The organism is Sorangium sp. So ce131, assembly GCF_051519095.1.
In the GTDB taxonomy this organism is placed as follows: Bacteria; Myxococcota_A; Polyangia; order Polyangiales; family Polyangiaceae; genus Sorangium.
The window spans coordinates 4,592,229-5,053,601 of the sequence record NZ_CP150455.1; the positions used below are offsets into that span (position 1 = coordinate 4,592,229).

Annotated in this window: 262 protein-coding genes, 1 tRNA gene and 2 pseudogenes (2 of these 265 running past the window's edge); 144 read left to right on the top strand and 121 right to left on the bottom strand. The window is 71.9% G+C overall.

Annotated features, from left to right (window positions below):
- The 4 genes from WMF43_RS16855 to WMF43_RS16870 form a co-directional block, all read right to left on the bottom strand.
- Nucleotides 1–1,789: the 5' portion of an efflux RND transporter permease subunit gene (locus tag WMF43_RS16855; RefSeq protein ID WP_437681401.1), read on the bottom strand. The gene continues 1,394 nt to the left of window position 1, outside the view; only the first 1,789 of its 3,183 coding nucleotides appear in the window; its start codon is at nt 1,787–1,789; its stop codon lies beyond the left edge, outside the window.
- An 8-nt stretch (nt 1,790–1,797) separates the two neighbouring features.
- Nucleotides 1,798–2,985, bottom strand: a complete 1,188-nt coding sequence (locus WMF43_RS16860; RefSeq protein ID WP_437681402.1) for an efflux RND transporter periplasmic adaptor subunit — start codon at nt 2,983–2,985, stop codon at nt 1,798–1,800.
- Nucleotides 2,982–3,626: a hypothetical protein gene (locus WMF43_RS16865; protein ID WP_437681403.1), complete on the bottom strand. Its 645-nt coding sequence runs from the start codon at nt 3,624–3,626 to the stop codon at nt 2,982–2,984. Before WMF43_RS16865 ends, WMF43_RS16860 begins: the two co-directional genes overlap by 4 nt.
- Before the next feature lie 220 nt (nt 3,627–3,846).
- The gene (locus WMF43_RS16870) at nt 3,847–4,782 is read right to left on the bottom strand and encodes a hypothetical protein (RefSeq protein WP_437681404.1); all 936 of its coding nucleotides are present in this window, start codon (nt 4,780–4,782) and stop codon (nt 3,847–3,849) included.
- A gap of 259 nt (nt 4,783–5,041) precedes the next feature.
- Between WMF43_RS16870 and WMF43_RS16875 the strand changes: the two genes are divergently transcribed.
- The 5 genes from WMF43_RS16875 to WMF43_RS16895 all read left to right on the top strand — a co-directional run bounded on the left by WMF43_RS16875 (nt 5,042) and on the right by WMF43_RS16895 (nt 12,984).
- On the top strand, nt 5,042–6,538 hold the full coding sequence (locus tag WMF43_RS16875) for a sensor histidine kinase (protein ID WP_437681405.1): 1,497 nt from the start codon (nt 5,042–5,044) through the stop codon (nt 6,536–6,538).
- Nucleotides 6,535–7,950 (top strand): sigma-54-dependent transcriptional regulator, encoded by a 1,416-nt coding sequence (locus WMF43_RS16880; protein ID WP_437681406.1) that lies wholly within the window; start codon nt 6,535–6,537, stop codon nt 7,948–7,950. The genes WMF43_RS16875 and WMF43_RS16880 overlap by 4 nt, the downstream gene beginning before the upstream one ends.
- Nucleotides 7,951–8,153: 203 nt before the next feature.
- Complete coding sequence (locus WMF43_RS16885; RefSeq protein ID WP_437681407.1) at nt 8,154–10,823, top strand: heavy metal translocating P-type ATPase; 2,670 nt, start codon at nt 8,154–8,156, stop codon at nt 10,821–10,823.
- Between the two features lie 164 nt (nt 10,824–10,987).
- Nucleotides 10,988–11,749 (top strand): alpha/beta fold hydrolase, encoded by a 762-nt coding sequence (locus WMF43_RS16890; RefSeq protein WP_437681408.1) that lies wholly within the window; start codon nt 10,988–10,990, stop codon nt 11,747–11,749.
- A gap of 464 nt (nt 11,750–12,213) precedes the next feature.
- Nucleotides 12,214–12,984 carry a DUF1326 domain-containing protein gene (locus tag WMF43_RS16895; RefSeq protein WP_437681409.1) on the top strand — a complete coding sequence of 257 codons (771 nt, stop codon included), beginning with the start codon at nt 12,214–12,216 and terminating at the stop codon, nt 12,982–12,984.
- 154 nt (nt 12,985–13,138) lie between these two features.
- Here the strand turns inward: WMF43_RS16895 and WMF43_RS16900 are convergent, their stop codons facing one another.
- Nucleotides 13,139–14,008 (bottom strand): sterol desaturase family protein, encoded by an 870-nt coding sequence (locus tag WMF43_RS16900; RefSeq protein WP_437681410.1) that lies wholly within the window; start codon nt 14,006–14,008, stop codon nt 13,139–13,141.
- A 63-nt stretch (nt 14,009–14,071) separates the two neighbouring features.
- Here WMF43_RS16900 and WMF43_RS16905 point away from each other — a divergent pair, with 63 nt between their 5' ends.
- Nucleotides 14,072–14,713: a TetR/AcrR family transcriptional regulator gene (locus WMF43_RS16905; RefSeq protein WP_437681411.1), complete on the top strand. Its 642-nt coding sequence runs from the start codon at nt 14,072–14,074 to the stop codon at nt 14,711–14,713.
- 395 nt (nt 14,714–15,108) lie between these two features.
- Here WMF43_RS16905 and WMF43_RS16910 read toward each other — a convergent pair whose 3' ends face one another.
- Nucleotides 15,109–15,264, bottom strand: a complete 156-nt coding sequence (locus tag WMF43_RS16910) for a hypothetical protein (protein ID WP_436626287.1) — start codon at nt 15,262–15,264, stop codon at nt 15,109–15,111.
- 615 nt (nt 15,265–15,879) lie between these two features.
- Nucleotides 15,880–16,899, bottom strand: coding sequence for an AraC family transcriptional regulator (locus WMF43_RS16915; protein ID WP_437681412.1), 1,020 nt, complete (start codon nt 16,897–16,899; stop codon nt 15,880–15,882).
- Nucleotides 16,900–17,041: 142 nt separating this feature from the next.
- Between WMF43_RS16915 and WMF43_RS16920 the strand changes: the two genes are divergently transcribed.
- Nucleotides 17,042–17,449, top strand: a complete 408-nt coding sequence (locus WMF43_RS16920) for a nuclear transport factor 2 family protein (RefSeq protein WP_437681413.1) — start codon at nt 17,042–17,044, stop codon at nt 17,447–17,449.
- A gap of 221 nt (nt 17,450–17,670) precedes the next feature.
- Here the strand turns inward: WMF43_RS16920 and WMF43_RS16925 are convergent, their stop codons facing one another.
- The 3 genes from WMF43_RS16925 to WMF43_RS16935 form a co-directional block, all read right to left on the bottom strand.
- Complete coding sequence (locus WMF43_RS16925; RefSeq protein WP_437681414.1) at nt 17,671–17,952, bottom strand: hypothetical protein; 282 nt, start codon at nt 17,950–17,952, stop codon at nt 17,671–17,673.
- 178 nt (nt 17,953–18,130) lie between these two features.
- Nucleotides 18,131–18,406 (bottom strand): multicopper oxidase domain-containing protein, encoded by a 276-nt coding sequence (locus WMF43_RS16930; protein WP_437681415.1) that lies wholly within the window; start codon nt 18,404–18,406, stop codon nt 18,131–18,133.
- Nucleotides 18,310–19,272, bottom strand: a complete 963-nt coding sequence (locus WMF43_RS16935) for a multicopper oxidase family protein (protein ID WP_437681416.1) — start codon at nt 19,270–19,272, stop codon at nt 18,310–18,312. Before WMF43_RS16935 ends, WMF43_RS16930 begins: the two co-directional genes overlap by 97 nt.
- 422 nt (nt 19,273–19,694) lie before the next feature.
- On the opposite strand from WMF43_RS16935, the gene WMF43_RS16940 reads away from it, so the two are divergent.
- The 4 genes from WMF43_RS16940 to WMF43_RS16955 all read left to right on the top strand — a co-directional run bounded on the left by WMF43_RS16940 (nt 19,695) and on the right by WMF43_RS16955 (nt 23,446).
- Nucleotides 19,695–20,159: a hypothetical protein gene (locus tag WMF43_RS16940; protein WP_437681417.1), complete on the top strand. Its 465-nt coding sequence runs from the start codon at nt 19,695–19,697 to the stop codon at nt 20,157–20,159.
- Nucleotides 20,156–21,559 (top strand): multicopper oxidase family protein, encoded by a 1,404-nt coding sequence (locus tag WMF43_RS16945; protein ID WP_437681418.1) that lies wholly within the window; start codon nt 20,156–20,158, stop codon nt 21,557–21,559. Before WMF43_RS16940 ends, WMF43_RS16945 begins: the two co-directional genes overlap by 4 nt.
- A 432-nt stretch (nt 21,560–21,991) precedes the next feature.
- Nucleotides 21,992–22,324, top strand: a complete 333-nt coding sequence (locus WMF43_RS16950; RefSeq protein ID WP_437681419.1) for a substrate binding domain-containing protein — start codon at nt 21,992–21,994, stop codon at nt 22,322–22,324.
- A gap of 570 nt (nt 22,325–22,894) precedes the next feature.
- The gene (locus tag WMF43_RS16955; RefSeq protein ID WP_437681420.1) at nt 22,895–23,446 is read left to right on the top strand and encodes a DUF305 domain-containing protein; all 552 of its coding nucleotides are present in this window, start codon (nt 22,895–22,897) and stop codon (nt 23,444–23,446) included.
- A gap of 50 nt (nt 23,447–23,496) precedes the next feature.
- Here WMF43_RS16955 and WMF43_RS16960 read toward each other — a convergent pair whose 3' ends face one another.
- From WMF43_RS16960 to WMF43_RS16985, 6 genes are all read right to left on the bottom strand, one after another.
- A complete protein-coding gene (locus tag WMF43_RS16960) occupies nt 23,497–23,892 on the bottom strand; it encodes a four-helix bundle copper-binding protein (RefSeq protein ID WP_437681421.1) in 396 nt (131 codons plus the stop codon).
- Between the two features lie 414 nt (nt 23,893–24,306).
- Nucleotides 24,307–24,678: a cupredoxin domain-containing protein gene (locus tag WMF43_RS16965; protein ID WP_437681422.1), complete on the bottom strand. Its 372-nt coding sequence runs from the start codon at nt 24,676–24,678 to the stop codon at nt 24,307–24,309.
- A gap of 69 nt (nt 24,679–24,747) precedes the next feature.
- Nucleotides 24,748–27,282: a heavy metal translocating P-type ATPase gene (locus WMF43_RS16970; protein ID WP_437681423.1), complete on the bottom strand. Its 2,535-nt coding sequence runs from the start codon at nt 27,280–27,282 to the stop codon at nt 24,748–24,750.
- A gap of 213 nt (nt 27,283–27,495) precedes the next feature.
- Nucleotides 27,496–28,470, bottom strand: a complete 975-nt coding sequence (locus WMF43_RS16975; protein ID WP_437681424.1) for a hypothetical protein — start codon at nt 28,468–28,470, stop codon at nt 27,496–27,498.
- A 13-nt stretch (nt 28,471–28,483) separates the two neighbouring features.
- Nucleotides 28,484–28,963: a RidA family protein gene (locus WMF43_RS16980; protein WP_437681425.1), complete on the bottom strand. Its 480-nt coding sequence runs from the start codon at nt 28,961–28,963 to the stop codon at nt 28,484–28,486.
- A 377-nt stretch (nt 28,964–29,340) separates the two neighbouring features.
- Nucleotides 29,341–30,105, bottom strand: a complete 765-nt coding sequence (locus WMF43_RS16985; RefSeq protein ID WP_437681426.1) for an alpha/beta hydrolase — start codon at nt 30,103–30,105, stop codon at nt 29,341–29,343.
- Between the two features lie 153 nt (nt 30,106–30,258).
- Here WMF43_RS16985 and WMF43_RS16990 point away from each other — a divergent pair, with 153 nt between their 5' ends.
- From WMF43_RS16990 to WMF43_RS17015, 6 genes are all read left to right on the top strand, one after another.
- Entirely contained in the window at nt 30,259–31,089 is an 831-nt protein-coding gene (locus tag WMF43_RS16990; RefSeq protein WP_437681427.1) for an NADPH-dependent oxidoreductase, read from the top strand.
- Between the two features lie 270 nt (nt 31,090–31,359).
- On the top strand, nt 31,360–33,021 hold the full coding sequence (locus WMF43_RS16995; protein ID WP_437681428.1) for an FAD-binding protein: 1,662 nt from the start codon (nt 31,360–31,362) through the stop codon (nt 33,019–33,021).
- Nucleotides 33,018–33,353, top strand: coding sequence for a 4Fe-4S binding protein (locus WMF43_RS17000; protein WP_437681429.1), 336 nt, complete (start codon nt 33,018–33,020; stop codon nt 33,351–33,353). The genes WMF43_RS16995 and WMF43_RS17000 overlap by 4 nt, the downstream gene beginning before the upstream one ends.
- 311 nt (nt 33,354–33,664) lie before the next feature.
- Nucleotides 33,665–34,294 (top strand): RNA polymerase sigma factor, encoded by a 630-nt coding sequence (locus WMF43_RS17005; protein ID WP_437681430.1) that lies wholly within the window; start codon nt 33,665–33,667, stop codon nt 34,292–34,294.
- Nucleotides 34,284–35,594, top strand: coding sequence for a FecR domain-containing protein (locus tag WMF43_RS17010; RefSeq protein ID WP_437681431.1), 1,311 nt, complete (start codon nt 34,284–34,286; stop codon nt 35,592–35,594). Before WMF43_RS17005 ends, WMF43_RS17010 begins: the two co-directional genes overlap by 11 nt.
- Nucleotides 35,591–36,682 (top strand): hypothetical protein, encoded by a 1,092-nt coding sequence (locus WMF43_RS17015; protein ID WP_437681432.1) that lies wholly within the window; start codon nt 35,591–35,593, stop codon nt 36,680–36,682. The genes WMF43_RS17010 and WMF43_RS17015 overlap by 4 nt, the downstream gene beginning before the upstream one ends.
- 33 nt (nt 36,683–36,715) lie before the next feature.
- On the opposite strand, the gene WMF43_RS17020 is transcribed toward WMF43_RS17015, so the two are convergent.
- On the bottom strand, nt 36,716–38,035 hold the full coding sequence (locus WMF43_RS17020; RefSeq protein ID WP_437681433.1) for an RICIN domain-containing protein: 1,320 nt from the start codon (nt 38,033–38,035) through the stop codon (nt 36,716–36,718).
- A 342-nt stretch (nt 38,036–38,377) separates the two neighbouring features.
- On the opposite strand from WMF43_RS17020, the gene WMF43_RS17025 reads away from it, so the two are divergent.
- From WMF43_RS17025 to WMF43_RS17035, 3 genes are all read left to right on the top strand, one after another.
- Entirely contained in the window at nt 38,378–40,426 is a 2,049-nt protein-coding gene (locus tag WMF43_RS17025) for a rhamnogalacturonan lyase (protein ID WP_437681434.1), read from the top strand.
- A 571-nt stretch (nt 40,427–40,997) separates the two neighbouring features.
- Nucleotides 40,998–42,446 (top strand): hypothetical protein, encoded by a 1,449-nt coding sequence (locus WMF43_RS17030; RefSeq protein WP_437681435.1) that lies wholly within the window; start codon nt 40,998–41,000, stop codon nt 42,444–42,446.
- Between the two features lie 9 nt (nt 42,447–42,455).
- Nucleotides 42,456–42,962, top strand: a complete 507-nt coding sequence (locus WMF43_RS17035) for a hypothetical protein (RefSeq protein ID WP_437681436.1) — start codon at nt 42,456–42,458, stop codon at nt 42,960–42,962.
- Between the two features lie 39 nt (nt 42,963–43,001).
- Here WMF43_RS17035 and WMF43_RS17040 read toward each other — a convergent pair whose 3' ends face one another.
- Nucleotides 43,002–43,523 carry a hypothetical protein gene (locus tag WMF43_RS17040; RefSeq protein WP_437681437.1) on the bottom strand — a complete coding sequence of 174 codons (522 nt, stop codon included), beginning with the start codon at nt 43,521–43,523 and terminating at the stop codon, nt 43,002–43,004.
- Nucleotides 43,524–43,546: 23 nt separating this feature from the next.
- On the opposite strand from WMF43_RS17040, the pseudogene WMF43_RS17045 reads away from it, so the two are divergent.
- The 3 genes and pseudogenes from WMF43_RS17045 to WMF43_RS17055 form a co-directional block, all read left to right on the top strand.
- Nucleotides 43,547–43,816 (top strand): annotated as a pseudogene (locus WMF43_RS17045) (rhamnogalacturonan lyase); the annotation flags it as partial.
- A 581-nt stretch (nt 43,817–44,397) separates the two neighbouring features.
- Nucleotides 44,398–45,858, top strand: coding sequence for a hypothetical protein (locus WMF43_RS17050; RefSeq protein WP_437681438.1), 1,461 nt, complete (start codon nt 44,398–44,400; stop codon nt 45,856–45,858).
- A 9-nt stretch (nt 45,859–45,867) separates the two neighbouring features.
- Nucleotides 45,868–46,374, top strand: a complete 507-nt coding sequence (locus WMF43_RS17055; protein WP_437681439.1) for a hypothetical protein — start codon at nt 45,868–45,870, stop codon at nt 46,372–46,374.
- Between the two features lie 39 nt (nt 46,375–46,413).
- Here WMF43_RS17055 and WMF43_RS17060 read toward each other — a convergent pair whose 3' ends face one another.
- A complete protein-coding gene (locus WMF43_RS17060; protein ID WP_437681440.1) occupies nt 46,414–47,589 on the bottom strand; it encodes a hypothetical protein in 1,176 nt (391 codons plus the stop codon).
- Between the two features lie 682 nt (nt 47,590–48,271).
- Between WMF43_RS17060 and WMF43_RS17065 the strand changes: the two genes are divergently transcribed.
- Nucleotides 48,272–49,087 carry a class I SAM-dependent methyltransferase gene (locus WMF43_RS17065; RefSeq protein WP_437681441.1) on the top strand — a complete coding sequence of 272 codons (816 nt, stop codon included), beginning with the start codon at nt 48,272–48,274 and terminating at the stop codon, nt 49,085–49,087.
- Between the two features lie 85 nt (nt 49,088–49,172).
- Entirely contained in the window at nt 49,173–50,138 is a 966-nt protein-coding gene (locus WMF43_RS17070; RefSeq protein WP_437681442.1) for a TauD/TfdA dioxygenase family protein, read from the top strand.
- A gap of 113 nt (nt 50,139–50,251) precedes the next feature.
- Here WMF43_RS17070 and WMF43_RS17075 read toward each other — a convergent pair whose 3' ends face one another.
- Both WMF43_RS17075 and WMF43_RS17080 read right to left on the bottom strand, forming a co-directional pair.
- Nucleotides 50,252–50,998 carry an SDR family NAD(P)-dependent oxidoreductase gene (locus WMF43_RS17075; protein WP_437681443.1) on the bottom strand — a complete coding sequence of 249 codons (747 nt, stop codon included), beginning with the start codon at nt 50,996–50,998 and terminating at the stop codon, nt 50,252–50,254.
- Between the two features lie 55 nt (nt 50,999–51,053).
- Nucleotides 51,054–52,052, bottom strand: a complete 999-nt coding sequence (locus tag WMF43_RS17080) for an acetoin utilization protein AcuC (protein ID WP_437681444.1) — start codon at nt 52,050–52,052, stop codon at nt 51,054–51,056.
- A 90-nt stretch (nt 52,053–52,142) separates the two neighbouring features.
- On the opposite strand from WMF43_RS17080, the gene WMF43_RS17085 reads away from it, so the two are divergent.
- The gene (locus WMF43_RS17085; RefSeq protein WP_437681445.1) at nt 52,143–52,718 is read left to right on the top strand and encodes a c-type cytochrome; all 576 of its coding nucleotides are present in this window, start codon (nt 52,143–52,145) and stop codon (nt 52,716–52,718) included.
- Between the two features lie 74 nt (nt 52,719–52,792).
- Here WMF43_RS17085 and WMF43_RS17090 read toward each other — a convergent pair whose 3' ends face one another.
- Genes WMF43_RS17090 through WMF43_RS17100 form a run of 3 tightly spaced genes read right to left on the bottom strand, consistent with a single transcriptional unit; the run spans nt 52,793 to nt 57,317 of the window.
- Nucleotides 52,793–54,247 (bottom strand): hypothetical protein, encoded by a 1,455-nt coding sequence (locus tag WMF43_RS17090; RefSeq protein ID WP_437681446.1) that lies wholly within the window; start codon nt 54,245–54,247, stop codon nt 52,793–52,795.
- A 41-nt stretch (nt 54,248–54,288) separates the two neighbouring features.
- Nucleotides 54,289–55,635: a DUF1552 domain-containing protein gene (locus WMF43_RS17095; RefSeq protein ID WP_437681447.1), complete on the bottom strand. Its 1,347-nt coding sequence runs from the start codon at nt 55,633–55,635 to the stop codon at nt 54,289–54,291.
- An 11-nt stretch (nt 55,636–55,646) separates the two neighbouring features.
- Nucleotides 55,647–57,317, bottom strand: a complete 1,671-nt coding sequence (locus WMF43_RS17100) for a DUF1592 domain-containing protein (protein ID WP_437681448.1) — start codon at nt 57,315–57,317, stop codon at nt 55,647–55,649.
- Nucleotides 57,318–57,760: 443 nt separating this feature from the next.
- Here WMF43_RS17100 and WMF43_RS17105 point away from each other — a divergent pair, with 443 nt between their 5' ends.
- Nucleotides 57,761–57,937, top strand: coding sequence for a hypothetical protein (locus tag WMF43_RS17105; RefSeq protein ID WP_437681449.1), 177 nt, complete (start codon nt 57,761–57,763; stop codon nt 57,935–57,937).
- Between the two features lie 40 nt (nt 57,938–57,977).
- On the opposite strand, the gene WMF43_RS17110 is transcribed toward WMF43_RS17105, so the two are convergent.
- The 5 genes from WMF43_RS17110 to WMF43_RS17130 form a co-directional block, all read right to left on the bottom strand.
- Nucleotides 57,978–58,310, bottom strand: a complete 333-nt coding sequence (locus WMF43_RS17110) for a hypothetical protein (RefSeq protein ID WP_437681450.1) — start codon at nt 58,308–58,310, stop codon at nt 57,978–57,980.
- A gap of 100 nt (nt 58,311–58,410) precedes the next feature.
- Entirely contained in the window at nt 58,411–60,696 is a 2,286-nt protein-coding gene (locus WMF43_RS17115) for a hypothetical protein (RefSeq protein ID WP_437681451.1), read from the bottom strand.
- The gene (locus WMF43_RS17120; RefSeq protein WP_437681452.1) at nt 60,693–62,498 is read right to left on the bottom strand and encodes a TolB family protein; all 1,806 of its coding nucleotides are present in this window, start codon (nt 62,496–62,498) and stop codon (nt 60,693–60,695) included. The genes WMF43_RS17115 and WMF43_RS17120 overlap by 4 nt, the downstream gene beginning before the upstream one ends.
- A gap of 73 nt (nt 62,499–62,571) precedes the next feature.
- Nucleotides 62,572–63,369 (bottom strand): formylglycine-generating enzyme family protein, encoded by a 798-nt coding sequence (locus WMF43_RS17125; RefSeq protein ID WP_437681453.1) that lies wholly within the window; start codon nt 63,367–63,369, stop codon nt 62,572–62,574.
- Complete coding sequence (locus WMF43_RS17130) at nt 63,339–64,874, bottom strand: eCIS core domain-containing protein (RefSeq protein ID WP_437681454.1); 1,536 nt, start codon at nt 64,872–64,874, stop codon at nt 63,339–63,341. Before WMF43_RS17130 ends, WMF43_RS17125 begins: the two co-directional genes overlap by 31 nt.
- Nucleotides 64,875–65,163: 289 nt before the next feature.
- Between WMF43_RS17130 and WMF43_RS17135 the strand changes: the two genes are divergently transcribed.
- Nucleotides 65,164–65,346 (top strand): hypothetical protein, encoded by a 183-nt coding sequence (locus tag WMF43_RS17135; protein WP_437681455.1) that lies wholly within the window; start codon nt 65,164–65,166, stop codon nt 65,344–65,346.
- Nucleotides 65,347–65,636: 290 nt separating this feature from the next.
- The gene (locus tag WMF43_RS17140; RefSeq protein WP_437681456.1) at nt 65,637–66,821 is read left to right on the top strand and encodes a ferritin-like domain-containing protein; all 1,185 of its coding nucleotides are present in this window, start codon (nt 65,637–65,639) and stop codon (nt 66,819–66,821) included.
- A gap of 66 nt (nt 66,822–66,887) precedes the next feature.
- On the opposite strand, the gene WMF43_RS17145 is transcribed toward WMF43_RS17140, so the two are convergent.
- Together WMF43_RS17145 and WMF43_RS17150 are read right to left on the bottom strand one after the other, a co-directional pair.
- Nucleotides 66,888–68,183 carry a hypothetical protein gene (locus tag WMF43_RS17145; protein ID WP_437681457.1) on the bottom strand — a complete coding sequence of 432 codons (1,296 nt, stop codon included), beginning with the start codon at nt 68,181–68,183 and terminating at the stop codon, nt 66,888–66,890.
- Between the two features lie 62 nt (nt 68,184–68,245).
- Complete coding sequence (locus WMF43_RS17150; RefSeq protein WP_437681458.1) at nt 68,246–68,848, bottom strand: hypothetical protein; 603 nt, start codon at nt 68,846–68,848, stop codon at nt 68,246–68,248.
- Nucleotides 68,849–68,987: 139 nt separating this feature from the next.
- Between WMF43_RS17150 and WMF43_RS17155 the strand changes: the two genes are divergently transcribed.
- On the top strand, nt 68,988–69,404 hold the full coding sequence (locus WMF43_RS17155; protein ID WP_437684024.1) for a VOC family protein: 417 nt from the start codon (nt 68,988–68,990) through the stop codon (nt 69,402–69,404).
- A gap of 97 nt (nt 69,405–69,501) precedes the next feature.
- On the opposite strand, the gene WMF43_RS17160 is transcribed toward WMF43_RS17155, so the two are convergent.
- The gene (locus WMF43_RS17160) at nt 69,502–70,893 is read right to left on the bottom strand and encodes a sigma 54-interacting transcriptional regulator (protein WP_437681459.1); all 1,392 of its coding nucleotides are present in this window, start codon (nt 70,891–70,893) and stop codon (nt 69,502–69,504) included.
- A 74-nt stretch (nt 70,894–70,967) separates the two neighbouring features.
- Here WMF43_RS17160 and WMF43_RS17165 point away from each other — a divergent pair, with 74 nt between their 5' ends.
- From WMF43_RS17165 to WMF43_RS17185, 5 genes are all read left to right on the top strand, one after another.
- On the top strand, nt 70,968–71,948 hold the full coding sequence (locus tag WMF43_RS17165) for an SUMF1/EgtB/PvdO family nonheme iron enzyme (RefSeq protein ID WP_437681460.1): 981 nt from the start codon (nt 70,968–70,970) through the stop codon (nt 71,946–71,948).
- A gap of 3 nt (nt 71,949–71,951) precedes the next feature.
- Complete coding sequence (locus WMF43_RS17170; RefSeq protein ID WP_437681461.1) at nt 71,952–73,664, top strand: protein kinase domain-containing protein; 1,713 nt, start codon at nt 71,952–71,954, stop codon at nt 73,662–73,664.
- Nucleotides 73,655–74,545, top strand: a complete 891-nt coding sequence (locus WMF43_RS17175) for a hypothetical protein (RefSeq protein WP_437681462.1) — start codon at nt 73,655–73,657, stop codon at nt 74,543–74,545. Before WMF43_RS17170 ends, WMF43_RS17175 begins: the two co-directional genes overlap by 10 nt.
- A 237-nt stretch (nt 74,546–74,782) precedes the next feature.
- Nucleotides 74,783–75,967 (top strand): PAS domain-containing protein, encoded by a 1,185-nt coding sequence (locus WMF43_RS17180; protein WP_437681463.1) that lies wholly within the window; start codon nt 74,783–74,785, stop codon nt 75,965–75,967.
- Nucleotides 75,968–76,249: 282 nt separating this feature from the next.
- Nucleotides 76,250–77,200, top strand: coding sequence for a phosphotransferase (locus WMF43_RS17185; RefSeq protein WP_437681464.1), 951 nt, complete (start codon nt 76,250–76,252; stop codon nt 77,198–77,200).
- A 3-nt stretch (nt 77,201–77,203) separates the two neighbouring features.
- On the opposite strand, the gene WMF43_RS17190 is transcribed toward WMF43_RS17185, so the two are convergent.
- Nucleotides 77,204–77,746: a DinB family protein gene (locus tag WMF43_RS17190; protein WP_437681465.1), complete on the bottom strand. Its 543-nt coding sequence runs from the start codon at nt 77,744–77,746 to the stop codon at nt 77,204–77,206.
- A gap of 398 nt (nt 77,747–78,144) precedes the next feature.
- Nucleotides 78,145–78,981 carry a nucleotidyltransferase family protein gene (locus tag WMF43_RS17195; protein WP_437681466.1) on the bottom strand — a complete coding sequence of 279 codons (837 nt, stop codon included), beginning with the start codon at nt 78,979–78,981 and terminating at the stop codon, nt 78,145–78,147.
- A gap of 389 nt (nt 78,982–79,370) precedes the next feature.
- On the opposite strand from WMF43_RS17195, the gene WMF43_RS17200 reads away from it, so the two are divergent.
- Both WMF43_RS17200 and WMF43_RS17205 read left to right on the top strand, forming a co-directional pair.
- Nucleotides 79,371–80,288 (top strand): hypothetical protein, encoded by a 918-nt coding sequence (locus tag WMF43_RS17200; protein ID WP_437681467.1) that lies wholly within the window; start codon nt 79,371–79,373, stop codon nt 80,286–80,288.
- Between the two features lie 168 nt (nt 80,289–80,456).
- Nucleotides 80,457–81,749 (top strand): hypothetical protein, encoded by a 1,293-nt coding sequence (locus tag WMF43_RS17205; protein ID WP_437681468.1) that lies wholly within the window; start codon nt 80,457–80,459, stop codon nt 81,747–81,749.
- Nucleotides 81,750–81,773: 24 nt separating this feature from the next.
- On the opposite strand, the gene WMF43_RS17210 is transcribed toward WMF43_RS17205, so the two are convergent.
- Together WMF43_RS17210 and WMF43_RS17215 are read right to left on the bottom strand one after the other, a co-directional pair.
- A complete protein-coding gene (locus WMF43_RS17210) occupies nt 81,774–84,938 on the bottom strand; it encodes an efflux RND transporter permease subunit (RefSeq protein WP_437681469.1) in 3,165 nt (1,054 codons plus the stop codon).
- A gap of 7 nt (nt 84,939–84,945) precedes the next feature.
- Nucleotides 84,946–86,034 carry an efflux RND transporter periplasmic adaptor subunit gene (locus WMF43_RS17215; protein ID WP_437681470.1) on the bottom strand — a complete coding sequence of 363 codons (1,089 nt, stop codon included), beginning with the start codon at nt 86,032–86,034 and terminating at the stop codon, nt 84,946–84,948.
- Nucleotides 86,035–86,202: 168 nt separating this feature from the next.
- Here WMF43_RS17215 and WMF43_RS17220 point away from each other — a divergent pair, with 168 nt between their 5' ends.
- A complete protein-coding gene (locus WMF43_RS17220; RefSeq protein ID WP_437681471.1) occupies nt 86,203–86,895 on the top strand; it encodes a TetR/AcrR family transcriptional regulator in 693 nt (230 codons plus the stop codon).
- Between the two features lie 3 nt (nt 86,896–86,898).
- On the opposite strand, the gene WMF43_RS17225 is transcribed toward WMF43_RS17220, so the two are convergent.
- The 4 genes from WMF43_RS17225 to WMF43_RS17240 form a co-directional block, all read right to left on the bottom strand.
- Entirely contained in the window at nt 86,899–88,101 is a 1,203-nt protein-coding gene (locus tag WMF43_RS17225; RefSeq protein WP_437681472.1) for a methylated-DNA--[protein]-cysteine S-methyltransferase, read from the bottom strand.
- A 99-nt stretch (nt 88,102–88,200) separates the two neighbouring features.
- Nucleotides 88,201–89,043: a helix-turn-helix transcriptional regulator gene (locus tag WMF43_RS17230; protein ID WP_437681473.1), complete on the bottom strand. Its 843-nt coding sequence runs from the start codon at nt 89,041–89,043 to the stop codon at nt 88,201–88,203.
- Between the two features lie 253 nt (nt 89,044–89,296).
- Nucleotides 89,297–90,442, bottom strand: coding sequence for a hypothetical protein (locus WMF43_RS17235; protein WP_437681474.1), 1,146 nt, complete (start codon nt 90,440–90,442; stop codon nt 89,297–89,299).
- Nucleotides 90,443–90,549: 107 nt separating this feature from the next.
- Nucleotides 90,550–91,155 (bottom strand): polysaccharide biosynthesis/export family protein, encoded by a 606-nt coding sequence (locus WMF43_RS17240; RefSeq protein ID WP_437681475.1) that lies wholly within the window; start codon nt 91,153–91,155, stop codon nt 90,550–90,552.
- A gap of 248 nt (nt 91,156–91,403) precedes the next feature.
- Here WMF43_RS17240 and WMF43_RS17245 point away from each other — a divergent pair, with 248 nt between their 5' ends.
- Together WMF43_RS17245 and WMF43_RS17250 are read left to right on the top strand one after the other, a co-directional pair.
- Nucleotides 91,404–92,876 (top strand): O-antigen ligase family protein, encoded by a 1,473-nt coding sequence (locus tag WMF43_RS17245; RefSeq protein ID WP_437681476.1) that lies wholly within the window; start codon nt 91,404–91,406, stop codon nt 92,874–92,876.
- Between the two features lie 465 nt (nt 92,877–93,341).
- Nucleotides 93,342–94,574, top strand: a complete 1,233-nt coding sequence (locus WMF43_RS17250; protein WP_437681477.1) for a cytochrome P450 — start codon at nt 93,342–93,344, stop codon at nt 94,572–94,574.
- Nucleotides 94,575–94,615: 41 nt separating this feature from the next.
- On the opposite strand, the gene WMF43_RS17255 is transcribed toward WMF43_RS17250, so the two are convergent.
- The 4 genes from WMF43_RS17255 to WMF43_RS17270 all read right to left on the bottom strand — a co-directional run bounded on the left by WMF43_RS17255 (nt 94,616) and on the right by WMF43_RS17270 (nt 98,095).
- Nucleotides 94,616–95,614, bottom strand: a complete 999-nt coding sequence (locus WMF43_RS17255) for a hypothetical protein (protein ID WP_437681478.1) — start codon at nt 95,612–95,614, stop codon at nt 94,616–94,618.
- A gap of 75 nt (nt 95,615–95,689) precedes the next feature.
- Complete coding sequence (locus WMF43_RS17260; RefSeq protein ID WP_437681479.1) at nt 95,690–96,589, bottom strand: ATP-grasp domain-containing protein; 900 nt, start codon at nt 96,587–96,589, stop codon at nt 95,690–95,692.
- Nucleotides 96,590–96,803: 214 nt separating this feature from the next.
- Nucleotides 96,804–97,592 carry a hypothetical protein gene (locus WMF43_RS17265; RefSeq protein WP_437681480.1) on the bottom strand — a complete coding sequence of 263 codons (789 nt, stop codon included), beginning with the start codon at nt 97,590–97,592 and terminating at the stop codon, nt 96,804–96,806.
- A complete protein-coding gene (locus tag WMF43_RS17270) occupies nt 97,589–98,095 on the bottom strand; it encodes a hypothetical protein (protein ID WP_437681481.1) in 507 nt (168 codons plus the stop codon). The genes WMF43_RS17265 and WMF43_RS17270 overlap by 4 nt, the downstream gene beginning before the upstream one ends.
- An 819-nt stretch (nt 98,096–98,914) precedes the next feature.
- On the opposite strand from WMF43_RS17270, the gene WMF43_RS17275 reads away from it, so the two are divergent.
- From WMF43_RS17275 to WMF43_RS17285, 3 genes are all read left to right on the top strand, one after another.
- A complete protein-coding gene (locus tag WMF43_RS17275) occupies nt 98,915–99,826 on the top strand; it encodes a hypothetical protein (RefSeq protein WP_437681482.1) in 912 nt (303 codons plus the stop codon).
- A 265-nt stretch (nt 99,827–100,091) separates the two neighbouring features.
- Nucleotides 100,092–102,815: an AAA family ATPase gene (locus tag WMF43_RS17280; protein ID WP_437681483.1), complete on the top strand. Its 2,724-nt coding sequence runs from the start codon at nt 100,092–100,094 to the stop codon at nt 102,813–102,815.
- 388 nt (nt 102,816–103,203) lie between these two features.
- Complete coding sequence (locus WMF43_RS17285; RefSeq protein ID WP_437681484.1) at nt 103,204–104,736, top strand: dockerin; 1,533 nt, start codon at nt 103,204–103,206, stop codon at nt 104,734–104,736.
- A 205-nt stretch (nt 104,737–104,941) separates the two neighbouring features.
- Here the strand turns inward: WMF43_RS17285 and WMF43_RS17290 are convergent, their stop codons facing one another.
- Nucleotides 104,942–105,592 carry a TetR/AcrR family transcriptional regulator gene (locus WMF43_RS17290; protein ID WP_437681485.1) on the bottom strand — a complete coding sequence of 217 codons (651 nt, stop codon included), beginning with the start codon at nt 105,590–105,592 and terminating at the stop codon, nt 104,942–104,944.
- A gap of 108 nt (nt 105,593–105,700) precedes the next feature.
- On the opposite strand from WMF43_RS17290, the gene WMF43_RS17295 reads away from it, so the two are divergent.
- Together WMF43_RS17295 and WMF43_RS17300 are read left to right on the top strand one after the other, a co-directional pair.
- Complete coding sequence (locus WMF43_RS17295; RefSeq protein ID WP_437681486.1) at nt 105,701–106,720, top strand: hypothetical protein; 1,020 nt, start codon at nt 105,701–105,703, stop codon at nt 106,718–106,720.
- A gap of 950 nt (nt 106,721–107,670) precedes the next feature.
- On the top strand, nt 107,671–108,213 hold the full coding sequence (locus WMF43_RS17300) for an RICIN domain-containing protein (RefSeq protein WP_437681487.1): 543 nt from the start codon (nt 107,671–107,673) through the stop codon (nt 108,211–108,213).
- Nucleotides 108,214–108,509: 296 nt separating this feature from the next.
- On the opposite strand, the gene WMF43_RS17305 is transcribed toward WMF43_RS17300, so the two are convergent.
- Nucleotides 108,510–111,383 carry a DUF4215 domain-containing protein gene (locus WMF43_RS17305; protein ID WP_437681488.1) on the bottom strand — a complete coding sequence of 958 codons (2,874 nt, stop codon included), beginning with the start codon at nt 111,381–111,383 and terminating at the stop codon, nt 108,510–108,512.
- A gap of 357 nt (nt 111,384–111,740) precedes the next feature.
- On the opposite strand from WMF43_RS17305, the gene WMF43_RS17310 reads away from it, so the two are divergent.
- The 6 genes from WMF43_RS17310 to WMF43_RS17335 all read left to right on the top strand — a co-directional run bounded on the left by WMF43_RS17310 (nt 111,741) and on the right by WMF43_RS17335 (nt 119,389).
- Nucleotides 111,741–112,769 (top strand): alpha/beta hydrolase family esterase, encoded by a 1,029-nt coding sequence (locus WMF43_RS17310; protein WP_437681489.1) that lies wholly within the window; start codon nt 111,741–111,743, stop codon nt 112,767–112,769.
- An 86-nt stretch (nt 112,770–112,855) separates the two neighbouring features.
- On the top strand, nt 112,856–114,055 hold the full coding sequence (locus WMF43_RS17315; RefSeq protein WP_437681490.1) for an MFS transporter: 1,200 nt from the start codon (nt 112,856–112,858) through the stop codon (nt 114,053–114,055).
- Nucleotides 114,056–114,114: 59 nt separating this feature from the next.
- Entirely contained in the window at nt 114,115–115,341 is a 1,227-nt protein-coding gene (locus tag WMF43_RS17320) for a flavin-dependent oxidoreductase (protein WP_437681491.1), read from the top strand.
- A complete protein-coding gene (locus WMF43_RS17325) occupies nt 115,338–115,784 on the top strand; it encodes a DUF3237 family protein (protein WP_437681492.1) in 447 nt (148 codons plus the stop codon). The genes WMF43_RS17320 and WMF43_RS17325 overlap by 4 nt, the downstream gene beginning before the upstream one ends.
- 589 nt (nt 115,785–116,373) lie before the next feature.
- Nucleotides 116,374–117,357 carry a hypothetical protein gene (locus tag WMF43_RS17330; protein WP_437681493.1) on the top strand — a complete coding sequence of 328 codons (984 nt, stop codon included), beginning with the start codon at nt 116,374–116,376 and terminating at the stop codon, nt 117,355–117,357.
- Between the two features lie 187 nt (nt 117,358–117,544).
- Nucleotides 117,545–119,389 carry an FG-GAP repeat protein gene (locus tag WMF43_RS17335; protein ID WP_437681494.1) on the top strand — a complete coding sequence of 615 codons (1,845 nt, stop codon included), beginning with the start codon at nt 117,545–117,547 and terminating at the stop codon, nt 119,387–119,389.
- 64 nt (nt 119,390–119,453) lie between these two features.
- Here WMF43_RS17335 and WMF43_RS17340 read toward each other — a convergent pair whose 3' ends face one another.
- Nucleotides 119,454–120,818: an MATE family efflux transporter gene (locus WMF43_RS17340; protein ID WP_437681495.1), complete on the bottom strand. Its 1,365-nt coding sequence runs from the start codon at nt 120,816–120,818 to the stop codon at nt 119,454–119,456.
- A gap of 6 nt (nt 120,819–120,824) precedes the next feature.
- Nucleotides 120,825–121,802: a phosphotransferase family protein gene (locus WMF43_RS17345; protein WP_437681496.1), complete on the bottom strand. Its 978-nt coding sequence runs from the start codon at nt 121,800–121,802 to the stop codon at nt 120,825–120,827.
- Nucleotides 121,803–121,842: 40 nt separating this feature from the next.
- On the opposite strand from WMF43_RS17345, the gene WMF43_RS17350 reads away from it, so the two are divergent.
- Nucleotides 121,843–122,178 carry a superoxide dismutase gene (locus tag WMF43_RS17350; RefSeq protein WP_437681497.1) on the top strand — a complete coding sequence of 112 codons (336 nt, stop codon included), beginning with the start codon at nt 121,843–121,845 and terminating at the stop codon, nt 122,176–122,178.
- A 41-nt stretch (nt 122,179–122,219) separates the two neighbouring features.
- On the opposite strand, the gene WMF43_RS17355 is transcribed toward WMF43_RS17350, so the two are convergent.
- Entirely contained in the window at nt 122,220–123,479 is a 1,260-nt protein-coding gene (locus WMF43_RS17355; RefSeq protein WP_437681498.1) for a patatin-like phospholipase family protein, read from the bottom strand.
- Complete coding sequence (locus WMF43_RS17360; protein WP_437681499.1) at nt 123,476–124,738, bottom strand: patatin-like phospholipase family protein; 1,263 nt, start codon at nt 124,736–124,738, stop codon at nt 123,476–123,478. The genes WMF43_RS17355 and WMF43_RS17360 overlap by 4 nt, the downstream gene beginning before the upstream one ends.
- Before the next feature lie 768 nt (nt 124,739–125,506).
- On the opposite strand from WMF43_RS17360, the gene WMF43_RS17365 reads away from it, so the two are divergent.
- From WMF43_RS17365 to WMF43_RS17375, 3 genes are all read left to right on the top strand, one after another.
- On the top strand, nt 125,507–126,085 hold the full coding sequence (locus WMF43_RS17365; protein WP_437681500.1) for a superoxide dismutase: 579 nt from the start codon (nt 125,507–125,509) through the stop codon (nt 126,083–126,085).
- Nucleotides 126,086–126,142: 57 nt separating this feature from the next.
- Nucleotides 126,143–126,274, top strand: a complete 132-nt coding sequence (locus WMF43_RS17370) for a hypothetical protein (RefSeq protein ID WP_437681501.1) — start codon at nt 126,143–126,145, stop codon at nt 126,272–126,274.
- A 163-nt stretch (nt 126,275–126,437) separates the two neighbouring features.
- A complete protein-coding gene (locus WMF43_RS17375) occupies nt 126,438–127,223 on the top strand; it encodes a DoxX family protein (protein WP_437681502.1) in 786 nt (261 codons plus the stop codon).
- A 170-nt stretch (nt 127,224–127,393) separates the two neighbouring features.
- Here WMF43_RS17375 and WMF43_RS17380 read toward each other — a convergent pair whose 3' ends face one another.
- Together WMF43_RS17380 and WMF43_RS17385 are read right to left on the bottom strand one after the other, a co-directional pair.
- Complete coding sequence (locus tag WMF43_RS17380; protein WP_437681503.1) at nt 127,394–129,196, bottom strand: carbohydrate binding domain-containing protein; 1,803 nt, start codon at nt 129,194–129,196, stop codon at nt 127,394–127,396.
- Between the two features lie 217 nt (nt 129,197–129,413).
- Entirely contained in the window at nt 129,414–130,037 is a 624-nt protein-coding gene (locus tag WMF43_RS17385; RefSeq protein ID WP_437681504.1) for a hypothetical protein, read from the bottom strand.
- A 108-nt stretch (nt 130,038–130,145) separates the two neighbouring features.
- On the opposite strand from WMF43_RS17385, the gene WMF43_RS17390 reads away from it, so the two are divergent.
- Together WMF43_RS17390 and WMF43_RS17395 are read left to right on the top strand one after the other, a co-directional pair.
- Complete coding sequence (locus tag WMF43_RS17390) at nt 130,146–131,123, top strand: DUF4423 domain-containing protein (protein ID WP_437681505.1); 978 nt, start codon at nt 130,146–130,148, stop codon at nt 131,121–131,123.
- A gap of 320 nt (nt 131,124–131,443) precedes the next feature.
- Nucleotides 131,444–132,100 (top strand): HPF/RaiA family ribosome-associated protein, encoded by a 657-nt coding sequence (locus WMF43_RS17395; protein ID WP_437681506.1) that lies wholly within the window; start codon nt 131,444–131,446, stop codon nt 132,098–132,100.
- On the opposite strand, the gene WMF43_RS17400 is transcribed toward WMF43_RS17395, so the two are convergent.
- The 3 genes from WMF43_RS17400 to WMF43_RS17410 form a co-directional block, all read right to left on the bottom strand.
- The gene (locus tag WMF43_RS17400) at nt 132,073–133,005 is read right to left on the bottom strand and encodes a hypothetical protein (RefSeq protein ID WP_437681507.1); all 933 of its coding nucleotides are present in this window, start codon (nt 133,003–133,005) and stop codon (nt 132,073–132,075) included. The genes WMF43_RS17395 and WMF43_RS17400 overlap by 28 nt on opposite strands.
- Nucleotides 133,006–133,297: 292 nt before the next feature.
- The gene (locus tag WMF43_RS17405) at nt 133,298–134,557 is read right to left on the bottom strand and encodes a cytochrome P450 (protein ID WP_437681508.1); all 1,260 of its coding nucleotides are present in this window, start codon (nt 134,555–134,557) and stop codon (nt 133,298–133,300) included.
- A 69-nt stretch (nt 134,558–134,626) separates the two neighbouring features.
- Nucleotides 134,627–134,893: a hypothetical protein gene (locus WMF43_RS17410; protein WP_437681509.1), complete on the bottom strand. Its 267-nt coding sequence runs from the start codon at nt 134,891–134,893 to the stop codon at nt 134,627–134,629.
- Between the two features lie 596 nt (nt 134,894–135,489).
- Here WMF43_RS17410 and WMF43_RS17415 point away from each other — a divergent pair.
- Nucleotides 135,490–136,122 carry a glutathione S-transferase family protein gene (locus WMF43_RS17415; RefSeq protein ID WP_437681510.1) on the top strand — a complete coding sequence of 211 codons (633 nt, stop codon included), beginning with the start codon at nt 135,490–135,492 and terminating at the stop codon, nt 136,120–136,122.
- A gap of 403 nt (nt 136,123–136,525) precedes the next feature.
- On the opposite strand, the gene WMF43_RS17420 is transcribed toward WMF43_RS17415, so the two are convergent.
- On the bottom strand, nt 136,526–137,242 hold the full coding sequence (locus WMF43_RS17420) for a glycoside hydrolase family 11 protein (RefSeq protein ID WP_437681511.1): 717 nt from the start codon (nt 137,240–137,242) through the stop codon (nt 136,526–136,528).
- A 762-nt stretch (nt 137,243–138,004) separates the two neighbouring features.
- On the opposite strand from WMF43_RS17420, the gene WMF43_RS17425 reads away from it, so the two are divergent.
- On the top strand, nt 138,005–138,634 hold the full coding sequence (locus WMF43_RS17425) for a YdeI/OmpD-associated family protein (RefSeq protein WP_437684025.1): 630 nt from the start codon (nt 138,005–138,007) through the stop codon (nt 138,632–138,634).
- Between the two features lie 21 nt (nt 138,635–138,655).
- Here the strand turns inward: WMF43_RS17425 and WMF43_RS17430 are convergent, their stop codons facing one another.
- Nucleotides 138,656–138,796 (bottom strand): hypothetical protein, encoded by a 141-nt coding sequence (locus WMF43_RS17430; RefSeq protein ID WP_437681512.1) that lies wholly within the window; start codon nt 138,794–138,796, stop codon nt 138,656–138,658.
- 361 nt (nt 138,797–139,157) lie between these two features.
- Nucleotides 139,158–140,876, bottom strand: coding sequence for an FG-GAP repeat protein (locus WMF43_RS17435; RefSeq protein ID WP_437681513.1), 1,719 nt, complete (start codon nt 140,874–140,876; stop codon nt 139,158–139,160).
- A gap of 224 nt (nt 140,877–141,100) precedes the next feature.
- Here WMF43_RS17435 and WMF43_RS17440 point away from each other — a divergent pair, with 224 nt between their 5' ends.
- Both WMF43_RS17440 and WMF43_RS17445 read left to right on the top strand, forming a co-directional pair.
- A complete protein-coding gene (locus WMF43_RS17440) occupies nt 141,101–142,024 on the top strand; it encodes a hypothetical protein (protein ID WP_437681514.1) in 924 nt (307 codons plus the stop codon).
- 358 nt (nt 142,025–142,382) lie between these two features.
- The gene (locus tag WMF43_RS17445; RefSeq protein WP_437681515.1) at nt 142,383–144,056 is read left to right on the top strand and encodes a right-handed parallel beta-helix repeat-containing protein; all 1,674 of its coding nucleotides are present in this window, start codon (nt 142,383–142,385) and stop codon (nt 144,054–144,056) included.
- Between the two features lie 76 nt (nt 144,057–144,132).
- Here the strand turns inward: WMF43_RS17445 and WMF43_RS17450 are convergent, their stop codons facing one another.
- Entirely contained in the window at nt 144,133–145,518 is a 1,386-nt protein-coding gene (locus tag WMF43_RS17450) for an aldehyde dehydrogenase family protein (protein ID WP_437681516.1), read from the bottom strand.
- Between the two features lie 58 nt (nt 145,519–145,576).
- Here WMF43_RS17450 and WMF43_RS17455 point away from each other — a divergent pair, with 58 nt between their 5' ends.
- A complete protein-coding gene (locus WMF43_RS17455; RefSeq protein WP_437681517.1) occupies nt 145,577–146,368 on the top strand; it encodes a Stp1/IreP family PP2C-type Ser/Thr phosphatase in 792 nt (263 codons plus the stop codon).
- Between the two features lie 155 nt (nt 146,369–146,523).
- Nucleotides 146,524–146,784 (top strand): hypothetical protein, encoded by a 261-nt coding sequence (locus WMF43_RS17460; RefSeq protein WP_437681518.1) that lies wholly within the window; start codon nt 146,524–146,526, stop codon nt 146,782–146,784.
- Nucleotides 146,785–146,941: 157 nt separating this feature from the next.
- Here WMF43_RS17460 and WMF43_RS17465 read toward each other — a convergent pair whose 3' ends face one another.
- A complete protein-coding gene (locus WMF43_RS17465) occupies nt 146,942–148,018 on the bottom strand; it encodes a glycosyltransferase family protein (protein ID WP_437681519.1) in 1,077 nt (358 codons plus the stop codon).
- Between the two features lie 51 nt (nt 148,019–148,069).
- Between WMF43_RS17465 and WMF43_RS17470 the strand changes: the two genes are divergently transcribed.
- Entirely contained in the window at nt 148,070–149,050 is a 981-nt protein-coding gene (locus WMF43_RS17470) for a hypothetical protein (protein WP_437681520.1), read from the top strand.
- A gap of 109 nt (nt 149,051–149,159) precedes the next feature.
- On the opposite strand, the gene WMF43_RS17475 is transcribed toward WMF43_RS17470, so the two are convergent.
- Genes WMF43_RS17475 through WMF43_RS17485 form a run of 3 tightly spaced genes read right to left on the bottom strand, consistent with a single transcriptional unit; the run spans nt 149,160 to nt 154,003 of the window.
- Entirely contained in the window at nt 149,160–151,319 is a 2,160-nt protein-coding gene (locus WMF43_RS17475) for a hypothetical protein (RefSeq protein WP_437681521.1), read from the bottom strand.
- Nucleotides 151,319–152,308 (bottom strand): hypothetical protein, encoded by a 990-nt coding sequence (locus WMF43_RS17480; protein WP_437681522.1) that lies wholly within the window; start codon nt 152,306–152,308, stop codon nt 151,319–151,321. The genes WMF43_RS17475 and WMF43_RS17480 overlap by 1 nt, the downstream gene beginning before the upstream one ends.
- A gap of 60 nt (nt 152,309–152,368) precedes the next feature.
- Nucleotides 152,369–154,003 (bottom strand): protein kinase domain-containing protein, encoded by a 1,635-nt coding sequence (locus WMF43_RS17485; protein ID WP_437681523.1) that lies wholly within the window; start codon nt 154,001–154,003, stop codon nt 152,369–152,371.
- A gap of 233 nt (nt 154,004–154,236) precedes the next feature.
- On the opposite strand from WMF43_RS17485, the gene WMF43_RS17490 reads away from it, so the two are divergent.
- The 5 genes from WMF43_RS17490 (at nt 154,237) to WMF43_RS17510 (ending at nt 159,896) form a co-directional block, all read left to right on the top strand.
- A complete protein-coding gene (locus tag WMF43_RS17490; protein ID WP_437681524.1) occupies nt 154,237–155,721 on the top strand; it encodes a YkgJ family cysteine cluster protein in 1,485 nt (494 codons plus the stop codon).
- A gap of 158 nt (nt 155,722–155,879) precedes the next feature.
- A complete protein-coding gene (locus tag WMF43_RS17495; protein ID WP_437681525.1) occupies nt 155,880–156,470 on the top strand; it encodes a hypothetical protein in 591 nt (196 codons plus the stop codon).
- Nucleotides 156,467–157,738, top strand: coding sequence for a DUF1566 domain-containing protein (locus WMF43_RS17500; RefSeq protein ID WP_437681526.1), 1,272 nt, complete (start codon nt 156,467–156,469; stop codon nt 157,736–157,738). The genes WMF43_RS17495 and WMF43_RS17500 overlap by 4 nt, the downstream gene beginning before the upstream one ends.
- Before the next feature lie 74 nt (nt 157,739–157,812).
- Nucleotides 157,813–158,844, top strand: coding sequence for a DUF2169 family type VI secretion system accessory protein (locus WMF43_RS17505; protein WP_437681527.1), 1,032 nt, complete (start codon nt 157,813–157,815; stop codon nt 158,842–158,844).
- The gene (locus WMF43_RS17510) at nt 158,841–159,896 is read left to right on the top strand and encodes a beta-ketoacyl synthase N-terminal-like domain-containing protein (RefSeq protein WP_437681528.1); all 1,056 of its coding nucleotides are present in this window, start codon (nt 158,841–158,843) and stop codon (nt 159,894–159,896) included. The genes WMF43_RS17505 and WMF43_RS17510 overlap by 4 nt, the downstream gene beginning before the upstream one ends.
- 102 nt (nt 159,897–159,998) lie before the next feature.
- On the opposite strand, the gene WMF43_RS17515 is transcribed toward WMF43_RS17510, so the two are convergent.
- Nucleotides 159,999–160,436, bottom strand: coding sequence for a type II toxin-antitoxin system VapC family toxin (locus WMF43_RS17515; protein WP_437681529.1), 438 nt, complete (start codon nt 160,434–160,436; stop codon nt 159,999–160,001).
- The gene (locus tag WMF43_RS17520) at nt 160,433–160,738 is read right to left on the bottom strand and encodes a type II toxin-antitoxin system Phd/YefM family antitoxin (protein WP_437681530.1); all 306 of its coding nucleotides are present in this window, start codon (nt 160,736–160,738) and stop codon (nt 160,433–160,435) included. The genes WMF43_RS17515 and WMF43_RS17520 overlap by 4 nt, the downstream gene beginning before the upstream one ends.
- Nucleotides 160,739–160,870: 132 nt before the next feature.
- Between WMF43_RS17520 and WMF43_RS17525 the strand changes: the two genes are divergently transcribed.
- From WMF43_RS17525 to WMF43_RS17540, 4 genes are read left to right on the top strand one after another with little or no spacing between them, the layout of a single operon-like run.
- A complete protein-coding gene (locus WMF43_RS17525) occupies nt 160,871–163,099 on the top strand; it encodes a type VI secretion system Vgr family protein (RefSeq protein WP_437681531.1) in 2,229 nt (742 codons plus the stop codon).
- A 26-nt stretch (nt 163,100–163,125) separates the two neighbouring features.
- Nucleotides 163,126–165,396 (top strand): type VI secretion system Vgr family protein, encoded by a 2,271-nt coding sequence (locus tag WMF43_RS17530; protein ID WP_437681532.1) that lies wholly within the window; start codon nt 163,126–163,128, stop codon nt 165,394–165,396.
- A 16-nt stretch (nt 165,397–165,412) separates the two neighbouring features.
- On the top strand, nt 165,413–168,214 hold the full coding sequence (locus WMF43_RS17535; RefSeq protein WP_437681533.1) for a type VI secretion system Vgr family protein: 2,802 nt from the start codon (nt 165,413–165,415) through the stop codon (nt 168,212–168,214).
- Nucleotides 168,214–168,795 (top strand): hypothetical protein, encoded by a 582-nt coding sequence (locus tag WMF43_RS17540; RefSeq protein ID WP_437681535.1) that lies wholly within the window; start codon nt 168,214–168,216, stop codon nt 168,793–168,795. Before WMF43_RS17535 ends, WMF43_RS17540 begins: the two co-directional genes overlap by 1 nt.
- A gap of 52 nt (nt 168,796–168,847) precedes the next feature.
- Here WMF43_RS17540 and WMF43_RS17545 read toward each other — a convergent pair whose 3' ends face one another.
- Both WMF43_RS17545 and WMF43_RS17550 read right to left on the bottom strand, forming a co-directional pair.
- Nucleotides 168,848–170,170 carry a hypothetical protein gene (locus tag WMF43_RS17545; RefSeq protein ID WP_437681537.1) on the bottom strand — a complete coding sequence of 441 codons (1,323 nt, stop codon included), beginning with the start codon at nt 170,168–170,170 and terminating at the stop codon, nt 168,848–168,850.
- Nucleotides 170,171–170,218: 48 nt separating this feature from the next.
- On the bottom strand, nt 170,219–170,653 hold the full coding sequence (locus WMF43_RS17550) for a hypothetical protein (protein ID WP_437681539.1): 435 nt from the start codon (nt 170,651–170,653) through the stop codon (nt 170,219–170,221).
- Nucleotides 170,654–170,717: 64 nt separating this feature from the next.
- Between WMF43_RS17550 and WMF43_RS17555 the strand changes: the two genes are divergently transcribed.
- Together WMF43_RS17555 and WMF43_RS17560 are read left to right on the top strand one after the other, a co-directional pair.
- Nucleotides 170,718–172,829, top strand: a complete 2,112-nt coding sequence (locus WMF43_RS17555; protein ID WP_437681540.1) for a hypothetical protein — start codon at nt 170,718–170,720, stop codon at nt 172,827–172,829.
- A gap of 193 nt (nt 172,830–173,022) precedes the next feature.
- Nucleotides 173,023–174,108 (top strand): PEGA domain-containing protein, encoded by a 1,086-nt coding sequence (locus WMF43_RS17560; RefSeq protein ID WP_437681542.1) that lies wholly within the window; start codon nt 173,023–173,025, stop codon nt 174,106–174,108.
- A gap of 30 nt (nt 174,109–174,138) precedes the next feature.
- Here the strand turns inward: WMF43_RS17560 and WMF43_RS17565 are convergent, their stop codons facing one another.
- The 5 genes from WMF43_RS17565 to WMF43_RS17585 form a co-directional block, all read right to left on the bottom strand.
- Nucleotides 174,139–175,341 carry a hypothetical protein gene (locus WMF43_RS17565; protein WP_437681544.1) on the bottom strand — a complete coding sequence of 401 codons (1,203 nt, stop codon included), beginning with the start codon at nt 175,339–175,341 and terminating at the stop codon, nt 174,139–174,141.
- 317 nt (nt 175,342–175,658) lie between these two features.
- Nucleotides 175,659–176,420, bottom strand: a complete 762-nt coding sequence (locus WMF43_RS17570; RefSeq protein WP_437681546.1) for an OmpH family outer membrane protein — start codon at nt 176,418–176,420, stop codon at nt 175,659–175,661.
- A 33-nt stretch (nt 176,421–176,453) separates the two neighbouring features.
- The gene (locus tag WMF43_RS17575; RefSeq protein WP_437681548.1) at nt 176,454–180,530 is read right to left on the bottom strand and encodes a serine/threonine-protein kinase; all 4,077 of its coding nucleotides are present in this window, start codon (nt 180,528–180,530) and stop codon (nt 176,454–176,456) included.
- A 257-nt stretch (nt 180,531–180,787) separates the two neighbouring features.
- Complete coding sequence (locus WMF43_RS17580) at nt 180,788–181,837, bottom strand: hypothetical protein (protein WP_437681550.1); 1,050 nt, start codon at nt 181,835–181,837, stop codon at nt 180,788–180,790.
- A 471-nt stretch (nt 181,838–182,308) separates the two neighbouring features.
- Complete coding sequence (locus WMF43_RS17585; RefSeq protein ID WP_437681552.1) at nt 182,309–183,595, bottom strand: PP2C family protein-serine/threonine phosphatase; 1,287 nt, start codon at nt 183,593–183,595, stop codon at nt 182,309–182,311.
- Between the two features lie 606 nt (nt 183,596–184,201).
- Between WMF43_RS17585 and WMF43_RS17590 the strand changes: the two genes are divergently transcribed.
- The 3 genes from WMF43_RS17590 to mutS all read left to right on the top strand — a co-directional run bounded on the left by WMF43_RS17590 (nt 184,202) and on the right by mutS (nt 191,799).
- Nucleotides 184,202–185,863, top strand: a complete 1,662-nt coding sequence (locus tag WMF43_RS17590) for a hypothetical protein (RefSeq protein ID WP_437684027.1) — start codon at nt 184,202–184,204, stop codon at nt 185,861–185,863.
- The gene (locus tag WMF43_RS17595) at nt 185,860–188,955 is read left to right on the top strand and encodes a hypothetical protein (protein WP_437681553.1); all 3,096 of its coding nucleotides are present in this window, start codon (nt 185,860–185,862) and stop codon (nt 188,953–188,955) included. Before WMF43_RS17590 ends, WMF43_RS17595 begins: the two co-directional genes overlap by 4 nt.
- Nucleotides 188,956–189,075: 120 nt before the next feature.
- On the top strand, nt 189,076–191,799 hold the full coding sequence (gene mutS / locus WMF43_RS17600; protein WP_437681554.1) for a DNA mismatch repair protein MutS: 2,724 nt from the start codon (nt 189,076–189,078) through the stop codon (nt 191,797–191,799).
- A 53-nt stretch (nt 191,800–191,852) separates the two neighbouring features.
- Here mutS and WMF43_RS17605 read toward each other — a convergent pair whose 3' ends face one another.
- Together WMF43_RS17605 and WMF43_RS17610 are read right to left on the bottom strand one after the other, a co-directional pair.
- A complete protein-coding gene (locus tag WMF43_RS17605; protein WP_437681556.1) occupies nt 191,853–193,838 on the bottom strand; it encodes an IgGFc-binding protein in 1,986 nt (661 codons plus the stop codon).
- Between the two features lie 65 nt (nt 193,839–193,903).
- Nucleotides 193,904–196,009 carry an IPT/TIG domain-containing protein gene (locus WMF43_RS17610; protein WP_437681558.1) on the bottom strand — a complete coding sequence of 702 codons (2,106 nt, stop codon included), beginning with the start codon at nt 196,007–196,009 and terminating at the stop codon, nt 193,904–193,906.
- A gap of 417 nt (nt 196,010–196,426) precedes the next feature.
- On the opposite strand from WMF43_RS17610, the gene rpsB reads away from it, so the two are divergent.
- The 6 genes from rpsB (at nt 196,427) to WMF43_RS17640 (ending at nt 204,359) form a co-directional block, all read left to right on the top strand.
- Nucleotides 196,427–197,269, top strand: coding sequence for a 30S ribosomal protein S2 (gene rpsB, locus WMF43_RS17615; RefSeq protein WP_437684028.1), 843 nt, complete (start codon nt 196,427–196,429; stop codon nt 197,267–197,269).
- Nucleotides 197,270–197,488: 219 nt separating this feature from the next.
- Nucleotides 197,489–198,439, top strand: a complete 951-nt coding sequence (gene tsf, locus WMF43_RS17620) for a translation elongation factor Ts (RefSeq protein WP_437681560.1) — start codon at nt 197,489–197,491, stop codon at nt 198,437–198,439.
- A 9-nt stretch (nt 198,440–198,448) separates the two neighbouring features.
- Entirely contained in the window at nt 198,449–199,411 is a 963-nt protein-coding gene (locus WMF43_RS17625; protein WP_437681562.1) for a polysaccharide deacetylase family protein, read from the top strand.
- 64 nt (nt 199,412–199,475) lie between these two features.
- Nucleotides 199,476–200,831, top strand: coding sequence for a hypothetical protein (locus tag WMF43_RS17630; protein ID WP_437681564.1), 1,356 nt, complete (start codon nt 199,476–199,478; stop codon nt 200,829–200,831).
- Entirely contained in the window at nt 200,828–202,900 is a 2,073-nt protein-coding gene (locus WMF43_RS17635) for a hypothetical protein (protein WP_437681566.1), read from the top strand. Before WMF43_RS17630 ends, WMF43_RS17635 begins: the two co-directional genes overlap by 4 nt.
- 499 nt (nt 202,901–203,399) lie before the next feature.
- Nucleotides 203,400–204,359, top strand: coding sequence for a hypothetical protein (locus WMF43_RS17640; RefSeq protein WP_437681567.1), 960 nt, complete (start codon nt 203,400–203,402; stop codon nt 204,357–204,359).
- Between the two features lie 276 nt (nt 204,360–204,635).
- Here the strand turns inward: WMF43_RS17640 and crcB are convergent, their stop codons facing one another.
- On the bottom strand, nt 204,636–205,019 hold the full coding sequence (gene crcB, locus WMF43_RS17645) for a fluoride efflux transporter CrcB (protein ID WP_437684030.1): 384 nt from the start codon (nt 205,017–205,019) through the stop codon (nt 204,636–204,638).
- 89 nt (nt 205,020–205,108) lie between these two features.
- Here crcB and WMF43_RS17650 point away from each other — a divergent pair, with 89 nt between their 5' ends.
- The gene (locus WMF43_RS17650; RefSeq protein ID WP_437681569.1) at nt 205,109–206,683 is read left to right on the top strand and encodes an AAA family ATPase; all 1,575 of its coding nucleotides are present in this window, start codon (nt 205,109–205,111) and stop codon (nt 206,681–206,683) included.
- 3 nt (nt 206,684–206,686) lie between these two features.
- Here WMF43_RS17650 and WMF43_RS17655 read toward each other — a convergent pair whose 3' ends face one another.
- Nucleotides 206,687–207,691 (bottom strand): ABC transporter ATP-binding protein, encoded by a 1,005-nt coding sequence (locus WMF43_RS17655; RefSeq protein ID WP_437681571.1) that lies wholly within the window; start codon nt 207,689–207,691, stop codon nt 206,687–206,689.
- Between the two features lie 123 nt (nt 207,692–207,814).
- On the opposite strand from WMF43_RS17655, the gene WMF43_RS17660 reads away from it, so the two are divergent.
- From WMF43_RS17660 to WMF43_RS17675, 4 genes are read left to right on the top strand one after another with little or no spacing between them, the layout of a single operon-like run.
- The gene (locus tag WMF43_RS17660; protein WP_437681573.1) at nt 207,815–208,102 is read left to right on the top strand and encodes a hypothetical protein; all 288 of its coding nucleotides are present in this window, start codon (nt 207,815–207,817) and stop codon (nt 208,100–208,102) included.
- Between the two features lie 19 nt (nt 208,103–208,121).
- Nucleotides 208,122–208,955 carry a CheR family methyltransferase gene (locus WMF43_RS17665; protein ID WP_437681575.1) on the top strand — a complete coding sequence of 278 codons (834 nt, stop codon included), beginning with the start codon at nt 208,122–208,124 and terminating at the stop codon, nt 208,953–208,955.
- Nucleotides 208,956–208,973: 18 nt separating this feature from the next.
- Nucleotides 208,974–211,826 carry a [protein-PII] uridylyltransferase gene (gene glnD / locus WMF43_RS17670; RefSeq protein WP_437681577.1) on the top strand — a complete coding sequence of 951 codons (2,853 nt, stop codon included), beginning with the start codon at nt 208,974–208,976 and terminating at the stop codon, nt 211,824–211,826.
- Nucleotides 211,823–212,887 (top strand): tetratricopeptide repeat protein, encoded by a 1,065-nt coding sequence (locus tag WMF43_RS17675; protein WP_437681579.1) that lies wholly within the window; start codon nt 211,823–211,825, stop codon nt 212,885–212,887. The genes glnD and WMF43_RS17675 overlap by 4 nt, the downstream gene beginning before the upstream one ends.
- Before the next feature lie 103 nt (nt 212,888–212,990).
- On the opposite strand, the gene WMF43_RS17680 is transcribed toward WMF43_RS17675, so the two are convergent.
- A complete protein-coding gene (locus WMF43_RS17680; protein WP_437681581.1) occupies nt 212,991–213,902 on the bottom strand; it encodes a ParB/RepB/Spo0J family partition protein in 912 nt (303 codons plus the stop codon).
- On the bottom strand, nt 213,899–214,828 hold the full coding sequence (locus WMF43_RS17685) for a ParA family protein (RefSeq protein ID WP_437681583.1): 930 nt from the start codon (nt 214,826–214,828) through the stop codon (nt 213,899–213,901). The genes WMF43_RS17680 and WMF43_RS17685 overlap by 4 nt, the downstream gene beginning before the upstream one ends.
- A 571-nt stretch (nt 214,829–215,399) precedes the next feature.
- Between WMF43_RS17685 and WMF43_RS17690 the strand changes: the two genes are divergently transcribed.
- The 10 genes from WMF43_RS17690 to WMF43_RS17735 all read left to right on the top strand — a co-directional run bounded on the left by WMF43_RS17690 (nt 215,400) and on the right by WMF43_RS17735 (nt 228,714).
- Complete coding sequence (locus WMF43_RS17690; protein ID WP_437681585.1) at nt 215,400–215,564, top strand: transcriptional regulator; 165 nt, start codon at nt 215,400–215,402, stop codon at nt 215,562–215,564.
- A gap of 237 nt (nt 215,565–215,801) precedes the next feature.
- A complete protein-coding gene (tig, locus tag WMF43_RS17695; protein WP_437681587.1) occupies nt 215,802–217,070 on the top strand; it encodes a trigger factor in 1,269 nt (422 codons plus the stop codon).
- 326 nt (nt 217,071–217,396) lie between these two features.
- Entirely contained in the window at nt 217,397–218,041 is a 645-nt protein-coding gene (locus tag WMF43_RS17700; RefSeq protein WP_012235778.1) for an ATP-dependent Clp protease proteolytic subunit, read from the top strand.
- Between the two features lie 452 nt (nt 218,042–218,493).
- Nucleotides 218,494–219,750, top strand: coding sequence for an ATP-dependent Clp protease ATP-binding subunit ClpX (gene clpX, locus WMF43_RS17705; protein WP_437628033.1), 1,257 nt, complete (start codon nt 218,494–218,496; stop codon nt 219,748–219,750).
- Between the two features lie 216 nt (nt 219,751–219,966).
- A complete protein-coding gene (gene lon, locus WMF43_RS17710) occupies nt 219,967–222,468 on the top strand; it encodes an endopeptidase La (protein WP_437681589.1) in 2,502 nt (833 codons plus the stop codon).
- Between the two features lie 70 nt (nt 222,469–222,538).
- Nucleotides 222,539–224,107 carry a bifunctional phosphoribosylaminoimidazolecarboxamide formyltransferase/IMP cyclohydrolase gene (purH, locus tag WMF43_RS17715; protein WP_437681590.1) on the top strand — a complete coding sequence of 523 codons (1,569 nt, stop codon included), beginning with the start codon at nt 222,539–222,541 and terminating at the stop codon, nt 224,105–224,107.
- 323 nt (nt 224,108–224,430) lie between these two features.
- Nucleotides 224,431–225,894 (top strand): AAA family ATPase, encoded by a 1,464-nt coding sequence (locus WMF43_RS17720; protein ID WP_437681591.1) that lies wholly within the window; start codon nt 224,431–224,433, stop codon nt 225,892–225,894.
- 182 nt (nt 225,895–226,076) lie between these two features.
- Complete coding sequence (locus tag WMF43_RS17725; RefSeq protein ID WP_437681593.1) at nt 226,077–226,421, top strand: hypothetical protein; 345 nt, start codon at nt 226,077–226,079, stop codon at nt 226,419–226,421.
- A 224-nt stretch (nt 226,422–226,645) separates the two neighbouring features.
- The gene (locus tag WMF43_RS17730; protein ID WP_437681595.1) at nt 226,646–227,350 is read left to right on the top strand and encodes a Bax inhibitor-1/YccA family protein; all 705 of its coding nucleotides are present in this window, start codon (nt 226,646–226,648) and stop codon (nt 227,348–227,350) included.
- A gap of 383 nt (nt 227,351–227,733) precedes the next feature.
- A complete protein-coding gene (locus tag WMF43_RS17735) occupies nt 227,734–228,714 on the top strand; it encodes a glycoside hydrolase family 5 protein (protein ID WP_437681597.1) in 981 nt (326 codons plus the stop codon).
- Nucleotides 228,715–228,791: 77 nt separating this feature from the next.
- On the opposite strand, the gene WMF43_RS17740 is transcribed toward WMF43_RS17735, so the two are convergent.
- Nucleotides 228,792–229,298, bottom strand: coding sequence for a DUF4112 domain-containing protein (locus WMF43_RS17740; RefSeq protein ID WP_437681599.1), 507 nt, complete (start codon nt 229,296–229,298; stop codon nt 228,792–228,794).
- 155 nt (nt 229,299–229,453) lie between these two features.
- On the opposite strand from WMF43_RS17740, the gene WMF43_RS17745 reads away from it, so the two are divergent.
- A complete protein-coding gene (locus WMF43_RS17745; RefSeq protein ID WP_437681601.1) occupies nt 229,454–229,993 on the top strand; it encodes a DUF4126 family protein in 540 nt (179 codons plus the stop codon).
- 157 nt (nt 229,994–230,150) lie between these two features.
- Nucleotides 230,151–231,749 carry a hypothetical protein gene (locus WMF43_RS17750; protein ID WP_437681603.1) on the top strand — a complete coding sequence of 533 codons (1,599 nt, stop codon included), beginning with the start codon at nt 230,151–230,153 and terminating at the stop codon, nt 231,747–231,749.
- A gap of 57 nt (nt 231,750–231,806) precedes the next feature.
- On the opposite strand, the gene WMF43_RS17755 is transcribed toward WMF43_RS17750, so the two are convergent.
- From WMF43_RS17755 to WMF43_RS17800, 10 genes are all read right to left on the bottom strand, one after another.
- Nucleotides 231,807–232,532 (bottom strand): ABC transporter ATP-binding protein, encoded by a 726-nt coding sequence (locus WMF43_RS17755; RefSeq protein ID WP_437681605.1) that lies wholly within the window; start codon nt 232,530–232,532, stop codon nt 231,807–231,809.
- An 8-nt stretch (nt 232,533–232,540) separates the two neighbouring features.
- Entirely contained in the window at nt 232,541–233,422 is an 882-nt protein-coding gene (locus WMF43_RS17760) for an ABC transporter permease (RefSeq protein ID WP_437681607.1), read from the bottom strand.
- Complete coding sequence (gene modA / locus WMF43_RS17765) at nt 233,419–234,294, bottom strand: molybdate ABC transporter substrate-binding protein (protein ID WP_437681609.1); 876 nt, start codon at nt 234,292–234,294, stop codon at nt 233,419–233,421. The genes WMF43_RS17760 and modA overlap by 4 nt, the downstream gene beginning before the upstream one ends.
- 51 nt (nt 234,295–234,345) lie before the next feature.
- Nucleotides 234,346–235,455 (bottom strand): substrate-binding domain-containing protein, encoded by a 1,110-nt coding sequence (locus tag WMF43_RS17770; RefSeq protein WP_437681611.1) that lies wholly within the window; start codon nt 235,453–235,455, stop codon nt 234,346–234,348.
- A 131-nt stretch (nt 235,456–235,586) separates the two neighbouring features.
- The gene (locus WMF43_RS17775; protein ID WP_437681613.1) at nt 235,587–237,515 is read right to left on the bottom strand and encodes a hypothetical protein; all 1,929 of its coding nucleotides are present in this window, start codon (nt 237,513–237,515) and stop codon (nt 235,587–235,589) included.
- A 59-nt stretch (nt 237,516–237,574) separates the two neighbouring features.
- Complete coding sequence (locus WMF43_RS17780) at nt 237,575–239,524, bottom strand: molybdopterin-dependent oxidoreductase (protein WP_437681615.1); 1,950 nt, start codon at nt 239,522–239,524, stop codon at nt 237,575–237,577.
- 7 nt (nt 239,525–239,531) lie between these two features.
- Nucleotides 239,532–240,581, bottom strand: a complete 1,050-nt coding sequence (locus WMF43_RS17785; RefSeq protein ID WP_437681616.1) for a hypothetical protein — start codon at nt 240,579–240,581, stop codon at nt 239,532–239,534.
- A 245-nt stretch (nt 240,582–240,826) separates the two neighbouring features.
- The gene (locus WMF43_RS17790) at nt 240,827–241,879 is read right to left on the bottom strand and encodes an RluA family pseudouridine synthase (protein ID WP_437681618.1); all 1,053 of its coding nucleotides are present in this window, start codon (nt 241,877–241,879) and stop codon (nt 240,827–240,829) included.
- Nucleotides 241,880–242,034: 155 nt separating this feature from the next.
- Nucleotides 242,035–243,222: a vWA domain-containing protein gene (locus WMF43_RS17795; protein ID WP_437681619.1), complete on the bottom strand. Its 1,188-nt coding sequence runs from the start codon at nt 243,220–243,222 to the stop codon at nt 242,035–242,037.
- Nucleotides 243,223–243,339: 117 nt separating this feature from the next.
- On the bottom strand, nt 243,340–244,839 hold the full coding sequence (locus WMF43_RS17800) for a sigma 54-interacting transcriptional regulator (RefSeq protein WP_437681621.1): 1,500 nt from the start codon (nt 244,837–244,839) through the stop codon (nt 243,340–243,342).
- Between the two features lie 590 nt (nt 244,840–245,429).
- Between WMF43_RS17800 and glgA the strand changes: the two genes are divergently transcribed.
- The 8 genes from glgA (at nt 245,430) to WMF43_RS17840 (ending at nt 254,782) form a co-directional block, all read left to right on the top strand.
- A complete protein-coding gene (gene glgA / locus WMF43_RS17805) occupies nt 245,430–246,887 on the top strand; it encodes a glycogen synthase GlgA (protein ID WP_437681622.1) in 1,458 nt (485 codons plus the stop codon).
- 87 nt (nt 246,888–246,974) lie between these two features.
- Nucleotides 246,975–247,898 carry a hypothetical protein gene (locus WMF43_RS17810; protein ID WP_437681623.1) on the top strand — a complete coding sequence of 308 codons (924 nt, stop codon included), beginning with the start codon at nt 246,975–246,977 and terminating at the stop codon, nt 247,896–247,898.
- Nucleotides 247,891–248,373, top strand: coding sequence for a FixH family protein (locus WMF43_RS17815; protein WP_437681625.1), 483 nt, complete (start codon nt 247,891–247,893; stop codon nt 248,371–248,373). The genes WMF43_RS17810 and WMF43_RS17815 overlap by 8 nt, the downstream gene beginning before the upstream one ends.
- Before the next feature lie 10 nt (nt 248,374–248,383).
- Nucleotides 248,384–249,865, top strand: a complete 1,482-nt coding sequence (locus WMF43_RS17820) for a WD40/YVTN/BNR-like repeat-containing protein (RefSeq protein ID WP_437681627.1) — start codon at nt 248,384–248,386, stop codon at nt 249,863–249,865.
- 205 nt (nt 249,866–250,070) lie between these two features.
- Nucleotides 250,071–251,996, top strand: coding sequence for a GAF domain-containing protein (locus tag WMF43_RS17825; RefSeq protein ID WP_437681629.1), 1,926 nt, complete (start codon nt 250,071–250,073; stop codon nt 251,994–251,996).
- Nucleotides 251,997–252,003: 7 nt separating this feature from the next.
- Nucleotides 252,004–253,452: a GTPase HflX gene (gene hflX, locus WMF43_RS17830; protein WP_437681630.1), complete on the top strand. Its 1,449-nt coding sequence runs from the start codon at nt 252,004–252,006 to the stop codon at nt 253,450–253,452.
- A gap of 301 nt (nt 253,453–253,753) precedes the next feature.
- Nucleotides 253,754–254,185: a DUF309 domain-containing protein gene (locus WMF43_RS17835; protein ID WP_437681632.1), complete on the top strand. Its 432-nt coding sequence runs from the start codon at nt 253,754–253,756 to the stop codon at nt 254,183–254,185.
- 210 nt (nt 254,186–254,395) lie between these two features.
- The gene (locus WMF43_RS17840) at nt 254,396–254,782 is read left to right on the top strand and encodes a response regulator transcription factor (protein ID WP_437681634.1); all 387 of its coding nucleotides are present in this window, start codon (nt 254,396–254,398) and stop codon (nt 254,780–254,782) included.
- A 186-nt stretch (nt 254,783–254,968) separates the two neighbouring features.
- Here the strand turns inward: WMF43_RS17840 and WMF43_RS17845 are convergent, their stop codons facing one another.
- Complete coding sequence (locus WMF43_RS17845; RefSeq protein ID WP_437681636.1) at nt 254,969–255,733, bottom strand: hypothetical protein; 765 nt, start codon at nt 255,731–255,733, stop codon at nt 254,969–254,971.
- A gap of 169 nt (nt 255,734–255,902) precedes the next feature.
- Between WMF43_RS17845 and WMF43_RS17850 the strand changes: the two genes are divergently transcribed.
- Nucleotides 255,903–256,223, top strand: a complete 321-nt coding sequence (locus tag WMF43_RS17850; protein ID WP_437681638.1) for a hypothetical protein — start codon at nt 255,903–255,905, stop codon at nt 256,221–256,223.
- A gap of 193 nt (nt 256,224–256,416) precedes the next feature.
- Nucleotides 256,417–256,860: an acyltransferase gene (locus tag WMF43_RS17855; RefSeq protein WP_437681639.1), complete on the top strand. Its 444-nt coding sequence runs from the start codon at nt 256,417–256,419 to the stop codon at nt 256,858–256,860.
- Nucleotides 256,861–257,165: 305 nt separating this feature from the next.
- Here the strand turns inward: WMF43_RS17855 and WMF43_RS17860 are convergent, their stop codons facing one another.
- Together WMF43_RS17860 and WMF43_RS17865 are read right to left on the bottom strand one after the other, a co-directional pair.
- Nucleotides 257,166–258,653 carry a L,D-transpeptidase gene (locus WMF43_RS17860; RefSeq protein WP_437681640.1) on the bottom strand — a complete coding sequence of 496 codons (1,488 nt, stop codon included), beginning with the start codon at nt 258,651–258,653 and terminating at the stop codon, nt 257,166–257,168.
- Between the two features lie 619 nt (nt 258,654–259,272).
- Complete coding sequence (locus WMF43_RS17865) at nt 259,273–260,040, bottom strand: S1 RNA-binding domain-containing protein (protein WP_437681642.1); 768 nt, start codon at nt 260,038–260,040, stop codon at nt 259,273–259,275.
- 382 nt (nt 260,041–260,422) lie between these two features.
- On the opposite strand from WMF43_RS17865, the gene WMF43_RS17870 reads away from it, so the two are divergent.
- Nucleotides 260,423–260,495 (top strand) — tRNA-Lys (locus tag WMF43_RS17870).
- Nucleotides 260,496–260,664: 169 nt separating this feature from the next.
- Here WMF43_RS17870 and WMF43_RS17875 read toward each other — a convergent pair.
- Nucleotides 260,665–261,459: pseudogene (locus WMF43_RS17875) on the bottom strand (tyrosine-type recombinase/integrase); the annotation flags it as partial.
- A 1,272-nt stretch (nt 261,460–262,731) separates the two neighbouring features.
- Between WMF43_RS17875 and WMF43_RS17880 the strand changes: the two are divergent.
- On the top strand, nt 262,732–264,090 hold the full coding sequence (locus WMF43_RS17880; protein WP_437681644.1) for a hypothetical protein: 1,359 nt from the start codon (nt 262,732–262,734) through the stop codon (nt 264,088–264,090).
- Nucleotides 264,091–264,206: 116 nt separating this feature from the next.
- On the opposite strand, the gene WMF43_RS17885 is transcribed toward WMF43_RS17880, so the two are convergent.
- Both WMF43_RS17885 and WMF43_RS17890 read right to left on the bottom strand, forming a co-directional pair.
- Entirely contained in the window at nt 264,207–264,635 is a 429-nt protein-coding gene (locus tag WMF43_RS17885; protein ID WP_437681646.1) for a hypothetical protein, read from the bottom strand.
- A gap of 174 nt (nt 264,636–264,809) precedes the next feature.
- Complete coding sequence (locus WMF43_RS17890; protein WP_437681648.1) at nt 264,810–265,883, bottom strand: RNA polymerase sigma factor; 1,074 nt, start codon at nt 265,881–265,883, stop codon at nt 264,810–264,812.
- Nucleotides 265,884–266,395: 512 nt separating this feature from the next.
- On the opposite strand from WMF43_RS17890, the gene WMF43_RS17895 reads away from it, so the two are divergent.
- The 3 genes from WMF43_RS17895 to WMF43_RS17905 are packed head-to-tail and all read left to right on the top strand — an operon-like array spanning nt 266,396 to nt 270,472.
- Entirely contained in the window at nt 266,396–267,229 is an 834-nt protein-coding gene (locus tag WMF43_RS17895; RefSeq protein ID WP_437681649.1) for a hypothetical protein, read from the top strand.
- Between the two features lie 59 nt (nt 267,230–267,288).
- Complete coding sequence (locus WMF43_RS17900) at nt 267,289–268,884, top strand: hypothetical protein (RefSeq protein ID WP_437681651.1); 1,596 nt, start codon at nt 267,289–267,291, stop codon at nt 268,882–268,884.
- Between the two features lie 37 nt (nt 268,885–268,921).
- Nucleotides 268,922–270,472 carry a hypothetical protein gene (locus tag WMF43_RS17905; protein WP_437681653.1) on the top strand — a complete coding sequence of 517 codons (1,551 nt, stop codon included), beginning with the start codon at nt 268,922–268,924 and terminating at the stop codon, nt 270,470–270,472.
- Nucleotides 270,473–270,706: 234 nt separating this feature from the next.
- On the opposite strand, the gene WMF43_RS17910 is transcribed toward WMF43_RS17905, so the two are convergent.
- From WMF43_RS17910 to WMF43_RS17920, 3 genes are all read right to left on the bottom strand, one after another.
- Nucleotides 270,707–272,119, bottom strand: coding sequence for a PGRS family protein (locus WMF43_RS17910; RefSeq protein WP_437681654.1), 1,413 nt, complete (start codon nt 272,117–272,119; stop codon nt 270,707–270,709).
- Nucleotides 272,120–272,345: 226 nt separating this feature from the next.
- Nucleotides 272,346–273,371: a tetratricopeptide repeat protein gene (locus tag WMF43_RS17915; RefSeq protein ID WP_437681656.1), complete on the bottom strand. Its 1,026-nt coding sequence runs from the start codon at nt 273,369–273,371 to the stop codon at nt 272,346–272,348.
- A 766-nt stretch (nt 273,372–274,137) separates the two neighbouring features.
- The gene (locus WMF43_RS17920; RefSeq protein ID WP_437681657.1) at nt 274,138–276,228 is read right to left on the bottom strand and encodes a protein kinase domain-containing protein; all 2,091 of its coding nucleotides are present in this window, start codon (nt 276,226–276,228) and stop codon (nt 274,138–274,140) included.
- Between the two features lie 89 nt (nt 276,229–276,317).
- On the opposite strand from WMF43_RS17920, the gene WMF43_RS17925 reads away from it, so the two are divergent.
- Nucleotides 276,318–277,832 carry a hypothetical protein gene (locus WMF43_RS17925; protein WP_437681659.1) on the top strand — a complete coding sequence of 505 codons (1,515 nt, stop codon included), beginning with the start codon at nt 276,318–276,320 and terminating at the stop codon, nt 277,830–277,832.
- Nucleotides 277,833–278,058: 226 nt separating this feature from the next.
- Here WMF43_RS17925 and WMF43_RS17930 read toward each other — a convergent pair whose 3' ends face one another.
- On the bottom strand, nt 278,059–278,415 hold the full coding sequence (locus WMF43_RS17930; RefSeq protein ID WP_437681661.1) for a hypothetical protein: 357 nt from the start codon (nt 278,413–278,415) through the stop codon (nt 278,059–278,061).
- 967 nt (nt 278,416–279,382) lie between these two features.
- Here WMF43_RS17930 and WMF43_RS17935 point away from each other — a divergent pair.
- From WMF43_RS17935 to WMF43_RS17950, 4 genes are all read left to right on the top strand, one after another.
- Nucleotides 279,383–279,625, top strand: coding sequence for a hypothetical protein (locus tag WMF43_RS17935; RefSeq protein ID WP_437681663.1), 243 nt, complete (start codon nt 279,383–279,385; stop codon nt 279,623–279,625).
- Between the two features lie 68 nt (nt 279,626–279,693).
- The gene (locus tag WMF43_RS17940) at nt 279,694–283,758 is read left to right on the top strand and encodes an RHS repeat-associated core domain-containing protein (protein WP_437681665.1); all 4,065 of its coding nucleotides are present in this window, start codon (nt 279,694–279,696) and stop codon (nt 283,756–283,758) included.
- 8 nt (nt 283,759–283,766) lie between these two features.
- Nucleotides 283,767–286,202: a hypothetical protein gene (locus WMF43_RS17945; protein WP_437681667.1), complete on the top strand. Its 2,436-nt coding sequence runs from the start codon at nt 283,767–283,769 to the stop codon at nt 286,200–286,202.
- Nucleotides 286,203–286,581: 379 nt separating this feature from the next.
- Nucleotides 286,582–289,353, top strand: coding sequence for an AAA family ATPase (locus WMF43_RS17950; protein WP_437681669.1), 2,772 nt, complete (start codon nt 286,582–286,584; stop codon nt 289,351–289,353).
- Nucleotides 289,354–289,625: 272 nt separating this feature from the next.
- Here WMF43_RS17950 and WMF43_RS17955 read toward each other — a convergent pair whose 3' ends face one another.
- The 6 genes from WMF43_RS17955 to WMF43_RS17980 all read right to left on the bottom strand — a co-directional run bounded on the left by WMF43_RS17955 (nt 289,626) and on the right by WMF43_RS17980 (nt 307,140).
- Nucleotides 289,626–295,181 (bottom strand): hypothetical protein, encoded by a 5,556-nt coding sequence (locus WMF43_RS17955; protein WP_437681670.1) that lies wholly within the window; start codon nt 295,179–295,181, stop codon nt 289,626–289,628.
- Nucleotides 295,181–296,806, bottom strand: a complete 1,626-nt coding sequence (gene mads7, locus WMF43_RS17960) for a methylation-associated defense system protein MAD7 (RefSeq protein ID WP_437681672.1) — start codon at nt 296,804–296,806, stop codon at nt 295,181–295,183. Before mads7 ends, WMF43_RS17955 begins: the two co-directional genes overlap by 1 nt.
- On the bottom strand, nt 296,803–301,110 hold the full coding sequence (gene mads6 / locus WMF43_RS17965; protein WP_437681674.1) for a methylation-associated defense system protein kinase MAD6: 4,308 nt from the start codon (nt 301,108–301,110) through the stop codon (nt 296,803–296,805). Before mads6 ends, mads7 begins: the two co-directional genes overlap by 4 nt.
- Entirely contained in the window at nt 301,098–302,483 is a 1,386-nt protein-coding gene (locus WMF43_RS17970) for a hypothetical protein (protein WP_437681676.1), read from the bottom strand. Before WMF43_RS17970 ends, mads6 begins: the two co-directional genes overlap by 13 nt.
- Nucleotides 302,483–304,582 carry a restriction endonuclease subunit M gene (locus WMF43_RS17975; protein WP_437681678.1) on the bottom strand — a complete coding sequence of 700 codons (2,100 nt, stop codon included), beginning with the start codon at nt 304,580–304,582 and terminating at the stop codon, nt 302,483–302,485. Before WMF43_RS17975 ends, WMF43_RS17970 begins: the two co-directional genes overlap by 1 nt.
- 185 nt (nt 304,583–304,767) lie before the next feature.
- Nucleotides 304,768–307,140, bottom strand: a complete 2,373-nt coding sequence (locus WMF43_RS17980; RefSeq protein ID WP_437681679.1) for a hypothetical protein — start codon at nt 307,138–307,140, stop codon at nt 304,768–304,770.
- Nucleotides 307,141–307,458: 318 nt separating this feature from the next.
- Between WMF43_RS17980 and WMF43_RS17985 the strand changes: the two genes are divergently transcribed.
- A complete protein-coding gene (locus WMF43_RS17985; RefSeq protein ID WP_437681681.1) occupies nt 307,459–307,770 on the top strand; it encodes a hypothetical protein in 312 nt (103 codons plus the stop codon).
- A gap of 212 nt (nt 307,771–307,982) precedes the next feature.
- On the opposite strand, the gene WMF43_RS17990 is transcribed toward WMF43_RS17985, so the two are convergent.
- The 5 genes from WMF43_RS17990 to istA form a co-directional block, all read right to left on the bottom strand.
- On the bottom strand, nt 307,983–308,267 hold the full coding sequence (locus tag WMF43_RS17990; protein ID WP_437684031.1) for a hypothetical protein: 285 nt from the start codon (nt 308,265–308,267) through the stop codon (nt 307,983–307,985).
- A 208-nt stretch (nt 308,268–308,475) separates the two neighbouring features.
- Entirely contained in the window at nt 308,476–308,703 is a 228-nt protein-coding gene (locus tag WMF43_RS17995; RefSeq protein ID WP_437681683.1) for a hypothetical protein, read from the bottom strand.
- A gap of 103 nt (nt 308,704–308,806) precedes the next feature.
- Nucleotides 308,807–309,166: a carboxypeptidase-like regulatory domain-containing protein gene (locus WMF43_RS18000; protein ID WP_437681685.1), complete on the bottom strand. Its 360-nt coding sequence runs from the start codon at nt 309,164–309,166 to the stop codon at nt 308,807–308,809.
- A gap of 900 nt (nt 309,167–310,066) precedes the next feature.
- On the bottom strand, nt 310,067–310,855 hold the full coding sequence (istB, locus tag WMF43_RS18005) for an IS21-like element helper ATPase IstB (protein ID WP_437671251.1): 789 nt from the start codon (nt 310,853–310,855) through the stop codon (nt 310,067–310,069).
- Nucleotides 310,852–312,339 (bottom strand): IS21 family transposase, encoded by a 1,488-nt coding sequence (gene istA / locus WMF43_RS18010; RefSeq protein WP_437668776.1) that lies wholly within the window; start codon nt 312,337–312,339, stop codon nt 310,852–310,854. Before istA ends, istB begins: the two co-directional genes overlap by 4 nt.
- Nucleotides 312,340–312,575: 236 nt before the next feature.
- Between istA and WMF43_RS18015 the strand changes: the two genes are divergently transcribed.
- The 7 genes from WMF43_RS18015 (at nt 312,576) to WMF43_RS18045 (ending at nt 373,468) form a co-directional block, all read left to right on the top strand.
- Nucleotides 312,576–313,544, top strand: coding sequence for a hypothetical protein (locus tag WMF43_RS18015; protein ID WP_437681687.1), 969 nt, complete (start codon nt 312,576–312,578; stop codon nt 313,542–313,544).
- A 316-nt stretch (nt 313,545–313,860) separates the two neighbouring features.
- Nucleotides 313,861–315,312, top strand: coding sequence for a hypothetical protein (locus WMF43_RS18020; RefSeq protein ID WP_437681688.1), 1,452 nt, complete (start codon nt 313,861–313,863; stop codon nt 315,310–315,312).
- Between the two features lie 10 nt (nt 315,313–315,322).
- On the top strand, nt 315,323–319,972 hold the full coding sequence (locus tag WMF43_RS18025; RefSeq protein ID WP_437681690.1) for a sigma 54-interacting transcriptional regulator: 4,650 nt from the start codon (nt 315,323–315,325) through the stop codon (nt 319,970–319,972).
- A gap of 460 nt (nt 319,973–320,432) precedes the next feature.
- On the top strand, nt 320,433–321,308 hold the full coding sequence (locus WMF43_RS18030) for a hypothetical protein (protein ID WP_437681691.1): 876 nt from the start codon (nt 320,433–320,435) through the stop codon (nt 321,306–321,308).
- A gap of 771 nt (nt 321,309–322,079) precedes the next feature.
- The gene (locus WMF43_RS18035) at nt 322,080–358,583 is read left to right on the top strand and encodes a type I polyketide synthase (RefSeq protein ID WP_437681693.1); all 36,504 of its coding nucleotides are present in this window, start codon (nt 322,080–322,082) and stop codon (nt 358,581–358,583) included.
- Nucleotides 358,576–372,696 carry an SDR family NAD(P)-dependent oxidoreductase gene (locus WMF43_RS18040; RefSeq protein ID WP_437681694.1) on the top strand — a complete coding sequence of 4,707 codons (14,121 nt, stop codon included), beginning with the start codon at nt 358,576–358,578 and terminating at the stop codon, nt 372,694–372,696. Before WMF43_RS18035 ends, WMF43_RS18040 begins: the two co-directional genes overlap by 8 nt.
- Before the next feature lie 112 nt (nt 372,697–372,808).
- Nucleotides 372,809–373,468: a class I SAM-dependent methyltransferase gene (locus WMF43_RS18045; protein ID WP_437681695.1), complete on the top strand. Its 660-nt coding sequence runs from the start codon at nt 372,809–372,811 to the stop codon at nt 373,466–373,468.
- An 84-nt stretch (nt 373,469–373,552) separates the two neighbouring features.
- Here the strand turns inward: WMF43_RS18045 and WMF43_RS18050 are convergent, their stop codons facing one another.
- Nucleotides 373,553–374,143, bottom strand: a complete 591-nt coding sequence (locus WMF43_RS18050; RefSeq protein ID WP_437681697.1) for an arsinothricin resistance N-acetyltransferase ArsN1 family B — start codon at nt 374,141–374,143, stop codon at nt 373,553–373,555.
- Nucleotides 374,144–374,231: 88 nt separating this feature from the next.
- Here WMF43_RS18050 and WMF43_RS18055 point away from each other — a divergent pair, with 88 nt between their 5' ends.
- The 3 genes from WMF43_RS18055 to WMF43_RS18065 all read left to right on the top strand — a co-directional run bounded on the left by WMF43_RS18055 (nt 374,232) and on the right by WMF43_RS18065 (nt 377,711).
- A complete protein-coding gene (locus tag WMF43_RS18055; RefSeq protein WP_437681699.1) occupies nt 374,232–375,140 on the top strand; it encodes a LysR family transcriptional regulator in 909 nt (302 codons plus the stop codon).
- Between the two features lie 209 nt (nt 375,141–375,349).
- Entirely contained in the window at nt 375,350–375,760 is a 411-nt protein-coding gene (locus WMF43_RS18060) for a nuclear transport factor 2 family protein (protein ID WP_437681701.1), read from the top strand.
- A 187-nt stretch (nt 375,761–375,947) separates the two neighbouring features.
- Entirely contained in the window at nt 375,948–377,711 is a 1,764-nt protein-coding gene (locus WMF43_RS18065) for an AIPR family protein (RefSeq protein WP_437681703.1), read from the top strand.
- A 77-nt stretch (nt 377,712–377,788) separates the two neighbouring features.
- Here the strand turns inward: WMF43_RS18065 and drmC are convergent, their stop codons facing one another.
- From drmC to drmD, 7 genes are all read right to left on the bottom strand, one after another.
- Nucleotides 377,789–378,562: a DISARM system phospholipase D-like protein DrmC gene (gene drmC, locus WMF43_RS18070; RefSeq protein WP_437681705.1), complete on the bottom strand. Its 774-nt coding sequence runs from the start codon at nt 378,560–378,562 to the stop codon at nt 377,789–377,791.
- Complete coding sequence (drmB, locus tag WMF43_RS18075) at nt 378,559–380,439, bottom strand: DrmB family protein (protein ID WP_437681706.1); 1,881 nt, start codon at nt 380,437–380,439, stop codon at nt 378,559–378,561. The genes drmC and drmB overlap by 4 nt, the downstream gene beginning before the upstream one ends.
- On the bottom strand, nt 380,439–383,813 hold the full coding sequence (gene drmA, locus WMF43_RS18080; RefSeq protein ID WP_437681708.1) for a DISARM system helicase DrmA: 3,375 nt from the start codon (nt 383,811–383,813) through the stop codon (nt 380,439–380,441). Before drmA ends, drmB begins: the two co-directional genes overlap by 1 nt.
- Nucleotides 383,814–383,862: 49 nt before the next feature.
- Complete coding sequence (locus WMF43_RS18085; RefSeq protein ID WP_437681709.1) at nt 383,863–384,537, bottom strand: hypothetical protein; 675 nt, start codon at nt 384,535–384,537, stop codon at nt 383,863–383,865.
- The gene (locus tag WMF43_RS18090; protein WP_437681711.1) at nt 384,534–385,829 is read right to left on the bottom strand and encodes an AAA family ATPase; all 1,296 of its coding nucleotides are present in this window, start codon (nt 385,827–385,829) and stop codon (nt 384,534–384,536) included. The genes WMF43_RS18085 and WMF43_RS18090 overlap by 4 nt, the downstream gene beginning before the upstream one ends.
- A gap of 92 nt (nt 385,830–385,921) precedes the next feature.
- Nucleotides 385,922–390,121: a DNA methyltransferase gene (locus WMF43_RS18095; RefSeq protein WP_437681712.1), complete on the bottom strand. Its 4,200-nt coding sequence runs from the start codon at nt 390,119–390,121 to the stop codon at nt 385,922–385,924.
- On the bottom strand, nt 390,118–393,813 hold the full coding sequence (gene drmD / locus WMF43_RS18100; protein WP_437681714.1) for a DISARM system SNF2-like helicase DrmD: 3,696 nt from the start codon (nt 393,811–393,813) through the stop codon (nt 390,118–390,120). Before drmD ends, WMF43_RS18095 begins: the two co-directional genes overlap by 4 nt.
- Before the next feature lie 428 nt (nt 393,814–394,241).
- On the opposite strand from drmD, the gene WMF43_RS18105 reads away from it, so the two are divergent.
- Both WMF43_RS18105 and WMF43_RS18110 read left to right on the top strand, forming a co-directional pair.
- Nucleotides 394,242–396,545: an McrB family protein gene (locus tag WMF43_RS18105; protein ID WP_437681716.1), complete on the top strand. Its 2,304-nt coding sequence runs from the start codon at nt 394,242–394,244 to the stop codon at nt 396,543–396,545.
- Complete coding sequence (locus WMF43_RS18110; protein WP_437681718.1) at nt 396,542–398,128, top strand: DUF2357 domain-containing protein; 1,587 nt, start codon at nt 396,542–396,544, stop codon at nt 398,126–398,128. The genes WMF43_RS18105 and WMF43_RS18110 overlap by 4 nt, the downstream gene beginning before the upstream one ends.
- A gap of 92 nt (nt 398,129–398,220) precedes the next feature.
- Here WMF43_RS18110 and WMF43_RS18115 read toward each other — a convergent pair whose 3' ends face one another.
- Nucleotides 398,221–398,838: a glutathione binding-like protein gene (locus WMF43_RS18115; RefSeq protein ID WP_437681720.1), complete on the bottom strand. Its 618-nt coding sequence runs from the start codon at nt 398,836–398,838 to the stop codon at nt 398,221–398,223.
- Nucleotides 398,839–398,882: 44 nt separating this feature from the next.
- Between WMF43_RS18115 and WMF43_RS18120 the strand changes: the two genes are divergently transcribed.
- A complete protein-coding gene (locus tag WMF43_RS18120; RefSeq protein ID WP_437681722.1) occupies nt 398,883–399,848 on the top strand; it encodes a LysR substrate-binding domain-containing protein in 966 nt (321 codons plus the stop codon).
- Nucleotides 399,849–399,948: 100 nt separating this feature from the next.
- On the top strand, nt 399,949–401,046 hold the full coding sequence (locus WMF43_RS18125) for a hypothetical protein (RefSeq protein ID WP_437681724.1): 1,098 nt from the start codon (nt 399,949–399,951) through the stop codon (nt 401,044–401,046).
- A 46-nt stretch (nt 401,047–401,092) separates the two neighbouring features.
- Here WMF43_RS18125 and WMF43_RS18130 read toward each other — a convergent pair whose 3' ends face one another.
- Nucleotides 401,093–404,236 (bottom strand): AAA family ATPase, encoded by a 3,144-nt coding sequence (locus WMF43_RS18130; RefSeq protein ID WP_437681726.1) that lies wholly within the window; start codon nt 404,234–404,236, stop codon nt 401,093–401,095.
- Nucleotides 404,233–405,675 (bottom strand): TIR domain-containing protein, encoded by a 1,443-nt coding sequence (locus WMF43_RS18135; protein WP_437681727.1) that lies wholly within the window; start codon nt 405,673–405,675, stop codon nt 404,233–404,235. The genes WMF43_RS18130 and WMF43_RS18135 overlap by 4 nt, the downstream gene beginning before the upstream one ends.
- Nucleotides 405,676–406,082: 407 nt before the next feature.
- On the opposite strand from WMF43_RS18135, the gene WMF43_RS18140 reads away from it, so the two are divergent.
- The 8 genes from WMF43_RS18140 to WMF43_RS18175 all read left to right on the top strand — a co-directional run.
- Entirely contained in the window at nt 406,083–406,304 is a 222-nt protein-coding gene (locus WMF43_RS18140) for an MbtH family protein (RefSeq protein WP_437681729.1), read from the top strand.
- Nucleotides 406,305–407,382: 1,078 nt separating this feature from the next.
- Nucleotides 407,383–408,621, top strand: a complete 1,239-nt coding sequence (ectB, locus tag WMF43_RS18145) for a diaminobutyrate--2-oxoglutarate transaminase (protein ID WP_437681731.1) — start codon at nt 407,383–407,385, stop codon at nt 408,619–408,621.
- 79 nt (nt 408,622–408,700) lie between these two features.
- Nucleotides 408,701–426,907 carry an amino acid adenylation domain-containing protein gene (locus tag WMF43_RS18150; protein WP_437681732.1) on the top strand — a complete coding sequence of 6,069 codons (18,207 nt, stop codon included), beginning with the start codon at nt 408,701–408,703 and terminating at the stop codon, nt 426,905–426,907.
- A 52-nt stretch (nt 426,908–426,959) separates the two neighbouring features.
- On the top strand, nt 426,960–432,554 hold the full coding sequence (locus tag WMF43_RS18155; protein ID WP_437681734.1) for an amino acid adenylation domain-containing protein: 5,595 nt from the start codon (nt 426,960–426,962) through the stop codon (nt 432,552–432,554).
- Nucleotides 432,555–432,623: 69 nt separating this feature from the next.
- On the top strand, nt 432,624–433,685 hold the full coding sequence (locus WMF43_RS18160) for a TauD/TfdA family dioxygenase (protein ID WP_437681736.1): 1,062 nt from the start codon (nt 432,624–432,626) through the stop codon (nt 433,683–433,685).
- Nucleotides 433,686–433,775: 90 nt separating this feature from the next.
- Nucleotides 433,776–452,033 carry a non-ribosomal peptide synthase/polyketide synthase gene (locus WMF43_RS18165; RefSeq protein WP_437681738.1) on the top strand — a complete coding sequence of 6,086 codons (18,258 nt, stop codon included), beginning with the start codon at nt 433,776–433,778 and terminating at the stop codon, nt 452,031–452,033.
- A 94-nt stretch (nt 452,034–452,127) separates the two neighbouring features.
- A complete protein-coding gene (locus WMF43_RS18170; RefSeq protein ID WP_437681740.1) occupies nt 452,128–453,168 on the top strand; it encodes a TauD/TfdA family dioxygenase in 1,041 nt (346 codons plus the stop codon).
- A gap of 123 nt (nt 453,169–453,291) precedes the next feature.
- A protein-coding gene (locus WMF43_RS18175) for an amino acid adenylation domain-containing protein (RefSeq protein WP_437681742.1) crosses the window boundary here: on the top strand, nt 453,292–461,373 show its 5' portion. The gene runs 3,378 nt beyond the window's last position; 8,082 of the gene's 11,460 nt are visible here — the first part of the coding sequence; the start codon lies at nt 453,292–453,294; its stop codon lies beyond the right edge, outside the window.

The following is a 461,373-nucleotide window of genomic DNA, read 5'->3' on the forward strand; positions in this document are numbered from 1 at the left end:
CCGTCGAGACGACCTCGGGGACCTCGTGGATCAGCTGCTCGGCGAGGGTGCCCAGCCGGCTCGATTCCGCGAGCGAGGTGCCCGGCCTGGCGATCGCGTTGATCGTGAGCGTCCCCTCGTTGAACGGCGGCAGGAACTCGCCCCCGAGGAACGGCACCGCCGCCGCGGCGGCGAGGACCAGCGCGCCCGCGGCCGCCATGACGGCCCCGGGGTGCCGCAGCGACACCCCGAGCACGCGCCGGTCCGCGGCCTTGAGCTTGCGCACCAGCCAGCCGTCCTCGTGGCTCATCCGCTTCATGGACGGCAGGAGATACGAGCAGAGCGCGGGTGTGACCGTCAGGGATACAACCAGCGACGCGAGGATCGACACGATGTAGGCGATCCCGAGCGGCGCGAAGAGCCGCCCCTCGATGCCGCTCATGGCGAACAGGGGGACGAAGACGAGGACCACGAGGATCGTCGCGAAGACGATCGAGCCGCGGACCTCGCTCGACGCGTCGCGGATGACGTCGATCGCCGGCCGCGGGGAGGCGAGGGCCCTGTTCTCGCGCAGGCGCCGGAACACGTTCTCCACGTCGACGATGGCGTCGTCGACGAGCTCGCCGATCGCCACCGCGAGCCCGCCCAGCGTCATCGTGTTGACCGACAGGTCGAAGGCCCGGAACACGAGCGCGCTCACGATGAACGAGAGCGGGATGGCGGTCAGCGTGATCGCGGTCGTGCGGAAGTTGAGCAGGAACAGGAAGAGGACGATCGTGACCAGGATCGCGCCGTCGCGCAGCGCCTCGACCACGTTGTGGACCGCGCTCTGGATGAAGGTCGCCTGCCGGAAGAGGTGCGGGTTGATGGTGACGCCCGCGGGCATCGACTTCTGCAGCTCGGCCACGGCCTTGTCGATGCTGCCGGTGAGCGCCACCGTGTCGGCGCCCGGCTGCTTCTGCACCGAGAGGATCACGGCGGGCCTGCCGTCGATCGACCCGTCGCCGCGCTTGATGCGCGCGGCCTCTTGCACCGTGGCGACCTGCGCCAGGGTCACCGGCGTCCCGTTCCGCATGGCGATGACGGTCGCGGCGATGTCCGCTTCGGTCCGGGCGCGGCCGAGCGTGCGGACGAGGAACTCCAGTCCCCGCCGGTCGACGTACCCCCCGGTGGCGTTCGCGTTCGCGCCCGCGAGGGCGCGCGAGATCTCGTCGAGCGACACCGCCGCGAGCTTGGCCGGATCGACCGTGACCTGGATCTGCCGGACCTCGCCGCCGATCGGGATCACCTGCGCGACCCCCGGGATGGTGAGCAGCCGCGGCCGGATCACCCAGTCGGCCTGGGTCCGGAGGGTCATGGGCGAGACCCCTTCGCCCTGCACCCCGATCAGCAGGATCTCCCCCATGATCGAGGCGACGGGCCCCATCTGCGCCGTGATGCCTTCCGGGAGCTGCTCCTTCACCGTGGAGAGGCGCTCGGCGACGAGCTGTCGGTCGCGGTAGATGTCCGTGGACCAGTCGAACTCGACGTAAACGACGCTGAGGCCGACGCCCGAGGTGGAGCGCACGCGCTCGACGCCGGGCGCGCCGTTCATCACCCGCTCGAGGGGCACCGTGACCAGCGTCTCCACCTCCTCGGGCGCCAGCCCGGGCGCCTCGGTCATGAGGGTGACCGTCGGCCGGTTCAGGTCAGGGAACACGTCGATCGGGAGCTTCAGGAGCGAGTACGTCCCGTAGACGAGCACCAGCGCCGCCGCGGCGATGACGAAGAGCCGGTTTCTGAGGGAGAAGCGGATCAGGCAGTCGAACATGGTCTCTGCTAGCCCCCGGCGGCGAGGAGGACGGCCATGGCGCCATCGACGACCACGCGCTCTCCCGCCGTCACGCCCGCCGTGATCCCCACCGCGCCGGCGGATTTCGGCCCGATCGCGACCGCGCGCAGCTCGAATGTCTCGGGGCCGGTCTTCACGACGACCGTGGGCGCGCCGCTGCGATCGAGCAGCGCCGACGCCGGGACCACGACGCTCTCGACGGGCGCGCTCCCGGCCATGCTGACGTTGGCCAGCGCGCCGACCCGCGCGCGCCGGTCCTCGTTGTCGAACTCGAAGAGCGCCTGAACGGTGCGGGTCGCCGGGTCGACGAGCGACGCGACGGCGAGGCGCCTCGCCTCGAAGCGCACCGCTGGATCCGTGACGAGCGTCACCTCGGCGCGATCGCCTGCGAGCCGCGCCGCGTCCGCCTCCGGCACGCGCACGTCAACCCAGAGCGTCGCGAGATCGACGATGCGCCAGAGCTCGGTCCCCTCCGGAACCTGGGCGCCCGGGCTCACCCGGCCGGAGACCACCGTCCCGTCGATCGTCGCGCTGAGCTTCTGTGCACCCGACCCACCCGCGAGCACCCCGACGTCCGCCCGGGCGCGGGCGACGTCTGCCCGGGCGATCTCCGCTTCGGCCTCGGCGGCTTGGATGTCCTTCTCGGCGACGATGCCCTTGAGCTCGCGGCGTCGCGCGAGCTCGCGCTCGGCCAGGCCGAGCCGCGCCTCGGCGGCGGCGACCCGGGACGCGGCGTCGCTGCGGGACAACCCGAGCTGCGCGCTCTCCGCGCCGCCCAGGCTCGGCCGGAGTGTCCCGAGGAGCTGGCCCTTCTTCACCTCGTCGCCGAGCCGGAGGAACCCGCCTTCGGGCGGGAAGAGGCGGCCGGACGTCGGAGCCACGACGGCCAGCTCGCCCGCGGGGCGCGCGACCACGGTGCCGAACTGCCCGAGGCTCGTGGCCAGCGCGCCGCGCTTCGCGCGCTCGGTGCGCAGCCCGAGCAGGAACTGGGTCTCGATCGGCACCCGGGCCACGTTCGGGTCCGCCGCGGCGCTGGCTGCGGGCTTCGCGGGCGCGCTGTGGTCCTCGCCACCGTGCGCGTCGGCGCGCTCCTCGATGCCAGTCATCGCGATGGCTGACGCGATGGCGAGCGCGGCGGTGATGGCGCTGACTATGGGCGGACGGGCGCGGCTCACGAGGCCACCTGCGGGAGCGCGGAACGATCCTCGGGGCGAAGGGTCGGTGCAGGCGGCTTCCGCCGCGAGCGCCGCCCGAGCGCATATCCGATCCCGCCGCTGAGCACGACGAGCGCTCCCGCGGCCGCAACCAGACCGCCGAGGGGCACCTCCCGGCCCGGCGTCATCCCGGCCTGCGCTGCGCCGGGTTGGATGGCGCCGAAGCGCAGGTCCCCGACGAGCACGAGATCGAAGTCGTCCCCGGCCTCGACCGACACGACCCCGTTGGCCGTCGCTCCTTCCGGGGCCGCCGGGAGCGCGACCTCATAGACACCGGCGGCCGCCGTTTTCCCCGCGTCCGCGGCGAACGTCAGCCCCCCGTTCAGCTCGAGCCGGACATGCGCGCCCTCCACCGGCGCGCTGGAGTCGGCCCGGGCGACGTAGACGCGCACGGGAAGCGGTCCCTCCGCCTTTTTGGCCGGGTACTTGATGACGACCGAGAACACCGCCGTTTCCCCGGACACGACGTGCTCTGTCCCGGTGCTCGCGGCGCTCGGCGCGGCAGGCGCCGCATGATCCTCGCCGCCGTGCGCGGAGGCGCGCGGGACCGACGCAACGATCGCGAGCGCCACGGCACAGGCGAGGTGCTTCTTGTGCATCATGGTTCTTCTCCAAGCGCGCGGGACAGCTCCGCGCGGGCTTTCAGGTAGGCGGCGCGCCCTGGCCTCCGCGGCCGCGGGGGACCGCGCGGCGGCGCGCGCCTTCACCTGGGCCCACGTCAGCGTCTCGCCGTGGGCCCACGACGCGGGCACGAGCGTCAGCGCGGCAGCCACGGCCGCGGTCATCGCGCGCCGGCCTCGGTGCGGGCGCCCGGTCGCCATCTCAGTGCCCCTCGTGTCCCGTGTGGCCCTCGTGTCCCTTGTGGCCGTCGTGGCCCGCCCCCGCCCCCGCAGGGCCCTCGAGGTGAAACGCGAACCGTAGCGAGGTCGCCGTTCCCCCGGCCGGCGTGATGCTGAGCACCCCGTCCACGTGATCCTGCTTGACCGGGTCGATCTTGCCCCGGAGCACGTCGGCTTTCTCGTCGTAGGCGAGCTCTACCTCCTTCGCCCCCGCGACGACGGGACGGAGGCTCGCCTTGACCCCCTTCGCGGAGCGAGGCTTCTCGGCCGCGTCCAGCATCCACACCGTGATGTCGCCGCTCTTCTCGAGCTTCACCTCGACGTGGCCGCCCGGGACCGACTGGACGACGCCGCCATGGGGCGAGCCGTGGGCGTGGTCGCCGGCCGGGTGGTCGGCCGGCGCGTCGACGAGGGACGCCGTTCCCCCGGGCGGCACCGTGAGCGTCATCTTCATCGGCGCGCCGCGGACCTTCAGGTCCCACGTGTAATCCGCCTTGTCCGGCGCCGGGCCCTTGGCCGAGAGCGAGCCCTTCGCCTCGTTTGGCGCGAGCGTCAGGGTCTGCTTCTCGCCTTTGCCCTTGGGCTCGATCGTGATGGTGCCGGTGACATCCTTCGGCGGGATCGGCGTCCTCAGCGCGTCGCTGGCGTAGAGGTCGATGGCGCCGTCGGCTCCGACGACGACCTCGACGTGGTTGTCGCCCTCCATGGTGACCAGGCCGCCGTGACGGGGGTTGTGATCCGCGTGAGGGCGCGCGCCCGCCGTGCTCGCGGCATGGTCGTGGGGCATCGGCGTGGGGGACGGCACCGCGGCGGGAGTCTGTGTCGCGGCGGCCTTTCCGTGGTCGTGGCCAGGTGTCTCTTTCGTGGAGCAGGCCACAAGCGGGATCGAGACGAGCAGCGAGAGAAGGATTTGGCGCATCGTGTTTTCCTGGAACCGAGCTTCTTGCCCTGGAGAGCAGGACCCTGGGCAATGAGCGCGCCAAGCCGCCGCACGCCGGAAGCCCGGGCTTCTGCGCGGCGTCAGGTCCTCGCGGTGACCGAGGCGGTCACGATCTTGTGACCGCGTCGGTCACAGACCGTCCCTCCACCGGGTCGGGAACCACGCCGGTCGGGCCTGATCGGCGGCTCCGCACCCCATTTGCGGCCTCGGTACGCGCCTTGCGAGAATGCCCCCGTCCATGGCTCCGCCTCCCGCTTCGCAGCGCCTCTACCGGCTCCGCCGCCGGCTGCTCCTGGTCATCAGCCTCCTCGTCGCCTTGGTCGTCGTGAGCGGCATTGCCACCGTGCTCACCGGCCTCGCGTCCCGTCGCGCGATCCTGGAGGCCCACGACCTCGAGGTGGCCTCGCGCCGGGCGGCGCTGCTCAGCGTCACCGCGCGCGAGCAGTACATCCACGAGGCGCACACGATCATCCTGCGCGACCGCTCGCACGTCGAGCACCACGACGCCTGGGTGAACGAGCTCGGCGCGAAGCTCGCCGAACTACGGCCCGGCCTCGACGCCGAGGCGGCCACGAAGCTCGACGACATCGGGAAGGCGAGCCGCGAGCTCAGCCAGCTCTTCTCCACGGCCATCCTCCCCGCCATCGATCGGCAGGACTGGCACGAGGTCCACCACGCGCACGACCGCGCCAACGCGCTCGTCGACCGGATGACGGAGCATGCGGACAGCCTGGCGCGTCACTTCGACGAGCGCGCCTTGGCCGCGGAGCGCCGGGCTGAGCAGTTCATCCGGTTCGCCTTGATCCTCGCGACGGCCGTCTGCGCGCTCGCCGCGGCGCTCGCCTTGATCGCTGGGCGCAAGCTCTGGCGCTCCTTCTCCACCCCGCTCGCCTCGCTCGAGCGCGTCGCCGGGCGCGTCACCGCGGGAGATCGCAGCGCCCGTGTCGAGCCGGTCGCAGCCGTGGAGCTCGCGGCGGTGGCCGACGCATTCAACCGCATGCTGGACGCACTGTCGCGCACCGAGGCCGACCTGGTCGCCTCGGAGCGGCTGGCGGCGATCGGCCGCGTCGCCGCGGGCGTGGCGCACGAGATCAACAACCCCATCGCCGTGATCCGCGGCTACGTGAAGACGATGGTGAAGGAGGCAGAGACGCCCTCCCTCCGCGAGGAGCTCTCGATCCTCGACGAGGAGGCCGCGGCCTGCCAGCGGATCGCCGAGGAGCTGCTCATGTACGCGCGCTCGCCGGTCCTCTCCCCGCGCGCTGTGCAGGCCGAGGAGCTCCTCAGGGACGCGGCATCGCACTGCGACGGCGGGCCGGGGCGGCGCGACCAGCCCCTGCTCGTGGACGCCGAGCCGGCCTTCATCAACGTGGATCCGCTCCGCATCCGGCAGGTCATCGTCAACCTCGTGACCAACGCGCGCGAGGCGACCGCTGGAACCTCGGGAGGTGATGAGATCCTCGTGCGCGGAAGGCGACAGGACGATGGCTACCGGGTCGAGGTCCTGGACCGGGGAGCCGGCATTCCCGAGGAGGCACGCGAGCGCCTCTTCGAGCCGTTCTTCACGACCCGACGCGACGGAACCGGCCTCGGCCTCGCCGTCTGCTATGGTCTGGTGACCGCGCACGGCGGGACCATCCGGGCGGAGCCCAGGCCGGGGGGCGGGTCCCGGTTCGTGATCGACTTGCCGGGCGTCCTCATCGACGAAGCCATGGAGGGCCAGGAGCGCGCATGAAGCCGACAGTGCTCGTCGTCGACGACAAGGCGAACATGCTGACGCTGCTCTCCAAGGTGCTCGGCAAGAGCGCGAGGGTCCTGACGGCCCGGGGCGTGCGGACGGCGCTCCAGGTCCTTGAGACCGAGCCGGTCACAACCGTCGTCTGCGACCTGCGCATGAACGACGGGGACGGGCTCGAGGTCCTCCGCGCGGTGCGCGCGCGCTGGCCCGGAGTGCCTTTCATCCTGATGACCGCGTACGCGTCCGTCCCGACCGCGGTCCAGGCCATGCGCGAGGGCGCCTACGATTACGTGACGAAGCCGTTCGACCCGGACGAGCTGCGCGTGCTGGTCGAGCGGGCCATGGCGCAGGCCACGGTGCTGATGGGCGGGCAGGACGCGCCGGAAGCGCGGGGCTTCGCGGGCATGACGGGGCGCTCGCCCGCGATGCGGGCGCTCTACCAGCTCATCGAGCGCGTGGCGCCGACGGACGCGACCGTGCTCATCCTGGGCGAGACGGGCACCGGCAAGGAGCTCGTGGCGCGCGCCATCCATGAGCACTCGTCCCGCGCGTCACACCGCCCCATTGCCGTCAACTGCGCGGCCATCCCGCGCTCGCTCATCGAGAGCGAGCTGTTCGGCCACGCGCGCGGCTCGTTCACGGGCGCGGCCACGGACCGCGCGGGCCTCTTCGAGGAGGCGCACGGCAGCACGCTGTTCCTCGACGAGATCGGCGAGCTCCGGCCGACGGTCCAGGCGAAGCTCACGCGCGTGCTCGAGGAGCGGGCGGTGCGGCGTATCGGCGAGTCGCGCGAGCGCAAGGTCGACGTGCGGCTCATCAGCGCGACGCACCGCGATCTCCGGGCCATGGTGAAGACCGGCGACTTCCGCGAGGACCTGTGGTTCCGGCTCAACGTCTGCGTCGTCGAGCTTCCCCCGCTCCGCGAGCGCGCCGAGGACATCCCGCTCCTGGCGCAGCGGTTCCTGGCGGAGCGAGGGCCGCAGTCGCGCTCGTCCGCGACCGGGTTCTCGGCGGCGGCGATGAGCGCGCTCCAGATGTACCGGTGGCCTGGCAACGTGCGCGAGCTCAAGAGCGCCGTGGAGCGGGCGCTGGTCATCGAGACGACGAGCGAGATCCGCCTCGAGTCGCTGCCGCCCGAGGTGCAGGGGGCGAGCCCGCTCCGGCTCACGAGCTCGAGCGACGTGGACCTCGCGCAGCTCTCGTACCGCGAGGCGGTCGACGCGTCGCGTGAGGAGATGAACCGACGCTACCTGGAGGCCGTGATGCGCCGCTTTCGCGGCGACGTGCTGAAGGCCGCCGCCCACGCGGGCGTCGAGCGGGAGAGCTTCTACCGGCTGCTCCGCCGCTGCGGCCTGTCCGCCGACGACTTCCGCGAGGAGCGGCGGAGCACGGACGGATCGAAGAACTGAGCGGGCAATCACCTTGAAGCATTGGTGAGCTGGCGCCTCGGATGCTGGAAACCATTGACCAGCTCGCCAGCCGTCGCCGAAGTCATGCGGCACCGCCTCCTGCGGGGAGCGCCGCGCGGCCGCTCGAAGCTACAAGCGGCGCCCGCGTGGTGCTTGGGGTGTAAGAAGGCGCAGCCACGCTCGTCGGCGGAGAGGGAGACGACATGAGCCACGAGCATCACCACGAGCACGGCCACCCTCATCAGCACGGCGAGCACGGCCACCCGGCTCCCACGGCCCCGGAGCGGACGAAGGATCCGGTTTGCGGGATGACCGTCTCGCCCGAGACGGCCGCGGGACGGCACGAGCATGGCGGCCGGACGTACTTCTTCTGTAGCGAGCGCTGCCTCGCCAAGTTCCGGGCGGAGCCCGAGAAGTACGCGCCCGTCCAGACGAGGACCGAGGGAGAGCCCGCGCTGGACCCCGTCTGCGGGATGCAGGTCGACCCGAAGACTGCCGGCGAGAGCTACGAGCACCGCGGTCACCGGTACTTCTTCTGCTGCGACGGCTGCCTGGAGATGTTCAAGGCCGACCCGGACAGGTACCTGGCCAAGCCGGCCGCGTCCGCCAAGCCGGCCCACCACGCGGCGCCATCGAAACCTGCTGGCAGCCAGGGAATCACCACGTGCCCGATGCACCCCGAGGTCCGGCGGTCCGGACCGGGAACGTGCCCCTCCTGCGGGATGGCGCTGGAGCCCCTCGAGCCGACCCAGGCGGCGACGCGCGTCGAGTACGTCTGCCCGATGCACCCCGAGGTGGTCCGCACGGAGCCGGGCTCCTGCCCGATCTGCGGGATGGCCCTCGAGCCGCGCACGGTGACGGTCGACGACGCGCCAAACCCGGAGCTTGTGGACATGTCCCGGCGCTTCTGGGTGAGCGTCCCGTTGAGCCTCGTTGTCCTCGTGCTGGGGATGTCGGAGATGATCCCGGGCCAGCCGGTGCAGCGTCTCCTCGGCCACTGGCTCGTCTGGATCGAGTTCGCCCTGACCACGCCCGTGGTGCTCTGGTGCGGCACTCCGTTCTTCGAGCGCGGCTGGGCCTCGATCAAGAGCCGGCACCTCAACATGTTCACCCTCATCGCCATCGGCACGGGGGCCGCCTATGCGTACAGCGTCGTGGCCACGCTGGCGCCGGGGGTCTTCCCCCACGCGCTGCGCCACGGCGGCGCCGTCCCGGTCTACTTCGAGGCGGCGAGCGTCATCATTTCGCTCGTGCTGCTCGGGCAGGTCCTCGAGCTCCGTGCCCGTAGCCGGACGAGCAGCGCGCTCAAGGCGCTCCTTGGCCTCGCGCCGAAGACCGCCAGGCGTCTCGGCGCGGACGGTCGCGAAGAGGACGTCTCTCTCGAGCTCGTCCAGCCAGGTGACCGGCTCCGCGTGCGACCGGGGGAGAAGGTGCCGGTCGACGGCGAGGTCCTGGAGGGAAATAGCGCGGTCGACGAGTCGATGGTCACGGGCGAGCCCATCCCGGTCGAGAAGGCGCCCGGTGCCCGCGTGGTCGGCGGCACCGTCAACGGCACAGGCGGCTTCGTGATGCGGGCCGATCGCATCGGACGCGACACCCTGCTCGCCCGGATCGTCCAGATGGTGGGAGAGGCCCAGCGCAGCCGCGCCCCCATCCAGCGCCTCGCGGACGCCGTCGCGGAGTACTTCGTGCCCGCCGTGATCGCGATCGCGGTGCTGACCTTCGTGGTCTGGCTGCTCGTCGGGCCGGAGCCGAGGTTCTCGCATGCGCTCGTCAACGCGGTGGCGGTGCTCATCATCGCCTGCCCGTGCGCGCTCGGCCTCGCCACGCCGATCTCGATCATGGTCGGCACGGGGCGCGGCGCGACGGCCGGCATCCTGATCAAGAACGCGGAGGCGCTCGAGACATTCGAGAAGGTCGACACCCTCGTCGTCGACAAGACCGGCACCCTCACCGAGGGCAAGCCGAAGCTCGCCTCCGTGGCGACGCTGGGCGACCTCCCGCCGAACGAGGTCCTCAGGCTCGCGGCTAGCCTGGAGCGCGGGAGCGAGCACCCGCTCGCGAGCGCCATCGTAGCTGGGGCCCTCGAGCAGGGCCTCGAGCTCCTGCCGGCGGAAGGATTCCGGTCGATCACGGGCAAGGGCGTGGTGGGTACGGTGGCCGGGCGCTCGGTCGCGCTCGGCAACCTCAAGCTCTTCGAGGAGCTCGGTGTATCGCCGGATGATCTCCCGCGCCGCGCCGAGGAGCGCCGGCAAGAAGGCCAGACGGCGATGCTCGTGGCCGTGGACGGCAAGGCCGCGGGCATCGTCGGCGTCGCCGATCCGGTGCGTGACTCGACCGCCGAGGCCGTTCGTCTCCTCCGCCAAGAGGGCATCCACCTGATCATGCTCACCGGCGACAGCCGTACGACGGCGGAGGCGGTCGCCAGGAAGCTGGGCATCGAGCACGTCGAGGCCGAGGTGCTGCCTGACCAGAAGGCCGCCGTCGTGAAGCGCCTCCAGGCCGAGGGCCGCGTCGTGGCGATGACGGGGGACGGCATCAACGACGCGCCCGCGCTCGCGCAGGCGCACGTCGGCGTCGCCCTGGGCACCGGGACCGACGTCGCCATCGAGAGCGCCGGGATCACGCTCGTGCGCGGCGACCTCCGCGGCCTCCTGCGCGCCCGGAGGCTCAGCCGGGCGACGATGCGCAACATCCGACAGAACCTGTTCTTTGCGTTCGTCTACAACGCGCTCGGCGTGCCGGTCGCGGCGGGCGTTCTCTATCCGGTCCTCGGGGTGCTGCTCAGCCCGATGCTCGCCAGCGCAGCGATGAGCCTGAGCTCGGTGTCTGTGATCGGCAACGCCCTTCGGCTGCGTCGGATCGAGCTCTGATCGGGGCGCCGACGTCAGCGTTCCGCGTGCTGCGGTGGCCAGCACGGCCCGTTGACCGACCCGAACCGCATGGTGCGAGGGAATGAGTCCCCGGTGGCGCGCTCGGCTACGTCGACACGGCGGTCGCCCGGTTCCACTACGCCCGGACCGGGATCGGTCCGCCGGTGCTGCTCCTCCCGGGCGGCGGCGGGTGGCGGCTCAACTTCCACGCGATGATCCCCGTCCTCGCCGTGCGCCACACGGTCTACGCGCTCGACCCGCCGGGACAGGGGTTCACGGAGGTCCGCGACGCGTCGTTCCCGTACGACGCCGATGCCGTCGCCGGGTCGATCGGCGCCTTCCTCGACGCCGTCGGGCTGGCACGAACGGCGATCGTCGGTCATTCGTGGGGAGGCGGCTTCGCGCTGCGGTTTGCGGAACGCCATCCCGATCGGGTCAGCCGGCTCGCCCTGATCGCTCCCGGTGGCCTCGACGTCAAGGACGCGTGGGAGTTCCGTCTCCTGCGCTACCCGCTTCTCGGCGAGCTCGTCGTGCGCCTGATGTTCAAGCGCTCGGTGCGCCACATGCTGCGGAAGTCCTTTGTTCACCGGGAGCGGATCCCCGAGGCGCTGGTGGAGGAGGCGGCGCACGCGGCGCGGTCGCCGCATCTCCGCGCGGCCATGCTGCGTATCGAGCGGTCGGTGACGTGGGCCGAGACCGAGCGCGATCTGCCCCTCGTTCGGGCACCGGTCCTGCTCCTGTGGGGCAGCCAAGACCGCTACTTCCCGGTCCACCTCATCGACCGGTTCACCGCACAGCTGCCCGCCGTCGAAGCGCACGTCGTGCCGGGCTGCGGCCACTCCTTGCACGACGACTGCCGCCAGGCGACGTACTCGCTGCTGTCCCCGTTCCTCGAACGTGAATGCGACGCGGTGAGTGACTGCTAGCACCGCGTCGCCTGAGGACGAGCATGTCTCGGGCGACCGTCCACGTCAGCCCTGCCTTCTCCGACCGCGTCACGTAGCAGCTCACCGCGCTCTCGCCAGCTCAGGCCGACGCCGCGGTCTCCGCTCGGCTGCGCTTGCACCCGAACTTGCGTCTGACGCCCCGTCACGTCCCCTCGGGACGAGCCGTGACGTGCGCTCGGAATCCGCCGTCACGTCGGACCGGAATATGCAGCCAGTTCAGCAGACAGGACCGCCTCAGCGACCTGTAATGCCCGCCGACCGGCAACGTCTCCACGTACGAGATGCCCGCTGCGAGCCGCCCCAAGAGATGCGGCGGCTGCACGGCGGGATCGTACGCCTGCAATAAAGAACCACGATGTTCGCTGTCCCAGGGGATGCTCGCCCTGAGCTCGCAACCTCCATGGGCATACCTACACAACCGGATTGACGAAGGAGTGATGATCATGTGCAGCGGTGCATGCAATTGCAATCATGGAACGGAGATGAACATCCAGAGCGGCGGCGGACGAGTTCAGGCACTCATCGACGCGGTCGAGGGGCAAGCTGGGGCGCAACCCGACGCCCCGCCGGTCAAGGCGGAGTCGCCTGCGGACTGGCACCTCAGAGGCGAGTGGTTTGACATCTGCAGCTGCTCGTTGCCCTGCCCGTGCACGTTCGCGCAGACCCCCACGCACGGGGATTGCCTCTTCACGCTCGTCTGGCAGATCCACGAGGGGCACTACGCAGGCGTCGACCTCTCGGGGCTCGGGGTCGTCAGCATCGGCGAGTTCGCGGGGAACATGTGGGTCGGCGACCCGAACGCCATGATGAAGCTGATGTTCTACATCGACGCCAAGGCCGACTCCGACCAGCGGCGTGCGCTGGAACGCATCTTCATCGGCAAGGAAGGCGGCTGGCCCGGGAAGTTCGGCTCCCTGATCAGCGAGGTGCGCAGCATCGAGTACGCACCCATCCGGTTCGAAGCCCCCGCCGACCTGGCGCACTGGAGGGCCGAGATCCCGGGGCGGGTCAAGGTGGGGGCGCGCGCGCTCACCGGACCGACCGCGGACCCGAACCGCCGGGTGCAGTTGATCAACGCCCCCGGCGCCGAGGTCGGCCCCGGCCAGGTGGCCACCTGGGGCGTGGTCGAGGACGACCTCGCCACCGGCTTCGACTTCTCCCACACCTACAAGGGGGGTTCCAGCAAGCACTTCCCCTTCGACTGGCGTCCGTAGTGACGCCTGTGAACGTCGCGCAGAGCGGCGCTCCATTGGATGCGGCGCCGTCGTCGTGGGTGGCCTGCCACGCGGGGAGGCGGCTGCCGCATGACGCCGAGGGAACAGAGCGCGCCCCCCTGGCTCGCTCGGGGGGCTCGCTGGCGCGAGCAGGTCAGCGTCGGAACGGCAGGGCCAGCACCTGCCAGAACTGCTGCGACGGCGGGTAGCCCGCGGAGCGGTCGACGCCCAGGCGGCGCGGGGCCGCGTCCGGCCGGTACAGGAACGTCCCGAAGGCCAGATCCCACAGCGGAAGTACGGTCCCGAAGTTCCGGGCCTCGTCGACGTCGGCGCTGTGATGATAGCGGTGCAGCTCGGTGCCGATGAACACGTAATTCAGGAATCCGGCGCGGATGTCGACGTTGAAGTGCGATATCATCGTCTGGAGATCGATGAGCAACACCGCCGCGAAGACGGCCTCCGGAGACAGCCCCAAGATCAGCAGGGTCGACTGGATCAGCACCGCCGAGATGAGCGCGTTGAGGGGGTGAAACACGCCGTGCATCACCACGTACACGCGATCCGGAAGGTGATGGGCCAGGTGGACCTTCCACAAGAAGCGCCCCAGGGCTCCGTTGCCTTCGTGGCTGAGGCGATGGAACCAGTACTGCAACAGCTCGAAGACCACGAGGAAGATCCCCACGCTGGGGAGCACGGAGACACTGGCGAGCGGGCCCTCATGCCGCTCGCTGAGCCACAGGGCCAGGGTGCCGAAGCCAATCCGCACCACCGCGATGGTGACGCCCGAGGCCAGCAGGTACCTGAGGTCGCGCCAGAAGCTCTGGCGGGTCATGCCCCAGTCCGGCGACAGCGGCAGCAGGCGCTCGACAGTGATGAGCAAGACGATCAGGCCGAAGAGGTAGCCCCACAGGGCGCGCCTCAGATCCCAGCCCTGCGTCACGGCGGCGTAGATGATGTACAAGGTCACCGCCAGCAGCAGCGGGTACAGCAGGCGGCTCGTCATCCAGATCAGCGTTCCTCGCATGCGATGGATGCTAAGATCGGGCGCCTCTTCCACCTAGCGACACGGACCGCGGATTGAGCGTTAATGAACAAGAGCGCGAAAAAGTCCGGAAACGAGGACAGGGACAGGGGCGGCGACAGGACGCGGGCCGCCGGCAAGCTCGCGGATCGGCGCGTGCAGAAGACCCGGAAGCTGCTCTCGGACGCCCTGGTCTCGCTGATCCTGGAGAAGGGCTATGACGAGGTGTCCATCCAGGACATCATCGATCGAGCCAACGTCGGGCGGTCCACGTTCTACTCGCACTACGAGAACAAGGAGCAGCTGCTGCTGTTCGGACACGAGCACCTGCGGGCGCTGTCCCTGCGGGATGCGGGACGTGCGCTCGACTTCCTGCCGTTTTACCGCCACCTCGCCGAGATGCACGAGCTGGTGCGCAAGCTCCTGTCCGCGGAGAAGAGCGAGCGGGTGCTGACGCGCTCCCTGGAGGACATCCTTCAGGGCAGCATCTGCCGCCTGTACGCTCCGCGGCTGGCGCTGGAGGAGGGGGCCCTGTTCATGCTCCGCTCCGAGGCGGCGGCGGCGGCGCTGGTGCGGCTGATGACCAGCTGGGTCCACAAGGGAATGCCGTGCTCACCGGAGCGGATGGCGGAGGAGAGCACGGCGCTGCTGCAGCGGGTCCTCGCGCACGAGCGGGCCGCGGCAAGCGGACGGACGCGGGAGGAGTGAGGCGCAACCGCCGCGCCGAGGAGCACGTCCAGGCGCCACGGGAGGGGCGTGGATCGCGTAGGGGTATCCGTTCGGTAGAGCCCATCCTGACGCCGAGGAGGCCGGGGACATAGGCTTGCCGTGCGATGCGAGAGCGACGGCAGAGCGCCGGCAGCAGCGGCGAGACCGGAGCGCGTAGGTAAAAGAAGCCGGAGCGCAGCGCGAAGAAGTGTAGCGCAGCAAACCGAAAGGGTGGGACCGCGAGCGTCGTGATGGCTCGGTCCTGGGCCGAAAGAGCGGAGCGTGGTCCGGGCGGCGCCGAGCGCGCTACGGGGCGCATCGGCGTGCCGTGGGCACACGTGTCCGTCCGGGCGTTGGTCTGGCCCGGGAGGCGCGTCGCGAGACGTTATGCGGCGTCACCGGGCGCCTTGCGGCGCAGAACGGTGCTCTTCCAGTACGGCGGCCGCCGCGTCGGCGCTGGGGGAGCGTGCTGGGACGTCGGTCGGCTCGCCGAGCGCGGAGAGGAAGCGGGCGATGTTCCTTGGCTCGGTCACCATGGCGACGAGCTTCATCCGCCCCTTGCAAGTTGGGCACTCGAGGACGTCGATCGCAAATGTGCGGCGCAAGAGCTCGGCGCGGTTTGTCGACCGCCCGATAGCCGCCACGCTTGCGCTTCGAAGCGGCGTCTTCGTCCGCCTTCGTAGGCTCTTGTGGCTTCGCAGGGCGCGGTCCGATGCGCTTGCGCGCCAACGTGGGCGACTTGCCGAGGCGAGCACGCCCGCGTACTTGACGGTGTGAAAGCGCGGCGGCGGGACGCTGGCCGCGAGCCGCCACCGGCAGCCCGAGCAGCTGACCGATCGCCTCGTGCACGACCCGGGCTGCCTCCTCATCGCCGAGGGCGACGGCACGGCTTAGGGGCCCAACCCGGGCCCAACGACGGCCAAGCCCCGGGGTTGGGGAGCTCGCCGTGACCGAGCCGTCACGTCGGGCTGCGGTGGTCGCCTCGCTCGCCAGCATCCTGAGCCGCGCCGTCGCCCTCGGGGATGAGGTAGCGGCCCGGGTCGTTCACGAGGCGATCGGTCGGCTGCTCGATTTTGATCCAGCAGCGGAGGGGCGAGCGATCGACCCCGCGAGCCCGACGGGTTCGGCTACGCAGGATCGATGCTGATCTGGCCTCGTTCCGTGCGTCAGGCGCGCATCGACGCGGCCGCCCGATAGGCGCGCGGCGCCATCCCCACCTCGCGACGAAAGGCGGTGCTGAACGCGCTCTCGGACTTGTACCCGAGGTCGAACGCGATCTGGCCGATGGAGCGCGCCGGATCACGGACCAACGCGTCCCGCGCCAGGCTCATGCGCCACGCGATCGCGTAGTCGTACGCCGGTCTCCCCACCAGCGCCTTGAAGCGCGCCGCGAACGCGGTGCGCGACATCCCGGCCGCGCGCGCGAGCTCGCCCACGACGATCGATGACGCCGGGTCGCGGTGAATACACCGCAGCGCGACGCCGATGTGCGGATCGGCGAGGGCGGCGATCCACCCCACTCGCTTGCGCAGCTTCGTGCGGTCCAGCGACCGCAAGATGCTCACCAGGATGAGCTGCGCGATCCGGTCGAGCACGAACCCACGCGCCGCTTGATTCTCGCCGACCTCGCGCACGAGCAGCCGTGCGAGCTCGTGCGCCGCCCCCGCCGCGGTCGCCGGGATGCGCAGCAGCGGCGGCAGCACGCTCGTCACCCAATGGGCGTGCTGGGGATCGAAGTTGAAGTAGCCGCCGATGATTTGCACCTCGGCCACACCCCGCTTCGGACCGATGCGTAGCGTCTCTCCCGGCGCCCGCCGGAAGAGGGCCTCGGCCGGGCGCACCGGCGCGTCGAGATCGCTGGCCACCAGGTAGGACGGAGCATTGCACAGCACATAGACGTCGCCGGCCTCGAGCACCTGCGGCCGCTTGCGCTCGAAGCTCACGAACACGCGACCGCGCGCGATCGTCCCGAACTTCACGTGCGGGCAGGCGTCGAAACGAAGCGCCCACGGTCCGCGGGCATCGATGCGAGCCGAGAGGACGGTCTCGGTACGCAGCAGCGCCAGCACGCCTTCGATGGGGTCGCCCGGGTGCTTCATGTACGATCCGTAAAGTATTGTGGCGTCTTCGTTATGGCAAGTCCAGCCACGGAGCCGCATGATGACGTCATTGGGAGGCAACGCCATGACGACCCTCGAACAGGCCCAAGCGTCCATCGCCGCGCTCGAACAAGACCGTCCGAATGCGATCGCCCCACTGCTCGATCCTCACTTGTAAGAACAACGGCTGCGCCTGTTTCGGCGTCGGTTACTCAAAAGGGGAAAGAACATGACGATACCAACGAATAAGCATCTTGTCGAAGAGTTTTTTGCAAAAGTCAACAAGAATGATCTGGCCGGCGCATTCGCGATGATCCATGACGACGTTGCCTGGTGGAGCGCCGGGGGCGAACGTCTTCCATTTTCCGGCGTCAAGAATAAGTCCGAATTTATTGAGGCGATGAATGCCGTCAGCGCGATTTTTCCAAAAGGACTGAAACTCGTTCCCACCGGCTTGGTCGCGGAGGACGACCGCGTCGCTGTGGAATTGGCTGGTCACGCGGTGACGGCGGATGGCCGCAACTACGAGAACCTTTATCATTCCGTGATCACGTTCAAAGACGGGAAGATTGTCGCCGTAAAGGAGTATCACGACACATTGTACGCAAAAATCGTTCTCGTCGACGGCCAACGGTGACGGCTAAGCAGGGAACCGGAACGCGCTGCGGTCCGCGCTGAAAAAGCGGGGCGGAAACCTCCAGCGAGCGAAGGGACGCTGGCCATGAGCCGCATCGTCCGCTCGCGCGCCATGGCGGGTGGTAGCCGGCGGCAGAGCTGAGGCGTTGTCAAGATTGCTGCTGTTTCCAGCAACCGCTCGTCATCGGCCGGTTTTTCTGGCGGGATCCCTGACGCGTGGAACTAGCTGGGGGCCCCGAGCTGACCCCGATCCATCCATGCACGCGCCAGGTTGGCCGCGACGACACCTGCCACGAGCCCGCCGATCAGCCCGGCCGCCTCCCCGAACAACAGCGCACTGCATCGAAGCGCGGCGACCGAGCCTACGCCGAGCACCATCCCGATGGCTGTCGTGGCGCGGTGCTCGCCTGGCACGCGCGGTATGAGCAAGGCCAGCGACAGACCGAGCATCGCGCCCACGGCGACGCAGGCCCCCGGCATCGTGCAGCATGTCCCCGAGCTCATGTCCGCATCCAGACGGCAGCACGGCCGCAAGACGGAGAGCGGAAGAGCCAGCGTCGCGAGCCCGGCCAGGAGCCCACGCCGCGCGCCGCGCAGGAGCCACGTCCCGCGCCACTCGATGAAGAGCGGATCGAACGCGCTCCGCTCCCCCTGCGCCAGGCGCCCCGCGCTGACGACGCGTTCACATCGACCTCACGTCGAGCAGCGACATCATGCCGGCCTCGGCGTGCTCCAGGATGTGGCAATGGAGCATCCAGCGCCCCTCGTCGAGAGGGACCACGCCGACGTCGACGGTCTCACGCGCGTGGACCAGCACGGTATCGCGGAAGAACGGCTCGTCGGCGCGTCGGCCGTCGCGGCTCAGGACCTTGAAGAACATCCCGTGAAGGTGGATCGGGTGGAGCCGGCCGGAGTCGTTGACGAACCGGAGCTTGCTCCAGTCCCGGCGCGGCAGCACCGACAGCTCGTGCCCATGACCGTCCGAGGCCGACGCCTCCGTGTCGTGAGCATGGCGAGCCGCTGCGCCGTTGAGCGTCCACTCTTGAGGAGCCGGAGGCGAATCCGCTCGCCGGGCCGGACGGCGAGGCGCTCGTCGATGTTCCGGTTGACGGTAATGACGTTGCCCCAGCGACCGTCGTGCATGAGGTCGTGCGGGGTATTGAACTGCGGATCGATCGCGCCCTCTCGGATGCGCCAGTCGTCGAGCACCCAGACGACGTCGCGCGAGTAGGCCGGAGGCGCCGGGTCCTCGACCACCAAGGCGCCGTACAGGCCGCGCTCGACCTGCTCGCTGCTCCTCAGATGCGGGTGGAACCAGAACGTCCCGGCATCCTTGGGCACGAACTCGTAGACGAAGGTCCCTCCCGGCGGCACGGCCGGCTGCGTGACGCCAGGCACGCCGTCCATCCCGTTGGGGAGGCGCACGCCGTGCCAGTGCACGGTGGTCGGCCGCGCGAGCCGGTTCGTGAACGTCACGCGGACCCGCTCGCCGCGCTTGACGCGGATCGTGGGCCCGGGGACCTGGCCGTTGTAGGCCCAGACGTCCAGGGGCTGCCCGTCGAGCAACGGCAGGGTCACCGGGGCTGCCTCAAGCGCGACGTCGCGGACGACTCCGGTCGGTTCCGCCGCCTCCGGGTAAGACCCCTCGAACTCGCGCACCTGCGCGCTCAGGGGCTTGCCGCCGGCGGGCACGGTGCCGACAGACGCGGCACCGCGCTCTGGTGCGCGCCAGGGAGGACGGGGCTGGAGAAGCAACGCCGCCGCGATCCCGGCGGCGAGCGTGGCGCCGATGATCAGCGGGTACCGCCGCGAGGTAGTTGCCATCGTCTCGTGTCCTTCCGCTCACGTTCCAAGGTGCTCGTGGAAACCGACCCCGGGGGCGTTCCAGCGGTCGGTCGCGTAGCACATGAAGGGTTCTTCTTTCAGTCCTGCGCGGAAGACGCGCGAGCCTCCGCCGCATTACAGGGGAGCGCGGGGCTCAGCTCGCCTGCCTCGGGCGCGATCACCGCGATCCCCGCGACAGGCTCGGTGGCCAGCCCGGCCGTGCGCCGTGCCGGTGAGCGGACGGATCGAAGAACGGAGCGGGCATCGCCGCCGGGGCCGCGGGCGACAGAAAAAAATGTGTCCGCGTGTCACGCATGGCCCGCTGGTGCCTAGAACAAGCGGCGGCGTCGTGCTGCACCTCGCCGCTGTGACCAAACGGGTTACATTCAGGGGACACCAGAGACCAACAAGGAGACTCAGCCATGGCTTACGCTCGACTCATCGGCCTCGCCGCCGTCAGTCTCGCCCTTGCCGCCTGTGGAGGTTCGGAGACGGGAAGCTCTCCCGCCGAGGGCACGGGAGGGGGCGGCGGTGCGGGAGCCGCGAGCGGCACGGGGGGGCACGGCGGCACTGGAGAGGGCGGCGGGCCTGCGGCGACGGCGCCCGACGCGCCGGTCCTGTCGTTCGTGATGCCGATGCTGGGCGTGGTTCACGTCGAGTGGGTGCCCCAGCCGGAGTGCGATCAGATCGAGGCCGAGCGCAAGGACCCGACGCACGACTACGCCGTCGCCTTCACCGTCGCAGGGTCGAAGAAGGCGTACATGGACTCCGAGGCGACGGAGGACATGGAGTACACGTACCGTCTGCGCTGTAAGGTGGGCGAAGTCTACTCCGGGTACTCGAACGAGATGTCCGCCAACCCCGCCGAGGAGGAGGGCGCGCCATGACGCGGCTTGCGCGTGTTTTCTCGCGCGTCGTCTCGCTGTCGTTGCTCGCGGCCGGGTGCGCCGCCGAGCAGGCGGAGGAGCCGCCCGTGCCCGACGCCTGGGGCGAGCCCACCGCCGTGCCCGACAGGAACCCCGACCCCAGGGTCGTCGAGGTCGATCTCGAGACCAAGGAGGCAGAGAAGACCTACCTGGAGGGCACGACCACCGCGGTCTGGTCCTACAACGGTACAGTCCCCGGGCCTGTCATCGAGGCGAACGTGGGCGACACGCTGATCGTCCACCTCAAGAACAGCCTGCCGGAAGCGACGACGATCCACTGGCATGGCGTCCGGGTGCCCAATGAAATGGACGGCGTGATGGCCGTGCAGGAGCCGATCGCGCCCGGCGAGACGTTCACGTACCAGTTCACGCTGCGGGACGCGGGGTTTTACTGGTTCCACCCGCACGTGATGGAGCCGGAGCAGATCCAGAAGGGCCTCTTCGGCGTCATCCGGGTGCGCGGGCCGAACGAGCCGGAGGCCGACGTCGAGAAGATCGCCGTGCTCGGGGACGTGTTCCTGAACAAGGACGGGACCTTCAACGAAGAGCTCGACGACGACACGATCATGATGGGCCGCGAGGGCAACGTCGTGCTCGTCAACGGCGAGGTGATGCCAGCGCTCGACGTGCAGCCGGGCGGGCTCACGCGCCTCCGGATCGTCAACGTGGCGAACGGGCGCTTCTTCAACCTGGCGCTCCCGGGCCACACGTTCGGCGTCATCGGCACCGACGGCGGGCTGATCCCGAAGCCATACGACACCGAGAAGCTCCTGGTCTCTCCCGGCGAGCGCTACGACGTGCTGCTGATCGCCGAAGGCGAGCCGGGAACGGAGCTCACCCTGATGAACGAGCCCTACGAGCGCGGGCACCACACCGGACTGGCCGAGCCGATGCCGCTCGCCAGGGTGCGAATCGGCGAGGGGCCCCGGCTGTCCGGGCGCACGCTCCCCGAGACGGGCCCCGCCATCGAGCGGCTACCGGGCGGGCCGGCGGAGGCGACGATCACCTTCGACGAGGGGTATGTCGACGGCAAGCTGACGTTCACGGTCGACGGCAAGGCGTTTCCGGACGTGCCGCCGCTCGACGTCGAGAACGGATCGGTCCACGTCTACGACCTGAAGAACGACGCGGAGATGGACCACCCGTTCCACCTGCACGGCTTCTTCTTCCAGGTCCTGGCCAGGGACGACGTGCCGGTGGCCGACGAGGAGCTCGTCAACAAGGACACGGTGATCCTGCCGCAGCGGTCCACGGTGCGCATCGTGACGCGCTTCGATGAGCCGGGCATGTGGATGTATCACTGCCACATCCTCGAGCACACCGAGCGCGGCATGATGGGCGAGATCCACGTCGGGCACTGAGGAGCCGCTCACCTTCGCCGGGGAGGCCTCGGTCGCCTCGGTCAATCACTCATCAGAGCGCTGCGCCTGCGCACATCACAACGGGGTGGCCGGAGTGACCTGCCGGGTCACAACGCCCTCGTCACCGCCTTCCCGCCACCTCCCCATGGACATCACGCACGAGGGACATCACGCACGAGCAAGGTCGCAGCGCGAACGCTCATCGGAGCTCCTGTCCCCTCGGGACGGCAGTGTCCGACCGGATGACGAAGCTCGAGCGCGCTGTCCGGAGGCCGAGCAGACGTCGCGCGAGCGCCGTGGCGGCAACCCATGCCGGGACGACCTGGAGGATGCCCGTAATCTCGAAGACTGCATGGATGGATCTCCGCGCCGTTGAGGCCCTGAGGTCGCGCGGGCGCCTCACCGCACCGGGTCGACAGAGACGGCCAGGTCGTGGCGCGGAGGCTCGGCGTCACGCGGATGCTCGTGTGCGCCTCGCCGGAGTACCTGCGCCGGAGCGGGTCGCCGGAGACGCCGGAAGACCTCCAGCGGCACCGCTGCCTCGGGTTCGTCCGCGAGAGCCGCGTCGTGCCGTGGCGCTTCCGCGCAGAGAGCGGGACGCTCCGGTTCGAGCCCACCGGCTTCCTCAGCGTCAACGACGGCGACGCGCTCAAGGCGATGGCCGTGGCCGGCGCCGGGCTCGCCTGGGTCTTCGACTTCATGATCGCGCCCGAGCTCGCGTCGGGGGCGCTGGTCACCGTGCTGGCTGGTCACCGTGCTGGATGAGTTCGCCGTGGACGAGCGTCCAATCCACGCGCTCTACCAGAGCCCGCGGCACATCATCCCCAGGGTACGGGTCTTCCTGGACTTCGCCTCCACGCTGTTCGGGCCACCGCGTTCATGAGAGGCCGGGCACAGCCCGAGGCGAGCAGCCCAGCTGCGCGGGCGTCAAAGCCCTGGCGAGCGGCGCCATCCGGGGTGAATGCATGTGACCCGGGCGGCCACAACGTTGCCTTGCCGAGCATCTGCGCCACACCTGAGGCCACGTTGACTCAGTGACGACGCGCTCCGCGATCGACAGATCGCTCGCCGAGACCTTGCTCCCATGGCAGAGCGAGCGGCACCGTTTTCGCATCAGAGGTGGGGGAGGTGGGGGAGGTGGGGGCCCCAACCACGGAGGATCCCATGACTCAGAGTTCCTACGAACGACCTACCCGGTCCGATGTGACGGGCGCCGCTGCCCGTGAGCGCCGCGCCGCTTCTCCCTTGCGCACGGCCGCGCCTGAGCGGCGCAGGCAGAGCGCGTTCCCTGGCCGTCTCCTCGCCGTCCTCCTGATCGCGGGAGGCTCTGTCCTCGTGAACGCGTGCAGCAAGTCCTCGTCGGACGGTCACGGCGAGCACCAGGCAGCGGGCGGCGGCGAGACGGCCGCGGCGCCGTTCGACCGGCAGTTCATCGACATGATGGCGCCTCACCACGAGGGCGCCGTGATGATGGCCGAGACCGCTCAGGAGCGGGCCGAGCACCCGGAGCTGAAGGCGATGGCGGACGACATCATCTCGGCCCAGAACCAGGAAATCAGCCAGCTGAAGGGCTGGCGCGAGCAGTGGTACGGGAGCGCAGAGACGCCGTCCATGGACGAGATGCCCATGCTCGAGGGCGTGGAGCACGACGCGATGATGGACATGGCGAGGCAGAACGAGGAGCTGAAGACGGCGGAGCCGTTCGACAGGGCCTTCATCGACGCCATGATCCCGCACCACGAGATGGCGATCGACGCTGCCGAGGTAGCCTTGCAGAAGGCCGAGCATGCCGAGATCAAGACGCTCGCCTCCGGCATCATCGAAGCGCAGCAGCGGGAGATCGAGCAGATGAAGGCGTGGCGAGCAGAGTGGTACCCGGAAGAGTAGCAGCCCGCCTGCCTCCCGACGTTCCGGCCCCCGGCGGCGCGACGGCTGGTTCAGGGCACGCTGTGGTGTCCCGGGCCGGCCGCCCCGCCCGGCCGCATCTGTGCGACCTGCTGGCATGCGGCGGCGCAGTGGCGGCACGCGTCGGCGCAGGCCTTCATCTGCGCGTCGCCCGTGAACCGGTCACAGCTCTGGGCGCAGAGCTCGCAGATGCTCGCGCACGCGGCCGTGACCTGGTTGTGTTGCGGCGAGCCGCGCAGCAGCATCGTCCCGGTCGTCTCGCAGATCTCGGCGCAATCCTGCAGGAGCTGCATGTGGGAAGGCTCGACGTGCAACCCTCCCATCTGGAGGCAGTGCTGGATCGACCGGACGCAGACTGACTGGCAGTTCTGGGCCTCGGTGGCGGTGTCCTGGAAAGCCTTGCTCAGGGTGGTCCCCTTGTGCGACATGTGTCCCTCCCTTATTTGATGATGCTTCTTGGTGTCTCGTGATCATGTCATGCGTGCTCGCTTGACATGAGGCCTACCGGCAGGGCGATAGACTTGCCGAACTGGCCATGCTCGTCATGTCGGAGCGCTCCGCATCCGCGGCTCGGAAGAAGACTGAACGAGCGCCCGATGTCGCGGATGCGTTCGTGTCATCCTGCTCGCTCATGCGGTTAGGCTGCTCACAGGACGATGTTTCGAACGGGCTTGGATCGATCTGTGTCAAGGCGGGGTGATCGATTGAATGTGACCCGCACGGTCACTATCACCGCATGTGAGTGGCCAGCTGTCGCTGTCCGCAGCCGGTGCGCCGGTGCGAGCACACGGCTGGCGCCCGCTGGGGGGCGCTCGCCGTCCACGGACCGCTTCCGTCCCTGCTCACTTCTTTGACGCGACGGCGATGGTGCCCTTGATCATCCCCATGCCGCACTCAAATTTGAGATCGCCTGCCCTCAGCTCGGGCAGATCGATGGTGACCGATTGCCCGGTCGGCAGCTCCTTGCGGATGCCGAGGCTCGGGAACACGACCTCCTTCGTGCAGTCGCCGCTGTCGTGACGGACGAGCTTGAGCTGGATCCGCTCCCCCTCGACCGCGGCGATCTTGTCGGGCACGAAGGCGCCGTGGACCATGATCTCGACCACGCGAGGGGCCTTCTGTGGCTCCGCGCTCGCGGGCTGCGAGCAGCCGAGGGCGGAGGCGACCGAGGTGATGCCGAGCGCGATCGAGAGAATTGCGTGCGTGATCTTCACGAGAATCTCCTTTCAGGTTTCGGGTGGAAGACGCGCGGGCCTCCGGCGCATTACGGTCGCGCGCGGATTTCAGCTCGCGTGGCGGAACCGGCGGAGCCGGAGAGAGCTGAGGAGCACCGAGACGCTCGACAGGCTCATGGCCGCGCTCGCGAGGACCGGCGACAGGAGCCAGCCGGTCAGCGGGTACAGCGCGCCGGCGGCGATCGGGATGCCGACCACGTTGTAGATGAACGCCCAGAAGAGATTCTGGCGGATGGTCCGCAGCGTCGCGCGCGCGAGCCCGAGCGCGGTGGGCAGGGCGGCGATGCCGCCGCGGAGCAGCGCCACGTCGGCCGCGGCGACCGCGATGTCGGTGCCGCTCGCGACGGCGATGCCGACATGGGCACCGGCGAGGGCGGGCGCGTCGTTGATGCCGTCGCCGACCATGGCGACGATGCGCCCTCGCTCCCGCTCCTCGCGCACGATGCGCGCCTTGTCCTCGGGGCGCACCTCGGCGAAGACCTCGTCGATCCCGAGCTGCGCCGCCACCGCGCGCGCGGTCGCCTCGCGGTCACCCGTCACCATCGCGACGCGCACGCCGAGCTGGTGCAGCGCGGCGACGGCCTCCTTGGCTTCGGGGGTCGGCAGGTCGGCGACCGCCACGAGGCCGGCGAGGCGGCCGTCGACGGCGACGAATGACGGGGTGTTTCCGTACCGGGCGAGCCCCTGGGCGAGCTCCTCGAGCGGCGCGGCGTCGATCCCGAGCTCGGCGAGGTACCGGGCCGTGCCGATGCGCACTTCCCGCCCGTCGATGCGGGCGACCACGCCGCGTCCGGCGTCGGCGCGGAAGTCCTCGGGCGCGGAGAGCGCGAGGTTGCGGGCGCGCGCGCCCTCGACCAGCGCCTTCGCGACGGGATGCTCGCTGCCGAGCTCCGCCGACCCGACGAGGCGCAGGAGCTCGACTTCCGAGACCTCCGCCAGCGCCTTCACGGCCGCGAGCTGCGGCCGCCCCGCCGTGAGCGTGCCCGTCTTGTCGACGAGGACGGTATCGACGCGGCTGGCGGCCTCGAGCGCCGTGCCGCCCTTCACGAGCACGCCGAGCTCGGCGCCGCGGCCGGTGCCCACGGCCACGGCGGCGGGCGTCGCCAGGCCCAGGGCGCAGGGGCAGGCGATCACGAGGACGGCGACGAACCGCTCGACCGCGGCAGCAAACCCTGTCGCGGTCGGATCCAGCGCGACCCAGGCGAGGAATGCAATGGTGGCGATGCCGAGGACCACCGGGACGAAGATGCCGCTCACGGTGTCAGCGAGTCGCGCGATCGGCGCCTTCGAGCCCTGCGCCTGCTCGACGGCCTCGACGATGTGGGCGAGCGCGGTCTCGGCGCCGGTCTTCGTGATCCGCACCGTGAGCTGCCCGCTCTGGTTGAGCGTGCCGCCGAAGACAGCCGCTCCTGCGCTCTTGTCAACGGGGAGGCTCTCGCCCGTGAGCATCGATTCATCGAGCGCCGAGGTACCCGAGACGACCTCGCCGTCGCTCGGCATCCGCTCTCCCGGACGGACGCGGACGAGGTCGCCGGGCGAGAGCGCTGCGGCCGGGATCTCCTCTTCCAGCTCGCCGCGCAGGCGTCGGGCCGTCTTGGGCTGGAGCGCGACGAGCCCGCGCACGGCGTCGGTGAGCCGCTTGCGGGCGCGCGTCTCGAGGAGCTTGCCGAGCAGGACGAAGCTGAGGATGGCGCCGACCGCCTCGAAGTAGACGTGCGGCCGCACGCCGTGCTCGGCGTGGGGGAAGAGCTGCGGCGCGACGACGGCGATCGCGGAGTAGACCCACGCGGCGCCCGTCCCGACGCCGACGAGGGTGTTCATGTCGGCCGCCCGGTGCCGGAGCGCGGCCCAGGCGAGCCGGAAGAACCTGCGGCCGGGGCCGACGACGACCGCGGTCGCGAGGGCGAGCTGGACGAACCGGCCGATCGTGCCGTCCGCGCCCGGGATGCGGCCGTGCGACATCCCGAGGATGAGCAGCGGGACGGACAGGGCGAGCGAGATCACGAAGTCCCGCCAGAGGACACGCCGCTCGCCGTCGAGGCTCTCCTCGGCGGCGGCCGCCCGTTCGGCAGGCGCGACGGTGGTGCTGCCCGGCGCGGCGCTGCTCTCCGGGACGCTGTACCCCGCGCGCTCGATGGCGGCGACGAGGCCCTTGGTGGACGCGGCGGCCGGATCGAAGGTGACTGTGGCCGTCCGGGTCACAAGGTTGACCTTCGCGTCGCTGACGCCGGCGGTCGCGAGCAAGGTCCGCTCGATGCGCCGGACGCAGGCGGCGCAGGTCATCCCCTCCACGGTGAGGTTCACGGTCGTGGCGCTGGCGCTCGTCGGGACGTGGTAGCCGGCCTCTTCCACGGCGGAGACGAGCTCGCTGCGGTCCGCTCGCGATGCGTCGGCGAGGACGCTGGCCCGGCCGGTGGCGAAGTTGACGGACGCGTCGCGGACGCCGGAGACGCCGCGGAGCGCCTTCTCGACGCGCCGGACGCAGCTCGCGCAGGTCATGCCCTCGATGGGCAGGTCGATGCGGCACACGGCCCCCTCGTCGGTGTCCTGGGGGGCGGGGATGGAGACGGATGCGGTCGACATGATCACCTCTCTGTCGACCAGCGCAGACGCAGGGACGCCCCGCAGCTTACAGCGAGAGCGCGGGAGCGCATCGCGGGCACGGCAGCAAGAGGTCGACAGCGCCCTTCGCTCGCTGGGCACGACGTGCCCCACCGATGTGTCAGGCGTGCTGGCAGTGACGGCGTCGCGCCGCGTCCGATCGCGGCAAGCGCAGCGCCGGCGGCGGGCTCCTGACTACCGCTCCACCGGCGGCGCCGGCGGCTCCGGCTCCTTCTGGAACATCCGGGCGAGGATGCGCTCGGCCGCGTCGGCCAGGAGGTCGCGCTCCATCCGGACCTCGTCGCTGAAGAACCGCGTCGCCACCCTGGCGTCGAGCGCGTGGGTGGCGAGCAGCGCGAACGCCTCGGCCTCGTCGAACGTCGCCTCGGCGATCAGCACGCGCTTCCCCGGTCCGACGCCCTCCTGATCGAAGCGGCCCTGCCAGGTCTCTCCCAGGGTGACCGAGAAGTACTGCGCCGCGACGTTCCCGGGGCGCGCCATGTGCGAGGCCGCGACCACCGCGCGGAGCCGCTCGCGCTCCTCGGGGCTCATCTGCCGCTTCCAGGCCTCGACCGTGGCGTGCATCGTCTCGATCTGGTCGCGCGCCGCGTCCTCGACGTTGGCGAGGAGGTCCTCGGTCTGGGCGCGGGCGAAGGCGGCCAGCGCCTCGGGCGCGACGCCGCCCGCCGCGGTCGCCTCGTCGAGGAGCGCGACCGACGCGTCGAGGAGCCGGCGCTGCCGCGCGAGCTGCTCCGGCGTGAAGCCGCGGCCTTCCAGGCCGGCCGCGGCCGCGGCGATGTGCTGCCGGAGCTCGGCCAGCCGGCTCCGCGCGCCGCCCTCGAGCGCGCCGCGCCGGCCCGAGAGGATCGCGTGGAGGGCGAGGGGGACGTGCGCGATCGCCTTGAGCTCGTGGTAGCGCCGGGGGCGCGCGGGCCCCTCGAACCGCTGGCCCCCGCGCCGCAGGATGAGGCTGTCGTCGATCTGGGCGATGATCGGCTCGATGCTCGCGAGGACGGCCTCCCGGCGCGCGGCGTAGGCGTCGAGGAAGGCCTGGTTGAGGATGCCGAGCGGGTCGTCGGGGGCCAGCGCGGCGCTCCCCGGGTCGCCCTGCGTCGGGTCCGGGGGCGTCGGCGAGGCCTCCTGGGGCTGCGGTGCGGCGTTCTGGGTCACGGCGCGCTCTCGTCTATCGCCCCGCGGTCCGCGGCGCAGCCGCCGGGCCGGCCTGGGCGGCGCCCGCGGGCGCCTCCGCCGCGCCGGCGCCGCGCGCCCCCGCCTCGACCGGCGGCGCCACGGCCTCGGCCTCGATCTCGATCAGCATCGCCGGATCGACGAGCCGCGCGACCTCCACCATGGTCGTCGCCGGCGGGTGGCCGCGGAAGAACGCCTCGTGTGCCCGGCCGAACTCCTCCCAGCGGTCGATCGCGGTGACGAACATCCGGGTGCGCACGATGGCGCGGCGGTCCGCGCCGAGCTTGTGGAGCGCCGCCTCGATGATCTCCAGGCACCGCGCCGCCTGGGCCTCGCCGTCGCCCGGCGCGTGGACGCCGCCCTCCGGCGTGACCGGCACCGTCCCCGAGACATAGATGTGGCTGCCCGCCCGGACCGCGCGGCAGTAGCCGGCCTTCGTCTCCCAGGGGGCCCCGGAGAATGCGCGCTCGAACATGCGCGCACCCTACCAGAAGGCCGGCCGTCATGAAGCCGTCGGGCGGTCAGAGGCTGACGATCCGCGCCGGCGCCGCGCCAAGCGAGCGGCGCCCGACGGCGGGTACCAGGCGCCCGCATTTCCTGCCAGACCTCCTGACGTGCACGACCAGCTCGCCTATTAGGGCGCGATTCCCACGAAGGGGAACGTGGTGGAAGACCGGAATCGGATCACCTCGGGGCCGGTCTCCGGCGGCTTCGATCCACGCCTTATCGAGGGCTGGAAATCGGCGCGAGTCTCTTCATGGCCGACAGGACCCTCGATGAAGCCCGCGCCGCGCTGGCCACGGCCCGCGCCCGCGTCGTCGCGATCGCCGCGAAGGTCCCGGACCGCTCGACTCAAAGGCGTGGCCGCGCGTTCGTGTCGAGCCAGTCGAGCGCGTCGTCCATCAGGCGCTCGGCCTCGGGCATCCCCCCGTGGTGCGCGCCGGGCATCTCCCGGTAGATCGCCGGGATCTTCGCCGCGAGCAGGCCTGTCGCCCCGTCCTTCATGCGGTACTTCGCGTCGAACTCCCCGCTGATCAGCACCGCGCCCCGGATGTTCCGGAGGCGCGCGACCGAGGGCGTCGTGGGCGCCCCGAGCAGCACGAGCCGCGAGTACCGCTCCGGCCAGCGCTCCGCGAGCCGCTCCCCGACATAGGCGCCCTGCGAGTAGCCGATGATCGTGAGGTCCTCCACCTCGCCGTCACATACCGCGAGCGCCTTCCGGATGCGTTCGTCCGTCTTCTCGGGGTTCGGCGAGTACTTGGTGAACACGCCGTCCGCCCCGCAGGGGATGTCGCCCTGGAGCCCGAGCACGCCGCCGTGCTCGCGCGCCGCCCCCTGGAACGCCTGCACGTAGCCGAGCCCGTGCGCGCACATGCCGTGGAGGGCGATGATCCGCGGGCAGGCGCCGCCCCGTCCGGTGACGACGAACGCCGGCCGGTCGCCGGGCACCGCCATCTCGGTCGCCACGAGCGGCGGATCCACCGGCCCCGGCGCGGGGACCGCCGCCGCCTCGGCCTCCGCCGGTCGCTCCCGCGCGAGCGCACGTTCTTCCCTGCCGCACCCCGTCGCCAGAACGGCGAGGCCGACCCCGGCTAGAGCTACAACGGAATTTTCCATGAATCTGGCGTTGAGCCAGGATCGACCCACCGCAAGCGGTCAGGCGCACACCGCGGAATTTTCCGCAAAACGGGCGAGCAGAGCCGTTTCTCGTCGTGGAATGGAACTTGTCTCCGTTATGGCGGATAGGGCGGAGATGGCGGAGGAGCACCGATGAGTGAACGCGGCGTGGCGCATTTCGGCGAGCGGTACGGCGGCGAGGGGGCGGCGCCCCGCTTCGCGCAGTGGAACGAGGTGATCGCGTCGTTGCTCGGCCACCGATCGGTGCGCCGTTACATCCAGAAGCCGCTCCCCGAGGGCACGCTCGAGCTGCTCGTGGCGGCCGCGCAGTCGGCGCCGAGCTCCTCGAACCTCCAGCTCTGGAGCGTGCTCTCCGTGCAGGACCCCGATCGGCGGCGGCGCCTCGCGGAGCTCGCCGGCGGCCAGGCGCACGTGCGCGACGCCGGGTTGTTCCTGGTCTGGCTCGCCGATCTGCGGCGGCTCGGCGACCTCGCGAAGCACCGGGGCGCCGCGCACGAGGGGCTCGACTATCTCGAGATGTTCGTCATGGCCGTGGTCGACGCCGCGCTCGCCGCCCAGAACGCGCTCGTCGCGGCGGAGTCGCTCGGGCTCGGCACCGTCTACATCGGCGCGCTGCGGAACCACCCGGAGGCGGTCGCCGCGGAGCTCGGCCTGCCCGCGCAGGTGTTCGCCGCCTTCGGCCTGTGCGTCGGCTGGCCCGACCCGGCGGCGCCGGCGAGCATCAAGCCGCGGCTCCCGCAGTCGGTCGTCCTGCACCACGAGCAGTACGGCGCCTTCGAGCGATCGGTCGGCGCGCTCGACGCCTACGACCGGCTCATGGACGGCTTCTACACGAAGGAGCGCATGGGCGTCCAAGGCAGCTGGAGCCACCACTCGGCGGCGCGCGTCGCGTCGGCCCAGTCGCTGCGCGGACGCGACCGCCTGCGCGCCGCGCTCTCCGCAATGGGCTTCGCCCTGAAGTAGCGCGGGGCGCCGGTGCGCGCCGCGCAGCGCTGCGCGTGGAGCAGCACCGGATCAGCAAGCGTGGTGCCTCACCAGCAAGCACGGCAATCCCACGCCGGATGCGCGCCGGACGTGCGCTCGACGCCCGCCGAACGCGCGGAGAACGCGCGGAGAACGCGCGGAGAACGCGCGGAGAACGCGCGGAGAACGCGCGGGGCGCCTGGACCATTGCGCGATGGCATGTGTGGTGCACTCCGGGACAGAAGGCCTGAGCAAGGGAGTCGGTCGAACATGAGCGATGCAGTGGAGCCTGGAGGAGAGGTCGGACGGGTCCTCGACGCGAGCGACACGTTGACCCTGGAGGCCGATGTGCTGGTCCTCGGCGGCGGGCCCGCGGGGACCTGGGCGGCGCTCGCCGCGGCGGCGAAGGGCGCGCGCGTCGTGCTCGCGGACAAGGGGTATTGCGGGAGCAGCGGGGCCACCGCGCCGTCCGGGGTCGGCGTGTGGTACGTGCCGCCGGTCCCCGAGCTGCGCGAGGCGGCCAAGTCGAGCCGGGAGGGGCTCGGCGGCCACCTCTCGGACCACGGCTGGATGGACCGCGTGCTCGACAAGACGTGGGCCAGCGTCAACGAGCTGGGGACCTGGGGGTACCCGTTCCCGGTGGACGACGCCGGGCAGCCCGTCCGGCGCAGCCTGCAAGGGCCCGAGTACATGCGCCTCATGCGCAAGCGGGTGAAGCTCGCCGGGGTCCGCATCCTCGACCACAGCCCGGCGCTCGAGCTCCTCGTCGACGCGGACGGCGCGGTCGCCGGCGCCTCCGGCGTCTGCCGGCAGCTCGGGCAACGGTGGGTGGTGAAGGCCGGCGCCGTCGTCATCGCCACGGGCGGCTGCGCCTTCCTGAGCAAGGCCCTCGGATGCAACGTGCTCACCGGCGACGGCGGCCTGATGGCCGCCGAGGTGGGCGCCGACCTGTCCGGCATGGAGTTCTCGAACGCCTACGCGATCGCCCCCGCCTTCGCGTCGGTGACCAAGACCCTCTTCTACAGCTGGGCGACGTTCTATTACGAGGACGGGCGCGTCATCGAGGGCGCCGGCTCGCACCGCGGCCGGTCCATCATCGCCGAGACGCTGCTCACCCAGCCGGTCTTCGCCCAGCTCGACAAGGCCGACGAGGCGCTCCAGGCGTGGATGCGCACGGCCCAGCCGAACTTCTTCCTGCCCTTCGATCGCGCCGGCATCGACCCGTTCCGGCAGCGGTTCCCCGTGACGCTGCGGCTCGAGGGCACGGTGCGCGGCACCGGCGGGATCCGCATCACGGGCCCGACCTGCGCCACCTCGGCGCCCGGGCTCTACGCCGCCGGAGACGCCGCGACGCGGGAGCTCATCTGCGGCGGGTTCACGGGCGGCGGCAGCCACAACGCGGCGTGGGCGATCTCGTCGGGGCAGTGGGCCGGCGAGGGCGCCGCCCTGTTCGCGCGCAACGTCGGCGCCCGCGGCGGCCAGCGCCAGGTCTCGGGCGCGGGCCGCGCGGCGCTGCCGGCGGCCGGCGGGGCGAGGCAGCTCGACACCGAGGGCGTGATCCGCGCGGTGCAGGGCGAGGTGTTCCCGTACGACAAGAACCTCTTCCGCACCGAGCGCGGGCTCGCGACGTCGCTCGATCGGCTGGACTCGCTGTGGCGCGACGTGCGCCAGGCCGGCCCGGCGGCGGCGGACGCGCGCGAGGCCGTGCGCGCGCGGGAGAGCGCGGCGATGGTCGCCACCGCCCGCTGGATGTTCAACGCCGCGCGCGCCCGCACCGAGACGCGCGGGATGCACAAGCACACGGACCACCCGTCGCTCGATGCGGCGCAGCAGCGGCGGCTGATCACCGGCGGGCTCGACCGCGTGTGGGTGCGCGCCGAGGGGCCCGCGCCGGCGCCGGCGCTCGCGGCGGCGGAGGCGAGCGCGCCATGATCGAGCTCGTCAGCGAGGCGCGGTGCATCGGGTGCGATCTCTGCGTCGAGGTGTGCCCCACCGACGTGTTCGATCGCGTCCCGGGAGGCGCGCCCGTCATCGCCCGGCAGCGCGACTGCCAGACCTGCTTCATGTGCGAGGCCTACTGCCCGGTGGACGCGCTCTACGTGGCGCCCCAGGCGGAGCAGCCGGTCCCGGTGGACGAGGCGCAGCTCTCCGCGTCGGGGCTGCTCGGGAGCTACCGGTCCGCGGTCGGGTGGGGGACCCGGCGCAAGCCCGGCGCCGCCGCCGACCAGACCTTCCGCGTGCTCCAGGTCGCGCGCGGCGGCTGACGCGAAATTTCCACCCCAGCCCCACTCGCTCTCTGGATGAGCCGGTCCGGGGGCGATCCGCTACTGCACTTCCGTGCGCTCCCTCAGCCGGGTCGAGGAGCCGGCGGCGCTCCGTGAGGCCTCCGCCGGCGTGGGACGGTGTCGTCTCGACTGGCATCTATGCAAGAGCTCTCGGAAATCCCCGGGGAGGCTCGCCGCGATGCCCGCCGGCAGCGCGCGATCCGCTCCTTGCACCGGAGACATGGGCTCTGTACTGTGGGCCATCCGCGCGAACGGTGTGCGGGACCATGAGCCCCCGGAGCGATGCCGTAGTGCGCCGAGCCAGCGTTGCCATCGCCCCTGCGGAGGCAGAGCGGGGCGGTCCCGACGACAGCGCGGTGGTGCGGGCGCTCGTCGCGGGGGAGCCGTGGGCGGCGGCGGCGGTGTGGAACCGGCACGCGCCGAAGGTGTTCCGGATCGTGGCGCGGGTGCTCGGGCCGGGCGCCGACGCCGAGGACCTCACCCAGGAGGTGTTCGCGAGCGTCTTCTCCAAGGTGTCCGGGCTGAGGGATCCGGACGCGCTCGGGAGCTTCATCGTGTCGGTCACCTTGCGGATGCTCAAGTGGGAGCTCCGGCGGCGGCGCGTGCGCCGGATCCTCCTGCTCTCGGAGGGCGCGGAGCTCCCCGACCATCCGGTCGATCCGGTGGACAGCGAGGCGCGCGAGGCGCTCGGGCGCCTCTACGCGATCCTCGACACGCTGAGCGCGGACGACCGGACCGCGTTCGTGCTCCGGCACATGGAAGGAATGAACCTGCCGGAGATCGCGGAGGCGGTCGGCGTCTCGCTGGCCACCGTCAAGCGACGGCTCAGCCGGGCCACGGAGCACGTGTCGTCGCGGGTGGAGCACGACACGTCCCTCGCCGCCTACTGGACGAAAGGGAAGGCGCGAGATGAGCTTTGACGAGGAGAAAGAGCCGGCGCTGAGCCCGAAGGCCGCGCAGCTCGTCGAGCTCGCCCGCGGGTCGCTCGGCACGATGTCGCACCAGCAGCGCACGCGAGGGCTGCTCCGTGTCACGGAGAGGGCCGCGACGCGCCGGGCGCTCTGGCCATCGCCCCTCCGGGCGGGGGCGCTCTCGCTCGCCGTGGCCGCCGCGGGCGTGCTCGCCTTCAAGGGGTGGCAGCGACGGGCCAGCGCCGACCTGCTGTCCTACGAGGTCGAGGGGGGCACCGCGCTGCAGGACGGCTCTCTCGAGGCGGGCACGTCGAGCCGCCCGACGGTCCGGTTCTCCGACGGCACCGAGGTCGAGCTGGCCGAGGGGGCGCGCGCGCACATCGCGTCGGTGACCCGGCAGGGCGCGCGGGTCGCGCTCGACAAGGGCGAGGTCCACGCGCGCGTGGTCCACCGGTCGGAGACAGAGTGGCTGTTCGACGCCGGGCCGTTCGTGGTGACCGTGACCGGGACGGCCTTCGCGCTCGCCTGGGCGCCGGAGGACGAGCGCCTCGATCTGCGGCTCGAGAACGGCGCCGTCGCCGTCAGCGGGCCGCTGTCCGGCGCGCCGATCGCGATGCGCGCGGGGCAATGGCTGACGATCCGGCTGCGCACGGGGGAGGTGTTGCTCCGCGCGCTCGATCCGCAGAAGGGCGCGAGCGCGCCGCCCGGCGCCGCCCCGCCGCCCTCCGAGGGCGCCGGCGTCGAGGGCGCCGGCGTCGAGGGCGCCGGCGTCGAGGGCGCGCCCGGCGCCGAGCCGGGCACGGCGGACGCGGCCCCGCGCACGGCGGCACCCGCGGCCGAGCCGAAGCGCGACTGGGCCGGCAAGCTCGCGGCCGGCAAGCTCAATGACATCGTCGGCGAGGCGCAGCGCCGCGGGATCGACGCCGCCCTCGCGGAGAGCAGCAGCGAGGAGCTCTCGGCCCTCGCGGACGCGGCGCGCTACACGCGGCGGACCGACCTCGCGCGGCGGGCGCTGCTCGCCCAGCGGCGGCGTTTCCCCGCGACGCAGCGGGGCAAGGAGGCGGCGTTCCTGCTCGGCCGCCTCGCCGAGACCCAGGAGGGAGGCGCCGCGGCGCTCGCCTGGTTCGAGACCTACCTGAAGGAGGCTCCGCAGGGCGCTTATGCCTCCGAGGCGCTCGGGCGCAAGATGGTGATCGTGCGGCGGCTCCACGGCGACGCGCAGGCCGAGATCGTCGCGCGGGAGTACCTGCGCCGGTTCCCCGGCGGCACCTACGCGCAGGCGGCGCGGGCGCTCGCTCGGGCGCCGTGAGGTCCGCGCGGGCGCAGGCGCTGGCGGGGGCCTTCGCGCTCCTCCTCCTGTTCGTGTTCTTGGCGAGCCCCGCGGCGTCGGCCGAGCTTCCGCGCGTGGTCCTCGTGCGGCCCAGCGCCGCCGACCCGTCGATCTCGGAGGCGCTCATCCGCATCCGCGGGGAGCTCGTCGCCGATGGATTCGACGTGGAGCTCCTCGACTCCCAGTCGGCCTCCGCCCCCCTGCCGGCGATGGACGACGCCGGGCAGCTGGCCGGCTCCGCGGCCCTGATCGGGCTGTTCCTGGCGCCGGACGGTCAGTCCGCCGAGCTCTGGGTGGCCGACCCGCTGACGCACAAGACGCTCGTGCGGCGGATCGACACGCGCGGCGAGGCGCAGGCGCACATCGCCGAGGTGCTCGCGGTGCGCGCCGTCGAGCTGCTCCGCGCGAGCCTGCTCGAGCTCCTGATGTCCTCGCGGCGCTCCGCCGCGCCCGCCGCCGCGCCGCTGCCGCCGCCGCCGCCGCCGCGCGAGGTGAGCCTGCAGGTACCTCCACGGGCAGAGCGGCCGCCCGACCCGCCGCGCCGCTCGATGTGGGGCGTCGAGCTGGGGGGCGGCCTCCTCGCGAGCCCGGGCGGAATCGGCCCGGCGTTGCTGTGGGTCGCGCGCCTGCGCGTCGCGCCGCTCGGCCCGCGCGGTCCGCTCGAAGCGCGTCTGTCGCTCGCCGGGCTCGGGACGGCGCCGCGCGTCGCCGGGCCGCAGGGCAGCGCGGCCGTGCAGCAACGGTTCGGGCTCGTCGAGCTCGCGGCGCACCCCTGGCCCGAGCTGCGCTTGCGCCCGAGGTTCTCGGCGGGCCTCGGGGCGCTCCACGTCGGCGTCGACGGCGAGGCATCGTGGCCGTACCGGGGGGGCCACAGCGCGACCTGGGCGTTCGCCGCCGACGCCGGCGCCGGCGTCGAGCTCGGGATCGTGAGGCGGCTCGACGTCGTCGTCGAGGCGCACGCGCTCGTCGCGCACCCGTATCCGGTGGTCCGCTTCGTCGAGACCGAGGCGGCGCGCGGCGCGCGCCCGGCGCTGCTCGGCAGCCTCACCCTCGTGGGGTGGCTGTGATCACTCGAAGGACGAGCGGCGTCGCGCCGGGCGTCATGGCTCCGGGCCGCTGGTGGCGCCCGTGCCGCTGTCGGTGCCGGTTCCGACCGGGTTCAGCCTGAACTGCTGGCTGGCGCCGCCGTTGGGAGCCCTCTGGACGAGGGCGGTGCCGTCGGCGGGCGGGGAGCCGTAAGCGTCGATGACCTTGCCGCTGAGGCGCGACGTGATGCGGACGGCGCCGCCGCCGACCTCGGTGACCGACCATTGCTGGTTGGGGTTGCCGTGGCAGGTGTACTGGACGATGACGGCGCCGTCGGCGGTCGACCCGCTGCGGACGTCGAGGCATTTGTCGCTGCTGACGTTGCGGATCCGGTAATACCCGCCGTCCACCGCCTCGAAGCGGAACTGCTGGTTGGTGCCGCCGTTGCAATTCCAGAGCTGCAGGACGATATCGTCGGCCGTGGACACGCTGGCGTCGACGTCCACGCAGCGCCCGCTCTGGACGCCGACCAGGGTGTAGGGGGTGTCCGTCGAGATGTCCGCCTCGACCTCCGCCGGGACGGCGTGCTGGGAGAGCTCGGCGATCTCCGCCGGGGCGAGCGCTCGGCCGTAGATCGCGATGTCGTCGACGTCCCCGACGAGGAGCCGACCCTCCTGCGGCCATCGACCGACGTAGAGGCTGGTCGGGCCGGGCGAGATCGTCTTCTCGATGGGCATGGTCCTGTGGAGGCGCCCGTCGATGTAGAGGCTCATGGCGAGCGCCTCGCCGTCGACGACCCCGGCGGCGTGTACCCAGCGCTGGAGCTCCAGGCAGGAACACAGGGCGCTGTGGTAGTCGCTGATTTCGGGCCCCTTCCAGAACCCGAAGTGGATACCCAGCGCCTCGTGGCCGTAGTCGATGTTGAGCTCCCATCCGCCGGTGTTCTCCGTGCTGATCACGGTCCTCAGGGTGTCGTCGGCAGGGGGCTCGTCGGTCAGCACACGAACCCACGCCGAGACGGTCCAGCTCGAGGTGGCGTTCGGGAATTCGCCCACCGTCATGAACTCGCCCTCATCGAAGTGCAGCGCCCGCCCGAAGCGGCCGTCCTCCACCCACGTGCCGCCGGTGAGCACGCCGTCGCGCCCGTTGCCGGACCGATCGGTCACGACCGTCCCTTCGCCCTCGTCGAACGTCCAGTAGGCGACGAGGCCCTGGGCCAACGTCGTCGGCGTCAGGTCGACGGCGTCGAGCGGCGCCTTCTCGCAGGACGCGATTCCGAGCGACGCGACCGCGGCCACCCAGCGGCGCGCCGCGCGGCCGCCAGGCGCCGCCGCGGCGCTCGGCGTCGCGGCGGGGCGCCGGCGCGGGGGCTGCGTGGTCGAGCGCGTCCTCATTAGATCTTCACGCATAGCAGGTGAACGGAGAGAGCGTAAGGTTCGCCAGTCGGGCTCGATCCAGGGAGTCCAGCCTACCTCACGTTCGGGACCTGCCGCCGCGCGTCGAGGTGATCCGCCGCCTCGCGGACGCCGGGAGCAGCCCTCCTCGTTCCTCAGCGGCGCGACGGCGCGTTCTCGTTTGGTGCGAAACTTCCGCTCTGTCGAGAAAGCGCGCGACATGCAGACGCGAGGTGATTGATTTGGAGATGATGTCGCCACGTGGTCGGGACAGACGCTCTCGATCGCGACGACCGCCGGGGGCACCCGGAGCCGGACGACGAGGGTTGCGCGAGGTGTTGCATGAAACGATCGGCCTTCTTGATCTGCTTTTCTCTCGCCGCCGGGCTGCTGGCGTGCGGGTCGAGTGAACCGGGCTCCAGCGGAGCCGACAACACGGGCGGCTCGGGCGGGGACGGCGCCGGAACGAGCGGCGCGGGCGCGGGCACGCCCGCCGGCGGCGGCGGCGCGGGTACGCCGTCCGGCAGCGGCAGCGGCAGCGGCGGCGGCGGCGGCGGCGTCGGCGCGGGCGCGCCGTCCGGCAGCGGCGGCGCGGGCGCCGGCGGCGACGCGGGCGGGCCGACGGGGTTCGCCCAGATGGAGGATCTCGACCGCGGCGTCGTGGCCGTCCCCACGGACGGCGGCATCTACGTGGGCTGGCGCCTGTTCGGCTACGATCCCGACGACATCGCCTTCAACGTCTACCGCGACGGCGCCAAGGTCAACGACGCTCCCATCGCGGACTCCACGAACGTCGTGGACCAGGACGGCAGTCCGGGCGCGGTCTACACGGTGCGCGCCGTCGTCGGCGGCGTCGAGCGAGCCGCGTCGGAGGGCGTGTCCGTGTGGCGGGACGGGGCCCTGTCGATCCCGACGGAGGCGCCGCCGGCGGGCGACGGCTACACGTACTCGAGCGGCGACGGCAGCGTCGGAGATCTGGACGGCGACGGGCGGTACGAGCTCGTCGTCAAGTGGGACCCGTCGAACCTCAAGGACAACTCGCAGGCTGGCCGCACCGGCAAGACCTATCTCGACGCCTACTCGCTGGGCGGCGAGCGGCTCTGGCGCATCGACCTCGGCGTGAACATCCGGGCCGGGGCGCACTACTCGCCGTTCCTCGTCTACGACCTCGACGGCGACGGGAAGGCGGAGGTGGCCGTGAAGACGGCGCCGGGGACGCGCGACGGCACGGGCGAGCACCTCCGCAAGGGGCCCGCGGCGAACGACGACGACAGCAAGGACTACCGCAACAACGACGGTTATGTCTTGACCGGCCCGGAGTACCTCACCGTGTTCTCCGGGGAGACCGGCGCCGAGCTCGCCACGACCGAGTTCCAGGTGGGGCGCACCGACCCGTGCAGCTGGGGCAACAACGAGTGTTACGGCAACCGCGTCGACCGCTTCGTCGGCACCATCGCGTTCCTCGACGACACCGGCCGCCCGAGCGTGGTGTTCGGCCGCGGCTACTACGCGCGCACGACGCTCTCGGCCTGGAACTACCGCGACGGCGCGCTCACGAACCTCTGGACGTTCGACTCGAGCTCGAGCCGCGAGAACGGGCGCTTCGCCGGCAAGGGCGTCCACTCGATCAGCGTCGCGAACGTGGACGACGACCCGCAGCAGGAGATCATCAACGGCGGCGCCACGTTCGACAACGACGGCACCGGCCTCTGCGCGGTGGACTACTACGCTCACGGCGACGCGCTGCACGTCACCGATCACATCCCGTCGCGCCCCGGCCTCGAGGTGTTCCAGCCGTACGAGGGCGGCGACTCGCCCGCCTACGCGATGCGCGACGCGCGCACGTGCGAGGTCCTCTGGCGGGGCCCGGGCAACGGCGGCGAGGAGGGCCCCGGCCGGGGCGTGGCGGCCGACGTCGATCCGCGGAGCCCGGGCAGCGAGGCGTGGGTCAATAACAGCCAGCTCTTGAGCGGCGCGGACGGCGACGCCATCGGGAATCGCCCCGCGTCGTCCAACTTCCTCGTCTGGTGGGACGCGGATCTGAGCCGGGAGCTGCTCGACGGCAACAGCATCCGCCAGGCCGACGGACAGGGCGGCAACTTCACGGCCGAGGGCTGCACCGCGAACAACGGCACAAAGAGCAACCCGACCCTCAGCGCCGACATCCTGGGCGACTGGCGCGAAGAGGTGATCTTCCGCTGCGGCAACTCCCTTCGCATCTTCACCACGAGCCGGGTCGCCACGAACCGGATCCCCACGCTGATGCACGATCCGCAGTACCGCGTGGCCATCTCGTGGCAGAACGGCGCGTACAACCAGCCGCCGCACCCGAGCTTCCACATCGGGGAGGGGATGGCGCCCGCCCCGAAGCCGGACATCCACGTCCGCTGAGCGCGGCCGAGGACCGCCGCACGTGCGGCGCACGTGCGGCGTGCGGGCACCCGCACGTGCGCCGCACGAATACGGCGGCGGCCGACACCTGCCAACAGCCGCACGCCTCGCTTTATTGCACGCCATGACAGCGAGATTCCCCGTGCATCCGGCGCGTTGCGCGCGCCGGAGCAGCGTCGGGGCGACGTCGCCCGGGACAGACGCGGTGGCCCTGTACTTGCTTAGACGTAGCTGAGTAGGGGCTTAGGGGCGTACCGGCGACGGCGCGCCCGCCCATGCCCATCCCGCCCCTCCTCATGAGGAGCGCGCCGGAAACCCCACACGCCGGCCGCGCCTGGAACCCAGGCCGAAGGGCGAGCGTGTACCCGAGTCAGAGCAAGAGGTGTTTATGAATCTGATGCGTATATCTTCCTTCCTCACGCGTACCGCTCTCCTGGCGGCGCTTGGCACCGCGTCCGCGGCGTGCATAGAGGGTCCCGAAAATGGTAGTGTCCTCTTCGGTCTCACCCAAGGGTTCACCATAGTCTTCAGGGGAAGGCACACGAATCCAAACGAGGAGATTCGCGTCCAGGTGCTGAGCAATCCTGACACTTCCGATCCCAACAACGAAATCTGGGTGACGATCGGCACCACCCACTCCGCTTCGACCCCCACGAACGAGGGGTTTGGTGACTCGTACGCGTGGTCAGTCAACGGGACCCCCGCGCCGACCGCCGCGCAGCTCGGCCGGTGGCCCCTGGGCGGCCTCCTGCGCTTCCGCGCGCTCGACGAAGCGAACAACACCATGTTGACCTTCGATCATGACAGGGAGCAGTGCTACCAGACGGTAGGTCAGCGCCAGCTGGCGACCTCTGAGCCAGAGGACTGGATCGCCATAGGGGAAGAGTGCCGGAGCGATTTCCCCCAGGCCATCGTGGTCAGCGGCAGTAAGGCGCCGGCGGACCTCGCCACGACGCCGAAATACCTCTCGTTCCAGGAGGGCGCGAACGGGCTCGGCTCCGTGACCGAGACGCAGCAATACTACGCCGCGATCGGCGCGCCGGCCTCCCTCGGTGCCTTCAAGTCACAGTTCGGGTTCGGCGCCGCGGGCTCGGACGAGGTGTCGACCGCCTACTTCAACAAGGGCGATCTCGACGTGGGCCGGGAGATGCACTGCAAATCGTTCCCGTCAGGCGCGAGCACCGGCGTCGCCTGCTACGTGAGCAACTACGGCGACGGCGTGGTCAATTTCGGAGGAAACATCATCACCGCCCTCTCGCGCACGGTGACCGGGGCGCAGTCGGGCGTCCACACCGGCGCGTTCGCCACCGTCGCCATGTGGTACACCCCGCCGATCACGGCCAACAACAGCGTCCGGTTCGTCGTGTATGGTCCGAATGACCTGCGCGTCGATGAGGCGCAGCTCGACACCAAGGGCTTCAACAAGGGCATCCCCCAGAACTGCCTCGTTTGCCACGGCGGTGGCAGCTACGATGCGGTGAACAACCGGGTGGTCGGGGCGAGCACGAGCGAGAACGGCGCGCGGTTCTTGCCGTTCGACCTCGACGCCTTCGGGTTCTCGACCGTGTCCGGCTTCTCGCGCGCCTCTCAGGAGGACAAATTCCGCAAGCTGAACAAGCTCGTGCTCCAGGCCGCGCCCGCCACGACGACCCAGCAGCTCATTCAGGGCTGGTACGCCGCCGGCAGCGTGAACACGGCGGGCACGGTCCAGGACAACTCGTTCATCCCGTTCGAGTGGAACCAGTTCGACGCGGACGCCAAGGTCTACTCGAACGTCGTCGCGCCGTACTGCCGTGGCTGCCACGCCGCCCAGAGCAACAGCACGCTCACCTTCGCCGACCCCGATGACTTCCAGGCGCTGGGAGCCCTGATCGACTTGCGCGTCTGCACGGTGGGCTCCAATCCGGCGAAGAACCACGTGATGCCCAACGCCGAGGTCACGCTGGAGCGGTTCTGGACGAACTCCGCGCGGGCCTACCTCTCCGGGTATCTCGGCAGCCGCGGCACCTGCAAGCCCTAGGAGATGACCATGAAGCGGAAGTGGATGATCACGGGCGTGGGCGTGGGCGCTGCGGCGGCCTTGATCCTGGCCCTCGCAGGGCGGGGGGTGTTCCCGCTGCCGTCGAAGCACCGCACGGTGTCGTTCGCTCCGCCGGCGACGGGCGGCAGCGCCGCCGCCAGGCGGAGCAGGGACGCGGCGCACCGGCGTCGCCCGGACGGCGAGGCCGGTGCGACGGCGCTCGCGGCGGCGTCCTCCGCGCCGTCCACGGAGCCCGTCACGGAGCGGGGCGTCGCGCTGGCGCAGCGCATGCGCGACGACATCTGCCAGTGCGAGACCCGGGAGTGCTGGCACCGCACCAGCGCGACCTTCAAGGGCACCATCGGCCTCGCGGTGCCGACGAACGAAGAGGAGACCAAGCTCATCGACGCGGCCATGGGCGAGCTGGCCGCCTGCATCAAGCGCATCGGCGTGGCGGAGGCCCAGGCCGCCGCCGCGCGCGAAGCCGCCGCGGGCGACGCGCCGGAAGGCGGGTAGAGGGCCTCCCCCCGCGCAGCCGCTCGGCGCTCTCTCGCCTCAGGGCGCAGGCGCCGGGTACCCGGCGTCCTGCGTCATCCCCTGGATCCACCGCACGACCGCCTGCACCCCCGCGTCGTCGGCCACCTTGGTCGCGATGCGCGGCATCTGCCCTTCGAAGCCGCGGAGCTGCTGCCGCGCGACGAGCAGGCTGCGCGCCGGATCCCCCGGGCGGATGTCATACCAGTTGGCCGGGTCCGGATTCGTGAGCCCCTCGTACTTCGCGTTCTCCGCAGGGCGTTTGTTGAGCCCCGTCCGGGCCGCGTCCGTCATCATCACGCTGCCCAGCTCGTTCGCCTCGAGCCGCAGGTACAGCCCCGTGTCGCGGGCCGGCGCGTCGGGCAGCTCGTTGTGACAGCTCACGCCGCAGTTCGCGTGCAGGTAACCGAGCGCCTGGCGCTCCACGTCGTTGCCCGGGATCGTCAGGGCGAGCTGGCTCCCGTCCTCGACCAGGCCGTCCTCGACGAGGCCGAGCTCGACCAGCTTCTCGCGCGTGATCCCCTCGGCGCCTGGGCCGAGCATCAGCGCGTCCCAGCCCAGGACGAAGTCGGCGCGGCACGAAGAGCAACCCGACCCTCAGCGCCGACATCCTGGGCGACTGGCGCGAAGAGGTGATCTTCCGCTGCGGCAACTCCCTTCGCATCTTCACGACGAGCCGGGTCGCCGCGAACCGGATCCCCACGCTGATGCACGATCCGCAGTACCGCGTGGCCATCTCGTGGCAGAACGGCGCGTACAACCAGCCGCCGCACCCGAGCTTCCACATCGGGGAGGGGATGGCGCCCGCCCCGAAGCCGGACATCCACGTCCGCTGAGCGCGGCCGAGGAGCGGCGCACGTGCGGCGCACGTGCGCCGCACGTGCGGCGTGCGGGCGCCCGCACGTGCGCCGCACGAATACGGCGGCGGCCGACACCTGCCAACAGCCGCACGCCTCGCTTTATTGCACGCCATGACAGCGAGATTTCCCGTGCATCCGGCGCGTTGCGCGCGCCGGAGCAGCGTCGAGGCGACGTCGCCCGGGACAGACGCGGTGGCCCTGTACTTGCTTAGACGTAGCTGAGTAGGGGCTTAGGGGCGTACCGGCGACGGCGCGCCCGCCCATGACCATCCCGCCACTCCTCATGAGGAGCGCGACGGAACCCCCCGCGCCGGCCGCGCCTGGAACCCAGGCCGAAGGGCGAGCGTGTACCCGAGTCAGAGCAAGAGGTGTCTATGGATCTGATGCGCATATCTTCGTTCCTCACGCGTTCCGCGCTCCTGGCGGCGCTTGGTACCGCGTCCGCGGCGTGCATGGAGGGTCCCGAAAATGGTAGCGTCTTCTTCGGCTTCACCCAAGGGTTCACCATAACCTTCTCAGGAAAGCACACGGATCCAAACGAGGAGATTCGCGTCCAGGTGCTGAGCAATCCTGACGCTCCCAATCCCACCAACGATCCCAACAACGACATCTGGGTGACGATCGGCACCACCCACTCCGCTTCGACCCCCACGAACCAGGGGTTGGGTGACTGGTACGAGTGGTCAGTCAACGGGACCCCCGTGCCGACCTCCTCGCAGCTCGGCCGGTGGCCCGAGGGCGGCCTCCTGCGCTTCCGCGCGCTCGATGAAGAGGGCCACACCATGTTGACCTTCGATAAGGACAGGGAGCAGTGCTACCAGACGGTAGGCATGCGCCAGCTGACGACCGATGAGCCGGAGGACTGGATCGCCATAGGGGAAGAGTGCCGGAGCGATTTCCCCCAGGCCATCGTGGTCAGCGGCAGCAAGGAGCCGGCGGACCTCGCCCAGACGCCGAAATACCTCTCGTTCATGGAGGACGAGAGCGGGCTCGGCTCCGCGACCGAGACGCAGCAATACTACGGCGCGATCGGCGCGCCGGCCTCCCTCACCGCCTTCAAGTCACAGTTCGGGTTCGGCGCCGCGGGCTCGGACGAGGTGTCGGCCGCCTACTTCAACAAGGGCGATCTCTGGGTCGGCCGGGAGATGCACTGCAAATCGTTCCCGTCAGGCGCGAACACCGGCGTCGCGTGCTACGTGAGCAACTACGGCGACGGCGTGGTCAATTTCGGAGGAAATGTGCTCACCTCTCTCCAGCGCACGGTGACCGGGGCGCAGTCGGGCGTCCACACCGGCGCGTTCGCCACGGTCGCCATGTGGTACACCCCGCCGATCACGGCCCACAACAGCGTCCGGTTCGTCGTGTATGGTGCGGATGACCTTCCCCTCCCTCAGGCGCAGCTCGACACCAAGGGCTTCAACAAGGGCATCCCCCAGAACTGCATCGTTTGCCACGGCGGCGGCCGCTACGATGCGGCGAACAACCGCGTGGTCGGGGCGAGCGCGACCGAGAACGGCGCGCGGTTCTTGCCGTTCGACCTCGACGCCTTCGCGTTCTCGAACGTGTCCGGCTTCTCGCGCGCCTCTCAGGAGGAGAAGTTCCGCAAGCTGAACAAGCTCGTCCTCCAGGCCGCGCCCGCCACGACGACCCAGCAGCTCATCCAGGGCTGGTACGCCGCCGGCAGCGTGAACACGGCGGGCACGGTCCAGGACAACTCGTTCATCCCGTTCGAGTGGAACCAGTTCGACGCGGACGAGAAGGTCTACACGACGGTCGTCGCGCCGTACTGCCGCGCCTGCCACGCCTCCCAGAGCAACAGCGGGCTCACCTTCGCCCACGCCGATGACTTCGCGGCGCTGGGACCGCTGATCGATTTCCGCGTCTGCACGGTGGGCTCCAATCCGGCGGCGAACCACGTGATGCCCAACGCCGAGGTCACGCTGGAGCAGTTCTGGAAGAGCTCCGCGCGGGCCTACCTCTCCGGGTACCTCGGCAGCCGCGGCACCTGCAAGCCCTAGGAGATGACCATGAAGCGGAAGTGGATGATCACGGGCGTGGGCGTGGGCGCTGCGGCGGCCTTGGTCCTGGCCCTCGCAGGGCGGGGTGGTTTCTCGCTGCCGTCGAAGCACCGTACGGTGTCGTTCGCTCCGCCGGCGACGGGCGGCAGCGCCGCCGCCAGGCGGAGCAGGGACGCGGCGCACCGGCGTCGCCCGGACGGCGAGGCCGGAGCGACGGCGCTCGCGGCGACGTCCTCCGCGCCGTCCACGGCGCCCGTCACGGAGCGGGGCGTCGCGCTGGCGCAGCGCATGCGCGACGACATCTGCCGGTGCGAGACCCGGGAGTGCTGGCACCGCGCCAGCGCGACCTTCAAGGGCACCATCGGCCTCGCGGTGCCGACGAACGAAGAGGAGACCGAGGTCATCGAGGCGGCCATGCGCGAGATGGGCGCGTGCATCAAGCGTATCGGCGCGGCGGAGGCCCAGGCCGCCGCCGCGCGCGAAGCCGCCGCGGGAGAAGCGCCCGAGGGCGGGTAGAGGGCCTCCCCCCGCGCAGCCGCTCGGCGCTCTCTCGCCTCAGGGCGCAGGCGCCGGGTACCCGGCGTCCTGCGTCATCCCCTGGATCCACCGCACGACCGCCTGCACCCCCGCGTCGTCGGCCACCTTGGTCGCGATGCGCGGCATCTGCCCTTCGAAGCCGCGGAGCTGCTGCCGCGCGACGAGCAGGCTGCGCGCCGGATCCCCCGGCCGGATGTCGTACCAGTTGGCCGGGTCCGGGTTCGTGAGCCCCTCGTACTTCGCGTTCTCCGCAGGGCGCTTGTTGAGCCCCGTCCGGGCCGCGTCCGTCATCATCACGCTGCCCAGCTCGTTCGCCTCGAGCCGCAGGTACAGCCCCGTGTCGCGGGCCGGCGCGTCGGGCAGCTCGTTGTGACAGCTCACGCCGCAGTTCGCGTGCAGGTAGCCGAGCGCCTGGCGCTCCACGTCGTTGCCCGGGATCGTCAGGGCGAGCTGGCTCCCGTCCTCGACCAGGCCGAGCTCGACCAGCTTCTCGCGCGTGATCCCCTCGGCGCCTGAGCCGAGCATCAGCGCGTCCCAGCCCAGGACGAAGTCGGCGCGCCCGGAGTGGCACTCCTTGCACTGATCGCGGTTCGGCACCGTGTGGCCGGTGGCGTAGAGGTCGGGCACGCCGAAGTCGTTCTGCATCTGGATGGCCTGCCGCTCGTCCTCGGACCAGACGTAGCTCGTGTAGACCCAGCCGTCGGGCGTCTTGCGCAGCAGGCGCGTCTCCGCGAGGCGCAGCGCGCCGTCAGCGCCCTTCACGCGGAACTCCTTCCAGAACTGCGTCCCGTCGGGGTAGACGAAGGCGTCCGGGTCCTTCGCGTTCACCCGCTGCCCCTCCGGGATCTGGACGAAGCGCCGCTTCTCGGCGCCGTCGCTCCAGAGCTCGTGGGCAGGCTTGTACTCGAGCACGCCGCACGCGAGCTCGCGCCGGTCGAAGTCGCCGTAAAGGCCCGTGCAGCGCAGGTCCTTCGGGAGCACGCCGTCGAGCGGCGCCGCGCAGTCCACGCCCTCGGGCGGCGCGAACTCCACGCAGGCCGCGCCGTCGGGCTGCGCGTCGGGTCCGGCGTCGACCTCGGGCGCGCCCGTCCCCCCTTGCGGCTCGGGCGTGTCTTCTCCGCCCCCCGGATTACACCCCGCCGCGATCAGCAGCGCGCCAATGACAGAACCGTTCTTTACGACACGAAGAAGCATGCGCGCATGGTGCCACAGAAAAGGAGCAGAGTGGAGCGTAGATGCGCTGTTGCCGCAGAAAAGGAGACCAGAGGGCGCGACCCACGAGTCCTTCATGGAGCATCGCCCCGCCCGGCCGCTCAGCGAGGAGAGCCATCCGTAGCGCGGCGTTCACGGCGGGATTTTGGCCTCGAAAGGTCGATTTTTTGGCAGCTCGATCGGAAAATTGCATTTGAGTTGTAGGGAAACCGCTGTTGCTGGGGCGCGCAACGAGTCACGCGCAGGTGTGATCAGAACCCCGGCACCAGGGAATATAGAGCTCCATCAAGGTTCCTTGGATGAGGGACGTCACGCTCCGAACACTCGGAGCCGTGACCTCGGCTTCTCCGTTCCTGTCACGCTCGCCGCTATCCAGTCGGCTCACCACGCGACGCTCCACACATCGAGTTACGAACCGCAGATTCGAGCGGGCGTCGCCCCCGAGAGGGCGATCGGCCGGGCCGCCGCCGCGGCGCGGCGCCTTGCTCGACGCGCAACACGCGCTGCTGCCGGCGTGCTGATGGCGCAGCAGCGGCGGGCAGCGCGCCGCGGAAAAACGCGGCGATGGGCCGGGCACGGGCCGTGCAATCCAGCGCCGGCCGACGAGCGGAGCGGGGCGTCGCCCGCGGAGCCCGCTCGCGAACCCCTCACCCGGAGCCATCGCATGAGTGGACTCAGTCTCGCCTTCGACACGCCCCAGCTCGCCCAGCAGTACGAGGTGCGCAGCGCCGAGCGGCAGTTCGTGAACGGCCAGCGGCTCGTCGCCGCGCTCGGCGTCCGCGCCGGCGAGCGCGTGCTCGACATCGGCAGCGGCACCGGGCTGCTCGCGGAGCACGTGGCGGGCATCGTCGGGCCGACGGGCAAGGTGCTCGGGATCGACCCGCTGCCGCTGCGCGTCGAGATCGCCCAGCGCAAGGGGAAGGAGAACCTCTCGTTCCAGGTCGGCAACGCCTACGCGCTCGACGGGCTCCCCTCGGGCAGCTTCGACGTCGTGTACCTCAACGCCGTGTTCCACTGGCTCCCCGAGAAGACGGAGCCGCTCAAGCAGATCCACCGCCTGCTCAAGGCGGGCGGCCGGCTCGGGATCACCACGGGCGCGAAGGACCAACCGAACCTGCTGCAGCGGATCAAGCGAGAGGTGCTGTCACGGGCGCCCTACGCGGCTTATCCGGAGTCGCTCGCCGGCACGCCCCACTGGGTCACGGCCGAGGAGCTCTCCGCGCTGCTCGGCGGCGCCGGCTTCACGGTGCAAAAGATCGAGATCCAGGAGAACGTCCACCACCAGCCCGACGGCAACGCCGCCATCGCGTTCTCGCAGGCGAGCTCGTTCGGCAACTTCCTCGGGCACCTGCCCGAGTCGCTGCGGACCCAGGCCACCGAGGACATCAAGCGCGAGCTCGAGGCCTTCCGGACGCCCGAGGGCATCCGGCTCGAGGGCAAGCGGCTGCTCGCCGTCGCGCACAAGCCCGCGTCCCACTGAGCGGCGCCCTCCGGCCCGCCGACATCCACCCTGCGACGCCACCCATGATTCCCATCGGCTGATCCAGCCACGAGGAGAGTTCCGCATGAGCGCCCAAGTGAACACCACCAGCACCAACAATGTCCCCGAGATCGTCCCGCTCGCCGGCCGGATCGGCGCCGAGATCCGCGGCGTGCGCCTCTCGGCCGATCTCGACGCGGCGACCGTGAGCGAGATCCGCAGCGCCTGGCTGCGGCACAAGGTGATCTTCTTCCGGGGGCAGCACCACCTCGACGACAAGAGCCAGGAGAGGCTCACGGAGATCTTCGAGGGCAAGCCCGTCGCGCACCCGACGGTACCCGTCGTGCAGGGCACGAGCTTCATCCACGAGCTCGACTCGCGCCACAGCGGCCGCGCCGACTCGTGGCACACGGACGTGACGTTCGTCGACGCGTACCCGAAGGCGTCGATCCTCCGCGCGCTCGTGATCCCGCCCTACGGCGGCGACACGGTCTGGGCCAACACCGTCGCGGCCTACGAGGATCTCTCGCCCGTGCTGCGCGACCTGGCCGACAAGCTGTGGGCCCTGCACAGCAACGAGTACGACTACCAGGCGCGCAAGCCCAAGGCCACGGCGGAAGACGTGCGCCGCTTCCAGGAGGTGTTCACGTCGACCGTCTACGAGACCGAGCACCCCGTCGTGCGTGTCCACCCGGAGACGGGCGAGCGCTCGCTCCTGCTCGGGCACTTCGTGAAGAAGATCCTCGGCGTCTCGTCGCACGACTCCGCGCACCTCTTCCAGGTGCTGCAGGATCACGTCACGCGCCTCGAGAACACCGTGCGGTGGCGCTGGTCCGTGGGCGACGTGGCCATCTGGGACAACCGCGCCACCCAGCACTACGCCATCAACGACTACGGCGACCACCACCGCGTGGTGCGCCGGGTGACCGTCGACGGGGACGTGCCCGTCAGCATCGACGGCCGGCGCAGCGCCACCCGCTCCAGGACGCCGCGCGCGTCCGCGGCGCGGAACGAGAACGCCGCAGCCGCCCCGGCCGTGGCCACGGCGTAACGTCGCCGCAGCGGGGGTCGGCAGGGCGGCGACAGCGCCGGCGCTCACCCCCGCCACGAGGAGCGGCGGCGACGTTAACGCCGCCGCTCACCCCTTACCGCGACGAGCGGCGGCTACAGCGCGCCGCCGCTGACCTCGATCACCTGTCCCGTGAGCCAGCGCGAGTCGTTCGACGCGAGGAACGCCACCGTGTCGGCGATCTCCTCCGGCTGCCCCAGCCTGCCCAGCGCGCTCGCCTTGAGGCGCGCCTGGACCGGCGGCGAGTCCACGATGGGCGCGATCATCTCCGTGTTGACGAGGCCGGGCGCCACCGCGTTGACCGTGATCCCGCGGCGGCCGAGCTCGGCGGCGTGGCAGCGGGTGAGCGCCTCGATCGCCGCCTTCGACGCGCTGTAGACCGAGCCGGTCGGGCGCGGGCTCCGCGCGACGATCGACGAGAGGTTGATGATCCGCCCGCCCTCGTCGCCCATGCGGCGCGCCGCCTCCTGGGTCGCGAGGATCACGCTGCGCACGTTGATGTTGAAGATCATCTCGAAGTGCGCCTCGTCGATGTCGCCCAGGGTGCGCGTCGAGTAGACGCCGGCGTTGTTGACGAGGATGTCGAGCCGCCCGTGCTCGGCCGCGGCGCGCTCGAACAGGGCGGTGATCTGCGCCGGATCGGCGACGTCGGCGCGCACCGCCGCGGCGCGCCCGCCGGCCGACCGGATCTCCGCGACGACGCCCTGGGCCGGCTCCTCGCGGTTCACGTAGCTGAGCACCACGGCGGCCCCGTCGCTCGCGAGCCGCTTCGCGATCGCCGCGCCGATCCCGCGTGATCCGCCCGTCACGATCGCCACCTTCCCGCTCAGCTTGCCGCTCATCGTCGCTCCTCGGCCTCCGTGGGCGCGGGAGCATGTCAGAAGGAAAAGAGCCTGTCTATGCGGCGCCGCGCGGCGCCGGCGCGAGCAGCGACGCGACGACGGCGCACCACCCGGCCGCGAGGTTCCGCGCGTCGTAGCCGCCGCCGCCGAGCACGAGGAGCCGGCCGCCGGCGTGGCGGTCCGCGAGCGCAGAGAGGCGCGCGGCGGCGTGGCGCAGCGACGCGGGGCTGAGCGCGAGGTGCGCGAGCGGGTCGCCGGCGAGGCAGTCGGCGCCGCCCTCGAACACCACGAAGGCCGGCTGGAAGCCGTCCACGAACGCCTCGACCTCCGCCCAGGCCTCCAGGAAATCGGCGTCGGTGGCGCCGGCGCGCAGCGGCAGGTTCAGCTTCGTGCCGCGCGCCGCCCCCTCGCCGGCCGCGCTGCGCTCGCCGGAGACGGGCCCCGCGCCGGGGGATGCAGGGGAGTTCGGCCAGAGCGTGCGCCCGTCCTCGTGGATGTCCGCCACGACCACGCGCGGATCGCCGGCGAACGCGGCATAGACGCCGTCGCCGTGGTGAGCGTCGATGTCCACATAGGCGATCGGCCCCGCGAGCCCCTGCTGCGACAGGAAGCTCAGGGCGACGGCGCAATCGTTGTAAAGGCAGTAGCTGCGCGCCTCTCCGGCGTGCGCGTGGTGGAATCCGGCGATGGGCACGAAGGCGCGCCGCAGCTCGCCGGCGAGCAGCCGCCGGCACGCGTCCATGACCGCGCCGACCACGTGGGTCGCGGCGACCTCCACCGTCTCCCGCGCCAGGGTGGGCCCGTGGTCCAGCGCGCCCTCGTTGCGCGCGCAGAGCCGGCGCACCCGCTCGACGTGCGCCGGCGTATGAAACCGGAAGAGATCGGCGTCGCTCGCGGGCGGGGCCTCGATGAGGGCCGCCTCGCGGTCTAGCCCCTGCCGCCGGAGCTCGGCGAGGAAGGCCTCGAGGCGCTCGTGCGGGCGGAACCAGGGCTTCTCTTCGTAACCGTACGCACCGAGCTCCCGGCCGATATAGATCCCGACGCGTGACGCCACAGTGACGAGCATTTCAGCGGGCCACGCCGGCGTCAACGGCGCTCCGGGTGCGCCTTGACGCGCGCCCTGGCGTGCGCTTCATCTGCGACCATGGATCCAGAAAAGCCCGGCGCCGGAGGGGGAGAGAAAGAGCAGAACGCGGCCCAGGTCGTCGTGGTGATGCTGATTGTGGCGTTCGGCGCGCTCGCGCTGCCGTGGATGGTCCTGCGCAAGCTGGAGTCCCGGGCGCCGGCGACCGCGTCGAATGTCCCCGGCGTCACCGCGGAGGAGCTCGCGCAGGGCGGGAAGATCTACTACCGCTCGTGCTCCGGCTGTCATGGGTCGAGGGGGGAGGGGAAGCCCGGCCGGTATCCACCGCTCGTCGGCGCCTCATGGCTGCTCGACGACAAGGAGACTCCGATCCGGGTCACGCTGCTCGGCGTCGCCGGCCCCATCGAGGTGAGCGGCGCGCTGTACAACGATGTGATGCCCAACATGGGCGTCACGCTGTCGGACGAGGACATCGCGCTGGTGCTCACCTACACCCGGTCGAGCTGGGGGAACAGCGCGCCGGCGATCGCGACCGAGGAGGTCGCGAAGGTGCGCGCCTCCCTCGGCGACCGGCTGGAGCCGTGGGCCGGCGGCGCGGCGCTCGCGGAGGCCAGGACGGCGAGCAAGGCGCCGTAGGCGTCGCTGGCTGCGATGCCCGCCGACGGCTTAGGCGGCCGCCGGCGACGCCGATCGCCGCACCGGCGGGCTCGTCAGAGCGCGCTGCCCGTGAGCCGCAGCTCGGAGAGGCCGAAGCGCTTGGCGTAGCTCAGGAAGCGCACGCGCACGTAGCGCGCCTTGAAGCCCGTGTTCGTCGCGGTGGACCAGGTGTTCCACCCGCTCGGCTTGCTGTTCGCGGCCACGGTCCAGCTGCTCGGGCTCTCGGCCGCGTAGCTGATCTCCAGCTCCGCGCCGCTGCCCAGGGTGCCCGTGAAGTACTCGAGCTTCGTCACGTTGTACGCCTTCTTCAGATCGATGTACGCCGACACCGGGTATTCGTTCGAAAAGAGCCACTTGTTGTTCAGCCAGATCGCGCCGTCCTCGTGCCCGATCGCGCCGTCGAGCAGGCGCGACGCCGCCTCGGACTTGCCCTCGTCGACGGCCGTGAAGCAGCTGTTCTTCAGGACGCCGCCGCTGCCCACGCAGGGGTCTTCGCCGCCCGGATCGGGGTCCTCGCCGTCGCCGCCGGGATCGGCGCTGCCGTCGAAGGTGGACCGCACCCAGTCCCACCAGGTCACGGCGTGGGGGTTGCCGGTCTCCGTGCTGTAACCGAACTTCCAGCCGATGTGCCCGAGGCCCGCGCCGCAATACGACGGGCTGCTCGGGTCGTCCCACGCGACGCGGGTGAACCAGTCGTAGGTCGCGTCGCGGGCGACCGGCGCCCGGCTGCAATAGAAGTATTGCTGGACGTTCGACAGCGAGCCGCCCCGGTCGAGCAGGAAGCGCACGTTGCCGTCCTGCGAGCCGATGCCCGCGAGCGGGTCCCCCGAGCTGATGCCCCAGAAGCTGGGGAGGGCGACCAGGGCCGCCGTGTCCGCGGGCGCCACGCAATTGCGCGTGTCGCTGCCCTGGCAGGCCTCGAACCCCGCGACGCCGGCGAAGATCGAGTAGGACGCGATCTCGTGGGGCCGCTTCGAGGCGTACGCGATGACCGGGCCGGAGCCGCCCGAGAGGCCCGTCACGTGGACGGCGCCGGACCGCACCTTGTAGCTGCCTCCGAGCGCGCCGAGCAGCGCGTCCTGCTGCGCGGTGTAGTCGGCGACGAACCCGTCCCTCCAGCCGAGGTAACGCGCGGGCGCCGCGATGATGAGGCCCGCGGGCCGGTAACCGTCCTTGATCTTGCGCGTGATGTCGCAGCAGTCCGAGAACTGGTTCTGCACGCCGCCGTTCTGGCCGTTGCCGTGGTGGAACACGATGACCGGGCAGTCGCCCCCGCCCTCGCCGATCCGGCACCCCGCCGCCGCGTAGACGAGCGCCTCGTGCTTGCCGAGGCTCGATTCGTACGAGAACCGGTCCATGCCCGAGCCCTGGTAGTTCCTCTCGGCCACGACGGCCGCGCTCTCCGCGCTCTCGATGTCCGAGAGCTCGCCGTCGGCCGCCACGCAGGCCGCGAGGGCGAGCGGGCTCGCCGAGACCAGGAGAACAGGAGCGATACGTCGAAGATTCATGATGTCCCTCGTTAATTGAAAGTGTATTTACTAAGAGTGCTTCACACGAGGCCCGGCAAGGCCCCGTCGCAAAACGCCGGATCGCCGAAGGTGTCGAGGGAGAGCCCCATCGCCTGGCAGAGCGAGGTGAGCAGATCGTTGTGGGCCCGGTCCTCGAACTTCAGGTAACGACCCGTCCGGAAGTGGCCGCCCGCGCTCCCCGCCAGCAGGAACGGCATGTTCTGGTGGGTGTGGTAGAACCCGTCCGACAGCTCGTTGCACCAGAGGATCACGGTGTTGTCGAGCACCGTGCTGCCGTCGCGCTCGGGCATTTCTTTGAGGCGGCCGAGGAAATACGCGAGCTGCGACGTGTACCAGCGGTTGATGTCGATCACCTTCTGGGTGACGGCCGGATCGGGCGAGCCGTCCTCCCGGAGGACCTGATGGGACAGCTCGTGGTGCCACTCGGGGGCTCCGACCGAGGTGTGCCGCGCGTTCGACGCGGGAGAGGTCCACTGGAGCGAGCCCACGTGGGTGATGCCGCAGCCGAGCGCGGTCGCGAGGATATCCATCTGGGCGCGCCCGACGTCGGGCAGCTTCTCGTACGAGTCCCAGCCCTCCTCCCAGTCGCCCGGGCTGCCGTGGAGCAGCGCGGGGGGCGCGCACGTAATGCGGGCCTCGAGGCGCGCGTCGAGATCCGCGAGCGCGGCCTCGTGGGCGTCGAGCCGCGCTCGGTCGGCGCCGCCGAGCCGCGGCGCGAGGCGCTGGGCCTCGGCGCGGGCGAAGCGGAGCACCTCGCGGCGGCGGCTCTTCCGGCGCAGGGCGTCCGGATCCACGCTCGCGAGCCCCGCGAACGCCCGGTCGAACGCGGCGCTCGGGTTGTTCTCGGGCGGGACCGGCCGCCCCGGGCCGGCGTACAGGAGGTGGTCGTTCGAGCTCGGGGCCTTGGCGCGCACGCCGAGCTCGAGCGAGGGCAGGTAATCGTCCTGCCCGACGGCGGCGGCGATCACCTGATCGACGCTCGGCCCCGACGCCATCTCGTTGCCCTCGTAGAGCTCGGGGAGCCGGCCGGTGAGCAGCTTCGCGCAGCCGTGGCCGCCGCTCGGGCCCTCCTCGGAGACGCGGATGCTCAGCCCGCGCTCCTTGCGGAAGTCCCCGTCCTCCGGGCCCGAGGCGCCGAAGAGGAGGAGGTGGTCGCGGAACGGCTCCAGCGGCTCGAGGATCGGGCCCAGCTTGAAGTCGCGCTCGCCGCCGGTCGGGCGGAACGCCGACTCGATGGTGCCGTTCGGCGTGAACCACACGACGAAGCGCTTGCGCGGGCCGGTTTGATCCCCGCGCGCGACGCGCCCCGACACGAGCGATCCCAGCGCGCCCGCGAGCAGCCCGCCGAGCAACCCACGCCGACTCATCCTGCGTCCGATCACGGCTCACCTCCCTCGTCGCCCGAGGATCCGGCCACGCGCCGCGTCCGGAAGGCCTCGCTCTTCACGATCCTCACGAGCAGCGACCGGATGTCGCCGCCCTCCGCCTCGAACGCCTCGCCGAGCGACTCGAGCGCGCACGCGTCGCCGCCCGCGCCGCCCCGCCGCACGGCGTACCGGAACCAGTGCTCGACGAAACACGCGCGCGCGTCGACCGAGGAGACGAGCCGCGCGGCGAGCTCGACGCCGCCGTCGACCTCCCCGTCCGCGCCCTCGGTCGCGACGATGGCGCCGGTCGCGTCGATGGGCGCGCCGTTCTCCTCGGCGCGGTAGCGCCCGAGCGCGTCGTACGTCTCCAGGGCGAAGCCGAGGGGATCGATGAGCCCGTGGCAGCCCTGGCAGGCCGGCTGCGAGGTGTGCGCCGCGAAGCGCTCGCGCGTCGTCTTGGCCGGCTCCGCGGCGGGCGTGGGCACGTTGAACTCGACGCTCGGGGGCGGCGGCAGGAGCTCCTGGCAGAGGATCTTCTCGCGCAGGAACACGCCGCGCCGGATCGGATCCGACTGGTCGAACTTGGCGAGCTTCGCGAGCAGCGCCGGCTGGGTGAGCAGCCCGAGGCGCGTCTCCGGGTCGAGCTCGACGGGGGAGAGCTCGTCGCCGAGCTCGCCCTCGACGCCGTAGAGGTCCGCGAGGCGCGCGTTCACGAAGGCGCGGCGGGACGTGAACAGGTCGTCGTAGGTCCCGCCCGACCAGACCGCGTCGTCGAGGAAGGCCTCGAGCGAGGCCTCGAGGTCCTGGGCCAGCGCGGCGTCGAGCTCCGGGTAGGCCTCCGGGTCGCGGTTGATGGCGCCGATGTCGTCCACGCCGAGGAGCTCGCGGAAGAACGCCGCGGTGGTCTCGCGGGCGCGCGGGTCGTCGAGCATGCGGCGCGCCTCGGCCTCGACGTCCTCCGGCGTGCGCAGCCGGCCCTCGGCGGCGGCCTGGAAGAGGGCGTCGTCCGGCATCGTGCCCCAGAGGAAGTACGAGAGGCGGCTCGCGAGCTCGTGATCGCGGAGGGTGATGACGTCGCCGGGCGCCGCGCCCTCGTCGTCGGGCCAGTGGTAGAGGAACTGCGGCGAGACGAGCGCCGCCTCGATGACGAGGCCGACGCCCTCGAGGAAGGGCCGCGCGCCGCCCTCGCGCGCGGCGCGGTAGACGCCGAGCAGCGCGGCCTCCTCGGCGGCCGCGATCGGCCGGCGGAAGGCGCGCGCGCCGAACGTCTGCACGAAGGCGCGGGCGCAGGCGTCGTCCTCGGTCGCGCAGGGGACGACGCGCTCCGGGTGCTCGAGGGCGCGCGCGGCGAGCGCCTCGGCGGCGCCGTGGAGCTTCTCGACGAGCAGCGGAGAGACGGTGAGCCCGAGGGAGAAGCCCTCGACGGCGTCGTCCGCGGGGAAGCCGCTGGAGGGGCGCGCCTCGTCGGGGTCCAGCGCGAGCAGGTCGACGACGGTGCGGTCGTACTGGTCGCGCGTCAGGTGGGCGAGCGGGAGCGGCGAGGTTTCGCAGGCGGCGCCGGTCGCGGCGCCGGGCTCATCCTCGCCGGCGCCGAGGATGCCGGTGCATCCGCCGAGCAGCGCCGGAGAGGCGAGCGTGAGCCCGGCAAGTCCAAGCGAGAGAAGGAGGGAAGAAGTGCGCATCGTGGGTCCTCAAGGGGCGCCGGATGGCGTCTCGTGAGGACGTTCAGCACGGGCTGTGCCGCCGCTGGATGCGCGAGAAGGACGGGATTCCGGGGGTGAGGGTGACATGGGAGGTCGCGCGCGCCCGCGGGGGCGCGACGTCCGGTGTCACAGGGCGGGGTGGGCGCGACCTCGCGCGTCGCAGGTCGCGGGGCCGCGGCGTGGAAGCGTCGCGGGGAGGCGGCTCCGCGTCGCGACCGCCGGAGCGAGGCGACGGGGCCGGTCGAGCGGGGGAGGCAGCGATGTGCAGTTTTCCAGCGTGGGCGCAGGGTTAGCGCAGGGACTGGTCGCAGCGTTTACGCCGCCGCTGCTGGTGCTCCGGAGGCTCGCATGGCGCGGTGTCGACAAGGTCTCTCGTCGTTCGTGCAAGTCACCGCGGTGGCCCTGAGCCTCGGGCTCTCGGCGTGCGACGGAATCCGCTCGTCGTACGTGCCGACGGCCGGAAGCCCGCGCCCCATGCGCCCGAAGCCGCGCTCGGATCGCCGAGCCTGGAGCCGCTGCTGGCCGAGGCGGAGCGGGACGAACGACAGCACCTGCGCGGTTACGCCGAGCGGGTCCGGCGCGGCGAGGTCGATCCCTGAGGCGGAGCAAGCGCGATCCTTCGCGAAAGCCGCCCTCGGGTCAGCCTTGCTGACGCAACCATGCGCGGATCGCCGGCCGGATGACGTTATCGAAGTGCGCTTCCTTGGCAGCTCGACACCGCTCTCCCTCGGCCTTCATCTCGGCGCGCCGAACCGGGTCGGGCTCGGATTCGTACCTATAGATTCCCCCGCAGATCCAGACCCGCGGGCCTTCAGCCTCGCTGATCGCGCGCAAATGGTCCACGAGCTCGGTTCGCCACTCGTCAGGCGTTGCCGCCACGACCTCGGCGACATTGGCGGGCGTGAGCAAATCGATGAGGCGAGAGACCACTTCGCCCCTCGCCAGCAAGCCGTCGTCCCAGCTCGCGATCACCTCTCGCACCTCTGCGTCAACGGGCATGGGCGAACGGTAGCTCGTCCGGGCCGGCCTGTTCCACGAAGCCGAGCCGCAACAGGCCGGCCAGGCCGCCGATTCACTCCCGCACAGGCTCTTCCAGATCTGCCCCGAAGTGCGCGCGGTACGCCCGCCGCGCGGCCTCGCGCAGCTCGTCGTCGCCGCGGCGCGCCTGCTCCTCGAACGCGAGCGTGTACGCCTCCGGGTCGACATCGCGCGCCCCGGACCGCAGCCTCTTGCCGGCGAGTGTCTCCAGGACGAGCACGGCGACCCGGCGCTCGGCGCCGCCCCGCGCGGCGATCCCGAAGGGGAAGAGGTGCACGAGCGTGAGCTGCGGCGGCGCGTCCCTGGCCGTCATCTCGGCGAGGTAGGCGGAGAGCTCGCGGTTCGCGCGGTCCTGCGCCTCGTCGGCGAAGCCGGCGAGCAGCTCGGCCACGGCGGACGAGAGGGGCAGGGCAGGGCCGTCCACCTGGTGCTGGAGCTCGTGCCGCTCGGTGCCGGAGAGCACGGCCTGCTCCAGCCCGGCGCCGAGCCGCCCGCGCAGCGCGGCGAGCGCGGCGTCGCACCGCGCGAGGGCGCCCGCGTGCGCGCCGTCCGGGCTCGCCGCGCCGTGCAGGCACGTGGCGCCCTCCTGGCCGGCGCGCTCGGCGTACGCGCGGACCTCCGAGCCGAGGACGAGCGCGAAGGGGTCCTGGTCGCGCGAGAAGCCGAGGTGGACGCGGCGGTCGCCCGTCATCGGCTCGACGAGCAGCGTCGCGAAGCGGTCGTCGCCGACCCGGAAGCCGTGCACCTCCTTCACGCGGTAAGGCGTCGTGTAGAACCGGCGCACCGGGCCCTCGGACGAGACGCCGAGGTAGACGGACGCGTCGAGATAGTACGGCAGCTCGGCCCGCCGCGCGGCGTCGTTCACCTCGGCGACGAGCCGGCCGAACACGCGGCCGGAGAGCTCGAGGTCGTCCACCTGGGCGGCGAGCGCCGCGAGCGCCGCCGCGAAGTCGCCGCCGTTCGGCTGCGCCCTGGCGGCCGCGAGCATCTCGCGGCCGTGCGCCTTCGTCATCACCTGGGCCTGCGCCCCCGTGCCCTGCGCGCCGCGCGCGTGAGCGTCGCGCGCGAGGCGCGCCCGCTCCCAGCTCGGCAGGAGCTCGCCGAAGACCTTGTCCCATGCGTCCGTGGGCGCGCCGAGCTTCCAGTCGACGCCCTTCGGCGCGGGGCGGCCGAGCACGAACATCGCGCCGAGCAGCGCCGCGACCGTCGCCGCGGCGGCGCCGGCCGCCACGATCGGCCGCGCGCCCCCCGCGCTGCCGGCGCCGCCCGCGCCAGCGGCAGCATCAGCCCCACCGTAAGATTCCAGCTCGGCTTCAGGCACCGTGACGCCGAGCGCGAGCACCTCGATCGCGGAGGCGAGCACCGCCACGACCGCGGCGAGCAGGAGCGCGAAGAAGGCGACCATGGCCGCCTCCACGCCCCAGCCGCCCGAGAGGAACACGCGGTAGACGAAGAGCAGCATGAGGCCGGGCATGGCCCACACCGCGGCGATCGCGAGGCCCGGGTGCTCGCGCCTCGGCGCGCGGCGCGCGTAGGCGAGGCCGAGCAGCGCGATCGCGAGCGGCCCGAGCACGAAGAGCAGGACCATGGCGTACCCGAGCTGGAAGCGCGCGTCGGGCAGCGTCGCGACGAGCACGACCGCGCGCGCGATCGTCTGCGCGGGGATCTCGCCGCGCGACGGCCACAGGTAGAACACGAGCGCCGCGGCGGCCGACGCGACGAGCAGCGCGCTGCCGGCCCGGCGCGCCCGCGCGTGGAAGCGCAGCACCACGCCCGCCGCCGTGAACGCGAAGACCGCGAGGAACGGCGCCGGCCGCGTGGTCATGCTGTCCGGCAGCGGCAGCATGTCCCACGCGGCGCTCTGGCGGCCGATCCACAGCGCGGCGTTCACGGTCACGAACGCGGCGAGCACGGCGATGGCGCGCGACGTCGGCCGCTCGATCAGCAGGCCGGCGCGGTCCTTCGTGCGCAGGGCGAGGAAGATCAGCCACAAGCCGGCCATCGCGGGCGCGAGCGCGGCGATCTTCGCCGCGGGCGGGAGCTCGGGCAGCACGCTCCACACGAAGATGCCGTGCCCGAAGGCGACCTCGTACGGAACGAGCGCCGACAGCGCGAGCGCGAGGCCGCCGAGCAGGCAGCGCGCGCGCAGGCGCTCGGCCGACATGCGGTAGAACATCGCGGTCGCGGCGCCCTCCTCGCCGGGAGGCGCGCCGGCGCCCTGCGGCGGAGGCGCGCCGGCGCCCTGCGGCGGAGGCGCGCCGGCGCCCTGCTGGAGAGGGACAACGTCGCCGGCTTGCAGCGGGGCGCCGGGCGCGCTCACGGCTCGACCGCCGCGCTCGCGATCCGCGAGACCCACCGCTTCCGCGGGAACACCGGATCGCGGTACCGCACCTCGAAGAGCACGCGCTTCCCGTCGGCCGAGAAGTGCGGCACGCCCTCCTCGGCGGTGCCCTGCGTGAGCTTCTTCACCTCGCCCGTCGCGAGCGTCAGCACCGCGATGTCCGTGCTCCCAGGGCCCTGCGCCACGAACGCGACGCGCGCGGCGTCGGGCGAGAACGTGGGCCACTCCGCGCGGCCTTCGACAGCGTAAACCTTCCGGGTCCACGTCGCCGTGTCGATGACCGCGATCCCGGGCTCGCCGCCGTCGACCACACACACGAGCTTCGCCCCGTCCCTGGACGCGGCCGGATACCGCAGGTCCTCCTCCGGCTTCGCCTTGAACGGGCGCTCGATCGACAGGGGCTGCTTGCTCACGTCGACCAGCGCGAGGTGCCGCGCCTCGTCCGCCTCCGCCTCGGGCACGTAGACGAACGCGAGCCGCTCCTCGTCGAGCCAGGTGAACCCGCCGAGCGACTGGTTCTCGGTGTGCAGGCCGAACACCTCCTTGCCGCCGTCGGTCTCGAGCACCATCAGATCGGCCGGCGCGCCGGGCGCGGGGCGATCGTACGCCGCCACGAACTTGCCGCCCGGGGCGAGCCTCGGGTCCACGAAGCGGTGCTCGGGATCGATGCGCACGCGCTTCTCCTGCCCGGATCGGTCGACGGTCGTGATCGTCTTGGCCCATCCGAAGAGGTCCTCGACCAGCGCGACCCGGTCGCCGTCGCGCTGCGACGAGGGGTACGAGTAGACGTGGTAGCCCCTCCACATCGGCTTCGGGGCGCCGGGATCCGTGGTCGGAGCCGCCTTCTGGTCGAGCGGCCGCCACGCGACGGTCTCCAGCGCCTCGCTGCGGACGAGCTGCTTCGAATGGACCGAGAAGAACACCGACACGTCGGCCGTCTTCACGAAATAGCCGCCCTCCGAGGCGCCCACGAGCAGGTCCTCCGCCGCGGGGTGCGACAGGAACGTCACGCGCCCCTGCTCGTCTGCCTCGACCTCCCGCGCGCGGGATGTGTACGTGTCGCTGGCCCTGCCGAGCTCCGCGGCGCGGCTCTTCAGGAACGTCCGCGCGGGCTGCAGCCGCTCCAGCAGCTTGATGTCCGATCCCTCCGTGATCTCGCGGACCGAGGGGTGGTCCATGAGCTGCGCGATCACGGCGTCGAGCGCCTGCGACGCCATGGAGTCCGCGAGCAGCGCGAGGGCCCGGTCCTTCTTCGTCGCGCCCGAGTAGCCGCGGAGCCGCCCCTCGGTGGACGTGCCCTTCTCGAGGAACGTGAGCGTCACCGGGGCGTCGACCCGGAGCTCGAAGTACCCCTCCTTGACCGGGTGCTCCACGACCTCCGGCGCGAGGCGCGCCTCGATGATGAAGCCGGCGCCCAGCGCCTTCGCCGCCAGCTTCGGATCCTGGGCGCTCTCCAGCGCCTTCATCACCTTCGGGTCGCCGCCCTTCACCGGATCGAACCCGAGCTCGGCGAGCTCCGCGCTGAGCTCGTCGGCGAGCCGCGCCGCCGGCTGCGACCCCTCCCACCAGTACCCGTCGAGGTCGATCGCGACGAGGATGCGCAGCGGATCGGTCGCGGTGAGCGAGCGGAAGACGAAGAAGCCCGCCGCCGCGAGCGCGAGGCCGATCACCGCGAAGACGGGCCAGAGCCGGCGCTTCGGCACGATGGCCTCGAGCGACTCCGGCGGTTCCGGCTCGGGGGCGGGGGGTTGCGCGTCGGTCGGGTTTCGAGGCTCCTCCATGAAACGCGACGTGCCCTATCCGCGCGAGCGCGTAAAGGCGCCCGCAGGATTGAGGTCCGCAGGACATCGTCCTTTATCGCGGCGGCGTCGAGCGGGCGCAACGAAACCCGAGCGCGGGCTCGGCCGCGTTCGGGAGCGCGGTGTTGCGGCTCGCCGCGTGCAGCATCTGGTTCACCGGGCTGAGCGGATCGAGGAAGCTGCCGCCCCGCTGCACGCGGAGATCGCCGGCCGCCGGCCCGATCGGATCGAGCGCCACCGCGGCCGCGTGGTGCCGGTAGGCGTCGCGGTCGTACCAGTCGGCCACCCACTCGGATACGTTGCCGCTCATATCGAGCGCTCCGTACGGGCTTGCGCCGCGGGGGCTCGCGCCGACACGTCGCGGCGCGCCGCCGCATTCGTTGTAGTTCGCCCGCTCGCACGTGGGCTCCTCGTGGCCCCACGGATAGGGCCGTCCGTCGTCGCCGCGCGCCGCTCGCTCCCACTCCGCCTCGGTCGGCAGCCGGGCCTCGCGCCAGGCGCAATACGCCGCGGCGTCCTGCCACGTCACGCAGCCGACCGGCAGATCGTCGAGAGGTCCGAGCGGGCAGCGGGGCGCCGCGCAGCGGCCGGCTGCGACACAGGCGACGTACGCGGCGCGCGAGACCTCCACGCGATCGATGAAGAACGTCGACAGCCGCACGGCGTGCAGGGGCGCGTCGCCCTCGGTGTCATCACACCGCCCGTCGATGGATACATCGCAGCCCATGCGGAACTCGCCGCCGGGGACACGCACCATGCCCGGCTGCGCGATCGAGCAGCCGGCGAGCGTCAGCGCCGCGAGCCCCGCGAGCCACCGTCGCGTCAGATCGTCGTCTGCGTCATGCCGTCGCATGTGACCGGATCCCACCAGATGCTCTCGCCGTTGAACTTCCCGCCGTAGACCGTCGGCAACCCATAGATCGTCCCCGCGGGATGACCGAGGGTCTTCTGGATCATTTGATAGAGCTTGCCCAGGTCGAAGCAGCGCGGATCGCAGCGGTTGCGGGCCGCCTGCTGCACGAAATAATGCGTCGTGATGAACGGGAACTTCCCCGCCTCGAGGGCTGCGAGCAGGTAGAGCCGCTCCACTTCCGCATACTGCTGCGCTGTGTAGGGGGTCGGCAGCTTCTTGGCCTTGCGGCCTCCGAGGCAGTCGCTGCCCGCGTCCTCGACGATCTCGACGTGCGCCGACGAGCTGATCAGGGAGCTGCGCCGGTCGAAGAGCGGCTTGAGCTGCTGGCAGGCGCTGTTGAACAGGTTGCGCCGGTCGCTCACGTCCTTCACCGCCTTCGCGTCCTTCGGGTCCGCCGCGTCCGCGATCACCGACGCGATCCCGGACGCGGCCGCCCTGGCGCACAGGTTGTCGACCGACCAGTACCCGCCGGCGAAGATCTTCCCGGTCCCGGTGAGTTGCTTCACCGTGTTGTCCCGGTACTGCTTCAGCTCCTTGGCGAAGAGCTTCTCCTCTGATTTCGGCAGCAGGTCGGGCCGCTTCGCCAGCGCCTCGTCGAGCGCTGCGTCCCGCGCCGTCGCGTCGGCGGCCTGCCACGCCTGACGCAGGAGCGGCTCGCGCGCGGCCTGCTTCATCACGTCGTCGCCCTGCTCGTCCTCGGTCACCGTCGGGCGGCGCCGCTCGAAGAAGGTGGTGCTGGACACGACCGATGGATTGCTCGCCGGCACCGTCGCCAGGTAGCCCTGGCCGAGCGCCGTGTGCCCGTGGCGGACGAGATCGCCCTTCCGCTTCGCTCCCGGCTCCGGTGAGGCCGTATCGTGGAGCACGAACCGCCGATCGCCTGTCGCCGGTGCTGCTGCGGCGGAACCGCCGGCTGCCGGGCCAGTGCGTGCGACGATAGCCTTCCTGTCCGCCTCCGAGAGCGGGCGCTGGGCCATATTGCCTCCCGGCGGCTGATCCGTGTCCTTGCTCCGCGCCTCCCTGCGGGCTTCCTCCCGGCGAAGCGCGGCCTCGTTCAACGCGTCTTCCGCCATCTGGCGCTCGTCCCCAGAGAGGCCCTCCGGGATAGGGGGCCGCCGCGCGAGCCAGGGGGACGCGCCCGTCTGCTGGATCGTATGGGCCAGCTCGTGCGCCAAGAGGTGACGGCCGCGAGGGGTCTGCGGCTCATAACGGCCCTCGGCGAACACCACGTGTTGCCCGACGGTGTAGGCCAGGGCGTTCACGTCCCGCGCAGACTGCGCCGCGCGCGAGCCGCTGTGCACCCGCACGCGGCTGAAGTCCCAGCCAAAACGCGGCTCCATGAATTGACGAGCGGCCCGATCGAGCGGCTCCCCCGGCGACTGCAGGGTCTCCTGCACGCTGGGGGGAGCGAACGAGCCGACAGGTGAGGAGCCTGCCGATTTCATCTGGAGCTTGTCTTCGTCCTCCTCGGCGCATCCGGAGCATTTCCGCAGGAGCGCTTCGCCACGGACCGTCGCCGCTGGCCCGCTCGTCGCGCGTCGGGGGGCGGGCATGCGCATCACCTTGTCGGCCGCGTCGTCCGCCTCGCGTTCGCACGGGTCGCCTGGAGAGCTGATGGTGGCCTTGCGCTGAAGCGGCGCCGTGACGGAGATCCGGGAGAAATCGAGCGCAGGACGCGGCCCGATGACCGGAGCCCCAGCGGTCTCCACGCCCGCCGCCGGAGCAGCGCGCCCGATGCGCGACCACGCAGCGCTGCTGGGAGCGGGCGAGCCCGGCGCGACGCCGCGCCGCCTCTCCTCGAGCCCCCCTGGCACAGCGACCGATCCGGCGCTGCTCGACGTTGCCCCAGGCCAGAGCGGCTTCGCCGGCGCCTCGTTCACCTGGTGCTGCGACGTGGGCCCCGGAACAGGAGAGTAAGGCGGACGCGGCTTCCGGTCGAACGTGAACATGGCGGATCCCTCCCCGTCGTGGTCAATTCGAGGCTATCAGCGCTCGACAGGCATGTCTACATGTCTACGGAGAGGAACCCGTCATTGCGAGCCCCGAGGGGATCATCGGTGGTCCACGGCGATGCCGGATCGGGGCGGCATGACTGCTCGATCATGCCGCGCGAAGGCGGGAGCGCGCGTTCGGCCTGAGCGCGGGAGCGGCATGCGTCGTGCACGGGCCTGCGCGTCCAGGCCAACTCCTCAACAACGAGGTCCCCGATGAACACCGCACAAGGCTTCCGCCGCACGCTCGCCCATCGCCTCTTCACCCTGCTCGCGCTGCCCGCCGCGGGCGCCGCCGCCGGCTGCGTCACCGCCATGAGCAGCTGCCCCGACGACCCGAAGACGACCTCCGAGGTCGCCTGTTTCGCGTGGCCGCAGGACGGCGTGGGCGGCCCCGGAGGCGCCGGCGGCGGGGGTGAGCCAGGAGGCGCCGGCGGCGCGGGCGAGCCCGTCGTATGCCCCTCACGGTCGGAAGGGGAGCAGATCCTCAACAGCACACACTTCGCGAATCACCAGGTCAAGAGCGACGGGACGTTCCAGGACAGCCAGTGTTGCTATCAGGCCGACGTCACCCCGATGTGCGAGGGGCGCCCGTACCTCGTCGACGCGGTGGCGCGGACGGCGCCCTCCGTCCGCGCCCGCGGCGATGCGGGGTGGGGCGCGGCGGAGGCCATGACGCCGCAGATCGAGTTGCTGACCGCCGATCTGCGCGAGGCCCTCTCGGCGGCGTGGACGCGCGACGCGCTCTTCGAGCACGCGTCCGTGGCCTCGTTCGGCCGCTTCGCCCTCGAGCTGCTCGCGGCGGGCGCGCCGGCGGACCTCGTGGAGGAGGCCCACCGCGCGGCGCTCGACGAGGCCCGCCACGCGCGCCTCTGCTTTGCCCTGGCGAGCGCCTACGCGGGCGAGACGGTCGCGCCCGGCGCATTCCCTTTCGAGGGGCGCGTGGAGGTCGAGGCGGACCTCGCGTCGATCGCGGCGCGCGCCGCGAAGGAGGGCTGCATCGGCGAGACCATCGCGGCCGTCATCGCGGCCGAGGAGCTCGGCGCCGCGGAGGACCCGGCGGTGCGGGGCGCGCTCGCGGTCATCGCCGCGGACGAGGCGCGGCACGCGGAGCTCGCGTGGCGCACGGTGGCGTGGGCGATCCGCGCGGGAGGCGAGCGCGTGCGCGCGGCGGTGGAGGAGGCGTTCGCGGGGCTCGGGCGCGCGACGGCGGGGGAGAACGTCGATGAGGCGGAAAGCGACGGCGCGGAGAGCGCCCGGCTCGCGGCGCACGGGAGGCTCGGGGCTGCGGCGCGCGGCGAGGCGGCCGCGCGGGCGATCGAGGAGGTCGTGCGGCCCGCGGCGAGGCTGCTGCTGGCAGGGCGCCGGGACGGAGCGGCCCGGAGCGCGACGGCGGTTTGACCGGAGGCGCCCCTCCGGCTTGCGCGCCCACCGCCGCCCCGCGTTGCGTCGCGACGTGACCGACCGCTAGCACCAAACGCCCCCGTATCCCTTCGCGCTGCCAGAACCCACTTCCGCAGCCTGTGGCAGCACAGGCCGTGCGTCTGACGGCGTCCGGCCTGTGGCGGCGAACCCCATCACGACGCGGCGCCCGCCGAGCCACGGCAAGGCAATCTCGGCCGCGTTGAAGCGTTGGACCAGCGGGCGCAGCCAGGCTCGACGCGCTGGGGAGGCCAGCACGACCAGCAGGTGCGAGGGCGTGAGGATCAAGTCGGCGTCGCGCATCAGCACCCAGCGCCGCAGCGTGCGCGGGTGGGCGAAGCGGAAGCGAGGGGGCAGGGCGTCGCCCAGGGCCAGCAGAGCGTCCCAGGCGAGCGCGGCGACCCAGGCGCAGAGCGCGAGCGGTCCTTGACGAAACCCCGGGCGGTCGGGCCGGCCGCGCTTGGGGTAACCGCTTGCCGAGGTGTCGATCCACAGGTCGCGAACGCCGATTCGGTGGCCCTGCTCGTGGTGCTGGCGCGTGCGGTACTCGTGCAGCAACTCCAGGGGCGGCGTCGTATCGTCGTGCAAGACGAAGAGCGCGTGCCAGCGGTCCTTGCCCTTCATCGCGCGCTCGCGCACGACGACGGTACGGAGGGGCCGAGCGATGCCGCGGATCGTGGTGGTCGTCTCGGTCAGCTCGATCTGCTTGGGCTTGGCGCCCTTGTACCGGCCGGGCTCCTCGTAGGGCGTGAACCGCGCTCGTGGCAACCGCTTCCAGGCGTTGACATAGCCTGGCCGACGAGGCGCGCGGATCAAGAACACGGTTTTGCTGAAGCGATCGAGGCGCCGGAGGCCTTCGTTGGTGGCGGAGGCGCCCGCGTCGATGATCAAGCGAAGCTGACGAACCCGGACGCGCCGACGTACAGCGCGCAGGAAGTCGACGGTCCGGTCGATGAGCTTGCCGTTGCCGCGGGTGACGACGAGACCGAGAAAGCGGCGCGCCTTGGGCCAGTGCAGGAAGAAGAGCTTCTCGGCCCGCATCTTCTTGTTGCGGAGGGTGTGGAAGCCCTTCGGGATCTTGAACTTGCGCGTGAAGCGGGCGACGACGTGCTCGTCGAGGCTCAGCGTCACCTTCCGGTGGCGCAGCGCGCCCCACGACTCGGTGGCGTGCGTGAGTTTCTTGACCGCTGCCGTCGTCACCGCGCGCACCAGCCCGCCGAGGCGAGACCGAGACATGACCTTCTTGCCGCCCGACAGGATCGCGAAGCCCGCATCGTCGAGGGTCTCGAAGTGAAAGATGCGCTCGATGCCCAGGGCCGCGCGGAAGAAGAGCGACAGCACAAGGCGCCGCGCCTTGTCCGCACTTCCCAGCGCCCTGGCCAGCGTGCGCTCCGCGACGCGGCTCAGGGCGAGCGCGGCCGGCAGCAGGAGGAAGGCGCACCCGAAGTGGGTGCGCCCGATGAGGTGGGGCGCGCGACATGCGCCTCCGCGCGATCGTGATCCGGACGAAAGACGTACAGGCCATAGGCGTCGAGAAACCGGCGGAGCGTCTGCTGCTCAATATCGATCCCGAACTCGCGCGCGATGAACGCGACCACCTCGGGCTGAGTGCATCGCGGATGGTCGACCAGGTACTTGGCTATCGGGCCGGCATGCTCCGGGCGCAGCCGCGGTTGCCGATGTCGGCCGAGCTCCGCCCAGATCGACTCGAGCATCTGGTGCGTCGTGAGCGTGCGCACGGTGCGCATGGCCCGGTCGGTGCGGCCCACCGCCGCGCCCACTTGCGCCGCCGTCAGGCCCATGTCCGCATGCAGGAGAAAAAAGGCTGCAACGCGCAGCAGGATCGGCTGGGCCGCAATGACGGCCACGAACCGCACCGCCGCCTCCAGCAGGACTTGCTGCGCTCGTGTCGCCCCCTCCAGCACGTCCGCATGCTCGCGCTGCCAACGTCCCCACGCCTGCTGCGGCGCCTCGCTCGCCTGTGTCGTCGCCGTGTCCGTCGCCATGATGCCCTCCCCACGACGAGCATCCCACAGGGACGACACCGTGCAGCAGCCAGGCTCAGACGGCGATCATGCGTTGAGGTGGAAGTCGTCGGTGAACGCTCCGAAGGGCTCGGGGGCGTTTGGTGCTAGAGTCGGCCGCATGTCCGATCTGCTCGTCAACATCGACGTGCCGGAGCTCGAGCCTGCAATCGCGTTTTACACCCGCGCGTTCGGCCTGCGTACCGCGCGGCGTTTCGGCGATTCCGGCATCGAGCTCCTCGGCGCTTCGGTCCCGATTTACCTCCTGGTGAAGCCGGCCGGCAGCGCGCCCGCTGCCGGTGCGTCGCCGCGCGACTACCGACGCCACTGGACCCCGGTCCACCTCGACTTCGTCGTCGACGATCTCGAGGCCGCCGCGCGCCGCGCGCAGGAGGCGGGCGCGGTTCCCGAGTCCGAGATCGAGGTCGCCGACTGGGGGCGCATGATCCGCCTGGCCGATCCCTTCGGCCACGGCGTCTGCCTGATTCAATTCAGCGCCCGCGGCTACGACGCGATCACCACGACCGGCGGAGCGTGAGCCAGGCACCTTCGAGCACTCCCATGCTCGCCCGAGGGGCCGCCTCGGTCCGCCTCGCCCGATGACCTGCACACGAGCTCCACGGCTTACCCGGAGCTCAGCGCGAGCGCGCCTTGATCCGCTGGAAATGCCGCCGCGCGATCCCGCTCGCCGCCGCCGCCCGCGACACCACCCCGTCGTGAGCCGCGAGCACCTGCTCGACATAACGCCGCTCGAACTCCTCGACGACGCGCGACCGCGCCGCCGCGAGCGGCAGCCGCGCGCGCAGCGTCTCGGCCATGAAGTCGCCCCCTGCGCTCCCTCCACCCTCGCGCCTCGCGTCCGCGCCCGCGCCGCCGCCGGCCGCGCTCGCCGGCGCCGCCTCCTCGTGCGCCTCCTCCGGCGGCAGCGCCGCGTCGCCGAGCGCCACCGCGCGCAGCACCGCGTTCCTGAGCTCGCGCAGGTTGCCGGGCCACGCGTCGTCGCTCCACCGCGCGACCAGCGCCGGGGGCGGCGCCCCCTCGGCCCCGGCGAGCGTCCAGAAATGCTGCGCGAGCAGCGCGACGTCGCCTGCCCGCGCGCGGAGCGGCGGCAGCTCGATCCGCGCCACGGCGAGCCGGTGGAACAGGTCGTCCCGGAACCTGCCGGCCTGCACCTCGTGATCCAGGTCCCGCCGCGTCGCGCTGAGGATGCGCGCGTCCACGCGGATCCACCTGTCCCCGCCGACCCGGCGGATCTCGCCCCGCTCGATCGCCCGCAGGAGCTTCGGCTGGAGCGCGAGGTCGAGGTCGCCGATCTCGTCGATGAACAACGTGCCGCCATCGGCCTGCTCGAAGACGCCGCGGCGCGCCGCCGTCGCGCCCGTGAACGCGCCGCGCTCGTGGCCGAAGAGCTCCGACTCGACGAGGCTCGGGGGGACGGCGGTGCAGTCGAACACCACGAACGGCCGCGCCGCGAGCGGGCCTTGCTCGTGGAGCGCCTCGGCGAGGACCTCCTTGCCGGTGCCCGTCTCGCCCTCGATGAGCACCGGGACGCGCGCGGCGGCGAGCTTCTGGCAGAGCGGGTACAGGCGCCGCATCGCGCGGCTCGCGCCGAGCATGCGCCCGAACGACGAGCCGGGCGGCACCGGCGGGTTCCGGCCGCCGGCGTGCCGCTCCACCCGGAGCCGCGTCGCCCCGACGCGCAGCGTCTCGCCCCCCGCGAGCCACGCGTCCCGGATCGCGACGTGGTCGACGAACGTCCCGTTGGTCGACCCGAGATCGGTGACCCTGAGCCGCGCCCCGGCGATCTCGAGGGCGCAGTGCCGCCGCGACACCTCGGGATCGTCGAGCTTCACGTCGCACGCCGACGATTTGCCGACGAGCACGCGCGAGGGGCTCGATCCGTCGAGCTCCAGGCGCTGTCCTGCGGCGGGGCCGTCCGCGATCGTGATCACGAACGTCCCGTCCGGCATATCGGCGACGAGCCCCCGGACCGACGTCGCGCCGGTGAGGTCGAGGTGATTCGACATGTGCGCGAAACCTATCACGCGCGGCGGCGATCCCGCCGGACCTCGGCCGTGCGCCCGTGATACCATGGAAATACATGCGGCTCGCGCTCTCCCTCGGCGCCCTGGCCGGCGCCGGGCTCTGCCAGGGTTGCCTCTTCCCGTCCCTCGACGCGCTCACCGAGTGCGAACACGGCAGCGGCGGTGTGATGGACGTCTCCTCGTCGTCCATCGGCCCGGGGGCGACGAGCGGCGGGGGTGGGGACGGGGGCGGGGACGGCGGCGCAGGCGCAGGCGGCGGCGCGCCGTCCCCCTGCGCCGATCCTCTGGGCCGCGGCGCCGACGGCGTCCTCGTCACGTCGCCCGCCGGGGCCTATCCGCCGTTCTGCATCGATGCGGTCGAGGTGAGCTTCCGCCGGTACACGGATTTCCTGGCCGTTTTCCCGCTCCTGTCCGACGAGGAGCTCGGGCGTTACCTCGGCCCCGAGTGCGCGCATATCCCGCTCTCGATGGATGAGCGCGGCCTCTTGCGGTATTACGCGATGCGCGAGGCCTACACGGACGCGGCGTTCATGCACCACGCGCTGCCGGCCGTCGGCATGACCTGGTGTCAGGCGCGGATGCACTGCCGCTGGGCGGGGAAGGAGCTCTGCGGCCACCTCGACGGCGCGAGCGCCGAGGACGCCGACTGGCGCTCTTCCCGCTGGGTGGCGGCGTGCTCGGACAACGGCCAGTTCCGCTACTCGTACCGGAGCGACACCCCGGACGCGGCCAGGTGCAAGGTCGAGGGGTGCTCCGGGGACGAGGGCGGCTACAAGGCGCTCGACCCGGCGGCCGCGGAGGGGCGCTGCGAGGGCGGCGTCCCCGGCCTCTTCAACATGAGCGGCAACTCCTACGAATGGGTCGACCGCTGCGAGGCCAACGACACGCCCGAGATCGACGACGACCCGTGTTATCCGCGCGGAGGCGCCTGCAATCTGGGGACGGAGTACACCTACTGCACCTACCCGGGCGAGCCGCAGCCCCGGGAGGAAGGGAGCGAGTTCGTGGGCTTCCGGTGCTGCTGGGACGCGCCCTGACGCATGCAGGTCATCGGCCGTTATGCCCTGTTCGACGAGCTCGCCCGCGGCGGGATGGCCGCGGTGCACCTCGGCCGCCTGCTCGGCCCCGGCGGCTTCACCCGCACGGTCGCGGTCAAGCGCCTGCACCCGCACCTCGCGAAGGATCCCGAGTTCGTCGCCATGCTGCTCGACGAGGCGCGCCTCGCCGGGCGCATCCAGCACCCGAACGTGGTCGCGATGCTCGACGTCGTCGGCACCGAGGCCGAGCTCTTCCTGGTCATGGAGTACGTGCACGGCGAGACGCTCGTGCGGCTGCTCAAGGCCTCGACCGGGGCCGCGGCGCCCGTCGCGCCCCCGCTCGCCGCGGCGGTGCTCGTCAACGTGCTCGAGGGGCTCCACGCTGCGCACGAGGTCCGCGGCGACCGCGGCGAGCCGCTCGGGCTCGTGCACCGCGACGTGACGCCCCACAACATCATGGTCCGCCGCGACGGCACCGCGCTCGTCGTCGACTTCGGCGTCGCCAAGGCCGCCGGGCGCTTCCACAACACGGAAGAGGGCAAGATCAAAGGCAAATTGCCCTACATGGCGCCCGAGCAGCTCCGCGGCGGCGACGTCACGCGGAGGACCGACGTCTACGCCGCGGGCGCGGTGCTCTGGGAGACGCTGGTCGGCGAGCGGCTCTTCGACGGCGCGAACGAGGCCGAGGTCCTCGAGCAGCTCCTCTTCTCGACCGTCGAGCCGCCGGGCCGGCGGGTCCAGGGCGTCCCGGCGGCGCTCGACGGCGTGGTCATGAGGGCGCTGGAGCGGGATCCCCAGAAGCGGTTCGCCACGGCCGCCGAGATGGCGCGCGCCGTCGAGGCGGCCGTGGCGCCCGCGCTCGCATCGCACGTGGCCGCGTGGCTCGACGGACTCGTGGGCGACGCGCTCGCCCGGCAGGAAGCGCGGCTCGCGCAGCTCGACCTGACCGTGCTCGACGCGGCGGTGCGCCCGGGCGATCTCCCGCCGTCGTTCAAGTCGCTCCTGTCCGGCGCGGCGCGGCGCGACGCCGCGGCCCGCGTCTCCGCGAACCCGCCGGGGCCGTCGTCGGCCCCGCCGCGCGCGTCCACTGCGTCCACCCCTCCGGTCGTACCCGCGACGCAGCGCTCGCCGGAGCCCTCGTCTGCCGCCTCGGCCGTCGCGCCGCCGGCCGGCGCGGCGGATCCTGACCGGGCGCCGGTCTCCCGGTCGTCGCGCCCGCACGACGCCACGCCCGCGCCGGTCGGCCCGCCGAGCCAGGCCGCTGCACCGCCGGGGTTGCGCCGCGCCTGGCCCTGGTTCGCCGCGGCGACGTTCGCCGGCGCCGCCGTGGCTGCCTGGCTCGGGCTCCGCTCCGGCGCGTCGCCCGCGCCGGAAGGCGCCGCGGGCTCGCGGCAGGCCGACACGGAAGCCTTGCGCCTGGCGGAGGATCCTGCCGGCAAAGGCGCGGCCGCCGCTTCCGTCACCCCGGCGCCGCCGAGCGCCGCCCCGGCGCCGCCGCGCGCCGCTTCGTCCGGGGTTGCGACGGCCGCCTCAGCGACGGCCACCTCGGCCACCTCGTCGCAATCCACCTCGCCGCGGCCCGGCTCGGGCGCGGCCTCCAGCCGCGCCGCGGCCCCCAGCCGCGCCGCGGCGGTGAAGCCTCCGGCGGTCGACTGCGCCGTGCCGTACACCGTCGACGCGCAGGGGCGGAGGATCTACAAGCGAGCGTGTCTTTGAAGCGCGGGCTCGGCCTCGGTCTCGGCGTCCTGCTCGGCGTCGCGCTCTCCGGCGGAGCCGCCCGCGCGATCGACAAGGCCGAGTGCGCGGCCGCGGCGGAGGAGGCCCAGGCGCTCCGCGACGCGGGCAAGCTCGGGCTCGCGCGAGAGAAGCTCCTCACCTGCGCGCAGGAGGGGTGCCCCGCCGTCGTGCGCGACGATTGCGCGAGGTGGCTCGCCGACGTCGACGCGCGCCGGCCTTCGCTCGTCCTCGGCGCCAGGGACGCCCGCGGCGGCGATCTCACCGACGTCCGCGTCTCCGCCGACGGCCGCCTGCTCGCCGAGCGCCTCGACGGCGCGGCGGTCGGCGTCGATCCCGGCCGCGTCACGCTCCGCTTCGAGTCCGCCGGTCTGCCGCCCGTGGAGCGGACGATCGTGGTGCTCGAGGGCCAGAAAGCGCGCCTCGTCGAGGTCGTCTTCGGCGAGCGCCCCAGGGCCGCTCCGGCGGCCCCCGGTGCCCCCGCCGTCCCCGGCTCCCGCGCCGGCGCTGCCGCCGGCGAGCGCGGCGTCTCCGTCGCGCCGTGGATCTCGCTCGGGGTGGGCGTCGCCGGCCTCGCTGCCTTCGGTGTGCTCCAGGGCGTCGCGCGCTCCGAGTACGCCGCCCTCGAGGACGGCTGCGGCAGGACGCGCTCGTGCACCGAGGACCAGGTCTCGCCCACGCGCGCGAAGTTCACCGCATCCGGCGTGATGCTCGGGGTCGGGGGATCCGCCCTGGCGCTCGCGGCGGTGCTCTGGATCGTGGACACGTCCGCGGCGCCGCCCGCCGCCTCGGCTCCCCGCGTCACCGCGGCGGTCGGCCTCGACGGCGGCCTCGTGCGGCTCGCGGTGCCGTTCGGCCTCTGAGCGCGAGCAGGGCCGCTTTCCTCGCCAATCTCCTCCTCGCATCACGCCGGTCATCAGAACACACATCACCCCTCGCGGCCGCGCGAGGGCCTTCTGAGCGGCTCTGGAGCACAAGCGAGCGGACTCACCCTCTCCTAGACCCGCACTTGGGTAGATCCCTCGGCCGCAAGCTCTGGTATGGTGCCTCTACCAACGATGGACACGGGCGCCCACCGAGGTGCGCCACGAGAGGGTGTCATGCGTGTCGTCTCACAGGAAACGTTCCTGCGCTCGATCCAGGAGCCCGCTGCCGTGCTGGACCACAACGGCCTCCTCGTCGCCGTGAATGCGCCGTGGTCCCAGCTGAGCACGGAGAAGGCGCTCGCCGGGAGTCGATTCGGCATCCCCTGCGACTTCCTGAAGCGGTGCCAGGAGGAGAGCGACGCTGTCCAGTCCGCCGAGCAGCTCGCCCGAGGGGTGCGCGACGTCCTGGCCGGACGCGCCCAGGCCTTCACGCTGAAGTACACCTGCGACGATGCGGACCAGGCGCGTCATTTCGAGATCGTCGCGAGCGCGCTCCCGGACGGCGAGGGGGTCGGAGCGCTGCTGCTGCATCACGACGTCACCGATCGGGAGCGGCTCGCGGCGGCGCACCGCGGCGCCGAAGAGCAGCTGAGCTACGTGCTCGAGATGTTGCCCGAGGGCTACTGGGACTGGAACCTCGTGACGAACGAGGTCTACTACAGCGATCGATGGTGCCAGTCCCTCGGCTACGCGCCGAGCGAGATCGAGCCGCACGTGAACGCGTGGGTGAGCCTGCTCCACCCGGACGATCTGCCGCGCGTCATGGACGCCACCTACGGATACATCGAGGGCAGGTACCCGAGCTACCAGTGCGAGACCCGGCTCAGGATGAAGAGCGGAAAGTACCGGTGGAACATCGATCGCGCCCGGATCGTCGCCCGGGACGCGAGCGGAAAGCCGCTGCGCATGGTCGGGATGGAGGTCGACATCACGGAGCGCAGGGAGGCCGAGATGGTGATCGAGGAGCAGTCCAAGCGGCTCAGGGAGATGTCGACGCCGCTGATCCCGATCACCGACGACGTCGTGGTCATGCCGCTCGTCGGGATCGTCGACGCGCAGCGCGCCGACCAGGTGCTCTCCACGCTGCTGGAGGGCCTCAGCCGGGCCCAGGCGCGCGTGGCCATCCTCGATGTCACCGGGGTGAGCCTCATCGACTCGCACGTCGCGTCGGTCCTCGTGAACGCGGCGAAGGCCGTCCAGCTCCTCGGCGCCCGGGTGGTCCTCACCGGCCTGCGCCCCGAGGTGGCGAAGACCCTGGTCAAGCTGGATGTCCCGTGGGGCAGCATCGTGATGCGCGGCACCCTTCAGTCCGGCATCGCGTACGCGACCAGCGCCGAGCGCGCCCGCCCTGCGCCCTGATCCCAGGTCTGCAAGCCGTCATCTCACAATCGAAAGGCTTCAGGGGCAGCCGTAGGGGTAACCCCAAGAAACAGGCTGAGGTGCTGCCTGGCCCGCATCCTGCTAAACATGCAGGGCAGAGCGCCCGTGACGGCTTCCCCCCCCCCGCCGTCGAATGGGCGCTCTTTTTTCTTTGTGCTCGGGCGCTGCCACGCGCCGATGACCGCACCCGGGAGAGCTCCGCTCGTCGCGCACGTCCTGGGGCCGTGGCGGGGTCCGCGCCGCCCGGCGTAGCATCGCCGCATGGGCGAGATCCTCCCGGCGGCGAGCACCCCTCAGGAAGTCAACGCCATCCAGCGCGACGACGCCCGCCTGCTGCCTGGCGTCCGCGCGATCTGCGCGCGGCACGGGCTCCTCGGGCGCGACATCGCGCGCTTCGCCACGGGATCGCTGCCTGTGTACGCCGTGGGGGACACGCTCGTGCTCAAGCTCTACCCGCCGCACGCGCAGGGCCCCTTCGAGACCGAGTCCGACGTGCTCGCGCTGCTCGCCGGCCGCCTCCCGATCCCGACGCCTCGGCTCGAGGCGACCGGCGCGCTCGACGGCTGGGGCTACGTGCTCATGGAGCGCCTCGGCGGGCGGAGCCTCGCGGAGGCGTGGCCGGAGGTCCCGCCCGCGGCGCGGGAGCGCCTCGCGGAGGTGGTAGGCGAGTGCCTCGCCGCGCTCCACGCGATCGACCCGGGGGAGGTGAGGGCAGGCCGGCCCGACTGGGCCGAGTTCGTGCGCGGTCAGCGGGAGCGCTGCGTGGAGCAGCAGCGCGCGCGCGGCCTGGGCGCGGCGTGGCTCGAGCAGATCCCGGAGTTCCTCGGATCCGTGGCGCTCGAGCCGCCGGCGCGCGGGGCGCTGCTGCACACCGAGGTGATGCGCGAGCACCTCCTCGTCGGGCCGGGCGCGGGCGGCGGCCTCGCGCTCTCGGGCCTGTTCGACTTCGAGCCCGCCATGGTCGGCGCGCCCGAGTACGAGTTCGCCTCGGTCGGCGTCTTCGTGTCGTGCGGCGACGCGCCGCTCCTGCGCCGGCTGCTCTGCGCGTACGGCTACCGCGAGGGCGAGCTCGATCGCAGCTTGCAGCGGCGATTCATGGCCTATGCCCTGCTCCACCGGTACAGCAACCTGAGGTGGTATCTCGAGCGCGTGCCCCCGCGCGCGGGCGAGGACACGCTCGACGACCTCGCCGCGCGCTTCTGGGCCGTGTGAGCCTCAGAGCGGACGGGGCTCTTCCCGGAGCAGCACGAGCAGATCCGTCACGCCGGGATCGATGCCCAGCTGCGTGAGCAGGGTCGTCACCTGCCCGCGGTGGTGCGTCTGGTGGTTGAAGAAATGGGTCACGGCGAACCAGAGCGGATAGGTGTGGCGCGCGCCGCTCCGCAGGTAGCTCAGGTCGCGGGAGAGCGCGCCCTCCTCGAGCTGATTCACCCAGGCGAGGATGTCCGCGTCCGTCTTCTCGCGCTCGCGGGACAGCTCGGTGAAGTCTGCGTAGAGCTCCTGTCCGAGCGAGGTGATCTCGACGACGTTGCCGCTCGCGTCGCGGGAGGAGAAGCGGTCCGCGTCGCCGGTGAAGCGCCCCATCCACGTGCGATCGGCCAAGAGGATGTGGTTCAGCGTGCCGTGGATCGATTTGAAGAAGGCTCCTCGATCGCGCCGGCGCTCGGCGTCGTCGAGCTCGCCGACGAGGCGATAGAGCTTGTTGTTCATCCAGACGTTGTAGCGAGCCAGTGCGCGGTATTGCTCGATCCAGTTCATGGGCTGCTCCTCGCGAGTTCGGGCGCCCAGCCTATCCCAGGCGTTGTCTGCGCAGCATGCCGGCGGCGGCGGGACGCGGCGCGCGCGTCCGCGCGTGCCCGCGGCAGAGGCGCCCCGACGTTTCCTAGGCGGGAGCACGAAGACAAAAAAAGAGCGCCCATTCGACGGCGGGGGGGGAAGCCGTCACGGGCGCTCTGGCCTGCGTATCTAGCAGGAGGCGGGCCAGGTGCTGCCCTTACCTGTTCCTTGGGGTTTGCCTGTAAGGAGCGCCCCGGTGTCTTTCAGTTCTGAGATCACCGCTTGCAGACCTGACAGCTCGTCGGCGTGTGCAACGGCAGGGGGACGAGCGCAGCCGCTTGCCGGACCGAGGCCGCGGGCTGCCCTGCCGGCGAGGGCGCTCACCGCGGCTCGCTGGATCCGAGGACGTAGCGGAGCACCGTGCCGTCGCGGAGGTAATCCGCGAGCGCGCCGCGGAGTGGGAGGTCGTCCGCGCGGCTCATGAGCAGGCGCGCGGTGCCCTCGGCCAGCCTCATCGCCGCGGCGAAGACGGCGGCGGGCGGGCGCGCCGCGGCGCTCCAGCCGGCGCAGAGCACGACGTCTTCCCGGTAGCCGGGCGGCGCCACGGCGAACGAGAGCGCCGCGGCGCGGTGCTCGTCTTCCCCGCCCACGGCGGCGACCTCGTTCAGCGGCACGAGCACCGCCATCGCGTGCTCCGCGAGGTGCTGGGCCGCCGCGAGGAGCTCCATGTCCCTGCCCGCGGCGCGGGCGTTCTTGCACTTGGCGAGGTACTCCAGCAGGCTCTCCAGGTCGTAATGCACCCCCGCCGCCGTCGTGAGGTGGTCCGGGCGGTGGGCCTCCACCACGCGGCGCAGGACGCCCAGGAGATCCTGAGGATCGTCGATCGCGCGTGCGCTCGCGCAGAAACCCGCCATCCACGGCCAGCCGGACGGCGACTCCGCCCGGGCCACGAGCTCGCGGAGCGACCGGCTCCCGATCGAGACGTGGAGCAACGGCCCGTCGACCCCGCCGAGGAACCGGACGCGGTCCCGCTCGACGGGCTCGCCCGCGGTGATGACCCGAAGATCGAGGTCGCTCGAGGGGCCGGCGTCGCCCCGAGCATAACTCCCGAACACGGCGAACGCGCGCGCGCCCGGCTCGAGCGCGCGCAGCTCGGCGACGAGAGGCGCGATGTCCGGGAGGGGAGAGGGCACAGGCATGCTCGCCGCGGTCGACATGAGCGCCCCTCCTACCGGCGCGGCGCCCCCGGAGCAAGCGGCCTTGACGCGTTGCGATAGCGCTCGATACCCTCTTCCGTATGCTTGGCTCCGAGCGCCACGCGGGGTCGAGCACCCCGCCGGCAAAGCCCCTTCGTCTCACGGCTGCCTTCCTGTCGCTGCTCGCCCTCGCGGCCTGCTGCGATACGCCCCGGTCGACACCTCCTCCCGCCCAGGGCGCGTCGGGCAGTGACTCTCAGCCTGACGCGGGAGAGCCAAGCGCGGAGCCCGACGCTGGGGCGCCTGACGCGGGAGGGCCAGGCCCGGAGCCCGACGCCGGGGCGCCTGACGCGGGAGGGCCAGGCCCGGAGCCCGACGCCGGGGCGCCTGACGCGGAGCCGCCGCCGCTCGTGGAGCTGCAGGCCTGCCACGGCGAGAAGAAGCCGCTCGTGATCTCGAGCCAGATGCCGTATGCGCTCGCGCGCGTCGGCGACGCCGAGGGCTACTTCGTCCTCGATTTCGCCACGACCGACAGCACCATCGACCCGCAGGGCTTCGCCGGCGGCCTGGTGCCCGAGCCCGTCGCCGGCAGCGCCGATCAGTTCGCCGATTTCGACTTCTACGGCTCCTGGGGCACGGTCCGCCTCGACGTCCAGGACCATTCGGGCATCCACGGGACGGTGCGCCAGGCCGGCATCCTCGGCACGGACTTCCTGTCGCTCAACCCCTTCACGCTCGATTACGACGCTGGCGCCGTCTACCGCGCCAGCGCGGCGTCGTTCTGCTCGGACGAGACGCTGCGCGCGGAGGGCCTGAGGCCGCTCTGGACCGCGGGGTATTACGCGTCCGACCTCTCCAGGGTACAGCCGGGCTTCCCGAACGTGCCCACGGTGCCCGCGCGGATCGGGGCGGCGCAGGCCGTGGCGCAGCTCGACACGGGGTTCGACGACGCCCTCTACCGGCACTCGGTGAACATCAACCGCGCCTTCTTCGACGCGCTCGCGGCGGCCGGCGTGGCGCTCGAGCCGGTGCCGGAGGCGGGGATGACGCTGAGCACCTGCGTGCCCGGAGAGCAGCAGGACGTCTTCGCCTACCGGATCGTCGGCGGCGCGCCGTTCGAGCTCGTCGGCGTCGACGGCTCGGCCGTCGTCTCGGCGGCGGACGTGATGCTCTTCCTCAAGGACACGCCGCCCGGAGCGAGGCAGTGCGGCGGGATCGGGACGTGGGGGATCCCCGCGGCGCAGGTGGCGGCGTCGTTCCACGTGGACGCGAGGCGGATCGTGTTCGACCCCGCCACGTCCCGCGTCTGGATGGGGACGGTGAGGTAGCCCCGGCGTCCGCCGCCGGACATGTCAGCGCGCGACACCGCGCCTCGGCAGAGCTGTTTTCCGTCTCGGATCCGCGTCGTTGCGGCGCTCCCGCCCTGCTAGATTCGCGCTTCACGCTTCGATTCGAGAAGCATGCTTTGAAGTGCCCACCTTGCTTTGGAGGTGTCCATGCCACCGTCCCATCGAACGCTCCCGCCCGCGCTCGCGGCCCTCGGCGTCGCCGCGCTCCTCTCGCTCCCCGGGGAGGCGCGCGCCGCCGACGAGACCATCCCGTCCGGCGGCATCTCCGTGTCGCTCTCGTTCGGCCAGAAGCTCGCCTTCGGGCTGGGCCTGGACTTCCGCGTGACGAGCATCGTCGACAAGCACCCGCGCTACGGATTCGGCCCCTTCTTGCAGGCGACGTGGCTCAACTTCTCCGCGTTCCGCTTCGCGGCCGGCGCCCACGGCGGCGGCGAGCTGATCGACGACTTCCGCGAGTACAGCGCCCTCGGCGAGTTCGGCTGGACCTACCGCTCCCGCTACAGCGACGAGCTCCCGGGGCAGCACGGGATTCATGTCGGCGTCCTCAACAGCGTGGGCCACGCGGTGGCCTTCGACCTCGCGCTGCGCGCGGCCATCCCGCTGTCGGCCGAGCCGTTCATCCCCGAGGGGACCGTCAGCCTCGGTCTGCGCGCCCCCCCGCCCCTGTTCATGGGCCAAGAGGCGGTCTCCGGTCGACCGCTGCGCACGGCCCACGGCGTCGTGCTCCCGCCGGCGATCGCGCTGGGCCGCCGCCGCGCCCCGCGCCCTGCGCGGCTCGATCGCGCGACGCGGGGCGCGCTCGCGGGCGCGTGGCTGGACGCCGCGCGGGCCGAGTGCGGCTCGATCCCGGCGTTCCTCGCGCTCGCGCGCGATCTCGCGGCGGTGGGCGCGCCCGCGTCGCTCGTGCGGCGGGCCCTCGCCGCGGCGGACGACGAGGTCCGCCACGCGGCGCGGTGCAGCGAGATCGCGAGCGCGCTCGCGGGGTGGCGCGTCGCGCCGGTGCTGCTCCCGCCGCCCCCGGCGCGCGACGTGGATCGACGGGCGGCGCTCGTGCGCATGGCGCTCGAGGCGTGGCACGACGGCTGTCTCGGCGAGGGCGCGGCGGCGGCCCGGGCGCGGCGCTCGCTCCCGGGGGCGTCCGACGCGGCGGTGAAGGCGACGCTCGGAGAGGTCGCGCGCGACGAAGGGCGGCACGCGGAGCTCGGGTGGCGCGTGCTCGCCTACTGCCTGGCCGAAGGGGGGCGCGAGGTGCGGGAGGCCGTCGGCGACGCGATCACGGCGGAGGCGCCGGCGCCCCCCGAGCCGCTCGAGGAGATCGACGGCGATCCGAAGGAGACGCAGGCCTTCGGGGGACCGGCGCGCGCCGAGGCCGACGCGGCGTGGGACGAGACCTGGACGGCCGCGCGGCGCGACGGCGAGCGGCTGCTCGCCGCGGCGTGAGCGTCCGGCGCGCGCCGCGGGCGCTCACTCCCCGCCGGCCGGGCTCGCCGCCGGCGCGTCGAGCAACGCGTCGAGCTCCGCCTCGCCCCGGTCCTCCGCGCCCTTGCTCCGGCGGCGGCGGAGCCACTCGGCCGCGTCGTCGAAGAGCGAGTAGGCGACCGGCACCGCGAGCAGCGTGAGCGCGAGCGAGAGCGACTGCCCGCCGAGCACGATCGCGCCCGTCGTCCGGTTCTGGCCCGAGCCGACCCCGTGCGAGAGCACGAGCGGGATCATCCCCGCGACGAAGGCGATCGTCGTCATGAGGATCGGGCGGAGCCGGTCCTTGTTCGCCTGGAGGATCGCCTGGAGCCGCGGCATGCCCTCCGCGCGCAGGTGGTTCGTGTGGTCGATCTGGAGGATCGCGTTCTTCTTCACCACGCCGAAGAGGACGAGCAGCCCGAGCCCCGAGAAGAGGTTCAGCGACTGGCCGAAGAGCTTGAGCGACAGCAGCGCGAAGGGGACCGTGAGCGGCAGCGAGAGCAGGATCGTGATCGGGTGGAGCCACGACTCGAACTGCGCCGCGAGGATCAGGTACATGAACACGAAGGCGAGGCCGATCACGACGGCGAAGCTCGTCGCCGTGCTCGCCGTGTTCTTCGAGCGCCCCACCGGCTGCGCGGAGTAGCCCTCCGGCATCCGCTGCTCGGCGATGATCCGGTCGAGCGCCGCCTGCACCTCGCTGTCGCCGACGCCGGGGGCGGCGTTCGCGCCGATCGTGATCTGCCGGCGCCGGCCGAGGCGGCCGATCGACGAGGGCCCGCTGTCGGGCTCCATCGAGACCACGCTGTGGAGCGGGACGGCGCCGTGCTTCGACGACGGCACGGTCAGCGACGCGAGGCTCTCGGCGTCCGCGCGGTGCCGCGCGTCGGCGCGCACGCGGACGTCGTACTGCTCGCCCCCCTCCGAGTACGTCGAGACCTTGAGCCCGCCGACGAGCAGCTGGAGCGCGCCGGCCACGTCCGCCACCTGGACGCCGAGGTCCGCGGCGCGGTCGCGGTCGATGGTCGCCCGGAGCTCGGGCTTGCCGACGACGAGGCTGTTGTCGACGTCCACGGCCCCGGGCACCTTCCGCAGCGCCTCGGTGATGCGCGCGGCGTACTCGCCGAGCCGGTCGAGGTCCGGCCCCTGGAGCGCGACCTGGACGCTCGCCGTCGACTGGCCCCCGGACGAGATCGCCTGCACCTCGCCGGCCGTGATGCGCAGCTCGGGCGGCTGCTTCGCGAGGATCTCCGCGCGCACCTTCTGCATGATCTCGAGCTGCCCGAGCGCGCGCTCCTCCGGGTCGATGAGCATCACGTAGATCTTGGCGAGGTTCGGGGACTGCTGCTCCCCCTCGCCGACGGTCATCAGCGTGCTCGTCACGCCCGGGATCCGGCGCACGTCGTCCGCGATCCGCTCGGCGATCAGGCGGGTCGAGGTGAGGCTCGTCCCCTCCGGCGCGCGCAGGTTGATCTCGAACTGCGCCTGGTCGTCCTCCGGGAGGAAGCCGCTCGGCAGCGACTTGGCGATGGGGCCGCACGCGCCGAGGGCGGCCGCCGAGGCGACGACGATGACCCAGCGGCGCCTCATCACCCACGCGAGCGCGGCCATGTAGGCCCGCTCGATCGGCCGGTAGAAGACGTCGACCGCGCGCGCGAGGGCCGAGGGCCGCGCGTCCGCGCCGCGGGGCTTGTGCCCCGAGAGCCAGCGCGCCGCGAGCGAGGGCGTGAGGGAGAAGCTCACGATCAGCGAGACGCCGATGGCGAACGCCATCGTGAGGCCGAAGCTCTTGAGGAAGCGCCCGACCATGCCGGGCATGAACGCGACCGGGATGAACACGGCCATGAGCGAGAGCGTGGTCGCGAGCACCGCGAGGCCGATCTCCTTCGTCGCCAGGACGGCGGCGGGGAACGGCTTCATGCCCTTGTCGTCGATGTAGCGGACGATGTTCTCGAGCACGACGATGGCGTCGTCGATCACGATGCCGACCGCGAGCGCGAGCGCGAGCAGCGTGAGGAAGTTGAGCGTGAAGCCGGCGATCCACATCACCGCGAACGTCCCGACGACCGAGATCGGGATCGCGAGCGCCGCGATCAGGGTGCTGCGGGCGTTGCCGAGGAAGAGCAGCACCACCGCCGCGGCGAGCAGGGCGCCGAGGACGAGGTGCTCCTTCACGGCGGCGATGCCGGTGCGGATGACCCGCGAGCCGTCGCGCACGACCTCGACCTTCGTCCCCTCGGGCAGGGCGCGCTGCACCTCGGCGAGGCGCGCCCTCACGGCGTCGACCACGGCGACGGTGTTCTGGCCCGACTGCTTGACCACCGAGAGGAGGACGGTGCGCCGCCTGTCGAGCTGGGCCCACGTCTTCTCGTCCGCGCGGCCGTCCTCGACGCGGGCGACGTCCGAGAGGCGCACGGCGTGCCCGTCCTGCTCGCGCAGGACGACGCGGCCGAGCGCCTCGGGCGACTCGACGCGCCCCATCACGCGGAGCGTGAGGTCCTCCGGGCCGGTCTCGACGCTGCCGCCCGGCGTCATCAGGTTCTGCGCCGCGATCGCGCGCTGCACCTCGGCCGCGGTGATCCCCTGCGCGCGCAGCGCGATCGGGTCGAGCCAGACGTTGATCTGCCGGTTCTGCGCGCCGATCACGTTGACCTGGCCGACCCCGGAGATGCCCTCGAGCTGCCGGCGCACCTGTTTGTCGGCGATCTCGCTGAGCTCGCGGATCGGCCGGTCCGACTCCACCGAGACGAGCAGGACCGGGGCCGCGCCGAGGTCGACCCGGCTGACGATCGGCGGATCGATGCCCTTCGGCAGCGTGGGCAGGACGGCGTTGATCTTGTCGCGCACCTCCTGGGCCGCGACGTCGGCGTCCTTCTCCAGCTCGAAGCCGACGACGACCTGGCTCACGCCCTGGGTCGAGGTCGAGCGCAGCTCCTCGATGCCGCTGATGGTGTTCACGGCGCCCTCGATCCGGTCGGAGATCTCGGCCTCGACCTCCTCGGGCGCCGCGCCGTCGAGGCGCGTCGTGACGACGACGAAGGGCACGTCGATGTCGGGGAACTGGTCGAGGCCGAGCCGGGTGTACCCGGCGGCGCCGAGGACCACGACGATCAGCATGAGGACCGACGCGAAGACCGGCCTCTTGACGCAAACGCGGGCGAGCCACTGCATGACGACCTCACTCCACGGCTTGGCCGTTCCGGAGCGCCTCGGACGGGGTGATCACGACCTTGTCGCCCGCGCGGACGCCGCGGGCGACGGCGACGGCGTCGCCCTTCTCCGCGCCCGTCTGCACGACGCGCTCCTCGAGCCGGCGATCGACGACGACGAAGAGGTGCGCGCGCCCCTCCTTCGGGAGGATGGCGGATCTCGGCACCACCGGGCCCTTCGCCTCCCCGGTCGCGAGCGCGATCGACGCGAACATGCCCGGCCGCAGCGCGCCGTCGGGGTTCTGGACCTCGGCCTCGGCGACGAGATCGCGCGTGGCCTCGCGGACGGCGGCGCCGATCCAGCGCACCTCGCCCGCGAACGAGCGGCCGGGGTACGCCGGCACGGTGAAGGTCAACGCGCCGCCCGGCCTCACGGCCGCGAGGCTCGCCTCGGGCACGGTGAACTCGAGGCGCAGGGCGCCCGCCGAGACGAGCGAGACGACCCTGGAGTCGTGGCGGACGTACTCGCCGACGTCGACGAAGCGCTCGGTCACCACGCCGTCGAACGGCGCGCGGATCTGGCCGTCGCCGACGCCCTGCGCGGCGGCGCGCGCGCGGGCCGAGGCGGCCGCGACCGACAGCGGGGCGCTCCGGCACTGGTCGGCGATCCGGTCATGCTCGGCCTGCGAGATCGCGCCGCTGTCGCGCAGCGCCGTGTAGCGCGCGCACTCGCGCCGCGCCGTCTCCTCCTGGGCGCGGGCGAGGGCCGCGTTCGCCTGCGCCTCCGCGGCCGTGAGCGCGGCGGCGCGGACGTCGAGGCGCGCGAGCAGGTCGCCCCGCTTCACCTCCGCGCCGCGCTCGACGAACGTCTCGAGCACGCGGCCGGCCGCGTTGGCGGCGAGGTCGGTCTGCCGGGCCCCGCGCAGCGTGCCGGTGAGCGCGAGCGCGCGCGGCATGGGCTGCTCGTGCACCTCCCGGGTCTCGACGCGGACCGGCTGGGGAGCCGCCTCGGAGGCGTTCGAAGCGCTGGCCTTGGACGAGCAGCCCGCCGGGGCGGCGGCGAGCGCGGCGAGGAGAAGGAGGCCGGCGGCGCGGCCGGACGTCGTGGTGTGGCTCAAGGGGACCTCGGGGCGGCGATCGCAACCGCTAGTTGCGATAGCTGTAACACCGCCGGCGCGGATCGCAACGGTTGGTTGCGGTGTACCGCAACAAAAGATTGCGATGTCTCACCGTGTCGCGAAAATGCGCTGGCGCGCGCCGGGCGGCCGAAGTTGAATGGACGGCCGATGAAGGCGGCGACGGCGAAGCGGACGGCGAGGCGCGGGGCCTCGAAGAAGCGCGCGCTCGTGCGCGGCGAGCCCGTCGTGCGCGGCGTCCTGGCCGCCACGCTGGAGGAGCTCGCCAGCGCGGGCTACCGCGCGCTCCGGATCGAGGACGTGGCGACGCGCGCGGGGGTCAACAAGACGACGGTCTACCGGCGCTGGCCGACGAAGGAAGATCTCGTGCGGGCCGCGCTCCTGTCGATCACGGACGAGAAGATCGTCCCCCCGAACACGGGCTCGCTCCGCGAGGATCTGATCGCGCTCGGGCGCGCGATCGTCGAGATCCAGCGGTCGCCCGAGGGGCAGAGCCTCTTCCACGTGTTCCTCTCGGAGGGGCCCGACTCGGAGCTCATGGCCATCGCCCGCTCGCTGCGCGAGACGCAGGAGCACGGGTTGCGGGCCATCATCGAGAGCGCCGTCGCGCGCGGCGAGCTCGCGCCGAGCGCCGATCCGATGCTCCCGTGCGAGCTGCTCGCGGCGTACCTGAAGAACAGGCTGTTCGCGCACCGCGCGGGCGTCGACGACGCCCAGCTCGCCCGCGTCGTCGACGTGATCCTCTTCGGGGCGCTGCAGCCGGAAGGTCGGGCGGAGGCCGGCGGCCGAGGCGCGGCGGAGGGCGCGCACGCGGCGGAGGGCGCGCACGCGGCGGCGCGCTGACGGCTACTTCTTCGCGAGCTCCACCGCCCGCCACAGGTACCAGCTCGCCACGGTGCGGTAGGGCCTCCACCGGGCGCCGCGCTTCTCGAGGTCCTTGCGCGACGGCAGCTCGCGCTTCTTGAAGGCGACCGCGAAGCCCTTGCGGATCCCGTAGTCGTCCACGGGGAGCACGTCCGGGCGGCCGAGCCGGAACATGAGGAGCATCTCCACGGTCCACCGGCCGATGCCGCGCACCCGGGTGAGCTGCTCGATGATCGCCTCGTCGTCCATGCGCTGGACCTCGTCGAGGGTGGGGATCTCGCCGGCCTCGGCCCGCTGGGCGAGGTCGCGCAGGGCGAGGAGCTTCGCGCGCGAGAGGCCGGCTTCGCGGAGCCGCTCGTCCGGGGCGCCCAGGATCTGCCGGGGCGTGGGGCCGCCTCCCGCGCGGGCAGGGAAGAGCGCGCAGAGGCGCGCGAAGATCGTCGCCGCCGCCTTGCCGGTGAGCTGCTGGTAGACGATCGACTCGGTGAGCGCGGCGAAGAGGCTCCGCGTCCGGTCGAGCCGCATGGCGAAGGGGCCGACCGCATCGATGACGCGCGCGAGCGCCGCGTCGGACGCGCGCACGTGCTCGACGGCGGCGCCCGCGTCGAAGCCGAACGCGAGGTCGTCGTCGCCGGTCCCGTCGCCGCGGCGCCGCGCGGGCGCGCGGCTCGCCTCGGCGCCCTCGATCGCGAGGAGCCGGAGCTTCGTCGAGACGCCGCCGTTCGCGGAGAAGCCGCCGGCCTTGCCGCCCGCCGCGAGCACGCGGTGGCACGGCACGACGATCGCGAACGGGTTGCGCCCGAGCGCCTGCCCCACGGCGCGCGCCGCGCCGGGGCTCCCGAGCCGCGCCGCGACGTCGCCGTACGAGAGCGTCGCGCCCGGCGGGATGGTGCGCGCGACCTCGTAGACGCGGCGGTGGAACGGCGGCACGTCGTCCATGTCGAGCGCGACGCCGGAGAGATCGGTCGCCTCGCCGCGCAGGAGGGCGACGATGCCGCCCACCGCGGCCTGCACCTCGGGCGGCGGCGGCGCCTCGCGCGCGCCCGGGAACCGCTTCAGCACACGCGCCCGCGTGTCGAGCTCGCGCGCCTCCGGGAGCTGCACGAAGACGACGCCGCGCCCGCCCCACGCGATGCCGCACCGGCCGATCGCCGTGTCGAAGAGCGTGAATCCGTGGGTCGTCATGACGGGTCGCGAGCGATGGAGCTTAGGGCTTCGTGGATCATGGTCTCTCCGCTGCTGCGCGCGGGACTCGGCCCCTTGCGCGCTCGTGCCGCCGTCACCCTACCGGGCGCGAGCGAGCCGTTCTTGGAAGATCTTGCGATCCCCGCGCGCCGCCCGGCGGAAGCTCCGGGGCGAGACGCCGGCGGCGCGGTGGAACGTGCGCACGAAGTTCGAGAGGTCGCCGAAGCCGACGTCGAGCGCGACGTCGGTGATCGACCGGGCGCCGTCGGCGAGGAGGCGCGCCGCGCGGCGCAGCCGGGCGCGGACGAGGTACTGGTGCGGGGTTGCGCCGACGACCTTCGCGAAGAGCCGCAGGAAGTGGAACGGGCTGAGCCCGGCCTCCCTGGCCGCGCCCTCCAGGTCGACCGGCTCGTGCGCGTGGGCATCCAGCCAGAGCGCCGCCTCCACGGCGCGGCGGCGATCGCGCGGCCGCGCGTCCAGCGGCCCTCGCCTCCGCCCGGAGGCGACCTCGACGAAGCGGGCGGCGAACAGCATGCCTGCCTCGTCGAGGCCGACGTCGGTCCTGCCCTCGGCGGCCGCCTGCGCGAGCTCGCCGAGCACCATGAGCTCGGGCAGCGGCGGCAAGCAGCCGGTCCGCCAGACCTCGGGCCGGTCGCCGATCGCGTCGACCAGCGCCGGCTCGAGGTGGAAGGACAGGCACTCGTCGCCGGCGACGTGGTCGTGGGTGCACATGAACTCGTCGCCGGGGTGGCCGACGAGCGTCGACCCGGCGACGAGCTCGAACGATTCGCCCCGCACGCGGCAGCCGAAGCTGCCCTGTCGCACGTAGGAGACCGAAAATCCGCGGTGCACCTCGACGAACGGCCGGTCGGCAGGTCCGGCGTCGCACCGGTAGTCGAGCACCGAGATGGACCCGCACTGCGACAACGTCGTGGTCAACATCTCCCGCCGACTCTACCCGCGGCGCTGCGGCCGAGCAACCGGAAGGGCAGGCGCGTCGCTGCCGGAGCGGCGCGCCGCCCTTGGCGCGAGATGAGGAGAAAGAACGAGAATCGATGTGCGAGCAGAGCCCATCCATCCGACATCCGAACAGAGGTGATCCATTTGAACGGTGGTAAAAATTGGGCCTACGGCGTAATGCATTTCATGCTCCGGGAGGAGCGCTGGAGCGCGTCGCTCGTGGGCGCGGAGGAGGTTACTCCGGGCACGGCGCCACCCGGTCGGCGCCGCCGAAGAACTCGCTGGCCAGCAGCGACCACGCCCGCGCGTTCTCCGGCGGGCCGCACTTGAACGCCTTCCCCGGCCGGTCGCCGCGGAGGGCGGCTCGCTGCTCGCGGTAGTAACGGATCGCGAGCTCGGCGGCATACTCGCCGACGCCGTTGCCGGGCTGGAACGCGTAGTAGGTGCCTCCCTTCACGGTCGTCTCGTTCGGCGCGTAGGGCGCGAGGCAGGGGATCTTCGTCCCGCAGCGCGCGACGATATCGTCGTAGATCGGCGAGAGCGCCGCCTCGGACCAGGCGCCGTGGTCGCTGTCGTTCAAGTGGAAGATCTCGTGGAAGAGCGTCTCCCGCACCACGTCCGCGGAGCGGTGGAGCGAGCCGGCCAAGTTGTAGGCGACCGTCCAGCCCGAGGCGTACGCGGACGGCGTGCGCGCCTTGACGGAGCGGAAGTACCGCAGCGAGAGGGCGCGGTGGCGGAAGCGCACGGGCGCTGCGGCCGCGGCGGCGACGTCCGTGAAGAAGGCGTCGAAGTCGGCCAGGGCCGCGGCCGTCCACTCGAGGTGGCGGCGCTCCGCGCGCACCGGCAGCGCCGGGACGAGGTGGAGCATGCCGCGGTAGCCGCCGTCCATCGTGTGCTCCCGCTCCAGCCCCGCGACGCTGCCGCTCCGGTCGAAGAGCGCCGTCGCGCTCGCCGCGGCGAGCGGATCGTCCTGGAAGCGCAGCGCGAGCAGGCAGCGGACGCGCTCGTGCCCCGGCGAGGGCGCGCCGGCAGAGCCCGCTGCCCCGGCCGCGCCGCGCCGGCAGGCGTCGATGCCGGCCCGGTGCGCGGAGGCGTCTTCGGGGAACAGGATCGACTCGGCCTCGTCGGCCGAGATCGCCGGGGGTGGCGCGGGCGCCGGCTGGGCCGCAGCGGGGGAGGGGAGTTCGCCCCCTCCACGCCGCTCGCCGGCGGGCCCCGCGTCGCCCGTGCGAACGGCTGCGTCCGCCGCTGGAGGCGCCGGCGCGCTCGTCGGTGCGGCGGATTGGCCGACTGGCGCGGCGTTGCCCGTGCCCACCGGCGCGCACGCCGCCGCGACGAGAGGTAGCGCGGCGCGGCCCAGCAGCATGGAAGCAAGGCGCATCGCCTCAGGATGCCAGAGCGCAACGCGCCGGTCACCGGACGCGACGCACTGGTCCTCGGAGCGCTGCGTCCAGCTCTTCACCGGCCCCGAGAGGGCGGCTGAGGCCTCTACGGCACCACCACGGTATCGTTCGTCTGCAGCGGAAGGTCCCCGCGGAGATTGCCTTTCTCGACGACCTCGTCGAACGCGAAGGGGATCCTGCGCTCGCCGCGCACGTCGCGGCGCACGATCACCACCTCGTCGGGATCGGCGAAGCGCGTGAACCCGCCCGCCAGGGCGAGCGCCTGGAGCACGGTGATCTGCGCCCGCGGCGTGAACTCGCCGGGACGGGAGACCTCGCCCATCACGTAGATCCGGTAGCTGTGGAGCTCCGCCACCTCCACGCTGACCAGCGGCTTCTCGTGGTAGTACCTGGCCGCCTGGTTCTCGATCTCCTCGGCGATGGTCATGGCGGTGCGCCCGGCGGCCATCACGTCGCCGACGAGCGGGACCGTGATGAACCCGTCGGGCCGCACCGTGACGCGGTGGCTGAGCGCCTCGTTCTTCCAGGCCCGCACCTCCAGCACGTCGCCGGGGCCGACCACGTAGGCGCTGGTCGCGCGGCGCTCCGCCTCGAAGTCCACTTGGAGCGCGCGCCCGGCGCAACCCGAGGGCGCGGCGAGGGACGTTACGGCGGAGCAGAGCAGGGCAATCCAGGCACGGCGCGAGCGCATCGGTGTCCAGCCTCCTTGTCGTGGCCGCGGACCAGCAAACGCCGATCCCGCGGCCGCGCGCCGCGCCTGCTCACCGCGCGGTCCGCGCTTCCGCCGTGCCCGTCGGGGCCTCGGTGCTAGATCGGTCGCGCTGAAGGGGGGAATCCGCGCCGGCCGCGCCGCGCCTGCGCAGGGCCTCCCCGCGACCGCCGCGTCCGGCGGCGCGGGCGGCCCGCGCGCGCGCCACGCTGCGGCCGCCGCGCCACATCATGGCAGCGTGGGTCGTGTGCGCGCTCTGCGCGCTCGTCATCCTCAAGCCGCAGGAGTTCATCCCGGAGCTCGCGGGGATTCCGCTCGTGCACGCCGCGTTCGGGCTCACCCTCCTCGCCGCCGCCCTCGACGTCGTGTGGCGGCGGCTCCGGCCGACGCTCGCCCCGCAGGTGGTCTATGCGCTCGCGTTCCTCGCCTGGGCGGCCCTCACCACCGCGATCAAGCGCCCGAACGCGCTCGAGGAGCGCGGGCTGCAGATCGCGACCGTCGCGGGCCTCTTCGTCGCCATCTCCGTCGCCGCCGCCTCCGCGCGCGGCCTGCGCGCGCTCGCGCTCACGCTCGTCGCCTGCGCCGCGCTCACGACGGGGGTCGCCCTCGTGCAGGCGTTCCAGCCGTACGGGTGTATGCTCGCCGCGCCCGAGGACTGGGACGGAAAGGGCGAGCTGACGCCGGACGGGCGGCCCTGCGAGACCGATCTCGACTGCCGCAAGGACCCGCCGGTCCCCGACGGCAACTACCGGTGCGAGCGTCCCGGGCCGCTCGGCACGTCGACCATCGATGGCCGCGTGCGATACCGCGGCTCGCTCGCCGATCCGAACGAGCTCTCGCTCACGGCAGGCATGGCGATCCCCCTCGCGATCGCGCTCGCCGAGCGCCGCCCGCGCGCGCGCGCCCGACCGGCGCCGGGGCGCGCGCGCGGTGCCCCGGCGCTGCCCCACCGGCTGCCCTACCTGCTGACCGACCGGCTGCTCGCGCGCGTGGCGGCGGCGCTGCGCGCCCTGCCGGTCGCGGCGGTGATCGCCGCGATCGGCGCGATGGTCGTGATGGCGCGCTCGCGCTCGGGCCTCATCGTGTACCTGGCCGTGCTCGGCCTCACCTTCATCCGCCGCAGCGGGGCCCTCGGCGTCGTCGCCGCCTGCCTCGTCGGGCCGCCGATGCTCCTCCTCGGCGGCCGCAGCGGCGAGGAGGCCAGCGAGAGCTCGGAGGAGCGCATGGAGCTGCTCCGCGAGGCGTTCGCGATGATCCGCCGCACGAAGGGGCTCGGCGTGGGCGCGGGGCAGTTCGGCGACGAGTCGTCGCTCGGCTTGACGGCCCACAACGCCTACCTGCTCGCGGCGGCGGAGACGGGGGTCCTCGGGATGTGCCTGTTCGCGCTCATCCTGTACGCGTCGCTCAAGGTGCCGCTCGCGATCTGGCTGGGCGGCCCCCGGGTGAGCCCCGCCGTCGCGCGGCTCGCGCCCGCGATCTTCGTGAGCCTGTGCGGCGCGCTGATCGGCATCTTCTTCCTCTCGTGGGCCTACAAGGACATCCTCTACATGGCGCTCGGCGCCTCGGCCGCCCTGTACGGCGCCGCGCGGGCCGAGGACCGCCGCGTGTCGGTGCGCGTGTCCGCCCGGGAGGTCGCGCTCGTGTGCGCCGGCATGTTCGCCGTGCTCGCGCTGCTCAACGTCCTGCTCCGGCTCGTCGGGTGAGCGGGGCGCCGGCCGAGGCGTGGACTCAACGAGGTCCACCCGGCGCCGTGTACCTGCCACTCCCGGCGCGTCGAAGAGCATTCCCTCACCATTGAAGATCAGGCGGCGCAATCGTGTGGTGGAACACTTCGAGAACGAGCCGTGTCTCCGAATGGCGCCGCGATCCTCGCCGTAATGGCCGTGGTGCTCGCGCGCGGCCACGCACAGGACGAGCGCATGTGCGTCCCGTGGCGCTGTTGTAAGCCATTGTTCATGCGACGTTGCATTGCGGCGCGGGCGGCTCGCGCGCCGAGCGCTGAATCGACGTCGGCCGCGGCGCGGATCGATCCTGGCCGACTGAATCTTGTTCGGGCTTCCTGTGCGCCGGGACCGGCGTATGGTGACCGGACGGGGGGTGAAGCGAAGCAATCGCTCGCCGCCCGCGTAGACCTACCGCAGTCCACCTCGAACGCAGAGGAGCCCTCCATGTCCACACGCCGCTTCGACCTCTTCGCCCCGGAAGCCCGAGCGAACCCTCACCCGATCTATGCCGAGATGCGTCGAAACAGCCCTGTGTGTCAGATCGACCCCGGCGGCCTCTGGGCCGTCGCTCGGTACGACGACGTGCTCTTCGTCCTCAAGCACCCGGAGAAGTTCTCTTCCCAGGGCTTCCGCGTGACGATGCTCGCGCCCTGGATCGAGAGCAATCCCCTCATGGACTCGCTCCTTGTCCTGGATCCCCCGGAGCACAACCGGCTCCGGGCGCTCGTGAGCCGCGCGTTCACGCCCGGGATGGTCGCCGGCTTCGAGCCCCGGGTCCGGGCGATCGCCGAGGAGCTCGCGGGGGACCTCGAGCGGCTCGGTGATGCCGACTTCATCGCCAACTTCGCTGTGCCGCTGCCGTCCCGGGTCATCTGCGAGCTGCTCGGGCTCGATCCGAAGCTGCACGCCGAGTTCAAGCGCTGGGCCGACCACCTCGCGATGATCTCGCCCGTGACCCCGAGCGAGCACATCCCCGCTGTCCGGGCGACGGTCCAATCGATGATCGGGTTCATGAAGGAGGTCATTGCCCGCCGGCGAGTCGCCCCGGCGGACGATCTCGTCACCCGCCTGATCCGCGCCGAGATCGACGGGCACGCCCTGAGCGAGGCGGAGATCGTGGGCTTCATGTCGATCATCCTGATGGCCGGCTTCGAGACGACGATGAACCTGTTCGCGAAGACGTTGCTCGGGTTGACCGGCCGGCCGGCGGACGTCGCCCGCCTGCGCGCCGAGCCGGCGCTGCTCCCGGGGTTCACGGACGAGGCGCTCCGCTTCGAGTCGCCGGCGGAGGTGGTGCTCCGGCAGGCGACCGCCGATGTCGCGCTCTCGGGGGTGACGATCCCGAAGGGCGCGTTCGTCGCGGCGATCATCGCGTCTGCGCAGCGGGACGAGCGGAAGTTCCCCGAGCCGGATCGGTTCGATATGGACCGCAAGCCCGACGTGTTCATCGCGTTCGGGCATGGGGCCCATTACTGCCTCGGCGCCTCGCTGGCGCGGCTCGAGATGAAGGTAGGGATGGAGGTGCTGCTCCGGCGCTTCGAGCGCTTCGAGCGGCTCCCCGGGGAGCTCGCCTGGAACTGCACGTTGCCGGTGCGGTGCCCGCGCGCGCTGCCCCTGCGGTTCGTGCCCGCGGCGTCCTCGGTCCGGTCCGTGCGTTACGCGGAGGCCGCCGTGTAGCCTCGGGTTTCGATCGCGCGAGGGCCGGCGCGTCCGTCGAGCTACGGGCGCGACGGCCCACGCGGCGCCTGCGGGGCCGGCGCCGCCTCGCGGGCGAGCGCCGCCTGGAAGCGCTCGGGATCCTCGTCGATCTGGATCATCTCGCCGGTCCGCGAGGCTTCCTTGCTCAGCGCGACGACGAGCTGCAGGAGCTTCGAGCCCACGAGGATCCGGACGCGGGAGATCGTCGTCCGGCTCGCGGCGAAGAACGCCGTCCACGCGTCGCTGACGCTCGGCGCCGCCACGGTCACCGCGCGGACGTCGACGAAGAGCGCGACCGGACCGAAGCGCGCGATCTCCTTGCGGATCTCGTCGAGCGGGATCTCGCCGAACTCGCCGCCGTCGTGCCCTGTGATGGTCACCAGCACCGCGCCCGGGCGCAGCCGCTGGAACGTGTACGTGCAGCGCGCGTTCGAGAGCCGCACGGTGCCGTCCGCCTGCACCTCGCGCCGGATCGTGGCGGGGCCCGCGCCGGCGACAGCTGACGGCGCGGCCGAGGGGCCGGCGACGGGCGCGGGGCCGGCTGCCGCGGCGGGCTCTGCGGCGCGGGCGACCCCCGGCTGCGACGGCGCTCGCGTCGGCGTGGGCGCCTCGCGCGCGACCGCCTCGTCGAACTGCCGCGCGTCCGACTCGATCTGGATCAGCTCGCCCGTACGCGAGAAGAGCTTGGCAACGTCGACGACGAGCTGGACGAAGGGCGAGCCGACGAGGATCCGGACGCGCCGGAGCCGCGCCCGGTTGGCGCTGAAGAAGCGCGTCCACGCGTCGCTCACGCTCTCCGCGGCGAAGGTGGCGTCGCGCGCGTCGACGTAGAGATCGATCGGCGGATACCGCGCGATCTCCGCCTGGAGCTCGTCGAGCGGTGCGTCGCCGAGGCTGCCGGTGTCGCGCCCTGCGATGGTCACGAGCACGGCGCCGGGGCGGAGCCGGCGGAAGACGAACGAGCAGCCGTCCTTCGCGAGGCGGATCGAGCCGTCCTCGAGGAGCTCTCGGTGAATCATCGCTGTCCCGGTCCTCTCCGGAGCCGCCGCGCGCCGGCTCTCATCTCTTGCTTGTCGCACGGCGGGCGCGCGGGTTCAACGCGCCGATCCCCCGGCCTGGGCGAGGACGGCCTCGCAGAACCTGCGCGCCGCGAGGGGCCCGCCGTGCTCCAGGAACAGGTACGGCTCGATCAGCTCCACCTCCATGATCTGCAGCGCCCCTTCGCGGACGAAGCCATCCACCCTCGCATAGGCAGCCTTCCCGGGCAGCGCCTCGAGGACCGCGGCGGCCTGCGCGAGGAGCGCCGGCGGCGGATCCTTCGCTGTCGCCGTCGCGCCGAACATCGGCTGAGACCGGAAGTCGCCGCGGCTCGGCACCTTCAGGAGCGCGTGGCTGAACTCGCCGCCGAAGAACAGGAGCGACCACTCGCCGTCGCGCGGGATCTCGGGGAAGAACGGCTGTACGAGCAGCCCTGAGTCCCGCAGGATCGTCTCCGCCTGCTCGGCCACGCCCTCGGCGTCCAGCGAGCGCGCGCGCAGCGTCCGGTAGGCGCCTGCGGAGATCGCGGGCTTGAGCACGAGCTCCCCCCACCCGAGCGACGAGAGCTCGGCGCGGAGATCGGCCGGGGCGCCGCGCTCGACGTACACGAGCGGCGCGACGCTCACGCCGGCGCGACGCAGGTCGAGGAGATACCGCTTGTCGCTGTTCCAGCGGATGAGCTCCAGCGGGTTCACCAGGCGGACCCCGAGGTCGCGCAGCCGGTCGAGCCACCCGAAGAACTCGGCCGATCGCTCGACGTAGTCCCAGCAGTTCTTCGGGACCACCGCGTCGAAGCGGGCCCAGTCCACCTCGGGATCCCGCCACCTCACCGCCGTCATCTCCGCGCCGAGCTGCGCGAGCTCGCGCCCCAGCACCTGGCGCTCGTCCACCACCTCCAGGTTCGCGTCGATGAGCGCCTGGTATCCGTCCATCAACGCATACGCGATCTTCATCATGCCGTCGCCCCTCGCGGCCCGCCGCGGCCCCTCGCGGTCACGATGTCCGGCGCGTCGCTCGGTCGTCAAGGGGGGCTGGGTGGTCTCATCGCTAGGCTCCGGCACGGTGGCCGTCAGCGGAGACCAGATGCGTCGTGCCCGGATCGTCGGGAGGTGCTGCCCCGGCGGCGGCGAGGCGACATGGTGTGGGCAGGAGCCGCAGCGCGGGAACCGGTCAAGCGCGACCCTCAGGCGCTCGCACATGGTACCCTCCCGGCGGCAGCTCGAGCGGGAGCTTGGCCAGCAGCGCGGCGAGTCGCGCCGGGTGACCGAGGATTTTCGTCTTCACTTCGGGGCCAACGGCGAGCAGCGCTGCGACGGCCGAGTGCAGGGAAGCGTTCGTCCGAAGGAGCTCCGTGGCCTGCTCTGGCGCATGGGCGAGGAGACGAGCTTGGAGCAGCGGCTGCGACGTGGACCGACTCAGCTCTGGCACCCGCGCTGAGACCGCAGGCAGCCGTAAGATCTCGGTATCGAGGCACAAAGCGAGGATGACCTCGTCCATCTCGAGCTCGCCCCGGAGGGCGAGGTACCGTAGCCGGTCCTCGATGGCCCGTCGGTGAATGGCATCCTTCGGCCGATCGGTGCGCTTCGACGCGTACAATCCCGGAAGTTCCAGGCACTCGGTCCCGAGGCCGAGGAACTCGACCGAGCTGCTGTTCCTGACACCGGACTCGAAGTCGGGAATCGCAATAAGCTTGAGGTGGACGTCGAGCTCCACGCCATCTTCCGGCCGGATGTACTGCTGGAAGTCGCGCCCGCACAGCGTTTCGATGTCCGTCTCTATGCCGGTGATCGCGCGGACCGCCTCGCGAAGCCGCTCGGCGTTCTCCGGTGTCGGGCGGAACAGGATGTCGAGATCGTGCGAGAACTCCACGGCTTGCCGCAGCACGCCCGCCTGACCGCCCACGACCACGAACTCGACGCCGAGGCGGTACAGGATCTCGAGCTGCTCGCGGATCGTCACCGGCCGCGGCCCTCCCACTCCGCGCGCTTCGCAGCGCGGAGGAAGCGATGGACCTCCTCCGACCGGCGGAGCCACTCGTCGAGCGGTGGGTAGGTATTCGGCGCGTGCGACGCGCTCGGTCCGGCCGGCGACAGGTCGACGCCGAGCAGCGACGATAGCTCGGCCTCCTCGTCGATCTCTGCGAGGAGCGAGAGGATCGTGGGATCCAGGATCTCCCGGGCCGTGGTCATGGATCCAGGGTAGCGCGACGTGCACGCCGCGACCATCGGTGCCACGTCGCGCGCTCGTCCGTCCGCCGCCCCCTCACGCTTCGCGGATGACCGCCCGCTCGACTTCTTCGTCAGGATGTACGGGCGAAGCCGCCGGTCCAGCTCGACGAGGACGACGTCGGTGAGCGTCTCCTCCGAGATCCCGAGCCCGCGCGCGTAGCTGAAGGCGACCAGCTCATGTACGGCAGACGCTCGGTCGCGAAATGCAGCGCAAAGTTCCGTCGTGGTCAGCATCCGACCATGCATTTATACGAGGAAACCACACTTCCTAGCGTCTTGGCCAGCGAGGCGGTCCTGACGGCGAGGAGCATCAAGGTCCCCCCGGGCTACCCATCGGGACGCGCTTCCGTTCGGCGCGGCGGACGAGGGCGCGCATGGTCGGCCATCGACGAGCGTCCAGGACGAGGAGCGAGATTCGGATCCTGGCCGGCAGCCGACTGCTTCCGGCGCGTCGTCTGCGGTTCTGGGCAAGCAGCTGGCTGCCTCCGACGCCTCGTCAGCGGTCCCGGACAAGCAGCCAGCTGCCCCGGGCGGCTCGTCGGCGCTTCCGGGCAAGCAGCCAGCTGCCCCGGGCGGCTCGTCGGCGGTCCTGGGCAAGCAGCCAGCTGCCTCCGACGGCTCGTCGGCGGTCCCGGGCAAGCAGCCAGCTGCCTTCGGCGCATCGCCGGCGGTCCTGGTCGAGCAGCCAGCTGCCTCCGACGCCTCGCCGGCGGTCCTGGTCAAGCAGCTGGCTTCCTCCGGCGCATCGCCGCCGGTCCCGGGAAGGCAGTCGGCTGCCTCCGGACGACCGCCACAACAGCGCGGAGGCTCCGGGCCATGGCGTCGAGATCGTGCCCGGTGAGACGCGGAACTCCGGGCGAGCAGCGGCCAATGGCGGCGCACCGCTCCGAAAGCCAGTTTATGCGCGTTGACGGATCGATCGACATGATTACGCCTGGCCGGAACACCCGGCGCACGCCGGGCGCCTTGATCGCTTCGATCGCGGGGGGCAAGGAGCATGAGCCTCATGTTCTCGCCGCTTCCGCGACGGAGACCAGCGAGAGGTGTTCCCTCATGGCCAAGACTTCTGCTCCGCTCAAGAAAAAGCCAGCTCCCAGGAAGCCCGCGGCGCCACCCCAGGCGGCAGCGGCCTTCGACAAGATCGTGCCCGAGATCGACTCGTTGAGCAGGGACGCGCTCGTTCCGATCAACATCGATATCCCCCGGGCGGTCTCCCAGGTGCTCGGGGTGCTGCCTGGCCTGCTCGCACTGCGCCCGACGATCGCCGAGCGCCTGCCCACGCATGACGTCGGGTTGATCGACCGGCTGGAGACTTACGCGCTCGCCGCCTGGTATGCACATCTGCTGTGGCTGTCCAGCGGCGGCGCGGAGAACGCGCTCAAGCCGCTCCTTGGCGAGGCCGTGCCGCTCCGCGAGAACCTCCTGAGCGACGCCGAGGCCCTGGCCCGCCGCGGGCTCGTCGACGCCGAGGCTGTCGCGGAGATCCGCGCGGGGAACGGTCACATCGACACGGCCAACGACCTCGTCGCGCTCTCGGCGTTGTTCAGCGCCGGCTGGTCGGAGATTGCCGGCAAGACCGCGGCGACCGAGCAAGAGGTGCACCGCGCGGGCGAGCTCGGGCCGCAGATCCTCGCCGCCCTGGGTGTGCGGGAGCACGGCGCTGCCCCCGCGCCGACCGACGCCACGGACAGGAGGGCGCGCGCGTTCAGCCTGTTCATGCACGCCTACGATCAGACCCGCCGCGCCGTCGCCTACCTCCGCTGGGACGAGGACGACGCCGAGGCGATCGCGCCGTCTCTCTACAAGGGACGCGGCGGTCGCGGGTCGTCGTCCAGCGACGCGACCGCCGCGCCGCCGCCCGCCCCGCCGGCGCAGCCCAGCGTCGCGCCGGACGCCGCGCCGAGCGTCGCAGCGGCGCCAGCGCCGGCCGGCGCTGCGCCGATCAGCGCGCCGCCGGTCGGCTGAGCCGCCACCACCAACCCAGGCGCCGGCTCCCCGCGCGCGTCCGCAAAGGAAGCCGCGCTCACCGCACGCGGAGCGTCCGCGGCGCCCGTCGCCTCTCGTCCCCCCGGCGCCGTCTCGTTCACGCCCTCTCCGCGCCCTCCGCAGGGTGCGTCCCCGGGTGACGCGCCCGCGAGCACGCGCCTTGCCGTGCAGGGACGGAGCGCCGCCGCGCGCGCCCGGTGCGCCGCGCGGCGCCGGACGCGCTGCCCACGGGGCGAGGAACACCATGCCCAGCCTGAGCACGGAGAGCACACCCCGGGAGCGCCTCTCGCGCGCGATCAGCGTCCTCGGACGCGTCCGGATGTACTGGCGCGGGATGGCCGCGATGATCGCGGTCGGGCTCTCGATCTCGCTCGCCCTCGCGCTCGCCACGAAGCGGGTGTGGCGGAGCGAGGCCACGATCCTCTACCGCGAGACGATCCAGACCGGCCGCGACCCCCAGAGCAGCGCCGCGCGCGCCGCGCGGCTCGGGCCGAAGCTCAAGGACACGCTCACGGCGCGCGGGACGCTCGCCGGCGTCGTCGAGCAGTTCGGCCTCTACCCGGAGAAGACCGCCCGCTCGATGGTCGAGGCCGTCGAGGAGATGAAGAGCCACGTCGGCTTCCGCGCGCAGAGCAGCGACACGTACGTCATCTCCTTCACCCACGACGACCCGCACGTGGCGCAGCAGGTCGCCGCCCGGCTCACGCAGATCCTCATCGAGGGCTACCGCCGCGACAGCCTCGGCGCCGCGACGATGACCCGCGACTTCCTGCGGCGAGAGCTCGCCGAGGCGAGCGCCAACGTCGAGGAGGCGAGCCGCGCATTGGCGACGTTCCTCGCGAGGAACCCGCAGTTCCAGTGGGGGCTCAACGACTCGCCGTACGCGCCCACGCCCCAGCCGCTCGGCCCGCCCGGCGCTCCTGCGCCCGCGGCGCGGGCCTCGCCGTCGAGGCCGGCTCGCCCCGTCGACCCGGAGCTCGCGTCGCTCGAGCGGCAGCTCGCCCGGGTCGAGGCGCTGCTCGGGACGGCGCCGTCGCCCGAGACGGCGCCGGGGCAGCCGCTGCCGCCGAGCGTCGTCGAGGCGCAGCGGGCCCGCGACGCGGCGGCGGCCGCGGCCGCCGCGGCCGAGGCGGCGCTCGCGGAGAAGCTCGCGGTCTTGACGCCGATCCACCCGGATGCCGTCGCCGCGAAGCGCCGCGCCGAGGCGGCCAGGAGCCAGCTCGCCGCCGCCGAGAGCGCGCTCCGGCTCGTGCGCGCGGGCGTCACCGAGGTGCCGGGCGGCGACGCGCGCGCGCTCACGCCGGCGCGGCGGGCGTCGCTGGAGGCCGAGCGGAGCGCGCTGCTCGGGCGGATCGCGGGCCTGCGCGCGCGCGCCGGGCGCGCGGCGGCGGGGCGGGCAGCGTCGCGCGCGGCCGGCGGCGAGGCGCCGCGCGCTGGCGGCGACGGCGAGGCGCCGCGCGCGGCCGGCGCCGACGAGGCGTCGCGCGCTGCGGGCGACGGCGAGGCGTCGCGCGCGGGCGGCAGCGGCGAGGTGCCCGAGCAGCGCGTGGTCGAGCTCGAGACCGAGTGGCACCGGCTCCGCCTCGATCTCGATCGGGCGCGCGAATACCTGAAGACCGTGCAGGCGAACGAGCGGGCCGCGAACCTGTCGGCGGACGCCGCCGAGAACAAGAGCGAGACCGAGCTCGACGTCCTGGATCCGGCCTACCTGCCGAGCCGCCCCGACCGCGGGCGCGGGCGCGTGTTCTTCGCGGGCGCGGCGGTGACGTTCTTCCTCGCGTTCGGCATCGCCGGGGCCCGGGTGCTGCTCGACGACACGCTCTACGACGGCGGCGACATCCAGGCGCTCGGCGGCCCGCTCCTCCTGGCCGCGATGCCGGCGCTCCCGGCGCGGCCGCCCCTCCGCGAGCGCGCGATCGTCCCGGCCTACGGCGTCGGCACGGCCGAGCCGCCGGCGGAGCGGTCCGCGGCGGCATCGGAGCGGCCCGGAGCGGTAGCGGACCGGCCCGCCGGGGCGTGGGATCCGCCCGCGGAGGCGCCGGAGCACCCCGCGGCCAGCAGCGCGCTCGCCTGCGTGGGCGGCCGTTCGCTCGTCCATGTCGGCGGCCTCGCCCTCGGCGAGCCCGAGGTGGAGATCCTCGGCGCCGACGTCGACCTCGAGGGCGCCGGCGTCTTCGAGCTGCTCCGGGACGCGCCCGCGCAGGCGCTCGCGGCGCTCCGGGTGCTCCGGCACCGCCTCGATCAGCGGCGGGGGCGCGAGCCGCTCGCGGTCGCCGTGGTGAGCCCCGGCCGGGGCGAGGGCAAGACGGCGCTCGCGATCCGCCTCGCGATGACGCTCGCCGAGGCCGAGCGCGCGCGGGTCCTGCTCGTCGACGGCCACCTCGCGCACCCCCGCGTCGCGGCGACCCTCGGCCTCCGGCTGCCCCCGCGCGCGAGCTTCTCCGAGCAGCTCCGGCGGCGCATGACGGGCGAGGCCCGCCCGCTCGGCGTCGTCGCCGCCGGGCCGTCGCTGGCCGTGCTCGCGGAGCCGTCGCTCGAGGCGAGCTACCCGGCCGCGCTCCACTCGCTCCACTTCGAGGCCGCGCTGCGCGCGCTCCGCCGCTGCTACGACTACGTGGTGATCGACGGCCCGCCGGTCCTCGGCTCGGGCGACGCCAACGTCATCGAGGACGCCGCCGACGGCATCCTCCTCGTCGCGCGCGCCTCGCAGACCCGGGCGTCCTCGCTCTCGCGCGCCGCCGAGCAGCTCGGCGAGCGCCGGATCCTCGGCGTGGTCCTGAACGATGTTGCGCCGGGATCGGCCGCGAGGAGGCGCCGCGCGCCCGCGCCGCGCGAGGCCGGGAGACCCGAGCAGGAGGGGCACGCGGCGTCACGGCGAGCCCGGAGCGCGGGCGCGGGCTCCGCCCCGGCAGAGCCCCTGTTCCGGCCGACCGGCGCCGCGCGCCGCTGGGCGGGAGATGGCCGGTGATCATGACGCCTGCGCGCCGACCGGAAAATCACTGAACCGGTAAACTTCCGACGCGGTCGAGTAACCGGCATGCCGCGGTGAACCGCCACCATACCCGCAAAAAAACAGGTATTTTACACGGAGAACCGGTTCATGCGGCGCGCGTCCACGCGGCGCCGGCGCGGCCCGTTGCTTTATGCTCGACGCGGTCGCCTGCGTGCTGTATCCCGCGGCTGTGGCTGCCGTGGTGCACGCGCCGCGCGCGGGCCTGTCACGGCTGCTCCCAGCGCTGCCACGGTTCGCGTTCGCCACGTTCCTTCACCACGTCATCGGGCGGATGAACGCTGAGGAGCGCGATCCGCTACCACGGAGAGATCGAATGACCAACACGCGAGATCGCGGGAGTGCCATGAGCGCAGCGGAACCGTCGTCGGCGACGTCCGTGCGGAGACGGCTGTTCTCGATCGTCGGGTTGTCCGGCGTGCTCCTCCTCCCGCTGGGCGTGGGGTGCGACGGGTCGAGCGAGTCGTCCAGCAGCGGCACGGGCGGCGGCGGAGCCACGGGGTCCGGCGGCCAGAGCGCGACGAGCGGCGACGGGGGGGCCGGGGGCCAGACGGGCACGGGCACGGGCGGCGACGGCGCGACCGGCCCCGGGGGCGCCGGCGGCGGGGGCGGGGGCGCGGGCGGCGGCACCCCTGTCCCGGCGTGGGACTGGACGGGCATCGTCGGCACGGGGCAGAGCCTCGCGGTCGGTGACCAGGGCAGGCCGGTCCGCGGGACGGAGCAGCGCTTCGACAACCTCAAGCTGTCGCTCGGGAACACGCGCGTGCCGCCCTTCGATCCCGCGAGCGCCGCGCTGTCGCTGGTGCCGCTCGTGGAGCCCATTCGCCCGTTCGCGACCACGTACCCGAGCGCTTACCCGAACAACATCCAGGGCGAGACGCCGCACACGGCGATGGCCGACCAGATCTCCACGCTCGCGCGGGCGGCGGGCGGCGACCACGTCTCCGTGCACACCGAGGTCGGCGAGAGCGGGCAGGGGATAGAGGCCCTCAGGAAGGGCGCCACGGAGGTCGTCGAGGGCGCCACGTCGATAGGCCGCGCCTACGCGGCGACGCTGTTCGAGGTGGAGGCGATCGCGCGCCTCGCCCGCGAGGCGGACAAGGCCTACGGCGTCGGCGCCATCGTGGTGACGCACGGCGAGCACGACGCCGGCAGGCCGACCTACGAGGACGACCTGTTCAAGCTGTGGTCCGACTACAACCAGGACCTCAAGGCCCTCACCGGGCAGACTCGGTCCATCCCCATGCTGGTGTCCCAGCAGCACTCGGTGCCTTCCGAGGCGGGATCGAGGTCGGCGTCGACGTACGCGCAGTGGCACGCGGGCGTCGCGCACCCGGGCGACATCGTATGCTCCGGCCCGAAGTACCAGTACCCCTACGCGGCCGACCACGTGCACCTGAACGCGAACGGCTACGAGCTGCTCGGCGAGAAGTACGGCCAGATCTTCTTCGAGAAGGTGGTCCTCGGGCGCGATTGGCAGCCGCTCCAGCCGACGGACGTCGAGCGCAGCGGCAGGGTCATCACCGTGCGCTTCCACGTCCCGGTGGGGCCGCTCGTGTGGGACGACGCGCTGCCGTCGCCCCATCAGACCGCCTACACCGAGTGGAAGCAGGGCCGCGGCTTCGAGGTCTGGAGCGGCAACAGCCGGATCACCATCAGCGGGGTCGAGATCGACGGCGATGCCGTCCGGATCACGGTCGCCGCGGATCTCCCCGCGTCCGGCGTGATGGTGGGTTACGCGGCGACGTCCGACGGGTCGAGCATGAACGGCGGCACCACGCGCTGGGGCCACCTGCGCGACTCGGATCCATTCGTCGGGTCCAGGTCGGGCGTCGCCCAGCCGAACTACGGCGTGGCGTTCGAGATGGCCGTCCCCTGAGCCCGCCTCTCGGCGGGCAACCAGCTTCGCGCGTCGGGAATGCCCGGCGCATCCTCCGGGATCTCGGGAGGGCGTGACGACGCGCGGATGGTTTCGGCGATCTGTCACGCCCAACGCGTTGCTTCTCTCGCAACTGTTGAATTCCCTTATGAGCTGGCTGGACCGCGTCGATGGCGCAGATCGGGCGAGGCGTGGAGCGCGCCGCTCAGCCGCTGTTCGAGAGCCACCGCACGACCAGCGACTCGAGCGCCCTCGCGGCGGCGCGCTCGTCGGTGCGGCCGCGTAACATGTCGGCGGCGAGCGCCTCGGCAGCGCCGATGATCGCGACGCAGCGGAGGTGCATGTCGCGCTTCGAGAGGTGGACGAGCGGCGCGAGCGCGTCCTCATAGAGCGTCACGTACCTGTCGAGGAGCTCCTGCTCCACGGCGTCCATCTGCTCGTCGCCCTTCAGCGCCGCGAGGATCGCGTGCCACTGAGGCCCGATCGTCGCGCAGCAATGCATGTACGCGGCGCTGGCGACGCGCGCGACGTCCTCGAGGCGCTGGCGCGTCCGCTTCAGCGCCTCGAGCAGCGCCGCGACCTGGCGGTCGTCGATCTGCCGCGCGAGGGCGATGAGGAGCCCGGACCGCGTCTCGAAGTGCTCGTACGCGATCGGCTTGCTGACGCCCGCGCGCTCGGCGAGGTGGCCGAGCGTCAGCGCGTCGGTGCCCTCCTCGCGCACGATCTGCTCGGCCGTCTCGAGCAGCTGCTCGCGGCGCTCCGCCTTCGACAGGCGCTTGCGGGCGGCGTCGCTCCTCGGCCGGGCGGCGTCGCTCCTCGGCCGGGCCGCGGGGGGTGTGGTGCTCGATTTCGCCATTCGCCTTGACGCTACCACGAGCGGGCACATACTACCAAAGGTAAGTTACCAACGGTAGGTTAACGCCAGGCACGCTCCGTGCGCGCTCGGCGGGAGGAGTCCATCCAGATGGCTACACGAACGATGTCACCCGTCCTCTTGCTCGGCGGCTCCGGTCAGGTCGGCGCGCGCGCAGCGAAGGCGCTCCGGCGCCTGCACCCGGACCTCCCGATCGCGATCGCCGGACGCGACGCGCGCAGGGCGTCCGAGGTCGCCGCGGAGGTCGGCGGCCCGACGACGGCGACGGCCGCCGACGTCGGCCGCGACGACCTCGGCCTCGCGCGAGGCGCGTCGTTCAGCGCCGTCGTCGCGCTCGTGAAGGATGAGGCGTCGAACGCGGTGAAGCGCGCGCAGGCGGACGGCGTGCCCCACATCGCCTTCTCGGACGCCGTCGCGGAGATCGGCCCCTTGGTCGCCCATTACGTCGCGCGACCGACGCGCGCTCCCATCCTCATGCTGGGCCACGCCTTCGGCGGCGCGGCGACGCTGGCGGCGCTGCACCTCGCGCAGGAGCTCCAGCGCGTCGACGCGATCGCGATCGGCTGCGTCGTCGACGCGGACGATCGCGGCGGCCCCGCATTGCAGGCCGCTTTCGAGCACGAGGCGAAGACCGGGCAGGCTCCGCTCGTGCTCCAGGGCGGGAAATGGACCTGGCTCCTCGGCGACGCGGCGACGCGGCGCTTCGTGGACGCCGAGGGCGTGGAGCGCGTCGGCCGGGCCATGCCGCTCCCCGACGTGGTGAGCCTCGCGGCGGCGACCGACGCGCGAGAGATCCGCGTGGACATCGCGACGCGCGACGCCGCGAGGGGCGGCGCGGGTCACGTGACGGAGCTCGTCGTCGAGGTGTCGGGGCGGCGACACGACGGCGCGGGCGCGCGGCTGCGCTACGACATCGTCGATAAGGACGGCCTCGCGCGCCTCAGCGCGTACGGCGCCGCGATCGCGACGGAGCGCTTGCTGGGGCTCGCGGGCGGTGCCCCCGTCGGCCCGGGGCTCTACAACCCGGAGAGCGTGCTCGACCCGGCGCGCGTCGTCGCGCGGGTCGAGGAGCTCGGCGCGCGCGTCCGCCGCACAGACCAGCGCCTCTGACGCGCGGCGGGCGGGGCAACGCGCGATCCATGGAGCATCGCCGATAGACCACCACTCGCCTCGCTGGAGGGGTGGTTCGCACACGCACGTGCGCGCGCGCTCCGCGCACGATCGGCTTGCCGGGGCGATAGCCCTTCGGCAGCACCAGGAGCGTCTTCTCGATCTCCGACGGCTCCCAGCACCGCAGCACGAGCGGGCGCGCAGCGGTCCGCGCCGCCGGCCGCGAGCGCGTGCCAGCGTGCCAGCGTGCCAGCGTGCCAGCGTGCCAGCGTGCCAGCTTGATCAGGCGCGCTGCTTTGCGGCACCCTCGCCTCCCTGCGGCCCACGGGGTCGGAAGGAGCGTTCGCCGCGCAGCGAGCCGCGCGGCATCGGCCCGTAAGGCGCCGCCAGCAGTGCGCTGGACGGGGCCGAGCGAGGCCTGAGTCGCTCTCCCGGCGATGGTACCCCAATTGCCTTTTATCCGGGGCGCCTGGTCTGGAGCGTCGAAGACGACGGATATTCCGAGCCTGCCGCGCTCACGAGAAATACACGATGCGCGTGTGATCGGACGCGAAGCGGGGGCTAGGACAAGCAAACGACTTCCGAAAAGTCAAGCGCTCGCTGCGGCTCGCCTCATGCAGCCATGCTGTAGATGACAGAAAATTCTTTTACGCGATCCACCACTTCCGGAAAAGGTGACGCCATATCAACCATTTATTCGCGCATTGAGGCGGCGCCTTCACTCCACACCCGCAGCATGCGGGGACCCTCTTCGTTGACGCACCTGGTCGACGCGACCATGACCGCACGCCGTCGGGTTTCACCGCTGGACGACGAATTTGCTGGAAGTTCACAAGCGACGGCGAAGCGCTAAAGCTCGTTTGTACCCTATTGCAAGACTATTTCCTTTGTGTTCTTTTATCGGCGCGCGCGGCTACTTCGCGCGACTTGAACGTGGGAGATGATGCAACATGAAGAACCTCGTCATTGGTTTCATGAGTTTGGTAGGAACGCTCGCGGTCGCTGGGACAGCGAATGCCGACTATACGATCCGCAGTCTACTTACGGGAAAGTGTCTCGGTGTGTCGGGCGGGAGCGGGGTCGCGGGGACGTCAGTGGTCACCTTCACCTGCGACGGTACCCTGAACCAGAGATGGGCCACAGGGGCCTTTTGGCCCTCTCCCAACAACATGTTTACGCACATTCTCAACCGTGTGAATGGCGCTACCAGCACCAACAGGAGCTTGGGGTTGAGCAACAGCATTTCGGCAGTCAATGCGTCCTGCAACAACAACACCACCGACACCGACGACAAGGGCTGGTGGGTGGACTATGCTGGAGACTTCGCGGTTCCCGGCTTGGCGGGCCTACAGCATTGCTACAGTTTCAAGAGCAAGATCAACACGTCGACGGTCCTCACCACCAGCACTGGCCAGAACAACGTCCAGCCCACGCGTAGCGCGTTGTCCGGTTCGCTCACCAATGGCCAGATCTGGTGCATCGTCGACATCTAGCACTCCGAGCATGTTGAAAATCGTCCAATTCCAGTAGCTTGCGCAGCCTCCTGGACACGCGATTGTCTTGGCGCGCAGGTCGATCTTGAAATCGCGCTTGCTGAACGAATCGGCGCTTCACGCCCCCGGCGGCGCCTGCTCCCCGAGTTCGGCGAACAGCAGCATCCGCTGCTCGGTCGAACCCTATGACTATTGCGGTCGTACGGCTCGCGCAGCACGCTCGCGAGCCTCGCGCACAGCGCGGTGTTCTTGTCGCGCAGCTGGACCAGGAGTCACAGCGGCTACGAGCGCGTGATCTACTCGAGCCTCTTGATCCGGCCGGTCGGGTCCGATTCGGTCTCGAAGAAGTAGATGGCGTGGTCGAACCGGTCGTAGGTCATCGAGAGGTCGGCGTTTCCACCCAGGGTGCTGATGACGCCGACGTGCTCCGCGCGGCCCGCGGGGTTCAGGACGACGTGAATGTCGCCTTGACCATCCCGGGCATAGAGGACGCGGGGGTCGGTGACGCTGTCGAGGACCACGGACAGGTGCGCGCCGGCGGTGAACGAGAACCTGGCAATCTGGGTGGGAGGCGCCGAGATGTCCGTCCGATCGAAGCGGTACAGCCCTTCCTGCCCCTCGCGGACGCCGGGGCCCCGCGGTCCGCCGCCCGCGATGTACAGATACTGGCTGTCTGCGGCGATGCCTGACGCCTGCACGAGGTGGTCCACCGGGACGGCCCCGATCAGCTGCGCCTGAGCCGGCGCCGAGAGGGAATAGGCGTAGATGCTGACGGGGGTCGCCTCGGTGCCCCCCGTGACGGCAAGGAGGCTCGTCCCATCGGACGTCATCGAGCGCGCCGAAGAGGCGGGAGGATACGCCGGAGAGGTATCCCACGCTGCCGGGCCCCACGTGGATCCATCGAAGATCCGGTACAATCGGTTCCCTGAGGTGGCGCTGTCCAGGCTGAACAGCGACCCGTCGTGAAGAAGGAGATCCGGGCCCACATGCTGGCCGCTCAGCCCGTCCGCCGTTCCGTGCACGATCGCCGTCGCATGGCCGGTCTTGGGGAGCTCGAAGACCTTCGTGGCGGCCCCGATGTAGATCGTGGTGGGGCTGGCTGCCATGCCGGCTTCCGCTGTTTGACCCGACGAAGGCGGCCACGTGATGTCGAGGTCTGTGAGGGTGCCGGTCAGCCCGCCGTAGGTATGATCCATGAACTCCAGGCAGGTGATCGCGCTCTGCACGGACACGGCGACATGGAACGTCTCGCCGGCCTCCGAGAACGTCGATACCGGGATTGTCCTGGTGTCCGTCGCGCAACGGAGCTCCTGTCCCATGTCGTCGACGAGGGCGATCGCCCCTGCGGCGTTCGCCGACACGGCCAGGACCTGGTCGGTGGCGACGTGGCTATACCAGTGAACTGCCCCGTCCTTCGGGAAGCATGAGGGCGTACCAAGGCGCGTGGTCGAGGTGGGCGCCGCCGGACAGCCCGGGAACGGCTCGGCTGTCTCCCTGCTCTCGCCGCGGCCCGGCGTGATCGCGGCGCAGCTCGTGCTGCAGGTCGTGCTGCCGGCCGGACTGCCGGCCGGGCTGCCGGCCGGGCCGGCGTCACACTCCTCGCTTCCTTCGACCAGCCCGTCGCCGCAGAGGCTCGGATCGATCAGGAGCGTGTAGGCGGGGATCTCCGCGTTGTTGAGGCGCCTCTCGACCGCGACGTAATAGGTCCCCGGCGAGAGCCCTCTGGCGCCCGGGTGAGTGGCCGGCTCTATCTTCGAGCACCAGCTGATGAAATCATCGTCGTCGAAGGCGAGCTCGGTCGCTCCGTTGGAGGCATAGAGGTAGATCGCCGTGTCGATCGTATGATCGCAGTAGCCGTTCCCTTGGGGGTCGTACGTCGCGATGACCACATCGCCGGCGACCGGCATCGTGAACGAGTAATAGTCCCTGTCCCCGGTCGGAGAGATGCTGCCGCAAGCGAACGCGTTCGCCAGGAGCGAACTGCTCGTGGCGGCGTTATCGTTCGGCTCGACCTCCGGGAGGCAGCACAGGCTCCTGACCCCGGAGCACTCGAACCCCGCCTCGATCGTGCAGCCCCGGGTGCAGCCGTCGCCGTCGGCGGCGTTGCCGTCGTCGCACGCCTCGCCGGAGGTCACGATGCCGTTGCCACAAGCCGTCCGGGTGCAGTTGGCGTCGCAGCCGTCGCCGTCGATGGCGTTGCCGTCGTCGCACGGCTCGCCCGACGTCACAACGCCGTTGCCGCAGGCCGTGGGGGTGCAGTTGGCGTCGCAGCCGTCGCCGTCGAGGAGGTTGCCGTCATCACACCTCTCGCCGGTCGTCTCGATGCCGTTGCCGCAGGCCGTCGGTGTGCAGTTGGCGTCGCAGCCGTCGCCGCCGACGGCGTTTCCGTCGTCGCACGTCTCGCCGAAGGTCACGATGCCGTTGCCGCAGGCCGTCGGTGTGCAGTTGGCGTCGCAGCCGTCGCCGTCATCGCTGTTGCCGTCGTCGCAGCCCTCGCCGCCGGTGACGACGCCGTTGCCGCAGGCGGTCGGTGTGCAATTGGCGTCGCAGCCGTCGCCGTCGATGTCGTTCCCGTCGTCGCAGCCCTCGTCGCCGGTGACGACGCCGTTGCCGCAGGCGGTCGGCGTGCAGTTGGCGTCGCAGCCGTCGCCGCTATCGCTGTTGCCGTCGTCGCAGCCCTCGTCGCCGGTGACGACGCCGTTGCCGCAGGCGGTCGGCGTGCAGCTGGCGTCGCAGCCGTCGCCGTCGATGTCGTTCCCGTCGTCGCACCCCTCGTCCGCTGCGGTGGCGCCGTCGCCGCAGGTGCTCGTACAGGCGCTGGGCGCCCCTCGACAGTGATAACCTGCCTCGACGTGACATGTCCTATCGCAGCCGTCTCCTGGCTCGGTATTGCCGTCGTCGCAGGCTTCCTCGCGCAGGACCAGGCCATCGCCGCAGCCGGGTGTACATGCGCTGGGGGCGCCGTCACATCGGTAGCCTGGCTCGACGAGGCAGGTCGCACCACAACCGTCGCCGGCCTCCGTATCGCCGTCATCACAGCGCTCGCTCGCTGCGACCCTGCCATCGCCGCAACGATCTCCTCCGCCGTGATCCGGGGCCTCGTCGCCGCAGCCGATGAGCAGGACGGAGCTCGTCAGTACCATCGTGATCCATCGCTTCCGAAATGCCATGATGCCTCCTGCAATGCTGTCGATCCCGTTGTAATATGCCGCCACACTTGCAGGGGGGCGGATCGCATCGGCGCGTCAATTTCTTCTCCAGCGGGCAATGCGATTCGTTCTGGACATTCAATTGTCCCCTCACGCCACAGTCCGTATGGGCCGCGACAGGTGATAATTGCAGTGCCAAGCGAATTCGGCTCTCGCGCGAATCGTCCAGCCCGGCGCCGCGGGCGTGGCGCCTCGCATCGAGGCATAGGCGAGTATGCCTATGCCTCGAACCGGAGGACTTGGGTACGAAGGCGTTGCGGTCACCTGCATCGGGTGATGCGAGGAAGGACGGCGATCTTCGAAGAGAGGCGAGGACGAATGGAAACGCTTCGTAATTTCGGCAAGATCACGCCAGGGATCGTCGCGCTCGCGGCGCTCACGGCGCTGGCCTGCTCCAGCGAGGGGGATGCGACGGACGAGGCATCGTCCGGCAGCGGCAGCGCCGGAGGGCTCGCTGGGTCCGGCTCCAGCGGCTCCGGTGCCACGGGGGCCTCGTCGGCGACGGGGGCCCCGTCGGGGGGAGGCGGCGGCACCGGCAGCAGCGGCGGGGGCCCGGCCTCGGGAGGAGGGGGCACGGGCGCCGCCGGAACCGGCTCGGTCGGTAGTGGAGGGGAGACACAAAGCGCGGGCTGCGGCAGCGCGACCGCGCCGACGAGCGGCCGTTTCAGCATCGATGTCGGGGGCACGACGCGCGAGTACATCCTCGCCGTGCCGGACGACTACGATTCGAGCCACGCCTACCGGCTGATCTTCGCCTGGCATCCCCGCGGCGGCTCGGCCGAGCAGGTCGCGACCGGGTTCGGCGGCGGTTATTACGGCCTCCAGAGCCGCGCCCGCGGCTCGGCGATCTTCGTCTCTCCCGAGGGCATCGACCAGGGCTGGGCGAACGAGGGTGGCCGCGACATTGCGTTCCTCCGCGCCATGATCGAGCGCTTCAACGCCGAGCTCTGCATCGACCAGGGCAGGATCTTTTCGACCGGGTTCAGCTACGGCGGCATGATGTCCTACGCGATCGGCTGCGCGATGGGCGACGTCTTCCGCGCCATCGCCCCCATGTCCGGCGCGCTCTACAGCGGCTGTGAGGACGGCGACAGCCCCGTGGCCATGTGGGGCGCCCACGGCAACGCGGACGACGTGGTTCCGGTCGAGAACGGCCGGTCCGCGCGCGATGTCTTCCTCGAACGAAACCACTGCGATCAGCAGACCACACCGGTCCAGCCGGACCCCTGCGTCAGCTACGAAGGCTGCGATGCGGGCTATCCCGTCGTCTGGTGTGAGTTCAGCGGGGGCCACACCCCGGTGAGCAATTCCGGTGAATCGATCTGGAGCTTCTTCTCGCAGTTCTGAGCCGGGTTTCCCTTGAACCAGCGTCGTTCAGGCTGCGGCCGGCCGCAACAATCCCGGGCAATGGGACGGAAACGGGAGGTTTCCCCATGGGTGTAGCGCCCCCTCGCGCGCCTCGCGGCGCCGTCACGCTGTCGTTGTGTTCGCTGATCGCCCTGCTGGAAGGGTTCGACATCCAGGCCATCGGCGTGGCCGCCCCCCTGCTGATCCCCGACCTCGGGCTGACGCCCGGGCAGGCGGGCGTCGTGTTCGGGGCCGGCATGGCGGGGCTGGTGTGCGGCGCGCTGACCGGCGGCTGGATGGCCGACCGCATGGGCCGCAAGCCGCTGCTGATGATGGCGGTCGGCGTCTTCGGCCTGTTCACGCTGGCCACCGTGGTGGCGGGCGGACCGCTGTCGCTGGGCCTCTACCGGTTCCTGGCCGGGACCGGCCTGGGGGCGGCGATGCCCACCCTGGTGGCCGTCGCCCTGGAGATCGCCCCGCCCGACCGGCGGACCCGCACCACCACCCTGATGTTCAGCGGCATGCCGGCCGGCGGCGCGCTGGCCGCGCTGTTCGCGGCCGGTTTCATGGCGCGGTTCGGATGGCACAGCATCTTCCTTGTCGGCGGCGTGCTGCCGCTCTTGCTGCTGCCGGCCATGGCGTGGCTGATGCCCGACAGCCGCGCGGCGGCGGTCGGCGGCGCAGAGCGGCCGGGCGGCGTGCAGGCGCTGTTCGGCCATGGCCGGCTGATGATCACGCTGCTGGCCTGGTTCACCTTCGGCTTGACGCTGCTGGTGCTGTATCTGCTGCTGAACTGGCTGCCGTCGCTGGTGGCGGCCAAGGGCCTGGGTGGGGTGGGGGGCGCCGGCGCCGCCTTCGCCTTCAACGTCGGCAGCGTCGTCGGCTGCTGGGTCATCGGTATGGCGGTGGATCGGCTGGGGCCGCGCCTTCCCATCATCGCGGCCTATCCCGCCCTGGCCCTGTCGCTGTTCGGGCTTTCGGGGGCGGACAGCCTGCCGCCGGTGCTGACGCTGGCCGCCCTGGCCGGCTTCTTCCTGCTGGGCGCGCAATACTCGCTCTACGGCGTCATCCCGCTCTATTACCCGGCGCGGGCGCGCGGGCTGGCCACCGGCGCCTCCATCGCCGCCGGCCGGCTGGGCTCCATCGGCGGGCCGCTGGTGGCGGGCCACCTGCTGGGCCAGGGCTGGGGCCCCGCCGGCGTGGCCATGGCCATGGTGCCGGTGGTGCTGTCGGCCGGGGTGGCGGCGGCGGTGATGACCATCCGCGGCCACCGTGCCGGTGATTGAGGCATGGCGGCCGATTCAACAAGAGGCGGCGTCAAGCCGCAGGTCTGCGGGAGATTATCATGCACGTGATCGTCGTGGGCGCCGGGATCGGCGGCCTGGCCACGGCTCTGGCGCTGCACGCCTCGGGCCATGAGGTGACGGTGTTCGAGGCCGCGCCCACCATCCTGCCGCTCGGGGTCGGCATCAACCTCCTGCCCCACGCCGCCGAGGTGCTGCACGAGCTGGGCCTGGTCGAGGCCCTGCTGGCCCAGGGGGTGGCGACCCGGGAGCTTGTCTATTTCAACCGCTTCGGCCAGCGCATCTGGGGCGAGCCGCGCGGCCGCTTCGCGGGTCACGCCGCGCCGCAGATCTCCCTGCACCGCGGCGCCCTGCAGGGCGTGCTGTTCGACGCCGCCGTCGAGCGGCTGGGCTCAGGCCGGCTGATCTGCGACCGGCGCCTCTCGGACCACGAGGAGGGCGAAGGCCACATCGTGGCGCGCTTCCTGAGCCGTGAGGGCGTGACGTGGGAGGTTCCCGCGGATCTCCTGATCTGCGCCGACGGCATCCACTCGGCGGCGCGCGCCGGCCTCTATCCGGACGAGGGGCCGCCGGTCTACGGGGGCCGTATCCTGTGGCGGGCGACCTCGATGGCGGCGCCCTTCCTCACCGGGGCTAGCATGATCATGGCCGGGCATCAGGATCAGAAGTTCGTCGCCTATCCCATCTCCCCGCCGGGGCCGGATGGGCGCCAGAAGATCAACTGGATCGCCGAGCTCGCCATCGCCGAGAGCCTGCGACGGGAGGACTGGAACCGGCGGGGCGATCCTGCCGACTTCCTGCCCAGGTTCGAGGACTGGCGCTTCGACTGGCTGGATGTGCCCGGCCTGATCCGGGGCGCCGAGGCGATCTACGAGTTCCCGCTGGTCGACCGCGATCCCCTGCCGCGCTGGAGCCACGGGCGCATGACGCTGCTGGGCGACGCCGCTCATCCCATGTATCCGATCGGCTCCAACGGGGCGAGCCAGGCCATCCTGGACGCCCGCGCGCTGGTCCGCGCGCTCGCGGCCCACGCCGATCCGGTGGAAGCGCTGGCCGCCTACGAGGCCGAGCGCCTGCCCGCCACCGCCGCCATCGTCGCGGCCAATCGCGGCAACGGTCCGGAGCAGTGCATGCAGATCGCCCAGGAGCGCGCGCCCGACGGCTTCGACCATATCGAGGACGTCTTCGCCCCCGGCGAGCTCGAGGCCATCGCCGCCCGCTACAAGGTGCTGACCGGCCTGAAGCGCGCCTCGGAGCCGCTCGCGTGAGCCCGCCCCTCTTCCCCTTGATGACGCTCGAGGTGGCCGTGGACCCGCCGGTCACCGTCAATCCGAGCTCGCCGGGTCGTCGTTTCATCCCCATCGTCGGCGGCACGGTGGCCGGCGGCCTCGAGGGCCGGGTGCTGCCGGGCGGCGACTGGCAGACGATCTGGGCCGACGGCCGGATGGACATCTCCGCCCATTACATCCTCGACATCGCCGGCCACGGGACGGTGGAGATCCTCTCCGAAGGCGTCCGCGCCGGGCCGCCGGAGGTGCTGGCGGCGCTCGGGCGCGGCGAGGCCGTGGACCCCGGGCTCTACTATTTCCGCACCGCCATCCGCATGCGCACCTCCGCGCCGGGGCTCCTGCGGCTGAACGCCATGCTGGCCGTGGCCGTGGGCGAGCGGCTGGCCGACCGGGTGCGGCTCACGGTTTACGAAATCGGCTAGTTCCGTGCCTCGCACGGTCTGGCCAGGAATCCCGAGAGATCTTAACGCAAAGGCGCAAACCAGAAATTTCTCTGTATTTTTGCGCCTTTGCGCCTTTGCGCCTTTGCGTTGAAATCTCTCTTCTCTCGCCGTGATCCCTGCCAAGGCTTCTGACAGCCGAACCAGGGGGCGCGATCGTGGCTGAGACCTTCGAGACCTCGGATGGCCTGAAAGAATGGGACGCGGAGATCGAGAACGCATGAGCACACAGACGAGAGCGTCGAGACGCCGGGGCGATGCTGGCGCAGGGATTTTGGCCGTCGCCCTCAGCATCATCTCCTTCAATCGCCCGGCACGGGCACAAGCGCAGCCCGAAGCGCCGCCGGCGCCCGCGGGCGAAGACCCGCCGATCGCGGCTCCCGCGGTAGCGCCCGCGAGCCCTCCTGCAGACGCGGGCGCGCCGCGAGCGCCCTCTGCGGAAGCTCACGCCGGCGCGCCGGCGCTGCATGGCGCTGCCGGGCCCGGGCCAGCTTCGCCGGCGCCACCGACGCAGGACGAGCCATGGAAGAATCCGCTCAGCGTCGCGGCCTGGGCCCGCGTCGGAGGTCGCTTGCAGAACCCCAGCGCGCGCGAGAGGATGGACCGACTGCTCGGGGACGGAGAGCTGGATCTGATGTTCTCGGGCGAGATCAACCGGTTCATCGGGGTGCAGGGCGCGATCGTCGCTCAGTTCGGGCCGACCCCGACTGGAGGCAACATAGCGGGCAGCGCGACCCTCCGCGACGCCATCGCCAAGTTCAAGTTGCATGATCTGCTGAACGTCTGGATCGGCCGGATGATCGTGCCGTCGGATCGCTCCGCCTTCTCCGGGCCTTGGTCGATGGGGCCGTGGAACTATCCCGGGTTCTTCGAACCCTATGCGCCGCCGATCGGACCAAGACAGGGACCTTTCGGGCGCAACGACGGGGTGACCGCCTGGGGCAAGGCAGGGGGCGGCCTGTTCAAGTATTACGTGGGCGCTTTCAACCTGCACGACTCTTCGGTAAGCCCGCTCTACACGGCGAGGCTCAACGTGAGCTTGCTCGACCCCGAGCCGGCCTATTACCAGAAATCCACGTACCTCGGAGAGAAGAGCATCCTCGCGCTCGGCGTGGCCGGTGAAGTGCAGAGGGAAGGCTCCGTCGAGTCGTTGCCGCCCCCTGCGCCGGACACGCCGCCAGGCATCCCGCGCAAGGACACCTATGGCGAGGTCAACGCCGACCTCCTGTTCGAAAAGAACCTCGGCGCGGCGGGCACGGTCACGCTCGAAGGCGCGGTTTATAAGTGCTTCGGCGACTTCGAGAGGTTTGATTACTCCTATTTCGTGCTCGCGAGCTACCTCACGCCGAGCAACATCGGCGTCGGGAAGTTGCAGCCCCTGGTCCGACTGCAACAGGCGAAGCCGAAGGACGCGGACCCTTATCTGCTCATCGATGCCCAGATGGGCTACATCATCGAAGGGCACGCTGCGCGTGCGGCGCTCGGCTATCAACGAAGCGAGCTGTCGGGGGCGAAGGGGAATGCCCTCTTTCTCGGCGTCCAGCTTCAGAAGTGATCCCCGGAGCGATGGGAGCTCCCCGTCGCTCGCCGAGCCCCTGCCCCAGATAGAAAAGTTCATTTCAGCGCGATCCACGCGCTGGAAACCGGCGAGCCTCTTGCGTGACGGCTCTTTAGGCCGGTAGAGTCCGCACACTGGATTGATGTGTGACTCCATGAACGGGGGATGAAGGGAAGAGTGGTAGATGGGAATACGAACACGGTTGTGGGCCCAGCGCCTCGTTCTGTTCTGCGTCGGGAGCATGGCCATGGCATGCAGCGACGCGGAGCGAACGGACGGACGAGATCCGGAGGACGCGCAGACGGCTCATTCGGCTTTGCTTGCAGCGCAGAGGTCGCAGCTCCTCGCCAGCGACCGGGAGAGCGACGACCTGTTCGGCTTCTCGAGCGACATCGATGGTGACACCGCGGTCATCGGCGCGCTCGGGAAAGGCGGCCACACGGGGGCTGCCTACGTCTTCGTGCGCAGCGGCAGCACGTGGACCGAGCAGGCCAAGCTCTCCGCGAGCGACGGCGCCCCGTGGGACTACTTTGGCCGCTCGGTCTCCATCTCTGGAGATACGGTGCTGATCGGCGCCGAGAGCAACGCGGAAAGCGGCATAGATGCAGGGGCGGCGTATGTATTCGTTCGCAGCGGCACGACGTGGAGCCAGCAGGCGAAGCTCATCGGGAGCGACGTGGGCGTGAGCGACTTCTTCGGGGGGGCCGCGGCGCTCGACGGAGATACGGCGCTCATCGGCGCGAGCGGAGACGACGATGCGTTCACCGACGCAGGCGCGGTGTACGTCTTCAAGCGCAGCGGCACGACGTGGACCGAGCAGGAGAAGCTGGTCGCCGATGACCCGACCGCGCCGAGTTACTTCGGCTCGTCGATCGCCCTGTCCGGGAACAGAGCGCTCATCGGGGCGCCATTCACCAGCACCGGAAAAGTTTACTCGTTCGTGCGCACCGGGAGCGCCTGGACACAAGAGGACGTGCTCGCGGCGGACGATGGGCAGTCGGACGATTATTTCGGAATGTCCCTCGCCCTCGCGGGGGACAGGGCGCTCATCGGGGCCCCCAACGACGACGATATCGCCTTCAACTCCGGCGCTGCGTACGTGTTCGCGCGCAACGGCTCGACATGGACGCAGGAGGCCAAGCTCACCTCCGAGCGCACGAGCTCATTGAGCGACTTCGGAGCGAAGGTCGCGCTCACGGGATCGGGGAATAGAGCCTTCGTGGGAGCGTCTTCAGACAACGATCTCGGCCCCGACGCCGGAGCGGTGCACAGCTTCTTGCGCACCGGCGCCTCGTGGGCAGAAGAAGAGCTCAAGCTCTTCGCCGCGGATGGAGGTCCGGTCGACCTCTTCGGATCCTCCGTCACCGTGTCGGGCAGCACGTTGTTTGTCGGGGCCTACTTCTACGATGTCCTCGGCTACAACGAAGGCACGACGTATGCCTATACGTTCAGCGACGGCGGCTTCCGATCCATCGAGACGACGGTCAACAGCGCGACGGTCGCGCTCCCCGAGGGGTGCCTTCCGGGCGACCTGCTCCTCGCCGCGCTCGAGGTCGTCGCCGATCCGCCGGACGTGACGCCCCCGTCGGGCTTCACGCTCGTGCACGACCAGCCGTCGTCCACGAGCGACGGACCCTTCCACGCCGTGGTGTATACGAAGGTCGTGGGATCGAGCGAGCCTGCCGAGTACACGTTCGATGTTCCGGCGGACGTCTGGGTCGACATTCACCTCGCCTGCTATTCGGGGGTGAGCAGCGCGGTCGCGTCGGCCGGCGCGAGCGCCGTCGGGCCTTCCATCAGCGCGCCCAGCGTGACGCCCTCGAGCCCCGGCGGGCTCCTCGTCACCTTCTTCAGCGGCTACAGCTATGGGACATGGTCCACGCCGGACGGGCTGATCCAGCGATCGGACGTCGACAGCAACAGCATCCAAGACCAGGTCATCACGACCGCCAGCGCCACCGGCGCGCGCACCGCGACGAGCTCGGGAGACCCGAATGGCCTGGCAGCCGTCTCGGTGATCTTGCAGTAAATCGCAATTCTGCACGGGCCGGTGATGGGCTTTGCGCGCCCCTTCGTGGCGCCTGAGGGCAGGCTCAGCCGGCGCCCGGCGCTCCCGCCATCCCGTGACCCGACTCCGCGCGGGCATTCTTCAGCAGGATGACGGAGACGATGCAAAGGATCAGCTCCGAGATCGCCCCGGAGGCCCAGATACCGGTCAGGGAGAACAGGCGGGAGGCCAGCAGCAGCACCGGCAGCTTGACGAGGAGGATGCCCCCGAGGGTGAGCAACAGCGCCTCCTTGGCCCGGCCGACCGACTGGAACGAGGCCGCCGTGACCATGGCCACGCCGGTCAGGGGACAGGAGAGCGCCAGCAGCCGCAAGGCGGTCTGCCCTTCAGCGATGATCGCGCGCTCGTTGGAGAGCAGGGCGATCAGCGTCGCCGGCGTCAACAGGCAGATGCCGCAGACGAGCGATCCATAGACGACCGCGGCGCCAAGGGACAGCCGGATGACCTCGCGCACCCGCTCGAGCTTCTTCTGGCCGAAGTTGTACCCCACCAGCGGCTGCATTCCGTGGACAATGCCCGTCTGCGGCGTGTTCAGCCCGGAGTGGATCCGGCTCACGATCGCGAACACGCTCAAGGCGCTGTCGCCGCCGATCAGCCTGAGCAGGTTGTTGGTGATGACGGCGATCAGGCTGATGCTGAAATTCGTGATGAGCGATGGGGACCCGATCATCAGCACCTCGGTGACGATGGGCCAGTCTGGCTTGAAGTAAGACGCCTTGATGTGGTAGGAGCGGCTCTTCCGGAAGAAGAAGAAATGGACGCTCATGCCGGCCGAGGTGGCCTGGCCACAGACCGTCGCCAGGGCGGCCCCCGAGACGCCCATCTGCAGGATGATGACGAACAGCCAGCACAGGACGATGTTGACGCAGACAGGGATGATCCAGATGGCGGTCGAGTACCTGGCGCTGCCATCCGCCCTGATGATGGCCGAGTATCCGGTGCTGGCGATGGCGCCGAGGAAGATGATCCGCCCGAACTCGATGGCATAGGGGGCGATGGTGTCGGTGGCTCCGAGCAGGTAGACGATCGGCTCGATGAAGACCGAGCCCAGGACCGTGATGGCGATCGCGGCCGTCCAGAAGATCAGGAAGGTGTTCGCCACCGTCCTGGAAGCCTTCTCCACGTTCTGCTCGCCGAGCGCCCTGGAGACCACCGAGGCGCCGCCGGCCCCGACGGTCGTGGCGACGGCGCCGAGGGCGATCTGGACCGGCGAGATGATCGAAGCCCCGGCTGCGGCCGCCGAGCCGATGCCCACCGAAAGGAAGTAGATGTCCGTGAGGCTGTAGATGGCATAGACCATCAGCGAGAGCGTGGTCTGGGAAGACATCTCCAGCAGCAGCCTCCCGACCCGCTCGGTCCCCAGACTTTCGACCTTGGAGCTTCCGCCCATGAGCGTTCAGCTCGCCTTCAGCCAGCCCATGTGCTCGTCAATCCACTGCCTGGAGAGGTTGTAGATGACGTCGGTGTCGTAGTTGCGGTAATAACATTCCGTGTTCATGACCAGGGCGAGGTGCAGCGAGTACAGGCGGCATCTCCGCTCTTCTTCGAAGGTGAAGGAGGTCTTGCCGTAGCCGCGCATGCTGCTGGTGATGCCTTCGGAGGAGAGCGCCCGGAACTGGGCCTCCATCAAGGGATCGGCCCAGAGCGCCCTCTCGAAGTCGATGATGCCGGTGACCCTGCCTTCCTTGACGAAGACGTTGGGGTTCCAGACGTCCCAGTGGACCAGGCAGGGCGTGGTGACCTCCTCCAGCGCGGCGGCGTGCCTGAGGACGGCGGCGCGGATCTCGTCGTAGCCGTGGTCATGCACCGCGCCTTTCCGGATGCCGTCTTCCAGCACCGACTCCATGATCTTGATGAACGCCTCTCTCCAGGTGCTCGCGCGCAGGTCCGGGTTCCCGTCATAACCAAAATAGGCGCCGGTGAAGCCGTTGATCTCCCGGATGATCTCACCGATGTGATGGTCGATGGACGCCTGCGTCTCGGGGGGGAGGCTCGCCCTCACGTGCTCGAGGTTGTCCCCGGCGATCTTCTCCATGAAGAAATAATCCGAGTCGCACAGGTCGTGGGCGTCGTCGAAATGGTAGATCTCGGGCACCGGGATGGCCGGGTTGCGCCGGACCAGGCGCATGGCGGCGACCTCGGTGGCCATGATGTTCTTCTCGTAGAGCATGACCTCCGCATCCCTCGGCGGCGCGATCTTGAGGATGACCTCCCGGCCATCGACGAGCCGGATGTTGTAGGCCGCATTGAACCAGCCGTCTTTCAGCTCAAGCACGGCATCTCCGCTGTCCGCGAGCGCCACGCCCCCGAAGGCCCTGGCGGCCATGGCCGCGATCTGCGGGCGTGTCTTCGTGTTCTTGGTCTTGCTTTCCACGGTCCTCCTTTGCCGAACGGCCGCTCGTGTGATGAGCCAAATGCGCTCATTGTGCCGGATCCTGGGATGCTGTCAAGTCGCGGCCGGGAGTGTACGGGGCTCGGAGCAGGAGGGGACCAGGGACGAGCTCGTGGCAGCGGACGCGGCGCTCGCGGGCAAGAGCCGCGAGGATCTCGTCCGCACGACGTCCGGCGCGGTCTTCAACCAGGCAGCTCAGGTGTGGAACCACACGTTCTACTGGCACAGCATGAAGCCGCAGGGCGGCGGTGAGCCTCCCGCCGCGCTCCGTGCGGCGATCGAGGAGGCCTTCGGGAGCGTGTCGTCGTTCAAGGAGAAGCTCAGCGCCGCGGCCGTCGGTCAGTTCGGGTCGGGCTGAGCTTGGCTGGTGAAGAACAGCTCCGAAGTCATCACGGTGAGCTACCGTGAGTTCGCCCCGCCCATCGGCCGCGGACGGACCACCGCCGCCCCCGGCGTGCCGCGCGCCCCGCGTTCAGCCCTGGCCGCGGCGGCGTGGACCGCGCGCCCCCGCTCCAGAAACTCGGTGTCGAGGGCGCGCTTCGTGACGGTGTAACCTGCGTTGAAGAGGAGCTCCCTCTCGACGGGCGACAGCGCGAGTGGGTTCGTCCTGAGCTTGAAGACCGGCACCGCTTCCGCGTTGACCTCGATCACCCGCGCCCACTTCAGCCGGTCCACCAGCTTGGACGAGTCGCCGACGTCGCGCGCCTCTTGCACCGTGGATCCGAGGGCCCAGAGCGCGCGGCAGGCGCGCAGAGGACGGCCGATCGCGTGATAGCGGGCGCGGAGGACGCGAATGCCGAGCGTCAGCGTATCCTCCGGTGCCGGAGCGCCGGTGTCGAACAGGTGCACGGGGAAGTTGCTCAGGAGCCCGCCGTCCACGATGTAGCTTGTCACCCCGTTGCGCCCGGTGAGCTGCACCGGCCTGAACACGAAGGGGAAGCTCATGCTCATCCGCATGGCGAGCGCCACCTCCAGCTCGTCCGGCTCGACCCCGTAGAGCTCGGTGTTGATGTCGTCCGGGAGGACGAGCATGCGGCCCCTCGTGATGTCGGAGGCGACGAGGTGAACCCGGTACCTGCGCGCCGGGTCTCGCTCGTTCTCGCAGCCGGGCATGACGAGGTCGCCGAAGGTCCTGATGCGCTTCTGGTCGAGCTTCTCCCGGAACAGGGCGAGCAGGGCGTCTCCCTTGAGCATCCCGAGCTCCCGGATGGCTCCACAGGCCATCGAGAGGGGTTTGCCCACGAGCGGGATGAAACCCAGCCCGCCGGGATCAGCGAGCCTGGCGAACTCGGGGCCACCGACGATGCCGGCGATCTCCGAGGGGGTATACCCCGCTCCCAGGAGGGCGGCGACGAGCGCGCCCGCCGAGGTCCCCGCCAGATACGAGATGTACGTGCCCTTGTACTTGTGGGTGAGCGCCTCCGCGAGCGCGGCGACCGCCCCGACCAGGGCGACCCCTCGGAGTCCGCCGCCCTCGAGGACCAGGTTCAGCCTCGTCGGGGGATACCGCTCCTCGGCGGTGTCGGACGGCTCGGCGAGCTCGCAGGGCGCGTCACGAGACAGGAGATCCCGCTCGCTCCGCGGGGCCTCCGGCGCACACGCGGTGGCTGTCGGCGCTTCCTGCTCCATGGTTCCCTCTCCGGGCAGCGCGGTGATCATGGCTGCCTCAGCCCCGCCACGCTCCGCCGCGCTCTCTCCGCGGCGGTCTGGACCGGCGTGGCCCGCTCCAGGATGTTCCCGTCGATGGCGCGCTTCATGGTGAGGTAGCCGGCGTCGTACAGGACCTCCCTCTGCAGCGGTGACAGGCGCGCGCTGATGGAGACGGTGCCCGTGTTGATCTGGATCGTCCTCGCCCACTTCAGCTTGTCCACCCGCTTCGCGGTCTCGCTCACGTCGCGCGCGGTGAACGCGGTGAGGAACATGGCCTTCAAGAAGTGGTAGGGGTAGGGGAACTTGACCTCGTTGTACCGCTCGGATTTCACCCGTATTCCGAGGGTCAACGTGTCCTCCGTCTCCGGCGCGCCGACGTCGAACAGGTGGATCGGGAAGCCGCTCGTCAGCGCGCCGTCCACGATGGTGCACTCGACCCCGTTCGCGCCCGTTCGCCGGACCGGGGGAGCCCAGAACGGCATGCTCGAGCTCATCAGCACGGCCTCGGCGACGTCGAGGTCGTCCGGCTCCACCCCGTACAGATCGGTGTTGACGTCATCGGGCAGGACGAGCATGCGCCCGCGCGTGATGTCGGAGGCGATGACGTGGACCCTGTACCTGCGCGCCGGGTCCTTCTCCCCCTCACATCCGGGCATGACCAGATCACCGAAGGTCCTGATCCCTCTGGCGCGCAGCGCGTCCCGGAGGAGATGGAGGAAATAATCGCTCCGGAACCACCCGCGCCCGGTGAGGACTCCCCAGGCCATGAGGGCATGCGTGCCCACGACCGGAACGCGGCCGAGCCAGGACGGCCTGGTGAGCCTCGCGATGTCGACGTTGAGCAGGTCGGCAATCTCGGTATGCGTGTAACCGGCGCCCAGGAGCGCGGCGATGATCGCGCCGGCGGACGTCCCTGCAAGATAGGAGATGTACGTGTCCTTGTACTCCTTCTTCTCGACGAGCGCCTCCGACAGCGCGGCGAGCGCGCCCACCTCCGCGACGCCCAGGGCGCCCGCCGCCTCGAAGACGAGGTTCAGCTTCTTCGGGATCCGCATCTCTTCACGGGTCGGGCACGGCGGCGGCGCGCACGCCTCGGAGGTCGAGAGGAGCGCCCGTTCGCTCCTGCGCTCCGCCGGCGCGCTCTCGCTCGCGCGAGCCTCCGGGGCAGGCTCCTCGGCGCCGGGCGCCTGCGCCGGAGCGACCCCTTGCCCGGCAGACCGGTCCTCGGCGCGGCCGCGACTGGCGTGTTGTCCCCGACGCTCGTTCATCTCCATGCCTCCGTGGTGCCCTGGATCATGGGCAGAGCCGGCGCGCCGCCCGGGCCGCGCGATGACGCGGCGGTGCGCCTCGGGGGGCACGGACGTCACGCGCCCGCGCTGCGCGGCCGCGCTCGCCCCACCCGATCCCCGCCGCCGACGGTCCGCCTCGTGATCTCTCGTGCTCGTCGTCGCCGCGGCGGCCTGGACGAAGCGCCGTGTCCGCGCTCGTCTGCCCAGGGAGCACGCTCTCGCTGCGTGACGAGAGCGCGGAGGTCCATGGCCGCTCGTTGCCGCAGTATGGATGTCGGACAGGCGCAGCGTCAAGCCGAGGTGGGCACACGACCCGAGAGGTGAATGGGTCCGTCGCCGAACGCACGTTTGGCCATGAGCAAACGCGCGCTCCCGTAACCGCGAGGTGTGTTCCGCACGCAGCGCCCTGCATGACGACGCCGTGGGCATCCAGGCGTCGACGTCCGCGCGTGAGCTCGATGCGCCCCCGGCGTCACGAGGTGAGGGGCAGAAATCGGCGGATCCGGGTGCTCAGCTCACCGTCCCTCCAAACCGATGGAAATCTGCCAATCCATTGGCAAGGCGCCACGCGTCCCCACCGGGGTTGCTACGTTGCCGCCGGACCCGGCGACGTGGAGCGGCTGTTTGGCCGCGAAGCGCGGACGTTCGACCCGTGGCTGGAGCGCCACCCGGAGGTCTTCGCCGAGCTACTCACAACGGGCTGCGACGAGCGCGTAGCCGTCGACACGCAACACGAGGAACAGAACCATGGCCTTCAACCTTCCCGAGCTCCCGTACTCCAGAGACGCGCTGGTCCCCCACATCTCGGCCGAGACGCTCGATTTCCACCACGGCAAGCACCACAACGCCTACGTCACGAAGCTGAACGAGCTCGTGGCAGCGGACGCGGCGCTCGCGGGCAAGAGCCTCGAGGATCTCGTCCGCACGACCTCCGGCGCGGTCTTCAACCAGGCAGCTCAGGTGTGGAACCACACGTTCTACTGGCACAGCATGAAGCCGCAGGGCGGCGGTGAGCCTCCCGCCGCGCTCCGTGCGGCGATCGAGGAGGCGTTCGGGAGCGTGTCGTCGTTCAAGGAGAAGTTCAGCGCCGCGGCCGTCGGTCAGTTCGGGTCGGGCTGGGCTTGGCTGGTGAAGAACAGCTCCGGCAAGCTGGAAATCGCGCAGACGGGCAACGCCGGGAGCCCGCTCACGGAGGGCAAGACGCCGCTGCTCACGTGCGATGTGTGGGAGCACGCGTATTACATCGACTACCGCAATGCGCGGGCGAAGTACGTCGAGGCATGGTGGAACCTGGTGAACTGGGACCACGCCGCCTCGAAGCTGTGACCCACGCGCTCCCGCGAAGGCGGCGTCGAGGCCGCGGGCCAGAAGGTCCGCGCGCTCGTGCGCGACCCGGCCAGGCTGGGCGAGCGCGGCAGCCTGGTCCGGACCACCCTGACGGTCGAGCAGCTCCTCGGGCGCAAGGCGCGGACGTTCGATGAGTGGCTGGAGCGCCACGGGAGAGCGTTCCAGTAGAGCGCAGCGGCGGCGGCGCAGCGAGGTCATCGACCTGCGTCCGACCGCGTGACGCCGGCAATTCGATCGCTCCTGGAACAAGGGCTCTCGCGGTCGGCGGCAGAGCGCTTGCGTGCGGCCGGCCTCGACGCCATCTCGCTTCATTTGGTATCATCGGGGCCGTATGACGACCCGCTCCCAGAAAATCCTCGGCTGGACGCCCACCGTCCTGCTGGCCCTGTTCATGTTCTTCGCCTCCGGTTTGGCGAAATTCTTCATCAAGGATGGCACCCCCAACGCCGACTTCGTGAAAGCGCTCGGCGTCTGGGACCATCGCTACCTGATCGGCGCGCTCGAGATCCTCGCCGCCGTTCTCCTCCTTGTTCCCCGCACCGCCACGCTCGGCTTCGTGATGATGGTCGGCGTGCTCGGCGGCGCGACGGCCACCGGCCTCACGCACGACGTCGAAGGCAACTGGCCGTGGTTCCCGTTCGTCCTCATCCTCGTGATGATGATCGGCGCGTACTTCCGCACGCCGGAGCTCCTCGCCCGCGCGCGGAATCCGGAGTCCGTCCCGAACCCGGGCAAGGCCGGAAAGATCGTCGCGTGGATTTTGACCGGCCTCCTGTCCCTCGCCACCTTGGCGAGCGGCATCCTCCAGCTCATGCCTCCCGCGAATGAGGAAGGCGCGGCGTTCCTCGAACGGCTGGGCATCACGCACATCACCGTGCCGCTCGGCATCACGAAGATCTGCCTCGCGATCCTCTTCCTCATCCCGCGCTATTCCGCGATCGCCCTCGTGCTCATGATCGGCTACTTCTCCGGCGCTTTGGCCACGAACATGACCCGCGGCTTCACGCTTCCGGAATACCTGCCGCTGATCATCGTGCTCGTTTTGCTTGCGATCACCGGCTGGATCCGCAACCCCGAGCTCCGGCAGCGCCTGCTCGGACGCCCCGTGTCCGCCTGAGGACAGCAGCGCGATCCCGATCGGCCGCCCGGTGCGCTGAGCGCGCCCGGCGGCGCGCCAGCGGACGCCGCCCGTACGTCACCACCGAGCGACGCGCGGGCGCGGCCTGCTCAGGACCCGAAGAGGGACCAGCTTTCGCTAGCCCCCCTCCTGCGATTTGCGCGGCGTGTTTACGGCGCCAGACGGACGAGCTTCACGCTGTCCACGGTGACGGCCGCGGTCCCTGCGTTGCCGAAGTTGAAGTCGAGGAACGCCGCGGAGTCCTGCGGGACGTTCGGGAGCTCGAACGAGTAGCTGACCCATGCGGGGCCCGCCGCCGGGGTCACGCGACCGTAGCTCGCCCAGTTGTTGTCGCTGCTCCCGTTGCGTCCCAGGTTCACCACGAACGTGCGCACGTCGTCCGCCTTGGCGCGGAACGTCAGCAGGTAGCGCCCCGCCTGCGCCAAGTTGACCGTGGTGCGAGCCTGGATGTGCCACATGTCGGAGCCGGCCTGCTGCACGTTGACGCGCATCTGGCGGCCGCTGAAGTCCGCCCACGCCGAGGCGCCGTTCCAGTTGAGGAGCTGCCAGCCGCTGCTGCTCTGGCTTCCCGCGAGCGAGGTGTTGGTCACATTGTCGAAAGAGCAGTTCGTCACGAGGTTGAGAGGATCTCGGCAAGCGTCGATCAGGCTGACCTTCTCGTGGACCACGCCGCCGAGCAGGCTCGAAAAGGCGCGCCAGCCGAGCGCCAGGTCATCACCCACGAGGCCGATGGGATCGATGCCGCCGTACCCAGCGTTGGGGCTGTTGACGCTCTTGTAGAAGTCGCGAATCAAACCGGTCTCGTAGGCCCACTGCCCCGACGCGGCGCGCTTGTAGATCGAGAGGCCCTCGTCTCCACCGCCGACCGTGCTGGCCAGCGTGTCGCCGTGGAGCGCCAGGTGCACGTGCGGGTAGGCGGTCACCAGAGTTTGACGCGCAGAGATCGTCCCGTCGGACGCCACCTGGTAGAACGAGAGGTGCTGCTGCGGCATGACGTTATTGACGAGGTAGGTCACGCCGGAGGTGACAGCCAGGTTCCCGGAAGCCAGGGCGAGGCTCCGCCCGAAGGCGCCGGTCGAGAAGAAGCCGCTCGTGAGCGCCACGGAGCTCCAGGTGCTGGTGCTGGCGTTCCTGCGGAAGATGCGGACCGAGCCGAGCTCGGCCCCGGCCTCGCCGCCGTCGGACCACGGCGATCCTACCGCGACCAGATCGCCGTCGATCGCGACCGCAGCGCCGGTGAAGCGCTCGTCCGGCTCGTCGAGCGAGAGCTCGAGGACCCACGTGTCGTTCGAGGCGTTGTAGCGGTAGATCTCGAGCACGCTGTGCCGCTTGTAGCCGATCACGAGGTAGTTGTCGGACAGGGCGAGCGCGATGTCCTTGAAGCTGTTGTTCGCGGGGTACGTGAGCGGGATGCGGGTGAGCGCGCTGCTGATGTTCTGTCCGTTCTCGCGCACCGCGCCGTTGCAGTTCCGCTGACCGCTGACCAGGGGGCACTGCGCCCATGAGCCGCTGATCTTCCGGGCGATGAACACGGAGTTCGATTGCGGAGAGGTGGCAGGATTCGGGCCTCGCGTCGCGAATGCGAGGACATTGTTCGAGATGGCGAGCTGGCTGCCGGCCTGGAGGCTGAACTGGGCGACGCCCGGGAACTGGTAAACGCGCTCGGGCGTGGCGCTCGTCCCGTTCATCAAGTAGACGGCGCCCTGCATCGTGCTGGGGAACGTGGGCTCTGCCTCCCCGCTGATCTTCACGTGCTCTTGAAGCGCGCCCACCAGCGTGTAGGCCCCTGCCCGCGCCAGGGTCGTCCCGGCTTCGGGGTACGCGGTGTTGCCGTGCGGCGTGGGTTTACCCACGACCACGCCTGCCGACGCCTGAGCGGCGACCAGACCGACGCAACCAGCGAGCACCCCAGCGAGACCTCTGAACTTCATCTTCTTGGAAACCGACATCATGAACCAACCTTCTTCTTTGAAACGAGGAAAGCGCCGGCTCCGGGGTCGCGCGCACGGGGAACGTGCATCGCGACTCCAAGCTGCGTCGATCCTCTCCGTCACTACATCCGTAAATCGGTGCGTCGCACCGACGGGGGGAAAATACGATTGCGCCGCCCCTGCACACCGCAGGCCGCTTCGGTGGATGAAAGATGGACGCGCGCGCCGCGGATTGGGCTCAAAAGACGCCGACTTCGCCGAGCAGCGTCCCGTTCTCGAGCAGGTACACATGGCCCCGGGGGGTCGACTCGCCCGCCTCCCAGCGCGATTCGACGGAGAGGTCGAAGGCGCCGCTGCACCCGGTGCAGCTGTCCCCCGACCCACCGCCGGCGTACACGTCCGGGAACGGGTTCTCGTCGAAGAAGAACGACAAGCGAAGCTGCGCGGCCCCGTCGTCGCCCCGATAGAGCGCCCCGCGCTGCTCGTGGCGGAGGACGCCGTCGGTGCTCGATAGATGCCCGATCACGAGGATCCGCAGGTGCTCGTCGGTACACTCGCCGCTGCGGCCGATGTACGCCACGACCGGTGAGCTCTCGACGTCGGCGACGAGGGACCAGCTCACGGCGCTCATCGCTCCGTTGGCCCACGTCACGTCGAAGCTCCCGGCCCCGCCCGTCGCGTCGAGGGCCTCCTGGCCGCTCACACCGAGGGGCGTCGGGTCGGTGAGGTCATGCTCCACGACCCGACCAGCCGTCTCCGGGGGGGAGTTACAGGGGTCGGAGGCGACCTCCCCCGTCTGTCCCCCAGCGGCGCACCCCATGTGCAGCCCCGCCAGGAGCCAGCAAGCAAGTCGTCCGTCCATCGAAGTCTCCTTACGCCCCCACTTGCCGCAGCGCACGAGCCAGCGCAAGCGTCGCATAGCGCAGCTACGCATTATCTATCGTTCCGATGTGCTACCATCGATGCACATATGCGATACAAGAGGCCGCAATACGATGAAATCGCAAGGGATTTCTGCCGGGCGCTCCGCGGCCGGCGCTCGCAGCGGCAGCTGAGCGTCCGGCTCGGGTACGGCACGAACGTCGCGTTCAGCTGGGAGTCCGGGCGGCGCTTCCCCACGCTCCCCACCCTGCTGCGCGTCGCGGCGTACAACGGCGTCGACGTCCATCGCGAGCTCTCGGGCTTCGTGCGCCAGGAGTCGGCCTTCGGCGCCGACGTCGCCGTCTCCGACCCGGCCCTCACCGCCACCTTCTTTCAGATCATCAAGGGAGGGCTGAGCAACGCGGAGATCGGCTCCCGTATCGGGCGCAGCGCGTCCCAGGTGTCGCGCTTCATCGCGGGCGCATCCCAGCCCCGGCTCCCCGATGTGCTGGCCCTCGTCGACGCGACCACCGAGCGGCTCGTCGACTTCCTCGCCCTCTTCGTGCATCCGGGACAGTTGCCCTCGGTGGCGCGCGACTTCCGTGTGCTCGAGGAGCGCCGCCGGATAGCGACGGAGTTACCCTGGTCTCACGCCGTCCTGCGCGTCCTCGAGCTCGCGAGCTACGCGGCCCTGCCTCGCCATGACGACGCCTGGGTCGCCGCTCGCCTCGGGCTCCCGGACGACGAGGTGCGTGTGTGCCGCGAGGCCCTGTCGCGGGCGGGCCTGATCCGGTGGCGCGAAGGGCGGTACGCCACCACGGCCGAGACGGTCGACATGACCCGCGGCGCCGCCGAACCGCGACAACGCTTGAAAACGCACTGGCTCGACGTCGCCGCGCGCCGGCAGCGTCGCGGCGATCCAGGGCTGTATTCCTACAACCTCGTCAGCGTCGCGCGCCGTGACCTCGAGCGGCTGCGGGCCTTGCACGTGCGGTATTTCCACGAGCTTCGTCAGATCGTGTCGGATTCGCGCGAGCCCGATTGCGTCGCGCTGGTGGCGATGCAGCTCTTCGAGCTCGGCGCGTGAGGCACGAGCCGGGGCGGGCAGGGCGTCGCCACGGGGCGACTCGTGTTCCAGGAGGGCGGCTGCACCGACATCTTCTGCCAGCCGGACGACGGCCGGCGGTCGAGGCCATCCAGATCCGTTCTCCAGAATGCATGGATGGCATGAACCGTGCAGCGTTCTATGGCATCCGACATGGGCCATTGCGCATGCTCTTCCTGCGGATCGCGTCCTACGAATCGAGGGCGAGGATGTGTCCCAGAAAGCCCAGGGTCGGATCGCCGCGACCGCGGCAAACTGCCCCACGAAGCCGTGCTTCGCGCGGGGCCACGGAGAAAGGGAACATGAGGATGAGCAAGATGCACAAGCCGTCGCGACGCGCGGCGTTCGCCGGTGAGATCGCCCGCCCGGCCACACGCTCGAGCGGCCGGACGCCGACCGACCGCACGCCGGTGGCCGTGCGGACCACGGGCCTCGACATCGACCAGGAGGTGCGCGATTACGCGCGCCAGCGCCTCGGGATCAGGCTGGGCAAGTTCGCCGCCCAGATCCAGCGCGTCAGCGTGCGCCTCGAGGACGTGAACGGCCCGCGCGGCGGCGTGGATACGGTGTGTCGCATCAAGGTGGTGCTGCGCGGGCTCCCCACCGTCGTCGGTCAGGACGTCGCGGAGGGGATCCGCGAGGCGATCGACCGCGCGAGCCACATCGCCGAGCGCTCGGTGCGGCGCGCGATCGGCCGCTCGCGGCCTGCTGCTGCTGCGCTGCGCTACCGGCGGCGGAGCACCTCGCCCGAGGCCCGCGGGCTCCACGCTGCCCGTCAATCGACCGAGGTTGCCGGCTTCCCGCTCTCCGACGCGACCAGCAAGGGCGGTCGCGACGGCGATGGGGAGGATATCCATCGAGGAGATCGCGCGTTCGCCTCGCAGCAACACGGCGGAGGCCCCGCGGTCAACGTTCCCGGAGGTCGAGGTGGCTACTCGGCCGCGCGTTCGGGGCGGTAATACGTCAGCCCACGCTGACTCAGGATGACGAGCTCGTCGCCCACGAAGCACGGCTGCCCGAGGTCTTCCTGGGAGAGCTGCGCGCCGTCGGCGCTCGTCACGGCGCCGAGCAGGGCGCCGTCGCTCGCCGAGTAGACGACCATCTGCTCGAACAGCCCGGCGACCCAGAGCTCTCCGGCGCGGTGGGCGACGCCCTGGTTGCGCATGTCGGGGCGCGCGGCGGGGAAGTGCTGCTCGATGCCGCCGTTCTGCGTCGACAGGCGGTAGACGTCCCCGATGGTGCTCGACAGCCACAGGTGCTCACCGTCGAAGGTCAGCCCCGTGGGGCCCAACTCGGTGGGCGCGGCGCGCCTGCGGAGGATCCGGCCGGTATCTGGATCGACCTGCACGAGCTCGTTGGTGTTGCCGGCGATCGAGATCCAGATCGTACCGTCCACCCAGGCGATGCCGTGGGCGCTCGTGCCGCGCGAGCCGATCAGCGTCGGCAACACGTGGGAGCGGAGCGGCATGCTGGCCGCGTCGTCGAGCTCGTAGAGCACATGCTGGCCCTCGTGGCTCGAGAGGAGCCAGAGCCTCCGCCCGTCGTAGGTGACGCCCGCCGAGTTGCCCATCGCGGGAGCGACGTTCCTGCGGGGCAGGATGCGGTACATCGCGCGGACGTTGCCGCTGCGGCCCGGCCACCCCGCGTCCGCCGTGATCACGTCCGCGCGGGGCCGTTGCTCGGCGGCGTCTCGCGCACCCCCGTCCAGCGCCTCGCCCGCGACGCGGCTGTCCGGCGGGAATCGGGGCTGCGCCACCTGGACAGGCGTCGCGCCGCCGCATCCCCCGGAGGACGCCCTGCCGATGAAGAAAACCAGCACCAGGGCGCCCAGCCAGAGGAGCCGCGCCCGATGTTCCAAGGTCACCAGCGCGCTCAGCAGGAGGCGCCATACCGGTCGTCGACGGTGGTTCATCAGTTCATGGACTCCAGCAACCGGGGATGGAGTCTATGGAATGACGGCGATGGGGCCAAGGTCAAACGTGCCGCGCAACAGCGGGAAGCAGCGCGGTTTTCCTGCTGAGCGTTCTCACCTTCAACCCCGGCTGGGATCAGAACGCCCAGAAGCTCGCCTCGTTCACCGATATTCGCGACCTGCAGCGCCAGCTGAAGGCACAAGGGGTACAATTGCCACGTCGCCGGTGCGGCGCGGGGGAGGGCTACGCGTCCCACGCGATGGAGAGCGAGTCGAACGCGCGCATGAGCATAAACGGGCTCCGGCGCGCGGGGTCCTTCCCGCGCCGCAGGCCGGGCAGCCGATCGAGGAGCTCTTCGAGCGCGATCTTCGCCTCCGTGCGCGCCAGCAGCGAGCCGACGCAGAAGTGGATGCCCTTGCCGAAGGCGAGGTGCTTGCCCGCGTCCCTGCGGTGGATGTCGAAGCGCTCGCCGTCGGCGAACTCCGCCTCGTCCCGGTTCCCCGACGCATACAGCAGGTACACCCGTGCGCCTTTCGGGATACGGACCCCGGCCACCTCGGCGTCCGCCGTCACCGCCCGGAAGAAGCCGCGGACCGGGGACTCGCACCGCAGCATCTCGTCGATCGCGCCCGGGATCAGCGACGGGTCCCCGCGCAGCGCCTCTGCCACCTCCGGGTGCGCGAGCAAGAGGTCGATCCCGCTCGCGAGCAGGGCCGTCGTCGTCTCGTGCCCGGCGGCCAGCAGATCCATCGCGTTGCAGACCGCCTCCTGCATGCTCAGCGCCGCGCTCCCGCCGATCTCCTCCGGGACGAGGAGCGAGAGCAGATCCTCCCGCGGCTCGGCGCGGCGCGCCTCGATCTGGGCCTGGAAATAGCGCTGCATCGCCACGTATCCGCGGGCGCTCGCCACCTGCGCCTCTGGCGGCGCGCTCCCCGCCATCAGCGCCTGCTTGTCCTCGTGCCAGGCCCTGAGCTGCTTCATCTCGGAGCGCGGCACCCCGAGCAGATCGCAGATGACGTAGCCCGGCAGCGGCAGGGCGAACTGCGAGACCAGCTCGGCGTGCCCATCGCGGATGAAGGCGTCGATCAGCTCCCGCGTGAGCTCGCGGATGTGCCCCTCCAGCGCCGCCACGCGCAGCGGGGTGAAGGCCTTGCCGAAGACGGCGCGCACGCGCGTGTGATCGGGCGGGTCGCTCTGCACGAGCGAGGTGAACTCCTCGTACCCCTCGCGGAGGACCGCGCGGACCTCGGGGATCGGCTCGGCCCTGACGTAGAGCGAGTTGAAGGACGAGAACCGGTCCGTGTCCCGCAGGACGGCCACGAGGTCGGCGTACCTGGTGACGATCCACACGTCGAGCCGGGGGCTATAGAAGACCGGCTCCTCGCGCCGCGCGCGCGCATAGATCGGGTAAGGGTCCTCGATCTGCTCGGGGAGGAAGGGGTTGAAGAGATCGCCGAGGGAGCCCCTCGGCGGCGGCGGGATCTGCTCCGGAGCTGCCTTCACGATGTCGCCTCCTGGACGGCCCTGGGGAGGAGCGGGCCGAGCCCGGAGGATACCTCATCGGTGACGCCATCAATCAGAGAGAGGGCACTGCTCGTAGCAGCGCCAGGCCTCCGTGCTGCGGTCCGTGCCGCCGGCGAAAGACGCCTTGATCTCGTCGCAGGGCGCGTCGAGCACGCACGACGCGCGACACTCCTCGTGTTCGGAGCAGCCGGCGAGGTCGTCATCGAGCTCGAGGTCGTCGACCCCGCAGGCCTCGGCGTGCTCGACGGCATCCGCGCATGTCCCCGTCTTGCAGCCGGCCGCGAGGAGCGCGGTCGCAATGAAAATCGACGCCATGAGATAACTCTTGCGCATAATCCAGCTCTGCAGCTCGCAACGTGTGGATGGAGGGGAGCCGGCCGGCCCATGCAGCGCGGCGCCCCGGAAGCGGCCCGCCGTTGCCGCCGGCCCCTTCACCCGATGGAGAACGTGGGGGAGCCGGTTTGGGCACGGGCCGATGTCGATTCTTTTTGGGATTCCAGTCTTGCTGGAATACGGCAAAGGTCGAACCGGGGGATCGGCCCGCTCGGATGGGAAGTGATCGCGTCTCGCAACTTTCGGCGCGGGGGTGCGATCCGTCGTCACGCCATCCAGGGGGCCGCCCTCACTCCACAGCCTGCGGCGCAGGCCCGCGTGCTCGGCCCGCTGGACGAGCTTTGGAGGCGCCGACGCGGCGCCTGCGCGCTCTCGTTCGTGTGGCCGCGGCTCGCGCCGGTGATCATCGCCGGGTAGCGGTCGAGGTCGCCACGCGCCGAGGCGGGAGCCATGAACGCGGCGGCCAGAGAAATTCAAATCTGCCGCACCTGACGCCGTGCCCAACGGGGCCGGCCTCTGGTAGCCTCCGCCGCGCCGCCGACCGACCGGCGGAAACGAACGGAGAAAGAGACACCACCATGGCCATCGTTCTTTACCACCACCCGTTTTCGCGCGCCGCCAACACTGTGTGGATGCTCGAGGAAGTCGGCGTCGAGTACGAGCTCAAGTTCGTCGATATCATGGCCGGTGACCAGAAGAAGGAGGACTTCACGAAGCTCAATCCGATGGGCAAGCTGCCCTTGCTCGTCGACGGCGACACCGTCGTCACTGAATCCGCGGCGATCGGCCTCTATCTCGCGGATCGTTATGCCCCGGGCCGCCTCGCGCCGAAGCTCGACGACGCGGCGCGAGGCACTTACTTCCGCTGGTCGCTCTTCGCCCCCTCGGTCATCGAGCCCGGCTCGATGGCCAAGGCCGGCAACTGGGAGTTCCGCGCCGGCTCCGCCGGTTGGGGCAACTACGACGACATGCTCGCGACGATGGAATCGGCCATCTCTGGCCGTGACTTCGTCCTCGGCAAGGAGTTCTCGATGGCCGACGTCATCTTCGGCGGCACCATCGCGTACATGCTCGACTTCAAGATGCTCGAGCCGCGCCCGAGCTTCACCGGATATGCCGCGCGGGTCAGAGCCCGCCCGGCGTACGCGAAGAGCGAGGCGCGCAACAAAGCCGTGATGGACGAGCGCGGCCTCAAGATGCCTGGGGCTTAGAGCGCCCTGAGGGATTGACGCGGAGCGCCTCGGCGAGCGCCGTAGGAGCGCCGCGTCTTCTTCCTGCGCTGTGCGCTACGGCGCTCTCGGCGGCGGCCGCCGTGACCTCGCGCAGCCGCCCCGGCAACGGCATCTGCCTCGTCGTCCAGCGCGACCCGATCGCACATGTGCGGCGCAAGAGCTCGGCGCGGTTTGTCGACCGCCCGATAGCCGCCCCGCTTGCGTTTCGGAGCGGCGTCATCGTCCGCCTTCGTAGGCTCTTCTGGCTTCGCAGGGCGCGGTCCGATGCGCTTGCGCCGCACGCGCATCGGCGCGCGGCGCGCTCTTCGTAGAACCGCTCCACGCTCTCGACGAAGATGCGGGTCAGCACGCCGAACAACGCCCCGTCCTGGGCGAGCCGGCGTCAATTCTGCCACACCGTCAAGTTGGAGCTGCCGCTGCTCGAGGGGTTGAACACCTCTGTTGCCATCACCTGGTACCTGTGAGTGCCGAGGTTCCACCCCTTTGACGCCCAAGCATTTACGTGATTGGAAAACGTGATGGTGCTGTTGGTCCCGGTGGGCCTCTTCGACCTTCGGACACTCCAGTACTGATAGAACGTCGCAGTGCCTTGGATGGAGGGCGCGTTGACTCGCTGCATCCTGTACAGGTCGTAGGTGCCATCGTCCGTGGTGACTGAGCCCGCCGGCGTTCCACCCGGCGGTCTCCAGCTGCCCCAGCTGTCAACGACGTAGTATTCCACGAGCGGGCTTGTCGTCCACCCGTAGAGAGTCAGGTATGCATTGCTGCTGCCCGTCGACCAGACGCCGGCATTGTAGCCAATTTTCCTGCTCGACGACCCAGTGTTCCAGCCCTTGCCGCCAACGAAATTGTAGTTGCCGCTCCCCCAGTTGACGGCGTAATTGCCTCCGCCGTTCAGATTCATGCTGACCGACCCGCCATCTTTCCAGAACGTGTACCACTGGCCGTCCGTTCCGGTTTGATTCGAATTTATCGTGAGGGCGCTTTGATCGGTGTCCAGATCGGACTCGGTCATGTCCACTTCTGCGCCATTCATAACGCAGTTGGTCAGTAGGAGCCCAAGGGCGGAGCACATGCCGAGCCGGGTTATGTTGTTCATGGTGATCGCCTTTCTTGGCTTATCTATGGTTCGTGACTGGCAGTTGCGTCAAGTCGATTGTGCATCGCAACCGGGCCTGGCCATCAAGAAGGTGCGATATTATCAGATGCGGAGTGACGATGGTGGCTTGACGCCGACAGGGGGGCGGAGGCCTCGACGGGCGCGATCGCCCGGCGCGCCAGGCGCGCGAATCTCGTCGAAGATCGCCTGCGACCAGCGGGCCGCGCCGGCCGCGCTCGGCAGGCGAGCGCGCTCGAAGAGCTGGAGCGAGATGGACCAGGCGCCGCGCGCCGGCAGGGCTGCACAAGGCCCCTCCCGGCGTGAAGCGACTCGATCTGCTCGAGGCTGAGCGGCCACGCGAGAAATGCACAGCGGGCCTGTCGAGGAGGCCTGTGCGCGGCGCCCGCGAACGCGCCGTCGCATGTGTCCGCGACGACCGAACAATGGGAGCCGGTGAAGAGATCGATCCCGATCCCGATGACGGAGGTCCCGGTGCTCATGACGGCCCACTCTGGGTAAAGCGTAAGGATGAGGTCTCATTGTGAACGTTCACGTGGCGGATGTCAACGCCGATCCGCCGCCCGTGGCGATCCGTCGGCTCGACCACCCCCGAGCTCCGTGGCGCGGGCGCTCGTCACCGGGCGTCGGCGGACGCTCGGCGTGATCGGGGCGGCGGGTCGGGCGAGTCGGCGTTCGACGACCTCCGCGCTGGCGTCTCTGGTGGCTCCGCGTATAGGGTGGGCGCGTTGCGAGGCCGACCAGATGGCGCCCATCGTTCCCGACAAGAGCAGGATCAAGAGCTTCCCTGACGAGGCCGCGTTCGAAGCGTGGCTGGCCGCAAACCACGCGCAGGAGACGGAGCTGTGGCTGAGGATCTACAAGAAGGACTCCGGCGTGCCGACGGTGACCCACGCGCAGGCGCTCGACGTGGCGCTTTGCTGGGGATGGATCGACGGGATTCGAAAATCTCTGGATGAATCCTCGTTCTTGCAGCGGTTCTCGCCGCGCAAGGCGAGGAGCGTCTGGAGCCAGATCAACCGCGATCACATCGCCCGCTTGACGGCCGCGGGGCGCATGACGCCGCACGGGCAGCGGCACGTGGACGCGGCCAAGGCCGATGGCCGCTGGGATGCGGCGTATGCGCCGATGCGCAGCGCGACTGAAGCGACCATCCCCGACGACCTCCGCGCCGCGATCGAGGCGAACCCACGAGCACGTGAGACGTTCCAGACGCTGGGGCGTCAGAACCTGTTCGCGCTGGCGTTCCGCACGAGCAACATGAAGACGCCGGCTGGTCGCGCGAAGAAGATCGCTGCTCTGGTGGCGATGCTGGCGCGCGGCGAGACCATCGTGCCGGAGCGGCGTGGACCGTCAAAGGCGACCCGGCGGTAGGCCCGCGGCGTGGACGGGACCTCAGAACCGGGCGCCGAGCGCGGCGGCGGCGCCGCCGGGCAAGGGGACGACGTGCACCGCGGCGGCGGCGGGCGCGGCGGGTGCGGCGGGCGCTGGGCCGGGCAGGAGCAGCGCGGCCGCGACGCCGCCGAGAGCCGCCACGCCGAGCGCGTAGGCGAATCAAGCCGGATCGCAGCGCGAGGAAGTGTAGCGCGGCAGAGCGAAAGGGTGGGACCGCGAGCGTCGTGATGGCTCGGTCCTGAATCGAAAGAGCGTGGTCCGGGCGGCGCCGCGCGCGCTAAGGGGCGCATCGGCGTGCCGTGGGCACACGTGTCCGTCCGGGCGTTGGAAAAGATATACGAACATCGAGGATTACCGCACGAGTCTCGAAGACTGGGAATCTCCTTGGTTGACGCTTGTCCGCGCGGGATCCAGAAGGGCGCCTGCAGATCCTCGAACAGCCTCGACACCAGGCGCGCGTGGGCAGCCGTGATGACCACGATGTCCTCCTCCGTCGGGTAGCTCAGGAGGGTCGCCGCCCTTTCCAGCCCCTGGGGCGCCGCGCGGATACGGCTGTGAGCGCGAAGAGGACGACCGCGATCGCCGGAGCGTGCCGCGCCGGCTGACCCGGGCTGCCCATCTGACATCCCTCGCCGCTGTCGACCTCGCCACTGCTGCCGCCAGAGCCCGCCACGCTGTCGCCGCCGCCGGAGCCCGCTGCGCTGTCGCCGCCGCTTCCGGTAGCGCTGCCGCCTGCGCCGCTGCCGCCTGCGCCCGCGGCGTCAGCGCCGCCGCTGCCGGATGCGCTGCCGCCGCTGCCGGTGGCGCCGCCGCCGGCGCCCGCCGCGCCGCCGCCCACGCCCGCCGCGCCGCCGCCCACGCCCGCCGCGCCGCCGCCCGCGCCCGCCGCGCCGCCGCTGCCGGTGGCGCCGCCGCCCGCGCCCGCCGCGCCGCTGCCGGCAGGGGCGCACTCGCCCGACAGGCACGAACCGCTCAGGCAGTCCTCATCTGCGGCGCAGCTCCCGCCATCAAGGGACGGCAGCGCATAGACATACGCCGCGCCGGCGCGGCTGGGGGCCTCGCCCAGGTAGGGGGCCCCGACGATCGCGCTCCCTCCAGCATAACCGGTGCTCCAGCCGAAGAAATCGAACGGGTGACCGTCCGACGGGACCAGCGTGCGCGCCTCCATCCACGTCGCTCCTCCGCCGTAGAACACCGAGGCGACGCCCTTCTGCTCGTTCACGCCGACGAACCCCGCCAGCACCACATTCCGCAGGAGCTGCACCCCGGTCGCCGCGGACCCCGTCAGCGCGGGAATGAGCTTCGCTTGCTGCGTCCACTCGCCGTCGTGGCGCGCATAGATGTACACGGCGCTCTTGGCCCCGACCGCAGCCGTGTCGCCCTCGACGGCGACCGACGTGCCGAAGGCCAGGTTCACGCCGCTGTCGGGCGGCACGAGCTTCGCCTGCTGCGTCCACGCGCCGCCCTCGCGCACGAACACGTACGCAGATCCAGCGCTGTAGCGCCCATCGGGGTCGTCCTGGGGGGCGCCCAGGATCGCGGTGTCGCCCGAGAGCGCGACCGACCAGCCGAGCCCGCGAGGGCTGTCGTGCGGCACCAGCTCCACCCGCGTCGACCACACGCCATCCATCCTCGTGAACGCGAAGGCCCGACCCACGGCTAGATCGCTGTCCTCACACACATTGCTGGCCACGACCGTGTCGCCGTCCACGTCCACGGCCATCGTCGACAGGCCGCCGACGATGACCTCCGGGATGGTCAGCCGGGCCTGCTCGGACCAGGCCTCGTCTGCCCGGCCGAACACATAGATGCGCTCCTCGATCGAGCTCGCCTCGTAGTCGGCGCCGGCCATGACCACGGCGGTGTCTCCGTCGATCGCCACCTGACGGCCGAACCGCATGCCGTTCTCGCCGTCGCCCGGCTCGAGGGTCGTCGAGAACGTCGCGACCCCTCCGGCCACGGTGTAGACGTGAGCCGCACCTTGGGTCAGGCCATCCTCGTCCGGCACCCCGATCAGCACCGTGCTCCCGCTCCCGGCGACGGCAAAGCCGAAGAGGCGGCTCGCCGCGGGCGCCGCCTCGGCGAGCCGCTGGTCCTCCAGGAAGGTGAGGGCCGCGCGCGTGGTCGCGGTCGGGCTCTCCTCAGGCCTCGCCGTGGCGCAGCTCGCAGCCGAGACCACAGGCGATAGGAGCGCTAGCCAGATGAGTCGACGGTCGTTCATGGGGCACCTCGACCTGGAGAGTAGCCGAGGCGTCCGTCTCTCGAGAATCGCGTCGCGCGCGATCGCGACCTGCTGTCCGACCGATCGCGCTCGGGCGCGCCGCGTCGCGGGACGAGCATCCCCGCCGGAGGCCTGCCTTGTTGATGTAGGCGAGCGGTCGCGGTAATCCTGCGCGCCAGCGTGCGTGGAGATCGATGAACCGGCGGCTCCCAGAGATTGCGGCGGTGTGGGCATCCGTGCTCGCGCTCGGCGCGGCGGGGTGTGATGACCAGCACGTCGTCATCGGCGTGATCGCGCCCGGGCAGGGAGGGGGAGGCGGGAGCGCAGGCGGCGCAGGCGGCGCAGGCGGCGCAGGCGGGGCGGCGGGCGCGCCGGAGCGGCCGGCGTTCGAGGCGCCGACGGCGGTGACGGAGATCAACAGCGACGCCAGGGAAGAGGACCCGACGCTCACGGGCGATCTGCTCGAGATCTATTTCATGTCCGATCGCGACGGGGGCCGCGATATCTGGACGTCGCGGCGGGAGGCGCTGGGCTCGCCCTGGGACCCGCCGCACGCCGTGGAGAACATCAACCAGGCCGAGATCACCGAGGACACGCCCAGCATCTCCGAGGATGGGCTCAGGCTCTGGTTCTTCAGCGCGCGCGAGCCGGCGGGCATCTGGCGCGCCGAGCGCGCCAGCCGGGACGAGCCGTGGGGCGCGCCGGTGCACGTGGACACGCTGGTCATCCCCGAGACCGAGGTGATGTCCCCCCACGTCGCCCCGTCAGAGCTCCACGTCGCGGTCGGCCTGCGCGGGCCCTCGACCGCCGGCTGGGACCTCGCGATCGCGACGCGCGAACGCCCGGACGACGACTGGGGCGCGCTCGCGCCGCTCTCCGAGCTGAACGGCCCGGACGACGAGCACGCCCCGTTCCTCTTCGACGACCTGCGGCAGATCCTGTTCCGCTCGGGAGGAGACCTGCTCTGGGCACGACGACCCACGGCCGACGCGGCGTTCGAGCAGGCAGCGCCGCTCGCGGAGCCGGTGAACCTCCCCGACGCGCGCGACACCGATCCGCACCTCTCACCCGACGGCTCCGTCCTGTTCTTCGCGTCGACGCGGAGCGGCGTGGCCGACATCTACGAAGCCCGCCGCGTCGCGCCTTGATCCGAGCCCCGCGCCTCGCGCACGGCGGATACCGCCATGGGTGCGCGCCCGGCGCGCGCAGGCGGCGCTCGCCGAGCCGCCCGCACAGGCGAGCCCCCCAGGAGCCCACGATCGGGCGGGAGCCGTGGCGCCCTGTTTTGATGTAAAATTACCACCTGAGGCGAAATCTTCGACCCCTCGATGCCGAAGTCGAGCGACCCGTGATTGATTGGGAGCGCTCCGGTACACGGGGAGAGCGGGACGACGCGCGACAATCGCGTGATGTGCGCCTCGCCTTGGGAGGACCCTCGGCGCAAAAACCGGCAACGATGTCCGACGCTCCTTGTCGACGACTTCAACTTCTCGCGAGGCTACACCGATGAGCATGAATCGAAAGCAGTCTCTGGCGGCGACCTCGACGACCGCGGGCCTCTTCGTGCTGATGGCGACCGGACACGCGCGCGCGGCGGAGCACTACGTGGCGCCGGACGGCAGCGATTCCAATCGCGGGACCATGGACCAGCCGTTCGCCTCCCTCTCCAAGGCGAACAGCGCCGCCGCCGCCGGCGACACCATCTGGGTGCGCGGCGGCACCTACTACATCACGACCCAGCTCGTCCTTTCAAGGAGCGGCACCTCGGATGCGAGCCGCACCAAGGTGTGGGCCTACCCAGGTGAGAAGCCGGTGCTCGACGCGTCGAGGTATGTCACCAGCAACCGCGCCGTCGACGTGCCGGTGGTCCTGGTGACCGGAAGCTGGATGCACCTTCGCGGGCTCGAGATCGGCAACGCCAAGGCGGGCGGGAGCGGCGACCACTCGTACTCGCTGCTCCGCACCAGGGACTCCAGCAACAACCTCTTCGAGCTGCTCGACCTCCATCATGCCTTCGGGCCCGGCCTGTTCATCGATGAAGGCGACGGCGGCAACCTGGTCCTCAACTGCGATTCGCACGACAACTACGACCAGGACGGCAGCCAGGGCGACGGACAGAATGGAGACGGCTTCGGGGTCCATTACCAGACGACGGGTCCCAGCACGATCATCCGGGGATGCCGCGCGTGGAACAACTCGGACGATGGCTACGACTACATCTCGCAGGAGGTGCCGGTCATCACCGAGGGCAGCTTCGCCATGTCGAACGGCCGGGGCAGCGACGGCAACGGCAACGGGTTCAAGGTCGGCAGCAGCAAGACGGGCATCCGGCACATCGTGCGGAACAACGTGGCCTGGAACAACAAGGCCGCGGGCTTCTACGCGAACCATTCGTCGGGCGGCAACACCTGGCTCAACAACTCCGCGTACAAGAATGGAACCCAGTACAACATGCTGGCGAGCCCGCCCGACGACAGCAGCCAGACGATCATTTTGACCGGAGCGCTCGCGCACCTGATGCGGAACAACATCGGCTTCCCGGACAAGAACCGGAACATGGAGGGCGTCGACGCCGCGTTCAACACGTGGGACCTGGACATCACGGAGGCGAGCTCGGCCTTCGAGAGCACGTCCGACGCCGGTTGCGCCGGACCCCGCGAGGCCGACGGCAGCATCCCCTCCGCGTGTGTGTTCATGAAGCTCAAGGCCGAAAGCGCTTTGATCGACGAAGGCACGGACGTGGGGCTGCCGTTCGTCGGATCGGCGCCGGACCTCGGCGCTTACGAGTTCGGCGCCGGGCCGGCCGCAGGGACGGGTGGCGGCGCTGGCGGCGGCTCGGGCACCACTTCCGGCGGGATGGGCGGCACGGCAGCCCATGGAAGCGGCGGCGACGGGCCCGGTGGCACGGTCGACACCAGCGCCCCGGGAACCGGCGGCGCCACGGGCGGCACCGACGGCGAACCAGGAGGCGGCGCCGGAGCCGCAGGGACCTCGGAAGAACGCAGCTCCGCGGCGGGTTGCGCCTGCGCCGTCGCTTCCGACGGCGCCGCCGCCGGTGCCGGCGGATTCGCGTTTCTCGCGCTTGCCTCCGCGTTCGCCGCGCGCTCCCGCGATCGGAGGGCGGCGGGCACACGTGTGCGCCCCTGGGCCCTGCGGCGCCGCGAGCTTGGCTCGCGTTAGGTCATCGCTCGATGGTCAGGTTCCGGTCAGGTTCCGGAGCCTCGCTCCCCGCGCTGCGCCCGGCCCGGCGGGCCGCTCAGCCGAGCTTGAAGTTGATCGACTTCGGCCGGGTCAGGTGGAGGAATCCGAGCGTCGAGAGCGTCGCGCCCTTGCCGCTGTTCTTCGCGGCCGTCCACGGGAGCGCCGGATCCAGGGTGTCGCACTGGTTCATGTACACGGTGCCCACGTCGAGCTCGCGCGCGAGCCGCGCGGCGCGCTCGCGGTCGCGCGTCCAGATCGACGCGGTGAGCCCGAGATCGCTGTCGTTCATGAGCGCGAGCGCCTCCTCGTCCGACCCGACGGGGACGATCGGCAGCACCGGCCCGAACGACTCGATGCGCATCACGTCGAGATCCGGCGCCACGTCGACGAGCAGCGTCGGCTGGAAGAAGCGCCCGCGGCCGTCCACCTGCGTCGCGCGGCCGCCGAGGAGCGCGCGCGCCCCCCGCGAGATCGCCTGCTTGACCTGCGCCTCCAGGAACGCCGGCGCGTGAGGCTGCGCCATCGGGCCCAGGTTCGTGCGCTCGTCGGTCGGATCGCCCAGCACATAACGCTTCATGAGCTCGATCGCGGCGTCCACGAACTTCGGGTAGAGATCGCGGTGGACGTAAGCGCGCTCGACCGCACAGCAGCTCTGCCCGGCGTTGTAACAGGCCCCGTCCACGATCCCGTCCACCGCCTTCTCGAGGTCCGCGTCGGCCGCGACATACGCGCCGTCCTTGCCGCCGAGCTCGAGGCCGGCGTCGACGGCGACCTTCTTCGCCGTGGCCGCGTAGATCCTCCGTCCGCCTTCGACGGAACCGGTGAAGGCCACGAAGTTGACGCGCGGGTCCGAGGCGATGCGCTCGGAGGTCGCGTGGTCGCAGTGGAAGGCCTGGACGAGGCCGGGCGGCGCGCCGGCCTCGGCGAACGCCGCGGCGAAGTGCTCGCCGCAGAGCGGCGAGCGGGGCGAGTGCTTGAGGAGCACGACATTGCCCGAGAGCACGGCGGGAATGACCACGTTCACCGCCGTCAGGAGCGGATAGTTCCAGGCGGGGAGATTGAAGACCACCCCGAGCGGGGCGCGCACGATCCGCCGCTCGATCCCCGGGAGCTGCGGGAGGACCACGTCGGCGAGCGAGGCCTCCGCGATCGAGATCATGTGCCGGGCCCGCTTCGCCATGCCCGCGACTTCGTTGCGGGATTGGCGCAGGGGCTTGCCCATCATCCGGGTGATGTCGGCGGCGATCGCCTCCGCGTTCGCCTCCATGCGCTCGATCGCGCGCTGGCAGAGGGCGGCGCGCTCGGCGAGCGGGGTGTGCGCGGCGCTCCGCGCGGCAGAGGTCGCGGCGTCGAGGAGCCGCTCGACCGCGGCGGCGTCGGCGAGGGGCCGCCGGGCGGCTTCGTCGAGGGTATAGGGGTTGTCGATCACCAGGTCGGACATGGCGGTGGAGATTAACCCAGTTCCCTGGAGGGCCAAGCGTCGTCTAGACTCGGGGCGAATGCGCGCCATCGCGGCAGGTTTGTCGGACGTCGGCCGGGAGCGGATCCACAACGAGGACCGGTACATCCTCCTCCCCGAGTTCAACGTCTACGTGGTCGCGGATGGGATGGGCGGGCACGAGGCCGGCGAGGTCGCGAGCCGCATCGCCGCGAGCGCCATCGCGGGCTACTTCCGCGAGGCGAACGGCAAGCGCCGCCGCGCCTCGACGGGCGATCGGCTGCGCGCCGCCGTGACGTACGCGAACGCGCGCATCTTCGCGCACGCCGACGACTCGCGCCACTACCGCGGGATGGGCACGACGGTGGTCGCCGCCGCGTTCTCGCCGCGGGAGCGCAAGCTCTACGTCGCGCACGCCGGCGACAGCCGCTGCTACCTCCTGCGCAAGGGCGGGATCGCGCAGCTCACCCGGGACCACTCGCTCGTCGCGGAGGCGCTGCTCGAGCGGCCGGATCTCACCGAGAGCGACCTCGCGTACCTGCCCCGCAACGTGATCACGCGCGCGCTCGGGATCGGCCCCAGCGTCGACGTCGACCTGCGCGCCGAGCGCGTCGAGGCCGGCGACGTGTTCCTCCTGTGCTCCGACGGCCTGCACGGGCTCGTCGACGACCGCGAGATCGCGCGCATCATCGAGGACAACGCCGTGCTCGCCGACGCGTGCGGCAAGCTCATCGACTGCGCCAACGAGAACGGTGGCCGCGACAACATCACCGCCGTGCTCATCCGGATCGAGGAGACGGCCTCCGCGTCGTGGAGCCAGCGCCAGGGCGCGAAGAGCCGCACCGCGCGGTAGGATCGGGGGACGATCGGAGGGGCCGGGGAGCACGCCGCGCCGCCGCGCGGGTCGACGGCGCACGTGGGTTGCGCGCGCGTCGATCGCGCGGCGATCGGCGGCGCGCCGGCGCCTCCATCGGGCGCAGTTGGGTCGGAGAAAATCGAGGTCACGGCATGCGAAGTAAGTGGATCGCGATGGGGCTCGTGGCGGGCGCGCTGCTCGCGGGCGGCTGCGGCGGCGAGGCCGCGCTCGGGGAGGCGTGCGAGGAGGAGGGGGCGGACGGCGAGTGTGAGGACGGGGCCGTGTGCGGCAAGCCCGACGACAGCGCGGCGCTCCAGTGCCTGAAGACGTGCGTCGAGCAGACGGACTGCCTCGCGACCGAGGAGTGCAACGGCATCGCCGGGTCGAACCTCAAGGGCTGCCGGCCGAAGTGAGTGGAGGCGGCGCTGCGGCGCGGCGGCGGCGTGTGCGCCGCGCGCCGCGGCGCGGTCCGTCAGAGCACGCGCGGCGCGGTCCGTCAGAGCACGCGCGGCGCCGCCTGTCAGAGCACGCCGCGGCGCCGCCTGTCAGAGCACGCCGCGGCGCCGCCTGTCAGAGCACGCCGGCGTGCGCGCGGTCGAGCAGGCCGTCCATCGTCTCGAAGAGCGCGCGGTTGCCGTCCTGCGCGTAGCTCGCGAGCTTCTCCTCGCAGGCGGGGATGGCCTTCACGAAGTCCGCGACGACCGCCGGGTCGTCGAGCGAGTCGGCGGCGCGCCCGAACCCCTCGCGCTCGAGGTAGCGGGCGTTGAGCACCTGCTCGAACTGGCGGCCGAGGGGGACGGCGAGCATCGGTTTGTGCAGGTAGACCGCCTCGCCCATGAGCGTGAACCCGCCGCCGGCGATGACGCCGCGGCAGGAGGCGAGGTCGTCGATGAAGCCCTGCTCGCTGAAGGGCCGGTAGCGCAGGTTGCCCTCGACCTGCTCCTCCGCGATGTTCCGGCGCATCCCGTAGATGCGGCACTCGAGCCCGGTCCTGGCGAGCGTCGCCGAGAGCGCGTCGTTGCCCTCGGCGGTCTGGTAGACGAGCAGGTGCTCGCCGGGCCGCCGGTCCGCGGCGATGATCTCGGGGCGCAGGATGGGCGGCACCAGCGTCGTGTTCTCCTTGCGGACCGGGGGGCGGAAGAACGAGGCGATCACGTAGTGGTCGCAGAACGGCAGCTTGCTCTTCACGAACGCGCGCGTGAGCTGGAAGCCGGTCTCGTGGCCGGCGAGGATCTCCGCGTCGTGGGTGCACCGGTTGATGATCTGCATGTTGTCGACCGAGAGGATCGGCACCCGGTGGACCTTGGCGTAGAGGTACGTCCACGACTCGAAGTCGCTGATGGTGAGCTCGGGGCGAAAGTCCTTGATGAGCTCGAAGTACGCGGCGATGTTCTTCGGCGTGCCCACCGCGCCCGAGAGCACGTTCGACCAGAGCGTCTTGCCGCGCCGGACGCGGTTCTCCTCGTAGATCATGTGGAGGCCGTGGATGCGGTTCACGCCCTCGAAGCGCTTCGAGAGGAAGTCCGTCGCCCGGCCCGACGCCATGATCTCGAGCTCGTGGCCCTGCGCGAGCAGGTGCTCGATCACGACGCGCGAGCGCATGGCGTGCCCCATCCCCTCACCGACGACGCCATAGAGGATCTTCATGAGGCGCGAGCATAGCGGGGCCGCTCCGGGCTTCGGAAGGAAACGGCGGGCGTGACGGCGCGCCGGCGGATCTGGAGCGAGCTCTTGCCGCTTCAGGTGGTCGGGGCGCCGGGGACCCTGGCGCTCCTGCGGCGGTACGGGCTGGAGCTCGCGATCGCGGTGCGGCCGGAGACGGCGGCGGGGCTGCCGGAGCTCGCGGCGGCGTGCGCGGGGGAGGGGGTGGAGGTCGCGGTGTGGCCGATGATCGCGGACGAGGACGGGCGGTGGGCGAGCGCGGAGAACGCGGCGGCCTTCGGCGCGTTCGTGGCGCGGCTGCTCGACGCGCTGGACGGCCGCGGCCTCTCCGCGGCGGAGGTCGTGTTCGACCTGGAGCCGCCGATCGCCCGGGTGCGCCGGGCGCTCGCGGGGCCGCTCGGCGCGCTGCGCTTGCTCAAGGGGGGCGATGCGCCGGGGAGCCCGCGGTGGGACGACGTGGAGCGCACCTTCGCCGGGATGGCCGCCGCGCTCGACGCGCGCGGGATCGCGACCTCGGCGGCGATCGTGCCGCTCGTGCTGCTCGACGGGCCGGGGCGCGGCTGGGAGCGGATCCTCGGGACGCCCGTGTCGGCGCCGGCGTGGGGGCGCGTCAACGCGATGCTGTACACGTCGTTGCTGGCGGGGTACTCGCGCGGCTGGCTCGGCCGGGAGGACGCGGTCGCGCTGCTCGCCGAGGGGTGCCGCGCCGCCGCGCTGCGCTTCGGTCCGAGGGCGGGCGTCTCGCTCGGGGCGGTCGGGAAGGGCGCGCTCGGCGACGAGCCGGTGTACCGGTCGGCCGCCGAGCTGCGCGAGGACGTGGCGGTGGCGACGGCGGCGGGGATCGAGGACCTCGCGCTGTTCGACCTGGGCGGCGTGCTCGCGCGGCCGCTGGCCGAGGCGTGGCTGGAGGCGTTCACGGCGCCGCCCGCCGCGCCGCGGACGCCCCGGCCGACGCTGCGCGCGCGCGGCGCGATCGCGGCGGGCGCGCTGCTGGGGCGGGCGGCGGGGTGGGTGTGACGCCGGCGCGCGGTGAGGGCGGAGCTCAGCGCCCACGCCAGCGCCAGGCCGCGAGCTGCACGAGCACGTCGCAGCAGGACCTCGATGAGGCGCGCTGCACCGATGTCGGTCACCAGTCGTCAGAGAAGAGCTTGACCGTCGGCAGGCCGTCGCCCATCTGGCTAGCGGAACGGCCCACGCTGTTGGCGTGCCCCAGGCCGAGCTGGCCAATGTTGTTGCTTCCCCAGCATTTGGCGCTGCTGTCGCTCAGGATCGCGCATGTGTGAGACTGGCCTGCGGCGACGGCGACCGCGGTCTTTCCGGTGCCGAGATTCACGGCCGCGAGGTTGTCACCCATCTCGTTCGATGCCCTGCCCACATAACTGGTGGTGCTCCCCAGGCCGAGCTGGCCATAGGCGTTATGGCCCCAGCATTTGACGCTGCTGTCGTTAAGGAACGCGCACGTGTGAGACTGGCCTGCGGCGATGGCGACCGCGGCCTTATCCGAGCCGAGGTTCACGGCCGCCAGGTTGTCCCCCATCTCGTTCGAGGCCCTGCCCACATAGCTGGTGGTGCTTCCCAGGCCGAGCTGACCATAGATGTTGCTTCCCCAGCACTTGACGCTTCCGTCGTCGAGGAGCGCGCACGTGTGAGACTGGCCTGCGGCGATGGCGACCGCGGCCTTATCCGTGCCGAGGTTCACGGCCGCGAGGTTGTCCCCCATCTCGTTCGAGGCCCTGCCCACATAGCTGGTGGTGCTTCCCAGGCCGAGCTGACCATAGTTGTTGCTTCCCCAGCACTTGACGCTTCTGTCGTCGAGGATCGCGCACGTGTGAGACTCGCCTGCGGCGATGGCGACCGCGGCCTTGTCCGTGCCGAAGTTCACGGCCGCGAGGTTGTCACCCATCTCGCTCGATGCCCTGCCCACATAGCTGGTGGTGCTTCCCAGGCCGAGCTGGCCATAGGCGTTATATCCCCAGCATTTGACGCTTCCGTCGTTAAGGAACGCGCACGTGTGAGACTGGCCTGCGGCGATGGTGACCGCGGCCTTGTCCGTGCCGAGCTTCACGGCCGCGAGGTTGTCCCCCATCTCGCTCGAGGCCCTGCCCACAGGGCTGGTGGTGCTTCCCAGGCCGAGCTGACCATAGCTGTTGCTTCCCCAGCACTTGACGCTTCTGTCGTCGAGGATCGCGCACGTGTGAGATTGACCGGCGGCGACGGCCATCACGGTCTTCCCTGCGCCTAGGTTCACCAGCGGCAGGTCAGAGTCCATCTCTGCTGGCTCATCGCCGCGATCCTCGAGATCCCCGAGCCCAAGCTGGGCGTTCCCGTTCTCCCCCCAGCACTTCAGCTTCCCGATCCCGATGACCGCACACGTATGTTCGTTGCCCGCGGCCACGTGCGTCACCCGCTGCGACACGCACTCCGCGCACGCGTCCGCGCTGCTCGTGTTCCCGTCGTCGCACTCCTCGGCGTTCGACAGGTACCCGTCGCCGCACTCGCAGTCCGCCCCCTCCTCGTTGACCTCGCCGTCGCAGTCCTCGTCCGTCTCCGCGGGGTCGCAGGTCTCCCTCTCGGGCGTCTGCTCGCCGAGACAGGCGCCCCAGGCCTGCCCGTCGGTGGTGCAGCTCCTCGTGCCGCCCGAGCACTCGCCGACGCCCTCGGTGCCCTCGGCGCCCGTGTAACATCGCTCGATGACGCCGGGCTGGCACACGCACGTCGCGCCTTCCTCGTTCACCTTCCCGTCGCAGTCCTCATCGAGCGGCGATTCGCACGTCTCGTCCTGGGGGAGCACCTCTCCCTCACAGCCGCCGACCGGATTGCCCTCCCTGTCGCAGCGCTGCACCCCGTCCACGCAGATGCCCTTGCCCCGCGTCGTCCGCGGGCCCGAGTAACACGGCAGCTCGGTCTCGGGCGTGTGCCTCGGCAACGTGCCCGCGCACGTGTCGAGCGTGCAGACGTTGTCGTCGTCGGGCGCGTCGCTCTCCAGCGGGACGAGCTTCGTCTTCCCGGCGCCGTCGCAGACGAGCTGGGCGCAGTCGCCGTCGGTCTGCTCCTGCAAGGGTGTCCCCTCGATCGCGTCGTCGAAGACGCAGGTCCCGCCCTCGCACGCCACCGCAGCGCGGCACTCCGGCACCGCCACGGCGCAGTCATCGATGGTGACGCAGGCCACCACCTCTTCTTCCCGCGGGATCCCCTCGCGGATCCCCGCGATCTGGTTGCAGCCCACCGCCACGACGAGCGCCGCGGCCGCCGCGCCCGAGCCCATCCGCTTCCTCTTCATCCCCATCACCAGACCCCTCGCAGCGCGACGCCGCCGGGCAGGAGCGCGACGCTCGCCGCGCGGGGCGCCCCGATCGTCCCCGGCCGCTCGCTCTTCGGGCCGGCCGCGGGCGCCGTCACGAACAGCACCACGCCGCCAGCCGCCAGCAGGCCGCCCACGATGAACGCCGCCGTCGAGGCGTTCCCGAGCGCCACGGCGTCGCGCCGCAACGAGAGCCCCGTGGGGTCGCAGCGATCCTGCGCGTCGCAGTGGTTCGCCTCGTTGCTGTCGCCGTTCTTCGCCATCGCGAGGCCCCCGAGCACCGCGCCGGCCGCGAGGCCGGCGGCGCCGAGCCCCATCCCGACGAACGCCGCCGGGCGCTGCCAGGGCCGCTCGGGCCCGGCGCTCGTCGCGGGCGCCGCGGCGGGGGCGGCCGCCTCGGGCTCGAGCGGCGGCACCGCGACCGCGACCTGGGCACCGTCGGCCACGACCTCGACCTGCTTCTTCCACGTCCTGCGGCCCGGCGCGGCCGCCACGATCTCGTGCCCGCCGGCGTCGACCGGCAGCGGCGCACCCCACTGCGCCTCTCCGACCGGCACGCCGTCGCGCGTGATCGCGAGCCCCGGCGTCGACGCCGCGCCTTCGGGCACCTCGATCGTCAAGGTGGCGAGCTTCGGCCTCAGCGCCGCCGCCCGGGCCGCGGCCCGCTCGGCGCGCTCGATCTGACCCACCTGCGGCGCCATGGTCTCGACGAGCGCGTACTGCGACCAGGCGCTCGCGAGCTTGCCGAGCGCCTCGTAACACTCGCCGAGCGTCAGTTTCGCGCCGAGCCCCTCGGGCACGAGCCGGGTCACCTCCTCGAGCTTGCGGCAGGCGCTCGCGTATTTCTTCTCGTCCATCTCGGCCGACGCCTGCTCGTAGAGCGCCTGCGCGGCCAGCGCCTTCTGGGGATCCACCGCCTGCGCCCGCGCCGCCGCCGGCGAGAGCAGGGCGAGCGAGAGAACGAGGGCGCGCACCGGGGTCGCGCGACGCGCGAGAGAATTTCTTATGCTGTTCATGTCCTCTGGACGTCGACGCTAGAAGACGCCTTCTCTCCGCGGCGCGGTGTTGATCGGCGCCGTGGCAGGAGCGCTGACCGTCGGCGGCCTCGCCGTCACGGGGGGCGCAACGTTTTGCGGGACCGTCACGGTGCTCTGCGGTCTGCTCCCGCGCGGCGCCGGAGCCGCCGGGGATGGCCTCGCCGACGTGAGCGCTGGCGGCGGCGCCGCCGCAGCGCTCGTAGCCGGCGGCGAGGGCGCGGCGGCGCTGGCGGTCGGCGGCGAGGGCGCGGCGGCGCTGACGGTCGGCGGCGCGGCCGCGGTCGCGGCGGGCTCTGCGGAGGCGGTCGCGGCGGGCGGCGTCGCCGCCGGCGTGTCCGGCAGGGTCGCCGCGGCGAGTGATCCCGCGGGCATCTCAGCCCGAGGCGCCTCCGGGAGCGCCGCCGCGTCGGCGACCTCCGGCGGCGCCGCAGGCCTCTGCGCGAGCCATACGGCGCCTGCCGCGAGCGCCGCGACACCGAGCGCGGCGGCGGCGGCGGCGGCCTTCCTGCCCCGGGACGCGCCGGGAGCGTTGCCCGTGTTCGACCACGTCGAGGCGCCCGTGCCCGTCATGGGGAATGGCGCGCTCACCGAAGGCACGACCGCTGGAACCGAGGCGCGCTCCGGCGCGTGGAGCACGGGCGGGCCACCTCCCGGCTGCGATCCATAACCTGGCTGCGAGGCGCGCGCGGGCACCACCGCGCCAGGGAGCGACGTCATGCCGGGGTAAGTCGCGCGATCGGGCCGGGACGCGCGCGCGGCGCTCGCGGCGGCGCCGTGTGTTCCGAGCAGCGCCCGGAGAGGAGCGGCGAGCTCCTCGACGTGCTGAAAGCGGTGCTCCGGCCGCTTCTGCAGGCAGCGCGCGACGATGTGGTCGAGCTCGAGCGGCAGGCCCGGTCGCAGCTGGCTCGGCAACAGCGGCTCCTCCTGGAGCACGCGGCCGACGACCTCCGTCAGCGTCTCGGCCGGGAACGGCACCTTCCCGGTCAAGAGCTCGTAGAGCACGACGCCCATCGACCAGATGTCGCTGCGGGGGTCGACATCCTTTCTGCGCATCATCTGCTCGGGCGACATGTACAGGGGGGAGCCGAGCATGCTCCCCGTCCTCGTGAGATCTACGTTGTCCGGCGCCATCTGCTTCGAGATCCCGAAATCGAGCACCTTGACGCAGGGCGCTCCGTTCGGCCGCCGGATGAGGAACAGGTTGGCTGGCTTGATGTCCCGGTGAACGATGCCGAGCGAATGGGCCTCGGCGATCGCGTCCGCGGCTTGGAGGAGGTACAGCACCGCGTCTTCCCAGGGCAGGGGACCGGCGCTCCGGACGACCTCCTTCAGGTCGGCGCCGTCGAGGTACTCCAGCGCCATGTACGGCGATCCCGTGTCGAGGCGGCCCACGTCATAGACCTTGGCGACGTGCTCTCCCTTGAGGCGCGCCGCCGCGCGCGCCTCGCGCAGGAACCGCCCCACGGCTTCCGCCTCGCCGAGCGCCTGCGGAAGGAGGAATTTGATGGCGAAGAGCTCCCCCAGCTCGAGGTGGCGCACCGCCGCGACCACGCCCATGCCCCCGTGCCCGAGCACGCGCTCCACGCGGTACCTGCCAAGCAGGACATCCCCTGGACGAACCGGCGCTTCCATGGTGCCCGACGAGCTCCTCCCGCGCGGTGCTCGCGCAGCGCGTGGATCATGACGATAAAACGCCGCCGATAGTATAGAGAGCGCCTCTGCGTGTCCAGCGCGCGCCGGGCAGCATTGTGCTCGGTGCCCGGCGACTACGCCGCACGACAGCCGTCCTGCTCGTCGCGGCACGTCGATTCCGCTGCTGTGGTTTCGGGTGGCGCGCGGCGCCGGCGGTCCGCTAGCGTGGCCGGGTGAGCCCGAATGGACCGCCGGCGCGCCCTCAGCTGGCCGAGCACGTGCTCGCGCGGCGCCACCTTGTCGGCGAGGAGGAGATCATCGTCCTCCACGACGTCCGCTCCGGACAGCTGCTCCAGCTCGGAGGGCGCGAGTGGGGCCTGCTCGCCGCGGCGGACGGAACACGCGATGTCGAGGGCATCGTGCTCGCCGCCGCCCGCGAGGGGGCGCACGCGCGTGTGCGCGCGGCGGAGGACTTCTTCGCGGCGCTCCACGCCGCGGGGTTGCTCGCGGCCGGAGACGCCGGAGACGACGCGGCCGCGCCGGCGATCTGCGCGGCCGAGGCGGCTGGCGCGGCCGGCGCGGCGGAGGCGGGGCGCGCCGGCGAGGAGGACGAGCGCGCGCGCCGCGCGCGGCCCATCGAGGTGCTGCCCGACTTCAGCCTGCACTGCGACGGCCGCGGGAGCTGCTGCCGGCTCTACGCCTCGGTGATCTTCGATCCCGAGGAGGCGGCGCGCGCGCGGGCGCTCAGGCCCGACGTGCTGAGCGGCGGTGTCCGGCACGAGCGGGCCTTCACGCCCGAGCGCGGCGCGTGGCCGTGCGCGGCGTCGGCGGTGGCGCTGCGCGACGGCCGGTGCGCCTACCTCGAGGGCGAGGGCCGATGCTCGCTCCACGCGATCGGCGGGCCCGACGCCAAGCCGCTCGGGTGCCGCACCTTCCCGACCAGCTTCCTCGACGACGGCGCGTCGGTGCGCGTCTCGGTCGCCGTGGAGTGCGCCTGCGTGCTGGCCAGCGTGGGCCGGCCCGCCGGGGCGCCGCTCCTGGATCCGCGGCTGCGGGTGCGGGGTGATCTGGACGAGCGCGTGCATGTCGCCGAGCTCCTTGGGCGCGTGGAGATCGCGCCCGGTGCGACCGTCGACCGCGCCGAGCTCGTCGCGTGGTCGCGGCGCCTCGCCGCGGCGGCGCCGCCGGCCGACATCGCCGAGGGCCTGTGGTCGCTCGCCGCCGCCGTCGAGGCCGAGGGGCTCGCCGGGGGAACCCTCGCGCGCTACGAGCGCCCCGCGCCGCTGGATCCGGCGGCGCTCGCGCCGTGGCTCGCGGCGCTGCATGCGCGCGCGGCGCGGAGGGCGCGCGAGGACGCCGCCTGGAGGAGCGAGCGGGATCTCGCGCTGAGCGCCGCGCAGTGGATTGCGATGGCGACCGCCGCGCTCGGCGATGTCGAGCTGCTCGGCGCGCTGCTCTCGGCGCCCGCGCAGCGGCCCGAGCGCGAGCGATTCTATCTCCGCGCGGCGCTGCATGGGCACCGGCTGGTCGGCGCGGTGCCGCTCTCGCTCGCCCTGCGCGACCGCGCGGTGCGGCTCGTCGTGGCGCGGGCGCTGCCGGCGATCTTCGCGGCGGTCGGCGCGAGTGATCCGGCCTGCGCCGAGCCGATCGCGCTTGTTGAGGCGATGCTGCGCGCCTACGGCCTCGATGCCTACGCCGGCGAGGTGGAGGCGCGGTGATCCCGCGGCGCGGGGACTGCGCAATCTTCGGGCCACGCGAGCGGGTAGCAATCGTCTCAGTCGGGAGAGCTCGTACCGTAACCGCTCGCGGCTCGGAGAGGCTGTCCCCGTCTCCCGTCTTTCGTCTTTCGTCTTTCGTCTTTCTTCTGTCGTCTCGCGTGATCGTCTTCGTGATCGTGATCGTGATCGTGATCGATCGAATCGTCTCACGACGTGCATTGGTGGAGCTGGGAGCCGTGGAGCGAGAGACGGCACAATCGTGCACGATCACGATCACGATCACGGGAGACGAAGACGGCGGCCGAAAGACGGAAGACGACAGACGGAAGACGACAGACGACAGACGAAAGGCCTATGATGCCCGCCGGCCGTGCTCGATGACTGATAGGATTCCTCCTCTTGTCAGGTTGCTCGAGCATCTCGGAATCAATCATCCCCACATCGAAACGATAAGTTTTTCTCGTCTGGTTGAAAAATTGGCAGCCCACGAGAACGCGCGATCTTCGCCACGCGTGCGCCGCGTAGAATCGGACAGCGACGCGGTCCTGCGACAAGCGATCCTCTCCTACGACGTCGCACAGCGTAGATGCGCTCAAACGACACCGCTGGATGTTTTTTGCTTTGTACGCGATGAAATGAATCATCGTTCGGTGAACGCGTTGACGATCGCCGCGCGGCGTGTGATAGCTTGGTGTAACTTCAACATCCTTTCTTTCATCGTTGCTTTGAACAAACGGAGGTCCCTGTGAATCGAGGCAAGCCCTGGATCCCTCATGCGATCCTCGCGAGGGCCGCCGCCGCGGCGCGCGCCGAGCGGGGAATGGCTCTCGGCCTGCTCGCGCTCGCCGCTTGTTCCGCCGGGGACATCGGGCCGAGCGTGGACGCCGGCGACCTCGGCGACGCGCTCGCGGACGGCGGCGCGTCGGGGCCGGGCGGCGCCGGCGCGACCTCCGGCACGGGCGCCGGGGCAGGCGGCGTCGGCGCGACCTCCGGATCGGGCGCCGGCGCCGGCGGCTCGGGCAGCACCACCAGCGCCGGCGGCGACGGCGGATCGTCGGGCGAGGAGGGCGGCGGAGGCGCCGGAGCGCCGGACACCTGCGGCCGGGCCGCCGCCTGCGGGACGCACAAATGGGCGTGCTGGCCGATGCCCAATCCGGCGGGCAGCGGCCTGCCCAACCCCGCGAGCTACACCGACGCTGGCGACGGTGTGGTGCGCGACAACGTGACGTGCCTCGAATGGCAGAAGAGCCCTCCTTCCGAGTCGTTCACCTGGGAGCAGGCGATCCGCTACTGCGACGACCTCACGCTCGGCGGGTCCTCGGACTGGCGCCTCCCCACGCGCATCGAGATGACGTCGATCGTGGATTTCACCAGCAGCCCGGCCATCGATCGGTCCGCGTTCCCGGGGGCGCGGGGCGGCTTCCACAAGACATCGTCCGACTGGATCCTCACGATCCGGCAGGCCGGCGCCGGCGCCGGCCGCGATTACGCCTGGGCCTTCAACCTGAGCGACGGCATCGTCAGCAACGCTTACTCCAAGGCGACGGCGGCGAGCTTGCGCTGCGTGCGAGGCAACGGCGAGGGGGAGGCGCCGAGCAGCCCGGCCGTGGCGCCGCCCGACCAGGTTGCCGTCGTGTCGCCCGGAGAGGTGAAGGACAACTACACTGGGCTGATCTGGCAGCAGGGCTATTCACCGACCACGATGAGCTGGGACGACGCGGCGGGCTACTGCGCGGCGCTCGATCTCAACGGCCATACCTGGCGCCTGCCGAGCATCCGGGAGCTCGCGACCCTGGTCGACGAGGCGCAGGTGGCCCCGTCGATCAACCGCGCGATGTTCCCCGACACGCAGTACGGCGCCCGCAGCAACGACTGGTACTGGGCCTCCCACGCGGCCCTGAGGAACGCCCCGGCGGCGTGGGCGCTCAACTTCGACGACGGCTTCACCGGGTTCAACGCCGGCGCCAGCGGCAAATGGAACCACTTCACCGCAGCCTGGGTGAGGTGCGTGCGCTAGCGACGCGCGCTGCGCCGGGGGCGCGCGCGGCGCGGAGAGACAACCGCGCCGATCTTGTCGATAATGCCGCCGCGATGGACCAGCCCCCGCTCGACAACAGGACGGACTTCGTCGTGCATCCCCAGCTGCTGCTCGACCGAGACGGCGAGAAGCTGGTCACCATCGTCAAGGCGAGCTTCGAGCTCCAGGACGACGGCGCGCTCGAGCTCGCGCCGCCCGAGCGCACGCGCGGGATCCGCCTCGCCGATCTGCCGTGGGAGAAAGACAGACCCGAGAGCATCGCCTACCCGGCGGACGTCTGCCTGTTCAAGCCGGGCACCGACGTGCTCTTCGTGGCCAAGGCCTACGCGCCGAACCGCAAGGCGGTGCCGTCCTTCGACGTGCGCGTCGAGGTCGGCCCGCTCAAGAAGTCGCTCGTGGTGTTCGGCCGGCGGCTCTGGGTCGAGAAGGGCGACGGCCTCACCGCGCCGGGGCCGATCGAGGAGATCGACATGCGCTACGATCACGCGTGGGGAGGCACCGACGACGAGGACCCGGCGGCGCTCGTCGAGGAGCCGCGCAACCCCATCGGGATGGGCGTCGCGCGCAACCCGGCGTCGCTCACCCACCGGCCGGCGCCGAACATCGAGGATCCCGCGCACCCGCTGCGGACGGCGAAGATCCCGCCGCCGCCGGCCGGGATCGGGCCGATCGGGCGGCACTGGGAGCCGCGCCGCAGGTACGCCGGGACGTACGATCAGACCTGGAAGGAGCTCCGCGCGCCGCTCCTGCCCGAGGACTTCGACGATCGCCACAACCTCTGCGCCTCGCCCGGCCTCACCGCGGATCCGCCGCTCGCGGGCGGCGAGCCGGTCCGGACGCTGAACCTCACGCCGGAGGGGGCGCTCAGCTTCGAGCTGCCGAGGGTGAAGCTCGCGATCGAGTTCCACGTGAAGGGCCGCGAGCCGGCGGCGTTCGCGCCGCACCTCGACACGGTCCTCGTCGACCTCTACGCCGCCGGCCCGGAGAAGCCCGTGGCCGTCGAGATGGTCTGGCGCGCGCACGTGAAGGCGCCCCGGCGGATGAAGGACGCGCGCGTGATCGTGCGCGAGGAGGCGCAGGCGTGAGGCCCCTCGCCGCCGTCGTTGCCGCGGGGGCGATCACGCCCGTCGGCCTCTCCTCCATCGACACGGCCTTCTCGCACCGCGCCGCGGCCGCGGCGATGCGCGAGTCGCCGCTCGTGGACGCCGAGGGCGAGCCGATCACGATGTGCTTCCTCCCCACGCTCGACCCGCTCGTCACCGGCGCCGAGCGCGCCGGGCTGCTCGCGGCCCGCGCGCTCGACGAGGCGCTCGATCAGCTCGGCCCCGCCGCGCCCTCGATGCGGGTGCAGCTCGCGCTCTGCCTGGACGAGCAGCTCGGCCAGCGGGCGCCGGGGGGCGAGGCCTCGGCGCAGCGGCTCGCCGCCGACCTCGGCGCGCGGGTCCGGGCGCGCGCGCCGGAGGTCGCGGTGAAGGTCTCGACGCGCGGCGCCGCCGGGCCGGGGTTCCTGCTGCCGTCGCTGTGCGAGTCGCTCGCGCACGGCACCATCGACGCGGCGCTGCTCGGCGGCGTGCACACCGACTACGATCCGGCGCGCGTCGCGGCGCTCGACGCCGCCGGCCGGATCTTCCGGCCGGACAACCTCGACGCCTTCATCCCCGGCGAGTGCGCCGCCTTCGTGGTCCTGATGCGCCAGGACGTCGCGCGCCGCTGCCAGCTCGCCGAGCGCGCGCAGCTCGTCGGCCTCGCCACCGCGCACGAGCGGGCCCGCCCGGACAACGACGAGCCCGCGTTCCAGGCCGCGGGCCTCACCGCCGCGCTCCGCACTGCGCTCGCCCCGCTCGAAGGCCGGGGGCTTCGCGCCGGCTGGGTGCTGACGGATCTCACGTTCGAGACCTTCCGCCACTTCGAGCTCCAGGCCGCCGCCGCGCGCACGCAGCGCCTCTTCTGCGAGCCGCAGCAGGTGGAGAGCCCCGCCCAGCGCATGGGCCACCTCGGCGCCGCGGCCATGCCGCTGCACCTCGCCATCGCGTCGGAGGCGTTCCTGCGCGGCTTCGCGCCGCACCCGGTCGCGGTCTCCCTCGCCGGCAGCGACGGCGGCGAGCGCGCGGCGGTGGCGGTCATGGCGCCGGGCTGAGCCAGCCTGCGCCCGGCGCGCGACCCGGGACAACTCGAATCGGACGACGACGGATGTCCGTGGAGAGGCGCCCTCGTTCTCAGAGCGCGCCGGGCGCCGAGATCACGACGCCCTTCTCTTCCTGCTCGCCCAGCTCTCGATCGTGAGGCCCTGAAACCGCTGGAAGTCGCGCACGTTCGCCGTCACCAGGATCAGATCGTTGATCGCGGCGATGGCGGCGATTTGCCCGTCGACGAACGGCGCCGGCGTACCCTCTCCGTCGAGTCGAGCGCGCTCGTCCGCGTGCCACGCCGCCGCGACGGCGTCGTAGGGCAGGATCGGGAAAGCGGGGTAAACCACCTCCCTCAAGTATGCCTCCAGCGCCGAGCGCCGCTTGCCCGAGGGGAGCAACCGGCAGCCGTACCGGAGCTCATGCCACCCCGGAGCGGCGATCGCGCTCTCGTGCGCGTGGGCCTCGATCTTCGCGACCACCGCCTCATCGGGCGCCTTTTTCATCGGCTCCGCGATCGCCGACGTGTCGAGCAGGAAACGGAGCGTCACAGCTTGACCCTGCGGCCCGGCGAGCGATCGCGAACGGACGCGGCGAAATCGCGATCGAGGCCGACTTCGTCGAGGGGGAAACGCCTCAGAAAGGCGCGGTAGACGTCGCCGAAGCGGGGCCGGTCCGAGCGCAGCCGCTCGAACTCCTCCCTGGACAGGACGACGGCCACGGGGCGACCACGGCGGGTGATCTCCACGGCTTCACCGGCCTCCGCTTGCTCGATGATGGAGGGGAGCTGGGCCCGGGCCTCGGCGACGGAGTAACGATGCGCCATGCTCGATGTGTACATCTTGCTGTACATCCGTGCAACCGCGCGCGGCGGGTAGAAGCCTCGCGCGAAATTCGGTCGCCACGCGTTTTTTCCCGCGTCCACGCCGCGCCGCGGCCGTGCGCCGGGGCTTGGCGCCGCTCGCCGATCGCCTACCATGCCGCCATGCCCGCTACCTTCGCCACCTTCTCCCTCGTGGGCGACAAGCTCCCCGCGGACCTCTCCGTGGCCGAGTTCGAGGCCGTCGAGGGCATCTCCCTCCCGTACGTGGTGGAGGTGCGGTTCGCGACGAGCGATCCGGCCTTCCGGGTCGAGGAGTGCCTGCGCACGCGCCTCTGCCTGCGCGTCACCGACACGTCCGGCGAGGAGCGCCTCTTCGACGGCCTCGTCGACCGGGCGGGCTTCGCGGGGCTCGCGGGCGAGAGCCGCCACTTCGAGGTCCGGCTGCGCCCCGCGCTCGCCGCGCTCGAGCACCGCGAGGGGTGCCGCATCTTCCAGGAGAAGACCATCGTCGAGGCGGCGCAGACCGTCTTCGAGGAGGCGGGCTTCGGCGATAAGGTCGAGTGGCGGATCGCGAAGGACTACGAGCCGCGCGAGTTCATCGTCCAGTACCGCGAGTCGCACCTCAACTTCGTCTCACGCCTGCTCGAGGACAACGGCCTCTTCTATTACTTCCGGCACGACGAAGGCGGCCACACGATGATCATCACCGACGACCCCTCCGCCTTCGCGGTCGAGTCGGGGACGCCGGTCATCTTCCGCATGGCGCAGGGGGGCGTCCCCGGGAGCCACCCGCTCTCGAAATTCTCGCGCACGCGGGCGCTGCGCACGAACAGCGTCCACCTGCGGGACTACGATTTCGAGAAGCCCGAGGTGAAGCCCGAGTCCTCGCTGCCGCGCGACGAGGCCTGGGCGATGCCTTATTTCGAGTACCCCGGCGGCTTCACCAAGGGGAGCGCGGGCGCGCGCCGCGCCGAGGCGCGCCTGCGCGCGCTCGCGGCCGACGCCGACGTGTGCGAAGGCCAGAGCCGCGCCGCGCGGCTCCACGTGGGCGAGCCGTTCGCCGTCGAGGGCGCCTCGGAGCCGTGCCTGAACGGCCTGTTCGTGGTCACCCGGCTGGTCTCGCGCGGCAAGCAGACGCTCACCGGAGGAGAGCAGAACAACATCGACCTCGCGAACCGCTTCAGCGGCATCCCGAAGGGCGCGCCCTTCGCGGCCGAGCGCCGGGCGCAGAGGCCGCGCATCCGCGGGATCCAGACCGCGGTCGTCACCGGGTCGAGCACCCAGGAGCAGGCGATCCACGTCGATAAACACGGCCGGATCAAGGTCCGCTTCTTCTGGGACCGTCAGGGCCAACAGGACCACACCTCGAGCTGCTGGCTGCGCGTCTCCCAGGTCGCGATGGGCGGCTCGATGATCCTGCCCCGCGTCGGCTGGGAGGTCTCCGTCGCCTTCCTCGACGGCGATCCGGACCGGCCGGTCGCCCTCGGGCGCACCTACAACGCCGAGAAGACCCCGCCGCAGCCGCTGCCCGGCGCCAAGGCGTCCGGCACGCTGAAGAGCATGTCGTCGCCCGGCGCCGGCGGCCACAACGAGATCGGCATGTCCGACAGCTCGGGGAGCCAGGGCTTCGGCATCCACGCCCAGAAGGACCTCAACGTCACGGTCAAGCACGACAAGGTCGAGGAGGTCGCGGTCAACGAGGAGCAGCACATCAGCGTGAACGGCTCCCGATCCGTGAAGGTCAACGAGTCGATCTCCGTGGCCGGCAACCAGTCGCTCGACGTCGGCGCCGTGCTCTCGCACAAGATCTCCGGCAATCAGACGATATCGATCGGCGGGAACGACACGACCAACGCGATCAGCAACCATGTCGAGAAGATCACCGGGAACCGGTCCTACACGGTGAGCGGGAATCAAATCACGATCTCGAACGGCGTCGAGCAGTCGATCACCGGGGACATGAGCCGCAAGGTCGGCGCGCTGGAGCTCGCCGGGAGCCTCGGCTCGATCAACGACAACGTGCTCGGCGGGATGGCCGAGACGGTCGGCGCCGTGAAGGCGCAGGTCATCAACGGCAGCCACGGCGAGCAGATCACCGCGAACAAGGACCAGACGTCCGTCGCGGCCGAGCTCCACCTCACGAAGGGCTCCCTCTCCCACGTGGCGAGCGGCGTCACCAACATGGTGGGCGGCCTCCATTACCAGAAGCTGAACGGCGATCTCGTCGTCCAGGCGCCGATGATCACGCTCCTCGGCGCGGTCGGCTCCTTCAAGGGCGGCGGCAGCGAGCTCAAGCTCGGCGGCGGGCCCGTCGTGATCAAGGGGGCCAAGATCGCGGTCAAGGGCGCGATGGTGGTCAAGATGGGCGCCTCGATGAAGCTCGGATCGTGAAGCCCTCGGGCGAAGGCAGGTGAACCATGGCCGATCATCACATCATGGCGCTCTCCTCCGTCAGCGTGGAGGACAAGACGTTCCAGGTGCTGCGCTTCGAGCTCGTCGAGCAGCTCTCCGAGCTCACCCACCTCGAGTGCGAGGTCATCGACGACGCGGCGGCGCTGCCCAGGCCGAAGGAGATCCTCGGCAAGCGCGCGGTGTTCACGCTGTCGCGCAGCGATGACACGCAGACGCGCACGTTCGCGGGGACGGTCGTGCTCGCCGAGCTCCTGCCCGACAGCGACGACGTGCCCGCCCTGCGGATCCTCGTCGCGCCGGCGTTATGGAACCTGGAGCAGCGCGCCGATTGCAGGATTTTCCAGGAGATGAGCGCGGTCGATATCGTGAAGCAGGTCCTCGAGGGCGCGGGCGTGACCGCGCGCCGGCAGGATTGGCGCGTGACCGAGCCGCACCCGCCGCGGGTCTATACGGTCCAGTACCGCGAGACGGACCTCGATTTCGTCCACCGCCTCCTCGCCGAGGAGGGGATCTACTTCGCCATCCACACGAAGGACGACGAGGACGTGGCCGTCTTCAGCGACTCGCCGACCGGCCTCGAGGACATCGAGGGCGCGACGACGCTCCCGTTCTACCAGGACTTCGGCGTCGAGGGGTTCGCGGACCGCATCGTCCGCCTCTCCCGCGCGGTCTCGGTGAAGAGCGACAAGACGTTCGTCCGCGACTACGACCCGGAGAAGCCCTCGCTCGAGCTGGAGGCGTCGGCGGAGGGGGCCGATCCCGGGCCGCACGCGCTCGAGGTCTACGAGTACCCCGCGCGCGCGGCCGACGTGAGCGCGGCGGAGCGGCTCGCCAAGGTCCTGCTCGACGCCGCGCAGGCCGAGCGCGACGTCGTGCGCGGCGAGACGGGCTCGCTCGCGCTGCTCCCGGGCCGGCGCTTCTCGGTGGAGGGCCACCCCTACGACCCGCTCAACCAGGAGTACCTCGTGATCCGCGCGCGCATCGCCGGCAGCCGGCCGCGGTCGTTCGAGATCGCGGGGGGCAACGTGGACGACGGCGCGCGCGACCTCCGCACCTCCTGCACGTTCTGGGGCGTGCCCACCGGGAGCACGCGCTACCGGCCGCCCCGGCGCGCGCGCGAGCGGATCATCCCCGGAACGCAGACGGCGATGACCACCGGCCCCTCGGGGCAGGAGATCCACACGGACGCCGCCGGCCAGGTGAAGGTCTCGTTCCACTGGGATCGCTCCGGCAAGAAGGACGACACGTCGAGCCGCTGGATCCGCACGAGCCAGGTGCCGACCGGCGGCTCGATGCTGCTGCCGCGCGTCGGCTGGGAGGTCACGGTGCGCCACCTGGAGGGGGACGCGGACCGGCCGTTCGTGATGGGCCGCGTGTACAACGCGCTCACGCCGCCCCCCTACGCGCTCCCGAAGGAGGCCGCGAAGAGCTCCCTCCAGACCGCGACGACGCCGGGCGGCGGCAGCTCGAACGAGCTCCGCATGTCGGACACGAAGGGCGGCGAGGAGATGTTCATCAACGCCTCGAAGGACATGAGCACCGAGGTGAAGAACAACGCGACCGAGTCGATCGGCAACGACCACAAGAAGAAGATCGGCGCCGACCAGTCGACGAACGTCACGAACAGCATGACGACCAGCGTCGGCTCGAACCAGACGATCTCCGTGTCCGGCAACCAGTCGATGAAGGTGGAGACCTTCCACGTGGACGACATCGGCGGCGATCACGCGCTCTCCATCGGCGGGAATCGCGACATGAAGGTCGGCGGCGACCACAAGCGCGACGTCGCGGGGAGCAGCAAGCTCGACGTGTCCGGCAACCAGATCGACCTCGTCGTCGGCTCGGTGACCGATCAGACCCTGGCCGCCTACAACCACAACGTCGGCGCGGCGCTGATCGAGCTCGCGCTCGGCCACCGCTCGGTGACGGTCCAGGGCGACCGGAGCGAGACGGCCGCGGGCGCGAAGGTGATCGCGGTCAAGGCCGGCCGCGGCGTCCAGGTCGGCGGATCGATGAACGTGAAGGTCGGCGGCGCGATCGTCAACGTCGCGAACGGCGATCGCGTGGAGAGCTCGCTCGGGGCCTACACCGAGCTCGCCGGGGGCGCGCAGCTCGTGAAGGCGAACAACGTCGTCTTCCAGGCCGACGGCGCGCTCACGCTGGTGATGGGCGCGTCGATCCTGTCGCTGACGCCCGCGAGCGTCGCGATCCTCGGCGTGAGCGCGAAGCTCGACGGCGACGTCTCCGACGCCGCCGCGCTGGTGATCGACAACTGAGGAGCAGGAGGCGAACGTGGCACGCGAGACCGTAGCTCAGTTCACGATCGCGGACGTCCCCGCCGCCCGGGTGCTCCGCTTCGAGTGCGCCCACGAGGCCGGCAGGCCCCTCGCGCTCGACGTCGAGGTGATCCTCTACGCCTACGAGGAGCCCGACGCGATGATCGGCAAGGGCGCGAGGCTCTCGTTCGGCGCGCCCGGCGAGGCGCCGCGCATCGTCGCGGGCATCGTGGAGTCCGTGACCGTGATCGGCTCCACCGAGATGGGCCTGCAGGCGCCGGGCGCGCGTTACGCCCTGCGCGTCGTCTCCTGCCTCGCGCTGCTCGCGCGCAGCGTCGACTCGCGCATCTTCCAGGACATGACCGCGCAGGAGATCGTCACCCAGGTCCTCGCGGATCACGGCGTCGATCGGATCGCGTGGCGGCTCAGCGGCGGCTGCCCGAAGCGCGAGTACTGCGTGCAGTACCAGGAGAGCGCGCTCGCCTTCCTCTCGCGGCTCCTGGAGCACGAGGGCATCTACAGCTTCGTCGAGGTGGACGACGAGGGGGAGCTCCTCGTCTTCGACGACGACAGCACGGTCGCCGCGCCGATCCCTGGCGACCCCGCGCTGCCGCTGCGGCGGCGCACCGGGCTGAGCGCGGCCGACGAGCGCGACGCGATCTACGCGATCCGCGAGCAGGAGCGGGTGCGGTCCGGCAAGTTCGTCCTCCGCGACTACGATTTCAAGCGGCCGCAGCTCGACCTCACGGCGACGGCGGAGGCCGGCGAGCGCGCGGAGCTCGAGCGCTACGACTACCCGGGCGGCTACGTCGAGCCGAGCGAGGGCGAGCGGCTCGCGCAGATCCGGCTGGAGGAGGAGCAGGTCGAGCGGCGCACGGTCGCGATCGACGCGGTCTGCCCGCGCCTCGCGGTCGGCCACAAGATGGCGATCACGGACGCCGGCGAGCTCGACGGCGAGTACTTCCTCTTCGCGGTGACGCACACGTTCGTTCACAACGGCGAGGACGACGAGGGCCAGGGCTCGGCGCCGCGCTCGCGGACGCGGGCGCGCCTCGTGCCCGCCTCGGTGAAGTACCGGCCGCGGCGGGTCACGCCGATCCCGGTCATCGAGGGGCCGCAGACCGCGCGGGTGGTGGCGCCGGCGGGCGCGCAGCCCGAGGCGATCCACACCGACGAGCATGGCCGGTGCAAGGTCAAGTTCCACTGGGACCGGAGCGACGTGAACGACGACAAGGCGTCGTGCTGGATCCGGGTCGCGCAGCTCCAGACCTCGGGCTCGATGATGCTCCCGCGCGTCGGCTGGGAGGTGATCGTCGAGTTCCTCGAGGGGAACCCCGATCGCCCGCTCGTCACCGGCCGCCTCTACAACGGCGTCTTCATGCCGCCCTACGCGCTGCCGGAGGGCAAGACCCGCACGGCGATCCGGACCGCGAGCACGCCGGGCGGCGGCGGCGCGAACGAGATCCGCTTCGAGGACAAGGCGGGCGCCGAGGAGATCATGGTGCACGCCCAGTACGACATGAAGACGGCGGCGGCGAACAACGCGAAGAAGACCATCGGCAACAACGAGACCTCGGTGGTCGGCAACAACGCCTCGCTCGAGGTCGGCGGCAACCAGACGACGAAGATCACGAAGGGGTCGTCGAACACGGTGGGCGCGGACCAGTCGATCAAGGTCGGCGGCAACCGCAACGTCGAGGTGAACGCGGTCTCCGCGCTGACGGCGAAGGGCAACGCGACGACCACGGTCGGCGGCAACCAGTTTGAAATGGACGGCAACCCGCTCGAGGCGATGCTCGCGCTGGCCGCGCAGACGGCGGTGCAGTTCGCGAGCGTGATGGCCAACAACGCGATCTCGGCGATCCAGGGGCAGGTCGACGGCGCGATCAACCAGGTGATGGGGCCGATCAACGCGCTGAACCAGCAGGTGCAGGGCGTCTCGGGCGCGATGCGCGCGGTCGCCGCCGGCAACATGAGCGGCATGCCCGCGATGATCGCGGGCGCGTCCGGGATCCCCGGCGCGAGCCAGCTCGCGGCGTCGATGGGCGGTGGCGGCGGCGGTAGCGCGTCCCGCGCGGGGCTGCCGGGGCGCGGCGGCGGCGCTGGCGACGGCGGCGGCGCGCCGGGCGGGTCCGGTCCCCCCAACATGCTCGCGTCGATCGCCGCGAACGTGGCGCACAGCAGCCTGGCCGGCCGCGTCTTCGTCGAGCCGCAGGCGCTCGCCGGCGCGCTCGGCCTGGACTCGGGCGGCGGCGGGGGCGAGTCGATGGCGAACGCCTCCGGGCCCGAGGGCAACGTGGACGGCGTCGACGCGACCGATCGCGAGAAGGGCCCCGGGCACTCGACCGCGAAGGTCGCCGGCACGCACGCCGAGACCGTCGGCGCGATGAAGGTCGTCGGCGCGGTCCAGGACATCGACAACAACGTGACCGGCAAGAAGACCCTCGACGTGGGCGCCGCGACCGTGCAGGTCGCGTTCGGCAGCTACGCCGAGAGCGTCACCGGGTCGAAGACCGAGAAGGCGACGGGCCTCATCGTGCTAAGCAACGCGGGCGAGAGCGAGACGATCACCGGCTCGCGCACCGCGATGGTGGGCGGCGCGGTCGTCGACAAGCTCAAGGGCTCGCACGTGGTGCAGGCCGTGGGGCCCGCGACCTTCATCGGCGCGTTCCACAAGGTGGAGGCGAAGGGCGCGATCGTGTTCAAGTGCGGCGCCAGCGAGGTGGTGATCGACGGCGGCGGCGTCACCATCACCTCGCCGATGGTCGCGTTCCTGGCGCCGAAGATCCAGCTGCCGAAGAAGGTCTCGGAGGTGTGATGGCGACCCCTTTCGACGGCAGCTCGCGGGAGGCCGGCGCCCCGCTCGCGCTCGAGGAGCCCGAGGTCGAGGCCCCGGCGGCGGGGGCGTCCGAGCCGCCGCGCGTGACGCTCGACGACGTGCTCGCCGAGCCGGCCGCGCCGGGGGCGGCGCCGCTCCCGGCGCGGCCGGCGCAGCCGCTCGGCGTCGCGGTGCGGACCGCGCGCGTCGCCTCGATCGCCGGGCGGCGGGCGACGATCCTCGTCCGGGGCGCGGCGGGGCCGGTCGCGGCCGAGATCGCGCCCGAGGTCGACCCCGGGGTGATCGCCGACGCCCACGCCCGCGGCGACGCCGTGCTCGTCGAGCTCTGCGAGGGCGAGCCGCCGCTCGTCGTCGCGGCGCTCACGACGCAGCGGCCGAAGGCGCTCCACCTCAAGGCGGCGACGATCACCCTGGAGGGCGAGCAGGAGCTGCTCCTCCGCTCCGGCCGCGGCGCGGTGCGCATCCGCGAGGACGGCGACATCGAGGTGGTCGGGAGCCGCATCAGCGCCGCGTCGCGGGGGTTGTTCCGGATCGTGGGGAGGCTCCTGCGGCTGAACTGACGCGCGTCGCGGGGCGCCGGGCGCGGGGCAGGGGAGGCGGGGGCGCGTGGGCTCAGCGCTGCGCGTGCTCGTCGAGCAGCGCCTTCCACCGCGCCCTGAGCGCCGGGTCGCGCTGGAAGCGCTCGCGCCACACGAGGTGGAGCGTGGTCCAGCTCATCGGATTGAGCCCGTACTGCTGCTGGATCATGTGGACTTGATCCGGGTCCTCGCGCGCCCTGGCGCAGATGTACACGTACTGCGCGAGCGTGATCCGCTGCACGCTGTCCATGACCTCGGCCTCCGCGTCAACGTGCGCTGGCGCGGCGGGCTGGGAGTCCGACGTATCGGCCGGCGGCCCGCCGGCAGCGCCGGACGGCTGGAAAGGCAGGGCCCAGCTACCGGTCGGCTGCTGGGGTGGCAGCGCCATGGTCTTGCCCCTGGCGCGCGGCGACACTTCGGGCGGACGGGCGGGGCGCGCGAAGGGCAGGGCCGGGTCGGCGGCCGATGGCGGCGTCGGCCGCGCAAAGGGCAGGGCCGGGTCGGCGGGCGGCGGTGGGGCCGAGCGCGCGAAGGGCAGGGCCGGGTCGGCGGGCGGCGAAGGTGTCGGCCGCGCAAAGGGCAGGGCCGGGTTGGGGGGCGGCGGCGGGGCCGAGCGTGCAAAGGGCAGGGCCGGGTCGGCGGGCGGCGAAGGCGTGGGCCTCGCAAAAGGCAGGGCGGAATCGGCAGACGAAGGCGTGGGCCTCGCAAAAGGCAGGGCGGAATCGGCAGACGAAGGCGTGGGCCTCGCAAAGGGCAGGACCGAGTCCGCGGCCGGTGGAGGCGTCGGCTGCGTGAACGGCAGCACCTTGCGCGCCGCCAAGGGGCTGACCGCGCACGAGGCCGTGATGTCCTGGTCCTGGCTCGCCGCCTCCGGCGTCGCGGCGCGCTCGACCGCAGGCGTCCTCGCCGCGTCCTGCCCCGAGGACAGCCCCCTCGCCCACGGCGATCCCGCCGCCGCCTCGCCGCGCGCCTCTGCCGCCGCCTCGCCGCGCGGCTCTGCAGCAGGCGGCGGCGTCGCCCTGCCCCGGCCCGCCTCCTGGAGCGGCGAGACGTGCGCCGCGGGCGCCACCGGCATCGCCCCCTCCAGCTTCCTGCGCAGCGCCTGCACCTTCGCCTGCGCCCGGCGCTTCTGCTCGGCGACGAGCTCCAGGTAGCGCTGGCTCGATCGCAGCTGCCCCCGCGCCGCCTGCGCCGCGAGCCGCGACATCCAGCGCTCCTGCGCCGCCTCCCACGCCTCGGACGAGAGCCCCGCCCCGGCGAGCACCTCGTCCCGAGGCATGCCCGCGTCGAGGGCGCCCGCGATGGCCGCGAGCTCCTCGAGCGTGATCGACCGGCTGGTCCCCTCGCGCTCCACCATGCTTCCCCGAGCATACACCGGCGACCCTGGCGGCCTCGCGCCGCCTCGTCACCTCATCGCCCGCTGGAACCTCGAGAGCAGCTCCTCGTCCTCGAGCATCGCCGCGGTCCAGCGCTGCTGCGCGCTCAGGTAGTCCTCCAGGGTCATGTCCAGCCTGCTCAGCACCGTGGCCATGTCGGTGCCCCGCCGCATCGCGCGCGCCGCCTCGAGGAAGCGCTCGAACGACAGCTCGCTCCGCGCGCGCGCGCGCTGGGCCCTGGCGAACGCCTCCGCGAAGGCGACCACGAGCGGCGGCACCCCCGCCTCCTCGTCGTCCCCTTCGTCCGCCTCCGAGAGGCGCGCCTGCCACGCGTCGTCGAGCGCCTCCCAGCCGTCCTCGTCGAGCCCGTGCGCGGCGAGCAGCGCCGCGCGGTCGGCGCTCGGGTCCGCGAGCTGAGCGGCCAGCGTCGCGAACGCCTCCACGTCGCGGGCAGGGTCCTTCATCGCCCGGCCAGGCTACCTCAGCGCGCGGCTTGGGGCCCCCTCGGCGCAGGTGTATCCATGGCGCGTGTCCTTCTCGTACCTGCCCTTCGTCGCGCCCGGCGCCGCAGAGGGATACCCCTCCGCCACCGCCGGCACCCACCTGCCCGCGCAAGAGCAGCTGGAGAGCGGCCACGCCGCGCTCCGCCGCGCGGCGCTCTCGCTCGAGCACGACGTCGAGCCCACGATCGACCTGACCGGACCCGCGCGCGCCATCGAGCGAGCCTTCGTCGCGCTCTACGACGCCTTCGATGGCCGCGCCGACCGCCTCGCCTCGGCGCGCGCCGCCATGGCGGAAATTGACAGCGCCGCTGCCCCGATCGGCGAGGCCGCGGCGCTCGACGCGGGCTTCGCGCCCGTGGCCGCGCTGCTCCAGCACGCGCGCGGCTGCCTCGAGCGCGCCGAGGCGCGGCTCGCCGCCGCGCCGGCGGCGGCGCAGGGCGGCGCGCAGCCGCGGCCGACGCTGCTCGCGAGCCTCGACCGGCCGCGGCTGCACGCCGTCCCGCGGCGCTCGCTCTCGCCCGCGCTCAAGGTCCCGGAGCCGCCCCCGGCCGAGCTCTGCGCGAAGCCGCCGCCGCCGATCGCGCCCCCGACGACGTTCGAGGAGCTCAAGGCCGCGGTCGCGGCGCTGAAGAAGCAGGCGCCCGCGCCCGGCGCGCTCCCCGGCGAGGGCGATCCGAGGCCGCTCCCGGCGCGCGGCGGCGGGGCGGGCCCCGCGCGCGAGCCGCCGCCGGGCTTCGCGAAGCAGATCGGCGCCGCGATCGACGACCTCGCCTTCCTCCGCGGCCGCGCCCGCGAGTGCCTCGAGGACGTGGCGCTCTCGGGCATGCAGCGGGCGCCGCTGCTCGGCGACCCGTTCCGCGGCGCGCTGGTCCTCGAGCGGCGCATGCTCGCGGCCATCGACGTGATCGCGGCGATCGGCGAGCCGGCGATCGAGCACGTCCCGCGGCTCGTGGCGGACGCGCCCGTGAAGGACCCGAGCCTCGCCTTCGCGAGCGCGATGGTGCTCGGCTGCGTCGCGGGCCGCGACGCGCTCGCCGCGGCCGAGCTCGCGCTGCTCCGGAGCGATCGCGACCGCGCGTTCATCGAGCAGGTCGGCGCGGCGTGGAAGCTCGCCCCGCACGACCTCCTGCCGCTCGCGCTCCGCGGCCTGCTCCGCGATCCGGCGCCGCTGATCCGCGCCATGGCGATCGACGTCCTCGCCTACCGCGGCCTCGCGACCGAGGACGAGCTCGTCGCGGCGGCCCTGGACGAGGCCCCGGTCGCGGCGCGCGCGCTCCACCACCTCGGCTGGGCCCCGAGCGCGCGCCTCCCCGAGCTGATCCAGCGGGCGCTCGCGTCGCCCGACGCCGAGCTCCGCGAGGCCGCCTGGACGGCCATGGCGCTCTCGGACCACCCGCACGCCTCGCTCGCGCTGCGCGCCGCGCTCGACGACCCCGAGGGCGGCGACGCGGCGGCGCTGCTCCTCGGCGTCGCCGGCGACGAGGGCGACGCGCGCCACCTCGCCGCGCGCGCCCTCGAGGCGCCGCGCCGCGGCCTGATCTTCGCGGTGGGCTTCGCCGGCGCGGCCTCGTCCGTGCCGCTGCTCATCGACCTGCTCGAGCGCGGCGGCGACGAGGCGGCGCAGCGCGCGGCGGCCTACGCGCTCGAGCGGATCACCGGCGCGGGGCTGTGGGAGGAGGTCGCCGTGAAGGACGAGGAGATCTTCGTCGCCGACCCGCCCGAGCCCGACGTGGGCGAGCCGCGCGAGCTCAAGCTCGCGCAGCTCGTCAGCGACGCGCGCGACCTGCCCGCGGAGCCGGCGCCGGAGGTGGTGGAGCAGCCCACGGTGGACGCCGCGCGCTGGCGGGCCTTCTGGCGGGAGCGCTGCCAGGGCTGGGATCTCGGCGGCCGCTACCGCCGCGGGCTCCCCTACACGCCCGAGGTCGTGCTCGACGAGCTCGACGCGGGGCCGGTCACCCCGGCCGAGCGCCGGCACCTCCAGCGCGAGCTCATCGTCCGCACCGGGCACGTCGTCCGCTTCGATCCGCACGACCTCGTGGTGGTGCAGGAGGAGGCGATCCGGGCGTGGCGGCCGATCGCGGCGCGCGCCTCGGGCGCGCCCGGCCGCTGGACGCGGCCCCGCCGCCGCGCGGCGTGACGGGCGGCCCTGCCGCCGCGCGTGCCGCCGCGCGGGGTGACGGGCGGCCCTGCCCGCCGCGCCCTGCCCGCCGCGCGGGGTGACGGGTGGCCCCGCACGGCCCCGCCGCGCCCCGCCCACCTGACGCCTTGCGCCGCCGCGGTCGATGAAGCATGGCCAAGGCCTGGGCGGCGCGCCCACAGGAGAAAAATCCATGCACGTCGGCGGACTTCGGAGGAGCAGCAAGCACGTCGCCGGGGCCGCCGCGCTGCTCGCGGCGCTGGCCGCGGCGCCTCGATCGAGCGCCCAGACGAGGGAGGAGCTCGACCAGGCGCGGGCGCTCTTCCAGGAGGCGGTCGCGCTCAGCGCCGCGAACAACTGCGCCGCGGCGCTCGCCAAGTTCCAGGCGGTCGCGCGGGTGCGGCGCACGCCGCAGGTGCTGTTCAACATCGCCGAGTGCGAGGAGCGGCTCGGGAAGCTCGTCTCGGCGCTCGGCAACTACCGCCTCGCCGCGGCCGCGGCCGAGGGCGACCCGAAGGCGAAGGACGTCACCGCGAACGTCGGCGCGCGCATCGAGTCCCTCGAGCAGCGCACCCCGAAGCTCGCGATCCGCCGCGGCGAGGGGGCGCTCACGGCGACGATCCTGCTCGACGGCTTCGAGCTCGGCGCCCAGGAGATGAGCGCCGACATCCCGGTCGACCCCGGGACGCACGTGATCACCGCGCGGGTCGGCGATCGCGAGGCCGCGCGGGAGACCGTCACGGTCGCGGAGCGGGACACGAAGACCGTGGAGGTCGCGATCGACGAGCCGCCGCCCGCGGGCACGCCGCCGCCCGCGGACGCGCCGCCGCCCGCCGCGCCCGTGGAGGCCCCCGCGCCGGCCGCGCGGCCGTCGAAGGTGCCGGGGTTCGTGGTGCTCGGGGCCGGGATCGCGAGCGGCGCCGTGGGCGGCGTCTTCCTCGTCCTCCGCGGCGGCACGCTGCGCGAGCTCGACACGCTCTGCGGCGGCGACACGCGCTGCCCTCCCTCCGCCAAGCCCACCGCCGATCGGGGCCGGCTCTACACGGGCGTCGCCGAGGCCGCGATCGGGCTCGGCGTCGTCGGCGTGGCGACGGGCATCGTCCTGCTCGCGACGAGCGGCGGCGGCCCCTCGGACGCGCCGAAAGCGGCCGCGCGGGACGCCCGCGGCGAGGGCGCCGCGCCCCGGCGGAGCGCCGGCGGGTCCGGGCCCCGCGCCGACCTCCTGTTGCAGGCGCCCGGCGCCGACGTCGCGGGCCTCAGCGTCACCGGCAGGTTCTGAGGCCGAGCTCCCCCGGCGCGGGCCGGCCCGTCACCCGCGGCAGCAGAACGTCCTCGGGTGGATGCCCCGCACCTCGCCGCTCGCCGTGCCGCCCCGCGGCGCGCACGTGGCGCCGGTGGGCATGCCGGGCGCCGTCGCCCTGCGGCCGACGATCGAGGGGTTGTTCGCGAGGTCCGTGCAGCTGCCCGCGGCCAGCTCGAGCAGCCGCGTCATGCAGGTGTCCACCTGCCGGTCGGAGTAGAGGGCGACGGTCGTCGGGCAGGTCCCGCCCGAGGGCGCTCCGCACGTGCAGTCGTCGCTGCAGCTGCGGTTGTCCTCGACGTCGGTGAAGAAGACGTGCTTGTCCGTGTAGGCGCCGGGCGGGCACATGTTGTCGCCGTCCTTCGCGATGCAGAGGCCGCTCTCGAACGGCGCGACGGGCCTGGGCGCGCAGACCTGGCCGCCGTTGCAGCCCTGGCCGAGCGGCTCGGCCGCGGCGCACGCCCGGCCGAGCCCGGTCCAGCGGGGGGGCGACTTCTCGACCTGCACGGGGTTCGCGGCGCACTCGCCGCCGGACGCGGCGAGCGGGTCCACGCGGACCGAGACCGCGCAAGGATCGCCGGTGGTCTCCGAGCACATCGTGTCGCTGCGCGACCCGCAGGTCTGCCTGCCGCCAAAGACGCCGTCGGGACCCTTGCACTGACCGGCTGCCCAGCCGGGCGTCTCGAGCGGGAAGGAGCAGTAAAATTCCTCGCCGCAGGGCGCATCGCTGACGTGGATCACGATGTCCTCCAGCGGCGCGCAGGTCTGTCCCTCCGCCGGGCCGCACGAGCAGGTGCAGCTCGCCGGCGGCGCGACGGGGTTGCGGTTCCCGACGAACGGCTCCCCCGCGGCGAAGTCGGCGGGGCAACCCGGGTCCTTGGAGGGCTCCCCGTCGAAGAGCGCGAAGAAGCCGCTCCAGCCCTCCGGCACGGCCGTCGTGCACACGAAATCGCCGCACGCCGGATCGGCGCAGTCGACGAGGTCATCGCCGTTGTCGTCGACCCCGTTCGAGCAGTCCTCAGGGCCGGCCCCGGCGGAGCTGCTGCTGCTGCTGCTGGCGGCCGTCCCGCCGCCGGCGCCCGCTGGCGCCTCCGGCTCATCGAACGTGTAGTCGGGGTACAGGCACGCCGCGGGCGCAGCGAGGATGCCTGCGGCGCCGAGCCCGATCCAGACCGCGAGGCGCGCTCCCCGGCCGACAACAAAAGAGCTCAACGAACCACCTCCGTACCAGCCTGCCCGGCGCGCGGATCTCTCGAGGCGAACCCGAAGAGCAACTCGCGCGCTGTACTCTACGTCTCCCCAGTGTGGGATGGCAATGCAGGGGGCCTCCACCGAGCCGGGGGTTCGCCGACCGCGGCGAGGCGGACACGGCAGCGCGCAATGCCGCCGTCCGCGCGGCGTCGCTGCGTGCGAGCCCCCGCGGCCGCGCGGGCCGGGGAGCAGGAGATGCCGAGTTAATCGCGCTGAGGGGAGGGGACCGTGCGCCCGGGCCGCCTCGACGGTTCCCGGGCGGGGTGACGGGGAGTCGACTACTTCTTGGCCGGGGGCGCCGCCGGGGCGGCCGGCCTCGCCGGCGCCGCGGGCGCGCCCTTCGCGGGCGGCGCGCCCTTCGGGGGCGGCGCGCCCTTCGGGGCCGCGTCGCCGGCCTGCCCGCCGTTGTACATCTGGATCGCGCGGTCGGTGAGCTCGAGATCGGCGCGGTAATACGGCGCGGCCGCCTTGTCGAGGATGAGGTCGTACCCCTCCTGCGCGGCGAGGCGGCGGAGCAGGCCGAGCACCTTCTGGAGGATCGGCGTCGTCAGCTCGCTCTCCTTGCGCTGCATCTCGCGCTGGTAATCGACCATCGTCGACTGCAGCTCGGCGGCCTGGCGCTGCCAGGTCTCGTACCGGCGCTGGAGCGCGTCCTTCGGCGTCTTGCCCGCCTGCGCCTCCTTGTCGAGCTTGTCGCGCTCCTCGGCGAGCGCGCGCTGCTTCGTGTCGAGCTCCACCTGGCGGCTGTCGAACAGCTTCTTGAGCGTCGCCTGGACGCGGAGCCCTTCCTCGGTCTCCAGCATCGCCCGCCGCACGTCGACGATCGCGATCTTCGACTGCGCCGCCGCGGGCGCGGACGACAGCAGCGCCGCCGTGCCCAGGGCCCCCGCCGCGAGCAGCGGGAGGAGGCGGGCCGCGATCCGCCGGCGCGCCGTCGGCCGGGTCGAACGACGGACCTCGAGGCCTGCATCGGCGGAGCGCGCGGGATCGGGGGACGTGGAGCGGATCGCGGAGGACCGCTCAAGCAGGTGGTTTCGCATCGGGCATGGCCTTAGCTACCTGGCCACCCAACGTCAAGAACGTGGCGCGCCCTTCTCGTGCGCCGGAGCCGCCGCGTCTTCCGCGTGCGCGTCCCTGCCCTGCGCGGGTCCGGCGCCGCGCGGCGCCGCCGGGCCGCCGCGGTGCGGCTCCGCCCGCTCTCCGCGCCCCGCCGCCTCGGGTCGAACGCCCTTGCCGCGCGGCGGCGGCGGCGGCGCGTCCCGCCTGCCGGGCCCCGGCGGGGCGGGCTCAGGCGGCCTCACGTCCGCGGGCGCGGGGAGCGACCGGCCGAGCCGATCGCGGGCGAGCGCGATGAGCCGCCCGATGTCGTCGCTCCCGCGCAGGTACGCCTCGCGGTGCCGGGGATCGCGGATCGTCCGCAGGCGCTCGGACAGGGCCGTGAACGCGGCGTCGAGCGCCGCGTCCGCCTCCGCCTCCTCCCCGACCGCGAGCAGGGCCTCCACGAGCGTGAGGCGGATGGCGTCCTCCCACTCCTCGACGGGCCCGCGTTCTAGGTGGTGGCAGGCCTCGCGCGCCGCCGCGAGCGCGGCCCGGTGCTCCCGGCGCGCCAGCTGCACGCGCGCGAGCGCGAAGCTCGCCATCGCCTGCAGCGCGACGGCGTGGCGCGCGGTCTCCTCGCCGAGCCAGCGCGCGATGGCGTGGGCGGTGCCGAAATCGCCGGGCGCGCCGCGCCACACGAGGAAGATCGCCTCGTAGAGCCGGGCGGCGATCCGGAGCCGCGCGGCCTGGCAGTCGTCGGCGATCCGGCCCGCCTGGCGCTCGTGCGCGATGCCCTCCTCGAGGTTGCCGAGCCGCGCGTACGACATGCCGAGGTTGTGCAGCGCGACGCCCTCGAGCGGCCGGAGCTTGCGGCTGCGCGCGCCCTGGAGCGCGCGCTCGAGCGCCGCCTGCGCCTCGTCGAACAGGCCGAGGTGGTTCAGCACCGAGCCGGTGGTCGCGCGCGCCTTCGCCGCGACGACCGCGGCGCCGGCCGCCTCGGCCCCCTCGACGAGCGACGCGCCGAGCGCCGCGGCGGCGGACAGATCGCCGACGTGGACCAGCGCGGCCAGCTGGGCCTCGAGCGTGAGCAGGACGGCGTCGGTCGACCCGCTCGCGCGCGCGACCTGGACCGCGGCCTCCGCGGCGCGGAGCGCCTCGGCGGGCCGGCTCAGATCGGCCAGCGCGCGCACGCGCGACGCGAGCAGCGCCGCGCGGATCGCCGGCGACAGCGCGGCCGCGAACTGCGGCGAGAGCGCGGACGCGGCGCGCGCGTCCCCCTCGGCGCTCCGGCCCGCCGCGGTCAGACACGCCACCGCGAGGACCTGCGCCTCGCCCCACAGATCCGAGCCTGGCAGCGCGAGCCGCGCGGCCTCCTCCGCCGCGTCCAGCCCCTCCGAGACGCGCCCCGTCAGCTCGCAGATCTGCCCCTTGTGGACGAGGAGCGTCGCGCGCGTCGTCCCCTCCGCGCCGCAGGCGAGCCCGCGGGTCGAGAGCTCCAGCGCCGCGTCGAGCTCCGCGCCGCTCGCCAGCGCCCTTCGCGTCGCGCGCGCGTAGAGCAGCGCCGCCCGCGCCCGGTCGCCGCCGATCTCGACGTGGCGCGCGATGAGCCCCGGGTCGACGTCGCCCGCGGACTCCAGCCAGGCGCCCGCGGCGAGGTGGAGCGCGGCGCGGTCCTCCTCGAGGATCGACGCGTACGCCGCGTCGCGCACGAGCGCCTGGCGGAACGTCCACTGCGCCTGCCCCGCGATGCTCGACGCGCCGTGCCGCGCGATGATCTCGCCCGCCTCGAGCTCGGCGAGCTCCGCGCCCACGGCGCGCTCGAGCAGCGCCTCGACGCCGGCGGTCCAGAAGATCTGCCCGAAGACGGACGCGGCGCGCAGCGCCTCGCGGACCCCGCTCGACATCCGGTCCACGCGGAGCTGCACGAGCGCCTGCACGCTGACCGGCACGTCGTCGCGCCCCTCGGCGGCGTGCCGGATGAGCTCCTCCAGGAAGAGCGCGTAGCCGCCGGCGCGCTGCACGATGGCGCCGCGCGCGGCCGGGTCGGCCTGCGGGAGGGCGGTCGCCACGAGGCGGTCGGCGGCCTCGCGGGAGAGCGGCGGCAGCGCGACGCGCGTCACGCTCCTCTGCTCCCACAGCGCCGGGAACCGGCTCGCGAGCTCGGGGCGCGCGAAGCCGAAGACGCCGAAGCGCAGATCCGCGCAGCCGAGCAGCCAGTCGACGAGCTCGACCGTCGCGCTGTCGATCCAGTGCATGTCCTCGATGACGAGGATCTGCGGCGTGCTCTCCGACTTCGAGCGGAAGAACGCCTCGATCGCCATCCGCGTGCGCGCCTGCATGAGCTGCTCGCTCTCGCGGGCGGCGCGCAGCGGCTCGTTGCCCTCGTCCGGGAACGGCACGCCGGCGAGCTCCCCGATGAAGCCGGCGAGGAAGCGCAGCGGGCGGGCCAGCCGCATCGCCACGTGGGCGTTCACCTTCTGCACCTGGTCGTCGAGGCGCTCGCCGTCGTGGATGCTCATGAGGGCGCGCAGGGCGCGGCCGAGCCCCGAGAGGCCGGCGCCGCGGCTCATCGGATCGCCGCGGCAGAGCAGGATGACGGGCGCGTGCGGCGCCATGTCGAGCCGCTGGATCAGCTCGGCGCGGACGCGGCTCTTGCCGATGCCGGCGGGCCCGGTCACGAGCGCGGCGCGCGGGACGCCGTCCTCGGCGATGTCGCTGAAGATCCCCTGGAGCCGCGCGATCTCGTGCTCCCGGCCGACGGTCGGCGTCGGGCGGCCGAGGACCTTCCTCGCGTCGAAGCCGGTCGCGTCCTCGTGGAGGAGGACGCCGCCGCGCGCGTCCTCCTCGACCACGAACCGCCCCTCGAGCGCCGCGGTCGCGTAGGCGTCGATCCGGACCGCGCCGGGCACGGCGGACTCCAGCTGCTGCGCCGCGCGCTCGAGCGCCTCGCCGGCGAGGTTCGCGCGGCCGCGGACGGCGTGCCCGACCGCGACCGACACGCGCGCCCCCGGCGTCGACCGGGCGACGGCGAGCGCCGCCCGCGCCGCGCGCATCGCCTCGTCCCCGCGCGAGCGCTCGACCCCGAGCACCGCGACCATCTTCCCGCTGAGCAGCGGCTCGAGCCGCGCGTCGTCGCCGAGCAGGTCGCGGAGCGCCGCGTCCACCTCGGGGCGGAGCGGCGCGCCGGTCAGCTCGAACAGCACGCAGGCGACCACGCGCCGCTCGCTCGTCGCGAGGCGCACCTGCGGCCGCTCGTCGGCCGGGGCGGGGCTGCTCGTCGGGGTCGGCTTGACGTCCGGCGCGGCGCGCCGGGCCGCCGCGCCGGGCCGCTCGGGCTCGGGCGGATCGTTGCTGAGCTCCCCGACCCGGGCGAGCGCCCGCGCCAGCTCGCCACCGTTCTCGTACCGCTTCTCGCGGTCGCGGGCGATGGCGCGCGTGATCACCTCGTCGAGCGCCTCCGGCACGTCGAAGCGGAACTGCTGCGCGCGCGGCGGATCCTCGAGCACGAGGCGGCCGAGCAGGGCGATCGCGTGCTCGGTCTCGAACACGTTCCGGCCGGTGACGAGGCGGAACAGGACGGAGCCCAGCGAGTAGACGTCGGCCCGCGCGTCCACCGGCTCGCCGCGCGCCTGCTCGGGGGCCATGAAGTGCGGCGTGCCGATGATCGTCCCGCGCTCCGTGGGGCAGTCGTCCGGGATCGCGAGCTTCACGACGCCGAAGTCGATGAGCTTGATCGCGGTGCCCTTGCCGCGGACGAGGAAGATGTTGGACAGCTTGAGGTCGCGGTGGACGACGCCGCGGGCGTGGATCGCGGCCATCGCGGCCGCGCTGCGCCGGACGACCTCCACCGAGTCGCGCAGGCCGAGCGGCGCGCGCCGCTGGCGCTGCCCGAGATCCTCGCCGTCGAGCCACTCCATCGCGAAGAAGAGGCGCCCGTCGAGCCAGGTGCCGTGGGCGATGTACTGGACGATGTTGGGGTGCCGCAGATCGGCGAGGATCGCGATCTCGCGCGCGAAGCGGGCGCGCTCCTGGGGCGTCGCGGCGGCGCGCAGGATCTTGATCGCGACCGGGGCGCCGGTGGTCTGATCGGTGCCCTTGAAAATGTCGCCCATGCCGCCGCTTCGGCTGCGGGCTTCTATCATGAAGCGATCGGTCGGATCGGTGAACTCCGGGAGCACCGTCAGGCAAGGCTACGCGAATTTCGCGGCCTCATGCCAGAGAGAAGGCGTTCCGTGCCATGCCGGGCGCCCCGCCGGGCGGCCTGGGCAGAAGCTGCCGCCGCGCGCCGCGCCGCGCCGGGAGGCGCGCGCCGCGCAGCCCCGGCGCGAGAAAATTCCAGCCACGATCCACGCTCGCCGCGCGGCCGCGCTCAGAACGTCGTGAGCAACCCGGCGCCGACGGTCGCGGTGACGCGAGATGTCCTCAAGGTTTCGCGGCCCGTGTTGTCGTGCAGGTGGGCGACCGCCGCGAGGCCGTCGGCCTGGGCATAGAGCGAGAACACGCGGAGGAGCGCGAGCTCGAACCCGCCGCGCAGCCCGGTCGCCACGACCGCCAGCTCGAGGGGCGCGGCGCTGCTGGGGGTCCCGGCGAGCTGCCGGACGCCGAACTCCACGACGCCGCAGCCGAACACGAGGCGCCTCGAGTGCATGCACGCGGCGAGCGCGCTGGCGAACCACCCGCTCATGTACTCATCGTCGTCTTTGTCGGTGCTCCCGGCGCCCTGCGGTGACCCTTTGCTGGTCGCCGATCCCTTCGACCCCTCAGAGACGAACGCGGTCCGGCTCTCCAGCGAGACGGAGAAGCCGCTCTGCCATCGGACCTTCACGATCCACTGCGGACCGCCGAACAGCCCGCTGACGTCGTCGAGCCATCCGGCCGCGCCCAGGCCGACCTGCGCTGGCGCCCAGGTCGTTGCGGGCGGGCTCGCGCGCTTCGGGCGCGCCGCCCTCGCGGGCGGCGGGGCAGGAGGTGGCGACGCAGGAGGACGAGACGGCGGCGGCGGCGCGGGGGGCGCGACCCGGGGGCGTGACGGCGCCGCGTCGCGGGGCGGGAGGGCGTCCCACGCGAACGGGGTGAGCGTGAAGGCGATCGAGGCCGCGAGGTGGTCGGTGAGCCGGTTGCAGCCAGCGCTGTTGTTCGGCGCCGTGAACTCCCGCCGCACGGCGATGCCGCCGCCCTCGTCGTAGTACGTGAGCTCCGCGACGAGGTCGCCCTCGCGCGGAGCGATGTGGACGGCGACCTCCTCGCGCGCGTCCCGCTGGAAAGGATCGTAGTCGAGGCGCTGGAGGATCCGCTCCCGCAGCGCCGCGTCTCCAGGGCAGCGCGCCGCGTCCGACGCCTCGCTGTAACGCATGCGCAGCGCGCGGTGATCCGGCTCCGCCGCGCGCGCGCGGGCGCTGAGCAGGAGAGAGGCGAGCACGAGAGTGAATGAAAGGGTTCGTCGCATCCCGAGTCGATGGCTCCACAGGTCGTTTGGGGAGGCTATCGAGAGCGCTCAACGCAGAGCGCGTCAAGAGGTCATGACGCCTCCTTGGAGGCACAATTTCGGGTCACATGAGCGCTTTGAGCGTGAGAACTTTATTTCGTGAATCGTAATGGCGCGTGCGGCGACGGATTCTGACGGCGCGCTCGAATTACCGAACGAACGCGGCCTATCGCTCTTAATCACCAGAAAACCACGAGCAAACCACGGGCAGGCGCGCGCGAGCCGCCGCGCGCGGCCGCCGGACGGCGCTGCGTCGCGGCTGTTCGGGCGAGCATGGCTGTCTCGGTGGTAATCGAGGCGCGCTGTCCGTAATCCAGCACGCGTCGAACACGCGCGGCGCCGGGGCCGCGCGGGCGCCGCGGCCGCGCGGCGCGGCGAAGGTGGTTGCTAGGGAGGGGAGGGCGCTCAGCAGCCGGCGCGCGAGGCAAGCCGGGCGAGGTCCTTGGGATCGCTGACGCGGACGAGGATGACGGTGATGTTGTCGCGCCCGCCGCTCGCGTTCGCCTTCTCGATCAGCGCCTGGGACGCCTTCTCGGGGTCGGGCTGCGCGAGCAGGATGTCGCGGATGGCCTCGTGCGTCGCCATCTTCGACAGGCCGTCGGAGCAGAGGAGGTAGACGTCCCCGGGATGGGGGCGCGCGATGATCAGATCGACCTTGACGGCGGGGGAGATCCCGATCGCACGGCTGAGGTGGTTCGCCATCGGCCCGGTGATGCCCGCGGCGCCCATTGTGTGATCGGTGGTGAGCTGGGTGAGCTCGTTGTCGCGGAGGCGGTAACAGCGGCTGTCGCCCACGTGCCCGATGTAGAGGCGCTGCTTGTTGGGCGAGAACCGGGCGCTGACGAGGGTCGTCCCCATGCCGGAGAGGCTCCGCTCGGCGTGGGCCCGCTCGTAGATCGCCTGGTTCGCCCGCTGGATCGCGACCGCGAGCTCGCTGCCGCGACGGGGGACGTCGGGGTAGGGGCTCTCGGCGTCGCTGTCCACGAACGTCTGGTCCTTGAACGCCCTCGCGATCGTGTCGACGGCGAGGCGGCTCGCGACGTCGCCGCCCGCGTGGCCGCCCATGCCGTCGGCCACGGCGAACAGGTAGTGCTCGTCGAGGCAGAGGTAGCAGTCCTCGTTCTTCTTGCGCTTCTGGCCGGGGTCTGTCTGCCCGACGGCGCTGATGAGCAGGAGCGGCGAGGAGCTGGTCGGCTCGTCGACGGCGGCCTCGTCGTCGTAGATGATGGGCACGGCGGAGGGCTCCTCGCGCTCGTGGCCGTCGCCGTCGTCCTCGTCGTCGTCGCCGCCGTACGACGGGGCGCTCGGGCGCTTGATCGCCCCCTGCAGCACCTCCGGCGGCGCCAGCGTGATCAGCGTGAGGTCGTCGTCGTCGTCGAAGGCGTCGTCGTCGTCGTCGCGGCGCGACGGCGCGTTCGGCCGCTTCCACTCGGCGCCCGAGACCCGCTCCGCGCGCCCGTGCCCCGCCGCGGGCTTCGCCTGCGCGCCCTCGCCCGCGGGCGCCTGCGCGGCGTCGTGCGGGCCGGCTGAGCCCAGCTTGCTCGATGAACCGTCGAGATCTGCCTCCCCCTCATCGAGGGCATGCGCTCCGGGGCTGCCCAGCGACGGCGAGGACGCCGTGCGCGGCCGGGCCCGGTCGCCGTTGTTTGAACGAAAATACCAATAGATCAGCCCGAGGAGGGCGATTCCCATGACAAGGGCGGCTGCGAGATCGGCCATGTCCCGGCGACCAACGTAGCAAAGGCGCGCCGCGTCTCCGAGATCAACGTGCAAGGAACGGCCGACGGTGATCCCTCCCCGGCTCGACCTCGGTCGGCGGAAGTGACGCAGCAAGGGCGCGCCCTGGGCACCTGGCGGAGTGGGAGAGCACCTCCACCTTCCTGCAGCAGAGCCCGCGGCCGCTCCTCACGCCGGCCCGCGGCCGCTCCTCACGCCGGTCCCCGGCGGGCCGGGGGCCGGCCCGGCGCAGGCCCTCCGCCTGGGCCGCCGCGGGGCACCTCCTCGGCCGAGGCCGGCGCGGCGCGGATCCTCCGCCCGGAGAAGCCGCGCGCCCGCCTTGTTGTGTGCGCTCGCTGGCCTCCGCCGCGCGGCCGTGCTGCGCCGCGGCACCGGCCGCCGGGCCCGGCGGCCGTCGCTTCGCCTGCGCTGGCGTGTTCAGCCGCGCGTCCGCCGCAAACGAACGCGTGGAGCGGGTTGCCACTGCTCGGAGCGCTGACTAGTCTCCGCGCCCGCATGAAGCCAGCCCGCCCACTTCTCCGGACATCTCGCGTTCTTGGTGCGGGCCTCGCGGCCTTGATCGTGGGCGGGCTCGGGGGCGCCGGCTGCTTCGTCGACAGCGAGGGCCTCTCCCCGCCGACCAAGGGGTTCTACTACCCGACCGGCCTTTCGGTGTCCCCCGGCGGCCGGGTCCTCTACGTCGCGAACTCGGACTTCGATCTCCAGTACAACGGCGGCACGATCCAGGCGCTGGACCTCCAGCGGCTGCGCAAGCGCGCGCTGGATCTCCAGCGCGCGCTCAACCCGGCGCAGGCGAGCGAGGGCGGCGCGGAGGGAGGGGCGGCCGCCGACGTGAGCGCCGCGTGCGGGAGCCTGGGGCCGAACGACGCGCCGGTGCTCTACCCCGGGCCTTGCGCGCCGCTCGACGTCGCGTCCCTCGACGGGGACGAGGAGATCGTCCGCAGGTCGGCGATCATCGGCGCGTTCGCCTCCGACGTCCTCCTGACCCACGGCCCGGCCGGCCAGCGGGGCGCGCGGATGTTCGTGCCGGTGCGCGGCGACCCGTCGGTCACCTACTTCGAGGTCGCCGACGACCGGGCCGGTCCCGGGTCGCCCGAGGCGCCGCCGTGCTCGGTCAAGACCGAGCAGGGGACGATCGTCGACTGCTTCTACCTGAACTGCGGTCCGACCGACCGCTGCAGCCGCGAGAACCGCCTCGGCGAGGACCCGGTCGAGGGCGTCGGCAGGCTGCCGCTCGAGCCGCTCGGCATCGCCGCGAGCCCGGACGGGACGACCGTCGTCGTCTCCCACCAGACCGAGGACAAGGTCAGCCTGATCTCGAACCCGTGGGGTTCCGACGCGCCCCCGCAGCTGTCCGCGATCCTCTCGGACCTCCCCCCCCGGCCGACCGAGATCGCGGCCGTGCCGCCGCCCCGCCTCGTCACCGAGCTGGCGGCGGAGGACAAGGCGATCGACTACCAGCCCGGCTTCCTGCTCACGTTCATCGAGGCGGCGCGCGTCGACCTGATCCGGGCCTCCGCCGGCGGGACCGGGATCGACGACGCGCCCCCGGCGCTGTTCCGGTCGTCGGCGACCCCGATCTCCGCCGTCGCGAGCGGCGAGGACGCCCGCGGGATCGCGGTCGACGCGAGCGAGCGGCAGGCCTGCGAGGCGGCGTGCCCCGCCACGAACCACGCGTGCCTCGCCGGGTGCGCGGAGATCCCGCTGCTCGCGTTCGTGGCGCACCGTCACCCGAGCTCGCTGCTCATCGGCGACGTGAGGACGACGCTGGTCGAGAAGGACGGAACGTGGGTCTCGGGCTACGAGACGCTCGCGATCCGCGACGCCGCCCCGCTCGCGGCCTTCCCGTCCCGCGTCGCCGTGGGCGACGTGATCGACGAGGACGGCGCGCGCCGCCGCCGGGCGTTCGCGGTCGCGTTCGACACGGGGTTCGCCTTCTCCTACGACCCGGAGGCCCGCCGCGTCGACGCGGTCATCCGCACGGGGCGCGGCCCGCAGGCGATCGCCTTCGACACCGGCGTCGCGTGCACCTCGGAGCAGGACGACTGCGACTGCGCGGCGGATCCGCAGAACCCCGGCTGCAGATCGTATTCCATGATGTACATCGCGCATTTCACCGACTCGTACCTCGGCGTCGTCGACCTCGACATGCGCAACGCGAACACGTTCGGATCGATGATCCTCACGGTGGGCCGGCCGGTGCCGCCCCGGGAGTCCCAATGAAGCTGCGCGCCGCGCTCCTCTCCCTCGGTGCCGCCCAGGCGCTCGCCGGGTGCTCGGAGGATCCCACGCCCGTCGACGTCGAATCCCTGGCGCAGTCCGGCCGGAGCGCCTTCGTCTGCCTCGCGCTCGACCGGCCGGATCCGGCGAGGCCGCCCGTGATGCGGCCGCTGCCGATCACGGACTGCTCCTACCGCGCCGCGGAGTCGCCCGCCGACTTCGAGATCGACCCCGAAGGCGGCAGGGCCGAGCTGCCGCACCTCTACGCCCTCGTGACGCAGACCTCGCGCGGCGAGGTCGCGGTCATCGACCTGACCGCCCGGGAGTCGTCGGTCCTCGACCGCGATCAGAGCACGCCCGGCGCGACCTTCCTCCCGGTCGGCGCGCAGCCGGTCGACATCGTCGCGACGCCGGGGGGCACCGCGACGTTCGTCGCCGTCGCCGACCACGGCCGCGAGGGCATCTTCGCGCTCCCGTCGTCCACGGTGCTGCGGCGCGACGGCTGCCCGGTCCCGTCGCTCAGCTCCTGGCCGGCCTGCTCGCTCCCCTCGGCGCCGGGCGAGGTGCTGCTCGTCGCCGACCCGCCCGAGGACGGCAAGCTGCGCAGCTCGTGCGACGGCGAGTACACGGTCGAGCCGGAGCGCCCCGGCGACCCCGCGGCCGCCGCGGGCGACGCCTGCGCCACCACGAACGCGAGCCTCGGCGCCGAGGGGGGAGGGCGGCAGAAGCTCGTCGTGACGCTGCCCGAGCTCGGCAAGCTCGCGGTGATCGACGCGCAGAAGCTCCTCGAGGACGACGCGTACACGAGCGGCGGGTTCGCGGCGTGCGACGTGGAGCAGTGGCTGACCCTCGACGTCTCGCTGCCGCCGGTCGCGCCGCCCGCGTACGCCCCCCACGGGGCCGAGTGCGCCGAGCCGAAGGCCGCCGGCGGCGCGGCGCGGCAGATCGGCGACGCGCGGCCCTCCGGGCTCGCGCTGAGCGGCGATCGCCTGTTCGTCGGCGACCTCGACGCGCCGGTGATCCACGTCGTCGACCTCCCGACGCCCTGCGCGCCGCGCGAGCTGCCCCCGCTGCTGCCCTCGTCGACGCTCCAGCCCGACCGCGTCGTCACGACGGGCCGGCTCGCGGTGAGCCAGGCGTCGCCGCCGGATTTCCGCCGCTTCCTCTACGCGGTCGACGCCGGCGACGGCAGCGTGATGGTCTTCGACGTCAGCGACGGCGCCGCGAGCCGCGCGCCGGTCGTCCGCGAGCACCCGGAGTGGAACCCGTTCCAGCCGCCCGACCGGATCCGCCTCCCGGCGCCGGTCCGCGATCTCGCGATCGTGCAGCGCGAGGCCCCCGCGAGCCTGCCCGCGACGGGCGTGGCGCCGGAGGGGATCCGGTGTGATCCCGACCCGGACCTCGTGCCGTGCGACGACAACGTCGCCTCGTGCGACATCGAGGCGAGCTACCGCACGGCGCCCGATCGCCGATCCGGCGCCGGCCCGCTGAAGCTCCGGGGCTCGTTCGCCTACCTGCTCCTCACGAGCGGCGAGGTCGTGATCGCCGACGTGGACGACCTCGACAAGGCCTGCCGCGGGCCGGAGGTCGCGAGCCCGCTCGCCGGCTGCGACGTCGCCCTGGCGCCCGGCGGCACCCCGGACGACCTCGACGGCGACGGGATCCCGAACTTCAAGCCGGCGCTCGACGAGCAGATGCAGCCGGTGCTGGACGCCGGCGGCAACCCGGTGCTCGAGCGGGATGACGACTGCCCCTACTACCCGAACCCGCGCAAGGGCGCCCGCGTCGACGCGGACGGGGACGGGATCGAGGACACCTGCGAGCTCAGGACCTCCGGCGAGGCCTCCTGCAACGTCGTCGTCCCGCACGCGCTCCGCTCGAGCGACTACATCGTCCCGAGCGACGCCTCCGGCCAGCGCGAGCCGGGCGTGCAGGCCCTCCCGCTCCTCTACGACCGAAGCGGCAGCATCGTGCAGCTCTCCGACGAGAGCCCGAAGATGCGCGCGACGCTCCCGTCCGACGGGACCGCCGCGCTGGAGCTCTCCCTCGCGGTCGGGGCGCGTCGCGAGGGCATCCTGCTCTCCGACACGAACGACAGCGACTTCGACGAGCGGGGGCTCGTGACGAGGCAGTCCGGGCAGCCGCAGCACGCGCTCGCGATGAACCTCGAGGACCCGCGCGTGCACCTCGCCGACGAGGCGTGGACCGTGACCTACGAGGGCATGATCCCCGAGATCGGCGACACCTTCCTCGTCTTCGGCGAGGAGGTCGTCGACGGCGACCCGGGCGGGGCGGTCCCCGTCCTGCGCGGCGCCGACGCCCGCTTCTGCCGCCGCGGCGTGCAGAGCCGGGAGAGCGTGAGGGACCAGCTGGTCGCCGCCGGCGCGGGGGGGGCCGCGGCCAGGGCCGCGGAGCTCGCCGACTTCGTGCAGATCACGACCGAGCTCCCGGACGAGGACGCGGCGCAGTGGACCAAGAGCGAGGCGAAGGGCTGCTCGTTCGAGGTCTGCAGCGAGCGGTACGGCGGCGACGTCGCGCGCCCCGGGCTCCGCATCGTCGAGGCGTTCGAGGACCACCTCGCGCTCGATCCGGACGACCCCGAGGTCAAGCTCGCGGCGTGCTGCTTCCCCGGCCAGGTGCAGGTCAGCATCCGCGCCGCGCAGCAGTGGATCGTGCAGGACGGCGACGGCGGGTTCCTGCACCACGTCATCGCAGATCCGACCACGGGCCAGTGCCGCAACTCGTGCGACCCGCGCCTCGCGCGGCGCAACGGGCGCGTCGTGCACACGCGCGAGGACGGGGCGGTCGCGGACGGCGCGCCGGGCGCCTTCATCAACCCGATGTTCCGCTTCGCGATCACCGGCGGGCCGCAAGCGCTCGCCAGCATGCAGGACATGCAGTTCCGCTTCGCCACCCAGGGGGCGTTCTCGCCCGTCGTCCTGCAGCTCGCCGAGGTCGCCGACACCTTCGAGCTGCAGCCGCAGTCGATCCGCTACATCCCGGCGACGGGCGAGCTCGCGGTCGCGGACGGCTCGCTCCAGGGCCTGTTCCTGCTGAGCTCCACCAGCGTCGCCGTGGCCCGCCAGCTCCGCTGAGCGGGCCGCCGGGGCCGGCTCAGCATTCCGGAGAGCGCCCCGGAATTTCCACGAATACGGCGGCGAATACCCGTAAGTCCCGCGTAGACCTCATCCGGCGTCGAGATTAAGACGCCGCCGATGCATCCGTCCGAGCAGCCTGCGGCCAGGAAGAAGCTCACGCCGGTGATGCGGCAGTACGAGGACGCGAAGGCGCTCCACCCTGACGCGATCCTCTTCTTCCGGATGGGCGACTTCTACGAGATGTTCAACGACGACGCCGTCCTCGTGGCGCGCGCGTTGAACCTGACGCTCACGAGCCGCAACAAGGGAGAGCCCGACGAGGTCCCGATGGCCGGCGTCCCGCACCACGCGGCGCACGGCTACATCGCGCGGCTCCTCGCGCTCGGCCACAAGGTGGCGATCTGCGAGCAGTGCGGCGACCCGTCGAAGATCAAGGGCCTCGTGCCCCGCCAGGTGGTGCGCGTCGTCACGCCGGGGCTCGTGACCGACGCCGAGCAGCTCGACGCGCGCGCCAACCACTACCTCGCGGCCGTCGACGGCGGCGGCGCGCCCCGCGGCGACGCCGGCGCGGCGGGCGGGCCGTACGGCCTCGCGCTCCTGGATCTCTCCACCGGCGAGCTCTCCGCCGCCTCCATCCCCGACGCCGCGACGCTGCTCGCCGAGCTCTCCCGCGCCGACCCGCGCGAGGCGCTGATCGCCCGCGACCTGCCCGACGTGCGCGCCGCGGCGGCCTCGCTCGCCTGCCGCGCGGCGCTGCGCGACGACGAGGATCTCGACAGCGCGGCGGTCGCGTCGATCCTCGACGACGCCGCGCTCGAGCCGATCTCGGCGGCGGCCGCGGCCGAGCACCCGCTGCCCGCGGTGCGCGCCGCGGCGCGGGCGCTGCGCTTCGCGCGCCGCTGCAGCCCCGGCGCGCGCATCCCGGTGCGCCGCGTCGCCCCGCACGACACCTCGGGCACGCTGCGCATCGACGAGACGGCCCAGGCGCACCTCGAGCTCGCGCGCGCGGCCGACGGCGGCCGGCGCGGCACGCTGCTCGACGTCATCGACTGCACGGTCACGCCGGGCGGCGCCCGGCTGCTCCGCCGCCGCCTGCTCGCGCCGCTCGCGGACGTCGCGGCCGTCCGCCGGCGCCTCGACGAGGTCGAGCTCTTCGTCGCGCACCCGCGCGCCCGGGGCGAGCTGCGCCAGGCGCTCGGCGGCGTCGGCGACCTCGAGCGCCTCAGCGTCCGCGCGCTGCTCGGCGAGGCCACCCCGCGCGACCTCGGCGGCCTCCGCGACGGCCTCGCGGCGGCCCCGGCCGCGGTCGCCGCGGTCCGGTCGATCCCCGACCTTGTCGCCGCCGACGGCCGCCGCGGCGCCGCGGCGCCGCCCGGCTCGGAGCCGCTGCTCGCCGACGCGGCGGCGACCGACGTCGTCGCCGACGTCTGCGCCGAGCTCACCGCCGCCCTGGTCGAGCGGCCCCCGCCGAACGTGCGCGAGGGCGGCATCTTCCGGGAGGGCTACGACAAGGAGCTCGACGAGGCGCGGGCCGTCGAGAAGAACGGCACGGAGCTCATCCTCGCGCTCGAGGCGAAGCTGCGCGCGAAGACGGGCGCGCCGTCGCTCCGGGTCAAGTACACGCGCGTGTTCGGCTGGTACATCGAGGTGACGCGCGCGCACGTCGGCAAGGTCCCGGACACCTTCCGCCGCAAGCAGACGGTGGCGACGGGCGAGCGGTACACGAACGACGAGCTCGACGACCTCGCCGACAAGATCGAGCACGCCGGCGCGCGCGCGCTCGAGCGGGAGACGGCGCTCTTCGAGCGGCTGCGCGCCCAGGTGGCGAAGGCCGAGGGCCGCCTCCGCGCGCTCGCCCGCAGGCTCGCCGCGTGGGACGTCGCCGCCGCCCTCGCCGACGTCGCGCACCGCAACGACTACGTGCGGCCGCACGTCACGGCGGGCGAGGCGATCGCGATCCGCGACGGCCGCCACCCGGTGGTCGAGCGTTACGCGGCCGCGGGCCACTTCGTGCCGAACGACACCCGCCTCGACCTCTCGGGCGAGCGGCTCTGGCTGATCACGGGTCCCAACATGGCGGGCAAGTCGACCCTGATGCGCCAGGTCGCGCTGATCGTGGTCCTCGCGCAGATGGGCAGCTACGTCCCGGCGCGCGAGGCGGAGATCGGCCTCGTCGACCGCATCCTCTCGCGGGTGGGCGCGAGCGACAACGTCGCGCGCGGCGAGAGCACGTTCATGGTGGAGATGCGCGAGACGGCGGAGATCCTGCGCGGCGCCACGCGGCGCTCGCTCGTGATCCTCGACGAGATCGGCCGGGGCACGAGCACCTACGACGGCCTCGCGATCGCCTGGGCCGTGGCCGAGCACCTCTTCGAGGCGGTCGGCTGCCGCGCCCTGTTCGCGACGCACTACCACGAGCTCACGGAGCTCTCGTCCCGCGCCCCGGGCATCGCGAACTACTCGGTCGCCGCGCGCGAGCACGGCGACGACGTGATCTTCCTCCACAAGCTCGAGGCGGGCCCGGCGAGCCGCAGCTACGGCGTGGCGGTCGCGCGGCTCGCGGGCGTCCCCGAGAGCGTGCTCGCCCGGGCGCGCGCGATCCTCGCGACGCTGGAGTCGGGCGCCGCGCTGCCGGGCGGCAAACACGCGTCCCTCCGCGGCCGCAACCGCGCCGGCGCCGCGCAGCTCGACCTGTTCGCCCCGGCGCAGCCGGCGGTGCCGCCGGAGCAGGCGGCCGTCATCGAGACGCTCCGCGCCGTGGACGTCGACCGGCTCGCGCCGCTCGACGCGCTGCGGCTCGTGGCGAAGCTCAAGGGGCTGCTCGCCGGCGGCGGCAAGTAGCCGCCGGCTTCGACTGCCGGCGGCAAGCAGCCGCGGCCTCGACCGCCGGCCGCTCAGTCGGGCGCGGCGATCTCGCGGAGCTCGGAGCCGCCCGCGTACGCGTAGCTCACGAACGAGTCGAACCCCGTGACGAGCAGCCCCACCGGCGCCGAGGCCGCGATCCGGTGCACGCCGTCGCGCTGCCGCCCTGGCCGCACGTTGTCGGGCGCCGGCCTGTCCGGATCGATCGTCGCGAAGCTCAGCTGGCACCGGTAGACGACGAGCGCCGGCGCGTCGCCCCCGCGCTGCTCGTCGGTGAGCCCGTCGGCCGGCGCGATCTCGCACTCCTCCGGGCTGAGCGCCACGTCGTCGAGCCGCACGACGGCCGACGGCGGCGCGATCACGGAGATGAAGTCGAAGGCGTACTTGTCCGGCGTCAGGAACACGTAGTCCGGCCGGAACTGCTCGATGGGCGGGAGGATGATGAGGCTCGGATCGCCGCCCGGGAGCCCTTGCCGGACGCCGGTCGCGTTCTGGCTCGCCATCACCTGCGACACCACGACCGGCTCCGAGCTGTCGATCAGGAAGTCGCCCCACACCATCACCTCGTGGAACTGGCCCATCGACGACAGCGTGATCCGGTCGTTCGGCGGCGGCAGCGTCGTCCTGATCTGGGCGCCCCGGATGGTGGCCGCCATGATCCGCACGAACTCCGGCTCGGGCACGACCTCGATCTGCGCGCCCGCCTCCTTCACCGTCTGCGACCGGTTCGGCGTGTGCGGCACGGCGAACCGCTTGCCCGTCGCGCGGATCGGGTCGAGCTGGTCCTCCAGGTGGTCGGCGCAGCAGCGCCGGTCCGCGAGCCTGGGGAAGTGGGGCGCGTCCGACGCCTCGCCGCCCGTGAAGACCGCGATCGGCTGATCCGCGCGGACGATCGATCCGGTGAAGTCCGCGTTGAAGCCGCCGGTCTCCAGGTTGAGCACGTCGAACGCGCCGAGCTTGACCTCGACCTCCCCGCCCGCGGCCGTCTCCGGCACGGGCCCGCCGCCGACGATCCGCGCCGTCGTCGCCACCCGCACCGTCGTCTCCTCGCGCGTGCCCACGATCGTGAGGAACGCCCGCAGGTCCGTCGGGTTCGCCGGATCGAAGTTCGTGTCCGGATCGTCGGTGCTCGCGATCGTCTGCGGCCACCCGGCCACCACGTACGCCGTCGCCATCGCGCCCGGGCTGTACGTCAGCGCCTCCCGCGGCTTCAGGAGCGACGCGTCGTTCGAGAACACGTTGACGTTCTCCAGCGGGTTGAACTGGTACGCGACCACGGGAAACTTCGAGGTGATCTTGTACGCGTGCCGCGTGAGCGCCGTGTGCGTGCCCGTGTTGTACTCGCCGTCCGGGCTGCCATCGACCTCGCGGGGCCCGAGCTTGAACACCTGCAGGTTGAGCGGCGCGACGAGGGCGCTCGCGATCTCCACGGGCGCAGGCGGATCGCCGGGCGCGCCGTCGTCCTGGAAGATGTGGACCTCGTTCGGCACGTCGGGCTGCGGGTTCGAGACCACCACGGCGAACTGCTGCGCCGCCGCGTTGCTGGTCGCGTCGATCCGCGCGTTGTCCAGATCGACGGCCCAGTACTCGCATCCCACGTTGCTCCGCTCGACCTCGGCGACCCTGCAGAGCCGGAGGCAGCTGCCGCCCCGGCACGCCGCGCCGTCGCTCGTGTCGCACGTGTCGATCACGTCGCCGAGGCTGCCGTCCGGCGCGCAGGCCACCACGTCCTGCCCCTGGCAGGACGGCACGCCGGGCGCGCACTCCGTGCAGCCGAGCTCCACCGATGCGCAGACGAGCCCCCGGGCCGCGCAGTCGTCGATCGTCACCCAGGCGAGCCCCGCCTCGGTCTCCTCGCACCGCGAGAGCTCCGCCCCGCAGCGGAGCTCTCCGACCGCGCAGAGCGGCGGCGGCGGCGGCTCCTCGGGCGCGTCGCCCCACCGCGTGCCGCGGTCGAAGCAGCTCGGCGCGAGCCCGAGCCCCGCGGCGGCGCCGGCGAGGGCGACGGCGGCGGCCACCGGCCTCGGGGTCCTGTCGGCGCGCCGCCGTCGGCGCGCGCGCGGTGTGCGAAGCGGATCGCTCATCACAGGTGTGCGCTGAAGCTGTCGAGGGAGTAGGCCGTCATGCCCTGCGGCTTGAGCTGCCGGTAGACGAGCTTCCCGTACTCGAAGCCGTCGATCCGCGCCCCGTACACGCCGATCGCGATCGGCCCCGGCGGGAGCGCGCCGTTGTCGACGCCGAGCTGCCGGATGTCCGGCAGCTCGATCGCGTGGGATCCCGCCGGCACGGCCACGGTCCACCGGATGAGGCCGTTGCCGCTCGCGATGTCGTACACGCTGAGGTCGACGGGCGCGCCCGCGGTGAACCTCGTCGCGAGGTGGGCGCCGTCCCAGGCGCTGTTCAGCGCCGGCGTCTCCAGGGTCGGCACGCCGACGAAGTCGCCGATGCGCACCGCCTCGCTCGTCGTCGTCGAAAGGACGCGCCCGACGACGGACAGCGGCGCGAGGCCGGCCTGCCCGGTGACGGCGCGCGCCGACGAGTGGTAACGCGAGCCGAACAGGTCGTCGTCGAGCGGCGGGACGCCCACGAACGAGAGCCGGCCGTCGAAGGGGATGAGCGGGCTCTGCGCGCCGATGGGCAGGGTGATGTACCCGTCGTTGCCCACCATGATCGACACGTTCGCCTGGATCCGGTCCGGCCCCTTCGCCCCGCGCGCGGGCGCGGCGACGTCCATCGACAGCGCGTGGTCGAGCGGCTTGTCGATCTGCACGAACACGTCGCCCGTCACCTGGTTCGGGAGCACCGGGATCCCGCGGACGATGCCCATCGCGTACGCGGTGAACCTGGGCGGATCCATCGATCGATCCTCGATGCCGGCCAGCGCGTAGACCGAGCGGTTGCCGGGCGCGAGGTACATGCTGAACGCGTGCCCGAGCTGCCCGGGCGTCTCGGGGAGGATCGCCTGCCCCTGCGACGGCAGCCTGAAGGTCGCGAGCGGATCGGTTCCGAGGGTGAACACGTACGCGACCCGGCGCTCGGTCGCGCGCCGCGGGTTCGGGACGTTGCCCCACGCGACGGTCCCGGTGTCCGTCGACGCGGGCCAGACGATCTCGCCGTCGAGCAATCCGGCGCTGCCCACCTTGCCGCCGACCGGCGGCGGCGGATCGCCCGAGGCGCCGCAGGCGGGCGTGAGCACCGGATCGAGGTACACGGTGACGGTGTCGACGGGCACGTCGACGAACGAGATCGGGCTGTGGCACGTCGCCGCGACGGTGACGGTCCGCGGCGCGTCGAGCGAGGCGTCCTCGAACACGGCGACGCCGGACGCGTCCGCCTCGCCGGTGAGCGCCGCGGGCAGGCTGCTGCCCACGACGACGCGCGCCCCCGGGATCGGGTCCCCGGTGAAGTTGTTGTAGACGAGCACCTCCAGCCGGCCGGCGAGGGGGTCGCCGCTGAGCCCGCCCTTGTAGCCGTTCGCGCTGTCCTCGTAGGTGTAGCCGTCGAGCACGAGGATCGTCTCGTCGCCGGTGGTCACCGAGATGGTCTTCGCGCCCGGCGTGCCCTGGGGCACGGTGCACCGGAGCCGCGTCGGCTCCTCGACGGCGAGCGCGGTGCACGGCTTCTGATCGATCCTGGCGACGGTGGTCGTGTCCCAGCGCGTCCCTTGCCCGATGAGCTCGATGCTCGTCCCGCCGGAGATCGGCCCGCTCGACGGGGACGCGTAGAGCGCGTCGTAGACGTAGCCGCCCGGCAGCGATCGCCGGGTCGACGTGTCGTCCCCGTTCTGGGTGGTGAGCTCCACCGGCCCGGCCTTGCCCGGCGGCGCCGTCACCTGGACCCGGCCGGGATCGACCGGCACGATCGCGGACGGATCGACCTCGACGTCGCCGAACCACACGCGGACCTTGGAGCTGAACCCGTTCCCGTGGAGCAGCACGCGCTGTCCGCCGTTGAACGGCCCGTGCGTCGGCGCGGCGCCGAGCAGGGCGTGTGGATCCGCGTCCGGCAGCGCGCCGCTGCTCGACGAGGTCGTCTGTGGGTCCGGATCGAAGTCGAAGCCGCCCCCGTCGCCGTCGGTCTGCCGGCGGATCCCCTCCGGCGCCGTGGCGATGCAGGCGGACGCGAGCGCGACGCCCGCGCAGACCGAGGCGAACCGTGCAGAAAGGAAGCCCTGTAAAGCGGTGCGCACGAGACGAGTGTACGCCATCGCAAGTACCCGGCCACGGCGCGGCAGCGGGACCGCGCCGGCAGCGTGGTGGACGGCGGCGCGCGCGGAATCATGGCAGGATCGGGCGTCGACGGAGGCGCTCGGCGTGGCCGTACCCCCGCTTGACAAGCGAGGCACGTCGGGGTAGCAAACCGCCCCCTTCTTGCGGTCTCGTAATGAGGGGGACAGCGGAGGCTGAGTACCCGCCTCGCGCTGCCGACCGAGAGCAAATCCACACGCTCCCCTGGCACCACGGCAATCCGCGGCCCGGTGCCCCATCGACACGGACGCTGCTGTCCGCGCGTGGGGTTGGTTGCGGGAGGGGGAGCGGCGGACCAACCGAAAGGACCTGCCGTGACCGACACGACCGTTTCCGCACCCGTCCCCGCGGCCGACACCATGCAGGCCGTCACCCCCGCTGCCGGGGAGTTCCCGCTCCCGCTGCGCTCGCTGCTCGACGCGGGCGTGCACTTCGGCCACCAGACGAAGCGCTGGAACCCGAAGATGCGCCCGTTCATCTACGGCGCGCGCAACGGCATCCACATCATCGACCTCGACCAGACGACGCGGCTCTTCAAGCGCGCGTACGACTTCCTGACCGACGCGGTGGGCCGCGGCGGTCACGTGCTGTTCGTCGGCACGAAGCGCCAGGCGCAGGACATCGTGCAGGAGGAGGCCCGCCGGGCGGGCATGTACTTCGTCACGAACCGCTGGCTCGGCGGCACGCTGACGAACTTCCGCACGATCAAGCAGGGCCTCGATCGCCTGCGCACCCTCGAGCGCATGCGCGAGGACGGCACGTACGAGCAGCTCCTGAAGAAGGAGGTCGTCCGCCTCGAGAAGGAGCGCGAGCGCCTCGAGAAGTACCTGGGCGGCCTCAAGGGCATGGGCGGCCTCCCGGCGGCGATCTTCGTGATCGACCCGCACCAGGAGTCGATCGCGATCAGCGAGGCGCGCAAGCTGAACGTCCCGGTCGTGGCGATCACCGACACGAACTGCGACCCGGATCTCGTCGACTTCGTGATCCCTGGCAACGACGACGCCATCCGCTCGATCCGACTGATCACGGCCCGCGTCGCGGACGCGTGCGTCGAGGGCGCGCAGCGCCGCAAGGATCACAGCGAGGGCGCGCACGGCTCGCAGCCCCCGGCCGGCGGCGGTCGTGGCCAGCGCGACGAGATCAACGTGTACCAGGGCGGCCGCGGCGGCCGCGGCGGCCCGCGCCAGCAGCAGGCGTCCTAGCGGCCGCTGGCCGCGCCGGAGCGCGGCCCGGCGTTCGGGGCGGGGGCGGGGAGGCGATGACGTCGCCTCCTTGCTCGTTCCTGCCCTGATTGCCCCGGTTGCCCCGGTTGCCCCGGTTGCCCCGATTGCAGCTTCGGGGCCCCTCGTGCATCACCAGTCGGAAGTGGAAAGGGGGCCGCTCTGCGCGGCCTCTCCAATCTAGGTCGAAGGAGAATTGTCATGGCCGGCATCAATGCGCAGGCGATCAAGGAGCTTCGTGAGCGGACCCAGGCGGGGATGAGCGACTGCAAGAGCGCCCTCACGGAGGCCGAGGGCGACATGGAGAAGGCGGTCGAGATCATCCTGAAGAAGGGTCTCGCGAAGAGCGCCAAGCGGGCCGGCGCGTCCGCCACCGAGGGCGAGGTGCGCGCCTCGGTCGCGGCCGATCGGCGGAGCGCGACGATGGTCGAGGTCAACATCCAGACGGACTTCGCTGCCCGGAACGACGTGTTCCGGCAGTTCGTCGGCGACGTGCTCGCCGCGGCCGAGCAGGCGCCTGAGGGCGCGGACGTCGCGCAGCTCTCGATCGGCGGCAAGCCGGTCGCCGACGTCGCGACGGAGCTGACGGCGCGCATCGGCGAGAAGATCGCGGTGCGCCGCTGGGATCGGGTGTCGATCCCCGCGGGCAAGCACGGCGTCGCGCACGCCTACGTGCACCTGGGCGGCAAGATCGCCGTGCTCGTGGCGGTCGAGACGTCGAGCCAGGCGGTGGCCGAGCACCCCGAGGTGCAGAAGTTCGTCGAGGACACGGCGATGCAGGCCGCCGCGATGAGCCCGCTGGTCCTCCGCCGCGACGAGGTCACGGAGGAGCTGAAGGCGAAGCAGAAGGAGATCTTCGAGGCGCAGCTGCGCGAGGATCCGAAGCCGAAGCCCGAGTCCGCGTGGCCGAAGATCATCGAGGGCAAGTTCAACAAGTGGTTCTCGGAGGTCGCGCTGATCGAGCAGGAGTCGGTCGAGGCGGCGTCGCGCGGCCTCTCGGGCCAGACGATCGACAAGCTGCGTGAGGCGGCGGCGAAGGCGGCCGGCGGCGAGGTGACGCTCACCCGCTTCGTCCGGTACGAGCGCGGCGAGGGCATCGCGAAGAAAGAGGACGACTTCGCCGCCGAGGTGGCGAAGATGGCCGCGAGCTGACGCGGTCCGATGCGGGGCCGCCTGGCCGCCGTCTCGGTCGATCTCGACGAGATCCCGAACTACTTCGCGATCCACGGGCTCGCCGTCCCGGAGCGCTCCGGGGCGGCGGCCGCGCTGCACGCCGTCTATGACGTCGCGCTGCCGCGCATCGCCGCCTTCGCTGCTTCCCACGGCATCCCTGTCACGCTGTTCGCGATCGGCCAGGACCTCGCGCGCCCGGAGAGCGCGGCGGCCCTGCGCGCGCTGAGCGACGCGGGCCACGCGGTCGAGAACCACTCGTACTGGCATCGTTACGACCTCTCGCGGCTCCCGCGCGCCGCGATCGCCGAGGACGTGTTGCTCGGCGCCGAGGCGATCGTGGAGGCGGTGGGCCGGCGTCCCACGGGCTTTCGCGCGCCGGGCTACACCGTGAGCGACGCGCTCTTCGACGCGCTCGAGGCGGTCGGCGTCGCGTTCGACTCCTCGGTGTTCCCGAGCCCCCCGTACTACGCCGCGAAGGCGCTCGCGATGGGGGTGCAGCGGGTGAAGGGCAGGGGATCGGCGGCGATCCTGGACACGCCGCGCGTGCTCGCGGCCCCGCGCCGGCCTTACCGGCCGGGGCGCCCGTGGTACCTGCGCGGCGGGCGGCGTTTCGTCGAGCTGCCGATCCAGGTGACGCCCGGGCCGCGGCTGCCGGTGATCGGCACGAGCGTGGCGCTCGCGGGCGCGGCGGGCGCGCGGCTCCTGGCGCGCGCTTGCGCGGGGGAGGGGTTCGTCAACCTGGAGCTGCACGGGATGGACTTCCTCGACCGGAGCGACGGGCTGGAGGCGCTCGCGCCGGTTCAGCCGGAGCTCCGGGTGGCGCTGGGCAGGCGGATGGAGGCGCTGGGGGCGTTCGTGGAGGAGATCGCGCGGGGAGGGCGCGGAGGAGGCGGCGGAGCGCGGTTCGTGCGGCTGGACGAGGCGAGCCGGGAGCGCGGGCTCGTGGCGTGACCGGGGGGGCCGCGCGGGAGCGAATTTCCTGACGGGTTCAGGACCGTCGGCTACCTTCCCGGCGATGGAGTTCGAGCGCCTCCAGGAGCTCTACAACCGCTGCAATCCCGACGAACCGCTCTCGCCGGGAGACGCCCGCAACGTGGACATCGACCAGCGCGGCGTCCGCGGGGCTCACTGGACCAACAAGCTCGCGCGCCAGATCGAGCTCTCCAGGACGCCGGTCTGCCAGCTCTTCACCGGCCTGCGCGGGACGGGAAAGAGCACGGAGATCCAGCGCCTGGCCGAGCGCCTCTCCGATCCGAAGCGGCGCAACCTCCTCACGGTCCTGATCGACGCCGACGACGTCCTCGACCTCACGGTCGAGATCGACATCTCGGACGTGCTCGCGCTGATTCTGCAGCATACCGAGCGTGCCGTCCTGGCCGCCGAGGGAGGCGACGCGGCAGACGCCCTGACGGATGGGCCTCTCGGGCGGCTCTGGGCGTGGCTCTCGCGGACAGACGTCGAGATCGGGAAGTTCACGGCGGGTGTGGACGTGGGGTCCAAGGCGGGTGTCGCGGGCGCGAAGGCGGGCCTCGATCTCAACCTCAAGACCAACCCGACCGTGCGCCAGCGCGTCCGCGAGATCGTGGCCAAGCACCTGTCCACGTTCGTCCGCTTCGTGCACGACGAGCTCCGGGAGCTCGAGTGGCGCGCGCGCAAGCTCGGGCGCGCCGGCGTCGTCATCCTCTTCGATTCGCTGGAGAAGTTGCGGGGCACGAGCCTCACGTGGAAGCCGGTGCTCGAGAGCGCCGAGCGCATCTTCTCGAGCGGCGCGCCGTACCTCCAGCTCCCGGTGCACGTGCTCTACACGATCCCGCCGGCGCTCGCGCGCCGCATGGTCGAGCCTGTGTCGTTCCTGCCGATGATCAAGGTCCGGGACGTCGAGGGCAGGCTTCACCCCGAGGGCGTCGAGGTCATCGCGGAGCTCGTGAGGAAGCGCATCGACGAGGCCGCGCTCGAGGAGATCTTTGGCAAGGCCGCGCTCCGGGACCGGATCCGCGCCATCGCGCTCTGGTCGGGGGGCTATCCGCGCGAGATCGTGCGGCTCCTTCAGACGTTGCTCGAGCTCGAGGCGTTCCCCGTCGACGGGAAGACGCTCGAGCGGGAGCTCTACCGCGCGGGGAACGCCTACCGGAGCATCGTGTACGACAGCGGCGCGATCCCGTGGCTCGCGACGGTGAACCGCACGAAGCGGCTCATCACGAGCAATGATCAGGAGCGGGAGGCCGCCGACCACCTGCTCCAGAACAACGTCATCCTGCGTTACCTCAACGACGACGAGTGGGTTGATCTCCATCCGTCGGTGGCTGGGATGCAAGAGCTCGCCGGTCCCGCGCCCGACGCGAAGGACGCCGCGGTGGAGAGCGGCGCATGACCGGCGCCGCGGGGGGAGAGCGCTCGCGGCTGGTCCGGGCGCTCGCGCTCTCGCGGCGGTTCCACCTCTACCTCGCGCGCTGCGCGAGCCCCCGCGCGGCGGACGAGCTGGTCGCGGCGCTCTCGGCCGAGCTCCCGCGGCTCGGGCGCGCCGGCGTTCGTGTGGTGCGGCTGGAGCCGTACGGCGCGCGGCTGGAGGACACGCCGCTCACGGACGGCGAGCTCGCGGACCGCCTCCTGCTTCCGCTGCTCGACCCGCCGGAAGAGCTCCGGGGCGCGATCCACCTCGTCGACGCGTCGCGCGCGGCGTACGTGGACTCGGAGGCGTGGGCTCGCTTGTTTTCGCTCTGGAACGAGAAGCGCAACGTCCTGGGCTCATCCCGCGGCGAGGTCGTGGTGATGCTGCCGGCCGCGCTCGCGCCCGTGTTCGCGGCCGCAGCGCCGGACGTGTGGTCGATCCGGAGCGGGGAGTATGTGATTGACGAGGACGCGAGCGTGCGCGGAGCCGGCCTGGAGGCCCACGCGCAGGGATCCATCTCGTTTGTGGGCGCAGCTCGCGTGGCCCTCCCCTCCGGCATGGCGACGGCAACGGGGCGCATCGACGACGCTCTGTTGCTCCTGCGTGCCGTCTCGCCGCTCGCGCTCTTTGGCGGCGATTTCGTGGTCCGACCCTGGATCGAGGACCTCCTCTCCGCGCGCGCTGCGCGCGAGATCAGCGAGCCGACGTCCGATGACCAGCAGGGGCTTCAGCGGGGCGCGCCGCGCATCGCGGCGCAGCGCAAGCTGCGCCTCGCCGAGTGGGCGCTCACCGAGAGGCGATTCGACGAGGTCGAGGCGCTCTGCACCGACGTCATAGAGCGCGGCGACGGCGAGGATGTGGAGCTCACGGCCCAGGCGCTCTCAGGCCTAGCGATCGCGCTCGCCGCGCGAGATCGCGCGACCGAAGCCGCGGTCCATGGGCATCGGGCGCTTTCGCTCATCGGTTTCTCGCTCAACGAGTCCGAAGGGGCTCGGGACTTCTCGCTCCTCGGCGTCTCGCTGCACGACGACCACGCGGTCGACGCGCGCTCATCGCAGGCGGCAGTAGCTCGCGTCCTGCGGGCCAACGCGCTCGTACAGTGGTGCCTTGGCCACCTCGAGCAGACGGATCGGCTCGACTGCGCGCTCTGGCTTCTGCTCGGGCGCTCCCCCGGATGGCATCAGTCACACGTCCTTCGAATCGCCGAGCGCGGCCAGGTGGCCAGGGCGAGGAAGGAGAGCTCGAAGCTGCTCCGTCCCAGACTGCTTCCTCCGTTGACGGAAGAGAACCCGGTCGCGGTGAGCTCCCTGGAGCATGAGGTGCGAGAGCGCCGCGGTGGGGAGCCCCTCGCGCGGCTCCTGGCCATGGATCTCGACCTCCTCGCCGGCGATCTCGACAATGCGCTTCGCCATCTCGAACAAGCGGGCGCCGAGGAGCGCGGCGCTTGGCCGCAGGCGCATGCGCGCCTCGCTCAGCGCTGCGATGCTGCCCTGGCGATCATCGAGATCGCTCGTGGAAACACGGAACGGGCTTCGAAGCTCCTGGCGCGTCCGCAGGGTGCACAGACGCTCTCCTCCCAGGAGATCGAGCCGGAGGGGGCCTTACGGGCAGACGCCTTCCATGCGTATGCCTCCGGCGTCCTCGCGATGGTCACGGGGGCTCCTGAAGGCGCCTCGACATGGTTCGAGCGAGCGCTCGTTTTCATCGCCGAGTGGGAACGCTCTGGTCTGGATTTCCGGTCACGCATGCGCGCGCGGGTGGCCGTCGAGCTGCTCTCGATCGTGCTCCAGCCGGAAGGGGATGGCGCCGTCGCGCCGGCGCGCGCTCTCGCCGGCAAGGCCGGCGCGCTCCTTGGCGACACCGCGGAGGACCACGTGAGCCGTGTGCTCGCCGTGGCCGCGCACCGCGAGCTCTCGCGGCGCCTCGCGAGCGCCGGCGCCGGTGATGCCCGAGCCGCCGCGCAGCGCGCCGCGGCGCTCGCCCAGCCCCTGGGTGGCCTCGACGTGCCCGCATGGGACGAGCTGCTCCGGATCGCTGAGCGCTCGCTCTGAGTTTTCCTGCGGGCGGTGTGGGCGTGGCGCGCTGTTGCCGGCTGGAGGACAGGGGAGGTCTTGACGCAACGCGTCGTGTGCGCGTTCCCGAGCGTCGTGCGCGCGTTCCCGAGCGTCGTGCGCGCGTTCCCGAGCGCCGTGCGCGCGTTCCCGAGATCTCTGGCGTGCGGGGCCGAGAGGTTTCCCGCGCGCCCCGCCCGTGTCGTGCGCGCGTTCGATCCACCTGTGCGCGCGTCGCGCAGCGCCGTGCGCGTGCCTCGGCCCGGTGGTGCGCCGGCTTGACCAGCATTGCGCGCCGCCGCCCGCCGGCCTCGCGCGCGCCATTGGCCGCCGTGGCGCTGTCCGCTCCGTGCCGTGCGCGCCGCACCGCTCCGTGCTCACCCCCGCCGCCGGTCTCGCGCCGCCTTCCCGGTGCGAAGTGCCCTTTGGTCGGGCTCGTCGCGCCATGATCCTGCCCAGTGGATGTGCTCATTGACGCTTTCCCATAGCTTCTCCTCTCATGGCCACTTCCAAGACCAAGAAGCCCGCGCCGGCCGGCTCGCCGGCCGAGGCACCGATCGTTTCATCCACCACCATCACCCTCGACCTGCTCGCGAGGGAGCTCGGCCCCGCCGACGGCACGTTCGCCGCGCGGACGTTCGCGGGCATCCCCGAGGAGGACCTCGTCGCGGAGGGGACGCGCATCGATTCGCAGAGCCTCATCGATGACGTCCCGCACTTCGTCGCCTCTGCGCGGCGCATTCTGGGCTCGCTGTCGGAGAGCCAGCGCAGCAAGGTGCGCATGCCCGCGGCGCTGTTGCCGCTGCTCGTCGCCGAGGCGGGCAGGCTGCAGGCGATGAAACGGTCGCACGATGCGGAGGCGACCGAGGTCGCCGGGGCGAGGGCTGCAGTCGAGGCGCAGGGGCGGAGCGCGATGCGCGACGGCATCGCCGAGCGCGATCTCTGCTACGACGGCCTGCGCAACGCGCTCGGCGCGCGCCGCATGGCGAGGGTCGACGCCATCGTGGGGCGAGCGGATTCGCCCGAGAACCTCGCCAAGGGCCTCGAGGCGCTCGCGGCCTTCATCGAGGAGACCAGGAGGGCCGATCCGTTGCAGGACGGGAAGCTCCTCGAGGATTACGGCGTCGGCGCGGAGTGCGCGGCCACGCTCCGGGCGACGGCGCAGAGGGTGCGCGGGACCGCCAGCGTGCAGATCGCCACCGGGCGGCGGGTGACCCAGCGCGCGCTCGATCTTCAGGACGGGAGGGTCGCGATCGTGATCGAGAAGATCCTCCGCGCATTCAGGTCGGCGCGGCGGGTGGATGGAACCATCCTCGTGCCCGAGCTCAACAAGGCTGCGTGGATGTTCGAGGTTCGCTCCGGCAACTCCAAGAAGGCTTCCTCCACCGGGAGCGAGGCGCCCGCCGGGAATCCGGCAGCGCCGGAGGAGACGTCGCCTCTCCTTGGGGGTGACGGATGAGGTAGCAGGGGAGCTCGCCTCCCAAGCCCCGCCTTTCGTCTTTCGTCCCTCGTCTCTCCTCTCCCGTCTTCGTGCTCGTCTTCGTGCTCGTGATCGTGCTCGCTCCATCCCGTCCCACGTGGATCGAGACGACCTGCGTGACGGTACGAGCGTGCACGAAGACGAGCACGAAAGACGAAGACGAAAGACGAAGGACGTGAGACGAAAGACGAAAGATGTTCATGGGCGGCTCATGCCGTCACGGGAACCCGCTACGGCTCCCGGGAGCTCACCACCTCAGATCGCGAGCAGCCGTTTCGCAGCGATCATCCCCATCACACCCGCGATCAAACACCCCGCCACGGTAATCACGACGTTCGCCACCCCCGCCATCCACGCCTCATTCTGAACCAGCTTGATCGTCTCATAATTGAAGCTCGAGTACGTGGTGAACCCCCCCATCACCCCCGTGCTCAACCCGAGCCGCAGCGTCGGCGACAGCAGCTCGCTCATCGCCGCGACCTGCATGATCACCCCGAGCAAGAACGACCCGACGACGTTGACGGCGAGCGTCCCGTACGGGAACCCCACGCCGAAGCGCTGCTGACACCACGTCGACACCCCATAACGCGCGAGCGTCCCCACCGCTCCACCGAGACCGATCCAGAACCACCTCTCCATCCGCTTCCCCTTCGCCCAGCCTTCCGCCGCCACCGCGCTCGTCGTCCGCACCTTGCTTCCGCCTCGTCGCTGGCCCAAGGCTCGCCTGGGTGAAGCGCCGCTTCAACACGGCCGGCCCCTGCCGCCCCGATCTGCACTACATGGTCCCGGCCGAGAGCCGGCTGCCGGAGGCCCCGGGCCTCGTCGCGCAGATGGGCTACTTCGTCGTCCACGCCCCCCGGCAGACCGGCAAGACCACCGCCCTGCGCGCGGTCGCCGAGCGGCTCACCACCTCCGGCCGCCACGCCGCCGTCCTCTTCTCCTGCGAGGAAGGCGCCGCCGCCGGCGACGACTACGGCTCCGCCCAGCGCGCCGTCCTGCGCGAGCTCGCGCGCGCGGCCCAGATCGCGCTCCCGCCCGAGCTCCAGCCGCCCCCGTTCTCGCTCGACGGCGACGAGGGCCTCCTCTCCGCCGCCCTCACCGGCTGGGCGCGCGCCTGCCCGCGGCCGCTCGCCCTCTTCTTCGACGAGATCGACGCCCTCCGCGGCCAGAGCCTGCTCAGCGTCCTCCGCCAGCTCCGCGCCGGCTTCCCGAGCCGCCCTGAGCACTTCCCCGCCTCGGTCATCCTCTGCGGCCTGCGCGACGTGCGCGACTACAAGGCCGCGAGCGGCGGGGATCCGGAGCGCCTCGGCACCGCCAGCTCGTTCAACATCAAGCTCGCTTCCCTGCGCCTCGGCGATTTCTCCGAGGAAGAGCTCCGCGCCCTCTACGCCCAGCACACCGCCGACACGGGCCAGGTCTTCGAGGAGGCGGCGCTCGCCCGCGCCTTCGAGCTCACAGGGGGCCAGCCCTGGCTCGTGAACGCCCTCGGCCGCGAGATCGTCGAGGAGATGGTCGTCCCGCCCGGCGAGCCCATCAGCCTCGCGCACGTCGAGCAGGCCAAGGAGCGCCTCCTCCTCGCCCGGGCGACCCACCTCGACTCGCTCGTCAGCAAGCTCGTCGAGCCCCGCGTGCGGCGCGTGCTCGAGCCCATGCTCGCGGGGACGTACCGCGGCGGCGGCGACACCTACGACGACGACGCCTCCTACGTCCGCGATCTCGGGCTCGTCGCCCAGGACAAGCCGCTGCGCATCGCCAACCCCATCTACCGCGAGGTGATCGCCCGCGTCCTCTCCTCGTCGGCCGAGGAGAGGCTCGACGCCCCGCGCGCGCGTTTCCTCCTGCCCGACGGGCGCCTCGCCTTCCGGCGCCTGCTCCGCGCGTTCGCCGCCTTCTGGCACGAGCACGGCGAGGTGCTCGCCTCCGGCATGCCCTATCCGGAGGTCGCGCCGCAGCTCGTCCTCATGGCCTTCCTCCAGCGCGCGGTCAACGGCGGCGGCTTCATCGATCGCGAGTACGGCGTCGGCCGCGGGCGCATCGACCTGCTCGTGCGTTTTCCCTACCAGAGGCCCGACGGCTCCCGGGCCGTCCAGCGGCGCGCGCTGGAGCTCAAGGTGTGGCGCGAGGGCCAGAAGGATCCGCTCCGCGAAGGCCTCGCCCAGATCGACGGCTACCTCGCGCGCCTGCGGCAACGGCGCGGGACGCTCGTGATCTTCGACGCCCGCGGGCGGCTCGGCCGGAGCGCGCCCCGGTTCTCCGAGGCGACCACGCCGCGAGGGCGCCGCGTCGCCGTGCTCCGCCTCTGACGCCTACTCCGCCGCCTTCCTGAACTCGATCACCCGCCCGCCGTCCCCCTCGCCGGGCGCCGGGAGCGCCGGCCGGTTCACCCGGGAGACCTTCTCCGGCGCCACCCCCGCCGCCGCGATGAACGCCCGCGCCTGCTCGTTGTCGCCGTAGGCCAGATCGTCCGGCGTCCCCGACGCGATGACGCGCCCCTGGATCACGAGGAACGCCTGGTGCGCGATGCGGAACGTGCTCGCCATGTCGTGCGAGATCACCACGCTCGTCACGTTGTAGCGCGCCCGCGTCTCCTCGATCAGGTCGTCGACCATCCGGCTCGTCAGCGGATCGAGCCCGCTGGTCGGCTCGTCGTAGATCAGGATCTCGGGCTCGAGCATCAGCGCGCGCGCGAGCCCCACGCGCTTGCGCTGGCCGCCGGACAGCTCCGACGGCATCCGGTCCTCCTTGTTCTCGAGGCCCAGCGAGTTCAGCATGCCCACGACCTTCTCGCGGATGTCCTTCTTCGACATGTGCTTCCGGTGCTCCCGCAGCGGGAACGCCACGTTGTCGAAGATCGTCAGCGAGTCGAGCAGCGCCGCGTACTGGAACACCATGCCGAACCGCTGGCGCATGCGGTTCATCTCGTAGTCGTTCAGCACACCCATGTCCTCGCCGTCGACCCAGATGTGCCCGGTGGTCGGCCGCTCGAGGCCGATGAGCAGCCGGAGCAGCGTCGTCTTTCCCGCGCCCGATCCGCCGATGATCACCGCCGTCTCGCTCCGCCGGAGGTGCATCGTGATGCCGTGGAGCACCTTCGTCGGACCGAACGATTTCTTGAGGTCGTCGACGAAGATGTGATCCTCGGGTAGCCAGCCCGGCGGCCGCGCGCCGTCCTGCATCGCGCCGGGGGCGCCGCCGTTCTGCTTCGCGCCCGGGGCGCCGCCGTTCTGCTTCGCCCCGGGGGCGCCGCCGGGCTGCTTTGCGCCGGGGGCGGCGCCGTCCTGGGGGGGGTGGCTGGGCGGCCTCCTCGACATCGGGGCGGTAAGGTACCACGGAGCTGGACCCCGAGCGCGTCGATCCCCGCCCTTCGGCCGCCCATCGCCGGATCCGCTCACCGCGCGCTTGACGCGGCCGGGCGCGGGACGGAAACGTTGCTCATGACAGACGACATCGTTCAGGCAGCGCTCGACGCGGCCGAGGCCAAGATCGACAAGGAAGGCTGGGCCGAGCTCCCCGAAGGGCGACTCCTGACGCTCTACGCCGCGCACGACGGCGTGTCGCTCCAGGTGACCAAGATCGAGGCGATCCTCCGCGTGGACGGGCTCCTCAAGGCCCGCAGCAACAAGGGCGAGACGTTCCTGCTCGCGCGCAAGGACGTCTTCGCCGTCGCCCTCGACGGCGGCGCCAAGGGAGCCCAGGCCAGGAAGGCCGGCTTCCTGGGCTGATCGCGGCGCCGCCCCCCCCATGGCCCGACCGCCGAGAACAGGAGAAGGCCCCGCGGCGCGCTCCGAGAGCCGGGCCGTCGACCTGGCGCTCGCCGAGCTGGAGCGCCGCTACGGCCTCGGCCGCAGCCTCGCCGCGCCCGGATGGGTGCGCGAGCGGGTCCTCGCCATCCTGAACGGCGTGGCCGCCCGCCTCGGCGTGTCCCCGCTCGCCGCCGCCGAGCAGCTGCCCGAGGACAAGAAGGCCCTCGAGGAGATCGTCGGGGCGCTCCGCGTGGGGGAGACCCGGTTCTACCGCGATCCCATCATCTGGGAGGCCATCACCGCCACGGTGCTGCCCAAACTGCCGCCCGACCTGCCCATCGCCGGCCTCTCCGCCGGCTGCAGCACCGGCGAGGAGGCCTACACCCTCGGCATGATCCTCGCCAGCGCGGGCCGCCGCTTCAGCGTGCTCGGCGTCGACCGCTCCACCGCCGCCGTCGACGCGGCGCGCGAGGCCGTCTACTCGGCCGAGGCCGCCGAGCAGCTCCCCCCGGCGCTCGTTCAGCGGTACTGTGAGCTCAAGGGCGGCGCGCTGCACGTCTGCCAGAAGCTCCGCGACGTCGTGTCCTTCGAGGTCTGCGACCTCGTCCACGCGGTGCCGAGCGGAGGCTTCCAGATCATCTTCTTCAAGAACGTTCTCCTGTATCTTGCCGAGCCTGCCGGCGACGCGGTGGCCCGCCGCCTCGCGGCCGAGCTCGGCCCAGGCGGGCTCCTCTTCTCGGCAGCGAGCGAGGCGCCGCGCCTCTGCGGCGCCGGTCTCACCCCCGTCCGGGTCAACGCGCAGGTCACCGCCTTCCGCGCCCCGAGCACCTGAGCAAGCTACACACACCGCATGAGCTTCGACCTCTCCCCCGTCTCCAGGCCCAGCGGGCTCCCCGAGCTCCGCGCCGCCTACGCGCGCGAGCGCGCGGCGCTCGATCGCACCGTGCCGAGCGGCCCCTCTCCGGCGGCGGACCCGGCCGCGCTCGGGGTCGCCCTCGGGCGGCGCCACGCGCGCCTGCTCGACGACCTCCTCGCCCGCCTCTTCCAGCTCCTGCGCGAGTCCGGCAACCCGAGCCGCGCCGCCTGGGACGCGGTCGCGATCGCCGGCGTGGGCGGCTACGGTCGGGGGGCCGTCGCGCTGCGGAGCGACCTCGACGTGCGCATCCTCGCCCGCGACGCGCAGCGCGCCGGCGCCATCGCGGACGCGCTGCTCTACCCGCTCTGGGACATGGGCGTCACCGTGGGGCACCAGGTCGTCACCATCGACGACCTCGTCGAGAGCGCGCGCGAGGACCTGCCCACCGCGACGAGCCTGCTCGACTGGCGGCACGTCGTCGGCGACGCGTCGCTGTCGGAGGCGCTCTGGCAGCGCGCCGCCAACGGGCTGTTCGCGCACTCGGAGCTGCCCCGCTTCATCGAGCGGCTCGGCAAGGAGATCGCGCAGCGGCACGAGCGCTTCGGCGGCTCGGTCTACCTGCTCGAGCCGGACGTGAAGAACGGCGCCGGCGGGCTGCGCGACCTCGACGTCGCCCGCTGGGCGGCGAAGGCGCGCTACGGCGTCGGCGAGTTCGAGGCGCTCGTCCGCTTCGGCGCGCTCGTCGCCCGCGAGGCGGAGGAGATCCGGGGCGCCGCGGAGATGCTCTGGCGCATCCGGAACCTCCTCCACGCGCAGTCCGGGCGGCGGACCGACCGGCTCACGTTCGACCAGCAGGAGATCTGCGCGGGCGCGCTCGGCTACAGCAAGGCCGCGGGGCCCGGCGGCGCGGGCGCGCCGCCCTCGTCCGAGCCCGCCGTGTCGCCCGAGGCGGTCGAGCGCATGATGAGCGACTACTACCGGAGCGCCCGGACCATCTCGCGCGCCCTCGACATGATCATCTCGCGCGCCACGCCGACGCTCACGCGGCGGCGCCGCCGCGACGAGGACCTCGGCGCCGGCGTCCGGCTCTTCGACGGCTGCATCACGATGAGCGATCCGGACCTGCTCCGGACCGATCCGGCGATCGCCCTCCGGCTCGTCTCCGAGGCCGTCGACCGCGGCGTGCCGCTCTTGCCCTACGCGCGCGGGGCGATCGTCCGCGCGGCCGGGGATCCGGCGTTCTGCGCGGCGCTGCGCGAGAGCGCCGAGGCCGCCGAGCGCTTCCGCACCCTCGTCGCCACCTGCAAGGAGACCGCGCTCCAGAGCGGCTCGGTCGTGCGCGAGCTGCACGACCTCGGCCTCCTGCTCGCCATGATCCCCGAGTTTCTGCCCGTCGTCGGGCGCGTGCACCACGACGTCTACCACGTGTACACCGTCGACGTGCACTCGGTCGCCGCGGTGGATCGGCTCGCGGCGCTCGTGCGCGGCGAGCTCGCGGGGGAGTTCGGGCTCGCGTGCCGGCTCGCCGCCGAGGCGACGCGGCCGACGATGCTGTTCTTCGCCACGCTCCTGCACGACGTGGGCAAGGCGATCGGCGGCACCGATCACAGCCGGCGCGGCGCGGAGATGGCGAGGGCGATCCTGGAGCGGCTCGGCTTCCCGCCGGAGGACGTCGACGAGGCGTGCCACCTCATCCTGAAGCACCTCGTGATGTACCTCATCGCCACGCGGCGCGACCTCGACGACCCCGCGACGATCGCGGAGTTCTGCCAGGAGGTGCACGGCCGCGAGGGGCTGCGCGATCTGTTCCTGCTCACGGTCGCGGATCTGTCGACCACGAGCCCGACGTCGATGACGTCGTGGAAGGCGCGGATGCTCGACGAGCTCTACCTCGCCGCGGACGGGGCGCTGCGGGGCGCGCGGGGCGAGGCCGGCCCGATCGGCGCCGACGACCAGCGCATGGCCCGCGCGATCAGCGGCACGGTGGGCGCCCTCGAGGATCTGCCGGCGGCGGGCGAGGCGGAGCGGCACGCGCGGCGGGATTTCCTGGCCCGCTACCTCGCGTCGATGCCCGAGCGCTACCTCCTCTCGAACAGCCCGGCGGCGATCGCCGCGCACTCCGAGCTCGCGCGGCAGCAGCAGTCCTCCCAGAACGGCGCCTCGGTCGCGCTCGTGCCGTCGCGGCACCCGGAGGCCGCGGAGGTCTGCGTGGTCGCGCCGGATCGCCCCGGCCTGCTCGCGGCGATCACCGCGGCGCTCGCCGCGTCGCGCCTCGAGGTCCACGCCGCGCAGATCCACTCGCGCGCGTGCGAGGACCTCGGCCTCGAGGAGGGCGGGATGCTCCGCGCGAGGGCGGGCTCGTCCCCGCCGGCGGGCGTGCGCCTGCAGGCCGTCGACCTGTTCTGGGTGCGCGATCGCGGCGACGGGGTAGGGGGGGTCGCCCGCGCGATCCCGAAGCTCATGGTCGACATCCAGTCGGTGCTCTCGGGCCAGATCTCCGGCGCCGAGCTCGCGAAGAAGCGCCGGGGCGGCGCGCTGCGCGAGCGCCCGACGCCGAAGGTGCGGACGCAGATCTCCATCGACGATCGCGCCTCGCACCACACGGTGATCGAGGTCCTCACGCGCGACCGGCCCGGGCTCCTGTTCGCGATCTCGGACGCGCTCTACCAGCTCGGCCTGTCGATCTCGGTCGCCAAGATCAACACGGAGGGGACGCGCGTGGTCGACGTGTTCTATGTGAGCGAGGCGGACGGGACGAAGATCGCGCCCGGCAAGCGGACGCAAGAGGTCGAGGAGCGGCTCCACGCCGTGCTCCAGGGGATGGACGACGAAGGGAGTGTCGGATGAACGAGAGGTGGACAGCGCGCGCGGCGCGGGGGACGGCCGGCGCGCGGGCGGTCGTGACGTTCGTGTCGGTCGCGGCGCTCGCGGCGCTCGCGCCGTGCGTGGCGGGGTGCGGGGGAGCGCAGGAGCCGCCGCGCGAGCCGCTGTTCGCCGATCCGCCGGACGGCAGCGACGAGGCGGCCTCGCGGGGCGCGTCGTCCACCGAGCTGGACCGGGGGATCGCCTACATCAAGAACGAGAAGTACGAGGAGGCGAAGCAGCACCTCGCGCGGGCGGTCGCGCACGAGCCGCGCAACGCCGAGGCGTCGTACTACCACGGGCTCGCGTGCGAGAAGACGAACGACCGCGCGGGCGCGGAGGCGTCGTACAAGAAGGCGCTCGAGAACGATCCGAAGCTCGAGGCCGCCTCGCTGAACCTGGCGGCGCTCTACCTCGACGAGCCGCCGCGCCCCGACGAGGCGATCGCGGTGCTCACGAAGGCGCTCGAGCACGCCCCCGGCCGGGCGCCGCTCCACCAGAACCTCGGCTACGCGTACGGCCTGAAGCGCGACGTCGCGAGCGCGAGCAAGCATTACGAGGCGGCGATCAAGGCCGAGGACACGGCCGCGACCCGCTTCGCCTACGGCGCGATGCTGTTCGAGGCGAAGGAGCACGACCGGGCGGCGGCGGAGCTCAAGAAGGCGCTCGCCCAGACCGGCGACGACGTGGCGACGATCGCGACGATCGGGCGGATGCTCGGGCCGGCGGGGGCCTACGCGGACTGCGTCGCGGCGTTCGATCGCGCGATCAAGCTGAAGCCGGACGCCGAGCTCTACGTGCGCCGCGGGACGTGCCGGCACGAGCTGAAGGACGAGCAGGGGGCGCGCGCGGACTACGAGGCGGCGATCAAGGTCGACCCGCGCTTCGCCGCCGCGCACTACTACCTCGGCCTGTCGTTCCTGGCCGAGCGCAGGCCGCAGAGCGCGCTCCGGGCGCTGACCGAGGCGGAGAAGCTCGGGGGCGACACCGAGATCGGCAAGCGCGCGCGCGCGAAGGTGAAGGAGCTGAGCGCGAAGTTCAGGTGATCCGGCGATCGGGCCGGCGCGTGGCGGCCTGAGCCGCCGTCGCCGCCGGCCCTCGCGCGGCGCTCGCGCCCGCAGGTCGGGCCGGCGCCTCACGCGCGCCGGCTCACGCGCCGATCAACTCGAGGAGGCGGTCCAGCTCGTCGAGCGAGCCGTAGGTGATGCCGAGCTCGCCGCGGCCGCCGTCGTCGCGCACCTCGACGCGCGTCCCGAGCCGCCGCATGAGGCGCGCCTCCAGGTCCTTGATCGCCGGCGACTTCCCGCCGCGCTTCTTCTCGCCGGGGTCCTCGCCGCCGTCCGCGGCGGCGGCCCGGCCCTCCTTCACCTTGGCCGCCTTGATCAGCGCCTCGACCTTGCGGACAGGGAGCTTGCCGTGGACCGTCCGATCGGCGACCTCGGCCATCACCTTGTCGTTCGGCGCGCCGAGCAGCGCCCGCGCGTGGCCCTCGCTGAGCTCGCGCGAGATCACCATGCTCCGGATCCGCTGCGGCAGCCGGAGCAGCCGGAGCGAGTTGACGATGGTCGTGCGGTCCTTGCCCACCCGCTCCGCGAGCGTCTGGTGCGTGTAGCTGTGCTCGCGCAGCAGCCGGTCGAACGCCTCGGCGATCTCGATCGGGTTGAGGTCGGCGCGCTGGACGTTCTCGACCAGCGCGAGCTCGAACGCCTCCTTCGGCGAGACGTCCTTGACGACGACCAGCACCTCGCGGAGCCCCGCGCGCTGCGCCGCGCGCCACCGCCGCTCGCCGGCGATGAGCTCGAAGCCGTCGCTCCCGGCCTGCGTCCGGCGCACGATGAGCGGCTCGATGAGCCCGTGCTCGCGGATGCTCCCGGTGAGCTCCTCCAGCTCCGTCTCGTCGAAGTGCTGCCGCGGCTGCCCCTTCTGCGGGACGATCTTCTCGATCGCGCAGACGAACACGCTGCGCCCCTCGGTGCTCGGCTGCGCCGACGGCGGCGCCGGGAGCAGGGCGTCGAGCCCCCGTCCGAGCGCGCGCCGGGCGCCTTTCTGATCGGCGTTCATGATCTCGGTCGTGCGTCCCTCGCGCGCGCTCCGCCGGTGGTCGGCGGGGAATCGGCCTGTCGCTCCGCCTCGGCGGCGTCCGCGCGCTGCCGGCTGGCCGCGTCCGCCGCGGCGGGCGCGCCCTCCATGATCTCGCGCGCGAGGCTCAGGTAGCCCTGCGCCCCCTTCGACTGGGCGTCGTAGAGCAGCGCCGGCTTGCCGTGGGAGGGCGCCTCGCTGAGCTTCACGTTGCGCGGGATGATCGCGTCGAAGACGCGGAAGTGCGCCTTCACCTCGTCGGCCACCTGGTGGGTGAGCGAGTTGCGCCCGTCGAACATCGTGAGCACGACGCCCTCGACCGAGAGCCCCGGGTTGAACCCGTTGCGCACCCGGTCGATGGTGGCCATGAGGTGCGTGAGCCCCTCGAGCGCGTAGTACTCGCACTGGAGCGGCACGAGCACCCGGTGCGCCGCGGTGAGCGCGTTCAGCGTGAGCAGGCCGAGCGACGGCGGGCAGTCGAGGACGACGAAGTCGTAGCGCGCGAGCTCAGGGGCGATCGCGCCGCGCAGCCGCACCGCGCGGTCGCTCGCGTCCACGAGCTCGAGCTCCGCCGCCACGAGGTCCTGCGTCGCGGGCACCACGTCGAGCAGCGGGACCTCGGTCGCGACGATCGCGTCCTTCAGCGCCGCCTGCCCGATGAGGACGTCGTAGAGGGACACCTCCACGCTCCGGCGCCGCACGCCGACGCCGCTCGACGCGTTCGCCTGCGGATCGCAGTCGATGAGCAGGGTGCGGCGCTCCGCCGCGGCGAAGCTCGCGGCCAGGTTGACCGAGGTCGTGGTCTTGCCGACGCCACCCTTCTGGTTGGCGATGGCGAAGACCACAGGCGGAGGCTTGGAGGCGGAGCCGGGTTTGCCGGCCGCGCCCCCGTCGTTGGGCGAGGGCATCGTGCTGTGTCGCGTCCGACCCGGCTGCTTACACGACCCCCAACGGCACGTCGAGAGAAGCAGGAGCCTCGGCTCTGTTCCCCCGCTGCTCCCCCGCTCTGTTTCCCCCGCGTTGTTCCCCCCGCTTCCGCCCGCTTCCCCCCTCTCCGGCGTTCGCTCGCCAGATTGTTGGCCTGAACGGCGGGGGCGTCTACAGTGACCCACATGTCGCTTGATGTGGTCAAGGGTGATCGCGCGGCGGGGCATCCGGCCCGCGGGCGCGCTTCGAGGCGAGGCCGCTGCCTCGGGCTCGGGGGCGCGCTGCTGGCTCCGGTCGACCCGGGTCCGGTCGATCGCGTCCTTGCCCGCGCGTTCTGGTGCGACGGACGCGAGCGCGCGCCGCTCGCCCCCGCGCAGGTCCTCGTGCTTACGCCTTCGCTTCAACCCAGGTCGGCGCCTGGCCCGCGCCGCCGTCCCCCCGCGGTACGCGGCGGGCATCGGCGCTGGCAGCCCCTTGATCCACGGACGTGACGCCCAGCTTCGCCGAGCGGACCGACGCCACGACGTCGCCTCGGCAACCGTAGGAGGACAGATGCCGCTTCCCAAGTCGTATCAGAGCTTTGCGGAGTTCGAGCGGGAGATTCTCCGCCCGAGCCGTGTGGGGTTCTCGCTCGAGGACATCGTCGAGGAGGGAGGCTCCTTCGACGCTGAGCTCGACTTCGAGAAGGACCCGTTTGACGTCTCGGACGACGACTGAGCACGAGCGGGCGGCGAGCGCGGCGGACCCGCGCCCCGCGCCCTGACCCGAGCGTCCCGTCTGCATCGCAGCGCCGCGCGGCGCTGCACCTCAGCTTGCACGATCCCTCCCGGGATCCCGAGCCCCGGCGGCCGCCTCTCCGCCGGGGCTCCTTTTTTTTCAGGGAGCGTCCTGCCGGTCGTCTTGACCCCCCCGGCGACGCGTGGCACGAGTGCCGCCCTTTCAAAAAAGACCGCCATGCAAGTCAACGTCGAAAAGCTTTCTCCCGTGCTGATGGAGTTTCAGGTGGAGGTCCCCGCGGACCGGGTCCGGAGCGAGGTCGACAAGGCCTATACGGCGCTCCAGCGGACGGCCCGGGTCAAGGGTTTCCGGCCTGGGAAGGCGCCCCGCCAGGTGCTCGCGCACCTCTACGGCGGCCGCATCCACGCCGACGTCGCCCAGCGGCTCGTCGACTCCACGCTGAACCAGGCGCTCGCCGACAAGCAGGTGCAGCCGCTGTCCCAGCCGGCGATCGCCCCCACCGAGCTCCGTCCCGACGACACCTTCTCCTACAAGGCCCGCTTCGAGGTCCGGCCCGAGATCGCCGAGGTCAAGTGGGAGGGCTTCGAGGTGAAGCGCCCCTCGACGACGCCGACGGAGGAGATGATCGACGCCGAGATCACCGCGCTGCGGCGCGAGCACTCGACCCTGCAGGCGCCCGATCCGGAGCGCCCCGCGGCGAAGGGGGATGTGGCGACGATCAGCTTCACGCTGGCGGTCGGCGGCGCCCTGCACGACACGAAAGAGCAGGAGATCGAGACCGAGCTCGGCAGCGGCCAGGTCTTCAAGGAGATCGAGGACGCGCTCCTCGGGCTGACGCCCGGCCAGTCGAAGGACGTGGCGGTCACGTTCTCCGAGCAGCACTCGAACGCTGACCTCCGGGGCAAGGAGGCGACGTTCCACATCACCCTGAAGGACCTCCGCGAGCGCATCTTCCCGGAGGTCGACGACGAGTTCGCGAAGGACTGCGGCGAGGAGAGCCTCCCCGCGCTGCGCGAGTCGGTCCGCAAGAAGCTCGAGAAGGAGCTGACGCAGCGGGCGAGCGACAACGTGGCCGAGCAGCTCGTCGTCGAGCTCTGCAAGGCGAACCCGATCCCGGTCCCGCCGTCGCTCGTGGACCAGCAGGCGCAGCTCGCCGAGCGCGAGCTGCTCGCGACGGCCCGGCGCAAGGGGCAGCGCGTCGATCCGACGCCGGAGTTCCGCGCGCGCGTGCGGCTCGACGCCGAGATGAAGGTGCGCGCGGGCCTGGTCATGGCCGAGATCGCCAAGGCGAAGGAGGTCAAGATCACCGAGGCCGACCTCGAGAAGGGCTACGAGGAGCTCGCCGAGCAGACGGGCAAGAACGTCGCGAAGGTCAAGGCGGAGTACCGCGAGCCCCAGAAGCGCGAGTTGTTCGCCGGGATGATCCTCGAGGACAAGATCCTCGACATCATCGAGGCGGCGGCGAAGATCACCGACGCCGGCTGACGGCGCCGGCCGCGCCTCGAGCCGCCGCGGCGCGGGCCGCGCGCTGCGGTCGAGGCGCCGAGGCGCCGGCGCCGCGCGCGAGGTCAAGGCGCGCCGCGTACCGCGCGCGTGGTCGAGGCGCGCCGCGTACCGCGCGCCCTGACGCCCTCTCCACGCGGCGCGTCGCCTCCGATGTGTGCTGCGCCGGCGCGGCGCGTGTTCCGTGCGCCGCGCGTCGACCCGCCGACATTTCCGGTAGCCTCGGGCGCGTTCGGTCTTGCGATCGGACGCAGTCTGGCCCAGGAGTAGAGCCCCTGCCGCGCGGCAGCAACCCCCCGGAGCACCGGATGACCCGACGAGTCGAAACCCGCACCCAAGCCATCGAGTTTCTCGAACGCGAGAAGGCCTACATCCTCCCGACGGTCACGGAGGTGACCCACCGCGGCGAGCGCGAGTGGAACATCTTCAGCCGCCTCCTCAAGGACCGCATCGTCTTCATCGGCACGGAGATCGACGACTTCGTCGCGAACGCCGTGATCGCGCAGTTCCTGTTCCTCGAGAGCGAGGATCCCGAGAAGGAGATCCAGGTCTACATCAACAGCCCGGGCGGCGTGGTGACGTCGGGGCTCGCGATGTACGACACGATGCAGTACGTGCGCTGCCCGGTCTCGACGATGTGCATCGGCCAGGCGGCGTCGATGGGCGCGGTGCTGCTCGGCGCGGGCCGCAAGGGCCGGCGCTTCGCGCTCCCGCACGCCCGCATGATGATCCACCAGCCGCTCGGCGGCGCGCGCGGCCAGGCGACGGACATCGAGATCCAGGCGCGCGAGATCAAGAAGATCAAGGAGACGCTGATCGACATCCTCGTCGACGCGACCGGCAAGAACCGGGACGAGCTGGCGAAGGACATCGAGCGCGACTTCTACCTGAGCGCGACGCAGGCCAAGGAGTACGGCCTGATCGACGAGGTCTTCCCGAAGCGGAACAAGTAGGTGCCCGCGCCCCGTCGGCTCGCGGGCGCGCTCGAGCGGAGCGGAGCGCGAGAGGTCGCCGCGGCGCGCGGTCGCGCGGCGCGCGCCGCGTCTGCCTTGCCGCGCTTCCCGCGCGCGGGTCATGCCGCGGCGCGCCGCGCGGCGGGGCGCGGCGGCGCTGCGCTGACCTCGCTCGGCGCGCGGCGCTCCCCGTGGCGCGCGGCCTCGTCAGGGCGCGCGCCGCGGCCGCCATCGGGCGATTCCCCGACTTTGGCGGCAGGCTGGAGACCACCCCCGTTAGCTTGCGACGGTACGGGCACCGGACTAGAATCCGGGCGCGGCGTTTGGCTGCGCATCGCTGAAATTCTCGGGAACGGTGGAAGCCGTTCCCGTCCCAAGCTGGAGGGGTCGCGCCGGCGGCCCCCCACCTCTCGTTGAAGCGGCAGCGTCGGCAGACCGCACTGAGGGTCGAAGTGGAGAGAAGGCGGGACGATCACTCGAATGGAAATTTGAGCTGCTCTTTCTGCGGCAAATCGCAGAAAGAGGTCAAGAAGCTCATCGCGGGCCCCACGGTGTACATCTGTGATGAGTGCATCGGGCTCTGCAATGACATCATCGCGGAGGAGGTCGAGAAGGACGAGCCGTACGCGGGGTCGACCCCGGTGCCCAAGCCCGCCGACATCAAAGCGACGCTCGACGAGTACGTCGTCGGCCAGAACCGCGCCAAGAAGATCCTCGCTGTCGCGGTGCACAACCACTACAAGCGCATCGACAGCCGGGTCTCCTCGGACGACGTGGAGCTGTCCAAGTCGAACATCCTCCTGCTCGGCCCGACGGGCTCCGGCAAGACGCTGCTCGCCCAGACGCTCGCGAAGATCATCAACGTCCCCTTCGCGATCGCGGACGCGACGACGCTGACCGAGGCCGGCTACGTCGGCGAGGACGTCGAGAACATCATCGTCCAGCTCCTGCAGAACGCGGATCACGACGTCGAGCGCGCCCAGCGGGGCATCGTCTACATCGACGAGATCGACAAGATCAGCCGCAAGAGCGACAACCCGAGCATCACGCGCGACGTCTCCGGCGAGGGCGTGCAGCAGGCGCTGCTCAAGATCATCGAGGGGACGATCGCGAACGTGCCGCCGAAGGGCGGCCGGAAGCACCCGCAGCAGGATTTCCTGCAGGTCGACACGACGAACATCCTGTTCATCTGCGGCGGCGCGTTCGTCGGGCTGGATCAGATCATCCAGCGGCGCATCGGCCAGAACACCCTCGGGTTCGGGGCCGACATCAAGGCGAAGAAGGACTTCAAGCTGGGCGACCTGCTCAGCGTGGTCCAGCCGGAGGACCTCCTCAAGTTCGGGCTCATCCCGGAGTTCATCGGGCGCCTGCCGGTCGTGGCGACGCTCCACGAGCTCAACGAGGAGGCGCTCATCGACATCCTCACGAAGCCGAAGAACAGCCTGGTGAAGCAGTACCAGAAGCTCTTCGAGATGGACGGGGTGAAGCTCAAGTTCACGCGGGGAGCGCTCGTGGCCGTGGCCCGCCTGGCCCTGGAGCGGAACAGCGGCGCCCGCGGCCTCCGCGCGATCCTCGAGTCGGCGATGCTCGACATCATGTACGACGTCCCGTCCCGCACCGGGATCAAGGAGGTCGTCGTGAGCGAGGACGTGATCGTGAAGCACGAGCCTCCGCTCATCGTGTACACGAAGGAGGCGGAGCTCGCGTAGCGCTTTGCCCTGGGGGCGCGGGCAGGCGCGTCCGCGCCGGAGGCCCGCGCGGCGCGGCTCTCCGGCCCCTCCAGCATCACCCTCGACCGCGCCCGGCGCCGCTCCCCCCGTGGGGGTGCGGGCCGGGACGGCGGACCTAGAGCAGTAAACCAGGACACTCGTGACAACGCAGGCGGGGGGCAGCCCCGCCTCCCGACACTCCCGGAAAGACGGCGGATGTTCTTCAAGAACGACAGTGATCGCGGCAAGAACGCACCCGAGCGGGGCATCGTCCCGCTGCTCCCGCTACGCGACATCATCGTCTTTCCACACATGGTCTCGCAGCTGTTCGTCGGCCGCGAGCGCAGCATCGCCGCGCTCGACGAGGCGATGAACCGCGGCAAGGAGATCTTCCTCGCCGCGCAGCGGAACGCGAAGACGAACGACCCGACGCCGGACGACATCTTCGGCGTCGGCTCGGTCGGCGCGATCATGCAGCTGCTCCGGCTGCCGGACGGCACGGTCAAGGTCCTCATCGAGGGCAAGCGCCGGGCGCGGATCCGCCGTTACGTCCAGAGCGACGCGTACTTCCTCATCGAGTACGACGAGATCGCCGAGAGCTCGGTCTCGAGCGTCGAGGTCGAGGCGCTGATGCGCTCGGTCCAGTCGACGTTCGAGATGTACGTCAAGCTCAACAAGAAGATCCAGCCCGAGGTCCTGATGGCCGTGCAGGCCATCGACGAGGCCTCGCGGCTCGCCGACACCATCATCGCCAACCTGCCGACCATCAAGCTGACGGACCGGCAGGCGCTGCTCGAGATGGAGGAGCCGCAGAAGCGGCTCGAGCGTCTCATCGAGCTGATGCAGGCCGAGATCGAGATTCTCCAGGTGGAGAAGAAGATCCGGAGTCGCGTCAAGAAGCAGATGGAGAAGACGCAGAAGGAATACTACCTCAACGAGCAGATGCAGGCCATCCAGAAGGAGCTGGGCGGCGGCGAGCGCGACGAGTTCAAGAACGAGATCCAGGAGATCGAGGAGGCCCTCAAGACCAAGCGGATGAGCAAGGAGGCCGCCGCGAAGGTCAAGAAGGAGCTCAAGAAGCTGAAGATGATGCACCCCACGAGCGCCGAGGCGACCGTGGTGCGCAACTACATCGACTGGATCCTCGAGCTGCCCTGGTACGACAAGAGCGAGGAGCGTTATGACCTCGTCGAGGCCGAGAAGATCCTCGACGAGGATCATTACGGGCTGAAGAAGATCAAGGAGCGGATCCTCGAGTACCTCGCGGTCCAGGCGCTCACGAAGAAGCTCAAGGGCCCGGTGCTCTGCTTCGTGGGGCCGCCGGGCGTCGGCAAGACGAGCCTGGCGAAGTCGATCGCGCGCGCGACGGGGCGCAAGTTCGTGCGGCTCTCGCTCGGCGGCGTGCGCGACGAGGCGGAGATCCGCGGCCACCGGCGGACGTACATCGGCGCGCTGCCCGGGAAGCTGATCCAGTCGCTCAAGAAGGTCGGCACCAACAACCCCGTGTTCCTGCTCGACGAGGTCGACAAGATGTCGACGGACTTCCGCGGGGATCCGGCGGCGGCGCTGCTCGAGGTGCTCGATCCGGAGCAGAACCACACGTTCAACGATCACTACCTGGATCTCGACTACGACCTCTCCGACGTGATGTTCATCACGACGGCGAACACGCTCTCTGGCATCCCCGTGCCGCTCCAGGACCGCATGGAGGTCATCCAGCTCTCGGGCTACACGGAGTTCGAGAAGCTGAACATCGCGGTGAAGTACCTCGTCCCCCGGCAGCGGAAGGAGTGCGGCCTCGAGGACGTGACGCTCGACTTCACGGAGGGGGCGCTCCGGACGATCATCCACCACTACACGAAGGAGAGCGGCGTGCGCTCGCTGGAGCGCGAGATCGCGAGCGTGTGCCGCAAGGTGGCGCGGAAGGTCGTGTCCGACGGCAAGGAGAAGCCCGTCGAGATCGTCGCGAAGAGCGTCCCGAAGTACCTCGGGGTGCCGAAGTACCGGCTCGGCAAGCGCGAGGAGCGCGACGAGGTCGGGCTCGTGAACGGCCTCGCCGTGACCAACGTCGGCGGCGACCTCCTGCCGGCCGAGGCGACGGTGGTCCCCGGCAAGGGCAAGCTCGTGATCACGGGGCTGCTCGAGAAGGGGATGGAGGAGAGCGGGCACGCGGCGATGAGCTACGTGCGCTCGCGCCTCGACCGGCTCGGGCTCGACGGGGACGTCTACCAGAAGGTCGACGTCCACATCCATTTCCCCGATTTCGTCCGCAAGGACGGGCCGAGCGCCGGCGTCACCATGGTGACGGCGCTCGTGAGCGCGCTGATGAAGGTGCCGGCGCGGCGCGATCTCGCGATGACGGGCGAGATCACGCTGCGGGGTCGTGTGCTCCCGATCGGCGGGCTCAAGGAGAAGCTGCTCGCCGCCCACCGCGGCGGCATCGCGACCGTGATCCTGCCGAAGGAGAACCGGAAGGACCTCCGGGACGTGCCGCGGCGGGTGCTCAAGTCGCTGCGGCTCGTGCTGGTGGAGCACGTGGACGACGTGCTCCGGGAGGCGCTCGTGCTGCCCGAGCCCGAGGCGATCTTCGGGCCGCCGAAGGGGGTGCTCGAGTACCGCGACGGCGAGCTCGTGACCGAGGACGCCCCCGTCAAGCCCGCGCCGGCCGCGACGGGCGAGCCGACGCCGGCCGCGCCGGCCGCGCCGCCTGGAGCGTGACCGCCGGCGCGCCCGGCGCGGACGGATAGAGGCTGGCGGCGGGCGCCGAGACGCATTAGCTGGCGTCGCGATGATTCGACGCGCACTGATTTCGGTATCGGACAAGACGGGGCTCTTGCCGCTGGCCAGGCGGCTCGCGGCGAGGGGCGTGGAGATCCTCTCGACCGGGGGGACGCAGCGGGCGCTCCTCGACGCGGGGGTGACCGTGATCGGCGTGGAGGCCTATACCGGGTCTCCCGAGGTGATGGACGGCCGGGTGAAGACGCTGCACCCGCGGGTGCACGGCGGCATCCTGATGCGCGGCGCGATCGACGAGGAGGATCTCGCGCGCCTCGGCGGCCAGCCGATCGATCTCGTGGTCTGCAACCTCTACCCCTTCGAGGCGACGGTCCGGAAGCCGGGGGTCACGCACGACGAGATCATCGAGAACATCGATATCGGCGGCCCGTCGATGGTGCGGAGCGCGGCCAAGAACCACGCGCGCGTGGCGGTCCTGGTCGATCCGGCCGACTACGACGCCGTGCTCGCCGAGATCGAGGCGTCGGGTGGGCTGTCGAGCGCCACGCGGCGGCGGCTCGCCACGAAGGCGTTCGCCCACACGGCAGCCTACGACGGGATGGTGGCCGGCTACCTGTCGTCGCTCCCGGAGGACGGCGAGCCGAGCGCGGCGGAGCGCGAGGCCTATCCGCGCTTCTTGACGATCGCGCTCGAGCGGGCCTATCCGCTCCGGTACGGCGAGAACCCGCACCAGTCGGGCGCCTTTTACCGCGAGCGGGGCGCGGCCCAGGGCTCGCTCGCGCTGGCCGAGTCGCTGGGCGCGGGCGGCAAGGAGCTCTCGTTCAACAACCTCGTCGACGTGGACGCGGCGTTCGACGCCGTGCGGGAGTTCGCCCAGCCCGCCGCGGTGGTCGTGAAACACACGAACCCCTGCGGCGTGGCGACGGGCGACGACCTTGCGAGCGCCTACCGGACGGCGCGCGAGGCGGACGCGCTGAGCGCCTTCGGCGGGATCGTCGCGCTGAACCGCGAGGTGGACCGGGCGGCCGCCGAGGTGCTGATCGAGACCTTCCTGGAGTGCGTGGTCGCTCCCGCGTACACCCCCGAGGCGCTCGAGGTGCTCCGGACCAAGAAGAACCTCCGGCTCCTCGCGACCGGCGCGCTCCTGCCGGCGGACCACCGGGAGATCACGTGGAAGCGCGTGGGCGGCGGGCTCGTCGTCCAGGACCGCGACGCGACCGCGGCCGGCGAGGTGCGCGGCGGCAAGGTCGTGACGAAGCGGGCGCCCAGCGAGCAGGAGATCGAGGCGCTCGAGCTCGGCTGGCGCGTGTGCAAACACGTGAAATCCAACGCGATCGTGCTCGCCGTGCCGGGGCGCACGGTCGGGGTCGGGGCCGGCCAGATGTCGCGGGTCGAGAGCGTGCGTATCGCGTGCAGCAAGGCGGGCGAGCGTGCTCGCGGGAGCGTGCTCGCGTCGGACGCCTACTTCCCGTTCCCGGACGGCCTGGAACTCGCCGCCTCCCACGGGATCACGGCGGTGGCGCAGCCGGGAGGCAGCGTGCGGGACGCGGAGGTGATCGCCGCGGCCGACGCGGCGGGCGTCGCGATGGTGTTCACCGGGGTCCGGCACTTCCGTCACTGAGGTGGTCCGGCGTCGTCCCGGGAGCGATCGAGCTGGACGATAGAGACGGGAAAGCAGCAAAAAAACTAGTAATTTCGATGGTTTGCTGCCCTCCAGTCGCCATGTAGCTCACTCCGGGCGAAAGCGACCATCACCTCCCGGAGGAGGACGCGCTCGTCTCGCGCCGGCCCTCGTCACGGCGGTCCTCCCCCGCGGCGGCCCTTCCTGCGCGGAAGGAAGGCCGTGCCGCGCTCGCAGAAAAGTTGACCCGGCGGCGTTGACTGTGATGATGGTCAGCGCTGCGCCCGGGGGAAATCGCTGTGCGTGGCGCGAAGGAGCGAGCTGTGAGCGGAATCAGCGAAACGTGCAGCGTTTGCGGGAGCGGATTCGAGGTCCAGTTCCGGTATCAGATGGAGGAGAAAGACGGCGGGTTCTCCTTCTTCTGCTCGCAGAAGTGCCTCGAAAAGAGCCAGCTCGGCGGCGAGGGCGGCGCCGCGCTCGCGACGTGCGACGCGTGCGCGAAGCGCTTCACCCCTGATCTCGTGTCGCAGGTGCTCTACGTGGCGGGGCGGCGGCGCTACGCGTGCTCGATGGGGTGCCGGACGCAGCTCGTCCGCGAGGCGAACGGGGTGCGGCTCGGGGAGATCGCGGCCGCGGCCGCGATGCCGGCCGAGGGGCCGCCGGAGGACGCCAGCGAGGCGCCGCAGGCAGCGGGGAGCCCCGCCCGCGGCGCCGCGGAGGCCCGCGCCGCCGGGGCGGAGGGCGAGCCGGCGGCGGCCGCGGCGCCGGCTGCGCGGGGCGCGGCGGCGGTGCCCCCCGCGGCGGCCGCGCCGACGGAGCCCGCGGCGGGGCCGGCAGAGGCCCGCGCCCAGGGGGCGGTCGCGGTGTCCGTGTCGCCGACCGTCGGCGGGGCGAAGCGGCAGGCGCAGCCGCCCCAGCGACCGGCCGGGGTGCCGCGGTATCTGGCTGTGTTCAACCACAAGGGCGGGACGGGCAAGACGACCACCGCGGTGAGCGTGGCGGCAGGGCTCGCGGCCCGCGGAAAGCGGGTGCTGCTCGTCGACACCGACGCACAGGGGAACGTCTCGGTCTCGCTCGGCGCGGGCGCGGAGCGGTCGCTCTACCACGTGCTCGTGATGGGCCTCCGGGTCGCCGATGCGACCAGGACGGTACGCCCGAACCTGGATCTCCTGCCGTCCAACGAGACGCTGGCCGCGGCCGAGCTCTATCTCGCCGGGCGGCAGAACCGGGACCGCGTGCTCTCGGAGCGGCTCTCCGCCGCGGCGGCCGCGTACGACTTCGTGGTGCTCGACTGCTCGCCGAGCCTGTCGCTGATGAACCAGAACGCCCTGGTGTTCGCCGACAGCGTGCTCGTCCCGGTCGCGTGCGACTACCTGTCGCTCGTCGGCGTCCGGCAGGTGATCAAGACGGTGAAGAACGTGAACGCGCTGCTGCACCACCCGGTGCAGATCTGGGGCGTGCTGCCGACCTTCTTCGACGGTCGCGCGAAGATCGCGCGCGAGGCGGTGGGCACGATGAAGCAGCACTTCGGGGAGCGCTGCCTCGCGCCGATCCGCCAGGCGATCAAGGTGAAGGAGGCGCCCGCGCAGGGACAGACGATCTTCGAGTATGCGCCGGGGACGCCGGCGGCGGACGACTATCTCGCGGTGGTCGATCGGATCATCGAGAGCCGCGAGCGCGGCGTGACCGGCTCGGAGGCGGGGGTGCTGCGCGACCCGGCCTCGTGGAGCATCGGCCGGGCGAACCCGGCGACGGAGCGGCCCGGCGCCGCGGCGGCGGGCGCATGAGCGGACCCGCGAAGGCGGCGTCCCGCGCGGTGCGAGTGCGACCCGCGGACGCGGAGTCCCGCGCGGCGCGACCCGCGGACGCGGCGCCCTGAGGGGTGATGGAACCCGCAAACGCGGAGTCCTTGAGGGTGGAGGGACCCGCAAAGGCGGAGTCTTGACCAGGCATGGATCGGGAGGAAGTTATGAAAAGCGAAGGCGAGCTCGGGGGCGCCGCGCGGGCGCTGCTCGATCGCGACGAGGTGGAAGGGGTTCTGTCGGGGGCGTTCTACGCGCCGGCGGAAGCGCCTCGTTCGTGCGCGAGGAGCCGCGCGGCCGGCGCCGCGTCCGAGCCAGGCGCCGCGCCGCCGCCCGAGAGACCGCAGCACTACAAGGTGATCTGCATCTCGATGTACACCGAGGACCTCGAGCGGCTGGACGAGATGGTCAGCGCGCTCAAGGCGCGTGGGATGACGAAGGCGAACCGCAGCGCGCTGATCCGCCACGCGCTCTCCCAGGTGGACCTCGACAAGATCCCGAAGGGGATCTAACTCAGCCTTTGTAGCCTCTGCAGCGGGCGTAGCGCGGACCATCGCGGTCACGGACGGCGCCGGCGGCGGAGGCTCGACCCGGCTCTTCCCGACCCGACGAGCGCCGGGCGGGCGCGCGCCCGCTCCGGCTTCCTCGCGCGTCACGACGCCGCGAGCCCGCGCCGCCAGGCGCGGGCGGGCATGCGGCGTGCTAGAGTCGAGGCCACCATCCAACGAGAGGGACCATGGACCAGAACTACGTAGGATACGGGACCCGTTCTTCGGTGCTCCGTGCCGGCGTCGACCCGCGCGAGCGCTTCCTCGTGCGAACGTACAACCACCTGTTCGGCGCGATCGTCCTCTTTGCCGCGATCGAGGTCGCGCTGTTCAAGACGGGCGCCGCCCTGACCATCGCCAGGGCGCTGGCGGGCACGAGCTGGCTGCTCGTGCTCGGCGGGTTCATGCTCGTGAGCTGGCTCGCCACACACGCGGCGCACGCCTCCACGTCGAAGCCAGCGCAGTACGCCGCGCTGGGCGCCTACGTGCTCGCGCAGGCCATCCTCTTCGTCCCGCTCCTCTTCCTCGCGAATGCGGTCGCGCCCGGCGCGATCCAGAGCGCCGGGCTCGTCACGATGGCCGGCTTCGCCGGGCTCACCGCGATCGCCTACTTCTCCCGCAAGGACTTCTCGTTCCTGGGCGCCCTCCTGCGCTGGGGCGGCATCTGCGCGCTCGTGCTCGTCGCGGCCGCGCTCCTGTTCGGCTTCCAGCTCGGCACCTTCTTCAGCGTCGCCATGGTCGCCTTCGCCGGCGCCGCCATCCTCTACGACACGTCGAACGTCCTGCACCACTACCCCGAGGACCGGTACGTCGGCGCCGCGCTCCAGCTCTTCGCGTCGGTCGCCATGCTCTTCTGGTACGTCCTCCGCCTCTTCACCTCCTCCCGCGACTGAGCTGAGCGACGGGCGCCCGCTTCGGATACGGGCCCACCTCGGCGTTTTCGGTGCTCAGCGCACAGGAGTGCGCTTCCGCGCCGAAAACGCCGATCTGGGCCCGTCTCCTGTGCGGGCGCCCGCCGCTCTGACGGCCGTTCAGACGGGCGTTCGGTGAGCGGGAGGGCGGGGAGGGTTGCGCGGCGGCTCACAGCGGGGTCTGATGGGGGCCTGGAGGAGCTGTGAGGAAAGCGGTCGCTTGGGGGTTGGTGGGGGTCGGGGCGGTTCTGGGGGCGTGTAGGGGGGAGGACGCGGAGAAGACGCGTGAGGCGGGCACCGCCGGGGCCGCGGCGGTGACCCTGAATGCCCCGGTAGGGGCAGAACTCCTCGGGCAGCCGCTCTCGATGCGAGGGGTCAGCCTGGCGGGGGCCGAGTTCGCGGTGGATCCGTTCGGGAAGGGGAACCTGCCAGGGACGGCAGGGGTCCACTACCACTACCCGGATCCGGCGTTCTCCAAAGGATACTCGTCGGCGGACTACTTCCTCGCGAAGGGGATGAACACATTCCGCGTGCCGTTCCGCTGGGAACGCTTGCAACCGGTGCGCAACCAGCCGCTCAACGCGGCAGAGCTCAACCGGCTCAAGACCACCGTCGACAACCTGGTCGCCAAGGGCGCCTACGTGGTGCTCGATGTGCACAATTATGCCCGGTATGGAACGGGCGTGCTCGGCGCGGAGGTCCCGGTCGCGGACTTCGCCGAGTTCTGGGGGCGGCTCGCGGTCGAGTTCAAAGGGAACACGAAGGTCGTGTTCGCCCTCATGAACGAGCCGCACGACATGCCGACCGAGGTGTGGATCGAGGCGGCCAACGCGGCGATCGTGTCCATCCGCAACACGGGGGCGACGAACCTCATCATCGTCCCTGGAAACGGGTGGTCGGGGGCCCACAGCTTCAACGCGACCTTTTACGGGACGTCGAACGCGGAGGCGCTCCTCAAGATCGTCGACCCGAAGCAGTACGTCGCGTTCGAGGTCCACCAGCACCTCGACGGCGACTCGTCGGGGAAAGCCGCGACCTGCGTCAGCGAGACGGTCGGGGTGGAGCGGCTGCAGGTGTTCACGGAGTGGCTCCGGAAGCACAAGAAAAAGGGTTTCCTCGGAGAGTTCAGCGGCGGCTCGGGCGCGGTGTGCCTTAAGGCCATCACCAACGTCGTGGTCTACCTCGAGCAGAACAAGGACGTTTACGTGGGCTGGACCTACTGGGCCGCAGGGCCCGCCTGGGGGAGCTACTTCACCTCGCTGGAGCCGAAAGACGGCGTGGATACCCCGCAGATGATCTCGCTGCAGGCCCACCTGTCGGCGTCGGTGAAAGCGTCGGTGAAGTAACGCGCCGTCCGGCGAGCCAGGGCACGGACGCGGCGCACACCGCCGGGGCGCACGCGCGCCGGGGCGCGCTGCGGACGTCAGGCGCCGAAAAGGCCGTCCAGCGCCCGTATCAGCGAGAAGAGCAGCAGGCCGGTGAGGACGAGGACGCTCGCCAGCACGAAGAACAGACCCGCATAGAAGCGGAGATCGGAGGGCTGCGCGCCGCCCTGGCTGCGGGCCGCGAGGTGCGCGTGCAGCAGGCCGAGGTTGCGCGCGTTCGCCTTGTACGCCGCGTCGAACAGGTCGCCCACGAGGGGCACCGTGCCGATCAGCGTCTCGATGCCCACGTTGAGCACCATGCGCAGCAACGTCGAGGCGGGGAGACGGTAACGCGTCGCCGCGAGCACGATGTAGAGCGATAACCCGAGGCCCACGAGATCGCCGACGCCAGGGATCAGGCCGATGACCGCGTCGTAACCGACCCGGTACCCGACCCCGGGAATGCGGATGGAGTTGTCCAGAAAGTGCCCGAGCCAGGTCAGACGCTTCAGCCGTTCGTCTTCGGGCGGAGCGGTCTGCAGCGTCGTGAGGGGCGTGGCAGGCATGAGGGATGGACCGCTTGGCAAGCCGCGTTCCGATCTCTGGTAATGCACTTCGCGGGCCCCTTCAACCGCGATGCCCGGAGAGACACACGGAGAGCGGCCGCCCGACGGCCCCTGCGCTCGGGCGGCCAGGCATATGCGTTGCTTTGGCGGACGTCATGGACAACGTAGGGTTCTCGGGGAGCGCCGGGCGATCTCGCCCCGCGGAGATCGTCCTTCTGGGACAGGCGGCAGGGCTCGGGCTGGTGACGGGGATGCGCTCGATGCTGGGCGTGAAGATCCTCGCGGCCACCGCGCGGCGCGGCGCGTTCGACGGGGAGACGGGGAACTTCTGGCACCTGCTCCGGTCGCCCGTCACCCAGCGCGTGCTGAGCGTCCTCGCGGGCGGAGAGTTCCTCATGGACAAGCTGCCGAACGCGCCGAGCCGCCTGTCGAAAGGCCCGCTCGCGGGGCGGCTCGCGATCGGGGCGCTGCTCGGCGCCGCGGTCAGCGCCCGCAGCCCCCACAGGAACACCCGCGTCGCCGGCGCCGTGATCGGCGCGGCCGCGGCCGCCCTGGGCGCGTTCGTCGGGAACCGCGCCCGCACGCGGGCAGACCGCGGCGCCCGCAGGGGCGAGACGCGGGTGCCGTCCCCGGTCTTCGGCCTGATCGAGGACGCCATCGCGTTCGCCGTGGGCATCGCGGCGGCGCGACGGTAGCGGTCGAGGACGCGGAGGGGCGGGACAGAAGGCGGAAACGCGGGTGCACGCGCCGGAACAGCACGGGAGCCGCCGGCGCGCGCACGTCGCATCCTGCCACAGCGGGGCGACGCTGCCGTTGCGGCGCCGGCGCGGCGATCCATGCTGGCGCCCTGCCATGCCGACCAGGCCGCGCTCCCCCGCCCGACACCCCGGGCCGCGCCGCGCGCCGCTCGGCGCCGCGGCCGCGGCCGCCGTCGCGCTCGTCGGAGCGCTCGGCGCAGCCCCGGCGCGCGCGCAGGGGCTGTATCAGTCGGCGCTGCTCGGCGGGCGCTCGGCGCTCATGGGAGGCACCGGGGTGGTGCTGGGCGTCGACGGCGCCGCGCCGTTCCTGAACCCGGCCACGATCGTCCGCATCGAGGACCGGAACATCGCGTTCTCGTCGAGGTTCTTCCGCTACGCGCACCGCACGCTGCACGCGTGGCACCAGCCAGGTCCGGTCGACATCGCGCGGTACGGCGATCTGCAGCTCGACGGCGCGACGGTGAACGACCACGGGCTGCGCACCTTCCCGGACTCGACCTGTTACTTCTTCGACCTGAGGCGCGGCGCGCGCGAGGGCGCCTCGGAGCGGACGCCGGTGGGCCGCCAGGCGCTCGCCGCCTGCCTCGGCAAGACGGAAGAGAACGAGTTCGGGTTCGACGCGCTCGCGTTCTCCGGGGAGTCCGCCGGGCGCCGCGTGAACCAGGCGCAGACGCTCCGCTACGAGTGGGGCCGCTTCAGCGCCGGCCCCTCGTGGAGCTACAGCGCGACGGATCGCCTCGCGGTGGGCGCGTCGCTCTCGGTCGTGCGCACCCGGTTCACGAGCTCGCTGGCCGTCTCCAGCATCGTGGACGACACGGCGACGCGCTCGGCGACCAGCGCCACGTTCCAGTCCGCGCTCTCGGGCGACTCGTGGGACGTGCTGGCGCACCTCGGGGTGACCTACCGGCTGACCGAGGTGTTCTCGGCCGGGCTCAGCCTGCGGACGCCCAGCCTCCACGTCTTCGACTCGCTCGACGCGAGCTACCACGACACGCTCGCGGGCGAGACGGCATCGGTCCGCCAGTGGGCCGCAGAGGGGGAGTTCGTGGCCCCGTCGCCGATGCGCCTGGCCGCGGGCGCGAGCGCGGAGTGGAGCCGGGTGCGGCTGGAGCTCGACGGCTTCCTCTACCTGGGCCAGCGAGAGCTCGCGCGGGTCGTCGTCGACCGGGAGGAGGTCGCGATCCAGGGGGGAGCGACGGCGCAGCGGACGAAGAGCCGGCTCCGCATCGCCGAGGAGGCCGCGCCGATCGTCAACGTGGCGCTCGGCGCCGAGGTGTTCCTCACGCGCGACCTCAGCCTGATCGGCGGCGTCGTCTCCGATTTCAACCCGCTCTCGCGGCTGCGAGGCCCCATGTCGGCCGAGTCGAGGCTCTTCCTGGAGCGGATGAGCGGCATGCACGCGGGGCTCGGGATGGTCTCCTATACGCGGTACGGCGATCTCGTGTTCGGGGCGCGCTTCGACTACGCCGCGGGGCAGATGGCCGCGGTGAACGCGTTCTCGTCGCCCCTGCAGCTCGATCCGGTCGACGCCCGTGAGTTCGGCGCGACCCTGGTGCTCGCCGGGCGGATCAGCCTGCGCTCGGTGGAGACCACCGCGCGTGAGCTCGGGGAGGCCGTCGAGGGATCGGCGCCCTCTCCGGCCGAGCGGCGCACGCCGAGGGAGCCGATGAAGGCGCCCGCTCAGGAGGACTGAGCCGCGGCGCTGCCGGCGGGCGCGCCGGCGGACGAGGGCCGCGGCGCGTGCGCGTCATCAGACGCCGGCGGAGGCGACGAACTCGGCGACGAACGGCGAGGCCGGGCGCTCCCGGAGCTCCGCGAGGCTGCCCACCTGGACGATGCGGCCCGCCTCGAGCACGGCGACGCGCCCCCCCATCGCGGCGGCGTCCGCGAGGTCGTGCGTGACGACCAGCGCCGGCAAACCGAGCTCTCTCAGGTACCCGGCGACGAACGAGCGCACGTGCCGCCGGGCCCCGATGTCGAGCGCCGCGAGCGGCTCGTCGAGGAGCAGCGCCTCGGGCCTCGCCGCGAGCGCCCTGGCCAGCGCGACCCGCTGCCGCTCGCCGCCGGACAGGCCCGCCGGGCTGCGCCGGGCGAGCTCCGCGACGCCGAGGCCCCGGAGCGCCGCGAGCGCCGCGCCGCGCCGCGCGTTCGCGGGCTGCTTCGGGTCGCGGCAGGCAAGGGCGAACTCGACGTTCTCGAGCGCCGACATGTGCGGGAAGAGGCCGTAGTTCTGGGGCAGGTACCCGAGGCCGCGCTCCTCCGGCGGCAGGTTGGTCCCGCGCTCCGCGTCGAAGAGCGCGCGCCCGTTCAGCAGGATCCGGCCGCGGCGCGGGGAAAGGACGCCGAGGACCAGGTGCAGGAGGCTCGTCTTGCCAGCCCCGTTCGGCCCGACGAGGACGAACGGGCCGTCCTGGATCGCGATCTGCGCCTCGATCGAGAGCCTCCCGAGCCGCGCCTCGACGGTGATCTCGAGCATCACGCCCTTCACGCGCCTTCGCGCCGCTCGTCGCGCCCATCACCCCAGCGCTCCGGCCGCTCGTCGTCGCGCTCCCCGCGCCGCGACAGGCGGGCGGTCCCGCCGCGGACGAGGAGCAGGAAGGTGAACGCCGCGAGCACGAGCACGAGCGACAGGGACTGCGCCACGCGGAGATCCGACTCCAGCGCCGTGTAGATCGCGAGCGGCAGCGTCTGCGTCTTGCCGGTGAGGTTGCCGGCGAACATGAGCGTCGCGCCGAACTCGCCGAGCGAGCGCGCCCAGCTCATGGCGGCGCCGCTCACGAGGCCGGGCGCGGCGAGCGGCAAGGCGACGCGGAGGAACACGCGGGCGGGGGAGGCGCCCAGGCTGCGCGCCACGGTGATGTAGTCCTCGCCGACGCGGCGGAAGGCGCTCGTCGCCGCCTGCACGAAGAACGGCGCCGACACGAAGGTCTCTGCCATGATCACCGCCGCGGTGGTGAACGCGAGGGACCAGCCCTCGGGATAGATCCACCGGCCGAGCAGCCCGCGGCGCCCGAAGGCGAGCAGCATCGCGACCCCCGCCACCGCCGGCGGGATGACGATGGGGAGCTGGAGGAGCGCCTCGACGGTCCGCGGGATCCGGCCGGCGCGGCGGGCGAGCAGCCACGCGAGGGGTGTCCCGAGCCCGACCACGAGGGCGAGGGTCACGCTCGTGGTGAAGAAGCTCAGCTTGAGGGCGGAAAGCGCGAGCGGGTGCCGCAGCCCGGAGACGAGATCGGACCAGCCCGTCGCCGTGAGCAGCCCGAGCAGCGGCAGCATCAGGAACGCGAACAGCACGCTCGCGGCGCCCGCCATGAACGTGCGCCAGAGCCTGCCGCCGAGCGAGGCGCTCCGGGACGCCGCGCTCACTCGGGGGCCCCGGGGCGCCCGGCCCCGGCGCCCGAGAAGCCGGATCGCGCGAGGATCTCCTGCCCGGCGGGAGACGTCACGAGATCCACCCACGCGCTCGCGAGCTCCGGGTGGGGCGCGGAGGCGACGACGGCGATCGGGTACTCGGCGAGGACGTTCACCTCCGCCGGGATGGGGACGATGTCCACGCGGTCCTGGGCGGTCGCCGCGTCGGTGCGGTAGACGATGCCCGCGTCGGCTTCGCCCAGGCTGACCTTGGTCAGCACCTGCCTGACGTTCAGCTCCCTCGAGACCACGCGCGCCTCGACCTTCGCGCGGAAGTCGGCCCCGAGCTGCCGGGAGGCCTTGTCCAGGATCTGGAGCGAGTACCCCCCGATGGGGACCTCGGGCGCGCCGAGGACGATCCGGGCGGCGCCGGGGAGGTCGGCGAGCGTCCGGATCGCGGGCGAGCTGCCCTTGGCGACGATGACGACCGGCTCGTTGCGGGCGAAGACCACCGGGGCCTCGACCTTGCCCGCGGCGCGCAGGGCCTCGATGTGCCGGCGGTCCGCGGAGGCGAAGATGTCGGCGGCCGCGCCGTGCTCGAGCTGCGTCCGCAGCTCCTGGCTGCCCGCGAAGTTGAAGGAGATCTCCGCGGCGGGCCGGCCCTTCTTGAGCTCTTCCGCGAGGCGCTCGAAGCTCTCGCGGAGCGACGCCGCCGCGAACACGACGAGCTGCTGGTCCTTGCCCGCGCCCGGGGCGTCGTGCGCGCCGGAGCCCTTGCACGCTGCGAGCAGGGACAAGGCGAGCCCGACGAGGCACGCGGCGAGCGCCGCGCGGCGGCGGGCGAGGCGCTCTCCACCGTCGGGGCGGGTTCGGTCATGGGCGGGCATGGGCATCTTCCTTCCCTTCTCGACGGGGGCTGCGTTCGGAGGTGGAGCGCGTCATGGGGCGGCGTTCAGCGTGGCCACGCGCTGGCCGCTGGCGCGGACGTCGTAGCCGAGGGCAGAGAGCTCGCGCCGGAACGCCGAGGACGTCATCGCGTCGAAGAGCCGCGCGAGCCTCGGATCGTCGAGCCCGTCGCTCGGCAAGGCGAGGTCGAAGCGCTCCTCGGCGAGCGGCACGAATTCGATGTGGAAGGCCATCGCCGCGTCGCGCGTCGCGAACCCGACGTCCGCGGCGCCCATGGCGATGGCCTGCGCGACCTCGAGCGGTCCGCTCGCCTGGACCGCCGCGGCGGCCGCGACGCTGGCCGGAAGCCCCGCGCGGCGCAGCTCGCTGTCGAGCAGGCGCCGCGCGCCGGACCCCGGCTCGCGCGCGACGAGCCGGAGCCCGGGGCGGCCGAGGTCCGCGACGCCGAGGATGTGGTGGGGGTTGCCGGGGGCCACGAGGAGCCCCGCTTCCCAGTGGGCGAGCGCGACGAGCGCGACGCTGCGCGCGCCCACATGGCGGCGGACGTCCGGCAGGTTCTCCTCGCCGGTGCGGTCGTCGACGAGGTGGACGCCCGCGACGTGCGTCCGGTCGCGCGAGAGCGCCTCGAGCGCCTGCGTGCTCGATCGCGCGAGCCACAGGAAGCGCCCCGGGCCGCGGCGGCGGTTGAGGCGGTCGGCGAGCAGGCCGAGCGCCGGAGCGCAGCCCATGACGACCACGTTCTCGCGCGCGTCGCTCGCCGGACGCAGCAGCTCGACGCTCGCGCGGCCGCGGCGCGCGCGCGAGGCCAGGGCGTCCGCGGACAGATCGACGCCGCGCCGGTCGAGGGGGTAAGAGACCCAGCGCCCAGCGAGGTAGGCGAGCGCGACGCGCCCGGACGACGCGCTGGACTCCGGCTCGACCGCGACGCGCTCCGCCGCGCCTGCTCCCTCGAAGAGATCCTCCACGCGGCAGTCGAGCGCGCGGGCGAGCCGCAGCGCGACCAGCACGGAAGGCGTCGCGCGCCCCGCCTCGATCGCGCCCACGCTCTGGCGGGTGAGGCTCGCCGCGGCAGCGAGGTCGACCTGGGAGAGCCCGCGCTGCTCGCGCAGCGCCCGGACCCGGTTGGCTGCGGCGGCTGTCATGACGCCTACGCTTTACATCATGGAAGGCATACTTGTCATGCGCAGCGCCACGCCGCCCTCGGAGCCGCTCGTCAAGCGCCGGGGCGAGACGGCAGCGCGCGCTTCCGCCCCGCCTCGACCCGCCGCCGCGTTCACGTCGATCCTGCCGCCCGAGCGCGTGTTCCGGGCGCGTCGGCGAGCGCCTCCAGCTCGGCGAGCGCCTCCAGCTCGGCGAGCGCCTCCGGCTCGGCGAGCGCCTCCACCTCTCGCTGCTCCCCTGCGCGCTCGAACGCCGCGAGCGCCGCCGGCGCGACCGCGGCGAGCCACCGCCGGCTCGCGGCGTCGACGCGCAGCTCCTCGCGGAGCCGATCCACCTCGCCCGCGCCGGCGGTCCCCGGGCTCGCCGCTGCGCGGCATACGTCCGCGAGCAGCTCGTCGCGCGCGGTGAGCGGCACGTCGGCGTCCCGCTCGGTGAGGCGCGCCGCTCCGGCGACGTCGCCCTCCCGCGCCCGCAGCGCCAGCGCGACCCGGAGCCTGGCCTTCTCGAGGAACGGATACGACGGGTACCGCTCGGCGAGCAGCGCCATCTCGGCGCGCGCGTCGGCGGTCCGGTCCATCGCCGCGAACAGGAACGCCCGCTCGGCCAGGAGGCTCGGCAGCAGGATGTCCGCCGCCATGGCCCGCGCCGCCTCGGTGCTCAGCCGCGCGAGCCCCGACTCGCACGCGGCCAGCGCCGCCGGAAGATCCCCCTGCCGCTCCGACAGCTCGGCGAGCGAGAGGTGCGCCTGCGCCGCGGTGATGGGCGCCGTGCTCCGGGCGAGCGCCGTGAGCTCGTCGCGCCCGCGCAGATCCTCACCCCGCGCGAGGGCGACGTGGGCGGCCACGAGGCGGCGCGAGAGCTTCCCCCCGCGCACCACGTTCACGACCAGGATGCCCACGAACAGCACGACCGACAGCACCGGGACGAGCCACAACGCGTCGAGCGGGCTCGAGCGACCGGAGACCGGCTCCGTCCGGAGGGGCTCGACGCCGGGCGCCGCGGGCGTGGTGCCCAGGAACTGCCAGAGCGCCAGGAACATCACGATGAGGACCGCCCAGAGGGCCACGAGGCGGCCTGCCGCCTTCGTCACCGGCCGGCGATCGTGGCCGGCGCGCCCCTCCGCCGCGGCGCGCGCGGGCGCGTCCGCGCGCTCGACCTCCGCGCGCGCCAGCTCCTCCAGCCCGGCCGCGGCGCGCGCGGGCGCGCGCACGAACGGCGCCGCGCCGGGCGAGAGGCGCGCCGCCCAGTCCGGGAGGGAGAGCTCTCCGGCGGGCTCGGCGTCGCGCTTCGCGCCCGTGCGGTAGACCGAGCTCGCCTTCGCCTTGAGCATCCGCTGGTACCCGCGGACGAGGGCGCGCTCGCGCGGGCTCGTGTGCTCGACCAGGAGCCGCCGCTCGCGGAGCAGGTGCGCCCGCAGCGCCTCCCGGTCGCCCGCGCGCTCCAGGAGGATCGCCGCCGCGAGCGCCGCGCGCGCGAGCACCTCGGGCAACGCATAAGCGCTCTTCTGGACGAGCGCGACGTCCGCCGCGGCGCCGTCGCGATCCCCGGTCGAGGCGCGGAGCAGGGCCCTCAGCGCGTGCGCCGCCGCGATCGTGCCCTGCTCCACGTGCCAGGCGAGCAGCTCGGCGCGGCGGGCGGCGGCGGCGTCGGCGCGGCGGAGCGCGCCCTCGAGGTCGCCGCGGTGCATGGCCAGGAGCGCGCGCTGGAGGTCGATGATGCGCCGGACGTAGCTCGACCGGCACGTCTCCTCGGCGTAGTCGAGCAGCGCGGAGGCGTCCTCGCGCTGGCCGGACGCGGCCAGGTTGTACGCCTTGTTGACGACCTGCGCGGAGACGCCCATCGAGCGGGCGCGGAGCCCGATCGCGAGCACCAGCGCGCCGAGCGCCCCGAAGAGCGCCCCGAAGCCGAGGGTGCTCGCCGAGAGCGCGCCCGCCGCCGCGCCGACCAGCACCAGCGCGCTGCCGAGCGCGATCTGGCGGTTCGCGATGCGGCGCGCGGCGTGAGGGGTGATCCCGAACCGGGGCGGAAGCTCTCTCGGCATGGACCGAGGGTAGGGGACCGCCGGCAGCGAGGGCCAGGGGCTTCGCGCCGCGCGCGGCGCTACGGCGCGGCGCGCGGCGGGTCGAGCGGCGCGAGGCGCACGCGCTCCTCGTAGAGCGCGCCGCCTTCGCCGATGTCCGTGGTGCGGGCGCGGATCAGCGCGTTGGCGCAGCGGCCGTCCCGGAGGTGGCCGCCCTTCGGGACGAGCGCGACGTCGCGGCGCTGCGCGGGATCGTGGCGGAGCCGCACCACCATCGCGCCGACGCGCGACTCGAGCCGGCACACGCCGCCGTCGGGCAGGCCGCCGGCGGCGTCGGGGTGGACCGTGACGACGGCCGGGCCCTCCGGGGGGCGCGCCCACTGCGACGACTGCGACTTGTCGGTGGAGAGCGCCATGAGCAGCAGCGGGAACTCGCCCGCCTCGGGATCCCCGCGCTCCTCCGGCGCCTCGGTGATGAGGTTGACGCGACCGCTCGGGGTCGGGAACTTGCGGTCCGCGAAGAGCACCTCGGCGGCCAGCGGGTTGCGCACCGGCCCGCGCTCGAGGTCCTCGAGCGTGACGCCGAAGGGCGCGAGCCGGGGCTCGGCGATCCGTCGCTTCCACGCGCGGGCGCTGCCGTCGAGCGCGCCCGCGAGGCCGACGCGCCGCGCGAGCTCCTGCATGATCTCGAGATCGCTCTTCACGCCGTCCGGGGGCGGGACGACGGGCCGGGCGACGCCGAGGTAATGGTGGCCGTAGGCCCCGAGGAGGTCGTCCGCCTCCAGGAGCGTCGTCGTGGGCAGGACGAGGTGCGCGAGCCGCGCCGTGTCCGTGAGGAAGGCGTCGACGACGACGACGAGCTCGCGCGTCCTCAGCGCCTCGGCGACGGTCTCGGACTCGGGCAACATCGCGACCGGGTTGCCCGCGGTGACCCAGACGGCGCGGATCGGGGGATCGCTCATCCGGAGCACCTCCGGTCCGAACAGCGGCTCGCAGACGGTGCGGGGCGCGGGGCGCTGCCCCTCGAACGGCGAGAGGTCGAAGGCGCCGCGCCGCTTGAAATAGAACGAGACCCCACCGCCGGGGACGCCGAGGTTGCCGCTGACCGCGGAGAGCGCGTCGAGGGCGCGCACGATCGCGCCGCCCGAGGTGCGCCGGCCCATGCCCCAGCCGACGAGGATCGCCGCGGGGCGGTCGGCGAGGCGGCGCGCGAGATCCGCGGCGGCGCTCGCGGGCACGTCGGCGTCCTCGCACCACGCCGCGACGGAGCGGCGCGCGGCGAGCGCGCGGAAGGCGCCCAGGTGATCGCAGTAGCCCGCCGCCGACGGATCGATCCACCCCTCGTCGAAGAGGACGCGGGCGACGGCCATGGCGAGCGCGAAATCGCCGCCGGGGCGGGGCTGGTAGAACGCCCCGCACAGGGAGGCGGTCCGGTGGTGCACGGGGTCGATGAGCACGAGCTCGGCGCCGCGCGCCTTGGCCTCGCGCAGCACCGGCAGGGTGTGCGGGCTCGACGTGAAGACGTTCTTGCCCCAGAGGAGGATGTGCCGGGCGTTCCGCAGGTCGGCGAGGTCGTGGCTGTCCTCCTCGCCGAAGTCGGTGAGCTGCGCGGCGTCGCCCGCGCCGGAGCAGATGTCGCCGCGCTTGACCGTGACCGGCCCGAACCGCGCGAAGAAGGCGTCGGTGATCCCCGCGAGCATCCCGAGCGAGCCGCCGCTCCGGTAATGGAAGATCGCGGCCGGGCCCGACTCGCCGCGGATCTTGAGCAGCTGCGCGGCCGCGGCGTCGAGCGCCTCGTCCCACGAGACGGGCGCGAGCTCGCCGCCCTTGCGGAGCAGCGGCGTCGTCAGGCGCGCGGGCGAGTACTGCGTCTCGAGGAAGCGCGAGGTGCGGTAGCAGAGGAAGCCGCGCGTGATCGGGTGGCTCGGGTCGCCGGCGAGGCGCACGACGCGGCCGTCCTCCACGGTGGCCACGATGCCGCACGCGTCGGGACAGTCGCGGTTGCAGACCGTCTTGCGGAGCTCCTGCACGGCGCGCCTAGTCCGCGGCGAGCCGCTCGGGCGCGTACTCCCTGGAGTCGTCGCCCGAGATCTCCTGCGCGATGGCGCGGAGCTGCTCGTAGCGCTCGCGCAGGAGCGACCAGAGCCGGTCGCGGATGTCCCTGGAGTCGAGCCGCTCCGCGGGGCGGGTGTTGCTGAGCAGCCACTTCGCCGTGGTGTTCACGCGGAGGACCTCCTCCCGGGTGATGGAGATGCGGGTGTGCACGTGGCTCCACCGGTCCAGGATGAGGCCCGTGATCGCGGCCGCGGCGTTCGCGGGATCGCCGGCGACGAGCGCGCGCCGGACGATGCCGAAGGTCTCGGGGACGATGCCGCGCGGGAAGCACACCTCGGCCGCCGCGAGCGTCGGGCGGAGCGCCTCGTAGAGCAGGTCGAGCCGCTCGGCGACCTCGGGCGGCGGCGCGTCGTCGGGCTTCATGCGCGTCACCGCGTAGTCGAGCGCCATGGCGAGCTCCGGCAGGCTGCGGATCGCGTCGAAGCGGGACTTCGGCAGCCGGCGCCGGTGGCGCGCCGGATCGCGCGTGACCGACTGCACGGCGCGCCGGACGATCGCGAGCACGCCGCTCGCGTCGCCGCGGAAGGCCTGCACGTTCGCCGCGGGGACCTCGCTCGCCGGCATCGCGTACCGCTCGTACCGCTCGCGATCCAGGCTCTCGTCGCCCCGGCCGCGCGGATCGAGGTCGGCGCCGGCGGCGGACAGGGGCGCGACGCCGGTGGTGGATAGAGGCGCGACGCCGGTGGTGGATAGAGGCGCGACGCCGGCGGTGGACGGCGGCGCGACGCCGGCGGTGGACGGCGGCTCGGCGCCGGCGGTGGACGGCGGCTCCGCCGCTTCCAGCTGCTGGGCCGGGTCGGTCTGCTGGGGCTCGCCCGCGCCGGGGCGCTCTCCTGGAGAGAGCGCCGCCTCGGCGCGCGCTTGCTCCTCGGGCCCGGACGCCGCGCCCTGCGCGGTGCTGTCGGCCTCGAGCGGGTTGGACCGAAGCGCTGGATCCCGCAGCGCCTCGAGGTCGTCTCGCGCACGCGTCATCCCGGTCATCGTACGTAAGTCAGCGCGATGGCACAAGATCCGCCGCCGCTCGCGGCCGGTGAATCGGCGCCCCGCGCGGGCGCCATGACGCGCTGCCCATGACGCGCGCCGGTCCCTCGGGCTTCGCGCGGAGCCCGGAGCCCCATGTCCGCTCCGCGCCGGGCCGCTCCGCGTGCGGCCCGGCGCGGCCCGGCGCGGCCCGGACCCGGCCGCGCCCGCCTCACCCCTCCAGCACACCCCGCCGCTCATGCCTCCAGCGCATCCCAGAAGGCGCGGAGATCGTCGGAGAGCGGCGCCTCGATGCACACGCGCGCGCCGGTGGCCGGGTGCGTCAGCTCCAGCAGCGCCGCGTGCAGGGCGTGGCGGTCGAGCTCGAGCGCGCGCCGATCCTCGTCGGTGAGCTCGCCGTCGGCGCCGCGCGCGAACATGCCCTCGTCCGGGCCGTAGAGCTTGTCGCCGACGAGCGGCAGGCCGCTCGCCGCGAGGTGGACTCGGATCTGGTGCTGCCGGCCCGTCTCCAGGGTGCAGCGGATCATCGCGTAACGGCGGCCGGTGAGGGGATCGGCCCGCCGGCCCAGCACCTCGAACGCGGTGGCCGCGGTGAGCCCGCGGCCCGGCGGCGCGACCCGCATCTTGACCTTGTAGCGGCTCTCGGTGTCGAGCTCGAGCGGCAGCTCGACCCGGAACGTATCGCGCTCGGGCGCGCCCCACGCGATCGCGATGTAGCGCTTGAGGACGCCGGTGCGCTCCTCGAACTGCGCCTTGACGGTGCGGTCGGCCTCGGGCGTGCGGCAGAGGAGGAGCACGCCGCTCGTCTCCCGGTCGAGCCGGTGGGCGAGGAACAGCCGCTCGCCCGGCCGCGCGGCCTCCATCATCTTGATGACGGTGCTCTTGTGGTACCGGGCCGTGGGGTGCACCGGCAGGCTCGGCGGCTTGTTGACGGCGAGCAGCGCGTCGTCCTCGTGGAGGACCGGGATCGCGGTGTCGGGCGCCTGCTCGTCCCACGGCGCGCGCCAGAGGAGGATGCACTGCTCCGGCCGGACGCGGTCGCTGCCGCGCAGGCGCCGCGCCTCGGGCGAGTAGGCGCCGCGGGCGACGATCTCGGCGGCGCGCGTGCGGCTCGTGCGCTTGAGCTGGCTCTGGACGAACCGGTCGAGCCGCATGCCCGCGGACTCGGGCGGCACGCGCAGCACGGTGACGACCGACCCTTCCGGCACCTCCGGCGGGCGCACCACCTGCGTGCCGCGGCCGAAGGGGCCGGTCGTGCCGGCGAGCTCCCGCGCGCTGATCCTGGTCATGGGTCGAGGTCGCCGGAGCCTTTAGCAAAAGCGCCGGCCGGGGGCGCGGAAAACGCGGACGCCCGTTGGCGCAGCGGAGCGACGCGGCCGCCGGCGGGGCGCTGCGCCGGGGCGCGGCGGCGCGCCCGCTGCGCCGGGGCGCGGCGGCGCGCCGCTCACAGCGGGTCGATGATCTCGCAGGGGAAGTCGAACGAGATGCCCTGCGTCGCGCTCTTGAGCTGCGCGCAGGCGTCGCCGGCGAGGACGAGCTGGGTGGAGCTCTCCATGTACCAGCCGTTCTGCTCGTCGTAGGGCACGGGCGTGCCGTCGATGAGCACCTGGCCCTCGGACGCATGCTCGAGATCGACCTCGATCTCGCCCTGCAGGTCGAACGTGCAGCTCTGCGCGCCGGAGATGGCGGCGTTGAGCTCGGCCTCCAGGGCGGCCGCGTTGGTGGCGTCCGGGGTGTAGAACGTCGCGGTGCCTCCCGTGGCGGCGTACGTGCCCGCGCCCCGGTAGCAGCTGTTCTGGGTGCCGTCGCGCGGCTCGCGCACGGGCTGGCCGGCGCCGGCGTTCGCCACGTCCTGCAGGTGCTCCGCGAACGATCCCTCGCCCAGGCCGAAGACCCACGTCCCGATGCCCTGCGCGTAGGCGGACTGCACCGCGGCTACCACGTCGTCGCGCGCGCACACGGCGGGCCCGTCGTCACATCGGTCGGGCTCGCCGTCGGTGACGAACAGGATGTACTTGGGGCCGGGCTCCGGGAACTCGAGCAGCGCGGGGATCACCTCGTTCATGAACGTCGAGCCGGTGGGCGTCTCCAGCTTGCCGGGGGGCTTGACGGAGGCTGCCTCGTACGCGGCGGCGATCGCCTCGTAGTTGCCCAGCGCGAAGCCGTCGGTCCCCGCGAGCAGCGGGCACTGGTCGGGCGCGACGCCCGTGAACGTGAGGAAGCCGAAGTTCACCTTGTCCTGCAGGCTCTGCACGACGTTGAGCACCGCGGTCTGCAGCGGCTGCCAGAAGCCGCTGTCGTACATGCTGCCCGAGCGATCGACGACGATCATCACGGTCGGCGTCTGCGGCGTGAACGGGATCTCGTGCTGCTGACAGCTGCCGCCGGCGCCCCCGGTCCCGGGGTCGATGAAGCCGTCATCGCCGCCGGTGTTCGCGCTGGAGGTGCCCGGCGCGCCGCCCGCGCCGCCCGCACCGCCCGCGCCGCCGCCGGAGACGCTGGAGCCGCCCGCGGCGCCGGCGCCCTGGGAAGCGCCGTTGCCGTCATCCTTGCTGCCGCAGCTCAAGGCGACGCCGGCGGCGAGGAGGGCGAAGGACAAAGCCAGCCTGGAAAAGCTAAGTGTGCTGCTCACGAGGTAAAGATACACCGGCTGGGGCGGTATGTCTCCGCCGCGCGCGGCCCTGGCGGCGCCTGCGGCGTGGGTGGAAAGTTGCGGGGGCATCGCCGCCGTCGCCGTCCCTCCGGGCGATCACCGGGCGCGCGAGAACCCGCGGGGCGGGCACGCGCTCGGGTCGCGCAGCCCTGCGACGTCGATCGCGTGTTTCTTGAGCAGGCGGTACAGCGCGTAACGGCTCGTCAGCCCGAGCGCGCGCGAGGCGCGCGCCAGATTGCCCTCTTCCTGGACGATACACGCGCGGATCTCCTCGGCGGTCGGCTCGGACGATCGCGCGCGCAGGTCGCGCGGCGCGCCGTCGGGCTGCGGGCGGGGCGGGCCGCTCGACGCGCGGGGGCGGTCGGGGCCGCCCGGGAGCGTGAGCACGCTCCCCGTGCTGTCGGCCATGGCCTGCCAGAGCAGGCTGTCGAGCTCTCGCACGTGCGTCGCGTAGCGGCGGTGCAAGAGGTGCTCGATGAGCTCGCCCGAGACGTAATGGTCGCCGTTCTCGTGGCGGGTGAAGCGGCGCAGGAGATCAGGGCTCCTCTCCGCCGCGCGCCGGAGGAGATACCGCACGAACAAGGGGATGTCCTCGACGCGCTCCTCGATGCCGGCCACCGCGAGGCGCAGCGTCATGCGCGCGAGCAGGTCGTGCTTGAGCGCCTCCGGCGCGCGGTTCGTCGCGGCGAGGAGCCTGAAATCGGCGCGCCTCGGGTAGGCGTCGCCGAGGCGCTGGTACTCGCCGTTCGCGTCGAGCACGCGCAGGAGGTTCGCGTGGATGCTCGACGGCAGCTCGCCGATCTCGTCGAGGAACAAGGTGCCGCCGTCGGCCGCGCCGACGAGGCCTGGCCGCCCGGGGATGCCCGGGTTGGGGTAGTTCTTGATGTTCCCGAAGAGCTCGGCGTCGACGAGCCCCGGCGGGAACGTGGCGGCGTTGCGCGCGATGAACGGCCGCGCGGCGCGGCTGGAGAGGGCGTGCGCCGCGAGCGCGACCCGCTCCTTGCCGGCGCCGCTCGGGCCGAGGATCAGCGTGTGGAGGTCCGATTTCGCCGCGAACGCCACCTGCTCGCGCAGCCGCCAGGCGGCGGGGCTCTCGCCGACGAGGCCGAAGGCGTCCGCGTCGCCGAACGTCCCGAAGAACGCCTCGGGGAAGTGCCGCAGCGGGGGGAGCGAGGGCGCGCGCGCCGTGCACCAGAGCAGGAGATCGCCCTTGAGGAGCAGCGTGTCGCCCGGCGTGAGCACGCACCGGGACACCGGCGTCCCCCGGAACAGCGCCGGCGTGGGGCCGAGGCGCTCGACGTGCAGCCCGTCGCTCCGGGGGCGGATGCTGAGCTCCTCGCTCGAGAGGCCTGCACCCCGGAGCGGCAGCGTGGGCTCCAGATTCCCCGGGCGCTGCCGGAAGAACCGGACGCGCGCCTCGTGATCGCGCGCCGACGCCGGCGTCTGCCCGAGCACCTGCGGGCAGTCGAGGTGCCCGAAGTGCGCGACCTCGCCGACGCGCCACGGCTCCGCCGCGGACCAGGCGATCACCAGCGCCAGCGCCGCGTCTCCGTCGGTCGGCAAAGAAGATAACGCGGCGTCAGCGGACTCGGACATAGACCATTTCCCCGTACGAACCGATCCCGCGGAGCTGAAGCTCGATTAGAGACGGTCGGATGTAAGACAACGGACGCAGCTTAAAAGCAACACGCGTGCCAGCGATCTCATCCTTGGGGTTGCGTCGCGTGCAGCGGTCTCTCGTGGTTTCCCGAGGGCCGCGAGGCGCGAAGACCACGGCATGGCGAGCGAGGGGGCCGGATCGCCGGTCTCGAGCCGTCGGGTGATGGACACGACGGCCGGTCGTGATGGGCGCGACGGCCGGTGACGTCGGGGCGTCGGTGGCACGAGGCGGCGCGCGCGTGCTGGCACCTGGCACGATGGCACCGCGGGATGGCACACGGGTGTCCCTGCTCGGCCGGTGTCATCCCAGCGCCGCGCCGGGATACGTCGATGCAGATCGCGGCGAGGCGCCGCGCGCGCCGAAGAGGACGCCTCTCGGGCCGAAGCCGAAGAGGGCGCCTGGGGCCGAAGAGGACGCCTCTCGGACAGAGAGGTGCCCGGGCGCGCGGCGGGCAGGCAGAGGGGCCCTGCGCGCGTGCGGAAGGCGCCCCGTGCTCCGGCCGGTTCGTGCTACACACGGCGCCCGCATGGACATCCTCTTCGCTGCATCCGAGATCGCGCCCATCATCAAGGTCGGCGGGCTCGCGGACGTCGTGTCGTCGCTCTCGAAGGCGCTCCGGCTGCTCGGCCACAAGGTGACGATCGCCCTGCCGCGCTACCGCGCGCTCGATTCGAGCGGGCTGATGATGGCACGCCGGCTCACCCCGATGCCGCTCGAGGTCGATCCGAGCGTCTCGCCGGACGGGCCGATCCAGGTGACGCTCTTCGACGGGCGGCTGAGCACGGGCGTGGAGCTCGTCGTGCTCGACGTGCCCGGCTTCCACGACCGGCCGGGGATCTACGGCGAGGAGGGGCGCGACTACGAGGACAACGCGCGCCGGTTCTCGCTGTTCTCCCGCGCCGTCGTGGAGCTCGTGCGCCAGCGGGCCCGGTCGGGCTCGCCGTTCGACCTCGTGCACGTCCACGACTGGCCGACCGCCATGGTGGCGTACCTGCTCCGGCACCACCAGCCGTCGATCCCCGGCAAGACGGTGCTGACCCTCCACAACGTGGCGCACCAGGGCCTGTTCCCGCGCGAGGCGCTCGCGCCGCTCGGCCTGTCGGACGAGCACTTCCGGCCGGAGCGGCTCGAGTTCTACGGCCAGCTGAACTTCCTGAAGGGCGGCATCCTCGCCGCGGACGCGCTCACCACCGTCTCGACCACCTACGCGAACGAGATCCTCACGGCGAAGCAAGGCGAGCGGCTCGACGGCGTCCTCCGGACCCGGGCGGCCCAGCTCACCGGCATCGTGAACGGCATCGACTACGCCGTGTGGAACCCGATGACCGACCCGGCCATCATCGCGCGCTACGACGCCGAGGACGTGAGCAACAAGGGCCGCTGCAAGAGCGCGCTGCTCCAGGAGATCGGGCTCGAGATCCGGCCGGATCGGCCGCTGCTCGTGTCCGTGGGCCGGGTGGTCGCGCAGAAGGGCAGCGATCTGCTCGCGAGCGCGATGCCGAAGATCCTGAAGGGCGACGTGAGCGTCGTCGTGGCGGGCGAGGGCGACCCCGCGCTCATGGAGAAGCTCGCCGCCGCCGCGGCGAAGGCGCCGGAGCGGGCGAAGGTCCTCGGCGGCGTGAGCGAGGCCGTCGTGCACCGGCTCATGGCCGCGGCCGACCTCGTAGTGGTGCCGTCGCGCTTCGAGCCGTGCGGCCTCGTGCAGCTCTACGCGCAGCGGTACGGCGCCGCGCCGGTGGCGTGCCGGACCGGCGGCCTCGTGGACACGATCGTCGACCTCGACGCCTCCCTGGAGACGGGCACGGGCTTCCTGTTCGACAAGCCGACGGCGACCTCGCTGCTCGGCGGCGTGCAGCGCGCGGTCGCCGCCCTGACGTCGCCCCGCTGGCCCGCGGTCCAGCGCCGCATCATGCGGCTCGATCTGGGCTGGGATCGGCCGGCGCGCCGCTACGTCCAGGTCTACCGGCAGACGCTCGCCGGCTGAGCGGCCGCCCGATCCGGATCGGGCCGCGCCCCCGCGCGACAACGTGTCGCATGCCGCCGGGCGGCGGCGTCGCCTATAGCAGCGCCCGTGCTTCCCAGGACCCTCGCCGGCGCCGCGCTCGCGCTGTCGCTCGCTCTGTCCTCGAAGGCCGCGCGCGCGTCGGCCTGCTGCGGGACCGGCCACGGGGTGGGCCACTGGCTCGCCCCCTCGGAGCGCGCCGCCGCGAGCTTCGCCGTGCGCGCCTCGGAGCAGATCGGGTCGTGGACGTGGGCGCGCGATTTCGCGCCCAGGGCCGCGAGCAGCTACCACCGCGAGCTCCGGACCGACGTCGGGTGGATGGTGCGGGTGCACGAGCACGTGCAGCTCGGCATCGCCGTCCCGCTGATGGTCGCGTGGAAGGGCGCCCGGGACGGCGCGTCCTCGGGCGGGGGCGCGGGCGACATCACCGCGGCAGGGCGGATCGATCTGCTCGAGAGCGGCGTGTCCCCCTGGATCCCGGCCGCCGCGCTCACGCTCGCGGTCGCGCTGCCGACCGGGCGGCCGCAGGGCGCCTCGAGCGACCGGCTCGGCGCCGACGTCACCGGCCTCGGCGCGGCGGAGCTGCGGCCGGGCGTCGTCCTCGAGAAGTCGTGGGGCTCGCTCCAGGCGCTGCTCTCGGTCTCGGCCGGGTTCCGCACGCGCTTCCACCTCCCGACCGGCGAGTCGCTCCAGCTCGCGCCGCGCGTGCAGGTCCTCGCCGCCGCGGGGCCGGCGTGGCCCTCCGGGGTCTCGCTCGCCGTGGGCGGCCTCTACGAGATCGAGCCGTGGCCGACCCGGGACGGACGCGCCACGCCGGGCGCCACGCGCGAGCGGACAGCGCTGCTCGCGGTGCTGGCCTGCGACATCACCGCGCGCTGGACCGCGATCGGCAACCTCCAGGCGGACGTGCCGATCTCCGGGATCGGCCGCGAGGAGATCGCCTTCGCCGCGCTGTCGGCGGGCGTTCGTTACGTGTGGGGAAGGCATGATTGAACGTCGGAATTCATCGTCGGAGCAGGCGACAAGGCGGTCGGCGTCGCGACGCCGGCGTCGAGACCGCCGCCGCGGGGCGTGGGCTCGCCTCGCGGCGCCCGCGGCGCTGGCGCTCGCGGCGCTCGAGGGCTGCGCCGCGCCCGAGGCGGACGGGGCGCCCGTGAGCCGGCTGGGGAAGGTCAACTTCGTGGCGGAGCCGCTCGCCCCGCCCGCGCAGGGGGCGAACACCTTCGAGGTGCAGCTCTCCTGGCGCGACTCGGGGGAGCCTGTCGAGGGCGTTGCGCTCCGCGCGTCGGCGATGATGCCGTCGATGGGCCATCAGCCCACCGACGAGCCCAGGGTCGAGGAGACGGGACCCGGGCTCTACGAGGTGAGCGACGTGGTCTTCTCGATGCCAGGCCTCTGGGAGGTGCGTTACCGCGCCGTGAGCGCGTCGCTCCTCGACGAGGCGGCGTTCCAGTACCGGGTGGAGTAGTCTCGCCCTCGTGCAATCTCCTGCTGGTGAGACATCCGGCGCGCGCCGCGGGCGGCGCGCGCGGCGGCCCGGCCCGGCGGGGATCGCCGCCGCCGCGCTGCTCTCGATCGCGGCGCTCGCGGCGCCCGCCTCGGCGAACGGCCGCTTCCCGGCCGCCGGCCTGATCGCCGCCCACCCGAGCGATCCGTCGCGCCTCCTGGTGCGCGCCACCTACGGGCTGCTCGCGACGCAGGACGGCGGCGAGACCTGGCGCTGGATCTGCGAGCCGCTCGTCGGCTTCGGCGGCTACGAGGACCCGATGCTGGCCTTCCTCGCCGACGGGACGATCATCGCGGGGATCTACGACGGGCTCAGCGCCTCGAAGAACGGCGGCTGCGACTGGGCCTTCGCCCCGGGCGACCTCCTCGGCCGCTACGTGGTGGACCTCTCGGCCGAGCGCGCAGACCCCTCCCGCGCGGTGCTCGTCTTCAACACGGGCCTCGGCGCCGGGCGGTTCTTGACGCAGCTCTGGGAGACGAACGACAACGCCGGCACGTGGACGCGGGCGGGCGCCGACCTGCCCGACGACTTCCTCGCGCTCACCGTGGACGTGGCCCCCTCGGAGCCCTCCCGCGTCTACCTGAGCGGCCGTCTCGGCGGGCCCGACTACACCGGCGTGCTCTTCCGGACGCTCGACCGCGGTGAGACGTGGGAACAGCTCGCGATCCCGGGGAGCGACGACAGGCACCTGCCCTTCCTGAGCGCGATCGATCCCGCCGATCCCGATCGCGTCTACGTGCGGATCGACGGCGATCCGAGCGACGTGCTCGTCGTCTCGGACGACGGCGGGCAGACCTTCACCACGGCCTTCGAGGGGCAGGGCAACCTGCTCGGCTTCGCGCTCTCGCCGGACGGGGCGACCGTGCTCGTGGGCGGCGACATGGACGGGATCTGGCGCGCGCCGGCCAGCACGCTCGAGTTCGAGAAGGTCTCGGACGTGGGCGCGCGGTGCCTGACCTGGACGCCCGAGGGGCTCTTCGCCTGCGGGGACGAGTTCACCGACGGCTTCACCGTCGGCGCGTCGCGCGACGAGGGCGCGACCTTCTCCGCCCTCCTGCACCTCGACGGGCTCTGCGGTCCGCTCGAGTGCGCGCCCGACAGCGGCATGGCCGAGACCTGCACCGATCTCTGGGGCGCGACGCAGCTCTCCGTCGGCTCGCGGCAATGCGGCGGCGACGCGGGCGCGGGCGGGGGCGGCAGCGGCGAGGGCGGCGGCAGCGGCGAGGGCGGCGGCGCGCCGCCCGCGGAGGAGCCGGGCGGGTGCGGGTGCAAGCTCGGCGCGGCGGGCGCGGAGGCCGCCGCGCCGCTCGGCGGGGGCGCGGCCTGGCTCGCCCTCTCCGCCGCGGGCGCGATCTCGGCCGCGCGGCGGCGGCGTCGCGCGGCCGCGCGCCAGCCGGCGCGGGCCGGCGCGGGGCGCGCCCCGGAGGGCCGCTCGCCCGGGGATGATCGATAAGTGCTTCATAAGGACTTATGGAAGACTCCTTACGAAGACGCGGGCGGCCAGCCCCTTGCGGCGAGGCGGTCGACCAGCGAGCGCGCGGGGCCGGGGAGCTCGGGCAGACGGGCGCACGGGAGGGACGCGCCCCAGGTTCGTTTCTGGATCTCCCCCATCGCAGGCTGACGTAGACTGGGCTGCATCGGCTCCGGCCAGCGCGTGAATGTCCCAGAGAGACCTTCCCAAATCGCCGCTCGCCGCCTTTCTCCGTGCGCACAGCGCGGGGATCCTGGACGCGTGGGAGCGCGCGGAGCGGCGCCGCGCGCCGGGTGAGCGGCCCCCCGGCTTCGTCGCGCTGCGCGAGGAGCTGCCCTCGGTCTTCGAGCGCATCGCCGAGCGCCTCGACGCGGCCGTCTCCGCGGCGGTTGTGCCGCAGAGCGACGAGGAGCGCGACTCGTGGACCGGCGTCGAGTCGGTCTCGGCCGAGTTCCCGGAGCCGCTGCTCGGCTTCCGCGTGCTCGACCGGCTGCGCGACGGGTTCGACCTCGAGGACGTGACGGCGCAGTACGCGGTGCTCCGCCGCTGCGTGCTCCGGTTCCTGGAGCGGACCGGGACGCAGCCGTCGTGGCTCGAGATGACGGTGCTCCACGAGGCGCTCGACCAGGTGATCATCGACCCGGCCGCGCGCAGCGCCGCGGCGCGCGAGCGCGCGCTCGGCGCGCTCGATCGCGTGTCGGCCGAGGGCGTCGGCAGCGCGCAGATCGACCGGCTCCTCCGGCGGCTGCTCGAGGTGCTGCTCGAGTCGGCGCGGTCGGCCGACTGGGCGGTGATGCTCCTGCTCGAGGGCGAGTCGCTGCGGATCCGCGCGGGGATCGGGATCGACGAGGCGCTGTGGAGCCTGCGCGCCTACCGGCTGGCGGAGGGCTTCATCGGGCGCGTCGTCCGCGAGCGGCGCCCGGTGGCGCTGCGCTCGGCGGCGCCGGACCCGCTGGCGACCGACGCGGGCGGCGGCGCGGCGGGGTCCGAGTCGGGCGCGCAGAGCGAGCGCCCGAGCGACGCGCTGCACGCCCTCTACGGGGTGCCGCTGCTCGCGGAGGGGCGCCTGCTCGGCGTCGCCGTGATGAGCTCGCGCCGCGTGGCGGAGTTCTCGGAGGGCGACCGGCTGCTCTTCCGGAAGGCGGCGGAGCGCGCGGCCGCGCTCGCGACCCAGGCGCAGCTGCGCGAGCAGCTCGCGGCGGAGCGCAGCCGGCTCGAGGCGACGATCCAGCGGCTGCCGGTCGGCGTGGCGATCGCGGAGGGGGCGTCGGGCGCCCTCGTCCTCGGCAACCGGCGGTTCTCGGAGATCGTCCGCGGGCCCGACGAGACCCCGAGCAACGCGCCCCTCCGGACGCTGCTCAGCGAGACGGACGACGATCAGCGCGCGCGCTGGCTGCTCTTCCGGGCGCTGCACGGCGGCGAGACCGTCTCCGGCGAGGAGCTCGAGTTCGTCCGCGGCGACGGGGAGCGCCGCCGCGGCAGCTTCACCGCGACGCCCGTGCGCGACGCCGACGGGCGGATCACCGCGGCCGTCATGGTCGTCGACGACGTGACCGAGCGCCGGAAGGCGGAGCGCGCGCGCGAGCTCCTCGTCGAGGCGAGCGCGCTGCTCGCGTCGTCGCCCGACCACGAGGGGACGATCGAGCACGTGGTGCGGCTCGGCGGCGAGCGCTTCGCGGACCTCTGCGCGCTCGACCTGCTCGACGACGGCGGCGGGGCCCCGCGGCTCGTCGCCGCGGCGCGCGTCTCCGAGGCGCGGGCGATCCTGCCGAGGCTCTCCCGGCTCCCGCCGCTCCTGCTCGCCGACGGCGGCGCGTCGGCCGAGGTGATGGCCCGCGGGGAGGCCACGCTGGTCCCGCTGGTCACGGATCCGTGGCTCCAGCGGATCGCCCGCGGGCCGGAGCACCTCGCGGCGCTGCGCGAGCTCGGCGCCCGCTCGGCGATCCTCGTGCCGCTCGCCGCGCGCGGCAGGAAGCTGGGGCTGCTCAGCGTCTGGACCATCGAGCGCGAGCTCCACCACGACGACGCGGCCGTGGCCGCGGAGCTCGGGCGCCTCGCGTCGCTGGTGCTCGAGAACGCGCGGCTCCACCGCGAGGCGGCGCGGCCCCGGTAGTTCAGTTATGACAACGCAAGAACAGGAACGTCCTCTCGCTGTGCTCGTCGGGGTGCAGCTCCCCGGCGTCGACGATGTCGAGCACGCCGCCGATCTGGCCGAGCTGGGTCGCCTCGTGCAGACGCTCGGCTTCGACGTGATCGCGACCGTGTCGCAGCGGCGCAGCGCGCTGGCGGCGGCGGCGGTGCTCGGCGAGGGCAAGCTCAAGGAGCTCGCGGAGCTCACGGGCGGCAGCGGCGTCGTGCCCTCGAGCGCGCCGGAGCGGAAGAACAAGGCGCGCGCGCGCCGGCAGGCAGAGGCCGGCGAGGGCGCGGAGGACGGGGGCGATCCCGGCGAGGAGGGCGATCTCGACGAGGGCGACCTCGGCGAGGGCGACGAAGGCGCCGCGGCGCCGGGCCGGGGGGACGGCGAGCGGGGGGCGGTGCGGCGGGCGACGATCGTGGCGGTGGACCACGACATCTCGCCGAGCCAGGCGCGCAACCTGGAGCGGGCGACCGGCGCGCAGGTGCTCGACCGGGCGGGCGTGATCATCGAGATCTTCCACCGGCACGCGCGGAGCCGGCAGGCGAAGCTCGAGGTGGAGATCGCGCGGCTCAACTACGTCGCGCCGCGGCTCCGCGAGACGGGCGGCGGCGGCGACCGGCAGCGCGGCGGCATCGGCGGCAAGGGCGCCGGCGAGAGCGCGCTCGAGCTCGATCGCCGCAAGATCCGCGACCGCATCGCGGAGCTGAAGCAGGAGCTCGCGGGGGTGCAGCGCGAGCAGTCGACGCGGCGCGCGCTGCGGCAAGGGCAGCGCCGCGTCGCGCTGGTCGGCTACACGAACGCCGGGAAGTCGTCGCTGATGCGGGCGCTGACGGGCAGCGAGGTGCTCGTCGCGGACAAGCTGTTCGCGACGCTGGACACGACGGTGCGCGCGCTCCACCCCGAGGTGCGGCCGCGGATCCTGATCTCGGACACGGTCGGGTTCATCAAGAAGCTGCCGCACGACCTCGTGGCGAGCTTCCGCTCGACGCTGGACGAGGCGCTCGAGGCGTCGCTCCTGCTCTACGTGGCCGACGCGTCGGATCCGACGTTCCGCGATCAGCTCGGGGTGACGCGCAGCGTGCTCTCCGAGATCGGCGCGAGCGAGGTGCCGAGCCGCCTCCTGCTCAACAAGGTGGACCGGCTCTCGGAGGAGGAGCGGGACGCGCTGCGCCTCGAGTTCCCGGAGGCGACGCTGCTCTCGGCGAAGATCCCGGCGGACGTGGCGGCGCTGCGCGAGGCGCTCATCGCGTTCTTCGAGGAGTCGATGGTCGAGGCCGAGCTGCGCCTGCCGTACGCGAAGCAGAGCCTGATCGGGGAGATCTACGAGAACGCGCGCGTGCTCTCGGAGGAGTACGACGACGCGGGCGGCCGCCTCGTGGTGCGGGCGCACCCCGCGGCGCTCGATCGGCTGCGCAGCCTGCTCTCGCGCTGACGGGGCGGCGCGCCGGCCCAGCGTGGAGGGCGGCGCGCCGGCTCAGCATGGAGGGCGGCGCGCCGGCTCAGCGTGGAGGGCGGCGGCGACGCCTGCGGCGGCGCAGGAACACGCCGATCGCGAAGGCGACGAGGTGGAGCCCCACGATCACGCCCACGAGGATCCACCGCTGCACGTGCCGAGCCTACCACCGCGGCTGGGGATCGCGGGCGGGTACCGGAGCGCGCGGACGGATGCACGCGGGCCGCGCGTGGTACCGTCTGCATCGCCGCCCGCCTCGCCGCTCGCCCCGCCCCACGCCATGACCTCTCGCGACGCCGAGCTCCATGTGATCGTCCAGCGGGGGATCGAGGCCTACCGCGCCGGGCTGTTCTTCGAGGCCCACGAGCTGTGGGAGGTCCGGTGGCGCGACGAGCAGGACCCGGTGAGGAAGACGTTCCTGCAGGGGCTCATCCTCGTCGCGGCGGCCCTGCACAAGCTCACGAAGATGCAGAGTCCGTCCGGTGCGGTGCGCCTGCTCAACAAGGCGCACGCCCGGCTCGCGGGCGTGCCGGAAGGGACGGGCGGCGTGGCGATCGGGACCCTGCGCGGCGACATCGAGCGCGCGGCGAGCGCCATCGCACAGCGCGCGAGCGAGGGGGACACGGCGCTCGACGCCGCGCTTCTGCCCCGGATGGATGCCGCGGGCGCGATCGCTCCGTCCTCGCCCGCCGCGGCGCGTCCGCGCACGTGATCCGCTGGCCGGAACGGGCTCTGCAGTTAGATTGCGCATCTCCCGTGCGACGCAGGAAGCGCGCGCGACATCGTTTGCCTGGGTGGCGGGCGCTCGTTCAGGGGGGTGCCCACATGGGGGGATATCGTGGCAGACGGGTGCTGTGGAACCGGGATGGAGAGGACGGCGAACGTCGCGCCTCGATCCGAGGTGCCGTCGGAAAGGAGCCGCGTGGTACGGCGCAAGCAGATCTTGATCGTCGACGATGATCAAGAGATCCGGGAGATGCTCGAGATCACGCTGATGGAGGAGGGCTACGACGTCCTCTCAGCGGGCGACGGCGAGGCCGCGCTCGCCCTGCTCGACCGTCACAAGCCGAACCTCATCCTGCTCGACATGCGCATGCCGGTGATGGACGGCTGGGGGTTCGCGCGCGCCTACGCGTCGTGCCCCGGTCCGCGCGCGCCGATCCTCGTCATGACGGCGGCGGTGGACGCCGGCACATGGGCCCGCGAGGTCGGCGCGTGCGCGTCGGTGGCGAAGCCGTTCGACCTGAACCGCCTGCTCGACTCGATCGCCGCGCACGCCGGCTCCGCGCCGGGGGCGGGCACGGCCTGAGCGGCGGCGAGCGGACGTGCGCGCTGGGGCGTGGAGCGGTTTGCTGAGGAACGTACGCGGCCGCTGGAGCGGCGCGTGAGGAGCGGACGCGCGCGCTGGAGCGGCGCGTGAGGAGCGGACGCGCGCGCTGGAGCGGCTCAGGCCGGTAGATGCCGGCCTGAGCCGCCCTGCGGTTGCAGTAGCAGGTCAGCCGCCCGTCGCGCGGCGCATGGCACACATGAGGTCGCCGCCGCACGGGTCGGCGGGAGCGCGGCGCCCGGCGTCGCCCTGCGCCGGGGCTCCGGAGCGCGGAGTCTGCGGAGCGGCCGCGCCGGGAGCGCGCGAGCGGCCCGCCGGGGCGCGCGGCGGGGCGGCCGCGCCGGGCTCCTCCGCCGGGACGGCGCGCTCGGTGGGCAGCTCGACCTGCGCGAGCTCCGCGGGCGCGGCGGCGGGCGACTCGACACGCGGGAGCCGCACCTCGATCGAGCTCACCGCCGCCCCGATGCCCGTCGCCGCGGGCGGACCGAGGTCGGCGCGCGGCGACGAGAAGCCCACCGTGAGGGCCGCGACCGCCGCCGCGGCGGCTGCGAGCAAGGCGGCGCCGGAGTGGGCACGCCACCCGCGCCGCGTCGCGTGGGCGGCGGGCGCGGCCGATGCGGCGGCGCTCGCGGGCGACGCAGAAGACGCCAGCGCGTCGGGCGCGGGCGGCTCGCCGAACGGGAAGATCGGCAAGACGTCGAGGACAGGGCTGCGGCCGCTCTGCTCGGCGGTCCTCAGCGCGGCGAGGTCGATCAGCCCCGACGACACGTCGCGATCGTCGTCCGCGGAGCGCGGCGCGGGCGAGGTCGTGGCGGCGGCGTCCTCCCGGGCCCTCACCGCGTCCAGCGAGAACGCGACCGAGGTGTCTTCTGTGGGGCTGGCGGCTGCGGTTTGGTGATCGTTCCTCCAGTCGTTGTGATGCGTGCTCTTCATGTTGCTTCTGTTTCTGCCGTACCGGCCGAGCGCTGGAGTCGCGGCCCCTCCGCCAGCCGGTCGGCGAGTCCTTTCGTGAGTTGGACATGCGCACGCGCGCTCGCTTTGGCCACAGGTGCGCGATCGATCGCGCGCGCTCCATGGGGGACGGTCTCGAGGTGTTCTCTCCGTGCGTGCCGTTCTGTCGCGCCTTCATGCGCCGCGTCCGAGAGCGCGCGCACGTCCTGAGCGCGTCATCGGCGAGCGCGTCATCGGCGAGCGCGTCACCGACGAGCGCGTCACCGACGAGCGCGTCACCGGCGAGCGCGCCGCCGGCGAGCGCGCCGCCGGCGAGAGCGCCGCCGGTGAGAGCGTCACCGGCGAGAGCGCCGCCGGCGAGAGCGCCGCCGGCGCATCGTCCGGAAGCGCGCGCCGTCTAAGAGAGCGCGTCGTCGAGCGACGGCGCACATGGCGACGGATGCTCCCGCAGGGAACATCGGGGCGCACCTGAAGCGCGACCGCCGTAGGCGGTCGCGATCTTGCGAGCGAGCCTCGGACGCCCATACTCTCGTCGCTCGGATCGCCGAGGGCGTGCAGTCGTCGGAGTATCGGACCGCGGGCGCTCGGGGAAGTTGGTTGCGATCGGGGCGTTCCTCGTCGAACAGAAGTTCCCACGCAGACGCGAATCGGATACTTGAGGTGAGATGAAACCTACACGGCTCTTCACGGTTCTGGGGGCGATGCTGTTCCCCCTTGCGGTGGTTCTGGCCAGCAACGGGTGCAAGGACGAGGAGGAGCTGCCGCCGCCTGTGCCCTCCGCGCCGGCCGTTCCGACGCCGGCGCCGACGCCGACCCCCACGACGGCGATCGTGCCCGAGGAGGACGCCGGGGTGGACGCGGCCGACGCGGACGTCGCGGACGCGGACGCCGGAAAGAAGGCGACGGGCACCCCCGACCCGGGCGGGATCCGCAAGTGCTGCGCGGCGCTGCGCCAGAACGCGAAGTCGGCGCCGCCCGAGCAACAGGGCGCCTACCTCGCCGCGGCCTCCGCGTGTGACGGCCTCGCGAACTCGCCGCAAGGCCGGCAGGCGCTCTCGACGCTGCGCGGCCTGCTGCTCGGCGCGCAGATGCCGGCCTCCTGCCAGTAAACGCAGGAGCGGCAGCGGCAGAGCGCGGGCGGCGCGACCGCTCGCCGGAGAGATCCGGCAGAGCGGGCTGAGCCGCCCGCGGCGGTGCGGAGCGACGCCGAGGAGGTCGGCGCCGCCGCGGTGAGCGCGCGTGGTCTCGCTGCGCGTGGGCGGGTGGGCCAGGTGCACACTGCGCGGCAGATCTCTCGGCGGATCTCGCCGTCGGGGCGCGGGCCGGCCTCGCCGTGTGGGACGGCCGTCGCCGGGGAGCGCGCCGTCGGGTCAGCCGTGCACGTGGACGAGTCGCCGGGGAGCGCGCCGTCGGGTCAGCCGTGCACGTACACGAGCGTGCCGCCGCCCTCGATGTTGAGCGCGCCGTGCCACTCGGGCGGGACGGCAGGCTCGGTCCACTCGAAGAGCCAGGCCGCGTCGGCAGGCGCGAGGTTGATGCAGCCGTGGCTGCGCGCTTTGCCGAACTCGTCGTGCCAGTAGGCGCCGTGCAGGGCGTAGCCCTCGTGGAAGTACTGCGTGTAGGGCACGTCGCGCAGGTCGAACGCCTCGGACGCCTCGTCGTCGCCGTCCATCGTGGTCGAGACGTGCTTCGCATGGATGCGGAAGGACCCGCGGACGGTCGCGTCGGTCTCCTCGGGATCACTCATGCCGCTGCGACCGCTGGAGATCAGCGCCGCGAACACGGGGCGCGTGCCCTCGTACGCGACGAGCACCTGGCGGCGGATCGAGATGTCGATCCACTTCTTGCCCTGGCGCGCGAAGCCCTGCGGGTCCTTGCGCAGCTCGGCGATCACGAGGTGGCCCTCGGCGAGCCATGAGCCGTCGGTGGTCTCGAGCAGGCCCTTCGAGCCACCCCGCGTGCGGCCCGTGAGCACCCATCCCGAGCGGAACGGCGCGAGCCCGGCGTCGACGAGGCCGCCACCGGACGCCGAGGGGCGCTGTTTGCTCGCACCGTGGGCGCGGACGAAGGCCGGGGCGCCTTTCAGGGCCGGGTCGATCTTCGGGTCGGTGCCCGGCGGAGCAGGAGGGAGAGGAGAGTCCGCAGAGGGCACGACGGTCTCGGAGAGCTCGTCGGCGGGCTCGGAGGGGCGGTCGGTCGGGGGGGCGGACGCCATGGGGGACGCGGGCGCGGGTGCGGCGTCCGAGGCGCTCGCCGGGCCCTCGAGGTCGACGTCCCTCTCGAGGTCCTTGATGACGATGCCGCGCAGCGCGCTGAGGCGCGCCGGGCGCGTGCGGTCGAGCGGGATGAGATCGAGCTCGGTCGTGAGGCCGAACCGGCGGCCCGTCCACTCGAAGGTGGTGATGAGGCCGAACGCGGAGCTCTCCTTGGCGCGGCCGGTGTGCACCGAGTAGTGCAGCTTCTCCTCGGCGCCGTACGGCTTGGGGAGATCCCGGCCGGCGAGCAGGAACTCCGGCACCGGATCGAGCGGCAACGACGAGGGGGCTACGGCGGCGCGGGCGAGGTGGACGTTGAGCGTGGAGCCCTCGACGCGCGCCTGGTCCTCGCGGGTCGGGAGCCGGAAGTAGAGGTGCGGCGGCGGCGAGCCCGACATGACGTAGTGGTACGGCGCAGGCGCGCCGCGGCGCGGGCCGCGCACCGCGGCGGCGACCACCTGATGCTCGAGCGCGAGCGACGCGCCCTTGCCCACGCAGACGTAACCGCGCGGCGCGATCCGGTACCAGCCGCCAGCGCAGCCGTCCGTGCCGGCGGGGAGCTCGGCCCGATCGACGACCGCACCGGCGCGGAGATAGCCGAGCTTGGTCGAGCGCTCGTCGGGAGCGACGTAGATCCAGGTGCGCATCGCGATGCTGGCGATCTTGGCGCCCTGGCCTGGAAGGGTGGCCTCCTTGGGGGCGGAGCGGGCGGCGGCGAGGAGGGAGGAGGAGGCCGAAGCGGAAGCGGGGAGCAGGTCGGAGGAGGACGCTGCGGGGCCCGGGAGAGCGGCAGGCGCGGAGGAGGCGGGGGGAGCAGGGGAACCGGTCGAACCGGGGTGGTCGTCGGTGGCCCTGCCGGGAGGATCCTGCGCCGGGGAGCAGGCGGCGGCGAGGAGGGCGAGGGAGGCGAGCGCGCGGCCGGTGAGGGCGGCGAGAGGGGGGGCGGACGGGGAGGCGCCGGGGAGGCCCGTGGGGCGAAGAGACGCCGCGCGGGAGAGGGACGCCGCGGGATGAGAGCGCCGCGATGCGAGCAGCGATGCGGAGGCACGAGCGAGGGAAGGCATCGAAGCAGGGGCAGAGCGGAGAGAGCAGGGCGCGAGGCGCCAGGGAGCGACGAGCAGGCGCTGGAAGCTGAGGTCCGTGCGGCTGACGTGCCGAGCGCAGCGCTGCGCGCGCGAGGTGTACGCTCAACCGCGGGGAAGATGCAATCTCCTGCCGGCCGGAGGAGCGGCGCCGGGCGGCGCCCGGGAGCGATCGCTGGCGGGGCTAGCGCTTGACCTTCTTTGCGAGCAGGTCGCCCAGCGTCCCGAAATTGCGAGGGGCGGGCTTCCCCGCCTTGTCGTTGCCGCCGGCGCCGGCGCCGGAGCGCTCGGCCTTCGCGTAGGACTCGAACTGGCCGCGCTCCTCGTCGACGCGGAGCGCGGCGATCGACAGGCGGATCTTGCCGGTCTCGTCGACGTTGAGGATCTTCGCCTCGACCTCCTGCCCCACGGTGAAGTGCTTCTTCAGGTCGGCCGCGCGAGGCGTCGCCGTCTCGGCGGTCGGGACCAGCCCGCGACCCGAACGGCCCGAGGTGCCGGCGATCTGGACGAAGATGCCGTAACGCTCGATGCCCGTCACCTTGCCCTTGACCCGCGCCCCCTCCACGAGGAGCGGCGCGCCGCCCGAGGCCGACGACGAGACCGAGAGCGACGTCGCGCCGTCGCCGTCGTCGCTCGCGCGCACCACGACCGGCGTGAGACGAACCTGGCCCGTGCCCGCGTCCACGCCCGAGACCACCGCCGAGACGCGCGAGCCGACCGACACCCGGAGCTTGCCCTCACCGTCGCTCAGCGCGACGCGCTCGAACATGCCCTCCTGCTTGCCGCCGAGATCCGCGAAGACCGCCTCGCGCGCGATGGCGACCACCGTCACCTCGACCGTCTCCCCCGTGTGGTACTGCCGGCGGCGCTTGCCAGCTCCCTCGGACTGCTCGAACAACGACGCGAAGGAATCTTTGGGGGTGGCGGACGACGAAGGGCGTGACGGGGACATGGCGGGACCTCATAGCGCGAGGCGAGGGCGTGAGGAAGCCGCGGCGAGGGGGAGGCGGGAGGAAAGGCCGCGGGGCGAGGCGGAGGGGGCCGGAGGGGCGAGGGGGGTGACGTGGGGGAGGGCGAGGGGAGCCGTGACCGGGACGGGCGGGGGAGGCGGCGGGGCGATGGGCCAGAGCGAGCGGGGTGAGCGGTGGCGAGAGGGGAGAGCGCCGTGCAGGACGGTGGGGGGAGGCCGGATCGAAGCGAGAGTTGGATGGGGGCGGGAGGACGGGGGCGAGGGGGAAGCGGCGATCGGAGCAGGAGGGGGCGCGGAGAGAGAGGGGAGAAGGATAAGGTGGAACCTGCCGGGGCCTTCTGCTAGCTTCGCCGGCCGCTGAATCGGGTCGATAGCTCAGTCGGTAGAGCTGCGGACTTTTAATCCGTAGGTCCAGGGTTCGAGTCCCTGTCGACCCACTGAATGATTCCGCGAGGTTAGACGCGAAACCTCAGGCGGGATCGAGGGGGAGGTGGGCAGCAGCGGTGCCCACCCGGGCGTCTGGCGGACGGCGCCCTTGATGGCCGTCTCGCTCAGGTGCGCGTAGCGGTGCGTCGAGGCGATCGACGTGTGGCCGAGGTGCTCGCGGACCTCCTCGAGCGTCCAGCGGCGGCCCCACCAGCCGGCGACGAGCGAGCTGGCGCAGCTGTGGCGGAGGTCGTGCCAGCGGACCGGGCGGGTGATGCCGGCGGCGGCAAGGTGGCGGTCGAAGAGGTCGACCTTCTTCTGCTTCCGGCGGCCGGTCGGGAGGGTGACCATCTCGCTGCGGATGAGCGGGGTCTTGCCCTTGGAGACGCGGCCGCCGCGGGCGCCCGGGAAGACGAGGCCCTCAGGGTTGTGCGGGGCGTAGGTGGGGAGGAGCGCGAGCCAGCGGCGGCAGATGTCGACGGCGTCGGCGGAGAGGTAGACGCGGCGGATCTTGCCGTTCTTGGGGGGCTGGTTCTTCGAGCCGAAGCGGACGACGACGTGCGGGGCGTCGGCGTCGAGGCGGAGATCGGCGAGCTCGAGGTTGAACTGCTCGCCCTGGCGGAGGCCGGTGAGGAGGGCGAAGAGGATGATCAAGCGGTCGGCCTCGGGGATGGCGTCGCTGGTGCGGAGGCGGTGCTGCTCTTCCGGCTCCAGGTAGGTCCAGGGCTCGACGGTGGCGTCGCGGGCGCGGCGCTTGGTGGCCTTCTGGACGCGCTTCTTGAGCGCGGCCACGGGATTCGTGGTGATGTGCTGCGGCATGGCGTCGTCGAGCATCTGCCGGAGCAGCCCAATGACCTGCTTTACCGTGGCGGGGGAGAGCGGTTTGGGAGCGCGGTAGGGTGTCGCGGTCAGCTTCTTCTGGAGGGCGCATATCCAGGCGTCGACGTCGCCCGCCGTGATCATGACAAGTGCCATGCTGGCCAGCGGGGAGTTCTCGATATGTGTCCGCCAGCGGCCACGGTCGGTCGAGATGCTGCGCAGGCCGTCGAGCCGCTCTCGGCGGTCGAGCCATTGCTCGCCCCAGGCTCGGAGGGTGATGCCGGCGACGTCGCTGGCGCGCGAGTAGACGGCGGCGCGCAGCTCCTAGGCCTCCTCCCCGGTCGCGCAGGAGCCTATCCGGCGGCGCTCGCCGTTGATCGTGACGCGGACCAGATGCCGGCCTTTGCGTTGCTCGCCCATGCGGCCCTCAGGGTAGCACACCGAGCTTCTTCAGCGCGGCCGTGGCCCGGGCCTGCGTCAGCGGAGACGCTGCGGGCAGAGCCGCGGCGCGAGAGGGCCGGCGGACCGGGCGAGGGAGCTCCGGCCCGGGATCGTTCGCAGCGGCTTCGATCATGTGCGCGAATGCGCGGAGGAGACGCGCGAGCTCGCGGGGCGTGAGGAGACGATCCTCATGCCCGACCAGGTCCTTTCTTGCTGCATCGCCTTTCATCGTCATTCCCTTGGGTTCGTGCGCGCGTGGCCAGCGGAAGCTAGGATGGGTTGCCCCTTCGCCGCCGGCAGCTCGTGCGACGGGGCTTGGCATGGCCCGCTGTGGCATCGGTTCGAGGCGAGCCTGATGCAGGGCCCGCCGAGGTGCACAAAAAGGTATCTCTGGCGGGAGGTGTCTCGGAGCGAGACGTCCTTGTCCACGAGCGCGAAAAATCGAATTAGAACGCGAACTTGCGCGCGTGCAGATCAGCCGCCGGGGGCGGTCTTGAGGGGCTCAATTTTGTATCTCGGAGCGCGCGAACGTGCGGGCAGTCGGCCGCTCGTCGTCAGGCTCGAAGCGGCTGCGGGAGCGGCGTCGAGGTGACCGGTCTGCGCGTCGTCTCCGGTTGCAGCGCCGTGGTCCTGCTGTCCCCGCCCCTTGCACCCCTTGCACGCTCGCTGCCCAGCGACGCGAACGTTTGTTCGCCAGTTTACGTCCGAGATCCGTCGCCATGGTGGTCGGGCGGTGTGGAAAAACATGCGGCTGTCCGTAATGTTGTTGCTGTTGGATGTCTTTCCGGTTGGGTTCTCGATCTTCTCAGCCGATTTTCGATTTCGCGAGTGGCCGTCTTCCACTCGATCTAGAGTGTCTTGGGCACCGCCGGCGATGCTGAATCGGAACGGACATTGCGGTAGGGTGTGCACGCCATGGCAAATCCGAGTCCGCGAGCCTCGAAGGATCCCGAGTTCCGCTCGGTCGCTTCAAAGGCACGCCGTGTCATGCGGGATCTGAGGTACCGCAAGGTCGCCGACCTCGGTCTCGACTGCGATATCTGGACGGTGCGCACGGCGGTGCGAACCACCGCTCTCCGGAACCGACGCGCGACGCGCCAACGCCCGACCCCCGAGCCTCTTGTGCCCGGCGACGACGTTCCGCTGTCGAACGAGGAGGTAGAGGTGGCCTTCCGCGGTCGATCCGTGACGAGCTTGCCATGGATTCGACAGGCGGCGGCCGTGCTCGACGCACGGCGGGCGCCGATGACCGCCGAGGAGATCGAGTCCTTCCTCGCCGGGCTCACCACGTACCGAGAGAAGCTCGGCCCGCGCAACGGGCCAGGCATGAGCGACCTCTTCCTCACGGGTGAGGACGGGCGACTCTCGCTGAACCCTGGCGCGCCGGGGCTGGTCGCGATGCGGCGGGCGGTCCGCGGGCTGCCGCAGGCGGTGCTCGTCGAGCGGGAGCAGCCCACAGCGTCGGGGACGCGCTGCGTGGTCCGTCGCGTGGAACCGCAACCCGACGCGAAGGCGCGACGAAACGCCGAGCTCGAGGAGATCGCGCGCATGGCCCGCCGCGCCGTCCTTCGCGTGGTGCCTTCCGCAGAGGATCCTCAGGCCGTGGCGGTGCTCGACGTCGGCCAGCGATCGATCCAGACCTTCCAGACCTTCATCGGTCGCGACGTCGCCGAGCTCGCCGGTCGGCTCGAGCGCTTCAACGTGATCGCGGGCCTCCACATCCACGACACGCTTCACGCGTTGGGGTTCAACGCCGACCACCGCTGGGTGGTGGAACTGGAGCCGCCGCAGAAGTCGAGGTGGTTGAACTGTGCAGGGCGCGCCCTGCAGATCACGCCGGAGCTTCTCATCGCCGGGACCACCCGCATCCGCCGTCCGCTGGGCGAGCCCGAGGCGGTGGCGCGCTACCTTCTGGGAGGAGACCACCGGCGGCTTGCGCGTCAGATCGAGAGCGATGTCAAGGCGCTTCACGCCCTTTACCAGTATGGTGTCCTGCATGGCGCCGTTCGCCTTCGTTGGGGCTCTGTCGACGAGATGCTGGCCACCGACTGGGCCCTGCCCGGCGACGTGAACCTCCGCCAACAGCTGAAGAGCGCCCACGAGAAGGACGCGGTCGTCGATCTGGTGGTGGGGAGGGCGCCGGGTTGGGTCGATCCGTGGTGGCAAGCGAGGCGCGTCCGCATCCTCGACGCCAGATTCCCTGAGGTCGTCGTGATCAAGGTCGAGCGGGGAGCGAAGGTCCTGGTCGCAACGCACGAGATCCAGGCGATTCGCCTTGCTGCTGAGGACGTCGAGCCGTGGGCATGGCACAGGATCCGAGCTCGAAACAATCGGAACAAGCTGTAGGAGAGCGGGCTTCCCGGCGTGAGGGACGCCGCGGCTGGGCTCGGTTGTGCCGACGGGTTCGACGCGGGCGACGACGGGGCTTCGACGAGCAGCTGATGGCGCAGCATTGGCGCACATCAACCATTTACACCGGCTCTCGTGGCGAGTCTGTACACCTGCGCGGTCCAGACCAGAACCGCGTGGGCAGCGCGGGCGGCGGGGTCCTTGGCGCCCATCACGTCCAGGATTGTAACTATTCGCTGTTGTCCTTCTTCATCGACCTCAGCCCAACGGGTCAACGCTTCCTCGAGCGGTGAGATGCGACAGATCGGCACACGGGCTTCAGTGGCTTCGGGCTCGTTCCGATTTCCAGGGGTCGCCTCGTCGAGGACCAATCGAGCCAACGTCAGCAGCGCTGTCGCCACCTTGCCTGCTGGAGCGCTGTAGTAAGCGTTGAAGCCCTCTTCGATGAGAGCCTGTACGTGGCTCTTGCTCAGTGGAACAATGCGCCACTCCATTCGCTCGGTCAACTGCTTGAGACTTGAGCGGTGATTCTCGGATTCCATGTATACTCCGCTGGGTCGCCGGCTGCGCTTCCGCTCGTAGGCCGGCTTCCGTGGACGGGGGTCGGCGTCGGGCTGCTCCGGGGCTTCCTACACCTGGCAGCGTCGTGCTCAATTCTGCTATCGACGACAGCATCGGAGCTACCGCCTTTTAACCGCCAGTGAACAGCCGACGCTTCAGCGAATCTGCTTCAGTAGCGCTTCGCGCTCCGCAGCGAACGGCCCGCGCGGAAACTCCCGCGCGTGGGCCTCGAGCAGCCGGCGCGCCTCGAGGTAACCGAGGGCGGTATGGGCCTCGATTGCCCTCCGGGCCTGGTTGACCAGGCTCCTCTCCCGCTGGCTGACGGCGGGGCGCACGGCGCCCCCCGGCGAGGCGGGACGAGGAGCCGTCGTCACCGCGGGAGCGGCCGTGCTGCTTACGACGACCCCAACGCCCGCGTTGCGATCTCCGGCCGGCCACGAGACCGCGTGCGCGGCGATGGCGGCGCCGTCTGCTAGAGCGGGCGCCCTGACGTCCTCTGCGGTGGGCGCCGTCTCAAGCGCCCGGACCGCCGCCGGTCGCAGCCACGATGCCAGGCCGGCCACGGGCGCCACGCCGGAGACGAGAGCGCCCGCCAGAACGACGAACGCACCCTGCACGAGGAGCCTCACCCCGAAACGGCGCAGGGTGGCCACCCACCACGCGCGATCGGGGAACCCGAAGGCGAGCGGTGTCGCAACGCAGGCGTCCTCTTCCCAGCCGCGAGAATGCTGCTGCGCCTGCCACCGACGCGTCTGCGCGTCCAGCTCCTCGCGCGCCCGCCGGTACTGCGTCTTCACCGTCTGGATGTTGAGCCCGAGCTCGGCCGCGATCTCGACCAGCGGAGTCTCCTCCAGCTCGTGCCTGATGAGGATGTCCCGGTACTTGGGGTCGACCTGAGCGATCAGGTGCCGCGTGAGCTCTGCCCGCTGCCGCAGGCGGAGCAGGTCTTCCGGCGTGGGGCCCCCTCCGTGGGGCTCGCGCTCGTCGAAGGACGTCAGGACCTCGCCGCGGCGGCCCGAGTCGCGCACATGATTGCGCGCCTGGTTGAGCGCAATCGTGACGCGGTACGGCGCCGAATCCCCGCCCGGCTCGATCCGCTGCTCCGCTTCCAAGCCCCGCAGCAGTGCCTCTTGCGCGACGTCCTCCGCGTCTCGCGCCGGCACACCGCGAAGGATCACCAGGCGCCGGAAGAGGTCGAAGCTGATGGACGTGAGCGCGCGCTTGGCCACGGCGGGTAGCACACCTGAGCCGCCCCGAAGGGTTCAGAAAAGTGAAGGCGCGGCCAACTTTGGTCGGATAATGTGTGCCAATGTGGCAGAGTTGTGTGCCCCTTCTCCAGTTCCGTCGCGGTGGAACGGACTAACGCATTCCGGGATGGATCGGTTCTTTGTCGCCATGGATCCATTTGACGGAAACCACTGAGGGTTGACGCCGCGAGGATGGCGTCAGTACCGTCGCGCACATGCGGTGCGCCCTACGTTCACTGGCGATCTGTTTGATGCTGGGTGCCGCCACCGGTTTTGTGAGCCCGGCCAGCGCTCAGAGCATTGCTGGGACGCCGCGACGAAGCGATGGTTCGACAGTGAAAGGCCTTGTACGCGCTGGGCAGAGGGCTCGTGCAGCGGGAAAATGGACCGAGGCATATGATGCCTACAAGGCGGCCCTGGATGCAGCAGAGCCATCTTCGACCACGGCGCGAGAGCGCGCGGAGATCGCCGGGGAGCTCGGGTTCTGTGCGCTGATGTTGCGCAGGTACCGCGATGCGGCCGAGCATCTCGCCTGGAGCCTTGAGCAACGCGAGGCGCTCCCTGTAGCCCTCCAGCTTCGCTTCGAGGACGGATTGCGGAAGGCAACGGCGCAAGTCGCGACGTTGTTGCTCGCGACCGATCCGCCGGACGCCGAGGTGCTCGTCGACGGCAAGTCCGTAGGCAGGACCGCGCGGACCCACAAGCTGTTCTTCGAGGCCGGGCAACACATGGTGCGGGCTCGCGCGGCGGGACGTGAGGAATCGCTCCAGATGTTCACCGCCATGCCGGGACAGGAGCACGAGATGCTGATGCAGTTGCCGCGCTCCTCAGGTAGCACCAAGGACGCGGCGGCGGCAGCACCGAAGGGAGCACACAAGGCGCTGAGCTCTACGCTCGCTGTTCGGTCGCAGGCCCCCAGCCCGTGGGCCTCGTGGCCGGGGACGCTGCGTATCGCGGGAATCGCTGTCACGACGGCTACCGTGTCGGTGGGCAGCCTCCTCATGGTCCGGGCCAGCAGGCTTGACGGCGATCTGAGCGAGCTGCGGGACGGGCTCAACCGCGACCCGACCACAAGCTCGTCCATGTGCTGGCAAGCGCCGCAGCGCTCCGCGTGTGCTGAGCTTCTCCGCCTGCGCGACGAGCGCAACCTCTCCGGAGTCGCAGGCACGGCCCTGGTCATCGCAGGGGGCGTCATCGGGGCGGCGACCGCCGCGTCGTTCTTCACGGACTTCTCCTTCCTGGGACACACGCCCGCTCAGGAGCGGATCCACGTCTCGCCCGTGGCGACCGGGCACGGGATGGGCGTGAACATCGGGGGGCTGTGGTGAGGACACCGGGAGCCGTGGAGACGCGTTCGCAAGAAGGCCGAAGCAGGAGGACGTCGGTCTTGGCTCTCACGCTCTGCGCGTGGAGCGCCAGCACACTACCGGCGTGCACGTACGCCGATGTTTGCTGGGAGGTGTATGCGTGCGCCCCGGATCCGGAGCCGCCGCCCGGACCGTGCGAAGGACAGCCCCAGAGCGCGCCGGCGCTCGACAAGTGCGGGGTATTTGTCAGCGAGAACGGTAATGACAGGAACCCCGGCACGAAGGGCGCGCCGGTGAGGACCTTGCAACACGCCGTCGGGCTCGCCGCGAGCGGGCGAAGCAACGGTGAGACGCCTACCCGGCGCGTGTACGCTTGCGGCGGGACGTTCGAGGAGGCGATCACGTTGCCCTCGGGTGTCGACCTCTGGGGCGCCCGTCTCTGCGACGGCGGCGGTTGGTCGTACGGGGGGTCGTTTGCTGGGCCCGATGAGTTGACCACCATCGCGCCGCCGGTAGGAATCCCGCTGCGCGTCCTCGGGGCAGAGGAGGACGCCACGGACGCCACGTCCATGATCTTCGGCGTGCGTGTCGTGGCGGCCCCTGCCTCCGCGAGGGATGGCAAGTCGTCGATCGCGGTGAGCTTGAGCTCAGGCGCCAGGGCCGTCGTGCGATCGAGCGAGGTGCAGGCCGCCGACGGCAAGGACGGCGAAGCGGGAGAGGACGCGCCCGCGGACCGTGCCCAGGACGGCGCGCTGGGCAACGACGGCGCGGACGCCTGCACGGCGGACGTCGTGATGGGGGCCCGACCGGCCGTGACCGTTTGTGGAGATGGCACCGAGTCGACGGGCGGATACGGGGGTGATGGCGGGATCGATGCGGGCGGCGATGGCACCACAGGACAGCCAGCACCCGCGGAGAATCCGGAAGGCCACGGCCTTGGGGGGGCCGGCGCCGCGAGTGAGAGATGCAAGCCGGGTGAGGATGGAGCCAAGGGCGACGACGGCGCCCGTGCTGCCGGCGCCGCTGGCGTGGGTTACCTCGATGTCGACGGCTGGATCGGCGTTCGTGGCGGGGACGGAAAGAAGGGTGGCATCGGCCAAGGCGGGGGCGGCGGCGGCGGCAGCAAATCGCGCGGTCCCATGACGGCTTGTCGCGCAGGTCTGCCGCAGGGCGGCGCGGCCGGCGGCTCCGGGGGCGGCGGCGGCTGCGGTGGCCTCGGAGGCAAGGGGGGCGGCTACGGCGGTGCGAGCATCGGGATCGTTGCGTTGCAGGGGAGCGTCCTGACCATCGAGGACAGCGAGGTCGTCGCGGGCGATGGTGGCCGCGGTGGCGTCGGCGGAACGGGCCAACTGGGCGGCGTTGGTTCGTACGGTGGCACCTTCGGAAAGCCACCTGCCGGCAACAGTCACATGTGGCCCGCGTGCAGCGGCGGTATTGGCGGCGACGGTGGTCGCGGCGGCGATGCCGGTGGCGGCCTCGGCGGCCACTCGCTCGGGATTGCGTCGGTAGCCGCCACTGTGACACTTGCCTCGGATGCGATCGTCACCCACGGCAGTGGCGGTGAGGGGGGGCTCGCCGGCAACGCAGCCTCGGGGGACGAGAGGAGCCAGGGAGCTTCAGGACGTGCCGATTTTTGGTATCGGTTCGATGCCCCCGACCCGGAACCGCCGCAATGAACCGCCAGGTGCTGGCGCCTCGCCACTGGAGATGCCGATGAGATGGACGACCGTTGCAGCCCTCTCCCTCATGTTGTCACCGTGGGCGACCGGCTGCGGGACTGCCCCCGGTCCAAGCGATGCGGGCGGACCGCCCTGCGATGGCGCCTTGTGCCAAGGCGATGAGCCGCCGGAATCGGTCTGCCTGGAGCATATCGCCTCCGGCATTCTCGACGATGGTTGCGGCGTGTTCGTCGCCAGGCTCTACGGGGGCGGCGATGACAAGAACCCCGGAACGAAGGCGAAGCCCCTGCTCTCCGTTCAGCACGCCGTCAACCTGGCGCGCACCCGACGAGGGCGCGTCTTCATTTGCAATGGTAGCTTCAGCGAGAGCGTGCGATTGCCGTCTGGCGTCGATCTCCTGGGAGGATTCAACTGCGTGCACTGGGTGCGCGACGAGAGAAAAAAGGTGTCAACGCTGTACAGCGGAGGCACAAACTACGCCGGTCCGCTGGTATTCGTCGAGCCGGCGAGCCCGAGCGATACGGGCGCCGCGGACGGCGTATCGACGCTCGCCGACATGTTCCTGGACGGGAATGGGCCGATCTCGATGATCATCGAGCCGAACACGGCCGTGGAGATCATCCGGAGCGAGATTCAGGCCGACTACGGACCGCCTGGCGCTGATGGCGAGGAGTGGCCCTGGCCGAACCGAGCAGCGACCGGCCCCGACGGGCTCTACGGCGGGGACGCGTGTACCGCCGCCACGGTCGCCGGGGGGCCGGCGGTGGTGAACCCCTGTGAGGGCGGCGCGCCGAGCACCGGCGGCGAGGGCGGCGATGGGCTGCCCGACGGCGCCGAGGATGGCGACGCCGGCGCCCCGGCCCCGACGCTGAACCCCACGAACTCAGGGCGCGGCGGTCATGCAGACCGGGAAGACGTCGGTTGCCACAGCGGGTCTCCCGGGAGTTCTGGAGCCTTGGGCACGGTGGGGGCGGGCGGTGAGGGGATCGGGCGCATCAGCGAGACCGGGTGGGAGGGCGACACGGCAGGCGAGGGCGGCAGGGGCATGCCCGGTCAAGGTGGCGGCGGAGGCGGCGGCCGTCGCGGCGGGCTCGCCGTGTGCGGCGTGGCCTCGAAGGGCGGCGCCGGCGGCGGCTCCGGAGGCGCCGGCGGCTGCGGCGGCCGAGGCGGTCAAGGGGGCGCGAACGGGCACCCGAGCATCGGGATCGTCGCGCTCAACGCGGCGAAGCTCACCGTGCGCGACAGCGTGATCACGGCGCGCGGCGGGGGACCGGGTGGCGACGGGGGCCCGCCGGAGCGCGGTGGACCAGGCGGTCGAGGAGCGCCGGGGGGCGCCGTCGGGGACGGCACCTGGTCGTGTGGCGGGGGGACGGGCGGCTACGGGGGCGAGGGCGGTTTCGGTGGCCCAGGGCGTGGCGGCGACACGATAGGCATCGCCTACCTCGATGAGAACCAGCTCACCCTGGAGGGGGTCACCTTCGAGATCGGACCGCCGGGCAAGGGCGGCATGAGCTGGGACTGGAATGGCGACACGATCGCGGGGCCGGACGGGACCGCCGCCGAGACGCTGCGTTTCCCTGAGTAGGATCAGCGCACGGGCCGCACGCGCCCGCCACGCCGCCGTCCTGGCACCGCAGCCACGCCGCCGGTGCCGACCACGGCCACGACCGTTGCCGCCAGCGCCACACCTGCAACGGCGCCGGTCAACAGACCTGACCACGCGCTGCTATGTCCGATCGAATCGCCGAGTCGAGCCGCCTCGAGCGCCGTCACCGCGCGCCTCGCCGTCAGGCTCCGGTCAGCGTTCGGCCACTCGCGCTCAGCGCCGCTTGTTCTGCTCGAACGCCATTGCGTCGGCCTGGACCCCTGGCGAGCCGCTGTGCTCCGCGTCCGCACCGACGCCACCCGCGCCGGCCTTGCCTACCGCGAACGTCACGCCCTCGGTCGGCGGCGCCGCGCCCACGTGCGCGATGCCGACCGCGTGCCCGCCCAGCCCGCCGCCTCCGGTGCCGCCACGCCCGCCGGTGCCGCCCGGGCCTCCGGCGCAGCCTGGCCGTAGCCTCGTGGCGCCTTCCGGTAAGCCGCCGCTAGGTCCGCCCGCGCCTGCCGCGCCGCCGTCCTGGCCAGGACCGCCAGCGCCGCCGTCTCCGGCGCGGCCGGTGGCGATCGTCACGTCCTGGAACAGGAGCGTCGCGTCGAGGCTCACCAGCGCGATGCTCGACCCGCCCGCGCCGCCGCCCCTTCCGCCGGCGCCTCCGCAGCCGCCAGCGCCGCCGGAGCCGCCACTGGCGCCTCCCGCCGAGCCAGCCGTGCACTGGCTCGCGGCGACGCCTCCCTTGGCGCCGCCGCCACCGCCGCCGCCCTGTGCAGTGGTCCCGGGCGCGCCTTCGCTGCCCGCGACCCCCGTGTAACCGCTCGGTGCGATCTCACCAACACCACGCGCGCCGGCGCCGGGTTCTCCCTCGATGCCGCTGTCGCCCGCGGTGCCAGGCGTGCACGCTGCAGCGACCTCGCCTGCGCCGCCGTTCATCCCGCTGCCCGGATTACCGGGGCTCCCCGCGCCGCCGCTGCTCTGCAGCCCAACGCCGCCGACACCGCCGAGCGAATCGTCGCTCGGATCCTCCGGCGCGCCGCACGCATTCACCGGTGCATTGGCCGGAGCGACGATCTCGGCCGAGCACGCCGCATTCCCCGCGCTCCCGTCGCCTCCTCGCTGCGCCGGCTCCGCGTGCGCCGCGCCGTCTTCGCCCGGCGCCGCGTCGCCTGCCTCGAGCGCGCAGCGCACCAGCTCCACCGCCACCGCCTCCGCCACGGCGGCGATCGACGACAGCCCGCGCTTCTCCGGATCGCTCGCGTCGATGCTCCGCGCCAGGATCGCCACGTCCTCGACCCGCGCCACTCCCTCGCCGCCCCGCAGCGCCAGCGGGATCACGCCCTCGATCGCCGTCAGCGTCGTCCTCGCGCTGTCGCTCGCTCCCGCGTAGGCCCAGCCGCCCGCGCAGTCGAGCCCGCCGTAGAGCGTCACCCCCGCCGGCATCTCCACCGCCGCCTCGACCTCGAACGTCTCGGCGCACGCATACACCCGCCCCGTCCTGTTCTCCCGCGCCCGAGCGATCGCCGCCCCCAGCGTGCCCAGCGGCGCCGCCTTCGTCCCCTCCGCGCCGTCGTCGCCGGCCGCCGCCACGAACACACCGCACGCGTCGTCGACCGGCGCTCCGCTCTCGCTCGGCACGCACCTCGACGGCGCGCCGCCGCCCTCGGTCGCGCCCGACGCCTCCGGCGGACAGGTTTGCGACCGCTCGCACGGCGAACTGCATCCCCCCGCCAGGCTGCCCCCTACCGCCGCCATCCCGAGCGCCGCGCTCGCTACCGCGACCTTCCAGCCCCTCGCTCTCGGCCTGCCTCGCATCGGCTCCCTCATCGCGCCCAGCGCTTCACCCTGCCGCCGTTCCCACACGTCAGAAGCGCCCCGCCACGCCGACCCCACCGCTTCCTGGCGCAAGCCACGGCGCCGCCATCACCTGCGCGTTGCCCTGGCTGTCTCCCGCGGACCTCGACCACAGCACGTACCCCGCCGTTGCTGCGATCGCCGCACCCCCCACCACGTACCCGATCACCGCCGTGCTCGTGAACGCATCGAGCTGGTCCACCGCGTCGCCGAGCCTCGCGCACGCCGCGCTCTGGCTCTGGTAGCAAGCCGACCGATTGCCGTCTCCGACGCGCAGCGGCCCGTCGATCTCCATTGCCTTCGCGTTTGCCGCCAGCGTGAACCCCACGCCCACGCCGAGGCCCACCACCCCGAGCGCTCCGCCGATCACCATCGGCACCAGCGGCAGCCGCGCCCCGCCCGCTGGCCGCTCCGGCGACGCGCTCGCTGGCGGTTGCGGCGCTGCGCTGTGGGGTGGCTCCGCGCGCGGCGGCGTCGTTGACGCGCCCAGATTCCCCTCCTCAAGCACCACCTCGACGGACGCCGCGCCGCCCTTGTCAACGCGCACCTGGCGCGCCCCGAAGCGGCTGCCTCGCCGCGCCGATACCGTGTGCATCCCGGGCTCCACGAACACCGGAGCCGGCAGCGGCGCGACCCCCACCACCTCGCCGTCGACCAGGATCTCGGCGCCGTTCTCGAGAGTCGCGATGGACAGCGCGCCCACCTGCGCGCGCGCCGCCGCGTACAGCGCCTCGGCCGACCGGATCTCGGCCGCTGGCGGCGGCGGTTGCTCCTTGGGCGCCTCGCGCAGGTAGTGGGCGAGGTGCTCGGCCGCGTCGCGGAAGCGCCCTAGCTTCATCTCGGCCTCGGCGAGGTTGCCCGCGATTTGCAGGCGCTTCTGCAGCGCCCATGCCGCGAGGTACGCCACGCGCGCCCGTTCGTAGTCGCCGCGCGCGTAGTGCGCGTTGCCCTCCTTGTGCAGCTCGCGCACCTTCTCCGTCATCACGTCGCCCGGCGCGCTACCGGGCGCCGCCAGCGCGACCGTCGGCGCAGCCATAACGAGCGAACTCGCGACCGCGATCCGTGCGATGGACTTTCGAAACATCGTTCAGTACCTCGGCGGCCCCGCGAAGGGCTCTGGCATCGATGTCGCCGGCGCCGCCGCGGTCGTCCGTGGCGGCGGCATCCTCTGCCCTGAATCGCCGGGTGCCGCAACGGCGTTCGCGCCGCGCGCCGGCGCGCGGCGCGCGAGCGCGGGCGCAGCGCCACTCGGCGCGGGTGCAGCACCACTCGGCGCGGGCGCAGCAGACGGCACTCGCGCCGCGGTCGCGAGGCTCGTGGCGCTACTCTCGACCGGGGCGTTGGGAGCTTCCGCTACTGGTGATGGAGCCGGCGCGCTCGACGACAGAAGAGGTGCCCCGGGCCCCGGCGCGCTCGACGACAGAAGCGGCGCCACGGGCGCCGGCGTGGCGCTGGGCGCGACGGGGCCGGACGGAACGTCACGCGGAACGAACAGCCAGTAGATGAGCAGCGCGGGCGCGCTCACCGCCGCGGCGGCGCCGGCGATCGTACCGAGGAGCCGCCATCGACTCGGGCGGCTGGGCTCCTTCCGGTGCGCCTCCGAGCGCGCCACGGGGCGCACAAGCGCGGCTTGCTCGGCGGGGCCGAGCGGAGCCGCGACGATGGGCGGTGCCTCTTTCACCCGCGAAAGCGCCCGCCGCATGTTCTCGTCCGAGGCGGCCCGATCCGCGACGCGGCGGAACGTCTCCTCGGTCGGCAGGTACTTCTTCAGATCCTCGTCGCTCATTCCGGTCGGACCTTCTCTAGAACGGGCGGCGCGGCGTCGGCGCACGTCGCGGCGCCGACGCCGCAGGGTGCGGGATGCGCGGTGCCGGCTTGAAATACGGCTTCTCCTTCACGAGCTTCTCCTCTTCTTCCGCCCACGCGTCGCTCGCCTGCGGCGCCCTCGCCGCGGTTGATGCCTTCGTCGGCCTCGCCTTCGATGCGGCGCTGCGCGGCACCATCCCCGCCCGTGCCGTGGAGGGCGGCGCCGCCGCCGGACGGGCGCCGCGCAGCAGCGCCGCCGGTGCAGCCAGCGCCGGCACGGTGGGGCGAGACGCCGTGTCGAGCGCCACCTGCTGCGCGGCGGCGGGCTCCGCCGCCGCCGGGGGCTGTGGTGCGGGGTGGGGCGCTCCGTCGACCGGCGTAGAGGCGCCCAGGAACGACGGCGCGCCCGCCGGCACAGGCGAGCCCACCGGCGACGGCGGTGCATGCTCGGTGGCCGACGGGGCGAGCGCGGCGCTGTCGCGTGGCGGTTCGACCGACGATGTCTGTCGAGGGACGATCCACAAGGCGGCGAGCGCGCAGGACAACGCGCTCGCGCCCATCACGAGACCGACGCGGCGCTTGCGCCGCATTTCGGCTGTCGCCTGGCTCGGCGCATCACCTGCGCCGCACTCCCGCGGCGACGAACGCGTGGCGCTCGGCGCTGCCTCGCGCTCGAGTCGCGCGGGCAGGGCGGCCGGCGTCGCCTCATCCGCAGGCACCACGCCCTTCAACGGCGTGCCCACGGCCTCTCTCGACGCCGCTTCGCGCGCGCCCGTCCAGGTGGCGGCTGCCATCTCGCTCGGCACCGCCGCGCCGCTCTCCGGTGGCAGCGGCGCCGTCACTGGCGGCACCGGCTCCGCCGCGAGCGGCGCCTCGGGCCAGGCACCGGGCGGCTTGCTGGGCGCCGCCGCCGGCGGTGTCGGCGGTGTCGGCGGCGCGGACGGCATCCGCTCGGTCGTCAGCCAGCGCGGGCTCCGCGCCGCCGCGGCATCCGGCGCCGCTCCGGTCGTCGCCGCGCCCGCGCCTGCCGTGAGCAGCTCCCGCTCCGCGGAGGGCTGGTCCGGCGGCAGGAACGGGAGCACCGCCCCCGGCGGCCGGTACCCCGCGTCGAGCGGCGCCGTCGCGAGGTGGACGGCCTCCGCCGCCGGGAGCAGGCGCAGCGACGGGATCGAGGCGCGCACCTTCGGATCGAGTACGGGGTAGCCCTCGGCCTGCGGGGGTTGCGCAGAGCAGCCGTCGAACTCCCGTGTGAGCGCGTCGAACGCCTCGTTCGCACTGGGCCGCTCGTCCGGCGACTTCGCCAGCATGCGCGCCACGAGATCGCTCAAGCTCCTCGGGGCACCCTCCCGGATCGCCTGGGCGAGCGGCGCGGGCACGGCGTGCACCTGGTTCGCCCAGACCTCTTGCCGCGGCGGCAGCTCGCCGGTCCTCTCGGCGAACGCGTGCTTGCCGGCGAGCATCTCGTACAGGATCAACCCCGCGGCGTAGATGTCCGCGGGTCGCCCGACCGGCCGCCGGAGCGCCTGCTCTGGCGCCATGTAGTGCACCGTCCCGAGATCCGAGAACACGTCGCTCGACGCGAGCCCCCCGACGCGCCGCGCGAGGCCGAAATCGACGACCTTGACCAGGCCGCTCTGCATGACGAGCACGTTCTCCGGCTTGAGGTCGCGGTGCACGATGCCCCCCTCGTGCGCGACCCGGATCGCGTCCAGCACCTGGATCGCGATCGAGAGCGCGACGCGCGTGTCGAAGCGGCGCATCGCGTGGAGCATCTGTCGCAGCGAGACGCCGTCGACGTGCTCCATCGCGATGTACATGACGCCGTCGCCGGTGACCCCCGCGTCGTAGAGCCGGACGATGTTCGGATGGTTGAGGTCGGCGAGCACGCGCGCCTCCTTGCGGTGCCCGCGCAGGAAGTCGGCGTCGCTCGTCCGCTCGGGCCGGACGACCTTGAGCGCGACGGTCCGGTCGAGGTACTCGTCCACGGCCTCGTAGACGCGCCCCATCCCGCCCTCAGCGATGAGCTTCACCAGGCGGTACTTGTGGCAGCGGCCGTTCTCGCCGAGCCGATCGTCACGGCGCTCCATCCCCGGTTCCCCACGTGCCTTGCAGCGCACGAGGCCCGTCCAGGTCAGCACATCGCCCGGCGGGCCAGAGGCCCGCGCCATGCCCCCCGATGACCCTGCGCGTCAAGAGGAGAAAGCCGTCGGGACGCGGCTCTTCCTGCCGGGTACCGGCAACGCCTGCCGCACCGCGGCCGGGTGCCGCAGAACTTCTCGCTTTCCCCTGCCGCCTGCAAGCAGCGCTTGCCTCTTCCCCCTGCCGGCACCCCGACGCCGTCGTCTGCAAGGCAACCTTGCTGTTAGATCGAGCGGCCATGCCCCCTGGTTCCGGTGATCGCGGCCCTCCTCCTCCGGTCGCACAGGTCGCGCAGACGGAGGAGATCGAGTCGGTGAGCTCCGAGCTGCTCTCTCAGGCTCCGGCACTGCCGTGGACGACGGCGGACCACGGGCCGGACAGCGCTTCGCGCGCGAGCCGCTCGACGCCAGCGCCGTCGTTCCGTAGGCCTGCCGCCCCTCACATCTCCACGGCCCCGATCACAGCCACGGCGCCGCTGCTTCTGCCGATCGTGCCCTCGACGACGACCGCTGCGGTCTGCTTGACCGAGCCGCTGCCTCCGTCTCCGCCGCCATCAACGACGCGCGATGCCATCGCTCCGGCCGTGGAGGCGAGCCCGTGGGCCAAACGCGGCACGGTGCCGGCACTCCCTGTCGGGCAGATCGCCGGGCCAGTCGAGCGCACGGGCCGCGACGCGACACCGGGCCAGTCCCTCGGCGCGGGACTCACCGTGCCGGGGCCGCGGTCGCCGTCCCCAGCGCAGGCGTCCTCGCCCGCGCGTCGCGTCGAGATCGTCGAGCTTCTCTGGTTCGATGCGAACGCGCTCCCACGCATCCGCGCCTCGTGGAGCGACCTGATCCTCGAGCTCGACGTCGAGGCGCTCGAGCCGCGGCACGACGCGCCACCGAACGACGCGGGCTCCCATAAGGATCACCACCACCTCTCCGGCGTGCTCACCGATGGCTCACGGATCGAGCCGAGCGGCGTGCCGCAGGCCATCCTCGCGGCCATCAGCGAAAAGGGCCGCTTCACGCCGCCGCTCGTGCTCGTGGAAGGCGAGCTCCGGTTCGTCTTCGACGAGATCGAGGCGCTCAAGGCGACTCTCGCCGCGGTCTCCCCGCTTGCAGGCATGGACAGGAGCCTCAAGGAGGCCGTGGACCTGGCCTGTGAGCTCTTGAGGTCGCCCTACCCCGAGGGAGCGACCGGCGCCGCCGCCACCTTGATCCAGCAAATCAAGGAGCGACTTCCGCCTGCGGACCGTTCGCCGGCCGCGGCGCGCATCGAGTCTCAGGCGGAGCGGCTCCTGCTCGAGCAGCGGCGATATCAGACCCGCACGCTGCTGGGCGACACATGGATCCGCGCGCTGCTCGGGGCGGGCGCACAGGACGCGCTGCCGGTGTACCTACCGAAGCGCCTCGCGCCGTGGCTGCCGATGCTGCCCAGGCTGCGCGTGCGCCTCGTCGCGGAGGCGCACCTCCAACAGGACCACGCCGAAAGCAGCCGGTATGCCCTCAAGGCGCTTGCGCTCGGCAGGGTCGCCGCCCTGGACGAGATCCAGGGCGGCGGGCCGTGAGCTGACCCGCGCCTCACCACGGAGCCCTGGATCGCAGCTGCTCCGTGGGCGGTCTCCAGGAAAGGCGAGAACGTCAGCCCGCAGGCGATCCAGCAACCCTGATGCTTGCAAAGACGCGGTCGAACACCGGGTGAGCCGTGCGGCCTCATTCTTCGGTATCATGGCCGTGAAGCTCATCGCTCCGGGCCGGCGCCCCGCCATGGACAAGAGCCGCTGCTCGATCGGCCTACTCCTCCACGAGGTCGTCGTCGGCGCGTTCACCTTCGGCTTCGCTGTCGGGGTCGCACTTGGTGAGGACGTGGTACGCGAACAAGGATGCGAACTCGCGGAGCCTGCTGGCCTGCTGTTCGGCGGCGTCGTCTCCGTGGGCCTGCGCGGTGGGGCTGCTCTGCTGGTCATCGTCCCGGGGCTTCTGCTTCTCGCTGGGCCGCACGCGGGGGTACGCGGGTCGTCCCCTCCGGCGCTTGTTCGGCTCGGAGGCATGCGGCTCCTCAGGTGTCGGCATCCGGCGCGGCGCACGCTCGCCCGCGAGCATCTTCCGGGCCCGCTCCTCCTGCTCCACGAACGTGGCGGCGTACGCCACGAAGCGCAGCGCATCGAACGGACGCCGGCCTTGTCGAGCGCTTCGCCCAGAAGGGGCGGCAGCCGGGCGATCCTTGCGTACTGGCTCCGACGCGCGTGCGACACCTGCGCGCGCACGTCACGCGGCGCGCCGTGGAAGGCAACGCACCAAGCGTACGTGATGCATTCCGGCAACAGCAGCCGCAAGCGATGGTTCTCGTCGTAGTCGCAGACCGCTGTGAAGCGGGGCGGCGCGGGCCTCCTGCGGCGCTGGAAGCCCTTCCCGTTGCCGGCGGGCGTGTGCTGCGCGATGCGCTCGGCTTCGGCATGCACGCGCTCGCGCTCACGCGCTAGCTCCGCCTCTCTGCGCTCGAGCGCCTGCTCCCGTCGTACGAGCTCCGCGCGCGCCTGCTCGAGCTGGTAGCGCTCGCGGGCGATCTGCATCTCCTGCGCGTAGCGGGTGGTGCGGTCCTCGGTGAACAGCTCAACGACGGCCGGCGCAGCAGCGGCGAGCGCCGGCGCGGCAGCGCCAAGGACCTCGAGCAGCGGCGGGGGCTGAGGTGGCTTCAGGGGAGGGGCGTCCATCCGTGCCAGCGTACCGATGGATGCGGTCGGATCGAGTCCACAGCCTATTTACGACGGCGTAAACCGACCGCAGTTCGATCGTAGTCGTTGTCAGATGCCGAATGATTTCCGGTACTTGGCCGTCCAGTCAAGCGGGGCTCGGTGCGGGGTCGCGCGCCAAGAGCAGGCATCGCGCCGAATGGCAGAGATGGCGTTTTTGGGGGGTGGCTCGTTTCTTGTCTGCGGGTTGTGCCGTACGAACAGGCTTCCTGGCCGCGCTGCCGTCAGTGCGCCGCCTCTGCTGCTTGCCCACGGCGCCACGTGTTCCGACGATCGAGTGGCTCAGATCCATCCGCGCGCGGGTGTGATCCTGCTCGACGCGGCGCCTGTCAGGTTTCGGAGCGGGCCCCTCCTTTGGTTTTCAGGTGCGCACCGGCATCGCGAGATGGCGCGCATTCATCCCCGCGCGGCATCAGAAGCGATGCTGTCAAACCATCGTGCAAGCGCGCGTCGAAACGCCGGGGCGCCCACCAAGCCCGCCGAACGCAGCCGACCGGATCGAAGGCTTTCTTGGGCGTCCTTCCATGATGGCGAGGGTGATGGGCGAAACCAGAATTATTCCGGTGGTTTACTGGTGGGTGGAGGCCGAGCCGTTTAACCAGGGTTGAGCCGAAGCGTGCGTGGCGATTTGGCCTTGACGTCCTCTCATTGTTTGTTTCTCCTTCCCCTTCAAGACATGGCGCGCACGGCTCCCGTCCCGAATATTCCCGCGATTCCCGGCATGAACCCAGGCGTATTCGTCATGGGTGGAGGCGGGGGCAGCGCCGGCGGTGGAGGCAATGGCGGCAAGGGAAATGGCAAGGATCAAGGCGCCGACGGATCCAACGGAGGCAACGGTGCCAACGGAGGGGGCAAGTCGGCGTGCGGGGGCACGGGCGGCGACGGCTCCGGCTGTCCGAACCACCACGGCTCGAAGAAGAGCGGGAAGGTCTCGAAGGGCGACCCCGTCGATGTGGCTACAGGCCGCGTGTTCACCGATCCGGTCGTCGACCTCGAGCTACTCGGTCCGCTCGGCTTGCAGTTCGTGCGCCGCTATAGCACAAGCGCCCAGGAACGCGACGTCGGCCTCGGCTTCGGCTGGACGCATTCGTTCGCGTGGGCCGTCGAGGTGCGGCGCCGGACGACCGTGCTGTGGACCGACACGGGTGCAGAGCTCTCGTTCGACGCCATGGCCGAGGGGGACGCAGGGCTCGGCGCCGACGGCTGGGTCCTGACGCGCGACGCCAACGGCTTCGTGCTCGATGACGGCGCGGGCACATTCTACCTGTTCTCCGAGCGCGCCGACTCGACTTATCGGCTCTCCGCGGTGCGCGACGCCCATGGCAACACGACGTGGGTTGGCTACCGTGAGGGGCGGATCGAATCCCTTATCGATGCCGCTGGCCGTGTAGTGCGCGTGCGGCGCACGACGGACGGCCGGATCGCCGCGCTCGAGATCAAGAACGCGCCCGAGCAAGGCAGGTGGGTGACGCTGCGGAGCTACGAGTACAACGAGATAGGCGATCTCGTCGCAGTGGCGGACGCGGAGGGTTGCACCACCCGCTATACCTACGAACATCACCGGTTGACGTCGCGCACGGACCCCGAAGGCCTCACCTTCCAATTCCGGTACGACGCGCAGGGCCGCTGCATTGAAACCTGGGGCGTTCACGCCGATGCAGGTCGCCTCGGCCTCGCCGAGGGCGTGCCCGACACGCTCGCGGATGGCACGAAGGCCCGAGGGATCTACCATTGCAAGCTCGTCTACGGTGATGACGGCTACTCGGAGGTCGTGGACTCGGGCACCGTGCACCGGTATGTCGCTAACGAGTTCGGGAAGCTCGACAAGGCCGTATCTGGCGGGGCTGTCTACAGCCGCACGTATGACGAGAACGGCAATCTCATCTCGTTCACCGACCCCCTGGGCGCGACCACGACCTGGGTTCGTGACGGCCGCGGCCGCACGCTTCGCGTGTCGGATCCGCTGGGCCGGTGCACCTTCATCGAGCGCGAGCCGGACGGGCATATTCGCCGCGTCATCGACCCGGCTGGCGGCGTGACGGAAGTCATGCGCACTGCGAACGTGCTGTACTGGACTGACCCGATTGGCGCGACATTCGAAGTCCGCATCGACGCGCGCGGGCTCATCATCGAGACGGTAGCGCCGAACGGCGCGCGTACGCGCTTCGAACACGACGCGCACGGCAACGTCGTCCGGAAGATCAACGCCATCGGCGCCGTCACCGAATACACCTACGACTATTGGGGACGCTGCCTGTCTGTGCGCGACGCACTCGGTCACGTCGAGTCGTACGCCTACAACAACCGTAGCGAACGCGTCGCCGTGCGCCACGCCGACGGTGGCGTGACCCGCTACACCCACAATCGCACTGGGGACGTCGTGCGCGTCGACCATCCGGACGGCACGGCGACGCGCTTCGAGATCGGAGGGCTGCACAAGGTGTGCGCGATTCACCGCCCGAACGGCGAGGTGAACCGCCTCGGCTACGACCGCGAGGGGCGCCTCGTACGGGCCGAGAACGCGCGGGGAGACGTTTACCTCATGCGCTACGACGCCGCGGGTCGCATGGTGTACGAGCGGACGTTCACCGGGCTGGAGAAACACTATCAGTACGACATGGCCGGTCAGCTCCTCATCGAGCGGACCAGCGCGCGTGAGACAACGGATTTCGTCTATGATGCGGCCGGCCAGCTCGTGCAGCGCATCCTGCCGGACGGTACCACGGAATCGTTCGAATATGATCCGTGCGGCAACCTCATTGCCGCCCTCACGCCCACTGGGGAGCTCACGTACAAGCGCAACGCCGTGGGGTGGGTGCTGGAGGAGCGGCAGCTCGCCTCGGGAGAGGGGTTCGTCGTACGGCGAACCTACGATCTCATGGGAAACGTCACGCAACGAACGACGTCGCTCGGCCACACAGTTCTCTTCGAGCGAGACGCCTGCGGCCGGGCGACGCAGGTCGTGCTGGACGGGCGTGTCCCGGTTGGGGTCGCGCACGATGCGCTCGGGCGCGAGATCGCCCGCGTGTTGCCCGACGGCGGGCGTATCCAGGTCGTCTATGACGCGTTGGGCCGCATGGTCCAGCGCTGGGTCGGCAACCCCGCGGTCGCAGCCAGCGCCGGCGCCGGTCGGCCCGGCTGGGTCGGCGCTCGTCCGCCGGGTACGACGGTATACCAGGCGTATCGCTACGGACCGTGCTCAGAGCTCGTGGAGGCGCAGGACGATGTGTTCGGCAGGAACCTCTTCGACCACGACCCCGCCGGACAAATCGTCGGCGTGCGCGGCGACCGCGGCCAGAAGGAGCGCTATGCCTACGACGCCGCGGGCAACCTCCATGAACCGACCGGTGAGCAGCGCTCCTACGGGTCTGGAAACTTCCTGATGGAGAAGGGCGACACCACCTATGTATGGGACGAGTCAGGCCGCCTCGTCGCCGCGCGAGACGCCCAGGGCCGTTCGATCCGATATCGCTGGAATGGCCTCGGGCTGCTCGCGGCTGTCGAGAAGCCCGACGGAACTCTCGTTGAGCTCAGCTACGATCCGTTCGCGCGGCGCATCGGCAAGCGCACGATCGAGCGTGCGCCAGACGGGCAGCAGCGCGAGGTGTCGAGCGTACGCTTCGTGTGGGACGGCGGCGTGCTCGTTCACGAGATCAAGCGCTTGGCGCAGGGATCCGGCGATCCCGTCGTGGAGGAGCGCACCTATTGCTTCGAGGAGGTCCGGTACGCCCCGTGGGCTCACCGCGATGCGCGCGTCGCGGGCGGCCAGCGCGAGGAGAGCCCGTGGTTTCATTACCTCAACGATGACGTGGGTGCCCCCGAGCGTCTGGTCGGTCCAGCGGGCGAGGTGGTGTGCGAGCTCGATCGATCCGCGTTCAGCGCGAAGGTGAAGGAGGGCGGGCGGACCACGACGCCGCTCCGCTTCCCGGGCCAGTACGAGGACGAGGAGACGGGGCTCGTCTACAACCGCTACCGCTACTTCGATCCGGCGCTCGGCCGGTACCTGAGCGCGGACCCGGCCGGCCTGGACGGCGGCTTCAACGGCTTCGACTACGCCGGCAACGCGCCGACGCGCTTCGTCGATCCGAGCGGCCTGATGCCGTTCTCGACCGTCCGGAACGCGGCAGGGAACAACCCCGAGGGAAAGGATTTCACCGATCCCAGGAACCGCCGCGGCGTGCCGGCCGATATCGAGGGCAAGAGCCAGGGAGAACGCTCCCAGTCGGAGGAGGGCCAGCGCGAGAAGTACTACAAGGACCCCGCGATCACCGAGGCCGTCAAGAACGCGCAGAGGGCGCGCGATCCGCATAAGACCCCGACGGGGGACACAACGTGCGCGGAGGTGGATGCGCTGCACAAGATGGCGAACCAGATCCGCACCGAAGGGGACGCGAAGCGCAAGCAGCAGGGGAAACCCAAGATGACGGACCAGGAGGTCCGCTCGGAGCTGCAGAAGCGCTTCAAGAACGGCGCGACCATCGAGACCACAAACAAGGCGGGCGAGGGCATGGCGCCCTGCCCCATGTGCGCGCAGATCTTCCGCGAGCTCGGGCTCCACCCGGCGAACATCGGAGAGGACGCGAAGGGCGGCGTCGTCGGTCCGAACGACAAGCAGGAGACCAAGGTGAACAAGATGGGCCGGTGGGACGGGACCTGGACACAGAGCAGCGAGCCCAAGCAATCTCGACAGAAGAACGTCACCACGGTGCCCTCCTCGACGCCACCATTCGCTGGCACATGACGCCCGCAATGAAGATGCCCCCGCCCCGGATCCCCGCCCCCGCGCCCGTCGAACGCGCCTTCCGCTGCGCCTTGGACGAGGCGTCGCTGGCAACGCTCGACCCCGCGGAGCAAGCCGCAGTGGCCGCGCTCGGCCGGTGGATCGAGGAGCCGGAGCTGCCCTATGCGATCCTGCACGGGCCGCGCGCGAGCCGGCGTGCGATCGTGGCCGCCTACTTGGTCCGTGCGTTGCACGAGAGCCCGGCCTGGGACGCACAGATGGTGCCGATCGGGCCTGATCTCAGGCTCGAGCGCGACCTAGTCGCGCTGCTGGTCTCTCGGCTGCTCGCCGATTACGGTGGCGGGTCCCCTCGGCTGCTGCGCGCGCACATCGCGGAGGAGCGCCTGCGCCCTGGGTGCGCGGAGGGCGAACCATCGCTGCTGCTCGCGATCACCGACGTGGAAGAAGCGGAGCCGCTCGTCTCTTGGCCGGCGCTGTTCTCGGCCGTGGGTCCCCGCATCAAGGTGCTCGCCACCGTCGAGGGCGACGACGCCGCGGCCCGCGCGTGGATCCCGCGCCTCGGCTTCGATCCGGCGCGCACGCAGCTCCATGCGCTGCCGTCGCGGCCCTGGCCCGCGCCGGGCGATCCGGCGGCGCTCCTCGCCGCCGCGGGCGCCGCGCCGACAAGGCTGCTCGGCCTGCTCGCGTGCGCATACGCGCGGCTCCGAGAGGACGAGATCACGACGTCGCTTGGAACCTCGATCGAAGAGGCCCTCATAGGAATCGAGCCGCTCGTCACGGCCATCGATGGCACCTATACGCTCCGCTGGAACGCGGCCCGCCGCGAGGTGGAGGAGCGCCTCGACCGCGGCACGCGGGAAGCGTCGATCCGCCGGCTCCTTTCGCTCGCGCCGAACGGCTATCCCTGCGCCTACACGCGGGCGCACCTCGAGCAGGCCGCCGCGCCGCTCCAGGCATTCGCCGCGCTGGTCACCGAGGAGCACCTCGCCCGCTGGATGGCTCGGCCCGAGGGCTATCTCGGCTTCGTCGCCGACCTCGAGCGCGTGCGCCGTCGCGCCGTCGAGGCGCTCGCGTCAGGCCGCGAGGCCACGTCGCTCGCGGTGCGCGCGGCCCTGGTCGAGGCAAGCATGAACTGGTGCGCCCGCCGCGAGGATCACGATGCGCCTGTGGGCGTCGAGCCCATGACTCGGGAGACGCCGCTCGCGGATCAGCGGCAGCAGGCGAAGGCGCTCACCGCGCTTGGTGCTGCGATGGCGGCCGGGCTGGCGCGCGCCGAGGTGCTCGCGTGCGCCGCGGACGCCGCCCGGCTCATTCCGGACGCAGCGTTCCGCGGAGATGCGCTCCTGGACCTCGCCGAAGTCGTCGAGGGCGAGGCGGGGTACACGTTCGCGCGTGAAGCGCTTGCCGCGTTCCGGACCATGGAGAATGCGGAGGATCGAGCGCATCACATGCTCGTCGCGACGAGGGGGTTGCCTCCGGATGAAGGGGTCGCGGTCGCGTGCGAGGCGCTCGCCAGCCTCCGCGACGGCGGCGGAGATCCTGGCGATTTCGCGCTCTTCTCCAGATATTTCCCGCGCGCGGTCGCCGAGGCGCTCTGGCCCGAAGCCGACGCGCTATCTGGGCCCGTGCGGGCGCGAGCGCTCGCCGCGCTCGCGGAGGTCCTCGGCGACCCCGACCGCGTGGCCACCGCGTTCGCCGCGGTGGAGCAGCACGCCGACCCATACGACCCGCTCGCGCACCGGGCGCTCGCGTGGCTCGTACCGCTCCTCGCCGCCCCGGAAGCCCGCCGCGCCGCGGCGCTCGCGCCCCAGTTCGGCGAACGCGCCGCCGAGCTCTTGGAGGGCCTGATCCCGCGCCTCCGAGCGCTGGGCGATCCCGCCGAGGACCTACTCGAGGCGCTGCCCGAAGCGTCGCGCGTGCGGGCGTTGGCCCGGAGCCTTCCTTTCGCCGCGGAGCCGGCGCGGCTGCGGGCCCGGATCGACGCGGCCATATGGCAGGCCGAGCCACTCGATCGCTACGGGTTGTTGTTCGACGTGGGCCCGTGGCTCGGCGCTGCGGGCGAGAGCGACGCGTTGCTCGGCTGGATCGCGCCGCTCGGCGACGCCCACCACCTGGTCGCCCTCGGCTTCCTGGCGCTCCACGATCCCGCGCACGCGGCCGAGCTAACGCGCCGGGCCCTTCCCCTGGCTCTGCGCCTCGGCGCCGACGAGCCGGACCGCCTGCTCGCCCTTGTTCCGCTGGCCCGCCACCTCCCGGTCGAGGGGGCCGCCGCGGCATTCGGCCTCTTGCTCGACGCGCTCGCCGGAGACTTCCGCTCTGCCGCGCTCGCGGGCGACGGCGTGAGCCTCGTGAAGCTCGTGCCGCTCATCGCTGCGCTCGCCGGCGACGACGGCCTGGCCGGCGCGGCGCGCGAAGTGGTGCGGGTCGCGGCGTGGTTCCCGTGAGCGCCGCCTGAGACCATGCCTTGCAAGGCGTCGTGATCCGTCGCCGCGGCGTCCCAGAATTCCGAGGAAAGCTCCGGATGGCCCCGGTTTACCTCCGGTCCTGCGTCCTTGGTGCCTCACTGCATCAGAGAGAGCGCCCACGCCGCGGCAGCCTGTTCGGCCTCGCGTCGCTAGCGTGTTCAGGCACGTCGCGGCGAGCTGGTCGCGCAGATCGCCCAGCCCACCAGAGCGTACCGCGCGTCGCTGTCCGCCCGCGGCACTGAACCCCGGTGGCGATGGAAGCGCTCGGAGGCCTCGCGTGGAACGGTAATGTCTGGCACAAGGGACACTCCACGTCGTTCAGGACCGCTCCCTCGAGCACGCCGCCCTTCGCAGAGCCATGACCCCTCCTTCGCGAGCACCGGATGCGCCGGCCGCTGGCCCGGCGGCGGCGGAGCGCGGCGTCCTCGACTTCTGGCGCGAGGTCGAGCGCTGCCGCAGCGCTCCCCTCGGCGGGAAGGCCCGCGCTGGGGCCGTGGCGGGCCTCGAAGCGTGGTTAGAGCACGGCGGGGCGCACGTGGCGCTGCTCGGGCCGAGCGGGCGCGGCAAGTCGATGCTGCTGGGCGCGTGGGCGCTGGAGCTGGCCCGCGCGGGCCGGCACGAGATAGCGTTCGTCCCCGTGAGCCGCCGGTTCGGTACGGCGCTGGAGTCCACGGCGCTGAACCTCCTTTATGCGCGCGTGGCTCTGTTCCTCAGGTCGCGGTGGCGCACCGGCAAACGGCCGCACGGGGTCGAGGAGATGCGGCGCGTCCTCGCGAGCATGCTCGAGGAGGGCCGCCCGCCCGGAGGCAGGCCGCTCGTCGTCATTCTCGACAGGTTCGACGAGGGCGTCTCCTGGACCCTCGATGCAGCGCAGCGATTCCTGCGAGACCTCGGCCCCGGTGTGCGCGCCGTGCTGTCGGCGCGCTCGATCGAGGCGCTCGGAGGGCTCCGGGAGGGGACGGAGGTGGTCGCGCTGCCGCCGATCGCGGTCGACGAGGTCGCGGAGGCGATCGGGCGGAGGCTCGGCCATCTGCCGGCCAGCGTGAAGGACGAGGTCGCACGGGTGAGCGGCGGGGAGCCGCTCCTCGTGGAGGCGCTCGTCGAGGCCTTTGCGCAGGATCCCGCGGCTGTGGCGCCGGCGCTCGCGAGCGTTTCCGCCGGAGCTCCGGGGGTCCTGGATCTCTGCGCCGGCGGCACGATCCGCCCTGCGCTGCCATGGCTTGCAGGCGCTCTCGCGCCGATCGAGGAGGAGGAGCTCTTCGCGATCTCGACGGTGAACGGCGGAGCCTGGAACGAGCTGAGCGGACCGCTCGTCGCCGCCGGAGAGCCGGGCCTCGCGCTCCGTCACCCGGCCTGGGCGGAGGCCATCGAAGGGCGGCTCGCGCCGCATGAGCGTGCGGCGGTCGATCGCCGGTTCGCCGACCACGGGAAGCGCGCGTTCGCCTCGGGCACGGTCTCTGACTACGTATGCCGGAACTGGCGCGCTCACCTGGAGCGGGTCGGCGCGAGCCTCGCAGAGCGGATCGAGCTGGCCTCGAGGGCGTGGCTCGACGTGTGGAGGACACGCCCGGATGGCTCGTCCGGGTTCATCGCCGACGTGGACGCGACGGCGGCGTGCGCGGCGAGCCTTCTGGTCGATGCCGCGGCTGGAGGCGATGTCCTGACGGCGCTGGCCGCGCGGGTCCGCTGCCTGCTCGTGACGAGCTCGGTGCGGAGGATCCTTGGCTTCGAGGAGACGCGGCGCGCGCTGGCCGCGCTGGCGGCGCAGGACGACGAGGAGGAAGAGGAAGGGGTCGAGGGAGGCGAGGGCTCCGCCGGACCCCACATCGAGATGCCGCGCGTGGGCGAGGACATCCTGGATGCTGGACGGCCGATCGCCGACGCCGCCGAGCGCGCCGGTGCCCTGATCCGGCTGGCGCACGAGCTGCCCGACGCCGAGCGCGCCGTCGTGCTCGGCTGGGCGCTCGAGGCCGCCCGTGAGGAGCACGCCGGCGGGGGCGCGCTCGCCGCCGTGGCGTGGGCGCTCGACGGGCAGGCGCGCGTGACGGCCGCGCGCGAGGCAGCGGCGCGGCTCGCTCGCGAGCGGACCAGGGAGAGCCGGCTCGCGCGCGTGTCCCTGGCGGCGCTGCTGCCCGAGGACGAGGCGCGCGACCTCGGTCGCGAGGCGTTCGCCGAGGTCCCGGCCGACGCCAGGAGCAACGAGCTGCCGCGGCTCTCGGAGGCCGCCGCGCGATGGTCTCCCGCGGCGGTGCGCGGGCTCTGGGCATGGTCCCAGGCGCTGCCCCCCTCGGAGCGGCACATGGTCCTCGCTCGCCTCGCTTCGGGGCTGCCCGCGGAGGAGCGGGAAGCGGGCGCGTCGGAGGCGCTGGGGCTCGCGCTGTCGCTGCGCGCGGGCGACGCGCTTCCGCCGGACGCGTGCTGGAGCATCTGCGCGCTCGCGCCGCACGCACCTGCCGGCGCCGCGTCCGCGCTGGTCCAGGCGTGCGCGGCTGCGGCCAGCTTCCGGCGCCCGGTGGTGACGGCCGTCGCCGCGCGCCTCTGCGATCTGAGGCGCGTGGAGGATGCGCTCGCGCTGGTGGAAACGCTGCCCCAGCCGTCGGACCGGATCGAGGTGCGATCCGCCCTGCTCGCGCACCTGCCCGCCGCGGTCCGCGAGGCCGCCTGGGCCCAGCTGTCGGGCGATCTGCGGGCGAGCGACGGCGCGCGCCTGCTCTTCGAGCGGAACGCCGCTGCGTGGACCCGGGCTCTCGGGGCCGATGCGGCCCTCGACCTGTCACGCGAGATCGGCGCCCCGTGGTCAGACCTGGTCGCGATCGCCGTGGCCTCGCCGGACGACGCGCCGGCGATTGCGCGCGATCTGGTCGAGCGCGCTCTGGAGCAGCCGAGCGACGAGGACGAGGCGCTCTTCGCGCTGGTCCCGCTGGCCGCCTGGATGAGCGAGCCGCACGCGCGTCGCCTTTGCGAGCGCCTCCTGCGCTACCTCGATTGGAAGGGGCGGCCCGATCTCCTCGACGACTGGACGAAGGACGACCTCGGGCACCTGGCGCCGTTGTTCGCCCGCATCGCTGGACCGCGGGGGGTCGCCGAGGTGGCCCGGGAGATCGTCGACGTCGCGCGGTGGCTCCCCTGAGGGCCCGCGGAGAGATCTCGCGCGCCGAGCCCTTCCCCTGGCCCTGAGCTTCGGTACTGCCGGACCGCACCGCCTCCTCGATCTGGTCGCGCTGCCCGCCACTTCCCGGCCGAGGCGGCCGTCGCAGCGCTCGGCTTCCTGCTCGATGCGCTCGCCGCAGACACCCGCACTGAGGCGCTCGCGGGCGACGGCGCACAAGGGACGGGCTGTGCTCGTTGGCGCATGAGCATAGCGCGGACGAGCAAGGCGTCACGTTGGTAGCTCGATCCTGTTTACCGCACCGTCGCCCCCGCTACTGCGGTCTTTGTCCCGCCGCCGTGCTGGGTGACCCTCGGACGTATGGTGATTTTCTGAGGCCGCTGCGAGAAACGTTTCTCCGTGCTCCGTTGAGCCCAAATGAGCGCCTCGCCCGGTGCGAGTGCGGAAAGGTGGCCCTCCTCGATGCCTTCAAGGGAGGTGATCGCGGTCTTGAGGTGTTTCAACCATTGCGGCGATGTCATTCTATGCAGCATCAGGATTGTAGACAGTTCGATGACCACACGTGGGACACTTAGTGGATCCTGGCTTGCGATGACGATGCTCGTGGCATGGTGGCGCATTTCACGGATAGTCTCGACGACCTGCGCAACAAGCTCGGATTCGCTAATATACTTGTGGGCTTCATCGAAGACGAGCAACTTGTTGAAGTCTCTGCCGTCGAGCTTCTGTGCGGCGAAGATGCGCATCATCACCACAAAGAGCTCCAAAGCCTCGTCTTTCTCGATCCATTCGTCGCGCAGATCGATGATAACCGTGCGGCCAGGGCGGAGCAGGCCACCGAGAGAGCGCGTATCGTCGATGTATGGCTCGGCGAGCTTAAGACGATCCTCCGCCAGCCGCAGCGCGGCCTTCGACAAATCGGCGTCTCGCAGCTCCTCCCGCAACTTCTCCAGCGTCAGAACCTCACGATGGCGCCGCAGAATGGCGTTGAGCTGCCGCAGGTAGAGCGCATCGTTGCCGTAGGCGCCAAGGAGAAGCTTCCATCCGTCGTTCTTCAACTCGGACGAGCTGAACTTTATTGGCTCAACGGTGATCCCTGGGTACTCCTTCCGTCGCTGCTCGACCTTTGCCTCCGGAGCGAGAAGTAGCACATCGTCAAGACCGGCAGGCCGTGCGCCGTACTCGCGCAACAGGCGATCGACTTCGGCCTGCTTCTGGTTGGGAGAAACGGCGGATGCAAACTCGGGTTCGTACGCGTCACTCTTGTGATAGTGAAATATAACTGTCGCAAGTGGTGACGGCAGGCTATTCACCCCCGGCAGGCTCGCGGCAGCCATCTCGGCGATTACTCCCAGTGTGTACGATTTGCCAAATCCCTGAACCCCGAAAAGGCTGATGGTATTGCAGCCCGTCAGATCGAGCCCGACTCGCTGCGCACTGGACTTGCCAATGAGGCCATACTGCGGCGTCATCGTCGTTGCACCGAGGAGCACTTCAACGCTCGGAGCACCCGTAGCTTCCGGCGACGCCGATTGAGCAGTCGCCGCCTCCGCCGGCGAGACTGCTGTAACGGTCGCGGGTACGGCAGCAGGCGGATTCACAGGCGTCGAAGGCGCCTCCGACGGCCCTGGCGCATGCTCCGTCAGAGATGCGGCGCTGGCTGGCGGCCGATGGTTTCCCCCATCAAGAGTTGGCGCGACGATCTCCCGTACCGGAAGTGGCCGAGCGTTCGCCGGGGCTCGTCCAGAGTACGGGATGGCGGTCGCACTCGCCGCGCGTGCGGTGCGCGTGCTGAGCGCGGACCGGAACGATTCGAGCTCTGCGTCCATCTGCGGCTCCGACTCCGTTGCTGAGGCGGGCGGCGGCAACGGTGGCTGGCTCGCTCGCGTGCGCCCGCGTCGCTCGCTGCTCCTCTGCGACCTCTGCGCGAACTGCTCCACGGCATGATCGAGGAGCTGCTTCGCCTTGTCGCCGCCGAGGCGAACGACCCGGAAGCCCGGTTCGTCTTCATCATCGTGCACTCCCTGGCCGCGATGCTCGAAGATTACGCCCATCGTCCGCAGGTCGAGCTCATAGCCGTCATCCAGGTGATCGAGAAACGCGAGCGCGGCGTTCGCCTGCTTCTCGGAGAGTAACGCATATCGTTGTGCGCGACGAGCGTAGAAAGAAAGCGCACCGGACAGTTCCTTGGACCGAAGGAGCGCGTCGGCGCGCGGCTCCGGATAGAGGTCGAGCGCGAACCTGTCCCGTAACCGTAGCGCGGTATTCTGTGTTTGCCGCCGCATCTCCGCATAGAGTTGGGCCCGTGCTGGCCCTGACAGCTCCTCACGCAGCTTGACCTCCACGACGTCGAGTCGAATGGTCCGTGATTCCGTGAAGCCGACGAGCAGGAGATCAGCACGTTTTTGCGAGGCGCCTACGTCGCCACTCCGGGCGTCGTCGGCGAACCATCCGCGATGTGCATCGAGAGGCACCACGAGGCGCTCCTCAAGCAATTTCGTGCGTTCAAGCAGCCAGCGGGCCAGCAGGAGCCCGACGACCTCCGCGGCATGGGCGTGTCCAGCTTCCAGCCGAAGCGCGAGGTGCCCGGAGAGCGACCGAAGCGCCTCGAGGACGACCACCTCATCGCCTTGGCGTAACCCGAGCCCGTACTGCGCGAGGATAGGTTGAACCAGGCTTTCCAGCTCCAGCGTGCTCCGTGTGGTGAGCAGGACCCGCTGCCGATCCTCCTGCAGGTACTCGGGGGCGAAGTCGAGCAGATAACCCGCCTCGCGCGCTGATGACGGGCTGTCGAAGTAATCGAGACCCAGGCTACGATCAACGGTGAGCACCCAATCGCTGATCTCATGCACCTGCTTGAGGAGCGCCTGATCCATCGAGGTGAGCTGGAGGGCCACGACCGGCGCCTCGTTCTCGGTCGCCGTCTTACCTAGTGCGAAGGACGCCTGCACGCGCTGCGCCGCGGAAACGGCGGCGCGCATGCGTTCTTCGTCCCGCGTCGGCTCTCGGCGCGTGAGCGGCCTGAGCCCCTTGACCCAGCCGAAATGGGGGCCGATGGGCTCCGCCTGGGTCTCCGGTTCCTGAACGAGACCCGCGACGAACGATCCCCGGCGCAACATCTCAATCCGACCGACGCGTCCGAGCACCGCGAACTGCTCGAGTAGCAGGGAGACGTGCGCCGTGTAGCGCTCGGATCGACTCAGGAACTCCGCGACGCTGTTTCGTGCGAAGACCAGCTTCGGCAATAGGTGATTGCTCGATGCGAGCGTGAACTCGTCGTCCTCGCGCACCTGGCGCTCCGGATCCAATAGGCTCTCCAGGCCGTCTGCCGCCGCGTCGCCGTGCGCGGAACTCCCGAACAGATGGATCGCATACCGAAGTGAGGGCGCATCCGACCCCAGCAACCGGATGCGCTTCAACTCCACGCCATGCAGAACGTCGGCGATAAGCCGGCCATCACCCGGGTTGAAGACGTTGAGACAGAGCTGCTCGACGTATGGATGCTGCTCGATGTAATCGAAAAGACGGCCTGCGATCTCGGAGGGATCGACCGTGGTGACGGTGACCGTGCGATCCCGGATCCCCATCGCGCGGACGACGCGATCGCGCGCCGCCATGGCGTCGATGGGCACGCCTTCCTCGACGCGGTCTGGCAGATAGAGCGGCCAGAACGGGGTAAGCGGCGCATGCTCGACAAACGCGCGCCCACGCTTGTTGAAGAGGACCATCGGGAGGTTCATCGGATACAGATCCCGGCGGAGCTGATCGAGGAACGCCCTCCATGCGGGTGCGCGTCGCGAGCCATTCTCCCAGGCACCCACCGCTTCCTGGCAAGCCCGGATGTGGTTGAGATGCCATAGCAGTCGTAGTGGATGGACCGGCGCCACGAGCTGTGCCCTCCCAGCGTCGCCTGGGCTAGGACGCCAGCGGAGGTCGACTACGTCGAGCTGGGCGAGGGTAGCGCGCATCGCAGCAGCGATTGTCGAATCGAGGTCGGGGCGAGCGGCCGCTTCGACCAGCGCGATGTAGCTCTCGGCATACCGATCGATGAGCTCGCCGTTCGGCGCGAGATCCACCGTTTCGACCAATCCGCTCCGCTCCGAGCGGTTGTCTTCGAGTTTCGCACTTGCATCGAAGTGGTGTTCACGGATCGCCTGGAACACCTGGCGGCGGACCTCGAGGAAGGCGATCGCCTCAGGGCTTGTCCCCAGGCCGCCGATCTCGTGACGCGTAATCTCGACATCCTCAAGCTTCCGGAGATCGACGAACGAAATCTCGTGCCTAGCGAGGTGGTCTGGATGTTCGAGCAGCGCGAGTTCGAGCCGACGTAGCACCGCCGGAACCACAACCGTGTAACCCGCGAAGACGCTGCCGCTCAGCTCGAACCGGACATCCCCCCTCGGCGGCGCGCCGACCGCGACATCCCATGCGCCACGGATGGCCGCACGATCCGGCACCGCCTCGCGCTGCTTGGCGCCCAAGGACTTTGCCGCCACGAGGGTCCACGCCTCCAGCAGCGAGGTTACGAAGACGGCGCGCACGTCCGGCTCCTCGATGTCCACTGTGTCGCGGACCACGAGGAACTGCTCCGACTCGTTCTCCGCCCTGTTCGAGTCCTTCTCGTCAACGGGCCGTTGCCGGGTGAGCTGCGCGCCCTCTGCGTCGTACGCGTCGACTTTGAGGTAATACGTGCCTTCCTCGAGTCCCTGGAGGTCTTTGGCCTTGATGCTGCGGCGGATCGTCGCGAGCCGACCCTGGGCCGGTTTGGGGTAGCTGTTGCTCTCCCAGGCGACAGAGACTTGCCCCTCAGCGACCGAGAGTATCTGCACGCGCCAGGTCTTCCAGGCAGGGACCTGGCTTGGGCTCGGGATCGAGCGAAATGCGACCTTCAAAACGTCCTTGCTCTTGTCCCCGACGTTCAGCACCGGCACCTGGGCCGCGCCGATGACGTTATCTTCTGTCTGTCGCGGGAGGCCGAGCGGCTCCAACAGGACGCGCAGATCCTCAGCCTCACCGTCGTCGGTGAACTCCCACTGATCGAGCGCGAGGTGCCGATGCGCGGGGTCGCAGGCGATCTCCCGCGCCCATGCGCGGACGTCGTCCGAGTGGCGAGCACGCAGAAAGGCAAACAAGAGGTTCTGGATCGTGTTTGGCTTGACGGGGAGCCTACGGAGGCGTGTCTGGAGCGGCTGCGTGACGTCGCCGAGGTGCGCGCATGCCTTCACATTGCGGGTAAGCCAGTAGTGGGTGTTGCCCCGCTCGAAGAGCTGAAAGTCTGGGAGCAGCCCGAAAACATGCAGCGCGCCACCGGCCGCCGTCGGTGTGCCGCCGTTCTTGCGGACGGTGAGCAGGTACTCGACCTCCTCGTCGGCGTTGGCGATGTGCCGCTCGGCTCGTAAATACAAGAGCTCATCGCGCACGATTTTGCGCAGCGGCTCTGGCAGCTCTTCGAAGAGCGCTGCGAGGAGGTCGTCTGCGACCGTGGCGAGCGAGAGCTCCGTGAACGTGGCAACGTCGAGCGAGTCCTCGGCTGCCGTGCGCTTGCTCGGCGGCAGGAAGACCAAGAGCGGCCTATCGAGCACGTTGCGGAGCTCGATCAGCTTCGTAGCAGAGGCCTTCCAGGGCGCGTCCACGACGCCGCCACACAGGACGCGTGCCACCCAGCGTGCATCTCCTTGTAACGTCACGCACACCGACTCCATTACCGGTTCCGGCAGCGTGGTGACGCGCAGGCGATGGCCTGGGCCGGCCTCTTCGAGCGCGCTGAGGAGCCGCGGGCGCACGCGCTCCGCGAGGAACGCGTAAAGGTCGTCCTGCACGAACGGCTGGAGCGTTGAGAGGGAGCTCATCACGCCACCCCCTGCCGTGAGAGCGTGTACCTCGGTCGCACGGTTTGTGCGTTGTAGGCATCGCTGAGGTCGTCATAGAACCCGATCTCACGCAGCCGATCCTTGAGCGCACGGACATTATCCCGGAAGGCGCGGTGTTCATCCAGCGTCACCGGTCGGCGCCCGGTCGGCGTCGTCGCGGGCGCGATCACGAACCCGTAGCGATGCTCTACCCAGCGGAGGAAGTCTTCGACCAGCATGGGCTCCGTGTAGAATCGTTTCTCGCCCCCGGTCTGCTCGTGATGCAGTACGGCGAGCTGCACGAGCACCTCAAGCAGCCGTCCGCCGAGGTGCCAGCGCCGCGGATGATTGCTCGACCGGCCCTGCACGATCGCCCCGAAGGGGCCGTTCTTCTGGAAGAGCTTGTCGATCATCTGCACGAGGTAACTTAAGTGATGCTTCTGCCGGACGTGGGAGATCAGCTCGACGAGTGTGTCGAATGCCGGCATGCCTGCGTCGAGGATGGCTTTCACCTCCGGCGTGAGCTCTTCGTCGTCGGCCTGGTACCGCAAGAGCTCCTTGAGCGTCGACTTGAAGTCCGACTCGAAGTCTTTCGGCGGATGCTTGAGCAGCGACGGGACCTCGAACGGGTCGTCAGCGAGCTTCTCGTCCTTGGCGTAGCTCAAGAGTTGGTTCATAGCGAAGATGGCCTTCACGAGGTCGACCAGGCGGTTATACTCCGCGGCAGCGTCCTTCTGGGCGATCTGGGCCATGCGCGAACGGAAATCGCTCCCCATGTCAACGGTGAAGCTCATCCCGTAGGGGCATTCGACGAACGGGGCGTCGGACGTGCCCCAGACGGGACACTCTCGGCAAGCCGGGTGGGCTTCGCGCTGGCTGATCCAGCCTGAGAGCTGACGGCCGACGCGCAGCGTGTAGAGTCCGAGGTGCAGGCCGAGGAGGGTTTTCAGGTAGTCGATCATCACCGGCCGCGGCACGACGTCCTGGTACGCGAGGAGGCGCTGCAGGTCGTTGCACAGCACGCGGCCTTGTCCGCGGCAGGTCGGCCGGTGAGGCGCAGCCTTGTCCTGCTGCGACGGGTGGAGCGGCGGGATCCCCTCGACCAGCTTTAGCACCGTCAACGTCTCGAGGTCGAGCGGCGTGACCCCATCGTATCCGCCGACGGCGTGATGTCCCCGGCCCAAATAGTGCTTCAGATCGACGAGCGCCTGTGACTCGTCGTGCTCAAGCATCGCGTACAGCGCGTCGGCGTGGTTATAATCGCGGCAGTGTTTGGCGACACGGATCTTGGCGGCTTCGAGGTGGAGAGGTCGGAGCGACGCGATGGCTTCGGTCGGACGCCCTCGATTAACAAGATCGAAGATGTCCGACTTGAGCCACTGGTCTGCGACCCAGGCCGCCTCGCCGTCGAAACCTTCCACGCCCTGAAGCTCGGCGACGTTCTTGCGGTGGGTCTCAACCTTCTCGAACTCGGCCTTGGGCCGACCTCGGGTCACGGGGCGCGTGCCATCGCACTTGAGCAGCAGGAAGAGGTTGATTAGAACGCGGTCGAGATCGACGTTCTTCGGGTCCGGGTAGAAGACCTTGGGATTGCGGAACTCTTGATCAACCTTTCGCAACTTCACGGCGTCGTCCCTTCCTGCGCCTCGTCCGGGCGCGCGTGTCGCGCGAGGCGGAGGCGGATGCCGTCGCTCCGGCCCTCGGCGCTGATTTCGTAGAAGTCGCGATCGTCGGCCGTGATGAGCACGCGATCGAAGGTGGTGGTGAGCAGCTCGTTCCGGAAGATGAGCAGGTTCACGAAGAGCCCGGCGAGCTCGTTCGCGGTCGGCCGGTAGCCGCTCCCGATGAGCTCGAGCATCTCGAGCAGGTCGAGCGAGATGCGCAGCCGCGCCGCGCCCTTGCCGCCTTCCGAGACGAGCTCGATGGCGTCGGGAGCGTACTCGAGGTACTCGGCGAGCGTCGGGGCGCGGGCAACCTCGACCCGGAACGACTCCTTGGGGAACAGCCGGTAGCTGCGGACCGGGGCGTCTTTGACGTGCGTGATCTTGAGCGCGAGATACCGTTGGCAGAGTGCCTCACTCTGGACGCCTTCCGCGCGCGAAATGGCGTGGACCACCTTATCGCGCAGCTCGCCGCATGCAACCTGGAACTCTCCGTCGCTCGCCGGGGCGGTGATGCGCTCCAGGAGGCCGGTGGCGCGGTACGGCACCATCGCGCGCCAGCCGTCGTCACGGCGCTCGAAGTACGCCCAGCGGCGCCATCTCGCGATGAGCCGCCGTCGAGCGACGAGCAGATCCCCGAACGAGATGTCGTCGGCAGGGCCGGGCGTGCTCTTCGTGAGCGCCACCACGGCGTTCCATGCCTCGGTGGATCTCTGCTCGAAAGTCATCCACGGCACGGCCGCCTTGGGGTCGTGGGCCAGGCGGCGGTCCAGCGCCGGCTTGTTCGGCAGGCCAATGTCGGCCTCTCGTAGGCGCCGCACCAGCCGGTCCACGGCGCGCTCTTCCCCGGTGGTGCTGCGAGCGTGGGCCGCGCCCACCAGCCGCGCAAGACCCGCGCCTACGACGCCGCGGCCTATCTCGGCGTCGCGGTCCGCAAACGCGTCCGGGTAGTGCAGACGGGTGAGGTCGTCGAGCGCCCGGTGGTCCGTCCGCTTCAGCAAGCGATCGATGTCGTCGCAGCTCTGATCCCGCAGAAGCAGGTAGGACAAAGCCGATCGCAGATCGCGCATGGTGACGTGGGCCTGGCGGCGCAGGTGGACGACCTCGAACAGCTGCCGCACGCGCTCGCGCGTCGCGGTGCCGGAGGCCTCGTCGCGGAGCGTGTCCGCGTTGTGCCGGATCGGGCAGCGATCGCGGTGTACGCAGCCGTCGCAAGGGGCCCAGATCTCGGGCCGCAGCATCGCGAGGAGCTGCCGCTCGACCAGAGAACTGGTGCCACCGGCGGTGACGGCGCGAAGGTTGAGGTTCACGAGGAGCGCGCGGCTCTCGGTCAGCTCTCCGTGGAGGGCCCGCATCACGAAGCGGCGCAGGCCGCCGAAGCGGGTCTCGTGGACACGGTTCGTCAGGAAGTCGAGCAGGCGCCCCTCGTTGATGGCGATGAGCCGCGCGCTCGCGCTATCGAGGCCGGCCATGGCGTCGCCAGCGAACGGCTCGAAGAACCGCTCCAGGACTGCATCGTTGTCGCGCTGGTCCTCATCCTGCGAGCCGTCGTAGTTCGTCTCGTACTCGACCCCCTCATAGGTCCATCGGCTGCCGTTCCGTGTCGGGAGGGACTCGACGATCGCGCCGTTCTGCGCGAAGAGCGCCTCCACCTGCTGGAGGAATGCTGTCTTGCCGTCGCCCGCGTTGCCGGTCACGAGCAAGAGCCGGAATCGCCCAGCAACGATGGCCGGCGCGAGCTTGTCGTCGAGGCGCGTGTTCACGTAGGTGAGGCGCGCGATGTCGTCGAGTCCGCGGGTGCCGGCGTTGCTGCGTCGCGCCTGGCTGTAGAGCGTGAGCAGACGCGCGACGTAAGGGTTGTAGTTCGGCCGTTGGGCCTCTTCGGGTGTCACGTCGCTCAATCCCGGATACTGCCCCGACGGCACTGAGGCGGGCGGCGCGGGCGCCACGTGGGAGGCGATGGCCTGGAGCGCCGCCTTCATCTCCCGCGCGGTCTGGAAGCGGTCGCCGCCGGAGGGCTGAACGGCCTTGAGCAAGAACGCCGCGAGCTCGTCGGACAGACGGAGCTCGGTGGTGATGTCGCGAGGATCGTAAGGATCGCCATTGCCCGGTTGATCCTTCGGGTACGGATGGCGGTGCGTGACGAGCTCGTAGAGCACCACGCCGAGCGAAAAGAGGTCAGCGTCCGGCTTCCATTTCGGGATCCCGCGATCCGGCGCCCAGTAACGCGGCGTGCCGGCCTGCCCGGTGGCCTCGGACGCCTGCGCCGCGATGTTGAAGTCGATGAGCTTGGGACGGTGGGACGGCATCTCCAGCATGATGTTCGCCGGCTTAATGTCGCGGTGGAAGATGCCCGTCTCGGCGCGCTCCTGCGCGGCGTAGTAGGCGTCCACTTCGTCCTCGGTAAGGCTGCGCTCGCGCATCACGGCGCGGATCCGTTCGAGCTCCACCGGATCGGGGTGCATGGCCGCGAGGGCGTCGAGGAGCTCTAGACCGATTGCCTGGACATCGGTCCAGGGAAGGCGCTTGCGACCGTCGCAGTAGGCGGCGAGCGTCTCGCCGTCCACGAACTCGCTGATTAAGAAAGGTGTGTTGTCCGAGAGGCGCCCGAGCCACTCGGTCTTGGCGATGTTGGGATGCGAGGGCAAAAGGCGCGCGATGCGGTTGAACTCGTTTCGGAGGAGATCGATGTCCTCGTCCTTAAGGAGGATCTTCATCGCGTAGGTCTTCTGATGGTCGAGGTTGTAGACCTTGAAGACCTTCGAGAAGCCGCCGATGCCGAGCACGTCGTCGATGCGCCAGACTCCGTCGAGCAGGCTCTCGATCTCGAACGAGGGGCGCGGCGGCGTTGCGGGTGCGGGGTCCTTCGCGGGGGTGCCTGTGGTCGTGCCGAGGGTCTCGCGCAATGCGGCGAGTGTCTCGGCGGCCGATGGCCGGGCATGGAAATCGTCGACGCGGAGCAGGCCGGTCAGGAGCGCGTCAAGCCTGGGCTGGAGCTCCGGGCGCCGCGTGCTCGGGAGGGCGGGCGGTACGCCCCGCGCGGCTCTGGCCGCCTTGGCGTCGGCGAAGGGGACCTCGTCGAGGAGGAGCTCGTAGAGCAGCACGCCGAACGAATACATGTCCGACGTGTGGTCGAAGTCGTAATCGGTGATGTCGGCGAGCTCCGGCGGCACGTAGGCCGGGTTGCGGGCGCGTTCCTCCGTGTGGGCGAGCACCGTATGCTTGCTCTCGACGTAGGCGCGATCGAAGTCGGTGAGTCGGGGTCGGCGGTCGAATCCGACGAGGATGGTCTCCGGGCAGACGTTACGGTGGACGACGCCGTGGGCGTGGACCGTCTCCAGGGCGGCGGCGATGCCCTCGGCGATGCTGAGGCGCTCGCGCAGGGTCAGGCGGTCGCGCTCCTGGTTCTTGAGGTAGCCGTGGAGCGTGCCGAAGTCGCTCCACTCGGTGACCTCGAAGAACTCGCTGTCCTCGTCGAGAAACTCGAACTGGAGGACGCGGAGGAGATTCGGATGAGGGCCGATCTTCGCGACCGCCTCCGTGGGCCGAAGGATGACGGCGCGTTGCTTCTCCAGGGCGTCATTCGGGAGGTTCTGGTCGAGGCGGAAGGTGCGGATGCGGTACGTGGTCGGGTCGTCAGCGAGCAGGGCATGGCGCGCGAGGTACTCGCCGGAGCGCTCGTTGGCGAAGATGGTCTCGGTGATCTCGTAGCTGCCGAGCCGGCGGCGCCTCTGTCGCTGGCGGGCACCCCATTTGCCCTGGAGGAGCTGCTCGATCGGGGCGTGATACTTGCCAATGTCCTTGGAATTGGGGATCTTGCTCGGGTCTTGGAGGTAAGCGATCGCGCCGGTGAGCGAGCGGACGGAGCTGCCCCAGTTTCCGCCGAGGTGGTTCTGCGTCCCGTCGGGGATAACGACGAGAGGCGGGATGCGCACATCGTTGCCGAGGGCTCCGAGCTCGGTCTTGAGGACCTTGCACTTGGTGTTCGTGAGCCAAATAGCAGGCTTCTTGGGCTTCTGGTTGAGGAGCCACTCGGTATCGTCACCCGTGAGGCGGCCGTACCACTCCTTGGCTTCGACGACGTAGAGCGCGTGGGGCGCGAGGACCAGGAAATCGAACTCCAGGGCGTCGTGGTTGCGGGGCTTGAGCTGGAAGTTCGGGGCGACGCCGTAGCTGTCGGGGAGCTGGGCGAGCAGGGTCTGGAGGACAACGCGCTCGAAGGAGCCGACGAGGCCACCGCTCGTGGGGGTCGAGATCAGGCGAGCCATGTAGGGAGCACCTCCTCTTCGATGATGCGGATGGCTTCGGATTCGGCGTTCGCAGCATCCACTCTTGCGTTAGAGGCTGCATCGAGATGTCTCTGAACTTTACGGGATTTTTGGTCGTCAACGCTCGGGTAAGGAAGAGAGAGAACGAGATCCTCCCGAAGGCTGAGCAGCTTGGTCCCGACCCCAGTGCTTCGGAGTAATCGCCGACCGACGAGCGTTGAGAGAAATGCGTAACAGATTGCCGCTTGCGCCCGCTCGACCGGCTGAATGCGTAGTAGGTGCTCGGTGATCCCGCTTTTGGCGAGATCCGGTGTGGCGAGTGCTACCTGTCCGAATAATTCGCCTTCGCCTAGTGTTCCCTGCCCTCCGACGAGTAAGCTCAAAGGTGGAACGCAGAACAAGCTTTTGTCGATGTTTGGATGGAGGATCCGGCGGGGTACGGGACGAATTGAGAACACGTCTCGCTGATTGAGGAAGTCGATTCCATTGGGCGGATCGCAGGAGATCCTCTGAAAGCGACCACCTCGGAACACCTTCTTTGCTGGGACGACGTCACGAAGCCTGCCCGGCCAGCGTTGCATCAACAGGTTCAATGCGCCGCCTGTAGACGCGTAATTCCAGGCGTTCATGGTAAACAAGGGACCCGACCATAGGACGTGGCGTGCCTGCCGCTTCGCGCACATCGCGTGCGCCTCGCGCATCTCCGGTAGGTCTTCCAGCACGCGCCGCGCCGCCTGAAGCTCACGGACATAAGTCTCGCGCTGCTCGACGCAGCGACGGATCAAATTGGCAGTCCGATGCTTGACCTCGTTGTCGACGATCGGCACGGGCAGTTCGCGGAGCAGATCCTTACGAAGGCCGAGGATCTTCGTGCCGAAGCTGGTAGAGCGAACTGCTCTGATACCAGGCTTCGAGCAGAGGAATGCGTAAGTATATAAGCTATCGTCGGAGCCAGGATCGGCGAAGGTAAGTACCATCGCGTGTGGTCCTACGTATCGATCGACTAGTCGGTCGTCTGCGATGATGGAGCGTCCGTAGAGCTCGCTTTCTCCGAGCGTTCCTGCACCCGAGACGAGCACCTGCCAGCGCTTGACGCGATGGCGCTCTGGTCGCGCCATGGAGTCCAGTCGTATGATTCTCCCCGACGGTTCCGCGGCGAACATGTCGCCTTGCGTGATCAGCTCGACTCCGTGGTCACGATCACAGTCGATTCGAACGAAGACGGCGCCGTACGCCGACCCCATTTCAGACAAGAAATCACCTAGCTTAGCCGTTCTCCGCTTCCTGCGCCGGAGGGCTTCTACTTCCGGCGTATAGTTGAGGGCGCGAAGGGCAGCGGTAGTGGGCTTTTCTACGATGAATGTACTCGCCATTAAGGGTCTCCTAGCGCTCCCGCAGAGGCGAGCCGCCTGTACTCATCGGCTACCCAAGGCAGGTCGTCGGCCAAACGTTTCACCTGCGTCCGACGCCTGCGCTCCTCGATCTTGCCGTCGCGCTCCGAACGCTCCACTACGTCTTCGACGTCGATGAGCTCGGTCCCATCCGGCTTCCGGACATACGTCGTCTCCCCCCGCCGCCCATGCCCGCACTTCTCCGCGATAGCCATGAACACCGGTCGTTGCTTCAGCCCCTCCTTACCTACCTGTTGGTGCTCGCCTGCGTGCCGCCGTCTCAGCAGCACGCAGCTTGCCTGCACCGACACCTGCGGCAGGAACGCCTCCGCGGGTAGATCCACGCTTGCAAGGAGCTCCGTCCGCTGGAGCATCCACCAGCGCACGAACTCCATCTGCTCCCCCGGGTTACCCAAAATCCCGTTGGGTAGCACGATGGCCATCACACCCGTGCCCGGCTTGAGGAAGTTGTAGCAGCACTCGATGAACAAGATCTCGGGCGACACCTTTTTCTGGGCCTCTCCCTTGATCCACTTACTGTCCGAGCGCCTCCACATGTGCCCAAGCTCGAAGGCGCTCAAAATGTCCTTGTCCTCGACCGGGATCTTGGCGCCGAAGGGCGGGTTCGTGAACACGTAGTCGAATCCGCCGTGACCCCCCGTCGCTTTTGCGAACTTCTCCATCTCCTCATTCATGAACTTGGGGATGCCGAACTCCAGGCTGTTGAAGCTGAAGATGTTACCGTGGCCGTCATTGTTCATGACCATGTTCATGCGCGCGGCCTTGCGGAGCTCGGGGTCGACGTCGATACCGTAGAGGCACTTCTTCGCGTAGTCGCGGATCTTGGGATCCACGCGCTTCAGCTCCCTGGGCACCGGCTGATCGGGGTAGGGGCAGCCGGTCTGCGCCAGGAACGAGCGCCGCGCGTGCGCCAGGGCCACGACGAGAAACCCGCCGCTCCCGCACGCCGGATCGAGCACCTTCTTGCCCGGCTGCGGGTCAACCATGTCAACCATCATCCGGATCACATTCCGCGGGGTGAAGAACTGTCCGCGCTCGCGCTTGAGCGTGGTCGAGGTGATCGCCTCGTAAGCCATCCCTTTCGCATCGGTGTCGGTGCTGAGCAGGCTGTACCGCGACAGCTCGCCGGCGATGAAGGCCAGGGCGCGGTCGTTCAGCTCGATCTTCTCGTTGCCGTCGAAGACGTCACCGTACTCGTCCTTCACTCGGTCGAAGAGCTTTTTGATGCGATGGCTGATCCTCTTCTGCCCCGGCTCGGCGTTGCGCTCGGTGGCGCCGACGAAGAACTCGCGCGAGGTCGAGCGCTCGTCGAGGATCTTGGCGAAGATCAGGTAAAGCAGCTGCCAGAACGCGCGGTCGCCGCGCATGTTCTGGTTGCCGTACAAGTAGTCGTGGCAGCGTTTGAAGGTGCGCAGCAGCGAGTCGCCGGCCGCGATGCGTAGCGGTCGGCGCTCGGCGCTCTCCAGGTCGGCGAGGGTCTCGTCCGGCGCCGGGATGTCGGTCAGCTCGGTGTACTCCGGCTGCCCGCTGCGCTTGTGAAACGTGCGCATCCGGAACGCGAGGTCAGAGCCGTTGGTCCAGACGCCGTAGACCTCCGGCCGGTCCTGGCTCATGCTGCCGAGCACCTCCTCCAGCAGGCCGATGGCCTTGTCGTCCGGCTTCGTCCCGGGCTTGGCCACGATCACCACCCGCGTGATGTTCTTGACATCGGTGGCGTTCTCGGCATCCCGGTGCCGCGCGCCCGGCTCGAAGACGACGAGCGAAACCGTGCGGTTCCGTGTCCGGATCTTCCCGTCCTCCGACGACTCGCACGCGATCCGTACGTCGCGTTCCATGTCCTCCAGAGCGATGCCGTACTCTCGGTGGAGCTGCTCGATGAACGACTGGAGCACCTCTTCCTGCGGCGTCGCCAGCCGATGCTCCCCGGTCAGCGCGCAGACGAGCGTGCCTTCGAGGACCACCTCCTCGTCGTCGCCACCGCCCTCCGCCGGCTCGGCGCCATCGTTGAAGAGCTCTTGTTGCTGCGTTTCCTGCTCAGTCCGCTTCTTGCCTCGTGCCATCGGTCGCCTGCCGTGGGGGCCGCCATTGGGCTGCCCGCGTTGGCTTCGGGTTGTACCGGACACCGGAGTAGGGGTTCAAGAACTAGGAGCCCGGCCCGCATCCCGCGGGCAGGAGGACCGTGGGCGCACTGCGCGTCGAGCCGGGTTCCGAAGATCGAGGCGGGCAGGTCGTCAGGTGTGTGTGCTCAAGAACTGGACGCCGCCACGGGGACGGCCACCGGCGCGGGCGGCACACGGTTCTCCAGCAGGAGCGATAGGGCCAGCCTGAGGTCCTGCTCGCTCGCATCGTTCGTCGTATCCCGGCGGAGCAACTCCTCGTTCAGCGCGATCAACTCCGCGATCGGCTCGGTCACGCCTGGCTTCTCGTGGAGGCGATGGAGCAGCTTGCGCACCGAGGTCAGTGGGTGCAGAGCGGCGAGTCCGTGCAGTGCGCCGAGCACCTCGTTCGTAGCGTTGCGCTCGAGGGCTCGCTCGGCCAACTTCACCAGCGCGCGCGCCATGGAGTCGTGCAAGGCGACGATCATGCGCTGGCGTTCGCGTCCGTCGGGGTCTGCCGCCGCGTCCCGCGCGGGTAGGACGTCCCGTACAAGCTTGAGGAGCTCCTGCCAGGCCTCGGCGTCCATCATCGCGAGGAGCACATCGCGGCCGTGGTGGGCCCAGCGCGTACGGGTTCGGAGCGTCGACGTGAGCCACTGGAGCGCGGCGTGCCCAGGCCTGCGAGCTTCGAGGTGGTACAGGATCACGCCGATCAGCGAGCTCAGCGGCTCTTCGTGCGCCGCGAGCCATCGCAGCAGCGCCGCGAGCTCCTCATCGTACGGCGCCCGCGAGCGGACGCGCTCGCGCACGGCGGGCAGGAGCGCGTTCGGCAGTTCGGCGGGGACGTCCGCGTGTGCCCAGGGCTCCTTCTCGGAACGCGCGCGGGAAAGCGCGCTCGCGGCGACCGTCGCCTCGTCGAGGAGCCAGGTCATGGCGGGGCGACGCAGCAAGCACACCATCTGCCACGTCGGCAGATTCCTTGCCTCCGCAATGAGCCACTGTCGCACGTCGGGCTCCACGAGGTCGGGCAACAGCTCTGCGCGCGCGCGGACCGCATAGAACCGTTGCGGCTCCGGGAGAGCGTGTTTGATGTACTCGTCGGGTCGGTCCAGGGGCGCGCGGAGCCACGCCCGTAGCCGTTCCCTGGCCAAGGGTCCGGCGATGCGTGTATAGAGCACGACGCCCTCTACGTCGTCCGCATGCGTGATAATCTGTTCAACAGGCGGCAGCTCGCACTCGGGCAGCGGATCCGCCGCACCGGCGAGGCGCATCAGCTCGTCGCGCGACGCGAAGACCTCGGGCTGCTGGAACGCCCAGCGGAGCAGCCGGTTAGCGCGCGCGGTGGTCAGCGGGAACGACGCGATGCGACGGAATAGAGCAATCGATGTCATCGGTCCAACATAGGCGCTCTCGGCCATCAGCCCCCGGTAACCGAGCAAGAGCTCCTCGAAGTGGTCATCCACGATCTCTGGAAGAGGAGCCTTCAGCAGCAGGGAGATAGCTTGACGCGTAGGATCGTAGAAATCAAACTCTTCGATCTTCGGGCCAATCGGCGTCGGCTCCTCGCGGTGTAGCCAAACGCGTCTGAACGGCGCGAGCGCGCCCGGCATATTCAGGTAACGGAGGAAGCGGTCCCACCCGTCTGGCTCACGTCTCTCCAGGGCGCCACGTAACGAGGCTATGAGCCATGGAAGGACTTGGCCTGCGTCCTGCGCTCGGAACGCGACCGCTTCGCGCAGCTCTGGCGGTGTAGCGCGCCAGAGTAAAAAAGGCTCAACCCCGCGCGTCGTGGCGGCGACGACCTGCGCGATGAACCATTCACGGGTCACCTCTCCCTCGGCACCTGGCCATTCGAGCGCGACGTTGCGAAACTGCCTGTCTGCCTCGGTGGCCTCCAATTCGTGTTCGAAATAGAGTGTCTCCGGAAGGACCTCGCTCGGGTGAACGGTTTCGAGAAGCCCTGCGGTGCGCGTCACCTCGATCAGTCGGGCGCGTTCGAAAGTAGTGCAGGATCGTAACGCTGCAGCAAGAGCAGGTGTGAATCCAGTTTCATCGTGGCGCTTGTCGAACAGGGCGACTGAGAGCGGGAGCGCATCTGCCTTCAATATGGCCGCATAGGGAGAGCATACGTTCTGCAATTGCCGGGCGAGCTCCCACCAGGAAGGCTCGGCGAGGCGCGGTGGTCTCAGACGATCTACAAGCTTGTCCAGTATGCAGGCCGGGTAGCGATCTGCGTCCCACGCCAGCGGGTTTCCGAGGACAAAGTGGACCGGCTCCTCGCCGGACTCTGGGATCGGGAAGCTCGCGATGATGCGCTCGGCCAGCTGCTCCGGGTTGGGCGGGTTGTATGCCAGCCAGGAGGCGTACTCCTCCCAAGTCAGCGCATCGATATGCTCCGCGAGATACTTGTGGTCCTCGGGCGTGATGGGCCCGTGGCCCCTGAAGATGTGATAACGGGCAACCCTGCGAGCATCACCTCCGCAGGTTTGATGGAGAATGGAAAGCTGTTGTCGGCGGTCCATGGACGCCTCCCGGCTCTCTCGGCTGCACGAGTTCCGTGCCGCCCGCCAGCGCGTTGCGCTCGCACACGGACGCACAGGACGCTCGAGCGCGTCGAGTGTGGTGGATCAGAACTGGCTGCTGACCCCGACCGAAGCTCGAGATCGCCGGTGAGCACCCCACACGAGAGAGACCGGCGCTACTAGAAGCCCGCGTGGTCCAGCCATGATGCATGAAAGGACCTCCGTCGTCAAGCTGGTGCTGAGAAGCGGGAGATCGGGTCGCAGCAGGGCCCGCGACGAGGCCGAGCGCCGCCCAGTTTCGATGTGAAGCCATCCGCCATGCTCAGAGCCTGGATCCATCGCAAACTGGGGCGACCGCGGATGGACGAGGGCGCGGAAGCGGCAGGCTCGGCCTCGGGTGAGCTCACGGCGCGCGAAGACCCGCTCACCTCGGCTGTGTTCGAGCGGTTCGCATACCTCGAACCCGGCGCGACGTGGACGCTGCTGACGACGGCAGCTTCCGGAGGCGGCGCCTGGCGAGCGACCCCAATGGTGGCTTTGGCCAAGGCTCGCTGGACGCCAAAGGTGTCGGGTATACGTATCGTTGTCGTTTTGTTAAAATCGCAGATCTGGTCGATGAGGCTGCCGTGAGGGCGAAGGTGCTCGGGCCAATCGAGAACTGGCTCGCGCAGACGGGGGGCTGATGCAAACCAGTCAAGTGCGCGTGACCTGGTGGCGGCAGGTGCGTCCGGTCACGCAAACGTTAAGCAGTCCATGAGAGCCGCTTGAGCCACTGCGAGACGTCCGCGCCTCTGCGCGCCCTTGAATGCCCAGCGCGAGGCGTCGGGTGTAGACGGTGCGGTCTATGCGGTCCTATTCCGCGTGTTTCGCGCGTTGGGCCGTGAGGTGACCACCTGCGCCTGTGTGCTCGGAGCGAGCTCCAGCGAGGGCAGGCCGAGCAGCCGCCCGATCGCTTCGTGCGCAACACGCACCGCCTCGACATCACCCGCCGCTGCCGCGGCGCTGAGTCCCTCTCCGAGCTGCGCGACCAGCACCGCCCGCACCGACAGGGGAGGGGAGGGCGCCGCCGGTCCCGCCTGCGCCGCGCCGCTCCCCGCCGCCACCTGCTCCGCCAGCCGCACCAGCATGTCCACCCCCAGCGCCTCGCCCGCCGCCACCGCCCTCAGCGCCGCGACCGCCAGCTCCCGCCCCCCGCCTGAGCCCGCATCATCCCCACCTCCGGCCTGCCCACCTTCCTGCCCACTTTGCCACCTAACAGCGCGAATTCCTTCAGCACCCCCAGGCTCTTTTAATCCGTAGGTCCAGGGTTCGAGTCCCTGTCGACCCACTACGTAACTACGCGGAACTGCTGACCTTTCCGACCAGCACCCCCACCATCTCCAGGTTTCCTCCACGGACCGCCCCGGCAGGCGGCCCGTCGAGCAGCGCGATCGCGCTCCGCTTCGCGCTCGGCGACAGGTGCATGTAGCCCATGGTCGTCGAGACGTTGCGGTGCCCGAGTTCGGGCGCGCGGAGTTCGGGCGCGCGGAACTCGTGCGGTGGGCGGAGGCGCTCAGACGGCACTGGGGCTACGACGCGCGCACGCTTCCCGTCGGCCCTGTCGATCCGGCGGTGGGCGCGCCGACGCATATGGCCGTGCTGACACGGCGATCGCCGTCCTGAAGCGTCAGGGGCGTAGCCGCTGGAGGCAGAGCTGCTGCGGCACCTCCGGGTTCTTCACGGTCGCGTGAAGCGGCGCGTAGCCTGGCTTTTCCACGACGAGCTCGGATGCTTCCTCGCCCGGTGGCGCGTTGAGCACCACATGAAAGCTCCCCGATGGATCGCTCGTCGCACGGCCCTTCTCTTGCAATCTCGCTAGCTCGAGGTGCAGGTCGGCCCCATCGACGGGCGCCTGATCTGAGCAATCCACGACCCTCCCCGACACCACGTAGAACGCGTGGCAGCCGACCCCGAACGCGGCCAGGCCTCGCAGCGCGATCGCGATCGCGATCGCGATCGCCCGCGGGGGAGCCCGGTCCTCTCGCACGGCCCGTCCTTCCTCATCTCGCTCCGCGCTTCTCATGGCGGTGATCCCTCGACGGCGTAGGCCCGAATCTCGGACAGCGCGAACGGGTGAACCCCCCGGGAGAAATACTGACCGAAGCTGCGGAGCTGCGCCCTCGGATAAGCGCCTGCCCCCTTGGGATGGGCCACCCCGTGGGGGGGAGGGGCGTGTGCCTTCGTGGCGCCATGGCGCGCCACATTGCAGTGAGCATCGGTATTTTCTCGACCGAACGCCCTGCGCGCGGCGCCTTCGGTTCACTCGCGCCCCGTGGGCGCGACTTCGTTGAGGCAGCTCAAGCGCGTGCGTCGCGGCTCCTCCGACGTGCAGGCCATCCGGCGCTGCATGGTCCGCGGCCACTGGCGCCGCGCGGGGCGGAGCTGGGAGGACGCGAGACCGCGGTGGATCAAGCCGTGATCGACGTCAACTACTCTTGCCGGTCAGCGACAACTATTTTTGCCGGCCGCAGCCAGGTCCTTCCTCTCGTCGCCGTCCCACTTCGCCCCCCTCGCTCTCGTTCGTGTAGTTGTCGTCACCTCCGCCGTAGTTGTCGTCGCGTTCCCCGCCCTGCTCCCGCCGCTTCCTCGCGCACTTCCTCCTCGTGTAGTTGTCGTTCCGTCGGCCTCACATTCCCTCGCGCCCACGCCATCGAGGCCTCGGCCGCGCGCCCGCAGTGGCGACGCGGTGCCCCGACGCGCCCCCGCGCCCCCACCGCCGTCCCAGCGCGCCACGGCCATTCCGTTCATCCGCCCTCCTTTGCCACTCGCATCGCTCGTCCTCCCGCGCCCACGCCATCGAAACCTCGGCCGTGCGCCCCCCGTGGCGGCACGGTGCCCGACGCGCCCCGCGCCCCCACCCCGTCGCAGCGCATCGCCGCGGTCTCTCTCATCCCTCGTCCTCGCTGTTCCTCTTGCCTGCGTTGCGCTTCTTCGCCTCCTCTGCCCGCACGCTCTTTCGCTCGATCTCGATGATCGTCGCGTGGTGCACGATCCTGTCGACCGCCGCCGCGGTCGCCATCGGCGTCTTGAAGATCCGGTCCCACTCGCTGAAGACCAGGTTGCTCGTGATGATCAAGCTTCGGCGCTCGTACCTCTCGGCCATCAGCGTGAAGAGCACCTCCGCCTCCTCCGCCGTCTGCTGCACGTACCCCAGGTCGTCGAGCAAGATCGCGTCGAAGACGTCCAGCGCCCGCAGCGCGCGCGGCAAGCTCAAGTCGCGCCGGGCTGCCAGAAGGTGCTGCACCAGCTGGTAGGTCGGCGTAAACAGCACGCTCCTGCCCGTATCGATGAGCGCGTGGCCGAGCGCGCAGGCCAGATGGCTCTTGCCCACGCCGGGCATCCCGAAGAGCAGCACGTTGCCGGCGTGGTCCACGAAGTCGCCTCGCGACAGCTCCTGCACCCGCAGCAGCGCCGACTGCGGCACGCGCGTCTTGTCGAGCGTGTCGAAGGTCTTGCCCGGCGGCAGCTTCGAGGCGCGTCGCAGCCTGTCGGTGCGCCGCTCCTTGCGCCCTGCGGCCTCGAGCTCCAGCACCTCGGCGACCACCCCGAGCGCCTCACCGTGGCCGCCGGCCACAAGCCGCCGCACCAGCTCGCCGGCCGCCGTCGGCAGCTTCCACTCCGACAGCAGCGCCGTGATCCGAGCCCCCATCTCGGGCGTGTACGTCAGGGCGCTCATGACGCGCCTCCGGCCGCGAGCAGCGCGTCGTACTGACCGAGGTCGGGCGCGCCGATGCGCAGCGCGGGCACCGCCGGTGTCTCCGGCTGCGCCAGCGCCTTGACCGCAGCGTAGTCAAACGCTTCGCCCCGCTCAAGCAGCGCCGAGAGCGCCTGTTCCACCGCCCGCTCCCCCGTGCTCGCAGCCAGGTGCAGCACGCGCACATACTCCACGTCGGCGCGGTCGCCACGCCGCTCGCGAAGCGCGTCGTAGGCCCGCCGGAACACGAGCGACGGGAACAGGTCCTCGCGGTAGCGATACGCCGCGAAGGCGCCGGGCTTGCGCACCAGCGACCAGATCACGTGCCGGTAGTCGATGCGATGGCCGTACTCGCCGCGCAGCCGCGGCATCGTCTCGACCAGCTTGCCGGCGTACCGGACCTCGACGACATCGGCGAACAGCCGCGCCTCGACCTCGTGCCCGATGAGCCGCGAGGGCACCGAGTAGATCCGACCCGCGACCGGGATGGTGCTCCACTTGCGCACTGCGACGACTACCCGCGTGTACTCGGGCACGCGGCTGGAGGGCAGTGGCCTGAGCGCCGCACGCTCCTCGGCCAGCCGCGCCTCACGGCCTCGGTGAAACTTCTCCTCGACGACGCGCCCGACAAATGCCATGTACGCCTCGACGGTCAGGAAGTCGCGGCTGCCACGTAACAAGAGCGCCTGCTCCAGCGCGCTCTTGAGCAGGTGGTGCGCCTTCTCCACGACTCCATTCTCATGCGACTCGCCGGGCTGGATGCGCGAGGCCTGAAGGCCGTAGTGCTCGACCACCTCGGCGAACCGCCGTGTCAACGTGCGACCACCCGTCTTCACCAGCTCGTGCGTCGCCGCCGAGAGGTTGTCCAGACGAACCCTCTCGGGCACTCCGCCGAGCGCCCACAGCCCGCCCTGCAGGCCCTTCACGAGCGCCTCGAACGTCTCGCCGAACGCGAGCTCGACGAAGCGCCAGCCGCTGTAGGCGAGCACGAGCTGGAAGAACAGGTGCACGAACAGCTCGCCGGCGATGGTGACGCCGAGCTCGGTGGCGTGGGTGAAGTCCATCGATGCCATGCGCCCCGGCGTGTGCTCCTGCGGGAAGTAGACTTCCTTCTCCGGCCCGTGCTGCGCACGCCACTCCCGTACGCGCCGCTGGAGCGTGCGTAGCTGCCCTGGCTCGAACACGCCCGGCTTTCTGCGCGCAAGCTCCTCGAAAATCGTCTTCGCCTCCAGCTCCCCCTCCTTGTCCGCGACCAACAGCGGCTCGATCTCCGTCGCCCACACCTCGACGAACGGGTCCGGTCGCGTGCGCCATGTCCGCGGTTGCTTCGTCTCCGAGGGCAGCGGCCCGCGCTGCCACGTCCGCGCCGTCCTCTCGCTCATCCCGGCCGCCGCAGCGGCCGCCTCCAACGTCTTGCCTTCCATCCGCTTCTTTCTCAGCACGCGGACCTGCCTGTCGCTGACCATCCGGGCTCCTCGAGCCCCGGCACCCGGCCGGAGCCCTCAGCTCCGCACCGTCGCACAGGCCGTCCGCACGGCCGCCACACCGGCAAATCTAGTTGTCGCCAGGCGGCAGAAGTAATTGTCGCTGATCAAGCCGTACTGGCGCGGGCCGAGCGCGGCTGCGATCGTCGAGCGGGAGTACCGGCTGATCTGCGTACGGGACGCGGACGCATGAACGAGCGGGAGAACGAGCCGAGGCGATGATGCAAAAAAAAGACGAAGCCCGAGCCAGGCGCCTGCCGCGGCCAGCGGAGCGTCCGCTCGACGACGGCGTGCGCTACGGCCCGGAGTCCTGGCGCGAGATCGACGGCGTCACCTTCTGCCACTGGGACCGGTGGCTCCTGAGGCTCGCGCTGGCGGAGCCGCGCGGCCTCGATGCGATCCAGCATGAGTTCCGTGCGCGCGCGGCGAGTCGGCGCGCCAGCGGCGAGGCCGCCGAAGCGATGCTCGCGCAGCTGGTCGACCTTCGCGCGCGGCTCGCGCGCCTCGCGCGGACCCCGGAAGAGGTCCTCGATGCAGAAGAGCGAGCGAGCGGGTGGCTGCTGAAGAAGGCCTGGAAGCGGGTCTGGCATGACGGCCCGAACCGTCGCACGGGCACGATGCGCAACACGCCGCGCCGGCGGCTCGAGGCGCACGCGCTCCGCGGAAACTGGCCGCGCTTCCCGGCATCGCCTGCGCGCTTCGAGCCCGAGCTCCGCCGCATCGTCGGTGACCACGCGTACTACGATCACCGCGCCACGGATCTGGTCGCGCGCCTCCTCGAGGACCAAGTCGACCTCCTCGGAGCGATGGCAGCCTCGGATCTGGAGCGCCTGGCGCTACATCGGGCGGCGATGACCGTGATCATCGAGATGATGGATCGGGTCGACGACTCGCTCGCCGACATGAGCGAGGTGTTCGCGGCAAGCGAGCGCGTGTACCTCGCGCTCGCCCGTGACCATGCCGGGCTCGATGGGATCCTGCGCGACCTGCTCGAACTCGCCGTGTGGGAGGACTACGGGTTGCTCCGCGGGGTCGGCGACTTTCTGGGGAGACTCGAGGAAGACCACGCGAACCTCGCCGTCCGCGAGCTCTCCGGGATCATCGCGGAGCTGCGGCGAGAGCGCCTCGATGACCAGCTCGCCCGTGCGCTCACGCTCCGCAACGCGGTGCTGGCACCCTGGGGATAGGATAGAAGCGCCGCGCTCCGGCCTCGTCCACAGGAACGGTGTAACCCTACCACCACAAACACCCGAATCAGGCCATCTCGATGGCGACGCGGCGCCGCTCATGCGACGTCCGCGGCGAATCGAGCTGCCGGCGACAACCCGTCGACGCGCGCCCGTTCCAGGCCTCTCGCCGGGTTACCAGCTGCCGGTCGCACAGCCGGCCCAGTTACCACCTCCGGTGGTAACCGCCTCGGTGCGGTGCTCACAAACTATTGGAAATCAATGACTTGGCGCGACGGCCCGAGAGTTGCTCCAGGGCCGGGCAGGAGGTCTTCCCATGGTAACCGCATCGACATCCCGCCGCCTCACGCCCACGTTTCCCTTCCTCCTCGCCATCCTGATCCCCGCGTGCTTCGGAACGTCCGACAGCGGCGGCGGATCGAGCGACGGCGCGTCGCCCGGTCCAGCACCTCACCGTGGCAACCTCACCGGCGAGCAGCCCGCGCGCGACGTGCCTTCGGCGCCCGATCTCGCGTACCCTGGCCAGGGCTTCATCGTCCACGAATGGGGCACCGACACCGTGGTCGTCGGATCCGACGGCTCGCTTCAACCGGGGCTGCACCACGAAGAGGAGGACCTCCCCGCCTTCGTCTATGACCGGCTCGAGGCCGGCTCGCTCGATGGCTCGACGTCGACGAGCGTCAACGTGAAGATGGAGACGCCGGTAACTTACTTCTACGCCGAGGAGCCGCTCACCGCGTACGTCCAGATGGCGTTCCCCAAAGGGGTCTTCACGCAGTGGTACCCCGCCGTCCGCAGCTTTTACCCGCCCATCTTCGCGCCCAACACCGTTGCTGGCGTGACGACGTACGCGGACCCGGCGTTCGACCCCGAATTCCCCTTCGGCTCGCCGGTGTGCGCGGAGAGGTACGGCGCGATCGCGAACGGCTCCCTCGAGTGGGGTACGATCGAAATCCTCGGGCGCGACGGCGACATCCCCCTGCCCGAGGCGCCGCTCGATCGGTTCACGTGGGCCCACGCGCGTCAGGTCGGCGCCAACCCGCTCCGCGTCGCAGGCGTGCCCGGCGCGACGGAGGCGCCCCAGCACGAGCGCTTCCTGTTCTATCGAGGGCTCGGCAACTTCGACCTGCCCGTCCGCGTGACGGCCGGCGCCGGCGGGGCGATCTCCGCCGAGAACACCCTCGGCGAGGCGATCGGCACCGTCTTCGTCCTCAACGTCGGCGCCTCGGCGGGGGCGTTCGTCGCGCGCCCCGAGGGCATCGCCAGCGGCGGCACGCTCGTCGAGCGCGCCCCGTCACTCGACGGAGCGCCACCCCTCGACGAGTTCGTCGAGGCGCTCGGCGCGAGCGTGATCGACGCCCTCGACGCGACCGGCCTGTACCACGACGAGGCCGTCGCCATGGTGAACACCTGGAAGCGCCAGTGGTTCCGGACGCCCGGCGTCCGGGTGCTCTACCTCGCCCCGGAGGCGTGGACCGACGCCTCGATCCCGCTCACCATCGATCCCGCGCCCGAGGACGTCGTGCGCGTCATGATGCTCCGCGTCGAGGTGCTCTCGCCCGAGATCGAGGCAGCGGACGTCGACGCGGCGCGGCGGCTCGCAGACCCGTCCACCGCCGGCGAGGCCTCGCGTCACTTCGACGACCTCGGGCGCTTCGCCGAGCCGCGCCTCCGCCGCGCGCTCGCGCTCCTCGGCCAGCCCGCCTACGGCGAGCCCCACCTCGCCCGCATCGCAGCCGGAGCGACGCCGCGCGCCGCGCGCGAGTAGCCTCTCCGCCATGCACGCCCCGCAGCGCGAGCCCTTCGTGGCCCATGCTCGGTACGAGCCGGGCGAGATCCTCGGGCAGGGAGCGCAGGGCGTCGTGGGGCGCGTGATCGACCGCGAGGCGCGGGGGCGCGAGCTCGTCGCGAAGGTGTTCCGTCAGGGCGCCTTCCGCGAAGACGCCCTGCTCGGCGAGTTCGCGCTGCTCGCGCGCCTGCGCGTCCCCGGCGTGGTGCGGGCGCACGACCTCGGACGGGACGAGCGGACGGGAGCCCCCTTCCTCGTCGAGGAGTACGTGGCCGGCGACGACGCCGCGGCGTGGGTGCAAGGGGCCCCGGCCGAAGGGCGCCCGGCGCGGCTCGCGCGTGTGCTCGGCGGCGTCGCGAGGACCCTCGCCGCCCTGCACGACGCGGGGTTCGTGCACAGCGATCTCAAGCCGGCGCACGTCCGGATGCGACCGCTCGGAGGGGGCAGCGCCGAGGCCGTGCTCCTCGACCTGGGGGCCGCAGTGGCGCGGGCGCGCGCGCCGGGCGGCGCCGTCGCGTTCACCTCCGCGTTCGCCGCCCCCGAGCTGCTCGCCGGGGGCGCGCCCTCGCCCGCGTCCGACCTCTACAGCCTGGGGGCGCTCGTGTGGTGCTCGGCCGCAGGCCGCCCGCCCGGGCCCTTCCGCGCGCGGCGCCCGCTGCGCGACGCGGCCCCGTGGGTCCAGCCGAGCGTGGCCGAGGTGATCGAGGCGCTCCTCGCCCTGCACCCGCAAGACCGCCCCCCCGAGGCCCGCGAGGTGCTCCGGCAGCTCGGCGTCGCGACCGCGGAGGCGGGCATCGCCGTCGGGGCGCCGCCCGCACCCATCGGGCGGGAGCGCGAGCTCGAGGCGCTGCAACAAGCGCCGTCAGGCCGCGTGCGCTACATCACCGGACCGAGCGGCGCCGGCAAGAGCCACCTCGGCCGCGAGCTCGTGACGCGGGCGCTGCTCGGCGGGCGCAGCGCTCGGTACGTGGCGTTCCCGCGCGAGGCCGACCCGCTCCTGCCGCGGCTCATCGCGTTCTTCCGGGGCGCCGAGCGGGCGCCGCCGTTCGTGACGCCGCCCGGCGACGGGCCTCCGCTCCTGCTCTTGCTCGACGACCTGGACCAGGCCCCGGCCGAGCTCCGCGCCGCGCTCGACGCGTACCGGTGCCGGCCGGCGGCGCCCGGCGGCGCGGCGATCGAGGTGGTCGCGACCGCCCGGAGCGCGCCCGAGGGCGCGGAGTGCGTGGCGCTCGAGCCGCTCAGCGACAGGAGCTTCGGCGCGTTGTGCAGCGCGCTCGGCGTGGACGACGAGGCGAGCCTGCGCGAGGCCGCCGCGGCGTCGGAGAAGAACCCGGGGTGGCTCTTCGCGTCGCTCGGCCGCGTGCCGCTCACGAAAGACACGGCGATCGAGCGCGTGCGCGGGCTGTCGGCCGACGCCTGCGCGATGCTCGCCGCCATCGCGATCGCGGGCGGCGCTCTGCCGGAGGCGCTCTGCCGTCCCGGGTTCGGGCGCGGCGGCCGGGCGGCGGGGCGCAGCGGCGGGCTGCCGGCCGCCTCCGGCGAGCGGGCCCTCGGCGAGCTGCTCGCGGGCTCGCTGATCGCGAGGCGGGAGGAGGCGGCCGGCGCGCTCTACACGCTCTCCGCTCCGGCCCTGGCGAGGGAGCTCGCCGCGGCGCTCGCCACGCCCGAGGTCGCCGAGGAGGTCGCCGCGGCGTTGCTCGCGGATCCCGGCGCGCCTGCGTCGGCGCTCCTCTCGGCGGCGGCGGCGCCGTGCGCGCCGGCCCGCCGCGCAGAGCTCCGCGAGCGGGCCGCGGCGCAGGCGCGCGACGCCGGGCTGCGGTCGGAGGAGATCGAGGCGCTGCTCGCGCTCGGCGAGGACGCGCACCGGAGGACCCCGGGGCTGCTCTGCAGGCTCGAGCGGCTGACGCGCGATGCGGGCGTGGGCGCGGCGCACCCGCAGGTCGTGGCGTGGCTCGACGAGGCGGCGCAGCGGGACGAGCGGGTGCTCGTGCTCGCGCTGCGGCGGCGCGCGGAGAAGCGCGCGCGGGACGGCGACGCGGCGGCGGCGAAGGAGCAGGCGCTCGCGGCGCTCGCGGCGGCGCGGAGGCTCGGCGGCGGGGCGGCCGAGGCGTTCGCGCTGTCCACGCTGGGGCTCGTGGCGCTGATGCGCGCCGACTGGGGAGAGGCGGAGGCGTGGCTCGCGGAGGCGCAGGCGAAGCTGCCCTCGGCGGGCGAGAGCGCCGACGACGTGGAAGAGGTGGCGCGGCTCCACCACAACGCGGGGGTCGTCGCCCTCTACCGCGGCCAGGTGGAGGACGCGGTGCGGACGTTCGAGGCATCCCTCGCGGTCAAGCGGAGCCTCGGGGACCGGGCCGGGATGCGGTCGTGCCTGATGAACCTGGGGATCGCGCTCGGGAAGGCGTCGCGCTACGAGGAGGCCTTCCGCGCGCTCGACGAGGCGATGCGGCTCGCGCGGTCGCTGGGTCAGGTGGCGGGGCGCGGCTGGTGCCTGTCGGCGCGCGCGGACATCGAGGTGCGCCGCGGCGACGCGCGCGCGGCGGAGCGCTGCATCGAGGAGGCGTGGGCGCTCGCGGCGTCGCTCCCCGCGGCGATCCAGGCCGATCTGGTGATCGCGCGGGCGAACGTGGCGTTGCTCGACGGCGACGGTCAGCGAGCGCTCGCGGCGCTCGCGGCGCTTTCGCCGGGCGTGCGGGCGAGCGACCCGCTGGTGGACGCGCGGGCCCGGGTCGCGGAGGCGCAGGCGTACCTCACGAAGCTGCCGGCGGAGCCCCGGCGGGCGGCGCGGGGGGCGATCCGGGCCGCGCGGCGGGCCCGCGCGGCGATGCTCGCGGAGGTGGAAGCGCAGGCGCTCGACGTGCTGCGCTCGGCGCGGCAGGGCGCACGGCGGGCGCCTGCCGCGGCGCAGGGCGCACGGGCCGCTGCAGGTGGCGCGTATGCTGGTCGGGGCATGAAGGAGGCGGCGAGCGGGGAGGACGACGCGCTCTGGGCGTGGCTCGCGTCGGTGGCGGCCGCGGGCGACGGCGCGACGGCGGCCGCGGACAGCGCGGCGGAGGCGGCCGTCGGGCTCGCGCGCGCCCTCGTGCGGCAGTCGGGGGCGGAGCGCGCGCTGCTCGCCGTGGTCGACGAGCAGCTGCGGGTGGTCGCGGCCTGGGGCGCCGACCTCGACGGGCTGGAGATCGCCGAGGCGGCCCGGCGCATCGCGCCGGACCTGGCGCAGCTCGCGCTGAGCCAGGCCGCGCCCGTCCACTACCAGCGCGACGTGGAGACGCCGGGCGGCCGCGGCTCGCGGCTCCTGCTGCGCGTCGGCGCGGACCTGGCCTCCCTGGGCGCGCGCGCCCCCGGGGCGAGCCCGGTCGCGCCGGGTCCGGCGCTCTCCGGCCCTCCGCGCGCGCTCGTCGTCGTCGAGCACCGGTTCCGCGCGGCGTGCTTCGACGCCGTCACGGAGGTGCAGGCCGGTCGCTGGGCGTCGCTCGCGGGGCTCTTCCTGCGGCTCTTCGCCCGCCCCGGAGCGCCGGACGAGCCCCGCCGCCAAGGCCCGGCGCCCGCCTGCCTTGCCTCGCCCGCCGAGCCCGCGCCCGACCCCCGGCGCGCCGAGACGACCGTCGTGCCCGCGGCCCCGCTGCGGAGGAGCTTCCCCGACATCCTCGGCCAGAGCCCCGCGCTGCGCCGGGCGCTCGCGCGCCTCGACGCGGCCATCGACAGCGACCTGCCGGTGCTCCTCACGGGCGAGACCGGCACGGGCAAGGAGCTCTTCGCCCGGGCGCTCCACGAGCTCGGCCCGCGCCGCTCGCGCGAGCTCGTCGCCGTCAACTGCGGCGCCGTGCCCGACACGCTCTTCGAGGCGGAGCTCTTCGGCCACGCGCGGGCCTCGTTCACGGGGGCCGAGCGCGCGCGCCCCGGCCTGCTCGCCCAGGCCGAGGGCGGCACGCTCTTCCTCGACGAGCTGGGGGAGCTGCCGCTCGCGCGGCAGGCGGTGCTGCTGCGGGCGCTGGAGTCACGGCGTTATCGCCCGGTGGGCAGCGACGACGAGCGGCCGTTCGACGCGCGGATCGTCGCGGCCACGAACCGGGATCTGGCGCAGGCGGTCGCCGAGCGGGCGTTCCGGCAGGACCTGCTCTTCCGGGTGAACGCGATCGAGATTCACGTGCCGCCGCTCCGCGACCGGGAGGGCGACGTGCCGCTGCTGCTCCGCGGGTACCTGGAGCGGACGGACGCCCCCGTCGAGATCGCGCCGCGCGCGCTGGCGGCGCTCGAGGCGTACCCGTGGCCCGGCAACGTGCGGGAGCTCGCGCACCTGGTCCAGCGCCTGGCCGCGCTCGGCGTGCGCCGCGTCGAGCTCGAGCACCTCCCGCGGGCGATGCGAGCAAACACGCGCCGGACGCCCGCCGCGGCGGAGCGCCCCGGGGCCCCGGCCGGTCCCGTCCCGCCGCCGGCCGCGGGGCGGGGCGGCTCGGGCGAGGCGCGCCGCGCGGCGGCCGAGGACGACGAGCGCGAGCCGATCCGGCGCGCGCTCGCGGAGACGGGCGGGAACATCAGCCGCGCGGCCGAGCGCCTCGGCCTGACGCGCCACGGTCTGAAGAAGCGCATGGCGCGCCTCGGCATGCGCGCGCCCTCCGGGTCGCAGAGGAAAGCGGAGTGAATCCCCTCGTGAAGGCTCTGCCGACAGAGAAGCAGGCAAAGGCAGCATCGGAGGACTCTTTATGAAAGGCAGCGGTTCCGGAGCACTGAACAGGTCGAGGCCCAAGGAGGATCACCAGAGAGGCCGCGAGGCGGGGAGAAACGTCGCTTCAATCTTCCCGCGTCCGCGCCTCCAAGGTCCGAGCTCTCACCGTGGATCGGTCGCGCGGTTTTCGCTCGCGCTGCTCGTCGCGGGCTGCTCGCCGGCGGGCGTCGGCGAATCGCCGTCTCACCGGCCGGACAACGGAGGTGGCGCCCCCACCGCGCCGCCCTCGCTCGCTGCGTGCGACGCCTCCGCGGCCGATGGCGTCGCGGTCTCCGCGTCGGACGCCGACGCAGGCGCCCCGCAGGCGCCCGGAGCTCCCCCCTACGCGATCGACGGCTGCTGGCTCGCCTACGTCGCGGCGCCCGAGGCTTCCGAGGTGAGCGGCGATCTGAAGCTGCGTGATCTCGGCACGGGCGAAGAGCTCCTCCTCGCGCCCGCCGCCGAGGAACCCCGCCGCCCTGCGCTCGCCGGCGACGTCGTGGCCTGGGAGGCGACCGAGAACGGAACACGCGTGGTGCGCGCGCGCTGGGGCGGCGAGACCAGGACGATCCCCGGCCCGTTCGATCACGCGGGCGAGCCGCGCGTGGAGGGCGACGCCGTGGTGCTGACGGGCTGGCTGACCACGGACGAGGCGGGCGACACGGACATCTTCCTGTACGAGCCCGGCCAGGCGGAGGCGGTCCGCGTCGCGTCCGGCCCGGGGCAGCAGCGTTTCCCGGACATCACGGCGACACACGTCGCCTTCGCTGATTTCTCCGAGGATCTCGACGGTCGCTTCGACCAGGACGCGCGCGATCTCGCGGACATCGTGGTCTATGATCGGCGCACGGGGCGCGCCGCCCCGCGCCCGCGGGAGGGCAAACAGGCGTTCCCGATGCTCGGCGCCGGAGAGAAGGTGGCCTATCTCGAATGGGCGCCGATTCACCCGGAGCCCAAGTTCGACCAGTTCGAGCTGCTGATCGGGGACATCGCCGCTCCCGGGAGCGGCGACGCCGTGGCGGCGCGCATCGAGATGGGGGGCGCGCCGTACGTGCTGCCCGCGGTCCGCGGCGAGCTCGTCGAGTGGGTGGAGCGACCCGCGGAGGGCGAGGTGTCCTTGCGGCGGAGGCCGGTCGATCTCTCGGCGGCCGCGGACGAGGTGCCCGGCCTCTCGGGGCTCGAGCTGTTCGGGCCGTCGGCCTCGGCGACGATCACGGTGCTCGCGGCGCGCTCGCCGGGCGGCGAGCTGGAGCTCCGCGGCATCGCGCGGTGATCCACGGGGCCACCTGCCCCGCAGGCCTGGCTGTGGCGTGAAGGCGGCCCCTTCGATGTGCGGATAAGTTGTTGGTATAGCGTTGCCTGGGACCGACCTTGGCGCCTGGGTCCAGCAGTCGAGGCGTCGGCATGCGCAGGGCGATGTGAGCGTTGCGCGCACGCCGATGACTTTCTGGTGGCATTCCAGTCGGACTCAGACGCCTGCCACAAAAGCGCTTCGACGTCCATGCCCGAGGTAAGAGCCCAGCGCGTTAGCAACGCTCGCTGGGATCCGCGCGGAGGGCGACCCGAGTCGACCAGTATGGCCGCAAAGGGCCATTCCTGCCGCGACTGCGAAAGCGCTTATTTGTTTGCTCGAGCAAACACTTCCTTGTTATCGCCGGTAATTGCAGAATTCTGTGCGTAGCGCTACGCATGACGCGACACGAGTCATATGCGGGCATACTGGCGTCCAGAGGAATTCTTCGCTGTGGGTGCAGCTTTTTTGAGTGTGACCGTTGGTCGCGCGACAAGAGCTGTCATCCACGTCATGACAACGACGAAGGAGCTCACGAGCTGCCTCATGTCGAGCGTTCGCCATCTCCACGCTCGCACAGGAACACCCGAACATCGAGCCCCTCGCTCGATATCTCTCGGGTGAATCCACCGGCAAAAGCTCGCGACGAGGGATGACCCTCCTCCGCCGAAGCTTCCTCACGCGCCGATCGCCGACGTCGGTTCGGATGGCTCATCCCCGAACACGCCCACTCCCGTGCCAGGAGCCAAGACCTTGAGTCACACCGCCTCTCTTCTCTTGCAGGATCTCTGGCACCGCGCCGCCGCTCGCGCCCCCGATTCATGGGCCGTCGTGCACCACGGAGACCGCCGCACCTACGCCCGGCTCTCCGGCGAGGCGCGCCGGCTCGCCGCGCACCTGCGCGCGCGCGGCGTCGGGCCGGAGTCGTGCGTCGGCCTCGCCCTGCCGCGCGGGTGCGATCAGATGGCCGCGCTGCTCGCGATCCTCGAGGCGGGCGGGGCCTACGTGCCCCTCGATGTCACGCTCCCGGCAGCCCGAATCGCCGCGATGGCGGCGGACGCCGGCCTCGCCTGCGTGCTCGCGCCGGACGACGTCGACCTGCCCCTGCCGCCCGGGATCCAGCGGCTCGACCCGGCTCGGCTGCCGACCGAGACGCCGCCCTTCGAGCCGCCGAAGCTGCACCCCGACAACCTCGCGTACGTCCTGTTCACCTCCGGGTCCACGGGCCGCCCCAAGGGCGTGGCCATGCCGCATCGAGGGCTCGTCCGGCTGATCGAGTGGCAGCGCAGGACGTCACAGCAGCCGGCGATGCGGACCCTGCAGTTCGCCCCGCTCGGGTTCGACGTCTCGTTCCAGGAGTGCTTCGCGACGTGGGCGGGCGGGGGGACCCTGGTGCTCCTCGACGAGGAGGAGCGGCGCGATCCCGAGCGGCTGCTCGACGTGATCGCCCGCCAGCGCGTCGAGCGCCTGTTCATGCCGTACGTCGCGCTCGTCGGGCTCGTCGAGGTCGCCGAGCGCGACGGACGGGCCCTGCCGGACCTCGCCGAGATCCACACCGCCGGCGAGCAGCTCGTCGTCACCGACACGCTGCGCCGGTTCTTCGCGCGCAACGGGGTCCGGCTGACCAATCAATACGGGCCGACCGAGGCGCACGTCGTCACGTGTCACCCGCTTCCGCCGGATCCTGCGACGTGGCCCGCGCTGCCGTCGATCGGCGGGCCGATCGACGGCGTGGAGCTCCGGGTGCTCGACGAGGAGCTCCGCGCGGTCCCCGCCGAGACGGCGGGCGAGCTGTTCCTCGCGGGAGATTGCCTCGCGCGAGGCTACATCGGTCGGCCGGACCTGACCGCCGAGCGCTTCCTGCCAGACCCCGGCGGGCTGCCCGGCGCACGCATGTACCGCACCGGCGACGGCGCGCGCCTTCTGCCGAACGGGGAGGTGACCTTCCTCGGGCGCCTCGACGCGCAGGTCAAGGTGCGCGGCCACCGGGTCGAGCTGGGCGAGGTCGAGGCGATCCTCGCCCAGCACCCGGCGGTCGAGGTCTGCGCGGCGACCGTGCGCGCGGGCCACCGCGGATACACCCGGCTCCTCGCCTTCGTCGTGCTCCGGCCGGGGGTCGCGCCCCGAGAGGCCCTCGTCGCGATCCGCGCCCATGCCCGGAGCGCGCTGCCCGCGGCCATGGTGCCGCACGCCATCGAGGCGCTCGACGACCTGCCGCGCACGCCGAGCGGCAAGATCGCGCGCGCCGCCCTGCCCGACGTCTCCGGCCGCCGTCCGGCGCTGGCGGTGCCCTACGCGGCGCCGCGCACGGCGACCGAGCGGCTCGTCGCCGAGATCTGGCGCGAGATCCTCCAGCTCGACAAGGTCGGCATCGACGACCCGCTCTTCGAGCTCGGCGCGAGCTCGCTGCTCGTGGCCGATGCGGCGCGCCAGCTCAGCGAGGCCTGCGGGCGGCCGGTCCCGATCGTGACGCTGTTCGAGCACGGCACTGTGCGCTCGCTGGCCGCCCGCCTCGGGGACGCCGGCGACGAGCCCGGCGCCGCGCCAGAAGGAGAGGGCACGTCTCCCCACGCCGCGATCGCGGTCATCGGCATGGCGGGGCGGTTCCCGGGGGCCGAGGACGTCGACGCCTTCTGGCGCAACGTCGTCGGCGGGGTGGTCTCGCCGGGGCCGCTCGCCGGCGCCGACTGCTTCGACGCGGCGTTCTTCGGCCTCTCCCCGCGGGCGGCGGCGTCGCTCGACCCGCAGCACCGCCTCTTCCTCGAGTGCGTGTGGGCGGCGGCCGAGGACGCAGGCTACGCGCCGCGGGCGCTCGGGCAACGCGTGGGGGTGTTCGGCGGGGCGGGGTGGAACACCTGGTTCACCCAGCAAGTGTGGCCGACGCTCGGGCTCGACGGGCAGACGACGATGCTCGAGACGGCCGCCCAGCTCGAGGCGATGCTGGGGCAGACGCCGGACTTCCTGACCACCCGCGCGTCGCACGTGCTCGACGCGCGCGGGCCCTCGATCGCGGTGCAGACCGCCTGCTCGACGGCGCTCGTCGCGGTGCATCTCGCCTGCCAGGCGCTGCGCGCGGGCGAGTGCGACGTCGCCGTCGCCGGGGCGGTCTCGGCGCTGTTCCCGCAGGACGCCGGCCACGTCGTCGAGGAGGGGGCGATCTTCTCCGGCCGCGGGGCGTGCCGGGCGTTCGACGCGGGCGCCGACGGCACCGTGTTCGCGAACGGCGTCGGCGCGGTCGTGCTCAAGCCGCTCGAGCGGGCGCTCGCCGACGGCGACGCGATCTACGCGGTCGTGCGCGGCAGCGCGGTCACCCACGACGGCGCCGACCGGGTCGGCTACACCGCGCCGGGCGTCGCGGGGCAGGCGGCGGTCGTCGGGGCGGCGCTCGCGGACGCCGGGGTCGAGGCCAGCACGATCGGCTACGTGGAGGCCCACGGCACCGGGACGCGGCTCGGGGATCCGATCGAGGTCACCGCGCTGACGCGAGCGTTCCGGCGACACACGGACGAGCGGGGGTTCTGCGCGCTCGGAGCGGTCAAGAACAACATCGGCCACCTCGGGATGGCGGCCGGCATCGCCGGGTTCATCAAGGCAGCCCTGTGCGTGCACCACGGCACGTTGCCCGCGACGGCGGGGTTCACGGCGCCGAGCCCGCTCATCGACCTCGCGAGCTCGCCGTTCCGGATCGAGACCGAGACCCGGCCCTGGCCGACGAGCGCCTCCCCGCGACGGGCGGGCGTCAGCGCGTTCGGCATGGGCGGCACCAACGCGCATGTCGTGCTCGAGGAGCCGCCGCCGGTCGCCGCGACGCCGGCCAGCGCCACGACGCCGGCCAGCGCCACGACGCCGGCCAGCGACGCGACGCCGGCCAGCGCCGCGACGCCGGCGCCAGTCGGCGACGAGGCGCACCTGCTGACGCTCTCCGCCCGCACGCCGGCCCAGGCGCGAGAGCTCGGGCTCCGGATCGCCGGGTGGATGGCCGAGCACCCCGGCGCCTCGCCGGGCGACGTCTGCGCCACCACCCGCGCCGGCCGGCGAGGGTACACGCACCGGCTGCACGCCGTGGGGGCGACGCTCGACGAGCTGCGCGACGGGCTGCTCCGGGCGGCAGGGGCGCCGATCGCGGCGACGCCCGAGACGCCGCCCAAGGTCGCCTTCCTGTTCACAGGCCAGGGCAGCCAGACGATCGATATGGGGCGGCGGCTCTACGCGCTCCTGCCGGAGTTTCGCGCCGCGCTCGACGAGATCGACGAGCACGTCGCGCCGCTGCTCGGAGGGCCGCTGCTGCCGCTGATGTACCCCGCCGACGCCGACCGCGCCGAGGCCGCGGCGCTGCTCGGGCAGACCCGCTACGCGCAGCCCGCGATCTTCGCCGTCGGGCTCGCGCTGTTCCGGCTATGGCGCGCGTGGGGCGTCGAGCCGGCCTTCGTGATGGGCCACAGCCTCGGCGAGTACGTGGCCGCCTGCGCCGCCGAGGCGCTGACGCTGCCGGACGCGGCGCGCCTCGTCGTGGGGCGCGCCGAGCGGATGCAGGCGCTGCCGGCCGGAGGGGCGATGGCGTCGCTGGGCTGCGGGCTCGAGGCGATCCCGCTGCGAGGGAGCGTGTCGATCGCCGCGCTGAACGCGCCCGACCGCACGGTGATCGCGGGGCCTCGGGCGGAGGTCGACGCGATCGCCGCCGAGGTGGGGGCGCGCGGGATCGAGGTGCGCCGGCTCGACGTCTCGCACGCCTTCCATTCGTCGCTGCTCGACCCGATGCTCGCCGACTTCGAGGCGTTCGCCGACGGCGTCGCCTGGCACCCCCCTCGGATCCCGCTCGTCGGCAACCTGCGCGGCGCGGTGGACGACGCGCCGCGCGCCGGCCGGGACTGGCGCAGGCACGCGCGCGAGCCGGTGCGCTTCGCCGACGGGATCCGCACGCTGCTCACCCTGGGCGCCCGGGTCTTCGTAGAGCTGGGGGCGCGGCCGCTCCTCTCGGCGCTCGGCCCGCGGTGCGCCGAAGCCGAGGAGGCCTCGTGGCTGCCGAGCCTGCGCGCCGACATGCACGACGAGCGGGCGCTGCGGAGCGCGCTGGGCGAGCTCGATCGGCTCGGGGTGCCGATCGACTGGCAGGCCGTCGACGCTGGGCGCCGCTTTCGACGGGTGCACCTGCCGAGTTATCCGTTCGCCCGGACCCGCCACTGGATCGGCCCGGAGCAGGGCGCGGGGCGCGGCGGGCTGCAAGCGATCTCCTGGCGGCCGGTCGCCGGCGGCGAGCCGGCAGTTGCCGTCGCCGGCGGCGAGCCGGCGGTTGCCGGATGGGTGAGCATCGGCGGCGCCGACGGCGTCGCCGGAGGGCCCGCCTACGCCACGCTCGACGCGCTGCGGGGCGCGCTGGACGCGGGCGGGACGCCTCCGCGTGGGGTGGCGGTTCTCCGGCTCGAGGCCGGCGACGACGCCCGCGCGGAGACGCTCGCCGCGCTCGGCTTCCTCCGCGCGTGGCTCGCCGAGCCGCGGCTCTCCGAGACGACCCTGGCGTGGGTCACCCGCGGCGCGGTCGAGGTGGGGAACGACGAGCGCGAGCCGGCGCCCGATCTCGGGGCGGCGGCCGCCTGGGGAGCGCTGCGCAGCGCGCGGCGGGAGCACCCGGACCGGACGTTCCGGCTCATCGACGTCGATCGCCCTGCGTCGCTCCCGGCGGCGCTGGCCTTGGCGGAGGCCGAGCTCGCGATCCGCGGCGGCGTGGCGTACGCGCCGGCGCTGGCGAAGATCCGCCCCACGCCCTCGGCGCGGCGGCTGTCGCCGGAAGGCACGGTCGTGGTGACCGGCGCGACGGGGGCGCTCGGCCGCCGCATCGCCCGGCGGCTCGTCGAGCGCCACGGGGTCCGGCACCTGCTGCTGCTCTCCCGCCGCGGCCCGGACGCTCCTTCGGCCGACGCGGCGCTCGCCGAGCTGCGCGCCGCCGGCGCGGAGGTCGCGCTCCTTGCCTGCGACGTCGCCGATCGGAACGCGCTCGCGGAGGCCCTCTCGACCGTCCCGGCCGCGCACCCGCTGACCGCGGTGATCCACGCGGCGGGCGTGATCGACGACGCGCTCGTCACGGATCTGAACCCGGATCAGATCGCGGCGGTCATGGGGCCCAAGCTCGACGGGGCGCTGCACCTGGACGCGCTGACGCGGGGCGCTGACCTTTCGGCGTTCGTGCTCTTCTCGTCGGTCGCCGGCGTGCTCGGCAACGGCGGGCAGGCGCATTACGCGGCCGCCAACGCGGCCCTCGACGCGCTGGCCCGCCGCCGTCGTCGGGCGGGGCTCGCGGGCACGAGCATCGCCTGGGGCCTCTGGGAGACCGGCATGGCCGAGTCGCTCGGGGACGCCGACCGCGCCCGGCTGCAGCGCATGGGGCTGCGGCCGATGGCGCTCGAGCGGGGGCTCTCGGCGTTCGACGAGGCGCTCTCGGCCAGCGACGCGGCGCTGGTGGCCGCCGACATCGACCCGCCGGCGGCCGAGCCCGGGACCCCGGGGCCGCTCGCGTCCTCCGAGCGCGCGCCGGGGCCGCCCGCGCCGCTGCGCGACCGGCTCGCCGCGATGCCGCCCGCGGAGCGCCGCGCGACGCTGCGGGCGATCGTCCGCGAGGCGGCGGGCCTGGTGCTCGGCCTCGCCGACCCGGGCGCGCTCTCCGACGACCGCCCGCTGTCGACGCTCGGCCTCGACTCGCTCGTCGCCCTGGAGCTGCGCGGGCGGATCGCCCGGGCGATCGGGGAGAAGCTGCCGGCCACGCTGGTGTTCGATCATCCGACCGTCGACGCGCTGACGGCGCACCTGCTCGAGCGCCTCGCGCCGGCGCCGTCGATCCGCGCGCCCCTCGCCGCGAAGGTCGACGCGGACGAGCCGATCGCGATCGTCGGCATGGGCTGCCGCTTCCCCGGCGGCGCCGATTCGCCGGAGGCGCTCTGGCAGCTGCTTGCCGAGGGCGTCGACGCGACGGGCGAGTTCCCGATCGACCGCGGCTGGCCCGCCGACATCTTCGATCCCGATCCGAACGCCCGGGGCAAGGCGACGACCCGCCGCGGCGGGTTCGTGTACGACGCCCCGCGCTTCGACGCGCCGTTCTTCGGCATCGCCCCGCGCGAGGCGCTCGCGCTCGATCCGCAGCACCGCCTGCTGCTCGAGACGAGCTGGGAGGCGCTCGAGCACGCCGGGATCGACCCGAGCTCGCTCGCGGGCAGCCCGACCGGGGTGTTCGTCGGCGTCATCTACGCCGACTACGGCCTGCGCATCGCCGCGCCGCCGGAGGGGGTCGAGGGGTACCTCGAGCTCGGCAGCTCGCCGAGCGTCGCCTCGGGGCGCATCGCCTACCTGCTCGGCCTCGAAGGGCCGGCGCTCACGATCGACACCGCGTGCAGCTCGTCGCTCGTCGCGCTGCACCAGGCGATCGCCTCGCTGCGCCGCGGGGAGTGCACGCTGGCGCTCGTCGGCGGCTCGACCGTCTACGCGAGCCCGGGGCCGTTCGTCGAGTTCAGCCGCCAGGGAGGGCTCGCGCCCGACGGGCGGTGCAAGGCGTTCAGCGCGGCGGCCGACGGCGTCGCGTGGGCCGAGGGCGCGGGCGTGGTCGTGCTCGAGCGGCTGTCCGACGCCCAGCGCCACGGGCACCGGATCCTCTCGGTGGTGCGCGGCTCCGCGGTCAACCAGGACGGCCGCAGCCAGGGCCTCACCGCGCCCAACGGGCCCGCCCAGCAGCGGCTCATCCGGGCCACGCTCGCCGAGGCGGGGCTCTGCGCCGACGACATCGACGCGATCGAGGGGCACGGCACGGGCACCCAGCTGGGCGATCCGATCGAGGCGGAGGCGCTGATCGCGACCTACGGGCAGCGGGCCAGCGAGCGGCCCGTGTGGCTCGGCAGCGTCAAGTCGAACCTGGGGCACACGCAGGCCGCCGCGGGCGTGGCGGGGCTCATCAAGATGGTCCTCGCGCTGCGCCACGAGCAGCTGCCGGCGACGCTGCACGCCGAGGCGCCCTCGCCGCACGTCGACTGGGACCGAGGCGCGGTGCGGCTCTTGACGGCGCCCGTGGCCTGGCCGCGCGGGGATCGGCCGCGGCGGGCGGCGATCTCGTCCTTCGGCGTCTCGGGCACCAACGCCCACGTGATCATCGAGGAGGCGCCCTCGCCGCCGGAGCCCGCGCTCCTCGACGAGCGCGCCGCCGCGCCCGCGGCGCCCCTGCCGTTCCTCCTCTCGGGGCACGACGACGCCGCGCTCCGCGCGCAGGCCGGGCGGCTCGCGCGCTTCTGGGCGGCGCACCCCGAGGCGAGGCCGGTCGACGTCGCGGCCGCGCTCGCGACCGGGCGGGCGAGGCTGCCGGCGCGGCTCGCGCTCCTGGGGAGCGACGCCGCGGACGTCGTCCCGGCGCTCGCGGCGTTCGCCGACGGCGGTCCGGCGCCGGGGCCGACCCGCACGGGCAGCGCGGGGCGGGTGGCCGTGCTGTTCACGGGGCAGGGCAGCCAGCGGGCGGGCATGGGGCGCGAGCTCCACGCGGTGTACCCGGCCTTCCGCGGGCCGTTCGACGCGCTCTGCGCCGCGTTCGACCGCCACCTGGAGCGCCCCCTGCGGGACGTGATGTTCGCGGGCGAGGGGACGGTCGAGGCCGCGCTGCTCGATCGCACCGACTACACGCAGGCGGCGCTGTTCACGCTCGAGGTGGCGCTGTACCGGCTGCTCGAGGGCTTCGGGCTGCGGCCCGACGCGCTGCTCGGCCACTCGATCGGCGAGATCGTCGCCGCCCACGTCGCCGGCGCGATCGACGTCGAGGACGCCGTGGCGCTGGTCGCCGCGCGCGGGCGGCTGATGGCCAGCCTGCCCGCCGGCGGGGCCATGCTGGCCGTCGACGCCGGCGAGGACGCGGTGCGCGCGGCGATCGCGGGCGAGCCGGAGGTGTCGGTCGCGGCGGTCAACGGGCCCTCCGCCACGGTCGTCGCGGGCGACGGCGCGGCGATCGAGCGGCTGTCCGCGCGCTTTGCGGCGCGCGGGATCCGGGGCACGCGCCTCTCGGTCAGCCACGCCTTCCACTCGCCGCTCATGGAGCCGATCCTCGACGAGCTGCGCGTGGTCGCCGCTCGGATGACGGTGCGGCCGCCGCGGATCCCGATCGTGGGCAACGAGACCGCCGTGCGGCTGACGGCCTCCGACCTGGCCGACCCGGAGCACTGGGCGCGCCACGCGCGGGCCGCGGTGCGCTTCGCGGACGGCGTCGCGGCGCTCGCGGTCGACGGGGTCGGCACCTTCCTCGAGATCGGCCCGCGGGGGGCGCTCTGCGCGCTCGCGGAGGCGTGTGTGCCGGCGGACGCGGGGGTCGCGCTCGTGCCGACGCTGCGCGGCCGGCAGCCGGAGCGCGAGGCGCTCGCCGCGGCCCTGGGGGCGGCCTGGGTCGCCGGGGTCGCGCTCGACTGGCGGGCGATCTTCGCGGCCGGCGCGCCGCGCCCGGTCGATCTGCCGACCTACGCGTTCCAGCGTCAGCGCTACTGGCTCGCCGAGGGTGCCGGGCGAGCCGACCTGACGGCGGCGGGGATCGAGGCCACCGGGCACCCGATCCTGAGCGCGGCCGTGCGGCTGCCCGAGCGCGGGCTGACGGTGCTGACCGGCCGCCTGTCGGTGGCCGATCAACCGTGGTTGCGCGACCACGCCGTTGCCGGCGCCATTCTCTTCCCCGGGACGGCGTTCCTGGAGCTCGCGCTCGCGGCCGGCGCGCTGGTGGGCGCGGGGACGGTCGAGGAGCTGGTGATCGCCGAGCCGCTGGTGCTCGACGCCCACGCAGCGATGCACCTCCGGGTCGTGATCGAGCCGCCGGACGGCGCGGGGCATCGGGGGATCGCGATCCTCGCGCGGGCCGCCGGCGCGCCGGACGACGCGGCGTGGCGGCGCCCGGCCGAGGGGCGCCTCGGGCCGGCGCGCCCGGCGGCGCACGACGGCGAGCCGTGGCCGCCGCCGGGCGCCGTCGACGTCGATCTCGAGCCGCTCTACCCGCGGATCGCCGCCGCCGGCTTCGAGTACGGCCCGACGTTCCGGGGGCTCAAGGGCGCGTGGCGGCGGGGCGATGTGCTGTTCACGGAGGTCGTCGCCCCGGACGCGTTGCCGGACGGCGCCTACCTGCTGCACCCGGCGCTGCTCGACGCGGCCATGCACCCGCTTTTCCTCCGGGACGACCGGGCGACGGTGGTCTTCGCCTGGCGCGAGGTCTCGCTCTCGGCCGTCGGCGCGCGCGTGTTGCGGACCCGCGTCGTGCCCCTGGAGGACGGCATCGAGGTGCGGATCGACGACGGCGTCGGCGCGCCGGTGCTGCGGGTGGCCTCTCTGCAGGGCCGCCTGCTGAGCCGCGACGCGATCGCGGACGCGACCCGCGAGGGGCGCTCGGCCCACTATCGCCTCGAGTGGGAGGACGCGCCGGCCGCCGGCGCATCCGGGCGCTGGGCCGTCCTGGGAGGCTCCGGGAGCTCTCCGGACGGGCTGGTCGCGGTCCGCGATCTCGCGGAGGCGCGCGCCCTTTCGGTCGATGGCGTCGCGGTGGTCTGCGCGACCGAGGGGGATGGGGCCGACGACGCCCTCGCCCAGGCGACCCATGCGCTCGCGGTGCTGCACGCGTGGCTCGCCGAGCCAGGGCCGATGCGGCTCGTGTTCCTCAGCGAGCGCGCGGTGGCCGTCGCGCCCGGCGAGCCGCTCGCCCACCCGGCGCAGGCGGCGGTGTGGGGGCTCGCGGCGAGCGCGTGGACCGAGGAGCCCGACCGGGGGCTCGCGCTGATCGACCACGACGGCACGGCGGCCTCCCGCGCGGCCTTGCCGGCGGCCCTCGCGTCCGCGGAGCCGCGGCTCGCGCTGCGCGGCGGGCGGGCGCTCATGCCCCGGCTCGCGCGCGCGCCGCGGGCCGACGTCGACCCCGGCGCCCGTCCGCTCGACCCGGCGGGCACGGTCCTCATCACCGGCGGCACCGGCGGGCTCGGCCAGCTCGTCGCCGAGCACCTCGTCGATCGGCACGGCGTGCGCCGCCTGGTGCTGCTCTCGCGCCGCGGACCCGCGGCCCCCGGGGCCGACGCGCTGCGGGCGGCGCTCGAGGCGAAGGGCGCCGAGGTCTCGCTCGTGGCGGCCGACGTCGCCGATCGGGCGGCGCTCGCCGCGGTCCTGGCCGACATCCCGGCGGACCGGCCGCTGACGGCGGTCATCCATGCGGCCGGGGTCCTGGACGACGCGCTGATCGGCGACCTGACCCCGGCGCGGCTCCGGACGGTGATGGCCGCCAAGGTCGACGCCGCGCTCCACCTGGACGCGCTGACGCGATCGCGTCCGCCGGCGGCGTTCGTGCTGTTCTCGTCGGCCTCGGGGGTGCTCGGCAGCGCGGGGCAGGGCAACTACGCGGCGGCCAACACGGCGCTCGACGCGATCGCGGCCGATCGCCGCGCCGCCGGGCTGCCCGCGATCAGCCTCGCGTGGGGCGCGTGGGACGGCGGCATGGTCGCCCGGCTCAGCGACGCCGACCGGGCGCGCATGCGGCGGGAGGGCACGCCGCCGATGCCGCCGGCCGAGGCGCTCGCGCTGTTCGACGCGGCGCTCACCGCCCCCGACGCGCTGCGGGTGCCGATGGCGTTCGACGCCGAGGCCGTCGCCCGCGGGGGCGGCGTGGTGCCGCCGATCCTGTCGCGGCTCGTGCGCCCGCGCCTGCGCCGGGCCGACCGCGCGGGCGAGGCAGCCCCCTCGAGCTCGCTCGCGGCGCGGCTCGGCGCGGCGCCCGAGGGGCGGCGCGCGGCGCTCGTGCTCGACGTCGTGCGGCGGGCCACGGCGGGCACGATGGGGTTCGGCGCGGCGGACGGCATCGACGGCAAGACCGGCTTCACCGAGCTCGGGCTCGACTCGCTGATGGCGGTCGAGCTGCGCAACCGGCTCCGGGCGGAGACGGGGCTGGCGCTTCCGGCCACGGTGGTGTTCGACCACCCGACGCCCGAGCGGCTCGCGCGTCACCTCCTCGGCCAGATCGCGCCGGCGCCTGCGCCCGCGTCGACCGCGGCGTCCGCGCTGGCGACCGCAACGTCCGCGCTGGCGACCGCGGCGCCCGCGCTGGCGGCCCACCCGGCGACGGCGGAGCCGATCGCGATCGTCGGCGTCGGCCTGCGCATGCCGGGCGGCGCCGAGGATCTCGACGGCTTCTGGGAGACGCTCTGCGCCGAGGCCGACGTCGTCGGCCGCGCCCCGGGCGACCGGCTCGACCTCGATCGCCTGTACGACCCCGATCCTGACGCCCTCGGGCGCGTCTACGTGCGCGAGGCGGCGTTCCTCGGCGACGTGGCCGGCTTCGACGCGGGGCTGTTCGGGATCGTCCCGCGCGAGGCGCAGCACCTCGATCCGCAGCACCGGCTGATGCTCGAGACGGCCTGGGAGGCGCTCGAGCGGGCGGGCATCGCCCCGCGGTCGCTGGTCGACTCGGCGACGGGCGTGTTCGTCGGCATCGGCCCGACGGACTACGGCGTCGAGGACGGCACCACCCCGTACGCCGGCATGGGCAAGGACTCCGCGTTCGCTGCGGGCCGCCTCGCGTACACGCTCGGCCTCCAGGGGCCGGCGCTCTCGGTCAACACCACGTGCAGCTCGTCGCTCGTGGCCCTCCACCTGGCGGTCCGGGCGCTGCGCAACCGGGAGTGCGACCGCGCGATCGTCGGCGGGGTGCACGTGATGTCCGGCCACAGCGGCTGGTTCGAGGCGGTGCGCACGAGGGCGCTCGCGCCGGACGGGCGCTCGAAGACGTTCTCCGAGGCGGCCGACGGCTACGGCCGCGGCGAGGGCGTGATCGCGCTGGTGCTCGCGCGGCTCGCGGACGCGCGCGCGGCCGGCCACCCGATCGTGGCGGTGATCCGCGGGACGGCGGTCAACCACGACGGGCCGAGCAGCGGCATCACCGTGCCGAACGGGACCAGCCAGCAGAAGGTCATCCGCGCCGCGCTCGCCGACGCCGCGCTCGCGCCCGCCGAGGTCGATGCGGTCGAGTGCCACGGCACCGGGACGAAGCTGGGGGATCCGATCGAGGTCAACGCGCTCGCCGCGGTCTACGGCGAGGGCCGGCCTGCCGGCGCGCCGCTGCGGCTGACGGCGGTCAAGTCGCGCGTGGGTCACCTCGAGGCCGGCGCGGGGCTCGCGGGGGTGGCCGCGGTGCTCGCGGCGCTCCGCCATCGCGTGCTCCCTGCCTGCTTGCACTCGCGGCCGCGCAACCCGCACATCGCGTGGGACGCCCTGCCGGTGGCCGTCGTCGACGAGCCGACGCCGTGGGAGCCGGGCAGGCCGCGCCGGGCGGCGGTGTCGTCGTTCGGGATCTCGGGGACCAACGCGCACGCGATCCTCGAAGAGGCGCCGGTCGAGGAGAGCGCGCGGGCGGACCAGGCGGGGACGCCGGTCCCGTTGCCGCTGCTGCTGTCGGGGCAAGACGAGGCGGCGCTGCGGGCGCAGGCGGGGCGGCTGGGGGAGCACCTGGCGAGGCACCGCGAGCAGCCGGTGGTGGACGTTGCCGCGACGCTGGCGATGGGCAGAGCGGGGTTGTCGGCGCGCCTTGCGTGGGCGGTGGAGGGCCTGGACGGTCTGCCCGAGGGGCTGCGTGCGTTTGCAGCGGGCGGCCCCTTGCCGGCGGGGGCGAGGGCGTCGGTGCCGGGGCACCGCCCGGGCCGTGTGGCGGTGCTGTTCACGGGGCAGGGAAGCCAGCGCAGCGGGATGGGGCGGGGGTTGTACGCGGCGTATCCGGTATTCCGGACGGCGCTCGACGCGGTGTGCGAGGCGCTGGACGTGTACCTCGAGCGGCCGCTGCGAGAGGTGATGTTCGCGGAGGAGGGTACGGTCGAGGCGGGGCTGCTGGGGCGGACGGACTTTACCCAAGCCGGGCTGTTCGCGCTGGAGGTGGCGCTGTACCGGCTGTGGTGGCAGCTGGGGTTGAGGCCGGAGGTGTTGCTCGGCCATTCGATTGGAGAGCTGGTGGCGGCGCACGTGTCGGGGGCGCTGTCGCTGGGAGATGCCGCGAAGCTCGTGGCGGCGCGAGGCCGGTTGATGGCCGTGCTGCCCGAGGGCGGAGCGATGGTGGCGGTGGAGGCGAGCGAGGCGGAGGTGAGGCTGTTGCTCGCGGAGATTGCGGGCGTCGACCTCGCGGCGGTCAACGGCCCGCGGGCGGTGGTGCTGTCGGGGGACGAAGGAGCGGTGTCGGCGGTGGCCGCGGCGCTGGAGGTGAAGGGGCATCGCACGAAGCGGCTGGCGGTGAGCCATGCGTTCCACAGCCACCGTATGGACGGGATGCTGGGCGAGCTGCGGGCGGTAGCGGAGACGCTGACGGTCGGAGAGCCGGAGATCGAGCTGATCGGCAACGAGACGGGCCGTCGGCTGAGCCGAGAGGAGCTGGCCGATCCGGAGCACTGGGTGCGGCACGCGCGCGGCGCGGTGCGTTTTGGTGATGGGATAACGACGCTGGTGGCGGAGGGGGTGCGGACGTTCATCGAGATGGGCCCGCGAGGGGCGCTGTCGGCGATGGGGCCGGCCAGTGTCCCGGAGCAGACCACCGCGGTGTTCGTGCCGAGCCTGCGCGCGGAGCAGGGGGAGGCGCGGGCGCTGGCGGAGGCGCTGGGCGCGGCGTGGACGGCCGGGGTCGAGCTCGACTGGGCCTCTTTCTTTGCGCCGTACAAGCCGCGTGTGACCGAGCTGCCGACGTATGCTTTCCAGCGACAGCGCTACTGGCGCGATGCCCGCGCGTCGAGCGGTGATGCGGCGGCGCTGGGGTTGTCGCGCGAGGGTCACCCGCTGCTCGGGGCGGCGGTGTGGCTGCCGGACGGCGGCCTGGTGCTGACGGGCCGCGTGTCGCGGCAGAGCCCAGCCTGGGTTGTGGATCACGCGGTGAGCGGCCAGGTGCTGCTGCCCGGGACGGCGCTGCTCGAGCTGGCGCAGCATGCGGCGCTGCGGGTCGGCGCGGGCATGGTGGAGGAGCTCGTGCTGGCCGCGCCGATGGTCGTGCCGGCGCAAGGCGCGCTGGCGCTGCGGGTGAGCGTGGGCCCGCTGGCCGAGGGCGGGTGGACCGCGGCGGTGCACGCTCGGCCGGAGGACGCGCCCGAGGACATGCCGTGGGTGCTGCACGCCGAGGGGCGCCTCGGCGCCGAAACCATGGCGCCCGATTTCGACTTCACGGAGTGGCCCCCCGCCGGGGCGGAGCCGCTCGACGTCGAGGGCCTCTATGCGAAGCTCGCGGCGGCCGGCTACGAGTACGGGCCGCGGTTCCAGGCGCTCGCGGCGGCGTGGCGGCAGGGCGAGGTGCTCTACACCGAGGTCGCGGCCCCCGACGCGCTCGGCGAGGTGGACGGCTTCGGTCTGCACCCGGCTTTGCTCGACGCGGCGCCGCACGCGATGCTGCTCGACGAGGGGGAGGCCGCGGCCCTGATGCTGCCGTTCGCGTGGCGACGCGCGGCGCTGTATGCCGCCGGGGCCAAGCGCCTGCGCGTGCGGCTGACGCCGGGCCGCGATGGCCTCGCGCTGGCGGTGGCGGACGCCGCCGGCGCCCCGGTGGCCCGGATCGGCGCGCTGCAGAGCCGGCCGGTGAGCGCCGAGGCGCTCGCGAGCACGAGCGGCACCTGCGCCCATTACCGCGTGGAGTGGATCCCGGCGAAGGCCGAGCCGCTCGATCCGTCGCGCTGGAGGTGGGTGGGCGAGGGGCCTGCGCCTCGGGGCATGGCCCGGCTGACAGCGACGCTCGACGCGGTGGCGCTCGCTGCGGCCGCCGAGGCGCCGCCGCTTTCAGGGGTGGTGGTGCGCTGGTCGCCGGGGCTTTCCGCCGAGCCGGCAGCCATCGGGGCCGAGACGGAGCGCGCCCTTTTGCTGTTGCAAGCATGGCTGTCCGACGAGCGGCTTGCCGGGACGCGGCTCGTGTTCGTCACGGAGAACGCCATTGCTGCCAGGCCGGGCGAGGGCGTGGGTGATCTTGGTCATGCGCCGCTGTGGGGCCTCGTTGCCTCGGCGCAATCCGAGTATCCCGACCGGGGGCTGGTCCTGGTCGATACCGACGGCACCGGGGCGTCGTGGGAGGCCCTGGCAGGTTGCCTCTCGGTCGAGGAGCCTCGCATGGCGCTGCGGCAGGGCCAGACCCTGGTTCCCCGGCTGATGCGGCGGAGCGCTGCGGGGCGGCTGGAGATCCCGGAGGGCAGCGAGGGATGGCGGCTGCACATCCAGGAGCCGGGCCAGATCGAGCGCCTGGCGCTGGTGTCCGCGGTGAGCGCGCCGCTGGGCGCGACCGACGTGCGGGTTGAGGTGCGGGCCGCGGGGCTCAACTTCCGCGACGTGCTGCGCGCGCTGGGCATGGTCCCCGGCGACGACATCGAGATGGGCGATGAGGGCGCGGGGGTCGTGTCCGAGGTGGGGTCGGAGGTGGTCGACCTCGCGCCCGGAGATCGGGTGATGGGCCTCCTGCACCGCGCGTTCGCGCCGAGCAGCGCGACCGACCGGCGCCACCTCGTGAAGATCCCCGCCGGCTTGACCTTCGCCCAGGCGGCGGCGGTGCCCATTGCATTCCTGACGGCGTGGTATGGGCTTATCGATCTCGGCCGGCTCGGCCGGGGCGAGCGGGTGCTGATCCACGCGGGAGCCGGGGGCGTGGGCATGGCGGCGGTGCAGCTTGCGCGGCAGCTCGGCGCCGAGGTGTTTGCGACCGCGAGCCCGGGCAAGTGGGATGTGCTGCGGGCGATGGGGCTGGACGACGAGCACATCGCCTCGTCGCGCGATCTGGGCTTCGAGGCGAAGTTCCGCCGCGTGGCGGGGACGATGGACGTGGTGCTCAACAGCCTGGTGGGCGACTTCATCGACGCATCGCTGAGGCTCTTGGGCCCGGGCGGTCGGTTCATCGAGATGGGCAAGCGGGAGATCCGCGACGCCGGTGTGCTCGCGCGGACCGCGCCCGGCGTCAGCTACCGAGCCTTCGACCTCACCGAAGCCGGGAGCGATCGCCTCGGCGAGATGCTGGCCGAGGTGACGTCGCTGCTCGAGCGCGGCGCGCTGCGGCCGCTGCCGGTGGCGTGCTGGGACATCCGCTTTGCGGCCGAGGCGTTTCGTTTCATGGCCCAGGCGCAGCACCGCGGAAAGCTGGTGTTGACGCTGCCGCGGGCGCTGGACCCGAAGGGCACGGCGCTGATCACCGGGGCGCCCGGCGCGCTGGGCGAGGCGGTGGCGCGGCATCTGGTGGAGCGGCACGGCGTTCGTCACCTTGTGCTGCTGTCGCGGCGTGGTCCGCAAGCGCCTTCTGCCGAGGCGTTGGTGGAGGCGTTGCGCGCCGCCGGCGCCGAGGCGCGCGTCTTGGCGTGCGACGTGTCGGACCGGGCGGCGCTCGCGGCGGTGATCGACGCGATCCCGGCGGAGCATCCGCTGACGGCGGTGGTGCACGCCGCCGGGGTGCTCGGAGATGCGCTGCTCGCCAAGCTGTCACCCGAGCTGCTGACGCGGGTCACGCGGCCCAAGGTCGACGCGGCGCTGCACCTCGACGCGCTGACCCGGGCGCACGACCCGGCGGTCTTCGTGTTGTGCTCGTCGTCCGCGGGGGTGCTCGGCACCCCGGGGCAGGCCAACTACAGCGCGGCGAATGTCTTTCTCGATGCGCTCGCGGCGCGGCGGCGCGCCGAGGGGTATCCGGCGGTGAGCCTCGCGTGGGGCGAGCTGGGCGGCGGGGGGATGGTCGCCGCGTTGACCGATCTGGATCGGGCGCGCATGCGGCGCGAAGGCTCGCGCGCGATGACACCCGAGCAGACGTTGTCGCTCCTCGACTCGGCGCTCGCTGCGCCCGAGGCGCAGCTCGTCCCGATGGACTTCGACGCAGAGGTGATGGTCCGCAGCGGGGCCGCGGTGCCTCCGGTGCTCAGGCGGCTGGTCCGCGCGCCGCGCCGCCGCGCGGCCGCGTCGACCGGCCGCGGGGGGTTCGCCGATCGCCTCTCGGCGCTGCCCGCGCACCGGCGCGAGGCGGCGGCGCTGGAGCTGGTGCTCGCGGTGACCGCCGCGGTGCTGGGCCACGCCGATCCGGCGGCGATCGGCGCCGACACGGGCTTCCTCGAGCTGGGGCTCGACTCGCTGATGTCCGTCGAGCTGCGCAACCGGCTGCGGGCCGAGACGGGGCTGCCGCTGTCGGTGACCGTCGTCTTCGAGCACCCCACGCCGGCGCAGCTGGCGCGGCACCTGCTCACGGACCTCGCGTCAGCGGTCGAGTCGAGCCAGCCGGTGGTGCGCGAGACGGACGACGAGCCGATCGCGATCATCGGGGTAGGGCTGCGGGCGCCCGGCGGCGCGGAGGATCTCGACGGCCTCTGGAGGGTGCTCACCGCGGAGCACGACGCCGTGGGCCCGGCGCCGATCGAGCGCTTCGACCTCGAGAGCATCTACGATCCCGATCCTCACGCCCCCGGCCGCACCTACGTGCGGGAGGCTGCGTTCCTCGGCGACGTCGCGGGGTTCGATCCGGCGTTCTTCGGGATCAGCCCGCGCGAGGCGCGGCTGCTGGATCCGCAGCATCGAATGCTGCTGGAGACGAGCTGGGAGGCGCTGGAGCGAGCGGGGATCGCGCCAGCGTCGCTGCGCGACTCGGCGACCGGGGTCTTCGTGGGCATCATGCCCGTCGGTTATGGCGGGACGATGCACGATCCGACGGGCATCGCCGGTCAGGACGTCTCCTTCGCGGCGGGGCGGGTGGCGTACACGCTGGGGCTGCAAGGGCCGGCGATGTCGGTGAACACGGCGTGCAGCTCGTCGCTGGTGGCGCTGCACCTCGCGGTGAGGGCGCTGCGCAACGGCGAGTGCACGCTGGCGCTCGCCGCCGGGGTGCACGTCATGTACGGCACGTCGGAGTTCATCCTGATGTCGCAGGCCCAGGCGCTCGCGGCGGACGGGCGGTCGAAGACGTTCTCGGCGGCGGCCGACGGGTTCGGTCGCGGCGAGGGCGCGGTGGTGATGGCGGTGGCCCGGCTGAGCGACGCGCGCCGGAGCGGGTATCCGGTGCTCGGGCTGGTGCGTGGCACGGCGGTCAACCACGACGGGGCGAGCAGCGGCCTCACGGTGCCCAACGGCAAGAGCCAGCAGAAGGTGATCCGGGCGGCATTGCAGGACGCCGGGCTCGCACCGGCGGCGGTGGATGTGGTCGAGTGCCATGGCACCGGGACGTCGCTGGGCGATCCGATCGAGGTCAACGCCTTGGCGGCCGTCTACGGCGAGGATCGCCGTGAAGGTGCGCCGCTGCTGGTGGGCGCGATCAAGACGCAGATTGGGCATCTGGAGGCGGCGGCCGGGCTGGTTGGGGTGGCCAAGATGCTGGCGGCGATGCGGCACGGAGTGCTGCCGCCGACGTTGCACACGACGCCGCGCAATCCGCACATCGAGTGGGATGTATTGCCGGTGGACGTGGTGGACGCGGCGCGGCCGTGGCCGCGGGGCGGTCGTTCGCGCGTGGCCGGGGTGTCGTCGTTCGGGTTGTCGGGCACGAATGCGCACGTGATCGTGGAGGAGCCGCCGGTCGAAGAGACCGCGGTGAGCGAAGAGGCTGTCGTCGAGGCGTCTGCGCTGCCGCTGCTGCTGTCGGGGCAGGACGAGGCGGCGTTGCGGGCGCAGGCGGTGCGTTGGGCGGCGTGGCTGGAAAATTCCGATGCGGCGTGGGTCTCGGTGGTGCGTACGGCGGCGACGGGCCGGACTGCGCTGAGGCGTCGTGCGGCGGTGGTGGCGTCGAGCGGCGAGGAAGCGGCAGCGCTCTTGCGAGGGCTGTCGGAGGGGCGAGCGGGCGCGCAGGCGGTTGTTCGCGGAGAGTCCAGGTCGCGAGGCGGGCTGGTGTTCGTGTTCCCCGGGCAAGGGAGCCAGTGGGCGGGCATGGGCAAAGCCCTGCTCGCGGAGGAGCCGGTGTTCGCCGGGGCGATCGCGGCGTGCGACGCGGCGCTGAGGCCGTATACGGGCTGGTCGCTGACGGCGGTGCTGCGGGGCGAAGCGGAGGCGCCAGGGCTGGACGCGGTGGAGGTGATCCAGCCGGCGCTGTTCGGGATGGCGTATGGGCTTTCGCAGCTGTGGCGGTCGTGGGGAATCGAGCCGGCGGCGGTGGTGGGTCACAGCCAGGGCGAGGTGGCCGCAGCGGTGGTGTGCGGAGCGCTGAGCCTCGAGGACGGAGCGCGGATCGTGGCGGTGCGCAGCCGGCTTGTGGAAAAGCTGGCAGGGACCGGGGCGATGGCGTCGGTGGCGCTGCCAGTTGCCGAGGTAGAGCGACGGCTGGCCGGGCGAGGCGGTCGTCTGTCGGTGGCGGTGGTCAACAGCGCGGACCAGACGGCGGTGGCCGGCGATCCGGACGTTGTGGAAGCGCTGGTCAGGGAGCTTGAGGCCGAAGGGATCTTCTGCCGGCGTATCGCGGTGGATTACGCATCGCACAGCGCGCATGTCGACGTGCTGCTGCCCGAGCTGCGCGCGGCGCTCGCGGGCATCGCTCCGCGGGCGGGCACGGTGCCGCTGGTGTCGACGGTGACGGGCGAGGTGGTGGACGGGTCGGCGCTGGACGCGGAGTACTGGTGCAGCAACTTGCGCTCGCCGGTGCGGCTGGACCGTGCGCTGGGGACGTTGCTCGAGGGCCGTCACGGGGTGTTCGTGGAGCTGAGCCCGCACCCGGTGCTGACGGTGCCGCTCGGGGCGGCGGTGGAGGAGCGTGGCGGCGTGGTGGTGGGCAGTCTGCGGCGCGACGAGGGCAGTCGCGGGCAGATGCTGCTTTCGCTCTCGGCGCTGCACTGCCACGGCGTCGAGGTCCGCTGGGAGAACATCCTGCCGAAGGCGCGTGTCGTGGCGGAGCTGCCCACGTATGCCTTCCAGCGGCAGCGCTGCTGGGTCGATGCGGCCGGGTCGAGCGGCGATGCGACGGCTTTGGGATTGTCGCACGAGAGCCATCCGCTGCTCGGGGCGGCGGTGTGGCTGCCGGACGGGAGCCTGGTACTGACCGGTCGGCTGTCGCGGCAGAACCCAGCCTGGGTGGTGGACCACGCGGTGAGCGGCCAGGTGCTGCTGCCCGGGACGGCGTTCCTCGAGCTCGCGCAGCACGCTGCGCTGCGGGTCGGCGCCGGGATGGTGGAGGAGCTCGTGCTGGCAGCGCCGATGGTCGTGCCAGCGCGAGGCGCGCTCGCGCTGCGGGTGAGCGCCACGCCGGTCGAGGGTGAGGCCGGCTTTACGCTGGCGATCCACGCGCGATCCGAGGACGCGGCGGACGACGTGCCGTGGGTGCTGCACGCCGAGGGGCGCCTGGGCGCCGAGACCGTGGCGCCCGACGTCGACCTGACGGCCTGGCCGCCCGAGGGGGCGGAGCCGCTCGACCTGGATGGCTTCTACGCGAAGGTCGCAGCGGCCGGTTACGAGTACGGGCCGCGATTCCAGGGCTTGCGGTCGGCGTGGCGGCGTGGACAAGAGCTCTACGCCGAGGTGGTGGCGCCGGAAGGGCTGGGCGACGTCGGAGGCTTCGGCGTGCATCCGGCTTTGCTCGACGCGGCGCTGCATGCGGGCCTGCTCGACGAGGGCGAAACGCTGAGGTTGCCCTTCGCATGGCGTGGCGCTGTGCTGTTCGCTGCCGGGGCCAAGACGCTGCGGGTGCGGCTGACGCCAAACCGCGATGGCCTGGCGATGGCGGTGGCGGATGTCACGGGAGCTCCGATAGCGCAGATCGGCGCGCTGCAAAGCCGGCCGGTGGACGCCGACGCGCTCGCGGGCACGAGCCGCACCTGCGCGCATTATCGGGTGACGTGGGTGCCGGCCGTGGAGGCGGGGGCCATCGAGCCTTCTCGCTGGAGGTGGGTGGGCGAAGGGCCGGCGCCTCGGGGCATGGCCCGGCTGACAGCGACGCTCGACGCCGTGGCGGCCGCCGCAGCCGCCGAGGAGTCGCCGCTTTCAGGGGTGGTGGTGCGCTGGTCGCCGGGGCTTTCCGGCGAGCCGGCGTCCATTGGCGCCGAGACGGAGCGGGCGCTGTTGCTGTTGCAAGCGTGGCTGTCCGACGAGCGGCTTGCCGGGACGCGGCTTGTGTTCGTCACCGAGAGGGCGATTGCCGCCGAGCCGGGCGAGGGTATCGCCGATCTGACCCATGCGCCGCTGTGGGGGCTCGTCGCCTCGGCGCAGTCGGAGCACCCCGACCGTGGGCTGCTCCTTGTCGATGTCGACGGCACCGACGCTTCGCGGGCGGCGTTGGTGCAGGCGCTGGCGAGTGAAGAGCCACGTGTTGCGCTGCGCGCCGGGCGGGCGCTGGTCCCCCGGCTGATGCGTCGGCCGGCGCGCGTGCCCGCCGGCGAAGACGTGCGCCACCTCGACCCCGGGGGCACCGCGCTGATCACCGGGGGGACAGGCGGGCTCGGCGCCGTCGTCGCTCGCTGGCTGGTGGAGCGGCATGGCGTCCGGCATCTCGTGCTGCTGTCGCGTCGTGGGCTCGCTGCGCCGGGCGCCGAGGACTTGGTGGCAGCGCTTCAGGCCGCGGGGGCCGCAGCGCGGGTGGTCGCGTGCGACGTGTCGGACCGGACGGCGCTGGCCGAGGTCCTCGACTCCATTCCCGCCGCCCATCCGCTGACCGCGGTGGTGCACACGGCCGGGGTGCTCGACGATGGGCTGCTCGCCAAGCTGTCCTCCGAGCAGCTCCTGCGGGTGATGCAGCCCAAGGTCGACGCGGCGCTGCACCTCGACGTGCTGACCCGGGCGAACGCCCCGGCGGCCTTCGTGCTGTTCTCCTCGGCCGCGGGCGTTTTCGGCAGCCCGGGGCAGGCCAACTACAGCGCGGCGAACGTCTTTCTCGATGCGCTCGCGGCGCGGCGGCGGGCGGACGGCTACCCCGCGATCAGCCTCGCGTGGGGCGAGTGGGGCGGCGGGGGGATGGTCGCCGCGTTGACCGAGCAGGACCGGGCTCGGCTGCAGCGCGGAGGCTCACGGGCGATGGCGCCGGAGGACGGGCTCTCGCTGCTCGACGCGGCGCTCGCTGCGCCCGAGGCGCTGCTCGTCCCGATGGACTTCGACGCGCGGGTGATGGAGCGCAGCGGCGCCGCGGTGCCGCCGCTGCTCAGCCGGCTGGTCCGCGCGTCGCGGCGCCGCTCGGCCGCGTCGACGGGCCGCGGGGGGTTCGCCGAGCGCATGGCGTCGCTTCCGGAGCATCGGCGCGAGGCGGCGGCGCTGGAGCTCGTGCTCGCTGTCGCGGCCGCGGTGCTGGGTCACGCCGAGCCTGGGGCGATCGGCGCCGATACGGGCTTTGCCAGCCTGGGGCTCGACTCGCTGATGGCGGTGGAGCTGCGCAACCGGCTGCGGGCCGAGACGGGGCTGCCGCTGTCGGCGACCGTGGTCTTCGACCACCCCACGCCGATGCGCCTGGCGCGGCATCTGCTCGCCGACCTTGTGTCAGCGGTCAAGTCGAGCCAGCCGGTGGTGCGCGCGGCGGACGACGAGCCGATCGCGATCGTCGGGGTGGGGCTGCGGGCGCCCGGCGGGGCGGAGGATCTCGACGGCCTCTGGAAGGTGCTGGCCGCGGAGCACGACACCGTGGGCCCGGCGCCGATCGAGCGCTTCGACCTCGAGAGCATCTACGAGGCCGACCCCGACGTTCCCGGCCGCACCTACGTGCGGGAGGCTGCGTTCCTCGGCGACGTCGCGGGGTTCGATCCGGCGTTCTTCGGGATCAGCCCGCGCGAGGCGCGGCTGCTGGATCCGCAGCATCGAATGCTGCTGGAGACGAGCTGGGAGGCGCTGGAGCGAGCGGGGATCGCGCCGGCGTCGCTGCGCGACTCGGCGACCGGGGTCTTCGTGGGCATCATGCCCAGCGAGTACGAGGAGGTGCTGGACGACCCGGCGGCCATCGCGGGTCAGGACGTCTCCTTTGCAGCGGGGCGGGTGGCGTACACGCTGGGGCTGCAAGGACCGGCGATGTCGGTGAACACCGCGTGCAGCTCGTCGCTGGTGGCGTTGCACCTCGCGGTGAGGGCGCTGCGCAACGGCGAGTGCACGCTGGCGCTCGCCGCCGGGGTGCACGTCATGCTGGGTACGGCCGGCTTCGTGGCCATGTCCCGTGCCCGGGCGCTCGCGGCGGACGGGCGGTCGAAGACGTTCTCGGCGGCGGCCGATGGATATGGCCGCGGCGAGGGCGCGGTGGTGCTGGCGCTGGCGCGGCTGAGCGACGCGCGCCGGAGCGGGTATCCGGTGCTCGGGCTGGTGCGGGGCACGGCGGTCAACCACGACGGGGCGAGCAGCGGCATTACGGTGCCCAATGGGACCAGCCAGCAGAAGGTGATCCGGGCGGCATTGCAGGACGCAGGGCTCGGGCCGGCGGCGGTGGACGTGGTCGAGTGCCATGGCACCGGGACGTCGCTGGGCGATCCGATCGAGGTCAACGCCCTGGCGGCCGTCTACGGCGAGGGCCGCGCGGAGGAGACGCCGCTGCTGCTGGGCGCGATCAAGACGCAGATTGGGCATCTGGAGGCGGCGGCCGGGCTGGTGGGGGTGGCCAAGATGCTGGCGGCGATGCGGTACGGAGCGCTGCCGCCGACGTTGCACACGACGCCGCGCAATCCACACATCGAGTGGGATGTGTTGCCGGTGGAGGTGGTGGACGCGGCGCGGCCGTGGCCGCGGGGTGGGCGCCGGCGCGTAGCTGGAGTGTCGTCGTTCGGGCTGTCGGGCACGAATGCACACGTGATCGTGGAGGAGCCGCCGGTCGAAGAGACCGCGGTGAGCGAGGAGGCTGTCGTCGAGGGGTCTGCGCTGCCGCTGCTGCTGTCGGGGCAGGACGAGGCGGCGCTGCGGGCGCAGGCGGTGCGTTGGGCGGCCTGGCTGGAAAATTCCGATGCGGCGTGGGTCTCGGTGGTGCGTACGGCGGCGACGGGCCGGGCTGGGCTGCGGCGTCGTGCGGCGGTGGTGGCGTCGAGCAGCAAGGAAGCGGCGGCGCTCTTGCGAGGGCTGTCGGAGGGGCGAGCGGACGCGCAGGCGGTTGTGCGCGGAGAGTCCAGGTCGCGAGGCGGGCTCGTGTTCGTGTTCCCCGGGCAAGGGAGCCAGTGGGCGGGGATGGGCAAAGCGCTGCTCGCGGAGGAGCCGGTGTTCGCCGGGGCGATCGCGGCGTGCGACGCGGCGCTGAGGCCGTATACGGGCTGGTCGCTGACGGCGGTGCTGCGGGGCGAGGCGCAGGCGCCAGGGCTGGACGCGGTGGAGGTGATCCAGCCGTCGCTGTTCGGGATGGCGTATGGGCTTTCGCAGCTGTGGCGGTCGTGGGGAATCGAGCCAGCGGCGGTGGTGGGTCACAGCCAGGGCGAGGTGGCGGCGGCGGTGGTGTGCGGAGCGCTGAGCCTCGAGGACGGAGCGCGCATCGTGGCGGTGCGCAGCCGGCTCGTGGGGAAGCTGTCGGGCACCGGCGCGATGGCGTCGGTGGCGCTGCCGGTCTTGGAGGCGGAAAGGCGGCTTGCCGGGCGAGGCGGTCGGCTGTCGGTGGCGGTGGTCAACAGCGCCGAGCAGACGGCGGTGGCCGGTGATCCGGACGCTGTGGAGGCGCTGGTCAGGGAGCTTGAGGGCGAAGGGATCTTCTGCCGGCGCATCGCGGTGGATTACGCATCGCACAGCGCGCATGTCGACGTGCTGCTGCCCGAGCTGCGCTCGGCGCTCGCGGGCATCGTTGCGCGGACGGGCACGGTGCCGCTGGTGTCGACGGTGACGGGCGAGGTGGTGGACGGTGCGGCGCTGGACGCGGAGTACTGGTGCAGCAACCTGCGCTCGCCGGTGCGGCTGGACCGTGCGCTGGTGACGTTGCTCGAGGGCCGTCACGGGGTGTTCGTGGAGCTGAGCCCGCACCCGGTGCTGACGGTGCCGCTCGGGGCGGCGGTGGAGGAGCGTGGCGGCGTGGTGGTGGGCAGTCTGCGGCGCGACGAGGGCAGTCGCGGGCAGATGCTGCTTTCGCTCTCGGCGCTGCACTGCCACGGCGTCGAGGTCCGCTGGGAAAACGTCCTGCCGAAGGCGAAGGTGGTTGCGGAGCTGCCCACCTACGCCTTCCAGCGGCAGCGCTGCTGGCTCGAGTCGCCAGGGTCGAGCGGCGATGCGACGGCTTTGGGATTGTCGCACGAGAGCCATCCGTTGCTCGGGGCGGCGGTGTGGCTGCCGGACGGGAGCCTGGTGCTGACCGGTCGGCTGTCGCGGCAGAGCCCAGCCTGGGTGGTGGACCACGCGGTGAGCGGCCAGGTGCTGCTGCCCGGGACGGCGTTCCTCGAGCTCGCGCAGCACGCGGCCGAGCGGGTTGGGGCGGCGACGGTGGCCGAGCTGGTCCTTCCCGCGCCGCTGATCGTGCCGTCGCGGGGCGGATCGGCGCTGCGGGTGACCGTCACACCGGTCGAGGGCGAGCCTGGTTTTGCGTTGGCGATCCACGCGCGATCCGAGGACGCGGCGGACGACGTGCCCTGGGTGCTCCATGCCGAGGGGCGCCTGAGCGCCGAGACCATGGCGCCCGACGTCGACCTGACGGAGTGGCCGCCTGCCGGGGCGGAGCCGCTCGATCTGGATGGCTTCTACGCGAAGGTCGCAGCGGCCGGTTACGAGTACGGGCCGCGATTCCAGGGCTTGCGGTCGGCGTGGCGGCGAGGGGAAGAGCTCTACGCCGAGGTGGCGGCGCCGGAAGGGCTGGGCGACGTCGGAGGCTTCGGCGTGCACCCGGCTTTGCTCGACGCGGCGCTGCACGCGGGCCTGCTCGACGAGGGCGAGACGCTGGGTTTGCCCTTCGCGTGGCGCGGAGCAGCGCTGTTCGCTGCCGGGGCCAAGACGCTGCGGGTGCGGCTGACGCCGAGCCTCGATGGCGTGGCGGTGGCGGTGGCGGATGCCACGGGAGCTCCGGTAGCGCAGATCGGCGCGCTGCAGAGCCGGCCGGTGAGCGCCGAGGCGCTCGCGGGAACGAGCCGCACCTGCGCGCATTACCGGGTGACGTGGGTGCCGGCGGCGGAGGCGGGGACCATCGAGCCTTCGCGCTGGAGGTGGGTGGGCGAAGGGCCGGCGCCTCGGGACATGGCCCGGCTGACAGCGACGCTCGACGCCGCGGCGGCCGTGGCGGCCGCCGCGGCCGCCGAGGAGCCGCCGCTTTCAGGGGTGGTGGTGCGCTGGTCGCCGGGGCTTTCCGGCGAGCCGGCGTCCATTGGCGCCGAGACAGAGCGGGCGCTGCTGCTGTTGCAAGCATGGCTGTCCGACGAGCGGCTTGCCGGGACGCGGCTCGTGTTCGTCACGGAGAGGGCGATTGCCGCCGAGGCGGGCGAGGGCGTCGCCGATCTGACCCATGCGCCGCTGTGGGGGCTCGTTGCCTCGGCGCAGTCGGAGCACCCCGACCGTGGGCTGCTCCTTGTCGATGTCGACGGCACCGACGCCTCCCGGGCGGCCTTGGTGCATGCGCTGGCGAGTGAAGAGCCACGTGTTGCGCTGCGCGCCGGGCGGGCGCTGGTCCCCCGGCTGATGCGTCGGCCGGCGCGCGTGCCCGCCGGCCAAGACGTGCGCCACCTCGACCCCGAGGGCACCGCGCTGATCACCGGGGGGACAGGCGGGCTTGGCGCCTTCGTCGCCCGCTGGCTGGTGGAGCGGCATGGCGTCCGGCATCTCGTGCTGCTGTCGCGTCATGGGCTCGCCGCGCCGGGCGCCGAGGACTTGGTGGCAGCGCTTCAGGCCGCGGGGGCCGCAGCGCAGGTGATGGCGTGTGACGTTTCCGACCGGGCGGCGCTGGCGGCGGTGATCGACGCGATCCCGGCGGAGCATCCGCTGACGGCGGTAGTGCACGCCGCTGGGCTGCTCGACGACGGATTGCTCGCCGACCTGACGCCCGAGCAGCTCCTGCGGGTGATGCAGCCCAAGGTCGACGCGGCGCTGCACCTCGACGCGCTGACCCGGGCGAACGCCCCGGCGGCCTTCGTGCTGTTCTCCTCGGCCGCGGGCGTGTTCGGCAGCCCGGGGCAGGCCAACTACAGCGCGGCGAATGTGTTTCTCGACGCCCTCGCGGCGCGGCGGCGGGCCGAGGGCTATCCCGCGCTCAGCCTCGCGTGGGGCGAGTGGGGCGGCGGGGGGATGGTCGCCGCGTTGACCGAGCAGGACCGGGCCCGGCTGCGGCGCGGAGGCTCGCGGGCGATGGCGCCGGAGGACGGGCTCTCGCTGCTCGACGCGGCGCTCGGAGCGCCCGAGGCGCTGCTCGTCCCGATGGACTTCGATGCTCGAGTGATGGTGAGCGGCGGTGCGGCGGTGCCGCCGCTGCTCAGCCGGCTGGTCCGCGCGCCGCGCCGGCGCGTCTCGGCCACGGCCGGGAGCGGGGGTTTCGCCGAGCGCATGGCGGCGCTTCCGGAGCATCGGCGCGAGGCGGCGGCGCTGGAGCTGGTGCTCGCTGTCGCGGCCGCGGTGCTGGGACACGCCGATCTGGGGGCGATCGGCGCCGATACGGGCTTCGCCAGCCTGGGGCTCGACTCGCTGATGGCGGTGGAGCTACGCAACCGGCTGCGGGCCGAGACGGGGCTGCCGCTGTCGGCAACCGTGGTTTTCGACCACCCCACGCCGGCACGGCTGGTCCGGCATCTGCTCGCCGGCCTCGCGCCCGCGGCCGCGGCGCCGTCCGCGGTCGACCGGACGGCGGAGGACGAGTCCATCGCGATCATCGGGGTGGGGCTGCGCCTGCCAGGAGGCGTGGACGATCTCGGCCGGCTGTGGGAGGTGCTGACGGCCGGGCGCGACGTCATCGTCCCGGCGCCAGAGGAACGCTTCGATCTGACAGCGTTCTCCGCGCCGGCGCCGGTGGTGCGGGAGGCGGGGTTCCTCGCGGACGTGGCGAGCTTCGATCCAGCGTTGTTCGGGATCAGCCCGAGGGAGGCGAGGCAGATCGATCCGCAGCACCGATTGCTGCTGGAGACGAGCTGGGAGGCGCTGGAGCGAGCGGGCATCGCGCCGAGCTCGCTGCGGGACACGGCGACTGGGGTGTATATCGGGGTGGCCCACGGCGAGTACGGCGGGGGTGATGGCGACGGGACGCATGGTGTTGCAGGCCAGGACGCGTCGTTCGCGGCGGGTCGCCTGGCGTTCACGTTGGGCCTGCAGGGCCCGGCGATGTCGGTGAACACCACGTGCAGCTCGTCGCTCGTGGCGCTGCACCTGGCGGTGAGGGCGCTGCGCAACGGCGAGTGCACGCGGGCGCTGGCCGGCGGCGTCAACGTGCTCGGGCCCGGCGGCTTCGTGGAGCTGTCGCAGACGGGCGCGCTGGCGCCGGACGGGCGGTCGAAGACGTTCTCGGCTTTGGCCGACGGGTTCGGACGCGGCGAGGGCGCGGTGGTGCTGGCGCTGGCGCGGCTGAGCGAGGCGCGCCGGCGCGGGTATCCCGTGCTCGGGGTGGTGCGCGGCACGGCGATCAACCACGACGGGGCGAGCAGCGGGATCACGGTGCCCAATGGGACCAGCCAGCAGAAGGTGATCCGTGCCGCGCTCGCGGACGCCGGGCTGACGGCGGGTGCGGTGGATGTGGTGGAGTGCCACGGCACCGGGACGTCGCTGGGTGATCCGATCGAGGTCAACGCGTTGGCGGCGGTCTACGGGGAGGGGCGCGCGGCAGAGACGCCGTTGCTGCTGGGCGCGGTCAAGACACAGATTGGCCATCTGGAAGCGGCGGCCGGGCTGGCGGGTGTGGCGAAGGTGCTTGCGGCGCTGCGGAACGGAGCGCTGCCGCCGACGTTGCACACGACGCCGCGCAACCCGCACATCGAGTGGGATGTGCTGCCGGTGGAGGTGGTGGACGCTCTACGGGCATGGCCGCGGAGCGAGCGGCCGCGCGTGGCCGGGGTCTCGTCGTTCGGGATGTCGGGCACCAACGCGCACGTGATCCTCGAGGAGCCGCCGGTCGAACCGACCCAGACTGCGACGCGCGAAGCGGTCGCGGGGAATGACGCGGCCGCGCCGGCGGCGCTGCCGCTGTTGCTGTCGGGGCGGGACGAGGCGGCGCTGCGCGCGCAGGCGGGGCGGCTGGGGGAGCACCTGGCGAGGCATCCCGGGCAGCCGGCGGTGGACGTGGCCGCGACGCTGGCGACGGGCAGAGCGGGGCTGTCGGCGCGCCTTTCGTGGGCGGTGGAGGGCCTGGACGGTCTGCCCGAGGGTCTGCGTGCGTTTGCTGCGGGCGGCCCCTTGCCGGCGGGGGCGAGGGCGTCGGTGCCTGGTCACCGCCCGGGCCGCGTGGCGGTGCTGTTCACGGGGCAGGGAAGCCAGCGCAGCGGGATGGGGCGGGGGTTGTACGAGGCGTATCCGGTATTCCGGACAGCGCTCGACGCGGTGTGCGAGGCGCTGGACCCGTATCTCGAGCGGCCGCTGCGAGAGGTGATGTTCGCGGAGGAGGGTACGGTCGAGGCGGGGCTGCTGGGGCGGACGGACTTCACGCAAGCGGGGCTGTTCGCGCTGGAGGTGTCGCTGTACCGGCTGTGGTGGCAGCTCGGGCTGCGACCGGAGGTGTTGCTGGGCCACTCGATTGGCGAGGTGGTGGCGGCGCACGTGTCGGGGGCGCTGTCGCTGGGAGATGCGGCGAAGCTCGTGGCGGCGCGCGGTCGGTTGATGGCCGCGCTGCCCGAGGGCGGAGCGATGGTGGCGGTGGAGACGAGCGAGGCGGAGGTGAGGCCGTTGCTCGCGGAGATTGCGGGCGTCGATCTCGCGGCGATCAACGGCCCGCGGGCGGTGGTGCTGTCGGGGGACGAAGGAGCGGTGTCGGCGGCGGCCGCGGCGCTGGAGGTGAAGGGGCATCGGACGAAGAGGCTGGCGGTGAGCCATGCGTTCCACAGCCACCGGATGGACGAGATGCTGGGCGAGCTGCGGGCGGTGGCGGAGACGCTGTCTGTTGGAGAGCCGGAGATCGAGCTGATCGGCAACGAGACGGGCCGTCGGCTGAGCCGAGAGGAGCTGTCCGACCCGGAGCACTGGGTGCGGCACGCGCGCGGCGCGGTGCGCTTTGGCGATGGGATGGCGACGCTCGTGGCGGAGGGGGTGAGGACGTTCGTCGAGATGGGCCCGCGAGGAGCGCTCTCGGCGATGGGGCCGGCCAGTGTGCCGGAGCAGATTTCCGCGGTGTTCGTGCCGAGCCTGCGCGCGGAGCAGGGCGAGCCGCGAGCGCTGGCCGAGGCGCTGGGCGCGGCGTGGACGGCCGGGGTCGAGCTCGACTGGGCGTCGTTCTTCGCGCCGTACAAGCCGCGTGTGGCCGAGCTGCCGACGTATGCTTTCCAGCGGCAGCGCTACTGGCTCGATGGGCGCACGCCGAGCGGCGACGCGGCGATGCTGGGGCAGGAGAGAGGGAACCATCCGCTGCTCGGGGCGGCGGTGTGGCTGCCGGACGGGAGCCTGGTGCTGACGGGCCGCGTGTCGCGGCAGAGCCCTGCCTGGGTGGTGGATCACGCGGTGAGCGGTCAGGTGCTGCTGCCTGGGACGGCGTTCCTCGACCTTGCGCAACATGCGGCGCTGCGGGTCGGTGCAGGGACCGTGGAGGAGCTCGTGCTGGCAGCGCCGATGGTCGTGCCGGCGCGAGGCGCGCTGTCGCTGCGGGTGAGCGTGGGACCGCGGGCGGAGGGCGGGTGGACGGTGGCCGTGCACGCGCGGGCGGAGGACGCGGCGGAGGACATGCCGTGGGTGCTGCACGCCGAGGGGCGTCTCGGCGCCGAGAGCCTGGCGCCCGACGTCGACCTCGCGGCGTGGCCGCCTGCCGGGGCGGAGCCGCTCGATCTGGATGGCTTCTATGCGAAGGTGGCCGAGGCCGGCTACGAGTACGGGCCGGGGTTCCAGGGCTTGCGGTCGGCGTGGCGGCTTGGGGAAGAGCTCTACGCCGAGGTGGTGGCGCCGGAGGTGCTGGGCGAGGTGGAAGGCTTCGGTCTGCACCCGGCTTTGCTGGACGCGGCGCTTCACGCGAGCCTGCTCGACGAGGGCGAGACGCCGAGCGTGCCCTTCGCCTGGCGCGGCGCGGCGCTGTTCGCCACCGGAGCCAGGGCGCTGCGGGTGCGGCTGACGCCGAGCGGCGGCGATCTCGCGCTGGTGGTGGCCGACATTGCCGGGGCTCCGATCGCGCAGATCGCGGCGCTTCAGAGCCGGCCGGTGAGCGCCGAGGGCGGCGCGGCGGTGCCGCCGCTGCTCAGCCGGAGGGTCCGCGCGCCGCGCCGGCGCGTCTCGGCCGCGACCGGGGACGGAGGGGGCTTTGCCGGGCGTATGGCGTCCCTTCCGGAGCACCGGCGCGAGGCGGCGGCGCTGGAGCTGGTGCTCGCCGCCACGGCCGCGGTGCTGGGGCACGCTGAGCCCGGGGCGATCGGGGCCGAGACGGGGTTCGCCGACCTGGGGCTCGACTCGTTGATGGCGGTCGAGCTGCGCGATCGGCTGCGGGCCGAGTCGGGGCTGCCGCTGTCCGCGACGGTGGTCTTCGATCACGCCACGCCCGCGCGGCTGGCTCGCCACCTGCTCGCGGGGGTCGCGCCGGCGGTCGCTGCGCTGCCCATGATCGGCCGGACGGCGAAGGACGAATCCATCGCGATCATCGGGGTGGGGCTGCGCCTGCCGGGCGGGGTAGCAGATATCGAGGGGCTGTGGAAGATGCTGACGGCCGAGGTCGATGTCGTCGGCCCGGCGCCGGCCGAGCGCGTGGAGCTCACGGCATTCCCCGAGTCCACCTCAGTGATGCGGGAGGCGGGGTTCCTCGCGGACGTGGCCAGCTTCGATCCGGCGTTCTTCGGGATCAGCCCGAGGGAAGCGAAGCAGATCGATCCGCAGCACCGGCTCCTGCTGGAGACGAGCTGGGAGGCGCTGGAGCGAGCGGGCATCGCGCCGAGCTCGCTGCGGGACACGGCGACCGGGGTCTATATCGGGGTGGTCCCCGGCGAGTACGGCGGGGGTGATGGCGACAGGACACATGGCATGGTGGGTCAGGACGCGTCGTTCGCGGCGGGTCGTCTGGCGTTCACGTTGGGCCTGCAGGGCCCAGCGATGTCGGTGAACACCACGTGCAGCTCGTCGATGGTGGCGCTGCACCTCGCGGTGAGGGCGCTGCGCAACGGCGAGTGCACGCGGGCGCTGGCGGGCGGCGTCAACGTGCTCGGACCCGCCGGCTTCCTGGAGATGTCGCAGACGGGCGCGCTGGCGCCGGACGGGCGGTCGAAGACGTTCTCGGCGGCGGCCGACGGTTATGGCCGCGGCGAGGGCGTGGTGGTGCTGGCGCTGGCCCGGCTGAGCGAGGCGCGCCGGAGCGGGTATCCGATCCTAGGGCTTGTGCGCGGCACGGCGATCAACCACGACGGGGCGAGCAGCGGGATCACGGTGCCCAATGGGACCAGCCAGCAGAAGGTGATCCGCGCCGCGCTCGCCGACGCCGGGCTGACGGCGGGTGCGGTGGATGTGGTCGAATGCCACGGCACCGGGACGCCGCTGGGTGATCCGATCGAGGTCAACGCGCTGGCGGCGGTCTACGGCGAGGGCCGCGCGGCGGAGGCGCCGCTGCTGGTGGGCACGGTCAAGACGCAGATTGGCCATCTGGAAGCGGCGGCCGGGCTGGCTGGCGTGGCGAAGGTGCTTGCGGCGCTGCGGTACGGAGCGCTGCCGCCGACGTTGCACACGAGGCCGCGCAACCCGCACATCGAGTGGGATGTGCTGCCGGTGGAGGTGGTGGACGCTCTGCGGCCGTGGCCGCGGGGCGAGCGGCCGCGCGTGGTCGGGGTCTCGTCGTTCGGGATGTCGGGCACCAACGCGCACGTGATCCTCGAGGAGCCGCCGGTCGAGCCGACCCAGACTGCGGCGAACGAAGCGGTCGCGGCGAACGAAGCGGTCGCGGCGAATGAAGCGGCCACGCCGCGCGCATTGCCGCTGCTGCTGTCGGGGCGGGACGAGGCGGCGCTGCGGGCGCAGGCGGGGCGCTGGGCGGCCTGGCTGGAAAATTCCGATGCGACATGGACGTCGGTGGTGCGGACGGCGGCGACGGGGCGGGCCGCGCTAAGGCGCCGTGCGGCGGTGCTGGCGTCGAATGGCAAGGAGGCGGCGGCGCTCTTGCGAGGGCTCGCGGAGGGGCGAGCGGACGCGCAGGTGGTGGTGAGCGGGGAGGCGAAGGCGCGGGGAGGGGTGGTGTTCGTGTTCCCCGGGCAGGGTAGCCAGTGGCCTCGGATGGGCAGAGCGCTGCTGGCGGAGGAGCCCGTCTTCGCCGAGGCGATCGCGGCGTGCGACGCGGCGCTCAGGCCCTATACGGGCTGGTCGTTGACGGCGGTGCTGCGGGGCGAAGCGGAGGCGCCAGGGCTGGAAGCGGTGGAGGTGATCCAGCCGGCGCTGTTCGGGATGGCGTATGGCCTTGCGCAGGTGTGGCGGTCGTGGGGCGTCGAACCTGCGGCGGTGGTGGGTCACAGCCAGGGCGAGGTGGCGGCGGCGGTGGTGGCCGGCGCGCTGAGCCTTGAGGACGGGGCGCGCATCGTGGCGGTGCGCAGCCGGCTGGTCGGAAAGCTGGCAGGGACCGGCGCGATGGCGTCGGTGGCGCTGCCCGCCGCCGAGGTGGAGAAGCGGCTCGCGGGTCACGCCGGCCGTGTTTCGGTGGCGGTGGTCAACAGCGCGGACCAGACGGCGGTCGCGGGCGATCCGGAGGCGGTGGAAGCCCTTTTGCAGCAGCTGGAGGCGGAAGGCATCTTCTGCCGGCGGATCGCGGTGGATTACGCGTCGCACAGCGCGCACGTCGACCCGCTGCTGCCGGAGCTGCGCGCGGCGCTCGAGGGCATCGGAGCTCGGGCGAGCGCGGTGCCCATGGTGTCGACGGTGACGGGCGATATCGTCGACGGGGACGCGCTGAGCGCCGAGTACTGGTGCGCGAACCTGCGCTCGCCGGTGCGGCTGGACCGTGCGCTGGCGACATTGCTCGAGGGCCGTCACGGGGTGTTCGTGGAGATGAGCCCGCACCCGGTGCTGACGGTGCCTGTCGGAGCGGCGGTGGAGGCGCAGGGCGGCGTCGTCGTCGGCAGCCTGCGGCGCGACGAGGGGAGCCGCGGGCAGCTGCTGCTGGCGCTCTCGGCGCTGCATTGTCACGGGGTCGAGGTCGGCTGGGGAGATCTCCTGCCGAAGGCGCCGGTGGTGGCGGAGCTGCCGACGTACGCGTTCCAGCGGCAGCGCTACTGGCTCGATGCGCCGGCGAGATCGGCCGGCGGCGCCGACGATGAGGAATTCTGGCGGGCGACCGAGGCAGGCGAGCCCTCTCGGCTGGCCGAGGTGCTGGGGATCGAGCCCGGCTCCGAGGCGGCGATAGCAACAGTTCTTCCCATGCTCAGAAACTGGCGCGGCGAGCACCGGGGGCGGGCCGAGCTCGATGCGTGGCGCTACCGGATCCGCTGGACACCGGTGTCCGCGAAGAAGGCGTCGGGGCCGGCGCCCGAGGGGCATATCCTGCTGCTGGTCCCCCGCGCGCTGGTCCACGATCCCGTCGTCGAGGAGCTGGCCGACGCGCTCGCGCCCGTCGAACGGCTGGTGGTCGACGAGGCCGCGTTCGACCTGCCGCCTGCCGGCGCGTGCCGGGCGGTCGTCTCGCTGCTCGCGCTGGATGAGGCGCCCGTGGCGGCCGATGGATGGGTGTCGCGCGGCCTCTGGTGGACGGCGAACCTGGCCCGCGTGTATCGGGACACGGGGGGCAAGGCGCCTGTCTGGGTGATCACGCGAGGCGCTGTCTCGGTCGGTCCGGCGGATCCGATCCTGAGCCCGGCGCAGGCGATGATCTGGGGGCTGGGCCAGGTCATCGGGCTCGAGCATCCGGAGTGGTGGGGTGGGCTCGTCGACCTGCCGCCGGCGCTGGGTCCCCAGGGGCGAGAGGCGCTGCGAGGGCTCTTGCGCGAACCGGGCGGCGAGGATCAGGTGGCGCTGCGCGGATCGGGCGTCCAGGCGCGGAGGCTCGTCCGCGCAGAGGCGCCGCGCGCGCGCCGCTGGCGCACGTCGGGCACCGCGCTCTTGACCGGGGGAACGGGCGCGATCGGCGCCGCGGCGGCGCGGTGGCTCGCCGAGCGGGGCGCCGAGCGGGTGGTGCTCGTCAGCCGCCGCGGCAGGTCGGCGGACGTCGAGGAGAGGGTGCGCGCGGTGGAAGCGACGGGCGTGCGCGTCGTGGTCGCCGCCTGCGACGTCTCGGATCGCGCGGCGGTCGCGGCGTTGCTGGACGAGATCGATCGCGAGGGACCGCCGCTGCGCTCGGTGTTCCACGCCGCGGGCGTCGACGGCCAGGGGGCCGTCGCTTCCCTCGATCGGGCCTCGCTGGAGCGGGCCGTGGCTGGCAAGGCCGTGGCCGCGAGCCACCTGGATGAGCTGGTGGGCGACCGGGCGCTCGACGCCTTCGTGACGTTCTCGTCGGGGGCGGCCGCGTGGGGCGGGTCGGGGCAGGGCGCTTATGCGGCGGCGAACGCGTACCTCGACGCGCTCGCGTCGTGCCGCGTCCGGCGCGGCCTGCCGGCTCTCTCGGTCGCGTGGGGCGTGTGGGACGGAGAGGGCATGTCGGCCGACCCCGAGGCCCGGGCGTCGCTCGCTCGGATGGGGGTGCGGCCCATGGCACCCGAGCGGGCGCTCCAGGCGCTGGAGGCGGCGCTGGCCGCAGGCGAGACGCACCTGGTCGTCAGCGCCATGGAGTGGGCGCGGTTCGCGTCCGCCTACTGCGCTGCGAGGCGGCGCGGGCTGCTCGCCGAGCTGCCCGAGGCGGTCGCGGCGCTGGCCGAGACCCCGGCGAGCGAGCAGCAGAGCCCCTGGGTCGAGCGCCTGTCGGCGCTGCCGCTCCAGCGGCGCCAGGCGATGGTGCTGGAGCTGGTGCAGGGGACGACGGCGCAGGTCCTCGGCCATGCCGATCCGACGGCGCTCGGTCCCGACACGGGCTTCGCGGATCTCGGGCTCGACTCGATGATGGCGGTCGAGCTGCGCAACCGGCTGCGGGCCGAGACCCGACTGTCGTTGCCCGCGACGGTGGTCTTCGATCACCCGACGTCGCGGTCCCTGAGCGAATTCCTGCTTCTACAGCTCGGGCTGTCGCGCGATGTGCAATTGCAATGGAGCGACGAGGCGGTCCGAGCGAAGCTCGCGCAGATCTCCGTCGAGGCGCTGAGGGACGCGGGGCTCATCGCGGCCCTGATGGCCTTGCCGGACGTGGTCTCCGCGGAGCGTCAGCGGGAAGCGCCGGCGGACATGGAGCGGCTCCTCATCGAGGCTGACGACACGGCGCTCGTCAACTTGCTGGAAGGCATGCTTGGGAATGGCCATGAGCGACGACAGAGTGAAAGCCATGAGTGACGACAGGGTGAACCGGCTGCTCCGGCAGAGCGCGCTGGAGATCCAGCGCCTCCGCGACCTTCTGCACAAGGCGGAGGCCGCGGCCTCGGAGCCTGTCGCCATCCTCGGGGTGGGGCTGCGCCTGCCGGGCGGGGTGGAGGATCTCGAGGGGTTGTGGAAGGTGCTGACGGCCGAGCGCGACGTCATCGGCCCGGCGCCGGCCGAGCGCCTGGAGCTCACGGCGTTCCCCGAGTCCGCCTCGGCGGTGCGGGAGGCGGGGTTCCTTGGCGATGTGGCCGGCTTCGATCCGGCGCTCTTCGGGATCAGCCCGAGGGAGGCGAAGCAGATCGATCCGCAGCACCGTCTCTTGCTGGAGACGAGCTGGGAGGCGCTGGAGCGAGCGGGCATCGCGCCGAGCGCGCTGCGGGACACGGCGACGGGGGTCTACGTCGGTGTGGTCCCCGGCGAGTACGGCGGGGGTGATGGCGACGGGACACACGGCATCGCGGGCCAGGAGTCCTCGTTCGCGGCGGGTCGTCTGGCGTTTACCTTGGGCCTGCAGGGCCCAGCGATGTCGGTGAACACGGCGTGCAGCTCGTCGCTGGTGGCGCTGCACCTCGCGGTGAGGGCGCTGCGCAACGGCGAGTGCACGCGGGCGCTGGCGGGCGCCGCCACGGTGCTCGGTCCCGAAGGCTTCGCGGAGCTGTCGCGTGCGGGCGCGCTGGCGCCGGACGGGCGGTCGAAGACGTTCTCGGCGGCGGCCGACGGGTATGGCCGCGGCGAGGGCGCGGTGGTGCTGGTGCTGGCGCGGCTGAGCGACGCGCGCCGGAGCGGGCATCCGATCCTCGGGGTGGTGCGCGGCACGGCGGTGAATCACGACGGGGCGAGCAGCGGGATCACGGTGCCCAATGGGACCAGCCAGCAGAAGGTGATCCGCGCCGCGCTCGCGGACGCCGGGCTGACGGCGGGCGCGGTGGATGTGGTGGAGTGCCACGGCACCGGGACGTCGCTGGGTGATCCGATCGAGGTCAACGCGCTGGCGGCGGTTTACGGGGAGGGCCGCGTGGCCGAAGCGCCGTTGCTGCTGGGCGCCGTCAAGACGCAGATTGGCCATCTGGAGCCGGCGGCGGGGCTGGCCGGGGTGGTCAAGGTACTTGCAGCGCTGCGGAACGGAGCGCTGCCGCCGACGTTGCACACGACGCCGCGCAACCCGCACATCGAGTGGGATGTGCTGCCGGTGGAGGTGGTGGACGTTCTGCGGCCGTGGGCGCGAGGCGAGCGTGCGCGCGTGGCCGGAATATCGGCGTTCGGGCTGTCGGGGACCAACGCGCACGTGATCATCGAGGAGCCGCCGGTCGAGGCGCCGGCGGCGAGCGCGGCGGTCGCGGAGAATGAAGCGGCCGCGCCACGCGCATTGCCGCTGTTGCTATCAGGGCAGGACGAGGCGGCGCTGCGGGCGCAGGCGGGGCGCTGGGCGGCCTGGCTGGAAAATTCCGACGCGGCATGGACGTCGGTGGTGCGGACGGCGGCGACGGGGCGGGCCGCGCTGCGGCGCCGTGCGGCGGTGCTGGCGTCGAGCGGCAAGGAGGCGGCGGCGCTCTTGCGAGGGCTCGCGGAGGGGCGAGCGGACGCGCAGGTGGTGGTGAGCGGGGAGGCGAAGGCACGGGGAGGGGTGGTGTTCGTGTTCCCCGGGCAGGGTAGCCAGTGGCCTCGGATGGGCAGAGCGCTGCTGTCGGAGGAGCCGGTGTTCGCCGAGGCGATCGCGGCCTGCGACGCGGCGCTGCGCCCGCATACGGGCTGGTCGTTGACGGCGGTGCTGCGGGGCGAAGCGGAGGCGCCAGGGCTGGAAGCGGTGGAGGTGATCCAGCCGGCGCTGTTCGGGATGGCGTATGGCCTTGCGCAGGTGTGGCGGTCGTGGGGCGTCGAGCCTGCGGCGGTGGTGGGTCACAGCCAGGGCGAGGTGGCGGCGGCGGTGGTGGCCGGCGCGCTGAGCCTTGAGGACGGGGCGCGCGTCGTGGCGGTGCGCAGCCGGCTGGTGGGGAAGCTGGCAGGGACCGGCGCGATGGCGTCGGTGGCGCTGCCGGTAGCGGAGGTGGAGAAGCGGCTGGCGGGTCACGCGGGCCGCGTTTCGGTGGCGGTGGTCAACAGCGCGGACCAGACGGCGGTGGCCGGCGATCCAGGCGCGGTGGAGGCGCTGGTAAAGGAGCTTGAAGCCGAAGGGATCTTCTGCCGGCGGATCGCGGTGGATTACGCGTCGCACAGCGCGCACGTCGACGCGCTGCTGCCGGAGCTGCGCGCGGCGCTCGCGGGCATCCAGCCGCGGGCGGGCACGGTGCCACTGGCATCCACGGTGACCGGAGAGGTCCTGGATGGACCGGCGCTGGACGCCGAATACTGGTGCGCGAACCTGCGCTCACCGGTGAGGCTGGACCGCGCGCTGGCGACGTTGCTCGAGGGCCGTCACGGCGTGTTCGTGGAGATGAGCCCGCACCCGGTGCTGACGGTGCCTGTCGGGGCGGCGGTGGAGGCGCACGGTGGCGTGGCGGTCGGCAGCCTGCGGCGCGACGAGGGGAGTCGCGGGCGTTTGTTGCTGTCGCTTTCGGCGCTGCATTGCCACGGAATCGAGGTCGGCTGGGGAGATCTCCTGCCGAAGGCATCGACGCTGACGGAGCTGCCGACGTACGTTTTCCAGCGGCAGCGCTACTGGCTCGATGCGCACACGTCGAGCGGCGATGCGACGGCGCTTGGTTTGTCGCGCGGGAGCCATCCGCTGCTCGGGGCGGCGGTGTGGCTGCCCGACGGGAGCCTGGTGCTGACGGGCCGGCTGTCGCGGCAGAGCCCGGCCTGGGTGGTGGACCACGCGGTGAGCGGCCAGGTGCTGCTGCCCGGGACGGCGCTCCTCGATCTGGCGCAGCATGCGGCGCTGCAGGTCGGCGCAGGGACGGTGGAGGAGCTCGTGCTGGCCGCGCCGATGGTCGTGCCCGCGCGAGGCGCGCTGGCGCTGCGGGTGACCGCGGGGTCGCTGGCGGAGGGCGGGTGGGCGGTGGCCGTGCATGCACGGCCGGAGGACGCGGCGGAGGACGTGCCGTGGGTGCTGCACGCCGAGGGGCGCCTCGGCGCCGAAACCATGGCGCCCGACGTCGACCTCACGGAGTGGCCGCCTCCCGGGGCGGAGCCGCTCGAGCTGGATGGCTTCTATGCGAAGGCCGCGGCGGCCGGCTACGAGTTCGGCCCTCGGTTCCAGGGCTTGCGATCCGCGTGGCGTCGCGGGGAAGAGCTCTACGCCGAGGTGGCGGCGCCGGAGGCGCTGGGCGAGGTCGAAGGTTTCGGTCTGCACCCGGCGCTGCTGGACGCGGCGCTGCAGGCGGGGCTGCTCTACGAGGGCGAGACGTTGAGCTTGCCGTTCGCCTGGCGCGGCGCTGCGCTGTTCGCCACCGGGGCCAGGGCGCTGCGGGCGCGGCTGACGCCGAGCGGCGAAGGCCTCGCGGTGGCGGTGGCCGACGCGACGGGGGCGCCGCTTTCGCAGATCGCCGCGCTGCAGAGCCGGCCGGTGAGCGCCGAGGCGCTCGCGGGCACGACCAGCACCAGCGCTCACTACCACGTGGAGTGGGCGCCGGCGGCGGGGACGGGGACCATCGAGCCGTCGCGCTGGATGTGGGTGGGCGAGGGCTCTGCGCCTCGGGGCATGGCGAGGCACACGGCGAAGCTCGACGCGGTGGCGCTCGTTGCGGCCGCCGAGAAGCCTGCGCTGGCAGGGGCGGTGGTGCGCTGGGCGCCGGGGCAAGCCGCGGAGCCTGCGGCCGTCGGGGCCGAGACCGCGCGGGCGCTCGTGCTGTTGCAAGCCTGGTTGTCCGACGAGCGGCTTTCTGGAACGCGGCTGGTGTTCGTCACGGAGAACGCCATCGCCGCCGGGGCGGGCGATGGCGTCAGCGATCTTGCCCATGCGCCCCTGTGGGGGCTCGTTGCCTCGGCGCAGTCCGAGCACTCCGACCGAGGGGTGATGCTGGTCGACGTCGACGGCAGCGCGGCGTCGTGGGACGCCTTGGCAGGTTGCCTCGCGGTCGAGGAGCCGCGCGTGGCGCTGCGCCAGGGGCGGACCCTGGTGCCGCGGTTGATGCGGCGGGGGGCTGCCGGGCGGCTCGACATCCCCGAGGCGCAGCACCGCGGAGAGCCGGTGTTGACGCCGCCGCGGGCGCTCGACCCGGAGGGCACGGCGCTGATCACCGGAGCGCCGGGCGCGCTGGGAGAGGCGGTGGCGCGGCACCTCGTCGAGCGGCACGGCGTTCGTCACCTTGTGCTGCTGTCGCGGCGAGGACCGGAAGCGCCGGGCGCCGAGGTGTTGGTGGAGGCGCTGCGCGCCGCCGGCGCGGAGGCCCGCGTGGTGGCGTGCGACGTGTCGGACCGGGCGGCGCTGGCGGCGGTGATCGACGCGATCCCGGCGGAGCATCCGCTGACGGCGGTGGTGCACGCGGCCGGGGTGCTCGACGACGGGCTGCTCGCCGACCTGACGCCCGAGCGGTTGGCCCGGGTGATGCGACCCAAGGTCGATGCGGCGTTGCACCTCGACGCGCTCACGCGTGCGCACGACCCGGCGGTCTTCGTGTTGTGCTCGTCGGGCGCGGGGATCATGGGCAGCGCGGGGCAGGCGAACTATGCGGCCGCCAACGTCTTCCTGGATGCGCTTGCGGCCCGACGGCGAGTCGAGGGGTATCCGGCGGTGAGCCTCGCGTGGGGCGAGCTGGGCGGCGGGGGGTTGGTCGCCGCGTTGACCGAGCAGGACCGGGCGCGCATGCGGCGCGGAGGCTCGCGAGCGATGACACCCGAGGAGACGCTGGCGCTCTTCGACGCGGCGCTCGGCGCGCCGGAGGCGCTGCTCGTGCCGATGGCCTTCGACGCGGGTGCGCTGGTGCGCAGCGGCGCGGCGGTGCCGCCGCTGCTCAGCCGGCTGGTCCGCGCGCCGCGCCGGCGCGTGTCGGCGACGACCGGGGGCGGAGGTTTTGCCAGGCGCCTGTCGACGCTTCCGGAGCACCGGCGCGAGGCGGCAGCGCTGGGGCTGGTCCTCGCCGCTACGGCCGCGGTGCTGGGACACGCCGATCCGAGGGCGATCGGGGCCGAGACGGGGTTTGCCGCGCTGGGGCTCGACTCGCTGATGGCGGTGGAGCTGCGCAACCGGCTGCGGGCCGAGACGGGGCTGCCGCTGTCCGCGACGGTGGTCTTCGATCACCCGACGCCGGTGCGGCTGGCTCGCCACCTGCACGCGGGGGTCGCGCCGGCGGTCGCAGCGCCGGTCGTGATCGATCGGACGGCAGGGGACGAGTCCGTCGCGATCATCGGGGTGGGCCTGCGTTTGCCGGGAGGCGTGGACGATCTCGACCGGCTATGGGAGGTGCTGACGGCCGAGGGAGATGTCGTCGGCCCGGCGCCGGTCGGGCGCTTCGACCTCACGGCGTCCTCCGAGCCGGCGCTGGTGGTGCGAGAGGCGGGTTTCCTCGCGGACGTGGCGAGCTTCGATCCAGCGTTGTTCGGGATCAGCCCGAGGGAGGCGAGGCAGATCGATCCGCAGCACCGATTGCTGCTGGAGACGAGCTGGGAGGCGCTGGAGCGAGCGGGCATCGCGCCGAGCTCGCTGCGGGACACGGCGACCGGGGTGTATATCGGGGTGGCGCCCGGCGAGTACGGAAGCGGGAGCGAGGGCGACGGGGCGCATGGGATCGTGGGCCAGGACGCGTCGTTTGCGGCGGGGCGTCTGGCGTTCGCGCTGGGCCTGCAGGGCCCCGCGATGTCGGTGAACACCACGTGCAGCTCGTCGCTCGTGGCGCTGCACCTCGCGGTGCGGGCGCTGCGCAACGGCGAGTGCACGCGGGCGCTTGCGGGCGGCGTCAACGTGCTCGGGCCCGGCGGCTTCGTGGAGCTGTCGAAGGCGGGCGCGCTGGCGCCGGACGGGAGGTCGAAGACGTTCTCGGCTTCGGCCGATGGGTTCGGACGCGGCGAGGGCGCGGTGGTGCTGGTGCTGGCGCGGCTGAGCGACGCGCGCCGGAGCGGGCATCCGATCCTGGGGCTTGTGCGCGGCACGGCGATCAACCACGACGGGGCGAGCAGCGGCATCACGGTGCCCAACGGGACCAGCCAGCAGAAGGTGATCCGCGCCGCGCTCGCGGATGCAGGGCTGACGGCAGGTGCGGTGGATATGGTCGAGTGCCACGGCACCGGGACGTCGCTGGGTGATCCGATCGAGGTCAACGCGTTGGCGGCGGTCTACGGGGAGGGGCGCGCGGCAGAGACGCCGTTGCTGCTGGGCGCGGTCAAGACACAGATTGGCCATCTGGAAGCGGCGGCCGGGCTGGCTGGCGTGGCGAAGGTGCTTGCGGCGCTGCGGCACGGAGCGCTGCCGCCGACGTTGCACACGAGGCCGCGCAACCCGCACATCGAGTGGGATGTGCTGCCGGTGGAGGTGGTGGACGCCCTGCGGCCGTGGCCGCAGGGCGAGCGTACGCGTGTGGCCGGGGTCTCGTCGTTCGGGATGTCGGGCACCAACGCGCACGTGATCGTGGAGGAGCCGCCGGCCGAGCAGACCGAGACCGCGGCGAGCGAGGCGGCCGCGCCGCGAGCCTTGCCGCTGCTGCTGTCAGGACGGGACGAGGCGGCATTGCGGGCGCAGGCGGGGCGGCTGGGGGAGCACCTGGCGAGGCATCCCGGGCAGCCGGTGGTGGACGTGGCCGCGACGCTGGCGACGGGCAGAGCGGGGCTGTCGGCGCGCCTTTCGTGGGCGGTGGAGGGCCTGGACGGGTTGACCGAGGGGCTGCGTGCGTTTGCTGTGGGCGGCCCCTTGCCGACGGGGGCGAGGGCGTCGGTGCCTGGTCACCGCCCGGGCCGCGTGGCGGTGCTGTTCACGGGGCAGGGAAGCCAGCGCAGCGGGATGGGGCGGGGGTTGTACGAGGCGTATCCGGTATTCCGGACGGCGCTCGACGCGGTGTGCGAGGCGCTGGACCCGTATCTCGAGCGGCCGCTGCGAGAGGTGATGTTCGCGGAGGAGGGTACGGTCGAGGCGGGCCTGCTGGGGCGGACGGACTTTACCCAAGCCGGGCTGTTCGCGCTGGAGGTGTCGCTGTACCGGCTGTGGTGGCAGCTGGGGTTGAGGCCGGAGGCGCTGCTCGGCCATTCGATCGGCGAGGTGGTGGCGGCGCACGTGTCGGGGGCGCTGTCACTTGGAGATGCCGCGAAGCTCGTGGCGGCGCGAGGTCGGCTGATGGCCGCGCTGCCCGAGGGCGGAGCGATGGTGGCGGTGGAGGCGAGCGAGGCGGAGGTGAGGCCGTTGCTCGCGGAGATTGCCGGTGTCGATCTCGCGGCGGTCAACGGCCCGCGGGCTGTGGTGCTGTCGGGGGACGAAGGTGCGGTGTCGGCGGCGGCCGCGGCGCTGGAGGTGAAGGGGCATCGGACGAAGAGACTGGCGGTGAGCCATGCGTTCCACAGCCACCGTATGGCCGGGATGCTGGGCGAGCTGCGGGCGGTGGCGGAGACGCTGTCTGTCGGAGAGCCGGAGATCGAGCTGATCGGCAACGAGACGGGCCGGCGGCTGAGCCGAGAGGAGCTGGCCGATCCGGAGCACTGGGTGCGGCACGCGCGCGGCGCGGTGCGCTTCGGTGACGGGGTAACGACGCTGGTGGCGGAGGGGGTGCGGACATTTATCGAGATGGGCCCGCGAGGGGCGCTGTCGGCGATGGGGCCGGCGAACGTACCGGAGCAGGTCACGGCGGTGTTCGTGCCGAGCCTGCGGGCGGATCAGGGGGAGGCGCGTGCGCTGGCCGAAGCGCTGGGCGCGGCGTGGACGGCCGGGGTCGAGCTCGACTGGGCTTCATTCTTTGCGCCGTACAAGCCGCGTGTGGCCGAGCTGCCGACGTACGCGTTCCAGCGGCAGCGCTACTGGCTCGATGGGCGCACGCCGAGCGGCGGCGCGGCGATGCTGGGGCAGGAGAGGGAGAGCCATCCGCTGCTCGGGGCGGCGGTGTGGCTGCCGGACGGGAGTCTGGTGCTGACGGGCCGGCTGTCGCGGCAGAGCCCTGCCTGGGTGGTGGACTGCTCGGTGAGCGGCCAGGTGCTGCTGCCCGGGACGGCGTTCCTCGAGCTGGCGCAGCATGCGGCGTTGCGGGTCGGCGCGGGGACGGTGGAGGAGCTCGTGCTGGCCGCGCCGATGGTCGTGCCCGCGCGAGGCGCGCTGGTATTGCGCGTGAGCGTCGCGCCGGTGGCAGGCGAGACGGTTTTTTCGCTGACGATCCATGCGCGGGCGGAGGACGCGGCGGAGGACATGCCGTGGGTGCTGCACGCCGAGGGGCGGCTCGGCGCTGAAAACGTGGCGCCCGACGTCGACCTGACGGAGTGGCCGCCCGCCGGGGCGGAGCCGCTCGACCTGGATGGCTTCTATGCGAAGGTGACCGAGGCCGGTTACGAGTACGGGCCGGGGTTGCAGGGCTTGCGGTCGGCGTGGCGGCGCGGAGAAGAGCTCTACGCCGACGTGGTCGCGCCGGAGGCGCTGGGCGAGGTGGAAGGCTTCGGTCTGCACCCGGCGCTGCTCGACGCGGCGCTGCACGCGCTCCTGCTCGACGAGGGCGAGACGCTGAGCGTGCCGTTCGCCTGGCGCGGCGCGGCGCTGTTCGCCACGGGGGCCAGGGCGCTGCGGGTGCGGCTGACGCCGAGCGGCGACGATGTCGCGCTGGCGGTGGCCGACAGTACCGGGGCGCCGATCGCGCAGATCGCCGCGCTGCAGAGCCGGCCGGTGAGCGCCGGGGCGCTGGCCTTCGACGCGGGGGCGCTGGTGCGTAGCGATGCGGCGGTGCCGCCGCTGCTCAGCCGGAGGGGCCGCGCGCCGCGGCGGCGCGTCTCGGCCGCGACCGGGGGCGGAGGCTTTGCCGAGCGTCTGTCGGCGCTTCCGGAGCACCGGCGCGAGGCGGCGGCGCTGGAGCTGGTGCTCGCCGCCGCGGCCGCGGTGCTGGGGCATGCCGCCCCTGGGGCGATCGGGGCCGAGACGGGGTTTGCCGACCTGGGGCTCGACTCGTTGATGGCGGTCGAGCTGCGCGACCGGCTGCGGGTCGAGACGGGGCTGCCGCTGTCGGCGACGGTGGTCTTCGATCACCCCACGCCGGCGCGGCTGGCTCGACACCTGCTCGCCGACGTCGCGTCAGCGGTCGAGCCGGGCCAGCCGGCGGTGCGCGTGACGGACGAAGAGCCCATCGCGATCGTCGGGGTGGGGCTGCGCCTGCCGGGCGGGGTGGAAGATCTCGACAGCTTCTGGAGGTTGCTGACGGCCGAACGTGATGTCGTTGGCCCGGCGCCGGTCGAGCGCTTCAACCTCGAGAGCCTCTACGATCCCGACGCCGACGCGCTCGGACTCGCTCGTGTCACGGAGGCGGGGTTCCTCGCGGACGTGGCCGGCTTCGATCCGGCGTTGTTCGGGATCAGCCCGAGGGAGGCGAGGCAGATCGATCCGCAGCACCGTCTCTTGCTGGAGACGAGCTGGGAGGCGCTGGAGCGAGCGGGCATCGCGCCGAGCTCGCTGCGGGACACGGCGACAGGCGTCTACGTCGGTGTGGTCCCCGGCGAGTATGGCTGGGGCGAAGGCGACGGGGCGCATGGGGTCGTGGGCCAGGACGCGTCGTTTGCGGCGGGACGTCTGGCGTTCACGTTGGGCTTGCAGGGCCCAGCGATGTCGGTGAACACCACGTGCAGCTCGTCGATGGTGGCGCTGCACCTCGCGGTGAGGGCGCTGCGCAACGGCGAGTGCACGCGGGCGCTGGCGGGCGGCGTCAACGTGCTCGGGCCCGGCGGCTTCGTGGAGATGTCGAAGGCGGGCGCGCTGGCGGCGGACGGGCGGTCGAAGACGTTCTCGGCGGCGGCCGACGGCTATGGCCGCGGCGAGGGCGTGGTGGTGCTGGTGCTGGCGCGGCTGAGCGAGGCGCGCCGGAGCGGGCATCCGATCCTGGGGCTCGTGCGCGGCACGGCGATCAACCACGACGGGGCGAGCAGCGGCATCACGGTGCCCAATGGGACCAGCCAGCAGAAGGTGATCCGCGCCGCGCTCGCCGATGCCGGGCTGCCGGCAGGTGCGGTGGATGTGGTCGAGTGCCATGGCACCGGGACGTCGCTGGGCGATCCGATCGAGGTCAACGCGTTGGCGGCCGTCTACGGGGAGGGTCGCCCAGCTGACGCGCCGCTGCTGCTGGGCGCGGTCAAGACGCAGATCGGGCACCTGGAGCCAGCGGCCGGGCTGGCTGGCGTGGCGAAGGTGCTTGCGGCGCTGCGGCACGGAGCGCTGCCGCCGACGTTGCACACGCGGCCGCGCAACCCGCACATCGAGTGGGATATGCTGCCGGTGGAGGTGGTGGACGCCCTGCGGCCGTGGCCGCGGGGCGAGCGGCCGCGCGTGGCCGGTGTCTCGTCGTTCGGACTGTCGGGCACCAACGCGCATGTGATCGTGGAAGAGCCGCCGGTCGAGCAGACCTCGGTGAGCGAAGCGGTCGCGCCGGCGGCGCTGCCGCTGCTGCTGTCGGGGCGGGACGAGGCGGCGCTGCGGGCGCAGGCGGGGCGCTGGGCGGCCTGGCTGGAAAATTCCGATGCGACATGGACGTCGGTGGTGCGGACGGCGGCGACGGGGCGGGCCGCGCTGAGGCGCCGTGCGGCGGTGCTGGCGTCGAATGGCAAGGAGGCGGCGGCGCTCTTGCGAGGGCTCGCGGAGGGGCGAGCGGACGCGCAGGTGGTGGTGAGCGGGGAGGCGAAGGCACGGGGAGGGGTGGTGTTCGTGTTCCCCGGGCAGGGGAGCCAGTGGCCTCGGATGGGCAGAGCGCTGCTGGCGGAGGAGCCAGTCTTCGCCGAGGCGATCGCGGCCTGCGACGCGGCGCTGCGCCCGCATACGGGCTGGTCGTTGACGGCGGTGCTGCGGGGCGATGCGGAGGCGCCGGGGCTGGAAGCGGTGGAGGTGATCCAGCCGGCGCTGTTCGGGATGGCATACGGCCTTGCGCAGGTGTGGCGGTCGTGGGGCGTCGAGCCCGCGGCGGTGGTGGGTCACAGCCAGGGCGAGGTGGCGGCGGCGGTGGTGGCCGGCGCGTTGAGCCTCGAGGACGGAGCGCGCGTCGTGGCGGCGCGCAGCCGGCTGGTGGGGAAGCTGGCAGGGACCGGCGCGATGGCGTCGGTGGCGCTGCCGGTAGCGGAGGTGGAGAAGCGGCTGGCGGGTCACGCGGGCCGCGTTTCGGTGGCGGTGGTCAACGGCGCCGAGCAGACGGCGGTGGCGGGGGACCCGGAGGCAGTGGAGGCGCTTTTGCAGCAGCTGGAGGCGGAGGGCATCTTCTGCCGGCGGATCGCGGTGGATTACGCGTCGCACAGCGCGCATGTCGACCCGCTGCTGCCGGAGCTGCGCGCGGCGCTCGAGGGCATCGGAGCTCGGGCGAGCGCGGTGCCCATGGTGTCGACGGTGACGGGCGATATCGTCGACGGGGACGCGCTGAGCGCCGAGTACTGGTGCGCGAACCTGCGCTCGCCGGTGCGGCTGGACCGTGCGCTGGCGACATTGCTCGAGGGCCATCACGGCGTGTTCGTGGAGATGAGCCCGCACCCGGTGCTGACGGTGCCTGTCGGAGCGGCGGTGGAGGCGCAGGGCGGCGTCGTCGTCGGCAGCCTGCGGCGCGACGAGGGGAGTCGCGGGCAGCTGCTGCTGGCGCTCTCGGCGCTGCATTGCCACGGGGTCGAGGTCGGCTGGGGAGATCTCCTGCCGAAGGCGCCGGTAGTGGCGGAGCTGCCGACGTACGCGTTCCAGCGGCAGCGCTACTGGCGCGATGTGCCGGCGTCGAGCGGCGATGCGACGGCGCTTGGCTTGTCGCGCGGGAGCCATCCGCTGCTCGGGGCGGCGGTGTGGCTGCCGGACGGCAGCCTGGTGCTGACGGGCCGGGTGTCGCGGCAGAGTCCGGCCTGGGTGGTGGACTGCGCGGTGAGCGGCCATGTGCTGCTGCCCGGGACGGCGTTCCTCGATCTGGCGCAGCACGCGGCCGAGTGGGTCGGGGCGGCGACGGTGGCCGAGCTGGTTCTTGCTGCGCCGCTGGTGGTGCCGTCGCGGGGCGGACTGGCGCTGCGGGTGAGCGTCGCGCCGGTGCCGGGCGACACGGGCTTCGCGCTGGCGATCCACGCGCGGGCGGAGGACGCGGCGGAGGACATGCCGTGGGTGCTGCACGCCGAGGGGCGGCTCGGCGCCGAAAGCGTGGCGCCCGACGTCGACCTGACGGAGTGGCCGCCCGCCGGGGCGGAGCCGCTCGATCTGGATGGCTTCTACGCGAAGGTGGCCGAGGCCGGCCACGAGTACGGGCCGCGGTTCCAGGGCCTGCGGTCGGCGTGGCGGCGTGGGGAAGAGCTCTACGCCGAGGTGGTGGCGCCGGAGGCGCTGGGCGAGGTGGACGGCTTCGGCCTGCATCCGGCGCTGCTCGACGCGGCGCTGCACGCGCTCCTGCTCGACGAGGGCGAGACGCTGAGCGTGCCGTTCGCCTGGCGCGGCGCTGCGCTGTTCGCCACCGGGGCCAGGGCGCTGCGGGTGCGGCTGACGCCGAGCGGCGACGACGTCGCGCTGGCGGTGGCCGATGCGACGGGGGCGCCGCTTTCGCAGATCGCCGCGCTGCAGAGCCGGCCGGTGAGCGTCGAGGGCGGCGCTGCCGTGCCGCCGTTGCGCAGCCGGCGGGCTCGCGCTCCGCGCCGGCGCGCCGTGGAGTCGACCGGCCGCGGGGCGTTCGTCGAGCGCTTTTCGGCGCTGCCGGTCCTCCGGCGTGAGGCGGCGGTGCTGGAGCGGGTGCTCGCCGCCGCGGCCGCGGTGCTGGGACACGCCGAGCCGGCGGCGATCGGCGCTGACACGGGCTTCATCGACCTGGGGCTCGACTCGCTCATGGCGCTCAATCTGCGCAACCGGCTGCGGGACGAGACGGGGCTGCCGCTGCCCGCGGCGGTGGCCTTCAATCACCCGACGCCGGCGCGGTTGGCCCGGCACCTGCTCGCCGACCTTGCGTCGGCGGCCGAGTCGAGCCAGCCGGCGGTGCGCGCGTCGGGCGACCCTGCGGGGGACGCAGCGGCGAGCGAGCCGGACGCGGCCGCGCCGGCCGAGGATCCGACCTGGTCCCGCGAGGAGTCCGAGCTCGTGCCGGACCCCTCGGACCGAGCGGACCCCTCGGACCGAGCGGACCGCTCGGACCGGGTGCACGCCCGTGATTCGATCCTGCTGCCGCTCCGTCGCTCGGGTCACGAGCAGCCTTTGATCCTTGCGCCGCCGCTCGAAGGCAACGTGTGGTACCTGCGCGAGCTGAAGGACGCGCTGCGCGGGTCGCTGCCGGTCTGGGTGTTCGACGAGTCGGCGCTCGCCCAGCGGGGCCCGCTGCCCGGGAGCCTCGGCGCGCTCGCCGCCGTGTACGTGGACGAGCTCCTGGCGGCGTTGCCCGGCCAGGCGTCGTACCGGATCGGCGGCTACTCGTTCGGGTGCGTGGTCGCGGTGGAGATGGCGCGGCAGCTCGTCGACCGCGGCCACGCAGTGGCGCCGGTGCTGCTGCTCGACGGCCCGGCGTACGTCGCCTCGGGGACGTCGGAGAGGCAGCGCCCGCAGGCGATCCTCTGGGGCCTCATCGAGTCGCTGCGGATGACGACGTACACGCAGGAGGACATCCTGTCGATGGAGGTCGACGCGATCCTCGAGCTCATCACGCGTCACCTCCGGGAGCGCGAGGTGCCCCTGACCGGCGATGCGCCGCTCGCCTTCCTGCACGATGCGGCCGCGATCGCCGCGCACAACGTGCGGCTGTGGACGTCCTGGGAGCCGGCGCCGTTCGACGGCGATGTCACGATGTTCCGCTGCGCGACGCTCTTTCGCGAGAGCCCCGACCTCGGGTGGTCCGCCTTCGTGAGGGGCCGCGTTCGCGTCGTGCCCGTCCCGGGCGACCATGCGACGATGGTGCTTGATCCCTTCGTGAGCACCCTGGCAACGTGCATCGAGCGCGAGCTCGATCGAGCGCCCTCCCGCGGCATCGACGGCCGCTCCAGAGCTTGGCGCGCCGCCGCGCCGGACAGAGGCGGAGGCGCTGGAACAGCCGCAGACGCTTTCACGATCATGGGCGGTGCTTGAGCTCGCGCAAGGGATCTCCTGTCACCCGAGGTGAGCGAGGCGATTTGCCCTTGCGTTCCTCGAATCGTTCGGGTTCTTCTTTTCCCCTAGTCGGCAGTCGAGGAAATGAGTCATGAGCGTCACGACCGAGCAGGTTGAAGCTGGACAGGCTGTTTACACGAAGAGCAACCTTGCCGTGTACGACTTCGTCGTGCTCGGCGTTTCGAACCGCTTCATATGGAAGTGCCCCACGGAGCGGATCGAGGCTCACTACAACCGGCATGTCAGCGCAAATCACCTGGACGTCGGGGTAGGCACGGGATACTTCCTTGATCGCTGCCGATTTCCATCGTCCCTCCCGCGCGTCGCGTTGATGGATCTGAACCCCAACACGCTCGAGTTCGCGGCTCAACGAATCGCTAGGCACAGGCCGCTCACGTACCGCCGGAATGTGCTGGAGCCGATCTCGCTGGATGGGCAACGGTTCGACTCCGTCGGGATCAACTACCTCCTCCATTGCATTCCTGGATCCATCGAGTCGAAGGCCGTGGCCTTCGATCACCTCAAGCCGCTGATGAACCCCGGCGCCGTGCTGTTCGGGGCGACCTTGCTGCAAGGCGGCGTCGCTCGGGGCTGGCTCGCGAAGCGCCTGATGGCCGTCTACAATGAGCAGGGGATCTTCCACAACGAGAAGGACGATCTCGAAGGGCTGAAGCGGGCGCTCGACCAGCGGTTTCGAGACGTCTCCGTCGACGTCGTGGGCTGCGCGGCGCTGTTCTCGGCGCGCGTGTGAGCGCCGGTCGCGACCACGGCGCCGCGCGGCTCCAGGGACACAGCCCCGCCGAGGACTCGAGGGGGCCGCCGGTCGGGGAGCGGCTCACGGGCGACGTGATCCTCCGTTGTGTTCGAGGATGGCCGTCCACTCCGGGTGCCCTGCCATCTCCGCCGGCGTCCGTGGCGGCGCAGGCGCGCCGTCCGGCGCGCGCAGGGCGAGCCGCCACCAGCCGACGTCGCGCCACGCGCCCTGCTTGAAGCCGACGTCGCGGTAGACGCCGACCGGCTCGAAGCCGAGCGCCTCGTGCAGGCCGACGCTGGCCGGGTTCGGCAGCGTGACGCCCGCGTGGGCGACGTAGAAGCCCTGCAGGCGCAGCAGCGGCAGCAGCGCGCGGTAGAGCGCGCGGCCGACCCCGGTGCGGTGGTGCGCGGCGTCGATGTACACGCTGGTGTCGACCGACCACAGGTAGGCCGCGCGGTCGCGGTGGCGCGCCCCGTACGCGTAGCCGACCACCGCGCCGTCGCGCTCCAGGACCAGCCACGGCGCGTGGGCGAGCGCGCCGGCGATGCGCGCCGCCATCTCGCCCGCGGTCGGCGGCTCCAGCTCGAACGAGGTCGGCCCCGCGACGCTCGGGGCGTAGATCGCCGCGACCGCCGCGGCGTCGCCGGCGTGGGCCATTCGCACGGTGTCCATGGCGGTGAACCTAGCGGCCGCCCTACCATGCTTCAATGCAATCGGAGCGATGGGTCGCATCGACGTTTTCGATGGAGGGAGCGCGGTCATGGACGTCGCGCAGCTGACGGCCTTCCTGCGCGTCGTGCGCGAGGGCAGCTTCACGCGCGCCGCGCGGACGCTGGGCGTCGGCCAGCCGGCAGTGAGCGCGCGCATCGGCGCGCTCGAGGCCGAGGTCGGCGGCGCGCTGTTCACCCGCGGCCGACGGATCGCGCTGACGCCGCTCGGCGAGGGCTTCCTGCCGTTCGCGCGCCGCGCGACCGAGGTGCTCGACGAGGGGCTCGAGGCGGCGCGGCTCGCGCGCACCGGCCAGCGCGGCCGAGTGACGCTCGCGTCGCTCGGATCGGTGGCCGCCGGGCTGGTCGGCCCCGCGCTCGCGAGCGTGGCGGCCGCGCACCCGTCGCTCGAGTGGCTGGTGAGGTCGGCCGCGCACGAGGGGGTGCTCGCCATGCTGTTCGACGGGCTCGTCGAGCTCGGGGTCGTCGTGTGGCCGTGCCTGGACGCGGGCGCGGCCGACTTGACGCGGTTGTTCCTGATGCGCGAGCCGGTGGTGCTCGCGGTCGCGCCGGAGCACCCGCTCGCGCGGAGGCGGCGCGTGGAGCGCGAGGATGTCGCGCGGCTCGGGCGGCCTTTTTTGCGGCTGCGGTGGTGGCGTGCGCATCACCCGGAGATCACGCGGATCGCCGAGCAGGCAGGGACGTCGATGGACGTGCCGATGGAGACGGCGCGGTATCTCGTGGCGCGTGGGGTCGCCGTGGGCTTCTTTCCGACGACCTACATCGCGGAGGACCTCGCCGAGCAAAGGCTGGTCGAGGTGCCCGTGCAGGATCTCGCGCCGCTGTCGCGCACGCTGGCGCTCGTGCGAGGGCGGCGGCCCGCGCCGCCGGGGCCGGCGACGGCGGCGGTGATCGCGGCGCTGCGCGAGCAGGCTCGGGGGCTCGGGATCCTGCGGCGGTGAGCGGTCATTCTCCGGTGCGCTGGATCACCGGTCCGCTAGGATCCAGTTCCGCCGAGGTGTAGATTGGGCTCTCGGGGCAGGTGTCAGAGGCGATCTTGAGATCTCGCGGCCGGCACCCCTCGCCGTCGAGAGAGATTGCCAGCCCGGGGTCGACGAACGGAAGAGAACCCGGCACATCGAGCCGGAACACGACAGAATGAAAGGTTGATATGACAGACCGCAACACGATCCTGGCCGTCGAGGATCGCCTCGCCATTCACGAGCTGATCGCCCTGCACGGGCACCTCGTGGACGACGGCGCCATCGACGACCTCGACCAATTGTTCACGGAGGACGCCGTGTACGACGTCAGCGCGCTCGGGTTCGGATCGCACCGCGGCCTCGAGCGCCTGCGGGAGCTCTTCCAGCACAAGGGCGAGGGCAACCCCGTCGGGCACCACGTGACGAACGTCATGGTGCGGGTCGACGAGGACGGCGTGGTCCGGGTGCGATCCAAGGGGATCGGCGTGCTCGCGAGCGGCAGCTCGGGGACCGTGATCTACGAGGACGTCGTGAAGCGCACCGCCAGCGGATGGCGGATCGCAGAGCGCAAGGTCAGGATGAAGGCGAGCGCTGCCTGATTCCGCCTCGAACGAAGCGACATGGAGGAGGTGAGGGCGTGGACAGCTACGATCAGCACCAGACGCTGCCGCCCTCGTCAGGCACCTTCTCGCGTCCCCATGAGATGTATCTCCCGGTCAGGAATCCGTGTGAGGAAACGCGCGCCGGGGCGGCCGTTGCGATGCCCCGCGACGAGGGGTGTAAACGATGGGCGTGACAAAGCAAGCGTTGGAGCAAGCGTTCGTCGACCTCCGAGGGAAATATGGTGGTGTGAAGGAGGACTACTTCGCGCTCCTGTACCTCGCAGAAGAGGTGGGTAAACCGCCCGATCGCGTTGCTCATCAGGTCGCCTTTGGCAACAATGATTTCGGCATTGACGCTTACCACTTCGACCGCGAGCGACGGAACCTCTACCTGTACCAGTTCAAGTGGTCGGAGGACTATCAGCTCTTCAAAGGATCGCTCGCGCGTCTCGCTGGTGCGGGGATGGATCGAGTTTTCGGCAATCCGCATCAAGTGAATGATCAGAACGAGATGCTCCTTCAGCTCAAGATGTGCCTGCACGAGAACCAGGCGATCGTCGACCGCGTCCTCATCTACTTCGTGTTCAACGGTGACCCCGAAAAGGCGGAAGGTAGTGCAGTCCTTACGGCGATGCGCGAGGATCTCGAGAAGAAGAAGTACCTCGTCGACAACTACTTCTCCGGTCGTGATGTAACGTTGTCGTTCCAGTTTCTGTCGAACGAGACGAGAAGGAAGCGGCCACAGGTCATCAAGAAGACGCACCGCTATACCATCGACTTCCCGTCGTTCGTCGAGGCCCAGGCGGAGGACGGGCAGCTGATGCACGTCGGCTTCGTGTCCCTCCTCGACCTGCACACCATGCACACGGAGATGGGGCAGCGCTTGTTCGAGAAAAACATCCGTGCAGGGTTGGAAGGCGAACGTCCGGTAAACCGGTCGATCCGGGCAGCCCTCGAGCGAATCATCAAGGGAGACACGCTTCCGAGCGAGTTCGTGTTCAACCACAACGGCGTCGCCCTCTACGCGGAGCGGTTCGAGCCCGATGGGGGCCGCGCGACGATCACCGAGCCGCGGGTGCTGAACGGCGCGCAGACGATCACCAGCATCGAGCGCTTCTTCGACGAAAACGAGAAGAACAGGCTGCTCGCCCAGCATCGAGACCGCCTCGGGCTCGTGCGTGTACTGGCCAAGGTGGTGAGCCGATGTGACGAGGATTTTGTTACGACGGTGACCATCAACACCAACCGGCAGAACGCCGTCGAGCCCTGGAACCTGCGCGCAAGCGACCGGATCCAGCTCGAGTTTCAGGATAAGTTTCGCGATGAGCTCAGCATCTTCTACGAGCGGCAGGAGAACGCCTTCGAGGCCCTCACGGACGAGGACCTCCACGAGATGGGCATCGACCAGTACAAGGCCATCAAGATCCGACCGCTCGCTCAGACATTTCTGGCCGCTCAGGGCGAGATCGATCGGATGTCGCGTCTGCCAGAGGTGTTCGAGCAGGAGCAGCTGTACAGGGCTGCCTTCAAGGAATCCTATCTTCGAACGGATGCACGGCGGATACTCCTCGCGTACAAGATCCACTTTCGCCTGGGCCGCATCATCAGAGAGATCGTGGAGAAGGGCGCCTCGAAGTACGCCTACTTGGGGCGCGCGCGGAACCTCGTCTGGGCTCTGCTCATTCAGGCAATACTGAATGACTCGAAGAACGATCGTCTAATGGAAAATTACGGCACGCGCCTGGTTGCGGAAGCGGACTTCGTGGAGCATCTGAGAACGCTCGCGTCAACACGCGTGCGCCTCATCTTCAGCGAGGCCTTCAAAGAACAACGCTATCAGGAGCTTATTGCAGACGAAAAGTACAGCTTTCTCCGCACGAAGGCGACGTTTCAGCGATGCATGGAGGCTGCCGATGATAAGTACGGCTGGAAGAAGCAGCCTCTCTAGCTAGCCGACGCCGAGCTCCGTGAGCTCGTGTTGCTCCTGCCTGACCGCCGCCTCCCGCTCCTCCGGACACACGCGCACTACGCTGGCGTGTACTCGCCCACGATCCGCGCGTCGATCAGCCCGAGCCACTGCCCGGCCAGGTAGCTCGCGAAGCTCGGGTCCTCGATCAAAACGCCGACCTCGATGTTCCTCTCCTGGCCTCGCTGGGTGAAGTTCGCGCTCGACACGAAGGCACGCGCGCCGTCGACCACGACGCACTTCGCGTGCAGGCTGCAGAAGGGCGGGCCGGGCGCGAGCGCGCGCTTGTCGTAGTAAAGGCGGGGCCGGGGCTCGCCGAACGGCCAGCTCTCGGCGAGAAACTTCCGGAAGTACCGCGCGAGGTGGGCATCCGCGGCGGCGCTGCGCTCGATCTGCGGGATGTCGATGAAGAACCGCACGTCCACGTCGCGGCTCCGCATCGCGCCATGGAGAGGCGCCAGCACGTCCTCGGCGTGATCGAAGCTGTAGCCGGCGAGCAGGACGCTCTCCCGTGCGCCCTCGAACAGCGACCGCAGCACGACCGCCGTGTCCCGGGCCGTCCCGACGGGCACGTCGGGGCCGGTCCAGACGAGCTCCGGCGCCGGGCGGCGGTCCTCGCGCTCGGCGAGCGCGACGTCGAGGACCGCCAGGCACGCGGCGGTCCTGTGGCCGGCGAGGGCGCGCTCGATCGCCTCAACCTGATGGCGGATGCCGTAACCCACGAGCGACGCCTGATCGATGGGCGTCCGCAGGAGCCCCGACGCGATCGCGTCCCGGAGCGCGACAAGCACCGTGGTGCCCACGTTCTTCAGGCTCGCGCGGCCGGCGGTCATGGGCGCTCCCGGAAGAAGGCCAGCGCAGGGTCGTTACCGATCGTGGGCACGACCAGCGCGCGGTCGAGGAACCGGTTGAACCGCTCGCAGGAGCACTCGGCGATGTAGAGGCACCCATGGCAGGCGGCGCCCTCCGTGCGGCGGTCGCTCGACGGCGATCTCGGATCGTGCGCCGCGCAGACCGGGTCGTTCGAGCAGAGGCGGCCGAGATCCCAGGCCTCGCGCAGGTGGTGCCGGATCCTCCGGCCCTCCTCGACGAGGCCGCCGAGGGTGCCCTCGCTGCCGGTCGTGCCCGTCGTGAGCATCACGGCGGCCATGTCCGGCCCGCCGACCTCCGCCTCCCCGCAGTAGATCCGCTCCCGGATGGCGCTGGCGGCGTAGCCGCATTCCAGGCTCACCGCGGTCAGCAAGAGGTGCGAGAGCGAGTGCAGCAGGAAGAACCGGATCCCCGGGAACTCGGCCTTCCTGTCTTGCCCGAACGCGCGCAGCAGCTGCTCGGCGCGCTGCTTCACGGCCTCGCGCTTCTCCCAGTCGGAGAGCGCCTTCTCGTCCAGCTCCAGGAAGACGCCCTCGCCGCGGACCTCGGCGGCCGGGAGCCATTTCTCGTTTCCCGTGGGCAGCGTGAGCACGGTGGGCTTCACCTTGCGTCCGGCGAACTCGTACTCTCCCTGCAGGTTGGCGCCGATCGAGTCGAAACGGCTGAAACTCACCTGCACGCGCACCTCGCGGAGCTCGGGGACCAGGACGAGGCCGCGGACGCCGGGCGGCAGATCGATCCGCGCCTTCGGTACCCGGTACGCCGCGAACTGGACGCCCCGGTCGGGGACCGCGCCCTGCTGCTCGGTCGGCGCGTTCATCAGCCGGTCGTACTCCGCGCTGCGCAGAGGGCGCTCCGAGGTCGCGGCCGTCGCGTCGTTCTCGGCCCGGATCGCGGCGAGCACCTTCTCGGCCGGAGCGCCGCGGACCGCGCTCGCGACGTGCTCCATCAGGCCGGTGATCATCGCGAGCTGCTCCGCGGTCGTGACCTTCTGGACGGCCTTCCAGACGTCCTTCTCGCGCAGCCGCAGGCGCAGCGGGTCGGGCTCCGGGTCCGGCAGGCGCAGCGCGCTCACGACCTGTCCGAAGTACGCGTGCGACGCCGTGCGGACGAGCAGCTCGCTGCGCTGGTCACACGGCTCGCTGGCCCCGCGCCCGCCGAGCCAGGGGCGATCGCCGTTGCAGCTGTAGGGCAGCACCGTCGCCCTGCTCATCGGCGTCGACGCGCTGCAGTTCTTGCACTGCACGAGGATGCGCGCGATGTCGCCGAGCGCCTTCTCCTCCAGGTAGAGCTCCGGCCGGTCGCACACGCCCTCCCGGTCCATGTGCGCGAAGGGAATCCACGGGAAGTCCGAGAGGTGGCCGCGCTTGCACGCGGCGACGAAGCGGACCGGCACGGCGCTCGACCACTTGTTCTTCGCGCACTCGTGGCGATAACGACCGCTCTTGCTCTCGAACTGCTCCGACGCCCTCGCCAGACGACGGCACTTCTGGCAGACGAACCACCGGGGAAACTCCAGCGCGCGGACGCCGACGCTCGGAAAGGGGTTGCGCGCGTCGCCCTCGGGGGCCATGCGGAAATAGCCCTCGCGCGCCAGGTCGAGGTCCGGGTCGAGCGCCTTGAGGCGGGGGATGAGCGAGCGCCGGAGCCGCGGATCGTCCAGCGCGACATACCCTCTCGCGCCGTAGCTCCAGTGCTCCAGGCCGCCGATGACGACCGCCCGGTCGACGAGGTCGACCATGGCGCCGGGCCCGTACGTGGTGATGAGCTGACTCTGCCGGAGCTGGCCGTCCGGGCGCAGCACCTTGCGGGCGTCCTTCCTGTTCTTCGCGTCGTTCATCAGCCCCTCTCGTCGAGCTGCTTGAACCGCAGCCACACGTGCACGCTCGGCTCGACGTCGCGCATCGACGTCGGCACCTGGAAGTACCGCGCGTCGTGGTCGTCGGGAGGGTCGTCGCTCGCCGTGAACAGGAGGTGGAGGCCCTCCTGGCCGGCGCGGTCGTTCTTGCTGTAGACGCGGCTCGCGGCGCCCACGCGCGCCTTGTCGACCACGCGCTCCCACGCGTCGAGGAAGCTCCGGCCGCGGGCGCGCACCAGCTCGGCGATCCGGGTCTCGGCGTCGTTGCTGGGGAAGTGCCGGTGTCGGCGCGCCCGCGCCACCATCCACGCGACCAGCGTCTCGGCGGCGGGTCGCTGCTCGTGGATGTTCATCACGCCCGTCGGGGCCTCCATCCTCGCGACGCCGTGCCGGATCATCGACAGCAGGCTGCCCACGAGGCCTCGATCCAGCGCCTGTCCGCTGAACGGGGTGACGCTCGTCGCCTCGACCTCGCGGTACAGGCTCTCGTGGTAGGCAACGAAGCGCTCATAATGCGAGCGATCCCGCGGCCGCATGACGTTCAGGCAGGTGACCACGAGGCCCGGGTAGGCCCGCCCGACGCGGCTCGTCGCCTGGATGTACTCGCTGGTCGTCTTCGGCTGGCCCGTGACGACCATCAGCCCCAGGCGGTCGACGTCCAGTCCGACCGAGATCATGTTGGAGGCGAGCACCACGTCGAGCGGCTCGGGGGCGGTCGATGTGCGGCGGGCGCCGAGTCGCAGCTTCGTGTCCTTGACGCGATCGGTCGACTCGCGCGAGGTGAGCTCGGCGGGCATCTCGAGGTTGCGGTTCTTGGCCCAGGGGTGCGGCCCGAGGAAGAGCAAGGGCCGCTTCTCCTCCTCGATGTTGTCGACGCGGTTGCGCACCTCGTCCTCGACGAGGCGCCGCATGCCCCCGAGCTCACGCAGGCTGTTGAAGTACCCGACGAGCGTCATGTACGGGTCGGCCGGCTGCTCCGGGTCACCCTTCGGATCGAAGTGCTTCCGCGCGGACGCGAGCAGCGCCGCGTACGAGCGGACGGAGACGGCGCGGAGCGCGCGGCCGGGGGCGCCGATGCCTATATAGAGCCGGCCGGGCTTGTCGCGCTCGACCTCGGAGAAGAAGTTGTCGCCTTCATCGATCCCGCGCGGCGGGAAGAGGACCATCGTTCGCCCGAAGAGCGCCTGGATCTGCTCGCGCGCGCGCCGGACCGTCGCCGTCGAGCAGACCACCTTGGGCGGCCGGGGGGCGCCTCCGATGGGGTTCTCGCAGAGGTAGTCGACCGCGGCCTCGTACAGGCCCACCATCGTGCCGAGCGGGCCGCTGATGAGGTGCAGCTCGTCCTGCACGATGAGCTCGGGAGGCAAGAGCCCCTCGGGGAGCGGCCTGGCGCCGAGCCTGGGCTCGTGCATGACGCCGTAGGCCCGCTGGTCGTCGAGGTGCGTCGCGCGGCCGAACAACATGCCGGCGTCGCCGCGCCAGGGCATCATCGCGAACTTGTCGACGGTGGCGACGAGGAAGCTCGGGACCTCCTGGTAGATCTGCTCGTCGACGAACAGCACCGGCAGGCCGAGCCCCGGCGTCTTGGCCTCGGTGTAAAGGCACTTTCCATTGTCGCAATAGACCGCCGCGCGCGCGAAGCCCTTCTTGGTCGGCTTCCCCTCGGCGTCGACGAGCTTGATGTTCTGGATCTTGATCGCCTCGCCGCACCAGGGGCAGGTCGTGAGCGGGAAGGGGGAGTCGGTCCTGCCTGGCGTGTAGTCGGAGAGCGCCTCGTGCACGTCCTTCAGGCGGTTCGCGCTCGCGCTCGCGCCGACCCAGAGGCCGATCGTGAAGCGGGCATTGCCGAGCTCCTTGGGGTTGCGGCGCCGGAGCTCCTCGAGCGTGCAGATCAGCGTGGCCGCGCGCCCGAGCTGATCCAGCGTGAGCAGCCGCAGCGTGTACCGGAGCAGGACGGCGACCCCGCGCCCCTCGTGCGGCGTCCCTTGCCCCTTGATCCGGCGGAGCAGGAGCACGAACGCGATGAGGCCGAGGTAAGCCTCGGTCTTTCCGCCGCCGGTGGGGAAGTAGATGAGCTCCGCGAGCTTCCGTTCGGGGTGGTTCACGTCCACCACCGACGGCAGGTTCATGAGGACGAACGCGAGCTGGAAGGGGCGCCACTCCGGCTGCTTGCCATCGGTATAACGACGGTCCTCGCGCGTATTGTCCGCCTGCACCGCCGCGACGTGCATCGCCTGGTTCATGTACTTGAACGCCTTGAGCGCATGCTCGTTCTGGCCGAGCAGGGCGATGCCCCTGGCGATGCGGTCCTTGGCCATCGCCGCCTTGTTCATCAGGTCATCGCGCGTGCCCTCGAGCCGATCGAGCGGCGTGTAACGCTGCTCGTCGATCCACGCGCCGTAGGCCTCGATCAGGGGCGAGAGCGCGTTCGCGAGGCCCTTGGCGTTGAGCTTCGCGAGGTCCATCATGCCGAGGGTGACGTCGTCGATCTTTCGATGATCGACCCGCGGCACCTCGAAGCAGGGGAGCTGCGTCGTGCGGAGCCGGGTGACCTTGCCGTTCCTCTCCGCCGGGCGCTCGACGCTCGTGTTGTGGCCGACGGCCCACTCCCTGTGGTTGCGGAAGGCGAGCGCCAGCGCGCGCTGGTCCTCGTCGCCGTCCTCGCCGCGCCGGTTCGGGCGGGAGACGAAGCCGCGCTCGTAGGTGAGCTCCATCCGCACCTGGAACGCGAACTGCGTGTCGCGGTCCAGCTCCACCGCGGCGCGGTCGTTGACGAGGAACAGGCTCAACACGCGTGTGCCGGGCTCGAGGCCGTCCATCGCCGTCGTGCGGAGCTCTCCTTTCAGGACGAGGCCGCGCGAGCCGGGCACGGGGATCCCGTCCTTCTGCTGAACGACGCTCGGGTCGAGCAGCACCGCGACGCGGACCGGGCCGTGCGGCACGCGTTTCCAGCCGGGGACCTTCTTCTCGCTGTGCTCCAGCGCGACCTCGATCTTGTCGTAGTCCGCGTACCAGAGATCGACGTGAAGGGTGTCGCCCTGACCTGGAGGCAGGAACACGGAGAGGCCCATCGAGGCGGGGAAGCGGACCGGCCGCTTCGGCTCCGGCTCGTCGTTTCCGGCGTCCTCGGCCTGGCTCTCGCTCCCGGCGGCGAGGCCGTTCTCGGTGGAGTCGCGATCCTCCGGGTCGGGGACACGGCCGCCCTCCGGCGAGAGGAAGCCGGTCAGGTACCAGCGCGACGGCGCGAGCGGCAGGACCTCCTGGCCGCCCTGCGCGTGCGTGTCGGGCACGAAGGGGCCGACGAGATCGGCTTCGAGGGCTTCGACGAGGCGGCGGCGGACGTCGGCAGGGGTCACCGCCGCAGGATCGCGTCCATGCAGGCGTGAAGACAACCCCTCGCCGTGCTCACCGGAGGCGCTCCTCGATGACGCCGAGCATCTCGGGGAGGCGCACGGACTGCTGCTTCATCCATGTCTGGAAGAACGCGGCCCGCGCGGGCCGGCCGTACTGCTTCGGCGCGTGCTTCTGCTGGAGAGCGCAAAAGGCCCTCCACGCCTGCTCCCGCAGCGCGGGGAGGTCGCCCGAGTTGAGGCCGAGCGTCTGCTCGACGTCGGTCCTGAGATCGGGGTGGTCCGATGTGATGAAAAGCCCCTCGCGAGGCTGGCGGCGCTCGAACCGCAGCTGAACGCAGGAGGCTTCCACGGTCGGGTCGACGGTGAGCGCCGTCGAGCCCTGCGCAGCATCGCAGCTCCTCGTCCGCCACCCCGAGCGCTGCCCGCCGTCGCACGAGCCCAGGAGGTTCCGCCACGAGAGGGCCTGCGCGGGAGCGACGTCAATCGGTGTGCGGTGGGCGATCTTCATCGTGCGCTCGCCGCGAGCGTCGGCGGCGTCAGCGTCGACGCGACGCATGCAGAAGGCGCAGAGCCAGCCCTGCTCGCGCGCGAGGTCGGCGCGTACGCGACCCTTGTCGATCTGATCGAACGCGGTGCGAGCCCGAGCTGCCGTGGAGAGGTGGGTCGTCGACGCGGTGCGCGTCTCCGTTACCGTCGCCGGCTCCGCGCCCTTCCCGATGTGCCTCACGAAGCGGCCCCGGTGGTGCCTTCAGGCGGCAGCTGTTGCTGGTAGAAGAAGACGTCCGGGTCCTCCCCCTCGATCATGGTGGACAGCTCACGGATGAGCTGGCGCGCCTCGTCGTAGCGGTCGGCATCGACGGCGTCGCGCAGCAGGTTCAACTTGGCCGCCACCTCGGGAGGCCGCCCTGGATCGCCGAAGGCCGCCTCCAGGATGCGGTTGGTGTCGCGCCGCCAAGTCCCGCGGTCCAGGTTCCGGAGCTCGAAGCGCTCCAGGAGACGGACGTTCGCCGCGTGCAGCGAGGAGAGCACCTGGGGCGAGTGGGTGGTGACGATGAACTGGACCCGCGGGAACACCTTCTGGAGCCGGGGCAGGATCACCCGCTGGAGCCCGGGATGGAGGTGCAGCTCGATCTCGTCGATCAGGACGACCGCGGGGCGCTCGAGCGGATTGGGTAGCTTCGGTGCCGCGAGGGCCATGCGCCGCGCGAGATCGCCCGCCATGGCGAGGAGGCACTTCTCGCCGTCCGAGAGCTGGGCGACGTCGAGGCGAGTGCCGTTCAGCTCGACGGTCATGCGTTGCGGCCGCCGCTCGATGCGGACCCTGCGCGCGCCGGGCAGGATCTCCTCGATCGCCCTACGGACGGCCGGCAGCGGCGACGGCGCGGCGGGCTCGTTCGGGTCCGGCGGTTCCTTCATGATCTCGAGGACCTGCTGCTCGTTGAGGAGGTCTTCTTCGTCGCGAAACCACTCGAAGAAGCCCCGGAAGTTGCTCGCCCCGCCCTCGAGCGCGCCGTCGTAGGCGCTCAGCGCATCGAACTCGTGGGGCGTGCGGATCCGCTCCGGGATGTCGAGCGCGCTCCGGTTGGTCGGGAAGTAGACGACGAGCGGGAGGAGAGGGGAGCCGAGCGCGATCGTGGCCTGCGCGGCCGCGGCGGGCTCACGCAGCGCGTCGAGCGAGCTCGGCGCTCCAGGCGGGTGCCCCGGCAGCGTCTTCGCGATGCTCCAGCAGATGGGCGGCTGCCCGAGGATCTCCGCCGTCAACGACAGGCGCGCCGTCGACGACGACAGGCGCGCCGTCGACGCGGAGACCCGGACGTCGCTCGCGCGCGGCGCGATGGCTTCGGGGGTTCCCGAACGGATGCTCTCCACGAGGCACGAGAGCAGGAGCGCGGTCGCGTCGAGGATCGAGGTCTTGCCGGCGCCGTTGACGCCGACGAGCGCGGTGACGTCCGGCGAAAAATCCAGGTCGAGGCTCGTGAAGCCCCGAAAGTCGCGGAGGGAGAGGCTGGTGATCTTCATGGTCCGGACCGCGTGACCATATACCGGAGGACGAACGCGTGGCGAGCCCGGAGGACGCGCTCAAGGTCGCCAAGCACGCGCGCAGGGGCGGCTCAGAAGAGCTTTCCCTGCGTGGTCGAGGTCTTCTTGCCCTTGCCCGGCTTCTTCGGTGCCGGGGTTTCCTTCGGCGCCTCGTCTTCCGTGCCGTTGTCCTCGCTCGCGGCTCGGCCTCGCTTCTTCCCGGCGAGCCCGAGCCGCTGCTCCTCGCGGGCGCGCTCGGCGTTGAGGACGTAAAGGCGGTCAATGACCTCGTCCTCGAAGGCCTGGAGGGCCTCGCGGTCTTTGTCGGTGAGGGGACAATAGGGCGGGATGGGGATGTCGGTCCAGCCGTAGGCGGCGAGGACGGCGCGGTCCATCTCTTCGTGGAGGCGGCGCAACTCGAGGATACGCGGATCGTCGCACGCGGGGTCCTTCAGGGCGTTGTATGTCTTCGTGAGGCCCTGATTAGTGTCGGCCATGAAGCGCGCTCGAGCGTCGTAGAGGCGCTCGCCGATGGATTCGAGATTGGGTAGCACCATCCTCGGGTCCGTATTGGGAAAGGGGAAAGTCTCGAAGCAGTCGGATGTGGAGTAGTTGATGTCCGTCCTCATGGTAGAGGACAGTAACCATGCCCACGGTAAATGGATGCGCGATTGAAGTACCGAAAAATGTGTAAAGCGATCGAATGGAAATACGAAGAGTTTGTGAGACAAAATTCTGTTCTTGGGCTGAAACGAGAACATTATGTGCTTGCTCACGCATGCCGTGACTAAGCAGCGATGGACGGGGGCCAGCGCAGCGTGCATTGGGTCGCAGCGATCGAGGAATTGCCACCAGTACTTCTTTCCGTGGCCACCCTTTCCAGTGTTGTCTCGGACTGCATCGCGTGCCGGCTTCACGAGGGTACGCACTCTCTCAAGCAGCTCCGGCCATGCGGCTACATCAGCAAGGTCTCTCTTGCCGAAATTTATAACAAACCGCTGGAATCCCTGCGACGGATCCGTGTTGATTTCCTCACCCCCAAGGTACGGGAAAATCACGTCGGCGTTCGAATGGCGCATCGAAACGAATGCGTCTCGTTCGGATGGTGATAGAATGAAGCCCATGCCGCTGACCATGTGTCCGCGGTACGAAAATCCTTCGTTTGCCTTCAAGGTAAATGGAGCGACTCTTTCAGGCGTGGCACGAAGTAGCGAGTTGATGAAGTTGACTGTCTCGCCGTCCAGGGTGCGATTTGCGGCCGATTGCGAGCCGGGGGCGCCGATGGCAAAGTGGACGATTGCAACGGCTACGTTTGCCTCTCCAGGCCATTGAAGCGTCGATATGGCATCGTAGATCGTTCCGCCGTTGCGGACAATGGGCGCGAGTGCTGTCTCCCGCGTGTCACCCTGCGCGATCGTGTTGGTCGCGATCATGCCTGCAGCGCCATGAGCGCCGAGCAGGGAATATGCTCGCCAGAAGAAGTGCGCACTTAGGTCGCCGCGTCCTTCTGCATTTTGGTGCGCTGTCTTCAGCCAATCACGGTAGTTTGTGCCAAGTACCCCACTCACCTTGGAGCCTCCGAGGAACGGTGGATTACTGACGAACGCTTCCATGCTTGCAGCGCCATTTATGCGTCCGCCATCCAGCGGATCAGGTCGTTCCTCGAAGAACACCTCGGGAAACTCGATCCACCAATGGAACGGCCAGAGGTTCGCGCGGGCCTCTGCCGCCAGCCCCTCAAGCTCCCCGCGCGCCTCCTCCGTCAGCTTTCGGTCCGCCTCCCGCTCCTCCTCCGACCGCGCCTCGTCATCGATCAGCCGCTCGCGCCCTAGCCACGCCTCTACTAGACCCAGCCGCCGCTTCCGCTCCTTCTCGCGCGCAGCGTCCTTCTCCTCGGCGAAGAACGCCCCCAAGCACGCATCCGCCACGATCCGAACTTTCTCGATCGCCTGCTGCGAGAAGTCGAACAGCCGCCGCTTCTCGGCCTGTGATCCCGGATCTTCGCAGCCTGCCAGTACGAGAATTTTCTGACGCAGCTCCACAGCCTGGTCGAGCGCATCTCGGAGGAGTGCCCGGACCGTATCCGCCTGCTTCGGCGGCGCCCAATGAAACGCGGCGATCTGATTGAAATCGAGCCCGACGAGGCTGTCACCGTGCCGGAGCGCATGATCGACGAACGTGAACGGGAGCGTTCGGCTCAATGTCACCAGCCAGAGCGAGAGCTTCGCCAATTCGACAGCAGCTGCGTTCTTGTCGACGCCATAAAGACACTGCTGCGCCACGAGCCGCCGCGCGTGCAAGTGCGCGTCGCCGTGCTGCTCGATGATGCGCGCGAGTTCGCCTTGGCGTGTCCACGCCGCGACGATCTCCCCGGCCAACTCGCGGCACGCGGCCACCAGGAACGCGCCCGAGCCCATGGCCGGGTCGCAGATCTTGAGCTGAAGGATCTGCGCCGGCGTGCGCGCCTCGCCCAAGCACGCGAGGAGCGGCTCCAGCGTGCGCCGCACGACCTTCTCGGTGAGCGATCGCGGCGTGTAGTGGCTACCCGTCCGACGGCGCTCCTCGCCGGGCTGCAGCACCAGCCGGCCGGTGATCACCCGGTGGCGCAGCGCATCGCCGCGGCGACCAACGGCGGCATGCGCAGCGAGCGACTCCGCGAGCGCGCCGTCGTCCTTGCCGGCCTCCTTTACCGCTTTCTCAATCGCCAGGATCGGCCCCGGATTCAGGCCACAGGTCTCTTTGAGGAAGCGCGCCCGATCGGTCGGGCCCATTCCTCGAAGCGCACCGGTCTCGACCCACACTCCGTACTTGCCGAGCCGCACCGCCGGGCTCTCGACCCGGAGTACGTGGTACCCCATCAGCGACTCGTAAACGCTCCCAATCTGCTCGACGTCGAGCGTGCGGTAGCTGAGCCGCTGCCCGGCAAACACGATCAGCCGGTGCAGCACCTTGTAGACCGTGCCGTCATCGATGCTCGGCGGCCGCGCCCGCGCGCGCTCCTCCGGATTGTTCACCGCGGCGGTCCACCCCGGGAGGCCCCCCTCCAGGAACGGGTACGTGTTCGGATCGAACAGCCGGCCCCGGCGCGGCGGCAGCTCGAGCGTCCCGTGCTTCACGCCGAAGAAGACGGCCCTGAAGAGCGCCAGCAACTGCCCGTACGCGCCGAAGCGGTGGTGCATGCTCTCGGGGTGGGCCCCCGCGTCGTGGCTGAGCCGCGCGTAAAGCCCGCCGAGGCTCAGGTGCTCGGCATACGTACGATGCTCCACCGGCATCAGCGCCTGGTCTTCCGCGTAGAGCAGGAAGACGAGCCGCAGCACGACCGAGAGCACGCCCTGGTAGAAGTGGTCGCCTTCGGCCTCGATCGCCGGCCTCAGCCAGTCGAGCTGGTCGCGCCCGCAGTCGCGCGCGGCCGCGGCCTCGAAGCCGGCGAGCAGCGTCTCCACCGCCTCGAAGACCTGCTTCGCGAGCTCCTCGGTGACGTCGGCCTGCCGGCGCCGGCTCTCGGCGAGCAGCCCCTCGAGCGTATGCTCGGGCGAGGCGCTGTACGCCCGCCGCGCGTGCAGTAGCAGATCGAGCGCCGTGAGCAGCGGGCGGCCCTCCGAGCCGCGCAGGTGCTCGACCCGGAACGTGAGGTGCGCGGTCGACTCGCCGGTCGGCGCGTAGACCAGGCGCAGGTTCTTGCCGTTGAAGAGGAAGCCGACCGGGATCCCGGCGTGCCGCAGGAGGCGCTCGAGCTTCGCGGTCGGCGGGTACCGCCACGGCCCGGTCACGCTCTCCGGCTCGTCGAGGTCGACCTCGGCGCCGGCCTCGGTGAGGTCCCACAGGAGCGCGAACCACGGCTTCTTCGCGGCGGAAACGTCCGCCGGCGCGGCAGGCCCCGAGGACGCCCGCGAGCCGGGGTCGCTCGCGGCGCCGTCCTGCGAGGAGCCCGGCGCCTCGTCGAACGCGGCGAACGGGTCGTCGGCGACGAAGGGGCCGCGGCCGAGGGCGAAGCTCGGCCTGATCTCCTGTCCGCCTTCGGCCGCATAGAACGAGAGCTCGGCCGGCAGCTCGGCGCGCGGTACCAGCATCCCGGGCGCCGCGTAGCCGAGGAAGTCGCGGAAGAACACCTCGAGGCTCCGGATGCGCTCGCCGTCCTCGGTGAGCTGCGCGGCGAAGGCGGCCGAGTGCTCCGCGCGCTCCTCCGGGGCGATCTGCGCGTCCGCGAGCGCGGGCACGCTGAAGACGAGGCCCTCGATGGGCTGGGCGAGGCCGAGCCACTTCCTGTGGAAGAGTACGTCCCGATCTTTCATGTCATCGACTCCGGCCACGCGACGACGAGCCCCACCGGCGTGAGGCGCGCCATGCGGACGTCGTAGAGCGCCTCGATCGCGGCCGGCTCGGACTCGAGCTCGCTCGCCGCCGCCGCGCGCCTGCGCTCGAGGTGCTTCAGATCGAGGTCCACCTGCCGCTTCTGCTCCTTGTCTTGCAGGTTGAAGAGGTCCGCCTGGCGGAGGCGCGCCTCCGCCTTGTCGATCGCCACGCGCTGCCGCGCGAGCAGGCCGCGCAGGTCGTCGGCCTCGCGCCGCGCGCGCTCGGCGAGACCCTGGCGTGCCTCGACGGCCAGCGCGTCCGCCTCGGCCTCCAGGTGGGGCCAGAGGGCGCGGAAGAGCGCCTCGGCGTTCTGCTGGATGCGCTTCGAGATCGTCGCGTTGGGCGCGCGGCCCGAGCCCGCCAGGAGCCGCTCGGTCGACGAGATGGCCGACGCCGCCGTCGCCCGGTCCTTGTACGGTTTGACCTCGCTCGCATCCCCGGACCACGCGGCCGCGACCGGGACGAGCTGGTCGTGGAGCCTCGCCGCCCCGATGCCGAAGAGCGTGAGGCGCGCGAACCCGACGACGCGCACGACGCTCTCGCCCGGCGCGACCACGGCGCTGACCCGGGTGAGGTCGTGCGCGCCGAAGCCCTGCGCGAGGAAGCGATCGAGGATGCGCTTCACGAACGGGTGCGCCAGGTGGAGTTGCTCGGCCCCCTCGGAGAGGCTCGCCAGCGGGTGGAACGTCACCGGCCGCGGAGGCCGCTGGCGCCACTCCCAGAAGTCCTCCGTGCGCCCGCGGGGCGGCCTCAGCGTGTCGAGCGTCACGTCCCAGGAGCGATCGAGCGGCGGCAGCTCGTACGTCGCGCGACCGTCGCTGGTCTTGCCCGCTTCCTTCAGAAGGGGCGCGCTGGCTACGGGGCTCGACGCCCGGCGCTTCGGATCACCTCCGGCGTCCTTCGCCCCGAACCCCAGCCCGATCTCGACGACGCCCCGCAGCGACTCGGGCTCGACCTCGAGCGTGCGCCGGGAGCTCTCCAGGCGCCGGCCGGCGCGCAGGACCTCGGCGCGCACGGCCTCCAGATCGGTCCGCCGCGCCTCGAGCTCGGCATCGACCGTGGCGGTCTTCGCGTCGGAGCCGACCTTCTCCACGGCCGCGTGCACCTTGCGCGTGATGCCGTTTGCGAGCGCCGCCTCGATCTGACCGAGGAGTACCGCCCCGAGCGAGCCGAGCTCGCGCTGCACGGTCGCGATCTTGCGCACGACGGTATCAAGCACCTGGTCCTCGCGGCGCTGCGGGTAGACGAAGTAGTGGCAGCGGACCTCCTCGGCGGGCTGGAGCGTGCGGTCGATGCGGCCGTTGCGCTGCTCCATGCGGGCCGGGTTCCATGGGATGTCGATGTGGAAGAGGTCGGCGCAGTGCGCCTGCAGGTTGACGCCCTCGCGCGCGGCGTCGGTCGCGACAAGGACGCGCACGGGGTGCTCGTCGGGCGCGCTGTTGAACGCGCGCTGCACCTCATCGCGGGCGTCGTCGCCCATGCCGCCGTGGAACTGCAGGATCCGGTTCTCGCCCTCCTCGGTATGCGCCACCGCCGCGGTGAGGAGCTCGACGAGGTAGCGCTTCGTGTCCGCGTACTCGGTGAAGAGGATCACCCGGCGCGGCGTCCAGGCGCGGCGCGCGCGCGCGTCCGGGCCAAGGCCGATGGCGGGACATAGGTGCTCGCGCATCCAGCCGAGCATCGCGAGCGCCTTCGCGTCGGGCTCCCGGCGGGCCTTCTCGGCGAGCGCGCGCATCTCGGCGAGCAGCGCGCGCGCCTCCTCGGTCGGGCTCGGGAGCGCCGCGCTGGCGCGACGGACGACCACATAGCTCTCCTCGGCGAGCGCCTCGTCGGAGAGCCCGTGTGTCTCCGGGTCCGCCTCGACGTCGACCGTTGTCGACCGCTTCGCCGCCCGTTCCTTGAACGGAATTTTCTGCTGTTGCGGTGCGGCGACGGGACCGCCCTTCTTCGCGAGGCCCTGCGCGTGGACCTCGAGCGTGCGCGCGAACGCCTCGGGGCTCGATAGGAGGCGCTGTTGCAGGTGGATGAACGGCAGCCGTCCTTGCCCGGACTCCGGTGCGCAGAGCTCCATGTACCGCTGGAGCTTCTCTCCGAGCGTCAGCTCGATCGGCTGCCCCTCGCCGATCGCGCTCGCCGCCGCTTTGCCCTCCTCTCCGGTCTCAGCGTCGTAGCTCGTCCGCTCGAGGCGCCATGCTCCGCCGCGGTGCGAGAGGGCGAGCTGCACGAGCATGCGGCGGGGGAACCGCTCGACGCCGAGCTGGCGGAGATCGCGCTTGAGCCGGCGGACCATGATGGGATCGAGGTCCTTCTTGCCCTCGACCGGGACGCCGCGCGTGAAGCGCACCGGGTCGAGGATCTCGAGCAGCGCGCTGAAGCTGTTCGAGTGCCCGTTGTGCGGCGTGGCGCTGAGGAAGATGCGGTTGTCGAAGCGGGGGGCGAGATCGCGGATGGTGCGCGTGATGTCGGTGTCCGTCGCGTACTTGCTCGCGGAGGCCGGCGCGGCGATGTGCGCCTCGTCGAGGATGAGCAGGCCCTTGCGCGCCCGCTCGCCGAGGTGGTGGAGCAGCGGGTCGCGGTACTCCGGCCGCCGCAGGAGCGCGTGCGACACAATGAATCGGTTGTGCGTGCTCCAGGCGTTGATCCCGAACCCGTGCTCCTGCCTCCGGTAGGCGACGAACTGCCGTGTCATGACCTCGAAGCGCAGGCCGAAGCGGCGCTGCATCTCGCCCTGCCACTGGAGGCACACCGAGGCGGGGCACACGACGAGGACGAAGCTCGCCTGCTGGCGCAGCAGCAGCTCCTGGAGCACGAGGCCCGCCTCGATGGTCTTGCCGAGCCCGACATCGTCGGCGATGAACAGGTTCGCGCGCGGCAGCTCGAGCGCCTTCATGAGCGGCGTGAGCTGGTGGGCCATCAGCTTGATGCCGGCCCGGAAGGGGGACTGGAAGCGGGTCGCGTCCGCGGCGCTCACCGCGCTCCACTTGAGCGCGTGCAGGTAGGCGCCGAAATGCGCGGGGGGATCGAGCCGCGAGACCTCGCCGAGGCCGTGGGTCTCCGGCTCGACGACGCGCGCGCCGAGCTCGAGGTTCCAGAGCACGTCGAGCTGGCGGCCGGGGTCGTCGTCGTCGAGGCAGACCAGGCGGACGAGCGGCGACTCATCGCCCGCGCCGGCGACGACCTCGTCGACGAGCCACTGTCGGTGCCGGGCGTGCACGATCTGGCCCTTGGCCGGCAGGCCGTCCCCGCGCGCGTCGGGCGGTCGTACGGTCGCCGCCCGCGGGTCGAGCCCGGCGGCCTCGAGCAGGAGCGCCTGGAGGTCGCCGCGCGCCCGGGCGGACGGGTCGAGGCCGTGCCGGCGGCAGACGGCGCGAAGCTCGTCTCGCCCGAGCTCACGCAGCAGGGTAGGGAGCCGGTCGCCCAGGTGCTCCGAGAGCCTGGAGACGAGGCGATCCTTGCTGCTGGCGATGTCGCGCACCTCGCAGCCGAGCAGGCGACAGAGGTCGAGGAGCCGCCCGGCGGAGATGACGGCGAGGACCGAGGGGACGGTGGGCGCCGAAGGATCCGGGGCGGAAACGAAGGGCTGAAAGGTAGCGATGCTTTCGGGCGCTTTGTGCGATTTTCTCGCGGCCATTCCTGTCTCCGGCGGTGCCCGAGCGCGGGCGACGGCCTCAAGGGGCGGGAGCATACCAGGAGAGCGCACAGGTGATGCACGGTGGATCGGGCGACCGGTCCACCGGCGCAGTCCGTAGACTCCGCTCGCTTCATGATAGTGGCTGCGGGAGCAGGTCATGCTTGCGCCGCCATGTCGGGTGATACGCGACGGCGAGCGGTGGCGTATCGGACATGACCGGGATCTTGCGCGACCTTTGTGCGTTCCGCTACGGTCGCAGAGCACCACCGGGGCGACGTGTGGTGACGTTCTGCCCGGCATCACGTGGCGAGGGAAGGCTGTCATCACCATGCGAGACGAGCGCCATCACATCGCTATTCCGAACCGGCTAGCAACCCCACTGGCAAGCCGCGGTGTACGGCACCACTCATGTTGTCGAGGGAGCCTACATGTTGACCGATGAGCAGCTCACCACCGTCTGGAAGGCCTTCTCCCCACCCGCCTGGTGGGCGAAGTGGCAGAAAGACTACCTCGACTTCCTCTCCTGGACGCGCGACACCCCCGAGTCCGAGCTGCGCACCGAGGCCGCGCAGAAGAAGCTCTGGAACGCCCGCGCGATCACCCCCGCCGGCTATGGCGACGCCATCAACGTCGACGCACTGCTCGCCGATCCCGAGTTCGTGGACGCCATCGTCGGCCTCCGCACGCGCGCCTGGCCGTCCGACGTCGCCGCCCGGGCGGCTGCGATCCAGGGCGAGTACGAGCGTATCCTCGGCATGGCCGTCGCGCGCGCGGTCAAGCCCACGCCGCATGCCAAGCTCCAGCGGCTGTTCGGCGCGCTCGTGCCTGCCGAGCTGACGTGCGTGCTCAGCTACGGCGCCATCCGGCACGTCGCGGAGCTGCTCCTCGGTGACGCGGGCGACCCCAAGCTCGTGGCCCAGGCGAAGATGCGCGCGCGGCTCCGGGCCGTGCTCGGGCGAGAGGAGAATCTGGCCGACCACGTGCGACGCTCGACCTTCTGCTGGTGGCTTCACGAGAACTACGAGCGGCTGGCGGCCGGGCAGATGCCTCCCTGGCAAGGGAACGTGGGCGTTGACGTCGATTCCATACAGCCACCCGACGACAAGTTGCCTCTCCTCGCGGTCTGGCCGTTCGCCAGACAGTACGCGGGCCTCTTCGCCGTGCGCAACTTCACCGGCGCGTACCGCGCCGTGGTGCAGGCGGCGCAGTCAGGGCTGTCGCAGGACGACCTCGTGGTCGCCCTTCAGGGAAGCGGGAGCTTCGACAATGTCCCGACGCCGACGCTGCGCCAGCTCATCATCCGTGTCAAAGGCCTCGGGTTCATCGAGCAGCGCGACGGTCTCCTCTACGCCACGAAGGACGGCGACGAGCTGCTGGGCAACGAGCAGGCGGACATCCTCATCCGCCGCTTGTTCGAGCGCGTCTTCGGCTTCGCCCAGCTCCTCCGATACATCGATGAGCATCCAGGGGCGACCGACGAGGCCGTGGCCGGCGCTCTGCAGAAGATCTACCCCAACTGGACCACCGCGCGCGTTCCCAACGATCTCCGGAGCTGGAGCAGCTATCTCGGCCTGCTCAAGCGCGACGAGCACGGTGGCCTCCGCCTCACCGAGTATGGCTCCGCCTGGGTCGCTAGGCTGCCGAAGGATCTTCCAAAGCCTCCTGCCGAGGAGAGCATCGGCGCCGCCCCGACCGCGATCCCGACCGACGCCGCCGCGCCGCCCCCGATCCGGTACCCGGCCTTCGACGCCATCGTCGAGCGCTTCAAGGCCGATCCGGAGATCGCCGACTTCGTCTTCGACGACCGCCAGCTCGCCACCCTCCATGCCGCCTGGCGGAGCAAGCTACGCAAGCGCTTCGTGCTCCTCTCCGGCCTCTCCGGCACCGGCAAGACGGCCGTCACGCTCTGCTACTCGCGCGCCGTCTGCGAGCTGATGAGGCTCTCCGTCTCCGAGCACCGGGAAATCGTGCCTGTCTCTCCCGACTGGCAGGATCCTTCGGGGCTGCTCGGGTACTTCAACGCCCTGCACGCGGACCCCACCTTCCAGGCAGAGCCCGCGCTCCGCCTCGTCCTGCGCGCCGCCGCCGACCCGGAGCGCCCCTACTTCCTTATCCTCGACGAGATGAACCTGGCCCGCGTCGAGCGCTACTTTGCGCCCTTCCTCTCGGCCATGGAGACGGGGGAGGATCTCGTGCTCCACGCCAATGGCGCCGAGGTCAACGACGTTCCCCCGCGCGTGCCGTGGCCGGAGAACCTCCACATCGCGGGCACCGTCAACATGGACGAGACCACCCACCCCTTCAGCGACAAGGTGCTGGACCGCGCCTTCACGCTCGAGTTCTGGGACGTCGATCTCAAGCGCTTCTTCGAGCGCGCCGCGGCCAGGACGTCAGACCCGCGGCTCCCGGCGGTGGAGGAGACGCTGATTGAGCTGCACGACATCATGCGCAAGGTCCGCCGGCACTTCGGTTACCGGACGGCCCGCGAGGTCCTCGCGTTCATGCAGGCCGCCTCCGCGCTGGGCGGCGCGACGGACACGACGTTCCTTGATCAGGCCGTGTTCTCGAAGGTGCTGCCGCGCCTGCGCGGCGAGGACACTCAGGCGTTCAAGGACGCGCTCGAGGCCCTCACGGAGGTCTGCAAGCGCCGTGGCCTCAGCACCAGCGAGGCGAAGCTCGAGAGCATGAAAGACCTGCTCAAGCGCACGGGTGTGGCCCGCTTCTGGGCATGAGCCTCCAGGTCCGCGACGCAGCCGGCTCGGACGAGCACATCGTGGACGGCGTCCTGCACCTCGAAGAGGCCAGGACCTACCACATCGATGCTCCCCCGGGCGCCTGCGCGCCGCGGGCGTGGCTCGGGCTGCGGGAGCTGCCGTGGAGCGAGGAGCGCAGGGCGTTCACGCTCGACGTGGGCCAGTGGGTCGGCTCGGCGACGCTGCGGGTGGTGCACGGCACGCACGAGACGGTCGTCGCCGTCGAGGTGGCGCCGCGGGCGGAGAAGCTCTCCGAGGGGGCGTGGCTGGCGCTGCTCGCAGACCTGGAGGCATGGTCGCCGGGCCTGGCCATCGGCCTCGAGGGCGGCGGCGTCGGCGCCGTGCAGACGGAGGGCACCCCGGCGACGGTCCTGGCCGCAGCCCTGTTGCCGCTGGTGCCGGCGCTCGTCCGTGCCGTTCGCGCTATCGCAGCCGCGCCGCGGGAGGTCGCGACGGTCACGCGCGAGGACGTCCCGCTGCGTGCCGTGCGGCGAGCGGATCGGGAGACGCTCCACTGGCTGGCGAGGCACCCGGCGGCCGCGCGCGCGGTGGATCCATGGCTGCGCGCTCGCGCCGGCCTGCAGGACCCGTACGTGCCGCAGGACACTACGCGCGAGACCGTCGATCACCCGGTGAATCGCTACGTCGCCTGGCTCGTTGCGCGCGTCGGTCGCGTGCTCGGTGAGCTGGGCGGCGCGCTCGGCCGCGCCGCCGGGAATCCACAGCTGCGACCCGACACCGCGCAGTGGTGCCGTGCGCGAGCGCGCGCGGCCGCAGGTGCCGCGGACGAGCTGGCAGCCACGCTGCGCCGGACGTTTCTCGGGTCGTTGACCCCCATGCCCGCCACCGAGGCCGCCCTCCTCGCGGTGCAGGACGATCCTGTCTATGCCCGCGCCCACGCGCTGGCTCGGCCGTTCCTGTCGCCGCGATTCCGCCTGCGCGAGTCGCTGGATGGCGGTGAGGCCCCGGTGCGCCCGAGCTTCGAGCTTTACGAGCTGTGGACGCTGCTCGCCGTGAAGCGGGCGCTCGCCGCATTCCTCGATGGGTGGACGTGGACCTGGCAGCAGGGGCCCGGGAACGAGCTGCTCGCCGGCCTCGGGGGAGGCGCGGCGTTCACCGCGAGGTGTCCGATGGACGGGGCGCGGCTCGACATCCGGTACAACATGACATTCCCCGGATACTTCGCCCGGCGGACCTCGGACCCATACAGCATCTCCGGTGAGCGCCGACCAGACATCGTGATCTCGTTCGAGCCACCCGCCGGCCAGCGTTCGTGGATCTGTCTGGACGCCAAGTACCGGGTACGGCGGGAGGCGCTCGCGGATTCCTTCACCTCGCTCCACATCTACCGTGACGCGCTGCGGTGGGAGACGTTCGGCGGCGCATGCCGCGGCGGGCTGCTCCTCGTTCCGGCGATCGAGCCGGAATGTCAGCCCTGGTTCGCGAGCGAGTTCCGCGAGCGATTCGGAATAGGTGCCTGGCGGCTGACGCCGGGGGAGCCGCCGGACCTCGCGCTGGCGAAGCTCATCGTCGCCATAGTAGCTGGAGCCGCCAGAGCATAGGTGCCAGCGGCGGGGGCGTCCCCTCGCAATGCATTATTGCCGCGTGGTTACGCAGGACAACAGCCTTTCTGGCGGCAGATGCCCGCCGACCCTCACTGAGTGCCTTCGGCCGCGAGCGCCGCGCGCACCGCCGGCCGCGCCGAGATCCGCTCCACGTACGCCCCCAGCGCCTCCGGCAGCTCCACCCGCAGCAAATACCGATACGTCCGCAGCGCGAAGTACGCATACGCATCGACCACAGTAAACGCCTCTCCATTGAAGAACGCCCGCTCCCCGAGCGCCTCCGCGAGCAGCCCCACGCGCTCTCCCAGCCGCTGCGCCGCCCACCTCTTCGACTCCTCGCTCACGTTGGGCATCAACGTGAACGGCGCGAACCCCTTGTGCAGCTCGGTCGCGATGAACTGCAGCCGCTCGTCGAACCGAACGCGCACCAGATCGCCGCGCTCCGGCGCGAGCCTCGCCTCCGGCCACCTGTCGGCGATGTACTGCAGCAACACCGCCGTCTCCGTCAGCAAATTCCCATCCGGCAGCAGCAGCGCGGGCACATACCCCTTGGGATTCACGCTCCCAAAATCGCCCCCATCCGCGGTCTTCTTCGTCCTCAAGTCGACGCGAACGAGCTCGAACTCCGCGCCCGCCTCCCGCAGCGCGATGTGCGGCGCGAGCGAGCACACCCCGGGTGTATAGAAAAGCTTCATCGTCTTGGTCATGCCCGCAGTCTACGCCGCCCCCGCCCTTGAACAATCCCTCCCGATTGATCACTCTGTCCACCGCCATGAACAGCCGCCCCGACTTCGCCGCCATCGAGGCCTTCGCCCGCGTCGCCGAGACCGGCACCTTCCGCGCCGCCGCCCTCGCCCTGTCCGCCCCGGTGTCGACCGTCAGCGTCCAGGTCCGTCGCCTCGAGCAGCGCCTCGGCGCCCGGCTCCTGGAGCGCACGACGCGCCGCGTCCGCCTCACCGACGAGGGCCGCGAGTACCTCGAGAAGGTGCGCGCCGGCCTCGACGCGCTCGCCGAGGCGGAGCGCGCACTCTCGTCGCTCCACGGCGAACCCCGCGGGCGCCTGCGGGTCGCCGCGCCCGTCGAGCTCGGGCAGGCGGTGCTCGGCCGTGTGCTCGGCCGCTACGCGAAGGAGCAGCCGGGCGTCGCCGTCGAGGTCGAGCTCACCTCGGAGCGCGTCGAGCCGGTGCGCGACGGCTTCGACGTCGTGATCCAGATCGAGCCGTCCGACAGCGCGTCGCTCGTCGCGCGCAAGCTCGGCGCGCCGTCGCGGCGCCGCCTCGTCGCCAGCGCGGACTACCTCGCGTGCCACGGCGCCCCGGCGCACCCGCGCGAGCTCTCGCGGCACACGTGCCTCGTGATGGGCACCCGGCGCGAGGCGGCGACGTGGCGCTTCACCCGCGGCGGCGCGACGTCATCCATCGTGCACCGCCACGCCACCGCGAACAGCTGGGCGCTGCTGCGCGACCTCGCCGTCGCCGGCTGCGGGATCGGCTGCCTGCCGGACTACCTCGCCGCGCCCGCGATCTCCGAGGGAAAGGTCGAGGAGGTGCTCCCAGCGTACATGATGCCCGCCGAGCAGCTGTACGCGGTATATCCCCGCGGCCGCCACGTGCCGGCGCGCGTGAGCAGCTTCGTCGCGGCGCTGCGGAGCTTCCTTGAGGTGTGGCCCGGCTGCCTGCCCAAGCCGCCTCCGCGGCCTTCCGCGGCCCGCGCGTGAGGACGGGCCGCGCGCGCTCCAGCCGCACCGGAAGGCGTGATCGCGCCTCTGCTACACTCGGTGCAGCGCACCCGGACGGCGCCGCGAGCGCGGAGGCGACATGACGGACGAGTCTGCGGCACGAGCGGCCGAGAAGGCCGCGTTCTTCATCCCGGAGAACGAGCGCGAGGCCTCGCGTGAGGAGCTCTCGAGCCCGACGGGGAAGTACAGGCTCGTGGTGTCGAGCTTCTCGACCGGACGTGGCACCTGGGACTACGCCCAGGGCAAGGTCTACAGGGCCGGCTCCCTCGACCCCGTCGCCGTCGTGCACAGGAACCACGATTCATTCCCTTTCCTCTTCGTCGAGGCGCATCCGAACGGCCACGACTACCTCGTGTGCGGCGAGGACTACCAGGGCCAGACCGTGGTGGAGCTCGACACGGGAAAGCGCCGCGATCACCTGCCGGACGAGGCGAAGGAGGGGATCGGCTTCTGCTGGACGGACATCCGCTTCGAGCCGTCGGCCGCGACGCTCGTCGTCGAAGGATGCATCTGGGCGTGCCCGTACGAGCTCCGCTTCTTCGACTTCTCGGACCCGATGTCCGGGTGGCCCGAGATCGAGGCGACCGCAACGATCGACGCCGATCGGCGCCCACCGACGTTCAACGCCGACGGGACCATCCTCTGCTACCAGTCGGCGTCCGACGACGAGGCCAGCGCCGACGCTGCCGAGACGCCGCTCGCCGCGACCCAGACGTTCCGGCGCGATGGCCTGAAGCTCGTCCTCCAGGGCGCGTGGGTCTCCGAGAAGGAGCAGGCGAGGCGCAAGGCCATGGAGGAAGCAAACAAGAGGTACGAGGCGTGGCTCGCGAACTTCCGCGCGACCGATCCGCTGTACCTCGCGGTCGCCGAGGCCGTCAGCGATCCGGCCTTCTCTCCGGAGGACCACATCGGGATCGGAGTCACCTATGAGGGATGGTGTCCGGATTTCAAGGCCCAGGAGCGGCGCATTACCCGCCGTATCGCGAAGCGGGGTACGAGCCGCTACACGATCGACATCGAGTGGGGTGCGGAGACGGGCCCGGTCAAGCTCGTCGTCTACAAGGACGGCAATCACGCGGAGAACAGGTTCTTCGAGCACTCCGTCGCTGGAATGCGCGACGCGCTCGCCCACGCGAGGTCCTTGATCGCGAGCGAGGCGGGGCCCGCGGACGGCTGACGGGCCCCGGCCGACATCGCCACGGAGGCGGCACCGCCACGGTCCGTCATGCGCCAGGCGGCGCGCCGTGGCCTCCCGTTCGCTCGCGTATCCAGCGGGACACGAGCGGGATCTCGAACCGATCGCCATCGCGCCCTTCAACCACATGGTACCGCTGCAACCGGCGCAGCGACGAGCGCGTCAGCTCGTCCATCGGTGGCAACGGGCGCCCCTGCGCGAGCGCCCGCAACCAGGCCTGCCCGGCGGCGACCTCGTCAGGAGCCGTGCCGGTCGTCTCCTCCCATACGTTCGCGAAGTAGATCGTGCCCGACGCGAGCGCTTCGCCGACGGCCTCTTCGAGTCGCGCGAGGTCGATCCTGCGCACGCCGTGCCGGTTCGCCACCCTGACCATCGCCTCTCCGAGGAGCTGCACGAGGTAGGGCTGGCAGGAGGTCATCTCGATGACCGTGTCGACGACCTCCACGTCGTACGTCAGGTTGAACGCCGGATCCGGATCCAGGAGCAGCTCGCGCGCCTCCTCCCGGTCGAGGTAGAGGATCTCCACGGGACGGGCGTTGATGAAGTAGCTCGTCCACTGCGGCCCCAGCTCCTCGAGCGTCTGCGCGCCGCACAGGATGAAGCCGAGCTCCTCCCGGTGCTGGGCGAGGTGGCGAAGCTCGTCGAAGAGAGGCAGGCCGACCTTGCCCCGCGCCATGGCCTCACCCAGCTTCTCGAACTCGTCGAGGCAGAAGAGCAGGCGTCGCTGTCCGAGCAGCGGGCGGAGGCCATCGAGCCAGTCTTCCAGCGCAGGGTAGGGGCTCGCGCGGAACGTCGCGCGCTCCGCGGCCGGCGCCTCGAGGCCGCGGCTGCGAAGGTCTCGGATCGCTGCACGGACGAGGCCGAAGCAGAAATCGCCTTCGCTGCTCGTCATCGCCTGGCTCTGCAGGTCGACATAGACCGGCACGAGGTCCTCGGGAAGTAGACGCGAGAGGTTGAGGAGGAAGGAGCTCTTGCCGCACCGTCGTGGGCCGTGGAGCACGAGGGTCGGTCGGCCCTGGCCGCGGGCCGTGTGGACGACATCCGCCGCGAGGCGCCGGCGTCCTTTGAACAGGTGGTGGCGATCGGCGCGTATCGGGTTGCCGGTCTGGAACGGCTGGACGATCTCGACGCGTCCAGCCGACGCCAGCTGTGCCTCGATGCCCTCTCGAAGTGTCGATCGCCAGTGGTCGAGCACCCGGCGCCACTCGGCGCTGTCTGCCTCGCCGAGGCCTAACCCCGAGGCGCGCTCGTGCAGCCGCTCGACGCGAGCGATGGCGTGTTCCAGGCCGCGCTCACGCTGGACGGGGAGGTCCTCGTCGAGCGCGGCGCGCACGTCCGACGCGATCTCCGTCAGGGCGGGGAGGAGCTCGGCGAGCTCCCGCGAAAGGAGCGAGGAGGCCTCACCGGCGTCCGCGTCGGAGAGATACACCTGGGGAGGCAGAAAAAATAGCAGCACGTCGCTGCCATCCTTACGCATCTTCGCGATGCCGGCCGCGTCCTTCACGGCGAGCAACCACCGCCTCACAAGACGATTCCGCTCCGCGCTGTCGAGGGCAGCGATGGCATCCACGATCGCTGTTGCCACGGAGCCCAACGTCCGCCAGTAGCACCAGGGCGCACGGATGCATGCGGCGCTCTCGATGCTCTTCAATGTGCTCCACGGATCGGCCTGGCACGCGATGGTCAGGATCCTCCCATGCCCGGGGATGGGGAGCGGCGCGAGCTCGAGCGCGAAGGGCGGCATCGTGTCGAGCCAGCGGATGAGCGTACCGGGCGAGGCCTGCCGGGCGCGGTGCGCGCGTATCGCGGCTTCCGCAGCGAGCAGGAGCAGATCAGGCAGGACGCGGGTGTAGCCGACGAGGACGGCTGGCATCGCGAGCAGCGCCCAATAGCCATGGCTTGAGCCCAGCATCACACACCCGGCTCCGCCGAGGAGGAGCCAGCGGAGGCTGCGTGTCTGGGGGAGGGAGAACAAGAAGAACTCAATCCCTTTCAGGCCGTGCTCGATCGTGACCTGGAACAGATCCTTCAAGTCGTCCACGTCGACGCCGCTGCGCATCGGGGCCAGCGCATACCCGAACAGGTACGCCATCACGAGCAGGTGCTCGAGCGGAGCGGCGGCAGCGACGACCAAGAACCCGCCGACGAACGGAACGAACGCGCCCCCCACGAGGCCCACGAGCGCGCTCCTCCACACGGCTCCCGTGAAACCCAGGACGTCGACGCGCTCAACTGAGCGCAGCAGAAAATGCAAGCTCCCGGCGACGGCGAGCAACGTGCCAAACAGGACACTCATCGTGGGCGCCGCCAGCGCGATGACCCATTCGGCGAGCAGGAGATGGAAGAGCCCGGCCGTCCCGGCGATGCCGCCCATCAGGTGAGCGAGGATCCGTGACTCTCGCGAGCCGTGAGGTTCTTCGATCGCGGTCCGTGGTTCTCGCGAGCGGCGAGGTTCCTCGATCGCGGTCCGTGATTTTCGCGAGCGGCGAGGTTCTTCGATCGTGGACAGCAAGAGCGCGAACGCGGTGGGGAAGCCAGCGAACGCCGCCGGGACGGGATCCTTGACGACCATCCAGAACCCGAACACAACCGCTGATGACATGCCTCCGATGAGGATGGCCCGGCCTGCCTTGAGCCATCCTCGGCGCCAGGTCCGCTCGCCGACGAGCGCAATGAGCCCGAGGGCCGCGAACGTGACTCCCGTCGCGGGCAACGTGCCTGGTGGGATGCTCCGAGCGATATTGTCGAGCGCGACTCCTGCGGTCGACGGCGACCACAGATAGATCCACGCGCAGAGGGGTGGTAGGATCAGCCCGAGCGAGGCGCAAACCCCGCCGCACCCAAAGCTCGCCAGCAGCACGGCGAAGGCGAGGACCAGGTACCTTGGTCCCGCGAGCGCGACCGTCTCGATGGCGAGCGGCAGCGTCGATACAGCCAGCAGGAGCGCGTACTGCGCCAGCAGGCGGCTCGCTCGGGTGCCCGGCTTCGTCCTCACCCACAGGACGTGCCGGAGAGAGGTGTCCTTCGGCTCGTCCTCGTTCCCCGTCTTATCGCCCTCGCGGCCGTCCACCACCTCCGGCGGCGCCCATTCATCCAGCCGCTCCTGAAGCTTCCTCGGGCAGAAGAACGCCCAGTACCAGAGCTCCCACGTCTCGCGCAGGAACGTCCTCATCGCTGCTCTCGCACGAACGCGGCGAACGCGCTGCTGAACACGCCGCCTCCGGGGCGGAGCAATCCGAGGCGCTTCAGGTCGTCGACGGCGCTGGTCGAGGCCACGTATCCCTTCGCCCCGCTCGCGCACCGGACGGCGCTCTGCTCCGCGGGCGTCAGGTTGCTCCACAGCTCGCGGAAGCGATCGGCGGTCTGAACCCGGAAGGCGTCGCGTGTCGCCTGGTGATCCCGGTGCTGCCACAGCAGCGCGCCCGCCATTTGCACGTAGTAGGGGAAGCCGCCTGCAAGCTCGTCGATGAGCGCCATGTCCGCGGTGCTGGGAACCGTGTCGCCCCGGGCGAAGCCGCTGCGTACGAGCGGCTCCCACTCGGGCTCCGGCAGGGCACCCAGCGTCGCCACGCTGAAGATGTTGCCGAAGGGCGACGTCAGCCCGCAATGGGCGTAGACCTCCGCGAGAGGGCGCCGCGTCGTGAGCACCAGCGCGAAGTAGCCGGCGGTGGCCTTGGCACGGAAGTCCTCACCCCAGTCCTGGAACCGATCGAGCCGAGAGCCGATGCACTCCAGCTCGTCGATCAGCACCAGCAGCCGCACGCCTCGGTCTCGCAGCTCCGCCAGCCCGTCGTCGACCGCGAAGCCATCGCCGTTCTGCTCGCTTTGCCAGGGGGCCCGCCCCGTCTGCGACGCGATGCCCCGGCGGAGCCCGTCCAGGATCCCCGCCGGCGTGTGCAGCTGCCTGGCCTGTAAATCGAGCAGGACCACGACGGGAGACTGCGCGGGCGTGCAGAACTCTTGAATGCGCTCCTTGATGTAGCGGAGCAAGGAGCTCTTGCCGCTGCGGTGCAGCCCCACGATCGAGATCGATTGCGCGGAGATACCGCCGATGCGGGCCCTGACGTCGGCGATCTGCGCGCGGCGCCCGGCGAAGCGCTCGGGCGGTACTGGTGTGCCATACTCGAAGCCATGGATGCCCTGCCGAGTGCGGGAAACGGACGGATCTCCCCCCTGGATCTGCGCGATCGTGCCGCGTACGGCGCGGGTCACGAGCTCCCAGGCATCGTCGTGATCCTGGAAGCGCGTGACGGGCTTCGATGGCTCGGGCAACATGGTCAGCTGCGCGACGGGCTCGAGGTCGTGGGCGCAGGATCGAAGGAGGACGGGCACGACGTGGATCCCCTGCGCTGCCTGTAGGGAGAGGGCATGATCCATCTCGGTGCGGCAGCGCGCGGACGCGAAGAAGTCGGCGCTGAGCAGGAGCAAGACGACCTGGGCCGCCGCCCGCTTCTCCTCGAGCGCGTGCGCCACGCTGTCGCCGGCCTCGACGCTGCTGGACGAGGTGATGCGGACGTGACCCTGACGCTCCAGGCCAGCGAGGTGCCTGGAGAGCTCGCGGAACAGCTCCCCGTCCTCGGGGGCATAGGAGACGTAGAGGTCCACAGGCATCGGAGGGGCTGTCCCGCAGGGTACAGCGCCGTGGAGGCGTGTCCAGACTCGACGCGTGCTTGCTCGCGGCGAGATCGGCGAGGGCGTCGCTCGCGGGAGGGAGGCGCGCGGAACGCCCTCCCGTGCGGTCAGCGTTTCGACCTGGAGAGCCCGCACCACACCGCGCCCGGCGGAGCGCTCGCGCGACGGCGCACACTGCGATCTGAAGACCTGGCGCGAGCTCCACGGCACGAGCGCTCTGACGACCCGGCGAGCGCTCGATGGCGGCAAGGGCACGACCCGGAGCTCCCGTGACGCTGCTTGACGTGCCGGGGGCAACATAGTAGAGGCACAATGCGGCGCGCTGGCGACCTTCGCCGACCCTGTCTGCAGCCGCACCCCTACAATCCCGAACCGCTGGAGCCACGATGCACCAGGAAGAAGACATTTTCGTTGTCGTTGTGAATCACGAGGAGCAGTACTCGATCTGGCCCGCTTCGAGGGAGCTTCCTCCTGGCTGGCGGGATGAGGGCACGAAGGGCACCAAGGCCGATTGCCTCGCCCATATCGAGCAGATCTGGACGGATATGCGTCCCCTCAGCCTGCGCAAGCAGATGGACGCCGCGGCGGCGGCGGCCGACGGCGGCTGAACCTCCGCGCGGCGCCCCCCGGCGCCGCAGACACCCGGCGTTCGCCGCTCATTTCCCGCTCGGATTTCCCGCTCAGGGTGCACGCGCGAACCTGCCCCGAACCGACCCGCTCGCGCTCGGCTCGCAGCGCGGCGCGGACCGTCATTCCACAAAAAGCCTCCGAATGACCGGTCGGATCCGGGAACGCCGGCTGATCCCGGTGCCGCGGGCGACCGGCTCGGACGGGCGGACGCGGGCATTCGGTCATGCCGCCGCCATCCCCTTCATCGCCTTGGTCGCCTTCGTCTTCCTTATCGTCCATTGGCGTGTTGGTGCACGAGTACACGAGCGTGGCGCGATCTGTCAATCGGTGTCGCGTTTTGTCAATCGCACCCCCGTCAGGTGATGCGCTATACATGTCGGCGATGACGTTACTTTGGGCCGAACCGCTTTCCGCGAGCAGGAGCTCGGATCGCCGAGCCTGAGTCGGTCTCCCGACCTCGCACGCGCAGCGCGCTGGCCCCCTGAGCCTGGATCGTCCGAGGTTCCTGGACGTCGACGCTCAGTCCATCGGTCTCCTCCCGGCGGCGCGGCGCTCGTCACGGGCGCAGAGAGCGCCTCGTGGCGCGCGCGGCGGCCCGACGAGCCACCGCGGCTCACGCTGAGATTTTGCTGTGAGGCAAGAACGCCTCACGAGCGGCAATCTGTCGTCATAAAGGAGCAATCTGACGCCATTGAAGAATCAGCCTATCGCCGGTCTTGATAAAGGATGGCGTCCGGCGTCGATCATGACGTTGAAATGTCACACCTTTGCCTGATAACGAATGCTAGAGTCCAGCTGATCAACTCTCGTTAGCGCGCGTCAGGATCGGAGGATGACGGGCGGCGTGAACGATCACATCGATCATCGATCGTCGCGCCGCCATCGGCCTCGTGATCGAGATCAGGTAGCGGGAGCAAACGAGCGGTGACGCGCCGATGGACGTCGTCCTCCAGGGCGCCGCGCCGCGGCGGCCCCGCGCCTGCCCGCGGCGTGGCGACGCGCTGGCGCCGGGCAGCACCCGGGTCCTTCGATTCCCTTGCGAAAGAGAGCAACACCATGACCATCTTCGAGGCGCGCGAGTCGAACGTCCGGCTGTATTGCCGCAAGTTTCCGGTCGTGTTCAGCCGCGCCCGCGGCTCGGAGGTGTTCGACACCGCGGGCAAGCGCTACATCGACTTCCTCTGCGGCGCCGGCGCGCTGAACTACGGGCACAACAACGAGCACATCAAGCGCCGGCTGATCGATTACCTGAGCTCCGACGGCATCGTCCACGCGCTGGACACCCACACCGTCGCGAAGCGGGAGTTCCTCGAGCAGCTCCAGCACACGATCCTCCAGCCGCGGCAGCTCGACTACAAGGTCCAGTTCTGCGGCCCCACCGGCACGAACAGCGTGGAGGCCGCGCTCAAGCTCGCGCGCAAGGTGACCGGGCGCGCGGGCGTGTTCGCCTTCACGGGCGCCTTCCACGGCATGACGCTCGGCAGCGCCTCCATCAGCTCCGGCCGGCAGGTCCGCGCCAGCGCGGGGATCCCCCTGGCGAACACGACGTTCATCCCGTACCAGGACGGACCCAGGGGGCCGTTCGACTCGCTCGCTTACATGGAGCGCCTCCTCGAGGACCCATCCTCCGGCGTCGAGCTGCCGGCCGCGGTGTTCGTGGAGACCGTCCAGATGGACGGAGGGGTCTATGTCGCCTCGCCCGAGTGGCTCAAGGCGCTGCGTCAGCTCACGCAGAAGCACGGCGTCCTGCTCGTCTGCGACGACATCCAGGTCGGCTGCGGGCGCGCCGGGAGCTTCTTCTCCTTCGAGCGCGCCGGCATCACGCCGGACCTGGTGACGCTCTCCAAATCGATCAGCGGCTACGGGTTCCCCATGGCGCTGCTCCTGATCAGGCCCGAGCTCGATCAATGGCGCCCCGGCGAGCACACCGGCACCTTCCGCGGCAACCAGATCGCGATCCTGGGGGCCACGGCGGCGCTCGATTTCTGGAAGGACGGGGCGTTCGAGTCCAGCATCCAGAAGAATGGTCAGCTCCTGTCCCGGATCCTCCGCGAGCGGGTGGCGCCCGGCGGCGCCGTGCGCGGGATCGGCATGGTCTACGGCATCGACCTCGCCCAGGAAGGGGGCTTCGAGCGGGCCCGGCAGGTGCAGGCGCGGTGCTTCGATCAAGGCCTGATCATCGAGCTGTGCGGACGCAACGACACCGTGCTGAAGGTCCTGCCCCCGCTGACCACCGGGGCAGCGCAGCTCGAGGAGGGCTGCGCCATCCTCCAGGAGGCGCTGCGCGCGGGGTGAGCCCCCGCGCCCTCCTCCCTGTCGCGACGTCTCCCCGAAGCAGGTCAGCGCAGCGTACCCGATGAGAGAGAGCCCCCGAATGAGCCGCAGCGATGTCACCTTCCGCCCCGAGGACGTCGGCACCCTAGTGGACGTGCTGAAGCAGCGCGCCGCGCGCCAGCCCGACAGGACGGCTTACATCTTCCTCTCGGACAAGGGGCGCCGCGAAGACCGCCTGACCTACGCCGAGCTGGATCGCGAGGCGCGCAAGATGGCCGCGTTCCTGCTCGGGCTGGGCGCGCCGGGGGACCGCGTCGTCCTGCTTTATCCGCCGGGGCTCGAGTACATCGTCGCGTTCATGGGCTGCCTGTATGCGGGCATGATCGCGGTCCCGCTCTATCCGCCCCGGCGCAACCAGAAGATCTTCCGGGTCCAGGAGATCTTCAAGAACGCGAGCCCCATCGCCGCCGTCACCTGCGCGAGCCTCTACGAGACCGTCTCGGAGTTCATGAGCTCCTCGGCCGGAGCTGCAGGGCTGCGCGTGTATTCCACGACCGGGCTGCCAGGGCAGGGAGACGCCGAGTTGCCCGAGGTGAAGGCCCACGATCTCGCCTTCCTGCAATACACCTCGGGCTCCACCGGCGCCCCCAAGGGCGTCATGGTCGGGCACGGCAACCTGATGGCCAACGAACGCGCCATCCGCGGCGCCTTCCGCACCTCCGAGGAGGACGTGTTCGTCAACTGGCTGCCCTTGTTCCACGACATGGGGCTCATCGCCAACGTCCTGCAGCCTCTCTACGTGGGGTTCCCCTCCGTGCTGATGTCGCCCCTCGACTTCGTGCAGAACCCGATGCGCTGGCTGGAGGCCATCACGAAGTACGGGGGCACCGTCGGCGGCGCGCCGAACTTCGCCTACAACCTGTGCGTCGAGAAGATCTCACCCGAGAAGCTGGCGACGCTCGACCTGAGGAGCTGGCGAATCGCCTACAACGGCGCGGAGCCCATCCGCGCGGAGACGCTGGAGCGCTTCGCCACGAAGTTCGCCGCCGCCGGCTTCGCGCCTCAGGCCTTCTATTGCTGCTACGGCATGGCCGAGGCCACCCTCATGGTCACCGGCGGCGATCTGTCCGCCGTGCCCGTCGTGCGCACGTTCGACAAGGCAGCCCTCGCGGCGCGCAGCGCGAGGCCGCCCGAGCGGGACGGCAGCGCGGCCGCGCTGGTGGGCTGCGGCAGCGCCCCCGAGGGCCACCGCGTGTGCATCGTGGAGCCGGCGAGTCGGCGCGCCCTGCCCGACGGCGAGGTGGGCGAGATCTGGATCGCCGGCCCGAGCGTGGCGGGGGGCTACTGGGAGCGCCCTGACCTCAGCCGGGAGACGTTCGAGGCGACGACCGAGGGCGGCGAGGGGCCCTTCCTGCGCAGCGGCGATCTCGGCTTCTTCCACGGCGGGGAGCTCTACGTGGCCGGCCGCATGAAGGACACGATCATCCTCCGCGGCCGCAATCTCTACCCGCAGGACATCGAGGCGGTCGTCTCCACCAGCCATCCGGCGCTGAAGCCTTACTCCGCCGCGGCGTTCGGCGTCGAGGTGGACGGCGAGGAGCGCGTCGTGGTGGTGCAGGAGGTGGCGCGCGGGTCGAAGAGCACGGCGTGGAGCGAGGTCTTCCCCGCCATCCACCAAGCCGTGGCCGAGTCGCACGATCTCGCGCTCCACGCCGTGGTGCTCATCCCCCCGGGCGCCTTGCCCCTGACGAGCAGCGGCAAGGTCCAGCGCCACGCGGCCCGCGCGCGGTTCCTGGAAGGGAGCCTGGACGTGGTGGCGCGCTCCGGCGCCCTGGGCGCGGAGCACCCGGAGGAGCGCGCGGAACGCCCGGAGGCGCGTGCGGAGGGCACGGAGGAGCGCGCGGAGCGCCCGGAGGAGCGCGCTGGAACGCCGCCGGAGGGCGAGCCCCCGCCGGAGGGCGGGTCCGCCAGGCACGACGTCGGCCATCTCCAGGAGGTCGTGCTGCGGCTCGTCGCCGCGGCGCTCAAGGTGAACCCGGGCGACCTCGACGTGAGCCGCCCCCTGGCCCAGTACGGCCTCAGCTCGAAGGCGGCCGTCGCGCTGACGGGTGACCTGGAAAACGAGCTGAAGGTCTCCGTCTCGCCCACGCTCGTTTACGACCACCCCACGATCGCGCAGCTCGCCCACGCCCTCGCCGGCGGGGGCGCGCCGGAGCCCGCGCGCACGACGCAGCGGGCGCCGGTGCGCCCGGACGGCCGCCAGGAGCCCGTGGCCATCGTCGGGATCGGCTGCCGGTTCCCGGGCGCGAGCGGGCCGGAGGCCTTCTGGGAGCTGCTCCAGAAGGGCGGCGACGCCATCCGCGCGCTGCCGCCGGAGCGCCGGGCGCTGCTCGGCCTGCGCGAGGACGGCGAGCCGCTCTGGGGAGGGTACCTCGACGGCATCGAGCTCTTCGATCCGGAGCACTTCGGCATCTCGCCGCGCGAGGCCGACGCCATCGATCCGCAGCAGCGGCTGGTGCTGGAGGTGGCGCAGGAAGCGCTGCACTTCGCCGGCATCGCCCCCTCGCGGCTCGCCGGCAGCCTGACGGGCGTGTTCATGGGGGTGAGCACCCACGATTACGAGCGGCTCGCGGCGGGGTCCACGGCGGGCGCCTTCGCCGCGGCCGGCAGCGCCGCCAGCGTCGTCGCCAACCGCCTGTCCTACACGCTCGACCTGCGCGGCCCCAGCGTCGTCGTGGACACGGCCTGCTCCTCCTCGCTCGTCGCGGTGCACTACGCCTGCCGCAGCCTGGAGTCCGGCGAGTGCGACGTCGCCATCGCCGGGGGCGTCAACGTGCTCCTCGACCCGGGCGTCACCCGGGCCATGATCGACGGACACTTCATGGCGCCCGACGGGCGCTGCAAGACGTTCGACGCGAGCGCGGACGGCTACGTGCGGAGCGAGGGCTGCGGCGTCGTCGTGCTCAAGCGCCTGCGCGACGCCCAGCGCGACGGCGACCCCGTGCTGGCGGTGATCCGCGGCTCCGCGCTGCACCAGGACGGCCGGAGCAACGGGCTCCACGCCCCGAACGGCCCCGCCCAGGAGGCCGTGATCCGCGCCGCCCTCGACCGCGCCGGCGTCGCGCCCGCCCAGATCCAGTACGTGGAGGCCCACGGCACCGGCACGGCGCTCGGCGATCCGATCGAGTTCGGCGCGATCAGGAACGCGCTGGGCCGGGATCGCGGCCCCGAGGCTCGCTGCGGCGTCGGCTCCGTGAAGACCAACCTGGGCCACATGGAAGCCGCGGCCGGCATCGGCGGGCTCCTCAAGGTGGTCAACGCGCTCGGGCACCGCGAGCTCCCCGGCAACCTCTTCTTGCGGCAGCTCAACCCGCACATCTCGCTCGAGGGCGGCTTCTTCATCCCCACCCGCGCCGTGCCCTGGGAAACGGGGGAACCGACCGGCGCGCCCCGCCTCGCGGGCGTCAGCTCGTTCGGGTTCGGCGGCACCATCGCCCACGTGATCCTGGAGCAGGCCCCGGCCGACGCCGCGCCCCGCGAGGTGGATCTCCCGGACGCACGCCGCGCCGCGCGGCGGCCCGTTCACCTCCTGCCGCTCTCGGCCAGGAGCGACGCGGCCCTGCGCGAGCTGGCCGGGCGCTGCAAGGACCACCTCGCGCGCCACCCGGAGGTCGACGTGGCCGACTTCTGCCACACCCTCGCGGTGGGCCGCGACGTCCACGAGCTCCGGCTCGCCGTGAGCGCCAGGGACGCCGGGGAGCTCTGCCGTCACCTCGAGGGGTACCTCGACGGCGCCGTGACGCCGGCGGTGAAGGTCGGCCGCGCGAGGCGGCGGCCTCGCGTCGCGTTCCTCTTCTCGGGGCATGGCGCGCAGTACGCCGGCATGGGCCGCGCCCTCTACGAGACGTTGCCCCCGGTCCGCGCCACCCTCGACCGCTGCGACGCCTTCGTCCGCGAGCGTCTCGGCTGCTCGCTGATCTCCGTGCTCTATCCGGAGGGCGAGCCCGACGGGCGGCTTCACCAGCCGCAGCTCGCGCAGGTAGCGCTCTTCTCGCTGCAGGTCGCGCTCGCCGAGCTCCTGATGTCCTGGGGGATCTCGCCGGACGCGGTGATGGGCCACAGCCTGGGCGAGTTCGCGGCCGCGTGCGCCGCCGGCGTCTTCGACCTGGAAGACGGCCTGCGCCTGGTCCTCGAGCGCGGGCGGCTCCTGCAGTCGGTCTCCGCCGGCGGCGGCATGGTGACCGTGTACGCCTCCGAGGCCGAGGTGGAGCAGCACCTGACGTCGACGCCTGCGGTGAGCGTGGCGGCCGTCAACTCGCCCCAGAACACGCTGGTGTCTGGGCCGGTGGACGCGCTGGAGCGCCTCATGACGCGGCTCGACTCGGCCGGCGTCCGCAACCGCCGGACCAACGTGAACCTGGCCTTCCACTCGGCCATGGTCGAGCCCATCCTCGACGAGTTCGAGCGGATCGCCGCCTCCGTTCACCACCGGGCGCCGCGTGTGCTGTTCGGCTCGACGTTGACCGGCCGGCCGCTGGAAGGGGCGCCCAGCGCCCGGTACTGGCGCGCTCAGCTGCGGCAGAAGGTGCGCTTCACCGAGGGGCTCGCCAGCCTGCGCGCCGCCGGCTGCGAGGTGTTCGTGGAGATCGGCCCGCGCCAGGTGCTGACGGGCCTCGCGGACGAGGCGCTCGGCGGCGGCGTCTCGTGTTTCCCCATGCTGAAGGCCGACGTCCCCGAGTGGGACACGCTGACCGAGATGCTCGCCGGGCTCCACGTCGCCGGCGTCCGGGTGGACTTCGAGCGCGCCGGTCGCAGCGAGGGGCTCCGTCGTGTTCCCGGGCTGCCGTCGCCCGCGCTGGAGCGCAGGCGCTGCTGGTTCGACGACGCGGCGCCGCGGTCGGCCGGCGACGTCGGCGCGGCGCGCGCGACCGCGAGGCTCCCCGGCGTCGAGGTCGCGCGCAGCGCCGCGGCTCTCTCGCCGGCGCCGGCCGCGGCGCCCGAAGGCCGCGCCGCCGACGTCCTGGAGCAGCTCACGATCGTGGTGGCCAGGCTGCTCAAGACATCTCCCGAGCGGCTGGATCCCGACCGGCCGCTCCTGGAGATCGGCGCCGATTCGCTGATGCTGATGGACGCGATCCGCGCCGTCCGGGACCACTTCGGCGTCGTGATCACCGTGCGGCAGGTGTTCAAGGAGCTGCCCACGCTGTCGGCGATCGCGAGCTACGTCGACGGGTGCATGCCGCCGCCTGCGCCGGCGGCCCATGCCGCCCCCGCTCCGTCGCACGGCGCGGGAGTGAACGGCGCGGGAGCAAACGGCGCAGGCGTGAACGGCGCAGGCGTGAACGGCGCAGGCGTGAACGGCGCAGGCGTGCACCCGGCGCCGATCGCGCTGGTCCAGCCGGCAGGCGAGGGCACCGCCGCCGTCGTGGCGCGTTTGATGGACCAGCACACCCAGGTCATCACCATGGCCTTGCAGCTGCTGGGCGCTCCCCAGGCGGCGCAGCCGGCGGCACCCGTCCAGATGGCCGCCCCGCAGGCCCTCGCGGCGCTGGCCTCGCCAGCTGCCCTGGCCGCCGCGAGCCCCGCCGTCTCCCGGTCACCGGTGCCGCCCCTCGCGCCGCGCGCGGCCGGAGCCGCCGCCGAGGCGCGCCCCGCGCAGGACCAGAAGCGCAGCTACACCGCGTTCGGCCCCTACAACCCCGCCAAGGCCACCGCGCACACGAAGCTCGGCGAAGGCGACACGCAGGAGCGCCACCTGCGCGCGCTTTCGGCTCGTTACACCGCGAAGACGGGCAAATCCAAGGCGCTCACCCAGCAGTACCGCGCCGTGCTCGCGGACAACCGCGCGTCGGCGGGGTTCCGCTTCAGCACCAAGGAGATGGTGTATCCCATCGCCGCCGAGCGCCTCGAGGGCCCCTATGTCTGGGACCTCGACGGCAATCGCTACGTCGACGTGGCGATGGGCTTCGGCGTGAGCCTGCTCGGCCACAACCCGCCCATCGTGAGCCAGGCCATCACCCGCCAGCTACAGGCGGGCGGCATCGAGCTCGGCCCCCGCTCGCGGTACGCCGGCGAGGTCGCCGCCCTCGTCTGCGAGCTCACCGGCGTCGAGCGCGCCGCCTTCTGCACCTCGGGCACCGAGGCCGTGATGACCGCGCTGCGCATCGCGCGCACGGCCACCGGCCGCCGCAAGATCGCCATGTTCGGCGTCTCGTACCACGGCCACTTCGACACGGTGCTGGCCCGCCCCTCGGGCCGGCCCGGCGAGCCCAGCCTCCCCATCGCGCCCGGCGTGCCGGACGAGCTGGTGAAGGACACGATCGTCCTGGAGTACGGCGATTTCAGCGAGCTGGAGCGGCTCCGCGCGATCGGGGGCGAGCTCGCGGCGGTGCTCGTGGAGCCCGTGCAGAGCCGCCGGCCCGGGCTGCAGCCCGGCCGCTTCCTGAAGGAGCTGCGCGCCGTCACGCAGGAGCTCGGCATCGTCCTCATCTTCGACGAGATGGTCACGGGCTTCCGGGTGCACCCGGGCGGCGCCCAGGCCTACTTCGGTGTCCGCGCCGATCTCGCGACCTACGGCAAGGTGCTCGGCGGCGGGCTGCCCATCGGCTGCGTCGCCGGCAAGGCCGAGTTCATGGATGCGATCGACGGCGGTTACTGGGAGTACGGCGACGGGTCGTACCCGGGCGCCGAGACCACGTTCCTGGCCGGCACCTACCAGATGCACTCGCTCTCGATGGTGTCCGCGCGCGCCGTGCTGACGCACCTGAAGGAGCAGGGCCCGGCGCTGCAGGAGCGCCTCGGCGCGAGGACCGCGGCGTTCGCCGATCGCGTGCGCGAGGTATTCCGCGAGACCGGCGCGCCCATCGGCCTCTCGAGCTTCAGCTCCTACTTCCGCTTCCACTTCGAGGGCAACCTCGACCTGTTCTTTTACCACCTCATCGACAAGGGGGTGTTCGTCTGGGAGGGGCGCACGTGTTTCCTCTCCACGGCCCACGGCGACGAGGACGTCGATCACATCGTGAGCGCGGTCGAGCAGACCGTACACGCGCTCCAGAAGGACGGCTTCCTGCCGCCGCCGCCGCGGCCGGGCGGCCCCGGGTCGAGGACGGGCTCGGGCAGCAACGGCGCGTCCACGCCGCGCGAGAACGGCGTCGCGGCCGCGGCGCCGGCGCTCGATCCCGCCCGCGCGCAGGCCGCCGTCGTCGAGGCGACGTTGCCCCTCTCCGAGGCGCAGAAGCAGCTCTGGTTCCTCTCGAAGCTGAACCCCGGCGCCCTCGCGGCCTACGTCGAGACCACGGCCCTGGAGATGCACGGCCCGCTCGACGTGGACCGGCTCCGCCGCGCCGTCGCCCTCCTCGCGGAGCGCCACGACGCCTTGCGGATCCACGTTGCGGAGGACGGGAGTCATCAGGTGGTGTCGCCGCGCGCGGAGGTGGCGCTCGAGGTGGTGGGCTGCGCGGCGGCGAGCGAAGCCGAGGCGGAGGGCAAGGCGGCCCGCTGGCTGGACGCGCGGCGGGTGCACCTCGAGCTGCACCGCGGCCCGCTGGTCGGGTTCACGCTGCTCTCGCTGAACGACCACCGGCACGTGCTGGTCGTCGACGGCCACCACATCGTGATCGACGGCCTGTCGCTCGCCGTGATGCTCGAGGACCTGGCCGAGCTCTACAACGCGCTCTGCGAGGGCCGCGCGCCCGCGCTCGCGCCCGCGCCTCCCCACGGCGCCTTCGCGGCGCACGAGCAGACGTACCTGGCCTCCGCGCGCGCCGGCGTCGACGAGGACTTCTTTCGGACCCGCTTCCCTGGCGGCATCGAGCCGACGGAGCTGCCCACGAGCCGGCCGCGGCCCGAGGTGTTCACCTTCGCCGGGGCGCGCCACGAGATCGCGCTGGATCCCGAGGTTTGGCGGCGGCTCAAGGAGGCGGGCCGGCACCAGGGCTGCACGCCGTTCATGCTGCTGCTCGCGGGGTACGTCCTGCTGATCGCCCGGCTCGCCGGCCGCGAGGACATCGTGGTGGGCTTCCCCGTGGCCGGCCGATCGTTCGAGGGCGGCGAGCGCTTCGTCGGGTACTGCACGCACCTCGCGCCCTTCCGCGCCCGGGTGCCCGGCGGCGCGCGCTTCGAGGAGCTCCTGGCCGCCGTGAAACGCGACGTGCTCGATGTGTACGAGCACCAGGACCTCCCGTTCGCCCACCTGATCCGCAGGCTGGACCACCGGGTCGCGCTCGACCGCGGGGCGGCGGTGTCGCTCGCGTTCAACCTGAACCGCGTGGACGCCGCCGCGCCCTTCTGGCGTATGCGGACCGCCGCGGCCCCGACGCCCATCCACCACGCCAAGTTCGATCTGCTGCTCGACGTCCTCGAGACCGGCGACGGGGCGCGGCTGCAGTTCGATTACGCCACCTCGCTCTTCGACGAGGAGACGATCGCCCGGTTCGCGCGCGCCTACGTGCGCCTCTTGACCGCGGGCGCGGAGCGGCCGGCGCGGCGGCTGCGCGAGCTCCCCCTGCTGTCGGACGACGAGCTGCGGGACGTCCTTTGGGGCTTCAACCGGAGCGAGCGGCCCTATCCCCAGCACAGGTGCCTGCACGAGCTCTTCGAGGCGCAGGCGGCGCGCACGCCGGAGCGGGTGGCGCTGGTGTTCGAGGCCGAGCGGCTGACGTACGCGGAGCTGAACCGGAGGGCGAACCAGCTGGCGCATCACCTGCGCCGGCACGGGGTGGGGCCGGACACGGTGGTGGCGGTGGTGGCGGAGCGTTCGGTGGAGCTCGTGGTGGCGCTCTACGGCGTGCTCAAGGCCGGGGGCGCGTACCTTCCGATCGATCCGACGTATCCGTCCGAGCGCATCCGGGTGTTGCTCGAGGACGCGGCGTCGCCGGTGGTGCTGACGCAAGAGAAGTGGCGCAGCGGGCTGCCGGAGACGTCGGCGCACGTGGTGTGCGTGGACGCGGACTGGTCGGAGATCGCGCCCGAATCGGGCGACGATCTGCGGCCGGTCAGCGGCCCCGATCACCTGGCCTACGTCATCTACACCTCGGGCTCGACGGGTCGGCCCAAGGGGGTGGAGAACAGCCACCGTGGCATCGTGAACCGGCTGCTGTGGATGCTGGAGGACAGCGGCCTCGGCGAGCAGGACGCGGTGCTGCAGAAGACGCCGTACACGTTCGACGTGTCGGTGTGGGAGCTGTTCGCGCCGCTCTTGTGCGGGGCGCAGCTGGTGGTGGCGGCGCCCGAGGGGCACCGCGACCCGGGGTACCTCGCGGACGTGATCGAGGCACACGCGATCACCACGGTGCACTTCGTGCCGTCGATGCTGCAGGCGTTCCTCGAGCCTCTGGATGCGCGCCAGTGCCGGTCGCTGCGGCGGGTGATCTGCAGCGGAGAGGCGTTGTCGCGCGAGCTGGAGGAGCGGTTCTTCCGCAAGCTGGGCGACGGCGAGGGCGCGCCCGAGCTGCAGAACCTCTACGGACCGACCGAGGCGGCGGTGGACGTGACCTCGTGGCGCTGCCGGCGCGGCGACTCCCACGGGAGCGTCCCCATCGGGAAGCCGGTGGCCAACACGCGCATCTACCTCCTCGACGGCGGGCTGCAGCCCGTCCCCGTCGGGATGCCGGGGGAGCTGTACATCGGCGGCGTGCAGGTGGCGCGCGGCTACCTCAAGCGGCCCGCGCTGACGGCCGAGCGGTTCATCCCCGATCCGTTCAGCGGCACGCCCGGCGCGCGCCTCTACCGCACCGGGGATCTCGCCCGCTTCCTGCCCGACGGCACCGTCCTCTTCCTGGGTCGCATCGATCACCAGGTGAAGCTGCGCGGGTTCCGGATCGAGCTCGGCGAGATCGAGGCCGCGCTCCTGGCGAGCGCGGAGGTGCGCGAGGCGACGGTGCTCCTGCGCGAGGACCGGCCGGGGGATCCGCGGCTCGTGGCGTACGTCGTGCCGCGCTCCGGGGTGGAGGTCGACGCCGAGGCGCTGCGCCGGTCCTTGGAGCGCTCGCTGCCGTCGTACATGGTGCCGGGCGATCTCGTCGCGCTCCCGGCGATGCCCCTGACCACGAGCGGCAAGCTCGATCGGAAGGCGCTGCCGGCGCCGGCCCTGGAGCCGGCCGCGGGCGGCGAGCACGTGGCCCCGAGCGGCGAGGCCGAGATCAAGCTCGCCGAGATCTGGCAGGAGGTGCTGGGCCGATCCCGCGTCAGCGCCGCCGACGAGTTCTTCGCGAGCGGGGGGCACTCGCTGCTCGCGACCCAGCTCGTCTCGCGCGTGCGCACCGCCTTCGGGGTCGATCTGCCGCTGCGCGCCGTCTTCGAGGCGCCCGTGCTGGCGCAGCTCGCCGCGCGGATCGAGCGCGCCCGGCGAGGCGCGCTGGACGGGGCGCCGGCGATACCGCTCGTGCCCCGCGGCGACGCGCCGCCCGCCATGTCGTTCGCGCAGGAGCGGCTGTGGTTCTTGCAGCAGCTCGATCCCGAGAGCCCCGCCTACAACATGGCGGCGGCCGTGCGCCTGTCCGGCGACCTCGACCGCGAGGCGCTGCACGGCTGCCTCTGCGAGGTGGTGCGCCGCCACGAGGCGCTGCGCGCCACCTTCGCGACCGACGCGGACGGCAGCGGCGTGCAGCGGATCGCGCCCGCCGTCGCGCTCCCGCTGCCGGTCTTCGATCTCTCGGGCATGCCCGAGGCCGAGCGGGAAGGCGCGCTCGCGCGCGTCGCCCGGGAAGAGGCCGAGCGGCCCTTCGACCTCGCCGAGGGCCCGCTCGTGCGCAGCGCGCTCGTGCGCCTCGGCGCGACCGAGCACGTGTGGTTGCTCGGCATGCACCACATCGTCTCCGACGACTGGTCGATCGGCGTGTTCGTGCGCGAGGTCTCGGCCCTCTATGCGGCGTTCGCCGCCGGGCGGCCGTCGCCGCTGCCGCCGCTCCCGATCCAGTACGCCGACCACGCGCGCTGGCAACGGCAGGCCCTCTCTGGCGAGGCCCTCGAGCGCGAGCTCGCGTACTGGACCCGGCAGCTCCCCGGGATCCCGGGCGCCCTGGAGCTGCCCGCCGACCGCCCGCGGCCCGCGGCGCAGAGCTTCCGGGGCGGCGAGGTGCCCGTCGTGCTGCCGGCCGAGCTCGCGCAGGCCCTGCGCGCCCTGAGCCTGCGCGAAAACGCGACGCTCTTCATGACGCTGCTGGCCGCCTTCCAGGCCCTCCTGGGGCGCTACAGCCGGCAGTCCGACGTGGTGGTCGGCTCGCCCGTGGCGGGCCGCACGCGCGCCGAGGTCGAGGGGCTCATCGGCCTCTTCGTCAACACGCTGGCGCTGCGCGCCGATCTCAGAGGGGACCCGCCCTTCGTCGAGCTCCTGCGGCAGGTGCGCGACACCGCGCTGGGCGCCTACGCCCACCAGGCCCTGCCGTTCGAGCGGATCGTCGACGCGCTGGGCGTGCCGCGCGACCTCAGCCGCACGCCGGTGTTCCAGGTCCTGTTCACGCTGCAGAACGCGCCCGTGCAGGTGATGCAGCTCGCGGGCCTGTCGCTGCGCGAGGAGGAGCTCCCCACCCGGACGGCCAAGTTCGACCTGGATCTGACGCTCCGGGAGGTGGACGGGGCGCTGGTCGGCACGCTGGAGTACAGCGCAGATCTCTTCGACGCCTCGACCGCCGAGCGCATGGCCGGGCACCTCTGCACGCTGCTCGAGGGCGTCGCCGCCGCGCCCGCGACGCGGATCTCCAGGCTGCCGCTGCTCACCGCGGCCGAGCGCCGGCAGATCCTGGTCGAGCGCAACCGGACGGCGCGCGACTTCACGGCGGTGCGCCCCGAGTGGCGCCCGGCGGCGCGCTTCACCGAGCTCTTCGAGGCGCAGGCCGAGCGCACGCCGGACGCCGTGGCCGTCGCGTGCGACGGGGAGCGCTGGACGTACGCGGAGCTCGACGATCGCGCCCGCCGCGTCGGGCGCGCGCTGCGCGAGCGCGGCGTGGGCCGCGGCGACGTCGTGGGCCTGCTGCTCGACCGCGGCGTCGAGCTCGTCGCCGCCATCCTGGGCGTCTTCAAGGCCGGCGGCGCCTACATGCCGCTCGACGCGGACTGGCCCGACCAGCGGCTCGCGACGGCGCTCGCGCAGAGCAAGGCCAGGGCGATCGTCTGCGCGGCCCCGTCGCAGGGCAGGGCGGGCGCCCTGGGCGCGGCGCCGGCGCTCTGCATCGCCGAGCTCCTCCGCTCCTCCCCGGCGCCGCGCGGCGCCTCTCCGGCCGAGGGATCGGCCGACGACCTCGCCTACGTGCTCTTCACCTCCGGGTCCACGGGCGCGCCCAAGGGCGTGATGGTCACCCACGCGGGCATGCTCAACCAGCAGTTCGCGAAGGTGGTGGAGCTCGGCCTCGGCGCCGGCGACACGATGGCCCAGACCGCGCGCCAGACGTTCGACATCTCGGTGTGGCAGCTGCTCAACCTGCTCCTCGTGGGCGGCCGGGTGCTCATCCTGAAGGACGAGCAGGCGTGGGCGCCGCGGCCGCTCCTGACCGCGCTCTCCGCGCAGCGGGCGACGATCTTCGAGACCGTGCCCACGCACCTCCGCCTCCTGCTCGACGAGCTGGAGGCGCGGCCGGAGGCCTACGATCTGTCGGCGCTCCGGTGGCTGATGCCGACCGGGGAGGCCCTCCTGCCGGAGCTCTGCGAGCGCTGGTTCCGGGCGCTGCCGCGCGTCCCGATGGTCAACGCCTACGGGCCGACCGAGTGCTCGGACGACACGTCGCTGTACAAGCTCCACCACGCGCCGCCGCGCGCGTGGAAGTACGTGCCGATCCACGGCTGCGTGGCGAACCTCCGCAACTACGTGCTCGACGAGCGCCTCGAGCCCGTGCCCGACGGCGTGCCCGGCGAGCTGTGCATCGGCGGCGTCGGCGTGGGCCGCGGCTACATCGCCGACCCGGGGCGGACCGCCCAGGCGTTCGTCCCCGACCCGTTCGCGGGGACGCCGGGCGCGAGGATGTACCGCACCGGCGACCTCGTGCGTTTCCTCGCCGACGGCAGCATCGAGTTTTTGGGCCGCATCGATCACCAGGTGAAGATCCGCGGCTTCCGCATCGAGCTGGGCGAGATCGAGGCCGCGCTGTCGCTGCACCCGGGCGTGCGCGAGTGCGTGGTGCTGATGCGCGAGGACGGCCAGGAGGAGAGGCGCCTCGTGGCCTACGTCGTCCCCGCCGGAGACGCCGAGGGCGGCGCGCTCGCGCGCCACCTGCAGGAGCGGCTGCCCGCGTACATGGTGCCCTCGGCCTTCGTCCTGCTCGACGCCTTCCCGCTCCTGTCGAACGGCAAGATCGACCGGCGCGCGCTGCCGGCGCCCGCGGCGGGCGCGGCCGACGCCGCCGAGCAGCACGCGGCGGCGCGCACGCCGACCGAGGTGATCCTCGCGGGCATCTTCCGCGATCTGCTCCGCGTGGACCCCGTCGGCCGCTTCGCGAACTTCTTCTCCCTGGGCGGGCACTCCCTGCTCGCCACCCGGCTCGTCTCGCGCGTGCGCGAGGCCTTCGGCGTCGAGCTCGCGCTGCGCGCGGTCTTCGAGCGCCAGACCCTGGCCGAGCTCGCCGTCGCCGTCGAAGAGGCCCGCGAGCTCGACCGCGCGGAGGCGGCGGGGCCGATCGAGCCCGCGCCGCGCGACGGGATCGAGCCGCTGCCGCTCTCCTTCGCGCAGCAGCGGCTCTGGTTCCTCCACCAGCTCGAGGAGCCCAGCGACGCGTACAACATGGCCGGGGCCTACCGCCTGCGCGGCGCGCTGCACGTCGAGGCCCTCGGGCGAGCGTACTCCGACCTCCTCGCCCGCCACGAGACGCTGCGCACCCGCTTCCCCGCCGAGGGCGGCGAGCCGCGCCAGGTCATCGAGCCGCCCGCCGCCGGGCGCGTCGCGGTGATCGACCTGAGCGACCGCGACGAGGCGGAGCGCGAGGCCGCGCTGCGGCGCCTCGTGGACGAGGAGGGGGCCTCGCGGTTCGATCTGGCCACGGGCCCGCTCGTGCGGTGCAGGCTGCTCCGCCTCGGCCCGGCCGATCACGCGCTGCAGGTGACCCTGCACCACATCATCTCCGACGGCTGGTCGGTGCGCGTCTTCCTGGACGAGCTGATCGCGCTCTACAACCACCATCGCCTCGGCGGGGAGGGGGCCTATCCGCTGCCCAGCCTGCCCGTCCAGTACGTCGATTTCGCCTGCTGGCAGCGCGCTCATCTCCGGGGCGAGCGCCTCGCGCGCCAGCTCGACTTCTGGAAGACGCAGCTCGCCGGCGCCCCGCTGCTCCTCTCGCTCCCGACCGACCGGCCGCGCCCCGCGCTCCAGAGCATGAAGGGCGCCGTCGCCCGCTTCACGCTCGACAGCGACCTCACGGCCGAGCTCAGGGCCCTCGGCCGGCGCTTCGACGTCACGTTCTTCATGACGCTCTTCGCGGCCTTCAACGTGCTGCTGAGCCGCTACTCCGGGCAGACCGATCTCCTCGTGGGCGTGCCGGTGGCGAACCGCACGCGCAAGGAGATCGAGGCCCTCATCGGCTTCTTCGTGAACACGCTGGTGCTGCGCAGCGACCTGTCGGGGAACCCGACGTTCGAGGCCCTGCTGCGCCGGGTCCGGCAGACCACGCTCGACGCGTACGCCCACCAGGATCTGCCGTTCGAGCAGGTCGTGGAGGCCGTGCGGCCCGAGCGCAACCTCAGCCATCACCCGCTGTTCCAGGTGATGTTCGACGTGCAGGACGCCGACGACGAGGTGATGCGCCTCGAGGGCCTCGAGATCGAGCCCCTGGAGCCGGAGCGCGTGACCTCGATGTTCGACATGTCCGTGACCCTCGAGGAGCTCGGCGGCGGGCTGCGCGGGACCGTCGAGTACAACACCGATCTCTTCGCGGGCTCGACCGTCCGCCGGATGATCGAGCACTTCACGACGCTGCTGCGGCTGCTCGCGGCCGCGCCGCACCGGCGCGTCGGCGAGCTCGAGATGCTCGGCGCCGGCGAGCTCGCCGCCCTCACGGCGAGCTGGGAGGTCGCGCCGCCGCCGGCGCTCGCCGGCGATCCGCGGCGCGGCGCGTGTGTGCACCAGCTCATCGCGCAGCGCGCCGCCGAGGACCCGGGCGCGACGGCGCTCTCCTCGGGCGATCGCCGCGTGTCCTACGGAGAGATGACCGCGCGCGCCGGCGCGCTCGCGCGGCGCCTGCGCGCGCTCGGCGTCGGCCCCGAGGTGCTCGTGGGCCTCTGCGCCGAGGACGGCATCGCCCTGGTCACCGGCGTCGTGGCCGTCCTCATGGCGGGGGGCGCCTACCTCTGCCTCGATCCCGGCCACCCGCGGGACCGCCTGGCCGAGCTCCTCTCGGACGCGCGCCCGTCCGTCCTCCTTTGCAGCGAGCGCGACGCCGCCGCGTTGTTGGAGCACCGCGCTCACCGCCCGCACGGCGCCGCGGTCGTGACGCTCGATCCCTTCCTGGAGGGCCCCGCCCCCGCGGGCGAGGCCGCGCCCGAGCCGACGCCGTGCTCGCCCGACAACGCCGCTTACGTCGTCTACACCTCGGGCACGACCGGCAAGCCCAAGGGCGTCACGGTCACCCACCGCGCGCTGGTCAACGACTACCTCGCCTGGGAGCACGAGTTTCTGCTGGCCGGCGGTCCCGCCTGCCACCTGCAGATGGCCAGCAGCGCCTTCGACGTCTTCTCCGGCGAGGTGCTTCGCGCCCTGTGCAGCGGCGGCAGGCTGGTGTTCTGCCCGCGCGGCCTCCTGGTCGAGCCCGACAAGCTGTACGCGCTGATGCGCCGCGAGCGCGTCGACTGCGCCGACTTCATCCCCGCCGTGCTGCGCGCGCTCGCGGATCACCTGGAGCAGACCGGGCAGGACCTCGGCTTCATGAAGCTGGTCGTCGTCGGCTCGGACGTCTGGACCGCGGAGGACCACGCCCGCTTCCGGGCCCTCTGCGGGCCGAGCACCCGCCTGATCAACGCCTACGGCGTCAGCGAGGCCACGATCGACAGCACCTGGTTCGAGGCGCCGCGCCTCGAGCGCGACGGGGAGCGCTCCGTGCCGATCGGCCGGCCCATGCCGGGAGTGAGGGCGCTCGTGCTCGACGCCCACCTCATGCCCGTCCCCGCGGGTGTCCCGGGGGAGCTCTTCCTCGGCGGCGTCGGCGTGGCGCGCGGGTACCTGAACCGGCCGGGCCACACCGCCGAGCGGTTCCTCCCCGACCCGTTCGCGCACACGCCCGGCGAGCGGCTCTACCGCACCGGCGATCTCGCGCGCCTCCTGCCGGACGGCAACCTCGCGCTGCTCGGGCGCGCCGATCACCAGGTGAAGATCCGCGGGTTCCGCGTCGAGCCGGACGAGATCGCGGCCGTCGTCGCCGCGCACCCCGGCGTCCGGGAGGCCGTGGTGGTGGTCCGCGAGGAGCGCCCCGGAGACAAGCGGCTCGCCGCGTACCTGACCCTCGGCGACGGCGGCGACGGCGCGCCGCCGCCGCGCGCCGAGGACGTGAAGCGCTTCCTCCGGGACAAGCTGCCTCACTACATGGTGCCTTCCGCGATCGAGGTGCTGGACGCCATGCCCCTCACGCAGAACCGCAAGATCGACCGCGCCGCCCTCTCGCGCAGGCGCCTCGAGGGCGCCGGCCCGATCGGCGCCGACGCGCCGCGCACGCCCGCCGAGGAGCTGCTCGCCGGCGTCTTCCGCGACGTGCTCGGCGTGCAGACCGTGCGTCGCTCGGACAGCTTCTTCGACCTCGGCGGGCACTCGCTGCTCGCCACCCAGCTCGCCTCGCGCGCGGCCAAGGTGTTCGGCCGGGAGCTGCCCCTGCGCGTCATCTTCGAGGAGCCGGTGCTCGCCGCGCTCGCCGACTACCTGCAGCGGGCCGAGCTCCACCGCCAGGCCCCGCCGCTGCAGCGGGTGTCGCGCGATCGCCCGCTGCCGCTCTCGTTCTCCCAGGAGCAGCTCTGGACGGCCGCGCAGCTCGCGCCCGACGGCGGGGCCTACAACATGTCCGCCGGGCTCCGCGTCCGCGGGGCGCTGGACGTGGACGTCGTCCGCGCGGCGCTGGCCGAGATCGCGCGGCGCCACGAGATCCTGCGCATGCGGGTGGAGATCGTCGACGGCCGCCCGGCCATGGTCGCAGGCGACGATTTCCCGCTCGCGGCGGCCGTCGAGGACCTGGAGGGGATCCACGGCCGCGAGGCCCGCGAGGCCGAGCTGGCGCGCCGCTTCGAGGCGGAGGCCGCGGCGCCCTTCGATCTCTCGCGGGCGCCGCTGGTCCGACTCAAGATCTTCCGGCTCGCGCCCGAGGAGGTGGTGCTCGCCTTCACGCTGCACCACATGCTCTGCGACGGCTGGTCGCTCAGCGTGCTCGTCCGTGAGCTCGTCGCCTGCTACGAGGCGCTCGCCGCGGGCAGGCCCCACCGGCTGCCCGAGCTGCCCTTCCAGTACGCCGACCTGGCCACCTGGCAGCGCCGGTGGATGAGCGGCGAGGTCCTCGAGGGGCACATCGAGCACTTCGCCAGGAAGCTCGGCGGCGAGCTGCCGGTCCTCGCGTTGCCGCTCGATCGGCCGCGCTCCCGGCGGCGCAGCGACGCGGGCGCGCGCCTCGTCCAGCCGCTCGACGGCGAGCTCGCCCGCGCGCTCGCGGAGCTCGGCCGCGGCGCCGGCGCCACGCTCAACATGACCCTCATGGCCGGCTTCCTGGCGCTGCTTTACCGGTTCAGCCGCCAGGACGATCTGCTCCTCGGCATGACCGTCGCCGGCCGGGGCCAGGTGGAGGCCGAGCCGCTCATCGGCTGCTTCATCAACAACGTCGTCCTGCGCTTCGATCTCTCGGCCAGGCCGAGCTACCGCGACCTGCTCGCGCAGGTCCGGCGCGAGACCCTGGAGGCCTACGATCACCAGGCGCTGCCGTTCGAGAAGCTCATCGAGGCGCTCAATCCGCCACGCGAGCCGGGCGTCACGCCGTTCTTCCAGGTGGTCTTCAGCGCGCAGAACACGCCGTCCGAAGAGCTCTCGATACCAGGCCTCGAGATCGAGGAGCTCCCCGCCGCGCGGGAGACAGCGCGTTACGATCTCACCGTCTGGGTGAATGAGGCCCCCGGGGCGCTCAGCGTGGAGTGGACCTACAGCACCGATCTCTTCGAGGCCGCCACGATCCGCGAGATGGTGAGGGGCTACGAGGAGGTGCTCCGGCGGGTCGTGAGCGACCCCGAGATCGGCCTCCTCGGCCTCTCCTCGTCGAGGGACGGAGACGCCGCGCGCGGTCAGGGCGCGTCGAAGCAGGCGGCTCTCAAGGAGAAGCTGCTCGGCGCGAGGCGACAGGCAAAGAGGATCGATCTCTCCGAGTGAGCCGCTCCCCGGAGAGGCGCATCCGCAAATTCTCGAACCAGGGCACGCGTTTATGACCCAGCATGAGCTCGAAGGTTTCCGTCTCTCTCCACAGCAAGAGCGGGCGTGGGCGCTCGGCGGCGACCGCCTGCACGCCGCGGGGCTGGCCGTCCTCTCCGGGCCGTGCGACGAGGGCCGGCTGCGGGCGGCGGTGGCCGCCGTCGTCGCCCGCCACGAGATCCTGCGCACGGTCTTTCCCGCGTTGCCCGGCATGAGCGCGCCGCTCCAGCGCATCCTCGACGAGCCGCGGTTTCAATGGGAATGCGACGACCTCCGCGGGCGAGATGCCGCGGAGGCGCTCGCCGAGCTCGAGCGCGGGCTCTCCGAGGTCGAGCCCTTCGACCTCCAGCGCGGCCCGCTGCTCCGCTGCCGCCTCTCGCGCCTCGCGGGCGATCGCGCCGCGCTGGTCGTCACCCTGCCTTCGTTGTGCGCCGACGACGCCACGCTCGACCTCTTCCTGGCCGAGCTCGGCCACGCCTACGCCGGCACCGGCGCTTATGCCCCCGGCGCGCGCGGCGCCGAGCCAGGGGAGGAGGGGGAGGGCGATCTGCAGTATGCGGATCTCGCCGAGTGGCAAGCCGGCATGTGCAAGGAGGAAGAGGCGGGCTTCTGGCAGCGGCTCGAGATCCCCGGCGCCCCGCACCGCCTGCGCAGCGCGCGCGATCTGCCCGAGGAGGCCGGCGAGATCCTGACGGTCTCGGAGGCGCTCCCGGACGTGACGGTCACGGCGCTGGGCTCTTTCCTGAGGGAGCACAACCTCGATGCGGAGTCGTTCTGGTTCGCCGCCTGGCTGCTCTTCGCGCGCCGCAACGTCGATGACGACGTGGTCACGGTGTCCAAGCTCTTCTCCTGCCGCACCGTGGAGCCGCTCGACGCGGCGCTGGGGCCGATTGCCCGGTACGTGCCCGTGTTCTACCGCGCCGACCTGGGCGCGGGGTTCCTGCGGAACATCGGCGATCTGCTGCTCTTGATCGCGGACTTCGCCGAACACCAGCTCTATTTCTCCTGGTCTCTCGTCCCCAGCGCCGGCGCGGCGCGCTCGCTCGGCTTCTCCTTCTGCGCCGCGACGGACGCCGAGGCGCGCGGCCTGCGGCTCGCCTGGCGGCGCAAGGTGGTCCTCGCCGAGCCCTTCGACGTCGAGCTCTGCGTCGAGGCGCGGGCGCGCGACGGGGAGGCGCCGCGCGTCGAGCGGCTCTCCCTCCGCTGCCGCGGCGAGCGCTTCGACGCCGCGCGGGCGAGGCGCCTGCTGCAGGGCTTCATGGCCATGGTGGACGAGCTGATCGCCCATCCCGGCCGGCCGCTCCGGCTCCTCGGGACGCTCGGCGGCGAGGAGCGGCGCCTCGTGCTCGACGCGTGGAACCCCACGGCGCGCGACGTTCCGGCCGCGTCCTCGTTCTACGAGCTCTTTTCGCGGCAGGCGGGCCGCTCTCCCGACCGGCCCGCGCTGGTCTTCGGCGACCGCGCGCTCACGTACCGCGAGCTCGACGTCGCCGCGCGCCGCGCGGCCGCGGCGCTGCGGAAGAGGGGCGCCGGCCCCGAGGTCCTCGTGCCGCTCGTGGTCGAGCGATCGATCGAGGCGATCGTCGGCCTGCTCGCCGTGTTCGCCGCCGGCGGCGCCTACGTGCCCATCGATCCGCACCAGCCCGAGGCGCGCAGCAAGCTCATGCTCGCCGGCCTGGGCAAGGGCCCCGTGTTGTCCGTGTCCCGCTGGCGCGACCTCCTCGTGCGCCTCGGCGTGGACGCCGAGGAGCGGGTGGTCTTCCTCGACCGGGACCTCGACGAACCGGCCGCGGAGCCCGAGGCGCCGGCCCGGCCCGAGCACGCCGCCTACATGATCTATACCTCCGGCTCGACCGGGACACCGAAAGGCGTGGTGGTGACCAACACCTCGCTGGTCAACCTCGCGTTCGCGATGCGCGAGAGCGCTTATAACGATCTGCGGAGTCCGCTGCGCGTCAGCCTCAACGCCCCCCTCGTCTTCGACGCCTCCGTCAAGCAGCTCACGCAGCTCGCGTTCGGCGACACCCTTCACCTCGTGCCCGAGGAGATCCGCCCCGACGGCGAGGCCCTCCTGGCCTTCTTGCAGCAGCACCGCCTCGACGTGCTCGACGTCACCCCGTCGCAGCTCAAGCTCCTGCTCTACGCCGGCCTGGAGCGCCACCCGGAGGCCCTCCCGGCGCGTGTCCTCATCGGCGGCGAGGCGCTCGATCCCGGCGACTGGGAGCGCCTCGGGGCCCTCAGCCCCTCCGCGTTCCTCAACGTCTACGGGCCCACCGAGAACACGGATGTCAGCACCACCGCGAAGGTGGCGAGCGGCGGCGGGAGGCGGCCTGTCATCGGCCGGCCCATCGCCAACGTGCGCGCCTACGTGCTCGACGGCGCGATGACCCCCGTGCCCGTCGGCGCGACCGGCGAGCTTTACCTCGGCGGGGCCGGCGTGGCGCGCGGTTACCTCGGGGAGCCCGCGCTCACCGCCGCGAGGTTCGTGCCCGACCCGTTCTCGGGCGAGCCCGGCGCGCGCCTCTACCGCAGCGGCGATCTCGTGCGCCTCGACGACGGCGGAGACATCGAGTTCCTCGGGCGCGCCGATCACCAGGTCAAGATCCGCGGCTACCGCGTCGAGCTCGGCGAGATCGAGAGCGTGCTCGCCGCCCACCCGGGGGTCGCGCAGGCCGCGGCGACCGTCTGCGAAGGCAGCGCCGGCGATCCGCGGCTCGTCGCCTACGTCGTCCCGAGCCGCAAGGGCTCGTCCCGGGTGGACGGCCGCGAGCGCCACCTGCTCCCCAACGACATGGCCGTCGTCCAGCAGAACAAGAACGAGACCGACTATCTCTACGAGGAGATCTTCGTCAAGAAGAGCTACAGCCTCTACGGCATCGAGCTGCCGAGGGGCGCTGTCGTCTTCGACGTGGGCGCCAACATCGGGATGTTCAGCCTGTATGTCGCGAGCCACTGCGAGGAGGCGCGCGTCTTCGCCTTCGAGCCGCTCGGGCCCATCTACGAGTGCCTCGCGCTGAACGCGGAGCTCTACGGCGGCGGCATCGAGGTGTTCCAGCTCGGCCTGTCCGATCGCGAGGAGAGCCGGACCTTCGCTTATTACCCCCGTTATTCGATGATGTCGGGCGCGCACGCCTACGCCAGGCCCGAGGACGAGGTGCACGTCATCCGTCGGTATCTGGAGCGCGAGATGGGCTCGGGCTCCGCGCAGGCCGCCGAGCTCCTGGCCCACGCCGACGAGCTGCTCGCCGGCCGGTTCGAGGCCGAGCTGCACGACTGCCGCCTGCGGCGCCTCGGCGACGTCATCCGCGAGCGCGGCGTGACGCGCATCGACCTCCTGAAGATCGACGTGCAGCGCGCCGAGATGGACGTGCTGCGCGGGCTCGACGACCGCGACTTCCAGATCATCGACCAGGTGGCCATGGAGGTGCACGCCGCGGCCGGGGAGGAGAGCGAGACGCGCCTCGACGAGCTGCGCGTGTGCCTCGGCGGCCACGGGTTCGAGGTGGTCGTGGAGCAGGACGAGCTCCTCCAGGGCACCGACCGTTACAATGTCTATGCGTCCAAACGAGGGCTCAAGGCCCGGGAGCACGGGCTCTCCGCCATCCAGCAGCGCCGCGAGCTCATCGAGCGCGCCCGGCCGGTCTCGCCCGAGCTGCTGCGCGATCACACCCGCGATCGCCTGCCCGAGCACATGGTGCCCGCGGCCTTCGTCCTTCTGGAGCGATTCCCCCTGACCCGCAACGGCAAGGTGGACCGCGCCGCCCTGCCTCCTCCTCCCGAGCTCTCGGCCGCGAGCGGGCCCGCGCAGCGGCCGCCGCTCTCACCGATGGAGGAGATCCTCTGGGGCCTCTGGGCCGAGGTGCTCGGCACCGCGCACCTCGGATTGGACAAGAGCTTCTTCGCGCTCGGCGGCCACTCCCTGCTCGTCACCCAGCTCGTCTCTCGCATCCGCGAGGTGCTCCAGCTGGAGCTGCCGCTGCGCAGCGTCTTCGAGGCGCCCACGCTCCGGGCCCTCGCGCGCGTGCTGGAGCAGGAGCGCAGCAAGGCGCGGGAGGGCGCGCCCCGCCTCGAGGCGCCGCGCATGTTGCCCGCGCCCCGCACCGCCGAGCTGCCCCTCTCGTTCGCCCAGCAGCGCCTCTGGTTCCTCCAGCAGATGAACCCCGAGGACACCTCCTACAACGCGCCCGCGGCGTTCCGCGTGAGCGGCCGGCTCTCGACCGACACCCTGCAAAGGGCGCTCGATCACCTCGTGAGGCGCCACGAGATCTTGCGCACCACCTTCGAGATGCGCGGCGACAGGCCCGTCCAGGTGATCCACGAGCCGCGGCCGTTCCACCTCGACGTGGCCGACCTCTCGGCCATGGGCGACGCCGAGCGCGAGGCGGAGGTCGCCAGCCGCATCCAGGCCGAGTCCCGAAGGCCGTTTTCGCTCGGGGAGGGGCCGCTCTTCCGCGTCGAGCTCCTGCGCCTCGCCCCGCGCCAGCATGTCGTGATCTTCGACATGCACCACATCATCAGCGACGCGTGGAGCATGGCCCTCTTCGTGCGCGAGCTCGTGGAGGTCTACCGCGCGCTGCTCGCGAACCGCGCGCCCGATCTGCCGCAGCTCGCCGTCCAGTACGCCGACTATGCCGCCTGGCAGCAAACGTGGCTGAGCGGCGCGGTGTACCGCGAGCACCTGGAGCACTGGAAACGCCGCCTCTCGGGCGACCTGCCCGCGCTGCAGCTCCCGCTCGACGCGCCCCGCGAGCGCCGCCGGCACGACACCGGCCGCCGCGCCGTCTTCTCCGTCGATCCCGAGCTCACCGCCTCGCTGAAGGCCCTGTGCGCTCGTTACGGCACCACCCTGTACATGACGCTCCTGTCCGCGTTCCTCGTGCTGCTCGGGCGAACCAAGGACCAGAAGGACCTGCTGCTCGGCCTGGCGATCGCCGGCCGCGATCGCGCCGAGATCGAGAACGTCATCGGCTGCTTCATTAACATGCTGGTGCTGCGGTTCGATCTCTCCGGCGCGCCGAGGTTCTCGGATCTCCTGCGCCAGGCGCGCAAGGTCACCCTCGACGCGTACGAGCACCAGGCCATGCCGTTCGATCACCTGGTCAAGGAGCTCAACCCGCCGCGCGGCAAGGGCGTCACGCCGTTCTTTCAGGTCGCCTTCGGCCTGCAGAACGCCCCCCTCGGCGACCTCCGCTTGCCTGGCCTGGAGTTCACCCCCATCCCCCAGGAGCAGGAGAAGGTCCGTTACGACCTCACCATCTGGGTGAACGAGGAGCCCGGCGGCGTGTCGAGCGCCGGCGGCCTGTCGAGCGCCGGCGGCGTGTCGAGCGCCGGCGGCGTGTCGAGCGCCGGCGGCCTGTCGAGCGCCGGCGGCCTGTCGATCGACTGGACCTACAGCGACGAGCTCTTCCGCGAGCAGACGATCGCCGACATGGCCCGGCGCTACGAGGCCCTGCTCCGCGCCGTCGCCAGCGATCCCGAGGCCCGCATCCACAGCTACGAGCTGCTCTCCGCGGAGGACAAGCAGGGCCGCCGGGAAGAGCAGGCCCGCAAGCAGGCGTCGCTGAGCAGCCGGCTCGCCGCGTCTTCCCGCAAGGCCGGCACCCACTAGGGCGCCCGTCGCTCACCCGCGCATGGACCCTCGCCGCACGGAACTCCACCCCACCTCGGACACGTGATCATGACAGACACCAGCAAACCCACAGGGCTGAGCAAGCTCAAGTCGATCAAGCGAAAGACCGTGGTCCTCTCGCAGGACAACCTGGTCTCCTACGACACCGTCGGCGACCGGCCGCTGCCCCTCGTGATCACGCCGCGCGCCGGCGAGCTGAGCCTGCCGGCCTGGATCGCCGACAACCGCGAGCCGCTGCGGGCCAGGCTGCACGAGCACGGCGCGCTGCTCTTCCGCGACTTCGGCGTCCCGGACCCCGACACCTTCCAGCGGGCGATCGAGGCCATCTCCGGGGAGCTCTTGCACTACACCGAGCGCTCCTCGCCGCGCCACGCGGTGAAGGGCAACGTGTACACGTCCACCGATTACCCGCCGCAGTATCCCATCTTCCTGCACAACGAGCAGTCGTACAACGTCAACTGGTGCCGCAACATCAGCTTCTATTGCCGGCAGCCCGCCGCGCAGGGCGGCCAGACCCCGATCGCCGACACGCGCCGCATCCTCGCCCGGCTGAACCCCGAGATCGTCGCGCGCTTCCGCGAGCGCCGCTACATGTACATGCGCAACTTCGGCGAGGGATTCGGCCTCTCCTGGCAGGTGGCCTTCCAGACCGAGGATCGGAGCGAGGTCGAGGCCTACTGCCGCCGCAACGCGATCGACTTCGAGTGGAAGGACAATGGTCGCCTGCGCACCCGCCAGGTGCGGCCCGCGGTGCACCGGCACCCCGTGACGGGGGAGCTGGTCTGGTTCAATCACTGCACGTTCTTCCACGTCTCCACCTTGCCGGCGCCGATCCGCGACAGCCTCACCGCCGGGTTCGCGGATCACGACCTGCCGAACCAGACGTTCTACGGCGACGGCGCGCCCATCGAGCCCGAGGTGATGGCGCACCTGCAGCAGGTGTACCTCGACGAGAAGGTCGCGTTCGACTGGAAGAAAGGCGACGTGCTGGTGCTCGACAACATGCTCTGCTCGCACGGCCGCGAGCCGTTCCAGGGGGAGCGCAGCGTGCTGACGGCCATGACCGAGCTCACGGACAACCGCCCCGAGGATCTGGGCAAAGGCGTCTGAGGGGCGAGGCGCGGACGAGGATGACCATGCCGGCGCGGGATCCGTCGACGACCCGCGCGCGGACCGGCGGCGGAGCATGAGGAGCATTGGATGAACACGCAGAATCTCGAGGGCTTTCGCGTCTCACCGCAGCAGCGGCGCCTGTGGCTTTCGGCCCGGGGTGAGGGGCGCGCGGCCTGCCTCCTGGAGCTCTGCGGCCCGCTCGAGGGCGATCGCCTGGAGCGCGCCCTGCGCCGGCTCGTGGCCCGTCACGAGGTCCTGCGCACGGTCTTCCCCTCGCTGCCGGGGATGGAGACCCCGCTCCAGGTGATCCGGGGCGAGGACGCCGGGCTCGCCTTCTCCTGCTCGATCGCCGATCAGCCCGGGGCGCCCGATCTCGACGCGCTCTTCGCGCAGCGAACCCGCTTTGATTTCGCCGAGGGGCCGCTGCTCTCGGCGCGCCTCACGCGCGTCGAGGAAACGAGGCACTTCCTGCTGCTGGAGCTCCCGTCGATCTGCTGCGACGCCGCCTCGCTGGACGTGCTGGTCGAGGAGCTCGCCGCGACCTACGCCGGCGGGGAAGGGGGAGCGGACGGCGAGGGCGGACCGCTCCAGTACGCCGACTTCTCGGAGTGGCAACACGAGCTCTTGGAGGAGCCTGACGCCGCGCGGTGGCGGGAGCGCGAGGAGCTCTCGGGCGAGCCGGTCGTGCTGCACGTCGAGTCCTCGACGGGGCCAGTCGCCGCCGCGCCGCTCACCGTCAGCGCGCGAATCCCGCGGGGCGAGCTCGCCGGGCTCGCGGACGAGACGCCTCTCGATGTGTTCTTCTTCGCGTGCTGGGCCGCGCTGCTCTTCCGGCTCGCGCCGGAGGAGGACCGCGACCGCCTCGTCGTGGCCGCGCGCTTCGACCTGCGCCACCTCGACGCGCTCGCGGGGGCGATCGGCGCGTTCGCGAAGCTCATCCCCGTGCGTTGCTCGCTCGGCGCCGAGGCCGGCATCGGCGAGGAGGTGCGCCGCCTGGCCGCCGCGCTCGAGGAGACGGGAGCGGGCCAGGAGCACTTCGACGCCGAGCTGCTGCCCGGCCACAAGGGCCGCGACGGCTTCGCGTTCGCCTTCGAGCGGGCGATCGCGCCGCGCGACGCGTCCGGCCTCCGCGTCGCGGTGCGCCGCAAGCAATGGGAGGGCGAGCGCAACAAGCTGTCGCTCACCGTGCGCGCGGCGGCGGACGAGGTGGAAGTGCACCTCACCGCCGGATCGGGCGTCGTCTCGCGCGAGCGCCTTCGCTTCCTCCTGGACTCGTTCATCAACGTGGCGCGGCAGGCTGCGCGCGCCCCCGAGACACCCGTCTCCGCGCTCGGTCTGATCGGCCCGGCCGAGGCCGGACAGCTCGCCTCCTTCGGCCAGAATCCCGCTCATTTCCCGGGTGGAGACACCCTGCACGGCCTGTTCGAGCGGCAGGCGCTCGCCACGCCGGACGCGCCGGCCGTCGCTTATGCGGGCGACGTGCTCTCCTTCGACGCGCTGAACCGCCGCGCCAACCGGGTGGCCCACGCCCTCCGCGCCCGCGGGGTCGGCCCCGAGGCGATCGTCCCGCTCGTCTACGAGCGTTCCGTGGAGATGATCGTCGGCCTGCTCGGCATCCTCAAAGCCGGCGCCGCGTATCTCCCCGTGGATCCGCATCAGCCGAGGGCGCGGCTCGCGCTGATCCTCGGCGACGCCCGCGCCCGCCACGCGGTGGTGCAGCCCGGCCTGGAGGACGCCGTGCGCGGCGCCCTCGGGACCGGCGAGGCCGGCATCCCCGAGCTCCAGCTCGTCTCGACGCGCGTGGCGGAGGGGCCGGAGCACAACCCGAGCTCCGGTGTCCTGCCGGAGAACCTCGCTTACGTCATCTACACCTCGGGCTCCACCGGCACGCCCAAAGGCACGCTGGTGACCCACGCCTCGGCGGTCAACCTGGCCCACGCCGAGCGCGTGATGCTCGGCCTGGACGCCGGGCCGCCGCTCCGGGTGGGGCTCAACGCCCCCCTGATCTTCGACGCGTCGATCAAGCAGCTCTTGCTGATGCTCTTCGGCCACGGCCTGCACGTGGTGCCCGAGGAGGTCCGCCCCGACGGACGCGCCCTCATCGAGTTTCTCCGGGCCGCCCGCCTCGACGTGCTCGATCTCACCCCCTCTCAGATGAAGCTCCTGCTCTTCGCCGAGATCGAGCGGAACATCGAGTGCCTCCCTGCGCGTGTGCTGCTCGGCGGCGAGGCCCTCGACGCCGACACCTGGACGCGGCTGCGCGCCCTCGGCGATCGCTTCCACAACGTCTACGGCCCGACGGAGAACACGGACATCAGCACGATGATCCCGCTCTCCGCGAGCGAGCTCCCCACGATCGGCGCGCCCATCGCCAACGTGAACGTGCATGTGCTCGATCACCAGCTCTCGCCCGTGCCCATCGGCGTCCCCGGGGAGCTTTACCTGTCCGGCAAGGGCCTCTCCCGGGGTTACTTCGGGCGGCCCGGGCTCACGGCCGAGCGTCTCTTGCCGAGCCCGTTCGGGCCCGAGCCCGGCGCCCGCCTGTACAGGACGGGAGATCGGGTGCGGTATCGCGAGGACGGGCTGCTCGAGTTCCTCGGCCGCGTCGACCGGCAGGTGAAGATCCGCGGGTTCCGCGTCGAGCTCGGGGAGATCGAGGCGGCGCTGCGCAGGCACCCCGGCGTGCGCGAGGCCGTGGTGGTGCTGCGTGAGGATCAGCCCGGGGACGTGCGCCTCGCGGCCTATGTGGTCCCGAGCCCCAAGGGCTCTCCGGTGGCCCTCGGCCGCGCGCGGCACGGGCTGCCGGGCGGCATGGCCGTGGTCCAGCAGAACAAGAACGAGACCGATTACCTGTTCGAGGAGATCTTCCGGAAGAAGACCTACAGCCTCTACGGCATCGAGATTCCGCGCGGCGCCGTGGTGTTCGACGTCGGCGCCAACATCGGCATGTTCAGCCTGTACGTCTCGCTCCATGCCGAGGGCGCGCGCGTCTTCGCGTTCGAGCCGCTCGCCCCGATCTACGAGACCCTGGCCGCGAACGCGGGCCTCTACGGCCGCAACATCAAGCTCTTTCATCACGGGCTCTCCGATCGGGAGGAGACCGTCGCGTTCACGTATTACCCGCGTTACTCGATGATGTCCGGCGCTCAGGCCTACGCCAGGCCCGATGAGGAGGTGGAGGTCGTCAAGCGCTTCCTGGCGAAGGAGAAGGAGGCCGGCTCCAGCGAGGCCGCGCAGCTCCTGTCCCACGCCGACGAGCTCCTCGCCGGGCGTTTCCAGGGCGAGGTGCACAACTGTCTGCTGCGGCGGCTGTCGGACGTCATCCGCGAGGAGGGCGTGGACCACATCGATCTCCTGAAGGTCGACGTGCAGCGCGCCGAGATGCACGTGCTGCGCGGCCTCACCGCCGCCGACTGGAAGATCATCGACCAGGTGGTCATGGAGGTGCATGCGGCCGAGGGCCAGGAGAGCGAGGGCCGGCTGGAGGAGCTCGAGGCCTTGCTCCGGCAGCACGGCTTCCAGGTGATCATCGAGCAGGACGAGCTGCTCTCGGGCACCGATCGGTACAATGTCTATGCCTCCAGGCGGGGCCTGCGGGGGAGGGAAGAGGGCCTCACGGCCCTGCGCCCCATCCAGGCCTACATCGACGAGGCGCGGCCGGTCTCGCCGGGCGCGCTGCGCGACCACGCGCGCGAGCACCTGCCCGAGCACATGGTGCCGAGCGCCGTGGTGCTGATGGACGGCATCCCGCTCACGCGGAACGGGAAGGTCGATTATCGGCTGCTCCCCGCGCCCGACGTGGTGGCCGGCGGGCCCGCCGCGCGTCACGAGCCGCCGCGGACGCCGATCGAGGAGATCCTTCACGGGATCTGGTGTGATCTGCTGGGCGCTCCGCACCTGGGCATCCACGATGATTTCTTCCAGCTGGGTGGGCACTCGCTGCTCGCGACGCAGCTCACGGCGCGGGTCCGGCAGGCGCTGCACCTGGATGTCCCCCTGCGCGCGCTCTTCGATGCTCCCACGATCGCCCGGATGGCCCCGGAGGTGGAGCGCCTGCTGAAGGAGCAGGGCGGGGCCGGCGTGGCCCCGCCCATCGGCCCGCGACCCGGCGGCGGGGAGCTGCCGCTCACGTTCGCTCAGGAGCGGCTTTGGTTCTTGCAGGCGCTGACGCCGGACGGGGTGCACTACAACACGCCAGCGGCCGTGCGCGCGCGGGGCGAGCTGTCACTCGAGGTGCTGAGCCGAGTGCTGACGGAGATCGTGCGTCGGCACGAGGTGCTGCGCACGGTGTTCCGCGAGCGCGGCGGCGTGCCGGTGCAGGTGGTGCAGGAGCCCCGGGCGGTGGCTGTTGCGATAGAGGAGGTGGCGGCGGGGCTCGGCGCGGAGGAGCGGGAGTCGGCGCTGCGCGCGTGGGTGGAGCGGCGCGCGTCGGAGCGGTTCTCGCTGAGCGAAGGCCCGCTGCTGCGGGCGTCGGTGCTGCGGCTGTCGCCGGACGAGCATGTGATCTTCGTGGGGATGCATCACATCGTGACGGACGGCTGGAGCATGGGAGTTCTGGTGCGCGAGGTGGGCGCGCTGTACGAGGCGTTCGTCGCGGGGGAGCGGTCGCCGCTGCCGGAGCTGGAGGTCCAGTATGGCGACTTCGCGGTGTGGCAGCGCCATTGGTTGCAGGGCGAGGTGCTGTCGCGTCAGGTGTCGTTCTGGAAGGAGCAGCTGAGCGGGGTATCGCCGCTGGAGCTTCCGACGAGCCGCCCGCGGCCGGCGCAGCCGAGCTACCGAGGCGCGGTGCACCACCAACGGCTCCCGCGATCGCTGTCGAGGCAGGTGGCTGCGCTGGGTCGCGAGTGCAACGCGACGGTGTTCATGACGCTGCTCGCGGCGTTCGACGTGCTGCTGTCGCGGTATGCGCGGCAGGAGGACGTGTGCGTGGGCACGCCGATCGCGAACCGTGGCCACGCGGGGCTGGAGGGGCTGATCGGGTTCTTCGTGAACACGCTGGTGATGCGGGCGGACCTGTCGGGCAACCCGAGCTTCCGCGAGGTCGTCAGTCGAGTCCGGGACCGAGCGCTTGCGGCGTATGCGCATCAGGACGTCCCGTTCGAGCAGGTGGTGGAGGCGGTGAATGTGGAGCGGGACCTGGGAAGGCACCCGCTGTTCCAGGTGATGTTCACCTTGCAGAACGCGCCGGAGGGCGAGCTTGCGCTGCGCGGGCTGACGCTGCAGGGGGTGGAGTTCGAGACGGGGACAGCGAAGTTCGACCTGACGCTGTCCATGATGGAGACCGACGACGGTCTGGCCGCGGGCTGGGAGTACAGCACGGACCTGTTCGATGCGGAGAGCGTGGCGCGGATGGCCAGGCACTTCGAGACGCTGCTGTCGGCGGTGGTGGCGGAGCCTGGCGTGCGGATCGGGGAGGTGGAGCTGCGGGACGAGGCGGAGCGCGCGCAGATGGCCGCCTGGAGCAGCACCGAGGTCGACCTCGGCGCCGGGCGAGCTCCGGTGTCCTGCCTTCACGAGCTCTTCGAGGCGCAAGCGGCGCGCACGCCGGAGCGGGTGGCGCTGGTGTTCGAGGCCGAGCGGCTGACGTACGCGGAGCTGAACCGGAGGGCGAACCAGCTGGCGCATCACCTGCGCCGGCACGGGGTGGGGCCGGACACGGTGGTGGCGGTGGTGGCGGAGCGTTCGGTGGAGCTCGTGGTGGCGCTCTACGGCGTGCTCAAGGCCGGGGGCGCGTACCTTCCGATCGATCCGACGTATCCGTCCGAGCGCATCCGGGTGTTGCTCGAGGACGCGGCGTCGCCGGTGGTGCTGACGCAAGAGAAGTGGCGCAGCGGGCTGCCGGAGACGTCGGCGCACGTGGTGTGCTTGGACGCGGACTGGGCCGCCGTCGAACCCGAGTCGGGGGACGATTTGAGGCCGGTCAGCGGCCCCGATCACCTGGCCTACGTCATCTACACCTCGGGCTCGACGGGTCGGCCCAAGGGGGTGGAGAACAGCCACCGTGGCATCGTGAACCGGCTGCTGTGGATGCTGGAGGACAGCGGCCTCGGCGAGCAGGACGCGGTGCTGCAGAAGACGCCGTACACGTTCGACGTGTCGGTGTGGGAGCTGTTCGCGCCGCTCTTGTGCGGGGCGCAGCTGGTGATGGCGGCGCCCGAGGGACACCGCGATCCGGGGTACCTCGCGGACGTGATCGAGGCGCACGCGATCACGACGGTGCACTTCGTGCCATCGATGCTGCAGGCGTTCCTCGAGTCCGTCGACTCGTGCCAGTGCCGGTCGTTGCGGCGGGTGATCTGCAGCGGAGAGGCGTTGTCGCGCGAGCTGGAGGAGCGTTTCTTCCGCAAGCTGGGCGACGGCGAGGGCGCGCCCGAGCTGCAGAACCTCTACGGGCCGACCGAGGCAGCGGTGGACGTGACGTCATGGCGCTGCCGGCGCGGCGACTCCCACGGGAGCGTTCCCATCGGGAGACCGATCGCCAACACGCGAATCCACCTCCTTGACGGCCAGCTGCGGCCTGTGCCGGTGGGGGTTGCGGGTGAGCTGTATATCGGCGGCGTGCAGGTTGCGCGCGGCTATCTCAAGCGGCCCGCGCTGACCGCCGAGCGGTTCATCCCCGATCCGTTCAGCGGCACGCCCGGCGCGCGCCTGTACCGCACCGGGGATCTCGCCCGCTTCCTGCCCGACGGCACCATCCTTTTCCTGGGCCGCATCGACTTCCAGGTGAAGCTGCGCGGCTTCCGGATCGAGCTCGGGGAGGTCGAGGCCGCGCTCCTGGCGAGCGCGGAGGTGCGCGAGGCGGCGGTGCTCCTGCGCGAGGACCGGCCGGGGGATCCGCGGCTCGTGGCGTACGTCGTGCCGCGCTCCGGGGCGGAGGTCGACGCCGAGGTGCTGCGCCGGTCGCTGGAGCGCTCGCTGCCGTCGTACATGGTGCCGGGCGCCTTCGTGGCGCTGGAGTCGCTGCCCCTGACGACGAGCGGGAAGCTGGACCGCAAGGCGTTGCCTGCGCCGGAGCTGGAGGCGCAGGAGAGCGGGTACGAGCCGCCGCGCACGGCGGTGGAAGAGACGCTGGTGGGGATCTGGGCGGAGGTGCTGGGGCTCGGGGCAGGGCGAGTGAGCGTCAACGCCGACTTCTTCGAGCTGGGCGGTCACTCGCTGCTGGCGACGCGGGTGGTGTCGCGGATCCGCGAGGCGTTCGCGGCCCCGCTGCCGCTGCGGGCGTTGTTCGAAAACACGACGGTGGCGGCGCTGTCGACGGTGGTGGAGCGGGCGCAGCGCGAGGCGCAGGGCGTGCAGGCACCGCCGCTCACGTGTGTGCCTCGCGGTGACGCCTTGCCGCTGTCGTTCACGCAGGAGCGGCTGTGGTTCTTGCAGGCGCTGACGCCGGACGGGGTGCACTACAACACGCCAGCGGCGGTGCGCGCGCGCGGTGAGCTGTCGCTCGATGTGTTGAGCCGAGTGCTGACGGAGATCGTGCGTCGGCACGAGGTGCTGCGCACGGTGTTCCGCGAGCGCGGCGGCGTGCCGGTGCAGGTGGTGCAGGAGCCGGGGGTGGTGGCCGTTGCGCTGGAGGAGGCGGCGGCGGGGCTCGGCGCGGAGGAGCGGGAATCGGCGCTGCGCGCGTGGGTGGAGCGGCATGCGTCGGAGCGGTTCTCGCTGAGCGAAGGCCCGCTGCTGCGGGCGTCGGTGCTGCGGCTGTCATCGGACGAGCATGTGATCTTCCTGGGGATGCATCACATCGTGACGGACGGCTGGAGCATGGGAGTTCTGGTGCGCGAGGTGGGAGCGCTGTACGAGGCGTTCCTCGCGGGGGAGCAGTCGCCGCTGCCGGAGCTCGCTATCCAGTACGGCGACTTCGCGGTATGGCAGCGCCGTTGGCTGCAGGGCGAGGTGCTGTCGCGCCAGGTGTCGTTCTGGAAGGAGCAGCTGAGCGGGATATCGCCGCTGGAGCTTCCGACGAGCCGCCCGCGGCCGGCGCAGCCGAGCTACCAAGGCGCGGTGCATCGGCAAAAGCTTTCGCGTTCGCTGTCGAGGCAGGTGGCCGCGCTGGGGCGCGAGTGCAATGCGACGGTGTTCATGACGTTGCTCGCGGCGTTCGACGTGCTGCTGTCGCGCTATGCGCGGCAGGAGGACGTATGTGTGGGCACGCCGATCGCGAACCGTAGCCACGCGGGGCTGGAGGGCCTGATCGGGTTCTTCGTGAACACGCTGGTGATGCGGGCGGACCTGTCGGGCAACCCGAGCTTCCGCGAGGTCGTGGGGCGAGTCCGGGACCGAGCGCTTGCGGCGTATGCGCACCAGGACATCCCGTTCGAGCAGGTGGTGGAGGCGGTGGATGTGGAGCGGGACCTGGGGCGGCATCCGCTGTTCCAGGTGATGTTCATCCTGCAGAACGCGCCGGAGGGCGAGCTTGCGCTCCGCGGGCTGACGCTGCAGGGCGTCGAGTTCGAGACCGGAACGGCGAAGTTCGACCTGACGCTGTCCATGATGGAGACCGCCGACGGTCTGGCCGCGGGCTGGGAGTACAGCACCGATCTGTTCGACGCCGAGAGCGTGGCGCGGATGGCCAGGCACTTCGAGACGCTGCTGTCGGCAGTGGTGGCGGAGCCTGGCGTGCGGATCGGGGAGGTGGAGCTGCGTGACGAGGCGGAACGCGCGCAGATGGCCGCCTGGAACAGCACCGAGGTCTACCTCGGCGCCGGGCGAGACGCGATGTCCTGTCTTCACGAGCTCGTGGCGGCGCAGGCGGCGCGCACGCCGGAGCAGGTGGCGCTGGTGTTCGAGTCCGAGCGGCTCACGTACGCGGAGCTGAACGCGCGTGCCAATCAGCTAGCGCACTACCTGCGCCGGCACGGGGTGGGTCCGGACACTGTGGTGGCGGTGCTGGACGAGCGCTCGTTGGAGATGGTGGTGGCGCTCCTGGGCATCCTGAAGGCCGGCGGCGCCTACCTGCCGCTCGACCCGGCGCACCCGGCGCAGCGGCTTGCGTTCAGCATCGACGACGCCCGGGCGCCGGTGCTGCTGACGCGCGCGAAGTGGAGCGCGACGACCGCTCCGATTACACACGCGGCGCGCGTGGTGCACCTGGACTCGGACTGGCCCGAGATCGCGCGTGAATCGACCGAGGACCCCGCGCCGCTGAGCACCGCCGATCACCTGGCCTACGTCATCTACACCTCGGGCTCGACCGGTAAGCCGAAGGGGGTGGAGAACAGCCACCGTGGCATCGTGAACCGCCTTCTCTGGTCGAGGGAGCGCTTTGGCCTGTCGAGCGGCCACAAGGTCCTGCAGAAGACGCAGTACACGTTCGATGTGTCGGTGGCGGAGATCTTCTGGCCGCTGATCGACGGCGCTTGCCTTGTGCTGGCGCGACCTGGTGGTCACCGGGATCCGAGCTACCTGGCGGAGCTGATCGCGGCCGAGGGGATAACGCACATCCACTTCGTGCCGTCGATGCTGCGGGCGTTCCTGGACGAGGCGGATGTGTCGCGGTGCGGAGGGCTCCAATGCGTGGTGTGCAGCGGAGAGGCGCTCTCTGGAGACCTGCCGAGGGGTCTGTTCGAGAAGCTGGGAAGCGGGGTGGAGGTATACAACCTCTACGGTCCGACCGAGGCGGCGGTGGAGGTGACGTGGTGGCGATGCGGCGAGGGCGACGGCGATGCCGGCGTGCCGATCGGCAAGCCGCTTGCGAACACGCAGATTCACCTGCTGGATGAATCGATGCGTCCGGTGCCCGTGGGGGTGCCGGGGGAGCTGTACATCGGCGGCGTGCAGGTGGCGCGGGGCTACCTCCGGCGGCCCGGCCTGACGGCCGAGCGGTTCATCCCCGACCCGTTCTCGAGCGAGCGCGGCGCGCGCCTGTACCGCACCGGGGATCTGGCCCGGTATCGTGCCGACGGGGCGATCGAGTACCTGGGCCGGATCGACTTCCAGGTGAAGTTGCGCGGTTTCCGGATCGAGCTGGGCGAGATCGAGGCGGCGCTGCGCGTGCACCAGGGCGTCAAGGACGCGGTGGTGGTGGTCTGGCAGGAGCGGCTGGTCGCGTACGTGGTGCCGGCGGAGCCGGGCGCGATGCCCGCGCGCGCGGCGCTGCAAGAGCTGCTGCGCAGCACGTTACCCGAGCACATGGTGCCTGACGTGTTCGTCGCGCTGCCGGAGCTGCCCCTGACCACGAGCGGCAAACTCGACCGCAAGGCGCTGCCTGCGCCGGAGCTGGAGGCGCAGGAGAGCGGGTACGAGCCGCCGCGCACGGCGGTGGAAGAGACGCTGGTGGGGATCTGGGCGGAGGTGCTCGGGCTCGAGGCAGGGCGCGTGAGCGTCAACGCCGACTTCTTCGAGCTGGGCGGTCACTCGCTGCTGGCGACGCGTGTGGTGTCTCGGATCCGTGAGGCGTTCGCGGCCCCGCTGCCGCTGCGAGCGTTGTTCGAGAACACGACGATTGCGGCGCTGTCGAAGGTGGTGGAGCGGGCGCAGCGCGAGGCGCAGGGCGTGCAGGCGCCGCCGCTTGCGCGCGTGCCTCGCGGAGACGCACTGCCGCTGTCGTTCACGCAGGAGCGGCTGTGGTTCTTGCAGGCGCTGACGCCGGACGGGGTGCACTACAACACGCCAGCGGCGGTGCGCGCCCGAGGCGAGCTATCGCTCGATGTGTTGAGCCGAGCGCTGACGGAGATCGTGCGTCGACACGAGGTGCTGCGCACGGTGTTCCGCGAGCGCGACGGCGTACCGGTGCAGGTGGTGCAGGAGCCCGGGGTGGTGGCCGTTGCGCTGGAGGAGGTGGCGGCGGGGCTCGGCGCGGAGGAGCGGGAGTCGGCGCTGCGCGCGTGGGTGGAGAGGCGCGCGTCGGAGCGGTTCTCGCTGAGCGAAGGCCCGTTGCTGAGGGCATCGGTGCTGCGGCTGTCGCCGGACGAGCATGTGATCTTCGTGGGGATGCATCACATCGTGACGGACGGCTGGAGCATGGGCGTTCTGGTGCGCGAGGTGGGCGCGCTGTACGAGGCATTCCTCGCAGGGGAGCGGTCGCCGCTGCCGGAGCTCGCTATCCAGTACGGCGACTTCGCGGTGTGGCAGCGCCGTTGGCTGCAAGGCGACGTGCTGTCACGTCAGGTGTCGTTCTGGAAGGAGCAGCTGAGCGGGGTCTCGGCGCTGGAGCTTCCGACGAGCCGCCCGCGGCCGACGCAGCTGAGCTACCGAGGCGCCGTGCATCGGCAAAGGCTGCCGCTTCCGCTGTCGAGGCAGGTATCGGCGCTGGGTCGCGAGTGCAATGCGACGGTGTTCATGACGCTGCTCGCGGCCTTCGACGTGCTGCTGTCGCGGTATGCGCGTCAGGAGGACGTGTGTGTGGGCACGCCGATCGCAAACCGTAGCCATGCGGGGCTGGAGGGGTTGATCGGGTTCTTCGTGAACACGCTGGTGATGCGGGCAGACCTGTCGGGCAACCCGAGCTTCCGCGAGGTCGTGGGTCGAGTGCGCGACCGAGCGCTTGCGGCGTATGCGCACCAGGACATCCCGTTCGAGCAGGTGGTGGAAGCGGTGGACGTGGAACGGGACTTGGGTAGGCACCCGCTGTTCCAGGTGATGTTCATCCTGCAGAACGCGCCGCAGGGAGAGCTTGCGCTGCGCGGGCTGACGCTGGAGGGCGTCGAGTTCGAGACCGGAGCGGCGAAGTTCGACCTGACGCTGTCGATGGTGGAGAGCGACGGAGGCCTCGAGGCAGGCTGGGAGTACAGCACGGACCTGTTCGATGCGGAGAGCGTGGCGCGGATGGCCAGGCACTTCGAGACGCTGCTGGCAGCCGTGGTGGCGGAGCCTGGCGTGCGGATCGGCGAGGTGGAGCTGCGGGACGAGGCGGAACGTGCGCAGATGGCCACCTGGAACAGCACTGAGGTCGACCTCGGCGCCGGGCGAGCTCCGGTGTTCTGCCTGCACGAGCTTTTCGAGGCGCAAGCGGCGCGCACGCCGGAGCGGGTGGCGCTGGTGTTCGAGGCCGAGCGGCTGACGTACGCGGAGCTGAACCGGAGGGCGAACCAGCTGGCGCATCACCTGCGCCGGCACGGGGTGGGTCCGGACACGGTGGTGGCGGTGGTGGCGGAGCGTTCGGTGGAGCTCGTGGTGGCGCTCTACGGCGTGCTCAAGGCCGGGGGCGCGTACCTTCCGATCGATCCGACGTATCCGTCCGAGCGCATCCGGGTGTTGCTCGAGGACGCGGCGTCGCCAGTGGTGCTGACGCAAGAGAAGTGGCGCAGCGGGCTGCCGGAGACGTCGGCGCACGTGGTGTGCTTGGACGCGGACTGGTCAAAGATCGCGCCCGAATCGGGCGACGATCTGCGGCCGGTCAGCGGCCCCGATCACCTGGCCTACGTCATCTACACCTCGGGCTCGACGGGTCGGCCCAAGGGGGTGGAGAACAGCCACCGTGGCATCGTGAACCGGCTGCTGTGGATGCTGGAGGACAGCGGCCTCGGCGAGCAGGACGCGGTGCTGCAGAAGACGCCGTACACGTTCGACGTGTCGGTGTGGGAGCTGTTCGCGCCGCTCTTGTGCGGGGCGCAGCTGGTGGTGGCGGCGCCCGAGGGGCACCGCGACCCGGGGTACCTCGCGGACGTGATCGAGGCGCACGCGATCACCACGGTGCACTTCGTGCCGTCGATGCTGCAGGCGTTCCTCGAGCCTCTGGATGCGCGCCAGTGCCGGTCGCTGCGGCGGGTGATCTGCAGCGGAGAGGCGTTGTCGCGCGAGCTGGAGGAGCGTTTCTTCCGCAAGCTGGGCGACGGCGAGGGCGCGCCCGAGCTGCAGAACCTCTACGGTCCGACCGAGGCAGCGGTGGACGTGACGTCATGGCGCTGCCGGCGCGGCGACTCCCACGGGAGCGTTCCCATCGGGAGACCGATCGCCAACACGCGAATCCACCTCCTTGACGGCCAGCTGCGGCCTGTGCCGGTGGGGGTTGCGGGTGAGCTGTACATCGGCGGAGTTCAGGTGGCGCGCGGCTACCTCAAGCGGCCCGCGCTGACCGCCGAGCGGTTCATTCCCGATCCGTTCAGCGGCACGCCCGGCGCGCGCCTGTACCGCACCGGGGATCTCGCCCGCTTCCTGCCCGACGGCACCATCCTCTTCCTGGGTCGCATCGACTTCCAGGTGAAGCTGCGCGGGTTCCGGATCGAGCTCGGGGAGATCGAGGCCGCGCTGATGGCGAGCGCGGAGGTCCGCGAGGCGGCGGTGCTCCTGCGCGAGGACCGGCCGGGTGATCCGCGGCTCGTGGCGTACGTCGTGCCGCGCTCCGGGGCGGAGGTCGACGCCGAGGCGCTGCGCCGGTCGCTGGAGCGCTCGCTGCCGTCGTACATGGTGCCGGGCGCCTTCTTGGCGCTGGAGTCGCTGCCCCTGACGACGAGCGGGAAGCTGGACCGCAAGGCGCTGCCTGCGCCGGAGCTGGAGGCGCAGGAGAGCGGGTACGAGCCGCCGCGCACGGCGGTGGAAGAGACGCTGGTGGGGATCTGGGCGGAGGTGCTGGGGCTCGAGGCGGGGCGCGTGAGCGTCAACGCCGACTTCTTCGAGCTGGGCGGTCACTCGCTGCTGGCGACGCGGGTGGTGTCGCGGATCCGCGATGTGCTTGCGGCCCCGTTGCCGCTGCGGGCGTTGTTCGAGAACACGACGGTGGCGGCGCTGTCGACGGTGGTGGAGCGGGCGCAGCGCGAGGCGCAGGGCGTGCAGGCGCCGCCGCTTGCGCGTGCGCCTCGCGGAGACGCCTTGCCGCTGTCGTTCACGCAGGAGCGGCTGTGGTTCTTGCAGGCGCTGACGCCGGAGGGCGTGCACTACAACACGCCTGCGGCGGTGCGCGCGCGAGGCGAGCTGTCGATCGAGGTGTTGAGCCGAGTGCTGACGGAGATCGTGCGTCGGCACGAGGTGCTGCGCACGGTGTTCCGTGAGCGCGACGGCGTGCCGGTGCAGGTGGTGCAGGAGCCCGGGGTGGTGGCCGTTGCGCTGGAGGAGGCGGCGGCGGGGCTCGGCGCGGAGGAGCGGGAATCGGCGCTGCGCGCGTGGGTGGAGCGGCATGCGTCGGAGCGGTTCTCGCTGAGCGAAGGCCCGTTGCTGCGGGCGTCGGTGCTGCGGCTGTCATCGGACGAGCATGTGATCTTCGTGGGGATGCATCACATCGTGACGGACGGCTGGAGCATGGGAGTTCTGGTGCGCGAGGTGGGAGCGCTGTACGAGGCGTTCCTCGCGGGGGAGCGGTCGCCGCTGCCGGAGCTCGCTATCCAGTACGGCGACTTTGCAGTGTGGCAGCGCCGTTGGCTGCAAGGCGAGGTGTTGGCGCGCCAGGTGTCGTTCTGGAAGGAGCAGCTGAGCGGGGTATCGCCGCTGGAGCTTCCGACGAGCCGCCCGCGGCCGGCGCAGCCGAGCTACCGGGGCGCGGTGCACCACCAACGGCTGTCGCGTGCGCTGTCGAGGCAGGTGGCTGCGCTGGGTCGCGAGTGCAATGCGACGGTGTTCATGACGCTGCTCGCGGCGTTCGACGTGCTGCTGTCGCGGTATGCGCGGCAGGAGGACGTGTGTGTGGGCACGCCGATCGCGAACCGTAGCCACGCGGGGCTGGAGGGCCTGATCGGGTACTTCGTGAACACGCTGGTGATGCGGGCGGATCTGTCGGGCAACCCGAGCTTCCGCGAGGTCGTGGGTCGAGTCCGGGACCGAGCGCTTGCGGCGTATGCGCACCAGGACGTCCCGTTCGAGCAGGTGGTGGAAGCGGTGAACGTGGAGCGGGACCTGGGGCGGCATCCGCTGTTCCAGGTGATGTTCATCCTGCAGAACGCGCCGGAGGGCGAGCTTGCGCTCCGCGGGCTGACGCTGCAGGGCGTCGAGTTCGAGACCGGAACGGCGAAGTTCGACCTGACGCTGTCCATGATGGAGACCGCCGACGGTCTGGCCGCGGGCTGGGAGTACAGCACCGATCTGTTCGACGCCGAGAGCGTGGCGCGGATGGCCAGGCACTTCGAGACGCTGCTGTCGGCAGTGGTGGCGGAGCCTGGCGTGCGGATCGGGGAGGTGGAGCTGCGGGACGAGGCGGAGCGCGCGCAGATGGCCGCCTGGAACAGCACCGAGGTCGACCTCGGCGCCGGGCGAGATCCGGTGTCTTGCCTGCACGAGCTCTTCGAGGCGCAAGCGGCGCGCACGCCGGAGCAGGTGGCGCTCGTGTTCGAGTCCGAGCGGCTGACGTACGCGGAGCTGAACGCGCGCGCCAACCAGCTCGCGCATCACCTGCGCCGGATCGGCGTGGGTCCGGACACCGTGGTGGCGGTGCTGGACGAGCGCTCGTTGGAGATGGTGGTGGCGGTCCTGGGCATCCTGAAGGCCGGCGGCGCCTACCTGCCGCTCGACCCGGCGCACCCGGCGCAGCGGCTTGCGTTCAGCATCGACGACGCCCGGGCGCCGGTGCTGCTGACGCGCGCGAAGTGGAGCGCGACGACCGCTCCGATCCCACACGCGGCGCGCGTCGTGCCCCTCGACTCGGACTGGCCCGAGATCGCGCGTGAATCGGCCGAGAACCCCGCGCCGTTGAGCGCCGCCGATCACCTGGCCTACGTCATCTACACCTCGGGCTCCACCGGCAAGCCCAAGGGGGTCTTGGTCCCCCACGGGGCCCTGACGAACTTTCTCCAGAGCATGGCGCGCGAGCCTGGGCTCGCCGCGCGGGACGTCCTCCTCGCCGTCACGAACATCACCTTCGATATCGCGGCGCTGGAGCTCTTCCTTCCCCTCCTGTGCGGCGCGCGCGTCGTGCTGGCCGGCCCCCGGCAGGCCGCCGACCCGGATGCCCTCAGGCGCCTCCTGGACGCGCACCACATCACCGTGATGCAGGCCACGCCCGCGACCTACCGCATGCTGGTGGACGCCGGCTGGCGCGGCGGCCAGGGGCTGCGCGTCCTCTGCGGCGGCGAGGCGATGCCCTCCGATCTCGCCGCCGCGCTGTGCGAGCGCGCCGCCGCCGTCTGGAACCTCTACGGGCCCACGGAGGCCACGGTGTGGGCCTCTTGCCTGCGCGTCGAGGCGCACGACGCGCAGGGCCCCGGGGTCATCTCCATCGGTCGCCCCATCGCGAATACCACCCTCCACATCCTCGATCCGCGACTGCAGCCCGTGCCCGTGGGGGTGCCCGGGGAGCTGTACATCGGCGGCGTGCAGGTGGCGCGGGGTTACCTCCGGCGGCCCGGCCTGACCGCCGAGCGGTTCATCCCCGATCCCTTCAGCCGCACGCCGGGCGCGCGGATGTACCGCACCGGGGATCTGGCCCGGCGCCGCGCCGACGGAGCCGTCGAGTACCTCGGCCGCATCGACTTCCAGGTCAAGCTGCGCGGCTTCCGCATCGAGCTCGGCGAGATCGAGTCTGCCCTCCGGGCCCACGAGGGTGTCAGCGACGCTGTCGTGGTGATGCGGCAGGAGCGCCTGGTCGCCTACGTGGTGCCCGCGCGCCCCGGAGACGCGCCGTCGCGAGCTTCCTTGCAGGAGCTCCTGCGCGACCGCCTGCCCGAGCACATGGTCCCGGGCTTCTACGTCACCTTGGCCGCGCTGCCCCTGACCACCAGCGGCAAGATCGATCGCAAGGCGCTCCCCGACCCCGAGGTGGACCTGCCCGCGGCCGCCCACGAGCCGCCGCGCACCCCGATGGAGAGGGCGCTCGCGCGCATCTGGGGGGAGGTCCTGGGCGTGGACGTCGCCACGCTCGGCATCCAGGACGACTTCTTCGCGCTGGGCGGCCATTCGCTGCTGGCCACCCGGGTCGTCTCCCGCATCCGCGAGCAGCTCGGCGTGGACGTGCCCCTGCGGAGCGTCTTCGAGGCGGCCACCCTCTCTGCGCTGGCCGAGCGGCTGACGCGCGCCCAGACCGGGCGCGCCGCCCTGCCGCCGATCCGCCCCGCGCCGCGCGCCGGGAACATCCCGCTCTCCTACAACCAGCAGGGCATCTGGATCGCCGCGCAGATGGGGGAGTCGCACCAGCGCGCTTACAACGTGGCCCTCGCGTTCCGCCTGCGCGGGCCCCTACACCTCGCCGCCCTCGAGCGCGCCGCGAGCGACCTCGTCCGGCGCCACGCCTCGCTGCGCACCCGCTTCGTCGAGGAGGACGGGAGGCCTTTCCAGGTCATCGATCCTGCCGCCGAGGCGCCGCTGTCCTTCCGCGATCTCTCCGGCGAGCCCGAGGACGTCCGCCTGCGCGAGGCCGGCGCGTCGATGCACGCGGAGGCCGAGGTCGCCTTCGATCTGGCGCGCGAGCACCTCTTCCGCCTCCTCGTGATCCGCCTCGCGGCCGACGAGCACCTCCTGCAGATCGTCTCCCACCACCTCGTCTGGGACGGCTGGTCCACCGGGCTCGTGCTGCGCGACCTCGTGGCCTCGTACCAGGCGGAGCTCGCGGGCGACAAACCCGCCATGCCCGAGCCGTCCATCCAGTACGCCGACTTCGCCGCGTGGCAGCGGCAGCTCGACCGAGGGTACCTGGACGCCCAGCTCGACGTGTGGCGCAGGGCCCTGGCCGGCCACCGCCAGAACTTCGTCTTTCCCCCGGACAGGCCCTATCCCGAGCGCGTCTCCGGCGAGGCGGCGCGGGTGACCTTCCGGTTCCCCGATCCGGTGAGGCGTGCGCTGCTCGCCCTCGCCCAGGCCGAGCGATGCACGGTGTTCATGACCGCGCTGGCCGGCTTCAAGGCGCTCCTGTTCCGCCACACCGGCCAGGAGGATCTGTGCCTCGGCACCGTCGTCACCGGCCGCACCCACGTGGACACCGAGGACGTCGTGGGCAACTTCGTGAACTCGCTGGCGCTGCGCAGCTCCCTGCGCGGGGATCCCTCCTTCCGCGAGCTCATGGGGCGCGTGCGCGAGACCGTGCTCGAGGCCTTCTCCAACCAGGATCTGCCGTTCGATCGCCTGGTCGAGGCCTTGAGCCCGCCCCGGAGCTCCGGCGCGCAGCCCTACTTCCAGGTGGTCTTCGCCCTCGAGAACCTCCCGGACAGGGGCGAGTCGCCCGACGGGCTCGCCGTCGAGCCGTTCGGCGACGCCGCGGAGACGACCAAGTACGACCTGGTCCTCTGGCTCATGGAGGCTCCCCAGGGGCTCTCCGGCTCGCTCCAGTTCCGCACCCAGCTCTACGAGCAGGCCACGATGAGCCGCCTCTGCCGGCAGTACCTCACCTTGCTGGCCTCGGCGGCGGAGCAGCCGGACACGCCGATCTCCCGGCTCGAGCTCCAGGACGCCGACGACAAGGCCGCCCGCGACGAGGAGGACCACAAGCGGAGAGAGACCAGCGTGCGGCGCATGAAGCAGGCCAGGCCGAAGGCCATCCGCACGACGAAGCCATGACCGCGCCCTCGGTCCAGGAGACCGCGCCGCCCCGTTGCACCGACGATTGCACCGCCGATCGCACCGCGATGCCCAACGTCACGAAGGAAACGCCATGAAAGCCGGATCGCCCAGATTGAAGAGCCTGAACGACGTCAAGCGCCAGAGCATCCGCCTCAGCCAGGCTTCCCTGGTGAAGACGCGCCCCGTGCAGGAAGGAAAGCGCCTCCTGCTCGTGGAGCCCAGCGCCGAGACGATCGATCTCGCCGCCTGGGCCCGGGACAACCGCTCCTGGATCGAGGAGCACCTGCTCCGGCACGGCGGCCTCCTCTTCCGCGGCTTCGCGCTGCCCGACGCGGCCGCCTTCCAGGAGGTCGCCGCCGCGGTGTCGCCCGACCTGCTCGATTACGTGGAGCGGGCCGCCCCGCGGAGCCAGGTCGCCGGCAAGGTGTTCACCTCCACGGAGTACCCGGCCGACCAGTGGATCCCGCTGCACCACGAGATGTCCTACTCGCACAACTGGCCGACCAAGCTCTATTTCTACTGCGACATCCCCGCCGAGGAGCAGGGCTATACGCCGGTGGCCGACGATCTCGAGATCTTCGGCCGGATCCCCCCGGCCATCAAGGAGAAGTTCCTCGAGAAGGGGGTCATGTACGTGCGCAATTACGGGCAGGGCGCCGACATGCCCTGGTGGGAGGTCTTCCAGACCCGGAGCAAGCAGGAGGTCGAGGCCTACCTCGCGAGCACGAAGACCGAGTTCGAGTGGCGTGGTCAGGATCAGCTCCGCACGCGCATGCGCCGGCAGGTGACCGCCACGCACCCGAAGACCGGCGACACCGTGTGGTTCAACCACGCCCACATGTTCCACAGCTCCAACATGCCCGCCCCCGTGCGCGCCGCGCTGCGGCGGGAGTTCAAGGACGACGAGCTGCCGCGCAACGCCTTTTACGGCGACGGCTCGCCGATCGAGGACGAGGTGGCGCAGGCCATCCGGGACCTTTACCGCGAGTCGGCCATCTACTTCTCGTGGCAGAAGGGCGACGTGCTGCTCCTCGACAACTTCCTTACTTCGCACGGAAGGTCGCCGTTCAAGGGGCAGCGCAAGATCTACGTGGCCATGGCCGAGCTCTACACGAACCCGGAGTTCCGCTGAGCGCCCGGCGCCGGCTGGCAGCAGAAGCGGCGCCCGGAGCCGAGCGGAGCACGTGTCGCGCGAGCAGCCGAACGCCTGGCGGCGGCGCAGGGCCAGAGGCGCAGTCTTGTTGAAGGAGCAGCAATGGAAGAGCGGGTCATCGAAGGGTTCCGACTGTCACCCCAGCAGCGAGAGATCGTCGACTCCGGGGTGGAACAAAGCCTCTTGGCGCAGGGCGCCCTCCTGCTGGAAGGCCCGCTGGACGTCGCGCGCCTCGGCCGCGCGCTCGAGGCCGTGGCCGGGCGCCACGAGATCCTGCGCACCCGGTTCCAGCGCCTGACGAGCATGGGTGTCCCGCTGCAGGTCATCGCCGAGGGCGCGGCCGTCGAGCTCTCGTCGGGCGACGCCGCGGGCTGCGAGGCGCCGGACGTCGCCGCCGCGCTGGAGGAGGCGCGCCAGCGCCCCTTCGACCTCGCGGGCGGCGCTCCCCTGCGCGCGTCGCTCAAGGCGCTGCCCGGCGCGCGGCGCCTGCTCGTGCTCACGGCCCCGTCGCTGTGCATGGACGCCCGCTCGCTGAACAACCTGGCGCGGTCGATCTTCGACGAGTACGCGGGAGGCGCCCCCGAGGCGCCTGCGGCCGAGCCGGAGGACCACGTCGACGGCGCGCGCGGCGGCGAGCCGCGCGGAGGCGCAGAGGAGGCCGACGGCGCGGACGGCGCCGAGGAAGGGGGCCCGATCCAGTACGTCCAGTTCTCCGAGTGGCAGAACGAGCTGGGCGAGGAGGAGGACGCCGACAGGGCCAAGGCCTTCTGGCAGAAGTACCTCGACGGAGAGCTCCCCGCCTTGCGCTTGCCGCTCGAGCGGGAGCCGAGCGACGCCGCGAGCGGCGCCTTCACGCCGCGCAGCACGGGATTCACCCTGGACAGGGAGGCTGCCGCGCGCATCGACGCGCTCCTCGCGTCCCGGGGCCTGGCCGCCGATCGGTACTTCCTGGCCGCCTGGCTGCTCTTCCTCTCGCGCGCCGGCGACCGCGCCGACGTGCTCACCCGTGTCTGCTTCGACGGGCGCCGCTTCGCGGAGCTCGACGACGCCGTGGGCCTGTTCACGACCGGCGCGCCGTTCCGGCTCGATCTGGACGACGGCGAGAGCGCCGCGCGCCTGCTCGACAAGGTGGCGTTCCACCTGAAGGACGTGGAGGCGTATCAGCTGTTCTATCCGCGCGAGGGCTCGCCGGTCTCTGCCGAGCAGATGGCGCTGGCCTACGAGTACGGCGAGGCCCTCGCCGCCCGATCGAGCGGCGGCCTCCGCGTCTCCCCGCTCGCGCGCGCCTGCCTCACCGAGCGCTTCCGGCTCAAGCTCGTCGTGGAGCGCCAGGCCGACCCGGTCGGCGGCACCGCGGCGTACTCGTGCCGCGTCTTCTACGACGCCGGCCGCATCGACGACGGCATGGCGGTCGTCTTCGCCCGCGCCATCGCGGCGCTCTGCCGCGATCTCGCCGATCGCCCCGGGCGACCCCTGCGCGAGCTCCGCCTCGTGGACGACGGCGACGCGCAGCGGTTCTTCCGCGAGCTCGGCCGCGGCCGCGCGCTGGATGCCTCCAGCCTGCCTTTCCCGAGCATCGCCGCCGCGTTCGCGGCCGCGGCCGCGCGCTGGCCCGATCGCGTGGCGTATGTCTACGAGCAACACGCGGTGACGTACGGCGCGCTCGATCGCCAGGCGAACCGCGTGGCCAGGGCCCTGCTGCTCCGCGGAGTCACCCCCGGCGCGCCGGTGCCGCTCTTCCTCTCGCGCGGGCCCGACGTGCTCGCCGGGCTGCTCGGGATCCTCAAGGCTGGCGCCGCCTTCCTCCCGCTCGATCCCGCCCAGCCCCCGCGCCGCATGGCCGCCATCCTCGACGAGGTCCGCTCGGCCGTGGTCGTCACCCGCGAGAGCCTCCACCACCTCCTGCCCGAGGCGCACCGCGGCGCGGTCCTGCTCGACGGCTCCACGCTCGACGCGCTCGACGCGCTGGACGACAGCGAGCTCGACATCGCGGTGGGGCCTGCGTCGCCCGCCTACGTGCTCTTCACCTCGGGCTCCACCGGGACGCCGAAGGGCGTCGTCGTCCGCCACGACGCCGTGCTCAACCTCGCGCGCGCGCTCCAGGCCGACATCCACGACAGCCCCGCCGCCCCTCGCCGGTGCAGCCTCAACGCGAACCTCACCTTCGACTCCTCGGTCAAGCAATGGACTCGCCTGCTCTTCGGCGACACCTTGATCGGCATCCCGGAGGACGTGCGCGCCGACGGCGAGCGGCTCCGGGGTTACCTCGAGTCGCAGCGCTGCCAGGTGCTCGACTGCACGCCGTCGCAGCTCAAGATCCTGCTCTCGGCCGGGCTGCCCGGGGGTCTCGAGCGCGTCCTGCTCGGCGGTGAGGCCATCGACGCCCGGCTGTGGCAGCGGCTCATCGACCTGGGCCGGGAGACCGGCCGCCGGTTCTTCAACCTGTACGGGCCCACCGAGTGCACCGTCAACGCCACCTGGACGCCCGTCGTCGAGCCGACGGAGGGCGCGCCGGGCCGGTCTCTGCCCGTCATCGGCCGGCCCATCCCGAACGCCTGGGTGGTGCTCCACGACCGGCACGGCAACCCGGTGCCGCCCGGCTTCACCGGCGAGCTCCTCGTCGGGGGCGCGGGCGTCGCGGCCGGCTACTTCCGCGACCCCGAAAAGACGGCCCGGAGCTTCGTGCCCGATCCGTACAGCGACCGTCCGGGCGCCCGCCTCTATCACACCGGCGATCTGGCGCGCTTCCTCCCCGGAGGAGCCATCGAGTTCCTCGGGCGCGCCGACTTCCAGGTGAAGCTGCGCGGCCTGCGCATCGAGCTCGGCGAGATCGAGGCCGCGCTCTCCAGCCACCCCGGCGTCAAGGAGAGCGTGGTGCTCCTGCGCGAGGACCGCCCCGGCGATCAGCACCTCGTGGCCTACGTCGTCCCCGATCGGCAAGGGCGCGCGCTCGCCGAGCCGGCGGAGGCCCAGGGGAAGGAGCGCCACCGGCTGCCCAACGGGCTCGCCGTGTACCATCAGAACCGGAACGAGACCGACTACCTCTACGACGAGATCTTCAACAAGAAGACCTATTCCTTCTACGGGATCCACCTCCCCGACAACGCCGTCGTCCTCGACGTGGGCGCCAACATCGGCATGTACTCGCTCTATGCGCTGCAGCACTGCCGGAGCCCGCGCATCTACGCCTTCGAGCCGCTGCCTCCCATCTTCGAGTCCCTCTCGCTCAACCTGCGCGCCCACGGCGAGCGCGTGAAGCTCTTCCCCATCGGGCTCAGCCGCGAGGAGGCCAGCGTCACGTTCACGTACTACCCCCGCTACTCGATGATGTCGGGCGTCAGCGACTACGCGCGTCCGGGCGACGAGGTGGAGGTCGTGAAGCGTTATCTGGAGAAGGAGGCCGACGCGGGCTCCGAGGGCGCGCGCGAGCTCCTGCGCCAGGCGGACGATCTCCTGCGCTTCCGCTTCGAGGCCGAGAGCCACACCTGCCGATTGCGCCGGCTCACGGACGTCCTCCGCGAGGAGGGCATCCAGCACGTCGACGTCCTCAAGGTCGATGTCCAGCGCGCGGAGCTCGACGTCCTCCACGGGCTCGGCGAGCAAGACTGGCAGAAGATCGACCAGGTCGTGATGGAGGTCCACCAGGCGGCGGGGGAGGAGAGCCAGGACCGCGTCCGCGAGATCACGGCCCTCCTGGAGCGCCACGGCTTCGAGGTGGCCGCCGAGCAGGACGAGCTGCTCGCCGGCACGGACCGCTACAACGTCTACGCGAGCCGCCTCGGCCTGCGCGAGCGGAGCGCGGGGCTCGCCGCGATCGTGCCCGTCGAGAACGCGCGCGCCGCCGAGCTCTCGGACGCCGGGATCCGTCAGCACCTCGAGGCCTACCTGCCCGAGTACATGATCCCCTCCGCCGTCGTCTTCCTGGACGCCCTGCCGCTGAGCCGCCACGGCAAGGTGGATCGCCGCGCCCTGCCCGCGCCCGATCTCGGGACCCGCGACCGCAAGCCGCCGCGCACGCGCCATGAAGCGGCGCTCCTCGAGTTGTGGATCGAGGTGCTCGGCGCCCCTCACGTCGGCGTCGACGACAACTTCTTCCGCCTGGGCGGCCACTCGCTGCTCGCCACCCAGCTCATGTCGCGCGTGCGCAAGGCCTTCGACGTCGACCTCCCCCTGCGCCTGCTCTTCGAGGCGCCCACGGTCGAGCTGCTGGCGAAGGAGATCGAGGCGCGCGCCGGCGCCGCCCCCGCGTCGCAGGCCCCGCCGATCGTCGCCCTCCCGCGCGACCGGCCGCTCGCCTTGTCCTTCGGCCAGCAGCGGCTCTGGTTCATCCACCAGCTCGAGCCCGACGCGGCCATGTACAATAACCCGCTCGCGTTCCGCGCCCGCGGCCCGCTCGATCTCGACGCCTTCGACCGCACCCTCGCCGCGGTCGTGGCGCGGCACGAGGGGCTGCGCACCCGCTTCGTCGCCGCCGGCCAGCTGAGCCGGCAGGACCTCGAGGCGCTCGGCGGCGCCGCGCCGGACGCCGCCTATCAGATCATCGATCCTCTCGCCGCGAGTTACCTCGAGATCGTGGACCTCTCCGCCCTGCCCGAGGACGAGCGCCTCGCGCGAGCCCACGCGCTGCGCCGGGAGGAGGCGAGCGCCCCGTTCGATCTCGCCGCCGGACCGCTCTTCCGCGCCAAGGCGCTGCGCCTCGGGCCCGAGGATCACGTGGTGCTCTTCACCACGCACCACATCGTCAACGACGAGTGGTCGCTGCGCATCCTCGCTCGCGAGGTCAACGCCCACTACAACGCCCTCGTCGAGGGCCGGGCGCCCTGCCTGCCCCAGCTGCCCGTTCAGTACGCCGATTTCGCCGCCTGGCAGCGGACGTGGCTCGGGGGTGAGGGCGGCGAGCTGGCCCGCCAGCTCGGCTACTGGACGGAGGCGCTGCGCGGCGTCCCGCCCGTCCTGAACCTCCCGCTCGACGCCCCACGCACGACCCGCCGCTCCTACCGCGGCAAGGTCCGGAGGTTCCGCCTCTCCCCGGAGCTGTCCGCCGCCCTGCGCGCGCTCGGCGAGCGCGGCGAGCGCGACGAGCGCGGCGACATCACCCCCTTCATGCTCTTCTTCGCCGCGTTCGCCGCGCTGCTCCACCGCTACGCCCGGCAGGACGACTTCTGCGTCGGCATCCCCGTCGCCGGCCGGAGCCACCGCGAGACCGAGGGCCTCATCGGGTTCTTCATCAACCTCCTGGCCATCCGGTTCGACCTCTCCGGCGCGCCCTCCTTCAGCGACCTGGTCGCGCGAACCCGGGAGACCCTGCTCCAGGCCTACGCGCACCAGGACCTGCCGTTCGAGAAGCTCGTCGAGAAGCTCGAGCTCACGCGCGACATGAGCCACTCGCCCCTCTTCCAGACGAACTTCCACATCGAGGACTCGCTCGCCGTGGGGTCGCACCTGGTCGCGGGTGATCTCGCGCTCGAGGGCGTCGCGATCGACGACTTCCACGACGGGCCGGAGCAGGAGACGGCGCGCTTCGAGCTGGGCCTCACCATCCACAACGCCGGCGCGGCCGTGGCCGGGACGTTCCGCTACGACGCCGACCTCTTCTGCGACGAGACCATCGACCGCATGGTCGCCCACTTCGAGCGCCTCCTCGCCGCCGTGGCGGCGGACCCGGAGCGGCCGCTCGGGTCCATCCCGCTGCTCGACGACGCGGAGGCGCAGGACGTCGCGCGCGCGTCGGCCGGCGAGGCCGCGCCGGTCGACCCGGACGCCACGTTGCCCTCCCTCTTCCGCGCCCAGGTCGAGCGCACGCCCGACGCGCCCGCGGTCTCGGCCGGCGGCGTCACGTTCACCTTCGCCGAGCTCGACGCCCTCTCCAACCGCATCGCCCACGCCCTGCGCGCGCGCGGCGTGCGCGCCGACCGGCCCGTCGGCATCTGCGTCGAGCGCTCGTGCGCGCTCGTCGCCGGCATCCTGGGCATCCTCAAGGCCGGCGGCGCCTACCTGCCGCTCGACCCCGGCTACCCCGAGAAGCGCATCGCCATGCTCCTGGAGGACGCGTCCCCGCCGGTCGTCCTGGCCCAGGGCGCCACGGCCGCGCGCCTGCCCGCCTCCGGCCCCGACGTGCTGCTGCTGGACGGCGAGGCCCCGTTCCACCTCGGCGCCCCCGCGTCCCCCCTCGAGCCGGCCGCCGGCCCGGACCACCTCGCCTACGTGCTCTACACGTCCGGCTCCACCGGGCGGCCCAAGGGCGTCATGGTCACGCACCGCAACGCCGTGAACCTGCGCGCCGCCCTGCGCGCGGCCCTCTACGACGGCATGGGCGCCGCGCCCCTGCGCGTGAGCGTCAACGCGCCCGTCGTGTTCGACTCCTCCGTCAAGCAGCTCCTCGCGCTGCTCGACGGCAACTGCCTCTACCCCGTGCCCGAGGACGTGCGGCGCGACGCCGCGGCCTTCGTGCGGTGGGTGGCCGAGCACGGCATCGACGTGCTCGACGCGACCCCGTCGATGCTGCACCTCCTGCTCGACGCCGGCCTGCTCGAGCGGCCCGAGCGCGCCCCGCGCCACGTGCTCCTCGGTGGCGAGGCCATCTCGCCCTCGCTCTGGCAGACCCTGCTCTCGTCGCGGGACACCCGCTTCCACAACCTGTACGGCCCCACGGAGTGCACCGTCAACGCCACGGCCCACAGCCTGCGCGACGGCGACGCGCTCCCCGTCATCGGCCGGGCGCTCCGCAACGTGCGCGTCTACCTGCTCGACGAGGCGCTGCGGCCCGTGCCGCCCGGCATCACCGGGGAGATCTTCATCGGCGGGGCCGGCGTCTCGCGCGGCTACCTCGGCCGCCCCGCGCTGACCGCCGAGCGCTTCCTGCCGGACCCCTTCGCCGACCTCCCGGGCGCGCGCATGTACCGCACCGGGGATCTGGCGCGCGCCACCGCGCGCGGCGACATCACCTTCCTCGGCCGCGCCGACTTCCAGGTCAAGATCCGCGGCCACCGCATCGAGCTCGGCGAGATCGAGGCGGTGCTCGCCGGCCACCCCGGCGTGCGGCAGTGCGTCGTGGCGGCCCTGCCCGGGCGCGGCCAGGGCGCCGATCGGCTCGTCGCCTGGGTCGTCCCGCACGCCGGCGACGCCGTCTCCGCCCGCGCGCTGCGCGACTTCCTCGCCGCGCGCCTGCCGGAGTACATGGTGCCCTCGGTCGTCCGGCTCATCGCCGAGATCCCGCTCACGCTCAACAAGAAGGTGGATCTCGCCGCGCTGCGCGCCGAGGCGCAGGGCGCGGTCGAGGCGCCGCGCGAGGCGGGGCGGAGCCCCGTCGAGGACATCGTGGTCTCCGTGATGGCGGACCTGCTCGGCGCGAGCCACGTCGGCCTCGACCAGGACTTCTTCGCGGAGCTCGGCGGCCACTCGCTCGCGGCGATCCAGCTCATGTCGCGCCTCTCCAGCGCCCTCGGCGCCGGCCTCGAGCTGCGCACGATCTTCGACCACCCCACGCCGCGCCGCCTCGCGCGCGCGGCCGAGGAGCGCCTCCGCGACGGCGGCCTCGACGAGCTGCCGCCCATCGAGCCCGCCCCGCGCGATCAGGAGCTCCCGCTCTCCTTCGCCCAGGGTCGGCTCTGGCTCCTCGACCGCATGAACCCAGGGTCGGCCGCCTACAACACGCCGCACGCGGCGCGTATCGCCGACGAGCTCAACGCGCCGGCCCTCGCGCGCGCCCTCAACGAGCTCGTGCGCCGCCACGAGCCCCTGCGCACCCGCTTCCCCGAGGTCGACGCGCGCCCCGTCCAGGTCATCGCGCCGTTCGTCCCCTTCGAGCTCCCGGTCGAGGACCTCTCCCACCTCGCCCCCGCGGAGGCCGAGGCCGAGGCGCGCCGCAGGGCCGAGCGGGAGGCGGCGCTCGGGTTCGATCTGGCCGGCGGCCCGCTCGTGCGCTTCCGGCTGCTTCGCCTCGCCGCGCGGGATCACGTGCTGCTCTTCACGATGCACCACATCATCACCGACGCCCCCTCGCTCGACGTCCTGTGGAGCGAGATCCTCGGCCTGCACGAGGCCTTCCGCGCCGGGCAGCCGTCGCCGCTGCCGGAGCTCGGCGTCCAGTACGCCGACTACGCGGTGTGGCAGCGGAGGTGGTTCACGGGCGAGGCCACCGCGCGCCAGCTCGCGTACTGGAAGGATCACCTGCGCGACCTCGGC

Excerpts from the sequence above, each read along its gene's own strand:
- WMF43_RS17140 (WP_437681456.1), top strand. The coding sequence starts at position 65,637 with ATGAACACCGCACAAGGCTTCCGCCGCACGCTCGCCCATCGCCTCTTC.
- WMF43_RS17360 (WP_437681499.1), bottom strand. The coding sequence starts at position 124,738 with ATGAACGAGCGTCGGGGACAACACGCCAGTCGCGGCCGCGCCGAGGAC.
- WMF43_RS17300 (WP_437681487.1), top strand. The coding sequence starts at position 107,671 with ATGAAGAACCTCGTCATTGGTTTCATGAGTTTGGTAGGAACGCTCGCG.
- WMF43_RS18060 (WP_437681701.1), top strand. The coding sequence starts at position 375,350 with ATGACAGACCGCAACACGATCCTGGCCGTCGAGGATCGCCTCGCCATT.
- WMF43_RS17530 (WP_437681532.1), top strand. The coding sequence starts at position 163,126 with ATGGCCGATCATCACATCATGGCGCTCTCCTCCGTCAGCGTGGAGGAC.
- WMF43_RS17945 (WP_437681667.1), top strand. The coding sequence starts at position 283,767 with ATGAAGATGCCCCCGCCCCGGATCCCCGCCCCCGCGCCCGTCGAACGC.
- WMF43_RS17970 (WP_437681676.1), bottom strand. The coding sequence starts at position 302,483 with ATGGCGAGTACATTCATCGTAGAAAAGCCCACTACCGCTGCCCTTCGC.
- WMF43_RS17445 (WP_437681515.1), top strand. The coding sequence starts at position 142,383 with ATGAGCATGAATCGAAAGCAGTCTCTGGCGGCGACCTCGACGACCGCG.
- WMF43_RS17085 (WP_437681445.1), top strand. The coding sequence starts at position 52,143 with ATGGATCCAGAAAAGCCCGGCGCCGGAGGGGGAGAGAAAGAGCAGAAC.
- WMF43_RS17120 (WP_437681452.1), bottom strand. The coding sequence starts at position 62,498 with ATGGAGGAGCCTCGAAACCCGACCGACGCGCAACCCCCCGCCCCCGAG.
- WMF43_RS17320 (WP_437681491.1), top strand. The coding sequence starts at position 114,115 with ATGCACGTGATCGTCGTGGGCGCCGGGATCGGCGGCCTGGCCACGGCT.
- WMF43_RS17790 (WP_437681618.1), bottom strand. The coding sequence starts at position 241,879 with ATGACCAGGATCAGCGCGCGGGAGCTCGCCGGCACGACCGGCCCCTTC.
- WMF43_RS17270 (WP_437681481.1), bottom strand. The coding sequence starts at position 98,095 with ATGCTGACCACGACGGAACTTTGCGCTGCATTTCGCGACCGAGCGTCT.
- WMF43_RS17880 (WP_437681644.1), top strand. The coding sequence starts at position 262,732 with ATGCGGGATCTGAGGTACCGCAAGGTCGCCGACCTCGGTCTCGACTGC.
- WMF43_RS18095 (WP_437681712.1), bottom strand. The coding sequence starts at position 390,121 with ATGAAAGATCGGGACGTACTCTTCCACAGGAAGTGGCTCGGCCTCGCC.
- WMF43_RS17160 (WP_437681459.1), bottom strand. The coding sequence starts at position 70,893 with ATGTCGAATCACCTCGACCTCACCGGCGCGACGTCGGTCCGGGGGCTC.
- WMF43_RS17815 (WP_437681625.1), top strand. The coding sequence starts at position 247,891 with ATGATTGAACGTCGGAATTCATCGTCGGAGCAGGCGACAAGGCGGTCG.
- WMF43_RS17310 (WP_437681489.1), top strand. The coding sequence starts at position 111,741 with ATGGAAACGCTTCGTAATTTCGGCAAGATCACGCCAGGGATCGTCGCG.
- WMF43_RS16915 (WP_437681412.1), bottom strand. The coding sequence starts at position 16,899 with ATGGCGTTGCCTCCCAATGACGTCATCATGCGGCTCCGTGGCTGGACT.
- WMF43_RS18165 (WP_437681738.1), top strand. The coding sequence starts at position 433,776 with ATGAACACGCAGAATCTCGAGGGCTTTCGCGTCTCACCGCAGCAGCGG.
- WMF43_RS17560 (WP_437681542.1), top strand. The coding sequence starts at position 173,023 with ATGCACGTCGGCGGACTTCGGAGGAGCAGCAAGCACGTCGCCGGGGCC.
- WMF43_RS17415 (WP_437681510.1), top strand. The coding sequence starts at position 135,490 with ATGGCCATCGTTCTTTACCACCACCCGTTTTCGCGCGCCGCCAACACT.
- WMF43_RS18160 (WP_437681736.1), top strand. The coding sequence starts at position 432,624 with ATGACAGACACCAGCAAACCCACAGGGCTGAGCAAGCTCAAGTCGATC.
- WMF43_RS17940 (WP_437681665.1), top strand. The coding sequence starts at position 279,694 with ATGGCGCGCACGGCTCCCGTCCCGAATATTCCCGCGATTCCCGGCATG.
- WMF43_RS17550 (WP_437681539.1), bottom strand. The coding sequence starts at position 170,653 with ATGAAGGACCCTGCCCGCGACGTGGAGGCGTTCGCGACGCTGGCCGCT.
- WMF43_RS17240 (WP_437681475.1), bottom strand. The coding sequence starts at position 91,155 with ATGCGCTCGCGCCGTGCCTGGATTGCCCTGCTCTGCTCCGCCGTAACG.
- WMF43_RS17040 (WP_437681437.1), bottom strand. The coding sequence starts at position 43,523 with ATGCTCGGCCCAGGCGCCGAGGGGATCACGCGCGAGAAGCTGGTCGAG.
- glnD (WP_437681577.1), top strand. The coding sequence starts at position 208,974 with ATGAGCTTCGACCTCTCCCCCGTCTCCAGGCCCAGCGGGCTCCCCGAG.
- WMF43_RS17305 (WP_437681488.1), bottom strand. The coding sequence starts at position 111,383 with ATGGCATTTCGGAAGCGATGGATCACGATGGTACTGACGAGCTCCGTC.
- WMF43_RS17625 (WP_437681562.1), top strand. The coding sequence starts at position 198,449 with ATGCGGGGCCGCCTGGCCGCCGTCTCGGTCGATCTCGACGAGATCCCG.
- WMF43_RS17170 (WP_437681461.1), top strand. The coding sequence starts at position 71,952 with ATGCAGGTCATCGGCCGTTATGCCCTGTTCGACGAGCTCGCCCGCGGC.
- WMF43_RS17990 (WP_437684031.1), bottom strand. The coding sequence starts at position 308,267 with ATGCTGGTGCGGCTGGCGGAGCAGGTGGCGGCGGGGAGCGGCGCGGCG.
- WMF43_RS17675 (WP_437681579.1), top strand. The coding sequence starts at position 211,823 with ATGAACGAGAGGTGGACAGCGCGCGCGGCGCGGGGGACGGCCGGCGCG.
- WMF43_RS17055 (WP_437681439.1), top strand. The coding sequence starts at position 45,868 with ATGAAGCGGAAGTGGATGATCACGGGCGTGGGCGTGGGCGCTGCGGCG.
- WMF43_RS16960 (WP_437681421.1), bottom strand. The coding sequence starts at position 23,892 with ATGTCGCACAAGGGGACCACCCTGAGCAAGGCTTTCCAGGACACCGCC.
- WMF43_RS17845 (WP_437681636.1), bottom strand. The coding sequence starts at position 255,733 with ATGAAGAGCACGCATCACAACGACTGGAGGAACGATCACCAAACCGCA.
- mutS (WP_437681554.1), top strand. The coding sequence starts at position 189,076 with ATGCATCCGTCCGAGCAGCCTGCGGCCAGGAAGAAGCTCACGCCGGTG.
- WMF43_RS17000 (WP_437681429.1), top strand. The coding sequence starts at position 33,018 with ATGATCGAGCTCGTCAGCGAGGCGCGGTGCATCGGGTGCGATCTCTGC.
- WMF43_RS17575 (WP_437681548.1), bottom strand. The coding sequence starts at position 180,530 with ATGGGCGACATTTTCAAGGGCACCGATCAGACCACCGGCGCCCCGGTC.
- WMF43_RS17100 (WP_437681448.1), bottom strand. The coding sequence starts at position 57,317 with ATGCGCACTTCTTCCCTCCTTCTCTCGCTTGGACTTGCCGGGCTCACG.
- WMF43_RS17680 (WP_437681581.1), bottom strand. The coding sequence starts at position 213,902 with ATGAACGCCGATCAGAAAGGCGCCCGGCGCGCGCTCGGACGGGGGCTC.
- WMF43_RS17975 (WP_437681678.1), bottom strand. The coding sequence starts at position 304,582 with ATGGCACGAGGCAAGAAGCGGACTGAGCAGGAAACGCAGCAACAAGAG.
- WMF43_RS17340 (WP_437681495.1), bottom strand. The coding sequence starts at position 120,818 with ATGGGCGGAAGCTCCAAGGTCGAAAGTCTGGGGACCGAGCGGGTCGGG.
- WMF43_RS18045 (WP_437681695.1), top strand. The coding sequence starts at position 372,809 with ATGAGCGTCACGACCGAGCAGGTTGAAGCTGGACAGGCTGTTTACACG.
- WMF43_RS17775 (WP_437681613.1), bottom strand. The coding sequence starts at position 237,515 with ATGCCGAGAGAGCTTCCGCCCCGGTTCGGGATCACCCCTCACGCCGCG.
- WMF43_RS17410 (WP_437681509.1), bottom strand. The coding sequence starts at position 134,893 with ATGGCGTCGATTTTCATTGCGACCGCGCTCCTCGCGGCCGGCTGCAAG.
- WMF43_RS16995 (WP_437681428.1), top strand. The coding sequence starts at position 31,360 with ATGAGCGATGCAGTGGAGCCTGGAGGAGAGGTCGGACGGGTCCTCGAC.
- drmD (WP_437681714.1), bottom strand. The coding sequence starts at position 393,813 with ATGGCCGCGAGAAAATCGCACAAAGCGCCCGAAAGCATCGCTACCTTT.
- WMF43_RS17205 (WP_437681468.1), top strand. The coding sequence starts at position 80,457 with ATGCCACCGTCCCATCGAACGCTCCCGCCCGCGCTCGCGGCCCTCGGC.
- WMF43_RS17155 (WP_437684024.1), top strand. The coding sequence starts at position 68,988 with ATGTCCGATCTGCTCGTCAACATCGACGTGCCGGAGCTCGAGCCTGCA.
- WMF43_RS17655 (WP_437681571.1), bottom strand. The coding sequence starts at position 207,691 with ATGTCGAGGAGGCCGCCCAGCCACCCCCCCCAGGACGGCGCCGCCCCC.
- WMF43_RS17250 (WP_437681477.1), top strand. The coding sequence starts at position 93,342 with ATGTCCACACGCCGCTTCGACCTCTTCGCCCCGGAAGCCCGAGCGAAC.
- WMF43_RS17905 (WP_437681653.1), top strand. The coding sequence starts at position 268,922 with ATGAGATGGACGACCGTTGCAGCCCTCTCCCTCATGTTGTCACCGTGG.
- WMF43_RS17385 (WP_437681504.1), bottom strand. The coding sequence starts at position 130,037 with ATGGACGGACGACTTGCTTGCTGGCTCCTGGCGGGGCTGCACATGGGG.
- WMF43_RS17225 (WP_437681472.1), bottom strand. The coding sequence starts at position 88,101 with ATGACGACCCACGGATTCACGCTCTTCGACACGGCGATCGGCCGGTGC.
- WMF43_RS16925 (WP_437681414.1), bottom strand. The coding sequence starts at position 17,952 with ATGAGCTCGGGGACATGCTGCACGATGCCGGGGGCCTGCGTCGCCGTG.
- WMF43_RS16880 (WP_437681406.1), top strand. The coding sequence starts at position 6,535 with ATGAAGCCGACAGTGCTCGTCGTCGACGACAAGGCGAACATGCTGACG.
- WMF43_RS17665 (WP_437681575.1), top strand. The coding sequence starts at position 208,122 with ATGGCCCGACCGCCGAGAACAGGAGAAGGCCCCGCGGCGCGCTCCGAG.
- hflX (WP_437681630.1), top strand. The coding sequence starts at position 252,004 with ATGACAACGCAAGAACAGGAACGTCCTCTCGCTGTGCTCGTCGGGGTG.
- tsf (WP_437681560.1), top strand. The coding sequence starts at position 197,489 with ATGGCCGGCATCAATGCGCAGGCGATCAAGGAGCTTCGTGAGCGGACC.
- WMF43_RS17315 (WP_437681490.1), top strand. The coding sequence starts at position 112,856 with ATGGGTGTAGCGCCCCCTCGCGCGCCTCGCGGCGCCGTCACGCTGTCG.
- WMF43_RS17260 (WP_437681479.1), bottom strand. The coding sequence starts at position 96,589 with ATGATGAAGATCGCGTATGCGTTGATGGACGGATACCAGGCGCTCATC.
- WMF43_RS17075 (WP_437681443.1), bottom strand. The coding sequence starts at position 50,998 with ATGAGCGGCAAGCTGAGCGGGAAGGTGGCGATCGTGACGGGCGGATCA.
- WMF43_RS18090 (WP_437681711.1), bottom strand. The coding sequence starts at position 385,829 with ATGAAGATCACCAGCCTCTCCCTCCGCGACTTTCGGGGCTTCACGAGC.
- WMF43_RS16945 (WP_437681418.1), top strand. The coding sequence starts at position 20,156 with ATGACGCGGCTTGCGCGTGTTTTCTCGCGCGTCGTCTCGCTGTCGTTG.
- WMF43_RS17245 (WP_437681476.1), top strand. The coding sequence starts at position 91,404 with ATGGCAGCGTGGGTCGTGTGCGCGCTCTGCGCGCTCGTCATCCTCAAG.
- WMF43_RS17350 (WP_437681497.1), top strand. The coding sequence starts at position 121,843 with ATGCGCTCATTGTGCCGGATCCTGGGATGCTGTCAAGTCGCGGCCGGG.
- lon (WP_437681589.1), top strand. The coding sequence starts at position 219,967 with ATGTTCTTCAAGAACGACAGTGATCGCGGCAAGAACGCACCCGAGCGG.
- WMF43_RS18015 (WP_437681687.1), top strand. The coding sequence starts at position 312,576 with ATGATGCAAAAAAAAGACGAAGCCCGAGCCAGGCGCCTGCCGCGGCCA.
- WMF43_RS17210 (WP_437681469.1), bottom strand. The coding sequence starts at position 84,938 with ATGCAGTGGCTCGCCCGCGTTTGCGTCAAGAGGCCGGTCTTCGCGTCG.
- WMF43_RS17185 (WP_437681464.1), top strand. The coding sequence starts at position 76,250 with ATGGGCGAGATCCTCCCGGCGGCGAGCACCCCTCAGGAAGTCAACGCC.
- WMF43_RS17630 (WP_437681564.1), top strand. The coding sequence starts at position 199,476 with ATGGAGTTCGAGCGCCTCCAGGAGCTCTACAACCGCTGCAATCCCGAC.
- ectB (WP_437681731.1), top strand. The coding sequence starts at position 407,383 with ATGACCATCTTCGAGGCGCGCGAGTCGAACGTCCGGCTGTATTGCCGC.
- WMF43_RS18150 (WP_437681732.1), top strand. The coding sequence starts at position 408,701 with ATGAGCCGCAGCGATGTCACCTTCCGCCCCGAGGACGTCGGCACCCTA.
- WMF43_RS18170 (WP_437681740.1), top strand. The coding sequence starts at position 452,128 with ATGAAAGCCGGATCGCCCAGATTGAAGAGCCTGAACGACGTCAAGCGC.
- WMF43_RS18135 (WP_437681727.1), bottom strand. The coding sequence starts at position 405,675 with ATGCCTGTGGACCTCTACGTCTCCTATGCCCCCGAGGACGGGGAGCTG.
- WMF43_RS17355 (WP_437681498.1), bottom strand. The coding sequence starts at position 123,479 with ATGATCACCGCGCTGCCCGGAGAGGGAACCATGGAGCAGGAAGCGCCG.
- WMF43_RS17335 (WP_437681494.1), top strand. The coding sequence starts at position 117,545 with ATGGGAATACGAACACGGTTGTGGGCCCAGCGCCTCGTTCTGTTCTGC.
- WMF43_RS18040 (WP_437681694.1), top strand. The coding sequence starts at position 358,576 with ATGAGTGACGACAGGGTGAACCGGCTGCTCCGGCAGAGCGCGCTGGAG.
- WMF43_RS17895 (WP_437681649.1), top strand. The coding sequence starts at position 266,396 with ATGTTGCGCAGGTACCGCGATGCGGCCGAGCATCTCGCCTGGAGCCTT.
- WMF43_RS16985 (WP_437681426.1), bottom strand. The coding sequence starts at position 30,105 with ATGGAAAATTCCGTTGTAGCTCTAGCCGGGGTCGGCCTCGCCGTTCTG.
- WMF43_RS17640 (WP_437681567.1), top strand. The coding sequence starts at position 203,400 with ATGGCCACTTCCAAGACCAAGAAGCCCGCGCCGGCCGGCTCGCCGGCC.
- WMF43_RS17505 (WP_437681527.1), top strand. The coding sequence starts at position 157,813 with ATGGACCAGCCCCCGCTCGACAACAGGACGGACTTCGTCGTGCATCCC.
- WMF43_RS17220 (WP_437681471.1), top strand. The coding sequence starts at position 86,203 with ATGAAGGCGGCGACGGCGAAGCGGACGGCGAGGCGCGGGGCCTCGAAG.
- WMF43_RS17125 (WP_437681453.1), bottom strand. The coding sequence starts at position 63,369 with ATGCGACGGCATGACGCAGACGACGATCTGACGCGACGGTGGCTCGCG.
- WMF43_RS17570 (WP_437681546.1), bottom strand. The coding sequence starts at position 176,420 with ATGCGAAACCACCTGCTTGAGCGGTCCTCCGCGATCCGCTCCACGTCC.
- drmC (WP_437681705.1), bottom strand. The coding sequence starts at position 378,562 with ATGACCGCCGGCCGCGCGAGCCTGAAGAACGTGGGCACCACGGTGCTT.
- WMF43_RS17925 (WP_437681659.1), top strand. The coding sequence starts at position 276,318 with ATGACCCTGCGCGTCAAGAGGAGAAAGCCGTCGGGACGCGGCTCTTCC.
- WMF43_RS16990 (WP_437681427.1), top strand. The coding sequence starts at position 30,259 with ATGAGTGAACGCGGCGTGGCGCATTTCGGCGAGCGGTACGGCGGCGAG.
- WMF43_RS17090 (WP_437681446.1), bottom strand. The coding sequence starts at position 54,247 with ATGAATCTTCGACGTATCGCTCCTGTTCTCCTGGTCTCGGCGAGCCCG.
- WMF43_RS18105 (WP_437681716.1), top strand. The coding sequence starts at position 394,242 with ATGTTGACCGATGAGCAGCTCACCACCGTCTGGAAGGCCTTCTCCCCA.
- WMF43_RS17660 (WP_437681573.1), top strand. The coding sequence starts at position 207,815 with ATGACAGACGACATCGTTCAGGCAGCGCTCGACGCGGCCGAGGCCAAG.
- crcB (WP_437684030.1), bottom strand. The coding sequence starts at position 205,019 with ATGGAGAGGTGGTTCTGGATCGGTCTCGGTGGAGCGGTGGGGACGCTC.
- WMF43_RS18025 (WP_437681690.1), top strand. The coding sequence starts at position 315,323 with ATGCACGCCCCGCAGCGCGAGCCCTTCGTGGCCCATGCTCGGTACGAG.
- WMF43_RS17380 (WP_437681503.1), bottom strand. The coding sequence starts at position 129,196 with ATGATGTCGGTTTCCAAGAAGATGAAGTTCAGAGGTCTCGCTGGGGTG.
- WMF43_RS18115 (WP_437681720.1), bottom strand. The coding sequence starts at position 398,838 with ATGACCAAGACGATGAAGCTTTTCTATACACCCGGGGTGTGCTCGCTC.
- WMF43_RS17295 (WP_437681486.1), top strand. The coding sequence starts at position 105,701 with ATGGCTACACGAACGATGTCACCCGTCCTCTTGCTCGGCGGCTCCGGT.
- WMF43_RS16875 (WP_437681405.1), top strand. The coding sequence starts at position 5,042 with ATGGCTCCGCCTCCCGCTTCGCAGCGCCTCTACCGGCTCCGCCGCCGG.
- WMF43_RS17020 (WP_437681433.1), bottom strand. The coding sequence starts at position 38,035 with ATGAGGACGCGCTCGACCACGCAGCCCCCGCGCCGGCGCCCCGCCGCG.
- WMF43_RS18110 (WP_437681718.1), top strand. The coding sequence starts at position 396,542 with ATGAGCCTCCAGGTCCGCGACGCAGCCGGCTCGGACGAGCACATCGTG.
- WMF43_RS17745 (WP_437681601.1), top strand. The coding sequence starts at position 229,454 with ATGGACAACGTAGGGTTCTCGGGGAGCGCCGGGCGATCTCGCCCCGCG.
- WMF43_RS17855 (WP_437681639.1), top strand. The coding sequence starts at position 256,417 with ATGAAACCTACACGGCTCTTCACGGTTCTGGGGGCGATGCTGTTCCCC.
- WMF43_RS17770 (WP_437681611.1), bottom strand. The coding sequence starts at position 235,455 with ATGACAGCCGCCGCAGCCAACCGGGTCCGGGCGCTGCGCGAGCAGCGC.
- WMF43_RS18140 (WP_437681729.1), top strand. The coding sequence starts at position 406,083 with ATGCACCAGGAAGAAGACATTTTCGTTGTCGTTGTGAATCACGAGGAG.
- WMF43_RS17835 (WP_437681632.1), top strand. The coding sequence starts at position 253,754 with ATGACCTCTCGCGACGCCGAGCTCCATGTGATCGTCCAGCGGGGGATC.
- WMF43_RS17255 (WP_437681478.1), bottom strand. The coding sequence starts at position 95,614 with ATGATTCACCGAGAGCTCCTCGAGGACGGCTCGATCCGCCTCGCGAAG.
- WMF43_RS17070 (WP_437681442.1), top strand. The coding sequence starts at position 49,173 with ATGAGCGCCCAAGTGAACACCACCAGCACCAACAATGTCCCCGAGATC.
- WMF43_RS17950 (WP_437681669.1), top strand. The coding sequence starts at position 286,582 with ATGACCCCTCCTTCGCGAGCACCGGATGCGCCGGCCGCTGGCCCGGCG.
- WMF43_RS17065 (WP_437681441.1), top strand. The coding sequence starts at position 48,272 with ATGAGTGGACTCAGTCTCGCCTTCGACACGCCCCAGCTCGCCCAGCAG.
- WMF43_RS17285 (WP_437681484.1), top strand. The coding sequence starts at position 103,204 with ATGAGCGCAGCGGAACCGTCGTCGGCGACGTCCGTGCGGAGACGGCTG.
- WMF43_RS16870 (WP_437681404.1), bottom strand. The coding sequence starts at position 4,782 with ATGCGCCAAATCCTTCTCTCGCTGCTCGTCTCGATCCCGCTTGTGGCC.
- WMF43_RS16865 (WP_437681403.1), bottom strand. The coding sequence starts at position 3,626 with ATGATGCACAAGAAGCACCTCGCCTGTGCCGTGGCGCTCGCGATCGTT.
- WMF43_RS17735 (WP_437681597.1), top strand. The coding sequence starts at position 227,734 with ATGCGAGGGGTCAGCCTGGCGGGGGCCGAGTTCGCGGTGGATCCGTTC.
- WMF43_RS17390 (WP_437681505.1), top strand. The coding sequence starts at position 130,146 with ATGCGATACAAGAGGCCGCAATACGATGAAATCGCAAGGGATTTCTGC.
- WMF43_RS17725 (WP_437681593.1), top strand. The coding sequence starts at position 226,077 with ATGAAAAGCGAAGGCGAGCTCGGGGGCGCCGCGCGGGCGCTGCTCGAT.
- WMF43_RS17195 (WP_437681466.1), bottom strand. The coding sequence starts at position 78,981 with ATGTCGACCGCGGCGAGCATGCCTGTGCCCTCTCCCCTCCCGGACATC.
- WMF43_RS17865 (WP_437681642.1), bottom strand. The coding sequence starts at position 260,040 with ATGTCCCCGTCACGCCCTTCGTCGTCCGCCACCCCCAAAGATTCCTTC.
- WMF43_RS17280 (WP_437681483.1), top strand. The coding sequence starts at position 100,092 with ATGCCCAGCCTGAGCACGGAGAGCACACCCCGGGAGCGCCTCTCGCGC.
- WMF43_RS17920 (WP_437681657.1), bottom strand. The coding sequence starts at position 276,228 with ATGGAGCGCCGTGACGATCGGCTCGGCGAGAACGGCCGCTGCCACAAG.
- WMF43_RS17025 (WP_437681434.1), top strand. The coding sequence starts at position 38,378 with ATGAAACGATCGGCCTTCTTGATCTGCTTTTCTCTCGCCGCCGGGCTG.
- WMF43_RS17475 (WP_437681521.1), bottom strand. The coding sequence starts at position 151,319 with ATGGGGATGAAGAGGAAGCGGATGGGCTCGGGCGCGGCGGCCGCGGCG.
- WMF43_RS17730 (WP_437681595.1), top strand. The coding sequence starts at position 226,646 with ATGGACCAGAACTACGTAGGATACGGGACCCGTTCTTCGGTGCTCCGT.
- WMF43_RS17135 (WP_437681455.1), top strand. The coding sequence starts at position 65,164 with ATGCGCGACCACGCAGCGCTGCTGGGAGCGGGCGAGCCCGGCGCGACG.
- drmB (WP_437681706.1), bottom strand. The coding sequence starts at position 380,439 with ATGAACGACGCGAAGAACAGGAAGGACGCCCGCAAGGTGCTGCGCCCG.
- WMF43_RS17425 (WP_437684025.1), top strand. The coding sequence starts at position 138,005 with ATGGCGCCCATCGTTCCCGACAAGAGCAGGATCAAGAGCTTCCCTGAC.
- WMF43_RS16980 (WP_437681425.1), bottom strand. The coding sequence starts at position 28,963 with ATGTTCGAGCGCGCATTCTCCGGGGCCCCCTGGGAGACGAAGGCCGGC.
- WMF43_RS18050 (WP_437681697.1), bottom strand. The coding sequence starts at position 374,143 with ATGGACACCGTGCGAATGGCCCACGCCGGCGACGCCGCGGCGGTCGCG.
- WMF43_RS17035 (WP_437681436.1), top strand. The coding sequence starts at position 42,456 with ATGAAGCGGAAGTGGATGATCACGGGCGTGGGCGTGGGCGCTGCGGCG.
- WMF43_RS18130 (WP_437681726.1), bottom strand. The coding sequence starts at position 404,236 with ATGAGGACGTTCCTGCGCGAGACGTGGGAGCTCTGGTACTGGGCGTTC.
- istA (WP_437668776.1), bottom strand. The coding sequence starts at position 312,339 with ATGGTCAGCGACAGGCAGGTCCGCGTGCTGAGAAAGAAGCGGATGGAA.
- WMF43_RS17450 (WP_437681516.1), bottom strand. The coding sequence starts at position 145,518 with ATGTCCGACCTGGTGATCGACAACCCCTATACCCTCGACGAAGCCGCC.
- WMF43_RS17825 (WP_437681629.1), top strand. The coding sequence starts at position 250,071 with ATGTCCCAGAGAGACCTTCCCAAATCGCCGCTCGCCGCCTTTCTCCGT.
- WMF43_RS17010 (WP_437681431.1), top strand. The coding sequence starts at position 34,284 with ATGAGCTTTGACGAGGAGAAAGAGCCGGCGCTGAGCCCGAAGGCCGCG.
- WMF43_RS17485 (WP_437681523.1), bottom strand. The coding sequence starts at position 154,003 with ATGGAAGCGCCGGTTCGTCCAGGGGATGTCCTGCTTGGCAGGTACCGC.
- glgA (WP_437681622.1), top strand. The coding sequence starts at position 245,430 with ATGGACATCCTCTTCGCTGCATCCGAGATCGCGCCCATCATCAAGGTC.
- WMF43_RS17395 (WP_437681506.1), top strand. The coding sequence starts at position 131,444 with ATGAGGATGAGCAAGATGCACAAGCCGTCGCGACGCGCGGCGTTCGCC.
- WMF43_RS17540 (WP_437681535.1), top strand. The coding sequence starts at position 168,214 with ATGGCGACCCCTTTCGACGGCAGCTCGCGGGAGGCCGGCGCCCCGCTC.
- WMF43_RS16935 (WP_437681416.1), bottom strand. The coding sequence starts at position 19,272 with ATGGCAACTACCTCGCGGCGGTACCCGCTGATCATCGGCGCCACGCTC.
- WMF43_RS17060 (WP_437681440.1), bottom strand. The coding sequence starts at position 47,589 with ATGCTTCTTCGTGTCGTAAAGAACGGTTCTGTCATTGGCGCGCTGCTG.
- WMF43_RS17520 (WP_437681530.1), bottom strand. The coding sequence starts at position 160,738 with ATGTACAGCAAGATGTACACATCGAGCATGGCGCATCGTTACTCCGTC.
- WMF43_RS17980 (WP_437681679.1), bottom strand. The coding sequence starts at position 307,140 with ATGGACCGCCGACAACAGCTTTCCATTCTCCATCAAACCTGCGGAGGT.
- WMF43_RS16895 (WP_437681409.1), top strand. The coding sequence starts at position 12,214 with ATGTGCAGCGGTGCATGCAATTGCAATCATGGAACGGAGATGAACATC.
- WMF43_RS17885 (WP_437681646.1), bottom strand. The coding sequence starts at position 264,635 with ATGGAATCCGAGAATCACCGCTCAAGTCTCAAGCAGTTGACCGAGCGA.
- WMF43_RS17750 (WP_437681603.1), top strand. The coding sequence starts at position 230,151 with ATGCCGACCAGGCCGCGCTCCCCCGCCCGACACCCCGGGCCGCGCCGC.
- modA (WP_437681609.1), bottom strand. The coding sequence starts at position 234,294 with ATGCCCGCCCATGACCGAACCCGCCCCGACGGTGGAGAGCGCCTCGCC.
- WMF43_RS17785 (WP_437681616.1), bottom strand. The coding sequence starts at position 240,581 with ATGACGCGTGCGCGAGACGACCTCGAGGCGCTGCGGGATCCAGCGCTT.
- tig (WP_437681587.1), top strand. The coding sequence starts at position 215,802 with ATGCAAGTCAACGTCGAAAAGCTTTCTCCCGTGCTGATGGAGTTTCAG.
- WMF43_RS18155 (WP_437681734.1), top strand. The coding sequence starts at position 426,960 with ATGACCCAGCATGAGCTCGAAGGTTTCCGTCTCTCTCCACAGCAAGAG.
- WMF43_RS17685 (WP_437681583.1), bottom strand. The coding sequence starts at position 214,828 with ATGCCCTCGCCCAACGACGGGGGCGCGGCCGGCAAACCCGGCTCCGCC.
- WMF43_RS18065 (WP_437681703.1), top strand. The coding sequence starts at position 375,948 with ATGGGCGTGACAAAGCAAGCGTTGGAGCAAGCGTTCGTCGACCTCCGA.
- WMF43_RS17985 (WP_437681681.1), top strand. The coding sequence starts at position 307,459 with ATGCTCAGAGCCTGGATCCATCGCAAACTGGGGCGACCGCGGATGGAC.
- WMF43_RS17275 (WP_437681482.1), top strand. The coding sequence starts at position 98,915 with ATGGCCAAGACTTCTGCTCCGCTCAAGAAAAAGCCAGCTCCCAGGAAG.
- WMF43_RS17150 (WP_437681458.1), bottom strand. The coding sequence starts at position 68,848 with ATGGCGACGGACACGGCGACGACACAGGCGAGCGAGGCGCCGCAGCAG.
- WMF43_RS17190 (WP_437681465.1), bottom strand. The coding sequence starts at position 77,746 with ATGAACTGGATCGAGCAATACCGCGCACTGGCTCGCTACAACGTCTGG.
- WMF43_RS17525 (WP_437681531.1), top strand. The coding sequence starts at position 160,871 with ATGCCCGCTACCTTCGCCACCTTCTCCCTCGTGGGCGACAAGCTCCCC.
- WMF43_RS17180 (WP_437681463.1), top strand. The coding sequence starts at position 74,783 with ATGCGTGTCGTCTCACAGGAAACGTTCCTGCGCTCGATCCAGGAGCCC.
- WMF43_RS17955 (WP_437681670.1), bottom strand. The coding sequence starts at position 295,181 with ATGAGCTCCCTCTCAACGCTCCAGCCGTTCGTGCAGGACGACCTTTAC.
- WMF43_RS16970 (WP_437681423.1), bottom strand. The coding sequence starts at position 27,282 with ATGTCGACCGCATCCGTCTCCATCCCCGCCCCCCAGGACACCGACGAG.
- WMF43_RS17915 (WP_437681656.1), bottom strand. The coding sequence starts at position 273,371 with ATGGCTGCGCCGACGGTCGCGCTGGCGGCGCCCGGTAGCGCGCCGGGC.
- WMF43_RS17700 (WP_012235778.1), top strand. The coding sequence starts at position 217,397 with ATGACCCGACGAGTCGAAACCCGCACCCAAGCCATCGAGTTTCTCGAA.
- WMF43_RS17290 (WP_437681485.1), bottom strand. The coding sequence starts at position 105,592 with ATGGCGAAATCGAGCACCACACCCCCCGCGGCCCGGCCGAGGAGCGAC.
- WMF43_RS16940 (WP_437681417.1), top strand. The coding sequence starts at position 19,695 with ATGGCTTACGCTCGACTCATCGGCCTCGCCGCCGTCAGTCTCGCCCTT.
- WMF43_RS17095 (WP_437681447.1), bottom strand. The coding sequence starts at position 55,635 with ATGAGTCGGCGTGGGTTGCTCGGCGGGCTGCTCGCGGGCGCGCTGGGA.
- WMF43_RS17800 (WP_437681621.1), bottom strand. The coding sequence starts at position 244,839 with ATGTCCGAGTCCGCTGACGCCGCGTTATCTTCTTTGCCGACCGACGGA.
- WMF43_RS17690 (WP_437681585.1), top strand. The coding sequence starts at position 215,400 with ATGCCGCTTCCCAAGTCGTATCAGAGCTTTGCGGAGTTCGAGCGGGAG.
- WMF43_RS17230 (WP_437681473.1), bottom strand. The coding sequence starts at position 89,043 with ATGTTGACCACGACGTTGTCGCAGTGCGGGTCCATCTCGGTGCTCGAC.
- WMF43_RS17465 (WP_437681519.1), bottom strand. The coding sequence starts at position 148,018 with ATGAAGATCCTCTATGGCGTCGTCGGTGAGGGGATGGGGCACGCCATG.
- WMF43_RS17420 (WP_437681511.1), bottom strand. The coding sequence starts at position 137,242 with ATGAACAACATAACCCGGCTCGGCATGTGCTCCGCCCTTGGGCTCCTA.
- WMF43_RS16920 (WP_437681413.1), top strand. The coding sequence starts at position 17,042 with ATGACGATACCAACGAATAAGCATCTTGTCGAAGAGTTTTTTGCAAAA.
- WMF43_RS17235 (WP_437681474.1), bottom strand. The coding sequence starts at position 90,442 with ATGCGCCTTGCTTCCATGCTGCTGGGCCGCGCCGCGCTACCTCTCGTC.
- istB (WP_437671251.1), bottom strand. The coding sequence starts at position 310,855 with ATGAGCGCCCTGACGTACACGCCCGAGATGGGGGCTCGGATCACGGCG.
- WMF43_RS17585 (WP_437681552.1), bottom strand. The coding sequence starts at position 183,595 with ATGGGAATCGCCCTCCTCGGGCTGATCTATTGGTATTTTCGTTCAAAC.
- rpsB (WP_437684028.1), top strand. The coding sequence starts at position 196,427 with ATGCAGGCCGTCACCCCCGCTGCCGGGGAGTTCCCGCTCCCGCTGCGC.
- WMF43_RS18020 (WP_437681688.1), top strand. The coding sequence starts at position 313,861 with ATGGTAACCGCATCGACATCCCGCCGCCTCACGCCCACGTTTCCCTTC.
- purH (WP_437681590.1), top strand. The coding sequence starts at position 222,539 with ATGATTCGACGCGCACTGATTTCGGTATCGGACAAGACGGGGCTCTTG.
- mads6 (WP_437681674.1), bottom strand. The coding sequence starts at position 301,110 with ATGGCTCGCCTGATCTCGACCCCCACGAGCGGTGGCCTCGTCGGCTCC.
- WMF43_RS16910 (WP_436626287.1), bottom strand. The coding sequence starts at position 15,264 with ATGAAGCTCGTCGCCATGGTGACCGAGCCAAGGAACATCGCCCGCTTC.
- WMF43_RS17755 (WP_437681605.1), bottom strand. The coding sequence starts at position 232,532 with ATGCTCGAGATCACCGTCGAGGCGCGGCTCGGGAGGCTCTCGATCGAG.
- WMF43_RS18125 (WP_437681724.1), top strand. The coding sequence starts at position 399,949 with ATGACGGACGAGTCTGCGGCACGAGCGGCCGAGAAGGCCGCGTTCTTC.
- WMF43_RS17595 (WP_437681553.1), top strand. The coding sequence starts at position 185,860 with ATGAAGCTGCGCGCCGCGCTCCTCTCCCTCGGTGCCGCCCAGGCGCTC.
- WMF43_RS17365 (WP_437681500.1), top strand. The coding sequence starts at position 125,507 with ATGGCCTTCAACCTTCCCGAGCTCCCGTACTCCAGAGACGCGCTGGTC.
- WMF43_RS17740 (WP_437681599.1), bottom strand. The coding sequence starts at position 229,298 with ATGCCTGCCACGCCCCTCACGACGCTGCAGACCGCTCCGCCCGAAGAC.
- WMF43_RS17455 (WP_437681517.1), top strand. The coding sequence starts at position 145,577 with ATGCGCGCCATCGCGGCAGGTTTGTCGGACGTCGGCCGGGAGCGGATC.
- WMF43_RS17375 (WP_437681502.1), top strand. The coding sequence starts at position 126,438 with ATGACGACCCGCTCCCAGAAAATCCTCGGCTGGACGCCCACCGTCCTG.
- WMF43_RS17860 (WP_437681640.1), bottom strand. The coding sequence starts at position 258,653 with ATGCGCACCTGGATCTACGTCGCTCCCGACGAGCGCTCGACCAAGCTC.
- WMF43_RS17435 (WP_437681513.1), bottom strand. The coding sequence starts at position 140,876 with ATGAACGACCGTCGACTCATCTGGCTAGCGCTCCTATCGCCTGTGGTC.
- WMF43_RS17460 (WP_437681518.1), top strand. The coding sequence starts at position 146,524 with ATGCGAAGTAAGTGGATCGCGATGGGGCTCGTGGCGGGCGCGCTGCTC.
- WMF43_RS16885 (WP_437681407.1), top strand. The coding sequence starts at position 8,154 with ATGAGCCACGAGCATCACCACGAGCACGGCCACCCTCATCAGCACGGC.
- WMF43_RS16905 (WP_437681411.1), top strand. The coding sequence starts at position 14,072 with ATGAACAAGAGCGCGAAAAAGTCCGGAAACGAGGACAGGGACAGGGGC.
- WMF43_RS18055 (WP_437681699.1), top strand. The coding sequence starts at position 374,232 with ATGGACGTCGCGCAGCTGACGGCCTTCCTGCGCGTCGTGCGCGAGGGC.
- WMF43_RS17130 (WP_437681454.1), bottom strand. The coding sequence starts at position 64,874 with ATGAAATCGGCAGGCTCCTCACCTGTCGGCTCGTTCGCTCCCCCCAGC.
- WMF43_RS17165 (WP_437681460.1), top strand. The coding sequence starts at position 70,968 with ATGCGGCTCGCGCTCTCCCTCGGCGCCCTGGCCGGCGCCGGGCTCTGC.
- WMF43_RS17545 (WP_437681537.1), bottom strand. The coding sequence starts at position 170,170 with ATGGTGGAGCGCGAGGGGACCAGCCGGTCGATCACGCTCGAGGAGCTC.
- WMF43_RS17635 (WP_437681566.1), top strand. The coding sequence starts at position 200,828 with ATGACCGGCGCCGCGGGGGGAGAGCGCTCGCGGCTGGTCCGGGCGCTC.
- WMF43_RS16900 (WP_437681410.1), bottom strand. The coding sequence starts at position 14,008 with ATGCGAGGAACGCTGATCTGGATGACGAGCCGCCTGCTGTACCCGCTG.